The organism is Thermopirellula anaerolimosa (assembly GCF_054657335.1).
Window position 1 is genome coordinate 1,845,488 of record NZ_BAAHYX010000006.1, and the last position, 461,373, is coordinate 2,306,860.

At 63.0% G+C, this 461,373-nt stretch carries 315 protein-coding genes and 2 tRNA genes (2 of these 317 only partly in view); 139 read left to right on the forward strand and 178 right to left on the reverse strand.

Translation table 11 applies throughout. From position 1 onward, the window contains the following. The 6 genes from ACYQ6J_RS12745 to ACYQ6J_RS12770 form a co-directional block, all read right to left on the reverse strand. Positions 1-1,629, reverse strand: the 5' portion of a protein-coding gene (locus ACYQ6J_RS12745) for a hypothetical protein (protein WP_460184560.1). The gene continues 1,215 nt to the left of window position 1, outside the view; only the first 1,629 of its 2,844 coding nucleotides appear in the window; it begins with the start codon at positions 1,627-1,629; its stop codon lies beyond the left edge, outside the window. Between the two features lie 53 nt (positions 1,630-1,682). After that, the gene (locus ACYQ6J_RS12750) at positions 1,683-3,584 is read right to left on the reverse strand and encodes an ATP-binding protein (RefSeq protein WP_460184561.1); all 1,902 of its coding nucleotides are present in this window, start codon (positions 3,582-3,584) and stop codon (positions 1,683-1,685) included. 294 nt (positions 3,585-3,878) lie between these two features. Continuing rightward, positions 3,879-4,718, reverse strand: a complete 840-nt coding sequence (gene hisN, locus ACYQ6J_RS12755; protein ID WP_460184562.1) for a histidinol-phosphatase — start codon at positions 4,716-4,718, stop codon at positions 3,879-3,881. Positions 4,719-4,857: 139 nt separating this feature from the next. Beyond that, positions 4,858-5,628, reverse strand: coding sequence for a HEAT repeat domain-containing protein (locus ACYQ6J_RS12760; RefSeq protein WP_460184563.1), 771 nt, complete (start codon positions 5,626-5,628; stop codon positions 4,858-4,860). Between the two features lie 68 nt (positions 5,629-5,696). Further along, positions 5,697-8,261, reverse strand: coding sequence for a glycoside hydrolase family protein (locus tag ACYQ6J_RS12765; RefSeq protein ID WP_460184564.1), 2,565 nt, complete (start codon positions 8,259-8,261; stop codon positions 5,697-5,699). A gap of 94 nt (positions 8,262-8,355) precedes the next feature. After that, a complete protein-coding gene (locus tag ACYQ6J_RS12770) occupies positions 8,356-11,742 on the reverse strand; it encodes a DUF6259 domain-containing protein (RefSeq protein WP_460184565.1) in 3,387 nt (1,128 codons plus the stop codon). A 253-nt stretch (positions 11,743-11,995) separates the two neighbouring features. On the opposite strand from ACYQ6J_RS12770, the gene ACYQ6J_RS12775 reads away from it, so the two are divergent. Together ACYQ6J_RS12775 and ACYQ6J_RS12780 are read left to right on the forward strand one after the other, a co-directional pair. Continuing rightward, a complete protein-coding gene (locus ACYQ6J_RS12775) occupies positions 11,996-13,819 on the forward strand; it encodes a cation:proton antiporter (RefSeq protein WP_460184566.1) in 1,824 nt (607 codons plus the stop codon). 627 nt (positions 13,820-14,446) lie between these two features. Beyond that, a complete protein-coding gene (locus tag ACYQ6J_RS12780; protein WP_460184567.1) occupies positions 14,447-16,351 on the forward strand; it encodes a DUF4914 family protein in 1,905 nt (634 codons plus the stop codon). An 85-nt stretch (positions 16,352-16,436) separates the two neighbouring features. Here ACYQ6J_RS12780 and ACYQ6J_RS12785 read toward each other — a convergent pair whose 3' ends face one another. The 3 genes from ACYQ6J_RS12785 to ACYQ6J_RS12795 all read right to left on the reverse strand — a co-directional run bounded on the left by ACYQ6J_RS12785 (position 16,437) and on the right by ACYQ6J_RS12795 (position 20,227). Then, complete coding sequence (locus ACYQ6J_RS12785) at positions 16,437-18,569, reverse strand: thioredoxin domain-containing protein (RefSeq protein ID WP_460184568.1); 2,133 nt, start codon at positions 18,567-18,569, stop codon at positions 16,437-16,439. A gap of 172 nt (positions 18,570-18,741) precedes the next feature. Further along, entirely contained in the window at positions 18,742-19,326 is a 585-nt protein-coding gene (locus ACYQ6J_RS12790; RefSeq protein WP_460184569.1) for an HD domain-containing protein, read from the reverse strand. A 646-nt stretch (positions 19,327-19,972) separates the two neighbouring features. Continuing rightward, positions 19,973-20,227, reverse strand: coding sequence for a hypothetical protein (locus ACYQ6J_RS12795; protein WP_460184570.1), 255 nt, complete (start codon positions 20,225-20,227; stop codon positions 19,973-19,975). 289 nt (positions 20,228-20,516) lie between these two features. Here ACYQ6J_RS12795 and ACYQ6J_RS12800 point away from each other — a divergent pair, with 289 nt between their 5' ends. Next, positions 20,517-22,103: a hypothetical protein gene (locus ACYQ6J_RS12800; RefSeq protein WP_460184571.1), complete on the forward strand. Its 1,587-nt coding sequence runs from the start codon at positions 20,517-20,519 to the stop codon at positions 22,101-22,103. Here ACYQ6J_RS12800 and ACYQ6J_RS12805 read toward each other — a convergent pair. Together ACYQ6J_RS12805 and ACYQ6J_RS12810 are read right to left on the reverse strand one after the other, a co-directional pair. Beyond that, the gene (locus ACYQ6J_RS12805; RefSeq protein ID WP_460184572.1) at positions 22,090-23,826 is read right to left on the reverse strand and encodes an FAD-dependent oxidoreductase; all 1,737 of its coding nucleotides are present in this window, start codon (positions 23,824-23,826) and stop codon (positions 22,090-22,092) included. The two genes, ACYQ6J_RS12800 and ACYQ6J_RS12805, sit on opposite strands and share 14 nt — an antisense overlap. A 470-nt stretch (positions 23,827-24,296) precedes the next feature. Continuing rightward, entirely contained in the window at positions 24,297-24,482 is a 186-nt protein-coding gene (locus tag ACYQ6J_RS12810; RefSeq protein WP_460184573.1) for a hypothetical protein, read from the reverse strand. Positions 24,483-24,843: 361 nt separating this feature from the next. On the opposite strand from ACYQ6J_RS12810, the gene recA reads away from it, so the two are divergent. Beyond that, the gene (recA, locus tag ACYQ6J_RS12815; protein ID WP_460184574.1) at positions 24,844-25,914 is read left to right on the forward strand and encodes a recombinase RecA; all 1,071 of its coding nucleotides are present in this window, start codon (positions 24,844-24,846) and stop codon (positions 25,912-25,914) included. A gap of 84 nt (positions 25,915-25,998) precedes the next feature. Here the strand turns inward: recA and ACYQ6J_RS12820 are convergent, their stop codons facing one another. Continuing rightward, the gene (locus ACYQ6J_RS12820) at positions 25,999-26,820 is read right to left on the reverse strand and encodes a tetratricopeptide repeat protein (protein ID WP_460184575.1); all 822 of its coding nucleotides are present in this window, start codon (positions 26,818-26,820) and stop codon (positions 25,999-26,001) included. A 487-nt stretch (positions 26,821-27,307) separates the two neighbouring features. Between ACYQ6J_RS12820 and ACYQ6J_RS12825 the strand changes: the two genes are divergently transcribed. The 6 genes from ACYQ6J_RS12825 to ACYQ6J_RS12850 all read left to right on the forward strand — a co-directional run bounded on the left by ACYQ6J_RS12825 (position 27,308) and on the right by ACYQ6J_RS12850 (position 35,490). Then, the gene (locus tag ACYQ6J_RS12825; protein ID WP_460184576.1) at positions 27,308-27,673 is read left to right on the forward strand and encodes a nitrous oxide-stimulated promoter family protein; all 366 of its coding nucleotides are present in this window, start codon (positions 27,308-27,310) and stop codon (positions 27,671-27,673) included. Between the two features lie 299 nt (positions 27,674-27,972). Beyond that, entirely contained in the window at positions 27,973-29,037 is a 1,065-nt protein-coding gene (locus ACYQ6J_RS12830; protein ID WP_460184577.1) for a DUF1559 domain-containing protein, read from the forward strand. 262 nt (positions 29,038-29,299) lie between these two features. After that, complete coding sequence (locus tag ACYQ6J_RS12835; protein ID WP_460184578.1) at positions 29,300-29,782, forward strand: hypothetical protein; 483 nt, start codon at positions 29,300-29,302, stop codon at positions 29,780-29,782. A 456-nt stretch (positions 29,783-30,238) separates the two neighbouring features. Then, positions 30,239-33,685: a helix-hairpin-helix domain-containing protein gene (locus tag ACYQ6J_RS12840; RefSeq protein ID WP_460184579.1), complete on the forward strand. Its 3,447-nt coding sequence runs from the start codon at positions 30,239-30,241 to the stop codon at positions 33,683-33,685. A gap of 26 nt (positions 33,686-33,711) precedes the next feature. Beyond that, positions 33,712-34,233 (forward strand): hypothetical protein, encoded by a 522-nt coding sequence (locus ACYQ6J_RS12845; protein ID WP_460184580.1) that lies wholly within the window; start codon positions 33,712-33,714, stop codon positions 34,231-34,233. 120 nt (positions 34,234-34,353) lie between these two features. Beyond that, positions 34,354-35,490, forward strand: coding sequence for an ABC transporter permease (locus ACYQ6J_RS12850; RefSeq protein WP_460184581.1), 1,137 nt, complete (start codon positions 34,354-34,356; stop codon positions 35,488-35,490). A gap of 29 nt (positions 35,491-35,519) precedes the next feature. Here ACYQ6J_RS12850 and ACYQ6J_RS12855 read toward each other — a convergent pair whose 3' ends face one another. The 5 genes from ACYQ6J_RS12855 to ACYQ6J_RS12875 form a co-directional block, all read right to left on the reverse strand. Then, complete coding sequence (locus tag ACYQ6J_RS12855; RefSeq protein ID WP_460184582.1) at positions 35,520-35,993, reverse strand: hypothetical protein; 474 nt, start codon at positions 35,991-35,993, stop codon at positions 35,520-35,522. 150 nt (positions 35,994-36,143) lie between these two features. After that, on the reverse strand, positions 36,144-36,851 hold the full coding sequence (gene bioD / locus ACYQ6J_RS12860; RefSeq protein WP_460184583.1) for a dethiobiotin synthase: 708 nt from the start codon (positions 36,849-36,851) through the stop codon (positions 36,144-36,146). 151 nt (positions 36,852-37,002) lie between these two features. Then, positions 37,003-40,041, reverse strand: coding sequence for a malectin domain-containing carbohydrate-binding protein (locus ACYQ6J_RS12865; RefSeq protein WP_460184584.1), 3,039 nt, complete (start codon positions 40,039-40,041; stop codon positions 37,003-37,005). Between the two features lie 308 nt (positions 40,042-40,349). After that, complete coding sequence (locus tag ACYQ6J_RS12870) at positions 40,350-43,898, reverse strand: aminotransferase class I/II-fold pyridoxal phosphate-dependent enzyme (RefSeq protein ID WP_460184585.1); 3,549 nt, start codon at positions 43,896-43,898, stop codon at positions 40,350-40,352. 556 nt (positions 43,899-44,454) lie between these two features. Beyond that, the gene (locus ACYQ6J_RS12875; RefSeq protein ID WP_460184586.1) at positions 44,455-45,696 is read right to left on the reverse strand and encodes a hypothetical protein; all 1,242 of its coding nucleotides are present in this window, start codon (positions 45,694-45,696) and stop codon (positions 44,455-44,457) included. 281 nt (positions 45,697-45,977) lie between these two features. Between ACYQ6J_RS12875 and ACYQ6J_RS12880 the strand changes: the two genes are divergently transcribed. Next, positions 45,978-46,511 (forward strand): TM2 domain-containing protein, encoded by a 534-nt coding sequence (locus ACYQ6J_RS12880; RefSeq protein ID WP_460184587.1) that lies wholly within the window; start codon positions 45,978-45,980, stop codon positions 46,509-46,511. A 115-nt stretch (positions 46,512-46,626) separates the two neighbouring features. Here the strand turns inward: ACYQ6J_RS12880 and ACYQ6J_RS12885 are convergent, their stop codons facing one another. From ACYQ6J_RS12885 to ACYQ6J_RS12910, 6 genes are all read right to left on the reverse strand, one after another. Continuing rightward, positions 46,627-48,198: a lipopolysaccharide biosynthesis protein gene (locus ACYQ6J_RS12885; RefSeq protein WP_460184588.1), complete on the reverse strand. Its 1,572-nt coding sequence runs from the start codon at positions 48,196-48,198 to the stop codon at positions 46,627-46,629. Further along, positions 48,191-49,354 (reverse strand): sulfotransferase, encoded by a 1,164-nt coding sequence (locus ACYQ6J_RS12890; RefSeq protein WP_460184589.1) that lies wholly within the window; start codon positions 49,352-49,354, stop codon positions 48,191-48,193. The genes ACYQ6J_RS12885 and ACYQ6J_RS12890 overlap by 8 nt, the downstream gene beginning before the upstream one ends. A gap of 102 nt (positions 49,355-49,456) precedes the next feature. Continuing rightward, the gene (locus tag ACYQ6J_RS12895; RefSeq protein ID WP_460184590.1) at positions 49,457-51,559 is read right to left on the reverse strand and encodes a polysaccharide biosynthesis protein; all 2,103 of its coding nucleotides are present in this window, start codon (positions 51,557-51,559) and stop codon (positions 49,457-49,459) included. A gap of 214 nt (positions 51,560-51,773) precedes the next feature. Beyond that, positions 51,774-54,632 (reverse strand): O-antigen ligase family protein, encoded by a 2,859-nt coding sequence (locus ACYQ6J_RS12900; protein ID WP_460184591.1) that lies wholly within the window; start codon positions 54,630-54,632, stop codon positions 51,774-51,776. Positions 54,633-54,704: 72 nt separating this feature from the next. Next, on the reverse strand, positions 54,705-57,047 hold the full coding sequence (locus tag ACYQ6J_RS12905; protein ID WP_460184592.1) for a polysaccharide biosynthesis tyrosine autokinase: 2,343 nt from the start codon (positions 57,045-57,047) through the stop codon (positions 54,705-54,707). 18 nt (positions 57,048-57,065) lie between these two features. Next, entirely contained in the window at positions 57,066-58,319 is a 1,254-nt protein-coding gene (locus tag ACYQ6J_RS12910) for a polysaccharide biosynthesis/export family protein (RefSeq protein WP_460184593.1), read from the reverse strand. 671 nt (positions 58,320-58,990) lie between these two features. Here ACYQ6J_RS12910 and ACYQ6J_RS12915 point away from each other — a divergent pair. The 6 genes from ACYQ6J_RS12915 (at position 58,991) to ACYQ6J_RS12940 (ending at position 64,838) form a co-directional block, all read left to right on the forward strand. Further along, on the forward strand, positions 58,991-59,593 hold the full coding sequence (locus tag ACYQ6J_RS12915) for a hypothetical protein (RefSeq protein WP_460184594.1): 603 nt from the start codon (positions 58,991-58,993) through the stop codon (positions 59,591-59,593). A gap of 415 nt (positions 59,594-60,008) precedes the next feature. Next, entirely contained in the window at positions 60,009-60,719 is a 711-nt protein-coding gene (locus tag ACYQ6J_RS12920; protein WP_460184595.1) for a 3-keto-disaccharide hydrolase, read from the forward strand. Positions 60,720-60,796: 77 nt separating this feature from the next. Further along, positions 60,797-61,498 carry a 3-keto-disaccharide hydrolase gene (locus ACYQ6J_RS12925; protein ID WP_460184596.1) on the forward strand — a complete coding sequence of 234 codons (702 nt, stop codon included), beginning with the start codon at positions 60,797-60,799 and terminating at the stop codon, positions 61,496-61,498. Positions 61,499-61,827: 329 nt separating this feature from the next. After that, on the forward strand, positions 61,828-63,141 hold the full coding sequence (locus ACYQ6J_RS12930) for an aminotransferase class I/II-fold pyridoxal phosphate-dependent enzyme (protein WP_460184597.1): 1,314 nt from the start codon (positions 61,828-61,830) through the stop codon (positions 63,139-63,141). A 55-nt stretch (positions 63,142-63,196) separates the two neighbouring features. Continuing rightward, positions 63,197-64,045, forward strand: coding sequence for a class I SAM-dependent methyltransferase (locus ACYQ6J_RS12935; protein WP_460184598.1), 849 nt, complete (start codon positions 63,197-63,199; stop codon positions 64,043-64,045). Between the two features lie 133 nt (positions 64,046-64,178). After that, positions 64,179-64,838 (forward strand): TlpA family protein disulfide reductase, encoded by a 660-nt coding sequence (locus ACYQ6J_RS12940; RefSeq protein WP_460184599.1) that lies wholly within the window; start codon positions 64,179-64,181, stop codon positions 64,836-64,838. Between the two features lie 40 nt (positions 64,839-64,878). Here ACYQ6J_RS12940 and ACYQ6J_RS12945 read toward each other — a convergent pair whose 3' ends face one another. Then, positions 64,879-66,147 (reverse strand): hypothetical protein, encoded by a 1,269-nt coding sequence (locus tag ACYQ6J_RS12945; protein WP_460184600.1) that lies wholly within the window; start codon positions 66,145-66,147, stop codon positions 64,879-64,881. Between the two features lie 876 nt (positions 66,148-67,023). Here ACYQ6J_RS12945 and rsmG point away from each other — a divergent pair. Next, a complete protein-coding gene (gene rsmG, locus ACYQ6J_RS12950; RefSeq protein WP_460184601.1) occupies positions 67,024-67,869 on the forward strand; it encodes a 16S rRNA (guanine(527)-N(7))-methyltransferase RsmG in 846 nt (281 codons plus the stop codon). Between the two features lie 233 nt (positions 67,870-68,102). Further along, positions 68,103-69,026, forward strand: coding sequence for a rhomboid family intramembrane serine protease (locus ACYQ6J_RS12955; protein WP_460184602.1), 924 nt, complete (start codon positions 68,103-68,105; stop codon positions 69,024-69,026). Between the two features lie 92 nt (positions 69,027-69,118). On the opposite strand, the gene ACYQ6J_RS12960 is transcribed toward ACYQ6J_RS12955, so the two are convergent. Beyond that, a complete protein-coding gene (locus ACYQ6J_RS12960) occupies positions 69,119-70,873 on the reverse strand; it encodes a sensor histidine kinase (protein WP_460184603.1) in 1,755 nt (584 codons plus the stop codon). Positions 70,874-71,380: 507 nt separating this feature from the next. On the opposite strand from ACYQ6J_RS12960, the gene ACYQ6J_RS12965 reads away from it, so the two are divergent. After that, on the forward strand, positions 71,381-72,403 hold the full coding sequence (locus ACYQ6J_RS12965; protein WP_460184604.1) for an aldo/keto reductase: 1,023 nt from the start codon (positions 71,381-71,383) through the stop codon (positions 72,401-72,403). 61 nt (positions 72,404-72,464) lie between these two features. Here ACYQ6J_RS12965 and hypD read toward each other — a convergent pair whose 3' ends face one another. From hypD to hypF, 3 genes are all read right to left on the reverse strand, one after another. After that, a complete protein-coding gene (gene hypD, locus ACYQ6J_RS12970; RefSeq protein ID WP_460184605.1) occupies positions 72,465-73,547 on the reverse strand; it encodes a hydrogenase formation protein HypD in 1,083 nt (360 codons plus the stop codon). A 64-nt stretch (positions 73,548-73,611) separates the two neighbouring features. Beyond that, positions 73,612-73,953: a HypC/HybG/HupF family hydrogenase formation chaperone gene (locus ACYQ6J_RS12975; protein WP_460184606.1), complete on the reverse strand. Its 342-nt coding sequence runs from the start codon at positions 73,951-73,953 to the stop codon at positions 73,612-73,614. Between the two features lie 72 nt (positions 73,954-74,025). Beyond that, positions 74,026-76,470, reverse strand: a complete 2,445-nt coding sequence (gene hypF, locus ACYQ6J_RS12980) for a carbamoyltransferase HypF (RefSeq protein WP_460184607.1) — start codon at positions 76,468-76,470, stop codon at positions 74,026-74,028. Between the two features lie 443 nt (positions 76,471-76,913). On the opposite strand from hypF, the gene lpxK reads away from it, so the two are divergent. Then, positions 76,914-78,014 carry a tetraacyldisaccharide 4'-kinase gene (gene lpxK, locus ACYQ6J_RS12985; RefSeq protein WP_460184608.1) on the forward strand — a complete coding sequence of 367 codons (1,101 nt, stop codon included), beginning with the start codon at positions 76,914-76,916 and terminating at the stop codon, positions 78,012-78,014. A gap of 80 nt (positions 78,015-78,094) precedes the next feature. Here lpxK and ACYQ6J_RS12990 read toward each other — a convergent pair whose 3' ends face one another. After that, complete coding sequence (locus tag ACYQ6J_RS12990; RefSeq protein ID WP_460184609.1) at positions 78,095-81,127, reverse strand: right-handed parallel beta-helix repeat-containing protein; 3,033 nt, start codon at positions 81,125-81,127, stop codon at positions 78,095-78,097. 761 nt (positions 81,128-81,888) lie between these two features. On the opposite strand from ACYQ6J_RS12990, the gene ACYQ6J_RS12995 reads away from it, so the two are divergent. Beyond that, positions 81,889-82,545, forward strand: coding sequence for a superoxide dismutase (locus ACYQ6J_RS12995; protein WP_460184610.1), 657 nt, complete (start codon positions 81,889-81,891; stop codon positions 82,543-82,545). Positions 82,546-82,705: 160 nt separating this feature from the next. On the opposite strand, the gene ACYQ6J_RS13000 is transcribed toward ACYQ6J_RS12995, so the two are convergent. The 8 genes from ACYQ6J_RS13000 to ACYQ6J_RS13035 all read right to left on the reverse strand — a co-directional run bounded on the left by ACYQ6J_RS13000 (position 82,706) and on the right by ACYQ6J_RS13035 (position 92,865). After that, positions 82,706-83,089, reverse strand: a complete 384-nt coding sequence (locus ACYQ6J_RS13000) for a response regulator (RefSeq protein ID WP_460184611.1) — start codon at positions 83,087-83,089, stop codon at positions 82,706-82,708. Positions 83,090-83,185: 96 nt separating this feature from the next. Then, positions 83,186-83,515: a thioredoxin gene (gene trxA / locus ACYQ6J_RS13005; protein WP_460184612.1), complete on the reverse strand. Its 330-nt coding sequence runs from the start codon at positions 83,513-83,515 to the stop codon at positions 83,186-83,188. 171 nt (positions 83,516-83,686) lie between these two features. Further along, on the reverse strand, positions 83,687-85,117 hold the full coding sequence (locus tag ACYQ6J_RS13010; RefSeq protein WP_460184613.1) for a class II fumarate hydratase: 1,431 nt from the start codon (positions 85,115-85,117) through the stop codon (positions 83,687-83,689). Positions 85,118-85,431: 314 nt separating this feature from the next. Continuing rightward, positions 85,432-87,375 carry a chloride channel protein gene (locus tag ACYQ6J_RS13015; RefSeq protein WP_460184614.1) on the reverse strand — a complete coding sequence of 648 codons (1,944 nt, stop codon included), beginning with the start codon at positions 87,373-87,375 and terminating at the stop codon, positions 85,432-85,434. A 99-nt stretch (positions 87,376-87,474) separates the two neighbouring features. Next, complete coding sequence (locus tag ACYQ6J_RS13020; RefSeq protein ID WP_460184615.1) at positions 87,475-88,164, reverse strand: signal peptidase II; 690 nt, start codon at positions 88,162-88,164, stop codon at positions 87,475-87,477. Positions 88,165-88,487: 323 nt separating this feature from the next. Then, complete coding sequence (locus ACYQ6J_RS13025; protein WP_460184616.1) at positions 88,488-89,918, reverse strand: hypothetical protein; 1,431 nt, start codon at positions 89,916-89,918, stop codon at positions 88,488-88,490. 309 nt (positions 89,919-90,227) lie between these two features. Next, on the reverse strand, positions 90,228-91,472 hold the full coding sequence (locus tag ACYQ6J_RS13030) for a glycosyltransferase (protein ID WP_460184617.1): 1,245 nt from the start codon (positions 91,470-91,472) through the stop codon (positions 90,228-90,230). Continuing rightward, complete coding sequence (locus tag ACYQ6J_RS13035; RefSeq protein ID WP_460184618.1) at positions 91,462-92,865, reverse strand: undecaprenyl-phosphate glucose phosphotransferase; 1,404 nt, start codon at positions 92,863-92,865, stop codon at positions 91,462-91,464. Before ACYQ6J_RS13035 ends, ACYQ6J_RS13030 begins: the two co-directional genes overlap by 11 nt. A 378-nt stretch (positions 92,866-93,243) precedes the next feature. Here ACYQ6J_RS13035 and ACYQ6J_RS13040 point away from each other — a divergent pair, with 378 nt between their 5' ends. From ACYQ6J_RS13040 to ACYQ6J_RS13050, 3 genes are all read left to right on the forward strand, one after another. Continuing rightward, positions 93,244-94,002 carry a PIG-L deacetylase family protein gene (locus tag ACYQ6J_RS13040; protein ID WP_460184619.1) on the forward strand — a complete coding sequence of 253 codons (759 nt, stop codon included), beginning with the start codon at positions 93,244-93,246 and terminating at the stop codon, positions 94,000-94,002. An 88-nt stretch (positions 94,003-94,090) separates the two neighbouring features. Next, positions 94,091-94,771, forward strand: a complete 681-nt coding sequence (locus tag ACYQ6J_RS13045; RefSeq protein ID WP_460184620.1) for a hypothetical protein — start codon at positions 94,091-94,093, stop codon at positions 94,769-94,771. 202 nt (positions 94,772-94,973) lie between these two features. Then, positions 94,974-95,282, forward strand: a complete 309-nt coding sequence (locus tag ACYQ6J_RS13050; protein ID WP_460184621.1) for a response regulator transcription factor — start codon at positions 94,974-94,976, stop codon at positions 95,280-95,282. Positions 95,283-95,396: 114 nt separating this feature from the next. On the opposite strand, the gene glnA is transcribed toward ACYQ6J_RS13050, so the two are convergent. Beyond that, positions 95,397-96,809 carry a type I glutamate--ammonia ligase gene (gene glnA / locus ACYQ6J_RS13055; protein WP_460184622.1) on the reverse strand — a complete coding sequence of 471 codons (1,413 nt, stop codon included), beginning with the start codon at positions 96,807-96,809 and terminating at the stop codon, positions 95,397-95,399. Positions 96,810-97,374: 565 nt separating this feature from the next. On the opposite strand from glnA, the gene ACYQ6J_RS13060 reads away from it, so the two are divergent. Continuing rightward, the gene (locus ACYQ6J_RS13060) at positions 97,375-98,550 is read left to right on the forward strand and encodes an aldose 1-epimerase family protein (protein WP_460184623.1); all 1,176 of its coding nucleotides are present in this window, start codon (positions 97,375-97,377) and stop codon (positions 98,548-98,550) included. A gap of 53 nt (positions 98,551-98,603) precedes the next feature. On the opposite strand, the gene ACYQ6J_RS13065 is transcribed toward ACYQ6J_RS13060, so the two are convergent. From ACYQ6J_RS13065 to ACYQ6J_RS13075, 3 genes are all read right to left on the reverse strand, one after another. After that, the gene (locus ACYQ6J_RS13065) at positions 98,604-98,909 is read right to left on the reverse strand and encodes a hypothetical protein (protein WP_460184624.1); all 306 of its coding nucleotides are present in this window, start codon (positions 98,907-98,909) and stop codon (positions 98,604-98,606) included. Between the two features lie 350 nt (positions 98,910-99,259). After that, complete coding sequence (locus tag ACYQ6J_RS13070) at positions 99,260-100,075, reverse strand: carboxylesterase family protein (protein ID WP_460184625.1); 816 nt, start codon at positions 100,073-100,075, stop codon at positions 99,260-99,262. A 254-nt stretch (positions 100,076-100,329) separates the two neighbouring features. After that, on the reverse strand, positions 100,330-100,746 hold the full coding sequence (locus tag ACYQ6J_RS13075; RefSeq protein ID WP_460184626.1) for a hypothetical protein: 417 nt from the start codon (positions 100,744-100,746) through the stop codon (positions 100,330-100,332). Between the two features lie 475 nt (positions 100,747-101,221). Here ACYQ6J_RS13075 and bcp point away from each other — a divergent pair, with 475 nt between their 5' ends. The 3 genes from bcp to ACYQ6J_RS13090 all read left to right on the forward strand — a co-directional run bounded on the left by bcp (position 101,222) and on the right by ACYQ6J_RS13090 (position 103,138). Further along, entirely contained in the window at positions 101,222-101,698 is a 477-nt protein-coding gene (gene bcp, locus ACYQ6J_RS13080) for a thioredoxin-dependent thiol peroxidase (RefSeq protein WP_460184627.1), read from the forward strand. Positions 101,699-101,816: 118 nt separating this feature from the next. Then, entirely contained in the window at positions 101,817-102,596 is a 780-nt protein-coding gene (locus ACYQ6J_RS13085) for a hypothetical protein (RefSeq protein WP_460184628.1), read from the forward strand. 83 nt (positions 102,597-102,679) lie between these two features. Next, a complete protein-coding gene (locus tag ACYQ6J_RS13090; RefSeq protein ID WP_460184629.1) occupies positions 102,680-103,138 on the forward strand; it encodes a hypothetical protein in 459 nt (152 codons plus the stop codon). 60 nt (positions 103,139-103,198) lie between these two features. Here ACYQ6J_RS13090 and ACYQ6J_RS13095 read toward each other — a convergent pair whose 3' ends face one another. The 4 genes from ACYQ6J_RS13095 to ACYQ6J_RS13110 all read right to left on the reverse strand — a co-directional run bounded on the left by ACYQ6J_RS13095 (position 103,199) and on the right by ACYQ6J_RS13110 (position 107,246). Then, positions 103,199-103,753: a PH domain-containing protein gene (locus tag ACYQ6J_RS13095; protein WP_460185563.1), complete on the reverse strand. Its 555-nt coding sequence runs from the start codon at positions 103,751-103,753 to the stop codon at positions 103,199-103,201. Positions 103,754-104,713: 960 nt separating this feature from the next. After that, complete coding sequence (locus ACYQ6J_RS13100; RefSeq protein ID WP_460184630.1) at positions 104,714-104,878, reverse strand: hypothetical protein; 165 nt, start codon at positions 104,876-104,878, stop codon at positions 104,714-104,716. 292 nt (positions 104,879-105,170) lie between these two features. After that, positions 105,171-106,034 carry a TIGR02452 family protein gene (locus ACYQ6J_RS13105; protein ID WP_460184631.1) on the reverse strand — a complete coding sequence of 288 codons (864 nt, stop codon included), beginning with the start codon at positions 106,032-106,034 and terminating at the stop codon, positions 105,171-105,173. A gap of 282 nt (positions 106,035-106,316) precedes the next feature. Further along, complete coding sequence (locus ACYQ6J_RS13110) at positions 106,317-107,246, reverse strand: ThuA domain-containing protein (RefSeq protein ID WP_460184632.1); 930 nt, start codon at positions 107,244-107,246, stop codon at positions 106,317-106,319. Between the two features lie 643 nt (positions 107,247-107,889). On the opposite strand from ACYQ6J_RS13110, the gene ACYQ6J_RS13115 reads away from it, so the two are divergent. After that, positions 107,890-110,442, forward strand: coding sequence for a polysaccharide biosynthesis/export family protein (locus ACYQ6J_RS13115; protein WP_460184633.1), 2,553 nt, complete (start codon positions 107,890-107,892; stop codon positions 110,440-110,442). Positions 110,443-110,688: 246 nt separating this feature from the next. Beyond that, positions 110,689-111,450, forward strand: a complete 762-nt coding sequence (locus ACYQ6J_RS13120) for a lecithin retinol acyltransferase family protein (protein ID WP_460184634.1) — start codon at positions 110,689-110,691, stop codon at positions 111,448-111,450. Positions 111,451-111,842: 392 nt separating this feature from the next. On the opposite strand, the gene ACYQ6J_RS13125 is transcribed toward ACYQ6J_RS13120, so the two are convergent. From ACYQ6J_RS13125 to ACYQ6J_RS13135, 3 genes are all read right to left on the reverse strand, one after another. After that, positions 111,843-112,841: a CehA/McbA family metallohydrolase gene (locus ACYQ6J_RS13125; protein WP_460184635.1), complete on the reverse strand. Its 999-nt coding sequence runs from the start codon at positions 112,839-112,841 to the stop codon at positions 111,843-111,845. A gap of 337 nt (positions 112,842-113,178) precedes the next feature. Continuing rightward, a complete protein-coding gene (locus tag ACYQ6J_RS13130; protein WP_460184636.1) occupies positions 113,179-114,459 on the reverse strand; it encodes a glycosyltransferase in 1,281 nt (426 codons plus the stop codon). A gap of 194 nt (positions 114,460-114,653) precedes the next feature. Then, a complete protein-coding gene (locus ACYQ6J_RS13135; protein ID WP_460184637.1) occupies positions 114,654-114,917 on the reverse strand; it encodes a hypothetical protein in 264 nt (87 codons plus the stop codon). Positions 114,918-115,305: 388 nt separating this feature from the next. On the opposite strand from ACYQ6J_RS13135, the gene ACYQ6J_RS13140 reads away from it, so the two are divergent. After that, a complete protein-coding gene (locus ACYQ6J_RS13140; protein ID WP_460184638.1) occupies positions 115,306-116,229 on the forward strand; it encodes a sirohydrochlorin chelatase in 924 nt (307 codons plus the stop codon). A gap of 275 nt (positions 116,230-116,504) precedes the next feature. On the opposite strand, the gene ACYQ6J_RS13145 is transcribed toward ACYQ6J_RS13140, so the two are convergent. Then, positions 116,505-117,839, reverse strand: a complete 1,335-nt coding sequence (locus ACYQ6J_RS13145) for a sulfatase family protein (protein ID WP_460184639.1) — start codon at positions 117,837-117,839, stop codon at positions 116,505-116,507. A gap of 552 nt (positions 117,840-118,391) precedes the next feature. Here ACYQ6J_RS13145 and ACYQ6J_RS13150 point away from each other — a divergent pair. From ACYQ6J_RS13150 to ACYQ6J_RS13170, 5 genes are all read left to right on the forward strand, one after another. Beyond that, entirely contained in the window at positions 118,392-119,708 is a 1,317-nt protein-coding gene (locus ACYQ6J_RS13150) for an ISKra4 family transposase (RefSeq protein ID WP_460184390.1), read from the forward strand. A 235-nt stretch (positions 119,709-119,943) separates the two neighbouring features. Continuing rightward, positions 119,944-120,660 (forward strand): L-ribulose-5-phosphate 4-epimerase AraD, encoded by a 717-nt coding sequence (gene araD / locus ACYQ6J_RS13155; protein ID WP_460184640.1) that lies wholly within the window; start codon positions 119,944-119,946, stop codon positions 120,658-120,660. A 112-nt stretch (positions 120,661-120,772) separates the two neighbouring features. Continuing rightward, positions 120,773-122,263, forward strand: coding sequence for an L-arabinose isomerase (araA, locus tag ACYQ6J_RS13160; protein ID WP_460184641.1), 1,491 nt, complete (start codon positions 120,773-120,775; stop codon positions 122,261-122,263). Between the two features lie 201 nt (positions 122,264-122,464). Further along, positions 122,465-124,429: a sodium:solute symporter gene (locus ACYQ6J_RS13165; RefSeq protein WP_460184642.1), complete on the forward strand. Its 1,965-nt coding sequence runs from the start codon at positions 122,465-122,467 to the stop codon at positions 124,427-124,429. A 186-nt stretch (positions 124,430-124,615) separates the two neighbouring features. Continuing rightward, on the forward strand, positions 124,616-127,018 hold the full coding sequence (locus ACYQ6J_RS13170; RefSeq protein WP_460184643.1) for a 3-keto-alpha-glucoside-1,2-lyase-like domain-containing protein: 2,403 nt from the start codon (positions 124,616-124,618) through the stop codon (positions 127,016-127,018). A gap of 362 nt (positions 127,019-127,380) precedes the next feature. Here the strand turns inward: ACYQ6J_RS13170 and ACYQ6J_RS13175 are convergent, their stop codons facing one another. Further along, a complete protein-coding gene (locus ACYQ6J_RS13175) occupies positions 127,381-130,746 on the reverse strand; it encodes a UvrD-helicase domain-containing protein (RefSeq protein WP_460184644.1) in 3,366 nt (1,121 codons plus the stop codon). A gap of 126 nt (positions 130,747-130,872) precedes the next feature. Continuing rightward, positions 130,873-133,806 carry a PD-(D/E)XK nuclease family protein gene (locus ACYQ6J_RS13180; protein ID WP_460184645.1) on the reverse strand — a complete coding sequence of 978 codons (2,934 nt, stop codon included), beginning with the start codon at positions 133,804-133,806 and terminating at the stop codon, positions 130,873-130,875. 779 nt (positions 133,807-134,585) lie between these two features. Between ACYQ6J_RS13180 and ACYQ6J_RS13185 the strand changes: the two genes are divergently transcribed. Together ACYQ6J_RS13185 and ACYQ6J_RS13190 are read left to right on the forward strand one after the other, a co-directional pair. Then, positions 134,586-135,482, forward strand: a complete 897-nt coding sequence (locus tag ACYQ6J_RS13185) for a UTP--glucose-1-phosphate uridylyltransferase (RefSeq protein ID WP_460184646.1) — start codon at positions 134,586-134,588, stop codon at positions 135,480-135,482. Between the two features lie 109 nt (positions 135,483-135,591). After that, positions 135,592-136,608, forward strand: a complete 1,017-nt coding sequence (locus tag ACYQ6J_RS13190) for a mevalonate kinase family protein (protein WP_460184647.1) — start codon at positions 135,592-135,594, stop codon at positions 136,606-136,608. Between the two features lie 91 nt (positions 136,609-136,699). On the opposite strand, the gene ACYQ6J_RS13195 is transcribed toward ACYQ6J_RS13190, so the two are convergent. The 4 genes from ACYQ6J_RS13195 to ACYQ6J_RS13210 form a co-directional block, all read right to left on the reverse strand. Next, positions 136,700-137,173 (reverse strand): carboxypeptidase-like regulatory domain-containing protein, encoded by a 474-nt coding sequence (locus ACYQ6J_RS13195; protein ID WP_460184648.1) that lies wholly within the window; start codon positions 137,171-137,173, stop codon positions 136,700-136,702. An 84-nt stretch (positions 137,174-137,257) separates the two neighbouring features. Next, positions 137,258-138,226, reverse strand: coding sequence for a DUF1559 family PulG-like putative transporter (locus ACYQ6J_RS13200; RefSeq protein WP_460184649.1), 969 nt, complete (start codon positions 138,224-138,226; stop codon positions 137,258-137,260). Between the two features lie 107 nt (positions 138,227-138,333). Further along, complete coding sequence (locus tag ACYQ6J_RS13205; protein ID WP_460184650.1) at positions 138,334-138,495, reverse strand: hypothetical protein; 162 nt, start codon at positions 138,493-138,495, stop codon at positions 138,334-138,336. Between the two features lie 229 nt (positions 138,496-138,724). Then, positions 138,725-139,738 (reverse strand): DUF1559 family PulG-like putative transporter, encoded by a 1,014-nt coding sequence (locus ACYQ6J_RS13210; RefSeq protein WP_460184651.1) that lies wholly within the window; start codon positions 139,736-139,738, stop codon positions 138,725-138,727. Positions 139,739-140,298: 560 nt separating this feature from the next. On the opposite strand from ACYQ6J_RS13210, the gene ACYQ6J_RS13215 reads away from it, so the two are divergent. Then, positions 140,299-141,306, forward strand: coding sequence for a leucine-rich repeat domain-containing protein (locus ACYQ6J_RS13215; protein ID WP_460184652.1), 1,008 nt, complete (start codon positions 140,299-140,301; stop codon positions 141,304-141,306). On the opposite strand, the gene ACYQ6J_RS13220 is transcribed toward ACYQ6J_RS13215, so the two are convergent. Then, complete coding sequence (locus tag ACYQ6J_RS13220) at positions 141,285-142,787, reverse strand: anthranilate synthase component I family protein (protein WP_460184653.1); 1,503 nt, start codon at positions 142,785-142,787, stop codon at positions 141,285-141,287. The genes ACYQ6J_RS13215 and ACYQ6J_RS13220 overlap by 22 nt on opposite strands. Before the next feature lie 9 nt (positions 142,788-142,796). Next, positions 142,797-144,227 (reverse strand): DUF6513 domain-containing protein, encoded by a 1,431-nt coding sequence (locus ACYQ6J_RS13225; RefSeq protein WP_460184654.1) that lies wholly within the window; start codon positions 144,225-144,227, stop codon positions 142,797-142,799. 457 nt (positions 144,228-144,684) lie between these two features. Between ACYQ6J_RS13225 and ACYQ6J_RS13230 the strand changes: the two genes are divergently transcribed. The 3 genes from ACYQ6J_RS13230 (at position 144,685) to ACYQ6J_RS13240 (ending at position 151,553) form a co-directional block, all read left to right on the forward strand. Beyond that, positions 144,685-146,475: a flagellar basal body P-ring protein FlgI gene (locus tag ACYQ6J_RS13230; RefSeq protein ID WP_460184655.1), complete on the forward strand. Its 1,791-nt coding sequence runs from the start codon at positions 144,685-144,687 to the stop codon at positions 146,473-146,475. Between the two features lie 223 nt (positions 146,476-146,698). Then, positions 146,699-150,331 (forward strand): chromosome segregation protein SMC, encoded by a 3,633-nt coding sequence (gene smc, locus ACYQ6J_RS13235; protein WP_460184656.1) that lies wholly within the window; start codon positions 146,699-146,701, stop codon positions 150,329-150,331. A 649-nt stretch (positions 150,332-150,980) separates the two neighbouring features. Beyond that, the gene (locus ACYQ6J_RS13240) at positions 150,981-151,553 is read left to right on the forward strand and encodes a response regulator (RefSeq protein ID WP_460184657.1); all 573 of its coding nucleotides are present in this window, start codon (positions 150,981-150,983) and stop codon (positions 151,551-151,553) included. A gap of 186 nt (positions 151,554-151,739) precedes the next feature. On the opposite strand, the gene topA is transcribed toward ACYQ6J_RS13240, so the two are convergent. Further along, entirely contained in the window at positions 151,740-154,475 is a 2,736-nt protein-coding gene (gene topA, locus ACYQ6J_RS13245; protein WP_460184658.1) for a type I DNA topoisomerase, read from the reverse strand. A 464-nt stretch (positions 154,476-154,939) separates the two neighbouring features. Here topA and ACYQ6J_RS13250 point away from each other — a divergent pair, with 464 nt between their 5' ends. Beyond that, positions 154,940-157,639: a peptidylprolyl isomerase gene (locus tag ACYQ6J_RS13250; protein WP_460184659.1), complete on the forward strand. Its 2,700-nt coding sequence runs from the start codon at positions 154,940-154,942 to the stop codon at positions 157,637-157,639. Positions 157,640-157,707: 68 nt separating this feature from the next. On the opposite strand, the gene ACYQ6J_RS13255 is transcribed toward ACYQ6J_RS13250, so the two are convergent. Continuing rightward, positions 157,708-158,340 (reverse strand): RNA polymerase sigma factor, encoded by a 633-nt coding sequence (locus ACYQ6J_RS13255; RefSeq protein ID WP_460184660.1) that lies wholly within the window; start codon positions 158,338-158,340, stop codon positions 157,708-157,710. Positions 158,341-158,945: 605 nt separating this feature from the next. On the opposite strand from ACYQ6J_RS13255, the gene ACYQ6J_RS13260 reads away from it, so the two are divergent. From ACYQ6J_RS13260 to ACYQ6J_RS13270, 3 genes are all read left to right on the forward strand, one after another. After that, complete coding sequence (locus ACYQ6J_RS13260; protein ID WP_460184661.1) at positions 158,946-161,633, forward strand: bifunctional acetate--CoA ligase family protein/GNAT family N-acetyltransferase; 2,688 nt, start codon at positions 158,946-158,948, stop codon at positions 161,631-161,633. A 347-nt stretch (positions 161,634-161,980) separates the two neighbouring features. Continuing rightward, on the forward strand, positions 161,981-162,259 hold the full coding sequence (locus ACYQ6J_RS13265) for a ferredoxin family protein (RefSeq protein WP_460184662.1): 279 nt from the start codon (positions 161,981-161,983) through the stop codon (positions 162,257-162,259). A gap of 249 nt (positions 162,260-162,508) precedes the next feature. Continuing rightward, entirely contained in the window at positions 162,509-163,063 is a 555-nt protein-coding gene (locus ACYQ6J_RS13270; protein ID WP_460184663.1) for a hypothetical protein, read from the forward strand. Between the two features lie 78 nt (positions 163,064-163,141). On the opposite strand, the gene ACYQ6J_RS13275 is transcribed toward ACYQ6J_RS13270, so the two are convergent. Beyond that, positions 163,142-164,161 (reverse strand): hypothetical protein, encoded by a 1,020-nt coding sequence (locus tag ACYQ6J_RS13275; RefSeq protein WP_460184664.1) that lies wholly within the window; start codon positions 164,159-164,161, stop codon positions 163,142-163,144. A gap of 392 nt (positions 164,162-164,553) precedes the next feature. Here ACYQ6J_RS13275 and ACYQ6J_RS13280 point away from each other — a divergent pair, with 392 nt between their 5' ends. Next, positions 164,554-167,673: a POTRA domain-containing protein gene (locus ACYQ6J_RS13280; RefSeq protein WP_460184665.1), complete on the forward strand. Its 3,120-nt coding sequence runs from the start codon at positions 164,554-164,556 to the stop codon at positions 167,671-167,673. Here ACYQ6J_RS13280 and ACYQ6J_RS13285 read toward each other — a convergent pair. From ACYQ6J_RS13285 to ACYQ6J_RS13350, 14 genes are all read right to left on the reverse strand, one after another. Further along, on the reverse strand, positions 167,654-169,537 hold the full coding sequence (locus tag ACYQ6J_RS13285; protein WP_460184666.1) for a GTPase domain-containing protein: 1,884 nt from the start codon (positions 169,535-169,537) through the stop codon (positions 167,654-167,656). The genes ACYQ6J_RS13280 and ACYQ6J_RS13285 overlap by 20 nt on opposite strands. Positions 169,538-169,542: 5 nt before the next feature. Next, complete coding sequence (locus ACYQ6J_RS13290; protein ID WP_460184667.1) at positions 169,543-171,468, reverse strand: hypothetical protein; 1,926 nt, start codon at positions 171,466-171,468, stop codon at positions 169,543-169,545. A 160-nt stretch (positions 171,469-171,628) separates the two neighbouring features. Continuing rightward, positions 171,629-173,260 carry an FAD-dependent oxidoreductase gene (locus ACYQ6J_RS13295; protein WP_460184668.1) on the reverse strand — a complete coding sequence of 544 codons (1,632 nt, stop codon included), beginning with the start codon at positions 173,258-173,260 and terminating at the stop codon, positions 171,629-171,631. 90 nt (positions 173,261-173,350) lie between these two features. Continuing rightward, positions 173,351-175,783, reverse strand: coding sequence for an NADH-quinone oxidoreductase subunit NuoE (gene nuoE, locus ACYQ6J_RS13300; RefSeq protein ID WP_460184669.1), 2,433 nt, complete (start codon positions 175,781-175,783; stop codon positions 173,351-173,353). 49 nt (positions 175,784-175,832) lie between these two features. Beyond that, positions 175,833-177,761 carry an outer membrane protein assembly factor BamB family protein gene (locus ACYQ6J_RS13305; RefSeq protein ID WP_460184670.1) on the reverse strand — a complete coding sequence of 643 codons (1,929 nt, stop codon included), beginning with the start codon at positions 177,759-177,761 and terminating at the stop codon, positions 175,833-175,835. Positions 177,762-177,879: 118 nt separating this feature from the next. Continuing rightward, a complete protein-coding gene (locus ACYQ6J_RS13310; RefSeq protein ID WP_460184671.1) occupies positions 177,880-179,400 on the reverse strand; it encodes a 4Fe-4S binding protein in 1,521 nt (506 codons plus the stop codon). 100 nt (positions 179,401-179,500) lie between these two features. Then, positions 179,501-180,073 (reverse strand): 4Fe-4S dicluster domain-containing protein, encoded by a 573-nt coding sequence (locus ACYQ6J_RS13315; RefSeq protein ID WP_460184672.1) that lies wholly within the window; start codon positions 180,071-180,073, stop codon positions 179,501-179,503. Positions 180,074-180,139: 66 nt separating this feature from the next. Then, positions 180,140-180,430: a hypothetical protein gene (locus ACYQ6J_RS13320; protein WP_460184673.1), complete on the reverse strand. Its 291-nt coding sequence runs from the start codon at positions 180,428-180,430 to the stop codon at positions 180,140-180,142. Between the two features lie 49 nt (positions 180,431-180,479). Further along, on the reverse strand, positions 180,480-181,667 hold the full coding sequence (locus ACYQ6J_RS13325; RefSeq protein WP_460184674.1) for an NHL repeat-containing protein: 1,188 nt from the start codon (positions 181,665-181,667) through the stop codon (positions 180,480-180,482). Positions 181,668-181,739: 72 nt separating this feature from the next. Continuing rightward, on the reverse strand, positions 181,740-183,152 hold the full coding sequence (locus tag ACYQ6J_RS13330; protein WP_460184675.1) for an outer membrane protein assembly factor BamB family protein: 1,413 nt from the start codon (positions 183,150-183,152) through the stop codon (positions 181,740-181,742). A gap of 199 nt (positions 183,153-183,351) precedes the next feature. Next, a complete protein-coding gene (locus ACYQ6J_RS13335; protein ID WP_460184676.1) occupies positions 183,352-183,999 on the reverse strand; it encodes a 3-keto-disaccharide hydrolase in 648 nt (215 codons plus the stop codon). Between the two features lie 264 nt (positions 184,000-184,263). Continuing rightward, positions 184,264-185,670, reverse strand: a complete 1,407-nt coding sequence (locus tag ACYQ6J_RS13340) for a hypothetical protein (protein ID WP_460184677.1) — start codon at positions 185,668-185,670, stop codon at positions 184,264-184,266. A 100-nt stretch (positions 185,671-185,770) separates the two neighbouring features. Next, positions 185,771-187,699 (reverse strand): hypothetical protein, encoded by a 1,929-nt coding sequence (locus tag ACYQ6J_RS13345; RefSeq protein ID WP_460184678.1) that lies wholly within the window; start codon positions 187,697-187,699, stop codon positions 185,771-185,773. Positions 187,700-187,812: 113 nt separating this feature from the next. Next, positions 187,813-188,910: a sialate O-acetylesterase gene (locus tag ACYQ6J_RS13350; protein ID WP_460184679.1), complete on the reverse strand. Its 1,098-nt coding sequence runs from the start codon at positions 188,908-188,910 to the stop codon at positions 187,813-187,815. A 358-nt stretch (positions 188,911-189,268) separates the two neighbouring features. Between ACYQ6J_RS13350 and corA the strand changes: the two genes are divergently transcribed. Further along, on the forward strand, positions 189,269-190,498 hold the full coding sequence (gene corA / locus ACYQ6J_RS13355; protein ID WP_460184680.1) for a magnesium/cobalt transporter CorA: 1,230 nt from the start codon (positions 189,269-189,271) through the stop codon (positions 190,496-190,498). Between the two features lie 30 nt (positions 190,499-190,528). On the opposite strand, the gene ACYQ6J_RS13360 is transcribed toward corA, so the two are convergent. The 4 genes from ACYQ6J_RS13360 to ACYQ6J_RS13375 all read right to left on the reverse strand — a co-directional run bounded on the left by ACYQ6J_RS13360 (position 190,529) and on the right by ACYQ6J_RS13375 (position 194,982). Further along, complete coding sequence (locus tag ACYQ6J_RS13360; RefSeq protein ID WP_460184681.1) at positions 190,529-191,608, reverse strand: 3-isopropylmalate dehydrogenase; 1,080 nt, start codon at positions 191,606-191,608, stop codon at positions 190,529-190,531. A gap of 628 nt (positions 191,609-192,236) precedes the next feature. Next, a complete protein-coding gene (aat, locus tag ACYQ6J_RS13365; protein WP_460184682.1) occupies positions 192,237-192,986 on the reverse strand; it encodes a leucyl/phenylalanyl-tRNA--protein transferase in 750 nt (249 codons plus the stop codon). A 61-nt stretch (positions 192,987-193,047) separates the two neighbouring features. Beyond that, a complete protein-coding gene (locus ACYQ6J_RS13370) occupies positions 193,048-194,619 on the reverse strand; it encodes a hypothetical protein (protein ID WP_460184683.1) in 1,572 nt (523 codons plus the stop codon). 174 nt (positions 194,620-194,793) lie between these two features. Continuing rightward, positions 194,794-194,982, reverse strand: coding sequence for a hypothetical protein (locus tag ACYQ6J_RS13375; RefSeq protein WP_460184684.1), 189 nt, complete (start codon positions 194,980-194,982; stop codon positions 194,794-194,796). 365 nt (positions 194,983-195,347) lie between these two features. On the opposite strand from ACYQ6J_RS13375, the gene ACYQ6J_RS13380 reads away from it, so the two are divergent. Together ACYQ6J_RS13380 and ACYQ6J_RS13385 are read left to right on the forward strand one after the other, a co-directional pair. Then, positions 195,348-198,203: a COG1361 family protein gene (locus ACYQ6J_RS13380; protein ID WP_460184685.1), complete on the forward strand. Its 2,856-nt coding sequence runs from the start codon at positions 195,348-195,350 to the stop codon at positions 198,201-198,203. Between the two features lie 36 nt (positions 198,204-198,239). Continuing rightward, positions 198,240-198,614, forward strand: coding sequence for a DNA polymerase ligase N-terminal domain-containing protein (locus ACYQ6J_RS13385; protein ID WP_460184686.1), 375 nt, complete (start codon positions 198,240-198,242; stop codon positions 198,612-198,614). Between the two features lie 180 nt (positions 198,615-198,794). On the opposite strand, the gene ACYQ6J_RS13390 is transcribed toward ACYQ6J_RS13385, so the two are convergent. Next, a complete protein-coding gene (locus tag ACYQ6J_RS13390) occupies positions 198,795-199,997 on the reverse strand; it encodes an EF-hand domain-containing protein (RefSeq protein WP_460184687.1) in 1,203 nt (400 codons plus the stop codon). Positions 199,998-200,434: 437 nt separating this feature from the next. Here ACYQ6J_RS13390 and ACYQ6J_RS13395 point away from each other — a divergent pair, with 437 nt between their 5' ends. From ACYQ6J_RS13395 to ACYQ6J_RS13445, 11 genes are all read left to right on the forward strand, one after another. Then, complete coding sequence (locus tag ACYQ6J_RS13395; RefSeq protein WP_460184688.1) at positions 200,435-201,175, forward strand: hypothetical protein; 741 nt, start codon at positions 200,435-200,437, stop codon at positions 201,173-201,175. A 744-nt stretch (positions 201,176-201,919) separates the two neighbouring features. Beyond that, a complete protein-coding gene (locus ACYQ6J_RS13400; protein WP_460184689.1) occupies positions 201,920-203,617 on the forward strand; it encodes a GspE/PulE family protein in 1,698 nt (565 codons plus the stop codon). Positions 203,618-203,757: 140 nt separating this feature from the next. Next, positions 203,758-204,960: a type II secretion system F family protein gene (locus ACYQ6J_RS13405; RefSeq protein ID WP_460184690.1), complete on the forward strand. Its 1,203-nt coding sequence runs from the start codon at positions 203,758-203,760 to the stop codon at positions 204,958-204,960. Between the two features lie 256 nt (positions 204,961-205,216). Next, the gene (gene gspG, locus ACYQ6J_RS13410; RefSeq protein ID WP_460184691.1) at positions 205,217-205,666 is read left to right on the forward strand and encodes a type II secretion system major pseudopilin GspG; all 450 of its coding nucleotides are present in this window, start codon (positions 205,217-205,219) and stop codon (positions 205,664-205,666) included. A 66-nt stretch (positions 205,667-205,732) separates the two neighbouring features. Further along, the gene (locus tag ACYQ6J_RS13415; RefSeq protein ID WP_460184692.1) at positions 205,733-206,413 is read left to right on the forward strand and encodes a pilus assembly FimT family protein; all 681 of its coding nucleotides are present in this window, start codon (positions 205,733-205,735) and stop codon (positions 206,411-206,413) included. Continuing rightward, positions 206,410-206,934 carry a type II secretion system minor pseudopilin GspI gene (gspI, locus tag ACYQ6J_RS13420; RefSeq protein WP_460184693.1) on the forward strand — a complete coding sequence of 175 codons (525 nt, stop codon included), beginning with the start codon at positions 206,410-206,412 and terminating at the stop codon, positions 206,932-206,934. Before ACYQ6J_RS13415 ends, gspI begins: the two co-directional genes overlap by 4 nt. Then, positions 206,931-208,298 carry a PulJ/GspJ family protein gene (locus ACYQ6J_RS13425; protein WP_460184694.1) on the forward strand — a complete coding sequence of 456 codons (1,368 nt, stop codon included), beginning with the start codon at positions 206,931-206,933 and terminating at the stop codon, positions 208,296-208,298. Before gspI ends, ACYQ6J_RS13425 begins: the two co-directional genes overlap by 4 nt. Continuing rightward, positions 208,288-209,907: a type II secretion system protein GspK gene (locus ACYQ6J_RS13430; protein ID WP_460184695.1), complete on the forward strand. Its 1,620-nt coding sequence runs from the start codon at positions 208,288-208,290 to the stop codon at positions 209,905-209,907. Before ACYQ6J_RS13425 ends, ACYQ6J_RS13430 begins: the two co-directional genes overlap by 11 nt. A gap of 32 nt (positions 209,908-209,939) precedes the next feature. Beyond that, complete coding sequence (locus ACYQ6J_RS13435) at positions 209,940-211,493, forward strand: hypothetical protein (protein WP_460184696.1); 1,554 nt, start codon at positions 209,940-209,942, stop codon at positions 211,491-211,493. After that, entirely contained in the window at positions 211,490-212,449 is a 960-nt protein-coding gene (locus ACYQ6J_RS13440; protein ID WP_460184697.1) for a hypothetical protein, read from the forward strand. Before ACYQ6J_RS13435 ends, ACYQ6J_RS13440 begins: the two co-directional genes overlap by 4 nt. 81 nt (positions 212,450-212,530) lie before the next feature. Further along, positions 212,531-213,811: a hypothetical protein gene (locus ACYQ6J_RS13445; protein ID WP_460184698.1), complete on the forward strand. Its 1,281-nt coding sequence runs from the start codon at positions 212,531-212,533 to the stop codon at positions 213,809-213,811. A gap of 98 nt (positions 213,812-213,909) precedes the next feature. On the opposite strand, the gene ACYQ6J_RS13450 is transcribed toward ACYQ6J_RS13445, so the two are convergent. After that, positions 213,910-215,373, reverse strand: coding sequence for a sensor histidine kinase (locus tag ACYQ6J_RS13450; protein WP_460184699.1), 1,464 nt, complete (start codon positions 215,371-215,373; stop codon positions 213,910-213,912). Positions 215,374-216,108: 735 nt separating this feature from the next. Between ACYQ6J_RS13450 and ACYQ6J_RS13455 the strand changes: the two genes are divergently transcribed. From ACYQ6J_RS13455 to ACYQ6J_RS13465, 3 genes are read left to right on the forward strand one after another with little or no spacing between them, the layout of a single operon-like run. Further along, entirely contained in the window at positions 216,109-216,906 is a 798-nt protein-coding gene (locus ACYQ6J_RS13455) for a DUF1559 family PulG-like putative transporter (RefSeq protein WP_460184700.1), read from the forward strand. 53 nt (positions 216,907-216,959) lie between these two features. Continuing rightward, the gene (locus tag ACYQ6J_RS13460) at positions 216,960-217,745 is read left to right on the forward strand and encodes a PepSY domain-containing protein (protein ID WP_460184701.1); all 786 of its coding nucleotides are present in this window, start codon (positions 216,960-216,962) and stop codon (positions 217,743-217,745) included. Then, on the forward strand, positions 217,745-218,278 hold the full coding sequence (locus ACYQ6J_RS13465) for a hypothetical protein (protein WP_460184702.1): 534 nt from the start codon (positions 217,745-217,747) through the stop codon (positions 218,276-218,278). Before ACYQ6J_RS13460 ends, ACYQ6J_RS13465 begins: the two co-directional genes overlap by 1 nt. A 432-nt stretch (positions 218,279-218,710) precedes the next feature. Here the strand turns inward: ACYQ6J_RS13465 and ACYQ6J_RS13470 are convergent, their stop codons facing one another. The 3 genes from ACYQ6J_RS13470 to ACYQ6J_RS13480 all read right to left on the reverse strand — a co-directional run bounded on the left by ACYQ6J_RS13470 (position 218,711) and on the right by ACYQ6J_RS13480 (position 225,543). Next, positions 218,711-223,015 carry a right-handed parallel beta-helix repeat-containing protein gene (locus ACYQ6J_RS13470; RefSeq protein WP_460184703.1) on the reverse strand — a complete coding sequence of 1,435 codons (4,305 nt, stop codon included), beginning with the start codon at positions 223,013-223,015 and terminating at the stop codon, positions 218,711-218,713. A 363-nt stretch (positions 223,016-223,378) separates the two neighbouring features. Beyond that, positions 223,379-224,083, reverse strand: coding sequence for a superoxide dismutase (locus tag ACYQ6J_RS13475; protein WP_460184704.1), 705 nt, complete (start codon positions 224,081-224,083; stop codon positions 223,379-223,381). 143 nt (positions 224,084-224,226) lie between these two features. Then, positions 224,227-225,543, reverse strand: coding sequence for an ISKra4 family transposase (locus ACYQ6J_RS13480; protein WP_460184705.1), 1,317 nt, complete (start codon positions 225,541-225,543; stop codon positions 224,227-224,229). A gap of 625 nt (positions 225,544-226,168) precedes the next feature. On the opposite strand from ACYQ6J_RS13480, the gene ACYQ6J_RS13485 reads away from it, so the two are divergent. After that, positions 226,169-227,620: an NCS2 family permease gene (locus tag ACYQ6J_RS13485; RefSeq protein ID WP_460184706.1), complete on the forward strand. Its 1,452-nt coding sequence runs from the start codon at positions 226,169-226,171 to the stop codon at positions 227,618-227,620. A gap of 336 nt (positions 227,621-227,956) precedes the next feature. Here the strand turns inward: ACYQ6J_RS13485 and ACYQ6J_RS13490 are convergent, their stop codons facing one another. The 6 genes from ACYQ6J_RS13490 to ACYQ6J_RS13515 all read right to left on the reverse strand — a co-directional run bounded on the left by ACYQ6J_RS13490 (position 227,957) and on the right by ACYQ6J_RS13515 (position 234,680). After that, entirely contained in the window at positions 227,957-229,078 is a 1,122-nt protein-coding gene (locus ACYQ6J_RS13490) for an ABC transporter permease (protein ID WP_460184707.1), read from the reverse strand. A 10-nt stretch (positions 229,079-229,088) separates the two neighbouring features. Further along, positions 229,089-230,252, reverse strand: a complete 1,164-nt coding sequence (locus ACYQ6J_RS13495; protein ID WP_460184708.1) for an ABC transporter permease — start codon at positions 230,250-230,252, stop codon at positions 229,089-229,091. Further along, complete coding sequence (locus ACYQ6J_RS13500; RefSeq protein WP_460184709.1) at positions 230,249-231,997, reverse strand: ATP-binding cassette domain-containing protein; 1,749 nt, start codon at positions 231,995-231,997, stop codon at positions 230,249-230,251. Before ACYQ6J_RS13500 ends, ACYQ6J_RS13495 begins: the two co-directional genes overlap by 4 nt. Continuing rightward, positions 231,994-233,064 (reverse strand): HlyD family secretion protein, encoded by a 1,071-nt coding sequence (locus ACYQ6J_RS13505; protein ID WP_460184710.1) that lies wholly within the window; start codon positions 233,062-233,064, stop codon positions 231,994-231,996. The genes ACYQ6J_RS13500 and ACYQ6J_RS13505 overlap by 4 nt, the downstream gene beginning before the upstream one ends. A gap of 366 nt (positions 233,065-233,430) precedes the next feature. Further along, the gene (locus ACYQ6J_RS13510; protein WP_460184711.1) at positions 233,431-234,348 is read right to left on the reverse strand and encodes a hypothetical protein; all 918 of its coding nucleotides are present in this window, start codon (positions 234,346-234,348) and stop codon (positions 233,431-233,433) included. A gap of 2 nt (positions 234,349-234,350) precedes the next feature. After that, positions 234,351-234,680: a hypothetical protein gene (locus ACYQ6J_RS13515; RefSeq protein WP_460184712.1), complete on the reverse strand. Its 330-nt coding sequence runs from the start codon at positions 234,678-234,680 to the stop codon at positions 234,351-234,353. A gap of 96 nt (positions 234,681-234,776) precedes the next feature. Between ACYQ6J_RS13515 and ACYQ6J_RS13520 the strand changes: the two genes are divergently transcribed. Next, positions 234,777-235,919: a dienelactone hydrolase family protein gene (locus ACYQ6J_RS13520; protein WP_460184713.1), complete on the forward strand. Its 1,143-nt coding sequence runs from the start codon at positions 234,777-234,779 to the stop codon at positions 235,917-235,919. Positions 235,920-236,098: 179 nt separating this feature from the next. Then, positions 236,099-237,661 (forward strand): right-handed parallel beta-helix repeat-containing protein, encoded by a 1,563-nt coding sequence (locus tag ACYQ6J_RS13525; protein WP_460184714.1) that lies wholly within the window; start codon positions 236,099-236,101, stop codon positions 237,659-237,661. Positions 237,662-237,814: 153 nt separating this feature from the next. Here ACYQ6J_RS13525 and ACYQ6J_RS13530 read toward each other — a convergent pair whose 3' ends face one another. The 5 genes from ACYQ6J_RS13530 to scpB form a co-directional block, all read right to left on the reverse strand. Then, positions 237,815-238,087 carry a histidine phosphatase family protein gene (locus tag ACYQ6J_RS13530; RefSeq protein ID WP_460184715.1) on the reverse strand — a complete coding sequence of 91 codons (273 nt, stop codon included), beginning with the start codon at positions 238,085-238,087 and terminating at the stop codon, positions 237,815-237,817. After that, the gene (locus ACYQ6J_RS13535; RefSeq protein ID WP_460184716.1) at positions 238,068-239,993 is read right to left on the reverse strand and encodes an acyltransferase family protein; all 1,926 of its coding nucleotides are present in this window, start codon (positions 239,991-239,993) and stop codon (positions 238,068-238,070) included. Before ACYQ6J_RS13535 ends, ACYQ6J_RS13530 begins: the two co-directional genes overlap by 20 nt. A gap of 188 nt (positions 239,994-240,181) precedes the next feature. Beyond that, positions 240,182-240,790: a histidine phosphatase family protein gene (locus ACYQ6J_RS13540; RefSeq protein ID WP_460184717.1), complete on the reverse strand. Its 609-nt coding sequence runs from the start codon at positions 240,788-240,790 to the stop codon at positions 240,182-240,184. Further along, entirely contained in the window at positions 240,787-241,536 is a 750-nt protein-coding gene (gene rpe, locus ACYQ6J_RS13545; RefSeq protein ID WP_460184718.1) for a ribulose-phosphate 3-epimerase, read from the reverse strand. The genes ACYQ6J_RS13540 and rpe overlap by 4 nt, the downstream gene beginning before the upstream one ends. 385 nt (positions 241,537-241,921) lie before the next feature. After that, positions 241,922-242,782 carry an SMC-Scp complex subunit ScpB gene (gene scpB / locus ACYQ6J_RS13550; protein ID WP_460184719.1) on the reverse strand — a complete coding sequence of 287 codons (861 nt, stop codon included), beginning with the start codon at positions 242,780-242,782 and terminating at the stop codon, positions 241,922-241,924. A 264-nt stretch (positions 242,783-243,046) separates the two neighbouring features. Here scpB and mfd point away from each other — a divergent pair, with 264 nt between their 5' ends. Then, a complete protein-coding gene (mfd, locus tag ACYQ6J_RS13555) occupies positions 243,047-246,304 on the forward strand; it encodes a transcription-repair coupling factor (RefSeq protein ID WP_460184720.1) in 3,258 nt (1,085 codons plus the stop codon). A gap of 553 nt (positions 246,305-246,857) precedes the next feature. Here the strand turns inward: mfd and ACYQ6J_RS13560 are convergent. The 3 genes from ACYQ6J_RS13560 to ACYQ6J_RS13570 form a co-directional block, all read right to left on the reverse strand. After that, complete coding sequence (locus ACYQ6J_RS13560; RefSeq protein ID WP_460184721.1) at positions 246,858-247,787, reverse strand: hypothetical protein; 930 nt, start codon at positions 247,785-247,787, stop codon at positions 246,858-246,860. 134 nt (positions 247,788-247,921) lie between these two features. Next, positions 247,922-248,410 carry a hypothetical protein gene (locus ACYQ6J_RS13565; protein ID WP_460184722.1) on the reverse strand — a complete coding sequence of 163 codons (489 nt, stop codon included), beginning with the start codon at positions 248,408-248,410 and terminating at the stop codon, positions 247,922-247,924. A 216-nt stretch (positions 248,411-248,626) separates the two neighbouring features. Beyond that, positions 248,627-250,195 carry a hypothetical protein gene (locus tag ACYQ6J_RS13570; RefSeq protein ID WP_460184723.1) on the reverse strand — a complete coding sequence of 523 codons (1,569 nt, stop codon included), beginning with the start codon at positions 250,193-250,195 and terminating at the stop codon, positions 248,627-248,629. Positions 250,196-250,613: 418 nt separating this feature from the next. Here ACYQ6J_RS13570 and ACYQ6J_RS13575 point away from each other — a divergent pair, with 418 nt between their 5' ends. Further along, positions 250,614-252,374: a thiamine phosphate synthase gene (locus ACYQ6J_RS13575; protein WP_460184724.1), complete on the forward strand. Its 1,761-nt coding sequence runs from the start codon at positions 250,614-250,616 to the stop codon at positions 252,372-252,374. Positions 252,375-252,430: 56 nt separating this feature from the next. Here ACYQ6J_RS13575 and ACYQ6J_RS13580 read toward each other — a convergent pair whose 3' ends face one another. The 5 genes from ACYQ6J_RS13580 to thrC all read right to left on the reverse strand — a co-directional run bounded on the left by ACYQ6J_RS13580 (position 252,431) and on the right by thrC (position 262,122). Further along, complete coding sequence (locus ACYQ6J_RS13580) at positions 252,431-253,984, reverse strand: Hsp70 family protein (RefSeq protein ID WP_460184725.1); 1,554 nt, start codon at positions 253,982-253,984, stop codon at positions 252,431-252,433. Between the two features lie 258 nt (positions 253,985-254,242). After that, positions 254,243-255,580, reverse strand: a complete 1,338-nt coding sequence (locus ACYQ6J_RS13585) for a TolC family protein (RefSeq protein WP_460184726.1) — start codon at positions 255,578-255,580, stop codon at positions 254,243-254,245. Between the two features lie 282 nt (positions 255,581-255,862). Continuing rightward, positions 255,863-257,173: an efflux RND transporter periplasmic adaptor subunit gene (locus tag ACYQ6J_RS13590; protein WP_460184727.1), complete on the reverse strand. Its 1,311-nt coding sequence runs from the start codon at positions 257,171-257,173 to the stop codon at positions 255,863-255,865. 12 nt (positions 257,174-257,185) lie between these two features. Further along, on the reverse strand, positions 257,186-260,263 hold the full coding sequence (locus ACYQ6J_RS13595) for an efflux RND transporter permease subunit (protein WP_460184728.1): 3,078 nt from the start codon (positions 260,261-260,263) through the stop codon (positions 257,186-257,188). A gap of 377 nt (positions 260,264-260,640) precedes the next feature. Then, positions 260,641-262,122: a threonine synthase gene (thrC, locus tag ACYQ6J_RS13600; RefSeq protein WP_460184729.1), complete on the reverse strand. Its 1,482-nt coding sequence runs from the start codon at positions 262,120-262,122 to the stop codon at positions 260,641-260,643. A 306-nt stretch (positions 262,123-262,428) separates the two neighbouring features. Between thrC and ACYQ6J_RS13605 the strand changes: the two genes are divergently transcribed. Together ACYQ6J_RS13605 and uppS are read left to right on the forward strand one after the other, a co-directional pair. Continuing rightward, a complete protein-coding gene (locus ACYQ6J_RS13605; protein WP_460184730.1) occupies positions 262,429-263,715 on the forward strand; it encodes an adenylosuccinate synthase in 1,287 nt (428 codons plus the stop codon). A 100-nt stretch (positions 263,716-263,815) separates the two neighbouring features. Further along, positions 263,816-264,577, forward strand: coding sequence for an undecaprenyl pyrophosphate synthase (gene uppS / locus ACYQ6J_RS13610; protein ID WP_460184731.1), 762 nt, complete (start codon positions 263,816-263,818; stop codon positions 264,575-264,577). 183 nt (positions 264,578-264,760) lie between these two features. On the opposite strand, the gene ACYQ6J_RS13615 is transcribed toward uppS, so the two are convergent. Together ACYQ6J_RS13615 and ACYQ6J_RS13620 are read right to left on the reverse strand one after the other, a co-directional pair. Beyond that, positions 264,761-265,528 carry a glycosylhydrolase-like jelly roll fold domain-containing protein gene (locus ACYQ6J_RS13615; RefSeq protein ID WP_460184732.1) on the reverse strand — a complete coding sequence of 256 codons (768 nt, stop codon included), beginning with the start codon at positions 265,526-265,528 and terminating at the stop codon, positions 264,761-264,763. A gap of 13 nt (positions 265,529-265,541) precedes the next feature. Further along, the gene (locus ACYQ6J_RS13620; RefSeq protein ID WP_460184733.1) at positions 265,542-266,852 is read right to left on the reverse strand and encodes a phosphodiester glycosidase family protein; all 1,311 of its coding nucleotides are present in this window, start codon (positions 266,850-266,852) and stop codon (positions 265,542-265,544) included. A gap of 229 nt (positions 266,853-267,081) precedes the next feature. Here ACYQ6J_RS13620 and ACYQ6J_RS13625 point away from each other — a divergent pair, with 229 nt between their 5' ends. Beyond that, the gene (locus ACYQ6J_RS13625; protein WP_460184734.1) at positions 267,082-267,681 is read left to right on the forward strand and encodes a serine O-acetyltransferase; all 600 of its coding nucleotides are present in this window, start codon (positions 267,082-267,084) and stop codon (positions 267,679-267,681) included. A gap of 271 nt (positions 267,682-267,952) precedes the next feature. Here ACYQ6J_RS13625 and ACYQ6J_RS13630 read toward each other — a convergent pair whose 3' ends face one another. Next, positions 267,953-269,455, reverse strand: a complete 1,503-nt coding sequence (locus ACYQ6J_RS13630) for an alkaline phosphatase D family protein (RefSeq protein WP_460184735.1) — start codon at positions 269,453-269,455, stop codon at positions 267,953-267,955. A 504-nt stretch (positions 269,456-269,959) separates the two neighbouring features. Here ACYQ6J_RS13630 and ACYQ6J_RS13635 point away from each other — a divergent pair. Together ACYQ6J_RS13635 and ACYQ6J_RS13640 are read left to right on the forward strand one after the other, a co-directional pair. Further along, complete coding sequence (locus ACYQ6J_RS13635; RefSeq protein WP_460184736.1) at positions 269,960-270,709, forward strand: M90 metallopeptidase family protein; 750 nt, start codon at positions 269,960-269,962, stop codon at positions 270,707-270,709. Positions 270,710-270,755: 46 nt separating this feature from the next. Beyond that, complete coding sequence (locus ACYQ6J_RS13640; protein ID WP_460184737.1) at positions 270,756-271,733, forward strand: ATP-grasp domain-containing protein; 978 nt, start codon at positions 270,756-270,758, stop codon at positions 271,731-271,733. A gap of 276 nt (positions 271,734-272,009) precedes the next feature. Here the strand turns inward: ACYQ6J_RS13640 and ACYQ6J_RS13645 are convergent, their stop codons facing one another. From ACYQ6J_RS13645 to lexA, 5 genes are all read right to left on the reverse strand, one after another. Then, complete coding sequence (locus tag ACYQ6J_RS13645; protein ID WP_460184738.1) at positions 272,010-272,789, reverse strand: SAM hydrolase/SAM-dependent halogenase family protein; 780 nt, start codon at positions 272,787-272,789, stop codon at positions 272,010-272,012. A 23-nt stretch (positions 272,790-272,812) separates the two neighbouring features. Further along, positions 272,813-274,282: an Asp-tRNA(Asn)/Glu-tRNA(Gln) amidotransferase subunit GatB gene (gene gatB / locus ACYQ6J_RS13650; protein WP_460184739.1), complete on the reverse strand. Its 1,470-nt coding sequence runs from the start codon at positions 274,280-274,282 to the stop codon at positions 272,813-272,815. Between the two features lie 11 nt (positions 274,283-274,293). Then, positions 274,294-275,865, reverse strand: coding sequence for an Asp-tRNA(Asn)/Glu-tRNA(Gln) amidotransferase subunit GatA (gene gatA / locus ACYQ6J_RS13655; RefSeq protein WP_460184740.1), 1,572 nt, complete (start codon positions 275,863-275,865; stop codon positions 274,294-274,296). Positions 275,866-275,955: 90 nt separating this feature from the next. Then, positions 275,956-276,249 carry an Asp-tRNA(Asn)/Glu-tRNA(Gln) amidotransferase subunit GatC gene (gene gatC, locus ACYQ6J_RS13660; protein ID WP_460184741.1) on the reverse strand — a complete coding sequence of 98 codons (294 nt, stop codon included), beginning with the start codon at positions 276,247-276,249 and terminating at the stop codon, positions 275,956-275,958. A 144-nt stretch (positions 276,250-276,393) separates the two neighbouring features. Then, the gene (gene lexA, locus ACYQ6J_RS13665; protein ID WP_460184742.1) at positions 276,394-277,038 is read right to left on the reverse strand and encodes a transcriptional repressor LexA; all 645 of its coding nucleotides are present in this window, start codon (positions 277,036-277,038) and stop codon (positions 276,394-276,396) included. A 316-nt stretch (positions 277,039-277,354) separates the two neighbouring features. Here lexA and polX point away from each other — a divergent pair, with 316 nt between their 5' ends. From polX to sucD, 3 genes are all read left to right on the forward strand, one after another. Next, on the forward strand, positions 277,355-279,073 hold the full coding sequence (polX, locus tag ACYQ6J_RS13670) for a DNA polymerase/3'-5' exonuclease PolX (protein WP_460184743.1): 1,719 nt from the start codon (positions 277,355-277,357) through the stop codon (positions 279,071-279,073). A 129-nt stretch (positions 279,074-279,202) separates the two neighbouring features. After that, positions 279,203-280,402, forward strand: a complete 1,200-nt coding sequence (gene sucC / locus ACYQ6J_RS13675) for an ADP-forming succinate--CoA ligase subunit beta (RefSeq protein ID WP_460184744.1) — start codon at positions 279,203-279,205, stop codon at positions 280,400-280,402. A gap of 36 nt (positions 280,403-280,438) precedes the next feature. Next, positions 280,439-281,317, forward strand: a complete 879-nt coding sequence (gene sucD / locus ACYQ6J_RS13680) for a succinate--CoA ligase subunit alpha (RefSeq protein WP_460184745.1) — start codon at positions 280,439-280,441, stop codon at positions 281,315-281,317. Positions 281,318-281,420: 103 nt separating this feature from the next. Here sucD and ACYQ6J_RS13685 read toward each other — a convergent pair whose 3' ends face one another. Further along, the gene (locus tag ACYQ6J_RS13685) at positions 281,421-282,272 is read right to left on the reverse strand and encodes a sigma-70 family RNA polymerase sigma factor (RefSeq protein WP_460184746.1); all 852 of its coding nucleotides are present in this window, start codon (positions 282,270-282,272) and stop codon (positions 281,421-281,423) included. Between the two features lie 284 nt (positions 282,273-282,556). Continuing rightward, positions 282,557-284,335, reverse strand: coding sequence for a 30S ribosomal protein S1 (locus tag ACYQ6J_RS13690; RefSeq protein ID WP_460184747.1), 1,779 nt, complete (start codon positions 284,333-284,335; stop codon positions 282,557-282,559). Between ACYQ6J_RS13690 and ACYQ6J_RS13695 the strand changes: the two genes are divergently transcribed. From ACYQ6J_RS13695 to ACYQ6J_RS13710, 4 genes are all read left to right on the forward strand, one after another. Further along, positions 284,334-284,513, forward strand: coding sequence for a hypothetical protein (locus tag ACYQ6J_RS13695; RefSeq protein WP_460184748.1), 180 nt, complete (start codon positions 284,334-284,336; stop codon positions 284,511-284,513). The genes ACYQ6J_RS13690 and ACYQ6J_RS13695 overlap by 2 nt on opposite strands. Before the next feature lie 619 nt (positions 284,514-285,132). Then, the gene (gene pgk / locus ACYQ6J_RS13700) at positions 285,133-286,518 is read left to right on the forward strand and encodes a phosphoglycerate kinase (RefSeq protein ID WP_460184749.1); all 1,386 of its coding nucleotides are present in this window, start codon (positions 285,133-285,135) and stop codon (positions 286,516-286,518) included. A gap of 440 nt (positions 286,519-286,958) precedes the next feature. Beyond that, positions 286,959-287,834 (forward strand): HDOD domain-containing protein, encoded by an 876-nt coding sequence (locus ACYQ6J_RS13705; protein ID WP_460184750.1) that lies wholly within the window; start codon positions 286,959-286,961, stop codon positions 287,832-287,834. 153 nt (positions 287,835-287,987) lie between these two features. Continuing rightward, positions 287,988-289,808, forward strand: a complete 1,821-nt coding sequence (locus ACYQ6J_RS13710) for an ATP-binding protein (RefSeq protein ID WP_460184751.1) — start codon at positions 287,988-287,990, stop codon at positions 289,806-289,808. 125 nt (positions 289,809-289,933) lie between these two features. On the opposite strand, the gene ACYQ6J_RS13715 is transcribed toward ACYQ6J_RS13710, so the two are convergent. Next, entirely contained in the window at positions 289,934-290,782 is an 849-nt protein-coding gene (locus ACYQ6J_RS13715; protein ID WP_460184752.1) for a hypothetical protein, read from the reverse strand. Between the two features lie 507 nt (positions 290,783-291,289). Between ACYQ6J_RS13715 and ACYQ6J_RS13720 the strand changes: the two genes are divergently transcribed. From ACYQ6J_RS13720 to ACYQ6J_RS13735, 4 genes are all read left to right on the forward strand, one after another. Further along, positions 291,290-294,229, forward strand: a complete 2,940-nt coding sequence (locus ACYQ6J_RS13720) for a hypothetical protein (RefSeq protein WP_460184753.1) — start codon at positions 291,290-291,292, stop codon at positions 294,227-294,229. After that, positions 294,226-295,206 carry a PfkB family carbohydrate kinase gene (locus ACYQ6J_RS13725; protein ID WP_460184754.1) on the forward strand — a complete coding sequence of 327 codons (981 nt, stop codon included), beginning with the start codon at positions 294,226-294,228 and terminating at the stop codon, positions 295,204-295,206. Before ACYQ6J_RS13720 ends, ACYQ6J_RS13725 begins: the two co-directional genes overlap by 4 nt. Before the next feature lie 118 nt (positions 295,207-295,324). Then, complete coding sequence (locus ACYQ6J_RS13730; RefSeq protein ID WP_460184755.1) at positions 295,325-297,289, forward strand: hypothetical protein; 1,965 nt, start codon at positions 295,325-295,327, stop codon at positions 297,287-297,289. Positions 297,290-297,361: 72 nt separating this feature from the next. Beyond that, positions 297,362-297,862 carry a TrmH family RNA methyltransferase gene (locus ACYQ6J_RS13735; RefSeq protein WP_460184756.1) on the forward strand — a complete coding sequence of 167 codons (501 nt, stop codon included), beginning with the start codon at positions 297,362-297,364 and terminating at the stop codon, positions 297,860-297,862. A 182-nt stretch (positions 297,863-298,044) separates the two neighbouring features. On the opposite strand, the gene ACYQ6J_RS13740 is transcribed toward ACYQ6J_RS13735, so the two are convergent. After that, positions 298,045-298,416: a hypothetical protein gene (locus ACYQ6J_RS13740; RefSeq protein WP_460184757.1), complete on the reverse strand. Its 372-nt coding sequence runs from the start codon at positions 298,414-298,416 to the stop codon at positions 298,045-298,047. Between the two features lie 155 nt (positions 298,417-298,571). Then, positions 298,572-298,931, reverse strand: coding sequence for a hypothetical protein (locus ACYQ6J_RS13745; RefSeq protein ID WP_460184758.1), 360 nt, complete (start codon positions 298,929-298,931; stop codon positions 298,572-298,574). Between the two features lie 772 nt (positions 298,932-299,703). Between ACYQ6J_RS13745 and ACYQ6J_RS13750 the strand changes: the two genes are divergently transcribed. The 5 genes from ACYQ6J_RS13750 (at position 299,704) to ACYQ6J_RS13770 (ending at position 304,425) form a co-directional block, all read left to right on the forward strand. After that, positions 299,704-300,354 (forward strand): tetratricopeptide repeat protein, encoded by a 651-nt coding sequence (locus ACYQ6J_RS13750; protein ID WP_460184759.1) that lies wholly within the window; start codon positions 299,704-299,706, stop codon positions 300,352-300,354. Positions 300,355-300,791: 437 nt separating this feature from the next. Then, the gene (locus tag ACYQ6J_RS13755) at positions 300,792-300,995 is read left to right on the forward strand and encodes a Flp family type IVb pilin (RefSeq protein ID WP_460184760.1); all 204 of its coding nucleotides are present in this window, start codon (positions 300,792-300,794) and stop codon (positions 300,993-300,995) included. Positions 300,996-301,449: 454 nt separating this feature from the next. Beyond that, positions 301,450-301,581 (forward strand): hypothetical protein, encoded by a 132-nt coding sequence (locus ACYQ6J_RS13760; RefSeq protein WP_460184761.1) that lies wholly within the window; start codon positions 301,450-301,452, stop codon positions 301,579-301,581. Positions 301,582-301,597: 16 nt separating this feature from the next. After that, entirely contained in the window at positions 301,598-302,566 is a 969-nt protein-coding gene (locus ACYQ6J_RS13765; protein ID WP_460184762.1) for a hypothetical protein, read from the forward strand. Between the two features lie 374 nt (positions 302,567-302,940). After that, positions 302,941-304,425, forward strand: a complete 1,485-nt coding sequence (locus ACYQ6J_RS13770) for a hypothetical protein (protein WP_460184763.1) — start codon at positions 302,941-302,943, stop codon at positions 304,423-304,425. 100 nt (positions 304,426-304,525) lie between these two features. On the opposite strand, the gene ACYQ6J_RS13775 is transcribed toward ACYQ6J_RS13770, so the two are convergent. Next, positions 304,526-304,750: a type II toxin-antitoxin system HicA family toxin gene (locus tag ACYQ6J_RS13775; protein WP_460184764.1), complete on the reverse strand. Its 225-nt coding sequence runs from the start codon at positions 304,748-304,750 to the stop codon at positions 304,526-304,528. Further along, positions 304,747-304,959, reverse strand: a complete 213-nt coding sequence (locus ACYQ6J_RS13780) for a type II toxin-antitoxin system HicB family antitoxin (protein WP_460184765.1) — start codon at positions 304,957-304,959, stop codon at positions 304,747-304,749. The genes ACYQ6J_RS13775 and ACYQ6J_RS13780 overlap by 4 nt, the downstream gene beginning before the upstream one ends. A gap of 301 nt (positions 304,960-305,260) precedes the next feature. Between ACYQ6J_RS13780 and ACYQ6J_RS13785 the strand changes: the two genes are divergently transcribed. Together ACYQ6J_RS13785 and ACYQ6J_RS13790 are read left to right on the forward strand one after the other, a co-directional pair. Continuing rightward, a complete protein-coding gene (locus tag ACYQ6J_RS13785; protein WP_460184766.1) occupies positions 305,261-306,739 on the forward strand; it encodes a sulfatase in 1,479 nt (492 codons plus the stop codon). A 180-nt stretch (positions 306,740-306,919) separates the two neighbouring features. After that, positions 306,920-308,371 (forward strand): alkaline phosphatase, encoded by a 1,452-nt coding sequence (locus tag ACYQ6J_RS13790; protein WP_460184767.1) that lies wholly within the window; start codon positions 306,920-306,922, stop codon positions 308,369-308,371. Positions 308,372-308,650: 279 nt separating this feature from the next. Here the strand turns inward: ACYQ6J_RS13790 and ACYQ6J_RS13795 are convergent, their stop codons facing one another. From ACYQ6J_RS13795 to ACYQ6J_RS13805, 3 genes are all read right to left on the reverse strand, one after another. After that, on the reverse strand, positions 308,651-311,305 hold the full coding sequence (locus ACYQ6J_RS13795; protein ID WP_460184768.1) for a hypothetical protein: 2,655 nt from the start codon (positions 311,303-311,305) through the stop codon (positions 308,651-308,653). Positions 311,306-311,405: 100 nt separating this feature from the next. Continuing rightward, the gene (locus ACYQ6J_RS13800; RefSeq protein ID WP_460184769.1) at positions 311,406-311,996 is read right to left on the reverse strand and encodes a HEAT repeat domain-containing protein; all 591 of its coding nucleotides are present in this window, start codon (positions 311,994-311,996) and stop codon (positions 311,406-311,408) included. Positions 311,997-312,105: 109 nt separating this feature from the next. Next, positions 312,106-313,467: a Gfo/Idh/MocA family oxidoreductase gene (locus tag ACYQ6J_RS13805; protein WP_460184770.1), complete on the reverse strand. Its 1,362-nt coding sequence runs from the start codon at positions 313,465-313,467 to the stop codon at positions 312,106-312,108. Between the two features lie 615 nt (positions 313,468-314,082). On the opposite strand from ACYQ6J_RS13805, the gene ACYQ6J_RS13810 reads away from it, so the two are divergent. The 4 genes from ACYQ6J_RS13810 to ACYQ6J_RS13825 all read left to right on the forward strand — a co-directional run bounded on the left by ACYQ6J_RS13810 (position 314,083) and on the right by ACYQ6J_RS13825 (position 320,619). After that, entirely contained in the window at positions 314,083-315,522 is a 1,440-nt protein-coding gene (locus ACYQ6J_RS13810; protein WP_460184771.1) for a radical SAM protein, read from the forward strand. Next, positions 315,507-317,129 (forward strand): lipopolysaccharide biosynthesis protein, encoded by a 1,623-nt coding sequence (locus tag ACYQ6J_RS13815; protein WP_460184772.1) that lies wholly within the window; start codon positions 315,507-315,509, stop codon positions 317,127-317,129. Before ACYQ6J_RS13810 ends, ACYQ6J_RS13815 begins: the two co-directional genes overlap by 16 nt. Positions 317,130-317,301: 172 nt before the next feature. Next, positions 317,302-318,315, forward strand: a complete 1,014-nt coding sequence (locus tag ACYQ6J_RS13820) for a hypothetical protein (RefSeq protein WP_460184773.1) — start codon at positions 317,302-317,304, stop codon at positions 318,313-318,315. 378 nt (positions 318,316-318,693) lie between these two features. Continuing rightward, positions 318,694-320,619 (forward strand): SHD1 domain-containing protein, encoded by a 1,926-nt coding sequence (locus ACYQ6J_RS13825; protein ID WP_460184774.1) that lies wholly within the window; start codon positions 318,694-318,696, stop codon positions 320,617-320,619. A gap of 248 nt (positions 320,620-320,867) precedes the next feature. On the opposite strand, the gene ACYQ6J_RS13830 is transcribed toward ACYQ6J_RS13825, so the two are convergent. Both ACYQ6J_RS13830 and ACYQ6J_RS13835 read right to left on the reverse strand, forming a co-directional pair. Further along, positions 320,868-321,914 carry a hypothetical protein gene (locus ACYQ6J_RS13830; protein ID WP_460184775.1) on the reverse strand — a complete coding sequence of 349 codons (1,047 nt, stop codon included), beginning with the start codon at positions 321,912-321,914 and terminating at the stop codon, positions 320,868-320,870. Between the two features lie 312 nt (positions 321,915-322,226). Continuing rightward, positions 322,227-324,467, reverse strand: coding sequence for a hypothetical protein (locus tag ACYQ6J_RS13835; RefSeq protein ID WP_460184776.1), 2,241 nt, complete (start codon positions 324,465-324,467; stop codon positions 322,227-322,229). Between the two features lie 435 nt (positions 324,468-324,902). On the opposite strand from ACYQ6J_RS13835, the gene ACYQ6J_RS13840 reads away from it, so the two are divergent. After that, positions 324,903-325,913 (forward strand): glycoside hydrolase family 43 protein, encoded by a 1,011-nt coding sequence (locus ACYQ6J_RS13840; RefSeq protein WP_460184777.1) that lies wholly within the window; start codon positions 324,903-324,905, stop codon positions 325,911-325,913. A gap of 91 nt (positions 325,914-326,004) precedes the next feature. Here the strand turns inward: ACYQ6J_RS13840 and ACYQ6J_RS13845 are convergent, their stop codons facing one another. After that, on the reverse strand, positions 326,005-327,585 hold the full coding sequence (locus ACYQ6J_RS13845; protein WP_460184778.1) for an MFS transporter: 1,581 nt from the start codon (positions 327,583-327,585) through the stop codon (positions 326,005-326,007). Positions 327,586-327,772: 187 nt separating this feature from the next. On the opposite strand from ACYQ6J_RS13845, the gene ACYQ6J_RS13850 reads away from it, so the two are divergent. From ACYQ6J_RS13850 to ACYQ6J_RS13875, 6 genes are all read left to right on the forward strand, one after another. After that, positions 327,773-328,594, forward strand: coding sequence for a hypothetical protein (locus ACYQ6J_RS13850; RefSeq protein WP_460184779.1), 822 nt, complete (start codon positions 327,773-327,775; stop codon positions 328,592-328,594). A gap of 78 nt (positions 328,595-328,672) precedes the next feature. Then, complete coding sequence (locus ACYQ6J_RS13855; RefSeq protein ID WP_460184780.1) at positions 328,673-329,530, forward strand: sugar phosphate isomerase/epimerase family protein; 858 nt, start codon at positions 328,673-328,675, stop codon at positions 329,528-329,530. Positions 329,531-329,586: 56 nt separating this feature from the next. Continuing rightward, a complete protein-coding gene (locus ACYQ6J_RS13860) occupies positions 329,587-331,017 on the forward strand; it encodes an alpha-amylase family glycosyl hydrolase (protein ID WP_460184781.1) in 1,431 nt (476 codons plus the stop codon). A gap of 144 nt (positions 331,018-331,161) precedes the next feature. After that, positions 331,162-333,222, forward strand: coding sequence for a beta-galactosidase (locus ACYQ6J_RS13865; protein WP_460184782.1), 2,061 nt, complete (start codon positions 331,162-331,164; stop codon positions 333,220-333,222). Between the two features lie 46 nt (positions 333,223-333,268). Next, positions 333,269-334,756, forward strand: a complete 1,488-nt coding sequence (locus ACYQ6J_RS13870; RefSeq protein WP_460184783.1) for a sulfatase family protein — start codon at positions 333,269-333,271, stop codon at positions 334,754-334,756. 86 nt (positions 334,757-334,842) lie between these two features. Further along, positions 334,843-335,580, forward strand: a complete 738-nt coding sequence (locus tag ACYQ6J_RS13875; protein WP_460184784.1) for a 3-keto-disaccharide hydrolase — start codon at positions 334,843-334,845, stop codon at positions 335,578-335,580. A gap of 144 nt (positions 335,581-335,724) precedes the next feature. Here ACYQ6J_RS13875 and ACYQ6J_RS13880 read toward each other — a convergent pair whose 3' ends face one another. The 3 genes from ACYQ6J_RS13880 to ilvN all read right to left on the reverse strand — a co-directional run bounded on the left by ACYQ6J_RS13880 (position 335,725) and on the right by ilvN (position 338,002). Further along, a complete protein-coding gene (locus ACYQ6J_RS13880) occupies positions 335,725-335,898 on the reverse strand; it encodes a ferredoxin family protein (protein WP_460184785.1) in 174 nt (57 codons plus the stop codon). A 449-nt stretch (positions 335,899-336,347) separates the two neighbouring features. Continuing rightward, entirely contained in the window at positions 336,348-337,352 is a 1,005-nt protein-coding gene (gene ilvC, locus ACYQ6J_RS13885; protein WP_460184786.1) for a ketol-acid reductoisomerase, read from the reverse strand. 113 nt (positions 337,353-337,465) lie between these two features. Then, entirely contained in the window at positions 337,466-338,002 is a 537-nt protein-coding gene (gene ilvN / locus ACYQ6J_RS13890) for an acetolactate synthase small subunit (RefSeq protein ID WP_460184787.1), read from the reverse strand. A 727-nt stretch (positions 338,003-338,729) separates the two neighbouring features. Between ilvN and ACYQ6J_RS13895 the strand changes: the two genes are divergently transcribed. Together ACYQ6J_RS13895 and ACYQ6J_RS13900 are read left to right on the forward strand one after the other, a co-directional pair. Then, a complete protein-coding gene (locus ACYQ6J_RS13895; protein ID WP_460184788.1) occupies positions 338,730-339,629 on the forward strand; it encodes a DUF4405 domain-containing protein in 900 nt (299 codons plus the stop codon). 194 nt (positions 339,630-339,823) lie between these two features. Then, entirely contained in the window at positions 339,824-340,870 is a 1,047-nt protein-coding gene (locus ACYQ6J_RS13900; protein WP_460184789.1) for a type II secretion system F family protein, read from the forward strand. Here the strand turns inward: ACYQ6J_RS13900 and ACYQ6J_RS13905 are convergent. From ACYQ6J_RS13905 to ACYQ6J_RS13945, 9 genes are all read right to left on the reverse strand, one after another. Continuing rightward, on the reverse strand, positions 340,853-342,217 hold the full coding sequence (locus ACYQ6J_RS13905; RefSeq protein ID WP_460184790.1) for a hemolysin family protein: 1,365 nt from the start codon (positions 342,215-342,217) through the stop codon (positions 340,853-340,855). The two genes, ACYQ6J_RS13900 and ACYQ6J_RS13905, sit on opposite strands and share 18 nt — an antisense overlap. 19 nt (positions 342,218-342,236) lie before the next feature. Continuing rightward, positions 342,237-342,668: an rRNA maturation RNase YbeY gene (ybeY, locus tag ACYQ6J_RS13910; protein ID WP_460184791.1), complete on the reverse strand. Its 432-nt coding sequence runs from the start codon at positions 342,666-342,668 to the stop codon at positions 342,237-342,239. A gap of 139 nt (positions 342,669-342,807) precedes the next feature. Continuing rightward, positions 342,808-344,691, reverse strand: coding sequence for an HD family phosphohydrolase (locus ACYQ6J_RS13915; protein ID WP_460184792.1), 1,884 nt, complete (start codon positions 344,689-344,691; stop codon positions 342,808-342,810). Between the two features lie 99 nt (positions 344,692-344,790). Further along, on the reverse strand, positions 344,791-345,810 hold the full coding sequence (locus ACYQ6J_RS13920) for a PhoH family protein (RefSeq protein ID WP_460184793.1): 1,020 nt from the start codon (positions 345,808-345,810) through the stop codon (positions 344,791-344,793). Between the two features lie 305 nt (positions 345,811-346,115). Next, positions 346,116-347,282, reverse strand: a complete 1,167-nt coding sequence (locus ACYQ6J_RS13925) for a hypothetical protein (RefSeq protein ID WP_460184794.1) — start codon at positions 347,280-347,282, stop codon at positions 346,116-346,118. A gap of 120 nt (positions 347,283-347,402) precedes the next feature. After that, positions 347,403-348,527, reverse strand: a complete 1,125-nt coding sequence (locus ACYQ6J_RS13930; RefSeq protein WP_460184795.1) for an N-acetyltransferase — start codon at positions 348,525-348,527, stop codon at positions 347,403-347,405. A gap of 153 nt (positions 348,528-348,680) precedes the next feature. Continuing rightward, positions 348,681-350,453 (reverse strand): aspartate kinase, encoded by a 1,773-nt coding sequence (locus ACYQ6J_RS13935; RefSeq protein ID WP_460185549.1) that lies wholly within the window; start codon positions 350,451-350,453, stop codon positions 348,681-348,683. A gap of 186 nt (positions 350,454-350,639) precedes the next feature. Next, the gene (locus tag ACYQ6J_RS13940; protein WP_460184796.1) at positions 350,640-351,866 is read right to left on the reverse strand and encodes a cofactor-independent phosphoglycerate mutase; all 1,227 of its coding nucleotides are present in this window, start codon (positions 351,864-351,866) and stop codon (positions 350,640-350,642) included. A gap of 51 nt (positions 351,867-351,917) precedes the next feature. Continuing rightward, the gene (locus ACYQ6J_RS13945) at positions 351,918-353,216 is read right to left on the reverse strand and encodes a homoserine dehydrogenase (protein ID WP_460184797.1); all 1,299 of its coding nucleotides are present in this window, start codon (positions 353,214-353,216) and stop codon (positions 351,918-351,920) included. A gap of 306 nt (positions 353,217-353,522) precedes the next feature. On the opposite strand from ACYQ6J_RS13945, the gene ACYQ6J_RS13950 reads away from it, so the two are divergent. Beyond that, the gene (locus tag ACYQ6J_RS13950) at positions 353,523-354,581 is read left to right on the forward strand and encodes a M42 family metallopeptidase (RefSeq protein ID WP_460184798.1); all 1,059 of its coding nucleotides are present in this window, start codon (positions 353,523-353,525) and stop codon (positions 354,579-354,581) included. An 82-nt stretch (positions 354,582-354,663) separates the two neighbouring features. On the opposite strand, the gene ACYQ6J_RS13955 is transcribed toward ACYQ6J_RS13950, so the two are convergent. The 6 genes from ACYQ6J_RS13955 to ACYQ6J_RS13980 form a co-directional block, all read right to left on the reverse strand. Continuing rightward, positions 354,664-355,536 (reverse strand): metallophosphoesterase, encoded by an 873-nt coding sequence (locus ACYQ6J_RS13955; RefSeq protein WP_460184799.1) that lies wholly within the window; start codon positions 355,534-355,536, stop codon positions 354,664-354,666. 372 nt (positions 355,537-355,908) lie between these two features. Further along, positions 355,909-356,637, reverse strand: a complete 729-nt coding sequence (locus ACYQ6J_RS13960; protein WP_460184800.1) for a PEP-CTERM sorting domain-containing protein — start codon at positions 356,635-356,637, stop codon at positions 355,909-355,911. A gap of 611 nt (positions 356,638-357,248) precedes the next feature. Continuing rightward, on the reverse strand, positions 357,249-360,140 hold the full coding sequence (uvrA, locus tag ACYQ6J_RS13965; RefSeq protein ID WP_460184801.1) for an excinuclease ABC subunit UvrA: 2,892 nt from the start codon (positions 360,138-360,140) through the stop codon (positions 357,249-357,251). 58 nt (positions 360,141-360,198) lie between these two features. After that, a complete protein-coding gene (trxA, locus tag ACYQ6J_RS13970) occupies positions 360,199-361,062 on the reverse strand; it encodes a thioredoxin (RefSeq protein ID WP_460184802.1) in 864 nt (287 codons plus the stop codon). A 298-nt stretch (positions 361,063-361,360) separates the two neighbouring features. Next, positions 361,361-361,567 carry a hypothetical protein gene (locus ACYQ6J_RS13975; RefSeq protein WP_460184803.1) on the reverse strand — a complete coding sequence of 69 codons (207 nt, stop codon included), beginning with the start codon at positions 361,565-361,567 and terminating at the stop codon, positions 361,361-361,363. 238 nt (positions 361,568-361,805) lie between these two features. Then, positions 361,806-363,767, reverse strand: a complete 1,962-nt coding sequence (locus tag ACYQ6J_RS13980; protein ID WP_460184804.1) for a hypothetical protein — start codon at positions 363,765-363,767, stop codon at positions 361,806-361,808. A 40-nt stretch (positions 363,768-363,807) separates the two neighbouring features. Between ACYQ6J_RS13980 and ACYQ6J_RS13985 the strand changes: the two genes are divergently transcribed. From ACYQ6J_RS13985 to ACYQ6J_RS13995, 3 genes are all read left to right on the forward strand, one after another. Beyond that, positions 363,808-364,176 carry a hypothetical protein gene (locus tag ACYQ6J_RS13985; RefSeq protein WP_460184805.1) on the forward strand — a complete coding sequence of 123 codons (369 nt, stop codon included), beginning with the start codon at positions 363,808-363,810 and terminating at the stop codon, positions 364,174-364,176. 99 nt (positions 364,177-364,275) lie between these two features. Further along, on the forward strand, positions 364,276-365,121 hold the full coding sequence (locus ACYQ6J_RS13990) for a TatD family hydrolase (RefSeq protein WP_460184806.1): 846 nt from the start codon (positions 364,276-364,278) through the stop codon (positions 365,119-365,121). Between the two features lie 35 nt (positions 365,122-365,156). Next, a complete protein-coding gene (locus ACYQ6J_RS13995; RefSeq protein ID WP_460184807.1) occupies positions 365,157-366,590 on the forward strand; it encodes a cation-efflux pump in 1,434 nt (477 codons plus the stop codon). Between the two features lie 127 nt (positions 366,591-366,717). Here the strand turns inward: ACYQ6J_RS13995 and ACYQ6J_RS14000 are convergent, their stop codons facing one another. The 15 genes from ACYQ6J_RS14000 to ACYQ6J_RS14070 form a co-directional block, all read right to left on the reverse strand. After that, positions 366,718-367,479 (reverse strand): 3-keto-disaccharide hydrolase, encoded by a 762-nt coding sequence (locus ACYQ6J_RS14000; protein WP_460184808.1) that lies wholly within the window; start codon positions 367,477-367,479, stop codon positions 366,718-366,720. Between the two features lie 233 nt (positions 367,480-367,712). After that, positions 367,713-368,627, reverse strand: a complete 915-nt coding sequence (locus ACYQ6J_RS14005; RefSeq protein ID WP_460184809.1) for a glycoside hydrolase family 16 protein — start codon at positions 368,625-368,627, stop codon at positions 367,713-367,715. Positions 368,628-368,774: 147 nt separating this feature from the next. Beyond that, entirely contained in the window at positions 368,775-369,620 is an 846-nt protein-coding gene (locus tag ACYQ6J_RS14010) for a TatD family hydrolase (protein ID WP_460184810.1), read from the reverse strand. Between the two features lie 135 nt (positions 369,621-369,755). Next, positions 369,756-370,286 (reverse strand): hypothetical protein, encoded by a 531-nt coding sequence (locus ACYQ6J_RS14015; protein ID WP_460184811.1) that lies wholly within the window; start codon positions 370,284-370,286, stop codon positions 369,756-369,758. Positions 370,287-370,419: 133 nt separating this feature from the next. Continuing rightward, entirely contained in the window at positions 370,420-372,180 is a 1,761-nt protein-coding gene (locus ACYQ6J_RS14020; protein ID WP_460184812.1) for an NADH-quinone oxidoreductase subunit N, read from the reverse strand. A gap of 100 nt (positions 372,181-372,280) precedes the next feature. After that, positions 372,281-374,077, reverse strand: coding sequence for a complex I subunit 4 family protein (locus tag ACYQ6J_RS14025; RefSeq protein WP_460184813.1), 1,797 nt, complete (start codon positions 374,075-374,077; stop codon positions 372,281-372,283). A 167-nt stretch (positions 374,078-374,244) separates the two neighbouring features. Next, on the reverse strand, positions 374,245-376,644 hold the full coding sequence (gene nuoL, locus ACYQ6J_RS14030; protein WP_460184814.1) for an NADH-quinone oxidoreductase subunit L: 2,400 nt from the start codon (positions 376,642-376,644) through the stop codon (positions 374,245-374,247). Further along, a complete protein-coding gene (gene nuoK / locus ACYQ6J_RS14035) occupies positions 376,641-376,982 on the reverse strand; it encodes an NADH-quinone oxidoreductase subunit NuoK (RefSeq protein ID WP_460184815.1) in 342 nt (113 codons plus the stop codon). The genes nuoL and nuoK overlap by 4 nt, the downstream gene beginning before the upstream one ends. Positions 376,983-377,121: 139 nt before the next feature. Then, entirely contained in the window at positions 377,122-377,793 is a 672-nt protein-coding gene (locus ACYQ6J_RS14040; RefSeq protein WP_460184816.1) for an NADH-quinone oxidoreductase subunit J family protein, read from the reverse strand. Between the two features lie 7 nt (positions 377,794-377,800). Next, positions 377,801-379,132: an NADH-quinone oxidoreductase subunit NuoH gene (gene nuoH / locus ACYQ6J_RS14045; RefSeq protein ID WP_460184817.1), complete on the reverse strand. Its 1,332-nt coding sequence runs from the start codon at positions 379,130-379,132 to the stop codon at positions 377,801-377,803. Between the two features lie 139 nt (positions 379,133-379,271). Further along, positions 379,272-380,474, reverse strand: coding sequence for an NADH-quinone oxidoreductase subunit D (locus ACYQ6J_RS14050; RefSeq protein ID WP_460184818.1), 1,203 nt, complete (start codon positions 380,472-380,474; stop codon positions 379,272-379,274). An 82-nt stretch (positions 380,475-380,556) separates the two neighbouring features. Continuing rightward, entirely contained in the window at positions 380,557-381,087 is a 531-nt protein-coding gene (locus ACYQ6J_RS14055; protein WP_460184819.1) for an NADH-quinone oxidoreductase subunit C, read from the reverse strand. Positions 381,088-381,179: 92 nt separating this feature from the next. Continuing rightward, complete coding sequence (locus tag ACYQ6J_RS14060) at positions 381,180-381,845, reverse strand: NADH-quinone oxidoreductase subunit A (protein ID WP_460184820.1); 666 nt, start codon at positions 381,843-381,845, stop codon at positions 381,180-381,182. Between the two features lie 167 nt (positions 381,846-382,012). Further along, positions 382,013-382,453, reverse strand: coding sequence for a DUF2203 domain-containing protein (locus ACYQ6J_RS14065; RefSeq protein ID WP_460184821.1), 441 nt, complete (start codon positions 382,451-382,453; stop codon positions 382,013-382,015). A gap of 84 nt (positions 382,454-382,537) precedes the next feature. Beyond that, positions 382,538-383,095: a 4Fe-4S binding protein gene (locus ACYQ6J_RS14070; protein WP_460184822.1), complete on the reverse strand. Its 558-nt coding sequence runs from the start codon at positions 383,093-383,095 to the stop codon at positions 382,538-382,540. A gap of 858 nt (positions 383,096-383,953) precedes the next feature. On the opposite strand from ACYQ6J_RS14070, the gene csrA reads away from it, so the two are divergent. The 3 genes from csrA (at position 383,954) to ACYQ6J_RS14085 (ending at position 389,478) form a co-directional block, all read left to right on the forward strand. Further along, on the forward strand, positions 383,954-384,169 hold the full coding sequence (csrA, locus tag ACYQ6J_RS14075) for a carbon storage regulator CsrA (protein WP_460184823.1): 216 nt from the start codon (positions 383,954-383,956) through the stop codon (positions 384,167-384,169). 502 nt (positions 384,170-384,671) lie between these two features. After that, the gene (gene glnE, locus ACYQ6J_RS14080) at positions 384,672-387,794 is read left to right on the forward strand and encodes a bifunctional [glutamate--ammonia ligase]-adenylyl-L-tyrosine phosphorylase/[glutamate--ammonia-ligase] adenylyltransferase (RefSeq protein WP_460184824.1); all 3,123 of its coding nucleotides are present in this window, start codon (positions 384,672-384,674) and stop codon (positions 387,792-387,794) included. A 277-nt stretch (positions 387,795-388,071) separates the two neighbouring features. Beyond that, complete coding sequence (locus ACYQ6J_RS14085) at positions 388,072-389,478, forward strand: alginate export family protein (RefSeq protein ID WP_460184825.1); 1,407 nt, start codon at positions 388,072-388,074, stop codon at positions 389,476-389,478. A gap of 124 nt (positions 389,479-389,602) precedes the next feature. Here the strand turns inward: ACYQ6J_RS14085 and ACYQ6J_RS14090 are convergent. After that, a tRNA-Ser gene (locus ACYQ6J_RS14090) sits at positions 389,603-389,685 on the reverse strand. Positions 389,686-390,019: 334 nt separating this feature from the next. Between ACYQ6J_RS14090 and ACYQ6J_RS14095 the strand changes: the two genes are divergently transcribed. From ACYQ6J_RS14095 to ACYQ6J_RS14105, 3 genes are all read left to right on the forward strand, one after another. Next, complete coding sequence (locus ACYQ6J_RS14095; RefSeq protein ID WP_460184826.1) at positions 390,020-392,020, forward strand: ABC transporter ATP-binding protein; 2,001 nt, start codon at positions 390,020-390,022, stop codon at positions 392,018-392,020. A 145-nt stretch (positions 392,021-392,165) separates the two neighbouring features. Further along, the gene (locus ACYQ6J_RS14100) at positions 392,166-392,861 is read left to right on the forward strand and encodes an ABC transporter ATP-binding protein (protein ID WP_460184827.1); all 696 of its coding nucleotides are present in this window, start codon (positions 392,166-392,168) and stop codon (positions 392,859-392,861) included. Between the two features lie 52 nt (positions 392,862-392,913). Further along, positions 392,914-394,212 (forward strand): ABC transporter permease, encoded by a 1,299-nt coding sequence (locus ACYQ6J_RS14105; RefSeq protein WP_460184828.1) that lies wholly within the window; start codon positions 392,914-392,916, stop codon positions 394,210-394,212. Positions 394,213-394,291: 79 nt separating this feature from the next. On the opposite strand, the gene ACYQ6J_RS14110 is transcribed toward ACYQ6J_RS14105, so the two are convergent. Next, a complete protein-coding gene (locus ACYQ6J_RS14110) occupies positions 394,292-396,010 on the reverse strand; it encodes a diguanylate cyclase (RefSeq protein ID WP_460184829.1) in 1,719 nt (572 codons plus the stop codon). Positions 396,011-396,639: 629 nt separating this feature from the next. Between ACYQ6J_RS14110 and dnaK the strand changes: the two genes are divergently transcribed. Both dnaK and clpB read left to right on the forward strand, forming a co-directional pair. Beyond that, positions 396,640-398,550 (forward strand): molecular chaperone DnaK, encoded by a 1,911-nt coding sequence (gene dnaK / locus ACYQ6J_RS14115; protein WP_460184830.1) that lies wholly within the window; start codon positions 396,640-396,642, stop codon positions 398,548-398,550. Between the two features lie 245 nt (positions 398,551-398,795). Beyond that, complete coding sequence (clpB, locus tag ACYQ6J_RS14120; RefSeq protein WP_460184831.1) at positions 398,796-401,444, forward strand: ATP-dependent chaperone ClpB; 2,649 nt, start codon at positions 398,796-398,798, stop codon at positions 401,442-401,444. A gap of 99 nt (positions 401,445-401,543) precedes the next feature. Here clpB and ACYQ6J_RS14125 read toward each other — a convergent pair whose 3' ends face one another. Then, positions 401,544-402,506 (reverse strand): transglutaminase-like domain-containing protein, encoded by a 963-nt coding sequence (locus tag ACYQ6J_RS14125; RefSeq protein WP_460184832.1) that lies wholly within the window; start codon positions 402,504-402,506, stop codon positions 401,544-401,546. Between the two features lie 753 nt (positions 402,507-403,259). Between ACYQ6J_RS14125 and ACYQ6J_RS14130 the strand changes: the two genes are divergently transcribed. After that, positions 403,260-406,427, forward strand: coding sequence for an LPS-assembly protein LptD (locus ACYQ6J_RS14130; protein WP_460184833.1), 3,168 nt, complete (start codon positions 403,260-403,262; stop codon positions 406,425-406,427). 160 nt (positions 406,428-406,587) lie between these two features. On the opposite strand, the gene ACYQ6J_RS14135 is transcribed toward ACYQ6J_RS14130, so the two are convergent. The 7 genes from ACYQ6J_RS14135 to ACYQ6J_RS14165 form a co-directional block, all read right to left on the reverse strand. Further along, positions 406,588-407,529 carry an ATP-binding protein gene (locus ACYQ6J_RS14135; protein ID WP_460184834.1) on the reverse strand — a complete coding sequence of 314 codons (942 nt, stop codon included), beginning with the start codon at positions 407,527-407,529 and terminating at the stop codon, positions 406,588-406,590. 61 nt (positions 407,530-407,590) lie between these two features. Further along, positions 407,591-411,412, reverse strand: a complete 3,822-nt coding sequence (locus ACYQ6J_RS14140) for a response regulator (protein ID WP_460184835.1) — start codon at positions 411,410-411,412, stop codon at positions 407,591-407,593. Positions 411,413-411,871: 459 nt separating this feature from the next. Next, positions 411,872-412,279, reverse strand: coding sequence for a PEGA domain-containing protein (locus ACYQ6J_RS14145; protein ID WP_460184836.1), 408 nt, complete (start codon positions 412,277-412,279; stop codon positions 411,872-411,874). Between the two features lie 237 nt (positions 412,280-412,516). After that, entirely contained in the window at positions 412,517-413,503 is a 987-nt protein-coding gene (locus ACYQ6J_RS14150) for a DUF1559 domain-containing protein (RefSeq protein ID WP_460184837.1), read from the reverse strand. Positions 413,504-413,799: 296 nt separating this feature from the next. Further along, a complete protein-coding gene (locus tag ACYQ6J_RS14155; protein WP_460184838.1) occupies positions 413,800-414,264 on the reverse strand; it encodes a hypothetical protein in 465 nt (154 codons plus the stop codon). Between the two features lie 488 nt (positions 414,265-414,752). Beyond that, positions 414,753-415,037: a calmodulin-binding protein gene (locus ACYQ6J_RS14160; RefSeq protein WP_460185550.1), complete on the reverse strand. Its 285-nt coding sequence runs from the start codon at positions 415,035-415,037 to the stop codon at positions 414,753-414,755. A gap of 320 nt (positions 415,038-415,357) precedes the next feature. Continuing rightward, entirely contained in the window at positions 415,358-415,543 is a 186-nt protein-coding gene (locus ACYQ6J_RS14165; protein ID WP_460184839.1) for a hypothetical protein, read from the reverse strand. Positions 415,544-415,678: 135 nt separating this feature from the next. On the opposite strand from ACYQ6J_RS14165, the gene ACYQ6J_RS14170 reads away from it, so the two are divergent. Further along, positions 415,679-416,485, forward strand: coding sequence for a hypothetical protein (locus tag ACYQ6J_RS14170; protein WP_460184840.1), 807 nt, complete (start codon positions 415,679-415,681; stop codon positions 416,483-416,485). A 207-nt stretch (positions 416,486-416,692) separates the two neighbouring features. Further along, positions 416,693-417,643 (forward strand): SDR family oxidoreductase, encoded by a 951-nt coding sequence (locus tag ACYQ6J_RS14175; RefSeq protein ID WP_460184841.1) that lies wholly within the window; start codon positions 416,693-416,695, stop codon positions 417,641-417,643. A 45-nt stretch (positions 417,644-417,688) separates the two neighbouring features. Here ACYQ6J_RS14175 and ACYQ6J_RS14180 read toward each other — a convergent pair whose 3' ends face one another. Continuing rightward, on the reverse strand, positions 417,689-419,227 hold the full coding sequence (locus tag ACYQ6J_RS14180; RefSeq protein WP_460184842.1) for an inorganic phosphate transporter: 1,539 nt from the start codon (positions 419,225-419,227) through the stop codon (positions 417,689-417,691). A gap of 487 nt (positions 419,228-419,714) precedes the next feature. Here ACYQ6J_RS14180 and ACYQ6J_RS14185 point away from each other — a divergent pair. Then, positions 419,715-419,797: transfer RNA gene (locus tag ACYQ6J_RS14185), tRNA-Leu, on the forward strand. Between the two features lie 212 nt (positions 419,798-420,009). Here ACYQ6J_RS14185 and ACYQ6J_RS14190 read toward each other — a convergent pair. From ACYQ6J_RS14190 to ACYQ6J_RS14205, 4 genes are all read right to left on the reverse strand, one after another. Continuing rightward, the gene (locus ACYQ6J_RS14190) at positions 420,010-420,324 is read right to left on the reverse strand and encodes a hypothetical protein (RefSeq protein WP_460184843.1); all 315 of its coding nucleotides are present in this window, start codon (positions 420,322-420,324) and stop codon (positions 420,010-420,012) included. Between the two features lie 245 nt (positions 420,325-420,569). Then, positions 420,570-424,634, reverse strand: coding sequence for a vWA domain-containing protein (locus ACYQ6J_RS14195; protein WP_460184844.1), 4,065 nt, complete (start codon positions 424,632-424,634; stop codon positions 420,570-420,572). A 549-nt stretch (positions 424,635-425,183) separates the two neighbouring features. Then, positions 425,184-426,902 (reverse strand): hypothetical protein, encoded by a 1,719-nt coding sequence (locus ACYQ6J_RS14200; protein WP_460184845.1) that lies wholly within the window; start codon positions 426,900-426,902, stop codon positions 425,184-425,186. A 270-nt stretch (positions 426,903-427,172) separates the two neighbouring features. Beyond that, the gene (locus ACYQ6J_RS14205; protein ID WP_460184846.1) at positions 427,173-427,838 is read right to left on the reverse strand and encodes a phosphoribosylanthranilate isomerase; all 666 of its coding nucleotides are present in this window, start codon (positions 427,836-427,838) and stop codon (positions 427,173-427,175) included. Between the two features lie 316 nt (positions 427,839-428,154). Here ACYQ6J_RS14205 and ACYQ6J_RS14210 point away from each other — a divergent pair, with 316 nt between their 5' ends. Together ACYQ6J_RS14210 and ACYQ6J_RS14215 are read left to right on the forward strand one after the other, a co-directional pair. Next, entirely contained in the window at positions 428,155-429,384 is a 1,230-nt protein-coding gene (locus tag ACYQ6J_RS14210; RefSeq protein WP_460184847.1) for a hypothetical protein, read from the forward strand. A gap of 64 nt (positions 429,385-429,448) precedes the next feature. Then, positions 429,449-431,146, forward strand: a complete 1,698-nt coding sequence (locus tag ACYQ6J_RS14215) for an ExeA family protein (RefSeq protein WP_460184848.1) — start codon at positions 429,449-429,451, stop codon at positions 431,144-431,146. Between the two features lie 28 nt (positions 431,147-431,174). Here the strand turns inward: ACYQ6J_RS14215 and ACYQ6J_RS14220 are convergent, their stop codons facing one another. After that, entirely contained in the window at positions 431,175-431,843 is a 669-nt protein-coding gene (locus tag ACYQ6J_RS14220; RefSeq protein ID WP_460184849.1) for a zinc ribbon domain-containing protein, read from the reverse strand. A gap of 817 nt (positions 431,844-432,660) precedes the next feature. Here ACYQ6J_RS14220 and ACYQ6J_RS14225 point away from each other — a divergent pair. Together ACYQ6J_RS14225 and ACYQ6J_RS14230 are read left to right on the forward strand one after the other, a co-directional pair. Continuing rightward, positions 432,661-433,341 carry an ABC transporter ATP-binding protein gene (locus ACYQ6J_RS14225; RefSeq protein ID WP_460184850.1) on the forward strand — a complete coding sequence of 227 codons (681 nt, stop codon included), beginning with the start codon at positions 432,661-432,663 and terminating at the stop codon, positions 433,339-433,341. Positions 433,342-433,362: 21 nt separating this feature from the next. Beyond that, positions 433,363-436,839, forward strand: a complete 3,477-nt coding sequence (locus tag ACYQ6J_RS14230; RefSeq protein ID WP_460184851.1) for an ABC transporter permease — start codon at positions 433,363-433,365, stop codon at positions 436,837-436,839. 476 nt (positions 436,840-437,315) lie between these two features. Here the strand turns inward: ACYQ6J_RS14230 and ACYQ6J_RS14235 are convergent, their stop codons facing one another. From ACYQ6J_RS14235 to ACYQ6J_RS14250, 4 genes are all read right to left on the reverse strand, one after another. Further along, positions 437,316-438,257, reverse strand: a complete 942-nt coding sequence (locus tag ACYQ6J_RS14235) for an ABC transporter substrate-binding protein (protein WP_460184852.1) — start codon at positions 438,255-438,257, stop codon at positions 437,316-437,318. A gap of 28 nt (positions 438,258-438,285) precedes the next feature. Continuing rightward, entirely contained in the window at positions 438,286-439,569 is a 1,284-nt protein-coding gene (locus tag ACYQ6J_RS14240; RefSeq protein ID WP_460184853.1) for a PQQ-binding-like beta-propeller repeat protein, read from the reverse strand. Positions 439,570-440,413: 844 nt separating this feature from the next. Next, complete coding sequence (locus tag ACYQ6J_RS14245) at positions 440,414-441,676, reverse strand: C45 family autoproteolytic acyltransferase/hydrolase (protein WP_460184854.1); 1,263 nt, start codon at positions 441,674-441,676, stop codon at positions 440,414-440,416. Positions 441,677-441,760: 84 nt separating this feature from the next. Then, positions 441,761-443,755, reverse strand: coding sequence for an alpha/beta hydrolase family protein (locus tag ACYQ6J_RS14250; protein ID WP_460184855.1), 1,995 nt, complete (start codon positions 443,753-443,755; stop codon positions 441,761-441,763). 290 nt (positions 443,756-444,045) lie between these two features. Here ACYQ6J_RS14250 and rfbD point away from each other — a divergent pair, with 290 nt between their 5' ends. From rfbD to ACYQ6J_RS14270, 4 genes are all read left to right on the forward strand, one after another. Continuing rightward, positions 444,046-444,912 carry a dTDP-4-dehydrorhamnose reductase gene (gene rfbD / locus ACYQ6J_RS14255; protein ID WP_460184856.1) on the forward strand — a complete coding sequence of 289 codons (867 nt, stop codon included), beginning with the start codon at positions 444,046-444,048 and terminating at the stop codon, positions 444,910-444,912. 170 nt (positions 444,913-445,082) lie between these two features. Continuing rightward, a complete protein-coding gene (locus ACYQ6J_RS14260; RefSeq protein WP_460184857.1) occupies positions 445,083-446,399 on the forward strand; it encodes an ISKra4 family transposase in 1,317 nt (438 codons plus the stop codon). A gap of 139 nt (positions 446,400-446,538) precedes the next feature. Next, on the forward strand, positions 446,539-447,594 hold the full coding sequence (locus ACYQ6J_RS14265; protein WP_460184858.1) for a radical SAM protein: 1,056 nt from the start codon (positions 446,539-446,541) through the stop codon (positions 447,592-447,594). Next, the gene (locus tag ACYQ6J_RS14270) at positions 447,594-447,896 is read left to right on the forward strand and encodes a PqqD family protein (protein ID WP_460184859.1); all 303 of its coding nucleotides are present in this window, start codon (positions 447,594-447,596) and stop codon (positions 447,894-447,896) included. Before ACYQ6J_RS14265 ends, ACYQ6J_RS14270 begins: the two co-directional genes overlap by 1 nt. A 271-nt stretch (positions 447,897-448,167) precedes the next feature. Here the strand turns inward: ACYQ6J_RS14270 and ACYQ6J_RS14275 are convergent, their stop codons facing one another. Continuing rightward, the gene (locus tag ACYQ6J_RS14275) at positions 448,168-448,632 is read right to left on the reverse strand and encodes a hypothetical protein (RefSeq protein WP_460184860.1); all 465 of its coding nucleotides are present in this window, start codon (positions 448,630-448,632) and stop codon (positions 448,168-448,170) included. Positions 448,633-449,002: 370 nt separating this feature from the next. On the opposite strand from ACYQ6J_RS14275, the gene ACYQ6J_RS14280 reads away from it, so the two are divergent. The 5 genes from ACYQ6J_RS14280 (at position 449,003) to ACYQ6J_RS14300 (ending at position 453,745) form a co-directional block, all read left to right on the forward strand. Next, a complete protein-coding gene (locus ACYQ6J_RS14280) occupies positions 449,003-450,211 on the forward strand; it encodes a GNAT family N-acetyltransferase (RefSeq protein WP_460184861.1) in 1,209 nt (402 codons plus the stop codon). Between the two features lie 118 nt (positions 450,212-450,329). After that, positions 450,330-451,346 carry an amino acid--tRNA ligase-related protein gene (locus tag ACYQ6J_RS14285; protein ID WP_460184862.1) on the forward strand — a complete coding sequence of 339 codons (1,017 nt, stop codon included), beginning with the start codon at positions 450,330-450,332 and terminating at the stop codon, positions 451,344-451,346. Then, positions 451,339-452,169, forward strand: a complete 831-nt coding sequence (locus ACYQ6J_RS14290) for a prenyltransferase/squalene oxidase repeat-containing protein (RefSeq protein WP_460184863.1) — start codon at positions 451,339-451,341, stop codon at positions 452,167-452,169. The genes ACYQ6J_RS14285 and ACYQ6J_RS14290 overlap by 8 nt, the downstream gene beginning before the upstream one ends. Next, positions 452,166-453,485, forward strand: coding sequence for a B12-binding domain-containing radical SAM protein (locus tag ACYQ6J_RS14295; protein WP_460184864.1), 1,320 nt, complete (start codon positions 452,166-452,168; stop codon positions 453,483-453,485). Before ACYQ6J_RS14290 ends, ACYQ6J_RS14295 begins: the two co-directional genes overlap by 4 nt. A gap of 47 nt (positions 453,486-453,532) precedes the next feature. Continuing rightward, the gene (locus ACYQ6J_RS14300) at positions 453,533-453,745 is read left to right on the forward strand and encodes a hypothetical protein (protein ID WP_460184865.1); all 213 of its coding nucleotides are present in this window, start codon (positions 453,533-453,535) and stop codon (positions 453,743-453,745) included. Between the two features lie 18 nt (positions 453,746-453,763). Here ACYQ6J_RS14300 and tnpC read toward each other — a convergent pair whose 3' ends face one another. After that, positions 453,764-455,227, reverse strand: a complete 1,464-nt coding sequence (gene tnpC, locus ACYQ6J_RS14305; protein WP_460182980.1) for an IS66 family transposase — start codon at positions 455,225-455,227, stop codon at positions 453,764-453,766. Between the two features lie 114 nt (positions 455,228-455,341). On the opposite strand from tnpC, the gene ACYQ6J_RS14310 reads away from it, so the two are divergent. From ACYQ6J_RS14310 to ACYQ6J_RS14325, 4 genes are all read left to right on the forward strand, one after another. Continuing rightward, positions 455,342-456,658: an ISKra4 family transposase gene (locus ACYQ6J_RS14310; RefSeq protein WP_460184866.1), complete on the forward strand. Its 1,317-nt coding sequence runs from the start codon at positions 455,342-455,344 to the stop codon at positions 456,656-456,658. A gap of 116 nt (positions 456,659-456,774) precedes the next feature. Continuing rightward, positions 456,775-459,753 (forward strand): type I restriction endonuclease subunit R, encoded by a 2,979-nt coding sequence (locus ACYQ6J_RS14315; protein ID WP_460184867.1) that lies wholly within the window; start codon positions 456,775-456,777, stop codon positions 459,751-459,753. Further along, the gene (locus ACYQ6J_RS14320) at positions 459,746-460,954 is read left to right on the forward strand and encodes a restriction endonuclease subunit S (protein ID WP_460184868.1); all 1,209 of its coding nucleotides are present in this window, start codon (positions 459,746-459,748) and stop codon (positions 460,952-460,954) included. Before ACYQ6J_RS14315 ends, ACYQ6J_RS14320 begins: the two co-directional genes overlap by 8 nt. Beyond that, positions 460,951-461,373: the 5' portion of a type I restriction-modification system subunit M gene (locus ACYQ6J_RS14325; protein ID WP_460184869.1), read on the forward strand. It continues 1,209 nt past the right edge of the window; the window shows 423 of its 1,632 coding nt (coding positions 1-423); its start codon is at positions 460,951-460,953; its stop codon lies beyond the right edge, outside the window. Before ACYQ6J_RS14320 ends, ACYQ6J_RS14325 begins: the two co-directional genes overlap by 4 nt.

Sequence of the window (461,373 nt, forward strand, 5' to 3'; positions counted from 1 at the left end):
GCCCGGTGCGTCCGCCGCAGCGTCGCCTTCGGCGGCCTGATCGCGGGACTCTCGCCATTCGGCGACCATTTGAGCGTGCCGCATCCAGGCCCCCAACCCCGCCGTCGCCGACAGATTCAGCACGTCCGGGTGCTCCGGGAAACGCTCGAGCAACCTTCGCGCCCATTGCCACACGTCGTTTTCGCGGCGCAGGACCGCCGCCAGTTGCCCGGCCACAAAAATCAACCGTGCCCCGTCTTCCGGCAACTCCACCTCAGCCGGATCGACGGACAGCATTTCATCCAGGATCGCCTCCATTTGTTGGGAGTCGGCGTCGGTGCCCTCGGGGAGTCGTTCGAACCATGCGTTGAACATGGGTCCCATGGGCGTTTTGTCCCAATCGACGGACGGCACGGCAGACTTCTCGGCGGCCTTTTGCGGTTCACTCTCGTCCGACGAGTCCGCGGACCGGCCGGTCAAGGGAGGAAGCGGGATGCGCTCCGCTGTGGGGGGATGCAGGAAGCCGATGGCCGAAGGGGGCACTTTGCCCGACGTGATGGCGTCCAAGCGAGAGAAGTATAACGCCGCCTCGCCCGGATTCACGTGCCGCCGCAAGTCCTTTTCCAGTCCATCCGCCTGCGCATCCTTGCCCATCATCCGCAGTACGGAGATCAACCGGGTCCGCGTCTCCAGCCATTGGGGAACCGCTTCCCATTGAGTGAGTCGCCGGTCCCAGGCGTCCAGGATTTCGGCGGCCTCCGCGGGACGATCGGCGCAGGCCGCGACTACGGCCTCGAACAGGGCCTTGCGCCAAGCGAAGTCGGGGTTTTCGTCCTCCGGCGGAAAGAGCGACCAATCCAGCGGTTCGCCCACCTCGGCGCACAGTTCCGGCAATTCGTCGCCGCGTCCCGAGAGGTGCAGCGCCGAACCCAGCAGCGTGAAGGCGTCCAGCTTGGCCAGCAGCGGCGTGTGATAGACCTTGGCCAACTCCAAGGCCCGGCGACTTTGGTCCACCGCCTCCGACAGTCGCCCGCACAGCAAGTGGATAAAGGCGTGCATCCGGGCGCCCTCGAAACGATGGTCGCCCTGATCCAGGATGGGCAATTTGTTTTCGATCGACCGCGCGAAGTGCAGGGCCGTCTGCTCATCGCCCAGAGTCAGATAGACCCACACCGTGTAATCGCGAAAGCAATCGAGGCAGGCGATCTTTCCCGTTCGGCGGCAGACTTCATTGCCTTCCCGCACCACGTCGCGTACCCGGGGAGAACCATATCCGTAGCGAATGGCGGCGTGAGAACCCAAATGATGATAGGCGCAGGTCGAAAGCCAAAAAACGACGCCTTGATATTCATCGTCGGGAAATTCGGGTTGGAACTGCCGAGCGTGCTCCTCGCTCTCCAGCAAGGCGACCATTTCGGTCGCCAATTCCATGCCCAATTCCGTCTCGAAGGTGCACAGAGCACAATGCGTAATTGTGAGCGTGGCGCGAATGTAGGGCACGACCCGCCGCTCGGTCTTTGCCAATCTTCTCAGTTCGTGCGCGACGCGGATCGACGAACGGAAGAAACCGCGATCCTCCAACTCTTCCTGTCGACCCCATAACTCCTGCATTTGCCGATCGACAGGGTCCGCCGGTAATTCGGTTGACATGGGAGGTCCTCCTGGAATGACGAGAAGTTTTCGGGCGGCGTCGGACCCGGAGGTCAATCTCCGCCGGGTCGCGAATCGCGCCCCCACAGGGCTTCCGCGATCCACATCAGATCGTCTTCTTCGCGTTGAAAGGCGGCGTGATCCGGGACCCAACCCGCCGTCGCCAAAGCCTTGCCGACCAGCAATCGCACCACGCTGCCCAGCGGCGTGCCGGGCGATTGTTCCAGAGCGCGGCCGACCAAACGGTGATCGAGATTGAGAACCACTTCGTTCGGGCGGGGGACGTCGCCCGAGAAATGGGCGTCGATCAATCGCTGAAATCCCGCCGGCACGCTGCCGCTTTTCTTCAATTCTTCGAAGGTCTTGTATAATTCGGCGCGTTCGCTCAGGAACGCCATGACCGGAATTCGCGGAGCGAACCTTCCCACCAGCACGCGCACTCGATCGGACCCGAGGAAGTCCTGCCAAATCGGCGGCGCATCGCTTAAATCTCCCATGCCGAGGACGCCGCGCGCGAAATCGGGACTGCCCGGCCCGGCGATGCGGACGTCGATGCTGCACCCTTCCGCCGCCAAGTCCGCCGCCATCAAGGCCAGCAGGGTCTCTTCAAAGCTCCGCAGGGTGTGCACGCACGGGGCCGGATAATCCAAGAACAGCGTGTTCATCCAAGATTCTTGGTGCCGATTGGGATTGTACCACAGCACGTAATCCGCGTCCCCGTCGAAGAGCGTGCGACTGCGACTCCGTTTGAATATCTGCTCGAACGTCAGCAGTCCCTGGGAGGTGCTGAAACGGTAGCTACGACGCAGCAGAAGGCGTAGGCGCTCTTGAGCCAGCGCCGCTCCCGCCAAAAGGTAGCGGTGCCAAGCGATCAGCGTTTCCCAACGTTTGGGATCGTTCTCGGTTAGGTTCTCGAAGTGCGAAAAGATGATGCGATCCAGTTCGTCCTGCACCCAACCGAAGCGCACGTTGCGGACCAGGTCCTCGCGACTGACCGTGGGGTCGCACTCGGGTAACTCCACGACTCCGCGGATGAACGGGGCCCAATCCGGCAGCAGTCCTTGCAGGCGGCGGGAGATGACCATCCTCCGGACGGTGACGGTCAAGGTGGGGGCGTCGGTAAAGCCGGGCGTTCGCTGCGGCGTGACGTACAGCGCCCCGCGGACCGTGACCGGTCGCTCCACGCGGAGGGGTATCACCTCCAGCGGCGTCTCCCCGAAGTAGGACTCCAACTCCATTTCCAAGGCGTGGCGGTCGGGAGTGGTGTCCAGCCAAGCGGCGGTTCCCACGTTCACGCGCCGACTGCCGTCGTTGAGGAAAATGGGGAGAGGAAGAAAGTCCGCGTACTGGCGGATCACCGCTTCCAGCAATTCTTCTTGCTCGGCATAGGCGGCAAATTCCGGCTTGAGATGCAGTCGCACGGTGGTACCGCACGATTCCCGCCGGGCCGAGGCCAGCAAGATGTCGGTTCCCGAACCCGCCTCCCACAGCACGGCGCGGTCATCGTCGCGGTGCCGTGAGACCACGACGATCCGTTCGGCCAAGAGGAACCCGCTGAGCAGGCCGACGCCGAATTGCCCGATGAGGCTGGCGGACCCGGGCGCATCGCCGCGGCGCTTGATCCAACCGCTGATGCCCAGTCCCAGCGTCCCCAAGTACGTCTCGGCCTCTTCGGGCGTCATGCCGATGCCGTCGTCGCTGACTTCGAGGACGTGTTGTTCGGCGTTTTGCCGCAGGTCGATCCGCCCCTGAAACGTCACCTCCTCGGCCCGGCGCCGCATGATACCGTCGTGGGCGTTTTGGATCAATTCCCGAACGGCGACCTCGGGGCGACTGTAAAGGGATTCGCCCATCAGTTGGATGATGCCGCCCACATCGACCTGAAAGGGAACGCGTTTGGACCACGCGGGCGATTCGGAGGGTTGTTCGCTGGAAACGGGTCGCTCGGAATCCATCGTCAATCCGTGGAGTAAGTATGCATTGCGGGTGTGTCGCCGCGTTACCCGGACCGACGGCGGCGTCGCGAAGAGGAAAAAGGCGTCTTCGGGAAAGAGGACCGTCCGTCTCCCGCCGATTCACCATTCGTCGTTGGGGCTCCGCTTCCGGCGCCCCGGCGATGTCGTTTCGGGCCGACGATCGCGCACTCTCGCATTATCGGGGCAAACGCCGCCGAGGTACAGGGTCGGAGCGTCATTTGCCGGAGGGGAAACGGCGGTCGCCGTTTGTCGTTCGCGCGACGGGCGTGCCTTTCAACTCCGTGGCGACGTTTCCGGTGGAGGCGCGGAGAGGACGGCGAGAACCTCCTCGTGCAGTAAGTCGTTGGAGCCGAAACCGTTGCCCGACGCAAAGGAATAGACTCCTTGCCAGTCACTGAAACGTCCGCCGGCCTCGCGAATAATGGGGGCCACGGCGGCGGCGTCCCACACCTGCATCAAGGGATCGATCATGAAATCGACGCGACCGGTGGCGACGAGAAGATAGCCGTAGGCGTCTCCCCAGGTGCGAACCAAACGGGCGGACTCTTGCAGGCGGAAAAAGGCGTCGCGGCGTCCCACGTGGTCGAAATTCGCCACCTCGCTGGTGACCCAGGCGGCCTCCGCCAATCGTCGGCAAGACGAAACGTGGGCCGGTTGCGGCGGCGAGTCACCGCGAACGTACCAGGCCCCCATGCCTTCCGCGGCGTAGACACATTCGTCCAAAGCCGGAATGCGGGCGACTCCGGCAGCGGCGCGATCTTCGTACACGATTCCCACCAGCGTCCCGTACAGCGGCACCCCGTGAATGAACGATTTCGTACCGTCGATGGGATCGAGTATCCAACGATAGGCTCCGGACCCTTCCGCCGTCCCCCATTCCTCCCCAACCACCCCGTCCTCCGGGAAGGCTTCGGCAATGCGCCGTCGCAGGTGACTCTCGGCTTCGCGGTCGGCGACGGTCACGGGCGAATCGTCCGCCTTGCGTTCGATTTCGATCTCCGAGCAAAAGTACCGGAGCGTGATTTCACCCGCCTCGCGAGCGATTTTCACGGCCCAATCCAGTCTGCGGCGGAGTCCGTCGCTGCCGCCGACGAAGGTCTCGGATGCGTTCATGGCGTCCATTTCCTGCACGGTTGACGGGCCGAAGCGGTACTCCCTCCTCTCGCTTTCCGCGGCCCGTTCCATAAGAGGTTTCGGTCGCGGGCGGGCGCTTATCGCCGGGCTTCGTCTTCCAAATCCACGGCGTGAGCGTTCACGGCTTGGAGGAAGCGCGAATGCTTCTGACGGCCTCCTCGATGGAGATCTTGGCCACCGGTCCGGCGGACTGCAAGGCCTTTTCCAAAGCCGGCAGGGCGACCTCCGCGGCGGGCCCCATCCGCCCCAGGGCATCGGCGGCGGCGCCCTGCACGTTGGGGTCCGCATCGGCCAAGGCTTCCATCAATTGTGAAATCACGTCCGGACCGTCGGCCCCGCACTTCCGCAGGGCTTTGGCCGCGGCGGCGCGGACGGCAGGATCCTCGTCCTTTAACGCGGCGCACAGGGTTCGAGTCGCCTGGGGATCGCCTTGGCCGGTCGTCCCCAGGGCCTCCGTCGCCGCGGCACGGACGTCCCACGCCTCCGCCCGGCAAGCCTCGGACAACTCGGGAACCGCCGCCTTGGCCGCGGCGCCCAGGGCGCTCAAGGCCCGGATCGCGGAGACGCGGGCATCGACGTTGTTCGTCTCTCGCACCACCTTCCGCAGGGCGGCGACCTGTCCCGGCCCGTACTGGACCAGGGCGTCGATGGCCTGGTCTCGTACTTGCGGTTTGCGGTGGCTCAAGAGCGAGAGCCACTCCTCGGGCGTCTTGTCGGTGTAGCGGAACTCGCGAAAGGGAGCGCGGTCGCCGGATCGCCGCCCGGCCGGATTCTCACCTTCCTCGCCCATGGGCGGCATGGGGCGACACCCGACCGCCGTACCGAAACAAGCGAGTAGCACGCCGAGGGTTGCCCCCAAAGAGATCCGCGACCACCGTCTTCGCATCATCGTTGCCGTCGATCCTCTTGCCGATTGGCTGCTGCAATTGCCGTGCCGCGCGGTTGCGGCCCACGTCTCTATTCTAATCCGGTGGTGGGAAATTCATCCTCTCCCAGGGACTGGATTTCCACGATGCTCTTGCCGCCGTCGATGACGACCTGGTACCGGATGCCCGGTTTGGCGTGGATGACCACGCGACCGTCTCGCAGTTCGGCGGGGAAGGGGATCACGACGCGGTGTCCCTGGACATCCAGGACCTGCGGACGGTCCGATTCGCCGGAAAGCTTGCGCCGCAGGATGTACAGCGCGCACGGGTTGATGAAGGGTCCGTTGCGATTTTGGGCCGCGAGAGAGAATGAATCGGGCAGCGTTCCCGCCTTCGGATCGCCCGGCGGCACCTGTTGCTGCTCGCCCGAGATCAGAATCCCCCAGGCCAGACGATTCCAGTCCAGCGTGGAATCGTACGGCGCCAACATGGTGAGGGAGTAAGCGTAAACCAGGCCGCACCACTGCACGGGCAGGCCGATCCAGTTCGGCGCGACCCAATTCGTGGCGCCGTAAACGGGGATGGTGGCGTACAGCATGACGGGGTGTTCCGCCCAGAGATAGACGAAGGGAATGCCGGTGATCGCCCACTTGCGAGCCAGTTCCAGGTATTCCTTGTTGCCGGTCAGTTCGTAACCGCGAACATAGGCGGCAACGAGGTGCGCGGAGGCCAAGATATCCGGCGTGTGGAGCGACAACTCCCAGACCTGGGCCCCTCGCGGGGTGCGGAATCGCTTCATATACTCCAGCGTACGGATTCCGGCCTGAAGGGCCTCTTGGTCGCCCGTTAAATAGGCGTATTCCAACAGTTGCTTGGCATACTGCGCGCAATAACCGCTCGCGGTGTCCTCGAAGTGGCCTTTCAGGTAGCGCCCTGAATAACGGTAGGAACCGTCCGACTGTTGGGCACGAAGGGCCTGCTGCGCTCGATTGCGTTGGTACTGCGCCCAGAGGTCGGCTCGACCGGTGAGGAAGAAGGCATAGTCGTCGGATAGGTGCCCGCCGCCGGGAACCAGGGTCGGCGTCGGCGGGACCTCTCCCGTGATCCGCCCGACGGTCGAAGCCATGTCGGCGAAGAATTGTCGTTTCCAATTGGGTTCCACGCAGTGCCCCCAACCCTCATCGTCGCGGAGCGGACCCTGAGTGAGCGCCCAAAGCACCAGATCCTCCTGCTCTTTGGCCGATCGCGGCGGATCGGGAGTCTCGGGCAACCCGTGCCTTCCAACGGCCCAAAGGATCGCGTCCTCCAGCGACTCTTGTTTCAGACGCAAGAAGGCGTCGTAGCGCATGCCCAGCAAGCTCATGCGATGCTCCGCCGCGCCGTCCACGAAATTCGGCGTGGCATAAGTCGGTTGCAATCGCATGTCGTCCCAACTCAGGGCGACGGTCGCTTTCTCGGTGGTGAAGGCGGCGAGGGGCATGGTGACCTTGAGTCGATCCGGCGCAAATCGTGAATGCTCCGGCGTTTCGATGTCGGCCTTGGAGGAACTGCACTCGCCCTTGCCCAGGTATTCCAAGCCGGCGAACAACCCTTGCTCCAATCCGCCGCGGGCGCGAACGACGGGGCCTTCCACGAATTCGTCCGCCTCGATTTGGAAGCGAATCTCGCCGTCCGTCGGCCGAACGGCGACGCGAATCCCTTCCGCTGAGAGGTCTAAGCCTCCTTCGACGCTCCGAACCTGGAAGGCGGGGATGCGGGTGAATTGGCCGGGCCGACCCGGTTGCGACGGCGCCGCCACCGGCGCGATCGCCGCGAGAATCGCGTCGCCCTTGCGCAGCCTGATCACGTTCGAGTTTTGTGCGGCCTCCAGCGTCAAGTCCGCCTCGCCCGGCACCGGACAGCCGATCCATTCGGCGGGGGCGTCGTCGTGCACGACGACGGCTTGCCTGGCGAGTGCGGGATGTCGCGGCAACTGCACTCGCAATTCCACCAAATCCAAAAGACGATCCGACGCGGTCGGTTGCCGCAAGGCCGCAACCTCGTTCGGAGCGAGTTCGACCGATCGGTCGCCGTGCCGAAAAGCGACGGTTTCTTTGACCGCGTTCCGCACGTGAAAGATCACGGCATCGTCTTCTACCGCCACTTGTTCCACGACCAGCGGACCGGCCGTCAGCGGGGTGATGCGAACTTCGGCGATCTCGAACCGGCCCTCGGCTGTGCCTGGGTCGATCCGAAGATTGCGAAAACCGCCGGGGGTGTGAATCCGCGCCACGTACGTGTGCCATTGGCCGTCCGCCGCAATCGCGGAATGGCGCGATTTATCCTCTCCTCGACCGGGAGAATCACCGCAGGTCCAAAAGATGCCGAAACCGCCGGGGACCGTGGTGCGGTGACGAACCTCCACTTGGAAGTCCTCGCCGGGGAGTTGGATGTCGCGGCCGATGTACGGGTCGTCACCACGGCTTTCCACCGCTAATATCCCGTTTTCAACCGACAGCGAGCATTGATTCTCGGCCCGAAAACCGCCGGAATCCTTCTCGAAGGAGATCACGATCGGTTCCCCGCCGGGTGTGAATTCCCGGGGATACGGATTGACAGGTTCTGCGGCAGGTTGCAAGCACACAACGGCGGCGAAAAGCCAAGGGGAAAGCGTCACGGTGGTGCTCCTCGTTGCTTAAGGGTGGTTGGATTCTCCATCCGGACGTGCGACGTCGCCGTCGCGCCGGGCGGAACGTTGAGTTAACGTTGGACTAACGCTGGACGGATTGTAGCTCCCAGGCATGAACGGAGGCGGGCGGCAAGACCGCATCCACGCCCCAGCTTGCCGCAGATTCGGTCGGGCCTTCGACGGTCTCGGCGGTTAACCGGCGGACGGATAGCGGGCGATCCGGCAACCCCCAGCGGGCGGCATCGATTTCGATCCGCACGGGGACCGGTTGCTCGGCGGCGTTGACGGCCAAGACCAGCAAGCGATTTTCCCGAGGCAAGGCCCAGCAACCGCGAAACACGGCGTCGGTGGTGACCCACATGGTGCCTCCCCATTGCCAGTCGGCGCGGAGTTTGGGAATTTCACCCAGGACGCGAGGCGGTCGGGCCATTTCGCCCGCGTAGAAATATCGCGCCGTTTCGGCGCGGAGCGTGACCAACTTCTTCAAAAAGGCGGCGTTGTTTTCCTCTTGCAGAACGCCGGGGTTGATCCAGCCAAGCTGTTCGCCGAAGACCAACTGCTGTGCCGCCCGCATCCGGAGCGCCGTGTCTCGGTTCCTGCCCGCTTCCTCCGAAGGTAACAGCCCGCTCCCCGTCCCTCCGTAATATCGGCCGAACATCTGCACGCTTCCCCCGTACACGGCGGGAAACAGCGGAACCTGATCGGGATACTGCCAGTGCCAGGTCAGGTAGCCGTCGAACCATCGGATGAACGGTTCCGCATTGCACTCCGTGGTGATCATGCGGTCTCGGGGCATGGACCGCCGAAGCGCATCGAGGAGATGCCAATACGACTCGGTCCACCAATGCCCGCCGCCGAGAGGATGCCCGTGGGACGGATCGAAGCACAAGGTCGGCGCCGCCGCCGCGATCTGATCGATGTATACGCCGTGCACACCGCACTCGGAGAATAGCCGCAACACGATTTCGCGGACGGTATTCTGCCAGAGCGGCGTGGAGGGGCACATCACGCCCAAGCGGACCGGGCTGCCGTCTTCTTCCTTGCTGTTGTAAGTTTCCACGTAAGGCTCACCTTTTTCGTCCTTGGAGACCGCCGGCTTGGCCTTCAAGGTGAACTCGAAATCCTCCATGCCCCGGTCGCGCGTATCCCACAACCGACCGTTGATGTACGGCATGACGTGAACGCCGTGCGATTGCAAGTCGCGGACGCCCTCGGCGAAGCCGTCTTTCGTGGGGAAGTAATGGGGATAGTCGTTGTCGAAGGGGATTTGGTGCCAATTGTACCAGTGGAATCCAACCGGCACGCCGAAGTACTCGGCGAACTTGCGGACCGACTCGACGCAATCGCCCGGGGCGCCGCCGCTCAGCGCCCAAATCGGCAGTTCCCGCATCCACGGCGGAGTATCTTGGCGTCCGTCAGGCCCCAATTCGGGAAACCAGCGGGCTTCGCGCCTTACCCAATCGCGATAGATTCTCGCGGCGTCGAACCAGTCGCCGTCGAACAGTCGCCAGACGACCTCGCCGGAGGTTTGGAAGGTGTTGCCGGGCGTCCCCATTCCTTCCGCCCACTGTTCGACGGTGTAGTCCACGAGGCGTTCCCGGGGGCGGCTGTGTAACTGCAATTCCTTCGTTCCGCCAAACGGATCATGGACGCCGATGTAGAGGCCCGATCGGTTGTCGTGCGGATAGGCCGCCACGAACTGCATGGTGACCCAACCGCTGGGATAGCGCCCGCCGAAATCGACGGCGCGGCGCCAAGCCCCTTGCTCGGCCACGCCCGCGGCCTTGGGGTAGACCAGCCAACCGTCCGCGTCCGGTTCGAGCAGAACCATTTGGGGAAACCGTACGGAGCGGATGCTCCGATTCTCGCCGGCATTTCGGACCTCGAGCGTCCAGCGGATGGCGTCGTTGGTTTCGTCGGCTAACGCTCGGGCGACGACGCCCAACCCGTGCAGGCGGGCGTCCGCCGGATTCCGGAATTCCAGCGTCAGCGTGCGTTCGCCGGGATCGAGCGTGACGGAGAAGTCTTGCCAGCCCTGATCGGAATTCAAGGCGATGTCTTCCTCGCCGCCGACTGCGCGGACGTTCACCGTGAACAGCGGCAGACGGTCGCCGGTGATCGCTCGACCGTCCAGGGCGTCGTGCAGGGTCGGCCCGATGACGCCGGTCCGATCGCGTTCGCAAACCAAGGCGACTCGCCCGGCGGAAAGGACGACGAAGCGATCGGGCAGGCGGCCTTCAGCGGCGGCCAAGGCGTCGTCCCAGCGACCCTCCGCCTCCAGTCGCCGGGCCAAGCCCGCGACGACCGGCGAAACGTTTTGCGCACCGGCAATGATCCGGCGGTGGACTTCGTCCGTCGTCACCGCAGCTTGTGCTACCTTGGGAAGTTGCCCTTGCACGGATGCGAGTCGCGCGGCGGGATCGTCGGCCGAAAAGCCGAATATCCAGGCGGATTTGTCCAGGATACCGGTTTCCCACGGCTGCCAAGCGGCGTCGCCGTTGGATTGGATGTAATGGGCATCGCCGCCGGGCGAATCATAAATGAGGACGTTGCCGGGCGACGCCAGCCCGAGGGCGCGCGGGCCGTCCAGGATGACGGCGGCTTCAGTCAAGCGGTGCGACTTGCCGGCACGTTCGAAGCGGCCCCGCTGTACCGGATCGCCGCCCAGCCATTCCGCCGCCGTTTTCTCGGAGAACTGCAACTCCAGAAAGTGGTGTTCGTCCCATCGGAAAGGCGCACTCTGCGCCGCTCTCGCGCGGACCCAAATCCAAGGGGCATCGTGGAAATACACCCAATCGTAGACCGCCCAAGGTCGGGATTCCGGATCATTGCTCCCCGATTTGTACCGTGCCCGGGTGCGAATCACGGTGCCGATCGGCCCGACGCCCAGTTTCACGATCTCCGCTTGAGTATCGTTTCCCGGCAGAAAGCTCCCCTTATCGCGGTGATGAACGCGATCCGCAAGTCGCAAAGGGAAGTCTTTGTCGGCGGATTTCACGCGGAGGGAAGCGAAAAAGCCCCCGCGCTCTCGCAGGTGCTCGGCGGCAAAGTGCGGCGTGTCGACGCTGCCGTCGAAGCTCCCAGCGATCGGCGGGGCCGATCCTTCGGCGACCCGCAAGACGACGTGGTCGGGCGGTGGGTCGGGAAGATCGAGCAGCAGCGTTCCCGATCCGTCGTCGGGCGTCGCCGTCAGGTCGGCTTCGGGGTCGTCCATATGGGGAGCGGGAAGGAATTGGGCAGGGATCGCGCGACCGTCCGAAGTCACGACCTGAAGCCGCTCGGCCCAACCCGGTCCCCAACCGCACCGTTCCGCCGCCGCCGCAAGCCGCAACTCCAGTATCACCGGCCCGGCGCCCACCGGCGGATCGAGCAGCACAACGGCTTCCTCCGCGGGAGTCCGAACGCTCCCCAAACCAAGGGCGATCCAACCAATAACCGCCGCGAATATGCCTTTCAGCAAGCTCCCCATCGGAACCTCCTGCTACACCCTTTGTTCTTCGGCTTTCATAGGAGATACGGTCCGCAAGGATCGGGGTCCCTTCGCCGCTACGAAATTCTGCATTGATGGCATATAATTCGGCCTTGATCGAATCCGCTGTTCCGCGGTCGCGTTGGAAAGAACAATCCGAACGTCTCCGTAGTGGGAAAGCTCTCTGTCGGGGCGGCGACCGCTGTGGCGTTTCCCGGCCCTGCGTTTGGGAAATCGAGGATCATCACGACCTATGGAAATCTTGCCTCAATTGGTGCTGGTGTTGAGCCTCGGCATCGCCGCACAATGGTTGGCGTGGCGGCTTCGCATCCCGGCGATTATCTTGCTGCTTTCAACGGGTATCATCGCCGGGCCGTTTACGGGCATCATTCACCCCGACCGATTGCTCGGGGACCTTCTCATGCCGACGGTATCGTTGGCGGTCGCCGTCATTTTGTTCGAAGGCGGGCTGAATCTCAAGTTTCGCGAGCTGCGGCAATTGCAAGGCGTTTTTCTGCGGCTGATGACGCTGGGAGTGGCGGTCACCTGGTTGGGCGCCGCGGCGGCAGCGCGGTGGACCCTCGGCCTGTCGTGGGGGGCCGCCGCTTTGATCGGCGCGGTGCTGACCGTGACCGGCCCGACGGTCATCGGACCGCTCCTCCGTTCCTTACGTCTGCGGGGCGCGACCGGAGCCATCCTAAAATGGGAGGGGATCGTCGTCGATCCGCTGGGTGCCGTCTTGGCGGTGGCCGCCTTTCAATTCGCGCACCTCGACGGCGGCCATGGCCCGTGGCAGGAGGCCCTGCGTCAAATCGCCGTATCGGCCGCGGTCGGTCTGATCGGCGGCGCGGCCACGGCGATAGCCTGGGGGCAATGCATACGCCGCCATTGGATTCCCGAGTTCTTGCAAAGCCCCGTCGCCCTGGGAATGGTATCGCTGCTTTTCGCGGTCACAAGCCGGTACGGCGAAGGGGCGGGACTACTGGCCGTTACGGCGGCGGGCATCGGCCTGGCCAACAGCGGCATTTCCGTGCGAGGGATTTTGGAATTTAAGGAAAACTTGGCCGTCGTCCTGGTGTCCAGCCTCTTTATCGTCTTGGGTGCTAGATTGTCCCGGGATACCGTGTTCTCCTTCGGGCTACAGGAATTGATGTTTGTGGGCATTCTGACATTGATTCGCCCCATTGCCGTCACGATTTCCACGTTGGGGAGTTCGCTCAATTGGCGCGAACGTGCGTTCTTGAGTGCCGTGGCCCCGCGCGGTATCGTGGCTGCGGCGGTGATCTCGGTTTTCGCCCTGGAACTGGAGGAATTCGACCCTCACTCCGCCGCCCTTCTGCCCTCCGCCACTTTTGCCGTTATCTTGGGCACGGTGACCGTGGCCGGACTTTTCGCCCGACCGCTGGCCCGCCGCCTGCAACTGATCGACCCCAATCCGCAAGGGACGATCTTCGTCGGGGGATACGCCTTTGCCCGAGCACTGGCCAAGACGTTGAAGAGCGAGGGCTTTCCGGTCCTCATCGTGGACACGGATCGCATCAAAACCGCGGTGGCCCGAATGCAGGGATTGCCTGTCTATCACGGCAGCGCCATCGCCGATCGCACGATCGAAGAGCTGGATTTTTCCGGAATGCGGCGCGTCCTGGCCATGACGCCGAATGATGAATTGAACAGCCTGGCCTGCCTTCAATTCTCGCACGTCTTGGGCGGGCGCGAAGTCTTCCAATTGCATTACACGGATCCTCGCGAAGCCAATAACGGCGGCGGAGTACCGCAGGCCTGCGGACGATTTCTCTTCGACGAAAAAATCTCGTTCACCAAGCTGATGGAACGGTTCGGTCAGGACGTGAGCGCAAAAACGACCCGCTTGACGCCGGAGTTCGATTTCCAAGCCTACCTCAAGCAACACGGCAATTCCGTCCTTCCGGTCTTCCTGATCCGAAAGAAGCAGGAGTTGCTGGTCTTTGCGGCCGACGAGCGACTTTCCCCCCAACCGGGCGATGTCGTCGTCGCACTGTGGCAAAAAGCGAACGCGGTCGCCGCCAAAGTCGAAGAGGCCGAGGAAGACGATCGCTGATTGCCTCCCTGACTTTAAGGTGGCCGGTCCCGCCTCTTTGCTCATTTTTCGGGAGTGAAGCGATCGCTGAAGTACGGGCCTATTCATGCTTTCGGTATTCAGGTCCGCGAACCCTCGGCTTGCCCGTGGTGTCTCAGAACAGACTGCTTTGACGGGGCGATGTTGACCGAACAGCCTCTAACGGGGAGGGGAATTGTTCTAATGTGTCGCAACAATGACGCGGCTCGATTGGGGGGCGTCGATTGCACGAATAAAGGTCCTTTCCCAGCGTACTTTGGAGGTCCAACAGAGCTTGAACCTGTGGCAAAGTAATCATGGGTGGTTTAGTATCAATCTATAAGAGTTATTCACCCTGTTTACGGGCAGTTTATGATGGCATAATAAGAGAATGCACAACTGGTACCCGAGTGATTTCAGTTCCTTCTTGCCGTCATCGGACCTTCGCTGCGATCCGATCGGTCCGTCTCGGATAGGCTGTTATGTAGGTTATCACGAGAGGATTGCGTAGCAATCCGGCGGAGTCGGTGGGCCCCTTCTGGGTGTGTGGCGTCGGAGCGGCAATCATCGTGCCGCGAGCGGTACGCCGTCGAGACGGGCCGTCAAGCAAACGAAAATCGAGGTGATGCTATGGCTGTGGCGTTTCAAAGCGAGATCGGAAATCGGATCGTGGGCCCGCCCGAGGTGGTGCGGTTGTTGCAAGAGGCCGCCCGCGTCATCCTCCCCGAGACCCCGCAAGAGCTGATCGATCTGGCTTTGGGCGGAGCGGACAAAGATTACAACGAAGTGATTTTCGATATCCCGGGCAAGGGTCCGGTCTGCGAGGCCACCGTCGTCCGCTGCCGCAACGGGCTGGCCGTCAACTATACGGACCCGTACCTCCGCCGGCGGGACCCCGACTGCATGGTGGTGGCCGACGACCGTCCGACGGATCGTCCCCGATTCAACGAGAGGTTTTCCCTGCCGTTTTCCGACGTGCGGAATCAAATCCTCGATTGGTTGGCCGAGCAGGAGTTGATTATTCTCCCGTTTTACGCGGGCGGGAGAAAGTTGGGATTTCCGGCGATCTTGGTCTGCCCGATCAATGCCGCGTTTTTCGCCGCGGGCCTTTCCTTGTTGCAAGAGAGCATCCTGGCGAAGGATGTGCCGGAGAATTTTCTGCCGCGAGCGGTGGTCTACGTGGCCCCGCCCTTCCGCCACACGCTGTGCGACGGCAAACAGGTCGTCATCCACAATCGCGCCGCGTCGATGCACGAGATTTTCTCGTTGAATCTATACCCCGGTCCTAGCGCGAAAAAGGGCGTGTACGGCGTGCTGATCAGCCTCGGCGAGGAGGAGGGATGGCTGACGCTGCACGGATCCACCGTTCAGGTCGTGACCCCGTACGACAACATCATGACGTTGATGCACGAGGGGGCCAGCGGGGGCGGCAAGAGCGAAATGCTTGAGTACCCTCATCGTGAACCGGACGGCCGACTCTTGATGGGCAGGAATGTGCTGAACGGATCGGAGCGGAGGATCACGCTCAACCAGGGTTGCGAATTGCACCCGGTCACTGACGACATGGCCCTCTGCCATCCCTCTCTGCAAGAAGATCATACCAAGCTGATCGTAACCGACGCGGAAACGGCCTGGTTCGTCCGCGTGGATCATATCACGGCCTACGGCACCGACCCGCACTTGGAACGGATCACCACGACGCCGGGATCGAATCTGGTCTTCTTGAACATCCACGCGGTCCCCAAGGCGACGTGCCTGATTTGGGAGCACACGGAGGACGAGCCTGGCAAACCGTGCCCCAATCCGCGCGTGATTCTTCCGCGGCAAATGGTCCCCCACGTGGTGAATGACCCCGTGGCGGTGGACGTGCGGAGTTTCGGCGTTCGGACGCCGCCTTGCACACGAGAAAAGCCGACCTACGGCATCATCGGCATGATGCACGTGCTGCCGCCGGCGTTGGCTTGGCTTTGGCGCCTGGTCGCTCCCCGCGGTCACGCGAACCCCAGCATTACGGATACGGCGGGGTTGCAGTCGGAGGGCGTGGGCTCCTATTGGCCGTTTGCGACCGGGTGTCGGGTCGACCAGGCCAATCTTCTCCTGCGGCAAATCATGGAGACCCCCGGCACGCGATTCGTGCTGATTCCGAACCAGCACATCGGCGCGTGGAAGGTCGGTTTCATGCCGCAATGGTTGGTCCGCGAGTACTTGGCCCGTCGCGGCGGCGCACGCTTTCGGCCCGAGCAGATTCGTCCGGCCCGGTGCCCCCTCCTCGGCTACGCCTTGAGCTTCATGCAGGTCGAAGGAACGCAGATCCCGTCGTGGTTCCTGGAGGTCGATACGCAACCGGAAGTGGGACCGGAAGCCTACGATGAGGGCGGTCGGATCTTGCACGAGTTTTTCGTGAACCATTTGCGGGAGATATTGGAATCGCCCGGCTTGGACCCCGTCGGTCGGCGCGTCATCCGCTGCTGCTTGGATCAGGGCACGGTCCACGATTACGAGCAGTTCATCCCTTTCAATCCGTACGGCGGTTGAGAAAGGGGAGGGGGCCGAAAACCGGTTGGGGCCTGGCATCCCTCGGGCTGATCGCGCCCAAGTGCGAGCGATGAGCGGAGACGAGTCAAGAGGTTGCCGCGGCCCAGCGATCGACCGCCGCAGTTACCGCCGCCTCGCCGTGCACCGGTTCGTCGCATTGGAATCCTCGGCAGCGGTAGAGTGTGACCTGGCCATCGCGAGCGGTTCGATCCGCGAAAATCGCCTGCAAGTGCGGGCTGATCGCTCCCACGGCACGGCCTTGCGGATCGACGCGCCGCAGAGCGGTCACGGCGGGGGTCGGGTAGTGCCGATGCAGCAGTCGCAGCCAGGTTTCGGCCGTGCGGTCTCGGTTGGCCGCTTCTCCCCCGGGGCAAGTCGGCGATGCGTCGCCCGAATCGGGGACGACGAACACCCACTCCGTCCACGGCAGTTCGCGGAGTTGCCGCACATAAAGGGAATGTCCCAGCCCGACGGGAGACTGCCGCATCCAACCGCTCAGCGTTTGCAGCGCCTCATCGGCGGCCTCCAAGTACCGCGACTCGCCCGTCAAATGGCCCAATCGCAGCAGGGCTTCCGCAGTCAAAGCGGTCCCACTCGGGGTCGGGTTGTCGAAGAAATCCAAGCGGCGGACCAAGACGTGGGGGTGCTCCGGTGCGGTCTGGAAAAAGGCTCCCGTATTGGCATCGCGAAAGGCCTCCAAGATGACGTCCACCCAGCGCACGGCCTGATCGATGCGGCGCTCGTCGCCTTGGGTCTCAAACAAGCTGATCAGGGCGACGCACAAGGCGGCGTAGTCCTCGAGGACGGCGGGAAAGCGCGCCAGGCCTTCCGACCACGTTCGGCACAAGCGGTTCTCGTCGGCCGCAAAGGCGGAGGTTAGAAATTCGGCGCCGGTCGCGGCGGCGTCCGCGTAGCGTTCCTCCTCCAGCACGATGCCCGCCCAGCAGAGCGCATCGACCGCCAGCGCGTTCCAGCCGAGGAGTATCTTCTCGTCACGACCTGGTCGAACGCGGAGGGCGCGGGCGGCGGCCAATCGCCGGCGTGCCTCGTTCAATTCTTCGTCGTTTTCCGATTCGTCGGGCGGCGGGGTGAATCGTCCCTCTTCCAGGCAACGTAACCGATTGAGGATGTTCTTGCCCTCGAAGTTGCCTCGCGGGCTCACGTCGTAAACGCGGCAGAAACGTTCCCCCAAGGCCGGTCCGAGGATTTCCATGATCTCGGCCGGATCCCATACGTAGAACTTGCCTTCCTCCCCTTCGCTGTCGGCGTCTTCGGAGGAAAAGAACCCGCCGCCGGGGTGCCGCATGTCGCGGAGCAGGTAATCGAGGGTTTCGCGAGCGATCCGGGCATAGAATGGACTCCGAAACAGTCGGTACGCATCCAAGTATGCCCGCGCCAACGAGGCGTTGTCGTAAAGCATCTTTTCGAAATGCGGAACCAACCACACCGGATCGGTGGAGTAACGGTGAAAGCCGCCGCCTAGGTGGTCGTACATTCCGCCCGCCGCCATGGCGTCCAAGGTGACGGCGGCCATCCGCTCGGCCTGCGCCGAGCCGCAGCCTTTGGCACGGAGCATCAAGAAACGCAAGACCGAAGGATGCGGGAACTTGGGAGCGGGCGAAAAGCCGCCGTACGAGGCGTCGAAACCGCGCAGCAACGTCCGCTCCGCGAGTTCCGCGGCGGAGTCGCCGGCCGTCGCGGTGGTGGGAATCGATTGCGACAAATCCGTGAGCAGTACGGCCATTTTTTCGGCTTGTTCCAGGGCCTGCTCGCGTCGCTTTTCCCAGGCATCCACCACGGCGCGGAGGACGTCCAAAAAGCCGGGCATTCCGTCGCGCGGGCGCGGGGGCCAGTACGTTCCGCCGTAGAACGGTCGCAGTTCGGGCGTTAGGAACACGGACAGCGGCCAACCGCCGCGGCCCGTAATCACCTGCACGGCCTCCATGTACAAGGCATCGACGGCGGGCAATTCCTCACGGTCCACCTTGATGCACACGAAATGCTCGTTGAGATAGGCCGCGATTTCCGCGTCTTCGAAGCTCTCCCGCTCCATCACATGGCACCAATGACACGCCGAATAACCGATGGAGAGGAAGATCGGCCGATTTTCCCGGGCCGCGCGGGCCAGGGCCTCTTCGCCCCAAGGAAACCAATCGACCGGATTGTGCGCATGTTGCCGCAGATAAGGGCTTTTTTCGTGAATCAGCCGATTCGGCATGAGGATCTCGCTTCCCGATACTTGGATGGCTCCGCCCCCGCTCCGCTTGGGCCACCCCTCATCATACGCCCACCTTAGGGAAGAACCAACCCGTGGAATCGCGGGACGAAAGGCCGAGTCGTTACGGCGTCGGTCGCTGGTTTTCGCGTTTTTTTGCGGAGGTCGCCGCGATTCACTGCCCTGCCGATTCCCCCGCCGTCAGCGATTCCAATTCGTTGACCGCCGACTCCAACTCTACGATCAACGGGTTTTCGCTGGCGTGACGGAGCACGCGGACCGCCTCCCGATAGTACCAAAGCGTGCCTTCCTTGCCGCCGCGGAAGTGTTCCCAAATGCGATCGCCCCAAACGCGATAAGACGTGATGAGGTTGCGAACGTTGTCCAATTTGTCGGCTGCCGTGACGAGTCGGACGGAGGCGTCGGCCGTCTTCAAGCGTTCCAAAAAGGCCTCTTTCCGCTTCCTCCAGGGAGGCGGCGGAGATTCCTCGCGGTCGCTGCACTGCTTAATGATGTGCAGTACGCTGCTGCCGAATCGGTCGGCGATTTCGTCGGCCAAACCCGGTCGGTTTTGATCCTCTAAGGCGTCGTGCAGCAAGGCGGCGATCACCTCGTCCTCGTCGCCCGAGTATTCCATCACGGTGCCGCACACGCGCAGCAGGTGGCCCACGTAGGGCACTCCCGTCAGCTTCCGCCTCTGCTCACCGTGCAGCGTCATGGCCCAGGATAGGGCCTGCTCGAATCGATCTGAGAATTCCATGCCGAAAAGACCTCGCGCTAGCGCGCCCCGTGAGGGAAACCTTGGTCCGCCGCCGAAAGAACGCCGTGGGCCGCTCGGGCGGACGGTTCTTGTCTATTATCGGGCTGCGACGACGAGCGGACAACAATGCCAACAACCGGGCGTCCCGAGGGTTTATCCGCAGAAGCCGATTCCCCGTATTCGACGAGGCGAACAAGCCGAAGCCGACCTCTCTGCGCGAAACGATCTTTTCTTTCCCGGTTGCATTTGTTATGTACTTCCGGCACGGTTTTCCCGGAACGTTGCGGCAGGCGTGCGCGGAGGGCGCGCGGCGCGGCCGCCCGGGCGATTCGGCCCTGCGCGAACCCGACGAGACGACCGCTCGCCGGCGCCCGCCATGACGCCGACGGTTACGGACGTTCCCGGCCCGGATGGGCGAAATTATCAGGAACGAAGGTGCCAAGATGCCTACCACCCATTCCCGTCTCTCTCGCCGCTCGGGACGCATTGTCTTCGGACCGGCGCCGGGCGTCGTTTTACTCGCGGCGGCGGTCTGTTTCGGAGTTTTTCACGCGTTGCTGGGGAGCGAGCCTTCCGTTCCGACGGGACAAGGGACGCCCACGCCGGCCCCTGTGCCGGCCAACATTTTGAGGCCAAGCGGCGACGTTCAAGGCTCCGCCCGACCGCAGACGCGGGTCGAGCCACCGCGGACTTTGCCTGCCTCCGGGACGGCGGGAAAGCCGCTTCCCGTGCCGCAAAACCCCTTAAGAACGCCCGTCGCCTCCGCATCCACGACCGCGCCCGGTTCGGGAAGCACGAATCCCGCCGCACCCTGGGTGCGTTCGCCGAACGTCACGGCGGTTCGCCCCACCTCCGGCGAAACGACGGAGGCGATTTCGCCTCTGGAATTGGACGGTCGCATCCCCGCGACTTCCGATCGGTCTCCTTCCATGCCGCCTCCGTCTACGTCCGCCTCGACTGCCCAGGACGCCATCCCGGACGTTGGAACGACCGGGGTTCCGCCATTTTCGCCGCCGGTCGGGATCGGCGAAGGGACGGCGAGCGGACGTTCGCCGGGACTAACGCCGCTGAGCGATTCGGCGTCGCAGCCTTTGGCGGCACCCGGCGGCGCTGCGTCCGGAACCGCGGGGGATTTTTTCCAAGGCGCCCCGGCTTCCTCCTCGCGTGATTCCGCCGCAACGAACTCGGCGATGCCGGGAACCGACGCGCCCCCTTCGACCCTGCCGGCCCCGCAACTCCTTGGGGATCCGCCCGTTGACGTCGGTCGTATTCCGCCGCGGGATCGCGTGGCGGGAAACGCGGCGGACTGGGGTCCCGGCACGGATACGGTGTCCGGGCCCGCCGCAGTCGGCGGCGCGGCGGCATCCGGGGCGGAAGGGACCGCGCGGCCGGGCGACACGTCCTTGGAGGGGCCTCAAACCGCCCAAGTAACCTTGCAGAAGGTGCTGCCCGGCGAAATTCAAGTCGGCAAGCCCGCCGTTTTCAAGATCATCGTTCGCAACAGCGGCGCCACCACCGTTCCCAAGGTGGAGGTCCGCGATCCCATTCCCTGGGGCGTTCGCGTGATGCGGACCACGCCGCAAGCCGCCCGAGGACCGCAAGGTGAGCTTTTCTGGTCGCTCGGTCCGCTGGCTCCCGGCGATGAATTGAGTCTGGAGACGGAGGTCATGCCGCTTCAGGAAGGGGAGATCGGCAGCGTGGCCACGCTTTCCGTCATCACCGCCGCCTCGGCTCGAACGTCGGCCACGCGCCCGCAGCTGGTGCTCCGCGCGCAGATGCCGCAACAAGTGATGATCGGCGAGGAAGTGGCGATGCTGATTACGATCTCGAACCCCGGTTCGGGCACGGCGACCGGCGTCGTGTTGGAGGAGCATGTTCCGACCGAGTTGCAACATCCGGCAGGCACGGACCTGGAGAACTGGATCGGTGATCTTCGCCCCGGCGAGACGCGCGAGTTGCAATTGAAACTCCGCGCGGTCCGCCCCGGCGCGGCGGCCAACTTGCTGGTCGCGCGGGCGGAGGGCAATCTTCGCGTGGAGGATCGCACCGCCGTGCAGGTCCTGGCGCCGAGTTTGGAGTTGCTGGCGGAGGGGGCGACGCGGCGATTCCTCGATCGGCAAACGACCTATCGCATTACGATCCGCAATCCCGGTACCGCGCCCGCTCGCAACGTTCATCTGACCGCCACGTTGCCGGGCGGAATGCAGTTCGTTTCCGCGAACAACGCCGGGTCGTACGATTCCACGACTCACAGCGTGCATTGGCTCTTAGAGGAATTGCCCACCAATCAGCAGGGCACGGTGGAGTTGACCGTGGTGCCGATCGCGGTGGGGACGCAAAACCTGGCCTTGGCGGCCCGGGCGGACCTCGGTTTGGCCGCCGAGAACGCCCTGCCCGTCGAAGTGGAGGGCATCGCCGCCATCCACTTCCAAGTGGCGGATACGGTCGATCCCGTGGAACTGGGACGCGAAACCGGTTACGAAATCCGCGTCGTGAACCAGGGGACCAAGACCGCGGAGAACATCCAAGTGGCGGTCGTCTTACCGGAAGGAATGCGGTTGATCGCAGCGGAAGGCCCCACCGCCCACAGCGCGGCCGGTGAGGAAGTGCTGTTCGAAAAACTGCCGCGTCTGGCGCCCAAGGCGGAGGTGACGTACCGCCTCCGCGTCCAGGCCGCCGCGCCCGGCGATCACCGCATTCGCGTGCAATTGCTCAGCGATGATATGCAGCTTCCCGTCACCAAGGAGGAAAGCACGCGCATCTTCACCGATCAGTAGCGGTTGCTGAAGACGCCGGTTGGCTCGGCGGATACTCCAACACCTGGCCGTCGCTCAAGAGTCGCTCGCGGAGTGCAGCGTAATCGACCTCCTGCACGGGAATGCCACCCTCGACGGCCATCACCGCCGCAGTCGCCGCCGATTGACCGAGTATCATGAAAACCGGTTCCATGCGAATGGAACCGTAGGCCACGTGCGATGAACTGACGCAAACCGGCACCAACAGGTTCTCGCACTCGTCGAGTTTGGGCGTGAGTGCTCCGTAGGCGATTTGGTACGGCTTGAGGGACACTCCGATGTCGCCTTCATTCTGCACGAATCCCTCGGGCGTGACGTATCGCTGGACGTTGTGCGAGTCGATGGTGTACGACCCCATCCCCACCGGTTCCGGGGTCGGGCGCCTGCGCAGCAGTTCATGTTCGGTCATCACGAATCGGCCGATCATCCGCCGCGCCTCGCGGATGTAAAGCTGGTGCGGCCAATTGCCGTTGTCCACGAACTCGTCCTTTGCCAGGCCCCACTCGCTCACGGCGCTACGGACATCCTCGGGCACGCGGGGATCGTTGGCCATGAAGTACATCAATCCCTTTTGATACCGCTCGTGTTCGGCGACGATTTCCCGGCGACGCTCATAAGAAGCCTCGGGATAGTCGTAGTTGTAGCCGATGTTGTCCGTACTGAAAGGCCCGTGATTGTTCGTGTCGGTCTTGGCATTGGGAATGGGGTCGTACTTGACGAACAATTCCCGCCAGCCCGTCTCCAAAACGCGTAGTAGCAACTCGTATTGCGTGGGATCGTAACCTTCCGGCTTGGGGAATGGGACGCGGTTTTCGGGATGTTTGGTGAGACACATGCGAAAACAATACGCTTGCACGCGATGATCCCCTTGGCCCTTTTCGCCGGGCGGATCGGGGCTGATGCGGGGCAAGAGTCCGCTGCCGGGATCGCCGGGGACGACGTACGGATCGACCGGCTTCTTGAAGTAATGGCCGTGATGGAAGACGCCGGTCTGAACTCCCGCCCATTCTTCGCCGTAGGTGTCTCGGCCCTCTCGCCCGACTGCATAGGAGACGCCGGCGGACGCCATCAAATCGCCTTCGTACGTGGCATCGATGAAGACTCGCCCGCGAAAGGTCGTGCCGTCCAACGTGGTGATCGATTCGATTCGGCGACCGCTCTTCTGCACGCCTTTTTCGCGATCCAGCCAAGCGTTGCGCCAAACGCGAATCCCAAGTTCGGCAAGCCATCCGTCGAACACCGCTTCGGCCACGTGCGGTTCGAATACCCACATGGTGCGAAGTTCGCCGTCCACGGCGGGAGTACCTTGTCCGCGGTTGCCGAACGATTCTCGAGTTTGCCAGCGCCACGCTTCGGGCCGTTGATAGTGTAGCCAAATGCGGTGGTAAAACTCGCGACTCAGACCGCCGATCACGGCCTTGTTGCCGGTGTCCGTGAATCCCAATCCGCCGCTGGACAATCCGCCCAAGTGCTTGTCCGGACTGACGATCACCACCGACTTGCCCATCTTGGCGGTTTGCACGGCGGCGGTCACCGCCGCGCTGGTTCCGCCGTAAATGACCACGTCATAGACACGCGAATCTTTTTCGCCGATATCGCCGGACTCGGTCTGGCCGGCGGAGGCCGACCAGCGATCGCCGAACCTCGGCGTCAACAGGGAAAACGCCGCACACGTGAGCGCAACTGCGAAAAGGGCACGAGGCATGACTCACTCCGTCTCAACATCTCGATCGCTTGGCCGACAAGCGTTCGCCGGCCAAAACACCGGCGAACGCCGCCCGAGTACGGGCAGCGCGCGACTGCGGGAGGCATGCCGCGGTCGCGAACGCAGACTCGCCCCATTGTAGTGCATTCCGATCGAGAATCGAGCGGGCGGGAAATCACGCAGTACAAAACTTGGAATTGACGCAGGACGAAAACGACGCGCGCGGCACAGCCTCCGTCACGGCGATTCGGACTCGTCCGGGCAAAGCTGTGCTCGTTCAACAAAATGAGCGGCCCGATTGTGAAAAGACGATCCGCCGTCAAGAAACACAATACACCGCCCGGCGTGGACCGATCGTTGCGGCGAAATCAGCGAAGACTTCAGCCAAAATAGCGTGGCACGTTGGCGAGAGAAAACAAATCCCTCGACCATCAATCCGTGCCGGTGGAAAAAGTGAAGATCCGTCGAGACTACGCGTTCGACTTTTGGAGGTGACGCTTACGGATTTCCGCCAATTCGCTTGCCAAGCGATGGCGGAGCGGGCTTTCCGGACGCAAAGATCGAAGCAACGATTCCGCCTTCTCGAACGTCTTTTCCGTAATCGTACCCTTGAACAACGTACTCCAACTCCGAGCCACCTGTTGTTCGGTCAGCAAGGTCCACTCCTTCCAAGAAACAGACAGCGGGAGACGCACAGGGGGCGCCCTAGCCCTTACGTCACTTCCATTATATCGTTACGCCGCTATTCGTCGATGAGTTTTCTCAAAGTGCCGCTTTTTCGGGATGAGACGCGGGGCGCGGCTTTCGGGGTGGTTGCGGGCACCCCTGCCCTCCGAACGACGAAACACGCTACAATCATCCCCAGGTCGCGGCGGATATGGGATTTCCGCTCGAGAAAACCATTTCGTTTCCCGGCCGAAACGACGGCGTGCGGAGGCAGCGACCGGGCGTATCCGCATCGACGCCGTTTCTCGGACAAACCGGACGGACTTTTCCACAACTTGGCGGAGGTGTCACATGGCAAAGAAATCCGGCGGTAAGACGGAAGGCAAGTCGGAGGCGGCCGCTTCTCGGGTCTCCGCCGTGTTCGATAACAGTCCTGAGCTGAAAACCACCCTGCAACAAATCGAAAAGCAGTTCGGCGAGGGGGCCATCATGCCCCTCGGGGCGAGCAAGATCGAGGCCATCGAGGGCATATCCACGGGCAGCCTGTCGCTCGATATCGCGTTGGGCGGCCAAGGCATTCCGCGCGGACGGATCATTGAGATTTTCGGCCCGGAGTCCAGCGGCAAGACCACCTTGGCCTTGCACGTGGTAGCTCAGGCCCAAAAGCAAAACGGCATCGCGGCCTTCATCGACGCCGAACACGCCCTCGATCCGTCCTGGGCCAAGAAGCTGGGAGTGGACTTGGACACTCTGCTGGTCAGTCAACCCTCCAGCGGCGAAGAGGCCATGCACATCACTGAGATGCTGATCCGCTCCAACGCGGTGGACGTGATCGTGGTGGACTCCGTGGCCGCCCTGGTGCCGCAAAAAGAATTGGAAGGCGACATCGGCGATTCGCACGTGGGATTGCAAGCGCGGCTCATGAGCCAGTCGCTCCGCAAACTGACCGGCGCCATTTCGAAGGCCAAGACGGCGGTGATTTTCATCAATCAGATTCGGGAAAAGATCGGGGTCATGTTCGGTTCGCCGGAGACCACTCCCGGCGGTCGCGCCCTGAAGTTCTACGCCTCGTGCCGGATCGATGTCCGCCGCGTCGGCCAGATTCGCGAGGGCGAGGCCGTGGTCGGACAGCGCGTGAAAGCCCGGGTGGTGAAAAACAAGGTTGCGCCCCCGTTCCGCGTGGCGGAGTTCGACATGCTTCACGACTCGGGCATCAGCCTGGAAGGCGACGTCCTTGACCTGGCCGTGGATCGCAAACTGGTCGTCCGCAGCGGGGCTTGGTTCCGTTACGGGGATTTGCAGTTGGGACAAGGCCGCGAGCGGACCCGGGAATTCCTCAAGGACCATCCCGAACTGATCGACGAGTTGCGCCGGAAGATTTTGGAGTTGCCCGCTACGGTGCAAACCGAGGCGGGTGATTGAGCGAGCGAGGGCGCGCCGCGCGGCTGACGGAGTCGCGGCGCTCGCATCAACATCCCGGGGGTTTGGGGAGCACCGCCTCGCGGTCTATCGAAAGCCGAGGCGTTCGGCTTGGGCGAAGTCGGCCTCGGCCCGAGTGTTATCCCCCAGTTCCCGGTACGCCAAACCGCGATTGTTGTAGGCTTCGGCCAAATTGGGGTTGAGCCGAACGGCCTCGTCGAAGTCGGCGATCGCCCGACGATAATCTCGCATCGAATAGTACGTATTCCCGCGGTTGACGTAGGCCTGAGCGAAGTCGGGACGCAGTGCGATGGCTCGACTGTAGTCCTCCACCGCTCCGGCGTTATCGCCTTGGATTCCCCGTACCACGCCGCGATGGAAGTACGCGTCGGCGTAGTCCGGGCGAAGTTGGATGGCACGATCGAAATCGGCCAAGGCCTCGTTGAAGCGACGGAGGGCGGTCAGCGCGAATCCCCGTCCGTTGTAGGCCTCGGCCAATTGCGGGTTCAATTGCAGGGCGGCGGTGAAATCGGAGACGGCCCAATCGTAGCTTCCCTTGGCGGCGCAGGCTTGGGCGCGATTGCAGTAGGCGTCGGCCAGCGAGGGATCCAGGCGCAGGGCTTGGGTTTGGTCGGTGATCGTCCACTGGTAGTCGCCGCGAGCATAATAGGCCAATCCTCGACCGTAGTACGCGCGGGCATAGGTCGGCGCCGCTCGAACCGCTGCATGGCATTGGTCCAAGGCCTCGTCCACGCGACCCGCTTGCAGGTGTTCCATGGCCGCCGTCAAATGCCGCTCGGCGACGACCTCTTCGGGGCGAAGGGCTCGCCCGCCGGGGCCGCGCGCTCGTCCGCCCAAACCCAACCCTTGCGCTATGCGGTGCAGCCAATCCAAAGGCCCGAAGTTCATGGCGCAACCGTTAGCAATGAAAATAGAAAAGGATCCGTGTAACAAATGCCCGCCCGATGTATGGATCGAACCGCACCCGACGGCGGCAAATGCGACTCTCGCCGCGAGAAGCTTATTGAAAAATACTTGGCATCGAAACGGTTTGCAAGCATTCGGTTCGTCACCCCCCACGGGGCGCCGCCAGGTCGGCCAAGTTCGCCTGGCAGCGAGTGATCTTGCGGCGAGACCGGCCAAACGGTCCGCCGCCGATGATGCGGGACTCTCGCTAGACGCTCTGCGCGGGTCGCCGGTGCGGTTCGATGCTTGACAGCGATCGTTCGGCGGGCACATCATGAATGGTAGGCGGACGGCGCCACGACGCGCCGGGCGAAGCTTCGGGGCGAAGGCTTCGTCTAGATGCGCGGGCAATCGCTTTTTCCATAGCAATTGCGAATCCCGGCGGCGAATTGCCCATCGGCTTTTCGCGCCAATAATTTGTTACCGTTCAATGGCTACCCTCCCTCTCAACGGGCGTCGGATACGTCGCGAAAGAGCCACCATCACGGCGATGATCCGGATTTATTGCCGCAAAAACCACGCAAGTGATGGTCCTTTGTGCGAGGATTGTCAAGCTCTTTTGGACTATTCCATTTGCCGATTGGACCGCTGCGTATTCGGCGAGGAAAAGCCGACCTGCGCTCAGTGCCCCGTCCATTGCTACAAGCCCGTCATGCGAGAAAGAATCCGGGATGTAATGCGATTCTCGGGACCTTGGATGTTGTTGTACCATCCGATTCTGACAATATTCCACTTCTGGGACGGGCGGAAGAAGGCCCCGCAAGATCATCCGCTGGTCCGCAAATTGAGCCAATGACTCGGTAGCGTGTCTAAAAAAAGAGCCGAGCCTTGCTCCCACGGCGGTGCTTTTCCGCATAGTAACGACACCCACCTTGCTTCCCGCCCACCGAAATCCGTGAAAAATACCGTGCCGTCGTTAGTTGTTGCAAGCAGCGGACTATGTTATACTGAATAGTTTACGCAAAGACTGCGCTTAGAGCGAAGTAAAAAGCTCGTTGCTCGGTTGAATGCAATTGATCTGCAAGCAATTAAATATTTTTTCTCGGTGCGTGCCGGGAAAACGGTAGTTGTTCCGCTTCTTGGGAGGAGTTTCTGATGAGTCGTTGGGTGTTTTCACGTTCCGGGCGACGCGTAGCTCGGTCGGGGTTCACATTGGTGGAACTCCTTGTCGTCATCGCCATCATTGGTATTTTGATCGCCCTGTTGCTGCCTGCCGTGCAAGCTGCGCGGGAAGCGGCCCGACGAAGCCAGTGCACCAACAATCTCAAGCAGTTGGCCCTGGCGATGCAAAACTATCATGACGTGTATAACGGGTTTCCGGCCCGGCAGGCAGGTTCCGGGGACGCGAACAGCAGCAGCGGCAACACGCATCGCGGTCGGTTGAGCGGTTGGGCCGCCTTGACGCCGTATTACGAACAAAAGGCCCTGTACGATCAGATCTACGCCCTGCCGCAGCAAGCGCCTTGGAACGGCACGAGTTGGTACAACACCAGTCTCCCCGCGCTCAACTGCCCGAGTGATACGAACACCACGCCGCCTTCGGGCACCGCCCGCGGTACCGTGAACTACTGCATGAACGGCGGCGACTCCCCGATCGACAGTTTCAACGCGCCCCCTACCAGCACGATGAACCGAGGGGTCTTTCACGTCTTCCGCTGGACCAATATGGCGGAAATCACGGACGGGACCAGCAATACGGCCATCGTCTCGGAGCGCATCAAGCCGCGCTCTCAGAATGCGATCGGCAATGTGGTCGGCTTGAGCCTGGGGACGAACCCCTTGACCTGCCGCGCGGCGTACGACGCCTCGCAGAGACGCTACGTGACGGGCAGCTTTACGGGCGACACCGCGCCCGGTTTTCGTTGGGCCGACGGCGCCGCATGGTTCGCCGGTTTTACGACGATTCTCCCGCCGAACTCGGCGTCGTGCGCGAACGCCGCGAGTCACTGGGAACTGGGAATCTACACCCCCAGCAGTTGGCATCCGGGCGGCGTCAACGTGGCCTTGGCCGACGGTTCCGTCCGGTTTGTTTCCGAAACGGTGGACACCGGAGACCTCGGACTCAACTTCCCGGGAGCCAACGGCGGCGGTATGAGCCCCTATGGCGTTTGGGGAGCCTTGGGTTCCAAGAGCGGCGGCGAAGTATCCTCCGGGCCGTGACATTTCCCACAAGAGCGGCAACAGCCCCGCCGACGACGGGAAGCCTTTGACAGAATCGAAACCCGGGATCTCCGCTAAGTCAAATGCGGCGTTCCCGGGTATTTCGCTAATTCGCATTTTTTTGGGCACGCGCGGTAACGCAGGGACAAGGCCCGCGCCGTGCGGTGAGCAGCGAAGCCCCCGCGGGCGCGAGGGCTGAAGTTTTCGATTCCATCCAAGTTCGATATCAGCAGCAGAATCCACAGATAGGAAGAGACGTTTCATGAGAGCGATTTCTCGCGGTTTTGAAAGCAAGGCGATAGCGGCGGTCTGTTTGGTCGGACTTGTGACGTGCTGGACCGGTTGCGGCGGAAAGGGGTCCGTTGCGGGACGCCCCGCCACGATTCCCGTCCAAGTCGTGGTCCATTACAAGGGTCAACCTGCGGTCGAGGCGAACGTGCAGTTCCTGCCCAATAGCGGCGACGGATCCGCCGCAGTGGCAGCAACGGGGATCACGGACGCCCAGGGCGTGGCGCGGATGATGACGTTCGAACAAGGCGACGGAGTGGTACCGGGTTCGTACCGCGTCACCATTCGCAAGTCCGTGCCGGTCGGCGGCACCGCCGAGGCCAATCCCGATGCCCCGCCCGTCCCGGTCCAATACCGTGACGAGTTGCCCGCCAAGTATGCGGCCCCCGAAACATCCGGGATGACAGCCGAAGTCGACAAGTCGCGGACCGAATTCTCCTTCGAGCTGACGGATTGACGCCGCGGAAGCACCGGCGACTCGATCGATCACCACTCGGTTGGCGCCGGGGCGGCCTGTCGGAGCTTGCGATTCCACACCTAATCGCCGCCGGGATTGGTCCGACTCTTGCTCGCATTCGATCGCGTCAACGGCGTGGACCGTCGCGACCGCATGACGGACGCCGGGCTCTCACCGTTCGAATCGAACGAATGGGGATCGGCCGCACTGCGCATCGCCGGCATCGTCCCGAAACGGCGCATCTTCCGCTGTTTACCAATCGGCGCGAGCGCCGCTTTGCGCTCGGATACCCACAATCGGGCGGTTTCGGTTATACTCTCGTAGAGTGCGTGTTGGGCCGTCGGTTCGCAACGTCTTTGCCGAAAGATCGTCCTGCCGGCCAAGGTGTGGCTGCGTCGTTTCCTATTGGGTCGATCCGACGCGTCCGGTTCCATTTCGAGGCTTTGCCGAATTCCTATGGCTACCACGGAAGTCACCATTTCGTTGCGGCAATTGAGTTGGGGGTTGAAAGTCTCCGCCGAGCAAGTGCAAGCGGTCGTGGAGTTGCTCGACGCGGGAAATACGATTCCCTTCATCACACGCTACCGCAAGGATCAAACGGGCGGGTTGGACGAAGAGAAGGTCTTAGCCATCGCCGAGCGGTTGCTCAAGCAGCGCCAATTGGCCGAGCGCAAGCAGACCATCCTTCGCTCGATCGAGTCTCAGAATAAACTGACGCCTACCTTGGCAAAGCAGATCCTGGGCGCTCGCACGCTCAAGCGACTGGAAGACCTCTATCTGCCCTTCAAGCCGAAGAAGCAGACGTTGGCGACCACTGCCCGGGAACGCGGTCTCGATCACCTGGCGGAAGAGATTCTGAATCAGGACCCCATTGCGGCGGACCTGGATCGACGGGCGACCGACTACGTCAACCCGGATAAGCAGGTCACCTCGGGAGCGGACGCCTTATTGGGCGCGGGCCACATCTTGGCCGAACTGTTCAGCGAAAACGCCGAACTGCGGCAGCGGCTTCGCGACATTTTGATGCAGACGGGCAAGCTCAGCACTTCGCTGACCGAAGATGCGGCGAAGTCGTTGTCGGCGACACCGTCCGCTGCGACTCCCGCCTCGCCGATCGAATCGGCTGACGCTCGGGAAACGGGCCCGACCGCGGCGGAGACTTCGACCAAGGAACCGACCGAGCAAACTGCCGCGACCCCAAGCCCTGCCGATGCCGCCGCGCCCGGCATTTCCGAGCAATCGGTCTCCGCGGACGTTCGCGGCGATAGCGGCGAAAAAGCGGTGACGCCGGAGAACGGTGAAGAACGGGCCCTCGGTGAGCACGGCACGGATTCAACGCCGCCTGCGGAGGACGTTGGCCCCGCCCCGGAATCCGACCAGGTTACCGAAGCTGGCCAAGCCGAGACGTCCGCGACGCAGCAGGCGGTGAGCGGCGAAGCAACTCCTGCGGAAAGCGCCCCGATCGAAACCGGCGCAGTCCCGCAGGCGTCGGCCCCCGCCGGACCGCGCACGGTGCCGCTCAAACCGGCTGTGTCGGCCAAAGAAGAAGAGCGACGCAAGAAGCGGGAACGGTTTCTCCGGCTATTCGCCGATTATGCCCGATACTCCGAAAGTGTGCGGACGATCCCGCCGCATCGAGTTCTGGCCATCAATCGCGGCGAGCGGGAGAAGGTTTTGCGAGTCAAGATCGAGGCCGACCTCGAGACGCTGCAAAAGGCCGCGGAAGAAATCTGCGTTCCCGCCGAACACCCCCACGCGGAGTTTCTCCGGGGTTGCGTGAGGGCGGCTCTGACGCGCTTGGTTTTGCCCGCCCTGGAACGCGAGATTCGCCGCGAGTTGAACGAAAAGGCCGAGGCCCACGCCGTTCAAGTCTTCGCCCGCAACCTTCGGCGACTGCTCCTTCAACCGCCGGTCCGCAATCATGTGGTACTGGCGATCGATCCGGGGTTGCGTCAGGGGTGCAAGTTCGCCGTGCTGGATCCCTACGGCAAGGTCCTGGACCACGGTGTGTTCTCGATCATCGGGTCGAGCGAGCGGATCGAAAGCGGCAAGCAGCGCGTTCTCGAAATCGTGCAAAAGCACGGCGTGACGCTGATCGCGTTGGGCAACGGCACGGGATGCCGGGAGACGGAGGACTTTTTGGCGCGGCTGATGCAGAACGATTGGAAGGACGGCGGGCCGGCCTATGTGATCGTGAACGAGGCCGGCGCCAGCGTCTATTCCGTTAGCCAAATCGGCCGCGAAGAGTTGCCCGAGTTCGATGCCGCCATTCGCGGGGCGATTTGCATCGGGCGGCGACTCCTCGATCCTCTCAGCGAACTGGTAAAGATCGAACCGTCCGCCTTGGGTGTGGGACTGTACCAACACGATCTGAAACAAAAGCACCTGGAGCAGTCGCTCGATCAGGTCGTGCAGTCGTGCGTGAGTTTCGTGGGCGTGGATGTCAACACGGGCAGTCCGGCCTTGCTTACCTACGTCTCCGGCTTGAATCAACTCACCGCGCGGCGGATTTACGAGTATCGCCGGGAGCATGGGCCGTTCCGTAATCGCGAGCAACTGAAGGAGGTCCCCGGCATCGGTGAGGCCACGTTCGTCCAGGCGGCGGGATTCTTGAAGATTACCGGCGGAGACAATCCCCTGGACGCCACATGGATTCATCCCGAAAGTTACGAACCGGCCACGCGGGTGATGGAAAAGCTGGGAATCTCGCCCGAGCAGTTGACTCAGCCCGAGGCGCTGCAACCGCTGAACGAGAAAATCGCGTCGCTGGACGTGCAATCGCTCGCGCAAGAGTTGGGTTGCGGCCCGTTGCTGCTGCGAGATATTTTGCAGCAATTGCAACGACCGGGCCGAGACCCCCGCGAAGACTTCCCGCCGCCCATCTTCAAAAAGGGCGTTTTGAAGATGGAAGACCTGGAACCGGGCATGGAATTGAACGGCATGGTGCTGAACGTGGTGGACTTTGGGGCGTTCGTGGACATCGGAGTCAAGCAACCGGGACTGGTGCATCTCAGTCGGATGGCCGCCCGATTCGTGTCCGATCCCCACGAGGTGGTGGCGCCGGGCGATATCGTTCGCGTGTGGGTGGTGGAGGTGGACAAATCGCGCCGCCGCGTATCGTTGAGCATGGTGCCGCCCGGCACACCGGTCCCGACTCGGGGCGGCGGTCGTCCGCGGGGTGAAGGTCGCGCCGCGCGTTCGGAGGGTGCTCCGCCCGCCGGTCGGGAACGAGCGGCGCCGCGGCGCGGACGGACGGGGGATCGACCGGAACAGAAGCCCGCCGAACGCCGCGTCGGGCGAGAGTCCGCCGGGAACCGCACCGGGGATCAACGCGACGGGCAACGTCCCTCCCGCAGGCCCCCGCGCGAGTCCGGTTCGCGACAAGAGAGTCGACCGGAACGAGAGGATCGCCGACCGGAACGCAGCGACGGTGCGGAGATTTCTCGGCCCGTCCGCCTGCCGCAGCGTTTATCGTCCTCCAAGGCGCCGCCCGCCCCCATCAGCGAGGACGTGCTGAAAGGCAAGCAGCCGATGCGGAGTTTTTCGGATTTGATGCAGTATTTCGCGGTCAAGGGAGCGACGCGACCGAGCGCGGGCGAAAAAGGGGGCGGTCAGCCCCAGAGTCGCGGGAAGGATCGCTCGCGCGACGGCAAACAGAGCACGGGGGATTCGACTGCGAAAGCGACCGCCCAAGATGCGCCGAAGCAGCCCGCGACGGACGGCGCCGAGGAACGTCCGCAAGGGCCTGCGGAGGAAGTGACGGCGACCTCGTCGGGCAACGAAAACGCGCCCACGCCGCCGCCCTTGCCCGCCGAGGATGCGTCCGCTACCGTTACCTTGGGGGACTCGGAGAAGGATGCCTCGACGGTCTCCGACGCCGACAAGCCGGATACCTCCGCATAATTCCCGCCGCATCGATACTTGGATACTTGGAACGCGGAGCATTTCTCTGGGTCATCATGAACGACTTTGAGCAACGACTGCAAAAGGCGATCGACCGCGGAAGGCGGATCGGCCGACAGCGTGCCGAAGCCGAGGCCCGCGCCGCCCTGAGCGAGGCCGAACTCCGTGCCCTGCACACCCAATATCGCCTGGAACTGTGCGATTATCTGGAATCGTGCCTCAAGAAACTGCAAGGCCATTTGCCCGGTTTTCGATTCGAGACCATTCTCTCGGATCGTGGGTGGGGCGCCGCCGTCAGTCGCGAAGACTTTCGCTCGCGATCCGGTTCCTCGTCGACCAACCTGTACAGTCGTTTGGAGTTGCTGATCCGCCCGCTCAGCCCTTACGCCGTGCTCGATTTGGCGGCCAAGGCCACGGTCCGCGATCGGGAATTGTTCAACCGCAATTTCTTCCAACCGCTGGGCGAGGTGGATATCGAAACCTTCCGCGAGACCATCGACCGATGGATCGTGGAGTTCGCCGAGGCTTATGCTGCGCGCACCACCTGAGCCGAGATTCTTCGCGGGGACGGCGGCAGCGTGAATCCTTCGGCAACCAACCGCCGTGAGGGGCGTGGGAACGCAACGCCGCGACTCGACTCGCCGGTGCCGTCCGCACGTCGTTGAAGCATGACTGAAACGGATTCCCCGGATATCGCGACCGTTGACGACCGATCCCAAACGGGCGGGTTATCTCCGACCGCGGAGGCGTGGCGGCGGCTAAGGCGGAACCGCGCGGCGATCGGCTCCCTCGTCTTCCTCGGGCTTTTGGCCGTGGCGGCCTTTCTCACGCCGTTCTTTCCCCTGACTCCGCCTCGGCTGGTGGATACGGAACGGCAATTGTTGCCGCCTCGGGCACGGCCCGTGATGGAGCGGTTGCTTTTGGGGAGCTACGACGCCGCACCGACCGCGGACGCGCGGCTTCGCTCGCTGTCGGCCGACGAGATCGAGGCCAAGTTGCAAGAAGGCTTCGGTCGATTGGGGCCGTTCAGTCGCCTTCTATTAAGGGCGAGGATCGCCGTCTTTGGAGAGTGGTGTCTCGCCCCGCTTTGCGGGACCGATCGGTTGGGCAGAGATTTGCTATCGCGTATCTTCTGGGGTTCCCGCATCTCGCTGGCTGTGGGCCTCGTCGCCACGCTGGTGTCGCTTGTCATCGGCGTCACCTACGGCGCCGTGGCCGGGTTCGTCGGCGGTTGGATCGACGACTTGATGATGCGATTCGTGGATGTCCTCTATTCCGTGCCGTTCATCTTCGTGGTGATTTTCCTGATCACCATTTTGAGCGCCGAATCGATCAAGAATACCCTGGAGGATCGTTTCGGCATTACGCGGATCATGATCTTCTTTCTGGTGGTGGGCGCCATCTATTGGCTGACGATGGCGCGAGTCGTGCGCGGACAGGTCCTTTCCTTACGTCAGGAGTTGTACGTCGAGGCCGCCCGAGCCTTGGGCGCGGGGCCGATTCGCATCCTCTTCCGCCACATCATTCCCAACCTGATCGGCGTGGTGATCGTGTATCTCACGCTGACGATTCCCCGCGTGATGCTCTTCGAGGCCTTTCTGTCGTTCCTGGGTTTGGGGGTGGAACCGCCGGACGTCTCTTGGGGCCTGCTCGCCAACGAAGGCTTGCAGATGATTACGCCCATTCGCATCTATTGGTGGTTGGTGGTTTTCCCGGGGTTGGCCTTGGCCGCCACCCTATACGCCCTGAATTTTCTGGGCGACGGCCTCCGCGACGCGCTGGACCCGCGTCTCAAAGACTTGTGATTCGCTCGGGATTCGCCGCGGCAATCCCTCTACCATTGCGATTCGCCGCGACGGGCTAGGTAGTAATCCAGCCTGGCGAGTACGGCCTCCCGGTACGGTCCGAAGGGTACGAAGACCGCCCGCAGAGCGTCCACCGGAGTGAACCGCTTGGTATCCAGCAGAAAGACGCCTCGATCGCCGACGCGGACCGCCCGAACCGTTTGCCAGGGAATGCGGTGCAGTCGCCCAAAAACCGTCCGCTCCACGCCCTGGGGACCCATGCGATATGTGGCGGGCAACAACGCGCGGAGGAACGAAAGCACGATCAAGGCATCGGCGACGAACGTCCACAGCAACCGCGAGGTCACCATCCACGCCCCCAGCGAGGTCGCCGCCAACGCCAAGACGAAGACCGCCACCGTAAACGGCTCATGGACGATCGGCCAGTCATCCCACTCCAAGAGCGGCGGATCGTCTTCGGGAAGTTGTTCGTATCGTCGGGTAATGGTGCTGGCGGTACTCATGGCGCGACGCGGATTCGGGGCTGCGGCGGGGGCCGACGGCGAAGAAAAGCCTTTTCTTCATTATACTTGGCCCGCCGAGCGAGACGCCTGCGTCCGCTCTCGACCGAGGATCGCTCAGCAGTCGCCCGGACCGGCGAAGCGAAGCGTTTCTCAGCGTACGGCGGGTTGTGCCACGCGGTACCAATCGACGGGCGGAGAAAACGCTTCCGCCCCGAACTTCACAACGGCCAGCAGCGGCACCGGACTCCGCGCGGCGATTTCGCGAGGGTTGTCCTCGCGACTGATATCCGCCTGGTCGGGACATACGGGTTCGTTCAGCACGATTCCCGCCGTCGGCAATCCCCCACGATAGACGCTCGCCGCCGTGAGCGTCGTCAGCGTTTGATTGATGGTCCCCAGGGCGTTGCGGGAGACGATCAACAGGGGAAATCCGAGGTCGCAAGCCAAGTCGGCGACGTAGTCCTCCTCGCTGATGGGCGAAAGCAAGCCGCCCACGCCTTCGACCAGCACGACCGCCGACCTCTCCAGCCAGGGATCGAGTCCGCGGCGAAGAAGATCGCGGTCGATCCGGCGATTCTCCTTGGCGGCGGCGACGTGCGGGGCCAAGGGCGCGAGAAAGCGTTGCGGACAAACCTCTTCCGGCGTGCCGGGCCGCCCCGCGGCCTCCCAAAGCAACAAGGCATCGTCGGAGACGATCTCGCCGTGTACGCTTCGGCAACCGCTGGCGGTCGGTTTGTAGACCCCCACGGCGTAGCCTGCTTGCTTCAAGGAACGGGCGATCATGGCCGCCACGTAGGTCTTTCCGACCTCCGTATCGGTGCCGGTGATGAACAGCCCTCGCGGTCCTCCTTGCTCCATGACTCTCCTCCCACGGGTCGCGCTTAGGGTCGCCTCGCACCCGATGCCGCCGGGTAGCGCCCAACCGGCGTGCGACGCCGCCGTAGGTTACGGACTCGAGTCAATCTTGCGTGGACGATAGCCGTATGGCAAAGCGCCCTTCGTTGCGGGTTCACGGTCGCAGCACGACCACGCTCAGATTGACGCCGGGTGCCGCCGCCGGATAGCGGAGCCTCGCTACGCCGCCGGTTTGGGCTTCCACGTAGTACTCGAAATCGCCGGTCAGAATGTCAGCCCCAATCGTTGCCCGGTACACTCCCCGCGCATCGTGCTCCAAGGGTACATCGCGAAATTCTTTATCCCCCAGGGGACGCCATCGCAGGACGGGGCGGTCCGGGGTGAAGCCCAGCACGATCACTTTCACGCGGAAGGCCTCGCCCGCCGTCAGTAACGTCCTTTGAGTGGGCACGATCAGCCGAGGCGGTCCCTCGTAGTCGGTCCCCGGTTGCGCCTCCGGCGGAAGGGGTTCGCCCAACATTTGCTCCAACTCCGCGCCGGGATCGTACAGCAGCATGGGCAAGACGTGCTGCTGCCAGTTGGCGACGTTGCCCAAGCCTCCGTAGGTGCTGACGTGCGCCAACAAGTAGTGATGGGCCTGGGCCGTCTCTCGTACCAATTGGATGCGGAGCGGCAGGGCCTCTTCGCGGGCGACCCGCCGCTGTTCTTCGGGGGTGGGAGCCTGCTTGGCCTTGGCAACCGCCGCGTTGTAAACCGCCCACGTGCAGTTCACTTGCCCGTTGGCTCGCATATACCGGAACAGATTCAGCCAGTAATCGAATCGCTCCAGGTTGCCCGGTCCGACAACGCGATCCCGCAAGGCCTCCAGTTGCGAAACGAAGGCGTATTCCGGGGCGACCTTTTCCCAAGGTCTCGGGTCGGGCTGAATGCCGCCGGGACCTCCCACCCAGTTGCTGGGACGCGGGAGTCGACCGTCGACGGCGGCGAAAATCTCGGCGATTTCGGCGGCGACTTCGGGGCCGAATTGCGCGGCCGCCCAGTCCAAATAGAAATCGTGCGAGGCCAAGAAGCGATCGGCGGCGGCATTCGTCACCGGCCAATCGGCCGCATAATCCTGCCAAGCGGGTCCGCCACAGTTCACCGCCCGCATCATGGGCCCCTCCAGGCGAATGGCGGCGATGGACGGGTACTCGACCTCGGGCACGAAGTCGATCGTCAGGCGACCGTCCGTCACGGCCACATCTTCGAACGTGTAATCGAGCGCCCGATTTCGGCCAACACGGGCGAAGATGTCCAGGCCTTCGATGACGGGCTGCCCCTGTATCCGCACGCCGAAGACCCGTTTTCCCGCCTCGGCGTAATGCGGTTCGCAAAACTTGAGGATCAGGCGATACCGACCGTTGGGCACGTCGAAGTGATACGCTGCGACGTTGTAACGGACGGTCCGGTACAGCTCGTCCTCTTCCGTATCGGCAACTTCGGCACCGGGAAACGCCGCCCAATTCCCGCCTTGCGGTCCTTCCTTGGGGGCGGGTTTGGGTTGCGGCGGCCTTCCCCAATTCGGGTTCCAAGCGGCTTGATCCCACGCGGCCTTGGCCAGTGCGGAGACGTTCGGCCCCAGTTGCCGCGTTCTCCAGTGGATACCCATCAGACCCGTGCAACCGTAGGCCAGGGCGTCGGCGGCGTCCTTGCGCATTCGACCGACCCAAAGCTGCGGACTGTTGAGGGCGGGATCGTCCTCCATCCAAGGAATGGCCCATTTGGGACGGCCTTCGACTTGAGCGAAACCCGGTTCCACAGGTTCGTGCCCCACTTGGCGGTTGATGCAACTGACGGCCCAATCCTTCGGCAGGACCTTATCGAACATGGCGCGATCCTGCACCGGTCCCAGGACCCAACCGCAAGTGGCCAGACCGAACGGGGCGCCGACCTTTCGGGCGGCCTCCGCCGCCGCGTTCAAGTCGGCCAGGGTCGCGTCGATTTGAGCGGGCTTGGTCCCCGACCAGGTCCAATCCTCGGGCGTCCAGAACCAGTAATAGTCCAGGGGGTGCGTCTGCATGATGCGGCGGAACATGCCCTCGTAAACCTCTTGGACTACGGCGGGATCCCGCGGGTCCTTGCCGGCCTCCTCCAAACGCTTTCGCACGGCGCTGGGGATGGTCAGCGGCGTCTCCGTCCCGACGACGGTCTTGACTCCCAGCAGACGGGCGAAACGAAAGGCCCCGTCCAGCGTGACACCCATCGCCTCGAATAATTGGTTGGTCTTTTCGACGGGTGCCTCGTTCCAGGGGGAATAGCCTTGCATGTAGTCGGCGCCGAAGTCGTCGGCCTCGAATATGCGATCGGCGCCCCAAACATAGGCGGAGGTCTTCCAGGGGCGGTATCCCCAAGCTCCCGTCACGTTGCCGGTAAGAAAATGCCGGGCGGGATAGCTAAAGCGCACCGCCGGGCCCTCGCCGATATCGTCCGTCGTACCGATCCACACCAGCGGTTCCGGTCCGACGCCGCCCTCGGGATAGCAGTGCAACCCGAAGAAATTCATCCCCAGCTTGGGCAGTTGGGCCAGCACCGCCCGATAGTCCTCCAGGCTCCACCAGTCCGGTCCTTCCGGGAAGTCGTGAAAGGGCTGGATGCCGCGGCAAGCGAAGAGCGGGCGCCGCGTCTCATCGAGTTGGGGCAACGACCAAGCGATGAGCCGATCCGGAAGCACGTCGCCGTCCAGGTAGAACCTGGCCCCGTAACTTTCGGCCGTGCGGTATGCGGCGTACAGCAGCGTCCCGGCGTCGTAACCCGCTACGACCAGCAGATGGCGTTCACCCCGAGGCACGGTCCAAAGGACGTACCCATCGGGCTGAGCGACCGCCAATCGCCCGGCCAACTGCGTTAACGAGTCTTCCAGTCCCATCTCCCGCAGCCAAGGGCCGGTTTCCAGCGCCTTGGCGTAAGCGATTAAGATAACATCGGACTCGCCAGGTACGTCGGCGACGATCGGCAGCAGCGCGCCGGTCCGCTGGTAGACGTAGCGACGGACTTCCTGAGCGGCCAACCGCTCCACGGCGTCGGCATCCGCTCGAACCACGATCGCGGCGGGCGAAGAAGGCTGGGACGCCTGGAGCGTCCGCGGGCGGAGCAGGGCCGGCACGATGCCGGCCACGCACACGAGTAATCCAACCCAACTTGTGAATCGCATCATGTTGCTTCCCTCCCGCGTGTTTGCCGGCGGGGCGTGAAATTGGGCGCCGCACCCCCTGCGCAGGGTTGGTGACCGAATCGCGCGCCGCACGAGATGCCGCCCCGGTCGGCCCGGATCACCCTGCGTTCCGCAAGGCACCGGACGGCGTAGACGTACTTTTACCCGTCGAGAGACCGCCGTTCAAGCCGCTTGGCGGAGAATTGGGTCGGCGGCATCAGGCGGAGTACGACGAGTTAGAGAAACGAAGAACCCGCCGCGAATCCGGTTGTGAAATCGCGGACCGAGCCTTTCCCGGGAGCCAACGCGGATCATGGGGCCGCCGTGGGTTGCAAGCGCGAACCGCGGTAGGCCGGGTCGATGCGATCCATCTCTTCGCACAAGGCGTCGATGGTGTCGCGGATTTGCTTCTCGGTATGTTTGGCCGTGAGGAAGAATCGCAGTCGGGCGGCGGTCTCCGGCACGGCGGGATGCACGATCGGTTGGACGTTGATTCCCCGCCGAAACAGTGCCTGAGAGAGCAGCATGCAGTGAAGCGAATTTCCCAGGATGACGGGCACGACGGGCGAATCGTGGCTCAGACCGGTATCGAGTCCGCGCTGCCGCGCCAATTGCAGGAACAAGGCCGCGTTTTCCCGCAAGCGTTGCACGCGCTGCGGTTCGGTTTGCATCAGGTGCAGCGAAGCCAATGCCGCGGCGGCGTTGGGGGGCGAAAGGCCGACGCTGAACACGAAACCGGGGGCGGTGTACTTGAGATACTCGGTCAGGGCCCGCCGACCCGCAATATAGCCGCCGCAACTTCCGAACGACTTGCTCAGGGTGCCCATCCAAACGTCCACGTCGGCTCGATTCACGGCGTGGTATTCGCCGATTCCGCGACCGGTTTCGCCGATGGTACCCATGGAATGGGCCTCGTCCACCATCAGCAGCGCCTTGTGCCGCTTCTTCACCTCCACGAACCGCGGCAGGTCGGGAATGTCGCCGTCCATGCTGTACACGCCCTCGATCACCAGGAGGACGCGACGATATTCGTGGCGGAAACGCTCCAGCAAGCGGTCGGCGGTTTCCCAGTCGTTGTGCGGGAAAGGACGGCGCCGCGCGCCCGAGAGAATGGCTCCCTGAACGATGCTGTTGTGGGAAAGGGCGTCGTGCAGGATCAGGTCGCCGGGCTTGAGGAGATGGCCGATCACGGTCTCATTCGTGGCGTGCCCGCCCACGAAGACCACGGCGGACTCGGTTCCCAAGAACTCGGCCAAACCTCGCTCCAATTCGCCGTGGAGGACCTTTTCGCCGGAGACCAATCGACTGGCCGACACGCTGGTGCCGTAACGCTCCACGGCCTGCTGCACCGCTCGAATGACGGCCGGATCGCCCGACATGCCGAGGTAGTTGTAGCTCGAATAATTGACATACTCTCGGCCGCCGATGATGGTGCGATCGTTCGTGATGCCTTCGTGCACCGTGAAGAAGGGGTTTCCCAATCCTGCCGCTTCCAAGATTTGGAGGCGTTCTCGCAGGGCCGTATACTCGGGAAAACGTTCGAAGTCCCAGCACTCGGGCGGAATCTCTTGGCCGGGTTCGAAGAAGGCGGTGCGGTTGCGGATTTCCACGCCGCCCCCGCCCAGGTAGCGTTCGACGGCCTCGACCACCTGCTGCGCCGTCTCCAAATCGGGCAGAATCTCCTCGGGGAATCGCCCGCCGAATCGTTCCTCCAGCGAGGCCAAGATCTCCATGCGTTCCAGCGAATCCAGTCCCAATTCGGCGATGGAACTGTCCAGGGTAATCCCGGCGGCGCGGTCCTTGCCCACGCGTCGCACCTCATCCAAGACGGCCTGGATGATCTGTTGCCGATCGGCGGCGACGGGAGTTCGTGGTTGGGAGGAAAGTGCGGCGGATTCACGGGGACGGCCTCCGCCGGCAGCCTGCCAGCCCTCGCCGCCTTGGGCCGCCAAGTGCTCTTGCAGTCGCCGCAAACCGCTTGCGGTGTCGTCCGCGGCCGATACCGTCCCGGCCCGCACGGCGCCGTTGCCGCCGGTCCCGGTCGATTCCGCCGCTGTTGCCGCGGGCACGGGGGAATCCGAAGTTGCGCCGCCCGCCGAAGGCATCTCGGCGGTTGCAGCCTCGCCCGCTCGCCACTGGGCCACCACGGAGAGCGTCCCGTCCAAGTAGGCCTTGCGACAGGCGAACCGCTGGATCTTGTTGCTCGACGTCCGCGGGATGCTGCCCAATTTGATCAGGACGATGGCGTCCAATGGGAGTTCGTGTTCCAAAGAGACGGCACGGCGCACCGCCTGAAAGATTTCGTCGAAACCCTGCTTGACGTGGCGCTCGACCTCTTGGATCAAGACGAGCTTTTCCCTGCCGTCCTCCTCGACGGTGCAACACGCCCCCGCATTCGGTCGCAAGCGATTGTCGGCCCGCTGGGCCGTGCGTTCCACGTCGTGCGGATAGACGTTGACGCCGCGAACGATGATCATTTCCTTGATTCGGCCGGTGACGAACAACTCGCCCTCCAGCAAGAACCCCAAGTCGCCTGTCCGCATGAACGGCCCTTCTCCGGTGTCCGCGATCATGCCGCCGAAGGTCTCCCCCGTGGCGTCGGGATTCTTCCAATATCCTTGAGCGACGCTGGGGCCGCGGACCCAAATCTCGCCCACCGCAAGCTCTCCCAAGCGGCGATGGGTCTGGGGATCGACGACGGCCACTTCCACGTCCGGTAGTCGCGTGCCGCAACCCACCAGGGTTTGCACGCGGTGCCCGCCGTTGTTCGTCGGTCGCGGCCTGCCCTGGGCGACGGATTCGGCCTCGAAGCGGCGGAGAATCGGCGGTTGACGCACGAACCCTCCCGTGACGATCAAGGTCGCCTCGGCCAAGCCGTAACACGGATAAAACGCCTCGCGTCGGAACCCGCAGGGGGCGAAATACTCGCTGAATCGCTCGATGGTCTCGGCACGAACGGGTTCCGCGCCGTTGAACGCCACCTCCCAACAACTCAGGTCCAGGCTTTCGCGCTGCTCCGGCGTGACCGAGCGGACGCACAGATCGTAGGCGAAATTCGGTCCGCCGCTGGTCGTGCCGCGATATTTCGAGATGGCGGCCAGCCAGCGATAGGGTTTCTGCAAAAAGGCCATGGGCGACATCATGACATTCGGCCGCCCCACGAAAACCGGCTGCAAAATGCCGCCGATCAGGCCCATATCGTGATAGCTGGGCAACCAATAAACGCCGGTTCCCGAGCGCCGATGCTCGAAGGCGTGACAGATGAGGGCCGAGTTGTGCATCAAATTGGAATGCGACAGCATGACCCCCTTGGGCGTGCCGGTCGAACCGGAGGTGTATTGCAAAAAGGCCAACGTCTCGCCCGAGATGTCGGGCCGCTTCCAGTCGTCCGGCGGTGCCGGTTCTTCGCCGGTGGTGGTCAGCCAATTCAATTTCAAAAGGTCGGGCGTGTCATGGATCACGCCGTCCACGCGCTCGCGCACCGCCGCCGTGGTCAAGGCCGCTTTGGCCTGGGCATTGTCGGAAATCGCCTGGATGCGTTCCAAGGACCGATTGCGCCGCGGCGGATAGACGGGCACGGCCACCACCCCGGCATACAGGCAACCGAAAAACGCCGCAATGAAATCCAGTCCCGGCGGATACAGCAGCAAAGCCCTCTCCCCGGATAGCCCGTGCGCCTGAAGCCATGCGGCAATGGCGCGAATACGACGGTCCAACTCCGTATACGTGATGCGAATCTCGTCATTCTCTCCGTCGGCCAAGTAGACGAACGCCGTATCGTCCGGTTGGTGTTCGGCGCGATGACGCAGCAAATCCACGAAGGTGGGGGGAACGAAAAAACTTCCGATGGAACAACTCATGGGCACATCACGGCTTTCTTATAGGAGCGGAATATCCGTCGTCCTTCGTCGGCCTCGCATCCGTATCGCTAGCGCGACATGGAGGCGTTTGGAGAGTATGCGGAAAATGCACGACGGAGCGTCCATCCGCGGAAATACCAATACGTCGGTCGGTGGGGAACCTGTTCTTACGGCGCGGAAATAGCCCCCCCGCGCAACACGCGACGCGAAAGCCCCATTTCTTCGATTCGGAAGAATCAACCGTTCAGAGTACGACCTTTTGCGTGGGCTGACAACCCATCACTTCATTGTGCAAATACGCTATTATTCCCAAAATTCGCGGTCAACACAAAACAGCGAGCTTTGGCAATCTTAAGGGTCAGCACGATACGCCTTTGTGGGGGGGTGTGGCGAATGGGAACCGGAAAGTCATTCGCAGCTCCCATCTGCGGATCCGCAGCAGAGCCTCGCAACGGGGAGTGCGATGCGAACACTTTTCCGCAACCAAGCAAGATGCCGCCCCGACGTGGAGCGGCGAAGGAGATTCGGGCACGATCCCTCTAAAATGGGGGGCGATTCAGCGCGGCAAGCTTACACGCAGGCCGACGTCCTCTTGGCCATCAAACTTGCCTCCGTCGTCGCGAAGGTTGGTTCCCACGGAGTAGACCAGCCATCCATCGTCCACCGGGCGCAGGAGCAGAGGTGTGCCGGTAAACGGATCGACCTTTTCCCCCTCGGGGAGATCGATGGATTCCCAGGCGATTTCCGCCTTCCCGCCTTTTTCGTTCGCCTGTTCGACGATGCGAACATGGGCGCGAAGGCACCGAATTTCGGCAATGGCCGTCCGACCCGCGTTTTGGCCTGCCTCAAAGGCGGGCAGCGCAAGGTCCACCAGCTTATTCCATGCGGAAAAGCCCTTTTGCGGCGAGGGTGCCGCCGCCTTGCCGGGGACGTCCAGTCCGTGCTGCCTATAGTAGTCCAGCACATCCAGGTAGTAATCAACGGTGCTGTAATACATCACCGAGGCAGGCCAATAGCGAGCGAACGACATTTGACGTTCCATTTGATCCAGACCGTAGGCGCCTTCGGATCGAAGGGCTTCCTCCCACCACCGATGGACGTCCAATTCCGCGAGTCGAGCATCGAGGGCATTGAGGGTCTCGCTTGGAAACCGCCCGGCGGAAAGCGTATCGGCGGCTTCGCGAAGGGTAATGCGGAGACACGCCACCCGAACCAAATTACCCACTAAGCACGGAGCGCCCCGCCGCAACGTCCGCAAGCTCAGCAAGACGTCCTCCATGAATCGCTCAGCCTCTCCCTGCAACCGGTGATAACGGGCGGAGACGCCGAGATAGCGGTAGACGCCTCGGACGTCGGAGATCACGCCAAGAAGCCTCTCCATGAAGTCGCCTTGCGTGCCGAGGGCGGCATACGGTTCCTCACCCGGCAGTTCGGCCAACTGTCGGAACAACTCTCGGGCGCGGGGATTCTCCGCAATGGCGCGCATACGAGCTAACTCCTCGTCGGTGGGGGTGCCCGCGCTCACCGTATCGCTCGAAAGCAGGTCTTGCCACCCCGAATCCGTGGCGGCCAATTCTGCCATCAAGGCCCGGACAAGTTCGGTCGCCTGCATGCCATCGTGGGCCGATTGTGCGTCGAGGTCGGCTACGGTAATCGGGATGCCTTGCTCTGTCAGCGCCGTGAGGCGTCGATGCGGATTCCGGTCGGCGGCCCAAACCCACAGGGCGAAAAAGATGCCCCCAATGCCCAGGCATGCCGAAATCACGGGAATGACTTTTCGCGTCGGTTTGTGAAACATTGCGTCCGTCTCCGTGCAGGGCGCGCCGTTAACGGCGCGGCGCCGTCAATTGGAGTTAAAACTCACCCCATGTGAATTCGCTTGCGAGGCTTAAGTATTACGGCGTGCGGACGAAATACCCAAGGGGGTGCGGTTGCCGAAAGGCCCGCGGACCGGCATCCGGCGGGACCGCAAAAACTCGCATTTGGATAACACGGCGTTGCCGCCGGGTTTCTGTCGGAATAGACTCGACGCAGCAGACCGCAAAAAGCTAGAATGACACCTTGCTGAGGAGACTTTTGATGTCCGTTGGCGAAACTTACTTCAATTGTACGGCATGCGGGAGTCAACTCAAGGTTGCTTCCAACACGGCGGGCAAGAGAACGATCTGCCCCGCCTGCGGTGCTACCCTGATCGTGCCGACCCCGCAACCTCCGCCCCGGGACGATCCTATTTTCGCCGCGATCGAACCGGAACGTGCTCCGGGCGCGGCGAACACCAAGTTTTGCTTTCACTGCGGCGCCGTCATCTCGATCCTGGCGGAGATTTGCCCCCGTTGCGGTGTCCGACAACCCGGCACATCTCCGCACGGCGGTTCCGGCCCGAATCGCCTCGTGGCGTCGCTGCTGGCGATTTTTCTCGGCGCGCTGGGGGCGCACAAGTTTTACTTGGGCGATACAACCTCCGGTGTCATCTATTTGATCATCAGTCTCGGCCTCGGGTTGTGCACTCTTGGTATCTCCAGCTTGATTATCGGCTTGGTCGCATTGATCGAGGGACTGTACTACCTCAGCTACACCGATGAGCAATTCGCCGCCAAGTACGGTCGGCGATAGGCGACCGTGGTGCTGTGGTGCAACCTAGCACAACATTGGATCCCGTCGATATTTGGCCGGGTATCGCAGCGGTTGCGGCGGGGCTGGGAAAGCGACTTGCGAAGAGTCTTCCTCGTCAAGCGGCGCGGCGATTCTCGGCGGTTGAATCGTCGCTCGTTTCGGTGCCGTACGATGTCGCGCGCAGCTCTTCGCCGGACTCTCGCCGGAGTCGCGGCGCGTGCTGTCGATGCTTCCACGCGTGGGCAATCGCGATCAGATAAAGAGGCAGCATGACGCCTTGCGCAATCGTGAAGCCCACTGCCGCTCCCCACAAACCGTAAAGACGAGTCATCGGGGGCAGTAGCAGCAAGACGAGGACCAGGGACGTCGTTCGAATCGCCACGTGCGTCTTGAACCGTAAGAGCGTATCCAAGGCCCGTCCGAGCGGTCCCGTCAGGTACAGGATCACCGCCGATCCCATGACCCAAACCGCCATATCCCAATGCCGGGCCATGTCGTCGCGGAAAAGCCATTGCAAAACGAGCGGTCCCCAGCCGGAGATCACGATCATCCACGGGACGACGCCCAAAAGGGCGCTGACCGTCGTGACACCCGCCAGCAGGCGCAGGAAGCCGCGATGATCGCCTTGGCGGTAGTAACGGGCCAATCGGGGACTCATGGTCTGACCCATGGCCACGACGAAGATCATACCCATCCCCGCCAGTTGCAACAGTGAGGCGAATATCGCCAAGGACGCCGGACCCAATACGCTTTCCACGACGTAGCGAGGAACGTTGGTGATGAGGTTGATTTCGAACGCCACGATCGCCAGCGGAATGCTGTGGCGGATCAGGCTGCCCCAGACGGGCGTGGGGCGAACGAACGATACGTGCTCTTGGTCTCGATCCCCGTGAAGGGCTTCCCTACGGCACACGGTCGAACCGTGGGTCCGGTATTCGGCGAGGGCGGCGGTATCCGCCGAGGGTTTCCTCGATGCAACGTCGGCGGATTCGCCCGAGGTGTGCGCAGAATCGTCTTCCCGCCGCAGTCCGCGGAGGAGGCGCTGGGCGTTGGGAAGGTCCCAGGCAAGACAGACGGCGACGGCGGCAAGGGCGTCCAAGGCGGCGGCCAAGGTAATGGTTCCGCCCCAGTGGATTGCGCCGCAAAAGGCCGCGACTCCCAATAGATGCCGGAGGATGAGACTGAGGCCGATGCGGTCCATGCGTTCTTCGCGCTGGAGGACGCCGTGCAGGATGTCGGAGGCGCCGTCCCAGAATCGGGTCGCCGCCGCACAGAGGATCAGCGCGACGCGGTGGAAGGAATAGCCCAACACAAGTCCCAGCACGACCGCCACGCCCCAGGCCGCCGCCGATCCGACCAGGCGGAGCGAGAAGTAGTGCTGAAAGGGGTACTCGCGGGCCACGTCGTTGATGAGCAGCGGGCGGAGTCCCAAATCGGTGACGGCGAAGATGGGTCCGGTCAGCGCCAGTGCGGCGATGTACACGCCCGCCGCCTCCCAACCCGCCCACTTGACCAGCAAGATCAATAGCACGGCCCGCGCAACGGATCGCACCGCATTCCCCGAAAAGACCCACGCCAGGTTCCAGTGGATTCCCAGCGGCGGCAGCGCGCGCGGTTCGGGCCTTCCGGCGGTCGCTTTGTCCGGCAGGGCCGCGGCATTGGCATAAGGGGCGGCAGGCTCAGCCATCGGGATGCGAGCGAAGGGCGGTTCGAGGGGCGGAATCTACAGTCGGCTTCGCGGAAGACCGCGCAAAGTGCGGTCGCGGGATGGGATGGCCCGGCGCGACCGACCGGGGTGCATCGGCTTGCCGTGCCGCATCGCTCGACCGGCGGTCCTTCTCGGGCCGCATGGGGTAACCGTACCAGGCCGCCTTCCACCCGGCGAGCATCCAACATACCCGCTTGTCGGCGGGCGAGAGCTTGCTTTGCCACTCCAAATCCGGCCGCAAGCGGATTTCCCGTTCCATGCGGACCCGATTTCCCGCCACGACGTGCCCGGGGCGCAACGGTGCGGCCGAATTCAACATTTCGAGCCACGGATCGGCGGGCAGACTCAGGACGTCCGCCACGGCGTGCAGCGCTGCCTCGGGCCGGGACGCGAGATCTTCGTATTTCAGCAGCAAGCTGCGTCGCCGATCGTGCCGCCGGCGAACGTAGTCGGAGCAGACATTGACAAACGCCCACACCAGGGCGCTTTTCCAGACCGGTAGGCCCGCCATGTCCGCTTGCACCCCTTTGGCCTCGTCTTTGCGAAAGCTTTTCCGGGCGGACCAGGCGAAGCCTCGAACGTCCCGCACCAGATGGATCAAGCGGAGATCGACCCGGCCGAAATCCCGGTCCATCCGCAACAAGGCCAACGCCCGGGCCGGGTTCTTCGAGGAATCCACGACGATGGGGCGTCCCGAGACCGCGGCGATAGCCCTGAATAGGGCGGCGGTCTGCTCGGCGTAGTCGCGAAACGCCACGCCCGACCGCGCGGGCAGCACCAGTCGCTCGGGGTGAAGCGTGCAGGTCAATCGCACGGCGCTGATACGGCGCTGCTCGAAGGCTTGCAGCAGGTACTCGTAGTGTCTCGGATCGGCGCCGCCCGACTCCCGGCGCCACTGTTCACGCACGGCCTGCCAGAAATCGCAATCCGGAGTGCGACGCCCGCACGAGCAGTACTGCCCCGCGATCCAACCGCTGCGGACCACGTTGCACAGTTCTCCCACCCCTTGAATGCTCGGGTGTGCGCCCAGCAGCATATCCAGGACGGTGGAACCGCTGCGGCCCGCTCCCATGATGAACGCCACACGCGGACGGGTCGAATCCTTGCCCGAAAGCCGAAGGTCTGAATTGGTCATATCTCTTCTTCCTCGCCTGATGTCGGCCTCGCGGGGGCCGCGACCGATCGGTTCTCCGCGACCGGTTTCACCAGGTGCCGTTACTTCGCTTTGCAGGAAGGCTCACGCGGCACGGAGACGGACAGGCTTCGCGGCGGCCTCCCGCGGTGCGGCGGTATCCGGGCGGTAACCGGGAATCAAATCTTGCAACACTTGCAGGACTTCGCCGGGTCGATCGTCCGCCAGATTGCGCAGCCGCGCCAGGTTCTGCCGGAGCGCGGCCAAATCCGCGGCAGGGCTGACGGCGATGCGGATTTTCGGGTGCCGGGTGGGCAGGGATTGCTCTCCCGCCGCCTGCAACTCCTCGTAAAGCTTTTCGCCGGGCCGCAATCCGACGTATCGAATCTCGATGTCGCGGCCCACCTCCAGGCCGGAGAGTCGGATCATATCGACGGCCAGGTCGAGGATGCGGACCGGCTCGCCCATATCCAAGACCAGGATCTCGCCGGCCCGACCGATGACGCCGGCCTGAATGACCAGTCGGGCGGCCTCGGGGATGGTCATAAAGAAACGTTCCATGCGGGGATCGGTGACGGTCACCGGTCCGCCCGCCGCGATTTGCTTCCGGAAGATCTGCACCACGCTGCCGGCCGAATCCAGCACGTTGCCGAAGCGGACGGTGACGAATCGGCAACGAACCTCGCGGGTCAAGGATTGGACGTACATTTCGGCCAATCGCTTGCAGGCGCCCATCACGCTGGTCGGATTGACCGCCTTGTCGGTGGAGATCATGACGAAAGACGTCACGCCCGCCGATTCGGCCGCGTCCGCCAGTTGGCGCGTGGCGAAGACGATGTTCTTGACCGCCTCGCCGGGATGGGATTCCATGAGCGGCACGTGTTTGTACGCCGCGGCGTGGAAGATGACGTCGGGGCGGTGCCGTTGCAAAAGGTTTTCGACCCGGCGACGATCCAAGAGATCGGCCAGGACGACTTCCATATCGATGAACCGTCCTTCCTCGCGCAAGGCGAGAAGATCCGCCAACTCGCGTTCCAAGAAGAACTGGCCCGTCTCGTTGCGATCCAGGAGGATCAGCTTGCGCGGGGCGAAGGGGATCAACTGTCTGGCGATTTCGGAACCGATGCTCCCGGCGCTGCCCGTCACCAGCAAGACGCGATCGCGAAGCCAGTCGCGGATGTGGTCCATTTCCAGGGCCACCGGCTCTCGACGCAAGAGGTCCTGAATGGATACCGGTTGCGGTTGCAAGGCCACGCGACCGGTGAGAAGTTGCTGATAACTGGGCAGGACCTTAAGGGCGACGCCCGCCGCTCGCGCATCGGCGGCCAGCCTTCGCACCTCTCGACCCGTGATGTCGCCCGCCGCGAGAAAGACTTCCTTCACGCCCAGCTTGGCGGAGATGTCGGCGATCCGGTCTACGGTGCCGAGAACGGGGACGCCGCCCAAGCACCCTCCCACCTTGCGCGGATCGCGATCGAGGAAGCCGAGAACGCGATAGCGTCGGCGGGAGTCGCGCAGCACGGCGCGGAGGGCGCCTTCGCCGGCCTCGTCGGCTCCCACGATCAACGTGGGCACGGCGCCGCTCCAGAAAAAGCTGCTCCAACTGCGGTCCCACATCGCCCGCTGCACCGCGCGAAAACCTCCCAGCAGCACGATCGTGGCGCCGCAATCCAAGAGCAGTATGGCCCGGGGAGCCATCTGCGGCGGACCGAAAAATCGCTCCGCCATGGCCGTGGCCAAAAGGGCGAGCCCCGCCGCTTGGATAAGCCGGGCAAGGTCCGAAAACGTCAAGAACCGCCCCCATGAACGGTGAATGCGAAAGCCGACGAACACCGCCAACTTGATGGCGACGACGTATCCGACGGTACTCCAGAACCACTGCTCGACGCGGGGCGGAGTCTGCCCTTCGAATCGTAGCCAAAACGCCGTCAGATATGCGGCCAATAAGAACGGAAGGAGCATCGCGGCCCCTAACAGGCCGCGAAGGTGATGACGCCAAACGCCGGGGGTCGTGCCGCCGCTATCCGCCGCGGAAAGGCGCGGCGTTGCGTTATCTTGTTCCACGGCGGGCGATTGAGAGGCGGAGAGATTCGCGCCGCCGTCCTCGTGCTCCGGCAAGCGAGGGGCAAGACGGAACTTCGCGGCGGGCGATGCCGGCCCGTTCTCTTCCCGCCCGTTGGCTCGACCGAACAGCGGCAGCGATTTCACGACTTCCTCCTTGAAGGCGCCGACGGTTCGCTCCCCGTCGGCACGACAATGCTCGGCGGCATCCTTGCCGCGCGGGTTCCCGATCCGGTTCCGGGTATGGCGGCGGTGAAACCGCGGCGACGCTCGTCACGCGGCGGGAGGGGCATTCATACCGGATTTGGCCGTCCCTCGGCAAGGCGGTTTTTTGTGCCGGGCCGTCACGCGGCGATCCGATTCAGCGCTCCGCCGAGGCGGTTTCCCGCGACGCAACGACGGGGACTTCCGCCCTTTCCGAAAGTTGTCGCGCGCGGAGCGCCGCCAATCGTCGTTCCAGCGGTCGATGACCGGGCCGGCGCAGCAAGCACCACCGCACGTGTTCTTCCGCTTCCGCCCAGTGCCCCAGTTCCTCCAGTCGCTGGGAAAGGTAGTAGTGTGCCCGATAATCGTTGGGATTTAGGGTCGAGGCTCGCCGTGCGGCGTCCAAGGCCCCTTCCCCGTCTCCCATTTCCAGCAGGACGAAGTGCGTCTCCAGCCACAAGGAGGCCTCGGTCGCAGGGTCGTTTTCGATCTTCGCGATTTGACCTTGCAGGGCCGACAGATACGCCTGCGCCAACGGTCCCAGGTTCTCGGCCGGGTAGCTTTTTCGATAGTAGCGATACATGGATCGCAGGGCTTCCAGATCCGGTTCGAAAACGTGTAAGAGAAATTCGGTCTCTTCGGCGACGTTTTCCGGAGAGGCTCGGCCCGCAAGCTGACGGATGAGGCGCGTCTGGTGAACGCGTCCGGCGTGGAAGGCGCGGCGCCAGTAATCGATCCACGCGGCCTCGTCGCCCGCCAAAAAGGCCTGCAATCCGGCTTCGAACAGGATATTGCCGTTGTAAGGCGCGGCGCGAAGGGCCTGGGCGGTCCACTGCCGCAGTTCGGCATCGCCCTCTCCTCGCAGAAAGCCCAATTCGCCCAGCACCAAATACGCCTCACCCAGCAAGGGGCAGAGCCGAACGGCTTGGTGAGCCTCTTGTCGGGCAAGGTATAGCAATTTGCGATGTTCGCCCACCGCTGCCGCCAGCCAGTCGTCGAGCGCGGCGGCGCTGGGGAACTGTGACTGAACGGCGGCATCGCGTATTTGACTGAGCGGCATGGCGTTGTCAGCGCTCAATTGCAGGGCGTGAAAGCGCCGTAGGTAGGCCTGCGCCAGTCGCAAATGCGGTTCGGCCCAGCGCGGTTCCGCCTGAGCGATTCGGCTCAACAGTTCGATCACGCGTCGCTCCGATTCCGCCAGACGGTCCGGGGGGGACTCGTCGCCGACTTGCAGCCAGGCTTCCATGGACGCGCTCTCGGAGGCGCGTTGGAGGGCGAGATACCTTTCCCACAATTGCTGGGCATAGACGGCGGGAATGCGATCCGCGATGACGACGCCGGTGAGTACGGCGACACAGAGGGCCGCCGCCGTCCAAATCATGGGCTTCCACGGTGCGGTTTCCTTTCCGCCGGAATGCGCCCCAGCGCCCGCCGTGATCCTTCGTCGGCGGAGCGATGCAGACTGGGTGGTCGCGCATGTCCGACCACGGGCGGCGTCGGCATCGGTTGCGAAATCCGCCAGGCGCCAAACGCAGGCCGCCAGCGTTACGGCGGTGACGGTCAAGCCCGGCACGTAAAAGACGAAATCGACGAAGCCGTGCAGGGCATGCGCGGCCAGTCCCGCCGCGGCGGCGACCGCCGCCATGCGATGCCGGAGATCGCAGCCGTGACGCGCGGCGCGGCCTGCTCGAACGAAGATCAGTATCCAGCCGCACAGTAATAGGCCCAAACCCGGGACGCCGGTCTCCAAAAGCACTTGCAAGTAGCTTTGTTCGGCATGGGAGTAATAGTGGGCGTGCGAACGTGGGCCTTCGTAGAGGGCCTGCACAAAGCGAAAACTGCCCGCTCCCGATCCGAAAAGGGGAAAATCCTGCGCCGCCCGCCAGGTGTTTTGCCAAACGGTGGTGCGACTCTCTTGCCGGTCCAAGGTCTCCCACGACAGCGCGGCGAGGTCGTCCAGTCGCTCGGCCACGCGATCTCGGCCGAAAATCGCCAATGCCGTCGCTGTGACGAGCACCGCCAGACCCAACAGCCCAATCGCGTAAGGTCGCAGCACTCGCCCGCGATAGAGGGCGGCGGTCGTGATTATCAAGGCCAGGGCCAGTACGACGTTTCCGGCGCGGGAAAGCGACAGCAGTCCGGCGAAGAGCACCATCCCCAGCAAAATCACGCGGATCCATTCCCCCTCGCCGGTTTGTGCGGACGAACCGCCCGAGTTGGTCGGTGTGCCGCCGATCCAAGAGAGCGTCGCCCGGGCCGCGCGAGGTCGGTACGATGCTCCGCGCCGTGCCCCAGGGACGAAGGCGCTGCCGCCGAAGGTCCACCACAGCAGGGGGCCGATGCCCAGGGCCAAGTAATCGGCAAAATGATTGCGATTGGTGAAACAGCCTTTAACGGCGTCCGCGGTGGTGGAATAGGGGTGCTGATAGAACCAGAAGAATTTGCCGTTGCCGGCCACCTGCTGCAAAATACCCAGTCCTGCCACGATCATCACGCCCCAGGCGAGATAGCGGAAAATTCGCTCCACGTCTTCGATCGCCCGAATACGCTGCGCCGTGACCCAAAACACGGCGAAATAAGAAAGGAACAGAATCAGGCACAGTCGCGTTTCGTCGGGCATCAGGCTGAGGAAGGGCCAATGGCCCAAGACGCCGTCTTCATTTTGAAACCAAAGCGGCAGGAAGGACGGGACTGTCGGCGACAGCCGGGTTAGGAGAGACGGGGGCAACGGGAACAGTTGCACGGCCAGAAGCAACGCGCCCGCCGCCGCAAGCCATTCCACGCCCGTTCGCACCAGGGGAGATCGAGCGGCAAACGCCCGGCGGAGACACCAAAGCAGGAGCATTCCTCCCGCGGCGGTCGCCAGTAGCAAATGGCCTAAGGGGTGCCGCCCACCCATCATCAAGGGAACGCCGAAGAGGCAGACCGGTTGCAGGGCGTCCAAGCCCTGGTCGCAAAGGCGTATCCACAACGATCGCGGACCGCTCGAACTGTCGTGAAGCGAGATGTGCGGCATGGCTTGGCGTATTTCCGACGGATCGTACCGAATCCGTGACTTTGATCGACTCGCTCACCGACGCCGACGGAATCAGGCGACGCGCCGCGGCACGATGCGACCGCGGACGGGCGTGGATGCCTCGGTCGGTGCTTCTTCCGCGGCGATTGGCCGGGCAGCGGTATCGGCGCCGCCCTCCGCATCGGTCTCCGTCGGCGGCATCGGCAGGGTTTCCTCGGCCTCCGCACCGTAATAGTCGCCGGAGTAGCCCGCGTATCGGGCTTGTTCATCTCCCGGCAAACGATTGACTGCCAATCCGATGAGCGGAACCTTGAGGATTCGAAGGTGCTCGATCGCCCGGAAAAGTGTGCGCCGGGTGTTCTTGAGAGGTTGCGTGACCAGCAGCGCGCCGTCGGCCATGCGCCCCAAGATGATCGTGTCGCTGGCCAACGGTGCCGGCGGCGTGTCGATGATGACTTGGTCGTACGTCGATTCCGTCCAGGTCAGCAGTTCGCTCATCCGGGCGGAAGCGAGTAATTCGGCGGGATTGACGGGTCGGGCGCCGCACGGCAAAACGTCGAGGCCGGGGATCACGTCGCGGCGGATTCGGCTTGGAGCGGATTCGGCGGCGGGGGACTCCGCGCGAAGGACTTCGGAGAGACCCTCGCGACCCCGCAATCCCAGCAGCGTGGAAAGGCCGGGACGGCGGAGGTCCCCGTCGATCAGCAGCGTGCGTTTGCCGCTTTGGGCAAACGCGGCGGCCAGATTGACGGCGACGGTCGATTTGCCGTCGCCCGGTTCGGCGCTGGTGACGATGATGCGCTCCGTGCGTTCGTCGTGCAGGGCGATCGCGGTGCGAAGAGTGCGAAAGCTCTCGCTGGCGGCGCCGGTGGGGTCTTGAGCCACCTCGATGGCCGCGGCCCCGCTGCCGCTTCGAGCGGCCATTTCTCGCACCACGGTCAGGACCGGCGTCTTCAGTTGCCACTGAATCTCCTCGACGGAGCGGAAGTGATCGTCCATGACGTCCAGCACGTAGACGATCAACAAACCCAGTCCCAAACCCAGCAGCATGACCATGGCGACGGTGCGGGACAGGCTCGGAGAGACCGGAGTCCGGTTTTCAACCGGTTCGGTGATCAGCGATGCCCGCAAGTCGCGCGTCAGTTCGATGTTGGTCAGCCGTTTCACCAGGCCGCCGTACAACTCGCGCAAACCCGCGATGTCGTTCTTCAGCATCTCCATCTGGGCCAGTCCGCCGGCCAATTGTCCGGCTTCCACGCGAGCGATTTCGTACTGCTCCGCCAGCGAGTTTTCCTTTTCCACGCATTCGGCCAAGCGCTGCCGCATCAGGGCCAACAAAGTCGGCCCAAGCTCGTCGGCTTCGATGGTGTTCAGACGGTCGCGAAGTCGCTGCTGGAATCCCTGAAGGTACATTTGATTGGCCGCGATTCGCTGCAAGAGCTGTTGGACCCGCGGATGGTTGTCGCCCAGGTGTTCCCGTAGGGCATTCAGGGCCACTTGATCCTCCAGGATGCGTCGTTCGGCTTCGGCTCGGGCCGTGGCATCCTGGGGATTGAAGCCCAGGCTGTTCAAAAGCATTTCCCGCCCCACGGCGTCCGACATGGTGTTCAGATACTGCCGCAGGTCTTCGCCGTTTCGAATCGCAGCTTGCAGGGCGGCCAGAGACGCCGCCAGTTCGACGCGTTCCTTCTGAGCTTCGATCAGGGAGGCGTTGAAGGCCTTGGCCCGCTCCACGAGCGGATGCAGAAGTTGGCCGCTGCCGCCCGAATCCAGGGCGCCCAGCGACCGGCTGAGGTCTTGAAGTTGTTGCTCCTTTTCACTGAGGCGGACGCTGAGGTCATCCTTTTCCTTATTCAAGGTTTGCACGATCTCCGCGGCCGTCCCCTGATGCGTCTCGCGCATGAATTCCAGATAGGAATCGACCACCGCATTGACCACCCGAACCGCCGCGGAGGGATCCTTGGACTCGTAGGTGACGGTGATGATATTGGTCTTATATACCGCCGCCGCCGAGAGACGCATTTGCAATTGCTTGATCCATTGTTCGGGCGAATCCGGCGACAGATCGACGGCGATATCCTCGGGCGCCAATCGTTTCAAGGCGCCTTGCAAGACCTTCGCGCTGGAAATCAGGTTGACGAACGTCGGCATCAGGCTGTCGTCGCGATTGGACTGGACCTCGATGGTGGGCGAGAGCGAATTCTCGCCGGTCTGCAAAATAAGCAGTTCCGCCTTGGCGGAATAGATCCGTTCGGACGTGGCGTAGTACAGGGCGCCCAGCAGGGCGGCGGCCAACAGCACGGCGGCCACCACGCGCCAACGGCGTCGCACCGCCGCCGCGAACTGCATGGCCGCGTGGACCAAGTGCGTGGTCGAGTCGGGAAGCATGGTAGCGGGCAAAAGCGAGTCGGGCATGCCTGTCTTCCGTCGCAATCAATTGAGCGGCACGGAGCCGCCGATATGCACGAAGCCTTTCAGCAGGTTGTAAATGAAGGTGCCGGGCGTCTCCTCGATGGAGATTACGTCGCCGGCCGCCACGAAGAGATTCTCTTGCGAATCCTCCTTGGCCCGCCGCAAACTGACCTTGATGAGTACCGGCTCCTCTCGACCCGGCACATGCCGTACGATCCAGACCTTGTCCGCCAAAGGATTGCTCTTGCCGCCGGCCAAGGCGACGGCGTCCAAGATGCGGATGGGTTGATCGGGCGGCATGGGGTAGGCTCCGGGTTTAGCCACCAGGCCGTCCACAAAGAACGGCAGGGCCTCGCGTTCCGTCACGTTCACCACGTCGCCGTCCGCAAGGCGATACTCGCGGGGCGAGCCGCCGTCGGGTGACGTCAAATTGATCTGCCGCACGCGAAGCGGGCTGGAGTCGCTCCAACCGGCGGGCCGCACGCCGTCAAATGAACCGTCCGCGGATCCGGCGTCCGCGGTCAGGGGGGGCCGCTCGGCCGAGGATTCGGAACTTTCGGCGCGGCGAATCTCGACGACCGGGCCGGCCTTGGTATTCAGCCCCTCGGCCGCCACCAAGGCGGATAAGAGATTGCTGTTCGATGCCGGCAGATTGTAAACCCCCGGCTTGTTGACCGCCCCGACGACCGTCACCTGATAGGTCCGTTGCTGGCTGCGAATCACGGTAACGGTAGGATGCCGAAAGACGTCGCGCTCCACCGCCGCCGCCGCAATCGCGCGTTCCGCCTCCGCGAATCGCAACCCGCCCACTTGGACCGGGCCGATGTACGGCACCCGAATGATCCCCAGGTCGTCCACGCGGACGGGCACGGGGTTCGGCCGACTCTCCAAGTCCGTGGCCACCGTCACCTGAAGAACGTCCCCCGACATGATGACGTCGCTGGGAACGCTTTGGTCCGAGAATTGCGGCAAGGGAATGTTCCGCAGATCCGGTACCGGCTTGGCTTGGAATTCGACGGGTAATTTGGAGGGTCGATACACCTGCCGCTCGGCGCACCCCGCCAAAGGCACGCATAGGAAGAAGAGAAGCCCCAACAACTTCACGATCAACCCGGCGGCGACACTGCCGTCACTATCCTGAATGCGGATTGCGGTCCCCGCGGTCCGTGGATCAGATTCGAATGCGGCGATGGTCATAAGGATGGAGCCGGCACAGCGATGAAATCGAACGTTCAGCCCGGTCGAGAACAATCGCTCCACCGGGAAACCACGCATCGTATTCGCGCAAGTCGCCGATCGCCGGAATTCCGCGGAATCCGAGGACGGCGGTGCGGTTGGGGTAATACCGAATACAAGCAGTGTCGGTCAACCGCGTTTGAGGCGGTTTGTCGGGTATCGGGAGGAAATCCCCGGTCGGTGGAGCCGCATCATGAGGTGGACTTCCGATTCCGGTCACGGTCTGTTGCGTCCAATGGCGGCATGGACGTGAGAGATAAAGTCTGTCTTTCCGGAAATGCCGGGGCGGGGACTTGTCCGCAGAACTGCGGGCAAAGATATTCACCAAGTTATCCAGATTAACTTTTTCCCTCAATTCAGCGTTGGTTGCTCAAATCGCTGAAGCAAAATCGACAAAAGTTTCTTGTTTACCCTACACACCGCACACGTTTCATACGATGGAATCGTTGCAGACCTCCGATTTATGATTTCCTACCCAACCCGCACCCTTGACAACGGGATTTGAGCTGTTAATCTAAGGAAACTAGGTATGGAAGAAAGTGTCTGTTGCCGTGTCGCCGCTTAAACAGGGCGCGGCGGATCATCGGCGACAGCAAGGGTTGTACACCGTGGTCGCAGCCCCCGTACCTGCGGGCCGTCGCTGGGGAGATTTCTCGCGACGGCAGTAGTGTCACCTTTGTTTTGGGTTCCTGTGTTAGGAGGTCCGAGTAATGAACCGACTGATGATTTCTGGTGTCGCGGCCGTTTGCGTCCTCGTGAGCGCCGCCATTTACGCGAACGCCGGCGTGCTGCGCGGCCACAAGGCCTGCTGCGCCCCGGCCGCCTGCGAACCGGCTTGCGAACAACCCGCTTGCCAACCGGCTTGCGAGCCGGCCTGCGCTCCCAAGCACTGCGGCCTGCTCGACAAGGTTCGCGCCCGCAAGGCCGCCAAGGCCTGCTGCGCCCCGGAAGCCTGCGAACCGGCTTGCGAAAAGCCCGCTTGCGAACCGGCTTGTGAACCGGCCTGCGAACCTGCCTGCGCTCCGAAGCACTGCGGTCTGCTCGACAAGATTCGCGCCCGCAAGGCCGCCAAGGCCTGCTGCGCCCCGGAAGCCTGCGAACCGGCTTGCGAAAAGCCCGCTTGTGAACCGGCTTGTGAACCGGCTTGTGAGCCTGCCTGCGCTCCGAAGCACTGCGGTTTGCTGGGCCGTTTGCACGCCCGCAAGGCCGCCGCTTGCTGCGTCGTGGACCCCTGCGCTCCCGCCGCCGAAGCGGCCGCCCCTGCCGCAGCGCCTGCCGCTCCGGCCGAAGCCCCTGCCCCTGCCGCCCAATGAGCTGAGTCCCGGCGGGACGGTCCTTCCTAAGCCGTCACGCCGTGAGCTTGCCTTCAGCTCGTTTACGGCTGAGACGGCGTCTTCCTTGTTTCGTGGGATACGCTTGCCCTGTTGCGGTTCCACGCTCTAGAGTCGAAAAAGCTGCCATCGAAGCCGGCTTCCCCCAAGGTGGTCGGCTTCCGATGCTTTTGGAAGGCGCGTTCACTCGCACCGACGCCGGCGAGCCAAGTTTTTGCGATGCTTGAGAGCGGCGGAGCGTCGCGTTAGACTACAGGTCCCCCGGGTGCGCAGCGGGACGTTCATCGACCCCGGCGACGACCGTGGGTCGTGGTTGCCGGGACCCGGCGATGCCCTCTGAAGGTGACCGTTACCCGATTCCAGCTCTGCGTCGATTTCGGCAAAAAAGGGCCAAGCCATGAATATCCATCGCATAATCCTCTTGTTGGTAGCGACGGCCTGCTTGCCGACGTTATCCGCCCGGGCTGTGGAAAATACCGGCACGTCGGAAAACAACTGGGTCGATCTCGTTCCCGCCCAAGATCCTTCCGGTGAGATACCGGGCTGGGGGTGGTTCTGCGAAGACGCGAACGTGCCGGTGGGAAAAGTTTGGCGGTTGACCGCGGACGGCGTCCTCCAATGTGCCGGCACCCCACGGGGATACCTATTCACGCAACGCGAGTTCTCGGACTTCGAATTGCGTTTGGAATGGCGATTTCCACGTGAGGCGGGCCGAGGAGGCGTCCTGTTGCGGACCACCGGACCGCATCGCATCTGGCCCAAGAGCTTGGAAGCCCAAATCAATTCCCCGGACGCGGGCGACTTTTGGGGACTGGGGGGATTCGCCTTCCGGGGGCCGAGTGATCGCCTCGAAGTTCGTGAGCACGCCGTCTTCGGAAAACTGACCCATCTCTCCAAGACCGAAGCGGCGGAAAAACCGGCGGGCGCATGGAACGCCTACGAAATCACGGTGCGAGGGGACGAGGTCGTACTGGTTATCAACGGTCGTCCGGTCAACCTCGCCACGCGGTGCGAAACGGTTCCCGGCAGGATTTGCCTCACGGCGGAAGGCGACCCGATCGAGTTTCGGAACATCCGGTTGCGAGTCCTGCGGAATTCGCAAGAATGAACCGTGCCGGTATCACGGCGTTGCGCATGGGCATTATCGACAACGTTTTGAGTAATCCATTGAGAGGAGAAGCTTCGATGTTGCGCACGTTTTCGGTCGTATTGACGCTGGTTCTGAGTATCGGCCTTGCGGGCAATGTCCCGGCCGAACCTTCCGCAGGCAGCGATTCCACGGCGGGTGAGGTCCGACTGTTCAACGGGCGGAATCTCGACGGTTGGGACTTTTTCGTGATCGATCCAGGCAAGAAGATCGAGGACGTTTGGTCGGTGCGCGACGGCCTGCTGGTCACGCAGGGCGAACCGCTCGGCTATTTGTTCACCAAAGGTAAATACAAGAACTTCCGGCTTACGGTGGAGTGGCGTTGGGAACCGGGGACGGAACCCGGCAACAGCGGCGTCTTGCTGCGGATCGCCGGCGACCCGGTTTCCTTCCTTCCCAAGTGCGTGGAAGCCCAACTGCAAAGCGGGAGCGCGGGCGATATTTGGGCGTTTTACGGGGCGGCCCTCCGCGGCGATCCGGCACGCTTCCGCAAGATCACCGGCCACGAGAAGATCGGCGATTTCGTCGGCGTCGGAAAGATCAAGGCCGCCGAGAATCCGCCGGGCGAATGGAACCGATACGAGATCGAACTCGTCGGGCCGAAACTCACGCTTTGGATCAACGGCCAGAAGGTCAACGAGGCCGAAGGATTGGACGTGGCGGCGGGACCGATCGGTTTGCAGTCCGAAGGGGGACGCATTCAATTCCGGACCGTCACGTTGAAACCGTTGGCCGACTAGTCGGATTACCGTCCGCGGGAACCCCGCGAGTTCCGTCGGGCGATCGCCCTCTCGGGGAGACGTTTTGTCGGTCGTCGAGCGCGGCGGCAACCGCCGGCCCCGCGATGCATCTTTTTCGCCCTCGTGAGAAGCCGGCGAAGCGGATAGAATGTCGAGAATGGGCGGCAGCGTCGGGGCGTGCCCCCAATGGGCTGCCGGCCTAAGGCGCGGAGTATCCGCCGGTGTCCCCGAAGGCTCGGCACCGGGTCGGCGCGAACCCGACCGGGGTCGGGTCGGTCCTTTCCGGAATTGCCTAAATAACATCGGCATAGATTCAGGTCGTCCTGCTTATGCACGCTGAGAATCGCGAAGTGGAACCGCCGATCGGTCCGACCGAGGCGACGCAGAAATTCCGTATTGCGGTGGCGGATCGAGTTCATCGTCTGCCGCCGTACCTGTTCGCGCGGATCAACAAATTGATGTACGAGAAGCGTCGGGCGGGCGCCGACGTTATCGACCTGGGGATGGGGAACCCCAGCGATCCTCCGCAAGACATTGTCATCGAGAAGTTGGCTGCCGCCGCCCGCGACCCGGATAACCACGGTTATTCCGAGGCCCGAGGCATCCTAAACCTCCGCCGCGAGGTGGCCGCGAAGTATTACAAGCAGCACGGTGTGCGATTGGACCCGGAGAACGAGGTCATCGTCTGCTTGGGCTCGAAGGAAGGCTTCAGCCATTTGTGCTTGGCCTTGCTCGGACCGGGGGACACGGCCATCGTGCCCGCGCCCTCTTATCCCGCCCATACTTACGCCGTAATCCTGGCGGGGGCCAACGTCATCAGTCTGGACGTCACCAAGCCCGAGCTTTTCCTGAGCAATATCGCCTACACCTGCCAATACCTATTTCCCAAGCCCAAGCTTGTGGTGGCCAATTTCCCGCACAATCCGACGGCCACGGTCGTGGAAAGGGATTTTTACGTCGATTTGGTGCGACTGGCCAAGAAGTACGGCTTCTTGATCGTCAGCGACTTGGCCTATGCCGACATCACGTTCGACGGCTACAAAGCCCCCAGCCTGCTCACGTTGGCCGACGGCATGAAATACGGCGTCGAACTGACGACCATGAGCAAGGGTTATAACATGGCGGGGTGGCGGGTCGGGTATTGCTGTGGCAATGCCGAAATCGTCCGCGCCCTGGCTACCGTGAAGGGATACTACGACTACGGCATGTTCCGTGCGATCCAAGTGGCGGCCATCGTGGCCTTGCGGAAGACCGACGCCGCCGTGGAAGCCCAGGCCCTGGAATATCAGCGGCGCCGCGATGTGTTGTGCGACGGGTTGGAGCGATTGGGCTGGGACATCGAGCGTCCTAAGGCGACGATGTTCGTTTGGGCCAAGATTCCGGAGCCTTGGGCCAGTCGCATGCCGTCCGTGGACTTCGCGATGAAACTGCTCGAAGAGGCCGATGTCGCCGTTAGTCCCGGCGGCGGTTTCGGACCGACCGGCGAGGGTTATCTCCGATTAGCCCTGATCGAGAATCAGCATCGGTTGCGGCAGGCCGTGCGGCAGATCGGGCGATGCTTGGGCCGGTCTGCCGAACCGCGCAAAAAGGGCGCGGCGGAATCGCCCGAGCGGCATGAAGCGTCCGTACCCGGCGCGGGATAGACGTGCCGCCGTCGTCTCACCGCGGGACGAGGTGGAGACTTTTCGATAGCCCGGGATGATCGGGAACAAGATCGGCCATTCGGCCGTGATCGACATTCGAGCCGATTCCGCGAAGGATGCGCTTGTGCAAGATGCCCAATTCGACGTCCACGCGCAACTGGAAGAGCGGCATTGGTGGTTTACCGCGCGGCGTCGGATCGTGCAGCGACTTCTGTCGCTGTTGATTCCGCCCGGCGCCTTGGTGATCGACATCGGTTGCGGGACGGGGGCCAACATCGCATCGCTGGTTCCTCCCTATCGGGGCGTGGGGATCGATCCGGCGGCGGCAGCCCTCGTGCCTGCCCGAAGGCGATTTCCGAGCGTCGAGTTCATTCAGGGCGAGGCCCCCGCTGCATTGGGAACACGGTTCGCGGAAGGCGACGCCTTTTTGATGTTGGATGTCTTGGAGCACGTCGCCGACGACCAGAGGCTCTTCGATGAGGTCACGGCGGCGGCGCGAAGCGGGGCCGTGTTCTTGATTACCGTTCCGGCCGATCCCGAGTTGTGGAGTCCGCACGACGAGGCCTTTGGGCATTATCGCCGTTACACGCTGGGAAGTTTGCGGGCGTTGTGGCGAGGGCGGCCTTTGATTCCCTGGCTGTGCAGCTACTATTGCGCTCGGCTTTACCCGATCATCCGAACAGTTCGGCGCTGGACGGCTTTTCGATGCCGGTCGGCGGGACGGGAAGGTACCGACTTTCGCTTGCCGCCGCGACCGCTCAACCGTTTTCTGGAACGACTGTTCGCGGGGGAGGGGGCGAAGTTGGAGGCCGCCCTTCGCAGGCACCTGGCACGGGGATCGTTGGAGGAGCCTCCGCCCTTTCGCCGCGGGTCCAGTTTGATCGCCGTTTTGCGGAAGGAATGACAGGCGCGGCAAAACCGTCATTTTTTCCGGGCCTGCGACTGAGACTTGGGGTAGAATTCAGGGGCAACGCGTTGGCAACCGGCGGCCTTGTTGCCCTCCCATTCGACCGATTCTTTGGAGGAAGGAAGCGAACATGGCATCCGAAACGCCCTCCGCTCCCGGTTGGCACGAACCGGGAACCGAGCCTCGCGAAAGACGCTCCTGGGACCTCTTCGACGTGCTTCGCACCGTCTCCATGATCTGCGTCCTGGGTTTGTTCGCGTTGGTGATTTGGCGGTATTCTCTGTTGAACCCGAATCTGGAAGGAGCGGGCGAGCAACACCCCGGCGTGGGCAAGACGCTTTCCACGATCGCCCTGAAACCGCTGACGGGAGGCGGAGGTCCGGTGCAGGCGGGCGACCTTCAGGGCAAGGTGGTGCTGCTCAACTTCTGGGGCACCTGGTGCCCCCCCTGCCGCCAAGAGTTCCCCCACCTGGCCGCGCTGGCGCAGCGCTATGAATACCGCCCCGAGTTTCGGTTTCTCTCCGTCTCGTGCGGGTCCGGCGACCGGGAGAACGTGGAAAAACTGCGGAGCGAGACGCGGGCCTTCCTGCAAAAGGAAGGCGTCGATATGAGCGTCTATTACGATCCGGACGCCGTGACTCGAAGGAGCGTGGACGCAGCGGCGGGGTTTCGAGGCTATCCCACTACGGTCCTACTCGACTCCGGCGGGGTGATCCGCGGGATGTGGGTCGGCTATTACCCGGGCGTCGAAAAGGAAATCGAACGAGCGATCGCCAAATTGCTTCCCTAGTCCGGGACGCGACTCGAAACGGCGCGGAGTCAAAGCGGCATCAAATCGTTTGGGTATGATGCCCGGTCGTCACCACGTCGTTGACGGCTTCGGGATCAAGCTCCAGATCGACCTCGTCGCTCAAGTTGAGATGATCCAATGCCTGACCCTGCATGAAGCCCGGGGCCAGACCCGCGGGACGATTGGCGGTCACGATTTCGCGGCGAGCGCCGGGCCGAGCAAAGAGCACCTCCAGCATCACGCCCAGTTGCGTCAGATCGTAAGGCATCATCCGCCGCTGCGATTCGTACTCGATGAAACCGTACAGCACTTGCGAAAAACCTCTGCCCACCGGCCAGCGTACCCGAAGCGCCGAGGCTTGATCGTCGAAGAGTTGGTAGATTCTGGCGCGGGTAAGATGGAATTCACGGGCTAAGCGCTGGACGCTCCGGGGCGCATCGTGTAGGCCGATCCGCTGCTCCGCCAGGTCCACCGCCTGGGGAACGCAGTCCTGACGCAATTGTTCGAAAATCGGCAGCACGAATCGTTCACGGAGTTGCTCTGCGGAGGGGATTTCGCCGGATTGCCAGGTGTCCAGAATCCAATTTTGAATATTGACGACGCGACGAATCGCCAACGTAAAGCCGACGGCGGCATCCGGTTCCACACCGTGAAGCGTTTGGTGGACCGTCCTGAATACCTCCCAAACGGCGCGCAACCGCTTCTCACCGAATGCCCGCCGCGCGAACAGTTCGTTGAGCGATAGGCCCGCAAATTCCCCAAGAGGCACTTCCCACATCACGCGCGGAACCGAGCGAAGGGAGGAGACCAGACGACCCAAGGGCAAGGTTTCTAGGCGGTGCCTGCGGACGGTGTCGCGCCACTCGCTCCAAACGACCTCATTAATTTGGGAGAGATCGAAGTCGGCGATTTTCTTTTGGCCCTCCTCCTCCAGTTGCGCGGCGGCCTCCATTTGCGGCAGCATGGCGGGATTCGTGGCCACCGCCCGTTCCAGCAACATCAGCAGTCCGCCCAGTTTTTTTTGGCCGATGCCGGGTGTGGCGGCTATGCTGCGAAGATCGGACGAAACGATTTCTCGCAGAGTTTTCGTGATGACCGGAAGGGGGAGGTTGCGGTCCGCCGCCGTCGCCCAGAAGCCCAGACGCTTCTCCCAAAGCGAACTCCGCTCGGGCTGAGACAGCGTCTGTCGCAATTCTTCAAATCGTGCAGCGAGCTGCATCAGTTGCGAGGAACTGAGATTCAGCATGGGAACCTTCTCCACTCCCTGAGAGATCAAGCGGCGAAATCCGCCCGAAGCGGGACGATCCATGAGTCGTCTTCCGTACAAAATAAACACCCTCCGCCCCTACAGGCGTCGAGAGCTTTAGTTCGCATATCTGTTCCGGAAACGCGGAGGGAATCGTCCAGGTAGGTTTGAACCGGACGGCGGCATCCGTCGGCGGTCCAATTTTTGTCTCTTTTTACCGTCGATCAATGGCACACGGAGCCGGGATTTTGGAATTCCGTCCCCCCGTCTCCTTAAATCATTAATCCCCAAAGTGCCGAACGGTTTCGGCGAAGGCGAAAATTTGCTGGATTTTTTTCAACCGACAACTGCAAAGCGCTCCAAAATCTTCGGCGCGTACCAACCACGGATCGCCTACCAGGGTCGCACCGGAAGCCCCTCTTGCCGAGGGGGGGCCTTTGCCTGTTTAGTTAACTATACGCTATTCAACGCCGTTTTTTGAACCCCGGCCACCTAAATTTAGGGACGATCTGCGTGTTTGTGAGGTACTTTGACCACGAAAAGCTGACATTTCCGTGCTTGGAACCCGTATCTTCCATCCCCTGGCGTTCCTTGCCGCATGGTGCCGACTGTGGGACAATCGCGTTAAGCCCGTGGAGATATTTCGCGAGTTTGTTCGATTTGGTTCAGATATCCTGAAATGCAGGCTGATCTGCTGAACGGGCTGGATTTCATTCGTAACCGTCTATCCTGAATGAGGTTGATTCGGGTTTGCGATTTCGAACGCTTGGCTCCATTCGGCGCTCACGTTCGCCGATCGGCAGGTTTTTCGCGAAACAATGCCCGCAGATATCGGGTTGCCCTAGCGAGGCGCCGTCATTACCCCAAAACCCCTAAGTTTTGCGGTTCACGGGGTTTTGCAGCGGTTAGGGGCGGAAAGGCAGTTAGAAAAAACTCGGCATGAACGATTCTTCCGCGGATTCCGTGAGCGGTGATGCGTTGCAGGTCGCGGCTCGTGATCTCGGAATCGAGTTGACGGCGCAACAGGCCCACTTGCTGGCGGCCTACTGCCGATTTCTTTGGAGCTGGAACGAAAAGATCAATTTGACGCGGCACACCGATGTTGCAAAATTCGTGCGTCGCGATCTCCTGGACACCTGGGTGTTTGCTCGGGCGATTCAACCGGACGAAATCGTGGTCGACGTTGGAACGGGGGGCGGCGTGCCCGGGGTCCCACTGACCATCCTCCGTCCGGACCTTCGCGTTTTCCTGTGCGAAACCGTGGCAAAAAAGGCCCGGGTGGTGCACGACATCGTGTCGCAGTTGGGCTTGCCGGTGCCGGTCCTGCACGGCCGAATCGAAGAATTCCTTAGGGAAGGACGCTGGGAGTTCAATTCTCTCCTCTTTCGTGCAGTGGCCCCGCTTTCGAAGATTCTCTACTGGGTCCAACCCCACTGGGGAAAATTCGACCGGTTACTGATTCTGAAGGGACCGCGCTGGGTGGAAGAGCGCGGCGAAGCGAGGCATTTCGGACACCTCCGCGGACTGGCTCTCCGCGTCCTGGATCGCTACGAAATGCCGGACACCGCCGCCGAGAGCTTCTTGCTGCAAATTGCGCAAAAGGAACGTTGTGGAGAGGGAAAGACCTGCCGACTTTCTCGGCGAACCTCTCCGGACGTTGCAACCGCGGCATGGGTGGAGCCGAAAATCGAAGACCCGCCGCGCGAGTCGGGGCACGGTCGCAGCAGGCCCCCGCAACCCCCAAACCGCGGCGGAACTCGGCGCAGACGCCCGCCGCGACGCTGAATCACCATCCCGCCGACGCCGCGCCGTCTCCGCTCGCGCCCTCGGTTTTCCTTCGCGCTATCGGTAGTCCCCAAACTCCGGTGATACGCTACAATTACTGGGCGGCGCACGCAACGGATCGGATGGCGAGCGTGCATGCGAGGCGTCAGGCAAGTGGTGCGCGGGGGATCGATTCTCCCCAAGGGGGGCCTCTCGGTCCTGCATCTTTTTGATCGTCGTGGCGGCGAGGATTCATGGGCTGGCAAGATCGTGACTATTCCCGAACCGTTCATACTCCCTACTCTCCCGGAGGTTGGAGCGGCCCACAATCCGCCATCGCCTGGATCGTATTGATCAACGTCATCGTTTACGTCGCGGATGCGCTGACGGACTACCAAATCAGTCGCTGGACCGCCGCGCGAGTCGATGCCATCAAGCAGCCTTGGTTATGGTGGCAGTTCGTCACCTACGGCTTCACTCACGACAAGGCCTTCAACCACATCTTCTTCAATATGTTGACGTTGTGGTTGTTCGGCCGGGAGATCGAATACCTCTACGGCCGCGCCGAGTTTACGAGACTGTATATGGTCTTGATCACGGCCGGCGGCGTTTTTTGGTCGATTACGAACGTGCTCAGCGGCAGTCCGGATGTCGGATTGGTCGGGGCCTCCGGGGCGGTGGTGGGCATTTTCCTCCTGTTTTGCCTGCACTTTCCCCGCCGCACCATCTTGCTGTTTTTCTTTTTGCCGGTTCCGGCTTGGGTGGCCGGACTGTTCCTGATCGTGCCGGACGTGTTGGGCGCACTCCAGGTCAGCACCAGGGGGCAAATCGCCTATTCCGTCCATCTTACCGGAGCGATTCTTGCCGCCCTGTACTATTATCAGGGCTGGAATTTCGGGCGAGCGTTGCAGTCGCTCGGTTGGCGGAACGTCTCGGATCGCTGGTACATGTGGACGCGTCGACGCCCCCGCCTTCGCGTTCGGAATCCGCGGGGGGATACGCCCACGTTCGACGACGAAGACCAAGAGAGCGAGGCCTTCGAAAAGTTGCAGCGCGAAGTCGATCGGATTCTCGACAAGATCGCGAAAGAAGGCACGGAAAGCTTGACGCGGCAGGAGCGACGGACCATGCAACGGGCATCGCAACTGTTCCGCGAGCGCCTGTCGGGCAAGCGTTGAGATCGTCGAGCGGGCGGACCTTTCTTGCCGCGGCGCAGCACGAGGTCCGCCGTCAAGAGCCTCGACTTCTTAACGGGGATCGCCTCCGCACGTCACGTCGTCCCGCCGGTCAGAGGAATGCGGCAGATCCAGCGAACGCCGTCTTCGGATTCCCGGACCTCGAATTCGCCGCCCAGCAGCAACGCCCGTTCACGGACCACGAGCAAGTCGGGATCGAACACCACCCGGTCTTTGGTCGGTTGAGAACCGCCGCTCACGAAAAGCTCCAGAGTTGCCCATTCTTCATGGCACGACAAGTTCAGTTCGATGGGCGCCGTTTCGTGGGCGAACCGCCCCGTTTTCAGCAGTTGCTCGGCGATGCGAAAGAGCGAAGTCGCCAAATGCGGCAATAGTGAGACGACACCGTTCGGCGCATGGAACGTGATGATTCGACCGGTTTCGGATGAAAGCCCTTGAATATACTCCTCCAGGGCGGGTACCAGTCCGAACCGTTCCAGTGTGCCCGAGTGTAGGGCGTCCGCCAAATTGCGGCATACCGTCAGGCATTGCTTGGCGATCCGGGCGGCGGTCCCCGCCACCGGATCGGGATCCCCGTCGGCGTGTGTCGCCGCGAGTTTGTCCAAAGCCAGCGACAAGCCCGTCAACTCTTGGCTCAGGCGATTGTGGAGTTGGTCCCAGACCAGACGCCGATCCAATTCGCTGACGTCCAAGAGACGACGCAGGCAGGCCTCTTTCTGCCGCAATTCGGCTTCAATGCGGTAACGCTCCGTGACGTCGGTTCCGATGATGATCAGGTCGTGGATCGACCCGTCTCCGGAAGTTTGCGGAACGCAGCGACAATACCAAATCCGTCCGCTGCCGCCGCGAAGCTTCATCGAGGTAACGATGCGCTGATCCCTGGCCTGTTCCAGCTTGGCCAAACACGCGGCGCGGTCCTGGGGATCGACCAAGTTCAGGATGGACGATCCCAACGCCTCCGGTTCAATGGGGCGGTTGATGTACTTGAGGTTGAATTGCGAGTCGACCAAGGCAATCCGGTCCGGCAGATTCTCGACCAGCGATTGCCACCGGTTGCGGCTTTCCCGCTCGGCCTGTTCCGCCAGTTTGGTGGGCGTGATGTCCTCGACGAGGGCGAGTCCCCAGCCTTCGCCGGGTTTGAGCATTTCCCCAATCGATACGTAAAGCCTTCCCCAGACGACGCTTCCGCTCTTGTGCAGGTATCGCTTCTCCAGCACGACCTTCGAGATTCGGCCTTCCGCCAGAGGCGTCAGGGTCTCGGTCTCTCTCGTCATATCGTCGGGATGCGTGATGTCGGCGATCGACGCCCCTTGCAATTCGTCCGGTCGATACCCGAGCATTTGGGCGAATTGTCGATTCGCCTCCAGGATGTGCCCCGTGAAGTCGCAAATCACAACGCCCACGCAGGCGTTCTCGAACACCCGATGGAAACGAACGGCGGGCGCGCAGGTTTGATCGCACTCCGCTCCCCGTCGTAGACGCGACGAGGCCGTCCGCAGTCGATCCGTTAACTCTTGAAGATCGACCGGATCGTACAGAAAGTCGTCGAAGGCATCGGCCCAATCCTCGCCCGACGGTTCGCCGGCGCGAGGGCGCGGGCGGATCAGAATGCGCTGTGGGCTGTGCTTGCCATTTGCGAGGGCGATTGCGGTGCGGACGCTCTCCGTATCGGGCAAGCGTGGGGAATCGACGATCCAGATGGAAGCGGCTTGAATCCGATCAAGCAACTCCGCCCCGCGAGACGCCCCTTCAACGATAGCAACGTCCCATCCCTCGGATTCCAAGGGTCGGAAGAGATGCGGTGCCGTGCTGAAGACGGCGATTTTCATCACAAGCCCCCAGCCTGCCCCAGGTCCAACGTCCGCACGGCCTGCTTGGCATCGAACAACCAACCCAAGCGCCCCTCTTCGGACGAGTATACTCCGTCGCACGGACCAATCGAGACCCTAACGAACGGACGGTGAAAGAAGCATTCACCTTAGGGTAAGATTTTACCGGAATATTCCACCAATGCACAAGAAGCCGCCGCACAACAATTTACGCGAGCGAATCGAGAGGATTTCCCTCGCTGGGTTTCCCGATCAAGTCGGCCTGGAGCGCGGCGCGGCGAACCGGAACCGCGTCTTCCATCGCACTTGCGCGAGGTCGACATTCGTCGGCAATTCGGGACATCGCCGGCGAAAAACACCAGAGCATTCGTAATGATTCCTCGCAGCGAGTTTGACTTTCCGCCCTTCCCGCCAACAATGATAAGACAACCGGCGGCGACCCGACCGACGGGCGCCCCCGTTTCATCCTAAGGCTCAGCCTTCCTTCTTTTAGCGGAGAATTCACTGATGGCGTCGCAATCGTACTCACGTCGAGAATTCGTACGTCAGTCCGGGATCTTGAGCGGGACCGCATGGGTCTCGGGCGGTTGGCTCGCTAATGTTTCCGCGAGCGAGGCGGTCGAAGCGTCTTCGGAGGCACGACCGATCCCGAAACGGGTCCTGGGGAGAACCGGCGAACAGTTGACGATCTTCACGCTGGGGACGGCGCCTTGCGGAAACTCGAGGGAGATGTCTTTCGAGGACATCGCCAAGGTCGTGAATACGGCGATTGATTTGGGGATCAATTCCATCGATACGGCGCCGGCTTACATCAAGGCCGAGGAAGGGGTGGGTTTGGCGATGAAGACTCGCCGCAAGGAGGTCTTTCTTGCCACCAAGGTCCCCGCCGATACCGTCGAGGAAGGCGAGAAGTCCTTGGCCCGTTCGTTGAAGTTGCTTCAAACCGATTACGTGGATTTGCTCTACTATCACAGCGTGGGCAATCGCAAGGTCGACGGCGCCCTGGATGCGGAGGGCGTTTTCACGTGGTTGGTGCGTCAAAAGGCGGCGGGCAAGTGCCGCTACATCGGGATTTCCGGGCATAATCTGCCGGGAAGGTTCGCGCAATTCCTCGAAACCGGCGAGGTGGACGTCCTCTTGGCCGCCGTGAACTACGTCGATCGCCACACCTACAACTTCGAGGAGCAGGTGCTGCCCATCGCTCGCAAGCACAACGTGGGCATCATCGCCATGAAGGTGCTGGGCGGGGCCGATCCCGCCAAGGGTAGCTACGCCAATCCTCGGTCCACCGGATTGTTGGTCGGCGACAAGGTGGGACCGGCGATACGCTATGCGCTTAGCCTGCCCGGCGTGTGCAGCGTCAATCTCGGCATCAATAACGTGGAGCAACTGCGGCAGGATATCGCCCATTTCTACGAAGACGCCCCGCTGTCCGAGCAAGAGACGGCGGCCTTGTTGGCGGAGGGCAAGCCCCTGGCCGACAAGTGGGGCGCCCATTTCGGACCGGTGACCGAACCTGCGCGAAGCTGATCGAATCGGTCTTGCCGCAGCGAACCTGATCTTGGCCGACGGGCGCTGCCCGCCTGTTTATTCACCGGCGATACCGGTAATAGGCGGCGCACGCGCCCTCGGACGAGACCATGGGTGCACCCAGGGGTTGTTCGGGCGTGCATAGTCGACCAAAGGCGGGGCACTCCGTGGGACGCTTGAGGCCCTGCAAGACCTCGCCCGCGATGCATTCCCGCGATTCCCCCTGCCCCGTCGCCCCAACGTCGAACCGCCGCTCGGCATCGAAGGCGGCGAACTCTTCGCGCAGGGCGAGGCCGCTTTGCGGGATGACGCCGATCCCCCGCCATGCCCGGTCCACGACTCGGAACACCCGCCGCATTTGCTCCTGCGCCCAGGTATTGCCTTGCGGTCGGACCGCGCGGGAATACTGGATTCGGACCTCCGCCCGCGCGGCTTGCAACTGCTCCACGCACTCGCCGATGCCCCATAGGATATCCAGCGGTTCGAATCCGGTGACCACGATCGGCACGCGAAAGCGCTCCGCCAGGGGAAAGTACTCCTCGATACCCATCACCGTGCAGACGTGCCCGGCGGCCAAGAATCCTTGCACGCGGCAGTTCCGCGAACTGAGAATCGCCTCGATGGCGGGCGGCACCAGCACGTGGGCCGACAGGATCGAAAAATTCGCAAGCCCCATCCGAGCGGCTTGAGAGACTGCCATGGCGTTGGCAGGCGCCGTGGTCTCGAAGCCCACCGCGAAAAAGACGACCTGACGCTCGGGGCGGCGGGATGCCAAGGCCACCGCGTCCAAGGGTGAATAGACGATTCTCACGTCGCCGCCTTCGGCTTTGACTTCCAGCAAGCTCTTGCGACTTCCCGGCACCCGCAGCATATCCCCAAAGGAACAGAAGATGACGCCCGGTTGGGACGCAATGGCGAGCGCTTTGTCGATGATTTCGACCGGCGTGACACAGACCGGACAGCCCGGCCCGTGAATCAGCGTCAATTCCGGCGGCAACAACCGGTCCAGGCCGTAGCGAAGAATGGAATGCGTTTGACCTCCGCAAATCTCCATCAACGTCCACGGTTGTCGGACTAGACCGCGGAGTCGGTCCGCCGTCGCGCGAACCGCCTCTGCGTTGCGATACTCTTCCAGATATTTCACGGCCGAATTCCTTGTTCACACGGAAGCCTCGGGCGGTACCGGCGGATGCCGCCCCCTGCGCAACTTAGCTGCCTGTTTGATCGCCGCCTGTCGCCTCGGCCGATTGACGCACGCGGTTTTCCTCCGGTTGGTTTTTCAGAGAGTTCTCGCCGGGGCCGTCTTCGAAGGGATCGCCGGGAAGTTCACCTTCGATTTCTCGGATGAGACGCAAGTTTTCCTCCGCCTCGGCCTCATCCAATCGGCTGATGGCGAATCCCACGTGCACCAACACGTATTCGCCGGGGACCGCCTCGGGCGTGTAGGCCAGGCAAATCTCCTTGCGGATGCCGCCGAAATCGACCCGACCGTAGGGCAAACCGTCGCGATCGAACGTTTCCAATATCTTCCCTGGAATCCCCAAACACATGCTTGGTAATCCTTCGCTGAAAAGGTGCTCGTTCTCGAGCGATCTCGCTTGTTTATTTCGGCATTCTCGCCGTTAGGCCGGAGCCTCCACGGAGAGGTCCGCGCCGCGCTGCCGCAGGGCTGCCAACCAAATCTGACCCAGCGCCAAACCGCCGTCGCCGGGAGGGATTTCGCGGTGCACCAATAGCCGGAACCCGTCGTACTCCGCGAAACGTCCCACCAATTCTCGTAACAGGGAGTTTTGAAAGCACCCGCCGGACAAGGCTACCGTGCGACAACCAAGCCTCCTCGCCGTTTCCGCGACCGTTTGGGCCAGCCTGGCGTGAAAGGCCGTCGCCAAGGCTCCGATCGGCGTCTGATTCTCTACGGCCCGAAGCAGCGAAGCAAAGAGCGGTCGCCAATCCACAATCCAGGGTTGTGCCCCCATACCGCCGCCGGCGTCCGCGATAGGACACGCCTCCAAGGGTTGCGCCAACTCCCGCGGGTCCGTGCTTCCCCGTTCTTTATGATACGCTTCCCGAAAGTCTTCCGCCGCGAATTGCAGTTTCATGGCCGCCTGCCCCTCGAAGGAGGCGTTTTCGCCGAAGCCGAGCAGCGCTGCCGCCGCGTCGAACAGTCGACCGGCACTGGATGTCCGCGGACAGAGCGTACCACCCTCCAACAGACGCATCAGCACCCGACACTCATCGGCGCGGAAAAGATGCTTCAAGGGCTGCGCGGCCTCGGGCCCCAAGATTTCGTAGAGGCATCCCAAGGCCGATCGGCGAGGTTGTCGCGCCGCGGCGTCTCCGCCGGGCAAGGCGAACGTGGCGAAATGGGCGACCCGTCGTATCTCCCGCCCGTCGAATAGAAAGAACTCCCCACCCCAGGACGTGCCGTCCGTACCGTAGCCCGCCCCGTCCCACACGGCGCCCAAGAGGGGCAACTCCAAGGCCGCCTCGTCGTGCGATAGGCCCTCGTTCTCCGCCAGGCATGCCGCAAGGTGCGCCTCGTGATGTTGAACACGAAGCAGCGGTAACCGCAGACGCTCGCTCAATTCCTCGGCGAATCGGGTGGACGCATAGTCGGGATGCAGGTCGCAAACCAAAAGTTCCGGGGCGGCCTGGAAGAACCGCAACAAATCCTCGACGGACCGGCGGAAGGCACGGAGGGCGGCGGGCGTATCCAGGTCTCCCACATGCGAGCCGAGCACGACGCGACGCCCCATCGCCAAGGCCGGTGCGTTCTTCAGGTGCCCGCCCAAGGCGACCATGACCGGAAGAGGCTCACGCAAGCGGATCGGACGCGGCGCGAATCCCCGGGCACGGCGGATCACGCAGGTTCCCAAGGAGTCGGCCAGAACCACCGAATCGTCCACCGGGCGCACGATCGGCCGATCGTGCAAAAGGAAGCCGTCCGCGATACCGCCCAGTCGCTCCAAGGCCTCATCGTTTTCCACGGCCATCGGCTCTTCCGAGAGGTTGCCGCTGGTGCATACGAGTGGTCGGTCGACCGCTCGCAGCAGCAAGTCGTGCAGCGGCGTGGCCGGAAACATGACGCCCAAGTAGGGATTGCCGGGGGCCGCGGACTCGGCGATCGGCGGTGTTCGCGATGCGACGTCCCGTTTTCGCAGCAGCACGATCGGCGCCGCGGCAGATCGCAGCAAGCGGCGAACCTCGTCCGATTGCAACCGGCAGTAGCTCTCCGCCGCGGCCTCATCCATCAATAGGGCGAAGGGTTTGTCGGGACGGCGTTTTCGCCGGCGCAGTTCGCGAACGGCGGCCTCGTTCGTGGCGTCGCATATCAGTTGAAAGCCGCCTAGTCCCTTCATCGCCACGATGTATCCCGCAAGAACGCCGTCCGCCGCGATCCGCAAGGCGTTGTCTTCTTCCGCCAGGACGTTCCCCTGCGAGTCGCAGAACGCAAGCCGCGGACCGCACTGTGGGCAAGCGATGGGTTGTGCGTGAAATCGCCGGTCGCCCGGGTCTTCATATTCCTTGCGGCAGGCCGGACACATCGAAAAGAGTTTCATCGCCGTCAGCGGTCGATCATACGGTACGCCCTCCACGATCGACCAGCGCGGCCCGCACTGCGTGCAATTCGTGAACGGATAAAGGTACCGCCGATCCCGCGGATCGCGGACCTCGCGCAGGCAATCCGAGCACACGGCCAGGTCGGGGGGAATCGTCGGCGAAGGACTTCCCGCCGCGACGCTTTCGCGGACCTCGAAACCGTTCGCATTCGATCGGTCCGCCGATGCGTCCGGACTATCGAGCGGTATTCGCTCGGCCTGGAACGTCTCGTAGCAAGTCCAAGCGGGAAATTCGTTCCGCAAACGGTCCTCGAACGCCCGAACCGCCGCGACGCCGCCTTCCACCTCCATCACCACCCGATCGGACTCGTTCCGAACCCAACCGGAAAGTCCCAAATCGTGCGCCAACCGATACACGAAGGGGCGAAACCCGATCCCCTGGACCGTGCCGGTCACTGAAATCCGCGTGCGGATGCGTTCTCCTGGAAGAGCAAATGGATCGTGCATGAGGGGCCGCGACAAGCTCGCGCGGAAAGGTTGAAGTTGCGTTGGGCGTTCAAAGCGGATGTAAGGAATGGCGTCCAAGCGGCGACCGTAAGCCGCCCGGCAACGACGACCGCCCCGGCCCTTCGAGACGGCGACCGACCTTCGGACTCGCACCGCCGCCGGTCGGTGGTTCGCTCCGCCTGCTCACCGCAGCGGATGCTTGCGAGCGGCGATTGTCCGATCGACGTGCCATAGTGCCATCCGACTCGACCGATAATTATACGGGCAACGGAGTGCCGGGGTTTTGCCCCGACGAAGCGGCGGGAATAGGAGCACCGGGGTTTGAGCGCGTATAATCTCCGGTTTCAAAGAGGTTTTGCGCAGTTGCCGTGCGCGTGCCGCGCGGGCGACCGTTGAAGCGTTCGTCGCGGCGTTTTCAGTGAGATCACGGAGGGTGTTCGCGAATGTGGGATGCGCAGCGATGGCGGGACGTAGTCGGCGGTCGCGATCGCTCTTGGAAGGCGACGGGTATTCGCGCCGTACTGGCCGTCGCCGAACCTCTGGTCATCGCGGGCACGCTGTGGCGGAACCGGCGCTACGACTGCGGTCGGGCCGCGATCCATGACGTGGGCGTACCCGTCATTTCCGTGGGAAACCTCACGCTGGGCGGCACCGGCAAGACCCCCATGACGGCGTGGTTGTGCCGCTGGTTTCGACGGCATGGAGTGCGCGCGGTCGTCGTCAGTCGCGGGTACGGCGCGGAGGCCGGGGCGGTGAACGATGAGGCCGCCGTGCTGGAATTGCAACTGCCCGACGTGCCGCATCTGCAAAACCCCGATCGCGTGGCGGCGGCCCTGACCGCCGTGGAGGAACTGGCGTCGCAATTGATCGTGCTCGACGACGGCTTTCAGCATCGTCGCTTGGCCCGCTCGTTGGACATCGTGATGCTGGACGCCCTGGAACCATTCGGACTGAATCACGTCTTTCCCCGGGGAATGCTCCGCGAACCCTTAAGCAGCTTGGCCCGGGCCGACATCGTCGTACTCTCGCGCGCGGACCGGATTTCCGCCGAGGAAATCGAGCGGATTCGTCACCGGACGCGGCAATACGCACCCGAATCCTTGTGGGCCGAGTCGCGGCATGTGCCCGTCGCGGTGCTCCAACTCGGACGGGACCCGACCTCGCCGAACGAGCTTCAAGGGAAACGTGCGGTCGCCTTCTGCGGCATCGGCAATCCGACCGCCTTTCGCAAGACCCTGAGCAATCTCCAATTGGAGATCGTCGCGTTTCGAGCCTATCCCGATCATTACCGATACCGACGGGAAGATATCGCGGATTTGTCCGACTGGGCAACCGCAAACGGCGCCGACCTGGCGCTTTGCACGGAAAAGGACTGGGTCAAGATCCGTTCATCGCAGTTAGGCGCCGTTCCGCTTGCGGCTCTGCGAATCGAGTTGGAGTTTACGGCAGGGCAAGAGAGCGTTGAAAAGCGTCTGGAAGAGATCCTTGCTGAAATCCACCGCCGCGAACGGGAGGAGGCGGAGGCCGCCGAAGCCCAACCGTGACGGGTGCGGCACCATTGGATCCGCGGACCGGTCCTCGCGTTATCGGGCAACCCGGTCGCCCTCTCCCAAAGGCCGCCCGGCTATTGGACCACGTTGAGCGCCACAAGGTACCGGGTTTCGATCGGCGGAGCGACGGTCGTGACTACCGTGGGTTGAACGGTGTTGCCGGAAATCACGGTCGTGTACACGGCCCCCACCAAGATTTCGGAAAACCGACCGGGGCTGCGTTGGGAGTTCGCATAGATGAAATTGTTTTGAATGTAGTTATCCATCCCACCATTGATAAGGATGCCGTACCGTTGGTTGTGGTGGATGCGGTTGTTTCGAATGACGTTGAAGCGGTCTCCGAAATCGCCCCCCAGTCCCAAGCCGCCGATGCCGCTATCGCCGTTGCCGTAGAGATCATTGTTGACCGCCCAAACGGCGAAATTGTTGTTGCAATAGTGGAACCCGTTGATGCCGTTGTAGCGGCTCACATTGTTGAGCCAAATGCCGCCGATGGTGAGATCGCCCGCCGGGTGCAATCCCTTACCGACATTGTTTTCGGTCAAATTGCCCTCGACTCTGATGTCCCAGCCTCCGTTGACCAAGATGCCCTCGCCCCAACCGCTGTTCTCGGCGCCGAAACCCGCCCCGCGGACGACGGAGTCGCGGATGATGGTATCTCGCTCCCAGCCTAGGGCGATGCCGTCGCGGCGTGGGTTTTCCACCACGGCTCGCTCCACGAGATTATCGCGGCCCTGCTCGAAGACGATGCCCGTCGAAAAAGAACCCCGCACCTGAACGTCACGAACCGCGGAGTTCTCGGTGAATCGGAGATGAATGACCGCGTCTGCCAACGCCCGCCACAGGACGTAACCCGGCGCGGCGTTGCCGTCGAGGGTCAGGTTCTCCACGACGACGTTTTTGATCAGCGAACCATCGTTCGTCCGTGCGGTGCGGACCAGCGCAAAGAGATTGGCGACCGTGGCGGATCGGGCGGACGAAAAGACGGAGTCGCCGTCGAGGGGACGATCCAGAATCAGTCGGTCGCTCAGGACGGCCGCCACCCGGCGATAGATCGGTGCGTCGGCCCCGCTCATGAACAGCCCGATCTCGTCACCGACGCGAAAACCGGCCGTCGATTGCAATCGGACTTCGAGATCGCCGGGGCGGGCATCGGCGGTCAGTGCGGTGCTCGCGTGGGTCGTCCGAACCAGCGTCGTGCCGTTCGGGTGCCCTTGCAGGGTAACGTTGGATCGCAGCACCAAGCCGGCACGGAGTGTGAAAGTTCCCGCCGGGAGAACGACCACGCCTCCCTCGGCGGGCAGTGCGTCGATCGCCGCTTGAAAACCGAGCGTGGCATCGGTGGGATCGTAATAATCGGCGGCGTTCACCACGGTCCGGACTTCGTTTTGATGAACCGTCCACCGGGCGACGGCATTCCGCACGACGTCGTCAACGTCAAGCCAGACCTCCTCGGAGGCGAAGCGTCGCGTTTGTACCGCCGTGCCGGTTTCTGCGAAGAGGAAATCGGTGATCGTGCCGTCGGCCGAAAGCGAGTCGCTCCCGCGCGAAGAATGGAACTCGGCCAGATCGCTCCCGCCGCTACCCGCCACGGCGTACACTCGGTCGAACGTTTCGACGCGATATTCGAAATTCGCTCCGGACAGTCGGGTGTAATACGGCCGCGCCGTGAGCAGATCATTTCCCGGCGAATCGTACAACCAGGCCGTGTCGGTCCCTCCTTCGCGCGCATAGGCGTGGACGGTTTCAAAGAACTTCACGCGCGTGTAATCGGTCGGAGTGCTCATGGCCGCCCAATCCGGCCGCGCGACAAACGTATCATCGCCGGGCGAATCGTAGAAATGGGCGAGGTCTTGGCCGCCGTTGCGGGCATAGGCGTGAACGTAGCGGAATTGCTGCAAACGCACCGTCGCCACGTCGTTGAAAAGGGCGGCGTCGCCGGGGAAGGCGGTGAAGAAATCATCTCCGGGCGAGTCTTCGATCTCCGCGACGTCGGCCCCGCCGCCCGACGCGGCCACCATCAGCCGGTAGCCCGACACGGACAAGTCGGCTCCGCCCGCTTTCATGCGGATTCCGGACAAATCGCCGCTCAGATAGTCGTTTCCGGCGGAGCCGATCACCAGGGCGGAATCGAAACCGCCGGAGGTACTGACGACGGTCACGTCGGCGAACAGTTTGGCTCGATTGTAGAACCCGTTGCCGCGCACCACGGACTGGACGGGGTTGAGGGTCGCTTGATCATCGCCGGGGGAATCGTACAGCGTGGCCGAGTCTCGCCCACCGTTGCGCGAATAGGCGTGGATGATGGCCGGTCCGATCAATTGGTGTTCGAAGCCCGGCCCCTGACTCCGACCTTCATTCGGTCGTAATTCCACGCGGTCGTCGCCCGGCGAGTCGATCAACTCGCCCACCGCCGAGGAGGAAACATAAGCCGATACGGACTCGGTTTGGTAGGCCGTGACGGTTCTGCCCGTTAAAGATAGCGTTGCTCCGCCGGGTGAAATCGAAACCGACTCGTTCCCCCGGGAAGAACGGAGCACGGCTTGATCCCGCCCGTCTCCGCCCGAAAAGGATATGCCCGAGATACCTGCCGGCAACTGGTACGGAATCCCATTGAGAATCACGCGTGCGGCGGCATCTTGATACTCGAAGGTATCATCCCCGGTGGTACCGAAAAAGGACCAGGTGGTGGCGGTTGTGGTGAGCAAGTCTGCTGCAAGGACGATTTCACCGGGCGCGGGGGCGACGATTTGCAAGTAGTAGGCTTGCCCCGCCGTAACCGCGGCGTCGATCCTGCCGGAGGACTCGGCGATCTGAACCGTGGAACCGCTCGACTTCTCGTATAACCGTAGCGTCCCCTCGTTCGAATCGGCCGAATCGCCGGTGGTGCGCAGCGCCGAAAGGAGTCCGGTCCGCGTGGCCGTGAATTGAAGCCATGCATCACCGCTTCCGCCGGGAAGCACAATCCGAGCGAAGTCGAGAACCCCAAGGTTGAGCAGAGTCGCCGAGAGCGCCAACCTCGGCTCAAGGGTCTCGAGTCCGAGCTTGCTTGACCGACAGAGCTTCGCGCCTCCCCTGCGGAGGGGACGGGAGAAGGCTTGCTTCATGGAACACTCGTAGTTGCGTTATCAAAGTTGCAGTACCGACCGGGAATCGTCCCCATCCTTGCGGTCGGCGTATCGTGTTCTCGTCCTGACGCGGCTTGGTTTCCCGACGAAGGTGGTTACCAACGAACGGGTTAAGCGTCGGTTTCGGTGTCCTTTAGGTTGGAATTGGAGACTTGCGAAAAGGTTCCATGTTATGGGTAATTTGCGGACGATAAGACGTTTGCACAAAACACAGAAACAATCGCCTATCAGTTCAAATAGTCACGACGGTCCAAAGTGTCCCTTTCGGTTTACGCCCGGCAATCGACGGCAGTCTCAGCGCACGCGCAAATCGTATTGCTCGATTTGCTAGCATGCATTTCTCGTACCGCTGATCGTGACTGGGCGCCGGAAAAGGTCGCGCCGATCGGCCCGCCGAGAAACCTCTAAAGGATCAGAGACTTCTGAGATCCGGTTCAGCCTGCGAGCGAGGGGAACCGCCTGAGGAGGAAAGATCTTCTCCTAGAACCACCCCATGCCTCCAAGGATCCCCTTTTCTGAGGCATAGCTTAACGTGACCGGCAATGCGGCACGTTTTCACTTGGCCCGCCGCACTTGCCTAGGCTTGTTGGCTGCGTATCATTAAGCACAATTACCGCAGTTATATTTGGGCTTTTGAACATGGGACCCAATTCGGGGGTCTCACCCGGCCCACAAGATAGGCGGACATTTAGGCTCAAGATCTGTTGTCGGTTTACCACATTGAGACAGGAGAACGTTGAATGGCTTACACACTCCCCCAGCTTCCTTACGCTTACGACGCCTTGGAACCGCACATCGATGCTCGGACCATGGAAATCCACCATACCAAGCATCACCAGGCCTACATCACGAACGTGAACAAGGCCATCGAGGGCACGGAATGGGAAAAACTGTCCGTCGAGGATTTGGTGGCGGCGATTCACCGCGTTCCGGAATCGATTCGCACCGCCGTCCGCAATCACGGGGGCGGTCACGCCAATCACTCGCTGTTCTGGACGATCCTCGGCCCGAACGGGGGGGGCGCCCCGCAAGGTTCCTTGGCCGCCGCCATCGATCGTGAATTGGGCGGTTTCGACAAGTTCCGCGAAGCCTTCACCAAGGCGGCGATGGGCCGATTCGGAAGCGGTTGGGCTTGGCTCTCCGTGGATCCCAACAAGAAACTGGTGGTGGAGGATACGCCCAATCAAAATAGCCCCTTGATGCACGGCAACATCCCGATCCTGGGCGTTGACGTCTGGGAGCACGCGTACTACCTCAAATATCAGAACAGGCGGAACGAGTACATCGAGGCCTTCTACAGCGTGATCAATTGGGGCGAGGTCCTTCGTCGGTATACGGCGGCCTTGACTCAGGCCACGCCCGAGTCGGCAAAGCATCCGCTGCACGGCGATTCATGAGTTCCCCCTTGAGATCGCTTCGGCGACTCGATCAACTCAAAACGCCGCGAGAAAACTCGAAGTTCTCTCGCGGCGTTCCTGCTTTCAACCGAAGCGGTCAACCGAAGCGGCGTTCCCGCCTTGCCGGGATGATCGTCTCGGGCGTAAGAAGCCCCCGCGGCTATCGACTCGATTCCGCCAGGTAAGGCTCCAGCAAACCTTTCACGGCATCGCCATGAAGGTCCTGTTTGCCGAAGCCTGGTGCCGCCCCCAGTTCCACGGCCTGCCGTTGGTACTCGGGGTAATTGGAGATCAGCATCACGGGAATCGCGGCGAGTTCGGGCGACTTCTTCAATTCCGCGATCAACTCCATACCCGACTCACCGGTCGCATCGAACACGCGGTTCACCAGGACCAGATCGAACGCCCGGTCGCGGACCATCGACAGTGCGGTCCGACCGTCCGCCGCCGTGCTGATCTGCACGTCGAACCAGGCCGACAATCGCTGCGTCAATCGCGCGTTGTCGAAACCGCAATTGCCAACCGACAGTACGTGCTTGCTCAAGGCGGACCTTCGCCGGGACGAAGAGACATCGGAAACGAAGCGGCAACCGGAAGGACGCTTTTTCCGTAGGCGTCCCGCTCAGTGCCAAAACCTGGCTCAAGCGGAAACGGCGCTCTCCAGCGCGCGTTTCAGATCGTCCTTCGACCGAGCACCGATGAATTGATCGACGACCTGCCCGCCCTTGAAGACCATCAGCGTGGGAATGCTGGTGATGCGGTAGCGCGTGGCGATGTCTTGGCATTCGTCGACGTTGACCTTGCAGACCAGGGCCTTCCCTTGGAACTCGCCGGCCAATTGCTCGACGGCGGGAGCGACCATCCGGCACGGTCCGCACCAGGGCGCCCAGAAATCGACCAAGACCGGCACGTCCGACCGCAATACCACCGAATCGAATTCCGAAGAAGATAACTCTCTTGCCAGACCCATGATTAATCCGTCCTCACTTTTCCAAATCCGTGAATTGACGCAATACGTCCCACCCGTTCCGGATACTCTCCGGTCCCTTGATTATTAGGTGCATGTTCCGCCGGGTCAACGGAAGGAATCATGCGCAGCGATTCGCTTGCGGCGTAGAACCGGCCGGGCTCGCATGCTTGCTCAATCCAGCGGCTTGATCATCCGCCGAGGGTCGAGCGCTTCGGCGAGCTTATCCTCGGGCAAGACGTTTTGCTCGCGGCAGACCTCGCGGATCGTCTTCCCCCGGCGAAAGGCTTCCTTGGCGATGGCGGCGGCGCGCTCGTACCCGATGTAGGGATTCAATCCCGTCACCAAAGCCAGACTCTTTTCCACGGCCGCCTCGCACGCTTGCGGATTGGGCTGGAGATCTCGCAGGGCCTTGTCGGTAAAGGCGGCGGTTCCATCGGCCAAGAGGCGCACGGATTCGAGCGCCGTGTCGGCCAAGACCGGCATCATGATGTTGAGCTGGAATTGCCCGCCCGTCGCTCCCGCGAAGGCGATCGTATGGTCGTTTCCCAACACCCGAGCGGCGACCTGCATCAAGCTCTCGCACATTACGGGATTGACCTTACCGGGCATGATGGAACTGCCGGGCTGGAGATCGGGCAAGATGACCTCGTAGTATCCGCAGCGGGGACCGGAACCCAGAAAGCGGATGTTGTTGGCCACGTGGAAGAGCGTTACCGCCACGGCACGCAACTGCCCGTGACATTCCACCAACCCGTCGCGCTGCGCGTTGGCCTCGAAATGGTTTTCCGCCTCGCGGAAGGGGATACCGGTCTCGTCGGCCAGGATCTCGGCCACGCGGCGCCCGAACTCGGGATGGGTGTTGATGCCGCTCCCCACCGCCGTTCCGCCCGCCGGAAGCTCCAACAATGCCTCCGCGGCACGTTCCGCGCGGCGGACCGAAAGTTCCAGCATGCGGGCGAGTCCGCTGAACTCCTGCCCCAAGGTCAAGGGCGTGGCGTCCGCCAAATGCGTTCGGCCGATCTTGAGAATGTCCTTCCATTCCCGGGCCTTGGCCTCCAAGACCTTCCAGGCGTGGGTCAGAGCGGGCAGAAGGCGCTCGCGAATTCCCACGGCAACGGCCACGTGCATAGCGGTGGGGAAAATGTCGTTCGTGCTTTGCCCCATGTTCACGTGGTCGTTAGGATGGATGGGCTTTTCCGGTTGAAAACGATCCCCTCCGGCCAGTTCGATCGCGCGATTGGCGATGACCTCGTTGGCGTTCATATTGGTCGAGGTTCCGGACCCGGTTTGATACACGTCCACGGGAAACTGGTCGTCGAATTTGCCCGCCGCCGTCTCGCGACAGGCTTGCAGCAAGGCCTCCACCTGAGCTTCCGTCAGCGGTTTGGGCCCCGCCGTCAAACGCCCCAGCGCGTGATTGGCCTGGGCCGCCGCCCATTTGACAAGCCCCAAAGCGTGAACGAATTCGCGGGGCAATCGCTTGCCGGAGACGGGAAAGTTTTCCACCGCCCGTTGCGTCTGCGCACCGTAATACGCCGCGGCGGGAAGCCGCACCTCGCCCATCGAGTCACGCTCCACGCGGTAGTTCGAATCGGTCATCATCCGTTTTCCTCTTGGACTTCCAACGATCGCAGGTCTGATCGGACGAAAAAAGACGGGAAAGGGCCGAACCGCAAGGCTGCTCTGTTACGCCGGAGACGCCGCTTCACCGCACGCGACTCCCGACGAGCGCAACACGCTACGGGGCGGCGAAATCCGGTCACGGAATCTCGCCCTCAAGGCACGGACGGCAAGGTTTGGCGGTTTCGATCCCAAGCCCATAATATCCGCAGTCGCCATTGACGTAAATCGAGGGTCATTGCGGCGTTGCGAATCGCTGCGGGCGGGGTGAAGGGGGGATGGCTTCGACGTATCGGCTAATCGCTGCGGGGCGTTTCGCCTCCCGCCCGAAGCGCGGCCACGCGGCGGTCGTACGCCGCGAGGATGGTCTCGCGACGCAGCGTTCCCAAGATACGGTTGGGATCGTCGTCGGCGACGACGGGCAATTCGTCCAAGCGATGTCTTGCCATCAGCCGCAGGGCCGTATGCAGGTCGTCTCCCAAACGCAACGTCACGACCGGACCCGCGATATCGACCGCGATGACCAAGTCGCCGGCCCCCTCTCCCGCCAGCACGGTGCGGAGGTCGTTCAGGGAAATGACCCCGGTCAAATGGTTTTCGCGATCGACCACGGGAAAGACGTACTGCGACGAGTCCGCCGCCAATCGCAGCAAGTGAGGCAGCTTGCAGGTCTCGGGGATGATCGTCGGCCGCGGTTGGGGATGGTACACCTCTTGCACGCGCATTTGCTCCAGCACGTCCATGACGAAGTCGCCCACGTGCGCCGGACTGTCCGCCAGACTCGGCACCTGTTCGCGGCAGAGCGATACCCTTCCCGGCAGCAAGGCGACGTGGAGGAACGAGACCAGCATCATAGGAACGAGCAGATCGTGCGAGCCGGTCAATTCGGCGACCATGATGAGGGCGGCCAGCGGGGTCTTGAAGACGCCCGCCAGAAATCCCCCCATCCCCACCAAGACGCACGCACTGACCGGCGGTGCGATCTGAGGAAACCAGACATGGCAAACCCCTCCGAATGAGCCGCCAAGCATGGCCCCGATGAACAAGGAGGGAGCGAACATCCCACCGCTGCCCCCCGACGAGATGGTGAAGGACGTGGCGAGGATCTTGCAAAGGACCAGGACCGCCATAGTTTTCCAGGGGAGATCCGGTGAGTGCAAAATCGCCTTTTGCACCCAACCGTACCCGCCCGCCATGACCTGGGGATACGCCAAGGCAATCAGCCCGACGCCCAATCCGCCGATCGCCGGTTTCAGCAAAAGCGGCAGCTTGAGTCGCGCAAAGACTTGATCGCTGAAGCCGTCGGAAATTCGGACGTACAGCCAAGCGGCCCCTACGCAGAGGAGCCCGAAAGCAAAGTAGAACGGCAACTCGTGGGCGCCGTTGAACGCGCAGGGCAGGAATCCGGTCTCGGGATCGGGAGCGGTGGGGAGGTCGAACATGGGTTGACCGCCGAAGACGGAGACGAACACGGTGTAGCCCACCACCGCCGCCACGCAGACCGGTCCCAGGGCCGTGAACTCCATGGCGGTTGTGGAGTACAGAACTTCCACCGCGAACATGGCGCCGCCCAAAGGGGCGCGGAAGACGGCGCCCAAGCCGGCGCCCGCCCCGGCCAAGAGGAGGATGCGGCGTTCCCAGTCGCTGAGTTTCCAGCGTGTCGCCAGGAGCGAGCCGATTCCGGCGCCGATCTGCATGGCCGGCCCCTCCCGCCCGGCCGAACCGCCGGTGCCGATCGTGATGATGCTGGCCAGTCCCTTCACCCACGGGATGTTTGGCGGAATCACCCCGCGCAATCCGTGAAATGCACGAATGACGGCGTCGGTGCCGTGCCCTTTGGCCTCCGGGGCCAGTGCTTCGACCGCAACCCCGCACGCCAGTCCGCCCAAGGTGGGAACCAAGAGCACCAACCACCAGCGTTGGGGAAGCTGGAATGGGGCATCAGGATCGGACGCAGCTTCGGGCGGGGGCCGATAGCCCATGGTCTCGTGCAGGGCCCAATGCTGCACCGATTCCAAGCCCCAAACAAAGACCACGCCCGCCATGCCGACGACCGCGCCCGTGACGGCACTGAAGGCCAGCATCCTTCCGGAGGTGTCCCATGAGAAAAGGCGGCGAATCACGTCGGCCAAGGGAAAGGCCCAATCGAAGCGGAGCGGTGCGTCGCTCCGTTGTCTATTCTGAGGCGGAGGGGAGGCGGCGTGCGGGCCTGGAGGTGATGTTCCGTCGGGAGGATTCACGGATTCAAAAGATTCGGGATGGGGAAATCAACGTAATATGTGTTCACGAGGCGACCGTAACTTCCGCGGCCGAACGCTTCGCCCGGCGAGCGACATCCGTTATTCTCGCGCCTGCGAGGGTTCTCGTGCACCCCGGGTGCCTCCCGGGTTTTTGCCCGTCGATTCCGCCGGTCCCTTGGCGGTCGCGGCGTCGCTTTCCGCGAAGAACAGGGCCTGCAACAGCAAGAGAAAGACGCCGCACACCAAAAGGCTGTCGGCGATGTTGAAGTTGGGCCAAGGCCATCGGCCGATCATCACTAAGATCCAATCCCTCACCGCGTAGACCGGTTCCCCGATTTGGTGCATGTTCGTGGTCTCGGGCCAATGGAGTCCGTGCAGTCCCAGGCGGTCGTAGAGATTTCCCAGGATACCCGCCGTAATCAAGGCCATGGTGCAGGTCAGAAATCGGCTGTGCGCCGCCCCCAAGAGGAAAAGCCACGCCATGACGACCGCGGCGAAGAGGATCGAAACGCAAGCGAACGCCAGGCTCCAGCCCTGCCCCAACCCGAACAAAGCCCCTTCGTTGAGGCTGGTCTGAAAACCGAAGACGTGTGGAATGATCCACCACACGGGTTGCTCACCGGGCATTCCGAGCTTGGAGAAAATCCATTCCTTGGTGGCCAGGTCGGCGCCCAAACCCGCCGCCGCAAGCAGAAAAAACAGTCCGTACCGCGTCGGGGCGATCCTGCCGCGACCGGGGGCCGGGTTGGTCGGAGATTGCGAGGGCGGACGGACCGGCGACGTTGACAACGCAACACCTCTTCTCGATTTCGGACGAAGGCAAGACGCCGGTTGACGCTTCCGGTTGCGAAGCGACAAGGGCTTTCCCGATTATGGAAAAATCGCGATCGAACGGCAAGGCGGAAACGGGGAGGCGCAAAACCTCCGCGCGTCCGTTTTGCATGCGAACGCTCCCGCCGGTTTGGGGAAACAACCGGCGCAACGCGATGCCGGTTCATCGCGCGAAGGAAGGTCGCGACGGCGCCATTCCGGATTGGTAGAAATCCGGCCTGGTTGCGCCCGCCGCGGTCCGGCATGGTAACGCGCAGGTCTTGCGTAACGACCCGCGTTCGTCAGCCTTCCATGATCACCTTGAAGCCCATCAACCGGGCCATGTGTTGAATGTCTTGCATGTGATCACCGTAGAACACCACGCGGTGCAGTAGCGTCATGGCGTCCTCGGTATCGAGCGCACTGCTCCAGTCGGCGACCATGGTCGCGGCGTCCTTGACCTCGGTCACGATTTGGGTCCGACATGCCCGAACCGATCTCTCCGGAACCGCCACGATCTTCGCGGTGGAAGCCAGGATCGTGTCGAGATTGACGAACTTGGTGCGGGTGATGACTTCTCCCACGCGGTATTGCACTTCCGGAACGCAACCGCTGCCGCCCACCTCCGAATGCCCGCGGAGCAAATAGGGGGCCTCCGCGCCGTCGGGACCGTCCAGCTTGAGCGGGGCGGTGCAGTGCGCCGTCCACAACAGATTCCGCGACGTATCGAACGTGGCGTTTCCCTGGAATCCCGGCTTATTGATGGCGTACTGGAACAGCATCATGGTCAACAGCGAGTCCATGTCTCCTTCGCAAGCGGCGGGCTGGCCGCGGTCGCGAAGCCGCGCAAAGCCCAAGCACGGAAATCCGCGCGGCAGCCAACCCATGCACGTACCGACGGCGAGTCCTTGGGCCTGGTGCATTTCCATCAGCTTTTGCAGGGCGACGCTGACCCGGGCGGCCTTGGCGATATCTTCTTCATTCGGCTCGATGATCTGCTTGGCGTTCTTGGTCCAAGCCTCGGCTTCGGCGCGGACGGCCTCTTCATCCGCGGCGGCCATCATCTCGTCGAAGGCGGCCTGCTCCACCGCCAAGACCTCAGCGCCAAGACGTTCCTTGACCAGGTCCGGGGAGCAGGCGGGCGCCGTTCCGCGGGCGGGCGGGAAGAGCAAAATGCGGGTCTTTTGCATCATGGGGATGACTCGCAGCAAGCGCAAGGCGCGCTCCAATTCGCCGTAGTCGCTGCTGGCCAGCAGAGTGACCCGATGGCCCGCACGCTGCCACCGAGGGGGATACATCCAATCGTGACCGCTGGCGGGGAGCGAAAAGACGGCCATGGGGTGCCGACGCTCCAAGATCGGATTGACCAGTCGGGTCAGCGCGAAGCAATTCAGGTTGATCGCCAGGACCGGGACGCCTTCGCCCGCCTTGTCCAGCAACTCGGCAGTCTGATCATTGCTATTCGACTGGCCCACGATCAACTCGATATTGCCGAGCTTGGCCTCGCATTCGGCGAGCACTTGGCGAGCCTTCTCCATCTGCTCGGCATCGGCGTTCCAGCCGCGGTCGGCGGGACCGGGGTTGCCGGCGAAGAGCACGCAAATGCGGGCCTTTCCCGGCGGTTGGGCGGCGGGGGCCTGCGAGGCCCAGGTGTAATTCCACGCCCCCGTCGAGGCCAAAGCCGTCAAAACGCTCGACCCCAAAAATTCGCGGCGATTGCAGTGCTCACACATGGTGGTCCCTCCCTTTCTCGGAACGCTTGAAGATGACGTCGGCGACGCGAAGCTTGAATGATGCCTTCCACTTCGAAGCCGGTCGCTTGGTTTCCGAAACCGCCGCTATCATGCAATCTGTGAAAGCGATTGTCAAGCAAATTGGTCGTCATTTGGGCGGCACGCCCGGCGGTCACGCTCGCCTTTACCGACGGAGTCGCAAGGCAGCTATGATGCAAGCCGCTCGTCGTGCATTCCAAGGGTTGGGCCCTTGGCGAAAAATCCGACCGCAAATCGCTTCAACCGCAACGGCTTTGCCCGGCAGGTCGGTCAATGCGAAAGTCCGGCAAGTACGCGGTCGTAAACTTGGGCCGTTCCTTGGGCCATGCTGATGTCGGAGAAGCTTTGCCGTTGTCGCAACCGGGCATGGCGGGCCATCGCCGACCAATCCAACTCGCCGCGGATGAAACGAGCGGCGGCCGAAGCCAGCGCGTCGGGGTCATTCGGCGGGACCAGCACGCCGTCGCGACCGTCGCGAATCGCCTCGGGAATCCCTTCCACCGAAGAAGCGATCACGGGCAAACCCAAGGCCATGGCCTCCAGAACGACCATGGGCAATCCCTCGCCGAACAGGCTGGGGAGAACGAAGAGGTCCATGCACCGCATCATCTCGGCTACGTCGCGCCGGAATCCCAACCACTGCACGGCGGCGTCCAAGTGAAGCTCGTGCGCCAAACGCTTAAGGTGAGCTTCGTACTCGCTCGTTTCGAACGGTCCCACCGCGATGAGCCGCGCGGGGAGATTCCATTCCCGAAGTCGGGCCAGCGCGTGAAGCAACACCTCGGTCCCTTTTCGCGGTCGAAAGAGGGCGGTCGTGCCGAGGACCCAGCAGCCGCGAGGCGGGTCGGCGCTTCGCGGCGTTTCAGCAATCGGCACGCCGTTATGGACGACGTGCAGTCGCGTCGCGTCAACCCCCGCGGTCGCCATGTGGCGACGGAGGCTCTCGGAGACCGTGATGACCGCCGCCGCTTTTCGGATGCAGAAGCGTTCCACCGCCGCCGTGATGCGGTTCTTCAGGCCGGCCGTCGAATCCCGGGCGGCGGGACTGTGGACGTGATACACCCAGGGCACCTTCGCCCGCCGAGATGCACGCGCCGTGATGAGCGCAGCCCGGGGCGTGTGAGCGTGCAGGAGCGCGACCTCTTCCCCACGAAGGCGTTCCGCCAGTCGCCGTGCGGGTCTCAGGTCGAAGCGACCGCGCATGGGCAAGGCCGTCAGCGGTGTTTGCGTGCTTGCCCTCGCCTGCCGAAACAAACCCGGCCTGAGGCAAACGAATTCGGCTTGATAGCCGAAGGACGGCAAACGCAGGGCCAATAGGTCCTGCACCCGTTCGGCCCCGGAGTAGTATTCGCCGTTGATGACGTGCAGCACGCGGCGCGTCGCGGACGCCGAAGTTTCTTCGGTCTTGCGCGGTTCGCTTGCACCGCACGGGGGCACTTCGCGTTCCGCCGCACATGTTCGAGGAACGGCGTCGTGGACGCAGGCGGCGATGACGTCGGAGAGTTCAGTAGGCATTGTGACCTCGCAAGACCGTCCAGAATGTTTGCACAAGAATCTTGAGGTCCAGCCACAGCGACCATTCGCGGATGTACCGCAAGTCCAGTTCCACGCGACCTTGCATCTTCTCCAACGAGTCGGTCTCGCCGCGGTATCCGCGGACCTGGGCCAATCCCGTCAGACCGGGCCGCACCTTGTGCCGCAACATGTAGCCCTGAATGATGCGGCGGTATTCCTCGTTGTGGACGTTCGCGTGTGGGCGAGGGCCTACCAGAGACATCTCGCCCTTCAACACGTTGAACAATTGCGGCAGTTCATCCAACGAGGTGCGACGGAGAAACGCTCCAACTTTAGTGACGCGGGGATCGTTCTTCACCGCTTGTCGGACGTTCGAACCGTCCTCGCACACGGTCATGGTGCGGAATTTCCAGACCAGAATCTCGCGACCGTCCAGGCCGTAGCGTCGCTGGCGGAAGAAGACCGGTCCCGGGGAACTCCACTTGACGGCGACTGCAATCACGATCATGAGCGGGGCGGCAAGAGCCAAAAAGCACGTCCCCAATACCACGTCCAAGGCCCGCTTCACGAACCCGTCGATCCCGTAGAAAGGATTTTCGTACACGCTGACGACGGGTAGGCCGCCGACGTTCGTCCAACGAGAGTGGAGCAACTCGAACACGAAGAAGTCGGGCACGATGTAGACCGAGGCCGTGGTATCGCCCAACCGGTTGAGGATGCCGCGAATGCGTTCCTCGGCCCGCATGGGAAAGGTGATGTAAATCATATCCACGCGATGCTGTTTGGCGTGTTCGATCAACTCGGACACGCTGCCGAGCTTTTTTCCCACGTCCTCCGGGATCGGTCCCGTCCGTTCTTCAGGACGATCATCGTAGAAACCCAGGAAATTCAGGCCCAAGTCGGGAGAATTCTCCAAGGCTTCGACCAGGCGAAAGGCCAGGTCGTTGACGCCGACCACCGCATAACGGCGGGTGTTGTAGCCCGCGCTGCGGAGTCTCCGCAGGACGATTCGCAGCAATGCGCGCAAGCCCGTCATCGCCAAAGGCGTCGCCGCGAACCATGTGGCGGCGGCCTGCGGCGGGAAAAAGGCGAAAGAGTCGCTCACGTAGCCCAAGGTGACGATGAACGGTATCGCGAACAACCAGGTGAACGCCGCGCAGAGGAGTTCGCGCTCGGTGGAAATGCCTCGCCAATTGCGGTACAGGCCGGTGATCTCGGCGACGACGTGGAACGTGATCGTGGCGGCCAAACCCGCCAACAGATAGCGGTCATGGTCGCCCCCGGTCTGATACTGCGCAAGCAGCACGCCCGTCAGCACGGCGATGCCGTCCAGGATCCGATAGGTCAACTCGCGAACCGACCAGTACTGATGGATTCGACGGGTAGGACTCATGTTGGAACTCTCGATCGTCCGGGAAGACCATGCAGCGAATGGCGGAGAATACGCGTTTAAGGGCGGCGTGCGGGCACAAGGCCTTTTTTCAGTAGGGTCGTGCTCCCGTGCCGAATCCTCGGCGCCGTAGCCGAGCGGCGATCCCCGTTGGTCGCCATTTCGCAACCCATGCCTAGCGAAATATAGCTTGCGGCGCCGAGCACGATCGCGCGAATTGGCGGTCCGTTCGTGACGCTGTGCCGTCCTCGAGGAATCCCCCCGCATAGGTGCTTGCTTAATCGGAACGACTGGAATAACGTGATAGCATTGTCGGTCCCGTCGGCGGGGACCGATGGACGAACGCACGATACTGGGGATTCTCTTCGGCGGAGGCTTGCGGTGACTTCCTCGGAACGCAATCGGGTGGTTTTGGCGTGCATGGCTCATCCCGACGACGCGGAGTTTGTATGCGCGGGCACGTTGATCCGGTTGCGGGAGTTGGGTTGGGAGGTGCATATCGCCACCCTGGCGCCCGGCGATTGCGGCACGATGACGCAAAACCGCTGGGACATCAGCAGTCGCCGGACTCAAGAGGCTGCCGCCGCCGCAGCGTTGATCGGGGCCGAATACCACTGCCTGGACGAGCGCGACGGCTTCATCGCGTACGATAAGCCGACGATCGCGAAGGTCGTCGATCTGTTTCGGCGGGTGGCGCCCGGCATCGTGTTCACGCACCCCTTGCGGGATTACATGATGGATCACGAGATGACGGCCCTGCTGGTTCGGGCGGCGAGCTTTCTCCACGGGGCGCCGAACTGTTCCGCATTTCCGCTAAAGCCCAACACGGGCGTTCCTTACCTATACTACTGCGATCCGCCCGAGGGCATCGATCCCTTGGGACGGCCGATTGAACCGACGCTGCGCGTGGATATTTCGGCCCAATTGGAGAAAAAAGCCGCCATGCTGGCCTGCCATGCCAGCCAGCGCGAATGGCTAAGGTCCTATCACGGCATGGACGAATACCTGGAATCGATGTACCGCCAGTCGCGACAACGCGGAGCCGAGATTGGAGTGCCGGCCGCCGAAGCGTTCGTGCAGCATCGGGGCCATGCCTATCCGAGCGATGACATCTTGGCGGAGCTTTTCGGCAAAGCATAGTTGCGCGGCCGAATGCCGAGCACCCCGCCGTCGCCCGCCCGGGCGGCGTCCGCCGATTGGATCGGAAAGGCCGGGGGGAGGGAGTTGCATGCCTTTTCCCATGCGATGTTCGGCTTGCGGTCGTGAATTGAACATCCCCGATGATTTGATGGGGAAAAAGGTGCGATGCACCTGCGGCGGCGTCCTCGATGTGCCGAAGGAACCGCCTGTTCGCGAGGAAGACCTGTACGCCGTTGCCGAACCGGCGGCGACAAGTCATAAGGACGAGCAGCGAACTGAACCGCGGACTTCCGCTCCTGCCGAAAGGCGATCGGAGCAGGCCGAGGCCGCTCACAGTTTGCAATCGACGCTCGATTTACGCGACGCCCCGCAACTCCACTGGGCGGCGGGATTGGCCATCGGCTACGGGTGCTTGATGACGTTCATCGCGTGGTTTTTTCCCAACTTCACCGGCTTTTGTTGTTCCATATACCCGGGTTTGATATGTTTTCCGGCCTTGGCAGTCAGCGGAATCCTGCTGTTGCGGGGGAACCCCTTGGGTGTGGAATGCGTGGGGATATTCGCCGCCGCCTCCGCGTTTTTGACATTCGTTTCCGCCGCGACGATACTTTTTGTCAGCTTGGTTGCGTTATTCCAAGGGAAAATCGGGGCATCGCTCTTGTTGGGAGGCTTGGCCGCCGCCGCCGTGGTGGTTCCCGCATGGTTGTTTCTCTGGGCGATCCGATTGCACCGTCAATGGAGAGCGTTGCAGGACGATAGTCGTGCGTGACGACCGATGACGGGCCGCAAGGGAAGTGGGTTTCCCCGCGACGACATTCGGAATGCCCGTCGGTCGATCGCGCCGCCGCGCACCGGTCGGATACCGGTCGATGGGCAAAATCTGATCGGGATATCACAAGCCGGTTCACAAGGGCCGACTCACAACGGATGGAAGCCGTTGTGGTTCGGGTCGCTGAAGCGAGGATCGGATCATGGCCAAGAAAAAAGCCGCCAACAAAAAGAAGCGAGAAGCCGCCCTGGGAAAACCCCTGACCGCCCGCGAAAAGCAAGTGGTCCGACTCATCAGTCTCGGGTGTTCCGTAAAGGAGGCGGCCGCCGTCCTCAAGTTGGCCGTCAGCACGGTGGACAATCACAAGGCCAACGCCATGCGCAAGCTGGGAGCCGACAAGGTGGCCCTGGTGACACGCTTAGCCATCAAGAAAAAGATCAGCTCTCTTTCCGACCGCCTGACCCCTTTGGAGAAGCGTCGCAGCGGCCGAAAGGACGATGGTTGGAACTGAACCGGCACAAACAAACGGCGGAACGCCGAGTCCGCGACTCAGGTTCCGCCGTATCGGTGTCGTTCCGACGGATGAGGGATACCCCTTTCCGTAATCACTCGCGCGCGTCGCCGCTCAAATGTCGGCGTACAGGCAGAACTCGTACGGGTGGGGACGCAATTGGACGGCCGTGACCTCGTTCTCCGTCTTGTACCAAATCCAGGTGTCGATCACGTCGGGGGTAAAGACGTCGCCCCGTAGCAGGAATTCGTGATCCGCACGGAGCGCAGCGAGGGCTTCCTGCAACGAGGCGGGGGTGGTCGGCACGTCCTTCAATTCTTCGGGCTTGAGATCGTAGATGTCCTTGTCCAGCGGTTGGCCCGGATCGATCTTGTTCTGAATCCCGTCGATCATCGCCATCAGCATGGCCGAGAAGGCCAAATACGGATTGCAGGCCGGATCGGGGCAGCGGAACTCCAACCGCTTGGCCTTGGGACTGGGACTATACATCGGGATGCGAATGGCCGCGGAGCGGTTCCGCTGCGAATAGGCCAAGTTGACGGGGGCCTCGAATCCCGGCACCAGTCGCTTGTAGCTGTTGGTCGTGGGATTGCTGAACGCGCAAATCGCCGCGGCGTGCTTCAGCAGACCGCCGATCGCGTACAACGCCATGTCGGACAGGCCCGCATATCCGCGCCCGGCGAACAGCGGTTGCCCGGCCTTCCACAGCGACAGGTGCGTGTGCATTCCCGACCCGTTGTCTCCGAAGAGGGGCTTGGGCATGAACACCGCCACTTTGTTGTGCTTCCGCGCGACGTTTTTCACGATGTACTTGTACATCATGACCCGGTCGGCCATCAGCACCAACTCGGCGAACTTCATGTCGATTTCGGCCTGACCGCCCGTGGCCACCTCATGATGCTGTGCCTCGATCGGAATCCCGCAGTCGATCATCAGGTGCATCATCTCATTGCGGATATTGAACAGTTGATCGGCGGGCGGGACGGGGAAATAGCCTTCCTTGAACCGCAACTTGTAGCCCAGGTTGGGTTTTTCTTCACGCCCGCGATTCCATTGGCCCTCGACGCTGTCGATATAGTAGTACCCGCTTTGGGCCGACTGATCGTAGCGGATGTCGTCGAAGATGAAGAACTCGCACTCCGGACCCACGTAACAGGTGTCGGCGATGCCGGTGGACTTCAGGTAGTTCACCGCCTTGCGTGCCACGTTCCTGGGGTCGCGGGAGTAGTCCTCGCGCGTGATCGGGTCCTGGATATTGCAGATGATGTTCAGGGTGGGGATTTCCGCGAACGGGTCGATGGCCGCAGTCTCGGGTTGCGGCACCAGCAGCATGTCGCTCTCGTTGATGCGCTGCCAACCGCGGATGCTGGAACCGTCGAAACCGACGCCCTCCTCGAACAAATCCTCCGTCAAGGCCGAGACGGGAATCGTCAAATGTTGCCACAATCCGGGAAAGTCCATGAACCGCAAATCCACGGATCGCACGCCCTTTTCACGACACAACGCCAGCACTTCTTTCGGGGTCATAACTCTCCACCTGTCTCGCAAGATCCAACGGATACGAGAAAACGAATCGTTGATTCGGCCTCACAGACTGCCGGTCGAGTAAGGGGTTTCGTCCCCGCCTCCTCGGTTACATCGCAGTCGAACCATGGTTAAAGCAATCATCATTCCAAAACTGTTTTTTGGCGGATAATCGCAATTTGGGGATGTTTTCGGGCGGATTGGGCGCGCGACCGCACCCGAGGCGAGGGCCGGAAGCAAGAATATTGAGCATGTATGCCTATTTTCCGCGCAATTGCGTCTATTGTTCAGCAGATCGAATACCCCGTAGGGGTTGTCCACGGCTTGCCGCGACCGGCGAGACCCCTTGTTCGGAACGAGACGAAGGAGAGTTCCTCATTGGGTCGGGCTTGGGGCGAATCCGGGTCGCCGAGCGAATGCCGGCCAAGTCGCAACGAGCCTCTGGCGGTGCTCCCATGGCCCGTTTACACTGAATCGGCGGTTTGCCGAACCTGCCTGCGCAGCGGCGGGCATCGGCCCCAACGACCCGTGGAAGCATTGGCCGCGAAAACGCTCGGAGACCGGTAGCATGGGCAAGCAGACCTGGACCATCCTCGATTCCCAGCACGGCGTGTACTTGGATTCGCTAACGATTTCCGGCGGCGAACTGCCGAGATCGGCGGCATCGATGCGTGTAACCAAACGGCGCCTTCACGGGGGACCGTGTGACGGCGTGGACGTCGTGGAAATCGGTAACGGGGAAATGAATGTCACGGTGGTCCCCACCCGCGGCATGGGGATTTGGAAGGCCGAGTCGGGGCCGGTCAAATTGGGTTGGATTTCCCCGACCCGCGGGCCGGTCCATCCCGCCCTTGTGCCGATTTTCGATCCCAGCGGTTTGGGTTGGCTGGATGGCTTCGACGAACTGCTGGTCCGCTGCGGTTTGGAAAGCAACGGCGCACCGGAATTCAAAGAGGACGGCACGCTTCGCTATCCCCTGCACGGGCGAATCGCGAACCTCCCCGCCGAACACGTGCAGGTCGCCGTCGATGACGAAACCGGCGAGGTCAGCGTGCTGGGGCGCGTCCGCGAAACGCGACTTTTCTTCGCCAAACTTCAATTGACCACCAGAATCTCCCTCCTGCCCGGGCGGTCCGAGTTCACCGTCACCGACACCGTCACCAATCTGGCGGGAGTGCCGGGAGAGATGGAGCTGCTATATCACATCAACTTCGGTGCGCCGCTTTTGGGACCGCAGTCCAGGGTGGTGCTGCCGATCCGCGAAATGGCCCCGCGCGACGCCGTCGCCGCCGCCGAGATCGATCGTTGGGACGTGTACGGGCCGGGCGTCCCGGGCAAGCCCGAAACGGTGTACTTCTTCGAGTTGAGTTCTCACCCCTCGGGAGCGACGTCGGCCCTACTGCACAACGCCGAAGGTACGCAGGGGGCGGGCGTGGCATTCAACGTCCGCGAACTGCCGTGCTTCACCCTGTGGAAGAACGAACAACCGGAATGCGACGGTTACGTAACTGGCTTGGAACCCGCTGTGAACTTCCCCAACGTGCGATCCTTCGAGAAGGCCCGAGGGCGCGTCGTGACCCTGGAACCGGGCCAGTCGCGGAGTTTCTCGGTGACCGTGCGGGCGTACCGCTCGTCCAGCGAGGTCGAGAACGCCCGAGCCGAAGTATTGGAGTTGCAGCAGGGCGTTCTGCCGCGGGTTTCGCGAAAGCCGAATCCCGCGTGGTCCGCCGGTGTCGAAGGCTGATCGCCGCCCGACGCAATCGCTCCGACGACGCCTTTTTCGCACCGGCGCTTCGGCTACAGTCGAACGCCTTCTTGCGCCGCCAGACGGATGACGGCGAATTTGAAGTATTGAAACTGGTGCTTCGGCTTCCGCTTGGCGAAGAGGTAGGCGGCTTGCACGGTCTTCGGAGAGATTACCCCCGCCCGGGCCAGTCGGACGACATATTCGATGAAGCCGTTTTCCTCGGGCGTAGCGGTTCGAAGCGAGGATTTGAGCACCTCGGGATCGAGGCCGTCGGTGTCGGCCCAGAGTCGGCGCGAGGCGAGCGTCGCCCAACCCGCTCCACCGCAAATCATCGCCAAGAATAGCCTGCGATCCATGCCTTGCGTACTCCTCCCTCTCACCGCATCGCCGATTGCCCGGCTATACTTTCCCAGCCTTCGCCGCGCCGGCCTGTGTCTTCAAACGGCGGCGGGAATCGCAAACCGTTCCCTTTCAGCCTTCCGAGACCCCGCGTGCGCGGATATACAAGATTCGACCGGGTTGCCTGATGTGTGCGTATACCAAAATCCGCATCCCTGGAAAAGTCCGAATCCGGGGCGGAATAGGTTGACGCTCGCGCGGACATCCCACCTTACGGCGTAGGATCGTCGCCCGACGCAAGGCCGCCTCCTAGGCTAGGCGGCACTTGCGCGTACGGCACGGGTTGGCGAAGCGAGGCGACCGCGTCTCACGGGCTTGCCGGTTGGGATTCCTGCGGTCGCGAGTGAGAGAACAACCACGAGGCAAGCTCAGGCTCGTTGTAGGCCGCGGTCCACGAATTGTGTCCCACGCCCGGATACTCCGTGTAGCGAACCTCGGCGCCCGCCTTTTTAAGAGCCTCGACCATCCGTTGCGAGAGCACCGGGGGCACGACCGGATCGGCGCCGCCGTGAAAGACCCAAAAGGCGGTCCCTTTCATTTCGGCCGCTCGGGACTCATCGCCTCCCCCGCAGATCGGCACGGCGGCGGCGAAATCCTTTGGCCGGCGCAAGAGCAGATCGAACGTACCGAAACCGCCCATGGACAGGCCGGTCACGTAGCGGCGAGCGGGATCCACGCTGAACTCCTTTTGCAAGGCGTCCAGAAGCTGGATGGTCAGCTTCATGGCCGGGCTTGCGTCGCCCGACTGGGCTTCGAAACCGTTCGCCGAACGGCGGATGGCCGACCACCATTGATCGCGCGGGCATTGCGGGGCGACCAAGATTACCGGATGATCCGCAACGGCGGCGAGATTCAAGAATTCGTCGTTCTTAAGCTGCGCCTCGTTATCGTCTCCGCGCTCTCCCGCTCCGTGAAGGAACAGAATCAACGGGTACTTCTTGGACGCATCGTAGCCCTCCGGCACCAGCAGTCGGTACGGCAGTTTTTCCCCGTCGGCGCTGGTAAACACCCGCTTTTCCATGCGTTCTTTGATCATGCGTCGCTTACTTGCCGCGTCTTCACCGCGGGTCACTGGAGGAAGAACCAAAGCCAAGACCAATGCTACAAGCGTCAAACCTCGCATCACGGACTCCTTGCTAGAGTTGGGCCGAAACCCTCGAACGAACAACGATACGCCCGGCCGACAACGCCATACCGGAGAAAACCGCCCCCGGCCGCCGCAGCGGCGGAGACGTTCCCAGCACGGCGCGTTGAAAAAACCGCCTCCAGCCCGTGATGCCATGCCGTGAAAACGCTATCGAGTATTTCCGCCCCCCGCCGGTAAGGACGGACCGGTCCCACACGCTTTCAACAAGGGCGGAATCCGCGAGACGCCGGCTATTTCTTTTCGTCTTTCGGGGGCAGCGGGACCGGCAACTCGCCCGCCTTGATCCGGTCGCCGAACGTGGGAGACTTCGGATCCTTGGGATCGACCTTCTCGGATTCGACCTCCGCCAGCGCCGCTTGAATCTTCTCTTTGTTTCTCGCATCCTTGGTGCGGTCCAACAAGCGATCCAAGGCATCGCCGTATGCGTTACGCTTCTTGCGGTCCGTCCCCTCGTGGCAAACATTGCATTTCGCCTCGTCCACGAGTTGCGCGAAGGCCTGGTCTTTCGGCTCTTTGCTGTCTTTCTTGACGTAGCGGGCGACGAACTCGTTGCGGAACTGGATGACGGCCCACGCCGCGTTCATACCCCAGCAAGCGACGCCCAACACGAACGCCGACGCCACCAAAACCGGCCACTTCGTTCTCATGGTGAGGACTCCTAGAGTTTGAAAGAATCATGCGGTTTCGAGATGTGCTCCGACCAGCATCGTCCAACTTTGTCGGAAACCGGTGAGCCCGGGGTTTGTCGGAAGCGTGTACCGTGGGGACGATGACCGCGTTGCCTTCGCCCTTCCGTCAGGCGACCGTCGGCCATCGCGTTGGTAAATAATAGTTAAGCTTCACACTGAGAAAAAGTCAACAAAAGGAGGTCCGGCCCTGTCCGCTCTAGCCTTTGCCCTCGACGGACATAAAATGACAAACGGTTCGCGTTAGGCGTCGGGCGGTCGGAAAATCGCATCGCGTGGAATTCGCCTCGATGCTGTTCATGCCGGCCCAATCCCCAACCGCCTGCCGCTCCGCGGCGTAACCGGTCGCCGATCGTGCGTGCGACCCGAGCATGTTCCGGCGGCGAAGGGAAAGGGTCCTTGATCGTCCAAGTGAAAAAGATGAAGGGTGATTCCAATGAGTGACTGGGTGGAAGCGGGTAAAAAGGCCCCGGATTTTACGTTGCCTTCGGACTCGGGCAAGAAAATCAAGCTCAGCGAACTCCGCGGCAAACCGGTCGTGCTGTACTTCTATCCCAAGGACGACACGCCGGGTTGCACCAAGGAGGCCTGTGCCTTCCGTGATTTGCAGGCCGAAATGCAGGCCCTGGGTGCGGTGGTCCTCGGCGTCAGCGCCGACGACGTGGACAGTCACGCCAAGTTCCGCGACAAGTATCAGCTCAATTTCCCCCTGCTGGCCGACACCGATCACAAGGTCGCCGAAAAGTACGGGGCGTGGCGGGAAAAGGTGCGTTTCGGCAAGAAGTCCTTCGGCATCCAGCGTTCGACCTTCTTGATCGACGCCGAAGGCAAGGTCCACAAAGTGTGGAAGAGCGTACAAGTGGACGGGCACGATCAACAGGTCTTGGCCGCACTCCGTGAGCTTGCGACGTGACGTAAGCTTGCGACGTGAATCGACTCGCGAGTTGACCGGCGTCGCCGTCGTCTGCGGCTTCGCCCTTCACCATCCGAGGGCCATTGAAAACGAACGAGATATGCGAGGAAAGATTGCGATGAAGACTCGACGCTTCGGAAGCGGACCGTTATGGCAGGCGCACTCGGGATTGGTCGCTTGTGCCTTATCACGGGTTTTGTTCGCTGCGGGCGCGATGGGTGCGATTTTCATCGCCGGGTGCGCTAAGCCGACCGCTGAATCCGAAGCGGGTGGAGAAGCCGATACCGTCGTGATTCGCCCGACTGAAACCGCCGAACCGACCGATTCGACCCAGGCGATGCCGCCCTTCGCCGGGAGCCAAGGCGGCACCGGGGAAGCGGCGACGCCGGGAGGTGAAAGTACCGCGACCGCCTCGCCCGCCGGCGGGGAGTTGGTGCTCGCCGGCAAATATCGCGTTACCGCCCCGGAAGGCTGGCAACCTCGCCGCCCGGCCATCAACATGATCGAGTACGAATTCGCCGTACCCGCCGTGGAAGGCGATCCCCGCGACGGTCGCGTCACCTTCATGGCCGCCGGCGGTTCCGTCGAGGCCAACATCGATCGCTGGCTTGCACAATTCACGCAACCCGACGGCGCGGAGAACCGCGAGCGGGCCAAGATCGAGACCGTCCAAGCGGCGGGCGCTGAGGTGCACCTGGTGGACATCTCGGGCACCTACAACGAATCGAGCGGGCCGATGATGGGCAACGCCGTCCCCCGCGAAAACTATCGCATGTTGGGCGCCATCATCGCAAGCGCGGACGGCGGCATGCCCTATTTCATCAAGTTCTACGGCCCGGCCAAGACCGTCTCCGCAAACGCCGACGCCTTCCGTAAGATGATCGAAGCGATGCACTGAGCGACCGCAGGGCCCACTAGGCGCAGGGGTCGCATCAGGCCCGTTTCCGTACTCCGCTCCGCGAATCGAGGACCTCGCCCGCGATGAAGGTCTTTCTTGCCGGGATCATGCAAGGCTCGTTGACCGAAAAAGGCTTGCACGACCAAGACTATCGGCAATTGCTGCGACAGGCCTTGGTCCGAGCGTTCCCCGGTGCGGATATCTACGATCCCCTGGCGGACCACCGCAATTCGCTCGACTACGAACCGAAGACCGGCCGAGACGTCTTCTTCTATCACAACCGCATGTGTCGCGAGGTGGACCTACTGGTGGCCTACATCCCCCAGGCTTCCATGGGGACGGCGATCGAGATGTGGGAAGCCCATCAGCACGGAGCAGCGGTCGTCAGTATCAGCCCCATGCGGCACAATTGGGCCGTCAAATTCCTCAGCCACGCGATTTATCCCGACGTGCCGGCCTTCTTGACCGCCGCCAATTCCGGCGAAATCGCCCGGTTGGTCCGCCGGGTACGAGGCGACTCGCCCCTCGCGAAAACCGACTGAAAAGCCGACCGAAACGAGTCTACCCTGCCGGTTTGGGGCGTTTGCGTTCCGGTCAATCCTCTAGGATGCCCGGCGTGCCCGTATCTCTTGAAAGGCGCGGTGGGCGTGGAGGATTCGCGTTGCCTGTTCGGTCGCGGCGGGGGCGAAGGGCACCGACGAGAAACGCAAAACCTCCCTCTCGTCGCGCAGGAATACGATGTCCCCCACCGCGGACCGCTCTTGTCCCGGTAAAAGTCGAACCTCGATCCGGGTAATATCGTGCCACGGGACGAAATCCGTCACTCGGCCCGGAATTCCCCGCAGCACGGCGACCCCATTCTCGGCAAGTCGGTAATAGGTGCATCCCCATGGGCGGACTCGCCAGAGATAGAGGACCGCGGCGGGCACCGCCAAAAGCACTCCCGTAGCAACCGTCACGAGGCGATTGGCAGAGACCGCGCGGCACCAAATCCTCGCTACGGCGGCACCGGCAGACCAGAGCGAGATCGTCGGCCAAAGGGTCTTGACGGTTCGGCCCGGCGTAGGGGGCAAGTTCTTGGACGGTTCGTCGGAGGGTCGGCTCATAGGCAATGCATAGACGAAATGCAGCGAAAGGACGCGATGCTGCGCACCCAAGCGATGCGCATCCAGGAGCACTTCGAGGCTGTCGGGTGAACCGGGGCGTGTTGCGAGGCTTTCGGTGCACAGCGGCCATTTCGAGGGCGTCGGGGATCGTCGAACGGACTCACGGCGATTCCCTAGGTCGCCCTCTTTCGCGGATCGCGCATTCCACCGCTAACCGCGAATCACCCTTGATCATAGTGCGTCGACGCACTGGGGACAATTGGAATCGCCCCGCCGCTGTTACCCACCGGTAGAATCGTCCCCTGATTGTCGCGAATAGAAACGGCCCCAGCGATGGGTTCAAGGAACCGCCGAAGCGTCCGCCCGTTCGCCCGCGGGAACCCCGGACATTGCCGGACGGTTTCCCTGAATCCGAAACCTCCGCCACGGACGCCTCGCCACAGGCCCGTCGCCGGAAGCCACCTCCACACCGTCTTCACCGGCACGGACACTCATCCTCCGCCGCCCGGAATTCCGCCGCCAAAGTCGGACCGCGATCCGCGTGCTTCTCCCGGTAGAGCGTCAACGCATTTTTCTTCAGCGCCCACGCCCGTTGCCAATGTGACGTCCGACGCCGCAACCTGTGGACGAATCCCCCGCCCCCAATGCGCGGTAGCCCGACCACGAACCCTCGGCCTGGCGAGGCTCATCCCCAAGCTCTCGCACGCCTTCACGCGCGCAATACCTCCCGCCTTGCCGCGAGCGAAGACCTCCCTCCTCGCCCGCCTTTTGGCACTTATGCGCAAATACCTCTACGTAACCACTGAACAACGTCCGCGGCTTCGGCGGCTCGAGTATCTCGGCCTTGTTTTCGGTTCCAAAGGGCGGATGAGCGGGGTTTATAAGTTCTATATGGTGTCTATGTCGCCCGGTTTATCGGTCTGTTGCCTCGTGAGCGCACAGTATCAGCGCTCTATCCCGCACCGGGCAAGGTCATACTTTGCAACATTGCATAACGGCGAAGGTAGATATTCACGGCGCTCGCAACTCCCAACGCATATTGGAGGTCCTTGAATACTCCGCCGAAACCGCCACCTTGCCCGTCATCCGGCACTCTCCGCCGTCGATGGATGTGGGCATCACTTCGAGGCGGCCCGGCGCCAACGTCCGCTGCGATGAACCGTCCTTCCTCGCCATGATCACCCGTCCTAATGTCGATGCGCCTCTATCTTGGTTCCCATTTATGGCCGTATTATACTGTTGCCATAGGGTTGTTGTGCAGAGGGTTCCTTAAGAGCCTTTGTAGCTACACCTGGCAGAGAGATTATGGCACTGACTCGCAGTCAACCCTTCGCATAAACCCTAGCATCGCACGCTGCCCGAGTATCTGTGGAATGTTCGCTTTTCACCAATTGGGCGGCACGCTTTATGATGGTGGATCGCTCTCAACATTGCCCGGCGACGGCGAGCCGGGAACTGCGACAACGCATCATCGGGCGATCTCTCCCCGGGCGTCCGGCGCCAACGCGGACCGGAACGCCTCGAACGTGCTCCGCGACGCCGACGTATCGTGAACGGAAAACACGATCCGCTCGAATCGCCCAGCCCAGACGCCGCGTAAATGCCCCGCAAATGCGGCGGCAACGACTGCGGGATCGTTGCCGAACACCCCGCACCCCCACGCACCCAAGACCAACCGCTTGTATCCGTGCGCGGCCGCGACTGCCAACACGTACTCCGACCGCCGGCGAAATATCTCCGGGATGGCCGGCAGTTCGTCCGGTCGGTTCTTCGCCGCCGCGACGGCGTTGGGGGCCGCGCTGGTGATGAAGGTGACCAGATGCGGCTTGGGAAGCAATACCCCGTCGTCGTTTCGGAACACCGGACAACCCGGGGACAAGATGACCGCGTCTGAATAGAGCAGCGACGGCGAGGCCCGATGCCGCTCGTAGAACTCCGATGCCTGTAGAAGCGAGGCATGCAAGGCCGAACTTCGGGCCAACGACTCCTCTTGGCCTTGGCCGCCGCTCAGAAACCCGCCGCCCGGGTTCTTCGCCGAGGCGAAATTGAGGGCGGCAACGGGGTCGGCACTGTCGGCGAGCAGTCGAGCGACACCGGTCAGCGTCGTCTCGTTGACCACTTCAATGGTGCCGCCAAACGGGCGCGCGGGTTTGGCGAGCACCTCCTCGCGGAGTCGATTCAACTCGCTGGGGGTGAACAATCGCGTGGCGGCGAGGCAATTACGGACGGCGGCGGCGATGTCCACGGCCCCACCGCACTCAGCGGTATACGCTCCCCGTTCGGTGATCTCCACCGCCTGCTTTGCCAGTTCCATCAAAGTCCACCGCTTCACGGCCTTCTCCAGCGCTGAGGCTGTCTATAGAATGACCATACTTGGGTAAGAGGCAAAGTTATTATTCTAATGCGCACTTATTCTAATTCGCGAGTCGAATAGTAGTCTTGGTCGGTGATTTGATGCCGCGGGTTTTCTGGGTGACGGGACGCTCCGCACCGGTCTCGTGCGAATCGCAGAGGCTCCTTAAATATTCAATGGTCGGTATGAATATGAATGTCCTTCGACGGGAATCGGCAGCCTGCTTTGCGCCGCTTCTCAGTTCGGCCGAAGCTAATCCGATCAAGCCGCTTCGTCCTTCTTTTCGGCCAATTTGTCGAGCAGGATGTCGGCCTGGGGCGTAACTTTCTCGAAGTTGGCGGGCAAGTCGGGATCAACGTTCTTAACCGCCCAATTGATGCCGGCGGTCACGAAGGCCGCGAAAAAGGGGCTTGTCCACACGTCCTCGGTATGCCCCAGCGAGGTGAAGAACACGTTGCCCTTGCCCTGCCGCCGCGCCCAGGTCGAGGGGAAGGGCGGTCGGCGATAGCAGTCGCCCTTAAGGAATCGCGTCTCTTGGACGAGGATCACGTGCATGTCGTGGTTGAAGTTCTTCATGCAGTACCACTCATCGAAGAAGGCGATGCCCTCCGCCATCCCCAGCGACGCGATGGGCGGCAATCGGTGCGAACTGATCGTCAGCGAGGCCTCTTGTTGCGGTCCGTGAACGATGAATTCGCCGCCCAGCATTCGCAGGAACGGGTCGAGCTTTTCCCGCGGAACGTTGACGTACTGCTCGCCCGGCGTCCGCCAACAGGCGCAGGTCGAGTGGAAGCCGATGAAACCCTTTCCGTCTTCGACGGCGGCCATCAGTCGGGCCTTGCCTTCCGGCGTCATGGGCGGTTCCCCCGCCTCGTTCGGCTGAGTCAAGTCGTTGTTGCAATAGAAGGCGAAGGCGTCGTATTGAGAAAGGTCCTGGTCGAAGACGCGACCGTCTTTCGTGCACACGACCTCTACGCCCATCTCTTCTCCGATCTCCACCAAGCGCCGCTCGCCGAAGCTCAACTCTTCGCCCTCTTTGCGCCGAACGATCTCGTGATAGTAGCCCACGTTCCGCGTGAAAAAGAGCACTTTCTTCCGCCGGACGTCTTCTCCGTAAAGCCGGGGCGCATGTCCTGACGCCAAAGTCAGAAACGAGCCCGAGACGAGTTTGAGAACGTCGCGCCGCTTCATGGTTGAGCCTCCCAACGCTGGATGTGAGTCGGTGGAATGCGCCGTCAATGGGGATCGAGCCCCTCGCGGGACTCCGCCCGCCGCCCGCGTCCGAAGTCGCCCCGCCCTTCGGCTTGCGCGATGCGCAAACCGCTCTTGAGCCTAATCGACGGGCAACCCGAAGGCAATGCTTCGACCGCGAAAACTCCATTCGAGCACTCCCCGCCCGTTTTACGATGACTTGCGACCCGGCGGTACGGCACGAGACGCCGCGCTATCATGTTATCGCCCTCGTCGTCGGCACTCCACCGGGCGGAAGGACCGGCGGGACGACCTGTGCGGTGCGTGCGGCCTGCGCGGATCGCGCCGGCTACGCGCGATGCGCCGACGATTCGGAAGGGTACGAAGGGAGCGGAAATGGCGTGGCGGACCCGCGGGTCGTACGGGCTTTGCCGCATACGACCGGCGCGGCGCGACCCTTTTCCCGCGAATCACCCGATCTTTCGTCAATACCGGCCGACACGCCGGACGATGCCGAAAGAGAGCGAAGCGCGGTCGCCGAGTCGGCAGCATCCTTTCGCCGGTGGCGATCCACCGTCGAATGCCCCGGCGCCGCGTGTGGAAATCGGATTCCTGTCGCGCCGAGGTTCACGGAAGGTCAACGATGGAACGCAAGGCTTCGAGGGGTTCGACCCTACCGGCATGGTTTGCCGCCGGGGCGATCATGTGGACGTCGTTGTCGGCGGTTTACGCGGACGAGCGGGGGCCCTTTACCGCATCGCCCGCCGCCGCGCAGGTTTACGGAAGCGCCCGCTTCCGTGTGGAACCGCTACCGCCGCCCTCGGATGAGATGATTCAAGACGGCCCGGCGAGGGAGCCTGTCGGGACGGTCGGCGTTGTGCGACCCGGCTGGTTGCCCGTCGGGCCGACCGAAGTTTCATCGCAACCCGGGCGGATCGAATTGGCGGCGGACGAAGCGGATCGCATCACTCGGGATGCCTACGATCTGGCGGGTCGGGGCGCCCTCTTCGCCGCCCGCGAGCAATTCCTGACGGCTTTGCGGATTCTGGCCGAGGCCCTGGACGCAGAGTTCCCCGAGCGTCGTCACGCAGCGAGCCTGAACGCCGCCTGGATCGCCCTCCGTGAAGCGGAAGACTTTCTGCCTCGAAGCGCGACCGCCGCGCCGCCGGACACGGCCTCGGTGGCTGCCGGGCACGCCACGCCCATCTTGAAGGACGCCGATCTCCGCGGCGTAACCGGTCTGGAGGCCTACCGCCGTTATCTATCTTTCGCTCAGGACCAATTCGCCTTGGCGGCCGATTCGGAATTCACGGCTTCGATGGCCTTGCGCGGCCTGGGCAAGGTTTATGGGGCGTTCGCCGAGCGAGGCGTCTCGCAACCGCGAGAGGCATCAGCCGTAGCCGTCATGTTTTACCAGGCCGCCCTGTCCGCTCGGCCCGACAACTACATGGCCGCCAATGACCTGGGCGTGCTGCTGGCCAAGGGCGGTCGGTGGAACGATGCCCGACAAGTCCTCGAGTATGCCGTCTCCCTTTCGCCCGGTCCTTCGACTTGCTGGAACCTGATTCGCGTCTGTTCGGCGTTGGGCGATCCGGCCGGAGTGGAGCGGGCAAGGCAAATCCTTCTGGCCGCGCATCGCGGCGAAACCGCCGACGACGATCGCCGGCCTGAGATTCGCTGGGTCTCGCCCGAGAGCTGGATCGATGGGCGACCGGGGCGCGACGACGTTTCGGCCTCGCCGGGATCCGCGAGCGTCTTTGCGGCGGAGTCGCAGTGGTCGTTGGGGGGAACGCAACCAAGCGCGTCGGGCCGCACTTCGGCCGCACAAGGTCGCGCCGAATCCACCTCCCGCGACAACCCGGGCGACCGGTTTCTCGAATGGCTGGGGCTGAAACGGCGAACGCATCGGTCCTCAGAGCAGCTTTGGATCATCAGTCGTCCCGCCGAGTCGCCGAATCCGTCCGACTCACGCACCCGCGACTCGCAGGCTGCCGCCGGTTTGAGCGGGGATGAGACGGTCCGTCGCACCGCTTGGTGGGATTCGCGGGACGCCGGCGATCCGTCCCAGGGAGTGAGATCGCCCTTGGGCGGTGCTCAGTCCCAAACCGTGGACCCGGTGACCGGGCTGGCGCCGGGCGCATCGCCCGCCCCTCCGCCGTCCTCCTGCTCGGGCTACCGTTGCGGCGTGCAATGCCCCGACTGCGGCGGATTGCGTCGCGGCGGTTGGGATCGCGCCCGCATCATCGCCTGGGAACGCTACGCTCAGGGTGAATACGTCGGCCCGGCACGTGCGGCGCACGTCAACGAATATCGCCTCCGCGTGGATGATGAACTGCAAATCGTCTATCGCTTGACCCGCGAGGAAACCAGTCGCCCCTACCGTCTGAACGTGGGCGACGAGATTCGCGTGGAGTCTGCCGTCGATCCCAAGATCGAACGAACGGTCATCGTTCAGCCCGACGGCACCGTCACGCTGCTGTTCCTGGGCCAAGTCAAGGCCACGGGGCACACCGTCGATCAGTTGCGATTGAAATTGGATCAACTCTATTCCAAGTACTATCGGAATCCGTCCATCACCGTGACGCCGGTGGTGGTGAATAGCAAGCTGGAAGACCTGCGGGCGAGCGTGGACCGTCGAGCGGGAGAGGGCGGTCAGAGCCAGAACGTGCGCGTCACGCCCGAGGGAACCATCTCCTTGCCGCTTTTGGCCACGGTTCCCGCCCAGGGACTGACCCTCCGCGAATTGGAGATGGAATTGAACGCCCGTTACCGCGAACAATTGGAGGGGATGGAAGTCACGCCGATCTTGACGCAGCGTGCCCCGCGGTACGTGTACGTTTTGGGCGAGGTGGCGTCGCCGGGCCGTTTCGAATTGACCGGGCCGACCACCGTCTTGCAGGCCGTCAGCATGGCGGGCGGATGGAACAAGGGCGCCAACCTGCGGCAGGTTGTGGTCTTCCGCCGCGGCGAGGACTGGCGATTGAGCGCGGCGATGCTCAATCTGGAATCCACTCTGCACGGCCACAACGCCTGCCCCGCCGACGAAATCTGGCTTTCGGACTCGGACGTCATCATCCTGCCGAAGAATTTCTTCCAAAGGGCCGACGACTTCATCGAGATGGTCTTCACCAAGGGCATCTACGGCGTCTTTCCGATGCAGGCCACCATCAACTTCGCCAAACTGAGCACGATTTGATGGCCCGCCGCGGAAGCGGCGTTTGCGCCGGAGTTGCCCGAAGGCCGTGCCATGTAGACGCCCCCTCCCGGTCGGGGTGCGGGCTGTGCCGAAAAAATCCCAGGATGGTTGTTAAGATCGCCGGTTTCGAATCGTCTATTGTAGTGGGCCGTTTGCGGCAATAGATGATCGAAGGCTCTGCGGGGTCGATGGAAAAACCTTGCGGGGTCGAAACCGCGGAAACATCCAATCCGGGGAATTTGGACCATGGCACGGCAATTGCAGCGAGGCGACCACGTTTACGTTTCCTATAGTGCATTCACGCATCACGGCATCTATATCGGCGAGGACAAGGTAGTGGCGCTGTGCAAAAAGCCGTCCGACCCGAGCGCCGAGTCGCGTGTCTGCCGTATTTCGACCGACGAATTCGCGGACGGTCGACAGGTGCAGGTCCTCGAATATGAACCGTCCGAGTGTAGTCCCCCGGACGTCGTCGTCGATCGCGCCCTATCCAGGGTGGGATGCAGGGGCTACGATCTCGTCTCCAACAATTGCGAGCACTTTGCGACGTGGTGCAAGACGGGGGAACGGCGAAGTCGCCAGGTGGAGTGCTTCGCCAGGCGGTTCGGCGCGAAGGTTGTGGCGAAGCCCGTCGCGGAGATTGTGGCCAGGCAAGCCGCAAGGACCGGGAGCAAATTGGCCGTCAAAGCCGCCGGACGGATGAGCGTCCCGCTGCTCTTGGTCGGGGACGTCGTGCAACTGGGCGTGGAACACGGCGCACCCGCTTGCGGCCTGGCAGATCCGAAGACGGCCCAGATGATGGGGGCGGCCGCCGGTTTGACCGCTCACGCGGCGATCGGTTTTGCGGTCGGGGGACCGGCGGGGGCCTTGATCGGTGCGGCTTTTTGGTTTCTCGGAGAAGCCGCGGGGACCTTGGCGGCAAGCCCGGCCAATGCGGAACGAAAACCGGAAACCCGCGGCGCACTCGAGACAATCCCGGGCCGACGGCGCAAACCGACCGTCGCATAACTACAACCGCCGACGTCGCCACCGCCGGCTTACGCCGGCGGCTCCAGGGTGGGTTGCTCCAGAGTTGCACATCACTCTCTATTCTCTTTTGCAGCCACCAGCGTTAGCTGGTGGTGTTTCACTAGGGTTTAGCGCAACTGGAGCCACCAGCGTTAGCTGGTGGTGCTTCGGACGGTGCTTGGACGCGAGACTGGATTCACCACCGGCTTACGCCGGTGGCTCTAATTTCTTTCGTAATCGTTTTTTTGAGCGTCCAGCACTTGCAGCCACCAGCGTTAGCTGGTGGTGTTTCACTAGGGTTTAGCGCAACTAGAGCCACCAGCGTTAGCTGGTGGTGCAATGCTTGGAGCGGATACCGCCGGCGGAAGTCACCGACTCGCGCGAAGTCCTTCTCATGCGGACGGAATCGCCATGGGATTCGTCCAGGCGTGATTGCCGGCCTCATCCACCACCTCCACGCGGACCCAGCGGTATTGGCGACGGGCCCCCGCGAACTTCCACTGGGCGGTGGTCAAGGGGGCATCTTTGCCGGCCCGAACGACGTAACCGTTGCCCCACCCATCATAGCGGAAAATCACCTTCCGCACGGGACTGGTCACGATGCGGACCGCGCCGTCCTCGATCCGGCAATCGTCGATCGTCGGACCGGCGGAGGCGTAGTACGCCCCCCGCTCCACGGCGTCCATGATGGCTGCGACATCCAGGGAGGGCGCCTTGATCATGGTCCAGCCGAGGTTGATTAGCCGCGAATTGTGCAGGTCGTCCGTGCCGATTCCGCCCACGATGCGGCCCGCATTGAGCACCTGATCCCAATGCACGGAACTGTTTCCGTTCTCGTTTTCCACCTCGCAACCGCTGTTGAACACCTCGACGGCCACGTACCCCGTCACCTCCAACATTTCGTTGATGTTATGCGCCGTCCAATAAGGATGTGCATAGACCACCCTGCCGCCCGCCGCAATCACGCGATCGATCATCTCTTGGGCCGGGAGGTTGCGGTCCAATTCGAAGGGATGCGGGATATTGAGGGCGACGAAGTGATGGGCCGGACCGCCGGTCCCCGTTCGCGGGTGCATCTCCATGCCCACGATCGGCAGGAAGTCTTCCCGCCCGAATCCGCTCAGGTCGTTCGTCTTCCAGTGATCGGTGACGGCCACAACTTGGTAACCGGCCTCGCGATACTGCGACAACCGCGTCGGCACGTCCACGTCGCCGTCCGAGGTGGTGGTATGGACGTGAAAGGCGGCCTTGAACCACCGGCCTTCTTGCACAAAAGGATTGAGCAGGGGCGTCGCCGCAGCGGGCGCCTCCGCACCGAGCGACTCGCGCGCCCCGAATGCCGCACGGGCGGCCACGGTTCCCGATAGAGCGATGAAGGTCCGGCGATCCATGGTGGCGACTCCTCTTCGGAAAGAAAATTGCAGCGAGACCGGCCCCCGCGAACGTGATAGGGGAGGAAGCGAGATCGGGAAGCAGTATAGTCGACGCCGACACCCTCAGGCAACCGCCGCCGATGATGCGAGAGAGCCTCCAGCGTAATCTGTGATGCTTTTCTTGCGTAGCGTTTAGCGCACTTGGAGCCTCCAGCGTAAGCTGGAGGTGTCAGTTGTGAACCCGCAGCGCAAGCTAGAGGTGCTTTTGCGTGGCGTTTAGCTCACTTGGAGCCTCCAGCGTAAGCTGGAGGTGTTTCAGGATGTGTTCCGACACTGCCCGAGATTCACGACGTTCTCACGCGGCCTCGGAAACCGCGATGGGTGTCGCGGCGTTCTTCCCGGTCGTTTCGGGGGAATGACGCGCCACGATCCGCCACTTGCCCCCGTGTTCCCGGCGATAGACGATGCCCCGCCAAACGATGTCCCGCCGCAGACCGCCGCGGAGCAAGGCCGCCCAGCCTATCAGCGCGATACATGGGGCCGACAAGATGTCGATCAGAAAAATCCACCGCATACCGGAGAAAGCGTCCGGACAATAGGTCCGCGCGGCCCAGGCCCGACAAACACCCCGGAGTCCATACAAAACGTAAAGCAGGCCTGCCGCCGTTGCGGACGCCGTCCGGACCGCCGCGGAAGGCGCCGCCCAGGCGCCGACCAACAAGCCCCAAAACGAGACTTGCGCGAACGTTTGCAGCAGCACGGCAGCCAACCACCAACGAAAGATCACGTGCCGGGCCAGAGAGAATTGGCGCTCGATGAAGGCGACGGTCTGCGACCAATTCCAGTGGTTTCGGGTAGGGATCATGCAGGCCGGTTCGAACTCGATGCGGAGCCTTGCCCGCCGCAGCACGTCCGCCGCCTTCAAGTCGTCGCAAATCGTCCCCGACCAGGCCTCGCGTAGATTTAGCCGCTCGAACACCTCGCGGGTTATCGCCCAGGAACCGCCCCAGATGAGGTTCGGGGCATTCCGGCCCAGCAGCATGGCGTAACCCGCGTTGATCGAATAGACCACGACGTCGGCCAGTCGCCCCCCCCGGGCCGTGAACCAGCGGTAGCCCGTCACCGCCGCTGCGTCCCGCTCTTCCAGACGCCGGGTCAGTGCTCGAAGCCAATACTCGGGCGGCGACGCGTCCGAATCGGCGAATGCCAGGACCTCCACGTCGGGCGGAATGTCGGCGGTGGCGCGGCGAAGGTTGTGCACCTTTTGGGCCTCGCCGTCGGCCTCGCCTGCGAACAGCACCTCGGCCCGCCGCTCCGGGTGCACCGCAATCAGGCCGAGGATGACGGCGCAGGCGGGATCCTCCGTGCTCTCGACCACGAAGCGGATGCGGTAATCGGGGTGATCCTGGCGAAAGAATCGTTCCAGGTTTTCCGCCAAATCCGGTTCCGCCCCGCGGCAGGGGACGATCAGCAGCGTCGACCGGCGCGAAACGAGCCGGGAAATGTTCCGCAGTCGCGATGCGGCAAAGCGGCGGTGTTCATACGCCTGGAGCAACAACAGCGCAGCCTGAAGGATGGCCGCGGTCGCCCACAGCCCAATCACGATCGGCCAAAACCCGTCCATGGTTGCCGACACGAAAAAAGTCCCTAATTCCGCATTCCGCGGCGATCTCCGTTCGCAGCGTCTAAGTTCAGACGTCCGATTCGCCGCACCGTTACAAAGACGCTATGGCAGCATAAGCCTTCACGGCACTGCCGTCAATCGAAATCGGGTCCGTTTGGAAGGGCAACGGCAAGGCGCGGCTTCACAAGTCGGCGACAATCCTCGCCTCAACCGTTCGTCGCGGGGACCTGGGAGTTCGAATGCATGGCCCCGACGGACGAATAGGTGTGATGCCGGTAGTATCTCCGCCGGACCGTGTTGCCGTAAAAGTGCCCGAATCGGTTGGGACGCTCCAGGATCGGCAAAGACCGGATCTGCTCGCGCGTCATGGACCGGGCGGCGGAATCAGCCAAAACCGGCGTCGCGGGCAACGTCCAAAACGCGCTCGCCACGATTCCCGCGAACAACAAGTAACGCAGTGCACGTCGCATGGCGGTCTCCTCATGGCTAGAAACAACAACCCTACGCGCGGCCCCGCAAGGAGGCGCCGAAAACTCTTGCTTTCGTGGTATCTCGGCATCGCGGCGGGGAAAAATCGGCGGGCAACCGAAGGTAACGGGAACGCAACGTTGAGCGATAGCGAAAGTCGCGAGGGTTGCAGCGTTTGCAGCGGATGCACGATCCGTGCCGGTCATATCACCGCACGTCGCCTTCTTAAACTCACAAATATGCCGAAATTGCCTGCCCGACAAGCCCGTCCCCGGCGACTTCCCGACACTTGTCCCGGGCGCCCTCACCAGCATAAGCTTCCTGTAGCGTTCCTCACCGCCTCTTTCCCCGGAGTCCGTCTCAGTTATCACCGATCCCTGCCTTTGCTCCATGCCCGAACGTGCCGAACCTTCCACCGCAGCAACGCCTACGGACAGCGGCGCCGCCTGGCCGGTCGCACGCAATCGGTCGCTTCCCGAAGAAGAAGCCCGCAATGCCGAGCGGCGAGCCCCGGAACTCTGCCGCGATTCCACCCAAGATGTGGGCGTCTTGCTGGTCGGTCATGGGACTCGCGAACCGTCGGGCATCGAACAAACGTGGGAGTTGTGCCGCCTTGTAGAGACTTCTCTTCGCCACAGAGGCTTTGGCGGGGCGTTCGCCCTGGCCTTTCTGGAGTTGGCCCAACCCAGCATCGCCGCCGCGTTGCCGGTCGTGCGGGACGGGGCAATTCGCCGGCTGATCGTGGCCCCTTTGATGCTTTTTGCGGCGGGCCATGTGCGGCGCGACATTCCTCACGAGGTCCGGACGGCCTTGGGCGATCATCGCCTTCCAGCAGTCCGCTACCTGGACGCCTTCAACGACGACCCCGCCGTGCTCCGGTTATCGCTGCGGCGTGAGCGAGACGCCTTGGGGCTACCGCCCGACCGTGACGACGCGACGGAGGAAACGTACTATCTCTTCGTCGCCCGGGGAAATCGCGATCCCGAAGCCTTGGCCGCAACTCGCCGCGTTTTGGAACTGCGTGCTCGGCAATCGCGGCGGCGGCACTATGGCTTGGCCTACCTGGCCATGGCGAGGCCGACGCTGGATGAGGCGTTGGACCGGGCGGCGCGCGGCCCATGGCACCGCGTGATTGTCCAACCGCACCTGCTATTTCGGGGACTGCTGGAGCGCGAGTTGCGGGCCAAGGTCGCCCAAAGGGCGCAGCAGCGCCCCGACATCACCTGGGTAGTCACCGACGTCCTCGGCCCCGATTCGACGCTGGCGGACAGCTTGGCCGCCAACATCTCCGCGGCAATCACCCCGCAACCCTAAAACGGTTCGGTTTCGTGCCGGTCGAAGAAACCGGCGGTCTCCTTGGGCTATCGACGGTCCCAATTGCTCCTCCCGATACCCAAACAGCCCTGTCCACTGGTGCGTTAAGCTTCTTGCAGCACGGGCGAGGGCCGGCGTTGCCGGATTTGGGCGCGGCGGCGGGTAAGGTGACTCTCCAGGCAACCGCGGCCAATCTATCGCGTGAATATCGTGAGTATACATCGCGTGAGTATCGGGTTTATACAGAGGTTTTGTGAGGGGTCCGTCATGTCGGTTCAAGGAACGTTGGGGGCATCCAACTCGGGCGGGCGGATGCCTTCGTGCTGCTTCAATACCTGCAACAACATGCCGTAAACCCCGGCGGCATGTTCGTCCAATCGGCCCACATCCAACGGTTTCTTTTCGTCGGGATCCCGACGGAGATCGAAAAACTCGCCCGTCGTGTAAAGCTTGAAGTCCTGCGTGAAGGCGAACTCGCGGACTTTGCGGTCGTTACCTTGCCGCGGCGAGTACCAGCAATAGATCCATTCTCGCGGTCGGCCCGGTTGACCGAGCAATTGCGGCCACAAACTTCGACCGTCCAGGACTAACTCTTCAGGCAGGGATATTCCCGCCGCTTCGCAGATGGTGGGAAAGAAGTCCGTGCTGTCGACGAGGTCTCGGCAGATCAGCCCCTCGCGCACCAACCCGGGACCGTTCACGATCAGCGGGACGTGCATCCCGGCGTAAGTCGTCTTGCCCTTGCCGCCGATGATTTCGCGGTCGCCCATTCGAGAGCGGACTCCCCCGCCCGTCCCATTGTCGCCCACGAAAATGACGACGGTTCGCCGGCGGATGTCGAGCGCGTCTAGATGATCCACGAGTTTTCCTATGAGCTTGTCCATATACTCGACCATCTCTCCGAAGTGCCGGGGATGCCGGTGGACTTCTTCGCCTTGCGCGGCGGGGTCCCAATCCGGACTATCAGGCGTGGGTTGGTAGGGCGAGTGCGTCAAGGTCATTGGATAGTAGAGCAAGAACGGTTGGTCTTTGTGACGGGAAATAAAATCGCAAGCGAATTGATTGAGTAGATCGGGGCCGTATTCGCCGTTATGATAGTCGCGTTCTATGCCCATGATCTCCAAGCCCGGATTGGCATATCGAGGCGGTCGCCGCGTGTGTTGCCATAAGTAATACTCCTGGAAGCCCAATCGGCGGGGTAGATCGACCTCGTGACCGAGTTGCCACTTGCCGACGATGCCGGTTGCGTAGCCCGCCTTCTCGAAAAGATGCGCAAAGGTACGGACGTTGGGGTCGATTACGCCGAATCGGAGGTAATTGCGGGCGTTGGAGCGACCGGTCATGATCTGGACGCGGGTGGGCGTGCAGAGTGGTTGCACATAACAGTTTTCGAATCGCACGCCCGAGGCGGCAAGCTGATCGAGTCGGGGAGTCTTGTAAGAAGTACCGCCGTTCGCGCCGACAGTCTCGTAACCCAGGTCGTCCGCGAGGATCAAGATGACGTTGGGCCGATCGGACCGGCCTTCCGTTTCGGCCGGGGCGGACGCTCCCGCGACCAGGACTATCCATCCCAAACTCATCCCGAGCAGACTCGCGAGTCGTCGATACATGGTAATCTTCCCCGAGGAAAAAGGCCGTGACTCCGGGTGGATGCCCGCGAAGCGGTTGGCGGACGGAGCCGAGACACCTCCAGCTTACGCTGGAGGCTCTTTCACGTCCGCATCTCCAGCATACGCTGGAGGCTCCTCCACACCCACACCTCCACGCCACACTTCCAGCTTACGCTGGAGGCTCTTTCACGTCCGCATCTCCAGCATACGCTGGAGGCTCCTCCACACCCACACCTCCACGCCACACTTCCAGCTTACGCTGGAGGCTCCTCCACGTACACACCTCCACGCCCACACCTCCAGCGTAAGCTGCTATTGTTGGAGCCACCAGCGTAAGCTGGTGGTGTCGGAGCCGCCGGCTCGATCTGGCGGTGTCGGAGGCTCACAAGTTGTCCCATCACGCGATCGGCCTTGCGCAGCGGTGGCGTCTTTTGCGCAATCGCTTCACGGGTGCGGCTGAAATGCTGTTTCGCGATTGGGGGGAATAAGTAAAACAGGGTGTTAGAGGTTTGCGTTGTTGGAAGTTCCCCTAACACCCGGAAAGGAATCGTGATGAGGAGTGTACTCAGCGCAGAGCAGCGTCGTCAACTGCACGAGAGGTTTGACAGCGTGTTGGATGCGATGCCGGTCAAGGTGGACGACTTCGAGAAAGCGGAGCAGGTCTTGAGCGAGGGCTTCCACGGCCTGGGCAATCAAGCCTTGCAGGCGTGGGCGGATTCGGCGAACACGTCGGATGCGTTGCCGAAGTGTCCGTGTTGTGGTGAGTCCATGCGGCATCGCGGCTGCCCGCCTTGCACGGTGGCGACGACTTTCGGCGACGTGAAATGCCGGCGTCCCCGGCGGCGTTGTGATCGTTGTGAAGAGGAATGGTATCCGCACGATGCGCGGTTGCGGTTTGCCGGCCACGGCGTCAGTTGGCCGTTGGCGAAAGTGGTGGCCCGGCTCATGGCATGGGTACCGGCGGAACAAGTGCAGACGGTCTTGCGTGCGGACCACCGCGTGGAACTGAGCAAGCAAACGATCCAGCAGATCGCGCACACGGCGGGTGAGATGCTCTTGGCCCAGGAGGACGCTCAACGCCAGGCGTTCTTTGGGTTGTCACCCGCGGAGCAGGCCCAGGGGATGCCGCAGTCCACGTGCCGTGCCCCCGTGGTAGCGGTGTATGCGGATGGGGCCATGATTCACGCGGAAGGCGAGTGGCGAGAGATTCGTGTCGGTCGAGTGCGGGCCCTGGACGGGGAAAAGAACACCCTGGCGCAGAAGACGTTCGCCCGGTTTTTGTCGTTGGAGGAGTTCGGCCGGCAGTTGTTTCTGGAGGCCTATCGCACCGGCTACGGCCAAGCGTCGCAACGTGTGTTCTTGGGCGACGGCGCGCACTGGCTGTGGGAATTGGCGGCCTTCCACTTTCCCGAGGCTGTGCCCGTCTTGGATTGGTATCATTTGAGTGAGAACGTCCACCAAGCGGCCCATGACGTATTCGGTGTGGGCACGGAGGAAGCGAAGGTTTGGGCGAAGGAGCGGCTCTCAGAATTGTGGGAGGGCGGGCACCGGCAGGCGCGCGTGGCGATCGCCGCCTTGCAGAAACAGTTGCGTGCGCCGACCAAGCGGGAGGCGTTGCGGAAGCTGGGAGTGTATCTGAAGAACAATGCGGAGCGGATGGATTATCCCCGCTACCGTGCGGCAGGATTGCCGATCGGCAGCGGCCCGGTCGAGTCGGCCTGCAAGTGCCTGGTGGGGGCACGCTGCAAACAGGCCGGGATGCGCAACTGGCGTCGTCGTCGGGCGGAGGCCATCCTCCGCCTCCGCGCCGCCCTTTACGACGGCCGCTTCGACGCCCTGTGGTCTGCCCATCTCCAACAAGCCGCCTAAACTTGCCACGATCTATCAGCCGCACCCCGCTTCACTTGCGGCGGGATGGGTAGGCGTCTATGCTGTTAGGGTTGCGTTCCGCCGGTTCGAGTTCGACGAGGCTTTTCGGCGCGAATCCAGCGACGCGGCGGACGCCGAATCTAATGCTTTTTTCGTTGTTGCGCGATGTGCGCTCGTGTTCTTAGTTCCGGTGTAGACAGCGGAGAGACGCCCCGGTTCCGGGCAGCGGAATGGCATGTGGGAAGAGCTGCGAGAAAGCACGGCGGAGGCCAATCGCCGATTGGCCGAGTGGAAATTGGCCCCGTTGACGTGGGGTAACGTCAGCGGCATCAGCGCGGACCGCCGGGTGATCGCGATCAAACCCAGCGGCGTCCCGTACGAGGAATTGACACCGGACAAAATCGTGTTGGTGGACGCCTCGGGCGGCGTGCTGGAGGGGAATCTGCGGCCGTCCAGCGACACGCCGACGCATTTGGAGTTGTACCGTGCCTTTCCATCGGCGGGCGGCATCTGCCACACGCACAGTCGATTCGCCACGGTCTTCGCCCAATTGCGCTGCGGGTTGCCCTGTTATGGGACGACGCACGCCGATCATTTTGCGGGCGAAGTTCCCGTTACCCGCCCCCTGACGGCGGACGAGGTGAACCAAGAGTACGAGGCCGCGACGGGCCGCGTGATTGTGGAGTGCTTTGCGAATTTGAGGTTGGACCCCGCGGCGATTCCGGGGGTCCTTGTGGCCGGACATGGGCCTTTCGTCTGGGGCGGCGGTCCGCTTCAAGCGGTCGAAAACGCATTGGCGTTGGAGGAGATCGCGGCGATGGCCTGGGCCATGTCGGCCTCCGGCGTCCCGCTCGCGCCCTTGGAGGATTACATCTTGAAAAAGCACTTCGAGCGGAAGCATGGGGCGGCGGCCTATTACGGCCAGCCTCGCGCAGAGTCGCGGGAGACGTAGAAGACGCCGCGAACGATGGGCCGCGCCAATGATGCAACCAATGCGCGGATCGCGGCAGACCGGGGGGAAGTGACGACATCCGACACAACGCCAGCGTGGAGATCGCCCGGCTATGATCGACCTGAAGCAATTCGAATTGTGGTTCGTGACCGGTAGTCAGACGCTCTACGGCGAAGAGACGCTGAAAAAAGTGGCCGACAACGCCCGGGCCGTTGCCGCGGGCTTGGACGCCGCCGCGGAGATTCCGGTACGCGTGGTGTATCAACCGCCGGTCACCGATCCGCAGGCCGTTGCGCGTGTGTGCCGGGAGGCCAACGCCCGACCGGAGTGCCTGGGACTAATCACCTGGATGCACACGTTTTCGCCGGCCAAGATGTGGATCGCCGGACTGCGGGAACTGGCCAAGCCGTTCGTGCATCTGCACACGCAATTCAATCGCGACCTGCCCTGGGACGCGATCGACATGGACTTCATGAATCTCAACCAATCGGCGCACGGCGACCGCGAGTTCGGCTATCTGTGCAGTCGGATGGGGCTTCGCCGGGCCGTCGTGGTGGGACATTGGCAAGACGCGGATGTCCGCCGGCGCCTGGGCGCATGGTCTCGGGCGGCGATCGGTCGGTACGAGTTGCGACGGGTTCGCATCGCCCGTTTCGGCGACAACATGCGCGAGGTCGCCGTTACCGAAGGCGACAAGGTCGAGGCGCAGATCACGTTGGGATGTTCGGTGTTGGGCTACGGGGTAGGCGACTTGGTCGCCGCCGTCCAGCAGGTCTCCGATGCCGAAATCGACCGCCTGACCGCCGAGTACGACGAGCAATACGCGACGGCCCCCGAGCTGCGCCCCGGCGGCGCGCGGCGCGGCGAACTCCGCGAAGCGGCACGGATCGAGTTGGGGTTGCGGGCGTTCCTGCAAGACGGCGGCTTCCACGGGCTGACGGATACGTTCGAAAACCTGCACGGCCTGCGGCAATTGCCGGGACTGGCCGTCCAACGACTGATGGCCGACGGTTACGGTTTCGGCGCCGAGGGCGATTGGAAGACCGCGGCTCTAGTCCGCGCCATGAAAGTGATGGCGGCGGGGCTCCCCGGCGGGACGTCCTTCATGGAGGATTACACCTACCACTTGGCGCCGGGCGAGGAAATGGTGCTGGGCGCGCACATGCTGGAGGTTTGCCCCAGCATCGCCGCCGATCGGCCCTCCCTGGAGATTCATCCGCTGTCCATCGGCGGGAAGGAGGATCCGGTCCGCTTGGTGTTCGACGCGCGGCCGGGACCGGCGGTCAATGCGGCGCTGATGGACTTCGGGGATCGTTTCCGCCTGTTGGTGAACGCGGTGGAGACGATTCCGCCGCCGGCCAAACTGCCGCGATTGCCGGTGGCGCGGGCGGTGTGGAAGCCATTGCCGGACTTCAAGACCGCCGCCGCGTGCTGGATTTGGGCGGGCGGAGCGCATCATACGGCCTTCAGCCACGGCGTCACGCCGGACATGCTGGAAGACTTGGCCGAAATGCTGGGATTGGAGTTCTTCTTCATTGGGCCCGAGACGTCCCAGTTGGAGTTCCGGCGCGAGGCGCGGGCGGCCAACGATCGAAGAAGATAGCATTGCCGAAGACTCGCCCCGATTCACGGGGCCGAGGTCGGCGGTCGGGCGCGGGGCGAAACGGTACGCTTGAGAAGCCCGGCGCCGTGAGTGTAAAGTGGAACCTTTACGAAGGACGATTGGCCGCACGATGTCGCCCGCCGGGGTCGTCGTGCATCATCGATCGCGGACTTTTTCCCAACACGCAGAGGGGATCGCTTCATGGCAGGCATGGATTGGATCGTCATCGCGGCTTACTTCGTCGTCCTGTTCGGTTTGGCATGGTGGGTCATCCTGAAAGGGAAGGACACCGCCGACGACTACTTCCTGGCCGGTCGCAACCTGGGCTGGTTCGTGGTGGGGGCTTCCATCTTTGCCTCCAATATCGGCTCGGAGCACTTGGTGGGTCTGGCGGGATCCGGTTGCACGGACGGCGTCGCCATGGCCCATTACGAGTTGCATGCCTGGTGCTTGCTCATCCTGGGCTGGGTCTTCGTCCCCTTCTATCTTCGCTCCCGGGTCTTCACCATGCCGGAGTTCCTGGAACGCCGCTTCAGCCCGGGCGCGCGATGGCTGCTCTCCTTGATCTCCCTAGTGGCCTATGTGTTGACCAAGATTGCGGTCGGCATCTTCGCCGGGGGCATCGTGTTCCAGACGCTTCTGCCGGACGTACACATTGCGATCGGCTCCTACGACCTCAACAGCTTTTGGGTCGGATCTTTCGCGGTCATCATCTTGACGGGTCTGTACACCGTGCTCGGCGGGATGCGGGCCGTCGCTTACACCGAGGCCTTGCAGACCTTCATCTTGGTGATCGGTTCGGCCCTGGTGACGATCTTCGGTCTGCGCGTACTGGGCGGATGGAGCGGCCTGCGCGAAGTGTGCGGGGGCGAAATGTTCAACCTGTGGAAGCCGCTGGCCCCCGCCGGATGGACCGGCACCTGGAAGCCGGTCTTGGATGAAGGCTCCAAGACCATGGCCTGGTATTTCAACAGCAATTATCCCTGGTTGGGGATGCTGATCTGCGCCCCCATCAGCGGCCTGTGGTATTGGTGCACCGATCAATACATTGTGCAGCGGTGCTTGGGCGCTCCCAGCGAGAAGGAGGCCCGGCGAGGGGCGATTTGGGCGGCCATCCTCAAGCTCTTGCCGGTGTTCATTTTCATCATCCCGGGTATGATCTGCTTGGCCGTCTCGGTCAGCGGTCGCAACGAAGACCTTACTCGACAATTTTTCACCGCGGAACTGGAAACGGCCCTTTCCCGCGATCCCCAGGTCATCGCCCAGACTAAGAGCGAGGTCAAGCCGATCTCGATCGGTCGGGTCAGCGTGCCGAAGGGCGAGATTCGCGAGATCCAAGGACAGCAAGTGGTCACCAACGGCAAGGTCGCCGTGGTGGGCGGCGAGATTACCCAAGATCAAGACGGCTACGTCGTGACGGGCGGCAAGGTTTACGTGAATTCGCAGAGCACGCAGGCGGCCTTCCCGCTGATGGTCCGCTACGTACTGCCGACGGGCATTCGCGGAATCGTGGTGGCCGGTCTCTTGGCCGCCCTCATGAGTTCGCTGGCCGGCGTCTTCAACGCCTCGTCCACGCTGTTCACGATGGACTTCTACAGCAAACTGCGGCCTGGCGCGTCGCAGTCGGAATTGGTCTGGACCGGACGGATGGCCACCACGGCGATGGTGGTCATCGGCCTGGCGTGGATTCCCGTCATTCAGGGCGCCCGCGGCTTGTACGATTACCTGCAAAGCGTGCAGGGCTACTTGGCCCCGCCCATCTTCACCGTATTCTTCCTGGGCGTATTCTGGAAACGACTCAACGCCAAGGGCTGCCTCTGGGCCTTGGCGGTAGGGTTCGCGCTGGGCGTGTTTCGCTTGGCCGTGGACACGCCGGTCAAGCTCTTCGGCGTGACCTATCCCGAAGGCTCCTTCCTCTGGATCGTCAACAACATTTTCTTCCAATACTTCGCCGTGCTGATCTTCGCCGTCAGCGTGGTCGTGATGATCGTAGCCAGCTACCTCAGCAGTCCGCCGGATGAGGCCAAGATTTCCGGTTTGACCTACGGGACGATTACGGAAGAGCAGCGCCGCGAGTCGCGGTCCACCTGGAACGCGGTCGACGTTTTGGCCTCGGCGTTCGTGTTGGCCGCCATCATCGCCGCGTACCTGTACTTCCGCGGATGATCGTCGCAGTCGAGGGCTTCAAGCCTCAAGCATATTCGTGAGCCTCCAGCGTGAGCTGGAGGTGATGGGGATGGGAGCCTCCAGCGTGAGCTGGAGGTGTCTCGGCGCGGCCCAAGACTCACCACCGGCTTACGCCCGTGGCTCCAAGAGAGTTTTCGAGTGTCGACGAAGAAAGGAACCGCATTCATGGCGTCCTGTTACAGCCTCTTGCGCCGTTTTCGGCTCGGCTTGTTCTGGCCGGTGCTGCTGTCAGCGCTGTTCGCGTTCGCCCCGGCGGGGGGTCAGGAGGTCGTCCTCACCGTCAAGCCCGACGAGGCGGTCAACCCCATCGACGTCAAAGTGTACGGCCATTTTCTGGAGCACATCTACCACTCGGTCAACGGCGGACTGTGGGGTGAGTTGGTGTGGAACCGCAGTTTCGAGGAAATGAGCGGCGGGCAGTGGCAGATTCGAGACGGCGAGGTCGTGCAACGCGGACTGGGCACCAATCAGCGACTGGTCTTCGGCGACCCCGCCTGGGGAGACTATGAATTCACGCTCCAAGCCAAAAAGACCGGCGGCGAGGAGGGCTTTCTGATCCTCTTCCGCGTGCAGAACGAGCAGGACTTCTACTGGTGCAACCTGGGCGGTTGGGGCAACCGGTCCCATCAACTGGAACGCGGAAGGACCGGCGAGGGACGCTGGCACGGCGTCGGTCCTCGTGTGGACGGTCGCATCGAGACCGACCGCTGGTACGACATCCGCGTCCGCTGCGAGGGAACCCGATTCCAGATTTGGCTCGACGGCCGACTCGTCATCGACTGGACCGATCCCGCGGGCCATCGGACGGGCGCGGTGGGCGTCGGCACCTGGGCCACTCAAGCCCGATTCCGCAGCCTCAAAGTCACCGATCTATTCGGCAACGTCCTTTACCACGGCCTGCCGGATACGCTCTCCGAAAGCGTGACACCCAAGCATTGGCGGTTCGCCGGTCAAGGTCGCCTGACTTTGGAGGACGAACACCCGCTCAATAGCCGCTTCGCGGTCCGCATCGAGGGTCGGGACGGCGAAAGCGTGTTGCGGCAAGGGCCTTTGGCGCTGCGGCGCGACGAATGGTACGTCGGTTCCCTGTGGGTTCGCGGCACGGCGCCCCTGGGAATGTCCGTCCGACTGATGGACGGCGCGCAACCGCTGGCCATGCAAAGCATTTTCAGCGTGGGCGACGACTGGCGCGAGGTGCCCATCCGCCTTCGACCGCACGCGAACACGGACCGTGGGGCGCTGGAGATCGCGCTGCGAGGCAAAGGCAACGTGTGCTTGGACCAGGTCAGCCTGATGCCCGAGAGTTGGGCGGCGGGCGGTTTTCGCCCCGATCTGCTCCAGGCGGTCAACGATCTGCAACCGCCGCTGATCCGTTGGCCGGGCGGATGCTTCGCCTCGGCTTATCGGTGGAAGGCCGGCATCGGTCCGCAGCATAAGCGCGAAATCTATCCCCGCGAACTCTGGGACGATCAGGACGTCAACTCCTTCGGCACCGATGAGTTCATCGCCATGTGCCGCAAGGTCGGCGCCGAACCGATGCTGGTGGTCAACATCGGTACGCCCGCTTGGAACCCCAACCCCGACCCCGAAGAATTCATGCAGGACGTGCTGGACTGGATCGAGTACTGCAACGGTCCCGCCGATTCCAAGTGGGGCGCGGTTCGGGCGGCGAACGGTCATCCTGAACCTTACGGCGTGAAGTATTGGGAGATCGACAACGAGACCTGGCACATGCGGGCGGAACCGTACGCCGAGGCGGTCCGCCGCTTCGCCCCCGCCATGCGCCGCGCCGATCCGTCCATCAAGCTGGCGGCCTGCGGCAGCGGCGGCATGGGACGCGACGCCCATCAATGGAACCGCGTCATCATCGAGCGGTGCGCCGATCTGATCGACTACCTCAGCATCCATCACTACGAAGACCCCAATCGATTCGCGGACGGTCCCCGGGCATACGAGGCCTTCTTCGAAGAGACCGGACGCATCATCGCCGACTCCAAGAATCCCGATCTCAAGCTCTTCGTCTCGGAGTGGAATGCGCAGAGCACGGACTGGCGCACCGGCCTATATTGCGGCGGGATTCTGAACGGTTTCGAACGGACCGGCGGCGTGGTGGAGATCGCCTCGCCCGCCCTATTCCTCCGACACGTTTCGGCGACGGACTGGGACAATGCGTTTATCAACTTCGATCATCGCAAGTGGTTCCCCGCCCCGAACTATGTGGTCATGAAGCTTTGGCGGGAACACTACCAACCCGTCCGCATCGCACTGGAAGGCGAGGCCGGGCCTTTGAACGTGTCCGCGTCCCGCTCCGCCCAGGGTGACGTGCTGGTAATCAAGGCGGTCAATCCCCTGGAGCAACCTATCACGCTGTCGCTGAAGGTGCCGACCGAGGGCGTCACGCGCGCCGACGCCCGACAGATAGCGCCGGGGAGTCTGCGGGCTCGCAACAGCCTGGACAAGCCCGACGCTGTGGCCCCCGTCGCAGCGGAAGTCTCGCGAGGACCGGAGGGATTCACAGTCGTGCTTCCCGGCTACTCCGCCACCGTCGTGGAACTCCGCCGCGAGTGAGGGCGTTCGCGTCGGGACTGCCCGGGGTCACCACCGGCTTACGCCGGAGGCTCCAGGATTCGTTTTGACGCGTCTCCATCGCATTCATGAGAGCCTCTGGAGGTAATGGTAATGGTGATGGTCATGAGAGCCTCCAGCGTAAGCTGGAGGTGTCTTGGCGCAACCCAGGATTCACCACCGGATTACGCCGGTGGCTCCAATTTTGCACCACCAGCTTACGCTGGTGGCTCCAGTTCTTCGCCACCGGCTTACGCCGGTGGCTCGGGAAAAGGGTGGCTTGGGAAAATAGCGTCCGCGCGGCACAGGCTAACACGCAAACGTGAGCCGCCGGTGTCAGCCGGCGGTGAATGGCGAGCACAGCCTCAACGCTCGTTTCCGGCATCCTCGACGGCCAGAACTTTGCCTGCGTACACGAACGCCAGCGTGGCGGCCACGCGATCCGCCGGAAGGCTCAGCAGGCAGGCCGCCGCCTTGCGGTATTTTTCCAACTGGGGACGATAGAACGCCGCCCTGGCGACCAGGCTGAAGCGGGGGTCCGTTTCCTCCGCGGTCGATTCGGCGTGGACCACCTTGTCCGTCTTGTAGTCGACGACCTGGGCCAGAATCGGCTTGCCGGATCGGTATGCCACTGTGACCCGATCGAATTGGCCGCGGCAGAATGTGCCGTCGTCGAGAAAGATCGCAAAGGGACGCTCCTTCCAAACGACCCAGTCGACGCCGTCGAGGGATGGAAATCGTCGCGCGATGCGCGGCGGAAGAAATGCGTCCGGCGTCTTGCGCGACAACAGCGATCGCAATTCCTTCGCCTCCAGCAGACGGCGGAATTCGGCCAAGAGCCGAGAGAGGTCCGCCGTCAACTGCGGATTCGCGGAGAAATCGCCCGCCGCCAAATCGTGCAGCACGCGATCGTCCGGCACGCCGTCCTCCAGCCAATCGATCTGTGAGAACCACAGATGGAGGATGCTCCCCTCGTCCAACGCCCGTTGCGGCGGACGGCGAAAGAGGTCGCGGAGCGGTCGGTCCCGGCCTTCCAGGGCGTGCGGCGACAACCAATGCACGGCCCGCGGAGTTCGCGGCTTTCCCGTGAATCGGATCGGTTCTCCGGTTGACTCCGGGGTCAGGCGCTCTTCCGACGGCGGGGCTGAAGGGGGTCGCCAAGCCCGTTTGCCGTGCTCCCACAGGACCTCGTCAGGTAGGACGCGCTGGAAGGCGGGCGGGGCGCCGTCCTCGTTCGGCGATAGCAGGGCCGCTCGAAGAATCCCCGCCCACGTCAACGGCAGCGTTCGCTCATGGTCGCGCGAGGGGTTGATCAGCATGTAGAGTGCGTGGACCGCCCGGGTCATGGCCACGTACAGCAGGCACAACGATTCCCGAATCACGCGAAGCCTTGTCCGGTCGAAGCGTTCGGCAAACCCCTCGGGCAAGACGCCGACCTCGCGCAGTTTGCGGTCGGTCCAAGCGCACACCCAATCGTATTTGCCGCCGGAATCGCTGCGATCGGCCGCCACGTTGGGCGGTTGGCCTTCGAGTCGCTGGTCGAGATCGGGCAACACGACGATCGGGAATTGCAACCCCTTGGAGGCGTGGATCGTCATCAAACGCACGACCCCTTGGGACGGCTCGGCTTCTCGCCTGCTTTCGATCCAGCGGACGAAATCGTCCACGCGGGAACGGTCGCGGGTTTCGTAGGCATAGGCCAAAAGCGCCAAGCGTTCCAGTCGCGGCAGGTCCTCCACCGCCGAGAACGGAAGCAGGCTTTTGGCGTAGTCGAAAATTACCGGGCCGTAGCCGCGCAGCCCGATTTGCGTTCGCAATCGCAGCGACAGTTCGCGTCGGGCCTCGGCTTGCTCGGCGGACGACCGGCGGGAATACGATTGCCATCCGATCGTCTCAGCCAGGGGAGAATGGGCCACATGAAAGGCCGCCGCCTTGTCGCCGGGATGATCCGCCAGTCGCAGCAGCGACAGCAGGACCCGCACGCCGGGGGCCAGATCCAAAGGATTGCCCGCCTCCTCGCTCACCGGTATCCCTAGTCGCCGCAGGCCGGACAACAAGGGCGGAATCGCGTCCTTTTTGCGGAATAGCACGCCGATCTCAAGCTCCGGGTAATCGCGGTGCAATTGAGCGATCAGTTGCACGGCGCGGCTCGATTCCGGCGAGATTTCCTCGGGCACGTCGTCGTCGGCTTCTTCGGCGTCGTCGCGGGGACGTGCGACCGGATGGGCCTCCTTGCTCATCAAGGCGCAATAGCCGTCCAGTTCTTCCCGCGCCGTGCCGTGCGATTGGAACGCCGCCGCGAAGACCTCCGCCGCTTGCCGCGGGATATCACGCTCGTCGGAATTAGAGGCAGCGGCGAAGGCCGCGTTCCGAGGCAGGGGTTCGAACACGCGATTGACCGTCTCGATGACCACGGGGCTGGAACGGTAGCTGACATCGAGCGGCATGGTCGCCAGTTCCGGAATCTCGTTGGGCAGGTTCTCGATGATCGCCGGTTCGCTCCCCCGCCAACCGTAGATGGACTGCTTGACGTCGCCCACGCAAAAGAACGTTCCTTCTTTGCCCGACCGAATGTGCTCCACCAACGGACGCAGGGCCTCCCATTGCGGCATCGAAGTGTCTTGGAACTCGTCGAGCAATAGGTGCTCGACGGTGCCGTCGAGGCGAAAGCCGGGCAAGGGCGAAGTCCGCCACGAGGCGGCCAGACCGTCGCGCACATGCCGCGTGACGTCCGCGAACGTCACGCCGCCCCGCCGTCGCTTCGCCGTCTCGTAGCAGGCATGGAACTCGCGGAGCATGTGGAAAATCGTAGCGGTTTGCCGACGAATGCGGTTGCGGAGCACCGCTTGGGCGTGCTCGACGACCGGTCGATAGGCCTCCAACAACTCATCGTCGATGGGCTTGCGGTGATATATGCCCGTGCCGCCGGCGACGGCCTTGGCGATACCAGTCGTCAAGAATTTCTCCCAATCTCCCGCTCGGGCCTTCTCCGCCCCGGCAATAAGCGCGTTGACGACGCGACCGTCGGGCTTGGATCCCGGGCGATCGGCATACCAGGAGGCAAGCCCGTCCAATACCCGGAGATGGGATTGCAACTCTTTTTCCGAAAGCTCTTTCGCGGCAGGAATGACGGACCAGGCCGCCTCCTCGGACTCGAGAAAGACCAGGTCGTAAAGCTGGTAGACCAGTTCCAGGAGTTGATCGGTCACGGAGCGAACGGCTTGTCCCTTCGTCAAGAGCCGCATCCAGTCGGCGGCATCCGTGCTTTGCTCGGCGGCCAGCATCTCCGAGATTGCCCGCAATCGCAGTCGCCGATCCGCCTCCTCGTCCAAGATGGTCCACGTCCAGGGCAGATCCAATTCCAGGCGGAAGCGTTGCGCCACGCGGACGAAGAAACTATCGAGCGTGCAGATATTGATCCGGTCCAGGCGATCGACCAGTTCGCGGAGCAGTTCGAAGCAGTCATTGGGGCCGAGCGTCGTGCCGACGACCTTGGCCAAATCTCGGGCTTGCTCGGGACGTTGGGCCGCGGAAAGCAATCGGCCGAGGAGTCGATCGAGTATCTCGCGCGCCGCCTTGCGACTGAACGTGGTGGCCAAAATGCTCTCGACGGGGCGTCCCGACAGCAGCAACCGCGCCAAGCCGTGGATCAACTGAAACGTCTTTCCCGATCCCGCCGAAGCGCGAATCAGCAAGTGCCTGGGGTGGGAACGGTTCGTGGAGTCCTTCATACCGTAGCGCCTTCGTTTGGTACCATGGTTGGCCGCGTTTCGACCGCCGGGGTGCCCGTCCGCCGGTGATGCCGGTTCGACAACGCCTGGTACTCTTGTCGATTCTTTGCCGAGCAAGTTCGGCGGCTAACGTGTCTTGCCGATGATGCGATTCAAGTCGTCGAACCCTGGGGGCGGAGGATCGGCGGGCGGACCGAATCGGCCCCGGCACACGCAGCGAATCACCTCCCGGGCCGCTTCCACCGCATGGTCCAATTCCGCGCGACTCCAGTTCACGAATTCCGTGCCCGTCTTGCCGACATCCTTGGGCAACAGGAAATAGCCGAGCCGAATCGTCGGTGCGTCGCGACGGCCCGAAGGCTCCGGGGCTTTCCGGGTTAAAAAGTCGCGGACCAAGTATTCGTAGAGCGGCAACTGCAAATCGACCCAGCGTGTGACGGACTCGCCGCGATGAACGAGCTTTTCCCAGAGGCTCTCCGGCAGATGCGGCGGGCGAGTCGGGTCGCGCAGACGCTTGCGGTGGGCCTCCTCCGGTCCGGTCCCCGCGTCGCCTAACTTGTAGTCGAGAATCTCGAACGCGTTCTGCTCGGGGTGATAGTCGATTCGATCGACGCGGCCGACGACGGACACGGCAAGCCCCGGTTCGTCGAGCGGTCCCAACGCTCCCGACAGGGAGTATTCGCAGGTTTCGATCCGCCAGCCTTGCCGCGCGCGTTCCGCCTGCCGTCGGGCGAAGGCCGCCAGTCGCTGTTTGAGGTGTTCGACCTGGACGGCCACGGCGGGCTTCGGTCCGGCACCGAACCGCGACTTGACCAGGCGATCCAAGCGCGCGGCCAAGTAATCGGCCGTTTCGTTCGGGTCGTCCGAATCCTTTTGTTTGGATCGCCCGAATTCGCTCAGCACCTGGTGCGCCAAAGTGCCGAAGTCCATCGCTGAAAGCTCCTCCACGTCGTCGGAGCAAGATTCCAGTCGCAACCGATGGCGGAGATAGTAGCGATAGGGACAAGCCAAGTAGTCGCGGAACTCGGTGACGCGCATCTCGGCGGGCGGGGGCAACGGTTCCGGCGGCGGAGGAGCCCAGGGGTCTTCCCGACTGTCCGCCGCGACGGGTGGAACGCTCGGCAAAAGGCGACCGGGCGCGGTCTCCGGACGATCGAAATAGCGCTCCACCTGCCGCAAAAAGACCTCTTTTTCACGCGAGAAGAGGAGTCGGCTGGGGAGCAAGGGGTCGCCGTCCAGGGTTTGTCGCGCGGCGATCAACCGCCACTCTGCGCGGCCCTGGATCAACAGCGTCAAGCCGTACGCGTCCCGTGCGAACCGTCGGGCGTTGTCGTTCAGTTCGAACGCCTCTCGCAACCGATTGGGGAGGAAGGGATCGTTCCCCGTCGTCGAAGGCGTCAAACCCTCGTTCATGTTCGTTACGATGACGGCTCGGGCGTCGTCCCACGGAATCTCCAACCAGCCGACCAGTTCCACGGCGTCGGGCAGCGGCTTGGGCGGCAAACGACACCCGCGAAGCTCTCGCTCCAATAGCGGCAGCCAATCCTTGCCGGTCAGACAGAGTCCCGCCCGTTTCCAGAGGGAGTCGGGGACGTCCAGCCAAGCGTGCAACCCGGCGGCGATGTGATCGCACGCCTCGCGCCAAGCCTGTTCGTCGCGGATCGGCGACGGCGAGTCATTCGCCGCATCCGGGCCGGCCTGCCCGAAGGTATCGCGAGCGGCGTCGAAGAACTCGGCCAGGGCTTGGGCGATCCCGTCCGCCCAATACTGCGGCGGCATAGGCCCGGCGTGGAGAAGCGGTCCGACGGCTTCCGTCAAACGGGCGTACGCTCGCTTCATAGATGCCGAGAATTCGCCGGTCGTTTCCATGCCCGCCGCGGCGTCCAGCGGCAGATGTCGCTGCATCCACTGATCGGCGGCGGAGAGGATGTCGTCGTGCTCGACGCCCGTTCGACGCAAATAGCTTTCCACCCAGGGGTGGCGCAGCAGCGCGACCAGGTCTTCCGCCGTCCCGCTCGAGGCATACGCCGAAAGGCCGCTCAGCAATCGCCAGGGAAGGGATTCGGTGACGGGGACGCCGGGACCGTACCGGGCGGGCACCTCCAGTCGCTCCAAGATTTGCAGGAGCAACGGGGCGAGCGATTCATCGGCCAAACCGATCGTGATTTCGCCCGACGCATGATCCAAGCTCCATTGCCGCAACGCCTCCTCGACCTTGGCCGCCTGTTCCACGGCCTGATCGACCACGGAGATGCGGTCGGGGTCGGGCGGTTGCGGCAACGCGCGCCATGCCTCGGGAATCAAGGTCCCCCAGGGGTCGAAGCGGTCGGCCTCTTCCCGGGGTGCCGCCACCAAAGCCGCCGCCTGATCGCCCGCCGCGTCCAGCATGGCTCGCACAATCCGGGGCGGATCGACGATTCCCACCAGCACGATGCGGCGCGTCGCGCGGCATTCCCCGTTCCGGACCGCGTGGAGCCGCGCCGTTTGGACGTCCCAGTAGCCGTTGGCGTCCAAAATCTCCAAATAGCATCGTTGCAGTTCGGCCAGGGCTTCCCAGCGCGGACCCTCGGGGAAATCGGCGATGCGTTGCGGGGCCTCGCGGGCGACGTCCTCGAACGTCAGACCCGCCCCCGAAAGCTCGGCGTGCAAACGGGCGAACCACTCCCCGGCTTGGAGTCGTTCGTGCAGATCGTCCGCGGCGGGCGGACGCCGCAGAATCCGCGCCACGCTCTCGGGACTCCGCCGCCGCAGTTCCTCCAGGGCGGCGACCCAAGCCAGCGATTGGACGGTCGGCGACGCGAACGGGCGCCGGTTTTGGTACAACAACTCGGGCAAGCCGCCCACCGTGACGACGAAAGGCGGGAGGAAGGCCCTGCGTCGGGCCTGGAGACGATGGGCGAGCAACTCCAAAAAGCGACGCCCCGCTCGGGCGGTGGGAAATACCGCTATCCAGTCGGAAAAGTCGGCCGTGGCCGTCGCTGTATCACTTTGCTGAGCGAGGAACCATTCGACCGCGGAGACCGGCAGCGGGCGATCCCAACCCAAGAAATGACGTTCCATGCGTTCCATCTCCGCGCGGGTATCGAGTCGCGGTCGTCGCGCCGAAGGCAAAAGTGCCCGCCTCCCGCACCGCGGCGACCCGTCGATGGCGAATCGGGGCTTCCTTTTCCGCCAGTTTACGCGGTGAAGGACCCTCGCGGCATCCACCTCTTCATGCCTCGATACGATTTTTGCAGCAACAACACGAGCTGCCGGCATTGGAGCCGCCGGCGTAAGCCGGTGGTGGGTTTGGCGCTACCCAGGGCGGATCAACAACAACGACGCGAATACCACGCCAACCACCAGCTAACGCTGGTGGCTCCAGTTTGTGTGTGGATAGTTCAGGCCCACCACCAGCTAACGCTGGTGGCTCTAGGGTTTGCACGATGGCGCAGCAGACATTGGAGCCGCCGGCGTAAGCCGGCGGTGGACACCCCCAACGTACCGCGACGCACGTCGCGCACCAAAACACCGCTAGCTCACGCTAGCGGCTCCTGTGGTGCGAATCGCAAATCCACCTCGGGCCGACGCACCCACCTCGGGCTGACGCCTGAGGCTCCTTTTTCTCTGAAGTCCCTTGCCGGGTTGCGCGCGGGCGCGTTGGGTGTTGCGTTTCGGCCATGGCCCATTTGCACGACTGCCGGCATCACCTATATTTCCAAGAGCATTGTCGGGGTATCCTGCGATCATGAGGTCGGCGCGGCCCGGCGACGCTCGACCCGCGGCGTTGGGGCATCGGGCGCGTCGGCGCGGAATAGGTCGGGCAGGGAAGCGACGCATCCAAGAATTCGAGGATCGATATGTCGGACGGCAAGATCAACGTGGCGGTGGTTCCGGTGGCGGGACGCGGGACGCGACTGCTCCCCTTGACCAAGAGCCAGCCCAAGGAAATGCTGCCGGTGGGTCGCAAACCGGTCGTGCAATATGTGGTGGAGGAGTTGGCCCGCTGCGGCGTGGAGCGGTTTCTCTTCGTCACCGGTCCGGGCAAGACGGCCATCGAAAACCACTTCGATATCGACGTGGAGTTGGTCGAGAGCCTCCGCGAATCGGGCAAGGAGGACCTGCTCAAGGAGTTGGCGTTCGAACGGGCGGACCTCGACTATTTCTACACGCGGCAGCGCCGGCAACTCGGTCTGGGACACGCCATCCTGTGCGCGGCGGCGGCGGTGGGCAACGAGCCTTTCGTGGCGGCCTTGGGCGACTCCATCATCGGCCTGCACGCCCAGTCGCTGGTCGTCCGCCGCATGATCGACGAGTTCCAGCAGCAGGGCGCGGACGCCGTGATCGCCTTCGAGATCGTGCCCCGGGAAGACGTGGTCCACTACGGCATCGCGAAACCGGAGCGAATGCCGGACGCGGAGCACGAAGTGTTTCGGTTGAGCGGAGTCGTCGAAAAGCCTTCGCCCGCCGAAGCCCCCAGCGACTTGGCCGTGGCCGCGCGGTACGTCTTCAGTCCCGCCATCTTCGAGCATCTCCGCGCGACCGAACCTGGCAAGGGCGGCGAAATCCAGTTGACCGACGCCGTGCAGCGCCTGATCCAAAGCGGCGGCAAGGTGCTGGGCATCCGCCTCCCGCCGTCCGAGCGTCGGTTCGATATCGGCAACTTCGAGAGCTACTTCAAGGCCTTTTTGGAATTCGCTTTGGCCGACCCTGAGTACGGCCCGGAATTGCGGCAATTCGTACGGGAACTGCCGTGATCGCGCCCAATCGGCCAAGCGTGACGCGGCAGAACAAGCGGTGGCGGCGGTCCGCGACCGCTTTCGTCGGGGTCGCGCTCCTTACCCTTCCGGCGGGAACGAATTCGCCATGGAATTAATTCGACGTTACGCCTACGCCCGTGCCGGTCTCCTGGGAAATCCTTCCGACGGATACCACGGCAAGACGATCTCGGCGATCATCCGCGATTTTCGCGCCGAGGCCGTGCTGTACGAATGGGACCGCCTGGAATTGGTGCTCAGCCAAGAGGATCAAAGCAAGTTCCGGTCGATCCGCGACTTGGCCCGGGACGTGCGTTTGCACGGTTACTACGGCGGCGTCCGCTTGGTCAAGGCCACCATTAAGAAGTTCGTCGAGTATTGCGACGCGCAGGGAATCGCGCTGCACGATCGGAATTTCTCCATCCGCTATCAGAGCACCATTCCCCGGCAGGTGGGCTTGGCCGGTTCCAGCGCCATCATCACCGCCGTGCTGCGCTGCCTGATGGATTTCTACGGCGTCACGATTCCGCGGCGCGTGCAGCCTTCGCTCATCCTCTCCGTGGAGACGGACGAATTGGGAATCGCGGCGGGCTTGCAGGATCGCGTGATCCAGGTGTACGAGGGTCTTGTGTACATGGATTTCGCCGAGGACAAGATGGAGGAAATCCAAGGCTACACGTGCGGCGTGTACGAACCGCTGGACCTGGACCTTTTGCCGCCGCTCTACCTGGCCTACGACCCGCGGATCGCCGAACCGACGGAGGTCATCCACAACGATCTTCGCGGGCGATACCGGCGCGGGGAACCTGCCGTCGTCCAGGCGATGTGCAAGTTTGCGGAATTCGCCGAACGCGGAAGGGAGGCCCTTTTGGCACACGACTGGCGCGAGTTCTCTCGCCTGATGGACGCCAACTTCGACCTGCGCCGTTCCATCCTGCGTCTGGCCCCGGATCACATTCGTATGGTGGAGACCGCTCGGCAATGCGGCGTCTCCGCCAAATTCGCCGGTTCCGGAGGCGCGATCGTCGGCATCTGTCCCGACGAGGCGACCTTCGAACGCTTGAAGGCCGCCATGAAAGCGATCGACTGCTTGGTGATTCGCCCCACTGTCCGACCGAAGGAATGATTGGGCCGGGAAACCGCCGTGGCAAGCAAGGGGTCGGGGCAGGTTGCGGGACGGACGACGGTCTCCCGGCGCGGGATGCGTTTGGCGCCGCTCAAGGCGACGTCAAGTCGAAGTCATAGGTCGTTTGGCTCGGCGTCACCTCGACGGTGAGCGTCGAGGCCTTGTTGTAACGGGCGGGAACCAACTCTTGGGGCGGAGCGGGGGTAGGCCCCTCGCCGCCTTGCTCACTTCCCCCGCCTTCGCCGTCGAACCCCACGTTCAGGCCGGGAATCCGCGTCGCCGTGCTGATGCGGACGATTTTGCGGCCTGCGGTGACGCCCTTCTTCCGCGAGTCCACTTGAAGTTGGTAGCGGCCCGATGCGTCGGTCAAGCCCACGCACACGGTCCCGCTTTCCGGGTCCTCGAACATGACCACGGCGTCGGGGAGCGGTTGTCCGTTCAGATTGACCGTCCCCGTACCCGATACCAAATCGAGCTTGGAATAGTCCACCGTGGGTTGCATGTTGCAACCGGAACCAAGCAAGACGGCGCAGAAAAGCGATATGCCAAGCAAAGTGTATCTCATGCCGTGTCCTCCGTTGTGAGCCTTCCGCCTCGAAGGCCGTTGAGCGGCGTCGGCCGAAGATCGTCTTATTGCCAATCGCCGATCTCAGAACGAACCGGGCGTCTCTTGTCCGTTGCGGGAACCGATTCCCTGATAGACGGCCAGGTCGATGGTATCGCTGAGAAATCGCACCGAACCGTCGCAGAAGGCAAAGTTGGCGCCGCCGGGGTGATAGCTGCCGAAAGAGATCTCCATCAGCACCCCGTGCACGGTGGGATCGCGCCAGGCATTGATTTTGGGATAGGTCGAGGCGAGGGCTTCGGAGTACTCCGTGCCCCCCTTGCCGCCTTGGACCCAACCGCCGGTCTGCGGTAGGCCGATCTGCCAGTAATCCATGCCCTGATTGTCCTTAACATACTCGGGATCGGTGTGCATTTCGCCGAACATGGCGGTGTTGCTGGTACCGTCCTTGCAATCGTCGAGTCGGATCTTGCTGTTGCCGAAAAGGACGCCGTCGAGCGGATACTGTTCGAGCGCGACCTGGGGGTGCCCCGGCGGGATGGTGCTCAAGTCGTCGGAGGCCGCCTGCGACGAGGCCACGCCGTTGTAGCTGGTGGGCACCCGGCCCGGAATGTTGTTGTAATCGAACCGCTCCGCAATCGGCAGGCTAGGGCAACGGAAGGCCGGGATGACGGTTTGGCACGCCTTGGTATTGGCGGAACCGGAGTCCCAATTACCCGGCCCGGATTCGTCGAAAATCAATGTATCGTAAAGATTCTTCTGCTCGATGTACGGCAAAAGCATCGCGTGCCACGATTGCTCCCGATCGCTGAAGCCGAAGGGGAGCACGCCGACCGCGCCGTGATAGTTGTGCATCCCAAGGGCCAATTGCTTGAGGTTGTTGGTGCACTGCGATCGTCGTGCCGCCTCGCGGGCGGCCTGCACGGCGGGGAGCAGCAGGGCGATCAAAATGCCGATGATCGCGATCACCACCAACAATTCCACCAAGGTGAAGCCCGGTCGGGCGCAACGGTCGGACTTTCTATAAGGAGCATTCAAGGAAAGACGCAGCATACGTATTCTCCTGAATAATCGGACGTCAATTTAGGCTTTCAAAAGAACAACCGCAATAAGCTGTAGCTTGACCGGCAGTCGAGTCTTTGCAGCCCGTTTCATGGGGTTCAACGTTGAGCACGTTCGGCGTCGAAGACTTGTTGATCCTCGGCCTGAATGGCGGCCTGTGTTTCAGGTGTCATGGGCGGCGGGGCGGGTGGGGTGCGATTGCAACCCGGCACGGTAAGCCACGCAACCAAAACCAAAAGAACGCAGCGAATCAAGGTCATGAGATTTATCCTCCATGTATCGCAATTTCGTCTTTCGTTATCCCGCCGTTCCACCCGACGTCGCGCTCTCCGCGAAAGCGGTCATGAGCAAGGTTGTCTGGATCGAAAACCAGGAAAGCGGCCTGGGATTACCCGCGGCGCTGTTAGGTAGCGACCTAGGCGGGATGTCGGGCGATGCACCGCGGGTAATCCGTCGGCCTGGCGGGTGGATCTGTGGATTCGGATCGCGTCAGTTTTCGACCGGTTCTCCGTCGTCGCTGAGGGACAGTCGGCGAAAGACCTCATGCTGGATCGTGAAGGACACGAATCGGACGCCGCCGTCGGCCATGCAAGCGTTCACTCCGCCCGGGTGCGACGATCCGAAGAACGGGTGCCACTGCCCCCACGTCCGCCCGCCGGGATCGGTGACGGTCGTCCATCCGCTGCCGGGGTTATAGGGGGCCTTGTTATCCGGAATCGGCGTAATGCCGTAGGTGGTGCCGTCGCTTAGCTTGCCTCCGCCGAACCGGACGATGTCCTCGTCCCAGCCCGCGTTGTTCCAGCGTTCGTTATCGCCGCCGTCGCTCCCGAAGGATTTCGGGTGCAACGCCTTTTCCGACACCATGATGGTGTTGGAGGAACCGTCGCGAATCAGTTCGACTCGGGTAGTGCCGCGGTCGGTCTGGATGATCACGCCGTGCTTTCCGCCGCTGCTGTTTGAGGATCGGATGTCGGCGGTATCGCGCTCACCGGCGTTTCCCGCATAGTCGCTGCGGTAGAACTTGCCGCTGCCGATGGGTTCCGGAATTCGGCGAGACGGGCAGTAATAAACCGTAACGGCTTGCTGGGCGACGATGTTTTCCTTCGAGTTCTGACCGGATCCAATGGTGGTCGGGTCGTCGGCGTCACCGGCCAGTTCGTACACCGTCCGCTGTTCTACGAACGGGAGGATGTGGTACCAAAAGCTCCAACCGTAGCGGGTGCGGGAATTGCAACAGGCGTCCAGCCCGTCGGGCTTGCGGTGGTCGCCGTCGCGGGCGCCGGTCGGCAAGCGGCCATACGTATCCTGAAAGTTGTGCATGGCCAATCCGATTTGCTTGAGGTTATTGGTGCATTGCGAGCGGCGCGCCGCCTCGCGCGCGGCCTGCACGGCGGGCAACAACAGCGCGATCAAGACGCCGATGATGGCGATTACGACCAACAACTCCACCAAGGTGAAGCCGACTCTGCGGCCCTTTCCGAAAGTGGGGACACGATACGACATGGCGACAACCTCCTACTCCTGACTCGGCGCCTCGCATTTCAGCCGACCGGACCGGCGCCTGTTCGCCCGACGACTACGTTTTTCCGCCGCTTCTTTCCGCTCGTTTCAGAGTCAATATAGGGACGAATTGTTAGGGAATTGTGAGAGAACTGTTAGAAATCTGTTAAAGATCCGACACAGTTCTGCGGTTGAAAAAAAGGTTGTGTCGCTGTCTTTCGCGATGTCTGGCAATGGCAAGCTAAAAGGGAAAGCTACGTGCTCGCGACATCGACGAGAGAATGCAATGGGAAGGGCGCTATCGCAGTCGCAAGAATCTCGAAAAGGCCGCGCGCAGCGCATCCACCTCGGGCTGACGCCTCCACCTCGGGGTGACGCACCCACCTCGGGGTGACGCCCAAGGCTCCCTGTTTCGTTCAAGGCTCGCGCTCGCGAAATGCGCTTGCGTTCTGCATCCGTTCCCTAAGCCGCCGGCTTGGCGTAAACTCGAAGAAGCGACGGCGGCTTGGCGGCTTGTCGCATTTCCCGTTCTCACTCCGATCACGCAGCCCGGAGACTTCGTCATGCCGTTTGCCATCCCCTTGCGTCCGCGGTCGCTTTCGTCCCAATGCGGTGCCTGGTTTGCGATTCTGATCTCGGCGCGCGTCCTTTGGGGATGTTCCGGGCCGAAGGAAGCCCCGCGGGCATCCGACACCCCTGCCGCGCCGACAGCATCCTCCCAGGAGGCATCGAAGGATCCCGCCGCGTCCCAACAAGAGGGCGCCGGTCCCGCCGCGAATGCCGCCCAAGCGACGCTGAGCGAAGTCGATGCGGAGGCGTTGACGGCACAACTCCGCGCAGCCAATCCGGGATTTCAAGGAGACGCCGTCATGGAGCAGCAAGGCGGTGAGGTCGTGGTTGCCGTCAATGACCCCGCGGTTGCCGACATCCGCCCCTTGGCCGGTTTGCGCATCCACAAGCTCGACCTGTTCCAATGCGGCGTCGAGGATTTGACGCCCTTGCAGGGGTTGCCTTTGACCGCACTGGCGATCGATCGCACCCGGGTCGTCGATTTGCGGCCGATCCAGGGTATGCCGCTGGAGTTCCTTTCGGCAAGCGAGACGGGCATCGAAGACCTCACGCCGCTCCGCGGCTGTCCGCTGCGACAACTCAATCTGGTTCGCACCAAGGTCCGCGACCTGACTCCCTTGGCGGGATGCCCGCTGCAAAGCCTGTGGCTGAACGACACTCCGGTTCAGGACGTTACCCCGCTGGCCACGACGCCGCTGGAAAGCCTCACCTTGGCGGGCACGGCGGTGGAGGATTTACGACCGCTGAAGGGCATGCCGCTCAAGCGACTCCACATTGCCCGAACGCCCGTCCAGGACTTGAGTCCGCTCCGCTGGCTGATGCTGGAACGACTCGTGTTCACGCCCTCGCGGATTCAAAACGGGCTGGATGTGGTCCGCGGCATGACGAGCCTGCGCGAAATCGGGACCGCCTTCGGAGAATCGGATTGGGGAATCGAAGATCGCCTCTACCCGCCCGCCGAGTTTTGGGAACTGCTCGATCAGGGTAAGTTGGCGGAGTAAGCGGCGTCTTTGCAGTGAGGCGAATCGAAGAGACCGCCGTTAAGGGCGGAGACCATCGCCCGGGCCTTGTGCCACGTTTCCGCGTACTCTTCGGCGGGATCGGACTGCGCCGTAATGCCGCCGCCGACGGGCACGATCCACCAATCGCGCTCCGCCAAGACCGTGCGGATCAGGATATTGAAATCGGCTTGGCCGGAGTACGATACGTAGCCCAGCGAACCGCAATACGGTCCTCGGGCATGAGGTTCCAACTCCGCGATGATTTCCATAGCGCGGATCTTGGGCGCCCCGGTGATGGAACCGCCCGGAAAGATCGATTGCATCACGTCGCGCCAGGTCTTGTCGGGCAGCAACTCGGATTCGATCACCGAGACGAGATGATGCACGCCGGCATACGACTCCACGCGGTTCCAGGCCGTTACATGGACGCCGTCGGCGCGGCTGACGCGCGACAGATCGTTGCGGAGCAGGTCCACGATCATGGTGTTTTCGGCCCGCTCCTTTTCCCCGCACGCAAGGGCCTGAGCCGATTCGGCGTCGCGCGCCGGGTCGCGGTGGCGCGGGCGCGTTCCCTTGATCGGTCGGGTCTCCACTCGACGGCCTTGTATACGGGCCAACCGCTCGGGCGAGGTGGACAGCAGTTGCCGCCCGCCGAGGTCCAAATAGCCGCCCATCGGCGCCGGGTTCTTGCGTCGCAAGGTCGTGTACGCCGCGAGTGGGTGGCAGGAGGCGGGGAGATACAGCCGTTGCGACAGATTGACCTGGAAGACGTCTCCCGCCCGAATGTAACGCACAATGCGCCGCACCGCCGCCGGGTATTCCTCTTTGGAGAAGTTGCTCCAAAGGCCGGACGCGACGGGCCTTACGGGACCGGGCGGAAATGCCGTCGATTCGATCGACTGCGACTGATCGCGTGGGCCGGTCGGCTCAACTCCCCCCTTGCGCGACGCCCGATCCAATAGAATCCGGAATCGGTTCGCCCGCGCTTCGGCCCGGCGTCGCCGCTCGATCGGCCCGGCCGCGGGAAACCCCTGCGAGATGAGCCAACTTCGTCGCTCTCGGTGATCGATCGCCAGCACAACGTCGTACAAACCCGCCCAAAAGAGCGGAAATCCTTGGTCGCAATAGGGCGGAGCGGGGATAGGCCGCTCCTCGAAGTATCGCCCCAGTTCATAGCTCCACAGGCAGATCAAGCCGCCCTGGAAGGGGCTGGGGCAAAGAGATTCGGACGTCGCATTCGCACGCGACACGGTTTCCGCAGCCTCCTGCAAGGTCCGCAGCGCGAGGGATGCCGAGGCGCCGGGAGGGATCGTCCAAACCTGGTAGGGATCGGCCGCCAAAAACGAGAATCGGCCGGTCGCCTCATGCGGCGCCGCGGCGTCCAGCCATGCGCAGTAGGGCAGTTCGGCCCACCGCGGCAACAGCGTCTCGATCTCCACGTACGGCGCTTCGTGAATCAGGGGCAAGGGGCCGGCGGACACGGGCGACTCCTACGTCTCCTCGCAGGCTTGGACGGCCTTCCGTCGGGCGAGACGACGCTGCCGCCGCTCGGCGCGGGACGGTTCGAGCACCGTGTGCATCCCCCAGTGCAGCGCCTCGTCCTGGGAATAGTTTTTGCCCAACAATCCGGCCACGGCGGCCTTGGCCATCTCGTAACCCAGGTAGAAGGCGGTCCGCGAATCTACGGATCGTTTGGCGGCGGAAGCGGCCTCCAAGAGTTGCTCGAAGACGTCGTAGGCGTCGTCGCCTCGGATGTCGCGGCCGAAACCCAGCACGCGCAACTCGCGCCCCGAGACGAACACACGCGGCGACGGGTCCGAGATCCGCGTCGCCAAATCGTCGACGAATTCGCGGTTGTCGGCGGGCTGAGGATCGCGGAGCATGGCCAACTGATAGTCTAGGTTGCGGATGGAAATCCCGTAGCGGCGCGCCGCGAACGTCAGGCGGCGAATCCAGTCGCATTCGCGGACGGACGTCCTGGCCGTATTCACGCTTTGCGTCGTGAGCACGAAGCGGAACCCCAACTCCTCGGCCAAGCCGAGCATCAAAAGCAGCATGGGGGCGGAATCAGCGCGGCTATGGATCAGCAGGGGGCACAGGTCCATGCTCAGCTCGGCGCCCTCCCATTTTGCGGCGGCCTCGTAGAGTTGGAAGATGCTGGGCGCGAAGCCCATCCCGATCGGCGTCAAACAGATCTGCAGTATCCAGGGCACTTTGTGCCGTTGGAGCCATCGGACCTTTTCCTCTACGCCGTCCCAGGTGCCGGGAAAGTCGGGCGTAACGACGGCGACGGTCTTGTGCCGTTTCCAGAGGTCGGCCGTCTCCAGACCGAAAGGTTCGACGTACTGCGCCCCCGCCTCGATGGCGGCTTGTTGCACCTTGGGATCCCTACTTCGCACCCACACCCGATGCCCCGACTGGGCCAAGGATCGGATGGTCGCCTTGGCGGCGGGCCAAGGCTCGCGGCTTTCGTGAGAAAGGACGATCACGTCCGCCCCGTCGTGCAGGAGCGATTCGGCCTGCTGGTGAATCAGCGGGCGCGAGTATTCCGAGGCCTCCTTGATCACCGCCGCAAGCCGCAGGCTATAATCCTCACCCACCGCCGCGGGACGATTCTTGTCCCGGAAGTAGCGCGGCAGGTCGTGCAGATCGGCAGGTCCGCGTTCCACACGGCGTCCCGTCCGCGACTCCAGAACCTCGCAATCTCCCCGGCAATGGCCCGGCAAAAGGATACGCGTCGCCGCCTCGGGGACCTCCAATCGCTCGGCCACCCAGCTTGTGCTCATTAGGGCGGCCACAGTGATGGGCATGACGGCCACGCTGTACTCGAAATCGAAACACTCCGCGAGATCGGGAAGCATGCGCCGCAGGGCAGGCTCGGCCAAGCGCCCCGTCACAAACAAGTAGTGTTCCGAACTCATGAGGAACGGCTCCTGAAAAAATTGTGCGGGCGGCATCGAATCCGGGTAAAAACGGCGGAGTGGGGCGAGGCGGGGACACGCGGACGCTCGGGCAAGCCGATCGGAAAAGGCCGGTCCGGGCGGGGGGCGCCTGAGGAACCAACTCACAACCGCCGCGGAATTGTCGCTCAATCTATCTTATGCTCCAAGTGAGATTTCGGCTCAAGCGAAAATTATTTGCTTAAGATTTCTTGGTAAGTCGCTCCTGCCCTACAAGCGGGGGGTGCCGCAACTGGTATTGTGGAAACCAGGGGGGTGCGGGTAACCTACCCGCCAACCGCCCAGTGTTCGCCGGGCCCGCCGCGCCGTGAGGCGGCGCGAACGGCGGGGCGGAGTCCGTCATCCAGGGATCGGGCAGGCGGTCGTCGCGGCGCCGCCGGTCCTATCGCGACCTATTTGGCAAGGATGCCATTCCACTATGAAGCCCGTCGTAAAGTGCCTTGCTATCGCCGTTCCCGGTCTTTTGTCGCTGGTCGTTTCCAGCGGCTGTTCGCTTTGGTCGCGGGGCGACGCGACACGCCGTCTCGACGAAGCCACAAGCGAGAACGCGGATATCGTCGGCGATTTGGCCGTCCCCTACGGCTTGCACCCCATTCCCGTCGAGGCCGTCGGCCTGGTAACGGGTTTGAGAGGAACCGGGAGCGACCCGCTGCCCTCGCCCGAGAGGCAATACCTCCTTTCCGAAATGCAACGTCGCGGCGTGGATTCGCCCAACACCGTGCTGGCCTCGCCGGATACCTCCCTCGTCCTGCTTCGGGGCTATCTGCGGCCGGGTATTCAGCGCGGCGACCGCTTCGATATCGAGGTTCGCGTGCCCTCCCGCAGCGAGACCAAGAGCTTGCTGGGCGGATACCTGCTGGAAGTCCCCATGCGAGAAATGGCGGTTTTGGGGGGCGCCATTCGCGAAGGTCGCGTTCTGGCGTCCGGCGAGGGACCGGTCTTGGTCGATCCCAACGCCGATCCCGCCAAGGACCCGATCTACGCCACCCGCGGCGTCATCCTGGGCGGCGGCGTGTCGCGCACCTCCCGCACTTTGGGGCTGGTTCTCAAGCCGGAACACCAATCGGTGTTCAACAGCGCCCGCATTCAAACCGTGGTCAATCGCCGCTTCTCCCTGGTCCATCGGGGAGTTCAAGAGGGCGTAGCCAAGGCCAAGACCAACGAATACATCGAACTGAAGGTGCACCCGCGCTACAAGGACAACATCGAGCGCTACCTGGCGGTGATTCGCGCCATTCCGCTGAAGGACAACGAGACGGACCGCGTCCGCCGCATCAGCGAACTGCAACAGCAATTAATGAACCCCGATACCGCCGCCTCGGCTGCCATCAAGTTGGAGGCGATGGGCAATCCTGCGCTCTCGGCGCTGAAGGAGGCCCTGCAATCGCCGCAAACGCCGGTCCGCTTCTACGCCGCCGAGGCGCTGGCCTACCTGGATTGCCCGGACGCCGCGCCCGTCCTCGGTCAGATCGCCCGCGACGAACCGGCTTTTCGCGTGTACGCCCTGTCGGCGCTGGGCACCTTGAACGACCTGGAATCGGTCGAGCAATTGCGGTCGATGCTGTCCTCGTCGAGCGCCGAGACCCGATACGGGGCCTTCCGCGCCCTTACCACGCTGAACCCCAACGACCCCGTCATCATGGGCGAGCGGTTGGGCGATCAATTCTGGTATCACGTTCTGAACGTGGACGGTCCCGCCATGGTCCACGTGACCAAGAGTCGCCGACCGGAATTGGTGATCTTCGGTTCCCACATCCGCCTCAATAACCCGCCGCTCCTCGAGGCCGGCAACCGGATCATGGTGACCAGTCGCGAGCCGGGCAAGATCGTGGTCTCCAAGTTCACTCCCAACGAACCCGATCAAAAGCGGTTCGTCTCGGACGACTTGGACGAGGTCGTTCGTGCCGTCGTGGAATTGGGAGGGACGTATCCCGAAGTGGTGCAAATGCTGCAACGGGCCAAGGCGGGCGGATACTTGACGGCGCGATTCGAGGTGGACGCCCTGCCGGAACCCGGGCGACGCTACGCGCCCCAATCCTCGCCGTCCGATCAGGAATTCCGCGGTCCTTTGGCGGAGGACGGGACGGATTTGAGCACTCCGGATGCGACCGCGGCCTTGGATGAGGAAAAGTCCGCGGAGGCGACGGCGGCGCCCCATCGCCCCGGCCTGTTGCGCCGTTTGGGATTGCGAAAGGACGCAAGCGAATGAGCGGGCGGGGTCATCGCGCCGGCGCGGTCATGACGCAACGCACTCGTGAAAGCGGCGGTTTTGGGTTATCCTGGGAGGATCGCGTTCGCCCGGGCCGTCTCGATCCCGGGCTGAGCGACCGGACCGCGGGTCGCCGGTCCGTCCCCGCGGCGCTCGTCGTCGCGGCAGTCTTTCGCCGGTTTCCCTTCCTCGATTCCTCCCTCAGAACCGCTTTGCCGTCGCAATGTTGAAAGCCCTGGAGATCGTCGGTTTCAAGAGCTTCGCGGAGCGAACTCGCTTCGAGTTCCGCCCGGGCATCACCGCGATCGTCGGCCCCAACGGTTCCGGAAAGTCCAACATCGTGGACGCCGTGAAATGGGTTCTAGGGGAGCAGAGCGTCAAGAGTCTCCGCGGGCGGGAAATGGCGGACGTGATCTTCAACGGGTCGGCGGGCAGACGTCCCCTCAATTCCGCCGAAATCACGCTCACGCTCGACAACTCCAAGGGTCTCCTGCCTCTCGACACGCCGGAAGTCCACATTACGCGGCGGGTCTATCGCGGCGGCGAGTCCGAGTATTTGATCAACCGCCGCGCATGCCGCTTGCGAGACATCCGCGACATTCTGGCGGGGACCGGACTGGCCACTCAGGCCTATTCCGTCATCGAGCAGGGCAAGATCGATCAATTGCTTCAGGCCTCACCGATCGAACGCCGCGCCGTCTTTGAAGAGGCCGCCGGTATCAGTCGTTTCAAGGCTAAGAAGCTCGAAACGCTTCGCCGCCTCGACCGCATCGACCAGAACCTCCTCCGCTTGGCCGACATCGTGGAGGAGGTGCAAAACCGCCTCCGCGTGGTGCGATCCCAAGCCGGCAAGGCCGAACGCTACCGTCGCCACACGGAACGCCTACGCGAACTGCGAACGCACGCCGCTCGCCTGGACTGGACCGAACTCAACCGACGCCTGGCGGCGCTGACGGAGAGCAGTCGTGCCGCCGCCGAGCAGCGCGAACGGGCATCTTCCGAGCAGGCCGCCTTGGAGAGCGAGTTGGCGCGACTGCAAGGCGAAGCAACGACCCTGGACGCGCAGAGTCGGGAATTGCAGGCCGCCGCCGCCGACTTGCGAGAGAAAATCGCCGCCGCCGAGGCCGCTATCGCCCATCAAATGGGACGACTCCGCGACACGGAGCGGGAAATCGGGCGCATGGGGCAGGCCTTCCTGGAACTCCACCGCCGCGTTCAAGAGTCGGTCGGCGTCCACGAATCGTTGGCCCGAACGGTCGGCGAAGTCGAAGAGCGCCGTCGCGAACTGGCGCGCACCCTGGCCGAAAGGGAACGCGATCTTTCCGAGGCCCTGGAAACCCTGGATCGCGTCCGCCTGCTGCACGAGCAGCGGCAGAGCACGCAGTGGGAGGAATTGCAGACCTCGTTGAACGCGGCGAACGCGGCAGCGCGGCTCGAAACCCGGTTGGAAACCGCCCGCGCCGAAAAGGATCGCATTGAAAAGGAATTGAGCGTCCTGCGGGAGCGGCGGCGGAGCTTGAGCGAGGAGATGGCCGGTTGGGAAGACCGGTTGGCGGAAGCGGAGCGCTGCGAGCAGGCCGCGGCCGAGAGGCTGGAGTCGCGGCGGTCCGAGTTGGCTCGAGTGGTCGCCGACTTGCAGGCCGTCGAAAGGCGGCGGCGCGAGTGGGAGCAGCATCAGGCCGCCCGCGGCGAGCGACGCGCCGTCTTGCAGCAACTGGAAAGCCGCCGCGAGGGGGTCGAACCGGGCGTCAAGGAATTCCTGCGGTTGCTGCAAGAGGGTTCGCCGGAGGATCGCGCCCGCGTGCGGGGATTGGTGGCCGATCTTTTGCGGGCCGAATTTCAGGCCGCGCTGCTGGTGGATGCCGCCCTGGGCGAATCGGCGCAGTACGTCGTGGTGACGGATAGCGCCCCGCTGTTCGAGCGTTGGCTCGGCGGCGCGGCGCCGGCGGGTCGGGTGGCCTTCCTTCGGCTCGACGTGTTGGCATGCCGCGAGCAAAGCGACCAAGAGCAAACGCTGTTCGCCGATCTGCCGGGCGTGCTGGGCCGGGCCGCCGACTTCGTGGAGACCGACCCCGACTGCGAACCGCTCAAGCGGCGACTGCTGGGAAACGTGTGGTTCGTCGATACGCTGGCCACTGCCCTCCGCTTGAGCGACCCCGCGGGAACGGCCCGCTTCGTCACTTTGGCCGGCGAGGTCGTGGAAGCCGATGTCGTCATCGCCGGGCCGAAGAGCGCCGGCGGCGGCTTGGTCAGCCGCAAAAGCGAGCTCCGCGCCCTGGACGAGGAATTGCAACGCTTGGCCGAGGCTCTGGCCCGCGTTACGAGCGAAGAGGCCGCCCTTCGCGAGCAGGTTGCGCAGGAGCAAGCGGCCTTGGCGAAAGCCGAGGCCGAGAGCGAACGAGTCCGCAGCGAATTGACGGAGTGCCGTCATCGCTTGGCCGCGCTCCGCTCGCGATGGGAGGAGGCCGAACCGCAAGTCCGCGACCTGGAGGAGCAATCGAATCAAGTCGCGCGCGACATCGACCAGACCGCCCGTCTCTTGGAACAAGCCCTCCGCGAGAAGGCCGAGGCCGACGGTCGCGCGCGGCAGGCCGAGGAACTGTTGACCCAAGCGGCGCAAGAGTTGTCCGCCGCCGAATCGGCCGTTCGCGATCGCACGAAAATCGTCACGGACTTGAAGGTCGAACTGGCCAAGTGCGAGGAGCGTTTGCGGAACCTGCACGCGGAGCGACGACGCCAAGAGGAGGCCGGTCGCGAACGATTGCGCGAAAGGGACGAATTGTGGGAGCTCCTCAGCGAGTCGGCGCGCAGATGCCGCGCCGCCGAGCGTTCCATCCTCGCCGTCGAATCCCAGTTGGCCCTGACCTGCTCGCGGAAGGAGGCCGTCCTTCGAGACCTGCTGGAAGTCTCACGACAACGGGCGACTTTGGAGGAAAATCGCGTCCGCGCCTCGCGGCGACTGCAAGCCGTCGCCAAGGAAGTACACGCCGCGGAGGCCGAACTGCATCGGCTGGAACTAGAGAGCAGCGGAGTCATTCACGAAAAGACGGCTCTGGCCTCGCGGTTGCGCGAGGACTACGGAATCACGCCCGCGGAACTGGATCGCCCCTCCGCCTTGGAAGACGATCGCGGTCGGGAGGAAATCCAGGCCGAAATGGACGACCTGCGGCGCAAGATTCACCAGCTGGGAAACGTCAATTTAGAGGCCCTGGAGGAGCTTTCCCAATTGGAGCGGCGATACGAAACGCTGTCCGAGCAATACCAGGATCTCACATCGGCCAAGACCTCCCTCCAGCGGATCATCGACCGCATCAATACCGACAGTCGCCGCTTGTTCCTGGCCACGCTGGAATCGGTGCGGGAACACTTCGGGGTACTGTTTCGCGAACTGTTCGGGGGAGGGCAGGCCAGCATCGAATTGGAAGAGGGCGTGGACGTCCTGGAGAGCGGCATCGAAATCGTGGCGAGGCCCCCCGGCAAGGAGCCTCGCAGTATCTCCCTTCTTAGCGGGGGTGAAAAGACACTCACCTGCGTGGCCCTGCTGTTGGCCATGTTCCGCAGTCGCCCCAGCATGTTTTGCGTTTTGGATGAGGTCGATGCGGCCTTGGATGAGGCCAACATCGATCGTTTTGCGAAGGTCTTACGTGATTTCCTGTCCGTAACTCAGTTTCTCATCATCACGCATTCGAAGAAGACGATGACGTGCGCGGACGCCATTTACGGGATCACGATGGAGGAATCGGGCGTCTCCAAACGGGTCTCCGTGCGGTTCGAGGACGTCAGCGAAAACGGCGAATTCGTTCCGCGCGGCGAGGATGAGCCTGCATCCGCACCGGAAGCGGACCAAGCCGCCTGACCGATTTTCTCTCCGCATCTCGCCCCGGCACCGTCTCTTTCGCCGGGCAAATACTCTTCGTCTTCCGCAGGCTCGCCGCGACCGCGCTTTTTGTTACAACGCCCATATTCCGCAAGGACGTGGAAAGATTCTAAAGTGCGAGCGGATAAAAAATCGAAACTAACAATCGGAGCGTTTGTTCCTTGCCACGCGGAGGAAACAGAAGCTTGGCATGGAGCGGTTGTCAGGGGGGAAAACGCAAGGAAACCCGCCGGTCTCGTCCCGATTGAAGGGAAGAGACCAAGAGTTCTTCTCGCATTTTCTCTCCCGATTTTTTCGGACCATCCGGTCTCGCTTGTGGAAGTCGGTGTAGTAATTGGCTGGGTCGAATTGAACCTTCCCCATTTTACGAATTTTCACTGACTTCCAGGCAACCGGGGAGCCGATGTCATTGATGAGGCGCGGGTCAGAAGGAGCTGTACCACGGCCGACGAAGTAAGCGGTCACCTCGCACGCCCCGACCCAGGGGTCTTCCCAAAGAGGACGGATGTCGCGCCGCACGACGGAGCGAGCGGCAAGGGACGGGAAGGCCGCGGGGCGCGGAGGAGCGGTCGGTAGAGAGGCCGACCGGAGAATTCATTGGATCTAGTGACAGTTTGGAGAGCCTGCAATGAAGGTCTTCACTACAGGTCAGGTTGCCAAGATCTGTAAAGTTGCCCCGCGCACCGTCAGCAAATGGTTCGACTCGGGTCGCCTTAAAGGGTACCGCATTCCCGGTTCCCAGGATCGCCGCATCCCGCGCGAGTACCTGATCAAGTTCCTGCGGGAACATGGAATGCCCCTGGGTGAATTGGAGGACGAAACGACCGCCAAGGTCTTGATCGTCGCCCAGGATCAGTTGCTGATCGAGAATCTGAAGCGCGAACTGCCGCCCGAACGCGCGTTCAAAGTGGCGGTCGCCTCCAGCGGTTTCGACGCCGGCATCCAGGCCGAGAGTTTTCGCCCGGACTGCATCGTCGTCGATTTCTCGATCGGCAAGACGGAAGGCTTGCAGATCTGCCAGCACGTCCGCCGCAACGGCGAATTCAACGACGTGGTGCTGATCGCCCTCCTTCCCGACGATGGAAGCTCCATGAGCTTCGACCGATCGGCGATCAACGAGACGTTCAAGAAGCCGTTCGACGCCGGGCTACTGGCGGAACGGATTCGCAGTCTGGTCGGTGCCCGAAAAGAATTGGTTTGATCTCGACCGTCGCCACCGACGGCCGCTGCCTCGCCGGTTCCCGCTAAGCCGTTGCGGACGGACCCCCGTAACGGATAATTTCCCGCGGCGTCACGCCGCGGGTTTTGTTTTCTTGCCGTTGCGTGAACGCCTCGGCGCCTCTCGCGTCGTGCCGCGGTCGCAGCTTCGCATCCGATTGCGAGGGCGTCACGTTCCCTCAGCCCGCTTGCTCGACCTCTTTGCGGCGGTCTTCCGGGCGGTCTTCTTGACGGCGGTCTTCTTCACGCTCTTCCGCGCGGCGGAACCGCCGCCGGCGGCCTTTTTTGCGGTCTTCCGCCGACCGCCCCGCGATCCGCCCGCCGCCGCCTTTTCCGCCAACCACGGCAAGGCCGACTCCAGCGTGACCTCGTCCGGCGGGACGGACTTGGGCAACGAGCAATTGGTGACGCCGTCGGTGACGTACGGGCCGTATCTGCCGGACATCAACTTGACGGGCTGACCCGTCACCGGCGAGATCCCCAATTCGCGAAGGGCCTCGATGCGTCGCCGCCGGGTTCCCTTCGGCTGCGCCAAAAGCTCCAAGGCCTGCTCCAGCGTGATATCCAGCACGGAGAGGTCCTCCGGAATGGATCGCGTCTCGCTCCCACACTGGAGATACGGGCCGTAGCGTCCCAGTTGCGCCACCACCGGTTCGCCGCTTTGCGGATGAGTCCCCAGCGTTCGGGGCAGCGACAGCAGCTTCATGGCGATATCCGGAGTCACATCCTCCGGTCGCATCTTCTTGGGCAGCGAGACGTATTCCGGCTTTTGTTCGCCACCGCCCTCCCCCCGCTGAACGTAAGGGCCGTACCGACCGGTCTTCACGTAGATCGGTTTCCCCGTTTCGCTACAGAAGCACAGCGGTTGTTCGGCCATTTCCGCCCGGCCCAGCAACTCCAGGGCCTTTTCGGGCGTCAACTCATCGGGCGGGAGATCGTCGGGAATGCTTCCGCGGCGCTCGCCGTATTCCAAGAACGGCCCGTACTTGCCCACCCGCACCCAAATGCCCGGATCGTCTTCGCTCGCTCCCGGCGGACGCCCGATGAACACACGGGAGGCCTCCCGCGCGTCGATTTCCTCGACCTTGCTGGCCAGCAAGGGTTTCAAGCCCGGTCGATCATTGCCGAAGTAGAACCGCCGCAGGTAATCGACCCAGCGCAACTCGCCGCGACTGATGGCGTCCAGGGCGTCCTCCATCTCCGCCGTGAACAGGTAGTCGATCAGGGAGGGCAAGTGCCGCTCCATGAGTTGGACCACGGTGACGGCGGTCCAGGTGGGAACCAAGGCGTTCGCCCGTTTGAAGACGTATCTTCGCTCCAGAATCGTATCGATAATGGAGGCGTAGGTGCTGGGCCGACCGATGCCCATCTCTTCCAAGGCCCGAGTCAGCGCCGCTTCCGTGTAGCGCGGCGGCGGTTGCGTCACGTGTCCGTTGGGGATGACTTCCAGCGGCGTCAATTGCTGCCCCGGTCGCAGCGGCGGCAACACGGTCTCCCGGTCGGCCAACTCGGCCTCCGGATCGTCCGCGCCCTCCACATACACCCTCAGGTAGCCGGGAAACTCGATTGTCTTGCCCGAGGCTTGGAAAACCACTCCGTCCGCATCGATCTGGGCCGACACGCGCCGTCCCCGGGCGTCGGACATCTGGCAGGCCACCGTCCGTTTCCAGATCAGATCGTAGAGTCGCAATTCTTCGGGAGACAATTCGCCTCGCAGGGACTCGGGCAATCGCAACTCGGTCCCGGCAGGGCGGATGGCCTCGTGCGCCTCCTGGGCATTCTTGACCTTGGTGGCGTAGATCCTCGGCGAGGAGGAGAGATACTCCTCCCCGTACAGAGATCGAATCGTCTGCCGGGCGGCGGCGACCGCTTCCTGCGACAGGCTCGTGGAATCGGTACGCATGTACGTGATGTAACCGTTTTCGTACAACCGCTGGGCGATCTGCATGGTCGTCCGCGCGGTATAGCCGAATTTGCGGTTGGCTTCCTGTTGCAGCGTGCTGGTCGTGAACGGCGGATAGGGTCGGGTAACGTACGGCTTTTCCTCGACCTGAAGCACCTTCCAAACGGCGCGGCGCACCCTCTCGGCCACGGATCGGGCCGCCTCCTCATCCAGCAAAATGACGCTCGACGTCTGGGCGTCCTCGGCGACCTTCAGTTTTCCGGTCGTGGGATCGAAGTCCCGCCCGGAGACGATCCGCCGTCCGTCCACGGACGCCGATACGGCGGGGAACGACTCGCCGGAAGCGGTGGCCAAGACCGCCGCAATGTCCCAATAGCCGGCCCGCACGAAACTCATGCGACGGCGTTCCCGATCGACGATCAATCGCACGGCGACGCTTTGCACCCGCCCGGCGGAGAGTCCTCGCCGCAATTTGCGCCACAACAGCGGCGACACCTCGTAGCCGAACAAGCGATCCAATATCCTTCGCGCCTCTTGCGCCCGGACCAGGTTCTCGTCGATTTCGCGCGGAGACTCCAAGGCCCGCAAAATGGCGCGTTGCGTGATTTCGTGAAAGACCAATCGCCGCACGGGCACGCGCGGTTGCAAGACCTGACACAAGTGCCAACTGATGGCCTCGCCTTCGCGGTCTTCGTCCGTAGCGAGCAGCAGTTCCGAGACGTTCTTGATCGCGTCCCTGAGTTTGGCGACCTGCTTTTTCTTTTCCTTGGGAACGACGTAGATCGGTTCGAAATCGTTGTTCACGTTGACGCCGAGATAGGCCCACTGTTGCCCCCGGTATTCCGGCGGACACTCTTTGGCGCCCTCGGGCAAATCGCGGATGTGACCGATGCTGGCCTCGATTCGATACTCCGGTCCGAGAAATCGGCTGATGGTCCGAGCCTTGGCCGGAGATTCCACGATGACGAGCCGACTCGGCGTGCCCGATTGCTTTTTCGCCATGACAGTTCCAGTTTTCAGAAGTTATTCCACATCGCGCCGGAGGCTATCTTCACGACCGTTCCCGGCAGGAGGCGTCCGGTGTGGGCCGCCGGGTCGCAGTCCGCGCCCCGCGTTCCGAATCGCCGAATGCAACGGAGCCATCTCTCCCGGCGTCGCCGACGAACCGACCCGCACGCTTATGCGATCGTGTGGGGCCGGTCGACCGGATTTCCCATGTTTGCCCGCCCCAACGTCGCGACGTTGGCATTTGCAATTGTTAGAAAGCAATTTAGAATGACCGTTCCGCTTTCGTCGGGGAACGGGGGCCGGTTCGGCATGACCCGTCCAAACGTTACAATTGCGGTTTTCGGGAGAAGTGTCAAGGCGGAAGGATCCCCCTCACAACGGCGGGTACCTTTCGACGACCAACGTTTTTCATCGCATTCAATCAGCCGAATCGCTACCAGGAGCGTAAAACACCCACCATGGCCAGTCCCTTCAAAATCTTTCGAAAGAATGCCAAGGTCCTGTTGGTCGGCTTATTCTTGATGTCGATGATCAGTTTCGTGATCATCCCGGCTTTGCTGGAGTACCTGGGCGCGACGCGCGGCTCCAGCACCCCCCCGGTCGTCGTCACGCAGCGATTCGGAAGCCTCACGGAACAGCAGGTGGACGGTCTCTTGATGGGCCAGGCCGCCGTCCAGCGATTTCTGGAGGCCCTGCAAGACTACGTGACCCGCCGCCAGGGCAACCCCATGCAGATCACCATGTTCCGCCAAACGCTAGGCGAGCTTTCGGAAGAGCAGGTCGTGCGCCTGTGGCTCCTTGCCCGGTATGCCGAAGCGGCGGGCATGGCGATTTCGGATCCCGCCGTCAATCGATACATTCAAGACCTCCTGAACTCCACGGGAGTCGCCATCTCGCCGCAAGACCTCCAGGCCTTGATGGCTCAGCAACGCATCGACGAGAACGCACTGTTCTCCGGCATGAACCTGGCTTTACTGGCTATTCGCTATGCCGAATTGAGCGGGGTGGACCCGTGGCGATTCCTGCCGGGGTACGCGGGCGAGACGCCGGGCCAGCGGTGGGACTATTTCCTGCGACTGCGTCGCATGGCCTCGGTGGAACTCGCGGAAATCCCCGTCGAAAAGTTCGCCCAAAAGGTGACGCCTCCCACCGACGCCCAACTGCGGCAGCTTTTCGAAAAGTACAAAACGCGATTGCCTCAACCCAATAGCCCCGATCCCGGTTTCAAGGTCCCCGAGAAGGTTCGCTGCGAATATCTCAAGGGCGACCTTGCGATGTGGTTGGAACGGACGTCGGTATCGGAAGAGGAGTTGCGCCGCGTGTACGAAGAGCGGAAGGACGAGCTATTCCTCGCACCGCAGACATCCTCGGCCCTGCCGAGTGCCGCAACTCCGGCCGGTCCGGCGCTTCCCAGTCCGCAAGATACGTCGCCTGCAACGACCGCGCCTCCATCGAGCGAGAGCACCGCACCGGAAAGCGGTGATGGCGGACAGGCCGCTCCCGCGCCGTCCCAGACCATGCAACCGGAGTCAGCGCAACCGGAAGCGACTGCGCCCGCCGAGCAACCCGGCGGTGAAAGCGGTGCAGCGACTGCCCCGCCGTCCACGCCGCAGTCCCCCGGTGCCGCCGAGAATCCGAGCACCGAAGCCCCGGAGATGCCGGTCCCGGAAACCGCTCCCGAGTCGCCGCAAGAGGGCGCGCCGAGCGGCACCCCTCCCGAGTCGACCGGCGACCCCGCGCCCGCGGAATCGGCCCCGGCAAGTGAAGCCGCTCCGGAATCCTCTCAGAAACCGCCCGAGAAGCCGGCCGCGGAAGAGTCCTCGGACACGCCCGCCGGGTCCACGGAAGGCGGCTCCGACCAGAAGGCCCCGTCCTCGTCGGATCAGTCTCGTACGGAATCCAAGCCCGTCGTGCGCCTGGTTGGGTTTATGGAGGAGAGTCCCGCGCAGCCCGAAGAATCGCCGACCTCGCCTTCGGAATCTTCGCCCGCCGCGTCCGGCGATGCCGCAACCGCCCCCCCCGCCGTAAGCCCGCCCGCGGTCAATCCGCCCGCCGAACCGGCCCCTGGGTCGCCCCCGGGATCGACGGCGGCGCCCGCTTCCCCGCCCGGTGAGAATCCACCCGCGACGACGGCAACGCCCAAGTATCGCCCCTTCGAGGAAGTGCGGGATGAGGTGCGGCGAATCATCGCGTCGGAGCAAATGCGGGCGGCGCTGGACAAGATCGAAGAGGAAATGCGTCGCTATCAGGTGGCCTACGGGAACTACTTGTCGGCGGTGGAGTCGGCCAAGGAGAGCAAGGCTACGCCGCCCAATCCCCCGGAGCGTCCCAATCTGGAGGAAATCGCACGCCGCGAGGGGTTCCAGTACGGCAAGACAGAACTCCTGCCGCGCTGGGACATCGAGGCCCTGGATATCGGCAAATCCGTGGATTCGCAGGGAGTGACGTTCGCTCAGGTGATCTTCGACCTGCGTGAATTCCTCACGGCCCGAACCTTCGATGTCAACCAGAATCAATACCTGGCGTGGCCGATCGAACGCGTCGAGGAACACGTGCCCGAATTCACCGATTCGGGCGTCCGAGAAGAGGTGCTTCGAGCGTGGGGGCTGATCGAGGGCCGCAAACTCGCCGACAGCGAGTGCGCCGCCTTCGCTTCCGAGGCCGAAAAATCCGGGAAGACGTTGGCCGAGTTTTTCGCCGGCAAGGATGAGTTCAAGGACGTTCGGATCGTCCCCGAGACGGAACCTTTCACCTGGATGACGTACGGCGAATTGGATTTGGCCTGGGCGGCGTCGCGCCCGCCGTTCCTCAGTTCCATCAAGGCCAAACGCAAGGACCCGGCCAGCGGCTTGGTGGTGGACGAGGACGCCGTGGATCAGCCGGGCAATGACTTCATGGCGGCGGTATTCGCGCTGCAACCCGGCCAAGTCGGCTTCGCCTGGAATCAGCCGCGCTCCAGGGTGTATTTGGTACGGGTGATCGAAATGCAACCGCCGGCGGCCCAGCTTTACGATGCCTTCGTGCGACAAAACCAGCAGACGTACATGTCGGTTTCCTGGTACGACCGCATCGAGGCCTACAGTCGCTGGAGCCGAAATCTGGAAGAGCAGGCGGGCTTGCGGTGGAATCGGGCGCCGTCCCGCGCCGCCCGCCGTTGAGGATGCCGTCTCGCCGCCGTGCGACGCGATATCCGGCCCGCTGCGAAACCCGGCTTTACCTCCGACCATCAGGCGTCGTCGTGACGATGCGGTTCGACGGCCCGCGCTTCGTCTCCGAAGATACGGGTGAGCTTTTCCCGTAACATCAGCCGGGCACGCAGAAGCCGCACCTTGACGTTGGATTCCGTGATCCCCAAGGCTTCGGCGGTCTCCGCCGTGGAAAGCCCCTCCACGTCCCGCAGCAAGAAGGTGAGGCGATATTTTTCGTCCAATTGATCGAGAGCCTCTTTCAAGATGCGACCGGTCTCCGCGCGACCGAGGATTTGATCCGGGGTGTCCCGCCATTCGGCGATGAAGACCGGAAAAGGCGGATCGCCTTCGCCGTCGTGGCGCGTGTCGTCGGCCAAGGGCGCCGCGGCGCGGACCGCCTCGCGCCGCAATAATGCCAAGGCGTGGTTCGACGCGATTCGCAACAGCCAGGTCGCAAAGGCCGAATCGCCGCGGAAGTCGTGGAGATGCTCTAACAGCGTGATGAACGTCTGCTGCGCGACCTCTTCCGCGTCGTGCTGATTTCCCACGATGCGGCGAGCCAGGCCGAAGACTCGGCGTTCGTAACGCGCGACGAGGGCCTCGAAGGCGGAAAAATCCCCCGCCCGGGCCTTTTGCAAAAGTTCCCAATCCACTTCCCGGTCGCTGGCCATGCGGCTCCTCCGTGCCGTCGGCGGCCGACGGACGCGATGCCCCTCCGACAAGTGCCGATCACCCGTCCCTAGCCTGCACGAGCGACGTTTCGCGTCTCCCACGTCTGCCTCAAACAATAACCGGCCCGGCGGAGTTGCACAACCGGCCCTTTTCCCCGGCACTGCGAAGCATCGTGGGTCGATGCAGAGGACCGAGCGGAAAAGCTCAAACAAGTCAGCGGCAATTCGCGTAAGAATGAAAAGAGCTCGAACGCGTAGATGGGGCACTCTTTGACGGTTGATCGAGGACGCTCGGAGAGCGTCCTGGTCGCCCGGGCAGCGTTGACCAAGCCCTTGCGGATTCCGCCGGCGAACACTCTCTTGGAAGCAGCCCGGTCTGATTTTTGCGCGATGCGGCTGTTACAACCACCGAAACTGTTGATTTCAGCGACGACCGGAAAAATCGCTACAGGTGTTTCATTATCGCCAACCGCAAATCCTTATGCTGTTTTCGCCGAAATGATATATTAACAAGACTGTGCAATTTACCTTTCCCCGGGCATCCCCTCACACGCTTCCAGGGTTTGCTCGCCCCGCAAGATTTCACCAGATTCCGGGAGACGACCGTGAGTATCGAGAACCTGAACAAGATCTTTCATCCGCAACGTGTCGCCGTGATCGGTGCGAGCGATACGCCGACCAGCGTCGGCTACACGGTGCTGCGAAATTTGGTAGGCTCGGGATTCCCCGGCGTGGTGTATCCCGTGAACTCCAAGCGTGAATCCGTGCAGGGGATTCACGCCTACAAGGACGTTCAAAGCCTGCCGCACGCCCCGGATTTGGCGGTGATCTGTACTCCCGGGCGAACCGTCCCCGGCTTGATCCGCGATTTGGGCGAGGTCGGCACGCGGGGGATCGTGGTCATTTCGGCGGGCTTCCGCGAGATCGGCGACGAAGGGAGGAAACTGGAGGCACAAATCCTCCAAGAGCAGGCCAAGTTCCCCGGCATGCGGATCGTCGGTCCCAACTGCTTGGGCATCATCGTCCCCGGCCTTTCTCTCAACGCCAGTTTCGCCGCCGAAACGCCGCCGAAGGGGCACATCGGCTTCATCTCGCAATCCGGTGCGCTCTGCACTTCCGTGCTCGATTGGGCCATCGACCAAGGGATCGGGTTCTCGTATTTCGTCTCGGTCGGCAACATGCTGGACGTCACGATCGCCGACCTGATCGACTACTTCGGTTCGCAGACAGAAACGCAATCCATCATTCTCTACATCGAGTCGATCACCGAGGCGCGGGAATTCATGTCGGCGGCGCGAGCGTTCGCGCGATCCAAGCCGATCGTCGCCTACAAGGCCGGGCGCTTCGCCGAATCGGCGGCGGCGGCGGCCTCGCACACCGGGGCCATGGCGGGCGTGGACGCCGTGTACGAGGCGGCCTTCCAACGTGCCGGCATTGAACGCATCTTCCAAATCGAGGATATGTTCGACTGCGCCGAACTCCTCGCAAGACAGCAACCGCCCAAGGGCGACCGCCTGGCGATCGTCACCAACGCGGGCGGTCCGGGCGTGATGACGACCGACGCACTGATTGCTCGAGACGGCCACCTCGCCTCCCTGTCCGAAGAGAGCCTGCAAAAGCTGAATGAGTTTCTGCCTCCGTTCTGGTCCCACAATAACCCGGTGGACGTGCTGGGAGACGCCCCGCCCGAACGTTATGCCAAGGCGCTCGATGTCGTACTGTCCGACCCCGGCGTAGATGCGGTGCTGGTAATCCTAACGCCCCAGGCGATGACCGATTCCACAGCGACCGCGCGGGCGGTGGGCGAAATCGCCAAGAAGCACAAGAAGCCCGTCTTGGCGGCCTGGATGGGCGGACATACCGTCGCGGAGGGCATGCAGGTCCTGAACGACTGCGGCGTCCCCTCCTATACCACTCCGGAAAAGGCGGTGCGGGCGTTCATGCACTTGGTTTCCTATGCCCGAAACCTCACTCTCTTGCACGAAACGCCGCGCGACATCCCCGTCTCCTTCTCCTTCGACCGTCAGCGCTTGCGGGGCGTGTTCGAAAGCCTGCTCACCGAGGGGGCCGAAATCCTCACGGAAAGCGTCTCCAAAGCCTTCTTGGAGGCCTACGGCATCCCCGTCAGCAAACCCTTCTTGGCCCGTAACGCCGAGCAGGCCGTGGAAATCGCCAAACGCGTCGGTTTCCCGGTGGTGATGAAGATCCACTCGCCGCAGATCACGCACAAGACGGACGTGGGCGGGGTCAAGCTGAACCTGGCCAGCGAGTCCGCCGTCCGCGAGGCCTTCGAGCAGATGACGCAACGGGCGGCGGAACGGCGCCCCGACGCCCACATCATCGGTTGCACCGTCCAGAAGATGGTCAGTTACCCCAACAGCTTCGAATTGATCATCGGCACCAAGCGCGACCCGGTCTTCGGCTCGGTGATTCTGGTGGGGATGGGCGGCGTTGCGGCCGAAGTCTTCCAAGATCGCGCCTTGGCCTTGCCGCCGCTGAACGAAACGCTGGCCCGTCGCGCCTTGGAATCGCTCAAGTCTTGGCCGCTGCTCCGCGGCTATCGCGGTCGTCCCGGCGTCAACATCGATAAGCTGATCGAGGTGTTGATGCGATTCTCCTATCTCGTGGCCGATTATCCCGAGATTCAAGAATTGGACGTCAATCCGCTGCTCGTCACGCCGGAGGAGGTCATCGCCCTCGATGCCCGCGTGATCGTGGACCGCAACGCCCTGGTCTACGGCGTGCGCCCGTACGCCCATCTGGCGATCCGCCCCTATCCCGAAGAGTTCGTCACGGAACGGCAACTGAAGGACGGGACGCCCGTCATTCTGCGGCCGATCAAGCCCGAGGACGAACCGATGTGGCACGAACTGCTGGCCAGTTGCTCCACGCAGTCGCTGTGGTTCCGCTTCAGCTACCTGTTCAAGCAGACCACGCACGAGATGGCCTCGCGGTATTGCTTCATCGACTACGATCGAGAAGTCGGGATTGTGGCGGAAGTTGAGGAGGAGGGGCAGCGACGCTTGATCGGCGTGGGCCGCCTCGTCGCCGACGCCAACCATGAGGTCGCCGAGTACGCCGTCATCGTGGTGGATCGTTGGCACGGTCGCGGTTTGGGCGGCTTGCTGACCGACTACTGCCTGGAGGTCGCCAAACGGTGGGGAATCAAGAAGGTCGTCGCCGAGACCTCGAAAGATAACGCCCGCATGCTCGCCACCTTCCGCAATCGCGGCTTCGAATTCAACGAAAAGGCCGACCAGGACGTCGTACTGGTTTCGCGCCCGTTGGCGTGATTCGGCGGTTTGGGTCTCCCAGGCCGCCCGTTTTCGGCCTTGCCTAACAATCGACGTGCAGAGTCGCGAAGAACTCGGCACTTTGTGCCGAGTTCTTCGTCCATTGACATGGAGCACGGCTCGGGCAATCAAGGGACGAAGCCGTAACGCGACGTCACAACGCACCGCCGTCCGCGCCTCACCTTCCCATTCCCTTGACGGCGCATTATTGCCATCCTACCATGTGAAAAGAGTCGTCTCGCCGGGCCCGATGAACTCCCCAGTTCGCTTTTTTCTCCGGTGCTTGCGGTGGGGCGTCGCTTATGATTTCACGGGCCTCGTGTGGTCTAACGGAGAAAGGTTTTCTTATGACTCACGTCGTGTGCAAGCCGTGCGTGGACTGCAAATACACCGATTGCGTCGTGGTCTGCCCCGTGGAGTGCTTCTACGAGGGCGAACGCATGCTGTACATTCATCCCGACGAATGCATCGACTGCGAGGCGTGCGTGCCGGAATGCCCTGTGGATGCCATCTTCCTGGCCGACAACGTGCCCGAGGAGTGGCAGGAATACATTCAAATCAACGCCGACATGGCGCCGCAGTGCCCCAAAATCACGGAAAAGAAGACCCCGCTCTGCGAGCAGTGACGCGGCTTTGGATCGGCCCGACGTGGTTTCGGCCGAGTGTTCGCCGAGATTCGTGGAATCGCCGACCATCGACTTAGCCGCGTAAAGCGATCCGTACTGCGCAGCGGAACCGAGCCATGCGTTAGAATACGGTTGGCGGAACGAAGCGTGACCGCCAACCGTGCTTTTTTGATGCGGCCACTTTGCGTCTGGAAGTCCGGGGCGTCTCGGGGATCTGCGACGCGGCGTCTGATAGGGAGCCAACCCAGCGTGGTCGATTGCCGCCCGTTGCTCATCGGCCTTGTCTTCCTTCCGCTCGCGGAAGCGGCGGAGTTTTCCCGATCTGCGGCCTGGGCGGGACCGGCCTTTTCCGCCGCGGTGCTGCTGGCCGGCCTGGGACTGGCGCTGTGGAACGTCTTAGGACGCCGGCGATTTCAGCGGCGGGGTCCCAGGGAACCCGGCGAAACCGCGTTTCGGCAGAGCCAGTTCCGCCGCCGCTTGCTGACCGCCGGTTTGTGCTCGCTGGTCGGCCTGCTGATGCTGATTGGGACGTGGTGGCCCGGTCGCGACGCCTCCGCTTACGTCGCCCTATCCTTTTGGGGATTCGTGACGCTCCTGGTCCTGTGGATGTTGCTGACCGCGTTGGCCGACATGCTGGCTTCGTGGCACTACTTCGGCAAACTGACCGACGAGGCCGAATTGGAACAACTCAAGTTACGGGTCCTGGCCGAGCGATTGAGGAGGATTCAAGGAAACGGAAAAGACGATGCCGCCCTCCACGCGAAAAAGCCGCCCGCTTCCGCTCAACGCAGCGACGAGAATTAGGCGATCCCAGCGGATTTCATCCGCCCAGGGTGTGTGGGAGCGAGCGTCGTCCGGCGCGGGCGTCCGCTGCTCGGGAGGTTATTCGCCGCTCCACGAGGCGGGCGTGACAGGACGCACGTTCACCTCGGCCTGAGCTTCCAGCTTTCTGCCGTCCGCCGTGGTGTATCGGGCAAAGGCGAGCAATTGGCCGTGGACCGGCGGTTCGGCGGGCCACGGCAAGTCGAGCAAATAGCCCGATGTCCCGCCCCGCTGAACGAAATAGCTTCGAACTTCGTCGGGGTGAAGGTCCCAGCGAGCGATGCGGGCGCTCAAACCCGAGAGTTGCGGGTCGAGCACCACTACGCTGACCGGCGCTGCCGCCGCCAGAATATCGCCCCGATCGTCCATCGGTTGCAGCAGCACTTGAATCCCGTCGTCGCCGGGGCGACCGTCCAAGTCGATGCCTCGCACCCACTCGGGATGCAGGACGAGGGCCGTGACCTCATCACTGCCGCCTTCTCGCACGCGACCCGTCGCCGGGGCGATCTCTCCGCGGGAGACCGCCAAGGCGGAAACGCCTTCCGTTCCGCGGGCGGGGACCTCGTTTCGCGTTGTATCCGGGAACTGGGGCAAGGCCGTCGAAGAGTCGGGAGGAATAAAAGCCCCCGGTGCGGTGGATGGCGTTTGGCTGCCGGGCAGAGCTTGCTCCGGACTGCTCTCTTGCAAGGGCGGCGAAATGTCGATTCCCGGCAGGCCGTCGCGTCCCGGCAAAGGCGGCGGTTCGGCGCGTTCCGGCCAGCGAGGGGCCGCGTCCTCCGCCCGCTTCGGTGTTCGCGTTTCGGTACCGCCCGTCCCTTGGCGCTCGCTTTGTCTCCGGCAAGCCTCCAATTCCGCTTGCTTGTCCTCCAGCAAGCCCGCCAATTCCCAAATCTTGTTTTCCAGTTCTCGATTTTCGCGTTCCAAGTCGCGGACGATTCGCGGCGTTTGGCAACCCAACAAGGCCGGGGCCGTCACAAGGGCCGACAAGAAGAAGAGAAGAATACGCCGCGCGACGACGATGACGCCGTTCGGACCGTGCGGCGACCGCTTCGGTGCGGCGAAATCTTCGATTTGAACCATGGAAATCCGTTCCTGGGAAGTGCGCGGACCCGGCCCGCGCCGGACGGTGATACCTGGGACCGGGCAGTGAATACCGAGTTTGCCGAATCGAGGCAAGGGCAATCCGGCGGAATCCCGCCCGTCCCGGCGGCGGCAACATCTCACGGCGACGGCGAGATGCGATTTCGGGGTTCCCAGTGCCCCGACGACACTAGCGTGAGGCGACCGTCCGCGAAGGGCACCCGGCACGAACCGAAAATCCGCCTTGCGATTCCTCCCTTCATCGGGTATTCCTTCGCCCTTGCCGTGATCGGAAACAAGCGGCCCCGTTGCGGTTCCGCCGCGCGTTCCCGCTCCGGCAAGGTTTCCGATGCGGTATCGCCCGACGAACAACAGGGAAGGCCGCGTATCCGGTGCAAACGAATCACGATCCAAACATTTCGACGCGTCCCGACGCGGGCGGAAAAGGCGAACCCACCGCATGCCGATGGGGCTGCGCCGTGCTCCGCGGCATGCGATTGGCGACTCTGGCTGTCGTAATGACGGCCCCCATCGTGGTCTCGGCGCAGGATGCGGCTATTCCGCCGCAGCCCGTAGATGCCGCCGCCCCCGTCGTTCCCGGGAACGAGACTTTGGTGACCGAAGTTCGAATCGTGGGGGCCAAGGGGATTCCGCGCGAAAAGTTCCTCCCTTCCATCAAGACCCGCGCCGGTCGACCTTTCAACCCCGATTTGATCGAAGAGGATGTGCGGCGATTGCACCGCACCGGACTGTTCTTGGACGTCAAGACGTACACCCCCGAGGCAGACGGCGGAAGGCTCGTCGTCTTCGAGGTCCTGCCGCGCCCCCTGCTGCACTACGTGACCTACGCCGGCAATCGGGCGTTCGACGCCAAGCGTCTGACCAAAGAGACCGGGTTGAACGCCGGGGATCCCCTCGACAATTGGCAGGTGGAGGAGGCCCGGCGGCGCATCTTGGAACTGTACCGCAACAAGGGCTTTCCGGACGCTTCGGTGACGATCATCGAGGGCAACAAACCGGAAGACCGAGGCGCCATCTTTCTCATCAATGAAGGCCGCCGTCAGCGCATCGGCTGGACCGACTTCGTCGGCAACAGCATCGCCTCCGACGCCCGACTCCGCACGCAAGTGCAAACCAAACCGGGATGGTTCTGGTTCCTCGGCGGCTTGTTCAACCGCGAAACGCTGGACGGCGACGTGCAGCGACTGACGGCCTACTATCGCGGCCTGGGGTTCTTCCGCGCACGCGTCGGTCGCGAAATCGAAGTGCGACCCGACCCCTTCGACTCCAATCGGGAATGGGTCACCGTCACGTTCGTGATCGACGAGGGGCCTCGCTATCGCATCCGCGACATCGCCTTCTTCGGAAACGAGAAGATCCCTCGGGAAAAACTGCAAGGCGTCCTGGAGTTGAAGTCCGGGGACTATTTCGATCAGAACAAATTGCAACTGGATATCGCGAAACTGCAAGACAAGTACGGCGCGATCGGCCATGTCTTCGCCGATGTGGAGGTCGATCCGCGGTTTTTGGAGGAACCGGGGATGCTGGACCTGGTCTATCGCATCGATGAGGGCCGCCAATACCAGGTCGGGCGCATCAACGTGAAGATTCAGGGGGAATTCCCCCATACCCGGCTGACCACGGTCCTGAACCGCATGTCGTTGGCGCCGACCGACATCGTGGACACGCGCGAACTTCGCAACAGCGAGCGTCGCCTGCGCTCCGCGCAGATTTTCGAGGTCGATCCCTCGCGGGGCGTGCAACCCAAGATCGTGTTCAGTCCGCCGGAACTCACCGACCCGGGCACCGGTCGCCCGGCCCAACGACCGGTGTTGGCCGAGCAGGGTGCTCCGCGATCGGGTGCTCGCCCGGGCACCGCCCCGCCGCCCGAATCCCAGCGCGAGGGCGTGGTGCCGACCGGCGGCGAAGAGACGCCGAATACCGCCGAACCGACGATCTATCGCGGACAGTACGGACCGGAGGCGGGAAGCAGCATGCCCGCGCCGCCCACCTGGCTGGGCCGAATCGTTCCCCGCCGCAAACCGGACGAACAGACGCCTGCCGCCGAGGCGGCGGTTTACGACGCTCCGGCCCAAACGGGAAACTCCGCTCCCATCGCGCAAGCCGCCGTTTACGCGGCGCCCGGCGGCGTCGGTTGGAGTCCCCAACGCCCGGAGGCGATCCCGACTTCCGCCACGACCGAAGCGGTCGCGGGTTCCCCCGGCCTGGTCAATCCGGCGGGCGCAATCACCCCGGATCGCGCGGATGCGGCATATACGGCTCCGTCGAGCGCACCCGTCTATCCGTCGGGCGGCACGACCGCGATTCCGCCCCCCTCGGGCGTCCAACCGATCGTCTTCCCGGATCGCCCGCCGCCCGGCCAATGGGACGGCTATTGGGATGGCGGCGAGCCTTCCGCCGAACCGCCGCTGGACTTGCCCTTGGAGCCGATCGTCACCGAGACGCGGACCGGACGGTTGCTCTTCAGCGTGGGCGTGAACTCCGATGCCGGCCTCCTGGGCACGGTGCTCATCGAAGAGCAGAACTTCGACATTGCCCGACTGCCGCGCAGTTGGCGCGACATTGCGGACGGCGTGGCTTGGCGCGGCGCCGGTCAGCGCTTCCGCTTGGAGGCCGTCCCCGGCACGCAGGTCCACCGCTACAGCATGAGCTTCGCCGATCCCTATTTCCTCGATCGCAACGTCAGCCTCAGCGTCAGCGGCTATTACTACCGCCGTAATTACCGCGAGTGGGACGAACAGCGTTTGGGCGGTCGCATCGGCTTCGGCTATCAGTTCACGCCGGACCTGTCGGGGACCATCGCCTACCGCGGCGCGGACATCAAAATCAGTGATCCCATCGTTACGCCGTTCGGCACCCCGCAGGACCTTTTGGACGTGGTCGGCACGAATATCCTGCACGGTTTCGAGGTAGCCCTGACGCACGATACCCGCGACAACAGCTTTCTGCCCACTGAAGGCCACCTGTTCCAGGTCTCGTTCGAGCAGGTCATCGGCACCTACGACTATCCCCGCGCCGAGGTCGATCTGCGGAAGTATTTCCTGCTCAGCCAACGCCCGGACGGGTCCGGACGCCACGTCCTAGGCTTGAGCACCCGTTTCAACGTGACGGGCAACGACACGCCGATTTACGACCACTATTTCGCGGGCGGATACTCCAGCTTGCGCGGCTTCGACTTCCGCGGGGCGTCGCCGCACGAGATGGGTATCCCCGTCGGCGGGCACATGATGTTCCTAGCCTCCGCTGAATACATCTTCCCCATCACCGCCGACGACCTGATCCGCGGCGTGATCTTCTGCGATACGGGCACCGTGGAGCGGACCGTCGACTCCTGGGACCAGAACTACCGCGTGGCGCCGGGCTTCGGCCTGCGGATCGTCATTCCGGCGATGGGGCCGGCCCCGATTGCCCTGGACTTCGCCTTCCCGGTCAGCAAGGAACCGACCGACGACGAGCAGGTGTTCAGCTTCTTCATCGGCTTTCTGCGATAGCGGGGAGTGCCGCGTCGTGCGATGCGTCCGCCGCGCGGTCCTGCTCCGCCGCGGCACCCGGCAGTCCCGCCGAGATCATCTTGCGCACCCGTGCGGCCTTGCGGCGGAGATGCTCCGCCTTGCGGATCAACTCCTCCAGTTCCCGCCGCCGTGCCGCCAGCGGTTCCAGCACCGCCGGGGAATCGACGTGAAACGCCGCGGCAGGGTTGAGCCGCCTCCCTTGGGCCGCGATTCGCGAAGCGATCAACCAATAGCCGGGCAGAACGCTGACCGCCAATAGCCCGGCGGCCAGTCCGTAGAATGCCAGAGGGGGATACTCGGCCGAACCGCCTGCGTACCAAGCGCTCGCCACCCAGGCGCGTCCGATGCGAATGGAGGCGTCTGCTAAGATCACGAACGGCAGGACGTTGGCGACCAGGTTGACCCATGGCCGCACCGCGTGCGAGGCGACCTCCTCCGCGGTCTCCTCCACGCTTGCCCGTAGCTCGTCCAGCAATTCCGAGTCGCCCGCTTCCAGACCCAAGCGCTGCGTCAGCCAATTCAGCAGGCGGTCGGCGGCGCCGTCTGCGGATGGATCATCGGTCGGCGGGGTCGGCGTCGTCTTCTCCGTCCGTTCCGTGGCGGCAGGCAACTCGTGATCCTCCAGCGTGCGGCGGACGTCATTCGCGACCTGGGCCAAGTCGGCCTCCAAATCGGGCCCCAACGCCTCGAGGATGCGTTTCAGCGGCAACACGCCGGTCAGCAGCGCGCGAACCGTGTCCAACGAAGCCGCCGCCGCACCCCACAGCGAAAAGCGGTAGAATCCCAGGCGAAACAGGCGATAGGTGGCGGTCAGGTGGTACCATCGCGTCCGCAGCCAGGCCGTCAGGGAGGCGAAGGCCGAGGTCCGCTCCGCCGTCAATCGCCAAGCCTGCTGGGCCACCGCTTGCCGGAAGGCGTCCTCCGCCCGGCGGCGGGTCCACGCCTTGCGATAGGCGGCCCTGACCTTTTCGGACAAACGATCCTCGGCACGCGCCAGTTCGGCCGCCTTGGCGCGAAGCGGTTCCAGAATCTCTTCGGCGGCGGCGTGCTGCAAGTGACCGCAAATCCCGTCCCCCCGCAGTCGTTGCCGGTCCCTGCGATAGTCGTGATCCAACAGCGCTCGGCGGAACTCCGCGAACTCGAAACGGTGCGGTTGGGCCGCCGAGACCAAGAAACGGCTCGAGGCGTCGGGGTGGAAACCCGCCGCATGGAGTCGCCGATCCCAATCCTCTACGATCTTTTGCCGCTCTTCCTCGGCGAGTTGGTCGGCGCGATTGAGCACGAACAGCCACCGTTTGCGCACGGCCCAACGGCGGACCTCCTCATGCACGCGGAAGTCGGCTCGCTTGTCGGGCGAGGTCACGTACACCACGATGTCGCTTTGTTCGATGAGTCGCCGGGCGGTTTCCCAGTGCTCCCGCACCACGCCGTCGATGTCCGGCAAATCGCAGAGGATCACCTCGCCCAAATCGGCATCCACGAATTGCGGATTCAGTTCGTCAGGAATGTGGATCAGAGGCTTGAGGCCGGGCGCGGCCGCTACGTAAGGTCGATCCGTGAAACAACGCACGGATGAGGAAACGGGGCTGGCGTCGTCGCGGCGGATCAAGGCGTTAAAAAGCGTCGATTTGCCCGCCCCCGTCGGCCCCAGCAGCACCGCCGCGGCAAAAGCCGGCGCATCGTCGCGGTGGGCGAAGTTCTGCGCCGTCTTCAAACGTTCGTTCATTTCGTAGGCGGGCGACCAGAACAAAAAGGGCCGGCATAGGGCCGCCAATTCGCGGACGTCCTCCAGCAGCGGTTCGATCAAGGCGGCCTCGGGCGAATTCATCGTTTCCGTCGTCATAATTCTCACCCCTCCGCGAACTGCCGAACCGGCGACGATCCCGATCGGTTACCGCCCTTATCCGCTTTCACTCGCAGCTCTTGTTCGATGATTTCACAGGCTTGCAAACAAGCGTCGATGGGCATCTTCTCTATTTGATTGAGCGTCTTACGCCATTCTTCCGTCAACTTTTTGGCGAAGTTCTCCTGGAGGAAAAACTCCAACTCGTCGGACCGCTGCTTCGCCCAATGGCGATACGCTTGTTCCGCAACCTCACCCAACTTGAGTTTCGTGAAGTGCCTGAGCAACCAGGCTGCCGCCGCGTTGGAGGCGGCCAATCCCGTGAGAGAGCCGAGGGTCGTGCCGAACAGGCCGCCGCTCAGACCCAGATCGGCCACGATCAGCCCCAAGCTCGTGAGATTCAACGTCGGCGGGAGGATGGTCAAAGCCATCGCGAGCCAACGGTTCTGCCGGCACCATGCTGCCAGTTTTTCTCGAACTTCGATTTCCCAGTCCGTGCCGACCTTGGGAAGCTCCCGCTTCAGCAGATCGTCGCGGATCGCCTCGAGGCGTTCCGCCGAAAGCATCCCGCCCGGCGTGGCCGCCCCGGGAAAACGACTGCGGACCCGATCGATCAATAATTCCAGCGAGTCTCTCAATTTCTCTTTTTCCAGTTCCTCGAGCGTGCGAGTCGGCGGGGCATCCCCGGCGGCTTGACGCGATAACAAAGACGAGATAATCTCGCTCGCCGCTTTTACCGCGCCTTTTACCGTTCCCGAAACGTATCCCATCGCGCGGGCGAAGTATTGCACCAAGGACGGTGAGTTCCGCCGGGCTTCCTCGATTGCCAATTCCAAGGGCCTGCCCGCCGGGAATATGCCCTGCGCGATGAACTCCGCCGCATCCCGAACCAGCTCGTCGAAGGTTGTGAGGTCGTCCTCCAGTTGCTTTCCTTTCCGTTTGGCCGTGATAAGCAAGTCCTCCGCGGAAAGCGTTGCTTCGCGGACGGTCTCCAGCAGGCCCCGAAAAACGAGTCGTTGACCGTCCTGGCCGCGGAGCCACGAAATCAACCCCGGCTGATTGTCCGCCAGCGGGACCGCGTCTTGCAGTCGCGGACCGGTTCCCGGGTCGGCTAGGGGACTGCAATAGAACATCGCGTCGGCCAAGAATTGCAGCAGCGTACGACCGTCGGCCCGCGTCGCGTGAAAGCCCAATTCCGGCTTTGCCTCCAGCAGTTGCAGCAAGTGGCGACGCATTTCCGCGGCGGCTTGGGGTGAAGTCTTGGTGAACAGGTAGATCAGATTGGCCGCCGAGCGGCAGCATTGCGCCAGCATCTCGACCGTGCGATGATCGGAGTACGACTCGCCGAAGACCATGAAGACGACCAACTCGGCGCGGGCCAGCATCTTCTCGGCCGACTTCCAATTGGCGCACTCCACCGAGTTGAAGTCGGGGACGTCCGCCAGGATCAGCGGCAGCCCTTGCCGGTCTTCTCCCGGCAAAGAAGCGGGGTAATAGAAAAGGAGGGCGTCGGAGGCAGGCTCGCGCAATTGGTCGGGGCTTTCCAATCGCGCCAGGCCGTATTCGGGAAAGATGCCTCTGAGGAAGACCTCGTCGCACAACTCGAGAGGAACGGCCACGGCACAGCCCCGGGTCATGGGACGCAGGGCGCCGCCCGCCGGAACGTCCACACCGGTCAACAGTCGGAACCATGAGCTTTTGCCCGCTCCGGTCGGCCCCATCAGGACGGCCACGAGAGGCGGCGTCGTGTCCCGGCGGAGACAGAATTCGAGCGATTCGTACCGCATGCTTACGGCTTGCCGGCCCTTCCAAGAGTACGAGTCTCCCAACGCTTTGCACACACCGGGAACGGACTGCAAGAGCAGTCCCAGGCAGCGGCGGAGTTCGTCGAAGCGGACATCGCGCTGCGGAGTAGAGGTTATTTGCGACATGGAAAGATCCTCGCCGACCAAAGCGGTGACTTTATAACTCTACTTCTCGTTATGTACGCCGCAAGGGCACGGGCCGTAACAAACGATACGAGCGTGCTAACCGGTTCCGTCCTCCCCGCGGATGCACGGACGGTAGGGAGACGGCGGCAGGCGCCACGCGTCAAGAGATCCGCAGGATCGGCAGGCTCGCGGGGGTCTTTCCCTCACGAAAAGAAAGCGCGCCGGTGGGGCAGACGGCGACGCATTGCTCGGCCAGTTTGCCCAGGGCCTCCTCCAGCGAACGATGGAAGGGAACCCCGACGCGGACGTCGAAACCGCGACCGACGAAGGTCAGCCCCAAGGGGGCGCGGGCGGCCTCGGTCACCGCCACGCACAAACCGCAAACGATGCACTTGCCCGGTTCGTACAGCACGTTGGAGTCTTTGTACTGCAACCGCAAGACGGCCCGCTCGCCTTTATAACGGTTGGGGTCGGCGCCGTAGCGCTCCGCGTAGCGGCGCAGGCGGCAACCCGGCAGGGCGCGGCAGTCGCAATGGAGGCACCGCCCGGCCTGCGCGGCGGTCGCATGCAGGTCGAGTGCGTCGATCGACGCCTTCAGTTCCTCCCGCGGGGCGTCCGCGGCCAACGATCGCAGTTCCGCCAGTTCGTCGGGAGAGAGCTTTCCGATGCGGACGGAGAAGGTCTCGGGCCACGGAGCGGCGGCCCCTTCCTTCAAGAAGCGGTCCAGCGCATACGCCGCCTCCTTGCCGTCGGCGCAACTGCGAACCACCAGTCCTCGGCCGCGAATCGCGTTGCCCGCCGCGAATACGCCGGGGAGCGACGTGCGAAAGGTGCCGCGTTCCACGGCGGCGCCGCGCGGCCCGGTCGACAATCCCAGACTCCGCCAGACCTCCGCGCTCTGCTCGCCGATGCACAACAGGACGGCGTCGTATTCGTCTTGCAAAGCGGAAAGCGTAACGCCGCTAGAGGCCGCCGAAGGTCCCAGCACCGCTTCACCGCGAAACTCGATTCCCAGGGCCAGGACGGCGGCGATTTCCCGATCCAGAATCTCCTCGGGCAAATCGGCGGGGTCGATCTCGCCGGATTCGCCGCGCAATCGTCCGCCGGGTCGTGGTTGGCGATCGTACAGCACCACGGCGTGGCCGCGTCGCCGCAAATAGTACGCGGCCGACAGGCCCGTCGGGCCCGCTCCCACCACCGCCACGCGCTTGCCGGAGGCCGGTTCGCACGGGGGAATGTAAAAGTCCTCTCGGGCCAAGTCCCAATCCGCCACGACGCGCTTGAGGTCGCACACCGACACGGCGCCGTCGGCCGATCCGCGGCGGCAACCTTTTTCGCAGGGCTTGGGGCAGACGCGGCCCAGCACGGCGGGCAGCGCGATGTCCTCCTTGATCGTCACAACGGCCTCGTCGAATCGGCCCGCCTGAATCTGCCGCAACATGTCGGGGATGTCCATGTGGGCGGGGCACGCGAACTGACAGGGCGCCAAGCAATCGCCCACGTGATCGCTCAAGAGCAGTTCCAGCGAGGTCCGCCGCATGGCCGCCACCTCGTCCGTCTCGCTCTCCACCGTCATGCCCGGCGCGGCGGGCGTGCCGCACGACGGTACGAACTTCTCTCGGCCGTTCGGTTCGCGGACCTTGACCATACACACCAAGCACGAGGTCTGGACCGGCAAACCTTCCATGTAGCAGAGCGTGGGGATGTCGATCCCCAACTTTTGCGCGGCTTGCAGGACGGTCGTCCCCGGCGGAACCTCGACGGCTTGCCCATCGATCGTGAGTCGAATCATGGCTACTCCCCAACGGAACGGGTCGCAAGATCGGACGACTCGGCGCCGCGCGACGGGCGGATCGCCGCCCGCGCAACCCGCCTGAGACGGCTAGGACGCCGAATCGGCCTCGCTCGCCTGCACCTCCCGCAGCACGCTCGCCCGGCGAATCTCCACACCGCCCGACTCGACCACCACCGCACCCGCCGGACAGGCCGCGCGGCAGGTGTCGCACCGCGTGCAAAGCTCGTCCAACACTTGATGCTGGCGATACGGCGTGAGCGGGATGGCATTCACCGGGCATTGCTGGGCGCACAGCGTACAGCCGATGCACTCGTCGGTGATCCGGTAGTGAATCAACGGGGCGCATTTCCCGGCGGGACATCGGCCCCGCAAATGCTCCTCGTATTCGTCTCGGAAGTATCGCAGCGTGGTCAGGACGGGATTGGGGGCGGTCTTGCCCAGGCCACAGACGCTGCCGGCGCTCACGGCGTGAGACAGGCTCTCCAGCGCGGCCAGGTCGCCGGGGCGTCCGCGGCCCTCGCAAATGCGATCCAAAATGTCCAACATGCGGCGCGTACCCACCCGACACAGCGTGCATTTGCCGCACGATTGATCTTGCGTGAACCGGAGGAAATACCGGGCGATATCGACCATGCAGTCGGAGTCGTCCAAGACCACCAGGCCGCCGGATCCCATGATGGCGCCGGTCGCGGTTAGGGCCTCGTAGTCCACCGGGGTGTCGAAGAGCGAGACGGGGACGCACCCGCCGGACGGTCCGCCGACTTGCACCGCCTTGAGCGTCCGTCCGGGCAGGGCGCCGCCGCCGATCTCCTCGATGATTTCACGAAGCGTGACGCCCATCGGTACTTCGATCAGTCCGCCGCGCTGCACCTTGCCCGCCAAGGCGAAGACTTTGGTTCCCTTGCTGCCGGGCGTGCCCAGGGCCGCGAACTTTTCGGCGCCGTTGCGGAGGATCCACGGGATCAGGGCCAGCGTCTCCACGTTGTTGACCAGGGTAGGCCGACCGTTCAGACCGGACTCCGCCGGATAGGGCGGTCGCAACCGCGGCATGCCGCGTCGGCCCTCGATGGAGGCCAGCAAGGCCGTTTCCTCGCCGCAGACGAAGGCCCCCGCCCCTTCGTTGACGGTAAAACGGAGTTGAAACTCGCCGCCGCCGTTTGCGCTGAGGATGCCGCGCTCCTCGCAGCGGCGCAGGGCCTCTCGCACGCGGGCGACGGCCAAGGGATACTCGGCGCGGATGTAGAACAGGCCGCGCGTCGCTCCCACCGCGCGGGCCGCGATCAGCATCCCCTCAATCACGCGATAGGGGAAGGACTCCAGGATCATGCGATCCATGAAGGCCCCGGGGTCGCCTTCATCGCCGTTGCACACGACGTATTTGATCTCGCCGGGGGCGCCTGCCGCGATCCGCCACTTGGCCCCGGTGGGGAACCCCGCCCCGCCTCGACCGCGCAAACCGCTCCGCTCGATCTCCTCAATCACGGTCTGGGGAGACATCTCGCGCCACGCGCGGCGCGACGCTCGAAAACCGTCGTGCTTCAGGTATTCGTCCAGATCCAAGGGGTCCGTCTCGCCGCCGTGCTCGATGGCGATGCGGTACTGGCGCCCCAGAAAGGCGCACACGGGCGGATCGCGGACGTCGATGCGGTGCCGGTCCACCGCCTCGTCCACGTCTCCCACCAATGCGTCCAACCACCGCGCGACATGATATCGCAAGCGGCGCAGCGGATTGCGGGGGCGAAAGTGCGAGTCGAAGATGCCGGAGACGTCCTCCGGTTGCACCCTGGCGTACAGTTTGGGCGTGCCCCGACGGGGGACGATCTCCACGAGCGGCGTTTGGTGGCACATTCCCACGCAACCGACCCGTTTGACTGCGGCCGGCGTGCGATTGACCGCCGTCAATTCCCGCAGACGCTCGTACACCCGACCGCTGCCCTGGGCCTGACAGCACGAACCCAAGCCCACGCGAATCTCCGCCTCGGCCTCTTCCGGAGGAACCCATTGCAGGTTCCGCGGGACGGCACCGTTGGACGATCGTTCCAGGAAATCCGCGATGATGCGGGGCACCTTGTGCGGGGTCAGGCGACCGTAGGTCGCTTCGTCGATTTGCACCACCGGCGCCAACGTACAGCAGCCCAGGCAGGCCACCGGTTGCACCGTGAAGCGTCGCTCGGGATCGGTGTCTTCGCCGGGTCGGATCCCTAAATGCCGCGTCAGGGCGTCCATGATCTGATCGGCGCCTTTGACGTGACAAGCGGTCCCGCGGCAGACGTGTATCATGTGCTCGCCGACGGGACGATGCCGGAACTGTGTGTAGAAGGTCGCCACGCCCGTCAATTGCGAGGCCGGGATGCCGGTCTTCGAGCACACGTATTCCAGCGCCTCTTGCGGCAAGTAATGAAAGTGAGACTGAACGGCCTGCAAGATGGCGATGGTCGCCTCCGGCCCTTTGCCGTGGCGTTCCAGAATCTCGTCGATCACGGAGAGATCGATGGAATCCTTGGCGTGCGTTGTGATCACGAGGGTGGCTTCCGCGGTGTTTTCGCCGACCGGGGTTCCGGACCGGCGGCTATTTTCCGATCCGAATCAGGTGGTCCTTGCCCCGAATGAAAATGGCGCCGGGTTGAAAGGCGGGACTGGTCACGCACTCCTCGCCTAGCGGGTTTTCGTGCTCGATCCGGAAACCCTCATCGGTCACGGTTCCCACGTAGCACTTGCCCTCATGGGCGAAGAGATAGATTTTGCCTCCGGCCAAGCCCGGCGAGGACGTAAACGTATCCTCCGGAAACTCGTGTTCCCACAGTTTTTCGCCCGTCTCCCAATTGTAACAAGTCATGACGGCCGAAGCCGAAACCAGGATCAAACGGTTCTCGACGACCAAAGGACTGCACGTGTCGGGCAGGCCTTCCTCCAGTTCCCAAGCCAAATGCGTTTTGGTGACGTCCCCCTCGCCGTCGGCGCGGATGCCGTACATGTAATACGAATACTCGCCGCCGGCGGCGATCAATCCGCCGTGGAAGACGGGGGACGGACCGCAGTCACCGGTAGTCCCTTCGAATCGCCACCATTCCTTGCCGTCGGCGGGGTTGTAGGAAATCACGAATGGGTCGGCGACGGTAATCAACTGCTCGCGGGTGCCGTCGTGGAAGATGATGGGAGTGGTCCAGGAATTGGCGGTTTCCCTGGACACCTCCCAAACCGCTTCGCCGGTCTTGCCGTCGAAGGCGTACAACCGCGAGAGGTTGTCGTCCGGCGATCCCTGGTCGAATTGCACGATGACTCGGTCGCGGTAGGTGCAGAGCGAGGCCGCGTGGCCGTAGATATTCTCGGGAATGCCCAGACTCTTGCGCCAAACGAGCTTGCCTGCGAAATCGACGGCCCCTATGTCGCCGTTGGCGAAGACGGCGTACACGCGCCGCCCGTCCGTGGCGACGGTGGGAGCGGCCAAACCGGTGTCGGCCAAGACCTTGGGCGGCTTGGCGGTGCTCTCCGGCGTGCCGGGAATTTCGCACTCCCACAGTTTCTCGCCGGTAGCGGCTTGGAAACAATAGACCGCGCGGCGATCGTTGTCCGCTCCCGTCACGAAGACCTTGTCCTCCCAAACCACGGGCGAATTGTTTCCCGGCAGGGGGACGGGGGATTTCCAGGCGATGTTGTCGCCCGTCTCACCGTTCCACTCCGTCGGCACGTCGTCGTAGGCCGAGATGCCGGAACCCTCCGGTCCGCGAAACCTCGACCAAAAACGGGCATAGTCCTCGGGCGAGGCGCAGTCCTCCGCGCCAGCGGGGCTTGGCGCGACGCCCGGCGATGCGGTGCCGGGGCCTTGCGGCGTCGTCGTGCCGCGGGCAGGCATTCCCCCCGTTTCGACAGGTGCGGAGGTTCGGACGCCCTCCGCGGCGGCGACTTGCGTCCCCTGGTCGTTGATGCGGGCCGCGCCCTCCGCCAATCGCCTTTCGACGCCGCGACCAAACCACCACAGGACAAGCCCCGAGACCAGGAGCAGCGCGGCCAGGCCGCCCACCGCGCAACGGGCGCGGGCCGCGTTTTGCTCGTGCCGTTCGTCGAGCAGGTCGGAACCGGCAGGGTGCGGCAACGGTCGCCGCAGGGAGGACGCGATTTTGGCAGCCACCACAAACGTCAATCCGCCGCCGATCAAGAGCCAGGCGCCCCACTCCCGAAACCGCCGATCCCAAAAGTAGGCCTGCCGCAGTTGGAGATCCAGTTCCCGCACCCGCTGCTTGAGGGCTTCATTACGCGGTTCGGCAGCGGCTTGCTTTTGCAGGGCCGCGAACTCGGGATGATCCAAGGGGTCCACATTGCGGCGAACGGCGTAGTGAAGCAAGAGCACGGTCGCCGCCACGGCGCAGAAGGCGCCCGAGACGACTGCCGTGCGATACGCGGCGAGGAATCCCTCCCGCGGCGCGCCATCACCGGGCGGGAGATCAACCGTGGCGGCGTCTCCGATCCGTTCTTCCCTGCTTCCCTTTTCGGACGTCATATTGCTGCTCTCATCGAATTTCGCAACCAAGCGCGCGACCCGTGCGACGCTGCTCTCGCCGAAACGTAGCGGTCGTCGGCGATCGACCGGCGGTCGGTCTCGCAAACCGGCACTCCGCCTACCGCCGGGAATCCGTCCCGCCCGGTTCTCGCGGGATAACCGCATCCAGAGCGACCGGCGTCCCCTGGGGCATCACCGCGTCCACGCTCTGAATCCAACCGCGTCGGACTTGTTCCTCCGGGCAGTACCAAAAACACCTTCCGCAGGCCACGCACCGGCGGGGATCGGGGTGGTAATCGTCGCGGTGCGTCCGCGTGCAAAGCTGCGTCAACTTCAGTCCCACGACCAGGCCGATCCATGCTCCCAGCAGCGTGCCGCCCGTGCGGAAGGCATCCAATCGCGCGGCCGCCGCCGAGAAGACCTCGCCCGGGCTTTGTCCCGTGTTACGGAAGGCCTTCACCGCATCCAGGGCGAATTTGTTGTTGGGGTCGATGTCCTGTTCCGCGACGAGCCATCCCGCCAGACGCACCTGGTAATCCATGCGGGCCAAGGTTGCGTGGCTCATTCGACCGACCACCGCTCCCAATGCGATCCACAGGGGGACGGCGGCCAGGAATAGAGCCAGCCTCCGCCGAGCCTTGCGCCGTTCGCTAGGGGAAAGCGGCGACGGCGGCGACACGATGGCCCCGTAGGGACAGGCGTCCTCGCACAGTCGGCAGCGAATGCATTGGGTGGGCGGGATCCGCACGTGCCACCGCGCCAGCTTGGACGCCAGGCCCAAGATCACGCCGTAAGGGCAAAGAAAGCGGCAATACGGTCGGCCGATGAACATGCCGATGACGAGCACGCAAGCGCCGAAGATCAACATGGGCGCCGCTCCCGACCGCCGGAAAAAGGCCACGAACGGATCGTACTCGCAGATCACGTAAGCGGTTCCCGTCGCCGCATAGAGGACGGCCAATCCCAGATAGACCCAAGGAACGATTCCCAGGGTATGTTCCAGCCAAAGGGGAATTCGTTGCGGGCGGATGGCGGCCAACTCTTGAATCGCGCCCAACGGGCACACCGCCGCGCAAAACGCCCGCCCGAAAAATAATGCGAACACGATCGGCAGCGTAAAGAAAATGATGACGGTCACGGGGACCGCACGATGGACGTTGAATGCGGCCTCGGCGACGTCCTGGATCGCCCCGATGGAGCACACGCAACCCTCGCGCCGAAAGCCGAACCAAAGCAAACTGACCGCCGCCAGGATCAGCAGGCCGTTGCGCGAGCGGCGGCCCAGCGCCAAATAGGCCGCCGCGATCAATGCCGCGAACAGCGCCGCCGCGTCGGCGTACTCCCAAAGCGGCGAGTCGGGGGCCGGGACGGGCGTCTCGGGCATTTGGTGGTAGGTGAAATCGGGCGGCGGAAATCGCTCCTCAGCAGAACTGAGGCCGACCGGCAACAGGACTGCTGCGACGATCGCCGCGACGATCCCGGCCCACAACCGAAATGAGAACCGCCGAAACGCGGCGCCGTTGGGCACGCCGGCGTCCTTGCCGCGACACGGTTTCCCCGACCCGCAACGCGGCACGGGGCGGTCTGTGCCGATCGCCGCTTCATTCCCACACGATTCGCGGAAATCTGAAAGCTGCATAAGTTCCCCGAAATCTCTCTCCCCGCTGCATCATTTCGCTTTGCTTGCCGCCGAGGCGGGACGCCCGCGGTACCGTCTTTGCCGCAGGCCGTCCTGCAAGCTATGCCGGTCGGATGCGATGTTTCAACAAATAGGGCTGGGAGGCGGGCACGCGGACGAACGCCTGGGACGGGCAGGCAATCGCGATGGAGCACTCGTGGCAGCGGACGCAACGATCGTGCCGTACCTGAAGGTACAGCGAGGCGTTGCCGAACGCGGCACAACCAACCACGCATTTGCCGCACGCGATACACAAATCTTCGTCGATGGTGTACTCGTAATACGGTTCCTCCACGGCGCGGCGGATGATGGCCCCCGTCGGGCAAAGCTGGTTTTCGGCCGCGGTGTTCAGGGCGGTCGGTTCCGGCGGGAAGTAGCCCGTACACAGGTCGCAATAGCCGCACATGGGAAAGCTGTTGACGCACTTGACGGCCGAGTCCTGGAGCACGCAGTGCGTAGCGCAGTTTCCGCAGGCGATGCACTTGTAGGGATCGATCTGCCACAGCAAATCGTCGCGCCGCCCGTTGTTGCCTAGGATGTAGCCGCCCAGGCCGCCCGTGCCCAACAAGGCCGCCATTTGCAAGCCGTCGCGCAAGATCTCCCGCCGCGATACGCCTTTACCGGGACTTGCCATGTTTCACCTCGCAAGACTTTCGCCCTCGCCCACCCATCGACCGGCCGCGCCGAATTCCGCGCGCGATCAAGTCGTCTTGAACGGGGTCGCCTTTTCCGTCGCGGCATTCCGCTGCTCGGACCGTGCCGCTTCCTCACGATAGTTGCGGGCCGCCGGGAGCCGACACGAAGCGCGTACGCCGCATCGGGCACATGCCGGGCGAGGGCAGGCCGTCGTCTCGCCTCGGCGTCCCAGGCTCAGCATCGCCGCACCGCCCACCGCCAGTGCCGCCGCCGTCCATCGCGCCGCGCCGACCAGCCATGCACGCCGGACGGTCAAGCCGCCGAGTTCGTCGTGATCGATCTCTGATCGTCTCATCGCTCTTTCCTCTGTCTACTTACGACTCGGCCCGACTTCTTTTCCCCGGTTATGAATCGACTCCGCCGGGCGCCGCTTCGGCAGCCTCCTGCGACGTTGCGCCCTCTTTCGATTGCGACGAATTCTCGGCGGTCTTCGGTTCGAACACGAAAACCTTGCTCCGGGCGGAATCCAACACGAGGATTCTGCCGCGGGAATCGGTCGCCAGGTCGGGCACGGGGGTCCGCTCGTCGTCCCGTGTCTCCGTGGTCATGGATTCGGCGTCGCCGAAGAAGTCGGGGCCGGCCACCCAGCAGCGAAACTCTCCCTGTGGAGAGAAGACCTTGACCCTCAGCAGGCCTTTTTCCAGCGTTACCGTCGAACCGTCGGGCAAAAGGGCGATATGGGCGGGGTTGCAACAACCGCAAAAACCGTCTTTCCCCAAGCCCGCTTTACCCCAGAAAAACTCCAGGTCGCCCGAAGGTCGGTAGTATTCCACGCGGTGCGCACCGGGATTGACCACGCGGAGCAAACCGTCGTTTGCCCAGGCGACGTCGAGGTAGGGGCTGGGAACCACCAAACCGACGATGCCGCGCTCGCGGTCCCGCTGTGCCAATTGCCCGATGAATTCGCCCTGGAAATCCACGTAGTGAATCACGCGGTTGCCTGCGTCGGCGATAAAAACACCGTCCTTGGCAACGGCCAGGGATGTGATGATCGCCTTTTCGCCGAAGGAGTTCCATCGGCCGAGCGGCTTTCCCGCCTCGTCCCAAAGCGTGACTTCGCCGCCGGAACCGCAAAGGATGGTCCGCCGCGTTTCTCCGCCTGTCCCGGGAAGATCGAGCACAGTCAGGCACCGGATCGGTCCCGCCGCGGGGACGCTTCCCATGCGTTGTCCGTCGGCCGAGTACCGCTCGATTCCGCTTGCACCGGCGACCCAAACGGCGTCCTCCGCGTCCACGAACAGGGCGCTCGGTTCCGCCGTCGTGACACCCCACGCAGCGGTCACGCGGTACGCCAATTCGTCCTCGGGAACGCGGCGATAGGTGTCCAACGAGTACTCGAAGCTTTGCGGGAAGGCGTCTTCTCGGGGATTGCGCAACCGATTGCGATAGGCCGCCATGGTGAGAATGCCGATGACCAAGGCCGCCGCGACCACTGCCGCGATCCACCAGGGCCACGCGCGGCCCGAACGATCGCCCCCGCCGCCGGCGGCGTGGCGATCCAGGGGCGGATGGGAATGCCGTTGCGACCGCATCGAAAAGCCTCGCGTTCGGGTGTTTCGTTTTCGTCCCATGCCGGGCGGCAATGCTTCCCGGCGGATACGCGCTCACTCAGTCGCGGGAGGCAATGCCAGGCACGCCATCTCCGTCATGCTTCGTACCAGAAAGTAACCCGGCACGAAGGCGGGAGGACCCCAGCAATCGTGTCCTTCCAGCACTTGGGACTGCGCAATCAAGCGGAAACCGTTCGGATCGGCGGCGATGGCCGACAGCAAACCGTCGTCATCCAGGGCCAGCAAGACGCCGTTAATGATCATGTACGGCCCCAGACCGAAACGATATTGCGACCCGCTGCTCCAGCGCTCCTTGCCGTCCAAATCCAGGCAGACCATCTGCTTGTCCTTCTCTCGCACGCCGTAGATGAAACCCTGATAGAAGATCGGGGTTTGCTGCGTGGAGCCGAATTGGGCGGGCGACAGGCGAAAGAGCGTTTGCGGCACGGGCTTGCCGTCCTCGCTTTTCATTTGCATCATCAGCGCCCCCGAGTCGTAACCGCCGCAGAAGAAGATGCGTCCCTCGGGGAGCGGCAGCGGCGACGGGACGGTCGCCAGACTGATCTTCCATTCGGCGGTATCCCAAACGATGCTGCCGTCTCGCGCATCCGCCGCGACCACGCCGCCCGACGCGCAATAGAGGTAAAGCCGCCTGCCCTCGAAATCGACGGGCACCACGGACGAGTGCGTCATCTTCCAGTCGCGGGGATTGGGGGTTTTCCACAAGACGGTCCCCTCGGCAAGGTCAAGCGCCGCCAATAGGGCATCGGGACCGCCCGGCGCCAGGATCAGGCGATCACCGTCCACCAAAGGGCATTGACCCGCGTACCAGGGCGGTACCGTGGTGCCGAATTCTTGGACCATGTCGATCAGCCACCGAGGCTCGCCGGTCAGACGATCCAAGCAAGCCACATGACATTTGGGGCCGATGGTCACCACGTACTTGCCGGTGACGGTGGGAATCGTCCGCGACATGCCGTGGTTGCGCTTGACCGCGTTCGGGTAGCGGAATTGCCAAATGTCCTTGCCGTCGGCCAGGGACAGGCAACGGACGACGTCCTCTTCTTTTTCGCGGTCGTAATCGATGATGTAGACTCGGCCGTCCTTGACGGCGGGGGCCGCGAAACCTTCACCGACCGGGATACTCCAACGTTTGACCGGTCCCGATCCGTTCCAAGGCGGATCGAGCGAGAAGTCGGCGGATTGGTAGATGGCGTCGCCGTGCGGGCCTCGAAAGCACGGCCACTCGCCGGGAATTTCGGCCGGCTTACCGTCGCCGGGCACCAGCGTGCCCTTGAGCGTCACGTTGGTCGTTGCCGCCGCGGTCGCCCCCAATGGCTTGTCCAGCCCCGGCACGCGGATGGGCAGTTGCGGTCGCGGCACGGCGGTCAACCACGCCGCCAAGGCAAGCGCGGCCGCCAAGGCGGTGAGACCCGGGGCGAGGATGGGCAAGAGACGTGGGGGCATACGCTAGCCGACGCCGTGGGGAACGACGGGAACGGTTCGGGCCGATCACGGGAAAGATATTTCCGCAGGACGCGCGCTCAGCGACAATGCTGCGGCGTGCGACCGAGGATCGGCACCCAAAAAGCCAGTATAGCAGAAGGTTGCCGAAGCGGCGACAAAGCAAACGCGGTGTCACGCACGAGCCGCGAATCGTCGAGGTTTAACGCAATTCTCGAATCCGAATATTGCGAAACTCGACTTGCATGGGCGGGCCTTGGTGAAGCTGGAGCGCGATGATCCCTTCCTTGGCCCCGACCGGATCTTTTTCCTCGTAATCCACGGTCGTGAAACCGTTGATTTCCAGTCGAATCCGCGGACCTTGGCAGGTGATGGTGTACTCGTTCCATTCGCCCGCTTTGACGTGTTTGGCTACTTCTTCGGGCTTGACGTCCGCCAAAATGCCTCGGCCGCGCTCCTCGTACAGAATTCCCATGTAGCGCTGCTCGGCCATGTCGGCTTGATAACCCTTGACGATGAAATCATCCAGTCGTTCACTGCGAATCTGCACGCCGGAGTTGTGATTTCTCAGTTTGAATTCCAGCTTGAGGACGAAATCGGCGTACTTTTTGGTCGTGCACAAAAAGGTGTTGTGCTCGGCCTTCACTTGATCGGTGCTGCCTACGATGACGCCGTCTCGGACCGACCAAAAGCGGGCGTCGCCTTCCCAACCGTTCAGGGTCTTGCCGTCGAACAGCGAAACGAAACCCTCTTCAGCGGGTTTTTCCGCGCGGGCGGAGGAATGGCCCGTCGTCAGCCATGCCGCTGCGGCGGCAACAAGCAAGACCGGCAACATACGAGGCTTGAACATGGTGCGAGCTCTCCTTGAAGGTGGGTAAAAAGCAGGCGATAACGCCGGGCCGACCGTCGGCGGGGCGAAGTCGTCGTGCGGGGAAATCCGCCGTCCCTAGCTGAAATGCAGCATACTTCGCCCGGTCGTCTTTCTCAACATGCCGGGACGGACGCGATTCCCGCACGCCACAAGGATCATGCGGCGGGCCGCATGCGCCGGCGCGTGGATCGAAGCATGGAAGCGACGGACGAACGGTCGCCTCTACCGCCGTGATCGCTTGAATTAAGGGGCCAACGTCAGGCACACGTAGCGAATGACCGTCGGTTCATCGTCGCACAGGCCCAACAGGTCTAATGTCCACGAAGGCGGTGAACCTGCACGCGGCGTGGCGGTGTAGAAGTTCGTCAGCGGCTTGCGAAGCGGAACGGTCGTCGCCGCTCCCGGCACTCCGCCCGGCAGGATTTCGAAGACCCGGTTCTCGCCCGGCGAGGCGCCGCCCGGGCCGACGTCTCGCACGTGGCAAACCACGAAGAGGCGATCGGCGGGTGTGATCCAAAACCGCGCGAACGTGCACAGCACGCCGGGTTGCCCTTCCGCCGCCTCCAACAGCGTCTTGCGGAGGACGACCTCGCCCTCATGCAGAATCGCGTAATTCAGTGCTTCAGACTGTTTTTCATCAGGAAAGAACTTTTCGCGAAGCCGAGTGTCGATCGCGCGCTCCGTCCAGAGGATGTGGACATCGCCTTGCGGATCGAGCCACAGGTCCAAGGGCGTAATCCAACCCGCCGTGCGCTCGCGAGATGCAATCTCCACCCAGGGTTCGAACTTGCCCGTGGTGATGTCGCGCGAGCGGACGTAGAAGAGTCGGCGAAAGTCGTAATCCCAGTCGCGACCGGTCAACTGCTTCTTATAGGCCCGCCAGGCCGAGTTCGGCTCCACGATGTCGCTGACCCCGCAGAAATGGACCTGCCGATCCTTCAGCGCCGCCACGGGATAGCAGACTCGGATGGGCTGAGGTTTTTCGTAATCGGCCCCGAACGGCCAGACCAGCTTACCCTGCGCAGACCAATTGCCCTGGGCATCGAGGAAACTCCATTCGGCGTGGGTGTAGCCGACGTTTTGAAAGAGAATCAACTCGCGGCGAGGACCGTCTGCAACAAACGTGCGATACGAATGCTCGGTGAACGCCGGTTCGCCGTCCCACTGGGGCAGGATGGTGCGGAACGGGTCGCGCGGCCGATCGGGATCGAATTGCAGGATCTCGGGTCGGGCGGGGCCTGCCACTGCCTTGGGATCGGTCGCCAGCGTAGGGTTGACCGAAAGAAAGAGTGGGCCGCCGGGAAACACCGCCAAAGGGCACGGTTCCCGAGTCCGCCCGACGGGATCGGCCTGCACCTGCCGCCAACCGGCGGCATCCCGTACGAAAAGCAGCCAGCGGCAATTATTCAGGGGATTCACACCCGGCAGCGTCTCCAGACCGCTTGCGAACACGCGATCCCCCATCCGTACCAGGCACGTCGAGCCTCGCGACCACATCGGACCGGCGCCGTTGTCGGCGGGTTGATATCGATAAACGGTCTCTTCCGCCTCCACCGTTATTTGGGGTGCGACGCCGGGCCCTGCGATCGGCGACTCCGTGCCCGACAAACCGTTCACTAATGCCAGCAGAACGACGACGTGCGATACCATGCGAAATCACTCCCAAAACTTTGGAAGGCGCACGCCGGGCAATTCATCGGCGGCGTGATCGGGGAATGCAGCGACGCCGCGCGACCAGGTCGACACGAATCTATTTGCCCTTGCCTTGCTCGACAAGCGGGGCGAGCTCCTCCACGGTCGCCCGAGCCTCTTGAAGGCGGCGTTCCAAGTCCGCCCGCTTCAAGACCTCGCGGAGGCGATTGCCGATGTAGCGCCGGGCGGCGTCTTCCGACATTCCCTCGGGAACGGGGATTTTTTCGGGCGTCTCTTCCAGAATCCAGTCATCGCTGCGCTGCGTCGCCAAGGGAACTCCGCGAGGATTCACGATGTTCCCCATCGGGTTGCGCGCCCAAGCGTAACGGTAGTGCACCGGATTCGCGACGAACGGACTGCTCAAGACGAGCACGTTGCGTCGATACCGCGGATTGTTCGTGCGGTCGCCGGCATCCTCCGTAGCATAACGAATCTCGGCGGGATAAAACCTCCGATCTTCCCCGGCGATTGCGAAGCCGAGCATCTTGCCGTCGGCGTCGTCCTTGGTGCGGACCTCGGTGCTGAAGGTCAGCCGAAGCGTGCCGTCCGCGGCCTCCATTTGCCGGATGACGGGCGGCAGCCAATACTGCTCCGCGTCGCGTCCGAAGAGGATTTCGTATTGCGTGACCAAGGCCCATTTCGCGGCCCTTTCCCCGGCCGGAATCTTGATCTGCGGGTGATAAAAGCTCTTGCGAAGGTCGTAGGAACTGACGAAACCGATCGCGGCGTCGCCGGCGTCATAGAAATCGCGGAACGTTCGATACTGCGCTTCGCGGATGTAGGGACCGACGTCGTACATCGACTGGAGGAAATTCTCGGCGGTCTGCGGGTCGCCCGCCGTGCACAGCGAGATGATGCAGAACGGCAATTGCGGGTCGCGGAAGGCCGTCCGCCAGGCCGTGATCATCTTGCCGAAGACCTGGTAGTACATCCGCGCGCCGGCGGAACCGCTGAAGCAGTTATTGAACCCCTGATGAAATACCGCCCCTTTGACGGCGAACCCTTCCAGCGGGCGGATGACGCTTGCGTAACAATAGCCCGGTCGATTCCGGTCGGCGACCGGTCCGGGACGCAGGTCGGTCGGCGGAGCACTATCGGGAGGGATCGGTTCGCCGCGTTCCCGTAGCGCCTTGATCCGGGCTTCGTAGGCGGCGACGCGGGCCTGAAGATCCGCCTGCGGATCGTATTCCGCGATTCGCTTGGCCCAGTCGTCCAACAGCGCACGCGTTTCCCGCCCTTGAATCTGCTGCAAAACCTCCAGCGGCGTCCACGTCTCGACGGTCGTCCCGCCGATCGAGGCGTCGATCAATCCGATGGGCACGCCCGAGGCCATGTGCAGGCGACGCCCGAACACATACCCGATCGCCGAGAACTCCGCCACCGTCTCCGGCGAGCATACCTCCCAATCCCCCTTGCGAAAGTGACGATTCGACCAGGAACTCCACTCGTACAACCGTTCGAAACTGCGAACCGAGTCGAAGCCCTTTCCTTGCGGCATGGTGAGCAGGCGAATGCCCGGAAAATTGGCCGACGCGACTTCCAACTCGCCGTCATCCACCTGTCGGATCGGAAATTCCATGTTGCTTTGACCGCCCAAGATCCACACGTCTCCCACCAGGATGTTTTCCAGCGCGATGGCGCTGCGAGCACCGCGGATGGTCATGGTTTGCGGTTCGGTACGGGCGGGCACCGGTTCGAGCGCGACCTCCCAAGAACGATCCGCCTGCGTCTCAGCGGCGACCGCTTGTCCGGCGAAGGAGACCGTCACGTTCTCGCCCGGTTCCGCCCAGCCCCAAACACGGATCGGCTTGTCGCGCTGGAGCACCATGTTGGTCTGAAACAGATTGCTGACGCACAAACCCTCGCCGACTGCGGGGACGTCCACGACGTCTTCGCGCGGCATCGGCCGAGGCGGTTCCTGCCCGACGATCCCCGTTGGAAGCAAAAGCCCCAACAACATACCCACAGCGATGCCGAGCCGACTCATGTTCCAATCCTCGAGTTTGTGAAAGTTGGCGGGAGTGCGGGTCCGCTCGTCCTCCGCGGCGTCCGCGGGCGAGGGAATCTCGCGGGAGCGCGATCGGTATAAAATCGGGGCGGTCACGGTTTCGGCGAGGGTGTTTCTCGGAGCAACCGCACCATGGCGCGGCCCATTGCCTCACCCACGTCCATGTACGTTTCGGCATGGCCGCCGTAATGACTGTTTGAAGCCCCGCCGTGACACAACGGGTGACCGTACACCGTCGCCACGTTGCCGCGAAACCGGGTGTACTTGCCGGACTCGCCGTCCACGGCAAGCTGGGCATCCAGGATCAAGCCGTCGTTCCCGCCGGACCCTTTCTCCGTCTGTCCCAGCGTGGCGCAGACGAATTTGGCGTCCGGCGCGTTGAAGTCGGTACGCAGGCGATCGATGAGTCGGACGAGGTTCTGCTCGTAACGGGCGGCGTGCACCGGATCGTAACGGTCCTTGTCTCCCTGCCACCAGAAAAAGCCCGCGATCTCGTAACCGGTCGCTCCCGGGTAATACTTGTCCAACTCCGCCAAGACCGCCTTCGCGTTGGCCGTGTCACCGTCGTACTGCATGCCCGCGTACCATGCAATCGGTTCCGGCGTGGTGCCTTTTTCCCACCTGGCGGGCGAGTCCTTGTAGCCTGCGTAAACCCACGTCTTGACCTCGCCGGTCTTGGGATCCTTCAGTTCCACCTCGCATCGCTCGCTTCCGGGAGGCAGCAGGTCCCATCCCAAGCTACGGTTGCCGATGCAGCTTTTCAGGATCAGGACCGGTTCATCCAGGGCGTCTCCGAGCGCGTGTCCGATTCCCAATTCAGGCCCGATCTTGCCGCCGCCGACGGTCAGCCATTCATTGTTGAACAGTCGCATCGGTCCGGTGCCGCTGCCCATCACACGGACGTAACGCACGTCGCGCCGTACCGCCCAGTTGCCTTGCTCGTCGAGCAGATAGGGGTATTTGCCCTTGTCACGCACGGCATAAGTCAGCGAGCCTTCGCCTTCGCCGGTCACCTTGCCCGCCCCCACCATGTTGGATTGGCCCAGCAGGATGAAGACCTTGACCGGCTTGGTCATGTCCGCGGTGGGTGCGTCGGCGGGCGCGGAATCGGTCTCCGCTCGCACGGCACCCGCCCACGCGATGCCGCACAGGGCCAGAAACGATACGACTGAGCAGGAAAAACGCATCATGATTGGAGACCTCGACTCTCTTGATTGTTTGCCCGAAAACCGGAGGCCGACCCCGATGGGCCGGCCGGCGCGAGCGGCGGTCCGTCCCATGCGCGGCCCAATCGGCGCGACTTCGCAGCGCAACATGGCGACCGCAAAAGAGACGCTCCGTATTGGCAACACGGGACTCGCAGGCGTATCCGCGTCCCGGCAACATGCCGTCAGTATACTTCCGTCTGGAACGCGGGCAAAAGGATGAAAGGCATCGCCGCCGGTCAATTTGGAACTTTCCCGGCCTGCGCAAAACCGACACAATAGGGCGAGGAACTTCGCACGCACTTTTTGCTCAGGCCGATCGACACGCCCAGGGGTTGCTGCCATGAAAACGAAGAAACGCCGCGCCGTCGCCCGTCCATCGCGGCGTCACGGTTTTCGCCGACGAACGCCGCCGGGCAGTCCGCCGGGGACCATCGTCTCGGTGCCGTCCGCTCCGGCGCCCGCCCTTACCTTGACCGTCTTCGACGCGGAGAGTTGCTCGGAGCGTCGGGTTTCTCGCCTGGAACAACTGCCTCCGCTTTCCGAAACGGCGGGCACGATGTGGATCGACGTGGACGGAACCGGCGATGCGGCGGCCTTGGAGCAGATCGGGCGGACCCTCGGACTGCACCCCCTAGCGCTCGAGGATGTCGTGCATGCGCATCAGCGGGCGAAAGTGGAGGAATACGGGGACTGGCTTTTCATCGTCGCCCGACTGCCCCACTTGAACGACGCCTTGGAGACCGAACAGATCAGCATGTTTTTGCGGAAAGGTCTGCTGGTCACGTTCCAACCTCGGCCCGGCGACGCCTTCGGCCCGGTTCGCAAGCGGTTGCGGGACCCCGCCTCGCCGCTTCGCGCGGCGGGCGCCGACTACTTGGCGTACTCCCTGCTGGATCTGACGGTGGATGCCTTCTATCCCGTCCTCGAGGACTTCGGCGATCGCATCGACGTGATCGACGAACAGGCCGCCGCGTCCGACCCGCGGTCCGTATTGAGCGCCATCCACGACCTCCGCCGCGAGTTGCTGTTTCTGCGGCGCGCGGTTTGGCCGCACCGCGACGCCTTGCAGACGCTGGCCCGCCAGGATCGCTTCCTGGGGCCCAACACGCGACTCCATCTCCGCGATTGCATCGACCACGTCACGGCCATCATGGAGTTGACGGAGACGTACCGTGAAATGTGCGCCGACCTCCGCGACTACTGCATGTCGTTGATCGGCAATCGCATGAACGAAGTCATGAAATGGCTGACCCTGACGGCCACGCTGTTCATTCCGCTGAGCTTCATCACCGGCATCTACGGAATGAACTTCGACCCCGACGCCTCGGCCTGGAACATGCCCGAGTTGCGATGGACCTTCGGCTACCCCTTCGCCTTGAGCCTGATGCTGCTGACGGCGTCGGGCATGATGTACACGTTCTACCGCCGCGGTTGGATCGGTCGCCGGGAGGAGGTTTTCCAGGAATCGGCCGACGGTCATCGCGTCCGCTTGGTGGAAGACGTCGCTGCGGAGGAACGCGCCGAGGGTGGGCGAAACGCGACTCGCCGTCCGGGATCGAACGGCGAGTGAAACGGGAATATCGGCGGCGGACGTCGAGGGTCACACGGAGGCCAGGGCCTCGACGACCAGATCGCCGATTTCAGACGTGGAATAGCCCATCTTGCCGGCGGCTTGGCTCTTCATTTTGGTGCCGGTGACGACCTGGATGGCCTTGTTGATCTTGGCGGCGGCGGATTCGAAGCCCGCCTGTTCCAGCAGCATGCCGCCCGCGGCGATGGCGGCGATGGGGTTGATGACGCCCTTGCCCGTGTACTTGGGCGCGCTGCCGCCCATCGGCTCGAACATGCTGGTTCCGCCCGGTTCCGGGTTGATGTTCCCGCCCGCCGCGACCCCCATCCCGCCTTGGAGGATGGCGGCCAAGTCCGTGATGATGTCGCCGAACATGTTGGTGGTCACGATCACGTCGTAGTATTCGGGATTCTTGACCATCCACATGCAGCAGGCGTCCACGTGGTTGTAGTCGGTCTGGATGTCCGGGTATTCCTTGGCGACCTCTTGGAAGGTCCGCCACCAGAGGTCGTGGCCGTACGTCAAGACATTGGTCTTGGCGACCAGGGTCAGCCGCTTTTTCGCGTTCCGTTTGCGCGTATATTCAAAGGCCCAGCGGATGCACCGTTCGCAACCCTTGCGCGTGAAGACGGCGGTCTGCGTGGCGACCTCGTCCGGCGTGCCCTTCTTCAGAAAACCGCCCACTCCGGCGTAGAGGTCCTCGGTATTCTCGCGAACGACGACGAAGTCGATATCGTTCGGCCCCTTGTCCTTCAGCGGGGTTTCCACGCCGGGATAGAGCTTCACCGGTCGCAGGTTGATGTACTGATCCATGCGGAAACGCAACTCGAGGAGCAACCCCCGTTCCAAGACGCCCGGCGGGACCTCGGGGTGCCCGATGGCGCCCAAGAGGATGGCGGGAAACGTTTTCAGTTCCTGGAAGACGTCTTCCGGAAGAATCTCCCCGGTCTTCAGGTAGCGTTCGCCGCCGAGGTCGAAGTCCTTGAATTCGATCTCGAAATTCTCCAGTCGGGCCGCGGCTTTCAGAACCTTGACCGACTCCGCCGTGACCTCCGGTCCGGTACCGTCACCCCCGATTACCGCCACGCGCAAGAACTTTTTTTCAGCCATGAGTTACCTCGACGGGAAGCCGACTTTGGAAGACAAACCCCACCGATTCCGTCCGAGCCGATGGACGGAGCGGACGGCGCCGGCAAAGGCCTCGGGTTGCGGCACGTTCCGCCCGGATGGGAAAACTTGATTCTACGTAGAGCGGCCGAGAGGGGAAAGCCGGTACATCGAGTTCACGCCCTTGATTCCGAGGTGTCGGAGGGTTGCGCCGCCGCAGGCTCACGCGGTAAAAGCCGCCGGCGTCAGTCGGCAGTGTTGCGGCGCTACCCAAGTTTCACCGCTAGCTTACGCGAGCAACTCCAGGTTTCACCGCCAGCTTACGCTGGCGGCTCCAGATCTCACGCTGGCGGCTCCAAGGCTTTATTGCCATCTCACGTCGGCGACTCTGTATTTCACCGCTAGCGGCTCCTAGTTTTACCGCTAGCTCACGTCTGCGGCTCTGGGTTTCACCGCTAGCTTACGCTAGCGGCTCCAGATTCTACCGCTCGTTCACGTCGGCGGTTCCAGATTTTACCGCCGTCTCACGTTGGCAGCTCTCCCGGCGCGACGAGCATAGACCCCTGGAGCCACCAGCGTAAGCTGGTGGTGAAATCGCCAAACGTACCCCCAGGCGCGACAACGCATACTCTCAAGACGCGTTAACGGCGGACTGCGCTCCGCGCCACGGGGCCGACGAGAGATCGGGTTCCGTGCCGAAATCAGCGGGATGTTGCAGGGCCGCGGCCAATCGCTTTAGGTACTCGGCGCGGGAAATTTCCCGAGCGCCAAGGGACTGCGTGACGGGCGTCAGCATCTGGATATCGACCAAACGGTAACCCCGCGCTTGCAGGTGATACAGCAGGTGCAGCAATCCGACTTTGGAGGCGTTGGGGCGAACATAGAACATCGACTCGGCGGCGAACAAGCCCGCCAGCGCCACGCCGTACACGCCGCCCGCCAGTCGTCCGGCGTCCCAGACCTCGACGCTGTGGGCGAACCCCAAGCGGTGTAACCGGATATACGCCCGCACCATGGCCGGCGTGATCCAAGTCCCGTGCACGCGATCGCCCGCAGATGCGCAACCGCGCATCACCACCGCGAAATCGCGATCGCAGGTAACGTGAAAGCGTCCCTGCCGCAACAATCGCATCAAGCGCCGCGGGATGTGGATACGGTCGAACTCGAAGACGCCGCGGGGATCGGGCGAGGCCCAAACGATCGGCGAACGCTCATCGATGGGCCAGGGGAAAATGCCGTGGGCATAGGCATCGAGGAGGATTTCCGGTCTCAGGTCTCCCCCCAGCGCCACAGCGCCCTCGGGGGTGGCCGTCTCGGCGGGAGGAAAAAAGCGCGAGGGCGGCAGGTGCGGTCCGTGCTCGGTTTCGCCGCGTCTTGGCATGGTGCATGGATCGGGAACGTTGTTCCGTACGGCGCCGCCGCCCTCGCCTGAGCGTCGATCTTCAACCCAGAATCTCGACCTGTATTCCCACGCGTTTCGCCGCGTAGGCCGCCTCTTTCAGGTAATCCCCGTACACGGTCATCCAGTGGAATCCCGGCATCCGATCGGCCAGCAGTTTGCTGTCGCACTTGAAGGCGATGTCGATCTGCGAGCGGCAGATCGGCAGGAGCGGATGCGCCACGATCTCGCCCAACAGGCCGACCCAACGCCGCGATTGGAAATCCGGCAGAATGTTCGTCACAACGGCGCCGTTGCTCATCTCGACCTTGGGCGCGGCCCCGTAATCCGACTCGAAGTGCGTCATCACGCGCACCGGTTCGGCGTCCTTGCCGTTCATCTTGCGCGGCGCCGTACAGTGCGCCAAGGTGATGATCCCGTGGTGCGGATACGTGGGGTCGTTGAGGAACGGCGGTTTGCCCGAGATCGACGCCATCAAAATCCCCGAAGGAATGACCACGAAATCGGATTCGCAGAAGGCCAGATAGCCGTCGTCGTTGAGCGTGCTCAGGGCCATGCAAGCCGACGTCTCCGCGACCGGCATGATCGTGCCCATGCAGTGCATGACCGTGATCATCCGGCAATCGGCCTGTTGCATGATTTTGCGGAAGACGTGTTCCAGGAGGAATGCGTTGCGGAGGAACGCGCGGTCCGTCTCCAGCTTGACGTTGGGATCGCCGAGGTAGTCCTCGGTGCGTTTCTCCGCCAAGGCGACGGCGGCGGCATCGGCGCGGGCCTCCTCGATCATCTTCTTCAGGTCGGGGTAGGTGACCTCCAGAATTTCCAGACCCCAAGTCTTTTTCACCAAGTCGGTGATGACTTGGCTGGGTTGTGCCCAACCGCCGGCGCCTCCCACGGCGACGATCCGCGCATTGCGGGTGTTTTTCAATCCGCATAGCGCCCGCAGTCGCCACAAGACCTCTTCGTAGTCGTCCACGACCACGTCGTCGTTGTCCATGCCCGGCACTTGCAACTCGTCCGTATGCTGGCGGAGGAAACGCGGGCTGATGATTTCGTAGTACAAATACACCGGCCCCGACTTGTGCCGGATGAAAAAGACGGTGTCCTTCTTGAGGGCCGCGATCTGGTTGAGATCGCCGTCGCAGGCATAGACCAAGAGGACGTCGGCCTGTTGGACGTCGGGCATGGCGGCCAACTCGGCGGCGTTGCGTGTGGCCGTCAGGGGGGCGATTTCCATGGGGAAATCCGCCTTGGACTGTAGGGCCTTCAGTTCGCCGTCGATCCGCGCCGCCTCGGCCTGGACGTCGTCCTCGGTCTGCACCCCGCCCCACGGACGCCAACTGGTTTGCGGGGCCTTTTTGTAAAGTTGATAGAGGAAGACGGGTTTCACCTTGATCGCCTTCCGCGGGGGCGCGGCGGGCAATTCGGCGGACTGCACGCCGCTCGCCCAACTCAAACCGCTCAGGGCGGCGATTCCCAGCGCAGCGCCGCTCATTCCGCCTAAGAACACCCGTCGGTCAAATCCCGCGGCGCCGGGCGAAGCGCCGTGGTCGTGCCCGCACGGGCAACAGTGCGTCATGATCTTTCCCGTCGGCAACGGATGGCGTGAGTCCATAATTTTCCCTCCCGAGAAAAATGTGAGCATTCCCCTTCGGCGGACGTTCCCTGTCGCGCCGACAATTCGTCAGAAGCTAGACGCATTGTGGCCTCGGCGGCCAGGAATTGCAATCGGCGGGATCGCTGGGTGGGATTCACCACCAGCTCACGCTGGTGGCTCCAGTTGAGAGTTCTAGGAGCCGCCGGCGTAAGCCGGCGGTGTTTTTCGACACAACCCAAGATTCACCACTAACACCACCAGCTTACGCTGGTTGCTCCAGATCAGCATCACTTTTACCACCACCAGCTTACGCTGGTGGCTCCAGGTCAGCATCACTTTTACCAACACCAGCTTACGCTGGTGGCTCATGATGATTACCACGTGGTGGCTCATGCTCTAGGAGCCGCCGGCGTAAGCCGGCGGTGAGGGCTTCGGACATCCAACGCAGATCGCAGAACGGGACGGCGGACAGCTTACCCAATCGCGCCAATCCGCCCAAATCGATCTTTAGAAAAAACCGACAACAGCTTATCATGCTGCAAGCTCGTCGAACTCTCGTTCCGGTTGTGGCGCATGGGGGCGACGCGACTCAAACAATGCACCGCAGGGATACGATGGAAACCTTAGAGAGGGGGATCGCCGCAGCCCGGCGGCTGTAACGGTTGGTTCAGTCGCCAAGTCCGCCCTGCCATCCCCGATCCGCTCGGACCGGAGTCCCGCTCAAAAGGACGAACGCCATTGATCGCATGACCCGACCGACACAACACGCTCTTCGCCGCCGAGCCGATCGCATCGGCCCGAGGTGGACGCTCTGCGCCCTCGCCGTGTTGTGGGCCTTCGTGTCGGGTTGCACGCTGCCGCCCAGCAATATCGATCCGTCGGGGCAAAAGATTCTGGTGCCGCAGGGCGGCGAACCGGTCGGGCCGTATGTGGAGGTGCCCGGCCGTATCGGTCCCGGCGATTGCAGCGAGTTCGCCGTCACCCCCATGGAGACCGCCGCCTCGGTGGGGACCGAGGTGATTTTGGTGGCTTCCGTCCGCGGGCAGGACGAGTATATGCTCACCAACAAGCGGGTGGAGTGGACGCTGGCGGAGTCGGGGGTGGGCTATTTCGTCGATTTCAATCGCGCCGGGATCATGGACTATCTGGTGGGCGACTTCACCCGGCCGCGCAAGGTCACCGACCGCTTCGTCATCACCAGCACCACGCGCGATTATCTGCGATTGACCCGGGGAACGGTGACGCCCACGGACGACGTGCTGATTCGTCCCGGCCAGGCCTGGGTCAGCGTCACCAGCGCCGTGGAGGGCACGTCATTGGTCAATGTTTACGTGCCTTGCGTTTACGGTTGGGATCGTCGGATTCAGACGGCGACGATCCATTGGGTGGACGCCCAATGGACGTTGCCCGCCCCGGCCATCGTCCCGGCGGGGTCGCGCCACAAATTGGTCACCACGGTCACGCGGCAGCGGGACGGCACCCCGTGCTCCGGATGGAAAGTGCGGTACGAGATTCTGGACGGTGCCTCCGCGGTCTTCGCCGCCGACAATTCCACTACCGCCGAGGTCGCCGTGGATTCGGCGGGCCAGGCCGCCGCGGAGATCCTTCAAACGCAACCCTCCGCGGGGGTCACCCGAATCGCCGTGCAAATCGTTCGCCCGGGCGACGCACCGGGGGCCTCCGGTCGCCAGTTGACGGTCGGACGGGGAATGGTCATCGTGACCTGGTCGGGTGCTCAGCTTAATGTCCGCGTATCGGGACCGGGCACGGGCGCGCCGGGCGCGCAATCGTTCCGGATCGAGGTCAACAACTCCGGAAGCCTGCCCGCCGACGCCGTGAGCCTCAGCGTGACCTTGCCGCCGGGTGTGAGCTATCGCTCCGGCAATCCAGCCCCGAGCGTGTCGGGCGCGAGCCTGTCGTGGCAGGTGGGCCGACTCAACGGCGGAGAAACGCGATACTTCGAACTGGGCGTGGACATCGCCGCGGCGGGAAGCTACTCGATCTGTGCAGCGGCGCAAGGTTCCGGAGGAGTCACGGCGCAGAACTGCGCCGCCGTCACCGTGGGGGCGCCGCAATTGGCGATCCAAATCCGCGGACCGAATCAGGCCGTGGTGGGGCAGGACGTCAACTTCATCATCGACATCACCAATCGCGGTCAGGCGGCGGTAAGCGGGCTATTGGTTCGCGACACATTCGATGCCGGGTTGCGGCACAGCGTGAGCCAAGGCGCTGTGGAGCGAGATTTCCCCGGCGCAATCCTTCCCGGCGAGACGAAATCCATCGGCGTCACCTTCCGCGTCGTTCAGCCCGGCCGTTGGTGCCACACGGTTCAAGTCACGGGTCCGGGCGGGATCGCCGCATCCCAGCAGGCCTGCCTCGAAGCCTCGGCCGCGCCGGGTGCGGCAACAACTCCGGGCGGCGGAGCGACAACCCCCGGCGGCGGTCTGACCGGTCCGGGCACGGGAACCGGCGCGGGCGGTACTGCGCCGACTCCGGCGGCGGGCACACCGACGACACCATACGGCGGAACGACGACGCCCGCTCCGCTCGGCGGCACGGGATCGGCAGTCGCACCGCCCTCCACCCCCGCGCCGCCCGCCGGATCGCCGGGCATGGCCCTGCCGCCCGCCCCAACCGGCACCGGGACCACGATCACGCCGCCGCCGACCGCGCCTCCCGCCCTCGGTTCGGGTACGAGCGGAAATGGAGCGGGGGAAGCCTCGCCCGGATTGCCCCCACCGCCGTTCGGCGCGGGCACGGGCGGTCCGACCGCGGGTTCGCCGCCGTCATCCGGGTCCGGGGCGGAAGCACCGAGCGGACTCGGTCCCGGAACCACTCCCGCCGCTTCGCCCGTGGAACTCCGCGTGACCGGACCCCAGCGCATGGAGCTAGGCGGACTGGGCGTCTTCACCATGGAGGTCACGAACCGCGGGACGACCGCCCTCTCGCAAGTCCGCCTGGTCTGCGATTTCGACGTCGCCTTCGAACCGGTCCGCGCGAGTGCCGGGCAGCAGGTGGAGGGCGAGTCGATCGTGTGGTCGCTGGCCGAAGTGACTCCGGGCCAAACCGTCCGCCGCCAAGTGGAACTGAAGGCCGTCGCCAGCGCCGCAAACGCCTGCTGCCGCGCACAATTGACGGACCGGACCGGGCAACTGGCTCAGTCCAGCGCCTGCGTCGCCGTGCAACCGGCGGCCCCCGGCGCCGCCACCATCCGCGAACGGCCTACCGCCCCCAAGCTCTCCCTTCGCATCATCGATCGCCACGAACCGATTGCGCAGGGCAAGAACAAGGTCGTCACCCTTCGCATCGCCAACGAGGGCAACCAAGCGGCGCGGAACGTGCTTCTGACCGTGCAATTGCCGGGCGAACTGAAATGGAACCCCGAGGGCACCGCCGGACCTACCGCAGCGGAACCGACCGCCGACGCCGGACGGGTACGCTTTTCGCCACTGACGGAATTACCGCCGGGCGAGACTCGCGATTATAACGTGTCGCTCACCACGCTTGCGACCGGCGAGGCGGAGATTCGGGCCGAACTGTCGGCCGACGAACTGTCGGAGCCTATCACCGCCTTGCGCAAGACGACGATCATCCGGCCGTAGGAACCACCGGTTGCGGTCGAAAAGCCCAAGCCCTTTATGCCGCGATACGTGATTTTGGAACACGATGCCCCGCGCGGGTTGCACTGGGATTTGCTGCTGGAAACGGCGGGCCTGCTGTGCACCTGGGCGATCTCCCGACCGCCCGACGAATCCCAAGAACTCCCCGCCGAAAGGCTTCCCGACCACCGACGTGTGTACTTGGAGTACGAGGGACCGATCTCCGGCAATCGTGGGACCGTCACCCGCTGGGACTGGGGCGAATACCGCATCCTCCGGCGGCGCGACGGTTTCTTGGAGTTTTCCGTCCGCGGGCAACGCTGGCGCGGCTCCGTCCGGTTGGCTCGCCGTGAATCCGCCTCCGAGGAGTGGACGATTCGTTACTTCCCCGATTCTTCGGACGCCGAACCGTGAACATCCTGGTCCCGATTCCACCGCCGGCTTACACCGGCGGCTCTCGGTGTCTGTTGCGCAGCGCCACGGCACGAGGAATGCCCCGCGAGCGCGAATCGCCATCAGTCGGCGGCGCGCACACCCGGCGGCGACGATCCGAGATGGCTGGACGCGGAGCAGCATGCTCCGTCGCGGTCACCGTCATTTCGCCTTGAGGCATTCCTCCGGGGTGATGACGCCGTCGCCGTTGCGATCGTATTTAGAGAATTCCCGGTACGTGTCCTCCGTCCAGCGATCGGCGAACTCGGCCATCAGGACCTGGCCGTCGCGATCCTTGTCTCGATCGCGGAACCACGAGGGCAGGCCGTCGGGCAGGCGGTCGTAGGGCGAGCTGAATCGGTACCTCTTGACCGAGACGGGCGAAGCGGCGGTTTGGGGCGGTGTATCGGAACGACCTTCTCCCCCTTCATGACGCCGCGATCCGCCGTTCATTTCGGCCAGGCGGCGGGAAAGCTCTTCCTTCGAGATGTTGCCGTCACCGTCGGCGTCGGCAGGAGCCCAATCGCCTCGCATCTTCGACCACTCGTCCTTTTCCAGCACACCGTTTTTGTTTTCGTCGTACCGCTGCATCAAACCGTCGGCGAACCGGGTAATCCGCTCGTCGATCGGCGGCGGAGGGGCCGAGGGTTCCTCCCGACGCTCCTCGCGCGGTTCTTCGGATGAAGACGACGGCGAAGACGGTTGCGAAGTGGACGCGGAACCGGCGGCGGCGGTCGGAGTGCCGAAACCTTGCGGTCGCAATGCCGTCGGGGAAGCAGTCACGCCGAAACCGGGGACCGTACCAGGGGGGCCGAGCTTGAGAATCTTGACCTCCGGCGAAGGACTGTTCGTCGCGGAACTACTTTGCGACGACGGTTGTCCCGAGGAAGACGGCTGCCCCGAGTTCCCTTGCGCTTGGTTGCGGTAGTAATTGATCAGCCCGTCTCGGACCTCGGAGATGCGAAAACCGTTGGAAACATCCTTGCCCGTCCGCTCGCTCAACCGAGGAATAATGTACTGGGCGAATCGTGAGTTCTGAATCTCCTCCTTGGAGACGAAACCGTCTTGGTTCTCGTCGAGGCGGCTCATGAAGCCGACGTAGCGCTCCGCGCGTTGTTCCGGAGTCGATTCCGACCCACGGTCATACCCTCGGGAATCGCCTCGAAAACCGCCATCCATCGGCGGCGGACCGCCGAACCCTCCGGGAGGCCCCCCAAAGCCACCACCCATCCAAGGGGGCTGCGCCTTCACCGAGGAGGCATTCCATGCCAAGCTGAGCGCGAGCACCAGCATCGCGCCGACGACACGGCAGAGCGACGGCGTCGTGCTTTGCTGCCAAAACGTTCGTGGCGAAAGCGCCTTCATTTTATATTCCCCCGAAAAACCGCGGGCGTCGTCGGACAAAGGCGGAGATATAAGGCGACGGGGCCGCTTATTAGCGTTTTCTTTCATTGTAGTCGCGGCGGACGGTCCCACCGCGACCTTTTTTGGGTCGTTTGGATATCTCGTTGTTATGTCTCCATCAAGGTAAACACCCGACCTCGGGGTTGTGTTTCGAGCAAAGTGCAAAGGGCGTGCCCCGGCGGTAGGACGGTGGAGCGCGGAGGGCGGGGGCGCGTGACGATTCCGGACCGTCGCGAGAATCTTTCCGCGGCGGTCGGAACTTTTCGTGCGGCAGCGCGTTTATTGCCTTGGAGACGCTGGGGGCGTCTCCGCGGTCGCGGCGGACAGCCTCGCGAGTCGCCCGCGACGCAGCAGCGGTTCTTCGTTCGGAGGTTCGGTTGAGAGTCGGAGGAATGTCCATGAGAGTGACCCAGTTAGCGTTGGCGGTGCTGTTGACGATCGGTCTGACGGCAGGCGCGGCTTTGGCGCAACCCCCGGGTGGTCCCGGCGGTCGCGGACCGGGCGGATTCGGCATGATGGGCGGCGGCGGCATGGGCTGGGCGCAGCTCCTGCAAGTCGAGAAGGTGCAAAAGGAGATCGAGCTGACCGACGATCAAAAGGCTGAGATCGAAAAGATCGTCACCGCCAATCGCGAAAAGATGCGGGAGTTGTTCAGCCAAGGCCAAGGCGGTGATCGCCGGGCAAACTTCGAGAAGATGCGGGAATTGCAGCAGGAAGCCCAAAAGAAGATCGAAGACGCCCTTCTGCCGCATCAAGTGGCCAGGCTCAAGGAAATCCGCCTCCAGGTGTCCGGCGTCGGGGCCTTGATGGATCCCGAGGTCCAAAAAGAGCTTGGGTTGAGCGAGGAGCAGGTCCAAAAGCTCCGCGACGTCGGCCGCGAAGTGATGCAGAGCATGAGGCCGCAAGACGGGCAAGGCCCGCGTGACCCCGGCGCGATGCGGGAACGGTTCCAAGAAATGCGGCAAAAGATGGAGGAAGCCGCCCTGAAGGTCCTCACCGAGGATCAGAAGGCTAAGTGGAACAAGATGAAGGGCGAGAAGTTCGAACTCTCTCCCGAGGATATGTTCCCCCGCCGCGGCGGTGACGGTGCCCCCGGTGGTGATCGGCCTGCTGGACGACGAGGCAACCGGAATACGTGAATGCCTCGACCGTGATGCCGAGTTCGGGACGCCCACGCGAACCGAATCAGGCTCTCACGTCCGACGATAAATCCCCCAGCTTGGCGGGTGGGTAGCCGACCACGCGGCCCGTGACCGAACTGCGAACAGAGGCACCCCCGCCTCCGGGTCTCGGCCGAAACGCGCAAAAATGGTCCGCGAACCGCTCGCCAAGCTGGTTTTTTCCTTGGATAGGGAACCGCTAGAGGGTTGATTGGTTACCATCGAGAGAGTGGTTATTGGGCGGGGCGGAGTCCCAAGACGGAAGTGGAAGGGATCGGGCGGTGCGTCAAGGGGAAGCCGCAATTGCAACCGGCGGGGCTGAGTCCGGTGTAATATGAAAATGGGCACGCCTTGAGATCAATCCTGCTCCGGTTTGGATGCAACCTCGGACGCGCAATTTTTTGAGAGAAAATTTCATCTGAAACGGATTTCTCGCAGTGCGCAACGAATAATTAGGGGTATGGAAGAAATAGGCGGGGGAGTCGGGGCAATCGTCTCTTGCCGTGGCTTGGTGCCGCCTATTCGTACTCGCCATCGTCGCGGAATAGGTTCTTCGCGGCCGATTGTCACGAGTTCTGTTTTGGATGACGTGGGCTTTGGCCCGGGGAGGGAGCGGCGGTTCGATGGGTCGGGCGATCGAGAGGCGGGTTAGGCCTCGCTTCGCATCCCCGCGATTCGGACCGAGGAGTTTTGGCGCGGCGGCGCCTCGGTAAATGGTGGCCCATGGAAGCCGGTGAAATCTTGCTAAGAAAAGGCCTGTTGACCGCCCAGCAGTTGCAGACGGCCCGTCGCAACCAGGGGGAGGGAAAGCGTCTGGACCAAGCCGCCGTAGGGATGGGCTTGGTTTCGGAAGAGCAAGCGCTTCGCGCGCTCGGGGAAGAGCTTGGCATCCCGTACGTCGATCTGCACGACGTCAAGATCGATCCGGCTTTGCTGAACGGATTCCCCCTGAAATTCGTCTATCGCGAGAACCTGTTTCCCATCCGTCAAGAGAACGGACGACTGATCGTCGCCACCAGCGACCCGTTCAACCTGTACCCGTTGGATGAACTTTCCACCGCGATTGGCAAGACCGTGACCCCGGTTTTGGCCAGCCAAGCGGAAATCAGCAAGCTGATCAAGACGCACCTGGGCGTGGGCGGCGAGACGATCGACGAGTTGATCGCCCAGAGCGACGACGAAGATTCGGTCGAATTGATCGACGGCATCGAAGCCGACGGATCCGAGCTTTCGCAACTGGCGCAAGAGCCTTCCGTCGTCCGGTTGGTCAACGAGATCTTGTTGGAGGCCATCGACGTTCGGGCGAGCGACGTGCACATCGAGTCGCAACCGTCGGGCCTGAAGATTCGCTACCGCATCGACGGTGTGCTGCACGCGCAACCCGTCCCGCCGGAGATCAACCGCTTTCAGGCGGCGATCATCAGTCGTCTGAAGATCATGGCGCGGTTGAACATCGCGGAACGGCGGTTGCCGCAAGACGGTCGCATTCAGCTTCGCGTGGCCGGGCGCGAGGTCGATGTCCGCGTCTCCGTTATTCCCATGATCCACGGCGAAGGGATCGTCCTCCGCTTGCTCGACAAGGGGGCGATGGAGTTCAACCTCCGCAAGCTGGGCATGGAGGAGGATATCTATGCCGTCTTCCAAGATCTGATCAAGCTCCCGCACGGCATCCTGCTGGTAACGGGACCGACGGGTTCCGGTAAGACGACCACCCTGTACAGCGCCCTGTTGGAGATTCGAGACGAGCAAACCAAGATCATCACCACCGAAGACCCGGTGGAATACCAATTGGAAGGCATTAACCAGATTCAGGTCCATCCCAAGATCGGCCTGACGTTCGCCGCATCGCTGCGGAGCATCCTGCGTCACGACCCGGACGTGATCCTGGTCGGCGAAATCCGCGACCTGGAGACGGCGGAAAACGCGATCCAGGCCTCGTTGACCGGGCACTTGGTGTTCAGCACGTTGCACACGAATGACGCGGCGGGAGCCTACACGCGACTGATCGACATGGGTTTGGAGCCTTTTTTGGTCTCCAGTACGGTGGAGGCCGTCATGGCCCAGCGATTGGTGCGGACCCTGTGTCCCGAGTGCAAGGAACCGTACGAACCGGATCCCGCCGAATTGCCCCGCGATTTCCCTCGCGATCGGTTAGAACAAGGGGTGACGCTGTACCGGGCGAAGGGGTGCCGGGCGTGCCGGAACGTGGGCTATCGGGGGCGGGTGGGTATTTTCGAGCTTCTCGTGACCACGGAGCGCATCCGTCAGTTGTCGCACGATCGGGCCAGCAGTTGGGCCATCCGCCAGGCCGCCGTGGCCGAGGGCATGATCACCCTGCGGCAGGATGCGTGGCGGAAAGTGTTCGCCGGGCGGACTACAATCGATGAGATCGAGCGTGTGACCCGGGCGGAGGAACACTGACGCTCCGCCGTTGCGGTCGCCCGATCGCAGGCCGGGGATCGACTTGCGGGGCCGAGGCGGTCGCCCCGTCGTTCCAGCCTTTTCGGCGCTCGGCGGTTTCCACCCGATCGCGCCGCGGTCCAGAGGAATAGTATCAGCTCATGCCGGAGTTCAGTTACGTCGCCGTCGACGCCAGCGGAAAGAAGATCACCGGCACGGTTGCGGCAGCGACGCAACGCGAGGCGGTGGCGGCGGTATCTGCGCGCGATCTATTCCCGTTGGAGGTCCGAGGCGAAGCGACGGATTCGTCGGCCTTGCGGCGGCGTCGCGTGCCCGCCCAACTGATGGCCGTCACGTACGCTCAACTGGCGGACCTCTTGCGGAGCGGCGTGCCGCTGTTGCGATCCATCCAGGTGATTCGCGGTCAGGTATCCCACCCCGTGCTCAAGGAAGTATTGGGGGAGGTGGCGCGGCGGGTGGAGGACGGGGCGTCGTTGGCCGACGCCGTCGCCCGATTCCCCGGTTGCTTCGGCGAGATGGCCGTCAGCATGATCCGCGCCGGCGGCGAGGGAGGCTTTTTGGAGGACGCCCTCGTTCGCGTCGCCGCCTTCACCGATGCCAGTGAAGACCTGCGGAAACGGGTGATGGGCGCGATGGCCTATCCCGTGCTGCTGTTCCTCATCGGAACGGTGGTCGTCAGCGGTCTGCTGGTGTTTCTGGTGCCCCGATTCCAGACCTTGTTCGAAAGCCTGCGGCAACGCAACGAATTGCCCGGTTTGACCGAGGGGCTGCTGGCCGCCAGCGACTTCCTCCAGCATTGGGGTTTGTGGATCCTGCTCTTGATCGGCTTGACCGTGTGGGCGGTCCGCGGTTGGCTAAAGACCGAGGCGGGTCGGCGGGTGTGGGATCGGTATATCCTCCGCGTGCCGGTGGCGGGCAACATCTTCCTCAGCTTCGCCGTGGCGCGGTTTTGCCGCATCTTGGGTACGCTCCTGCAAAACGGCGTGCCGATCCTGCGGTCACTCGAGATCGCCGGCCAGGCGACCGGCAACCGCGTCCTCAGCGACGCCGTGGCGAAGGCCTCGGAGAACATCTCGGCCGGGCAGTCCTTGGCCGCCCCCCTGGCCGCCTGCAAATTGTTTCCGCCCATGGTCATCGAGATGATCTCCGTGGCGGAGGAAGCGAATACCTTGGAGACGGTGCTGATTCAGATCGCCGACGCCCTGGAACGGAGAACGTGGCGGCAACTGGAATTGGGCGTGCGGTTGCTGGAGCCGATCATGCTATTGATTATCGCCGGGATCGTGTTGATCGTGGTCATCGCCCTCCTGCTGCCCGTCCTCAAGATGAGCACTACGATCTGACCCGGCTTGCCGAATCGACCCGTCGCCGGAGCGGGAGGTTGACGCCGGAGTCCCCAATGGGAATCCGCGGGGCGACGCAAACCGGGACAATTTCCGGTGTTTGGGGTTTACATGAAGGGAGGACGAGGTTTTGCCGGACTTCTGCGCGGCATTCGCGACGGGTTCGGCACGCGGCGCACGATCGCACGGTCTCGCCGCCGTGGGCGAAACCTCGGAGGGGATCGTACCGCTAGCAGTGAAAAAAGGAGTTCATTTCATGTGTGACGCTGGAACGAACAGGTCGAACCGACGCCGCTCACGCCGTGGTGTGACCTTGATCGAAGTGTTGTTGGTGCTGGTGATCCTGCTGATCATCGCGTCTATGGCGGTGATGGCCTACGGGCCGATCCAACGGCGCGCGTACATCAACGCCGCGCGTGCCCAAATCAAGGCCTTCAAGGCCCCGATCCAGCGGTATTACCTGGACACCAACCAGTACCCGGCGTCGCTGGACGCCTTGATTCAACCGCCGGCCGACTTGCCCGATCCCACCAAGTGGGACGGCCCATACTTGGACAGCCAATTCGTGCCCCTCGATCCTTGGGGAAACGAATACCAATACATGTACCCCGGTCAAAACGATCCCGAAGGCTTTCCCGATATCTGGTCTTTCGGTCCCGACGGCGTGGACGGCACGGAGGATGACGTGACCAGTTGGGCCGGCTAGGTCGGCGGGAGCGCTTTGCGATCTCGGCCTTTTCCTGCTTCCTTCCCGCTCCATGCGGCGATTCCCATGCGTCGGCCGACACTTTCCCAGCGACTTCGGCGAAATGGGCGGTTCAACCGCCGGGCGCTGACGCTGTTGGAAATCATCCTGGTGTTGACGCTGATGTGCGTGCTGGGCAGCATGGCCTACATCACGGTGATGCGGCCGATGGCCTCGCAACGCCTGGAAACTGCCGCGGATCAACTACGGGCGGAGTGGTTGCGGGCACGCAATCGGGCCATGTCGCGCGGCGTGACCTACGCCTTCCGCTGTTCGCAAGAGAGCGGCGCGTACACCGTGGAACCGTACAGCGACGCTTCCCAGGACGCGACTCTGACGGGGAGTTTCGGCGGCACGAGCCTGTCGGGCAATGTCGCCGCGCCCGTTATCCAAGGGGAACTACCGGAAAAGATCGTGGTTTACGACGGCAACGTGCTGGCCGACGAATTGTCCTCCGCCGATTTCGCCGAGAGCGGTCTCGCGGCCGACGGATTCGGTACGCAAGGGAGTTGGACCATCCTCTTCTTTCCGGACGGAACGGCGACCTCGGCGGTCATCACGCTGCGGAACGAATACGGTCGGGCGATCGACGTTTCGCTCCGCGGACTGACGGGGGCCGTTCTCGTGAGCGATGCCTATCACGCGGACGCGGTCACGGCGGGAACCGGCGAAAGCGTTCCCGCTTCCGCCGCCGGAGGTGCGCCATGAGGTCGCGATTGGGAATCGCCGATCGCCTTCGCGGGCATGCCCAAGCGGGTTTTACGCTGCTGGAGGTCATCTTGGCGATGGCCATTCTGCTGCTGTCGTTGGCCGCCGTTTCGCAACTGGTCTTGACCGCCCATGCCAACGCGCGCTTGGCCCGGGACCGCGGCACCGCTCAAATGCTGTGCGACAGCCTGATGGCGGAACTGATCGCCGGATCGCTCCCCTTGGAATCGACGAGCGAAACGTCGCTGCAAGACGTGGTGGACGGCGTGGACCCGGACTGGTTGTATGCCGTGGACGTGTCGGCGACGGACCTGGACGGCCTGCTCCGGGTGGAGGTGCTTGTGCGGCAAGACGACGCGGTGATCGCGCGGCCCGCCGAGGCCCGTTTGGTGCAATGGATGATCGATCCGGACTACGAGTTCGTTCAACCCGGCGAGAGCACGTCCTCGGGAGAGTCGTCGTCATCGTCGCAGTCTGGGGAAGCGTCGAACGCAGAAGACACGGGAGATGCGCAGCAGTGAACCGCCGCACCGGATTCCACGCTTTGCCGCCCTATCTTTGCGGCCATCCTCGCCGAGGAAAGGCGTGGCAAAGGCGGTGCCGCCACTGCGGCTTCACGCTCCTGGAAGTCATCCTGTCGCTGGCCCTGGTCACGCTGGTGCTGGCGGCGATGGGTGCGGCGACGGTCTTCCACTATCGGGCCGTGGAATCCGCCAAGGCGCGCTTGGCCGAGGCGCAACTTGCCCGAGCGGTCTTGGAACGCATGGCCCAGGACATTCGCGGAGCGGTCCCCTACGATCCCGTCAACTTCGCTCAATTGATCCCGGGTTTGGTCACGCGAACCAGCGAGAGTGATCTGGCGGATGCGGCCTCCGCGGCGGGACTGGATGCCTCCATGCTCTTTTCGGAGGGCGGCGATTCCTTCTCGGACCTGGGCGACGATGCCGCTTCCGGAGCGCTGCCGCATAGCGTGCCCGGCCTCTATGGCGAGATCGATTGGATTCAAGTGGACGTCAGCCGCCTGCCGCGTCCCGACCAACTGCAATCCGAGATTTTCCTCTCCGCCGACGGGATGCTGATCGACCGGGTGAGCGACGTCAAGACCGTGACGTACTTCATCCTCGACCCCGCGGAGGCTTCCGGCTACACGATCGCAAGCACGCCGGGGGTTACCGGCTTCGAGCAGCAAGGCGGCTTGGTCCGCCGGGAATTGGATCGAGCGGTGACCGCCTACCTGGCCGAGAGCGGCGAGTTGGATCAGATCGACAACACGCTTCAGCCGATCGCCCCCGAGGTCGAGGCGGTGGAGTTCGCGTACTTCGACGGTTCGAGTTGGACGGACTCCTGGGATTCCGACCTTCAGGGCACCCTGCCCACGGCGGTGGAAATTCGCCTGTACATTCGTCCCGCCGAGTCCCGACGCGACGGCGGGATGTTGACGGGCACGCTCGGCGCCGGGCTTGCCGAGGAAGGCGACGACCTGCGGATGTATCGCACAGTCGTCTATCTGCCGGCGGCGCACGTGACGGGCCAACTGGGAGCGACGGGCGGCGGGACGAGCGAGTCCTCCGGTTCCCAAAGCGGAATGAGCGGCGACGAAGGTCAGGAATCGGAACAAAATGATGAGATGAACAACTCGCCCGACGACCGCGGCGATTCCGGTCGCGGCGGCAGACCCGGCGGCGATTCGGGCCGCGATCGCGGCGGTCCTTCTTCCGGCGACGGCGGCGGCTTCGGCGGTCCTCCCCCAGGTCCGTCCGGAGGTCCGCCGAGAGGTCCGTCCGGCGACGGCGGTCCCCCACCCGGTCCTCCGCCTGGTCCGCCGAGCGGCGGTTTCGGCGGGCCTCCGCCCGGCGGCGGAGGAGGAGGCGGCGATGACCGGTAGCTCTCGGCCCCGATCTCGATCCGTCGTTCGGCGGCACGGCGTCCGCGCGGTTCCCTTGCCCGCACGCCGCGGTATGATCCTGTTGGTCGTCTTAGTCACCGTGGCCCTGTTGGCGCTGGGCGCCTTGACGTTTGCCGAGTTGATGTTGGCGGAGCGAGAGGGGACGGAAATCTACGGCCGATTGTCGCAGGTTCGCGCCGCAGCTTCCTCCGGCGTGGAGACCGCCCGGCTGTTGGTCTCCATGGACGAAGATCAGCAGATCGAGAACGGCGGTTGGTACGATAACCCTACGTGGTTCTCCGGCGTGCCCGTCCTGGAAGAGACCGATCCCCGCAATACCGCCTATTTCTCGATCATTGCGCCCGCCGACGAGGGTTACGCCACCGGTTCCGGCGTGCGGTACGGCCTGGAGAACGAATCGGGCAAGCTGAACGTGAACAGCCTGCTCTTGGCGGACCAGTATGTCGAGAACGGCGGGCGGCAGCTCTTGATGGGCTTGCCGGGCATGACCGAAGACGTCGCCGACGCGATCATGGATTGGATCGACGCCGACGACGAACCGCGGGAGTTCGGCGCGGAGGTCGACTATTATTCCTCCCTCGATCCCCCCTACGCCCCCAAGAACGGACCGCTGGAAACGGTCGAGGAACTGCTGTTGGTCCGCGGCGTGACCCCCGATCTGCTCTTCGGCGCCGACCGCAATCGCAACGGCATGATCGATTCGGGTGAGACGGTGCCGGATACGCTTTCGGCGCTGGGCGTAAGCGACGCGACGGCCTATCGCGGTTGGGCCGCCTATTTGACCCTTTTCAGCATGGAACTCAACGTCCGTCCGGACGGCTCCGCCAAGATCGACATCAACCAAGACGACTTGGAGACGCTGTACGACGAATTGGCGGCGGAATTCGGAACGGAGGCGGCGACGTTCATCGTGGGCTACCGGCAGAACGGTCCCTACGACGGGACGGACGAATCCGAACCGCTGAGCGAAGGGGCCTTGCCCGATTTCTCGCGACCCTCCCGCGCGACCTTCAGCACGGTGCTGGACCTGATCGACGCTCGGGTCCGCATGCAATTGCAGGGCGAGGAGGAACCGGTGGTCCTCGGTCCCCTTTGGTCCACGTCCGAACCGGGATTATTGCGGGTGGCGCTGCCGCTGATCATGGCCAACCTGACGGCCACTTCCAGCAAGGTGATTCCCGGTCGCATCAACATCAATTTGGCGCCCCCTTCCATTCTGTACGGGATCCCGGGGCTGGATCCCTCCGCCGCGGACGCGATCATCGACTTTCGCCCCAGCGACCCCGTCAACTTGGACGACGATCAGTATCGCTACGAGACCTGGCTGTTGGCCGACGGCGTGGTGACGCTGGAGGAGATGAAGGCCCTGATGCCGTTCGTGACCTGCGGCGGCAGCGTGTTCAAGGCGCAGGTGGTGGGGTATTTAGGGGGTGGGATTCCGGCGGTCCGCCACGAAGTGACGATTGACGCTACCGTCCGTCCCGCTCGCGTATTATTCTGGAGAGATATGAGCCATCTGGGCCGCGGTTTCGACGCCGACGTTTTGACCGGGGCGGGAACGTCCACGCTCGGTTTGCCCGGCTTTTGAAAGGCGATCGACGCCGAGGGAGGACGCAGGTTATGCCGCAGTGGCTGGCCGTGGAATGGGACGATGAGGAATTGCGGGCGGTGGTCGCCCGCGCCGCCCGGCGCGGCCTCACCTTGGAGGACGCCTTTTCCGTGCCGCTGCGGGAGGCGGTTCCGTCGTCGGGCGAGAACGGCGAGCGGCAGCGCCTTCCGGCGGAGGAAGTCGGCCGCAAGTTGGCGGCGGCTTTGGCGGCACGCGGCGTTTCCCGCCCTCGCACGTTCGTCGCCCTCAGTCGCTCGCGGATCGAATTGCGCCAGATTTCTCTCCCCCCCGTCGCCGACGACGAACTCCCCGAGTTGGTCCGCTTTCAAGCCTTTCGCGAGTTTCCGCACATCGACGAGGAATGGCGGATCGACTATATCCCGCTGGAAGCCGCGGCCGATCAAACGCGGTCGGTGTTGGCCGCCGCGCTTCCGCCCGCCGGCAGCGCCGAGATTCAAGCCGTCTGCGGAGCGGCCGAGCTGAGCGTTTCCCGGCAAGTTTTAAGGCCGTGCGCCGCCGCCTCATTGGCTCTCCGCCGCGTTCCCACCCAACCGGATGAGATTCGCCTGATCGTGAACCTGGTCGGCGAGGAAGTCGATCTGGTCATCGTGATGCGGGATGCGCTGGTGTTCGTGCGGACCGCTCGCGTGGCGGGCAACCCCTTGAACGATCCCGACGCCGCCGAGCTTTTCGTGGGCGAAATCCGCCGGACGATGGTCGCCGCTCAGAATCAGTTGGGCGGGGGAAGGGCCAACCGCATCGTCTTGTGCGGAGCGGATGCGGCCCACGAAAAACTGGTCGCCATGCTCGGCGAGCGGCTTTCCCTCCCCGTCGCCTGCTTCGATCCTTTCGCCGAAGCGGCGGTTTCCGGGGAGCTGGTTCGCCATCGCCCGGAAGATTCGGGCCGCTTCGCCTGTCTGGTGGGCGTGCTGGCGGATGAAGCCGACAAGCGTCTCCCGGCGATCGATTTTTTGCATCCCAAACGCCGGCCCGAGCCGCCTTCGCGCAAGAATCAGTATCTGCTGGCGGGCGCGGCAGGCTTGTTGCTGGTGCTGTGGGGAATCATCTTCGCTTGGTTGGCGGTCCGCGGCATGGACGAAAAAATCCAAGCCCTGCAAGCCAAACGCCAAGATTTGGACCGCAAATTAAAGGAGGCCGACAAGACCCGCAAGCTGGCCGACGCCCTGGACGCTTGGCGAGCGAGCGACGTGCCGTGGCTCGAGGAACTGAAGCGGCTGAACGAGAAAGCCCCCTCCGCCAAGGAAGTGATGCTGAATAAGCTGACGATGACGGCGAGCGAAAAGGGCGGGCAAATCACCCTGGAGGGCTTCGCCGCAAGCGCCGACGCCGTACAGGCCCTCGAACAATCGCTCGAGGATCCGGATCATCGCTTGGTCAGCAAAGGCAAGGCGGAGGACGCGTCCCAACCGCCTTACACCCTTCGCTTCGGATCGGTGGTGCTGATTCGACCGCCCGAGTCATCGAGCGGGACTGCGCGGGCGACCGCCGTGCGACGGACCGCCTCTCCGGCCGCCCGGGGAACCGCCGGGGGGAGGCAGCCATGACCATCGGCCGACGTGAGATCACCCTATTGGCGGTGCTGAGTTTGTTCGGGGTTCTGCTGGTGGGGACGGCAGTGTATTCCGCCGTCGTCTCGCCGTACCTCGCCAAGCAGCGGAATTATCAACAACTGGCGGCGCAAGTGGCGCAGAAGCAACGCCAGTTGAACGAGCTGACCAAGGCCGAGGAAAAGCTCCGCTTTGCCCGCGAGCAATCGCTGCCTGCCGATCCCGCCGCCGCGAGACGACTCTACGAGAACTGGCTGCTGCAATCCGCCCAGGCGGCGGGTTTCGACGGCGTGAAGATCGAAAGCGGCGAGGTCCGCCGCGAGAAGGACCTGTTCTACCGCTTTCCCGTCGTCATTCGCGGACAAGCCACGCTGGAGAAGCTGACGTCCTTCCTGCACGCCTTCTATGCGCGGAAATACTTGCACCGCATTCAACAGATCTCGATCACGCCGGCCAAGGACGGAAAGTCCATGGATTTGATGGTCTCGGTGGATGCCGTCGTTTTGGATGACGCCGCGGCGAAGGAAGCCCTGCCGGAGGGCGAACCGACGCAGCGAGAACTGCCGCCGGTGAAGGATTATGTGAGCGTGATCGCGGGCCGCAATCTGTTCGCCGTGTATCAGCCGCCCCCGCCGCCGCGTCCACCCCGACCGCCGGAACCGCCGCGCCCTTCGACGCCGCCTCCGCCGCCCGCCCTCGACCCCAGTCGATTCGCCTACATCAACGCCATCGTGGAAGTCAACGGCAAGCGCGAGGTGTGGCTCTATTCCCGCACGGAAGGAAAGACGCTGCGCTTGAACGAGAACGACCCGTTCGCCATCGGCGCCGTCAAGGGCCGGGTGACGCGGATCGGCATCCGCGACGTGGAGGTCGAAGTGAACGGCGAGCCTCGCGTGCTGTCGCTGGGCGACTGCTTGTACTCCGACGGAAAGCCCGCGCATGACGAGACATGACGCGGCGTTTTTACCATCGGAGCGCGCAACGCCGGTTCGCTGCCGCAAGTCGCCGCGATCCATTCCCAGGAGGCGTGCATCATGTCCCAATGGAAGGCTCCTCGATTCGGTGTTTCGAGGCGAAGCGTGCTGCGTGCTTCGGCGGCGGTCGCACTGCTTCCGACCGCGCGGTTTCTTTCGGCCGAGGAAACCGCCGAGGTCCCCATCCGCGCCGTGACGCGAGGCCCCCGCTTTCACTGGTTCGGCTACTACGACAAGCTGCAATTCGACGGCGAAAATCGCCGACTCTTGGGAATGGAGGTCGATTTCGAGCACCGTTCACCTCGGCCCCAAGACCGCATTCGATTGGGCATGGTGGATCTGGCGGACGGCGACCGCTGGATCGAGTTGGGAGAAAGCACAGCCTGGTGCTGGCAACAAGGCTGCATGTTGCAGTGGCGGCCCGGCCATGATCGCCAAGTCTTGTGGAACGACCGATCCGGCGACCGTTACGTCTGCCGCATCCACGACCTGGCGACCGGTCAATCCCGAACCGTCCCGGCGCCCGTCTACGCCGCGGCGCCCGACGGACGCTGGGCCGTCAACGCGGATTTTCGCCGAATCAACGACCTGCGACCGGGCTACGGTTACGCGGGCCTTCCCGATCCCTTCGCCGACCAACGCGCCCCGAAAGATTCCGGCATCGACCGGGTGGACTTGGAGACCGGCGAGACCGCTCGCATCGTTTCCATCGCCGACGCCGCCGCGATTCCCTTCGATCACGGCGATTTCGGGGAGGGCAAGCATTGGTTCAATCATCTTCTGGTCAATCCCGACGGCACCCGACTGGTGTTTCTGCACCGCTGGAAGATCGACGCCCAACGCTGGCTCACGCGCATGCTCTCGGTCCGCCCGGACGGCGGCGATCTCCGCGTGCTGATCGGGTCGGGTTACGTCTCGCACTTCATTTGGCGCGATCCGCAACACATCTTGGCTTACGCCAAACCTTCGCCCGAAGCGCCTTGGGGATTCTACCTCTTCGAAGACCGACCCGGCGGCATGGTGGAGCAGATCGGGGCGGGCATCATGGGGCCGGGCGACGGACACTGCACCTACTTGCCGGGAAACCGGTGGATTCTGTGCGATACCTATCCCGACCGGGACCGCATGCAGCACCTCTATCTGTTTCGCGTCGCCGACGGTCGACGCATCCCCTTGGGGAAGTTCCTTTCGCCGCGGGAATACGCGGGCGAATGGCGATGCGACCTGCATCCCCGCTTCAGTCGCGACGGACGGTTCGTCACGATCGACTCCACACACGAAAGCGGCCGACAAATCTACCTGTTGGACCTTTCGCGGATCGTGGAAGACGCCACGGCGTGAGACCTCGCGTTCGTTGGCGGGGAATAGAGGCGACGAGTTGTAGCGGGAACGTACGGCACCCGGTGCAGTGCACGCGCACCGCCGCCCGCCAAGCGGCCTCACACGTGATTCGACGGAGTCGGCGAGGGCAATCCCGCCGGATCGTCCTCGTCGGGCGCATCACCGACATGCCGGTCGCCGTTGAGCGGAATGGTAACCCGAACGGTCGTTCCCCGACCCGGAGCCGAGACGATTTGGGCGGAACCGCCCAGCATTCGAGCGCGGTCGCGGATGGCGGCCAGACCGAAATGCCCGGTCGGGACCTCCGCCGGATTGAAACCTTGACCCCAATCCCGAATAACGACGTTCACGCGGCTTCCCTCGTGCGACAGGCGAACCTCCACCTCTTGCGATCCGCTGTGATGGGCGGCGTTGTGTACGGCCTCTTGCACGATGCGGTAGAGATTGTTCTCGACGGGCGGGGCCAAGTGGAGCGATTCCACGTCGGACGTAAAGCGAACCGGAATGCCGCTCTGCTCGCCCATTTCGCGGCACAAATCCCGCAATGCGTCGATGAGCGTCCCGCGATCCAAGCCCGCCGGCCGCAAACCGTCGATCATCCGCCGTGCCTCGGCGATGGCCTGACGCAGCAAGAGAACGGCGCGATCCATGACGGCGGCGGCCTCGTCCGGGCGTTCCCGTTGTACGTAGTCGAACGACTGTAAGTGCATCAGGGCGGCCGATGCCTGCTGCACGAATCCGTCATGGATCTCGTAGGCTAAAATCTCGCTCAGGTGATCGGTCCGTTGCACCCATTCGTGCAACAGACGGCCTTCCTGCTCCCGCCACTGTTGCCGATCCTGCTCCCACGCGGACTTGACCTGCTCGAATTCCTGCTGAATCTTTTGCCATTCGGTGACATCCGAAATGTATCCCTGAAGGCAGAGGAGGTCTCCGTCGCGGTCGAAGATGCCTTGCCCCTGCTCCCAGACCCATTTGACGGTGCCGTCCGCGGCCCGAATGCGGTAGACCATACGGTAAGGACGACGCTCCGCAACGGCCTCTTGCACGGCGCGGTAGACGGTCTCCCGATCCTCCGGTTCAATCAATTCGGCATACGATACGCGGCGGTTGCCGAGCAAGTCCTCGGGCAAGTAACCGGTCAGGGAGCGGCAGCCCTCGCTGATGAACTCCATGGTCCACTGCGGATCGTTGCGGCAGCGATAAACCAGTCCCGGCAGACCCTCCAGCACGCTGTTCAACCGCTGGGCTTCAATGGCTAAGAAGGCGGTGTAGCGATGCGCCGCCGTCAGGCTGGGGCGAATAAGCCAAACCCCCACGAGGGCCAGCGTGGAAATCATCAACGCCACCGTCTCCGTGATGAGGATCGGCTGCGCCCCGGCCAGCCACCACTCGCCGAGCACCAACGCCCGGCGAATGCCCATCAGGATCAACGCGGCGGAGATCAAGAGCCATCCCCAGCCCGCGCGAGACTCTTGCGCCAGACGAAACGCCAAGGCGGCGGCCACCGCCTGAAAGGCAATGGACAGAAGCAGGACGATGGTCGTCAAAGGAGCTTCCACGGGAATCAAAACTCTAATAGGGGTCGCTTTTCGAGCGCGCCGCTTTCGGGAGGCTCACAAAAACCGCCGAGAAACCCGCCCCTTTGCTGCTTCTCCATCCGCCCACGGGTACTAAGGATATGCATTGCCGGCCTACGCTGCGACCGCTTCCGGCGATGCCCAAGGGTCCGCACTCGCTCCGCGGTATTTCCAGACGAGAAATCACGTTCGCATACCGTGTTGTGCGGGAGCGCTGTCATTTGTCTCTGAAAGTATTGCATCGGATGCGGGAAAAAGAATCAGCCGATTGAGGGGGCTTCGGAAATTTCCGCCGATGTCGCCGTCCTGGCCCGCCCCAAAACCGCCGGCGCGGAAGCCCCGCGAATCTGCGGAAGTCCCCCGAATCTACTGCCATATCGCACGGGCGAAATCGTGGCCGCCGATCCAAACCTTGTCTCCCCAATGCCGAATGGACGAATCCGGCCCCTAGTGGATTCTAGGCCGATTTTTTGTCCGCGCGGCCCCCGCCTGCCGGGACACCTCCGCAAAGACACTCGCTCTCCCCCATTCGCCTTTATTTTCCGGCAAATCCCGTGCGACACGGGCGGACAAGTACGGCAAAAAAGTTCAGAAAATACGTTGCGATTGCAATTCCGGAGTGAGAGTACTAGAATACAACAACTAATTTGAGACTAGGACTCATTATCGCAACTGCTTAGATAAGCTTTGCAAGTCCGTTGGAAAGGAGGTTTCCCAATGCGTCGCTCAAGAATCGCCCTCGGTGACCGCGGCACCTTGCGGTCGGGTTTCACGTTGGTCGAACTGCTGGTCGTCATCGCCATAGTGGCTCTTCTGGTGGGCCTTTTACTCCCCGCCGTTCAGGCGGCCCGCGAAACCACCCGAAGCGCCGAATGCCGAAGCCACCTCCGCCAGATCGGCATTGCCCTCCACAACTACGTCACCGTCCACGACGGCATCATGCCCTTTCACGTGGGTGAAGGAGATTTGACCGACAAGACCCAGTCGGCCATGTACGCCTTGATGCCCTACTGCGAACGCAATCCCGGCATGTTCCGTTGCCCGGGCGACGTAGGCTCGCCCGAGGACCCCACGCCCTTCCATGTATCTTGGGGCACGAGCTACAAGCTGGAGGGTCGAGCCTTGAGCCAAGCATATCTGCCGGAGCGGACCGTCTTGGAGTTCGACCCGACGAAAGGTCAGTGGAAGACAAAGAAGAAGGCAGCCAAGCCGATGTGGGTCCGCCGCATCGACGATCACATCACCGGCATCGACTCGAAGAAGGCCGCCGAGGGCAAGGAATTGAAGCCCGAAAACCTCACGCAAAGCTCGCAGATCCAACTTGCTCGCGACATGTTCGAGCCTTGGAAGGCGGGCGAGGTCAAATGGAATGCCTTGCGGGGAGTTTACACGTCCCGACCCTATCACGGCGTGCATATGAACGTCCTTTTCGTGGACGGGCACGCCGTTTCCGTCGGTTCCAAGGCGGAGTGGGACCTGTTGCGAGGAAAAACGCCGGAGGACAACGACGACTGAGCTTGCTTCCGATTGACTGAAACCGGATGGATTTTTGGAGGAGACATCGATCGATGATCGTCATGACCTGGGCCGCTTGGATGCGTTGGTCGCACCGGTGGATCGGCCTGCTGCTGCTAGTCCCTGTGACGGCGGTGGGCGTGACGGGGGTGCTTCTTGTGCATGAACCGCTTTGGGCCAACAAGGACGGCGTCAAACCGCCGGCGAGCTCGCCGGGGACGCCCACCGGGGAAAGCGCCGGCCTGTATCCCGCCGACCTCTTTCCCCACGCGGAGGCGTGGCAAGGCCGCATGCCCGCCTTCCAAGCCGCGCTGGAACATTTTCGTGCGGAACACGGCGACTTGCCGCTCCGCGAGGTGCAACTGCGGCGCGACGCGGCGGCGGGTTGGGTAATCAAGGTCAAATCGCTCCCCACCCCGAACGACCGAGAACGCGAACTCCTTTGGGCGGCGGACGCCGGTCATCCCCTCGGCCCGACGGCCGGCGTGCAGGCCTATCGTACCACTTCCGGCGGTTGGGACTGGAAAAAGATCGTCAAAGACCTGCACACGGGCAAGTTGCTGGGAAATGCAACCGGTTGGGTTTGGGCCGACGCCGCAGGCTTGGGCATGATCTTCTTGGCCGTTTCCGGTCTCTTGGTGTACGGCAAACTATGGCTGGCCAAGCGGGCACAGCGGAGGAAGGCGGCGCAATTGCGACGGTCGGAACCGCCCCATGCTCCGCCGCGCCCGCCACACCCCGCCGCCGATCCCGGCATCTCGCGGCTTTCGGAATCCGGTAGCAAGTCGCTACCTCCGATTTGCGTCTCGAACTTCGTGGCTCGACGGGAGGGATGGTGATGCGCGCCCTCGGTTGGATCGTCGTCGCGGTCGGAGTGTTCTATTTCGCGTGGGGCTTTTTGGCGGGCAAGGGTGCGCCGTCCCTGCCCCGACTACCCGAGCAAGACGTCCGCCGCATCGCCGCCGCCGCCGAACGAGAGCGAGGCGACCTGCTGACCGAGTTGGCCGACCGCCTGCCCCGCGACGGCGTCCAGGTCCTGTTGATGCAGGGCGTTCCGGACGGTCAGGCCGTCGTCTTGGCCGGCGAGAATGATTCGTCCGGCGACGAAACCGCGACCCATTGGCCCTCCCCCTGGCCGGAACTGAATCGCGTCTTGGGCAAGCCCCCCGGCGAACCGACCATCGTCCGCGACGCCTACGCCGGTCGGCGCTACGTGCATCATGTCTATCCCGCCGACCCGGCCCGGAACCACTTTCTGGTAGTCACGGAATTGGCGGCCGGCGATCGACCGTCAGGCTTGCTGCGATGGATCGTCCTCGGCGTGAGTCTGCTCTTGGCCGCCGTGCTGTGGTTCGCCCGAGAGGAGAGCTGATCCCCCGATCTGCGAGCGGGCGTCCACCTCGCAGACGCTCCCGCCGAATACCAAGACGCCCCAATCCCCGGCGAATCCTTCCGCCCCGCCGCCCGGCATAATTCGTCGTTGTCCCACTCGCTTACAAATATTTCTTGAATAGACTCGTAATCGCGACGGCTTTCTTCTTGGCTTCCTTGTTCACAATCTATGGGCTGACTCCGGTGAGGAACACTTGGTGCAAGGAAACCGCTCAGAGAGGGCACGGCGTGACACGCCTCCGGCTTGGGCTATCCTCGACCATCATAGAAAGGGATACGCAACACCCGATAACCCGATACATCATTTAGAGCGATACCCCGCCGATTAATGACAATACGACAACGAGAATGACGGCCAATAGGCTCACGAGACACCCTTGAGGGTTGGTTGCGGATCGGCCGTCTCTTTATCTTACAGGCTTGGTTTCGCATTTTCCGTAACGTGGATATCCCGTTCCTTACCATAGCCACACATATTGTTTTGCGTCATTCCTTGGGCGTTCTGCATGCCGACAAAAATGTCGAGTTGTGCGTTAGCTTCGCTCGTCCTTCCGTCAAGCACGGGAAACGCAGAAGCCAGGACTGCGATCCCACTACCTTTATTATTTCGAGACACGTTGTTCCGCGCCGTTCCCTGGGCGTTTTCGTCGTAAAGGATGCCGTTTCGTTTGTTAGCTTCGCACGTGTTCTCTTCAAGCAGGGGGGACGCAGAACCCCCGACTCTGATACCATGGTAATCATTTTGCCGACACGCATTCTTATGCGAGGTCCCCTGTGCATTCTCGGAGTAACCGATGCCGTTCTTTGTGTTAGCTTCGCACGTGTTCTCTTCGAGTAAGGGAGACGCTGAGCCCGCGACTCCGATTCCATGGTCCCCATTTTGCCGACACACGTTGTTCCACGCCGTTCCCCGCGCGTTTTCCCAGTAGAAGATACCACTCATCTTGTTAGCTTCGCACATGTTCGCCGCCAGTAGGGGGCACGCAGAACCTGCAAGTGCGATCCCACAATACTCATTTTGCCGCGACACGTTGTATCGCGCGGTTCCCTTGGCGTTCTCGGCATAGAAGGTACCGTGCATCTTGTTACCTTCGCATGTGTTTCGTTCGAGTAGAGGGGAAGCAGAATCCGCGAGTGCGATTCCACATTCTCCATTTTCCCAACTCAGGTTGTTCATCGCGGTTCCCTGGGCGTTGTCACAGTAAGCGATGCCGGCTTGTTTGTTACCTTCGCATGTGTTTCGTTCGAGTAGAGGGGAAGCAGAATCCGCGAGTGCGATTCCACATTCTCCATTTTCCCGACTCAGGTTGTTCATCGCGGTTCCCTGGGCGTTGTCACAGTAAGCGATGCCGGCTTGTTTGTTACCTTCGCACGTGTTTCCTTCCAATAAGGGTGACGCACCCCCCCCGACTCTGATACCATGGTACTCATTCTGCCGACATACATTGTTCTGCGCCGTTCCCTGAGCGTTTTCCCTGTACAGGATGCCGCATTCTTTGTTGGCTTCGCACGTGTTTCCTTCGAGTAAGGGTGACGCAGAACCGAGAACCGCAATTCCTTGGTACTCATTCTGGCGACACCCATTGTTCCGCGCCGTTCCTTGACCGCTTTCGTTGTACAGGATGCCGCATTGCTTGTCGGCTTCGCACGTGTTTCCTTCGAGTAAGGGGGACGCAAAACCCCCGACTCTGATACCATGGTACTCATTTTGCCGACATACATTGTTCTGCGCCTTTCCCTGAGCGTTTTCCCTGTACAGGATGCCGCATTCTTTGTTGCCCTCGCACGTGTTTCCTTCGAGTAAGGGGGACGCAGAGCCTTCGACTTGGATCCCAACTGATTCATTTTGCCGACACACGTTGTTCCGCGCCGTTCCATCACCGTTCCAACTGTACAGGATGCCGGATTGCTTGTTGGCCTCGCACGTGTTTCCTTCGAGTAAGGGTGACGCAGAACCGAGAATCGCAATTCCATCGTACTCATTCTGCCGACACACATTGTTCCGCGCCGTTCCATCACCGTTCGAACTGTACAGGATGCCGAATTGCTTGTTGGCCTCGCACGTGTTTCCTTCGAGTAAGGGTGACGCGGAACCCCGGACTTGGATTCCAAGCCACTCGTTCTGCCGACACACATTATTCTGCGCCGTTCCCTGAGCGGTTTCGCAGTAAGTGATGCCGTTCCGTTTGTTAGCTTCGCACGTGTTTTCTACTAGTAACGGGGATGCAGAGTCCTGAATTCCGATTCCATGGTACCCATTGTGCCGACACACATTGTTCTGCGCCGTTCCCCTGGCGTTTACCCCGAAAACGATACCGACTTGTGTGTTCGCTTCGCACGTGTTTCCTTTGAGTAGGGGGGACGCGGAACCATGGACTCCGATTCCATGGTACCCATTTTCCCGACACACATTGTTCCGCGCCGTGCCCTCGGCGTTTTCGCTGTATAGGATGCCGCTTCGTCCGTTAGCTTCGCACGTGTTTCGTTCCAGTAAGGGTGACGCAAAACCCGCGACTCTGATACCGTGGTACTCATTTTGCCCACACGCATTCTTCTGCGCCTTTCCCTGCGCACTCCCGTAGTAACTAATGCCGTTTTTTTTGTTAGCCTCGCACGTGTTTCCTTCGAGTAGGGGGGGCGCGGAACCCCCGACTCCGATTCCATGGTACTCATTCTGCCGACACACATTCTTCCGCGCCGTTCCCTGGCCGTTCTCCGCGTAGACGATACCGGATCTTTTGTTGGCCTCGCACCTGTTTCCTTCGAGTAAGGGGAACGCCGAATCCCGGACGCGGATTCCATGCCACTCATTTTGCCAACACACATTGTTCCGCGCTGTCCCGTGTGCATTGTCACAGTAAACGATGCCGGATTCTTTGTTGGCCTCGCACGTGTTTCCTTCGAGTAAGGGTGACGCGGAACCCCGGACTTGGATTCCAAGCCACTCGTTCTGCCGACACACATTATTCTGCGCCGTTCCCTGAGCGGTTTCGCAGTAAGTGATGCCGTTCCGTTTGTTAGCTTCGCACGTGTTTTCTACTAGTAACGGGGATGCAGAGTCCTGAATTCCGATTCCATGGTACCCATTGTGCCGACACACATTGTTCTGCGCCGTTCCCCTGGCGTTTACCCCGAAAACGATACCGACTTGTGTGTTCGCTTCGCACGTGTTTCCTTTGAGTAGGGGGGACGCGGAACCATGGACTCCGATTCCATGGTACCCATTTTCCCGACACACATTGTTCCGCGCCGTGCCCTGAGATTTATCTGAATACAGGATGCCGACCTTGTTGCTTTGGCACGTATTCCGTTCCAACGTTGGCTCCGCAAGGTCGCCGACCGCGATCCCTGCATCATTCTCAACAAAATGGCACTCTCGAACCCATCCCGCCGTTTTGCTATTGATTCGGAGGCCGCAAAATATCAGCTTGTCTTGTTCTGTAGTCTTATCGTCGGAAGACTGTGGATTTTTTCCACCTTGAAAACGACAGCCCTCGATATGAATCTGCCCGGACTCCACCACACAGACGTCCGCCGTCACCCGGCCAATGTGCTCAAAACTAATCCCCTTGAGATTGAAGTTCCCCTCGCCCGAGTACTTGATCACAAACCCTTCGCCGTCGCAGATCACCCGTGTGTTGGTCATTCCCGCCCCGATCAACGTCACCGCCTGCGTGATTTCCAACGGTCGTTGCAGGCGATAGACACCCTGGCGAATCTCGATCGTTCCTCCAACCGAGCACTGGGCCAAGGCCTCTTCCAGCGTCGCTGCGTCGCCGGTTCCATCGGCAGCAAGCACAACCCGCTTTCGCCTCTCCTCGGCGGAAGAGCTTTCCGTTGCAGTCACTCCGGAATTGGCCTCCCGGTTCGTTCGGCCCTGCGATGGGCGGCCCGGGGACAAAAGCCTCTGGTACAAAATTCGAACCCAACTCTGCGCTTTTTCGGAAAAGCGTTTTTCCGGATCAGGGTGAAGAGCGGCCAGCAGGAGCTTTTTTTCCGCCTCTTGCAGACCGTCCAAGCTCGGTTCGCCGCGCTTTTGTCGCTGGAACAGTTCCCCCGGCTTGTCGCCGAACGGTTCGTTGCCGGTCCGAAGTTTGAGGTACGTCGCCGCCAACGAATACAGGTCCACGCTCGGCGCCAGGCGGTGATCCTCCCAGGCCTCCGGCGGCAAATAACCGAACGTCCCCGAACCCGTGTGCGACGCCGTGCTCGCACCCGCCAGTTTCGCCAGACCCAGGTCCCCCAACTTCACGCGACCGTGGAACAGCAGGAGATTCTGCGGCTTGATATCCCGGTGATAGATCCCCTGCCCGTGCAGAAAGTCCAAACCGTCCGCCGCGTCCCACATGAGCTTGAGAAGTTGCCCGACCGGGATCCCGGCCCGTCCCTCTTCGCGGTGCCGTTCCCACAACCGCAACAGGTCGCCGCCTGTGGCCAATTCCCAGCGCGTCACCAGGTAATCGGTCACCACCCAATAGTCCAGCAGGCTCACAATATGCGGGTGGCCGGAGATGGCTTTGACGAGCTTGAGGTTATCCAGTTCCTTTTTGAGGGCGGGATTCTTCTCGTCGATCGGTCGCAGGGAGACCTTCACCGCCGAGCGGACCCCGCTGGGGGACTCCACCTGCCAGGCTTCGGCAAATCCGCCCACCCCCAGGCGCTTGATCGGCCGAAGTTGCTGCTCGTTTTCTAAAAACGCCCGCACCACGTCGTCCATCGCAAAGCGCCCCTGACAATTCTACGGGCGGGTGTAGGTTGCCGCTCCGTGTGCAGAGTCCGTGCGGTCGGCGGTCAGCCCCGGCGAATGAAAACACTTGTTTGATAATAACGCGAGATTTTTGGAATATCCACGTCGAGCGGAGAATCGCTCCGGCGAGGTGCTTCAAGCGCCGCCTTGACGGTACATGTCGCGTTCCGCACGGCAGATCGGACAAGCGGGCGCTTGGCCTGTTCGAAGCGCGCACTGCACCACTTCTCGGGCCGCTCGGAAGCGCGGCCCAAGGGCGCGGTGCTCGGACTTGCGATAGTCGCGATTCGCCGAGCAGCTATACTTGGCGTCGCCCGATCGAAGCGCGGAACCTCAGCCGGTCGCCTGGGCGAAACACTTCGCGGCGAAGTCCCAGTCGACGTGGTCCCAGAAGCCTTCCACGTACTTCGCGCGTTCGTTCCGATAGTCGATATAGTAGGCGTGTTCCCAGACGTCGATGGTCAAGATCGGCTCCAGGCCGTGTTTCAACGGGGTGTCGGCGTTGCTGAGTGCCAGCACATTGAGTTTGCCGTCTTTGTCGGCGGCCAACCACGCCCAACCGGAACCGAACAGTTTGACGGCGGCTTCCGACATGGCGGCGCGAAGCTCGGCCAAACCTCCGAAGTCGCGATCCAAGGCCGCCGCCAAGGCCCCGCTCGGCGATCCGCCCTGCGGCTTCAAACAATCCCAATAAAAGCTGTGGTTCCAGGCCTGGGCCGCATTGTTGAACACGGGACCGGGCGGCGCCTGCACGACCACTTCCCGCAACGACATCTCGCTTTCCGGCTTGCCCTCCACCAGGGCATTCAAGTTCTTGAAATAGGCGGCATGATGCTTGCCGTAGTGAAACCGGATCTGCTCCTCCGAAAGAAACGGTTGCAGGGCATCCATGGCATACGGTAACGAAGGTTGAACAAACGCCATCTTACTATCTCCTTTCCCGGAAACGGATTGAACCTGCACCGCGGCGGTCTGCCGGGCCGACCCCAGCCCCATCCCCACGACCGCCGAACCGACCAAGAAGTCGCGACGCTGCATCGGATCCCCCTCCCTCAAGAAAAAGTGCCGAGAGCCTCAACTTGCCTCGTGCCGCCGACGCCGATCTTCCCTACGGCGCCTTGAGTGTATCGCCGCCGGTAGGCCCGTGCCAGATAGGGTGCGGCTGATAGATCGTGGCAAGTTTAGGCGGCTTGTTGGAGATGGGCGGACCACAGGGCGTCGAAGCAGCCGTCGTAAAGGGCGGCGCGGAGGCGGAGGATGGCCTCCGCCCGACGACGACGCCAGTTGCGCATCCCGGCCTGTTTACAGCGTGCCCCCACCAGGCACTTGCAGGCCGACTCGACCGGGCCGCTGCCGATCGGCAATCCTGCCGCACGGTAGCGCGGATAATCCATCCGCTCGGCATTGTTCTTCAGATACACTCCCAGCTTCCGCAACGCCTCCCGCTTGGTCGGCGCACGCAACTGTTTCTGCAAGGCGGCGATCGCCACGCGCGCCTGCCGGTGCCCGCCTTCCCACAATTCTGAGAGCCGCTCCTTCGCCCAAACCTTCGCTTCCTCCGTGCCCACACCGAATACGTCATGGGCCGCTTGGTGGACGTTCTCGCTCAAATGATACCAATCCAAGACGGGCACGGCCTCGGGAAAGTGGAAGGCCGCCAATTCCCAAAGCCAGTGCGCGCCGTCACCCAAGAACACACGTTGCGACGCTTGGCCGTAGCCGGTGCGATAGGCCTCCAGAAACAACTGCCGGCCGAACTCCTCCAACGACAAAAACCGGGCGAACGTCTTCTGCGCCAGGGTGTTCTTTTGCCCGTCCAGGGCCCGCACTCGAGCGACACGAATCTCTCGCCACTCGCCTTCCGCGTGAATCATGGCCCCATCCGCATACACCGCCACCACGGGAGCATGGCACGTGGACTGCGGCATCCCCTGGGCCTGCTCCGCGGGCGACAACCCAAAGAACGCCTGGCGTTGGGCGTCCTCCTGGGCCAAGAGCATCTCGCCCGCCGTGTGCGCGATCTGCTGGATCGTTTGCTTGCTCAGTTCCACGCGGTGGTCCGCACGCAAGACCGTCTGCACTTGTTCCGCCGGTATCCATGCCATGAGCCGGGCCACCACTTTCGCCAACGGCCAACTGACGCCGTGGCCGGCAAACCGCAATCGCGCATCGTGCGGATACCATTCCTCTTCACAACGATCACAACGCCGCCGGGGACGCCGACATTTCACGTCGCCGAAAGTCGTCGCCACCGTGCAAGGCGGGCAGCCGCGATGCCGCATGGACTCACCACAACACGGACACTTCGGCAACGCATCCGACGTGTTCGCCGAATCCGCCCACGCCTGCAAGGCTTGATTGCCCAGGCCGTGGAGGCCCTCGCTCAAGACCTGCTCCGCTTTCTCGAAGTCGTCCACATTGACCGGCATCGCGTCCAACACGCTGTCAAACCTCTCGTGCAGTTGACGACGCTGCTCTGCGCTGAGTACACTCCTCATCACGATTCCTTTCAGGGTGTTAGGGGAACCTCCAACAACGCAAACCTCTAACACCCTGTTTTACTTATTCCCCCCAATCGCGCAACAGCATTTCAGCCGCACCCGCCAGATATTGTTGGGCCGCGCCTGCCGCAGCCCAGTTCCGCGGCGCAGCCTCGAGCAACACCGAATCGGCCGGGGTCGAAATACGATGCGCAGCCGCACATCTCCCTGCGGTCCCGCTGCAAACACCGGCTTAGCAACCGAACCGGGTCCGGACTGCATTGAAGGACCATTGACACCGCCGTCGGATTTGGTCCAATGGACCTGGGCGTGACCAACTGAAGACGGTGCGGGACATCGACCGCGGGCTGTAAGCTTCCCCCATTGGCTCAAGTCAAGTGGGTGCCACCGTGGTCCATGATTTGATCTACGACGCCCTCGGCAAGATGACGTCTGAGACCAATCCGGCGGTGGGTTCGTTGTCCCTCTTCACCGCCCGTCCGTTTACCGCCCCGTTGCCGAAGTAAGCGCGCGGGCCGGTTTGGCGCCCGATGTCACGTTGGGTCGACCGGAGGGTCGGCGCGTCCATCCGCCGGGTCGAAGCGCGGATTCCACGAAGATCTCTTGTCGCGGAGGGACCGCCATGCTGGAACGCTGGTTTCGTCTGCGGGAAAACGGAACGAACGCGCCCACCGAAATGTTGGCCGGGCTGACCACGTTTCTGACGATGGCCTACATCATCGTCCTTCAGCCGATGGTCCTTTCCGGCAAGCTGATGGGGCGCGAAGAGATCGGCATGGATTTCGGGGCCGTGATGTCGGCCACCTGCCTGGCCGCCGCCGCGGCGACGATCATCATGGGCGTGTGGGCCAAATACCCCATCGCCTTGGCGCCGGGGATGGGCGAGAACTTCCTCTTCATCGGCTCGCTGGTGCCTGCCGCCGCGGCGTGGATCGAAACCGAGGTCGCCGCCGGCCGATTGGAGGCCGGTGCCGTCCAACCCTGGCAAATCGCCTTGGGGGTGATCTTCTATTCGGGCGTGCTGTTCCTGGCGCTGTCGCTGTTGGGCGTGCGGGAAAAACTCCTGGACGCCGTCAGTCCCAGCATGAGGAACGCCATCGCGGCGGGGATCGGCCTGTTCATCGCCCTGCTGGGCTTGCAAGGGGCCTCCATCATCGTCGGCACACCGGAACAGATCATCAAACTCAGCCCCCGCCTGGCCGGACCCGACGTGGTGGTGTTCTTTGTGGGCTTTTTGGTCACGGCGGGTTTGTACGGGCGACGGATGCCGGGTTCCATCGTGCTGGGAATCTTGGCGGCGACCGCGACCGCCTTGATTCTGCGCCAACTGATCCTCGCCCTGCCGCACGCGGCGGACTGGCCCGCCGTCGCCCAATCGAAACTGATGACCCAATTCACGCCCGCCGCGGGCCTGATTTCGCGACCGCCGTCCCTCGCGCCTACCCTGGGGAAGATGGAACCGGGTCTCTCCTTGGCGATCCCATTTTTACCCTATATTTTGATCTTCCTCTTCATGGACCTTTTCGACACGCTGGGGACCTTGGTCGGGGTGAGCGAGCAAGCGGGCCTGATCCGCGAGGGCAGGCTGCCCCGGGCCAAGCAGGCCCTGACCGCGGACGCCGCGGGCACGGTGTTCGGCGCGATCCTGGGCACCAGCACCGTGACCAGTTTCATCGAGAGCGCCGCCGGCGTGGAACAAGGCGGACGGACCGGTTTGACGGCCTTGACCGCGGCGGCCTTGTTTCTGCTCGCCCCCTTCTTCGAACCGGTCGTGCGCATGATCGGCAGCTATTCGCCGCTGACCGCCGCCGCCCTGCTGGTGGTCGGCTCCATGATGCTGCGGAACGTGCTGAAGATCGAGTGGGATAACCCCGCCGAGGCCCTGCCGGCCTTCATCACCATGGTCGGCATCGTCTTCAGCTACTCCATCGCCGACGGACTGGCCCTAGGGTTTATCTGCTATCCGTTGGTCAAGCTGTTGGCGGGCCAAGGACGCCAGGTCCGGCCCCTGATGTACGGACTGGCCGCCGTGCTCGTGGTGTACCTCTTGGCGGTGAAGAGTTACACGGGCTGAAGGCGACGCGTCCACCGCCGGCTCGCGCCGGCGGCTCCCTGACCCTGTGTAGCGCCATCACGCGCATCATCGCGTTAATCCCTCGAGCCGCCAGCGCACTTGGAGCCACCAGCGTAAGCTGGTAATGTACCCCTGGAGCCACCAGCGTAAGCTGGTGGTGTATTACCCGAGCCACCAGCGTAAGCTGGTAATGTACCCCTGGAGCCACCAGCGTAAGCTGGTGGTGCACCCTGGGTTGCGTCAAGACACCTCGGGCTTACGCCCGAGGCTCTCCAGCGTTTGTGTGAATGGCGCGCCATCACGCCCACCCGAGCCACCAACGTGAGCCGGCGGCGCTCACTCCAGGCGGTGACGGAAGAACCACGCCGAGGTCACAAGCGTGAACGCAGCGATGGGAAGCAGCGGCCAGATGTACGGCCAAACCACGTCCGCCGTGGGATTCTCCAAAAATACCATGCGGCTGATCGCCACCATGTACCGCAAGGGATTGACGTCGGCGAGCCAGCGGATGGCGGGGTGAATGTTTTCCACCGGCGTGGCGAAACCCGACAGCAACACGGCGGGGACCATGTACGTAAACGCTCCCAGCAAGGCCTGTTGCTGCGTGGAGGAGATCGAGGAAATCCACAAGCCCACGCCCACGATCGCCAACAAGAACACGAACAAGGCGACGGCCAGAAGCGGCAGCGAACCGCGAAACGGCAGGCCGAACAGGGTCACGGCGACCAGAATCATCAGGCCGCCCTCCACGTAGGCCACCACAAAGGCGGGCACGGCCTTGCCGATCAAGATTTCGCCGGGTCGCAACGGCGAGACCAGCAGTTGGTCGAAGGTGCCCAATTCGCGTTCCCGGGCGACGGAAAGGCCCGTCACCAACAGCGTCACCAGGTTCGTCAGGATGCCGAGCAGGGCCGGCACGGAACTCCACAGAGGGTGCAGGTTCTCGTTGAACCATACCCGCGTGATAGGTATGGCCTGCGTGACCGGCGGGCCGGCGACGGCGCGCCGCGGCAGGGCTGTCAGCGCGAAATCGCGGACGATGCGACCGGCGTAACCCTGGGTGACGGCGGCGGCGTTCGATTGCCGTCCGTCGAGCAGGATTTGCACGGCGGGGGAGCGGCCGGCCTCCAGCGACCGCGTGAAATCCTGCGGGATGTGCACCACCCCAAGCACCTGCTGCGAATCCAGGGCTTGGCGAACCTCGGCATAGTTGCGGCAAGGGACGATGCGGGAAAAGGTGACGGGAATGGACTCGAATCGGGCGGCCAATTCCCGGCCCAGCAGGCCCGCGTCTTCGTTGTAGATGCCCAGTCCGGCGTTGCGAACCTCCAGCGTGGCGGCGAAGCTGAAGACCAAAAGTTGCACCAAGGGCGGGACGGTCACGACCATGCGACTGGCCCGGTCGCGGAAGATCGCCAGGAACTCCTTGATTACCAAGCGTCGGATCCGTTCCAGCATGGCAGTCGCCTCATTCCAGCGTCAGTCGCGTCTTGCGGATCGTCAGTATCCACAGCACCGCGGCGAAGAGGGCCAGGATCAGCGCATCGCCGAGGATCACTTCCCACACGTTGCCCGCCAAAAACAGCGTCCGCAAGGCCGAAACGAAATACCGGGGCGGCAAGACGTACGTGAGGGCGCGAATCGGCGGCGGCATGCTGTTGATCTCGAAGACCAGGCCGGAAAGGATGAACGAAGGAAGATAGCCCACGATCAAGGCCGCCTGCGTGGCCACGAACTGGTTCCGAGTGGCTGTGGAGATGAACAGCCCCAACCCCAAGGCCACGCTCAGGAACACGGCGGCAACGCCGATCAGGGCGAGCCAGGAACCGCGAAAGGGGACGCCGAACACGAGGATGGAGACGCCGGCCACCAGCATCATGGTCGTCATTCCCAGGGCGAAATAGGGGAGGAACTTGCCGAGCAGGAACTCGGCGCGACTGATGGAACTGGCGAGGAGGGCCTCCATCGTGCCGCGTTCCCATTCCCGCGCTACCACCAGAGCCGTCAAAATGGTCCCGATCAACGTCATGATCACGGCGATGGAACCGGGCAAGATAGAGGCTCGCGAGTCCAGATTGGGGTTGTACCAGACCCGCGGTTCGACGGTGATGGGCGGCGCCGCACTCCCCAAGCCGCGGTCTTCGGCGTAGTGTTGGATGTCCCTTTGGAGTAGGTTTTCCAAGTAATTGACGATCAATTCGGCCGTGTTCGCCTCGCTGCCGTTGACCAGCAATTGAACCTTCGCCGAACCGACGCCGCGCTCGCGGGGATATTCCTGCGTAAGGACGACCAAACCGTCGAGTTGTCCGCCGACCAGCAGGTGTTCCAAGTCCGCGCGCTGACGGGCTTCGGTGACTTCGAAGTAGCGACTCCCCCGCAAGGCCGCAGCCACGCTTTCCGTCGCCGCCGAGGGCGTCTCCACGACCAATCCCAGCGGAATCTCCACCGGATCGAGCGAAATCCCCCAGCCGAACAGAAAAAGCAGTAGCAAAGGCAAAACAAACGCGATCACCAGGCTGCTGGGGTCGCGTAGAATCTGGTAGCCTTCCTTGCGAGCCAGGGCCAGCACGCAGCGAAGGCGGAGGGAGCGGGTTCCCGATGGCGTCGCGGCGGGCTTTTGCTGGGGCTTCATGCGGCACCGCCTCCCTTGCCGTGGTCGGTTGCGGCGGGTTCGGCGACCCGATCCTCTCGCTCCTTCACCCGTTCCAGCAGGGCGATGAATGCGTCCTCGAGCGTGGGATTGGGTAGCTCGGGCGATTGGACGGAGTTGCGGATGGCGTCGGGCGTGTCCATCGTGATGACCCGACCTCGATTGACCAGGGCCAACCGATCGCAGTACTCGGCCTCGTCCATGAAATGGGTGGTGACGATGACGGCGGCACCCTCCTCCACGAGTTGATCGATCCGCAACCAGAACTCGCGGCGGGCCAGGGGATCGACGCCGCTGGTAGGCTCATCCAGGAAGACCACGGCGGGCCGATGCATGACCGCGACCGCCAGGGCCAGTCGTTGCTTGAAACCCAGGGGAAGCTCGCCCGCGTTGACGGCGGTGAACGGACGCAACTCCAGTTCCTCCAGGGCGCGATCGATGGCGTCGGCAAGCAGGCGGCCGCGCAGGCCGTACACCCCGCCGAAAAACTCCAGGTTCTGCCGTACGGTAAGGTTGCCGTAGAGGCTGAACTTTTGGGCCATGTATCCGACGTGGCGTCGGGCTTCGGCGCGGGCCTTGCCGAGGTCGATGCCGGCCACGGCGGCGCGGCCCTCGGTGGGCGCCGCCAGCCCGCAAAGCATGCGGAAGGTGGTGCTTTTTCCCGCCCCGTTCGGCCCCAGCAGTCCGAACACCTCGCCCCGCCGCACGCGGAACGATACATGATCGACGGCCGTGAAATGCCCGAACCGCTTGACCAGTTGCTCCGCCGCCACGACTTCCTCGTCCGACTTGTCCGCCGCGGAACCGTTGTGTTGAAAGGCGACCCGATCCTTGGGAATGCCCCCCAGGGCGTCGATGAAAGCGTCCTCGAAGTGGGGTTCGGTCGATTCGGCGCCGCGCGCCGCGTGTCTGCCGGCGGGATCGGCGCCTTGCCGCAGCACCACTCGCAAACGCCGCCCTTGAATCCGGGTATCCACGACATCGGGATCTTGCAGCCACTCACGCGTCAGACGCCGCCGCTCTTGCGCCGGGACGTCAACCAAAAAGGTGCGGTGCTCGACCCTGGCCGTGAACTCCTTGGGCGGGCCGAAGAACAGCACGCGGCCCTCGTACAAGACCAGCACGTAATCGCAATGCTCGGCCTCATCGAGATAAGGCGTGCTCCAGACGATGCCCACCCCTTGGTCCCGTTGCTCGCACGTGATCTTCCACAGTTCGCGGCGCGAGATGGGATCGACCCCCACGCCCGGTTCATCCAGCAGCATGACCTTGGGGCGGATCAGCATCGAACAGGCCAGGCCGAGCTTTTGCTTCATCCCGCCCGATAGTTTGCCCGCCAGTCTCCGCTGGAACGGGGCCAGTCCCGTGAATCCCAACAGGCGGTCGATGCCGGCCTGCCGCTCCGCTCGGGGGATGCCGCGCAACCGGGCGTAAAGCATGAGGTTCTCTAAGACGGAGAGGTCCTCGTACAGCCCGAACTTCTGGGGCATATAGGCCAAGTGATCGCGGAACTCGAAACCTTCGCGCGTATCCTTTCCCAATACGACGATGCGGCCTTGCGAGGGGGCCAGCAACCCCGCGGCCAAGCGAAGGAAGGTCGTCTTCCCCGCACCGTCCGGACCCACCAATCCCGTAATCGCCCCGGCAGGAATCTCGACGGTCACATTTTGCAGGGCGGGTTGCGGGGAAGGCGGAAAGTTCTTCGTTACCTGTTCGAACTGGATCACGGCCGACTTTCCTTGCCCGACGCCGACCCCTGCGCTTCCGGAGACAACTGCACGACGACGGGCATTCCCTGCCGCAACTTTCCTTCCGGGTCTTTGACCAGAATCCGCACGCGGTACACCAAATCGGTCCGTACTTCCCGCGTTTCCACGGACTTGGGTGTGAATTCCGCCACCGACGAGATGAAGCCCACCTGTCCCGCAAAACGATTCCCACCGTCGGTCGATACCTCCACCGCCATCCCCGGACGAATCGAGTCCAAATCCTCCTCGGCGACGTAGGTTCGGACCCAAACCTCGTCCTGCCGAGCGATGGAAAAGACCGGTTCGCCCACGTTCACGAAGTCGCCCGTCTCGTGGACGCGAACCTGAATCACGCCCGGAACGGGGCACTCCAGTCGAGTATCGGCGAGTCGCCGTTTGGCTTCAGCAAGAACAGCCTCGGCTTGTCGCGCCACCGCCCGAGCGCGGTCGATGTCCTCCTGTCGCGGGCCTGCTTCCACCAGGCGCTGCGCCGCCAACGCCGCTTGATGGTTGGCCACCGCTTGATCATAAGCCGCTTGGGTGTTGTCCAACGTCTCCCTCGAAACGGCCCCTTTGGGCGCCAACTCCTGGGCGCGCCGCCATGAGATTTCGGCGTTGCGGACGGCCACCTCCGCCGCCTCGGTCAAGGATCGCGCCTTCTCGATCTCTTCCGGACGCGAACCGTTCTCCAATGCCGCTAGTTCCGCCCGCCGGGCCTCCAATGCCGCCTCCGCCTGATGCACCGCATCCAAGAACTCGGCCTGCTCCAATTCCGCCAACAGTGACGACGGTTCGACTGAATCGCCTTCGTCCACGTACAGGCGAGCGATCCGACCGGGCACCTTGAATCCCAATCGGACTTCCCGAATCTCCACGTTGCCGTGCAGCTTCCAGGCCTTCTGCTCGACCTCCATCCACAGGCGGTGCCACCACCCGCCGGTCACTGATGATCGCGACACGCCTTTCACGCCGTACTTCTCGGCGCTCCAAAGGCTTAGGCCCACCACCAGCACCGCTGCCAAGAGCAGAATCACGCGCTTTTTCATGACACGCGCACCTTATCATCTTCGCGCGATTGCGCTACACAACTTCAGGGAGCCTCGGGCGCAAGCCCTGTGTGTTTGCCCTAGAGCCTCGGGCGTAAGCCCGAGGTGGCGTGCTACGAGCCTCGGGTGTCAGCCCGAGGTGTCTCGACGCAACCCAGCCTTCCACCACCGGCTCACGCCGGCGGCTCTTGGTTGCCTTTCTTTCCTCTTTGCAGAACCGCCACCAGCTTACGCTGGCGGCTCTTGGTTGCATTTTCTTGTCGATGCACCACCAGCTTGCGCTGATCGCTCTTAGAGCCTCGGGCGTAAGCCCGAGGTGGCGTGCTGCGAGCCTCGGGCGTCAGCCCGAGGTGGACCAACGATCCGTCACTTCCGCTTCCACCCCTGAACCTCGACCAAGGGCGGCGACTCCTCGCTCTCCTCCACCAAGGGGATCGGCCGAACAAACACGGCCTGGCGGACCAACGGTCGCTCCTCTTCGGCCTGCGGAAGGCCGGTTCCTTGGACGCCGGGCGTAGCGGCCGGCTTCCACGACTGGCCGGCATCCCCGCTCGATGTGGGAGCGTAAGTGCTGGGCGGTTGCGAGGACGATCCGGATGCGGCAGGAGCGGGCAAGACCGGCGCGGCGTCCGCCGCCGAAAGCGGCACTCCCGTGCTCGTGATCGACGATCCGCACGTCGAACAACCGCCGGACGAACCGACGACCACCGTCCCGGCGCCGTACGACGCGGTCGCACTGCTCGCGCAGGGATCACACGTGCCCGCGGTTAGCGGTAGGGAGTAACCCGCGAATTGCGTCGTGGTCCAAGTTGGGGCGTAAGACAACGAATATGCGACGCGACGCGCACGCCATCGTTCGAATGGACGCCAAGAGAACAACCGACGACGCTCGACTACGATCTCCACCGGGCGATAAACCACCGTCGGCGTCGCCACGGGCGAGGCGACCGCGTAGGGTGTCACCACCGGGGGCACCGCACCGGCCATGACGGGCGCCGGTCGCATGACGGTCGTCCCCAGCGAAGGCGGCAAGGGCCGATATGCGGCGCGGTACGTAACCGCCGGAGCGGCGTACGTGACCGGCATGTACGTCGTGACGGGCACCGCAGAGACCGGCATGTACGCCGTGTAGCCCGTGGGATACGTCCCGTATTGCGCTGCGTAGGTGCTGGGCCGATTGAACAGGCCGCTCAAAAGGCACTGCCCATGCGCCGTCCCGCCGACGCACCCGGCAAGCACCACCGCCGCAACGATCATCCGTCGGCCGCATCGAACTGCCATCATCGCTAATCTCCAATTCCCTTTGCAGGATAAGAGCCTCCGCTACAAAGCTTTAATAAAATTGAGCCGACAAAACACCATTTGTCAAGTTCTTGATCGACGGAATCGCCAAAATTGCGGATTGTAATGAATATAATGGTTACATAAATGTAGAGCACCATACGGTATAAAACGAGAACAACGCAGCCTTTTGCCGGCAACGTTCGCTCAGCCTGCCCAAACCAAGAGATCGCGCAGGTCGCATCGTCATCGACGTCGCCGCACCGCTCCCTTGCTTTTCTGCCCGCGCAATGCCGGCCAAGAGCTTGCAACTCGTTCGCTTCGGTACCTATCATGGTGCTCGGAAATTCCGCCGAAGCCGATCGGCAGAGGGTGCGGAATACCGGCCAAATTCGCCGGGCGCTTTTCCAAGCAAGGCAAGGAGAATTGCAATGGGGTTGATATTGCGTGCGACGGCGATTGCCGCCGTGTGGTTCCTACTAAGCGGCGCGGCGTTCGCCCAGGGGGATCAGTCGCCCGTCCGGTATCGGAGCGATCCGCCCGTCATTGCGTCCTCGTGGGACGACCTGCTGGAGGGAGTGCAAACCGCCGAGGCTTGGGCGGCACGCCGCGAGGTGTTGCGGCGTCGCTATTTGGAATTGATCCGCGATCAATACAAACCGGAAAAGCCGCCTTTAGACTTGCAGGTTCACGAGACGGCCGATATCGACGGCGTTTACCGGCGTCTCTACATCAGCTATCAGGTGGAACGCGACGAACGGGCCCACGCCTACTTGGGCATTCCGCTGCAATTGGAAGGTAAGGCCCCCGCCGTCGTGGCCTTGCACGGTACCACGGCGGACGGCACGCGGCAAACGGCGGGATTGAGCGGCGATCCCACCAAGGCCTTTCTCGATCAGCTTTGCCGTCGCGGTTACGTCGCCGTCGCACCCGAACACTTCGTCTCCGGCGAACGGATTCCGCCCGAAGGCCCCTACGATACCACGCGGTTCTACCAAAAGCATCCGGAATGGACGGCGGTGGGAAAGTTCACCTACGAACACAGCATCGCCATCGACGTCCTCTTGACTCGACCGGAAGTGGATCCCGCGCGGATCGGCGTGATGGGGCATTCCCTGGGAGGGCACGGCGCCTTCTTTCTGGCCGCCTACGACGACCGCGTCCAAGCCTGCGTCTGCAATTGCGGGGCATCCTTTTTCCGCCACAATCCCGAGGTCGAAGCCTGGGCCCGCGACCACTGGTACGTCTATCTCAAGCCCGTTCGACCGCTGCTCCTCCGCGGCGAATTGCCGCCCATCGACATGCACGAGATCATCGCGATCATCGCACCCCGGGCGTTTCTGGACGTTTCGGCCCTCAACGACGGCAACCCGCTCACTCAGCGCCAACGCGTGTTGATGCTGTTGAAGATCGCCGACGTGTACCAATTGCTGGACAAGCCCGAAAACTTCGCCTTCTTCGTGCACGGACGAGGCCACGGCGTGCCGCACGAGTCGCGGGAACTGATTTACGGATTCCTGGACGCCCACCTCAAACCGCCGGCAGCCACCCAAGCTCGACTATTGACACAATAACCGCATTGATGCTCGCCGCCTCCGCGGCTATTCGAATCCCGTATATTCCTACACCAAGGAGTGCCGCAGGCCGCTCTCGCCGCGACGGGAATAAGACGTGAGATATAAACAGGCGGAATATCGCAATCCCTTCGTGGCTCTTTTAAGAATAAACCGAGACAATAGAAAGGACGCCACCCATGAAACACATCACGACGATCTTCTTTTATGGTGTTTTGGCAACGGTTGCGGCCTGGCTGCAAACTGACACGGCCAAGGGTATCGAAAGCCCTGCAACATCATCGGAAGGTGCAACCGCCGCTGCAGATCCGCAGGCCGCCTACCCACGGATAGATCTGCGAGCAGATTGCGGGGCGGTCGGCGACGGCGTCACTAATGATACGGAGGCCTTTCAAAAGGCGGCACAGATCCTTCAAGAGACCGGCGGCGGAACGCTGGTCATCCCTCCCGGCGTCTATCGGGTCGGCAAGCAGCAGCATGTCCCGGGCGAGTTTCCGTACTATCGCGCGGCCAAGATCTTCACGGTTAAGGGGCTGAAGTACCTGCGCATCGAAGGCAATCGGGCCGTCCTCCGCTTGGCGCCGGGCTTGCGGTTCGGCTCCTTCGATAAAGACACCGGCGAACCGTTTCAACCGTCCACCATGCCCTTCGTCGATCACAAGTACGCGGCGCACGTGGGATTCATGCTGCACATTGTCGAGTGCGACAACGTCGTCATCCAGGACCTGGAACTCGACGGCAACCTGGGCGAACTGATCGTCGGCGGACCATACGGCGACACGGGCCGGCAGTTGCCCGCCTGCGGAATCTTTCTTCAGAACAATAAAAACGCGACTATCGAGCGGGTCCATAGTCATCACCATGCGCTGGATGGAATCATGATCGGCTGGTACGGCCTGAAAGAGGAGGACCCTGCGGCGCCGCATACCCTGATGGACTGCGTGTTCGAGTACAACGGGCGGCAGGGACTTTCATGGATCGGCGGGCGAGGGCTGACCGCTCGGCGGTGCAAGTTCAATCACACGGGAAGGGCCGAAAACAACGGCAAACCGTTCGCCTCCGCCCCCGGTGCGGGACTCGACATCGAGGCGGAGGAATCCATCTGCCGCGACGGCTATTTCGAGGACTGCGAGTTCGTGAACAACGTCGGTTGCGGCATGGTGGCCGACTCCGGCGACGGCGGATACAGCCGCTTTGTCCGCTGTTTGTTCTGGGGTGTGACCAATTGGAGCACATGGAATGCCAAGCCGGGATTGGTTTTCGAGGACTGCACGTTTCACGGCAGCATTGTGCACGCCGTTGGTTCGGACGATCCGGCCTTGGCCACGCGGTGGATTCGTTGCACGTTCGAAGATAAGCCCTGGCAGGGGCAAGGTCCTTACGGTGGTTTCCTGGCCGAACTCAACGGCAACCTAAAAAACGTGACGTTTGAATGCTGCGTCTTTCGCGCGAACCACCGCCGCAGTATTTGGTGCTCGGGCAAAGGTTTTCGCTTCATTGATTGCGAGTTCATCCACCGCTTTGCCGACTTGCCGACCGGCGAATACCAAGCCATTCTGCGCGGGGGCGAGGTCGTCGGGTGTCATTTCAAGGAAGAGTTTCCGGGCAGCACAGACGCTCGATGGCCGATTCTTGTCGACGGTTCCCGCGTAGGCCGGGAAAAGCCCACGGTTGTGGACGGACCGCACGTCCGCTGGGGCGGCACGCAAGGCCCCATTGGTGTGATTCCCCCAAGCGAATAGTGCGAGCACTCCACCGGCGGCGGACAAGCTTTCTTCGAGTCCATCGCCGACGCGACGCACTCTGCGGCGGACGCGACGGATTGCTCCGCGACTGGGGCCGGGCAGGGCGACACGCAACTAGAGTTAGCGCATCTTTTGCCCGGCGCCGGGCGTTCAGTTCGAGGCGGGGGCGGGTTCGAGCGTCCCAACCCGGATGCATTCCATCCGGCCGTGCCCCGACTCGGCCTTCCACAGGTCGCCCAACGGACATTGCGTGAGGATCCGCTTGATGACGGCGGCGATCGGTTCCGCGACGACCAAGCCGACCGTCTCGCCGCGGTGCCGACGGAGAATCTTTTGCAGTTCGCGGGTAAGACGCTCCTCGGCCTCGGCGATGGTCTCGCCCTCCGGCAACTCCGCATCGCGCCTACCCGCCTCGCGCGACAAGCCCTTCCGAGTGCTTCCTGCTAGTCTCCATAATCCAACGCAAGAAGCTGGGGCCGATAAGGTGCGAGGCCCCCGCCTTAGATAAGTGGTCCGCATCCCGATAGAAGGCTCCCTCCTCGCTACCGATTATCGAAAACCCGTTGGAATCGAAACAATCAGAGCTAGCATCCAACTCCCCAACCGCCTCAGGCAGTCTTTTGAGGACCGCGCGAAATTTCCCGCTCGCCTCGCGAAACTCGCTAACGGACGTACTTTGCGGACACGGTATCCCAAATCTTCTTGAAAGCCACAACGCCTGCGGTACGGGAAACCTCTGTTCCGGTACCTGAGGCATGATCCACACCCCTATCCCTGCGTATATCAACGACATTATGGCCGACCGTAACGCCGCTTCCTTATTCTCATCCACCTCATCAAAATGCGTGTTCCACCTGGCCACCATTATTACGTGTTTCGGTTTTGTCCGAATGATATAACCGAGCGCTCGCTCGTTCCACACGTTCTTGTCCTCCGTATAACCCTCCCACCTCGCCAAAGGCGCGGTCGCCCTCCTCGCGACAATCGCGCCACAGACTTTTAAACGACGACATTCATCCTCCACATAAGCGCCCAGCGACATTGCGTGGCTATCTCCCCAGATGATGAAGTCAACACCTGATGGCCCGTCACTAAGACCATACATAGTCACGCTACCGGTTTTAAGTTGCTCGCCGGACACTTCGTAGCGAAATATAGAGGGATCGACGGTCCTGGGATCCAGCGCCATTAACTCCCTCGGGTAGATACTTGCGAAGCCTCCGGATTTCCATATAAACACACTCAAGCTTAGGATAACGGCAGCTGCTCCGAACCAACCGCATATCACAAAGTAAACGCTGAATCTTCCGGCATGCCCCCGGAAAGGCATTTCGACGTACCGCCATGAAGCCACCGCAGCCGATAGGCTCAGGCCGATTAGCAACAATGCGTGGTGCCAAGAAATCGATCCTGCGCAGCAATACCTTCCAAACACAAGAATCGGCCAATGCCACAAGTACAATGAATAACTAATCAGACCGACAAACACCATCGGTCCCGTGGCGAGCATAGCAGCGGGGAACGTTCGGATGCAGGAATTGCAATAAATAAACACGGCGGCTGCTACCGTAGGAAGCAAAGCTTGCATGCCAGGAAACGGAGTAGTTGAGGAAAACAGGCACGCGGCAGCAACAATAACCACAAGCGAACACCAACTTAGGGCCGACAGTAACCATCGCGGCATACTATACGTTGACGGAAGAAACCAGAGTATTGCACCGATCAGCAATTCCCACGCCCTAGCTGGTAATAGGTAGAATGCGGCTGAAGTATTATGCCGTACTTGATAATGACTAAGAGCTAGGGAGACAAGCAAAATAGCGCCCAAAGCAACGACAGTAGGCCTTCGGCCCAGTCTGTTGAGAAGCACCAGAAGAAATGGATAGATTAAATAAAACTGCTCTTCGACAGCAAGAGACCAAGTGTGCAGAAGCGGCATTAGCTCGGCACGGCCATCAAAATATCCAGTGTTCCTGAAAAAATAAATATTAGAACAAAGCACTTGCTGAGCTACCGCCGACTTGGCTAAGACCTTTAAGTCACTGGGGAGGAATAGGACTGCGCCGGCAAGCAACACCAATACGACCATCAACGTTACCGCGGGAACGATTCGGCGAATCCGTCGTATCCAGAACTCCGCAAGAGAGAAGTGCCCCGCTTCTTGCTGTTTTACGATCAAACCCGTAATTAAAAAACCGGAGATTACAAAAAATACGTCTACTCCAATAAACCCCCCCGGAAACCCCAAGCCCGCGTGAAACAAAATCACGAGCATGACCGCGATCGCTCGCAGCCCGTCAATGTCCGGTCGGTACTTGAAATCAACCATTCTTGGGTTCGCTCTGTGTTTGTGCTAGCGAAGGGGGCGAGATGCAGCGGAAAAATCCTTTCAATAATAGCTTGAAATTGCGTTTCGACACGCACTCTGCGGCGGACGCGACGGATTGCTCCGCGACTGGGGCCGGGCAGGGCGGCACGCAACTAGAGTTAGCGCATCTTTTGCCCGGCGCCGGGCGTTCAGTTCGAGGCGGGGGCGGGTTCGAGCGTCCCAACCCGGATGCATTCCATCCGGCCGTGCCCCGACTCGGCCTTCCACAGGTCGCCCAACGGACATTGCGTGAGGATCCGCTTGATGACGGCGGCGATCGGTTCCGCGACGACCAAGCCGACCGTCTCGCCGCGGTGCCGACGGAGAATCTTTTGCAGTTCGCGGGTAAGACGCTCCTCGGCCTCGGCGATGGTCTCGCCCTCCGGCGGGCAAACGCACTCGGGCAATTCCTGCCACTGGCGATAGATCTTCGGTTGTCGCGTGCGGATTTCCTCGATCAGCATCCCTTGCCACAAGCCGTAATTGAGGTTTCGCAGGTTGGGGACCCGGCGGACCGGCACGCCCAAGGCCCTGCCGACGGCCTCCGCCGTCTCGATGGCGGGACGGCACGGTCCGTGATATAGGGCCTCCAGGCGAAGTTCCGCGGCCTCCAATTCCCGAATCAATCGCGCCGTCTCTTCCAAGCCGTTTTGATCGAGCGGAATATCGAGCGTGCCGCGGATACGGCCCTCCGTTTCGTAGCGGGAGGCGCCGGGACGAATCAACACGACGGTCGTCGGCAATACTGAGCTGCTCATTGCACACCCTGCGCAGACTGCGCAAGCTGAGAAAGATGGACTAGACGCTGCTTGTAATCTTCATATCCTAGCAGGCCGGTACCCACGATGAACATGGAGGCCCCGGCTTGGGCGCACCGTTCGATCGTACCGTCCTTGACGCCGCCGTCGACGGAGATCATCAGTCCCGCCGGCGCCCGATCACGTAGGGTGCGGATCTTGTCCAGCACTGCGGGGTTGAAACTTTGCCCGCCGAAGCCGGGCATCACGCTCATGACCAGGACGATCTCGCAGAGGTTTAGATAGGGGAGGACGGACTCGACGGGGGTGGGCGGGTTGAGCGACAGGCCCGCCCCCGCGCCCAGGCGACGGATTTCCGCCAACAATTCCGTGGGGTCGGGTGCCACCTCGATGTGAATCGTGAGGTAGTCGGCGCCCGCCTCGCGGAATCGCGCCAGGTGTTCCCGAGGGTTGGCGATCATCAGGTGGACGTCGAGGGGCAGCGGTGTCAGTCGGCGGACGGCCTCGACGATAGGGATGCCGAAACTGAGGTTGGGCACGAAGTGGCCGTCCATGATGTCGAGGTGCAGATAGCGCGCACCGGCATCCTCCAACCGCCGGACCTCGCGGGCGAGGTGGCCGAAATCGGCGGCCAAAAGCGACGGTCCGATCATCACGTGACCGGCCAGCCAGTCCGTGTAGAGCCTGGAAGCCGCCCGACTGGATGGATCGGCGGGGCTATCCGGTTCTGCTTGTCCCTCGTGCAAAGGTGTTTGCCCTCGTGGAAACGGCGAGAACGGTCGCGCGGCTCTTTTCAGGAAAACCGCAGACGCCGGAGGACTTCCGGCCTGCCCGCGACGGATTCGGCACGTGGGCCAAGTCGCGGTCCGTTCCAGCCTAATTCGGTCTAGTTTAAGCTCGCTCCTCCGTGACGTCACTCCCGACGACAGGGGATGCGGTCACCACAGGCAAAAGTGTATCGAAAAGCTAACACACACCGAAAGATCGGATTATTCTATTCTACGCATTAACACCAAATTTAGTTGGTGCAAATGCCATTCTGATCCGCACGTGCTCGGCTGTGTGAAGGCACCTTTTTCCAAGGCTTCCAGAACACGAAAACCCCTCTATTGAAGGATACCTTACAATCCATCATTCCGTGTCGAGAGGCGGCAGGGGTCCTCCTACCTGAGGCAAGTCCTCCAGGTTCTCCAGGCCGAAAAGTTCAAGGAATCGTTTTGTGGTGCGATAGCGGGCCGCTTTACGGGCGTTTCGCTCGGCGGCTTCGTGGCTGACGGCGAGCAGGTCCCGTCGGACCAGTTGGGCGAGGATCGCCCCGCTCGGTTTGCCCCTCAGGTTGTTCACATCCTGGACGGTAACCGGTTGGCGATAGGCCACCACGGCCAGCACCTCGACGGCTTGTCGCGACAGCTTGATCGGCCGAACGGGGCCGAAAAAGGCGTTGCGCAGGTCCGCGTACTCCTCCAAAAGTCGCATACGATATCCGCCGCCCTCGAATACCACGCGGTACGGGCACCCGCGACGACGGTATCGCTCGTTCAGTTCCGCCGCCAACCGAGCGACCTCGGAAGGCGTGACGCCTCGCATCAACTCCGCCGCGTAAGTTGGATTGTGAGGTTTGCCGTCGGGGTCGCCCACGAATAGGAGGGCCTCCAGGACCCCCGCTGGGTTGACGTACCGCGACTCTTCGTCGTCGCAGACGTTCGATCCCGCCAGGATCGGTTGCTCGTCGCTTCCCCCTTGGTTGCCGTCCGCAATAGGCTCCAAGGCTTGCTCGTCGCCAAGGTCGGGTTCCGCAGGGGGGGCCGACTCGGGGGCATCTTCGCCGAGGGCTTGGGCGAACGCCCGGGCGAGGTCCTCGAGGGATATCGCCTCGGTTTCGTTGGGATCGTGTTTCGGCTCACTGGGAACCATGTCGGGGCCGTGCAATTGGAGCCAAGGAAACGCGGCCAAGCGTCCCGCGACCGGGCATCTCTCGTTAATGTCTCGCAAGCAGGCCCGCCGCAAGATCATTGCCAATTCTACGCGCCGGTGTTTTCACGCGGGTCCGTCGCCCGGCGAACGGGGCATCCCGCCCGGCGGAGAAGTGCCGGAACGAATGGGGGTGAGGCTATCCAAAACGGGTCGCCGCGACAAGTGGGAAAGGCGGAGGTCGCGCGCGAAGACGGGGGGGACGACTGGGGCGCTGGACGGGACCGGCGGCGCGGCGGCAATCTCGACTTCTCGCAAGGGAGGGGAGCGGCGTAGAATGGGACCATGCAAGGAGCGCAGAGCGCCGCGGCAGCCTGTTCCGCTTCCCTTCAGGGATTGCCGGAGCGGTTGTCTCAGCGGCCCGACTTGTGTGACGCGGCGACCGTGCTCCGGTCCGGCGGGGGCGTCATCCTCGACGGAGCGGCAGGCTCTTCTTGCGCGCTGGCCGCGGCGACCTTGGCGACCTACCGACCGCCCTGCCTGCTGGTGGTGACGGCGGCGGCATCGCGGATTCCGGTTTTTGCCGATGATTTGGCCGTCTTCCGCCCCGATCCGATCGAAGTCTTCGCGCCGTTGGACCGCATCCAAAGCCCCCCGGACTGGCGCGACCCGCTGATGGGCGCCCGACTGCGGACGGCCAAGACCCTGCTCGGCCCGCAGTCCCCGCCCGTCCTGTTGACCTGCATCGAAGCCTTGATGCAGCCCCTGCCGGACGTGGACGAGTTGCGGGCGTCCGTCCACTCGATCCGCATGGGCGAACGGTTGGACGTATCGTCGCTGACGGCGCGACTGGCCGAGTTGGGCTATTCCAGTGCGTCCGCGACGGCCCTGCCCGGCGAATTCAGCCTCCGCGGCGGCATTCTCGACCTCTTTCCGCCCGAGTGGGAGGCGCCGGTACGAGTCGAGTTATTCGACGACGAGGTGGAATCGTTGCGAGAGTTCGACCCCGCCACACAGCGGAGCACTCGCCGCTTGACCGAGGCGGAACTGACGCTGCTTGCGCCCGATGCCGCTTGCCGGACCCCGCTGTTCCGCTTCTTGCCGCCGCAAACGTGGATCCTGCTGGTCGATCCGGAGGACATTCGACAGCAGGCGGAGACCTACCGGCAGCGGGTGGATCAGGGTCGGGGAGCCGATTTATTCCCCCTCGAAACCGTGCTGGCGGACTGCCGTAACTTTCCCACGGCGACGTGTTGGGACATGGCCCCGGCGGGCTTCGAACGGGTCTTTTCGCTGGGCGCGCAGTCGGTGGAGCGTTTCAGCGGACGCGTGGACCAAGTCCGCGAGGAACTGGACGCCGCCGGCTTGAACGCCGAGGTCTTCTTGGTCGTGCCCAGCGACGCCGAAAGGATGCGGCTGAGCGAACTGTTTCGCGATTCGCGAACCGCGCGCGAGGGGCGGTTGCACACCGTGTCGGGCCGCCTTTCGTCGGGTTTTCGCCTGGCGGAAGAGCGCTGCGTCGTGCTCAGCAGCGGCGAGATGTTCCACCGCACGGCGCCGCCGCGTCCCATTCGGACCTACGTCGGTCGGCCAATCGATTCGTTCCTGGAGTTGCGGGAGGGAGAGCTTGTCGTCCACGTCTCGCACGGGATCGCGCGCTACCGGGGACTGACTCGGCTGGAAAAAGACGGGCGCATCGAAGAGCACCTGGCCCTGGAGTTCGCCGAGGGCACGATGTTGTACGTGCCGGCGTCCAAGGTGGGCTTGGTGCAGAAGTACGTGGGCGGCGTGCGAGGCAGGCCCAAGCTCTCCAAGTTGGGCGGGCGGCTTTGGGCCAAGCAAAAGCAGGCGGCGGCCCATGCCGTTTTCGATTTGGCGGGTGAGCTTTTGGAGGTGCAAGCCCAACGGGCGACGCGACCGGGGATCGCCTTCCCGCCCGACACCCTGTGGCAGCAGGAGTTCGACGCCTCGTTCCCCTACGAGGAGACGCCGGATCAGATCGAGGCCATGGCCGCCGTCAAAGAGGATATGCTCCGGCCTCGACCCATGGATCGGCTTTTGTGCGGGGATGTGGGTTTCGGCAAGACGGAGTTGGCGATGCGGGCGGCCTTCAAGGCCGTGGACGCCGGCTATCAAGTTGCCGTGCTCGTCCCCACCACCGTCTTGGCGGAACAGCACCTCCGCACGTTCCGCGAGCGGATGGCCGAGTATCCATTGCGGATCGCCTCCCTGTCGCGCTTCGCCTCGCCCAAGCAGCAGAAGGCCGTCCTTCGGGGATTGGCCGAGGGCGAGATCGACATCGTGATCGGCACGCATCGACTGGCCCAACCCGACGTGCAGTTTCGCAATCTCGGTCTGGTCGTCATCGACGAGGAACAGCGTTTCGGCGTGGAGATCAAGGAGCGTTTGAAGGCCCTGCGGCAGACGGTGGACGTGTTGACGATGACCGCCACGCCGATCCCGCGGACCCTGCATATGGCCCTGGTCGGCATCCGCGACATCAGCAACCTGACCACGCCGCCGCGAGAACGCTTGGCCGTGGAGACGCGGGTGTGCCGCTTCGACTCGAAGCTGATTCGCGAGGCCGTGCTCAGGGAGTTGAGCCGCGAGGGGCAGGTCTATTTCGTCCACAACAGGGTCCGGGACATCGAGGCGGTCGGCGCCGTGCTGCGGAGCATCGTCCCCGAGGCCCGCATCCGCATCGCCCACGCGCAGATGCCCGACCACGAACTGGAAGAGGTGATGTCGGCCTTCGTCCGCCGCGAATTCGATGTGCTCTTGACCACGACGATCATCGAAAGCGGACTGGACATTCCCAGCGCCAATACGATCTTCATCGATCGCGCGGATCGTTTCGGCCTGGCCGACCTGCACCAATTGCGGGGCCGGGTGGGACGCTACAAGCACCGCGCTTACTGCTACCTGCTGATCGACCCCTCGCGCAGACTTCACCCCAACGCCCGAAAGCGCCTCCGCGCCATCGAGGAATACAGCGAGCTGGGGGCAGGCTTCGCCCTGGCAATGCGGGATTTGGAGATTCGCGGGGCGGGCAACATTCTGGGGTCGCAACAGAGCGGACATATCGCCGCCGTCGGCTACGAATTGTATTGCGAACTACTGGAATTCGCCGTCCGCCGGTTGCAGAACCTGCCGCCCAAGACCTACGTGGACGTGGACATCGACCTCCCCGCCCAAGCCTTTGTGCCCGACGAATACGTCTCCGACATCCGGGCCAAGATCGACCTCTATCGCAGGCTAAGCCGCATCAGCGAGGGCGAACAATTGGCCGCCTTCGCCGAGGAGTTGACGGACCGTTTCGGACCGCCGCCGGAACCGGTACGGCAAATGTTGCTGCTGCAAGAGTTACGGATCGCCGCCCATCGATTGCGAATCCGCGCCATTCGCCGTGAGCACGGATTCGTCGTGTTCCAATACGTCTCCCGCGAGAAGATTCGTCGCGTGGCCGAACGGTCGGGCAACCGGTTGCGGATCGTGGACGCCGAGTCGGCCTATCTGCCCATCGAATCGCCCGAGAAGGATGTGACCGCGCTCATCGTACGGCTGCGGGACCTGCTGAGTTCGGTGCCCGGTGATCCGGAGTAGCGCCGGGGCACCTCCAGCTTACGCTGGAGACTCCCAGTACGATCGTGCCACCTAGAGCCGCCGGCGTGAGCCGGCTGTAGAACCCTGGGTAGCGCCGGGGCACCTCCAGCTTACGCTGGAGGCTCCCAGCAAAATCGCGCCACCTAGAGCCGCCGGCGTGAGCCGGCTGTAGAACCCTGGGTAGCGCCGGGGCACCTCCAGCTTACGCTGGAGACTCCCAGTACGATCGTGCCACCTAGAGCCGCCGGCGTGAGCCGGCGGTAGAACCCTGGGTAGCGCCGGGGCACCTCCAGCTTACGCTGGAGACTCCCAGTACGATCGTGCCACCTAGAGCCGCCGGCGTGAGCCGGCTGTAGAACCCTGGGTAGCGCCGGGGCACCTCCAGCTTACGCTGGAGACTCCCAGTACGATCGTGCCACCTAGAGCCGCCGGCGTAAGCCGGCGGTAGAACCCTGGGTAGCGCCGGGGCACCTCCAGCTTACGCTGGAGACTCCCAGTACGATCGTGCCACCTAGAGCCGCCGGCGTGAGCCGGCGGTGTTCGCTCCGCAATGTCAATACGCGGGCACGGCGGCGGGCGGAGGGCACACGTTCGCCTGTCCGGAATAGACCGCCGGTTGCGTTTGCGGGATCGGCATCGCCTGCATGGCGGGATCGGCCAGGTTCACCAGGGGATAGCCGGGGTAGGTCGGCATGGCCCAAGTCGCGGCAGGGTCCGGAATCGGCTGGTTGATCCGCGCGTTGCCCAGGTGAACGCGAAGCGTCATGTCCGCCCGGGGTACCTGCAACTCCACGGCCCGAGGCATAACCAGGCCCGAGACCGGGTCGCGGCGATGATCGTACGACACGGCCGAGGCCAGCAAGCGACCTTGCGGATCGTACAGATGCTGGGCCAGGACCAATCCGTACTGCGCATCGAGTACGATCACCTTGACCATCGGTCCTTCAGGCGTCTGACGTCGGGTGCGAACCTCTAAACGATTGCCGGCCAACGGCACCGGGCCTTCCGTGGGCGAGCCGAGGTCGATCTCCACGATGCCGAAGGCCTCGGTCAGCCAGCGAGGATCGAGGGGCACGGCCTGCCGTGCGGCGCTGCCCGGCAATTCGTAATCCACCCACCGGCTATAATACAGGGCCGGCGGTTGGTTCCGTTTGACCCAAAACCAAAAGACATCGTCGTTGCTGCCCACGTCCAATTCCATCCCGCTGATACCCGTCTCGCCCCGCATCCGCAATCGGCGCGGTCGCTCGAACGCGATCTGAGTCCGCAGTGAGGGAATCCCAGGCCCGGAGATCACCGCCTCGTCCGCGATGAACGATTGAATCCGCGTGGAGTTTCCGTTCACGAACGCGGCGATCTGTTCCAGGGTGGGAGAAGGCGGCAATTGCGGGCCGACGTAGGCCGTTTCGGCGGGGGAGAACATCCGGCAACCGCACAGGACCGCCGCCGGCAACAGTCCCAGCCACAATACGACCGCGCGCATCGGGCGTCTTTTTCCGCACCTAACATCGGCATCCATGCTCGCAGCACCTTGTCGGTTCGCCCGGCCATCCCGCCGGATCGTTTCCGACTCCGGTCGGGACGGTCGCCCCGCCGAAGCCTCGGCCGGTTCGAATTTCAGCTCAAACCGCCGGAAAACAGCCGGTCGATTTCCTCCTGCAATCCTTGGAGTCGGGCCTCGTCGGGCAGGACGACCGGCACCGTATAGGTAACGTCGCGCTTGGGGCAATAGAGGGTCGCCCGCTCGCTCCCGTCCGGCATTCGCTCCGTCTTTTCCAACCGCAAGATCCGCCGACGCATCATCAGCAGCGCCAGTACGTAGCGGAAATCGGCCCGTTCCGCGTTGCCCTCCAACTCCTCGAAGCAGTGCAGCATAATATCGTCGGGAGCCCAATTCTTCCGCGTGCCGGAGGGGGGCGGAATACGTGCCCGCCACCAGGCCACGCAGTCGTCGGGCGGTCCTTGCCAGGCCTCGATCGAATAGTCGAGGCGGCGCCACTGCCCGTCGTCGTCCGTCAAGACGCTGTAATACTCTTCGCCGGGCTTGAGTTCACGGCCCGTCACCACGCAATGCCGCGTGCAACGCTGGATCTCGTAGTCGATCACCGCTCTCCCTCTTGCCGTCACCTCAGGACGCCGTGGGGCCATTCGGACGCAGACGAGCCTGAGGCGGCATCGCGGCGTCCGGTCGCCCGATCGGGTCGAGGAGGTTAGCAAATCCCGGCAAGCAACGCAAGAGAGCGCGCCGTTGGAGCGCCCAAGCCATCGGACGGCACGGCGCGGTTCGCCGTTACGGCATTCCGAGCATGTTGAGGAGAAAGCTTACCATCGCGGGATGCTGCCCGGCAGTTGGGGGCGCGGCGGGGGAAGCAGCGCGGGCGAGTAGTTGCTTCGCTGCATGGTGGAGGCGGCACCGGGCGTGCCGGCATCGACCGGATACGACACCCCGCGTTGGACCGTGAACGGGTCCCGTCCCGGCGTTTGGGGTCGAGGTTGCAGGCGACTTTGCAGGTTTTGCCACGTCTGATTGGGCGGCAAGAGCGCAGCGCGCGGATGATCTCGCCGTGGAGTCGTGACGTCTTTCCACCACACCTTTACCCGATCAAGGAACGTGGGCTTTCCGATGAACCCACCCTCCGGCGGCGCGACGGGCGTCGCACCGGCACCGCCGAAAAGCGTCCCGGTCGGCCCCGCGTACGGGGTGGGCGAGGCGATTCGCATGGTTTCCGTCGCCCTTCCCGACGACGGGAGCGTAGCGGTACCCCGGCTTCCAACGCCTTGCGGCATCGATGCCGTCAGAGGCAAGTTCTGCGGGGTCGTTGCCCAAGCCGAATCGGTTTGCGGTGGAACGGCATACGGCGCGGCATACGGGTTCTGGGAGTTCCAGGGCGGATTAGTCGCCAAAGCGGATCCGGTACTGACGCCTGACGCCGGGACCGAAGCCCCGTAGCCCGACGGCGGGATGATATTTCCCGTGCCGTTCCCGCTTGGCCGTTGCGGATCTTGGGGATTCCATTGGGGTTGGCGAATCACATCGCCTTGCATCCCATTAGGATAGCCGACCGATGTACCTGCCGTATTCACTCCCCGCCATGCGTTGGTATTCGTCGTTATCGAAGCGGGAGCGGGAACAGGAGCGTAGGCCGGGTTTTGCGGCGACTTTCGTCGGAACAATTTGCCCAAATCGAGTTTGCTTAGGTCCAGCTTCGGCAGCCCAAACCAGCCCTTTTCCGGTTGTTGCCTCGGGGCGGGATAGGGGCCGGGTTGGGTCGTCGCATACGGTCCGACACCGCCCTGAGCGATTCCGCCCGAATAGACCCCGTAGGTCGGGGAGGCCCCCGGGGCAACGCCGTTGCTCCATGCCGTCGAGTTCGCCGCAGCGGGACCGGTGAGCGGTCGGGCGGTACCGTAGAACGCTCCCGGCGGTTGTCCCTGCTGAGGCATTGCCGGGACGGGATTTGCGGAACCGACGAGGGGTGGGCTACTCGCCGTCGCACCGCTCGCGGCGGATTCCCTGTTCCTGCCTGTTCCGGCGCGGACCCAACCACCCGGACCGCCGGTGGTCGCAGGCGCGGGCGATGGTGGGGAAACGTCGGGAATCGCGACATTGCCGGGCGATGAGGCCGACGAGGCGCCCAAAGGAAGGCTCGGCGGCGCCGCGGAGGGCGAAGTTTGCAGGTCTTCGACGGACGGCGCCAACAAAATGGGACCGTTCTCCGTCCCCCGTGCCGTCCCGAGAGTAAGCGCGGAACAAACAAGGACCGCCGAAGCCATTCGGGCGAATCCGGGCGAGAATGCTTGCCGGGGCGGTCCGCTCAGCGGATGCCGAAACGCTTGGGTGCGCTGTGCCCAGGGGCAAATCTTGCGCTGAATGCTGGGGGAGGCTTTCATGGGATTCACCGCCTTCAAGAATCAGGTCCGGGCGAGGGAAGGCTCGCGCGGGCACGAACCGGGCACATCGTGTTTCCGCCTCAAGACGCCGGTTCCGTGGCGGTAGGATCGTTTCCGTGAAGAGGGCGGGTCGGTTCCTTGTTTCCTAATCGTCGCCCGCCTTCGGTCGCATTTGGCGAACTCGTTGTCCACGCTATCCTCGGCATCTCGGCTCGGGTCTTCGAAACCGGCCAAGTCGGCCCGGTCTGACTGTTTGGAACGGATGGAGCCTGCCGGCGCGTCAAAGTCGGCTTCATCGGAAACCTCGACCTCGCGGGCAAAGGCTCGCATTACAATAAGAGAAAAGCGGCGTCCCTCGACCAAGCCGATCGAAGGCGGCGCCGGTGTACCGTTCGACTCTTGCGGAATACGGCGTGCCATGCGACAGACGCGACGCGAGTTCACGCCCGGTGCCCTGCGTGCCTTGACGGCGGCGACGACTTGGCAAATGGGGACGGCGGAGGGTTGCCTCCGTGCGGAGGCGGTTTTGCTGGGGCTTTTGGAGGAGGGGGAATGCCGCGCGGCGATCACGCTTCGCGAATGCGGCATCGACCGGGCGCGACTGCTGGCGGAATGGCCCGACTTGCGGCGTTCCAGCATCCCTCCGCCGCCGTACGACGCCCCGTTGCCGCCCTTGCACCCCGACCTTCAGGCCGGACTCGCGGCGATCGATGCCCTTGTGGATTGGGGAGATTGGCCCGCGATTCTTTCCACTGAACACCTGCTGCTGGGACTGGCCGCCGCCGATCACGCGGTAGGCGCATGGTTGCGATCGCACGGCGTAGATCCCGAAGAGATCTTGCAGCGTATCCACGCCCGTTACGGAACGGCGAGACCACGAACTGCGGAACCCGCCGACCTCGCCGCTATCGAGCTTTCGCTTCAGGGCGAAGCGGTACGGGACGACGGTCGCGATGGCGCGGCGGAGGCGACGTTCGCGACTCCGCATTCGGAGGCGTCCCACGGCGTCGATCCGCAGGGCAATTCTGATCCGCCGCCCGATCCCAACGATGCCCGCCACGGCACTTGCGCCGAGGTCTCGCCGGACGACCGATACCCGAAGGACGGACGTTTGTCGCCGGACGTCGTGTTTCGTGCCGTGCGGGTCCTCGATGCCTCCGCCAATCGCGCCGCGGAAGGCCTCCGCGTCTTGGAGGACTACGTCCGGTTCCTGCTCGATGATCCGTTTTTGACGGGCGAGTTGAAGCGCGTGCGTCACGAACTGACCGCCTGCTTGAAGCGGTTGCCCATGGAGGCGAGACTGGCCGCCCGGGAGACCCTGGCCGATGTCGGCACGACCATCAAGGGATCGCAAGAGGCCCGCCGCCAAGACCTTGCCCAACTGGTGGACGCCAATTTTTCGCGGGTACGGGAAGCCCTCCGCTCCATCGAGGAATACGGCAAGCTGGTGGCGCCGGACCTGGCCGCGGCAGCCGAAACCCTCCGCTATCGCCTGTACACGCTGCATCGGGCGGTCCGCCGCACGGATCAGGCGCGGACGCGGTTGGCCGGCGCCCGACTCTACGTCCTGGTCGACGGACGCGCGTCGGTGACGGATTTGGAGGAGCTTTGCACGAATTTGGTTCGGGCGGGCGTGCACGTCATTCAACTGCGGGAAAAGCGACTGGACGACCGCACTTTGATCGGCCGCGCTCGAGCGGTCCGCCGCGTCACCCGCGGTACCGATACCCTGTTCATCATGAACGACCGCCCGGACCTGGCCGTCCTTGCGGAGGCCGACGGCGTGCATGTGGGACAGGAGGAGCTTTCGGTCAAGGACGCCCGAACCATCGTCGGGCCGGATCGTTTGGTCGGCGTCTCCACGCACGGCATCGAGCAGGCGCGGCAAGCGGTTCTGGACGGGGCGGATTACATCGGTTGCGGGCCTACGTTTCCCTCGCCCACCAAGCGATTCGAGTCCTTTCCCGGGCCCGCCTTTTTGCGACAGGCGGCGGCGGAGGTTCGCTTGCCCGCCTTCGCCATCGGCGGCATTCACGAGGGCAACTTGGGGATGGTTCTGGAAACCGGTTTTCGCCGCGTGGCCGTAAGCAGCGCGATTACCGGGGCCGACGATCCCGCCGCCGCGGCGAAGCGGATTCTCGACCTTTTGGCGCAGGTCGAGGTGGCGTCGCCGAAATGAGTTTGCGCCGCCCGCGCGCCGGTACGTGATTGCTCGTGCGTTTGCGGGGGTATCCCTCAGCGGTAATCGGTCGGCTCTTTGCCGCTGATGTACTGCCGCCAACCGTCGAGATGCTCTTTCGGCAAACCGGTCTCGCGGCTGAATTCCCCGCTGACCTCGGCCGCGGTGTCCGGCACGGCCACTTTCACCCGAAGCCGACCGTTCGCCTCGTAATGAAACACCACGTCCACCGGTGATTTCGCGGGCAAATTGGGGGGAAGGTCCGCCACGGTGATCCTGCCGATCGCCGAGCAGTCTTCGGGAAAGGTGCTTTCGCCCTCCACGATTTCGACCAGAATCGAACGCTGTCCGTCATGGGAGGTTCGGAATCGGCGCTTGGCGGAGATGGGAAGCCTAGTATTGCGGGGAATCACAACGCCCACGCGGCGGCGTTTGGTGAGCGGGTCGCGGCCCACCACGCCCAAACTGTGCGAATTGACGTTGCGAACGCGAAAGGCGGTGGGATTGCCTTGGGCCTTGTCGATCCTTCGCTTGGCGTGCAAGGCGGCGCCCCATGCCACGGCCTCATCGGCCGCCACGACGGATTCCGGTTCCTTCCCGGAAAGTTCCCGCAGCATCGACCGAACCATCGGCATGCGACTGGACCCGCCGACCAAGAGAACGCGGTCGATCTCCTGCCAGTGTAGCCCCGCCGCTTTGAGGGCCTGGACGGTGGTAAAGCGGGTGCGGTCCAGCAGGTCCTTGGTGGCCTCCTCGAAGGCGGAACGCGTTAACTCGATTTCCGCCGACTTTCCCTGATATTCGAACGGGACCAATACGCGCTGCCGCGCGGAGAGGCTGCGCTTGGCCTCTTCGCATTCCCGCCACAGTTTGCCCCAACCGCGTGGATCCTCGCGGGGATCGATGCCGTGTCGTCGGATGAAGGCCTCCGCCGCCAAATCGACCAATCGCTGATCCCAGTCCCAACCGCCCAACCGCACGTCGCCGTCAATGGCCAGCGTGATGTACTCGCGACCGCGAATCTCCATCACGGTGACGTCGAACGTGCCGCCGCCCAGGTCGTAAACCAGCAATCGCTGCGGGCGATCGCGCGGCCCGGGCCGATCCAGAAAGCCCGACTCGTACGCCGACGCCAGGGCCGCCGCTACCGGTTCATTGATGATGTCGATGACTTCCAGTCCCGCCATGTAGCCCGCGTCTTGCGTCGCTTTGCGGCGGACTTCGTCGAAATAGGCGGGCACGGTGATGACGACGCGGGAAAACTCGCCCAATTGCGCGGTCGCATCTCGGCGAAGCTTGTTCAGGATGAAGGCCTCGATCACTTCCGGCGGATAGCGCTTGCCCTGGATGACCTTGTGGTAGATCGGGTAGCCGACGTCCCGCTTGGAACACTCCGCCGCTTGGTTGGGGTCCAAGGAGAAGGCCTTGACGGCCTCACGTCCGATTACCGCCTCCTCGCCGTCGAAGAAGACGACGCTGGGCGTGAGTCGCTCGCCCTCAGCGTTGGGAATCGTCTCCGGTCGCCCTTGGGCGTCGATCCAGGCGATCACCGAAAAGGTCGTCCCGAGGTCGATTCCGACCGCCGGGATGGCGCGTTCTTGGTCGCTCATTCAGGCCTCTGCTCGCGTTCCGAAGACTGCCGCCGCGGCAAGCGCCGTCGCTCTTGCGAGGGCCGCCCCAGACGAGAACAACCCGCACAAGATCGTCCGCGACCGGCGGCGCAGCTTGCCGAAACTTCCACGCGTCGTTCCGAAAACCCATCCTCTTGAGTATAGGTCGCCGGCGACGCGGTTTGAACGGCGCGGAAGAGGCGGAATACCGGCAGGCGACGTCGGGGGCGGCATCGCGCGGCGGCAACTCGAAGACGATTAGCGGTCGGACGTCGCGTCGGGGGCCTCTTCCAATAGCCCTGCGCCGCCGGTTGCCTCCAGGAAGTCGGCGTAAACCTGAGTGAGATTCCACATGATCTCCAACTCGTTGTAGCCCGCCTCGAGCAATCGACGACGGACATCGAGCAGCGTAAGGAGATTAGCCTCTCCCGCCTGGTACAGGGCCTGCATCTTCGAGATCGACGCTTCCATGGCGGCGCGGGCCCGCCGAGCGTCCGCGCATTGGGCTTCGGCGTGCCGAAGTCTTTCCAAAGCCACTTGAAGCCGCACCCGGATTTGCCGACGTTGCTGCTCCAACCGAGTCAACTCGCGACGATATTCCATCTCACGCCGATACGCGATTTCGCGGCCGGTATTGAAAAGCGGCACGCTGGATTCCACGGCAAACCCGTAGAACGTCGCCCCGGATTCATTGTGTTCATAGATCGGCCCCACGTTGACCGGCGGGATCCGCTCGGCCCGGGAAAGACGCCATGCCGCCTGCGCCGCGGACACCTGCGCCTGGACGCTCAAGATGTCCGGATGGCACGACAGTATCTTGGGCAAGAGCGACTCTTCATCGGGAACGGATTCCGGCAGCAGAAAGGGGTCCCGGACCTCCAGCGGAACGGCGGTCTCGGGCAGCGCCAAGTGGTTTTGAAGTGCCGCCGTCGCCGCGGAGTATTCTTCGCGGCTGAGGCGAAGGGACTGCTCCACGGCCTGCGCTTCCGTTTCCGTAAGGAGCAAATCGGCGCTCGTCGTTAACCCGCTCTCCACCCGCCGCCGCGTCGTTTCGACGAGTTCCCGTTGAAACGTCGCCAGCTTTTCGGCGAGTTGGTACCGCTCCCGGCGATACACCGCCGTCTCATACAGTCGAAAGGTATCGGTCAAAGCGTGGAATTGTGCGGCCAAAAACTGCCATTGGGCCAGACCGTATTCGGCTCGCGCCTGAGCGACCCGGTACTGCTGCGCTCCGTTGATCTCCACCGGTTGCAACCAGGTTAACGTGAGAATGGTCTTGAGCGGTTCGCCGGTTTGGGGATCGAATGTCCACGGCGAGACTTGAACGGAGACGGTGGGGTTGAGTGCGGCGGGCAGTCGCTGGGCCGCCCACCAAGCCGCCCAGGAGACCCGCCGATCGTCGCGGAGAACCAGCAAGTCGGGATTTCCGTCGAGCGTTTCCCGAAGGGCTTGTTCCAGACTCAAGCCGGCGACCGCTTCGGCAAATCGCAACGGGAGCCCGGCCAAAGCCAGCCCGCACAGCATCGGCAGGAGCCAACCCTTCAGGCGTCGTTTTCGCCGGGTCCGATCGACCGATCTTCCGGAGGAAATTCTCATCACGGCCGCGTCAGTCTCATTACGTCACCCGGCTTGTCCCAACAAGATTCGCTTATTCGTCGGCGTCCAGTAAAAACCGAACAACCGGCATTATTCCTTTTTTCGGCAAGGTATCGTCGAAACGATAGCGGGAAACTCGCTTTCAGCCCATTGAATACTAAAGATAAAGAAGATAGAGAGCCTGGGATTGACAGGCAGGACGTCTGCCCGGCAAAGGCGCGCGGCACCGAGATTCGCGAGCACGCCGGTCGGTCCGAGATCGTCGTCGCGGTCGGCCGCGGATTACGGAGACTTCGGCGGCCCGTTTGCAATTCGGACGGGGCAACCCTCCGGCAGCGCATACCCCCCTTCGACGGTTACCAGATCACCCTCGGAGAGACCCGATGATATCTCCACAAAGTCCGCCGTTCGAGCGCCGGGCGTAACCGGAACCTCGTACGCCTTGTCCTCGCGAATCACCGTGACGACGGGAGTTCCGGAGCGATCGGCGAGGGCCGCGACGGGAATCACCAGCACGTTCTCGCGTTTCTTCAGCTCCAATTGGACGCGGCAACTCATCCCCGGTCGAAGCAGTGGTTCCTCCGTGTTCTCGACCTCGACGCGGACCACCAGGTCTCCGGTGGCGGGATCGGAGTTCGCCGCCAAACGCGCAACGGTCCCCTCCCGCGTCCGCGGATCATCCATCAAATCGCGAACCTCGGCGGGAGACCCAATCGAGATTTGACCGGCGTGGATGCCCGGCACTCGAACCTCCACGAACACGTGCGACAAGTCCATCAGCGTGATCAACGGCGTAGTTTTGTCCACAGCCATTCCTCGACGGATGGGCAGGGCGCTGACCATCGCGTCGCAAGGACTGGTCACGGTGCAAAGGTCCCGATCCAGTTGGGCGAGGGCGGCCTGGGCCTGGGCCTCGGCCACCTGGGCTTCCGCCTCGGCGATCTCTTCGGGCGGCGTTCCCGCCTTGTAAAGCTCCAGCTTGGCGTCGGCCTCTCTCACGGCGGCATCGGCTTGTAACCGTGCACCCTCGGCTTCCTCCATCTGAAGCGGCGGAATCTCCCCACGCTCGAACAGGGGACGCAGGGCTTCGCACTTGGCCTCGGCCAAACGGAGGTCCTCCCGGGCTTTGCTGAGTTGTTGCTCGGCCATCGCGACTTCCTGCGGGAGAAAGCCCCGCCGCAGCCGGGCGAGATGAGCCTCCGCCTTTTGCAGGACGGCCTTGGTTCGCGCCAGTTCGATCTCCGCCGGGCGGGGATCCAGCCGGATCAGCAAGTCGCCGGTTCGCACCCGGTCCCCCTCCGTTACCGCCATCTCATCCACCCACCCGGTCGTCTTGGCGCAGACATCCACGACCCGCTCAGGGATGGCCGTTACCTGCCCGATCAGGTCCAGCGTCGGGATGAATGCGCGACGAGCGACGGAAACCGCTTTGACGGGCACCGGGGCGAGCGTTTCCTCGGTCGTGCTCTCCTCCGGGGGGCGGCAACCGACCGCCGTCAAGGAAATGCTCAGAACGATGAAAACCGCCACCGCCCCGACATGGGATCCGGCGCCCGGCAGACAGTGATGCGATCCGAAAGCATCCTGGAACATGCGACGACCTTTTCATGAGGGATTGTCCCGGTTCCGGCAAAAGACCCGAAACAACGTTTCATACAGTACCGGCGTTGCCACGAGCGAGAGCAAGAGCGAAAACAAGAGGGCTCCGATCACCGCCACCGCCAGGGGACGGAGCATATCCGCGCCCGCGCCGATCCCATACGCCAAGGGTAACAGCCCTAACAGCGTCGTCACCGAAGTCATGAGCACGGGTCGCAGTCGCCGCCTGCCGGATTGGACCAGGGCCTCTTGGCGGGAAAGCCCCCGACTCTGAAGGTATCCGACGTAATCCATCATTAAGATCCCGTTCTTAGCGACGATTCCCATACCGATGATCGCGCCCAAAAACGACACGATGTTCAACGTGATTCCCGCCGCGTACAGAGCCACCAGAACGCCGAACAACGCCAGCAGCGAACCGGCCACGATGGCGAACGGTTGCAGAAAAGCGCGGAACTCCATCAACAGCACCGTAAACACGAGGAACGCCGCAGCGGCCAAGACCAGCGTCAAATTGCGAAAGGACCTTTGTTGCTGCTCATAGAGTCCGCCGAATTCCAGCCTCGCCCCCGGCGGAAGTCGCACCTGCGCGCGAAGCTCTCGCCGGATGCGCCGCATTCCGGTTCCCAAATCGAGTCCTTCGAATCGGGCGGTGACCGCCGTCAATTGACGCAGGTCTTCTCGGTGCATCTCCAGCATTCCCGGTTCGTATTGTACGGTCACCACGTCCTCCAATGTGGTGCTTCGTCCGGGATCGGATCGCACCGGAATCCGTCGCATCTTGATTTCCCGATCCAGCTCGGAGGACCGGACCAGCACCCGTACCGGAATTACGCGATCCCCTTGCAGCAAAGTGGAGGCCTCGCTCCCCAGCAGCGCGGTCCGCAGCATCTCGCCGACGTCGGCCGGAGAAAGACCCAATCTAGCGGTCTGCTCACCTCGGGCGATGAATTTCAGGCTGGGACCCGCCACAACCAAGCCGTCGTTGACGTCCACCACGCCCGGGATGGTTTCGATTGTTTTCGCGATTTCCTCGGCCTTGGTCTTGAGGACTCGCGTATCGTTGGAAAAGATTTTGATTTCACAGGGATCCGGGGACCAGGTCAGATCTCCGATCAAATCGCTCAGGACGCCGGGAAACTCGGTGTGCAGCGCCGGTTCGGCGAGGTGGATCTTGCGACGCAACTCTGCGATGACGTCGGCCGTGGCACGCTTCCGATCCGCTCGCAACTTGACCAAAAAATCCCCCGTATTCGGTTCGGCGATCGCCAGCGCCAGCCGCGCACCGGTACGCCGGGAAAAGCTCTCGACCTCGGGCGTTTCGAGCAGAATCTTCTCGACATGCCGGAGGATGCGGTCGGTCTCGTGCAAGCTGGTGCCCGGCCGCGTAAAGTAATCCAGCACGAAGGCCCCTTCTTCCATGTCCGGCAGGAACCCTGTTTCCAGTCGTCCGTACAGCCATGCCGCGCCGAAGGGGAAAAGGCAGATCGCCAGGGCCGCCGGGACGTACCAGCGGAGGGCCGGTCGGGCGCCGATTTCGTACAATCGAATCATGGCCCGCAGCACGCGCCCCCCCTGCTCCAATTCCTCTTGGATCGCTCCCGTCCGACGACGCAGGACAAGACTTGCCAAGGCGGGCGTGAACGTCACCGCCAAGACCAGCGAGGTCAACAGGGCGATGACCATGGTTAGGGCCAACGCCCGGAAAAACACTCCCGCTACGCCGTCCAGGTACGTCAGCGGAAGAAACACTACGACCGGCGTAAGGGTGCTTCCCACGAGCGGTTTTCCGACCTCCGCCACGGCGGCGGCGACCGCACCGGCGGGGTCCAACCCGGCGGCCAGCTTGGCGTAGATCGCCTCGGCCACGACGATGGCGTCGTCGATAATAATGCCCACCGCCGCTGCGATCCCACCCAGCGTCATCAGGTTGAAGCTCATGCCGCACGCACGAAGCCCCAGGATGGTAATCAGCACGGTCGCGGGAATCACCGCCACCGCCACCACCGTAGTCCAGAAATTTCGCAAGAACAGAAACAGCACGACGACGGAAAGCCCCAGGCCGAAAATGATCGCCTCCCAAACGCTCCGCTCGCCCTCTTTGACAAAAACCGATTGGTCGTAGAAAAAAGCCAGCCGCAAATCGGGCGGGTATTCTCGGCCGATCTGCGCCAACTCGTCACGCAGGGCCGCGGCGATGCCGATGGTACTGGCGTTGTCCGGTTGGCTGTAGACGTTCATCAGCACCGCCGGTTGCCCGTCCGCCGTGACCACGTTGAATTCCGGCGCCTCCCCCGCTTGGATCTCCGCCACCTCGCGCAAATACACCGGGCCCGTTTCATGCCAGGCCAGAACGACGTTTCCCAACTCCTCGGGCTGCCGTACCCGATTGTCCAACACCGCCAGATAAAGCTGCCCGTTCTCTTCATGCATGCCGGTGGGGACGAGTTCGTTGGTCCGCGAGAGCACATCGACGACGTCTCGCAAGGTCAAACGCCGAGCTTCCAATTTGGCCGAGTCCACGACGACGTGGTATTCCGGTTCCCGTCCCCCAACAATCTTTACCTGCGCCACGCCCGGAATCCGCAGCAAGCGCGGCGTCAGTTCGTACCGTGCGATTTCCCACAGTTCCGTGATCGGCCGATTCGGCCCCGTCAGGCTGACCCTGAGGATCGGGAAGGCCGCGAACGTAAGGCGATGAACCGCGAACTGAGCGGTCGACGGCAGTTGACCGCGAATCTGGGATAAGCGTCCCAGCACGTACAACTCCGCTCGCTCCATGTCCGTCGACCAATCAAAGAAGACGCTGATATCCGCCGATCCCCGTCCCGTCGTAGAGCGGATATTGATTGTGCCGGGAATGTTTTTCATGGCCTCTTCGACGGGCCGCGTAATGGTCGCCATCATCTCGTCCGCGGGCATAACACCGTTATCGATTAGGATTACCACCCGCGGAAAATCGGTCTTGGGAAAGACGGAGGACGGCATGTGATAGGCGCTGTACGCGCCCGCAACGCACACAGCAGCGGAAAGAAACAAAATGGTCTTGCGGTGTCGTAAAACGAAAAAGGAAGAGTCGTTCATATGGGCGGTGGTTCGAATCGCACGCGGGGGCTTCAGGGAAAGTCGGCGGTTTTCTCAACTTGGTCGGTCGAAAGTACGCAAAAGCCCCCTCCGCGTCTCGGCGTTTCAGGGGCCCGCAACGCGGCAAGCGGTAACCTCGGCTCAAGGACTCCAAGCTGGGATCCGGCCTTATTCTGCGACGATCGCCCGCCCGCAACAAGACCGTTCGCGATGCATTCACCTCGGGCTGACGCCCGAGGCTCGTGATTGATAATAGCCGCGGAACCTCCACCTCGGGCTTACGCCCGAGGCTCTTGATCGCTGACGCCTGAGGCTTTTGATCGTTGACGGCCGAGACTTGGGCCGGTGTGTGCCGCAAGACGCAGCGTGGGCCGGTTTCAGCCGTACAGCTCGATGGCCCTGATGATCTCGTTCAGATCGTTGGCCACGCTGACCGCGCGGTTGGCGAAGGTTGCGCGGCGTACTCCGCGACTGCCGAGTACCCGATCGAACAGCTCTTGGTCGGTGGTGTGATAGGCCACGGTGGCGGTGGGGTCTTTGAGCTGATGGCCGGTCAAAATGCAGACGGCACGTTCGTCCGGTCCCACGACGCCCTCGGCCACCAACCGCTTCAGCCCGGCCACGCTCGCGGCGCTGGCCGGTTCGCATCCCAAGCCGCCGGCGCCGACTTGGGCCTTGGCGTCCAAGATTTCCTGGTCGGTGACCTCGCGGACTACGCCGCGGCAGGTATCGAGGGCTTGAAGACACTTCGTGAGGTTGACGGGCCGATTGATCTCGATGGCGCTGGCAATGGTTTCGGCCCGCCGCTCTTGGCGATCCATGTCCTCGTAGTATTGTCGGATCAGATCGGGATCGGGCCGCCCGGCGTTCCAGCGCAGCCCCTGATTCTCGAACAGGTTGTAAAGCGTATCGGCACCGGCGGCATTGATGACGGCCAGGCGCGGCGCGCGGGGAATCAGGCCCAACTCCAACAGTTCGCGGAAAGCCTTGCCGAAGGCGCTGGAGTTGCCCAAGTTCCCGCCGGGGACGACGATCCAGTCGGGCACCTCCCAGCCCAGGGCCTCCAAGACGCGGAGCATAATCGTCTTTTGGCCTTCCAGGCGGAAGGGGTTCACGCTATTGACCAGGTAGATGCCCAGCGTTTGGCTGACTTCCTTCACCCGCCGCATGGCGTCGTCGAAGTCGCCCGCGATCTGAACGGTCAAAGCGCCGTAGTCCAAGGCCTGCGAGAGTTTGCCGTAGGCGATCTTTCCGGAACCGACGAAGATCACCGCCCGCATCAATCGCGTCACGGCGCAGTACAATGCCAGCGAAGCGCTGGTATTGCCGGTGGAGGCGCAAGCCGCCTTTTTCGCTCCCGTCAGCCGGGCATGGGTGAAGGCGGCCGACATGCCGTTGTCCTTGAAACTCCCCGAGGGATTCATCCCCTCGTATTGCAAGAATAGCCGACCCGAATTCAGGCCCACGTATCGCGCGACCTGATCCGAGCGTTGCAAGAGGGTCTGCCCCTCGCCGATGGTCACGCAGTCCTCACGCGCGGCGAAGGGGAGCAAGGCATGGAAGCGCCAAACGCCGCTGAACGAGTGCGGATCGCCTCGCCGCGACCAATGGGCCTCGAAGTCGCGGAGGCTGCGCGGCGGCGCGATGCGGTTCCAGTCGTAGGCGACCTCCAGCAGCGATCCGCAGCGGGGGCAAGCGACGTGAATCTCCTCCGTACCGAAGGTGGCGCCGCAGTCGGGTGCAATGCAACGTTGAAAGGCGAATTCGTTGGGACGGATGGCACGATCCCCTTCTCGGCAATGGACTCCCGGGAGCGGGCCCGCCGCCCACCGAGGCGGCGACTTCGGCGAACCCGCCAACTTGCATCATATAGCCCGAAAGGGCGCGCAACGCAAGGTGGGTTCCACACGGCGAACTCTTGACGGCGGCGGGCAAACGCGGCTAGACTGCGGGTTTGGAAACGCGGCGCGGCCCGTCCGCGCCGGTGTTGCGCGCCGAAGTCGCTGCGCGCTGTTTCGTTCCACGAACGCCCCCGGACCGGAATCGCTCCTTTCTCGCGACTCCTCCGAACTGGAGTCTCCCTCGTTGGGAACACGACAGGGCGGCGGAAACTACGAGCTTTCTCGATCGCGGGCGCATCCACCGGTAAAAACAGGTAACAACACGTGGCCAACACTGCCGTCATCGGCCTCCAATGGGGTGACGAGGCCAAGGGAAAAATCGTCGATATCCTGACCGAAAACCACGACATCGTGGTCCGCTACCAAGGCGGCGCCAACGCCGGACACACGGTCGTGATGGGCGGGCAAACCTTCAAGCTATCGTTGATTCCCAGCGGGATATTTCGGTCGGGCGTGCAATGCGTCATCGCCAACGGCGTGGTGGTCAACCCCAAGACCCTGCTGGCCGAGATCGACGCCCTCCGGGACCGCGGCCTCCGGATAGACGCCAACTTGACGGTCAGCAGCCGCGCCCATGTCATCCTGCCCTGGCACGTGGAGGAGGATCGCATCCTCAACGACTGCCCGACCGGCGAGGCCATCGGCACGACGCTGCGGGGAATCGGCCCGTGCTACCGCGACAAGGTGGGGCGATCCCATGCCGTGCGCGTGGGAGATTTCTACGAGAGCGGTTGGCGCGAAAGGATCGTCGCCGTCGCCGAGGCCAAGCGGCGGATGCTGGAACCGCTGGGTGTCCCGCACGACAGTCCCGCCCTGGACGCCGAAGCGATTTGCCGGGAATACGGGGAATACGCGGATCGCCTTCGCTCCTTGGTCGCCGACACCACCCAATTCCTTTTGGACGCCGTCGAATCGGGCAAACGCATCCTGTTCGAAGGCGCGCAAGGCGCGCTGCTCGACATCGATCACGGAACATTCCCGTACGTCACCGGCAGCAACAGTTCGGGCGTGGGGATTTCGGCCGGTTCCGGCGTGCCGGGCCGCCACATCCACAAGGTGCTGGGCGTGGTCAAGGCCTATTGCACGCGAGTCGGGGGCGGACCGTTTCCCACCGAACAGGACAACGATGTGGGGCAGCACATTCGCGACCGCGGCAACGAATACGGTACGGTCACGCGGCGCCCGCGGCGCTGCGGTTGGTTCGACGCCGTTGCCGCCCGTTACACGGCACGACTGAGCGGCGTGGACGCCCTGGCCGTCATGCTCTTGGACGTCCTGAGCGCCCTGCCCGAAATCCGCATCTGCACGGCCTACGAACTGGACGGCGAACGGACGGACCGCTTTCCCGATCACGTGGAGCGTCTCCGCCGCGTCAAGCCGATCTACGAGTCGTTGCCCGGGTGGAGGCAGGAAATCAGCGACGTGCGCCGCCTGAGCGACCTGCCCGTCGCGGCGCGCAAATATTTGGACCGTCTGGCGGAGGTGGTGGGTCGCCCGGTGGAAATCGTCTCGGTCGGCCCGGACCGCGAGCAGACCATGTTCGCCGAATGATGTCCCGGGTTCCCGCCGAACGGTCGGGGTCGGCACGATCGGCCCCAACCGCAACGAAAGTTTGCGAGGAGCAGGGAAAAGGATCCCTGGCGAGAAACAGATGACGGATTCGCCGTCGCCATTGCAACTCGACTTCGACGTCCCGCCCGAAAAACGACCGCGGCACATCGCCGCGATCATGGACGGCAACGGTCGCTGGGCGCAGCAGCGGGGACTGGCTCGGGCCGAAGGACATCGCCAAGGCGTTGCCGCCGTCCGCCGCACCGTCGAGGAGTGTATCCATCTGGGAATCGAGCGCCTGACGCTCTTTTGCCTTTCCAGCGAGAATTGGAAACGCCCCCGCATGGAATTGGAGTTCCTGCTGAGACTGCTGGAACAATACATGGTGGAGGAGCGACCGGACCTGGTGGCCAAGAACATCCGGGTCTCGATCATCGGCCGACCCGACGGCATTCCGCCGCGAGTCCGCAAGGAAATGGACCGCACCTTGAGCGAATGCGCGGCGAACACCGGCCTGCAATTGTGCCTGGCGATCAATTACGGCGGGCGGCGGGAGATTGTGGATGCGGTGCGGGAAATCGCCCGATCCGTCGCCGAAGGTCGCCTGAAGCCCGACGAAATCAGCGAAGAACTGATCTCGGCGCACCTCTACACGGCGGGCATGCCGGATCCCGACCTGCTCATCCGCACGGCGGGCGAGATGCGCATCAGCAATTTCCTTCTCTGGCAAATCAGCTACAGCGAGCTTTGGGTCACCGACGTCTGCTGGCCGGAATTCGCCGCCGAACACCTCCGGCAAGCGATTCGCGATTACGCGCGGCGCGTCCGTCGTTTCGGCGGTCTGGTCCAGGCCAAGAGTTGAAACGGCCCAACCGAGCACGTCCCGCTGCGACCTCGCCGCGTCATTCTCGGCATGCCCCGCGCCTTCGCGACGCATTCAAGGTCGCCGCCTCAAAAAACCCCACCAAACGCGAAGCACCTTTCTTCGCCCCTTTCACCCGGGACACACACAGCGAAACCGAGTTGGAGGCAAGCTCGAAAATAGTCACGGCGCAACCCGGCGTAACGGGATCAATCGCACCGGTCCAAGCAGTCCCGACGGCTCGATCTGCCATTGCGACGCATCGAAGGGCTTGTAGTTCACATTGACGATATTGATGTCTTTCATGATTTTCCAATCCACGTTGCGACGATCGAGATCGCGGACTCGATTCGCTGAGAGATTGGTCACCTCGATCTCCAGTCGGTTGATCCCTGCCTGGAGAAGCGCACCCAGACGAATGCGGAACGGAAGGGCAACCAGCGTGCCCAGTTCCTTCCCGTTCAGCATGACCCGCGCGCTCTCCCGCACGTCGCCGAGGTCCAAAAGCCAGTCTTCGGCGGGAAGGGTCGGGCAAGGGAACTCCAAAGTGTAGCGGGCGGTCCCGGCGAAAGCCTGGGCTTTCTCGTCGGGGGCGTCGGTCCAAGAGCTTAGCTGATCGGTCCGATAGGACTCGGGAATGGCCGGACCGCCGTCGATGAATTCGATCGACCACGTTCCGGTCAGCGGCACACCGTCGCCCGCCTGCCGAAAATACGGCCATGCAGCGGCGGATTGCGGGACGGCGTCCGCTCGAACGAAGACGCTGCATCCCGAATCCAATTGCAGGTAGATCTCCGCCTTGCCGTCCCGGCGGCGAAACGCGAGCGATCCGGATTGGCCGCTCATCGGGTCGAATAAGGTCGCCCCGCCGCAAGGTGCACCGATGCAAACCCAATCGTCAACCGGTTTTTCCGTGTGATTAGCAATGAAATACCAGTAATCGTCCCCCACCAAGACGAGTCACCTACGGCCAGAAAGTGCCTTCGGCAGCAGATGTTAGTCGTGTTGCCGGTGTTCCGGACGGTTGCGCAGGCGTTTCCTCTCGCCATCCAAGGGGCGGAAGCACAAATGTCGCGTCGGCCGAAGGGGGATCGATTGCCACGCCGAGATTGTTTCCGACGGTCCGCTCCGAGGGCCTAAACAGCAGTGCCGGCAAACGTTCCATTTTGTTGCCGTTGCCGACCGGACTGTTGAGAAGAGCGGCCTTGTCCTCGCCCTCACGGTTGGGGTCCCACCACGCCAACGTCGACGAACCTCCGCCATCCATGTTGATGCCGCGATGAGCGCCGAAATACCGAAGCCACTCGCCCAACTCTTGAGTGGTTGCTCCCAAACCGGCGGGCTGACGTCCGTCAATCACGGCGATCACAAGGTACCGCCCTTCTTTACTCAGGCCGATCCCGGTGCGCGGGTTCAGGTCTGCTCCGCCGGGAATTGGTCGGCCTTCATCCAAGCACAGTGCAAATCCGCTGACGGCCAGTTCCACTTCGGAAAGGTCCGTGTCCGGACCCGTCGTTTCGATCCTCACACCACCCGATCTCAGCTTTATAAGCGACGGCGACCCCGTCGCCCGGGAGACCACTATGCCTTCGGATACCGCTAATCCGGCAAGGTCCGTTGGGGTGTTTTGATTGAAGGGGGCGGGCCAGGGCATAAAAGCGTCGGCATTGACGGCCAAGACACAGGGAATGCCGTGCGCCCGAGACGTGCGGATGAAATCCCGCGTTGTTTGTCGGTCGGTTTCGGCCTGCCCCTCCGCCCAATCTTCTCGCCGCGGTGTGGTGTGTAGTCGCACACCGGGCGTTTCGGTATCGACCCGTACACTATGCACGACTATTTTCCGCGGCTCATCTATTCGAATACAAGCATACACAATGCCCGGATAAAGTTCCTTGGCCTGTCCCCAGTCGTACACGCCATCCTCGGCGTGAAGGCGTGCGAGGGGCCCCATCGCCGCCACGATCGCCGCCAAGACGGTACACAGAATCACTGACGCGGCAACACCCCGCCCTAGTCTCCTCACTGTAACGACTCCTGAATTTCCAGCGCCATGACACTCCCTTTGTATCGGCATTATACTCTGACGAGTAGGGGTTCCAAGTGAAAGGCGATTAACAAGCGAGATCGCCTTAAAGGCAGAATCGACACATAGCGCAAGAAACGCCGGCGGCGCAGGTTCGCAGCACACGGATTCGATATGATCCAGACGCTTTTCCAGCGACTGGAATCGCTGCTGACACACGCCGTCGTTCTTCACGCACTGCCGTTTTAGCATGCGCAATACTCTGCACCATCTCTGAGAAGGGCACGCGCCCCGAATACCCGCCTTGACCGCCGAGCGATTTCGCGGACAATAGCCCCTGCTGATTCGCCTCCCGCCGTACACTTACGGAGGCGAAGCGAGAGCGTCGACGCGGGGGAGCATGATCGCGGCGGACGGCGTTCGCGCTGGATACAAAACGGCGAGTCGTGCCGTATGAGATCGTCTTTGGAGGGGTCCGGCAATGACGTTCCGAGAATATGCATACCTGGTATGGTCGGATTTATACCGCATCTTCGGTCGACTACAATGGAAAACATTGGTGTGGTGTATTCTTTTCGGTGAAGCGTTTCAATACATCTTCTGGTTACGCACCTGCGCCTATACCAAAAGCCACCCGCTATTGAAATGCACCGCGTACCCATTCGCTTACCTTATGCTGCGGCGCCTGAGGTACATATTTGGCATTTCCATTCCGATAGACACACCCATTGGAAGCGGTTTCTATATCGGGCATTTCGGGGGCATCGTTGTTCATAATCGGTGCGTCATCGGAAAGAATTGCAATTTATCGCACGGGGTGACCTTGGGACAGGCCAATCGGGGACCGCGGAAAGGGTGGCCGGTCATTGGTGACAATGTATATATCGGGCCGGGTGCTAAGATTATCGGACGCGTGGCGATCGGCAACAACGTCGCCATTGGTGCAAATTGCGTAGTGACCAAGGATATTCCGGATAATGCGGTCGTGGTTGGCATTCCGGGCAAGGTAATATCCTTCGAAGGGTCATATGGATACGTAAATAGAACCGATTACGAGAATAAGCTCAAGCGAGGACCATGACCGGTCGCGGCGGGAAGCTGACCGCGCCGTAATTAGAGGGCGAATACGGCGTATTGGCAACATGCGCCACGCACGGATGATCGCAAGTCCGGCGAGAGTCGCGATAGCAGGTTCGGAGCATATCGCGTCGGCCATGCGCCCCTGCCGACAATCTTACTCAACGTCACAAGCCTCCGGTTTATATGCTTGCCCAAAAGCGCGAGGCGCCGAGTCATATCCACAGGAACGGTTTTCAACACTGCGGACGCGTGGATGGATTTGTGGAAGGCCTCTATCGGCCCACACCCACGGTTTCCAGCTCCGCCCCTTTTTCATTGATCAATCGCAGAGTAATTCGAGGTTCGCCGGAGACCGTTTCGAATTGTAGTTCGCCGAAGGCCCAGGTGTCGCGACCGTCGTATCCGAAAAGTTGGTCGCGGGAGTCCGACGCCATGGCGGCGGGACCGGGTACCCCACCAAGGCTGCCGACTTCGAATTCGTAGATCTTGTTTCCGTTGGGGCGGGGTATCGCAAAACAGCGTGCTCCGTGCCGGTCGCCCGAAAGCAGAAGCACGCGCGAGTTCGTCTTGGCGTCGATGAGCCGGAAGATTTCTTCGCGGGCGTCGCGGTCCCAGGTGCCCCAACTGTCCTTGCCGCCGGAAATATAGTCGCTCCACATCGTGCCGCCGCTAGTCAGGATGAAGGGCGCATCGGAGTCCGTTAAAGTCCGCTTGAGCCAGGCCGTTTGCCTCGGGCCGAGAAACGAATAAAGGCGACCTCTTTGTTCGGCGACGCGGCAGGACCTTGTATCGAGCATAATGATGTGCAGCGGACCCATGCGTGTTTGGAAATAGATTCCCTCGCCGGCAGGTTCCGGATTATTCCACTGCCGATTCCATGTCCGTCGTAAGGCATCGACGGGAATCGTTTTATTCCCGAACCTGGCGCCGAAGGCATCGTTGGCGAAATAGTCGTGGTCGTCCCAGGTCGCAAAGATGGGAACACCGGCGGCCAATCTTTGCCACCAGGGTGACAGGTCCCGGGCCAGATAGTCCGCATGCACCAGCCCCGGATCGGCTTGGCGGTCGTCCGCGGCAAGGTCGCCCGCCAGGAGCATCGCCCGATTACCGCGCTTGAGAATCAATTCGAATAGCTCGGGCCGGTGCAATCCGATTTTGTGAAAGTCGCACCCGAAGGCTATCTTGAACGGGACGTTGGCATCCGCAGGCAAAGTCGTGAAGCGTCCCTCGCCCAGGCGATCTCCGTCTTCGGCGAACACGCGGTAGGTATAGGTCGTGTTCGGAGTCAGGCCGTCGCAAAGCGCGACGGGATATTCATCGGGTTCGGCGGAAGCGTACTCACGCTCCGGGCCGTCGGTTTCGGGTTTCAGGACCACGCGGATCGTGCCGGGCATCGGCAGGTGCATCCAGACCTTCACGCGGTTTTCCGTCACATCGCCCAGCATCGGACCGCCGAGCTTGTTGCGATGATACTTGCGGCAGACCTCCGCCACGTCGTGCCGCGGATCGCTTCCGCACATGGCTTCGCGGCAGGCGGTATAAAAGTCCGTCACCTCCTTCGGTTGCGGAACGAATTGACTCATCCTCTTGAGATCGATTTCCAGCGTCCCCTTGTGCGCATCGCTCAAGGAAACCTGGGCCGGGGTAGGCTGCCGGGGCGACGGGATCGGGGGCTTGTCCTCGGCCGCCGCAGTCGCAAAAAGGACCAGGCAAAGGCCGGCCTTTCCGGCAGTCCTGATGAAACTATTCATGGTGAGGCCGTGGAGGCGTGTCATGGGATTGTCTCGCGCGGGCGGGAGATTGGAGACTCTGGAAATCTTCGACGAATCTTGGGGATCCGGACGGGTTGAGTGTTGCACCGTGGTTGCACCTTTTCCGATACCCTGCGGTCGGTGCGGCGTCAATAGTTGCGACTGGAATCTCGTTGTCGATGGTGGTATTCGTGCCACCGCCGGATGACGTTGGGATCTCCCGGTGTGCTCACCGCCGGCTCACGCTGGTGGCTCCATATGCGTTAGACTCGCGCACGCGGCTCCATCCGCTTCAACTTCACCCGGCGGCTCGCGGTACACTCACCACCAGCTCACGCTGGTGGCTCCATAGCTCGCGCGATGGCACGAGAGAAATTGGAGCCGCCGGCGTGAGCCGGTGGTGGCCGGCGCGCTCACGCTGACATTCGAGCGGGGAGGGCATGAAACACTTTGGAGATGGTAGGATGGGAACTTGCGATCGTCCAATTACTAATGGCCATGACAATCTTGCCTGAAGGAGTTCACCCGATGCTTCGTTCTCGGCGACGTCTCTCTTGCGCTGCCGCCCTGTTTGTGCTGTTTCCCCTGATGACCTCGGCTGCGGACAAGAAACCGTTACCTACCGCTCACTCGATGAGCGAGATCGCGGGCTGGAACGTCCGCGTGGATAATCGACTGCTCGAGGGCGAGCACGCCGCCACCGGCGCACGCGCATTGAAACTGCTCGAAGCGAGGCTGGTCGCCATCGCGACCGTGGTGCCGGAAAAGTCACTGGCAAAGCTCCGGACCATCACCATCCAGATGGACCTGGACCACGGGGACTTGACCGCTATGCAGTATCACCCCGACGCCGGTTGGCTGAAGGAGCACGGTTACAGCGAGCAACTCGCCAAGTGCGTCCATATCCCGGATGTCCGGGACTTTCTTTTGCCACGGGAAAACTTCCGCATGCCCTGGGTGGTGCTGCACGAACTGGCACACGGCTTTCACGATCAGTTCCTCGGCTTCGACGAACCGCGCATCACCGCGGCATGGAAGAAATTCCGCGACGGCGGGAAGTATCAATCCGTGATCACCAGTACCGGCACGATGCGCGAGCACTATGCGTTGACGGACCAGAAGGAATTCTTCGCCGAGATGACCGAGTGCTTCTTCGGATCGAACGATTTCTTCCCGTTCGTGGCCGGCGAACTGAACCAGGCTGAACCGGAGGTCTTCGCGCTTTTGGAGGATCTTTGGGGCACGCCGCCGGGTTTCGCCAAAACAAGGCCGGAATAGCTAACAGCTTCAAAAGCCCTTCATTCTCTTGCGGATCGCCCATTGCATGCCCCCAACGTCGTCGCAGCGCATCGGCATCGTCACGTGCCGGGCCGAGAAACTGGCGGACTACTTTCCCACCGCCGCAGAGCCGAACCTCGTTCCGACCGAACCGCCGTTCACCCCGGACGATCAACGATTGGTCGAAGAACTGCGGCGCCGCGGACACCGCGTGTCGTCCGTGGTTTGGGGTGAGAAACCGGAACGTTTGCCGTCGCGGTTCGATCGCCTAGTCGTCCGTTCCCCCTGGGACTACATGGATAGCGACGCCTCGCGACGGGCGTTCGTGCTTTGGTTGGAACGGCTTGCGGCAACCGGCATGACGGTGGACAACGAACCGCGGCTCATGCTGTGGCTGATGGACAAGCGGTACCTATTCGACTTCGCGTCGGCGGGCGTGCCGATCGTTCCCACCCGGCTGATCTCGGCCGACGATTCGTTGGACCTGGAGTCGTTCGTGGAGCGGCACGGGGCGGTCGTCGTCAAACCCGCCGTGTCGGCCGCCGGTGTGGGATTGGAATTCCTCCGCGACCGCCTTGAGGCGCGGGCGTTTCAGCGCGGACTGGCGGATCACCGTCGATCCGCGACGTATTTGGTGCAGCCCTTCGTGCCCGAAATCCGGACGCACGGCGAATGGTCGCTGGTGTACCTGGGCGGGGAATTCAGCCACGCCGTACACAAGTTGCCCGCCGCCGGGCAAATCATGGTGCATGCGGAACGCGGAGGGACGCTCCGCTTCGCCGACCCGCCGAAGACCGTCCGGGAGTTGGGGGATTGTGCGGCGTCGGCCCTACCCCGCGTATTCGCCGCGCACGCGGGCACGGCCTGCCGCATGCCGCTGTACCTGCGGATCGACGTCATCGAGACGGCCCACGGGGCACTGCTGTCCGAATGCGAGGGCGTGGAACCGGAGTTGTTCTTTCGCGCTCGCCCCGACAGTGTTCGCCGATTCGTCGACCTGATGGAGCGTCCGATGGCGGGATGAATCGCTCGGTACCGGAATCACCGGCGGCGCGCTTATTTTCACCACCAGCTTACGCCGGCGGCTCCATATGCGTTAAACTCGCGCACACGGCTCCATCCGCTTATACTCCGTTCGAGGGCTCCCATGTTTTTCACCGCCGGCTTACGCTGGTGGCTCACATAATGTTTTCTCACCATGTTTGTATTCACCATGTTGTTATCCAGCGCCGGATGGCGCCTGGGGCGCGCATTTTATGCAGCGCCGGGGGGCATGGCATGCGACGGCGAGGCGATGGGGTCACCATTGTACGCGGACGGGGGTGCCGGGGTTGACGCCCAGTTGCGCGGACGCGTTTCCCCGCACCACGGCGATTTCCAGATAGTCGGAGGAGCCGAAGAGAATCACGGACGAGCCGGGCGGTCGCTCGGCGTAGGTGTTGACCCAATCGCACAAGGGGCGGTCGCCGCACGTTACCACGGCGCGCCCCACGGCGGTTTCGGGCAAGGCTTCGCGGCGGATGTTCGTCACCAGGTTGCCGAAGTCGTCCACCCAGATCACGCACCCGGCTAGGTAATCGTCGCCCCTTTCGACTTCCGGGAAGGGAAGCGGTTGCAAGGCGTCGAGTCGCGGTCCCAATTCGCGGAGGGCGACGCCCAAGCTCAAATGGGCGGCGGCGGGGGCCATGATGTCTCGTCCGTGAAACGTATGCGATACGACGCCGCGGCGGAAATGGGATTGCTCCAACCGAACGGCCTCCGCCAGCGGCAATCGTCGCGCCACGATGCCCAGCAACCCGTTGTCGGGTGCCACGAACCATTGGTCTCCAAGCTTGGCGGCGGTGCAGGCGCGGTCGGTTCCCACGCCGGGATCGACGACCGCCAGGTGAATCGTGCCGGCGGGGAAATAGGGCGCCGCCTCGGCCAGCAGCCACGCCCCGCGAAAGACGTCCTGCGGGGGCACCTCGTGGGTGATGTCCACCAATTGCACGGCGGGGTTGAGCGACAGCATAACCCCCTTCATCACCGCCGCATAATGCGATCGCGAACCGAAATCGGTGAGGAGGGTGATGATCTTCATGAGACGGCCCTCGCCTGCCGCCGTCACATCCGCGCGATCAGTTCCAGGCAGATTTCCTTGACGCGCGCCGGATTGACGTTGGGATTGCGTTTTTTGGCTTGGCCGACCAAGCTACCCAGGGCCTTTTCCTTCCCCGCCCGAACCTCGGCGATCACTTTGGGATTGGCGGCCACCAGTTCCCGGCACAAGGCCTGCACTTCGGAGTCGTCCACCTCCGTGATCCCCAAGGCCTCGACGGCCTCTTGCGGCCCGACGCCGTGTTGCAGCATATGGGCGAAGACCTGCCGTCCCTTGAGCGTATCCAATCGACCGCCGCGGACCATTCGCAATACCTCGCCCAGCGATTCGGCGGGGATGGGAAATTCGGCGATCGAAATCTGTCGCTCGTTCAGCACGCGGAGCACGTCCTGCTGAATCCAATTGGCGGACGCCTTGGCGTCGCCGGACGCCGCCGCCAATCGCTGAAAGTAATCCACGGCGGGGAGGCCCAGATTGACCAGCACCTCGGCGTCGTAGGCGTTCAGGCCGTACTGTTGCCGCAATCGTCGCCGCAAATCGGCGGGCAGTTCGCCCAGCGCAGCCTTGACCGCCTCGATCTCCGCCTCGCCGACCGTGATCGGCGCCAGATCGGGTTCGGGAAAATAGCGATAGTCGCTGGATTCCTCCTTGGATCGTTGCGGGCGGGTGACTTCGGCGTGCTCGTCCCAGCCGCGCGTCTGCTTGGGAACCTCGCCCAATTTGCGACCGGTCTCTTGAAACACCTCCCACTGCCGCACCGCCTCGTAGGCCAAGGCCTTCTCCACGGCCCGAAAGCTGTTCATGTTTTTCACTTCGACGATCGGCGTGGCGACCGTGCCGTCCGGCGTGGAGATGTGCAGGTTGATGTTGGCGTCGACGCGGAGGCTCCCCTCCTGCATGTTGCAGTCGGAGACCTCCAGGTAGTTGAGCAGCAGTTTCAACTCTTGCAGAAAGGTCTTGGCTTCGGCGGGGGAGCGGATGTCGGGGTGCGTGACGATCTCCAGCAGGGGCGTCCCGGCGCGATTGAGGTCGATGCGACTGTCGGCGCGACCGGCCTTTTCGTCGTGCAAACTCTTGCCCGCGTCCTCCTCCAAATGCACCCGGATGATGCGGATGCGGCGTTCCCCTTCGCCGTCCTCGCCCGGTACGTCCAGCCAACCCTCGCTGCACAAGGGCAGATCGTATTGGCTGATCTGATAGCCCTTGGGGAGGTCCGGGTAATAGTAATTCTTGCGGTCCCACTTGGTGAACGCGGCGATACGGCAGTTCAGTGCGGCGGCGGCCTTGAGGGCCAGGCGAAAGGCCTTGGCGTTCATGACGGGCAGCACGCCCGGCATGCCGATGCAAACGGGGCACGTCTGCGTGTTCGGCGGAGCGCCGAACTTGGTCGAGCAACCGCAGAACAACTTGCTCTCGGTCAGCAATTGCACGTGGACTTCCAAGCCCACCACGATGGTGTACGGTGACGATGCCACGCCCTTCTCCTTCAACCGAGATGGTCCATCCCGGCGGCCTCGAGGGGGGCGGGTCGCCGCCGGTGCCAGTCCGTGATCCGCTGCAAGGCGTGCGCCACCCGCAGCAAACGCCCCTCCTCCAAGGCCGGCGCTTGGAGGTGCAAACCGATCGGCAGGCCGTCCCGACTGAAGCCGCAGGGGATCGACATGGCAGGCAGTCCCGCCAGATTGGCGCCCACGGTGTACAGGTCGAACAGGTACATCGCCAGCGGGTCGCTGAGCTTTTCGCCCAGTCGAAAGGCCGGGGCGGGAGTCACCGGTCCCGCGATGACATCCACTTCGGCGAAGGCGCGGTCGTAGTCCTCGCGGATCAGGCGTCGCACCTTCAGCGCCTTGAGGTAATAGGCGTCGTAATAACCGGCGCTGAGCGCGTAGGTGCCGAGCATGATCCGCCGCTTGACCTCCGCGCCGAAGCCTTCCGCTCGAGTTCGGCGATACAGCCGCACCAGGGGCGAATCCAGGTCCTCCAGGGCTTGCGTGTCGCCCGACGATTGCAAGGCTCGCCGCTCCTCCTCCAGCTCCGCCAGCATCGCCTTTTCGTCCGTGCGGTAGCCGTAATGGACGCCGTCGTACCGGGCCAAATTGCTGGAGGCCTCGCTGGGGGCGATGATGTAGTAGGCGGCCACGGCGAAACGCGCGTGCGGCAGCGACACCTCGACGGTTTCGGCTCCCAGTTCTTCGTACGCCCGAAGCGCCTCGCGGACGGCCTCGGCCACCTCGTCGTCCAGTCCCTCGGTGAACTGATCGGGCACCCAGCCGATCCGCAAGCCTTGGAGTGAGCTTTCCAATTCGGAAAGGTAATTCGGCACCGGTCGCTGAAGCGACGTCGAGTCGCGAGGATCGTGTCCCGCCAAAGTTTCCAGAAGCAGGGCGCAGTCTTCCGCCGATTGGGCGAGCGGTCCGATCTGGTCCAAGCTGCTGGCGAAGGCGACCAGGCCGAAGCGGCTGACGCGACCGTACGTGGGCTTCAAGCCGGTGATGCCGCACAAGGCCGCCGGTTGGCGAATCGATCCGCCGGTATCCGACCCCACGGACAAGGGCACCATCCGCGCGGCGACGCAGGCCGCCGCTCCGCCGCTGGAACCGCCGGGGATACGCGTCGGGTCCCAGGGGTTTCGCGTGGGATGAAAGGCGGAGGTTTCGGTCGATCCGCCCATGGCGAACTCGTCCAGGTTGGTCTTGCCCACGATGACCGCGCCGGCCTCGAGCAGACGTTCCACGACCGCGGCATGATAGGGAGGCCGGAAGTTCGCCAGCATCCGCGAGGCGCAGCTTGTGACCCGGCCTTGCACGCATAGGTTGTCCTTGACGGCGACGGGGAGGCCGGCCAAAGGGCCAAGCGTTTCGCCGTTGCGGCGGCGTCGATCGACGGCCTCAGCCTGGGCCAAAGCCCATTCCGCCTCGACGGAAAGAAAGGCCCCGACCGCGGCATCCTCCGCGGCGATGCGATCCAGACACGCCCGGGTGACCTCGACGGCCGAGCACTCCCCGCGACGCAACCGGGCGGAGAGTTCGCCGGCCGAGAGTTCCGACAAGGAAGCCATGTCGTACCATCCAATCCTGCTCGATGCCCATGCGATCTCGCCGGGAAGCCCTTTTTTCGCCGCGACCGTTTTCCCGGCCCCGGCGGGCGTTCAGGTTTCGCCCAACACGGCGGGGACGCGATAACACTCCTCGTCGCGGTGCGGGGCGTTGGCCAGGGCCGACTCGCGATCCAGACCGGGGACCACGCGATCCTCGCGGAGAACGTTGGTCACTTCCACGGCGTGCGCCAGCGGTTCCACGCCCTCGGTATTCGCCCCGGCGAGCCGTTCCATGTATTCCAGCACGCGGCTCAACTGGGATGCCATCATGCGGGCTTCTTCGGGCGTCAACTCGAGTCGGGCCAACAGGGCGACTTTGCGAATTTCCCGTTCGGAAACGGCCATCCGTCCTCCTCCTAAGCGCCGCGCGGCGTCAGAACGCCCCAAGCTTGCCCGCCGGAATCTCCGAATCACCGCCCGGCGCGGCGACGGGGTTGGACCTACGGACGGCAATGCCGGCGGCGTGAACCGAGCGAAGGCTCGCCCGCTCTAAGCCCCCAATTTTCGCACAACGCCCACCACCACGCCAAGTACCCGCGCTTGACGGACGTAGATCGGCCTCATTTTCTTGTTGGCGGGCTGAAGGCGGATGCGGCGCCGCTCGGGAAACCAGCGTTTCAGGGTGGTTTCGTTGTCGTCGGTCAGGACGACCACGATGCTGCCCGGCTCGGCAGTCTCTTGCCGCCGCACCACCACGTAGTCGCCGTCGGCGATTTGGGCCTCGATCATGGAATCGCCGTGGACCTGTAGAACGAACAGATCGCCCCGACGATTGTCGAACACTTGATGAAAGTCGATGGACTCGGCGTTTTCGACGGCCTCGTGCAGACGTCCCGCCGCGATCCTCCCCAACAAGGGCAGACCATTGACGCGGGACTCGTTGGATCGCTCCACGCTCTCTGCGGCTGGGCGATCCCCCAACAGACGAATCGCCCGAGAAAGATTCGGCGATCGGGCGATGTACCGCTTGGCCTCCAAGGCTCGAAGGTGACACATCACGCCGTTGGGCGAGCGGATATTGAAGTGCTCGGCGATTTCGCGCACGGTCGGCCCGTAGCCCCGCGTCAAAATCTTCTTGCGGATGAACTGGTAAATCTCATTCTGCCGCTCGGTCAAGTTTTCGGACCGATTCATAACGATTCTCCGAAAAGAAAGGCTTCCTCGCCGCAACGCCTTTATATACTGTACAAATCGACACATTAGCGGTCAATCGGCTCCAGCGGCCCTCCCGCGACAAAGAGGGCAGTGTGCGTCCCGCGCCGCCGTCTTGCCGGGCCGACTTCGCACGGATCGACTCGCCCGACCGCCTCACGTTGCGACGACGGAAACCCGACTCGCGTGTCGCCCTGCGGGGCGGCGGCGTACAATGTCACTTGAAAAAAAGGTAGGTCGTCCGAGTTCTCCGCCCGCTGTGCGTCCTCCCTCACTTTGCATCAAGGAACGTTTCGCCGTGACCAATGCCGAAATCGCCGCGGTCTTCGATCAGGTGGCCGACCTCTTGGAGTTCCAAGGGGCGAACCCGTTTCGCATTCGGGCGTATCGCACGGCGGCACGCACCATCGGCGACATGGTCGAACCGCTCTCGCAATGGGTCGAGTCGGGCCGCGACCTGAAGGAGTTGGCCGGCATCGGCGACGACCTTTCCGAGAAGATCGCCGAACTGTTGACCACGGGCACGCTGTCGCTATTGGAAGAGCTAAAGGCGGAGTTTCCCGAGAGCGTGCTGTCGCTGCTCCGCGTGCAGGGGTTGGGACCCAAACGAGCGGCCATGTTGTATCGGGAATTGAATGTTCGCGGCTTGGAGGATTTGCTGGCGGCCTGCGAGTCCCATCGCGTGCGGGCATTGAAAGGTTTCGGCGCTAAGACGGAGGAGAATATCTTGAAGGGTCTTCGAGCGGCCATGGCCGAGTCGCAACGCATCCTGTGGTATCAGGCCGACCAACTCGTCCGCGATTTAACGGCCCATCTGGCCTCTGCGCCGGGGTTGCGGCGCTGCGAACCGGCGGGCAGTTATCGCCGCCGTAAGGAGACCGTCGGCGACTTGGACATTTTGACCGCCGCCGACGACCCGAAGGCGGTGATGCGGCATTTCGAAAAATTCCCCGGCGTGCGGCGAATCTTGGCCGAGGGGACCACCAAGGCCGCCGTCGAACTTCAGGCCGGTCTGAACGCCGATTTGCGGGTCATTCCGGAAGAATCCTTCGGCGCCGCCCTGCAATACTTCACCGGTTCCAAGGAGCACAACGTCGTGCTCCGCGGCATGGCCAAGGATCGCGGGCTGAAGATCAACGAGTACGGCGTGTTTCGCGGCGAGGATCGGATTGCGGGCGAGGATGAGGAGGGCGTCTACGCCGCGCTGGGATTGCCGTGGATTCCCCCGGAACTCCGCGAAGGGCGATGGGAGTTCGACTGGGCCTTGGGAGAAGGATTGCCGGAACTGATCGCGCAGGAGGACATCCGGGGCGATTTGCACATGCACACGACGTGGACGGACGGCATGGCCACGGTGGAGGAAATGGCGCGGGCGGCACGGGAACGCGGCTACGACTACATCGCCGTGACGGATCACTCCCAGCGCGTGACCGTGGCAGGGGGATTGACCCCGGACAAGGTCCTTCAGCAATGGGAGGCGATCGATCGCATCGCCGCCGAAATCGAAGGCATCCGCATCCTCAAGGGAATCGAGGTGGACATTTTGGAACAGGGCGGACTGGATTTGCCGGACGAGGTCTTGGCCCGGGCGGATTGGGTCGTGGCAAGTGTCCATTTCGGTCAGAACCAGTCGCGGGAGCGGATCACGCAGCGGATGGTGGATGCCCTGCGGAACCCCTACGTGTGTGCGATCGCACATCCTACCGGCAGATTGCTGGGGGAACGCCCCGCCTACGAGGTCGATTTGGAGGCCGTTCTGGCGACGGCGGCCGAATGCGGGAAGGCCATGGAATTGAACGCCCATCCCCGCCGTTTGGATTTGAACGATACGGCCTGCGCGGCTGCGAAACGACACGGAGTCCCTATTGTTATTTCGACGGATGCGCATAGCATAAATGGTCTCGAAGCGATGCGCTTCGGGGTGATGCAGGCTCGGCGGGGCGGGCTGACGCGGGAAGACGTGCTCAACACGCGGCCGTGGGGCGAGTTCCGCAAGTTCCTTCGCCGCGGCGGTTGACGCCCCGTAAGGCGAGTTCAGGTTCGGTCCGCAAAGTCGCCGGTCGCCCCCGGGCTGAACGACTTCCCCTTGTAACGGCCCGGCGATGCGGTCCGGCGACCACGATGGACTCTTTCGCGGTAGGCAACCATGAAAATTCACGAATACCAGGCCAAGGCCCTTCTGGCGCAATACGGGGTGCCAGTGCCGCGGGGTGAGGCCGTGGAAACGGCGGCGGATGCGGCCGAGGCCTTCCGGCGTTTGAATGTCGCCCGCGCCGTGGTCAAGGCCCAAATTCACGCGGGAGGCCGGGGGAAAGGGACGTTCGTCGAGAACCCGGCCCAGCGCGGCGTGCAATTGGTCGGCTCGGCCGAAGAGGCGGAAAAGGCGGCCGAGGCGATGCTGGGAAAGACGTTGGTCACGGCGCAGACGGGGCCGCACGGTCGCGTGGTGCGCCGCGTCTTGGTGGAGGCCGGATGCGCCATCCGCCGCGAGTTGTATCTGGGAATGGTCGTCGATCGCAATCGCGGCAAGCCGGTCCTGATCGCTTCCGCGGAGGGCGGCGTGGAGATCGAGACCGTCGCCGCTCAGCGGCCCGAGGCCATCTTTCATGAGCCGATCGATCCCTGGGCGGGCCTTCGCGGCTTCCAGACCCGAAAGCTGGCCGGAAAACTCGGCCTGGACGCATCGGGCGAAAAATCCGCCGCCGGATTCCTGCCCGCTCTGGTCCGCTGCTTTTTGGAGCAGGATTGCAGCCTGCTGGAAATCAATCCGACCGTGGTCACCGAGGACGGCACATTGCTGGCCTTGGATGCCAAGATCAACTTCGACGACAACGCCGCGTACCGCCATCCGGAATGGGCGGAGATGAGGGACCTGAACGAGGAGGAGCCGACGGAAGTGCGTGCCCAGGCCGCCGGCTTGAGCTACGTCAAACTCGACGGCAACATCGGGTGCCTGGTGAACGGGGCGGGCCTGGCGATGAGCACCATGGACCTGATCATGCTGCACGGCGGCAAGCCCGCCAACTTCCTCGATGTCGGCGGCGGCGCCGATGTGCGGCAGGTGACCGAGGCCTTTCACATCCTGTTGAGCGACTCCAACGTGCGCGCGGTGTTGGTCAACATTTTCGGCGGCATCATGCGCTGCACCACCATCGCCGAGGCGCTGATCGCGGCCTATCAATCGGTGGGCTTCCACGTGCCGCTCGTGGTTCGGCTGGAAGGCACCGAGGTCCGAGCGGGCCGGGAATTGATACAAAAAAGCGGCCTGAACATCATCGCCGCCGACGATTTGACGGATGCCGCCAAGAAGGTGGTGGCGGCCTGCAATGCGGCCGATTCCGCGTGATATCCCCGCGGAGAACCAGCAAGAGACCATTCCGCCATGAGTATATTGGTTGATCGAGATACCAAGGTTTTATGCCAGGGCATTACCGGCAAGGCCGGCCGCTTTCATACCCGCCAATGCCTGGAGTACGGCACGAAGGTGGTGGGCGGGGTGACGCCGGGCAAAGGCGGTACTGAAGCCGAGGGCGTCCCCGTCTTCGACACCGTGGAAGAGGCCGTGCAAGCCACGGGCGCCGACGCCACGATGATCTTCGTGCCGCCGCCCTTCGCCGCGGAGGCCGTGCTCGAGGCCGTCGATGCCGGCATTCGCACCATCGTGGTCATTACCGAAGGCATTCCGGTGCTGGACATGGCTCGCGTAATGCCCGCCGTCCGCGCCGCCGGCGCGCGGATGATCGGGCCGAATTGCCCCGGCGTGATCACCCCCGATGCCTGCAAGATCGGCATCATGCCGGGATACATCCACCGCCGCGGATCGATCGGCGTCATCAGTCGCTCAGGCACACTGACCTACGAGGCGGTCTGGCAACTCACGCAATTGGGGTTGGGACAGTCCACCTGCGTGGGGCTGGGCGGCGATCCCATCGTCGGGTCCAGTTTCACGGACCTTTTGGAGTTGTTCGCGGCCGACCCCGAGACGGAGGGCGTGCTGTTGATCGGTGAGATCGGCGGCAACGCCGAGGAGCAAGCGGCGGAGTACATCGCCACTCGATTCTCCAAGCCCGTCGCCGCCTTCATCGCCGGTCGCACGGCGCCGCCGGGAAAACGGATGGGACACGCGGGCGCCGTCATCACGGGCGGAAAAGGCACCGCCGCCGACAAGATCAAGGTCTTGAACGAGGCCGGCGTGGTCGTGGCGGAAAGCCCTGCCGACATGGGCGCCGCCATGAAGCGTGCGCTTGCCGCCGGTTGCTGATCGACTCGGCGGGGGCGTCTTGTAAAGCTTGTACGGCATTTTGCCGCGCCGCTGCGTAGTCCGACGGTAAAAACGGCACGCACGGCGCGGTCGCGTCCGGTTTTCAGGCCGACTTGCCCTCGATGGCCTGGGCCAGCTTTTCCAACGCCTCGCACTCGATCTGGCGGACGCGTTCTCGCGTCAATCCCAAGACCTCCCCGATCTCCTTGAGGGTCCGGGGTTGGCGATCCTCCAATCCGAACCGCAACTTCAGCACGGCAGCCTCGCGCGGATCCATGGTCTGGAGCTTCTCGCGAATGTGGAACATGCTGTCGTGTTCCACGAGCATGTCGTCGGGGGATCGGAAGCGTTCGTCCTCGATCATTTCACCCAAGGACCAACCGTTGTCGCCCTGGTCGGTCTGCGGCGTGAGGTTGTAGATGCGAATGGCTTTTTTGATGATCGAGAGTTTTTTGCGGGGCACGCCGAGAATGCGGGCGATTTCTTCCGCGGTGGGGGTGCGACCGAGTTCCTCGGTCAGGCGGGCCGTGGCGCGGCGCCACTTCGACAGCAGTTCCACCATGTAGGCGGGAATGCGGACGGTCTTGGCACAATTGATCAGCGCCCGTTTAATCGACTGCTTGATCCAATAGCTCGCATAGGTGGAGAATCGCGTTCCCATGGCGGGATCGAAGCCCTCCACCGCCCGCATCAGCCCCAGGTTGCCTTCTTCGATCAAATCTTGCAGGCTGAGACCTTTGCCGGTGTAACTCCGCGCGATATTGACCACCAGGCGGAGGTTGGCGCGGACCATGCGGTCCCGGGCCACCGGATCGCCGTTGCCGATGGCGATGGCCAGTTCCTGCTCCTCCTCGGGCGAAAGCAACGGCGTCTCGTTGATCTCGCGGAGGTAGGTCTCCAGCGGCGAATGGCTGGAAGGATCCTCATCGAACGGTTTGCGTTTGATTTTTCTCATGGGATATCAGCGTCGCTGCCTGCTCGGAAGATTTTCCCTTGAAAGGGCTATCGACGCTCCGGACCGTCGCGCTGGAGGGAAGCGTTCCGGTAACAAGATGGCGCGAATGTGCGCCGCGGCGGGATTCTTCCGTGCATAGCGATTGGCGCGAGGAGGGCGGGTCGCGGCGGCAATGCATCGCGCCGCGCGAAAAAAGACGGCCCGGCGGGTGGGTTCGCCGACGGGCCGTCGCGACGTGCTCTTCACGCTCCGCAATGCGCGAAACGGTTTGGGTGGAAAAGGGGTCAACCGTCTTGGCCGAAGCCCTGGATCAGCGGACCGCCGCTGCCCAATCCGCCCTTCAACTCTTGCTGCGGTTGAGCGGGCGACTCGGCCTTCTTGCCCTCCGCCGCCTGCTCCTCTTCCTCCGCCCATTCCACGCGCTTGCGGGAGAGGCCGATCTTGCGGGCGTCGTGATCGACTCGCAAAATCTTGACCTCGATCTCATCGCCCAGCTTGACGACCTGCTCGGGGTTATCGACCTTGTGGTCGGCCAATTCCGAGATGTGCAGCAGGCCCTCCAGGCCCTCCTCCAGGCCCACGAATACGCCGAAGTTGGTGATCTTGGTGACCGTTCCCTTGACGATCTGGCCCGGTTGGTACTTGCTGGGGATGTAGTTTTCCCAGGGGTCTTCGGCCATCTGCTTAAGTCCCAGGGCGATCCGGCGTCGCTGCTTGTCCACGGAGAGGACGCGGCATTCCACCTCTTGTCCTTTTTCTAGGACTTCGTTGGGATGCGTGATCTTGCGCGTCCACGACATATCGGTGACGTGCAGCAGGCCGTCGATTCCCTCCTCCAATTCGATGAACGCGCCGTAATTGGTGAGGTTGCGGACCGTGCCCTTGACCACCGCGCCGATAGGATAGCGCTCCTCGACGTGATCCCAGGGGTTCTCGGCGGTCTGCTTGATGCCGAGCGAGATCTCCTCTTTGTTCTTGTCGATCCCCAGCACGACCACCTCGACCTCGTCGCCGAGTTGAACGACCTCACTGGGGTGATTGATCCGCCGCGTCCACGACATCTCGCTGATGTGCACCAGACCCTCGATGCCGTCCTCCAGCTTGACGAACGCCCCGTAGTTCATCACGTTGACCACGGTGCCTTTGACGCGACTGCCGACCGGATAGCGCAGTTCGATATCCTCCCAAGGACTGGGCGTCTTTTGCTTGAGTCCCAGGGCGATTTTCTCTTTTTCCCGGTTGATATCGAGGACCATGACCTCGATTTCCTGGTCGATCGAGACCATCTCCGAGGGATGATTAATGCGGCCCCAACTCATATCGGTGATGTGCAAGAGTCCGTCGATGCCGCCCAGGTCCACGAAGACGCCGAAGTCGGCGATGTTCTTGACCACGCCCTTGCGGAGTTGGCCGACCTCCAATTCGGTGAGCAGTTGGGCCTTTTTCTCGGCCCGTTCCCGCTCGATCAGCGCCCGGCGACTGACCACGATGTTGCGCCGCGCTTCGTCGATCTTGAGCACCAGGCACTCGATGGTCTGGCCGATGTACTCGCCGATGTCGGAGGGGCGGCGAATATCGACTTGGCTGGCGGGCAGGAAGACGTTGACGCCGATGTCGACGAGCAATCCGCCCTTGATTTTGCGGGTGACCGTGCCCTTGACGACGTCGCCCTCCTTCACGGTCTCCATCACCCGCATCCACGCCCGGATCTTCTCCGCCTTGCGCTTGCTGAGGGTGATCATGCCGCGGTAGTCGTCGCCCAATCCAAACTGGTCTTCCAAATCCTCGACCAGCACGCTGACGATATCGCCGGGCTTGGGCGGTTCCTCGCCTTCCTCCCACTCCGAGAGCGGAACGATCCCTTCGCTCTTGTAGCCGACGTCCACGACGACGAAGTCTCGCTCCACGCGAAGGATACGCCCCTCCACGATCTGGTTGACGGAGACGTCTTCGTGGGAGAGCACCCATTCCTCGGGCGGGAGGCCCGCCGAGGCCTCCTGAAGTTCCGCTTCCCACTCTTCCGGAGAAGGATCCAAACCACGAATCAGATTTCGATTAACCATGAGACAAAAAACACCAACGGGCAAAAACTCGGAAAGGGCGGACAATCACCGTGCGATCCGCGAAACGCTCCCCGACACGTTCGACATCGGCGAAAAAAGCCGCGAGCCGGACGGTCGCTCGCCGTCCGCCGAACATCGCTTCGCCGAAAAACGCCGCCGCCTGTTGCGTTCGGCATAGGCGGGGTGCCGAAAGTCGGAACGGAACCGCGGGAACAATCCCTTCGTAAGAAAGATCGCAGATTTGCCGCCGGAGCACTTCGAGGGACCGTTCGCGGGGGAGGGTGTTCGGAACCGGGCGGCCATCGCAGGCGGCGACGCGGTTCGACAAGACACCGATGCCCAAAGCGGTGGAAAGTCCTCCGGGTGCGCCGCCTCCGACGAGTCGTCCCCTACCCTCGCAGGGGATACCGCGACCGCCGAGAGAGAACCGTAGTATATCGACTTTCGAGACCCGCCACAATTGCCGTACCGCACGCGTTGCGGTCCGGGTGCCGATATTTCGCCAAAGAAACCGTGGGAATTGAACCTTATCCACTCCGAAGAGGGATTGTCTCTCGATATATCCCGCCGAGACGCTGAAGCGGCCGAGGCGAGCATTTGAGGCGGGTTTAAGACGAGAAAACCGCTCTTCAGGGGGGTTGGTTCTAGCGGTTCCCGCGGGTTTTTGGTATATATGTGCGGGAGGGAAATCTGCCGCACCCCTCTTCGGAGAGGGATTTGAGCCTAGTTTCGAGTTAGTCCGCGGCGACATCAGCGCGGCGATGCGGGCATTCTTACTAGTTCAAGGAGAAAGCGTGATGGAAGTGACCGCCGAGAAGATGCAGTCGTGGTTGAATCGCTTGATCGGCCCGGAGAAGGAAAACCTCGGGCTGGCCACCTATCTGAAGCGGATTCCCCGGGTCAAAGACCTGACGAACGTACCCAGCGGCACGGTGGTCTTGGTTCGCGGAGACTTGGACGCTAAGCCGGGGGCCAAGGTCGGAGAGGGCGACATCCGCCTCCGATCCATGAAAGAGACCTTGCAAATCGGTCGGGATCGGGGATGGATCCAGGTGATTTTCGGCCACATCGGCCGCGATCCTCAACTCAGCCTGGACAAGGTGGGAAAGCGGATCAGCGAGATCATGGGTCATCCGGTTCAGCTCATCGCCGACTGGTTCGATCCCGACACGGACACGATTCGCCCCGAGGTCAAGGCCGCCCTCGCCGAAGCCAAGCCCGGCGACTTGATCCTCTTGGAGAATACCCGCAAGTACGATATGGAGCGGATTCTTTGGAAGGCTAAGGCGGCGGATATCCCCAAACTGGCCGATCGGCTTGCCAAGATCGCCAACGAATTCGCTTCGAAGATCGGCAAGGTTTATGTGCATGAGGCCTTTTCGGCGGGCAGTCTGGATACCTCCTCGGTCGTCGTCCCCGCCGCAATGGACAAGGCGGCTTTGGGCGAGTATTCCTACGGCGAATTCTCGGGTCCGTTGACCACCTGCCTCAACGCCCAACTCGTCATCTCCAGCGGCCTGAAGATCGACAAGCTGGATGACTTGGAAGCGATGATCAGTCGCGGGAAGATTCGCTGGGTCTTCACCGCCGGTTCGTTGGCGGTGGGTCTGATCAAGGCGTCGGCCCAATTGGAAGGCAAGGACTTCTGCATCGGCGTGGCCGAGGATCCGGCCCACTCCGACAAGCCGTATTTCATCCCCCAAGACCGCATCGAGCAGGCGAAGCGAATCCTTTCGGAAGGCCGGGACAAGGGCATCCAGTTCGTCATGCCCGTCGATTTCGTGCTCCAAGACGGTCGGGTATCGGAAACGATCGGCCCCGGCGAACAGCAATTGGACGTCGGTCCCGCCACTTCGGAGCTTTTCGAACGGAAGATCGGCGAGTTCATCGAATGGGCCAAGGGTCTGAACGAACCGGCGGTCGCCTTCCACAACGGTGTTTTCGGCAAGTTCGAGGAGCCTCAGTTCGAAGAGGGGACGCGCCGCTTCGTGAAGCAGTTGAAGCGACTCAAGGACGCCGGGGTCCAGGTCTTTGTCGGCGGCGGCGAGGGCGGCAAGGCCCTGGAGAAGTACGGAGATCCCTCGTGGGGAATCTACAACTTCACGGCGGGCGGTACCGTGCTCAACGCATTGGGAAGCGATCCCGTCCCGTTCCTGGTCGCCCTGGAAATGGCCGCCAAGTGACGGTTCCCCTGGGCCGGGCGCGGTTCCGGCGAATGAGGGACCTCGCGGCGCTCGCGGGGTTTCCCTCTTGATAAGAGCCTGTTCGGCTTTCTCCGTAGTTCGACATACGAAAGGCCGGTTTCCCGATCCGTTACCGGGGGCCGGCCTTTTTCGTTGCCATTCCTTTTCCAGTGGCGACGCAGTGGACCGCCTCCGCCGACCGCGTTTCGCCGCTTGCGCCTGCCGCTGGTCGCCGCTTGCGTCCTCCCCGGCATCATCGGAACAACCCTCCTGCGCGAACCCCGCCGTGCAAGGTTTTCTACCGACCCGCGCGCCGAATGCAAGCTATGGTTGGAAGGAAATATCTCTCTTCGGAGAGAAGAAATTAGGGGCGTCGGCCCCGGCGGCGGTCGTGGGATGCGCCGCCATGCCTGAAGGTTTCCAATGTGAATGGGGATTGCATGAGCGTTGTCGCACAAACGTCGGGGTTCGCCGGAGAGAAGGCCGTTCGCGCGGCGCAGCGGGTCCACGAGATCTCTACGCTGCCCCAGGTCGCTCTGAACATCATTCGCGTGGCGGACGATCCGAATTCCAGCGCCGCTGATCTGAAATCCGTGATGGAGGCCGACGCGGCGCTCAGCGCCCGGGTCATCCGCTGCGTCAATTCCTCGGCCTACGGCCTGCGGTCCAAGATTACGAACTTGCAGCAAGCCATCGCCTACCTGGGCTTGAAGCAAATCCGCAACCTGGCGGTCACCGCCACGGTTTCCGATCTCTTCAAGGCGGGCGACGGCGTAGGCCCGTATCGTCGCACCGAGCTTTGGCGGCATTTGGTGGGCGTAGGGCTGTGTGCTCGAATGCTCGCCATGCGCTTGCGGATCAGCAATTTCGAAGACGTGTTCCTGGCCGGGTTGTTGCACGATATCGGCATCATCCTGATCGACCAGCACTATCACTCGCAATTCGTGCGGATCATCGAATCCTTGCAGGAATCGGTGACGCTGTGCGAGGTGGAAACGCAAGTCTTGGGGTTCAGCCACGTGGAACTGGGCGCCGCCTTGGCCGAGCAATGGTCGTTCCCGATCTCGGCGACGGCGGCCATCCGTTATCACCACCAAGCGGCGGCCTATCGCGGCGAGCACATCGCACTGATCCGCTGCGTGGAGGTGGCGAACTTGATATGCACCCTCAAGGGCATGCCGTCGGTCGGCATGAATCTGTTGCGCTTCAATCCCCAGAGCGTGGCCGCCCTAGGATTGACGGCGACGGATCTGAAGGTCTTGGCCGCCGACTTGGACGACGAATTGTCGGCGCAATCGGGGCTGTTTCAAATCTGACGCTCGGTCCGGCGCGCGTCCCAACCGATGCAGGGGACGCCGCCGACCCGCCGGCACGACCGTTTGCAAAGGGGCAAGAAGGAAACGAGGCGACGCGTTTGCGAGGTCTGCGCCGAGCGAAAAAGCCCGCCTTACCGCATGAGGCCCTTCGCAATGGAACTCCGCGTATCGAATCTGGAGGATCTGGTCCGGACGGTCGATGTCCCCGGGCTCACCGTCGGTCGCAACCCCGGCACGGACCGACTGATCGAAGAGGGCGGTCGCACCGTTTGGCTTGTCGTGGACGAATCCTCCGGGGCGCGGGTCAGCGGTCCCGGTTGGTCCGAGCATTTTTCGTCCCGCCACACCGAGACCTTGATCGAGCAGGCGTCGCAAGGACTGCGTGATCGCGGCGCTTGGTCCGTGCGCGTGCCGGGCTTGAAGGCGACCATGGACGTGTTGGCCGCCCGCCTGGACGTCGGCAGGTCGGTCATCATGTCGGCGGCCCGACCGGTCTCACCCGATCGCCCGCCGCCGGCGGACGAACCCGCCATCATCACGCGTCTGACCACGGCCATGGCGGCCTGCTTGCTCCACGGAGAGACTTTGTTCCAGGAACTGCGTACGCGGGTTGAGCACCAGGCGGCCGAGCAGGAAATGCTCCGCCTTGCCCGCGGCGAAACTTTCATCGGCACGGTCACGGAACGGGAGGAGCGCATCCGGCAACAGCGGGAACGCGAACTGTGGGAAAAACTCTGCCGCGAAGCCGAATCCGCGAACCGAGCCAAGAACGAGTTCCTGTCCAACATCAGCCACGAATTGCGCACGCCGCTGACGGCCATCCTGGGCTACACCGACATGCTGGCCGAGGAGGCCGACCCCGAGGCGCGGTCCCGCCACTTGGAAGTCATTCGCCGCCAGAGCCGCGCCCTGCTCACCCTGGTGGATGACATCCTCGAACTGTCGGTCCTCGATCGCGGAAAGTTGCGGATCGAGAAAAGCAAATGCCGTCCCTGGCGGATCGTGGACGAGATTCTGGAATGGGCGCGACCTCAAGCCGAATCGCGAGGACTGACGATCCGCGCGGAATACGCCTTTCCCATCCCCTCGCTCATTACCACGGACGCCAGGCTCGTGCGGCAAATCCTGCTGCATTTGGTCGGCAACGCCGTCAAATTCACCGAACGCGGCGAGATCGTGCTGGGGCTTAGCTGGCTGAAAAAGGTCGGCGGCAGGTCGCAAATCCGGTTTTTCGTGCGAGATACCGGACCGGGCATCCCGCCGGACGACCTCGCTCGACTGTTCGAACCGTTCCACCAATTGGACGGCACCTCCACGCGACGGCACGGGGGACTGGGGCTGGGCTTGACCCTCGCGCAGCGATTGGTCCACGCCTTGGGCGGGACGCTGGAAGTCTCCAGTCGCCTTGGCGAGGGCAGCACCTTCACGGTCTCTTTAGACGCCGAACTTCTGCCGGGCGTGGAGTTGATTCACCGTCTACCCGAGGAAAGCTCCGCCCCCCAAGCATCGACGCCGACCGCGGAACCCGTTGCCCGCCTCGAACCTTCGGAGGACGTCGCGGAAGTCCCCCGCGGACGCATCCTGCTCGTCGAAGACTCGCCCGAGAATCGCCGGTTGATCGGGCGCTTCCTGCACTTGGCGGGTTGGGAACCCGAGACGGCGGAGAACGGCCTCGAAGGATGGCAGGCGGCCATTCAATCGCTGAACGAGGGCCGTCCCTTCGACCTCATCTTGATGGACATGCAGATGCCCGTCATGGACGGTTACGAAGCCTGTGCGCGGCTCCGCCAAGCAGGCTGGCGAGGACCGATCGTCGCGGTCACGGCCCACGCCTTGCCCGAGGACCGCGAAAAATGCCTTCAGGCCGGTTGCGACGATTATCTCACCAAACCGATTCGCCGCGACGTGCTGGTCGAGACCGTGCGGCGATACCTGAGCTTGTCGCACGCCGAAGTCGCCGATTCCACGGCGTGAAACACCTTGGGCGGCGCCGCACCGACCGCCACCCCGGATCGACCGACCCAGCGCGACAAGCTCTCGCCGCCTTGCCCAGGCGGACGGGATGAGACAATCCGGCGAGCGGTGCGTTTTTCAGCCCATCAAAGGGCGCCGTTCAGATCCGCCGGGATCGGACCTTCTCGCGTCAACGTCAGACCGTCCGAGGCGCGAATCGTGATCTTGTAGCGCGTTCCCGGTTCCATCGCCAGGTAAACGGCTTGACCGTGGGCGGCGCGGATGCCGGCGGCCTTGGCCTTTTCTTCGTCGCGGGCATAGTCCCAGAATTGCCGCCACAATTCCCGCTCAAAGTCCGTCATCGCGTTTCCCGACTGATACACCCGCGGTTGCCGATCCTCCTCGTCCACCAGGACGCCTTGGGCCGGGCTTTGGCGATCGCCGAAGATCCGTTGAAAGAGGCACAGAGAAGCCGCCCGCAACGGGTCCGACTCCTCCACGAAGCGGTCCTCGAACTTGACCACCAAGGCGTCCACGTAGACCTTGTCGCCCATCACCTCCAGCAATCGCGGTTCGCCGACGGGGCGGCCTTGCGGGTCGATCTCCACGAAGCGGAGTTGCGCGCGGGGAGGATTTTGATCGTCGCCGGGCTGAAGCCGCAAGCAATCCAAGTACGCCACGCGGCGATCGACCTTGAGCAATCGCACCGCCGTTTGAAGCCGTTCGATCTGCTTTTGCTTTTCGGCGACTTCGGTCCGCAAGTCGGCCACTTGCTCGGTCAGCACGTTCACCTGTTTCAAACGCTCCTGCAATTCCGAGGCGGTTTGGGCCAGCTTATTCTTGGTCTCATCCAGTTCCGCCTTCATGGCCTGTTGTGCGCGTTCCCGCGCGAAATACTCCGTATAGCCGAAGTAGGCCACGGCGACCAAAAGGCCGACGAACGCCAACCCCGCCAAGGTGCGGAGCAGGGAATTGATCGCCATGAGGAATTTCATGTTGGAACCCTCACTCAATTACAGGGACCTGGCACGATCCGCGAAGGCGCGGCATTATCAGGCGGCGGCGATTCGGGAACGCGACGGGGTCGCGCCGACCGGGGCGCACGCCGCGGTCGCGAAAGGGGCCTCAACTCTGAAATCGCCGCTTGCCTCTGTGAAAGCTTAGCACTTCCGGGGAGCAGTGGGTTACGCCGCCGCCGCGGTTTCTGCGTTGCCCGCGCGATCTGCGTATCGCGTACCTTCCGCACATCCCGTTCTCTCGTCCCCGCGAATCGCCCTGTAATTGGGTTGTACTGCATCCGGCGCGAGAGGTAAACTGAAAAGAGTTATACAGGGCCATTCGTTTTCATCCCCTTTTTCTTTCCATCCGCCGTTTCGGAACAGAGTTTTTCGGCGTGTGGCATCGGGGCGCGGCGTGCGCCGAAGGACTGCCTAGCTCGGCGGTTTTACGGCGAAGCGTGCCGCTGAAACGCGCCGTGCGCACGCGTGTCAAGGAGAGGTCGGATGACGCGGCCGTTCGACGCCTACCATGTCTGGTTGGGAATCCCGCCCGGCGAACAGCCCCCCGACCACTACCGCTTGCTGGGTATCCCCCTCTTCGAACACGATCCCGATGTGATCGAGCAGGCCGCCGAGCGCCAAACGGCGTTCTTGCGTCAGATGGAAAGCGGCCCGCACCGGGAAACGGCGCAGCGCATTCTGCGGGAGATTTCGCAAGCGCGGGCTACGCTGCTGAATCCGGCGACGCGAGCGACCTACGACGATCTCTTGCGGCATCTCAAGGCTGGTCGCGACGCGAGCACGATGCCCGCCTCCACGCCGACGTCCGTTTCGGGCATGCCGCGGAGCATGCCCTCTCCGCTGGAAGGTCGGACCGACGGCGCAGGCGGCGAAGCGTGGAACGTGACGCCGACGACCGGCGCGCAAAAGTCGTTGTCAGCCAAGATTCTCGCCTGGGTCACGCTGCCGTGGCGGGTGATCCTGTACCTCTGGAACCATCCCGGCGCGGCGGCCGGCGTGGCCACGTTGATCCTGATTGCGGCGGGCGTGTACTTGGTGGTGGACTCCCTCCCGCGACCGAGGGAAACAGCGGACGTCCCGCCCGATCAACGCCCCGCCTCCCAAGATTCGGCCCGGGGCGACCTGTCCGCATCCCCTGCCGAGGTCATCCCCGGTTGGTCCGCATCGAGCCACGCGAACCAAGGCGGCGCCGCCTCGCAATCGGCGAACGCGACTTCAACGAATCCCGCACCGATTCCGCCGACCGCCTCGCCCGCCACCGGCGCCGCCCCCGCCTCCGAGGTTGTGAGCGTGCCGGGCGGAACGCCCCCCGCAACCGGATCGGGCGACCGGGCGGAGTCGCAAGCCGCGGAACTGCTCCCCGGCCTGTTGGGACGGATCACCGTGGGCGGCGAGGACCTGGGCGTTGTGCTGCGATACGCGCCGGGGGATGTATTCGGGCAAGGCGAAATCGACCGACTTCTCACGCGCTACGGCCTGGAAAAGGCCGATTTGGAACTTCGCCTCGAAGGCATCCTCCGTGTCAGCGGTCAAGACCTTCCTCAAGTCGTCGGCGTGGAACTGATTGTCGAGTCGCCGCTGGCCGCATCCGGCGGAACGACGTTGTCCCTCAATGGAAGTCCGTTGCCGCTGCGAGATTTCGACGGCAGCGGGATTCCCAAGGCCGTGGTGGCTTTTCAGCCGGGTGATCGCCGCATCACCTGGACGCTGAAAGGCTCCGACTTCGGGACGGGAAACCGTTTCACGGTGCAACCGATGCGCGGACGTGTTCCGACGGACAGCATGAAGATCGCTGTTGGTTACGACACCGAACTGTTGCGGGGCTGCGAGGGACTGCCGACTTTGGGCCGGCACTCGCTGAACGCCGAGCTGACCGAACTTTCGCCCCAGGAATTGGCCGGCGACGAGGGTTCCGCGCCGCCGCCCGCCGCAACGCCCGCCGCGGTCGCGGATGCCCGCCGCCCCGTCCCTTCCTTCTCCGATCAGGCTCAGGCCAAAAACGCCCTTCAGCAGAAGTATCGGAAAGAGTTAGCGGACGCAAATCGCCCGGAAACCCGATCCCTTCTGGCTCGGACCTTCATGAACGAGGCCAACCAAGAGAGCGACCCCGCACTCCGTTACGCGCTCCGCATGGAGGCGAGGGACTTGGCCGTCAATGCGGGCGATCCCTTCCTGGCCGTGCAAATCGGCGAGACCATCGCGGCAGAATTCCAGCGCGACGTCTGGGAGGTCCACGTCGAGACGCTCGGCGAGGTTCGCAAGAGCAAGCTTTTGATAGCGCGAGAACCGGCCCTGACCGTATTGCAGAGCCTGGTCCGCTCGGCGGTTCGCGAGGACCGTTACGACGCCGCCAAGTCGCTGGCCGAGATCGGCGAGGGAATTGCCCAGGAGGCTCGCGATTTGGTGCTCCGCGACGCCTTCAAGCAGGCGCAAGATCAGGCCCAAGGCTTGGCGACGGCCTACCAGTCCATCGAAGACGCCTTGGCCGCCTTGCAAACGAACGAGGACGATCCGCCCGCCAACGAGACGGTGGGGCGTTTCTACTGCCTAGTCAAGCAGGATTGGAAGACCGGCCTGCCCTACCTGGCCAAAGCCGAGCACGCCGTGCTGCGGGCGGCCGCGCGCAACGACCTGGCTTCGCCGACCTCGCCCTCGGCACAGTTGCGCATCGCCGACGATTGGTGGGCATACGCCGAATCGCTGAACGATGCCGAGAAGGCCGCCGTGCGGCGCCGGGCCGGCTATTGGTACCTCAAAACCGAGCGATTCCAATCCGGCGAGAATCTGGCGCGCGTGCGTCAGCGTTTGGCGGAAAGCGGACGAGTCGTCAATTTGATTGCCGCCGCGGCGTCGCGGAAAGCGGCCTTCGTAGGGACCTGGCAAGCAGGACGGGGAATGCTGGTTTCGGCGCCCGAGCCTCTCCCCAAGGTCGTTTTCCAGGTCTTGCCGCCGGAGGAATACGACGTCGTATTGGATCTGCAACCGCTCCCCCGGCCTACGCCGCCGCGGGGAAGGGGGCAGCAGAATCCGCCGCCGGTGTCCGGGCAAGGGGCGTTCATGATCGGCTTGCCGCTCGGTCGCTCCTCCGCCGTCGCCGTTCTCGATTGGCTCCAGACCACGAGCAACGCTCACTACGCCTTCTTGGCCAACTACGACGGAAAGGGCCCGGACCCCGCCAACCCCACGCTCCGTGCGGTCCAAATCTTTCGCACAGCGCGCCCCAACACGGTCATTTGCCAGGTCCGATTGGACTCCATCACGGTGACGGCCAACGGCGTCCCCGTGATCGAATTTCAGGGAGATTTGGGCCGACTGTCGCTGCCGCGGGAAATCGGCGTGAGCGGCCCGCGACGCCTCTTCTTCGCCACCGTCCTTGCGCCCTACCAGGTGTCGCAGGCCGAACTGCGGGACGTGGGCGAATGAACGGCCAACCCGCTTCGGCAACGCACGGGCAAGCACTCAACACGGCGGACGGCGCCCCGACCGCCTGCGACGTGCTGGCCTTGGGCAGTCTTGCCGTGGACGACGTGCTCTATCTGGAGCGTTTCCCCCAACCGGACGACAAAATCACCGTGACGCACAGGTCACGGCGATGCGGCGGATTAGCGGGAACGGCCCTCTTGGCTGCCGCTCGCTTCGGCGCCCGAGCCGCCTATGCCGGATGGTTCGGCAACGACGAGCTTTGCCGCTTCATCGGCGAGCGTCTTCGGGCGGAGGGAATCGACCTTCGCCATGCCGAAGCCTGGCCGGGCGGCGGCGTGGTCCATTCCACCGTGCTCGTCGATCCCGAACAGCGCACCCGGACCGTGTTGGCCTATCGCACCGGTGAACCGGGACCGGCCGACGACGCTCCTCCGCTCCCGGTTATCCGCGGCGCCAAGGTACTGCTGATCGACCATCACGGATTGCCGGGCACACTTCGCGCCGTGCGGGCCGCCGCGGATTTCGGCGTACCGATCGTGGCCGACTTCGAACGCGACTCCGGACCGCTACTCGCCGAAATCCTGCCCCTGGTGGATCACTTGGTGGTGGGCTTGCGGTTCGCCCGAGGGTGGTTCCGCGATGCCGGCCTCGATCCCGCCGAAGCCGTTCGCCGTTTCTGGAACGAACGGCGGCAGGCCGTCGTCATCACCCACGGCGAACACGGCTGCCATTACCGGGCTCGCGAGGACAATGCGGTGCGGCATCAACCGGCCTATCGCGTCGCGACGCGGGACACGACCGGTTGCGGCGACGTCTTCCACGGCGTCTATGCGGCTCTCTTAGCGCGGGATAGCGCGCTCGCGGAAAGGATTCGCCTCGCGTCCGCGGCGGCGGCACTCCGTGCCGCGGGAACCGTCGATCACGCCGACAACGTCCCCGACGAACGGGCCGTCATGGAGTTCTTAGCCGTCGAATAAGCCGGGGTCTGCGGCGTCTCAATGCACCGGTCCGTCGGCTTATCGACACGGCCTTTTCCCTCATTTATACTTGGGGCGAACGTCTCGCCTCTAAGTGCTTCAACCCGGGAGAGCGGCCATGTCGCAGCTTTGTTTCGGCCTTTGGGAGAATCGTGCCCTGCGATTCCGGTTGCTGGTCGTCGCGGTCGCATGGGGTGTGATGGGAGCGGTGATGGATCGCCCGGACGTTGCCGGACCGTCCCGCCTCTGCGCGGCCCAAGAGTTCCTCGGTCCGACGGAGATCGTCGCATCTCCCGACGGCGGCACGCTGTACGTCCTGTGCCGGGACGCCGCCAAGATCGCCGTGGTCAACCGCGCCCAGGGCGAGGCGGTCCGATGGATCCCAGTCCCCGCGGATCCCTCCGGAATGATCGTCAGTCGCGACGGGAGCAAGCTCTACGTGACGGCGGGCATCACCGACGGCGTCGTGGTCGCACTGGACGCCGCCTCCGGCAACGAAACGGCCAGAATCGCGCTCGGCCATTTCCCCTGCGGTCCCAGCTTGTCGCCCGACGAAACCAGGCTTTACGTCTGCAATCGCTTCCTCAACCGAGTGGCGGTCGTGGACCTTGCCTCGGGCAAGATCACCCGGACGGTAAGTGTCATTCGCGAACCGATCGCCACGGCGGTGACGCCCGACGGAAAGACCGTCTTCGTCGCCAACTATCTGCCGCTGGATCGGGCCGACGAATTCGACGTCGCGGCGGAGATCTCCTGGTTCGACGCCGAGACGCTGCAAGGCGGCCGCATCCGTCTGCCCAACGGCACCACCGACCTGCACGACTTGAAGGTCACGCCGGACGGCAAGCACGTGGTGGCCGTACACATCCTGGCCCGGTACCAGATGCCCACCACCCAACTGGAACGCGGTTGGATGAACACGAACGCGCTATCCATCGTGGACGTGGAAAATCGCGCCTGGGTCAATACGGTGCTGCTGGACGACATCGATCTGGGCGCGGCCTTGCCTTGGCGGGTGGTTTGTCCGGGCGACGGTCGCGTGTACGTCTCCCACGCCTCCAGCGACGAGGTCACCATGGTGCAATGGCAACCGTTGCTGGATAAGCTGGCGGCACTGCCGAAGGAACCGCCCGCCGGCGTGAGCTACGACGGTTCGCAGACCTCGCTGACCGCGGGCGACGTGCCCAACGACCTCTCCTTCTTGGTCGGCATCAAAGAGCGATTTCCCATCTACGGCACCGGTCCTTACGACTATTTGGAACGGCCCATCGACGAGGTGCCCAAGGGACCGCGCGGCCTGTGCGTGACGGACGGCAAGATCTACACCGCCGTCTATTTCGGGAACATGCTGGCCGTGATCGATCCGGCGGCGTCGAAATACCGCCGCATCAGCTACCTCCATTTAGGCCCCAAGCCCGAATTGAGCCTGGAGCGCCGCGGCGAAATGTTCTTCTACGACGCCGCCTTGTGCTTCCAGCACTGGCAAAGCTGCGCCTCGTGCCATCCCGACGCCCGGGTGGACGGTTTGAACTGGGACCTTTTGAACGACGGGATCGGCACGCCGAAGAACAACAAGAGCATGCTGCTGGCCCATCAAACGCCGCCCTCGATGTGGGAGGGCGTTCGCCCCGACGCCGAGTCCGCCGTGCGGTCGGGCATCCGGCACATCCAGTTCGCGGTGCGACCCGAGGAGGACGCCCAGGCCATCGACGCCTACCTGAAGTCGCTTCAGCCGATTCCCAGTCCGTACTTGGTGGACGGTCGCTTGAGCGAGGCGGCGCAGCGGGGACGCGAGTTGTTCTTCTCTTCCCGGTTGAATTGCGCCCATTGCCACCCCGAACCGTTGTACACCGATCTTCGCAAGCACGACGTGAATTCCAAGGGCAAATTCGATCGCGTCTCGGAATTCGACACGCCGTCGCTGATCGAGGTATGGCGCACCGCGCCCTACATGCACGACGGTCACTATCTGACGCTGGAGGAGGTCTTCCGCGAAGGCCGGCACGGCGACGTGGCGGGCGAAATCGATAAACTCACCGACCAAGAACTGCACGACCTGTGCGAATTCCTCCGCTCGCTATGAATCCATGAATCGAGAGCGAAGTCGATCAAGTCGTACGGTCGGGAGGGAGATCGGGAGGGCAATCCGCCGCCGATGAGCGAGTTCGTCCAAGAGCGTCATCGCGCGCCCTTCCCGCTGGTGCGTCCGCGGGAATTGATCCTCGCCTGTCCGCCCATGAAGAGCAACGTCAACCTGTCGCGGATCGTTCGCGCGGCGGGTTGCTGCGGCCTGCGTCGGCTCATCTGTTGCGGCAATGCCCGCATTTTGCCCGAGATCGCCCGGGATACCGGTCCCGAACTGGTGATCGAGTTCCATCGCACGCTCCCGCCGGTGCTGAAGCGTCTCAAGGCGGAGGGTTATCCGCTGATCGGGCTGGAGCAAACCTCGGACTCGCGGTGCATCTACGAATTCGCGTTCCCGCGTCGGTGCGTCTTGGTGATCGGCCACGAACGGTTGGGCATCGAAGACGAGATTCTGCGGTTGCTCGATGCCGTGGTCGAGATTCCCGTTTACGGCCTGCCGCACGCGCATAATGTGGCCACCGCCGCCGCCATGGCGATGTACGAATACTGCCGGCAATACCCATCGGGTTGAGAACCGGGGTCTCGCCGGCGGCGCGGCGCGACGAGGGGACGATTGGGGCGTCTACCACTCGCCGCCGATCGACGATCCATGCAGCACGCCGCGAAAACAAAAACCGCCGGCATAAGCCGGCGGCGGAGAGGGTCGCATTACGTTCGCGTAAAGAACGAATCGCAATGATCGGGCGAAGTCGCTCACCACGGACCGCGAACGTAGTTGTAGCCGAATTGGTCGGTGTCGTGAGGCCAGGACGGCGCTCCTCGGAAGATGGGGCGTCCGCCTTCCGCCGGGCCGGGCCAATTGCGGCTGAATTGGTGGTCGATGGTGTTGACGCGGGTATTGCCCACTCCCCATCCCCAATGCGTCTGGAACTCCGCGGTGGGCGGCACCACCACGGCGATGGGCGCTCCCCACGCGGCGTTGGCGTAGCCCGTGTGCCATGGCGCGCACGCGGCGCGGCGTTGCGCCCGGGCACCGAAGAACGTGTTCTCCCCTCCCCAGGCCGCCGTTGCGCTCAGGCTCAAGGCGACCATCGTCAACAACGCGATACCGACTCTTGCTTTCATAACGAGTTCCTTGTTTCCAGCGGGATTACGGATGCCGTTTGTGCGAAGCGCCTTCGATCCGCCGCTCCGCCGGGACTTGCCTCAGGCTGCCCGACCCAGCGCGTCCGTCCTTGACCGAATCGCGCCGACGCGGACGACCCGATCGGGCGATTGCTCTAGTACCAGCCCACCACCGTGCGCGTCCACCCTCCTTGCGGATTCTGCCGCCAATACACTTTCATGTGTTTGTGCAGGAATTCGTGCGGGTAAAGGGGTTGGTACGTCACCCAGGTGTGACCCACGTACGGGGGCGTGGGCACCGGCGAAACGTACAACGGGGCCGAGAGATTGCCCGGTGCCATCGGGGCCCAATAGCTCGGGAACAAATCGCCCACGCGGTGATTGTCCGCGGCGCGAACGCCGGCGGGCGGGCAGTTGGGACAAGGGGCCTGGGCCGCGGCGAAATCCGCCCCGCACGCCGTTAGCCACAAAAGCGCCGTGACGCCCGCCGCGATCCGAAAATGTGAGTGCCGCATCGATCGAATCCTTTCTCGAAATCTCTGAATCTCCCACGCCGCGCCGTTGCGCGAACCCGTCATCTTTCCGCGCGATGCCCGCTTTACCGGCGAACATTCACCGGACACCGCGAATCGGGGGAACGGACCTCCTTGCCGCCGACCCCGGCACCGCCGCCGATCCCGCGAATGGAATCGATGCGCAGTCGCCGTTCCATCCGCGTAGGGCCGTCTATTCTGTTGATTCGGCTTGAATCGGCGGCGCGGGTGAGACTTTGTGAACGGGAAACCCCGTGTTTTGCTGCGAAAAAAGGCCCATCCCGGCCCAAACGCGATCGGCGACTCCGGATAGCCGCTACAGCCCGCAAAGTTTGCCGTCGGGCAGCGCAACCGCGCCGGGCAATGGCGCAGTTCCTGGAATCATCAGCAGGCGACACTTCGATTTGTGACAATCAGGAGACATTTCTATTCGTGGGCAACAACTTTTTCCCGATTCGCCCTTGATCGCTCGGTCAATGTTCGGTACGCTTCCGCCCTCTTACCCGCGGGTCCGACCGAGACCGCGGCCAAACGATACATCCGCCTTCGGCTGCGGCATGGGCCGGGGGTCGAGCAACGGATGCGACGGTTTCGGCGGGAGGGTCCGTCTTGGCAAGTGCCCCCGGGGAGCTTGGCGGTGGCCGGATATGATCTGAGATCGAACCGAACACACGGCGGCGCGACGCTTGGGTTCGCCCTGGGCGCTTGGGCCGCATGCGCCGCGATCGCCACGTGCCTGACCGGATGCGCCGGCATGAGCGCGTCATCTCTCAACGCTCAGGGTGTGCGGCTTTACCAGCAATCCCGTTATCAAGAGGCCCTTCAGCAATTCGGCCAGGCCCTGGTCTATGACCCCAACGACGCCGACGCGTACTACAACATCGCGGCGGTGTATCACCGCATGGGCGAAGTCTATCGCCGCCCGGAGGAATTCCCCAAAGCCGAACAATACTACCGCCTGTGTCTCGGCAAGTCGCCGGATCACACGGCGGGGCACCGCGGTTTGGCCGTGCTTTTGGTCCGCCAGGGGCGATCGGCCGAGGCCTTCCAACTGATGCAAGACTGGATGTTGCGGCGGCCCGATCTCGCCGATCCCCGGATCGAATTGGCGCGGTTGTACGAGGAATCGGGCGACACGGCGACGGCCAAACGCTACCTGACCGAGGCCTTGGCGATCGATCCGCGGAACGTCCGCGCCATGAATGCGTTGGGGCACCTCCGCGAAATCTCGGGCGAACGGGAGTTGGCGCTGGTCAGCTACCAACAGTCGCTGCAATTCAACCCGCGGCAACCGGAATTGGCCGCCCGGGCGGCCACTCTGGAATCTCAAGTCCGCTTGGCGCAAGCCGCGCCGAAGCGCGGGGGATTTTCCGCCCCCGCCGCCGATCGGTCTCTTCTTCGCTGAGGGTCCGAATCGTCTTGGCCAAGCGACCACCCGGCGCACCCGGCCGTCGCCTCCTCACGCCGCCGTTCGATCCAAGCGATCCGCCGCATTTGACTCGCGCCGCCGGTGACCTAGAGTTTCAATGAGGGACTCTCTCAAAGATCAGCCGGAGAGGGTTCCCGTGCTCGGCGTCGTCCGCACGCCTCATCCCGGCGACGTCTCTCGGCTGAGAATGGTGTGGGTGCTTCTCCAGGAAATGCGTCCCGGCGGATTGGTTTGCGTCGGGTCGCGGAAGGGTTTCGACTTCTACTATATTCGCTCCAAAGGTTTTCCGGCGTCTCGGGCCGACCGCCCGGGACGATGTTGCGAGGCGACGCCCCAACGCCGCCCGCCGCGGAGAAACGCCGCGACGGACCGTCGCAAGCATCGCTCCTCGCCGCCGAATGGGAATTTCCACGATGTCTCGCTTTCCTGCTCGTCTCTCGGCAAAGGTACGCAAGCTCCTCCTTGAACAAGACGCCGCCACGACGGTGGAGTACGCCGTCATGCTCGGCCTGATTCTTCTGACGGCCCTGGGCGCCATCGGCACTTTCGGCAGCGAAACGGGCGGCTTGTGGTCGGGGATACTCGGCAAACTGCAAGCCGTGGGTTTCATGCCGTAAAGACCGTTTCTCGCAGCGAAAGATCGCGCGGATCTCTCCAGCCACGGAGCACGGCCCTGGGAACATGGCGGTTCCTCCACCGCCGGCTTACACCGCCGGCTCACGCCGGCGGCTCCACGATTTCGCTTGGCTCGCCGGCGGCTGTGAAACATTTGTTGTAAAAGATGCGGCACCGTGAGCCGCCGGCGTAAGCCGGCGGTGGGGGCGTGCGCCCAAGCCGGACGAACCTTCAGAGACGTCCCCCGTCGCCTGCCGGAGCGATCTTCTCCCGAAGCCTACACGCTCCTTTTTGGGAAAATGGCGGAGGTCCGAATTCACCCCAGCGGCTTATTGACAGCCCGGAACGCGCCCCCTATGATAGGCAATGAAAAACAGGGCAAGATTTTCTGATTGGCGAAGGTATACGCCGTCTAGAGGAGAGGCCGAGGTTGCGTAGGCGAAAATATCCCGCAGGATGCCCCATCGCCTTCGGCCCGCTGTTTTGCGCCGATTGATCGGGTGCAGTCTCAAGTTGGGGGGAATCGGTTCCGTGGTGAGCGGCGTTTTCGACCCCATGGCGCCGCTGAATTCCTTGGGGGATTTCTGAGAAGGAGGAGGATGTCATGACCCAGCGTAGCGTGTTGTTTTTGGCGGCCGCGGCGTGGCTACTGTTGCCGATCGGCGTCGCCTCGGCGCAGGATGCCTGCGCCCCCGCGTGTGCACCGGCCTGCAAACCGGTCGTTCCCTGCGTCCAGAAAACGGTTTGGGTACGTCAGGTGTGCACCGAAATGCGGACCGTGCGTTGCGTGGAGTACGTCCCGCAAGAAAAGGAATACACGGTCCAGGTGGTGAAACTGGTCCCCGAGACCACCACCGTGGAAAAGGAGTGCATCGAGTGGACCACGGAGACCCGCACGAAGGAGGTTCGCTACACCGTGTGCAAACCGGTGTGGCAAACAGTGACGCGTGAGTACACGGTCATGGTTCCCAAGTGCGAAAAGGTGCAAGGCACCCGTAAGGTCTGCAAGATGGTGCCGGTGAAGGAGACGCGGAAAATCTGCGTCGATGAAGGCGGTTGGGAGGAACGTCCGTGCCAACCGGGGTGCACCATTCGCGGTCATCATCACCGGCGTGTCGTGACGGCCTGCTGCCCGCCCACGCCCGACGCCTGTGCTCCGCCTGCCGCGACCTGCAAGGTTTGGGTCTCCAAGCCGGTGATCAAGGAGGTCGAGGTCACCTGCCTGCGTCCGCAGTGGGTGGAAGAGCCTTGCGAGTACACCCGCGTGGTCTGCGTTCCCGAAAAGCGAACCTGCGAAGTGAAGGTTTGCCACTGGGAGAAGCAGGAGTGCGTCAAGCAGTGCCAATACACCGTTTGCGTGCCGAAGAAGGTGGTGCGACCGGTGCAAGTGACCGTTTGCAAGAAGGTCGTCGAACCGGTCGTGAAGAAGTGCACGGTGATGGTCCCGTGCGTGGTGGAAAAGCAAGTGCCGGTTCGCGTTTGCAAGCGAGTTCCGGTAACGGTCACGGTGCCGGTTCGTGCTCACCACTTGCTTCATCGGAAGGTCGTGGGCGACGTTTGCTGCGATAGCTGAAGCCCGCTCAGTTCCCGCTCGCCTTCAGTGCCGAGACTCGGCGCGGTCCTTTGCCGTGCATAATCGGTTCGGGCAGGCGGAGCGGTAAAGGGTCAGCAGTCCTTTCCGATTAAACCGGCCCGCTTTGGGGAAATCCTCAAGGCGGGCTTTTTTCGCGCCCACGCGGGACGGTGTTTGCCTCGCTTTCAACGGTCTCGGCGCGATGCCGGAACGGCATCGGCGGGCGGGTTCGAAAAAGCGGCAAGATTGACGCTGGTTACCAGGGCTACTACCATTGGGGCGAGGTCGTGGGAGCGGCCGATTCGGGAAACGCTCGTCGGAATCGAGCGGCGAGTTGCGTCAAAACGGGTCGATGGGACAAAGGCGAACCGGCGATGTGCGAATCTTGCGAAGGGGAAATCCTCAGACGGACGTTTCTCGCGGCAAGCGGAACGGCGGGAACGGCGGCGGCGTTGAGCGGACTGTTCGCCCAGGCTGCGCCGGGAGAGGAGGCCGCAGTATTGCCGCCGCGAGAGAAGAAGCCCGCCCGGGTGGCCGTGGTCTTTCTCTATCCGCCCGCCGAGGTCGTGCTGGCGGGACGGAACGAGGATTCTTGGCGGGTGCATCAGTGGTTCACTTGGCCGGGCAATCAATTCGAACCGGAGCGGCAAGAGGAGCGTTTTACGGCCCAAATTCGCGAGATCGCAGCGAGGCTGGGTATCGTCGCGGAGTTCGCCCCCAAGGCCCTGTATCAGGAAGCGGCGGTGGCCCAATACATCGAGGCCGTCAAGGCCTCCGCCCCCGACGCCGTCTTGGTCGTCAATTTTTGGAATACCTTCGCGCCGTGGTCGTTTCGCATCGCGACCGAGGCGGCGCCGGCGGCCATCGTGTATCAGCCCGTCGGCTCCAACCACCAATTGCCGTCGGAAGCCCTCCGCAACACACCGGGCCTGTTTTACATCCATTCGATCGAGAATTGGGCGGAAATCGAGCGGGGACTCCGCGCCGTTCGGGCGAAGAAGATGCTGGCTCAGAGTCGGTTGCTTCGCGTCACCGGGCGAGTGGAGGAAATGACTCAGGTCGTGGAACCGGACTTGGGGACCGAGGTGGTGACCGTGCCCGCCCAAGTCTTCAACGACATCTTCGACGCCGTCCCCGCCGACGATGCCTTGGTCCGCGAGGCCATGCAGTGGAAGGCTGAAGCCGCGGAGGTCCGCGACGTCAGCGACGAATACTGCGTAGACGCGTTCCGCGCCCACCGCGCAGTCCGAGAAATCATGAACCGCTACGGCGCCGACGCCATCACCATCGAGTGCCTGTTCCTCAAGCACCGCAAGCCGTGCGTCAGTTTCGGAATCAACAACGGCGATCTGATCCCCTGCGGTTGCGAGAATCAGTTGGACGGGACGTTGACGCAGATGCTGGGGCGTTGGCTGTGGGACCGGGCGGGCTTCATGCACAATCCCGAGTTCGACACCAGCGAGAACCGTTATTTCGGCGCCCATTGCACATGTGCGGCCAAATTGCACGGGCCGGAGGGTCCCGCTCGGCCGTTCATGATTCGCCCCTTCTTCCATCAAATGCCCAAGACGGCGGCGCTCGACGTGCAGTGGCCGGAAAACGAACCCGTCATCTTGACCAAATACTACAGCGGACGGAAACAGCTCTGCTGTTGGACGGGACGGTCGCTGGGTTCTCCGACCTGTCCGCCCGCCGGAGGGTGCGCCACCCGGGTGCTGGTGGAGATCGACCGCGTGCAAGACGTGTGCGACATCTACCCGGGCGTCCATCCGATCCTGTTCTGCGGCACGCCGGGCGACGCCCGCACGCTCAAGGTCTTCGCCCGACTCTACCAACTCGAACTGTTGGGGAATATTTAGGCCGGAACCGCGTCGCACGACCGGTAAGGGGGCGGTCCTTCGGGAAGAAGCCCCATCCCCTCGGCGAGTTTGAATCGCGTCCGACGTGTACCGCTCCGCACTAGAGCAGAGCTTGAAAATCTTCGACCGTCAGACCGGCCTGCCGAAGAATGGCGCGAAGCGTCCCTTTCGCGAGTTCCTTGTGATCGGGGATCGTCAATCGCCGATGGGGCGCCTGTTCTTGCCGCAGGATCATGTGACTGCCGCGCCGCCGATCCAGGACGTACCCGATTTTTTCCAACGCCCGCGCAACGTCGCGACCTGATACCACGGGCAACGGATTCACAAGTTGACCTCGACGACCTCTTCGGATATCGAAGGGGGCACCGGTTCGCGGCGAGCCTCGAGACTCTCCAGGTATCCGGCGATGGCCTCTTTGATATTCTCGATCGCTTCCGAGCGGGTCTTTCCCTGCGAGATGCAACCGGGGAGGGCGGGAACTTCCGCGACGAAGACGCCGTCTTCATCTTGTTCGATCAAGACTCGATAACGCACGGGGATTCCTCCGCGAATACGCCGGATTACGTCGAGATTCGCTCTGATGGACAGACCGGACGACAGGGGAGCGTTGCCCCCGCCGCCGTGTTTCAGCGCGGTGCGAAACTCGATTTAGGGCCTATTCGATTGTATATTGAGGGGGCGTACGACTGTCAACGCACTTTCGGATTGACGCCCACGCTCAAAGTCTTCGCCCGACTCTACCAACTCGAACTGTTGGGGGATATTTAGGCGGAGAGGCGAGGGGCGGCGCGAGGCTTCGCCGAGCGTGCGAAAGAATGAAAATCGAGGAGGCATCATGACTCTGCTTCGCGGCGTGGCGGCGTGGATTCCGGTCCTGGCATTGGCGGTTTCGGCGGCGGCACAAGATAGGCCCCCGCCCACTAATGTGGTGCTGATCGTCGCCGACGACCTGGGCTGGACGGACGTCGGGTGCTACGGCAGCAGTTTTTATGAAACCCCCAACGTGGACCGTTTGGCGGCGGAGGGCATGCGATTCAGCGACGGTTACGCGGCCTGCCCCGTGTGCTCGCCCAGTCGAGCGGCCATCATGACGGGCAAGTGGCCGCAGCGGACGGGCATCACCGATTACATCGGCGCCCCTCAGCCCGACGGTTGGAAACGCAACACCCGCCTGCTGCCCGCCGCGTACCAAACGCAACTGGCCCTCGAGGAACGCACATTGGCCGAACTTGCGCACCGGGCCGGTTACGCCACGTTCTTCGCCGGAAAATGGCACCTCGGCCCGGAGGGCTATTGGCCCGAGGATCAGGGATTCGACTTCAACTTGGGCGGAATCGATCGCGGCGGGCCTTACGGCGGGAACAAGTACTTTTCCCCGTACGGCAACCCGCGCCTGCCGGACGGACCGCCCGGTGAACACTTGCCCGCCCGACTCGCCCGCGAGACCGCCCAATTCATCGAGAACCACCGCGACCGCCCCTTTTTGGCGGTACTTTGCTTCCACTCGGTGCACACGCCGCTGATGGCCCGCGAAGACCTGCGGCAAAAGTACGAACAAAAACGGGCCGCGCTCGGCCTGGAAGCAAAGTGGGGGCGCGAGGGCGAGCGGGATGTGCGGTTGGTTCAAGAGCACGCGGTTTACGCGGGCATGGTGGAGGCCATGGATCAAGCGGTCGGCACCGTGCTCGATAAGCTGGATGAACTCCATCTGGCGGAACGTACCCTGGTGATCTTCACCAGCGATAACGGGGGGCTTTCCACCAGCGAAGGCTGGCCGACCTCCAACCTGCCCCTGCGCGGCGGCAAGGGCTGGATGTACGAAGGCGGCATCCGCGTGCCGTTCATCGTCCGGCAACCGGGCGTCGTCCCCGCCGGGACCGTCAACCCTACGCCCGTCTGCGGCATCGACTTCTACCCCACCGTGGCGGAAGTGGCGGGGGTCGCCTTGGACGGGGAATCCGGCGTGGACGGGCGCAGCCTGGTGCCGTTGTGGACCGGTCAAGCATCGCCCGCCGAACGACCGCTCTTTTGGCACTACCCCCACTACGGCAACCAAGGGGGAGCGCCCTCCGCCGCCGTGCGATTGGGCAAATGGAAGCTGATCGAGTGGTACGAGGATCACCGACGGGAGTTGTACGATCTGGAGGCCGACATCGGCGAAACGCGCGACTTGGCGGCAAGTCGGCCTGCCGAGACCGCGGCGCTCGCGGAGCGTCTCGGCGCGTGGCGGCAAGAGGTCGGCGCCCGATATCCCACCGAGAACCCCGCCTTCGATCCCAACGCGCCTAGCGGGCGGGCCGCGCGTCGCCGGTGAGCCTTCCCGCCCAACCAAAGAGTTTTTAACGGTTTTCTAACACTCTCCCCTGCCCAAATACGTACAATAGACTCCGAGCGGACCGGAACGGTCGAAGTTGGCCGCGTCTCCGCAACGTGTCCCGGCACCCGCTCATCCAAGACGTCGTGTTGCTCAGTGTCGTTACCCCGGAGGTTTTCCATGCAGCGCGTTCGAACTCGATTCGTCGTGCCGGCCTTGGTGCCGGCCGTCTTCCTCTTCTGGTGCGCCGGAGTCTTCGGCCAAGACGGCGCGGCCGCCGCCAAGCAGCCGAAGAACGTCATTTTGATGATCGCCGACGGGGCGGGCTTCAACAGTTGGTTGGCGACCGAGTTCTACCACGGTCGGCACGGAAAGGAAATCTATCAAGGCGAGGGCTGGTTCCAGGTCGCGTGCACGACGTTTCCCCTCAATACCAGCAGCAAGCCAAAGAAATCGGGCAAGCAGGACGAGGCGGTCGTTTACGATCCGGCCAAGGCCTGGGACGCCGAGACCGGCTATCGCTACCTGAAGAGCACGGCCACGGACTCCGCCGCCGCCGGGACCGCCTTGGCCACGGGAATCAAGACGTACAACAACGCCATTAATTGGACGGACGACGACCAACCGATGACCGGCAAGACGCTGCCTGAGATCGCCCACGGCTTGGGAAAATCGGCCGGCGTCGTGACGTCGGTCCAGTGGTCGCACGCCACCCCCGCCACCCTTGGCGGCGCGCACAACGTCAGCCGCAACAATTACGCCGAGATCGCCCGCGAAATGCTCGGCGCCGATTACCTCCAGGTCATCATGGGGGCGGGCCATCCCTGCTACGATAACGACGGTCGCAAGAAAACGGACGATCCGTCGGACAAGGATTGCCAATACGTTGGCGGGCGCGAAGTGTGGGACAAGTTGACTTCCGGCCGGCATCCCAGCGGTTGGACGCTGGTTCAAACCGTGGAAGAGTTCGCGCAACTGACCCAGGGGGATACGCCCGCGAAGGTCGTCGGCACGGCCCAAGTCGCCACTACGCTTCAGCAGGGTCGCGGCGGCGCCCTGGGATTGGTCAAGGAGGCGATCTTCAAGTCGAAGCCCTTCGAGAACCCCAAGAATCAGAACGTCCCCACGCTGGAACTCATGACGCGGGCTGCCTTGAACGTGCTGGATAACAACCCGCACGGCTTCTTCCTGATGATCGAGGGCGGGGCGGTCGATTGGGCCAACCATGCCAATCAGGAAGCCCGCATGATCGAGGAGCAAACCGACTTCCTGGCCGCCGTTCAAGCGGTTTGCGATTGGGTGGAAAAGCACAGTTCCTGGGATGAAACGCTGGTCATTCTGACGGCCGATCACGACTGCGGATTGCCCTGGGGGCCGGAGTCCGACGTCCAGCCCTTCCAGCCCATCGTGGACGCCGGGGCGGGCAACATGCCCGGTCTGCGGTACAACCACTCGGGTCACAGCAATTCGCTGGTCCCCGTCTTCGCCAAGGGATCGGGCGCCGCGCGGTTGAGCGAGTTCGTTCGCGGCAAGGACGAGCGGGCGGGCAAGATCTGGGGCTTTTCCGGTGATTACATCGACAATACCGATGTGTTCCGCCTGATCGAGTCCACCCTGCGGGCCGGTCAGTAACGCCCCGGCGAAACCCCTAGAGCCGCCATTTAGAGCCACCAGCGTCAGCTGGTGGTGGAATCGCTGTTCTGAGCCACCAGCGTCAGATGGTGGTGCACGCGATATTCTGAGCCACCAGCGTAAGCTGGTGGTGTTGGGGGGCTTGCTCCTGCCCAGCGCGTTCCGCCTCGCGCTCACGCTTGGCGCTTTCCACCTCGGGCTTACGCCCGAGGCTCCAGTTAACGCTCCTTTTGACGCCCGAGGCTCCAGTTGGCGCGCGAGGCTCGCGCCGGTGGGCGACTATGGAGAAGCACCGTCCTTACGCGGTGTGCCGGGCGTTTCTGCGGGCGTTTCCATTAAGACCTCCACATGGGCCGTCACGCCGTCCGGTGCGACGAGGGCTTCGACCTCCAGGCCGCGTAGCCAATTCAAGGGTGGAGCGAGAAAACCCGGCGGGGGAGTCGTTGCCAAGAACCGCCGCTCGGACTCGGGGGCGAAGGCCGTCGATGTCCACCGCGGCGTCCCGCCCTCGTCGGTTTGCAAGACGTACTCGCCTTGCAGCGGACATTGCAGTTTCACGTCGAGCAGCAATTCGGCGGCGGTCTTGCAATCCTCGGCGGGGACGTGCAACTGTTGCTGAAAATCCCGCAGCAGTCGCAGGTTTCCCAGCGATGTTTGTTTGGTCCGCCAATAGATGTAGCTGTTGAGCAGCGGCGTGATTTGGGCTGCCGACGGATCGCCCAGGCTGAGGCGAATTTGGGCCTCGCGGTCCGTTTCCTCCCAGCGCAATTGCGGGGTCACCGCCGCCAGCACCTCGTACTGAAACGAGTACACCGACATGCCTTCCATCTCGCGACGCCACAGGCCGAACAGCCCGCGACTGAAACCGTAAGGGTCGGGACGGGAACTGAACGTGCGATTGAGCTTCGCCAATGTGCCCGGTTCCCCCGTCTGGCCGATGTACCCGATCATGACGTCGCGGAGTCGCCCGGTCGGCACGATCCGCCCGTCACGGACTTCGATCGGCGGGACGATGTCGGCCAATCCTCCGAAGATTCGCCCGCGGTTGAGGACGACCTCGAACTGTCCGATGTTTCCCGGTATCGCGGCGTGGCGCAGGCGATCGGCGGGACCGAGCGACTGCATCAAGCGATCGAAGTTGTCCTTGGCAAGGGGCATGATGCGGGCATCGATGAGGATGCGGTCGCGGGTCTTGTCCACGCTTTCCCGCCGGACCGCCGCCGTGATCGGATCGAGTCGCCGCCATTGCGTGGCGTAATGTTCGAGAAAGCCACGGTACATTTGCGTTTCGTAGGCGCTGACCGACGTAACCGGCATGTCGGCGATGGGCACGAAGGCGCCGCGGTGTCCTCGCAGAGAATCGACGACGACGCCGTTTTCGAGCACCGCCCTGCCGCCGTCGCTCCGCGGACCGAAGGAAGGCGGTAGGAATCCCAGCTCGGCCAATTCGGCGGGATCCCGCACGTCGAGGCCCTCTCCCGCCGCGGCCAGCAAGGCCAACTCCAGCAGGTCCATGTCGGCCAGGGCCTGCACCCGACGCTGCGTCTCGATGCGATATTCCGGACCGGTCAACTTACGGAGGAAGTCCCGCGACATGTACACAAAGGCCGTGTCTTGCCGCGAGACGGGAAACAGTCCGCGAGCGAAGCGGAACTCGGGATTGTCGGCCAGGGGACGCACGCCTTGCCCGGCCTCCAGGAACCGCTCCGCCAGCGTGCGGGAACTGGTGACGAGGTGGAAGTCGCCGTCGGCCGCGTAGTATGAGCGGACCGTGCCGTCGGACGAATGGAGGTAAGACACAGGCTTGCCCGCGATGGTCAACGTCTCCTCCCGCACGTCGCCCCGCTTCAGGCGTTCTCTCCGCTGCTGGAGGATGTCGGTGGCAAAGAGCGCGCTGTTGCGGGCTTGGAAGAGCAGGCCGAACGATGCGCCCTCCTGAAAGTACAGATCGAAGCCCACGATGGCCACGTCGGCCACCACGGTCTCGCCCAACAACCGCGCCAGGGCCGACTGCCGGATCACCAGTTGCTGCTCCATGCGGCGGCGGATCTCATAGTTCAGCGACCGCAGCGCCACCAGATTCTGAAAATCGCCGCCCCATTTCTGCAACGTATCTTGCAGCCACAAAAAGTTACTGAAACTGCCGAAGCGGCAATAGAAAGCCTCGGCGGGGACGTGCCGTGCCAGCGGTTCGATTTCGATTGATTCGGCGGGCGGGGAGAGGCCCGGGGCTTCGTCCGGCCAAGGCTCGGGCAGCGGGGAATCGGCCGGTCCCGCGAAGGCCTCCGACGATGCGAATCGACTTCGCATCATCGCCGTGCGGAGCGGTTCCGTACTCAGGGCAGGCCCCAATTGCGTTCGGAACCACTCCTCCCAAGACTTGCCGCTCAATGGCGGCATGGGCAAGCCGAACCGTTGGGCCAGCATCAATTTGAGGTAATTCGCCGCCATCGGCGGGTAATCCGACTTCGGCTCCAGCAGACCCGGTTCCGCGGTGTATTGTTTCCACCAGGCTCGCAGTAGACGGTTGTAGCCGCGGGGATCCGGTTGCGGGGCCACCGTCAGGCCGAGTCGTTGCCGACCGGCGATGGTCAACTCCAGCGGCTCTTCGCCGGTAAACAGGAAGTAGATCGTGACCCGAGGGACGGCGTTCACCAAGTCGGCGAAGAACCCGCCCACCAGGGAAGGCGTCTCGACGGCGGGATAATAGACGCGCCCGGCGGATTCCTCCAGCAGGATGCCGTCCAAACCGAGCGGTTCCGGCATCATTTCCGGGACCGCCGGGATGGTCAACCGCCCCACGCCGAACGGTCGTCCGGCGAAGGCCTCCGCCGTAATCTGTTGGCCCGGGCAGGTCCTTGCGCCCAGGGCGAGACCGAAAAACGCCGTGACTGCTATTACCGCCCAATACGCTCGCTCCACCGTCGTCTTCATGGCACGCTCCTTGTTACCTTGCATTGTAGCGTGCGCGAAGACGGCGGTTGGAGTCGAGTCGCAATCGTGCGCCCGCGGAAAGCCGCGCGGAACGGCCGAATCAGCGGCCCACCGGTTTCACCGAGGTCGTCTTCCGCGGTTGGAGCTTGGGGCACGGCGGCGTGGGGACGTCTTGGCCCAAGCGGCGGAGGGAGCAGGCGACGGCGGCTTGGAAGTCGCCTTCCGCCTGGGTGTAGCCCGCCTTCAAGACGGCTACCGCGTTTTCGCCGCCGATCCGCTGGAGACACATCCGCGCGTCTTCTCTCAACTCGGGATTCGACAGCAGCGAGATGCCGATCGCCTGGTCGATTTCCCAATCCTGAACGATCTCGGAGAGCATCCACAGGACGTCTCGGGCAAGCTGGACGTCTCGGGCACGTTGCGGGGACAGCCCTCCCATGACTTCTCCCAGCGCGGTGACGGTCGCGCCGCGAACCATTTCGCGACCGGGGGCGCCGGCGTATCGAACGATTTGCCACATGGCGCGATTGGCTGCCCGGGCGACTTCGAGTTCCCCCTCCGCGGCGAGTCGGGCGAGGGCGGGCAGTGCGGTCGGTCCCACCTTGCCCGCGGCCAGCCACGCATCTCGACGTACGAAGGGATCGGACGATTGTAGGGCCTGAAGCAGGCTCTCGACGGTCATTTCTTCCATTGCCGGTATCCTATCACGTTGAAGTTTACGGTGGATATTGCCTTGCCGCGGGGACCGGCGAACGGGTCACCGACTCGCCGCCGCGGCGCATTCGCGTCAATCGTCGCGGTCACAGGTGGTAGGGATGGCGTTGCGGTCGGGCCATCAGTCGCCGGGCCTCCTCGTCACCCACGATCTCCTGCTTGGCCTGGTCCCAGTGCAGCTTTCGGCCCAACATATAGGCCAAATTGCCCAGGACGCAGAGATTGGCGACCCCGACCCCGGCTTCCACGTTCATGATCGTCTTCTTGCCGGTGAAGATGCCCTCGAACCAGTCCTCGAAGTGGCCGGGGCTTTTGTAGACGTCTTGGGCGCCGGGCGGAGGAACCCACTCGCGGGCCTTCTTTTCGATCCACGTCCCGCCGTCGCCGCCCCAGTGATGGAAGGTCCCATTGTCGCCGCGATAGACGGCGCCGTAGCCGGGCCGACTGATCTTACCGCCGGGTTCCCGGCCCGTCCGCTCTTCGGGCGGCACCGGTTCGCCGGGCTGATTCCATGTGAGGACCCAGTCGGGATCCTTGAAGGTGTAGGTCACCTGCATCTCCACGCACGAGTCCCACAAACCTTCCTCCGGGGGCGTGCCCGACGCCTCGATGGTGACGGGACCGGTACCGTCGGCGCCCATCCACCACATGGCGCAGCTCATCACGTGGGCCCCGCGGTCGCGGATTTGCCCCCCGCCGGATTCCAGCAGCCAGCGGAAGACGCCGTGCAAATACTTGGCGTTGTACGGTCGCCAGCGGAGCGGACCGAGCCACAGGTCCCAATCCAACTCGGGCGGCGGGTCGCTGTCGGGGGTGTGGCTCTTATCCACCGGGCTGGGATAGTGCCAGCAATCGACCCGACTGATCCGCCCGATGTTCCCGTTGACCAGGTAGCGATGCGCCAGATAGGCCTCCGGTTGCGATCGCCCCTGGGAGCCGATTTGGCTGGCGATTTTGTTTTTGCGAGCGGCCGCGACCATGGCCTTGCCTTCCTCGATGGTGCAGCAGGCCGGTTTCTCGCAGTAGATGTGCTTGCCGCACTCGGCCGCGTGGACGAACTGCACGGCGTGCCAGTGGTCGGGCGTGCCGATGACCACGGCGTCCACGTCCTTGCGTTCCAAAATGTAACGGTAATCGCGATAGACGTCGGCCTGCGGTCCGACCAACTTGGAGGCCGCTTCCAGTCGGCGGTCGTCGACGTCGCACACGGCCACGTGTTCGCATAGCCCCCGCTCGCGGAGGCCGCCCATTTCCCGATACAACGAGGCACCGCGCCCGCCCACGCCGATGTGCGCCACGCGAACCCGTTCGTTCGCGCCGGGCTTGCCTTGCGATGCCAAGGCGTGCGGCGAAATCCATTGCGGCACCGCGATGGCGGCACCCGCCGCGGTTCCCGCCGCTTGCAGAAACGTGCGGCGGGCGACAAGGTCGCGTTCTTTTCGAGTCACGGAAGGACCTCCCGATTCTTGATGGTTCAGTAAGCTCGCTTGCCGTCGCAAGCAATCATGCACGAACGACGTCGCGGCGACGATGCCGCAAGTCGCCCCATGAGGTTAACACGGCCCATCACCCGTCGCAAGCATTACGCATCGATAACGCCCATCGCGCCATGAATCGCACGAAGGCGATGCGCAAGTTTTCCACCGCCGGCTCACGCCGGCGGCTCCAATTACGTCACTCCAATTATGTCAATGGCGCCAATCGCGCCGGGGTCTTCATTTTTCCCGACGCCATCGCGCAAACCCTAAGAGCCACCAGCGTAAGCTGGTGGTGTGTGCGATTCTCTGAGCCACCAGCGTAAGCTGGTGGTGGAATCTTGGGTAGCGCCGCAACACCTCGGGCTTACGCCCGAGGCTCCAGTGTCACTCCCGCGAGCCACCAGCTAGAGCCACCAGCGTAAGCTGGTGGTGGAAGTGCTACTAACCCATGTGACGCTGCTCCCCGCGACGCCCGTGGTTCGAAGCTTGGGGTCCGGTATAAAATGAAACAATCATCCCCGCCAAGATCGCCGTGGATTGCTTGGCGTCCCTTTCGAATGAGCGCCGGTCGCCCGATACCCGAAGATGCCGTTCTCCCTGACCGATTCTCCCGCCTTTTCGTGGCAGTTCCTGGAATCGTACCTCCCCCGGTACGACGCCCACGCTGTGCGTCACCTCGAGCTTTTGGGCGAAGTGCGCTCCCGGTTGGATGCGTTGGAACCCGGCGGCAATTCGGACGACTCGCCGCCATTTTCGCGCGGCGACGATGAGGCGGCATCGCGCGGATCACGGACGGCGGAATCGAGTATAGTCGATCGCCTGGAGCGCCTCCGCTATCAACTCCTCAACGAACGAGCGGCGGCGCTGAGTGACGAGGACCTTCGAGCGGCGGACGAACTCGACCGCATGTACGCCGTGCTGGTAGGCCGACGTACGCCCGGCGGTCGGCAGGCCCGACGCTCATTGTGGAATCCCGACTTCGCCGCGGACGCCGTCCGACGACTGGAGCGTTGCTTGGACCCGGCGATGCCTTTGGAGGAGCTGACGGAATCCGCGCGGCGTGTGACGGAAGAGCACTTCCCCGGCGATTCGGGCAATGCGTCGGAAAAGTCGGCGAGGCACCGCGTGTTGCTCTACGCGCCGTTGTATCTTTCCAGCTATTGCGTCAATCACTGCCTTTATTGCCACTTCAAGTACGACAATCCCACCACGCGGATTCACTTGACGCCCCGGCAAGCCGTAGAGGAGGCGGAATACCTGGCGGCCCAGGGCATGCGGCACATCCTGCTGGTGGCGGGCGATTATCCGCGATGGACCGGCGTCGATTACTACGTTTCCGTCGTGGAGGCGTTACGGCGGCGATTCGCCGCGCAATGGGCCGTCGAGATCGCGGCGCAGTCCACCTCGGGCTACGCTCGACTGTCGGCGGCGGGCGTGCTGGGAGTCACCCTGTATCAAGAGACGTACGATTTCGACCGCTACGCCGTGCTCCATCCCCGCGGGCCGAAGACCCACTTCGATTGGCGGCTGGAGGCCTTGGAGCGCGCCGCGGAAGGCGGCATCCGCAGGTTGGGCTTGGGGATTCTGCTGGGAACGGCGCCGGTTCTCGAAGACGCCCGCGCTTTGGTCCGCCACGCCGAGTACTTGCGACGGCGGTTTCCCCGTTGTACGTTGGCGGTCAGCTTGCCGCGATTGCATTGCCCGCCGGAAGGCTTCACCGTGCCGCACCCCGTCGACGACGAGACGTTCATTCGGCTGTATTGCGGGCTGCGTCATGCGTTGCCGGACGCGGAGTTGGTCCTCTCCACGCGAGAGACCGCCGCCCTTCGCGAGCTTCTGGCGGGCGTGTGCGTCACCCAGCTATCCGCGGGCAGCAGTACGGCGCCGGGCGGATACGGCGATCGCGCGGCGGGGCGGAGCGTGACCGGCGGCGAGCAGTTTCCCGTCGGCGACGAGCGACCCGCCGAGCAGGTCGTCCAAGCCTTGCGGAGGCAGGGACTCGCGGTGGTTTGGGAAAGCGCGTAACGCGGCACGGAGCGGCGCGACCGCCGGCGACGAGGTTTCAGGCGAGCGAAGACGGCGGGAGGACGGCATTGCAGCCCGAGCTTTCCAGCGATGCCATCCGACAGGCCGTGCGACGCGGCGGATCGGCCGTTTTCCTCGCGCAGGTCGCCTCCCAATTGCTATCGCTGATCTTTCTCGGCCTCCTGTTGCGTCAATTAGGGTTAATCCCCTACGGCTGGATGGGCATGGCGGCGCCGCTGCTGGTGCTGGTCCGCATCCTCATTCACTCGGGCCTGGACGTGGCGGCCATCCAGCAAAGACGCTTGGACGACCGCCAGATTTCGGCCCTGTTCTGGGTCAATCAAATCCTGGGCGTATTGGGCGCCGTTGCCGTAGCGAGCGCCGCGCCGTTGATGGTGCGGCTGTACGGCGAACCGCAACTGTTCGCGCTGACGATCGCCCTGGCCGGCACCATGCCCGCCACAACGCTCGGCGCACAGCACCAGGCGCTGCTGCAACGGCATTTGCGACTGGGCGCGCTATCGGTCATCCGCTTGATCGCCCAGGCCGCCTCCGGACTCGCGGCGGTGGCCGCCGCCTTTGCCGGGTGGGGAGTTTGGGCCTTGGTCGTACAGCAGTACGCCGAGTTGCTGCTGACGTCGCTCTTGGCGTGGTGGGTCGAACCGTGGCGGCCGCGTTGGGTCCTCCGCAATACCGGCAGTCGCGGCTTGTTGACCTTCGGCGGACATTACACGCTCAGCAATTTGCTGTTCTTCGTTCCGGCCAACTTGGACAAGATCCTGATCGGCTCATGGCTGGGACCGGCGGCCCTGGCCGTCTACGGCCAGGCCTTCAATCTGGCCCAAAAACCGGTGGGTCTGGTGGCCGCTCCGTTAATCACGGTGATGCTGCCCACGCTTTCCCGAAGCCGATTTCGCCCGCACGAATACCGCCGCTGGTTCGCCTCGTTTCTCCGCTTTTTGGCCTGGCTGATGCTGCCCTGCGGCGTCGGCTTGGCCCTTGTGGCGCCCGAGGTCATGCTGGTGCTGGGCGGCGCGGAATGGGCGGCGGCAGGCCCCATCCTGCGCGTCTTCGCCCTGATGATCCCTTTTCAAGCCTGCGTCAACGTGTTGGGCAGCGTCTTCTCATCGGTGGGGCGTGCCGACCGCATGGCCTTGGGAAGTTTGGCCGTCGCCGTCGTCTCCGCCGGCGTCTTCACCGCCGCCATGATGCTGCTTCAGGGGCATCCCGACGGGGCGTTTCTATTCGCCGCGGTCTATGTCGCTCTGTTCTGCCTCGTGCTGTTTCCGCCGTACCTGGGCTGGGCCTTGCGGACGGCGGGCCTGGAATGGACATCCGTGCTCACGCCCGTCAAGGACGTCCTGCCGCCCACGCTCGGCATGGCCGGGCCCGTGCTGGCGCTGCACGCGGCGGGGTCGTGGGCATGGCCCGCCTCGCCGTGGATCCTGGCGCCCGTCGAGGTCCTCACCGGCGCGGCCGTGTACCTGCTCCTGAGCCGACGGCAACTCCGCTACTATCTCCGCGAAGGCTTCCGCGGATTTCTCCCTCAAGCCGAAGGTAAAGTCGCAGACGCCGGGCGGACGCCGACTCCGTCCGACCCGCCCTAACTCTATGGAGGGATTCGCGAAAATCTGATTGTGGATTCCGCAATGCCGATATATAATGCGGCACAGACAACGGGGGCGACTTCGGTGCGGACCTCTCGCTTCGGTCGGCCGAGGATGACGTTGCCGTAACGCTCAAACCTTTCCCTGGCCTTCGGTAATGAGGAGTGTGCGCATGGCCGAGAAATCGGATCGCAGGCGGTTTTTGGGTACGGCGACCGCGGGAGCCTTGGCCTCCGGCGCCATGATGGGTCTGGAAGAACGCATCCTGCTGGCCGCGGTGCAAGACGGAAAGGCCGACCAGCCCCCGACGCCGGCAGATCCCGCTTCGATGCCCTACGGCCAAGTCGGCAACGTCCGCGTCAGTCGGCTGATGATCGGCGGCAACCTCATCGGCGGTTGGGCGCACAGTCGCGACCTGATGTACGTTTCGCGCCTCTTCAAGGCCTACAATACCGACGACAAGGTCTTCGAGACCTTGGCCTTGGCCGAGCAGCACGGCATCAACACCATCCAAAACGATCCCGCCTGCATGGAGTTGGTGTATCGCTACAACAAGGAACGCGGCGGCAAGATGCAGTCGCTGGTCTGCATCCACCCGGAACCCGACGAAGCCAAGGTTCGCGCCGAGATCGCCCACCTCATCGACCGCGGCGCCACCCTGCTTTACACCCACGGCGAGATGACCGACCGCTTGACCATGGCCGGCCGCGTCGATGTCTTGGCCAAGTGCATGGAACTGATCAAAGAGGCGGGCGTGCCGGCGGGTATCGGCAGCCACTCCCTCGAAACCCCCAAGGCCTGCGAAAAAGAAAACGTCGGCGCCCAGTTCTACGTCAAGACCTTCCACACCGATCAATACTGGTCGGCCTCGCCGGAGGACAAGCGGCAGGAATGGTGCTGGTATCTGCCCCGTAACGGAGAGGCCGGCACCTACTTCGACAACATGTGGTGCATCAATCCCACGGAGACCTCGGAGTTCTTCAAGAGCGTCAACAAGCCGTGGTTCGCGTTCAAGGTGCTGGCGGCGGGAGCCTTGCATCCCCGCGTGGCCTTCCCTTACGTGCTCCGCAACGGCGCCGATTTCGTGATCGTCGGCATGTTCGACTTTCAGATCGCCGAGAACGTCGCCATGTTTAAGGAGACCTTTGGTAAAATCGGCAATCGCGAGCGCCCGTGGCAGGCGTAGCGGCATCGCCGGGCTTATCCACCGCCGGCTCACGCCGGCGGCTCCAGAAGGTACACCACCAGCTCACGCTGGTGGCTCCAGGGCTCGTTTTTGGCGCCTTTTAAGAGCCTCCAGCGTAAGCTGGAGGTGTTTCGTCGCTACCCAAGACCCACCACCGGCTCACGCTGGTGGCTCTGGACAATCCACCACCGGCTCACGCTGGTGGCTCTGGACAATCCACCACCGGCTCACGCCGGTGGCTCCAGGGCTTATTTTCACGTGTTCATGGAGCCTCCAGCGCAAGCTGGAGGTGCCTGGGCGCTACCCGAGATTCACCACCGGCTCACGTGGTTGGTTCCGTCTTTTCTTTTTGGTGCCGCAAGGCACGGGAGGGGTACCATGCGACGAACAGCGGGCCGAATTCTCCTTGGTGCTTCGGCGGTCGGCGCGGTGATGTTCCTGGCAGCGATTCCCCGCGCAGACGCCCAATCGGCAGGTGATTTTCGCACATGGACGGACGCCTCGGGACGCTACAAGGTCGAGGCCAGGTTTTCGGCGCAGGAAGGCGAGATCGTCATCCTGGAGAAGCGGGATGGCGGCAAGTTGCGGATCGCGATCGATAAGCTAAGCAAGGACGATCGCACATTCTTAGAGCAATTGCAGCAACAGAACCCGTTTGAACCCGCCGAGGCAAGCCCGTTCGAGGCCATGCCCGGCCCGGGAACCGGCGCAGCACCGGGCGGAGCGACACCCTCCGCCGCGCCCCCAGCCGATATGACGGGCTTCACCGTGGATTGGTCGCAAGTGCCCATGCTGTCGCTCCCGGCGGACGGGACGTGGCAGTACAAGGCCGCCGGTGCGGCCGCGCCGACCGTGGCGGAACGCACGGTCATGCTCCCGCCCAAGCGAGACTTCTTCGAGAAGATCAACGGGTGTGCCATCAATCCCGCCGCCATGCAGGGCGTGGTGAGTTACGCCTTGGACCGACCGGGGGGAAACGAGGCCAGTTCGCGATTGGTCAAATGGGATCTCCGGTCGGGTCAAGGGTTGGGCGCCTACGTGCGGTCCGGCAAATGGGCCGTGTTGGCCCTGGACGACGACGGCGGCAAGGTCTTGGTCCGCAGCGATGAGTTCGGTTTCGGCAAGCAGGGACTCCTCGAACTCTGGGCCTTGCGGGGTCAAGAGTGCGTGCCTCTCGCCTCGTGGCGACCGCACCCGGACGCCTGGGCGGGAAACGGTGATCTGAAGTGGGCCGCCTTTCTCGATGCCAAAACGTTCGCCACCTGTAGCGGCGGCGGCAACCTGGTGCTTTGGGATGCCGCAACCTGCCGACCCGTCGCCCAGATCACGATCCAAGGTGCCTGCGTTCCCGCCCTCCGCGACGATCGGGCATGGTTGGCCTTTATCATGGGCGAACGGTTGTGCCTGCTCGACGTCGCCAAGCGGGAGGTGACCGCGGTGCTCGCCGCCCCCCGCCAACTCAACTTCCCCAACTTGGCGTTCTCTCCCTCGGGAAAGAAGCTTGTCTGCGCGGATCAAAAGGGCCTCGTGGTTTGGAATCTGGCGGACGCCCGGTTGGAAGCCGAATTCTCGCCGTCGGGAGTGCCGATCACCGGCCCGGTCATCATGCCGGACGATGACTTCGTGCTGCTCAACCGGCAGACGCTCGTCTCGATCGGCACCCAGGTCAACGTGTGGCAATACACGGGCGCCGAGGCCGTAGCGACCTTGGGCGGCGTAACGTTTTTGGTGACGGGCGGAATGAACGGTCCGGGGGCGGTGGCAGCCGCCAAATTGCCTCATGCCGCAGCACGACAGACCCTGGAAAAGGCGCTCAAACAGCCCGATCTGTTCATCTTCCGCAAAGGCGTCTCGGTCCAGTTGGACGTCTCGGCGATTCCCGCCGCCGAACAAGCCCGCGTTCGCGACGCACTCACCGAGAAACTCGCGACGATGGATATTCGCGTGGTCTCCCAGGCGCCGGTGGTGGTGGCGGCGGGCGTGGATCCGCCCCAACGTAAGGAGGTCTCCTTCCACATGAGGGGTGACTATAAGGTCACCGAACACGTCGCTTGGGTCCGCATTCGATACGAGGGCAAAGACGTGTGGCAATCACGCGGGACGAATATCCCCATGGTGGTGATGCTCAAGGATGGTGAAAACCTGGAAGGCGTGCTGCGGGAAAAAAGCAAAGGGCCGGACTATTCGTTCTTCGCCAACGTATCCCTGCCCCAATACCTGCAAAAGCCGCAAGGCACGACTCCGGGTCGCCCGCAAGGAGGCCAAACCCTGGGCACGTCGCAGGTCACGACTTCCGGGATTTGAGCCGCCGCCGGCTCAATGATGAACGCACCACCGGCTCACGCCGGTGGCTCCAGTGCCTATTTTCGCTCCTTCATGGCACCTTCCGCGTAAGCTGGAGGTGCTTCGACGCTACCTAAGACCCACCACCAGCTTACGCTGGTGGCTCTAGGGCTTGTTTTCGCGTCTTCGTGGAGCCCCCAGCGTAAGCTGGAGGTGTCTCGACAATCGTCGCAATTGTTCAAGCGAGGCCCTCCGCGCGAGCTTCGATCCTAAAGCTCCCCGGCCTCGTGGTACGCCTCGGCTTTGAGAAGGTGTAGGGCGAGGATAAAAGCCGCGCTCTTACGATAATTCGCGCGCGTTAGGAAAACGATTCCGGCTGTGGCCAACACACCTGCAATGACCCATCCCACGGGACCCGCCAGTACCGCAACCGTCGATGACGCCCCCATGTACGCCGCAAAGGGTAGCGTAATTCCCAAAATGCCCGCTGCCGTGGAGATCACAACCGACATGGTTGTGTAGAAGGCGAATCCGGTAAAAGCAACGGTAGCGCTCAAGGCTGCAAGCGCCCCCGCTCCGCCGAGAGCGGCGATTGCCGCCTTGTCGCCGACCGTTGTGCCGCTCTTCTTCTCAATCGCCTCGAGTACCTTAAGGCGACCCTTCTGGTCCAATTTATCCCACAGGTCCTTGAAGGATACCTCCAAGATCTTTCTCTCCAAGTCAAAGGTAGCAAGCGACTTGACATCCGCGTCGGACACGCCGTATTTTCCGGCAACCCATTTCACGAGGTCATGGTAGTACACGCCGCTTTTTGTCGGATACGTAAATATGGAACTTGAAACCCAAAGGAATTGGTTCCGTATCGACTTGGGACTAATCAGGTCGCGATCGACCGCTCCTTTCTCAATGGCATTCAACACAATGTCGGCTGAAACCTCGTTGTACGTCTTTGGCCGCTGTCCCGCCGGGTATTCCCAGTAAGGCAGCAGTCCGAAGCTGGCGAAATCCCGATCCGGTATCTTAGGCAGCATTTGAAGAGCTTGTGCGAGCGACGCGCGTTCGCCGTCGCTCATCGCCTCAAGCATTTGATCAAATACCCGGGGATCGTTCACGAACGCATCCTTGCGGGCGTACTTGAGCCAGGGTCTCGGCACATTGCCCGGGGTAACCGCTTTGGATTCTTCTGCAAATGCGGGCGATTCTAAAAGACGTCCGAGAAGGACGCTCGCGGCAACGGCACCGCCGGCCGACAAGACCGCTCGTCTGCTGACATGTTCGGGACGAGAAGAATGGTGTTCGTTGATTTCCGCCATCATCGGCTTGAGCCCCTTTCTAGGTTTGTGGACATTCACCGCTGAATGCTCGCAATCGCCATGTCTCGTGACAAAGTGTTGTGGAATAAGGACTTATAAATCGCTTTAATTCGTGATTCCAACGTCAGTTATCGCACCCGAGTTTAGCAAGGAAGCGCCCAAGATGTCAAAGTGTGGTCCCCAGTAAATGCGTCGGCGATGGCTTAGCCGCGCAGCGTCATTATGGCTAGCGGCGGACGGTCCTTTATGACGCCCACCGTCGGAAGTAATTGGTTGGCGACCCAAGCCTGCGTTTGAGCCGCGACCTCCGCCGGCCTATTCTCCCGGCGGAGTGTCCGTCGACTCGGCATCCGCCCACTTGCGGATGCGAAGGTTGGCGATGCGGAAGTTTTCCATGTGCAAGATACTTGTGAAAGCGCCGAAGTCGTAGGGCACGGAAGGGTGAAAGTTCCCGTCTCGAATATCCAGGCAACGTTCGCCGTTCACCCATAAGACCACATGCTGATCGGCCAATTGAACCTTGAGCAGGTTTCGTTCCGCCACCTTCGCCGGCGCGACTTTGCGGTCGTTATTCATATAGACTACCGCCTCATTACTGCCGTATTGGACGAGGAAACGGTGATCGTGCGGTCCGTCGGGATTCGATTGAGGCTCCCTCAGTCCGATCCCGAATGCGTAGAAAGCCCCACGGGGAACCGCAGCTTCGATTTCCAATTCGATTTCGACGGGCGGCGGTGGCGAGAACATCAGGCGCCCCATTGCGAAACCGGTCTTGTAATCCGCTTTCCCCACGAGCGTCCGCTCATTCTCCCGTTTCCAGTGCCCGCAGATGGTAAACCATGAAAATAGATCTTCGTCGAAACGCGGTTCGATCCATTCGCCGGAGCGAAACGCCAATCGCCAGTCCGCGCTTTGTCGAAGGGCGGCACAAAAGGCTTTGGCCGGGGCCTCCTCGGCATGAAGGACGGCTTGATCCAACAACTCTTGCAGTCGCGCGATTTGTTCCTCGGTCGTCTGTTCCCACGGGATACGGTGGATCGTCCGGGCCTCTTCCAGAAACGGACGGGCGGGACTGGACCATGCAAGATACTCCGCCACGGTCAAGGTCGGCTGACGATACCACAGGTACATGACTTGTTCATCAGGACGCCCTTGGAGGGTCTCGTAGATGCGGCGAAAATCGTCCACGCGACGGGCCCGAGCGGCAATCATCAGCTTGGCCGTGGCCAAGTACCGGCGGCTTAGATCCACCGCCAATTCTCCATCCCGGGCAGGTTCTTTTTCCAAACCGTCGAGGACTTCCATCGCTTGCTCGAATATTCCGGGCTGGGACCAAATGTCGTGGTTCGATCCCATCTCTTCATCGATTTTTTCTATCGCGATGACAAAAAGGTATGGCACGTTGGTATCATATCGCCGGGTGCGGGCGCACTCCCGTCCGAATTCCAGCATTTGTTCCAGGTCCCCGCCCCAGCGAGGATACAGCGATGTCAAATACGCATAATAGGCCGGAATATGATCGAATTGGGCGGCGACCGCTTTCTCGAACCATTCCCGCGGCGTGCCGTATCGGCCCGTGGACATCGAGATCCCGATCATCGCAGCGTAAGCCTCCGGATAATCGGGCCGCAGTTCTATGGCTTTTTGCAATTCTTCGACGGCCTTTTCGCTATATTCATAGAATAGTCGCCATTGGTCGGGAGGTACCTCGTGCGCAAATCGGTTGCCTCGAGCGCTCCAAGCCATTCTCTGATGCATCAGGGCACTCATCATGGAGCGAAGCCACGGCGTGGTTTTCTCCAAACGCAGTTGATGTAGAAAGGGCAGACGACTCGTGAGCGGCCCATGAATCGTGATATTGCCGCACAACCGTCCGACCTCGAAATACACAGCCCGCTCTAAATCTTCCGTGATCGTTTCGTCTTCCAATCGCGCGTTGAAATAGTCCCTGAATGCCGTAGTGACGTCGAATTGCAGTCGGATTAAGTCATCCGGCAGACTCGGCAGTTCCGCCAGCATTCTCGCATACGTCGTCAAAGCCGCCCGGCGCATTTCGGTTGAGTAGGGCGATTGATCCCATTCCTTCAAGGCGGACGCGATCAGCGACGCCGCCCGCTCATAATCTCCGTCCTGCTTCCATGCCCAACCGAGGTAGGCGCGAATCAGGACGTCGTGCGATCCTTTCTCTAGGAGTGACTCGCCCAAGCTCGGCAACGACTTCGGTCCCATCAATCGCGGCGTGGGAAGCATGCTGGCCTGAACCAGTCGCATGAATCGCGCCGCCTGATCGTGGATTTCCGGCGGGTCTTCGGTCAAGCGATGATACGCATCGATTTCTCGCTGCCAAAGCCGAAGCAGTGCGCGATCCAGCGCACTCGCGGCTTCGCTGCCGAATTCCGGGATGGAGGGGAGCTCCTCCGCGGATGCCGGCACGGAGGACGCCGACACGTTTGCCGCCTGGGCGGTGGGAGCGGTCTGGGATGCAGCGAACCGACCGGCCGTCCAAAACACTACGAAAACCAGGCCCATCACGTAACGAGGCAATACGGCGGACATGGCACACCTCCCCCTCGCGAAAAGATACTCCCCTTTGGAATCGGAGCAGGGGCCTGAGACCGGAAAGAAAGAATAGCGCCCGTCCCCGTGCCCCCAAAAATCCGCAACACGTCGCCAAACCACTTCCGCGCGATAGGATATTCCGTCGGCTTGCGCGATGCAATAATCTCACCTCAGCGATGCCGGGACGCGCTCGTCGGCGGACCGATCGCAACGCGGCGGGATGGTCGGCACGCGTCATCGCATGGCTCCCGGTGCCTCAGGAGCTTTCACCGCGATCTATCGCACTCGCCCGACCGACTTGACAGTTCAAATCGAGAATCGCTATCCCACAATCCCTCTTTCCGAGCCCTTGCAGGATCGCTCGTACGGGCATACAAATGCGAGAGTTTCCATCCCTCGTTAACACGATCTTCGCAATAAGAGGGTTCCAAGATGAGCGAGCAAAGCTGCCGATACCGGTCGGTTGCCGCGGCCATGGTCGCCACGGTCGCGATGGGGTGTTGCGTCTTCGCGGCGTCCCCTGCCTTGGCGGACGATGCGGCGGGCGGCGGGGTGCAACCGTCGCCGGAGGTCTATCTTTTCAGTTACTTCCTGGGCAACGGCGAGGATGGATTGCATTTGGCGTGGAGCGAGGACGGTCTGACATGGAGCCCGCTGGGTGGCGGACGATCCTTTATGACGCCCACCGTCGGAAGCAAGTTGGTCCGCGACCCCTGCCTGTGCCTGGGACCCGACGGCGCGTTCCACATGGTCTGGACGACGGGTTGGGGCGACCGCGGTTTCGGCATCGCCCATTCCACCGACCTGATCTCTTGGTCCGAACCGAGTTTCGTGCCCGTCATGGCGGACGTGCCGGGGGCCAAAAACTGCTGGGCGCCCGAAATCGCTTGGGATACTCAGAGCAAGCAATACGTGATCTATTGGTCCTCGACCGTGGAGGGGCGGTTTCCGGAAACAGCGGCGTCGGGCGACGAGGGTTGGAATCACCGCATCTATCGCACCGTGACGCGGGATTTCCGCAACTATGCCCCGCCCGAGTTGTTCTACGAACCTGGATTCAATTGCATCGACGCCGTAATCGCACCGCTGGGTGACCGCTATGTGATGGTACTGAAGGACGAGACGCGGCACCCGCCCGCCAAGAATCTCCGCGTCAGCTTCGCCGAGCGGATGGCGGGACCGTGGTCGCCCGCCTCCCCGCCGTTTACGCCCGCCGGTCTGTGGGTGGAAGGACCGTCGATCCTCCGCGTGGGCGACGCTTGGCACATCTATTTCGACGCGTACACCCAAGGCCGTTACGGCATGATGCGAACGCGAGACTTCCGCGAGTACGAGGACCTGTCGGACCGCGTGGCTTTCCCGAAGGGAGCGCGGCACGGCACCGCCTTGGCGATACCTCGCTCGCTTTTCGACACAATCCGCACCAAGTTGGACGGTCAATAGAAAGGCCCGAACCGGGGCGATGGAATCGCAGGCTCGGGCCAATTAACGGTGATGGCAAAGAAGCGCCGCGCATCGGGCGGAAGGCCCGGCGTTATTCCGGATTCAAGGGCGGCGGCGTCTGCGACGGTTCGGCGGTCGGTTCGGCCCGGACCACGTCGGATGACGCCCCGGAGTCATCCGCTTCGCTCTTCTCGCCCTGCTTGCCGTCCGTGCGATCCTGGATGCCCAGGTAGAAGATGACGGCGACCACCAGGGAGGCGATGGCGGGCCAGAGCCAGATGTTCTGCCAGTCGTTACGCTGGATGGCCGCGTAATCCTCCGCCGAGACGTAGAATTCGCCGTTGACGGCGGCGCGGATGGCGGCGCGGGTCCGCGGCGGACTGAGGGCGGAAATCTTCCTCAGCAATGCGTCGGCTTGGCGCCGCGCGGCGCGATCTTTGTCGCTTTCTGAGACGTTGCCCACTCGGAACTCGTTCTCTTCCAAGGCTCCGTCCTTGTTCGCGTCATACTTGGCCAGAAGATCGCCCCAGGCCGGTACCTGGTAGTCGCCGGGGAGCGTCTCGTCGCGGATCAATTCGGCCGTGATGCCGGCAATCTTAGGCGGGTACAAGTCGTTCGTCTTGCCGGCCAGATTGGCTCCCAAGAACCAGGCCACGCCGAGCATCAAGAAGGAGATGAAGCTCTGAGCGCTGGCTCGCATGTCGCGCGGGGCCTTGGTGTCCACGAAAATGTACGCGCCCACGTACACGAAGACGTAGCAGAACCCGTGGATCACGATCGCCAAGATGGTGATGGGGAAGTTCAGCGTGGCGAACAGGAAATAGCGGATGGCCCAGACGATCATACCCAAGGCGAGGACCTTCTTCAGCCCGAACCGCGCGATGAAGATCGGCATGGCGGCCATGACCAGGATTTCGCCCAGTTGGCCCAGCGTCATCAGCGTGGTGGGGGCGGGGGCGTTGATCTGCGACAGGTACAAGTTGCAGCTTACGAAATAGTAAACCGCCGGGATGCCGATCAAGAAGGCGCAAACGGTAAAGAGGAGGAACTCGGGATCACGGAGGAGTTGCAGGGCCGAAAGCCCCAGAAAATCGCCCTTGCCGGCGTCGCCCTTTTTCTGCGGCGGCGTATGGGGCAGAGTCAGCACATAACCCGCCAGCAGCAACTCGATGATGCCGGCCAGGTACAGGAAGGCGGGCGACTTTTCTCCCAGCACGATCCCCACGATGAATCCGGAGACGATCCAGCCGATCGTGCCGAACAAGGCGATCCGGGGAAACATGGCCGGATCTTCGATGTTACGGAAGGTCAGGGAGTTGGCCAGCGCCAAAGTGGGCATAAAGGCCAGCGTACTGACCAGAAGAAAACCGAAGAGCGGGGCAAAGCTTCCCGACATGCCCGCCAAGATGATGCACACGCCGCCGATCACGTGGAGGGCGGCGAGCACGTGTTGCGTGGCGAACAGTCGGTCGGCGATATAACCCACGAACAGCGGCGAGACGATGGCCGCGATGGCCGTGGTGGAAAAGATCCATCCCATTTCGCCGCCCGTCAACCCGAGCGACATCGGTCCGTAGGTCCCGATGGGGACCATCCAGCTTGCCCAGACGAAGAACTGGAAGAACATCAGGATCGACAATCGCGCGCGCAGCCAGGTGCTTTCGGACCACATGTGGACGTCTCCCTTCTCTTGAGAATGCCGCGAATCTCGTTTCCCGCCGATCCCCGGCAAACGGTCCAGGGCGGTTGAGCGGCGACTCAACAGGGGCGTATTTTAACACGACGCCGGGGTGACGGAAAGCTTTGCGAAAATGTGTGTCCTCCCTGAATAGGAATGCCCCCTCAAGTCGTGAATGGAAATGTCCCTGTCAACCGTCCGAAAAGGCTGGAACGCGGCAGTGCAAGCACCGAGCGAACATGGGGTGCCGGAGCGGGATATCGGGTATGATTTCCGTATGAACTATTTTGCGCATGCCTATCGGTATTTGCACGATCCGTATTTCGCCGCGGGGACCGCCGTGCCGGATTGGTTGTCGGTCGTGAATCGCGGCGTGCGGTTGCGTCCGCGGGTAGTGGCTCCTCATTTGGAAAACGGCGACGGCGTCCGTCGTCGCGTGGCCGCCGGCATCCTTCAACATTTGACGGACGACCGGCGTTTCCACGGCACGCCGGCCTTTTCGGAGGCCCTGACGACGGTGCTGAGCGTGATTCGGCCGACCATGGTCGAAGGTCGTATCCCGACGGTCTTCCTCTCGCATCTCTTGGTCGAGGTCCTGCTGGATGCAGCCTTGGCGGCACGTTTGCCGAACGAAATCGATGCCTACTATCGGGCACTGGAGGGCGTGTCGGCCGAGGCGATCGCGGCGAGCGTGTCACGCATGACCGGTCAGCCGATTCCCGGCTTCGCGCCGTTCATTCGACTGTTTTGCCGGGAGCGCATCTTGTTCGACTACTTGGAAGATGACAAACTATGGATGCGATTGGGTCAGGTGATGCGGCGACTGCGGTTGCCGCCCTTGCCCGACGAATTATTCGACACTTTGCCGCGGTTAAGGGCGTTGATCGCAGCGCGGCAAGAGGGGCTTTTGGCACCGTGTCGCCCGGAAGCGGCGGAGTCGGCGGAATCGAGCGGCGACCGAGCGGACCGCGACGATTCGGCCGAGTCGGTAGTTCCCGCTTGATCGGCCCGCAAAACGAACCGCCCCCGCCGAAACGAATCGGTTTTCCGCTTTCCACATGCCGTAAAGAGGAGCACGACCATGCGGTTTGGAATGAACTTGTTGATGTGGACCGATACCCTCAACGACGCATGTCTTCCGCTGTTGGACGAGGTGAAGGAGATCGGTTTCGACATTGTGGAGTTGCCGGTCTTCGATTTGGACAACGACGCCAACTATCGCAAATGGGCTGCGCGGATGGACGAGTTGGGCTTGGGCCGAACCGCCACCGCGATCCGCGGCCCCGACGAGAACCCCATCAGCGCCGATCCGGCCGTCCGCCGGAAAGGGATCGAGGCCAACAAGCGGAATCTGGATTGCTGCGCCATGCTGGGAGCGGAGATCATGGCCGGTCCGTTCCACTCCGCGCTGGGCGTGTTCTCCGGGCGCGGTCCCACGGAGGACGAGTGGAAGTGGGGCGTGGACGCCATGCGCGAGGTCGCCGAGCACGCCGAAAAGGTCGGCGTCACGCTGGGCATCGAGTACCTCAATCGCTTCGAATGCTACTTTCTGAACACCGCCGCGGACGGTGCCCGCTTCTGCCGCGACGTCGATCACCCCCGCTGCAAGATGATGTTCGACACCTTCCACTCCCACATCGAGGAGAAGAGCATCCCGGAGGCGATCCGCGCCCTCAAGGACCATTTGGTCCACGTGCACATCTCGGAGAACGATCGCAGCACGCCGGGCAGCGGCAACGTCCGTTGGGACGCCGTGTTCGATACGCTGAGCGAGATCGGCTACGATAACACGATGGTCATCGAGGCCTTCGGTTTGGCGCTCGACAAGCTGGTCCCGGCCACGAAGATTTGGCGCCGCATGTACCAGAGCGAGCGGCAGCTGGCGACCGACGGTTTGCGCTTCATGAAAGAGAACGTGGCGCGGCGTCAAGCCCGATGAGCCGAAAATGCGACCGAGCGGGATTGCCGCCCGGCGGAGGCGGAGGAACCCGACCAATGCAAGGCAAACAGTGGCGTCGCCTTCTCGCTTGGGGGATCCTGTGGTGGGGAGGATGGATGATGGCGAGCGGTCGCGGAGACGCATTCGAGGGAGCGCGGGCGGCGTTTCCCCCGCAGGAACCCGCCGGACCCGCGTGGTCGTGGAATCAACCCATCTACGAGGTCTCGCTGGAAAAGCAGACGGAAGCGGGGACGTTCCGCGCCTTCGAATCGCGCTTGCCCGATTTGCGGCGATTGGGGGTGGGCATCATCTGGCTGATGCCCATCCACCCACGCAGCGGCAATCCCCCCGACAAACCCCACTACGACAGTCCCTACTGCGTCCGCGATTATTACGACGTGGATCCGCGTTACGGCACGAAGGAGGACTTTCGGCGGTTGGTGCGGGCGGTCCACGAGGCCGGGATGTACTTGATCATGGATTGGGTGCCGAACCACACGGCCTGGGGCAATCCCCTGCTCCAATCGCACCCCGAATTTTACGTCAAGGATGCGGAAGGACGCATCCGCCAGGCCGGTCCCTGGGCGGACGTCGCGCAACTCGATCACTCCAACCGCGAGGTTTGGAACTACATGCGAGACGCGCGCCTGTACTGGATCCGCGAGTTCGACGTGGACGGCTTTCGCGAGGACGTGGCGGGCGCGCTGCCCATGGAATACTGGGAGTGGTTGGCGCCGCAACTTCAGGCCGCCAAGCCGATCTTTTGGCTGGCGGAATCCGATGACCCCAAGTTGCACCCCGTCTTCCATATGACCTACGATTGGACGTTCCAAACGGTGGTGTGGAAGGTCGTGCATTTCGGGGGCAAGCCCGACCTCTTCGATGAATTCCTGCTCGGCGAGCGGCGGCGCTATCCCCCGCCCGCCCTCCGCATGAGGCATTTGACGAATCACGACATGGCCGGGTCGGGTTACGCCTGGGGCAATCGACCGTTCATCGACATCCCGTTTTTGGAACGAACGTCGTTGACGGAGAAGTACGGACCGGCCCACCAAGCCGCGGCGGTGCTCATGACGACGCTGCCCTTCGGACGACCCATGATCTGGAACGGCCAGGAATTGGGCCTTCTGGAGCGCACCCCGCGGAAATTGGCCTGGGATGAATCACCCTTTTTCAATTTCTACCGCCGACTGTTTTCGCTCTACCGCGAGCACCCCGCCTTGTACCGCGGCGATTTTCGCCGCGTCGCCGCGGACGACCCGGCCGTGTACGCCTTCGTGCGGCGGAGCGAAGACGACTGCGCGGCGACCGTCTGCAACCTCAGCGGGGAAACCGTCCGGTGCGTCCTCGCCGAACTGCCGCGCGACTTGCCCGACGACCGGCGGACGTTCCGCGAGGTGTTTACCGACGAAGAGCGTTCGCTCGCCGACTTGACCTCGCAACCGCTGGAACTCGCTCCGTGGGGCTATTGTGTGTGGGCGAATTGACGGCCTGCCATGGGCCGCAATCGCAATCCATCCCAACCCAACCCTCATAACTCCTTCGAAGGTGCCGCCGTGAAAAACCACGCTATTCCGAGTCTCGCTCATGGGATCGCCCTTGGCCTTGTTGCAATGATCGGTATGCCGGCGATGGCCGACGATTCTCCCCGGGTGCTGATCGACCCCGGCGTTGCGGAATCTTGGGAGGGCGGCCGGCTGGCCGTGGACCATGCGGACGTGTCTCCCGTCGATACGCCGGACGGCAAGAAGCTGCGGTTCACGGTCTCGGAGGACGGCGCGCAAGCTCGATTCCGTCTCGTGTTCAAGGAACCGTATCTCGACCTTTTCGGCTACCGCTTCGTCGAGGCCGAATTGCGGAATCCCGGCGAGCGTCGCGTGCGGGTCCAATTGGGCGTTCGCTCTCCCGCCAATAACAACCGCGCCGCCTCTCGCGACTTCGAACTGGAACCCGGCGAATCGGTTGCGTTGCGGGTAACGCTCCGCCGCATCGTCCCGAAGGCATTGAAGGACGTCTTCTTCGGCATGCGCGGCTTTCCCGAGTTGATGGATCCCGAGCGCGGCATCGACGCATCCCAGGTCAAGGAGGTCTTCATCGGCATCCGCGACGCCAAGGCCGGCCAAACCTTGGAGATCGGCCGAGTGGCCGCGGTGGAGAATTTCGCGAGACCGTCTTGGTGGGACGGGGATACCGCGAGACTCTTCCCCATGATCGACGCGTTCGGCCAGTACGCGCACGGCGATTGGCCGGGCAAGGTGCATGACGAAACGGAATTGCGGGGGCGGATCGCGGAGGAGCAGGCCGACTTGGCGGCCCATCCCGGACCGGAGGCGTGGACTCCGTTCGGCGGTTGGGCGACAGGTCCGCAATTGGAAGCGACCGGCCACTTCTACCCCAAGAAGCATGAAGGACGCTGGTGGTTGGTCGATCCCACGGGCCGACTGTTTTGGTCGCACGGGACGGACTGCGTTCGGGCGACGACCGCCTACACCCCGATCACCGATCGCGAACATTACTTCGCCGACCTGCCGCCGCGCGATACCGCGCTGGGGGCCTTTTACGGTCGCGGAAATTGGGCTCCCCACGGGTATTATCAGAACAAAGGCGCCTACACGACCTATTGCTTTTCGGCCGCCAACCTCCTGCGCAAGTACGGCGCCGATTGGGAAGCGCGGTTCAACGAACTGGCCCACGTCCGACTGCGAAGTTGGGGGCTGAACACCATCGGCAATTGGTCGGACCCGGCGTTGTACCGAATGAGCAAAACGTCTTACACCGTGACGCTGGGGGCGGGCGCAAGGCGGATCGAAGGCTCCACCGGATACTGGGGCAAGTTCGCCGATCCTTTCGATCCCGACTTCGACCGAAACCTGAAGGCCGCCGCGGAGCGCGAGGCGGAGACCTCGGCCCGGGACCCGTGGTGCATCGGTTACTTCGTGGACAATGAATTGGCCTGGGGGGACGAGTTGTCGCTGGCCGTCGCCGCCTTGCAATCCCCGGCCGATCAACCGGCCAAGGTCGCCTTCCTCGCCGATCTCAAAGCGAAATACGAAACGATCGATGCCCTGAATCGGGCGTGGGGTACCGAGCACGCCTCTTGGGACGCCCTTCTGTCCCACACCGAGGCCCCGGACAAGGAGAAGGCACACGACGATTTGGCCGCCTTCTACACCCGCATTGCCGAAGAGTATTTCCGCCGCTGCCGCGAGGCCGTCAAGGCCGCCGCCCCGAACAAGCTCTATCTGGGCTGTCGCTTCGCTTGGGTCAACGATCGCGCGATTCGCGCCGCCGCCAAATACTGCGACGTCATCAGCTTCAACCGCTACGAAATCAGCGTCCGCGACCTCCGCTTGCCGGAGGGATTGGATTTGCCGGTCGTGATCGGCGAATTCCACTTCGGGGCCTTGGACCGCGGGATGTTTCACACCGGCCTGCGGGAAACGGCCGATCAAAAGGACCGCGCCGACGCCTACCGCCGATACGTCCGCGGCGCCCTGGAAAATCCCCTGATCGTCGGCACGCACTGGTTCCAGTTCGTGGATCAGGCGACGACCGGGCGGGGTGACGGCGAAAACTACCAGATCGGCTTCTTGGACGTGTGCGACACACCCTATCCCGAGTTGCGTGCCGCCGCACGCGAGATCGGGCAAACCATGTACTCGTACCGCGCCGGGGCGGCGTCGCGTCCGTGATCTTGCCCAACCGCATACATACCATTTCAATCGGGGAGGTTGAATCATGAGTCGAAAATTGCTGAAGGCGATCGCGCTGGGGATCGTCGTCCTGGCGCCGATTTGGGCGATGTCGGTCGCCCCGGTCGTTGCCGCCGAGAACAAAGCTCAAGCCGACGCCCGACCGAACATCATCTTCGCCATCGCGGACGATTGGGCCTGGCCGCACGCCGGGGCTTACGGCGACCCCGTGGTCAAAACTCCCACCTTCGACCGCATTGCGCGCGACGGCGTGTTGTTTAGCCGGGCGCACGTGATGGCCCCGACCTGCACGGCCTCGCGGGGGAGCATTCTGACGGGGCAGGCGGCGCATCGCCTGGAGTTCGGGGCCAACCTCTGGAGCCTGTTGCCCGCCAAGTTCCGCTGCTATCCCGACATCCTCGAAAGCAACGGCTACGCGGTGGGATTGATGCGCAAGGGTTGGGGGCCGGGAAGTTTGGAAAACACCGGTAGGAGTCGCAATCCCGCCGGGCCGAATTTCCGCAACTTCGCCGAGTTCCTCAAGACGGTCCCTCCCGATCGGCCCTTCTGCTTCTGGTTCGGCAGTTCCGATCCCCACCGGCCCTACGAACCCGGCAGCGGCGAGAAGGCGGGGATCGATCCCGCCACGATCGCCGTGCCGCCCTTTCTGCCGGATACCCCTACCGTCCGCTCCGACATCGCCGATTACTACTTCGAGGTGCAGCGGTTCGATCGCGAGTTGGGCGAGGCCCTGCAAGTGCTGGAAGAGGCGGGACGTTTGGAAAACACGCTGATCGTGGTGACGGGCGACAACGGCATGCCCTTCCCCAAGGCCAAGGCCACCTGCTACGACGCCGGAACGCACGTGCCGCTGGCGATCTGCTGGAAGGCCAAGGTGCCGGGCGGACGCGTGGTGGATGATTTCGTCAGCATGACGGATGTGGCACCGACCTTTTTGGAGGCGGCGGGCTTGGCTCCCCTGCCCGAGATGACGGGCCGAAGCCTCCTGCCGATCCTGCTCTCCGATCGTTCGGGCCGCGTCGATCCCGCCCGCGATCACGTCTTCACCGAACGGGAACGCCATGCCGCGACGCGGCCCAACGACGCCTCCTATCCCGTGCGGAGCATCTTCACCGAGCGCTGGCACCTGATTTGGAACCTCCGGCCCGATTATTGGCCCGCCGGCAATCCGCCCGAGGAATCCGTGGGCCGCGACTACGGCGACATCGACGGATCGCCCACCTGGTCGGAAATACTGGAGAAGGCCGACGACCCTGCCATGCGACCCTTCTTCTTGGCGGCGGCGGGACGCAAACGACCGGAGTTCGAGTTGTACGACCTGCAAAACGACCCTGGCGAGATGACGAACGTGGCCGGGCGCCCCGAGACCGAACCTATCCGCCGCGAACTGTTCGCCAAGTTGCGGACGTGGATGCAAGAGACGGGCGACCCCCGGTTTTTGGGCGAGACGGATTTTTGGGACGTGTGTCCCTACTACGGGCAACGGCCCAAGCAATCGACCACCCGACCCTAGGTATCGACGTAAGCGCCGCCCCGCGTGAGGCCGGCCATGAAATGCTTGCGATAGGTTTTCGGCTTCTGGAGAAAGGAGACTGCAACATGAGACGTCGATGGTTTGCGAAGCGGTTCCGCGTGCCGTCCTGTCTGCTCATCGGACTGGTTGCGGCAACGGTCGTTTGGGCGGTATCGCCGCGTCCCGCCCGCGCCGCCGACAACACTCCTCCCGAGGGCTTCACCGCCCTATTCAACGGCAAGGACCTGACCGGGTGGAAGGGGTTGGTGGGCAATCCCGTCACGCGGGCCAAGATGACCGCGGAAGAACTCGCAAAGGCCCAGGAAGAGGCCGACCGGCGGATGCGAGAGCATTGGCGTGTGGAAGACGGAGTCCTGGTCTTCGACGGCAAAGGCGACAACCTTTGCACGCAGAAAGACTACGGCGATTTCGAGTTGTGGGTGGACTGGAAGATCCTGCCGAACGGCGACAGCGGCATCTATCTCCGCGGATCCCCGCAGGTTCAGATTTGGGACGCCTCCACCCATCCCGAGGGTTCGGGCGGGCTTTACAACAATCAGAAGAACCCCAGCAAGCCTATCCGCTGCGCGGATCGACCCGTCGGAGAGTGGAACACGTTCCGCATCCGCATGGTCGGCGAGCGCGTGAGCGTGTGGTTGAACGGCGAATTGGTGGTCGACAACGTGGTGATGGAGAACTACTGGGAACGCGACAAGCCGATCTATCCGACCGGAGCGATCGAGTTGCAGAACCACGGCAACACGCTGTACTTCAAGAACATCTATGTCAAGGAGTTGTCGCCGGACGACAAACCCACACCGTGACGCGACCGTGATGCGGCAAACCGCATTTGACGGTTTTGAAGTACCGCTAATTGCGGAAAACAACGAAAACGGCGGCAGTCCCGAGACTGCCGCCGTCGTATTTTTTGCCGACAAGCAAGGATTCGGGCTTATCGCCCGCCCTGCTCACGATACCGTGATCGATTGCGTCGGGCAGACATCCACGCAAGCACCGCAATCGCCGCACACATCGGCGTCGACCACGGCCTTTTCATTCTGGATGGCAATCGCATCCAAGGGGCAAACCTGGACGCATTCCGCACAACCGTTGCAGGTTTCCGCATTCACAATGGCCGTCATCAGTCCCTCTCCTGTAAGTGAAATCCGACACGCAAAGCAGCCCGATCCGTGTCATGAGCCGACCTGTGAAAGGCCCGACCATGCCGAACGACCGGGAATGGCCCCCATCCACCGCGGGACGCAGCGTCGTCCGGACGAATGAAGGGAATCTCGCCTTAATTAATACGACTCGCGGTGCCAAAAAGTTTGCTACCCTGCAATCCGGCGAACCCGACTGGGCGAGTGCAACCGGGAAACAGGCCGACCCGCAAATCAAGCCATTCATTATATTCCCCTCTACAGGGAAACGTAAGAACGGGGTGGCAATTCCGCCGCGGACTTGGTGCTCCCGAATCGCGACGGCGACTCCGGGAGGCGGTTTGCGGTATGCGAAAACGCAAGCCGCGGGCAAATGCCCGCGGCGAGGAGGTGTTACTCAAACCGGGTCCGCAATGCTGCGAAACCGAGGATCAGACTTCCTTCGAGTCGATCCAGCTCATCATCTTGCGGAGGGCCTTGCCGACCTGCTCGATTTGGTGCTCTCGGGCGCGGCGGCGGAGGGCCTTGAACTGCGGTGCGTTGGCCTTGTTTTCTAAAATCCATTCCTTAGCGAACAGGCCGGTCTGGATTTCCTTTAGAATTTTCTTCATCTCGGCCCGGGTTTCGTCGGTGATGATCCGCGGCCCGCGCGTGTAGTCGCCGTACTCGGCCGTATTCGAGATGCTGTACCGCATGTAGCTGAGACCGCCCTGATACATCAGGTCCACGATCAGTTTCAACTCGTGCATGCACTCGAAATAGGCCAACTCGGGCTGATAGCCGGCCTCGACGAGGGTCTCGAAGGCCGCGCAGATAAGCTCGCTGACGCCGCCGCAGAGGACGACTTGTTCGCCGAAGAGGTCGGTTTCGGTTTCTTCGGCGAAGGTGGTTTGGATGACGCCCGCCCGCGTGCCGCCGATACCCTTGGCGTAGGCCAAGGCGACTTTGAGCGTTTCGTCATTGCCGCCGGGGCCGACGCCCACCAGGCAGGGGACGCCGCCGCCTTTGACGAATTCCGAACGAACCAAGTGGCCCGGACCCTTGGGCGCCACCAGGATCGCCGCCACACCCTCCGGCATATCGAATTGGCCGTAGTGGACGTTGAAACCGTGCGAGCAGACCAAGATATTGCCGGGCTTGAGATGCGGGCGAATTTGGGTGCGGAAGATATCGGCCTGAAGTTCGTCCGGGGCCAACAGCGTCAAGAGGTCGGCTTTCTTGGCGGCCTCTTCCGTGGATAGCGGCTGAAAACCGTGCTCGACGGCCAGCTTGTAGTTGGCGGTGCCGGGCAATTCGGCCACGATCACATTCACGCCGCTGTCGCGCAGGTTTTGGGCGTGGGCATGACCCTGCGATCCGTAGCCCACAATGGCGACCGTCTTGCCTTTCAACAGGGACAAATCGGCATCCTGATCGTAATAGACCTTGGCCGGCATGGGAATCTTCCTTTCTATCTTGCTCTATCTTGCGAAACGATGGTCCAATCCGAATCCGCAGGGAAACCTTGCCGCGGACCTCGCCGGGGCGCGTCGATCCGGTGCGCGACACGCTACGAGGCGGCCACGGGGGCGGCTTGGGCGGTATCCTCGTCCGGTTGCGGTTTCAGCGACTCGGAGCCGCGCACCATGGCGATGCGACCGGTGCGGCACAACTCCAGAATCCCGTAGGGCCGCATCAGTTCGATGAACGACTCGACTTTCTTTTCCTGCCCGGCGATCTCGATGATCATGCTATCGTGGGAGATGTCCACGATGCGACCGCGGAAGACCTCGACCAATTCGCGGATTTCGCTCCGCCGCCCGGACGGGGCCGACACCTTGATCAGCATCAAATCCCGCTCCACATAGTCGCGGGAGCTGATGTCGTCCACCCGGACCACGGTGACGATCTTTTCCAGTTGCTTGCGGACCTGCTCCAAGACCTTGCCGTCGCCCACCACGACGAAGGTCATGCGAGACAGGCGAGGGTCTTCGGTTTCCCCCACGGCCAGGCTGTCGATGTTGTAACCCCGTGAGGCCAACATGCCCGAGATGTGGGATAGCACGCCCGGCACGTTCTGTACGAGAGCCGACAGAATATGACGCATAAAAGACTCCTAACGAACTGAAACCGTTATGTTACCCCCCGATTTCCCTGGGGACAAGCGCCCGCCGGACGGGGTTCGCGTTGCCGGGCGGGTCCGAGGCGGGGCGGCGCTCGAAAAAGGCACGTCCCGCAGTGCGCAAAATCGGTCCGGTCGGTTGACTCGCCCTGCGCAAGAAATGCGCGCCAGGGACGCCCCTCGGCCGCCTCCGGGCCACCTCCGGCTTACGCCGGAGGCTCTCAGATACATTAACAAACCCCTAGAGCCACCAGCGTAAGCTGGTGGTGATCCTGTTGATCCCGATTTCTGGGGCTACTTCTGGAGCCACCAGCGTAAGCTGGTGGTGGCATGGTGGACGCTGGGTAGCGAAAGACACCTCCGGCTTACGCCGGAGGCTCCCAAATACGTTAACACACAACAACGCACACAAGCACAAAACCACGCCACAAGCCAAAACTGCAAAAAACAAAACACTAGAGCCACCAGCGTAAGCTGGTGGTGGAGAAACCTAGAGCCATCAGCGTAAGCTGGTGGTGGAGAAACCTAGAGCCACCAGCGTAAGCTGGTGGTGAAAGAATCGGCGCAACGCATCTTGTTGCTCGGCACGCCCTTTGCAACCAAGCCGGCATTCGTGGACGTTCGCCTCGCCACGCGATGCCGTGCAGCACCGTATGCCCGAGCGACGCGACGAAGAAACCCCGTTCCTTACCAACGCAACGAGTATCCAGCCATGAACGCAACCCCGAACCAAGCGCCGAACGTCCCCCCTTCCCAATCCGTTGCCGAATCCGCGCCGCCCGCCCGTCCCTTCCGCTTCCACTGGCAGGGCTTTGCGTCGCTCGTGCTGTTCGGACTCTTCGCCGCGATGGCGGTCTCCGGGACGGTGCTCTATCTGTCACCGCGTGGAAGGACGGCCAACTGGACGAACTGGCGGATTTGGGGGCTGGGCAAAGAGGACTGGGCCACCCTGCACATCTGCGTGACTGCGGCCTTCCTCGTCTTCGGATTGTGGCACCTCTTTCTGAATTGGCGGATGTTTTGGGGCTACATCCGGTGCGGCATCTTGGGACTACCGCAACTGCGGTTGGAAATGCTTGCCGCGGTCCTGGTGACGGCAACGATCGTGTACGGCGGCGTGCGTTTGCCGCGACCTTTCGACCTATTGGCCGCCGGTCGCGATTACTTCCGCGACTATTGGGAGCGGCAGGACGCCGCGGCGCCCGTCCCCCATGCCGAGGAACTGCCGCTCGGGCAGATCGGGCGTTGGGTCGGCATTCCCGGCCAAGAGATTGCGCGGATCGTCGCCGAAGCGGGCGTCTCCGACGTCTCTCCGCGGATGACACTGCAAGAGTTGGCCGACCGATTGGGCGTCGCCCCCAAGGACGCCTTCGCCTGGTTGCAAGAGCGCGTGCCGGAACTGCAAGACGTATCGTGGGACCGCGTTCCCACCATGTCCCCGGGCGGCGGGGAGCACGGATCCGCCGAGGGACATCCCGGCGGCGGCTTCGGCGGCGGTCGCGGCATGGGTGGAGGCATGGGGCCCGGCATGGGAGGAGGCATGGGCTTCGGTCGCGGTCGCGGTTGGACGGACGAGCGACATCGAACGCCCGACGCAAGCGACGACCGATAGCCGCTCACGCCGGCACATCGCTGCACGCGGCGGCACGTGCAGTCGCCCGATCCGACCTCCGCTTTCCCCCGGCGACAAGAGCGTGCCGCGATTCCCCAGGGATCGAGAATTGGGACTCTGTGCCTCACGATTCCGCGATTTCGGACTGCCGCGGGCGAGTTCGGGCGAGTAAGCTAAGGGGTGGAGGTGCCCTCATGCTGCCCGAACCCCGAATCGGCAAAAGCGAATTGATCGAATTGTGTCGCCGGTTGGCCATGCAAATCGAGGCCGGCATCGAGATGCGGGCGATTTGGAAGCGGGAGATCGACCGCGTCGTCTCGCCGACGAGTCGCCGCGTGGTGCGCGAGATTTCTCAGGCGGTCGATCGGGGGCAGAGCCTCAGTGACGCAGCGACCGCCGCCGGGGCCTACTTCCCGCCGCTGTTCCTTCGCATGGTGAAGGTGGGGGAAACCACCGGGGCGCTGCCCGAGGCCCTGCGACTGCTCGCCGATTACTACGAAGAGGAACGCTCCCGCCGCGCCTTGTTCTGGAAACTCTTGGCTTGGCCGCTCACCGAACTGGTGCTGGCGGTCGGAGTGATCGGCTTTTTGATTTGGGTGATGGGCGTCATCAGCAACATGAGCGGCAAGTCCGTGGATCCCCTGGGGTTGGGATTGGTCGGCAACACGGGTCTGGCGATCTATCTGTTCTGCGTGGTTGCGTCGGTTGCGGCAATTGCCTGGGCGGCGTACGGATGGCGGCGCGGGTGGCTTGCTCTCCGCCCCTTGCAGCGATTGGTCCTGAAAATCCCCGTCATCGGCAGGATCGCCCATACGCTGGCCCTGGCTCGCATGACGTGGGCCATGTACGCCACGTTCCGCGGCGGGATGGACGTCATTTCGGCGGTGGATTTGGCCCTGCAAACCGCGGACAATGCCGCCTTCGACGACCTGCGCCCGATGCTCCACCGCTCCATTCAAAGCGGCAATTCCCTGTACCAAGGCTTCGCCGAGACGCATTTCTTTCCCGGCGAGTGGCTGGATGCCTTGCGGGCGGGAGAGGAAAGCGGCACGTTGGACGCCGCCCTGGAGGGGTTGAGCCGAGAATACACGCGACGCGCCGCCGCCGCCATGAAGATGCTGAGCATCGTCGGGGCGGGATTGGTCATGGCCCTGATCGTGGGCGTGATGGTCTTTTTGATTTTCCGCCTGGCGATGTTCTACATCGGCCAAATCTACGAAAATCTACCGCCCGGTTTCTGAATCGGATTCCGGCGGGACGCCGACGCGGTCGGTGTCGTCGGTCTCGGCAGTCCACTCGATCAGCACCCGCTGCACGCGACGCGGCGTCGCTTCCAAGACTCGGACCCGAACGCCGCCGAACTCGACCGCCTCGCCGCAGGCGGGAATCCGGCCCAAATGGGACATCAAGAGGCCCGCGATCGTGTCGTAGTCGGGATCTTCCGGCAATTCCAGGTGCAGGCGGCGATTGATCTCCTCGACGCGCGCGGAACCCAGGGCCTCCGCGCGCCCGTTCTCCAGCGGTTGAATTTCCTCGACCTGTTCGGGATCCAATTCGTCGCCGATCTCGCCGACGATCTCTTCCAAAATATCTTCCAACGTAACGACGCCGGAGACGCCCCCGTATTCGTCCAGCACAACGGCCATGTGGTTACGCGTGCGCTGGAAGTCCTCCAGCAGGGCATCGACGGGTTTGGTCTCGGGGACGAACAACGGTTCGCGGAGCAGGGCGGTCCAGGGCGGGCGATCGGCCTCGGCATTGGGTCGGGCCAGGTGCGGGAGAAGGTCCTTCGTGTACAGGATGCCCACGATGTTGTCACGGGTCTGGTTGAAGACCGGAATGCGACTGTGCCCCTCCCGAATCACCGCCTCCAGCATCTCGTCCCACGACCATTCGCCGGGCAAGGCGAACATTTCGCTGCGGGGCGTCATGATTTCGGCGGCGTCCACGTCGCTCAACTTGATGACGCCCTCGATCATCTCCTTGGCGTCTTCCTCGAGATAGCCCTGCCGTTCTCCCGCCGTCATCAAGGAGCGAATTTCCTCCTCGAATTCGTCCTCCTCCTCATCTTCGTCGGCGACGTTGTCCGTCAACCGCGCCAGAAGGATTTGAACGGCTTCGGCGGTCCGAACGATCGGTCGCAAGACTCGGGCGAATCCCCTCCAAAGCGGCCAGAGGTGGTACACGACGGGCGCCGCCCAAATCGCGGCGACGGCGCGGGGAATGAAGACGCCTACGATGAGAACCGCCGCGGCGATCCCCAGACCGCTCAAAGCGACGGGCACGAGTTGCACGCCGTGCGGCGGGCCGTCCGGGCCCCCGGCGCTCTCGAACGCGAGGAGCACCCGGTGCGCCGCCGCCAACACCACCGCGGCCAGCGCCGCCCATTCCAGCAATTCGGCGGCATCCGCGGCGCCGCGATACGCACGCAGAACCTCGGCCAAACGCTGCGGACGATGATGGCGCCGGCACAGATCGGCCAGCTTGTGGCGCGGAAAGTCGCGGAGAGAGCGGACACCGGCGGACAGAACTCCGACGCACACCACGCCGCACGCCAGGATCCAAAAACTGAGATCTTGGGCCTCCACGTGAACTTACCGACCTCCTTTACCCGCTTCCCAAGCCGAGACGTTCGAGGTACTCGTCTTGCCGTCGTCGCATCACGGTCCGATCGCGGGGGGCGACGTCGTCGTAGCCCGCCAAATGCAACGCCCCGTGGACGACGTACAAAATGAGTTCATGCTCGGGCGGTCGGCCGAATCGCGGGCCTTGCCGGGCGGCGGTTTCCGCACAGACGACGATCTCGCCCTCTATGTGATTGTTCTCTACTTCCAGGGGAAAACTCAAGACGTCGGTGGAGGAATCGTCGTTCAAATAGCGTTCGTGCAAGGCCCGCATCTCGGCGTCGTCCACCACCGCCACGCTGATTTCCCCCGTCTCGTAGCCCGCCTCCGAAAGCACCAACGTCACGGCGCGGCGGATGCGGCGTCGGTCGACGGGCACGACTCGGCACAGTACGGCAATCGGTACGCGAATCATGATGGCACGTCGCCGCGGAGTGCGCGGTCGCAGCTTGCAACCCGGTCGCGCCGCCCGATCCATCGCACGATCCGACTCGGCGCGGCGCCTTCCCCGCGGAAGTTCTGAAAACCCGGTATGTCCTGTATCCGATCGAGGCTCATGAGGAACCTTGCGGCGGCGAATCGGGTTTCGCCGGTTCGGAGGTCGTGCCGCCGGACGACGGCGCGGAAGTCCCCGGGGCTTCGCCTTGCGTTTGCGTGGGACGGGCGGCGGCCTCGGCTTCCGACGACTTGGCGGCGGGCGGTTCCTCCGGTTTCGCTCCCTCCCGCGGCTCCTCCGTCTTACGATCCGTCGCGCGTTCGCTCCGTTCGGTGCGCTCGGGATATTTGATCCGACCGTGATACATCGCGGTCAGCGTCTTGATCATGGCGTCCTCGATCGCTCGCAACTCCCGCAGCGTCAGATTGCTGAAATCGAACTGGCCCTCATCGAGTTTGCGTTCGGCGATTTCCCGAACGACGGCCTCGATGCGGGAGGGGGCCGGATCCTTCAGGCTCCGCACGGCGCTCTCCACGGCGTCGGCCAGCATGAGGACGGCGGCCTCCTTGGTCTGCGGCGGCGGGCCGGGATAGCGGAAGATCTCCGCGTCCACGGCGCTGCCCTCCGGGCGACCCTCGCTCTTCTCCCTCGCCCGCCCGTAGAAATATTCCACCAGCGTGGTGCCGTGGTGCTGTTCGATGAAGTCGATGATCGGCTCAGGCAGATGGTAGCGTCTGGCGAGATCGGCCCCGTCCTTGACGTGCGAAATAATCACCATGCTACTCATGGTGGGTTCCAGCGTTTCGTGCCGATTGGGGTTTCCCGCCTGGTTCTCGATGAAATATTGCGGATTGATCATCTTGCCGATGTCGTGGAAATAGGCCCCTACGCGGACGAGAAGTCCCCGCGCACCGATGGCGTCCGCCGCCGCCTCCGCGATGGCGCCCACGTTGATGGAGTGGTTGTACGTGCTGGGTGCGCGCCGAGCCAACTCGCGGAGCAACGGATGGGAAAGGTCCGTCAACTCCAACAGGCTCATGTCGGTCAGGACGCCGAAGAAGCGCTCCACGAAGGGCAGTAGGCCGGTCACCAAAAAGCCCGTCGCCACCACCGCAAGCGCGATGCGCCCGATCTCGGCGGCCAGCGTCGCGTCGAGCGGGACCTCATTGGCCAGGGCCAGCACGAATCGAATCACCATCGCGGCGGCGGCGGTCCAGAATCCCACGTAAATCAGTTTGGCTCGGCCGCGCAGGCTTTGCAGTTGCAGCACGCTGACGATCACGGCGGTGCCCAGCAGGATGCCGCTGCCGACGTCCTGTCCCGTGGCCAATAGAAAGGTAAGGGCGGCTACCCCCCCGAAAAGCACGGCGAACTCTTGCGAATAGGCGACCGCCAGGATTTGGGTGAAAATCAGGAGCGGACAGATTTCGGCGTAGGGGACCTCTTGAGCCAGCCATAAGGCGACGGCCAAGGTCACCCAGTATAGCACCAGCAGGGTCGTCAATCGTTGAATACTGACCAGAATCCGCCGGTGGCGAAGGAACAGGTAGGCTGCGATTCCGGAGAATCCACCGACCACAATCAACCAAGCGCCCAGGAACCGCCGCAGTTTTTCGGGCCAACCGCGGAGGTCGCGATAGCGGAGAAAGGAGTCGGCCAACTCAGCGTCGGCGTCGGTCTGCTCTTGGGTGATTTGCTGGGCCCGAATTTCGGTGTCCGGATCGGCGGCGGGCGGAGGGGAGGGAAACCAGCGGTACGACGTTCCGGCGGGTAGGCCCGCGCGACTGTCGATCGCGAGGCTTGCGTGCCCGGCAATGCCCGACGGCGGGTCCCATGCCCGAATGACCGCCGCCGTTACCAGCGTGCTCAGCACGCCGATCGCTACGCGCACCGCGACATCGCGGTGGCGGAGGCGGTTCCAAGCCTGCTCCCACTTGCCGGGAGTGCGAATCAGACCGGTAACCCGGTCCGCTCGCGTTCGTCTTATCGTTCCGGAAGCCATGTCAATCGCTTATCAGGGAATACGCATTTTCGGCGACACCGGAAGGCTTGGTCATTTGGGCGGCGGGAGTCGGCGCCGCGAGCAAGCCGATCCCCGTTCTCATTCGTTTTCCGCCGAGGTCGTGGGGGCGTGCTCGGCCTGCACATCTTCCGGTCGCGATTCGCCGCCGGGGTGCCTGGGACGGTGCGGCCCGCGCCCTTCGTACGCGTCCACAATGGCCTGAACCAAAGGATGCCGCACAATGTCGCCCGTCCCCAATTCCACATGGGCGATGCCCGGCACGCTTCGCAGTCGCGTCCAGGCGTCGATCAACCCGCTTCGCACCTGGGATGGCAGGTCGATCTGGGTAGTGTCGCCGGAAACGACGATCTTGGACTGTCGGCCCATTCGGGTCAGGAACATTTTCATCTGGGCAATGGTCGTATTTTGGGCCTCGTCCAGGATCATGAACGATTCGTTGAGGGTCCGGCCTCGCATGTAGGCCAGCGGCAGCACCTCCACCCGCTCCTCCTCGGCAAACCGCCGGACGGTGTCGTAATCGATCATTTCGCGGAGGGCATCCATCAAGGGGCGCAAATAGGGCGAGATTTTGGCCTGCAAGTCGCCCGGCAAAAAGCCCAGGCTCTCGCCGGCCTCCACGGCGGGGCGGACCAGCACGATTTTTCGGATCCGCTGTTCCCGCAGGGCGGCCACCGCCAAGGCCACCGCCAAATAGGTCTTGCCCGTGCCCGCCGGACCCCGGCAAAACACCACATCGTGATTGAGGATGGCTTTGACGAAGCGGGCTTGGCCGGGCGTCCGCGGATATACCCGCCTGCCCGAGTAAACTTCGATCGGCGGCACGCCCTCCTGGATCGGCCCGCTGCGGACCTCCATCACCATCCGCCGAACTTCGTCCGCGGCGACCAAACCCTGCCGGCGAACGATCTCCTGGAGTCGTTCCAGGACTTCGGCGGCCTGCGTGACGGCCTCCTCATCTCCCGAGACGCAAATCCGGTTGTGATTGCCGGTTACCCGAACGCCAAAGGCCTCCCGGATCATCCGCAAGTGTTGATCGCACGGGCCGAGTACCGCCAACAGCGTTTCCGAGTTGACGACGCTGATAGTCTTTTCACTCATGCCTGAAGCCGCGCAAGTACGTGCGCGGCCGAAAATGAAAATGCCCCGCACTTGGGAAATTGTAGTCCACCAATCTTCAGGATAGTATGGTCTCCTCAGTCATCGGCCCCTCTAAAGAGTAGCACATCCCCCATCATTGTAGGAGTCAAGGCGGCTCCCACGATACGTTGCGGGGGCGTGCCGCGGCAAAGAACGGGCCGGCCACCTATCCGCGGCGACCGTGCCCAGCGGCCACGAAGGCCTTGGATTCGGCGATGGGTATTCGTCGCCGATCGCGGACACGCCGTGGAGAGGGACCGGCAACCTCAATCGAGGTCCTTTTCGTAGACACGGTAGCGCTTGTAGAGTTTTCCGCCCACCGCGCTGACCGTGCGATTGATGGCGTGGTTGTCTTCCAGGGTCCAACTCAGTTCAGCCCCTTCGAACCCCAGTCGACCGACGCCGTGATCGATCGTCCGAAAAATCATCTGCTCGGCGATTCCCCGATGACGATAGCCGGGGATTAGTCCCAGCACCATGACCCGGGCGATGCGGACCTGTCGCAGACGCTGGAATAGCCGCACGGCGCCGATGGGCATCCCCCAGGAGGTGAGCCGACCGTTGAGCGGGCGAATCGCTTCGTTGAAGTCGGGCACGGCGATGGAGAAACCGACCGCCCGGCCGTCCAGTTCCGCAATGAGCACCATTTCCGGGCGGGCGAATTGGGCCAAACGCTTGGCGAAATACCGAAACTCCGCCTGCGTCAGATCGATGAACGCCCATTGATCGTAGCGCGTGGCGGCGTAGACCTTAGCGCAGCGCTCGATTTCGCTTTCGAAGTTGTTCATGTCGAACGGGCGAATTACCGCGCGGCATCGCTGCTCCACCCGGCGGACCCGTTTCGTCCACTCTTGCAGTCGCTCATTGTCCGAATCGAACCACCAGGCGAAGAGATCCTTGGCCTTGGTCAATCCCCAGCCTTCCAGCAGTCCCTCGTAATAGGGCGGATTGTGATTCATCATGACCCGGGGCGGATACTGAAACCCTTCGATCAGCAGGCCGCACGGGTAATTGATGGAATAGTCGATCGGCCCCATCAGGTGGTTCAAGCCGCGCGATTTTGCCCAATTCGCGGCGGCGTCCAGCAAGGCCGCGGCGACTTGCGGCGATTCGATCGACTCGAACATGCCGAAGCAGGCGGTCTTGGTGCCGTGCTTGGCGTTGTAACGGGGATCCTCGCTCACCAGTACCCGACCGACCGGGCAACCGTCCTGGCACGCCAGGAATTGGACCGCCGTGCCGTGCTGAAGAAAGGGGTGCTTGCGAGGGTTGAGGAACTCCTTGACCTCGATCAATAAGGGGGGAATCCAGGCTGGATCGTTCCGATAGATCAACCAGGGCAAACGCGTGAAGTAGTATTGATCGCGCCAAGTTTGCACGCGACGGACGCGGACCGGCGCCTCCCTGTCTTGCGGCATGCGCAACCGCAGCATGGGGCGGGGTTCCATCCCGAAGTCGAAGAAATTCGAAAGATTGAAGGAAGTCATCGTCGCCCCGATCGGGGTTCTACGGCCGACGGAACGCAACCGGTTCCGCGGCCGATGATACCGGCTTCACGGCCCGAAGTCGTACAGCCGATAGGTCTTGATCCGCTTGGCTCCCCCTTTTTCCAGGCTTCCCCGCGAAAGCGCGTTGGACTCCAGCACCCAAGAAAACTCGGCCTCTTCGATACCCCACTCCAGGGCCTTGGGTACCAGGCCGTCCAGCAATACCAAACCCAAACCCAGCAATTGGTATTCGGGCAGAACGTTGGTGCTGATGACGCGAATCCGTTTGATCGCCCGCTTGTTCCTCAACAAATGAATGAAACCGAAGGGAAACAGGCGACCGTCGATTTTTTTGATGCGCGGGTTGTAGTCCGGCAATCCGAACACCGCCCCCGCCATGCGACCGTCCACTTCCACGCCCAAGGCCAATTCGGGCACCATCAACCAACGGAGCGCGGAGGCCATGTGCCGAACCTCGCCCTCGCTCATGGGAACAAATCCCCACGTGTTGGTCAAGGATTGATTGTAGATATCCAGAAATAGTCGCACGTCCTCCAGGAATCGGCGCTTGTTCAAATAGCGAATGCGAGCGCCCAACCGCTCCGATATTTTATCGCAGACCGGCTTGAGTTTGGCGCGGATTTCCGGGAGCATGCTCACGTGCCCCCAATAGGCGTACAGGTCCTGCGTTTTACGGAATCCGTACGACTCGATGAGCCGCTGATAGTACGGCGGATTGTAGGTCATCATGAACGTCGGCGGCGAGTCGAAGCCCTCGATCAGCAGCCCAAGTTCATAGTTCAAACTGGGGTTGACCGGACCTCGGAGCTTTTCGATCCCCCGCTCGGAGAACCAGCGACGGACGGCGTCGAACAGTCCGGCGGCCGCCTCCGCGTCGTCGCGGCATTCGAAGAACCCGAAGAATCCGCGCTGGTCGCCGAACCGCTCGATGTGTCCCCGGTTCAAGATGGCCGCGATTCTACCGACCACCTGATCGCCCCGGTACGCCAGGAACGTCTGGGCTTCATTGCGTTCGTAGAAGGGGTGGGGGCGGTAGCCGACCAGTTCGCGCTGGTTGGTCCGCAGGGGCGGGATCCAGTTCGGGTCTCCCCGGTACAGCCCCCACGGAAAATCCAGGAACAGCTTCTGCTCGCGTTTCGACGCGACGGGTTGTACGACCAAGGAATCCATGGTTGGCCCAATGGGGAACGGAGTCGTCAAAAGCGGGATTGTACGCCCGGGACGGAACGGCGGTCAATCGGAATCGCCGATGCCTCAGCGGCGTACCGCGCGCAATCCCAAGCCCCGCGACCGGTCGGGGGCGGACGCCCGGGGTCGGATCGCTCAGATCAGCTCCTCCGCGAATTCCTTATTCAAGGCATCCGCGGCGCGTCGGCCTTCGTTCCCTTGCACCACCACATTGAGCCGGACTTCGCTGGTGCTGATCATCTCGGCGTTGACTTCGGCCTCGGCCAGGGCGCGGAAGGTACGCGACGCAACGCTAATGTGGCTCTTCAAGCCGGTGCCGGAAACCGAGAGCTTGGCGACGCGAGGTTCCCCCGTCGGGGCGCCCGCCCCGATCTCCCGGCTGAATCGCCGAGCGGTCTCCAAGGCGGCTTCATAGCTGGCCTCGGGCATGGTGAAGCTCATGGCCGCCTTGCCGTCTCGCCCCACGCTCTGCACGATCATGTCCACGTTGACCCCGGCCTGGGATACCTGCCGGAACAAGCGGGCGGCCAAACCCGGCCGATCCGGGATGTCGGCGATGGTGACCCGGCCTTGCGTCTCGTCCAAGGCGATCGACTCGATCACCAGATCCTCCATGCCGTGCAGTCGCCCGATGATCCGTTCGCGATCATTCTTGCCGTTGGTCGCGGGGGCCGATTCGTCCTCCACGGGCGGCGGGGCTTGGTCCAGGGCGAAGGCCGCGTGGGCGGTCCTGAGCGATTCCACCCCCTGCCCACGATCCACCAGCACCGAAATCTTGATCTCGCTGGTGGTGATCATCAGGATGTTGATATTCTTTTCGGCGAGCTTGGAGAACAGTCGCTCGGCGACGCCCGCTTGCCGCGCCATGCCCAAACCCACCACCGAGGTCTTCGCGACGTTCTCGTCGTAGCCGACGCTCTCCGTGCCCAGTTGCTTGCCGACCTCCTCGACGATGCGGAGCGCCGCGGGGAGGTCCTCCTGGAACACGGTGAACGAGATGTCGGCCCGTCCCTCCGTGGCCACGTTCTGCACGATCATATCCATGGGGATATTCCGCCCGGCCAAGCGGGTGAAGATCGCGGCGGCGGCGCCCGGACGATCGGGCACGCCGCGGACGGTAATTCGGGCCTCCTTTTGAATCAAGGCCGCTCCGCAGACCGGTACCGCGCGGCTCTCCGGCAACCACGAGATCACCGTCCCTTCGTTGTCGCTGAAACTGCTGCGCACGTGGACGGGCACGGAGAATCGCTTGGCGAATTCGATCGAGCGGTTGTGCATCACGCCCGCCCCCGCCGTCGCCAATTCAAGCATCTCATCGTAGCAGATGCGACTCATGCGGCGGGCCTCGGGCACCAAACGCGGATCGGTCGTGTACACCCCGTCCACGTCGGTGTAGATTTCGCACTGCTCGGCGTGCAGCGCCGCCGCCAGGGCCACCGCCGTGGTATCGCTTCCGCCGCGCCCCAGGGTCGTGATGTCCGCCGTATCGCTCACGCCTTGAAAACCTGCCGCGATGACGATGCAACCGTCATCCAGCGCCTGGCGAATGCGTTCCGTCGAGATCGAGCGGATGCGGGCCTTGGTGTGCGTGGAGTCGGTGTGGATTCCCAACTGGCCGCCCGTAAAACTGATCGCCTTGTGCCCCATGGCGTGAATCGCCATCGCCATCAGGGCCACGCTGACCTGCTCGCCGGTGGAGAGGAGCATGTCCATCTCGCGGGCGGGAGGTTCGCTGGTGATCTGCCGGGCCAAATCCACGAGATGGTCGGTGGTGTGCCCCATGGCGCTGACCACCATGACCACCTGCCGACCTTGCCTTTGGGCCAGGATGGCCCGCCGCGCCGCCGCCATGATCTTTTCCGCGTCGGCCACGCTCGTGCCGCCGAACTTTTGCACCAAGATTCCCATCGTCAAGCCCTTTGTTCGTGTTCCCTTCGGATTTCGTATTCATTTCGCCCGGTTCAACGGGCGGACTCTTTGCAGCGTGATCCGCTCACCTTGCGATCGAACATCACCACGCGGCGAAAGGCTTACGTTTGCCGCCGCCGGCTGGGTCGTCCCGCCGGCAGTGCCTTCCTGCTCAAAGATTCGGAGTCAGCGCGTCGCGGCCTCCTCCGCGGATGGCTTGCCCAGGAAGTAGCCCATCAAACGCCAACCGGGGTCGAAGACCGGTCCCGCGGTGGCGGCGACCTCGTCATACGACGGCACTCCGCTCGGCGCCAGACCCGTTCCGGCCATGGCGAAAGGCACCAAGCCGTGACTGTGGGTCTTGGTTCGCAGCGGCGTGGGGTGGTCGGGCGAAACCATCATGCGAAATTCGCCCAACCTCGGGAGCGCCTCCCAAAGCGGTCCCACGATGTGTCGATCGATTTCCTCCAGGGCCTGGACCTTTTCTCGCACCTGTCCCTGGTGCGACGCTTCGTCGGTCGCTTCCACGTGCACGCAGACCAGGTCGTACTTGCTGAGGGCCTCGACGGCATAACGTCCCTTGGCCGCGTAGTCGGTATCCAAATAGCCGGTGGCGCCCGGGACCTCGATGCGATCCCAACCGAACAGGCGGGCCAGTCCGCGGAGCAAATCGACGGCGGTAATCATGGCCCCGCGCACGCCGTAGCATTGGGCGAACGGCGGCAATTGCGGCGCTCCGCCCAGTCCCCAAAGCCAAATGCCGGTGGCGGGTAGTTTGCCTGCCTTTTCCCGGGCGGCATTGACCGGGTGGCGGGCAAGAATTTCGGCCCCCGCGTTCATCCATTCCGTCAAAAGCTCGCTGCCGGGTCCCCGAGGGAAGTCGTCCAACACCGAACGATCCATCAGATCGTGCGGCGGCGTGGTCTGGGTATGCACGCTGAAGGGGGGCGGTTCTCCCGCGCCCCGATAGACCGCCAAATTGCGATAGCTGACGCCGGGATAGAACTGTAGTCGCTCCGAACCAAGCTCGTCTTGAACGGCGGCGATCAATTGCCGGGCCTCTTCGCTGGTGATGTGCCCCGCAGTGAAGTCGACCATGATCCGGTCGCGGATGGTCACCAGATTGCAACGGATGGCCCAATCCTGGGGCCCCAAGGCGATATCCTGCGCGGCCGCCTCCAACGGCGCTCGGCCCGTATAGTACCGGATCGGGTCATAGCCCAACAGGCTCAGGTTGGCGGTATCGGAACCGGGCGGTAGGACCGTGGGCACATGGTTGGCCAAGCCGCAGATGCCGGCGGCGGCTATGGCGTCCATGTGGGGCGTGCGGGCGGCTTGCAAGGGCGTCTTCCCGCCCAACTCGGCCTGTGGCTCGTCGGCACAACCGTCCGGAATGACGATGACGAACTTCATCGAATCGAGTCCTTGTTTGGTCGGATGGGGTGCCGCGTCGGCTTGACTACGTCAGCCGCGCACCCTCATGCGGACGCTTCCCGGCCGAACCGCGTCCAGACGGTCGATCGCGTCCATGGCCCGACTCATGGCACCCTCGCGGGCCTCGTGCGTCATGATGACCAGCGGCACCGGTCCGCCGTTCTCCTCCTCGGCCTCATGCTGAATGACCGACGCGATGGAGATTTGGTTCTTGCCCAAAATGCCGGCGATCTCCGCCAACACGCCGGGACGATCCTGCACATGGAACCGAAGATAGAAGCGACTGGCGATGCTGTGCGGGTCTTGCAGCGGGGGGGCATCGCCGTCTTTTTCCCACAGGCGCAGATTGCGGAAGGTAATGGCCGCCCGTCCCATCGCCGTGTCGATGATGTCGGCGGTGACGGCGGAGGCCGTCGGCATCTGCCCGGCCCCAAGGCCGTGGAAGAACACCCGACCCACGGCGTCGCCCACCACACGGATGGCGTTGAACGCCCCGCGGACCTCGGCCAGGGGCGTACCCCGGCGGACCAAGGTCGGCGATACGTGCAACTGAAGACCCTGCTCCGTCCGCTCGGCGACGGCCAAGAGCTTGATGCTGTAGCCCAACTCGCCGGCGTAGCGCATATCCGCCGCTTGAACGGTCTCGATGCCGACCCGAGGAATATCGCGCCACGAGACCTGCGAGCGGAAGGCCAGGCGTGCCAAAATCGCCAGCTTTTGAGCGGCGTCGCTGCCGTTGACGTCCATGGCGGGATTGGCTTCGGCGTATCCCAGTCGCTGGGCCTCGGCCAGGGCGACCGAGTACTCTTGGCCCTTTTCCTCCATCTCCGTCAGGATGAAGTTGCTGGTGCCGTTGAGGATGGCGTGGATGCTGCCGATTTCGTTGGCGGTCAGACTTTGGCTGATGGCCGCAATAATCGGGATGCCGCCCGCCACCGCCGCCTCGAAGGCGATCGATCGACCGTGCCGCCGAGCGAGTTCGAACAATTCCGGACCGTGCTCCGCCAACAACGCCTTGTTGGCCGTCACCACGTCCTTTCCGTTTTCCAGCAGGGAGGCCACCAGCGTTCGGGCGGGTTCCACGCCGCCGATCAGTTCGACCACAATTCCGATCTCGGGGTCGCGAATCAAGGCTTCCACGTCGTCCGAAAGCAACTCGCGGGGAACGTTCACGTTGCGCGGGCGAGAGAGGTCCTTATCGACGATCCGCGCCAATTCCAGGGAGCAACCTGCCCGACGACAAATCCGCTCGCGCTGTTCCAACAGAAGCCGGGCCGTACCGGAACCGATCGTGCCGAACCCTAGAATCCCGACCTTGATGGACTGCATGGCATGCCTCGCAGGAGGCGGCCCGGGGGAAGCCGAAATGCCCCCAAATGGACCCGCGGGAAGATGAAAAATCGTGACGTTGCGATGGGCGAACGCACCGCCGAGGCGCACTTCGCCCCTCGACGATGCGGCAAAGCCTTCATCCTATGCCGGTGGCTTAACAAGCGTCAAGACGGTATGATTGGAGAGTTTCAGCAAAGTAGGCATCGACCGCTGCTTGTCAGAGGGCGGTCGAGCACTCCGGCCGCTTGCGCCGGGTACGAATCTTCTTGGACGGAAATCCCTGAATCCCACGGAGTATCGCTCATGGAATCGATCGCCTTTGATTTTCTGACCAAGCTATTGGAGACCCCCAGTCCGTCGGGTTATGAGACGCCGGGGCAAGAAGTCGTTCGCGCCCACGCGCGGACCTTCGCCGAACAGGTCCGAACCGACGTCCACGGCAACGTCATTGCCGTGCGAAACGCCGCCTCTCCCTTCCGCGTTCTTCTGGCCGGTCACTGCGACCAGATCGGTTTGATCGTCCAATACATCGACGATAACGGCTTCATCTTCTTCCAATCGATCGGCGGTTGGGATCCGATCAACCTGGTGGGCCAGCGCGCCGTGATTTGGACGGCGTCGGGACCGGTGGCGGGCGTGATCGGTCGCAAGCCCATCCATCTGCTGACGGAAGAGGAACGCAAGGCCGTGCCCAAGCTCAAGGACTTGTGGATCGACATCGGGGCGGCCAACAAGGCCGAGGCCGCGGAAAAGGTCCGCATCGGCGATTGCGTTACCATCGAATTGGCCTACCGCACGCTGCTCAATCAGCGGATCATTTCCTCCGGTCTGGATGATAAGGCGGGCGCGTGGACGGTGATCGAGGCCCTGCGGCGGGTTCGGCCCGACAAGCTCCGCGCCGCCGTGTATTCCGTCTCCACGGTGCAAGAGGAATTGGGCTTGCGCGGGGCGCGGACCAGCGCCTTCGGAATCGATCCCCACGTGGGAATCGCGGTGGACGTGACCTTCGCCACGGACTGCCCCACCTTGGAGAAAAAGGAAGAAGGCGACATCGCCGTGGGGAAGGGACCGGTCATCTATCGCGGTCCCAACATGAACCCCAAGGTCGTCGATCGCCTGATTCAAGCCGCCGAAAGCAACGGCATTCCTTACCAATTGGCGGCGGCGGGCAAGGCCACCGGCACCGATGCCAATGCGATTCAGGTCAACCGCGCCGGAGTGGCGACGGGCTTGGTCAGCGTGCCCAACCGTTACATGCACAGTCCCGTGGAATTGGTCAGCCTGGAAGACATGGACCACACGGCGGACCTGCTGGCCCGGTTCCTGGAAACCCTCAGCCCCGACGACGATTTCACGCCGTGAGGTGAGATTCGTCCGTACATGGCGATTCGCCAACCTGCCGCAGACCGCCTCGCGCAGGCGGTTAATCAAGCGTCGATCGAGCTTACGGCAGGTATTGGATCCGCCGCAATACTTCCTCTTGCGTCCAGTCGCCCTCGTGGTTCAAGGGCAAGAGGAGGTACGCCGCCTTCTCCGAGCAGCAATCGAGGATGATCTGGTACTCGTTGGGCACGGCGTAGCCTTGGGGGGCGGGTTCGTGCCCGTTGATCAACAACTGCGCCCGGACCATGCGGCAAAAGGTCCGGGCGTTTTCGCTGCGATAATCGCGCCCCCACACCAGACGAAATACCGTCCCGTGTTCCAGAAATTCAACGGGATCGATGGGCCGATCGAAGACCGCACCGTCGAAGCCGTTTTGGTCCACGGCTTCGGGAATGCTGTGGCTCAAAAAGACGCCGCCTGGCAAACGAATCCCTAGGGGGCAACTTTGAAGAAACGGAATGTAGGCTTGGCGGACCTTTTCGGCGGCGGGACCGTAGGCGTGCTGCAAACCCAGTCGAAAAAGCAGATTCAGCATCTGCCGTTTCTTTTGGATGGGGTAGTCCGTGACCTCCGACAACTCGTGATTTCCCAACAGGAAATGCACGCGATCGGGAAACTGCGTCTTGAGCTTGGCCACGTCCTCCAGCACGGTGTGCGACATGCATCCGCCGTTTTCGGGATACGTCGGTCCGCCGTGGCAGACCTCTTGAATCACGAGGTGCCGCCGGGGATGCTTATCGAGGGCCGCCAATCGGCGAATGGAATTGAAGTTCTTGCGATGCCCGTGCAAATCTCCCGTGATCATGATCTCGTCGCCGTCGGCGGGCGTCAAAACGATGACGTTCCCCTTGCGAAGATCGCAGGCCGCATTGGCTTCGGCGGCCTTTTGAAAGGTCGTGATGATCCGTTCGATGTATTCGAAGGATGCCACCATGTCGGGCTCCTCGGCGAAAATTTCCCTCGCTCGCTGACGGCACCTTGCTGGGCTGCTTCAAGAGTTCCATTATTGCCGTAGCGGCGGCATGAAGGAATAGGCGGCGGTTGCCGGGCAAACGTCCGCCTTCGGCCGGAATACCGCTTCAGCGACTTTGCACGCGCCCGGTTGCTCACGCTCGCCGCGCTAGGCTCGGCGCCGTTCGACCGACCGAGGTCGCACGACGGAGATGGATCAGGCAGCCTCGACTCGAAAGCCAAAGACAAGAAACGCTACGAGGCCCGGCTTGCCTTCCTGCAAACCGAGCCTCGGTTCCGTGGTTGAATGCTCTTCCAGATCAACCGCCGATCGGGCACGCGATCCGGTCCCGTCTCAGGCAGCTTGAGATTCCTTTCGGCGTGCCGACCGCCGCCGCAATCCCATCCAAACGGCCATGACTCCGCCGCCGCTTGCCAAGGCTACCAGGGACAGCGGTTCGGGAACCACCTCCACGCTATAGCCCAATCGGGTCAATAAGAGATCGTCATCGATGCTGCTGCTGGGATTGTAAACACCGCTGGCCATGACGTATTTGATGTCCGGGTTGGCAAGCGAGATCGTCGCGGTGAAGAGTTGCTGGTTGAACGCGATGCCGACGGGCACCGTCGCGATGGGCACGTTCGATGAGTTGTAAGCCGTGAGGAAACCCAATTCATCGTCGAGCGGTCCGCCCGAGAAATCGTTGCGGTAGAAATCCATCGAAACGAACGAGACGGGCGAGTCGAACTCCGCACGCAAGACGACCCATTTCTGCCGCCAGGCCGGCTTATCGTAAATGACGTTGTTGCTCTTGGTCTGCCAGCCGAAAAAGTGCAACGAGGACGGGTAGTGTCCCTTGTCGTCGGCCATCGCAAAGACCGTCGGAGTGAAAGGCGGCGTCTGCGCGGTCGCCCCTTGCAAGGCTTGAAGCGTCACGAACGGCGGCGTAATCGGGTAGCCCAAGTTGTAATTGTTGGGGTCCACCCAAACGATCCCGGCCGAGGCTTGGGAACTCCACGCCAACAGCCCCGCCGTTACGACCGCCAAACTCAACAGCCCTCGGTGAATCAGTTGCTTTCTCATGTTGCCGACGCTTTCTAAACCCGAAGAACCAACACCCTCTTCTCTCTCCCGCACGAGAGCGGCGCGTAAGGCACCGCGGCTCATCCATGAATTGTAATTATGGGAAAATTGGGAATCAAGCGAAATCTAGCTAAACCCATCGCTTTATACGTGTGATGCATGGCGGTCATAACACGCCGGTCGCCTGTTTGCTGAAGGGGCCGCGGCGGACCGGCCCACCGATCGCATCTAATCCGCACGCCCCGCACATCCATTGCTGGAAGAATATCCCGTGCAAACAGCGTACCGATATTCAAGATTCAATCTTTTTTCGAAATTTACTCTACCGTACTCGTCGCAATAACGCCAGAAACGCCGATTTTGATGACAATTCCTGTTGCTGCCACGTCGCGAGCTGCTCCTGGGCAGAACATCTCGCCCTTCCCATATTCCTTGATTGTAGCATTTTACGGCAACTGAATCGTTTCGCTACACCCGATCAAGGGTAAGGAATGCCGCGCGATGCCAACGGCACCTTCTTTAGATGAGACCGGGACTCAGCGAGTTCCAGTCACGGGGTCTGAGAGCGTCCCGCGCAGCGGCGTCTGCGTTGGGGAACCGAAGCCGGGAGTTCACGTCGGCGACAGAACCCGGGCGAGATATCGGGCCGTGTGGTTGTCGGAAAGTTGAGCGATCTGCTCGGGCGTTCCGGCGGCGACGATCCGCCCGCCTTCCGTGCCGCCTTCCGGACCCAAGTCGATGATCCAATCCGCCGATTTGATGACGTCGAGTTGGTGTTCGACCACGATCACGGAGTTTCCGCGATCGACCAACCGATTGAGCACGTCCAGCACCCGCCGGATATCTTGGAAGTGCAGTCCTGTGGTCGGTTCATCGAGGAGGTACAGCGTGCCGCCCGCCTCGCTACGCCCCAACTCGGCGGCCAGTTTGATGCGTTGGGCCTCCCCGCCGGACAGCGTGGTGGAGGGTTGGCCCAGCTTGAGATAGCCCAAGCCCACGTCGCAAAGCCCGGCCGATAGCCGCGCGATGACCGGGAAGTTCGTGAAGAACTCGAGCGTCTCGCGGGCCGACATTTCGAGCACCTCGGCGATGTTCTTCCCGCGGTAACGGACCTCCAGCGTGGTGCGATTGAATCGCGTGCCCTCGCAGACCGGACAGGGGACGAAGATGTCGGGCAAGAAGTCCATCTCGACCTTTTTCCGTCCCTGGCCTTCGCAGGCCTCGCATCGTCCGCCCGGCACGTTGAAGCTGAACCGTGCCGCGGTGAAGCCCAACCGCCGGGCTTCGCGGGTGGCGGCGAAGACCTTGCGAATCTCATCGAAGATTCCGCAATAGGTCGCCGCGTTGCTCCGCGCGGAACGCCCGATCGGCGTCTGATCGATTTCCACCACGCGATCCACCAAATCCGCCCCGGACAACTTACGATAGGCGGCGTTTTGGACGGGCAAACGCTGGACGGCCTGCCGCAGGGCGGGTGCCAGGGTCTCGCTCAAAAGCGAGCTTTTCCCCGATCCGCTGACCCCCGTCACGCACACCAACACGCCCAGCGGAAACACGGCGGTGACGTCTTGCAGATTGTTGGTCGTCACGCCTTCCAGTACGATGGCGCGCGACGTGGAAACCGGCCTTCGCCGTTTGGGGATGGGGATCGTCGTCCTGCCTGATAGGTATCGACCGGTCGGCGATTCCTCGATCTTCAGGATGTCCGGCAGCGTGCCTTGAGCCACCAGGCGTCCGCCGTCTTCGCCCGCCCCCGGTCCGATGTCGATGATCCAATCGGCGGAGCGAATCAGGGCCTCGTCGTGCTCCACCACCAGCACGGTGTTGCCGCGATCGCGGAGGCAGCGGAGGGCGGCGATCAGGCGATCATTGTCGCGGGGATGCAGTCCCACCGACGGTTCATCGAGAATGTAGCAAACGCCGGTGAGGACGGCCCCCATCCCGGCGGCCAACTTCGCGCGTTGCAATTCGCCGCCGCTCAAGGTGTCGGCCGGGCGGTTCAAGGCCGCGTAGGTCAGCCCGACCTCCGTTAAAAACCCCAATCGTGCCAAGAGTTCGTCGAGGATCGGTTCGGCTACGGCCTTCTGGACGGGCGTCCACGACAAACCGGCCAAGAACGCGCTCGCCCGGTCGGGTGTCAGGCAGGTGACGTCATGGATGGTCTTGTCGCCAAGAAAGACGGACCGACCAAGCGGTCCCAGTCGGGCGCCGCGGCAATCGGGACACGTCACGCGGCGGCGGTATCGCGACCACGCCTTCCGCGTGCGACCGTCGTCCAGCATCTCGTAATGGAGTTCCAAAAGGGGCAGGATTCCCACGAAGCGGGCGCTCGCGCGGCGACCGGACGACCGCCGAGCACCGTCCGCCGACGCATCGGCACCGCCCTTTTCGCCGTGGATCAACACCTCCCGAATCGCCTCAGGGATATCCGCCAAAGGCGTGGACCAATCGAAGCCCCCTTGCCGCATCAGCTTTTGCAGTTTGGTGCGATGGTGCTTCAATTCGGCCTTGGCGTCCGACCATACCCGTACGGCCCCGTTTCCCAACCCGCGGGAAAAATCCAACACCGACTCCGCCGCGAAGCGATCGGTGTATCCGAAGCCTTGGCACGTCCAGCAGGCGCCGTGAGCGCTGTGAAAGCTGAACGTCCGCGGTTCGGGGTCGGGATAACCGGTGCCGCATCGTCCGCAGTACCGCCGTCGGCTGAAGACCCGATCGACCCACCGCGTGCGCCCGTCGGCGTCGGTCCGTTCCATCGCCACGCGCAGCAATCCGTTACCGTGCTTGAACGCTTGCCGCAACGATTCCTTGAGCCGATCTTCGATTCCCGGGCGAAGGATGACGCGGTCGATCACCGCCTCGATCGTGTGGGGCTTCGCCGGGTCCAATGCCGTCACGTCGTCCAGGTCCGCGATCTCGCCGTCGATGCGGGCGCGAAGAAATCCCAGCTTGCGGATGCGGGCCAGCACGGCGCGGTGAGCCCCTTTTTCCCCTTGGATCAAAGGCGCCGACAACACGGCCTTGGTCCCCTCCGGGGCCTGCATCAACTCGGACAAGACCTGGTCGGAGGTCTGCTTCTCCACGGGGTCGCCGCACTGAGGACACCGCATGGTTCCCAGTCGGGCGTACAACAAACGCAGCAGATCGTACACCTCCGTCAAGGTAGCGACGGTGCTGCGGGGATTGGGGACGTCGGCCCGTTGATCGACGCAGACGGCGGGCGGCAGGCCGTCGATCCAATCCGCGTCCGGTCGTTCCATCATCGGCAGCAGTCGGCGAGCGGAGACGGACAAGGTCTCCAGATACTGCCTTCGCGATTCCGCATACAGCGTGTCGAAGGCCAGCGAACTCTTGCCGGAACCGCTCGGTCCGGTGATCGCCACAATGCAATCCCGCGGAATGTCGGCGTCCAAGTCACGGAGATTGTGTACCCGCACTCCCCGGACGCGGATCACCTCGGTCGTGTGCGACGCATTGCCGGTCGGGGACGGCGCGATGGCCATGACGAACGATTCCCTTTTTCGAACGATTCTTTCGGCGGCGGCGTTGCGAGAACCGGACTCAGAAGAGCAGCATCGTGAGCTTGCGGCGGTATTCCTCCGTCAGCGGATGATCGTTGCCCAAGACGTTGAAGACGCGGAGCATCAAAGCGCGGGCCGGTTCGCGGAGATCGCCGCGGTCTTTGGCGACCACGTGAAGGGCGTGCTCCAGCGCCCCGGCGTAATCGTGCTTGGCGGCCTCGATTTCCGCCAGCGCTAGAGCCGCCGCCAAGTCGTTGGGATCGGCAGCCAGACGGGCCTGCAACTCCGCCGGATCGCCTTGCGTCTGCGCCGACTCTTGCAGGCGGATTTCCGCGAGCATCCGTTCGCACTCCTCGTCCGCGCCGCCCCGTTCCGCCAACTCCTCCAACAGCGGTTTGGCGTCGCTCAACCGCCCCGCCGAAAAGAGCACGCCGGCCAACACGCGCCGCGCGGCCGTGCTTTGCGGATAATCGGCCAAGATCTCGCGCAAAGCCGCCTCCGCTGCCGCCGGATCTTGCGCCGCCAATGCCCGCGCCGCTTCGCTCCGCATCTCGTCTTCCGCGGGGACGATGCCGTCCAACCACGCCCGAAGCTGCGATTCCGGCATCGCTCCCGTGAACTGATCGACGGGGCGACCGTCGCGAATGGCGAAGACGGCGGGAATCCCCTGCACACCGAAGGCCGCGGCCAGGCTCGGTTCTTCATCCGTGTTGACTTTGGCCAGCACGAACGCGCCGTTTTTCTCGCGGGCGAGCTTTTCCAGAATCGGCCCCAACATGCGGCAGGGGCCGCACCAAGGCGCCCAAAAGTCCACCACCACCGGCACCTGTTTGGAGCGTTCCAGCACATCGGCCTGAAAGCGGGCCGCATTCGTTTCGACAATCCAGGGCGATTGTTCGGGCATCGTATTCCTTTCCGCCGCTGAGGGAGGGAGGGTGTTGGTTCAGCGCTCCGCCGGGTGAGCAACGCGGATCGTCTTTTTGCGCATTATACCGAGAAGTCGCCTCCGCCCGGGCTTCCCCGTGTGAGTTGGCGCAATCGCCTTTATGCCGGCGCGAAGCACGCCGCGCCCGTTCCGAATGCGGACGAAGGTGCGGCGATCGTTTCGTGCAGGCCCCGCGGAGGCTGAGCGGGAAAACGTTGAGGCGAGAAATTGGGTGCGGAGCGATCGCGCGTCGCATCGCCCGATTCCCGACGGTCGATCATGAGACGTCCCGGCGGCGATTCTCGTCATCCCATTCTTTGCGACGCTTGGCCTCCTCCGCGTCGCGGAGGCGCTCTTCGGCGGGAATGGCGAAAACGGAGGTGTTCGCCAACACGCAACCCCGGCGTCCCGGCACGCAGTCGGTGCGCAATCGCAGGCAGAACTCGCGCTCCATGTCGAAATGCGGACAGGAGAAGGATGTCATATCGCTTTCCCTGGGCGAACGAAGCCATGCGCCTTCCTTATCATCGGAACTTCGGCTCGATCGAGCAAGAGAAAGCCCGCGCGAAACAGGCGGCTCGCCCGCAGAGCGAACCGATCACCGTCGGGATCGTTTGCGGAGCGAGATTCGTCGGTTCCGGAAACGGCAATGCCGATCCGCATCGACCTTCCGCTCGGAGTTTGCCGTGCGGCGCGTTCGCGGGCTGGAGCGCCGCCTTGGTTCACAATCGCAGGTACCGGAGCATACCCTCGAAGAAACTTCGGGCATTGGTACCCAGGGTGCGCACTCGGTACCCGCCCTCTTGAACGACCAGCGTGGGCAAGCCGAGTTGCGCCACCATTCGCCCGTTGACGGCGAAGTCGCGCGCTCGCAGCGGCCAGGTCCCCGTCGGATCCGCCAGGGCGGTGTCGAATCCCAGCGCGAGCACGAGAAACATCGGCTGAAAGTCCGCCACGATCTTGATGGCCTTTTCCAACGTTCGGTGATACGCGGCGGCGTCGATATTCTCGGGCAAGGGAAAGTTATGCGAGAACCCCTCCCCCGCCTCCGCGCCGCGCTCCTCCGCAAATCCCGAGAAATACGGATATGCGAAACTGGGGTGCCCGTGAATCGAAACCGTGAGGACGTCGTTTCTGGTGTAGAAGATGTCCTGCTGGCCGTTCCCGTGATGGAAATCCAAATCGAGGATGGCGACCTTTCCCAACCGAGACAGGTACTGAGCGGCGATCGCGTTGTTGTTGAAATAACAGAAACCGCCGAAACTGCGGCGCTCGGCATGATGGCCGGGCGGACGAACGAGGGAGTAGACGACGCGCCGCCCGTGAAGCAACTCCTCGGCGGCGGTGAGCGTGCAGTCGACCGCTCGTCGCGCGGCGAGATAGGCATTCCGGTTCAGCGGAGTGAACGTATCGATGCAATAGTAACCCGCCCGCACCGCCAGATCCTTCGGCGGTTTCGCGGCGTTGCGGATGGGAAAAACGTACGGGTAAAGAGACTTGCCGGGCGGCATCAGGTTGCAGGCTCGCTTGAGATAGCTCACGAAGTCGGCGTCGTGCACCGATTCCACGACCTTCTGCGGAAAGGCTTTGGGACGCAAGACGGTGAAAGCATCCATGGGCAGGATGCCCTGTAGGATAGACTTGATTCGGACCGGTGACTCGACGTATCCGCGTTCCCGCAAATGATGAATGTCGTGCTTGGCGTTGATGACCAAGCCGATCTGCTCGTCGCGTTCCAGACGAAGGGGTTGCGTCTCGCGTTGCTTCACCGGCACATAGCGCGGAGCTCGCAAGCGTACCGGATCGTCGCGAAAGGACGCCACGACCATCTCGATGTACTCGGGCGGGCAAAGGTGTCCGTACTTTCGTTCCAGGATGGCGCGGACCGCCTTCCGGGCGAGATGGCGTGACAGCGGCCGGTCCCGATCAAGCCCGTCGAACACCAGCAGCGGCATGTCGCTGTCATCGGGACGGATCGGAGCTTGATAGGCCGTTCCCTCGATGGGATAGGCCCCGAACGCCTCGTAGAACTTCAGCCTCGCCGCGTTCTGCTTGGCGGAGCGGGGATCGGAGCATTGATGCGGATCGTCCGGAAGGCACTCGAAGAAAAGGCCCTTGGCCCCCAGCGCCTTGGCGTCCCGTCGCACCCGATCGTACAAGGCGCCGCCGATGCCGCGTCCGGCCTTTCCCGAGGCGGAGGCGATGTAGTCCAAAAAGCAAAACTCGATCACCGGTTCGTGCATCATCAGGGCGAAGCCCTGCACCTGGTGCATGTTGTTGGTCGCGACGTAAAGCAGGGTACGGAATTGCTGCTTGAAGGGATTTCGGAGTTTTTCGGCCAGTTGGTCGATTTCCCGCCGCGGGACGGCGTCGAACTGCTCCGCCAAAATGCGCTGGACTTGCTCGATCGCGTCCCGGTTGTCCGGCAACACGTCGTCATGCACGCGGCGAATGTAGAAGGCGGTCATGGAGATGCGTGACTCCGCAAGAGGTCGTTTGGAGGGCGGTCCCTTCCGCGGACACGGCTGAAAACGGCAGCGCGACGCGAACCGATTTCCCGGTATCGGGGAGGTGCGGAAAGAGCGGGAAAAGGCGTCTTCCGGCACCGCCGAAGCGGTGTCGCTCATGGCAGTATACACCGCAAACCCGCGACCGAGGATGGCCGGGTCCGATCTTCTCGGCACGGTATCGACTCCCAAGGGTCGCGCCGGCGCGAAGTGCGCCGTGACCGTTCCGGATGTCGGCGACCGGGAAGTATTCCCCGCCCAGCTCAATGCGTACAATGGGGATTGTTGTGATAGACCGGAATCGCCCGAACCGGAGACGCAGGAGAACAACAAGCCGATGCTTGCGCCGAACCAGGTGATGGACGCTTACTTCTTGGACGTGCGATCGATGATCTTGGAGATCGCCGCGGCCTTGGACCGCCACGACACGGCGGCGGAGAAAGCCGCCTCGGGCGGCGCTGCCGACGATCCTCGCCGTCGCAAGATCGAGGAGGCGGTCCGGATTCTCGCGTCGCAGGGACCGTGCGGCGATCGCGTCGAGCGGATCCTCCTGCTGTTCTCGGACGACCCGGGCGATGGGGCGTGACGTCGTTCGCGCCGGTTCAGGGAGCGTCTCCCTCCGGACGGTCCGCCCGATGCGCCCCCCGACGTAACGTCGATCTTCACCCTCAGGGATTTCAGGCCGATGTTCATCATTCAACCGCATTACCACGCCATCGCCCGAACCACCCAAGATTACGAACGCATGGCGGCGGCGGGGGTCGTCGCCGTGGCGGAACCGGCGTTTTGGGCGGGATTCGACCGCCGGTATCCCGAGACGTTCATCGACTATTTTCGGCAAATCAGCGAGTTCGAACCGACCCGGGCCGCACAGTACGGCATCCGGCATTTCTGCTGGGTGGCCGTCAACCCCAAGGAGGCGGAAAACCCCGAACTGAGTCGCGCCGTCTTGGCCAAGATGCCGGAGTTCTTCGAAAAGCCGACCGTGCTGGGCGTCGGAGAAACCGGACTCCACAAGAGCACGCCCAACGAAATCGAGATCTTCGAGGCCCAAATCGAATTGGCCGTGCAATACGATCAACTCTTGTTGGTGCATACCCCGCATCTGGCCGACAAACTGTACGGCACGAAACGCATTCTGGAGGTGCTGAAGAACTTCCGCCTCGATCCCGACAAGGTGTGGATCGACCATGTGGAGGAGCACACCATTCGGATGGTCAAGGACGCCGGTTACTGGCTGGGTTTCACGCTGTACCCCATCACGAAATGTTCTCCGCGCCGTGCCGTGGACATGCTGGAACGTTACGGATGGGAACGGACGCTGATCAATTCCTCGGCGGATTGGGGCCCCAGCGATCCCGCCACGCTGCACGAGTGCATCTTCGATTTTCGTCGCCGCGGATACTCGTTGCAGCAGGCGATCGAGGTCTTTCACAATAACCCGGTCCGTTACCTGGGCCAAAACCCCAAGTTCGACGTACCGTTGATCCGAGTGGAAACGCACGAGGTCGGCCTGGTAGGGTTCCCCTGATTTGACGGCATCCCGGCCGAATCCGATAAAGCGTCATGCACTTCAAGCACGAGAAGACCGCCGTCGCCTTGTGGTCGCTGGCCGCCGCCGCGGCCATGACCGCCGGGAAGCTCTTGGTCGGCGTACTGACCAACAGTTTGGGCATCATCGCCGAGGCCTTGCACTCGGGCCTCGACCTGCTCGCCACGGCGATGACGCTGTGGGCGGTACGACTCTCCGAAAAGCCGCCCGACCGAAACCATACCTACGGTCACGGCAAGTTCGAGAACCTCTCGGCCTTGGGCCAAACCCTGCTGTTGCTGATTACCGCCGGTTGGGTGATCTACGAGGCCGCGGCGCGTCTCTTCTTTCGCGAAAGCGTCGAGATTCAGCCCAGCATTTGGGCGTTCCTGGTCGTCTTGGCGTGCATCGCCGTGGACATTTGGCGGGCGAGAGCGCTCCAGCGTGCGGCCGATAAATTCCAAAGCCAGGCCCTGGAGGCCGACGCCCTGCACTTCTCCACCGACATCTGGTCTTCGCTGGTGGTTTTGGTCGGCCTGGCCGGCGTCCGGTTGGGACAGCTTTGGGGCGTGGAATGGTTGGAAAAGCTCGACGCCGTCGCCGCCCTTTTGGTGAGCGTCTTGGTGATCTACGTCAGCATCCGCCTTGGACTGCGTTCGGTGGCCGTGCTATCCGATCAAGCCTCCGAAGAATTGGTGGATCGGATCACGGCGGCGGGACGTGTGGAAGGGGTCTTGGCCGTGAAGAACGTCCGCGTGCGGCAAAGCGGCGCCGGCATCTTCGCCGATCTGACGGCCGTCATCCCGCGAGATTTGAACATGGAGGCCGCCCACGCTCTGGTGGGCAACGTCGTTTCGGCGGTGCGGCAAGCCGTTCCCAACGCCGACGTGGTCGTGCACCCCGAACCCACCGCCCGCGAAAAGGAGGATCGCGCCACCACGATTCGCGTGCTGGCCAAACGGCACGGTCTGGAAGCTCACGACGTCCATTCCATCCACGAGGAAAACGGTCGGCAGACCGTGGAATTGCACGTCGAGTTGGACCCTGCGCTCAACCTCAAGGAGGCGCACGAACGGGCCTCGCGTTTCGAGGAGGAGATGAAGAGCCAATTCTCGGACATCGACGAGGTCATCACGCATCTGGAGCCTTCGTCGGCCAGTCAGCCCGCGCAATCGCGTCAAGGCGACCGACCCGCCGTGGAGCGGGTGATCGCCGAATTCTTGGACTCCAGCGGAGTGCCGGGACACGCGCACGCCTTCCGCTTTCAGGAGACCGGTTTGGGGCCTGCGCTGTCCTTCCACATCCACTTGGACGGCGCACTCCCCCTCCACGAGGCGCACGAGATCTCGCGCGGCCTGGAGCGACGACTTCGCAACGCGTTTCCCGCCTTGCATCGCGTGACGATTCACGTGGAACCGCGACCCGACGGCGATTCCGAGGCCCCCTCCGCCCCCGACCGATCCGAGTGATGCGGCCTCGCGATCGTCGCCGCCGCCCGATGCGCAACAAAAACCCCCATTCCCTCGTCGCGATCGACGCGAAGGAATAGGGGAGTGGAACACGCTCGGGAAAACCGGGGATTCGCGCCGCCCGGTCTCAGTGCGACGCCTTGGCCTCGCCCTGTTGGCAGCTCAGTTCGCGCAACTCACGCACCCAAATGTTGCGGAAGCGCACGGGGTTACCGTGGAATTGCAGGTGGATCGGTTCCTTTTCTCCGTGCGGCGTGTACTGAGGGGCCTTTTCCCATGCCGTCGCGCCTTCGATCTCGAAATGATTCTGCACGACCACGCCGTTATGAATCACCGTCACGTAGGCGGGCTTCACCAACTTGCCCGATTCGTCGAAACGCGGGGCCGTAAAAATGACGTCGTACGTCTGCCATTCGCCGGGCTTGCGCGAGGCATTGACCAGCGGCGGATGCTGCTTGTAGATCGCTCCGCATTGGCCGTCGAAATAGGTGGGGTTCTCGTACGAGTCGAGAATCTGAATCTCATAGCGGCCCATCATATACAGGCCGCTGTTGCCTCGCCCTTGTCCCGATCCTTCCACCTTTTCCGGTGTGGCGAATTCCAAATGCACTTGGCAGTCGCCGAACTTCTGCTTGCTGACGATTCCGCTGCCGTGCGAGACGGCGTAGCCGTTTTCCACGATCCAGTTTTCGCCGTTCTCCCACTGCGACAAATCCTTGCCGTCGAAGAGCACCACGGCGTCCGAGGGCGGTCCGCCGTCTTGCCCCGGAGTGACGACCGGCGGTTCCTCCCAAACCTTGCCGCTGACCCATTCCTCGGCCGACAACGGCGCCGAAAGCATCCACGACGCCAGCGCGCCGCACAAGACGATCCCAAACAACGTGCGCATACCTACCTCCTGGGGCTGAAAAAACGGAGACACAAGCTGAAACACGCCGGATCGGAGACCTTGCGGCGGCGCCGGAGACGAAACGTCGACGCTCGTTAGGGCGGGGCCATGACTGCGGGGCAACGTCGCCGATCCAATCCCGTCATCATGCTTTGCCGCAGGGGCAACGTCAAGCGCCGCGCTCCGACCGCGTTGACAACGCGGTTCGCGTCCCGCCTGCTTCCACGTCGCCGTCACGGAACCTCGTCGAAGACGCGGACGTAATCGACGACGAATTCATCCGGAATCTTGGCGGCTTGAAGTTCGGGACTGGGGCGACCCTCGCGCCGGTAGCCCATGCACTCCGCCGAGACCAAAATGAATTGCTCGCGGTGCGAGATCGGCCCGTCGATCCGCCAGGTTTCCTTGCCGTCGGCGTAGAAGACGTATTCTCGCGGCGTCCACCACAGACCAAAGGTGTGGAATCCGTCGGGCGACTCGTCGAGTTTGACCGGACCGGACCCTTTACTCTTTCGGTTCTTGCCGTAACCGCCGGTATGCACGGCATGCGAAATGACGTTGTCGCGGGTGAAATTCTCCATGATGTCGATCTCCACGCCGGAATCGCCGGGGTCGAGCGTGGCCCCGATGCAGGGCGATTGCAGCCAGAAGGCGGCCCACCATCCCGGTTGCGTCGGCAGTTTGCAGCGGATCTCGTAGTAGCCGTACTTGTGGACGAATCGCGGCGGTTCCAATTCGGCGATCGGCCAGACGAACTTCTGCGTGAAACTGCTGTCCGGCGGTCGGTCCATGAAGTTGGCACCCGTCTGCAATTGCGACGTGAAATAGTCGCCGTCCTTTTCATAGACCGTCAGCACCAGGCGGCCCTTACCGTCCAGATACCAGGCGTCTTCGACCCAGGTTTCGTGCCGTTGATGCATCATGTGGAGGCGAAAACCCCATTTGCCTCGATCCAATTCCGGTCCGTCGAATTCATCGCTCCACGCCAATTTCCACTTCCTGCCGGGCGGTAAGAGGCTCGGCACGACTTGGCCGATCGTCTCGGAGGAGGTCCCCGACGCCGCCGGTCGCGAATCCTCGGCCCAGGCGAAGCCCGTCCACAACATTAGAAAAACCGCCCAACCGGTCGCCGCGCAATTTCCTCGCATGTTGTCGTTCCTCCGTCTCGTTGAAATGGTAGGAGCAAATCCGGCAAGCGCCGGTCCGCCGGTCCGTCGCCGTAACCGCCCGAGTCGCTGACTGTCGCCGCGTCCGTAGTCTACTTCGCTGAGAGAGCGACTCCAAGGCTTTTCGCTTCACGGGTTGTCGGAAGATACGCCGAACAGCAGTGCGGCGTTGCGGGCCGTTTGGGCGGCGAATTCCGCGACGGGCATACCCCGCAACTCGGCCAGGAACGCACCCGTATGGGCGACGTATTCCACGCGGCATTGCGGCACCCGCCCCCGCAGCGGCTCCGGGGTCAGAAAGGGGGCGTCGGTCTCCACGAGAATCCGCTCCGGCGGCACCCGCCGCGCGGTCTCGCGAATGGCCTCGAACTTGCGATTGCGGTACGTGACCGATCCGGCAAAGCTGATGAAAAGCCCCAACTCCAGCCAAGTCTCGACATCATTCCACGAGGCCGCGCAGGCGTGCATCACGCCGCGAAGCCCTTGCGCCGCGAACTCGCGCAGAAAGGGCGTTATCTCCTCCTCGGCGTCGCGGCAGTGGATGACCGCCGGCAACCCGCTCCGCACGGCCAATTCCAGGTGACGGCGGAACCAATCGCATTGCACGTTCCACGGCGTGTGGTCGCGGTAGCGGTCCAGGCCGGTTTCGCCGATCGCTTTGACGGCAGGATCGCCGACCCAGGCGGCCACCCGTTCCCAATCTTCGTCGCCGCACTCCGCCGCCGAATTGGGATGAACGCCGACCGCCGCCCAGACCGTGCCGGGACATCGTCGAGCCAGAAGGATCGCGGCTTCGTTGCTCGGGGTATCGATCCCCGGGCAAAGGACGCCGACCACGCCCGCCTCCTGCGCCGCCCGAACCGCCGCTTCAGCGGCGGCGAGCATTTCCTCCCGCGGGGAGTCCTCGTCCATCAGATACAGGTGCGCGTGCGAGTCGAACCACGCACCGGGAACAACATCGCGATCCGTTGGCATGGGGAACGGCCTTTCATTTCCGGCGACACGCGGACGGCGGCGAGACAATCGCGAGACAATCGCTGCCGTCAGAGCGGCGTACACGCCGTGCTCGGAGCGTGCGGTGCTGCGATTCACTGGCGCGACCGCGGGCGGTCATGCCGCATCGCTCGGGGCGGCGGGGGATTCCTTCCGCAAATCGTCCAATAGCGATTGCAACCGCTCGGCTTCGTCGAGAAAGAGTCGGCGGAGCGATTCGGCCGACTTGGCTGCGGCGGGCGCGAGTCGCGGATCGGCGGCGGACTCCAGTTCGGCCGCACCGTTGCGGAGTTCCCGGATCATCTTGTCCGCGAGAAAGTCGAGCGAAAGATCGTGCCACGCGGTGTACACGTCGGGATAATTGCCGGGATCCGGTACCTCACCGCTCCGCACGATGTGCTCGGCCGCCTTGGCGGCGAATTCGCGATGCTCCTCGGCAATCTCCTGCATGGCCTCCCACAAGTCGGCGAAACGCCCCGGCACCCAAGGTCGCGCACGATGGAGATAGGCGGGCAGCGAGCGGGCGGTCAACGTCAGCATCCGCCTCCAAAGTCCGCCGGCCCTTGCGTTTCCCGCGGAATTGCCGGGCAGGGCGTTTTCGTCACCCGGCGAGGCCTGAGACGATGGTTGCAATTGAGTCTCCATCACGAATCGTTTCCCCTCCCGCACTCCATCCACTCATGCCATGCGCTAGACGCCGCTTGCGTCCATCCCTCAGGCCGAAGCGCGGGACGGGCGTCTCCCGGCCCGAACACGGCTTCGGTACCCGGTCCGCAGTCGCTCACGGCACACCCGCCGCGGCCTTGGCCCAACTGAACAAGGGTTGCCACAGCACGCCCAACACGATCAGCGACAAGGCCAGGGCGGACACGAACGTCACGCCGGAAACGCCGACGGTCGGTCGGGCCGCGATGACGGCTTCGCTCGGCGATTCCAACACCATCACTTTCACGACTCGCAGATAGTAGAACAGGCTGATCGCCGTGTTCGCGGCGCCCACCACCAGCAACGTCCACAACCCGGCGTAGGTCAGCGAGGCGAAAGCCGCGAACTTGGCCGCGAAACCCGCCAAGGGCGGCAACCCGATCAGGCTGAACATGATCACGGTGACGGCCACCGTCAACCCCGGCGAGAAGCGGACCCAGCCCGCGAAGTCGTCGATCGTTTCGCTGCGGAAGGCGTCGCGCAGGAAGGCCGTCGCCGCGAACGCGCCCAGGTTCATGATCAGGTAGACGACCACATAAAGGGCGGTCGCCGCCACGGCCCAACGGGCGAGTTCGGGCTGGGATCGCCACAGCATCGCGGCGGCGGCAACCGGCATCAACATGTAGCCCGCGTGCGCAATCGTGGAGTACGCCAGCAGTCGCTTGAAGTTCCGCTGCCCGTAGGCGGCCAGATTGCCGAATGTGCAACTGACGGCGGCCAAGAAGGCGATGACGGCGGCCAAGAATCGGCCCACCACGTCGGCGGGAGAACGCGGATTCGACGCCGCGGCAAGCGACGAGGCGGCGACGGGGCGGGCGACGGGCGCATCGCGACCATCCGGGGAAGTGCCGGGGATTGCGGCAAGTCGGACGGCGCCGGCGTGCGGCAGCACGGAATCGGCGGGGATCGCTCGGTCCGTTGCCGCGAATTGGGCGGGATCCGGGAGACGGGTGACCGTCGGATCGGCGCCGAGGAAACCCGCGGTCAGGCGAATCAACAGGATCAACGCACCGGCCTTGGAGACGGTGGAGAGATACGCCCCGACTTCGGCGGCAGCCCCCTCGAAAACATCCGGCACCCAAAAGTGAAAGGGAACCGCCGAGAGCTTGAAGGCCAAGCCGACCAGCAGCATCAACAAACCCAGCACCAGAACGGGCGCGTGCGAGGCGAAATCGGAGGCCTCGGTCAAGGCGGCCAACCGCAGTCCGATGGTCGGCAAATGGAAGGAGCCGAGACTGCCGGCAACCAGCGTCATACCGTAGAGCATGGTGCCCGCCGACGCCGCCCCGAACAGCGCGAATTTGACCGCCGCTTCGCCCGAGGCCCGACGCGATTTGATGAAACCGGCCAGCATGTACCCCGGCACGCCCGCCATTTCCATACCCAGCAGCACCATCAACAAATGATCGGCCGAAGCCATCACGCACAACCCCAGGATGGAGGCCAGGTAGAGCACCAGGAATTCCCCCACGTCTTCGTCCTCGGGCAATCGCGTCATGGCCAGGAAAATGACGAATACCGCACTGAAACCGAGAAAGAGAATGCGGAAGAACAAACCCAAGAGATCGAAACGCAACAGACCGGTGAAGCCGCTCACGGCGGTCTGGGGCAGATGCGGCAACAGGGCCATCATCGGCCACTGCATGACCGCCGCCGCCAGCGCCGCGACGACGCCCAGGAACGCCAGGGAATACGGCAGCCTCCGCCGCGACGGCAACAGCATGCGCGACAGGAGCAGCAACAGTATGGTGACGCAGACCAATCCCTCCGGCGCGAACAATCGCAGGGAAAAATACGCGTCGCCTTCGAGTTGCTCGAGCAAGTAAGGCAAATTCACGGTCGATCCACGTCCCGAAAACGGTTCAAGGAATACGCTTCGTCCGATGCGAAGGCCATCCGGCGGGGCGACGGCGGAGGCGCCCTGCGACGGAATCGGGTCATCTCTCTTCCGTCCCGCCGTCGGAATTCCACGCTTGCAGCCAGGCTTCTCGGGTGGAAACGGGGCGGTCCGCGGTCGGCGTCGGTTCCGGCGGCGCGGTCTCGGAACGCCGCATCCATGCGGAGAGTTGGTCCACCGTTCGCTCCACGCTGGGGGCCATGTATTGGAACAGCGATTGCGGATATACGCCCAAGACGATGGCTGGTATCAACAACGCCGCGCCGATGCTGAATTCCCGGGCGGTGAGGGGCGTCAAGCCCTCGGGGTGCGGTCCCTTGTATTCCGGCCCCAGATAGACCCGCTGGATCGTCCACAAGATGTAGCCCGCCGTCAGGATCATCACCGAGGCCGCGATGACCGCCATCGCTGCGCTGTAGCGGAACGACGCCAGGACGACCAAGACCTCGCCGATGAATCCGCACAATCCGGGAAGACCGAGCGCGGCGAAGAACAGGCCGAAGGCCAATGCCGAGTAGGCGGGCATCCTGCCGTAGATTCCGCCGAAGCGGTCGATATCACGATGGTGGACGCGATCGTACAACACGCCGACTAGGAAGAACATGCCGGCCGAGGACAGCCCGTGGGCGATCATCTGGAACATCGCCCCGTTCATGCCCATCTTCCAATATTGGCCGTCCCAAACGCCGGGAATCAGGCTCCAGGCGCCGATCCCCAGCACCACGTAGCCCATGTGGCTGACGGAACTGTACGCCACCAACCGCTTGAAGTCCTTTTGTGCCATGGCGGCGAAGGCGCCGTAGACCATGCTCACCAGTCCCAGCAGGCAGACCAGCCAAGCCAACTCGTAGGCCGCCGAGGGAAAGATGGGATAGCAGATTCGCAGGATGCCGTAACCGCCCATCTTCAGCAAGATTCCCGCCAGAATCATGGAAATCGGCGTGGGAGCCTCCACGTGGGCATCCGGCAGCCAGGTGTGAACCGGCACGGACGGCACCTTGATCAGGAACCCGATCAAAAGCAGCAAAAAGCACCACCATGCGAGCGACTTGCCGAAAAGGGCCGGTCGGGTGAAGTCGGAGTCCGGCAACCGACCCAGTTCCGCCAAGGCCGGCAGGTTGAAGGTGTGGAGCGGTTTCTCGCTGGGGGCCAAGGACTTCGTGATGACCGTTTCGTGCAGCAAGGCGTCGCGCCGTTGCTGTTCCGAGAGTCGGCGGACGTCGCTGTTATAGTACATCACCAGCAGCGCGATCAGCATCAGCACGGAACCGACCAGCGTGAAAAGGAAGAACTTGATCGCGGCGTACTCGCGGCGCGGTCCGCCCCAAATGCCGATCAGGAAGTACATCGGCAGCAGGACCACCTCCCAGAACACGTAGAAGAGGAAGAAGTCCAGCGCGGTGAACACGCCCAGCATTCCCGTCTCCAAAAGCAGGAACAAGATGCTATAGGCTTTGACGTGCTTGGTGATGGACCAACTTGCGGCGGCAGCCAAAACGCAAAGGAACGTAGTCAACAGGACCAAAGGCAGACTCAGGCCGTCCAGACCGAGGAAGTAGTAGATATCGAAGGAGGGGATCCAGGGGATTTGCACGACGTTCTGAAAGCCCGGTTCGCCCGCAATGAATCGCGCCTGCGACATCGCCTGCTCGACCGGGTTGTTGGGGTCTCCCAAGCCGGGCAGGATCAACCGTAGGCTCAAAAGAAACACGACCAGCGTCGCCCCCAGCGTCAACCGGCGGATGGCCTCCGTCGCCCGAGCGGGAACGAAAAGGAGAATCAGCGCGGCCAACGAGGGCAGGAAAATCATCAAGCTTAAGACAATTGCGGCAGCCATGGTCTGCGATCGTATCCGAAGTTCTCATCGGCGCGCCGCGCGGGGGCGCGTATCCCATTCGCGTATTCCGTTTTTCACGCCTGCGGTCGGCTTGGGCGGGAAAATCTCGCCGTCGTCGTCGACCGGCGGCGGTCCGCTTGCGCACGACCCGTACGCGACCGATTGGATTACGGCGTCAAAAACTCCCAATATAGCGAGGCCAGCACGAACAAGGCGGCGGTACCGGCGGCCAGCCATACGATATACAGTCGGATTCTGCCGGTTTGAACCCGCTTCAGGCTCAATCCCAGGCGATAGGTCGCCTCGGCCAGGCCGTTGACCGCCCGATCTACGAAGATCCGGTCGAACACGTCGTCCCACACGGCCAAGCCGCGCACGGCGGCGGCGGAACCGTCGGCCAAGCGGTCGATCACCTGCCGATCCACCCACGCCGCGCAACCGGCCAGGAATAACGTGGGACGCACCCAAAGCAGGGCATACAGTTCGTCGAAATACCACTTATTTTTCACGAACCGGTAGATGGGGCCGAGGGCGGCGACGACCCGGGCGGGATCGAAGTTGCGCGTCCCGTAGAACAGGACGGCCAAACCGATGCCCAGCGCCGCGGCAACGAAGGCCGTCCACGAGGCCGCCGTGTGGATCACCGCCTGGTGGGACTCGTGTTCCGGCGGCACGGTCAGCGTCGCCCAAGCCGCCCCGGCAAACGCGCCTTCGCCGGTCCCCGCCGGTCGGCCTTGCTCCAAGATGTTCGGTATGCTGAAGGCCGTACCCGGCACCTGCCATCCCGCCGCCACCGCCATGATCGCCAGCACCACCAAAGGGATCACCATGGACCGCGGCGATTCGTGGGCGTGGGCGAAGACGTGCTCGTCGCGAGGCGTTCCGGCGAACGTCAGGAACCACAGACGAAACATGTAGAAGGCCGTCATGGCCGCCCCCAAGACCGCCGCGTACAGCACCCAACCGTACATGGGGCTCGTACGCTGGAACAGCAAGACTTGGGCGACGATGGCGTCCTTGGAGTGAAATCCGCTGAAACCGAACCACAGCGGGATGCCCACCCCGGAAATCGCCAGGCAACCCACCAACATGGTGCCGGCGGTCCAGGGCATCTTCCGCCACAGACCTCCCATCCGCGGCATTTCGTTGGTTCCGCAGGCGTGAATGACCGAACCGGAGCACAAGAAGAGCAGGGCCTTGAAAAAGGCGTGGGTCATCAAATGGAAGAGACCGGCGACCCAACCGCCGACTCCCAGGGCCAGCATCATGTAGCCCAACTGGCTGACCGTCGAATACGCCAGCACGCGCTTGATGTCGGTCGCCGTCAGGGCGATGGTTGCCGCCAAAAACAGCGTGACGGTGCCGATGACCGCTACGACGTACAGCACCTCCGGGGTGAAGAGCGGGTAGCAGCGTCCCACCAAATACACGCCGGCGGCCACCATGGTGGCGGCGTGAATGAGGGCGCTGACCGGCGTGGGGCCTTCCATCGCGTCGGGCAACCAGACGTGCAGGGGAAATTGAGCGCTCTTACCCACGCACCCGCAAAAAACGCCCAACCCGGCCAACATCAACCACGTGTAACCTAAGGGCACCTCTCGGCGCGGCGCGGCGTCTTCCCGGGAATCGACCGCCGTCGCCTGATGCGGCGTTGCGGCGTGTACTTGGTCCGCGGCGGTCTCACGGGCATCGCCGGTCCCGCCGGCGAGTTGCCGCATGCCTTCCGGCACGATCAGGGCGTGATGCGAGGACTCGGCGCGAACCAGGGAGAACATCCCCGGTCGAACCTCGCCGCGCGGTCCCGGTACGTCGCCGAAGTCGAGCGTGCCCAGCGTGCCCAGCAGAATCATCAGACCGAAGACCATGCCGAAATCGCCCACCCGATTGACGATGAAGGCCTTGTTCGCGGCGGTGGAGGCCGACCGGCGCTCCACATAGAAGCCGATCAAGAAGTAGGAGCAGACGCCCACCAATTCCCAAAAGGCGAAAACCATGAAAAGATTGCCCGACGCCGCCAGTCCCAACATGCTGAAACAAAACAGCGAAAGGAACTGGAAGAAGCGATGGAATCGGCCGGGGCGGACCAGCGGCGCACCGTCGTCTCCGCGGACCTCGCCGTCGTGAACGTCGTGCAATTCCTCATGCATGTAGCCGAACGAATAGACGTGGATGCACGTCGCGATGAATCCCACCATAAGGAACATCGCGATCGTCAGCGCGTCGATGTAGTAGCCCACGCTGAGTTGCAGTTCGCCGAATCGGGCGAGCGTGTACCACGTACCGGCCAGGACGGGCGGCGAGGCGACGGCGGAGTCGGCGGGGGCGTGTTCGTCCGCCGCTTGATGGGCGACGGCGTGTCCCGCGAGCGGATGGGCGGAAAACCATTGGTAGGCCGCCGCGACCGAGAGGACCAGCGAGGTCGCGATCGCCGCCGTGGCGATATAGCCGGCCCAGCGCCCGCCGCGACCCAATCGCGGTCCGAGGAGCAAAATGATTGTGAACGAGGCCAGCGGCGCCAAACAGGCCGCCGCCAGCAAGCTCGGAATTGCCGTGTGAGGTTCCATCATCCGTTCAACCGATCACCGTGATCGACGTCGATCGTGGCGTAACCGCCGTAGAATGTCAGCGCGATAGCCAGGGCCGCTGCCGCCTCGGCGGCGGCCAAAAGAATGACGAACAGGGCGAAGATCTGACCGTCCAGCGAAGGCAGGCTGCTTCCCGCCACGTTCGGACTCGACATCGCCACCAAATTGACCGTGCCCGCGTTCAAAACCAACTCGATCCCGATCAGAATCCCAATCAGGTTCCGCTTGGCGATCATGCAGGTGATGCCCGTCACGAATAGGACGGATCCCACCAGCAAATAGGCGGCCAGAGGAATCTGAGCAAGCGGCGGATCGATCATGGTTACCGAGCGTCTTCGTGGAACAATGTTACGTCGAACAATCTTGAACGAACTGCGTGGTGCGGCTCGCCGTCTCGTGCGGCATCTCGCGGTGTCCCGATACCGGTCCGGGATGCCGTCCCGACCGCGGTGCCGGGCATCATGCTGGGCCTCCCTGCGCGGCGGCGGGCAGAGGCTCGGGAGTCGTCTGCGGACCGCCCGTCCCCTCCGAGGCGACTTCGCGCCGCCCCTCGGTCTCCGTGTTCGCGGGGCGCCGGGGTCGGGCCAGGTAGGCCGCCCCAATCAACACCGTCAGCAGGTGCACGGAAACCAATTCGAAGGGCAACAGGTACGCCAAGCCGAGGGCGGCGGCACCCTCCGCGTCGCTTTGGGCGGAAACGGCGTCGATGCGTAAACCCAACAGGGCCGACCCCAATCTGCCGGGGGAAACGGCGGGTTCCGCCGCCGTCGCCCGCGGATCGATCGGGCGCGGAAACCGCAAGTTCGCCTGAAGCAAGACCGCCGACAGCGTCGCCGCCGTAACCAAGGCCAACAACCATTGATCGGGACTGGTTTGCATCCGCACGAAGGGCGTTCGGGCGGTGAGCATCACGCCGAACGCGATCAGCACGACGGTCCCGCCGACGTAGATCATCAATTGCATGGCGGCCACGAAATAGGCCCCCGCCAGGAAAAACAAGCCCGCCACCGCCCCCAAGCAAACCACCAAGTAAAACGCCATCCGAACGATGTGCGTCGTCACGACGGCAGATACAGCGCCCGTCACGGTGATCGCGGCGAGAATGATGAAAAAGACCCAATTCCAATCCATCACGTCATCACCCGCCGGAGCGGCCCTCCGGAGTTGAATGCGTCCGCGGTGGTTCGACCTCGAGGGAAACCCCGTCGCTCGCGACGATCGCGCGGTCCTGTGCGGCGGAAAGCGTCGGCGACGCCGCCACCCGACCGCGATCCCCGTCGGACCGATCCGCAACGTTGTGGGCGGCGACTCGGGCCGGTACGCCAGGCGACGCGACTTCGGGCACGGTCCCCAGCGGTCGTCCGAAAATCAACCCGCCGGGCAGAAAGTACGTCCACAGTACCGCCCCCGCGAAAGCCGCACAGACTAACGGAAAACAGTATTTCCAGCACATGGTAATCACTTGGTCGATTCTTAGGCGGGGGAGGGTCCAGCGAAGCCACATCATGAACACCACGCCGAGGGCGCACTTGACGAGGAAGTTCGCGGCCCCCAGCAGGTTGCCGAAAAAGCCCGCCGCGGGTCCGCTCGCCGCAGTCAGTCCCACGGCGGAAAGGATGGGGATGGGGCCGTTCCAGCCGCCCAGGAACAAGATCGCCGCCAACCCGCTGAAGGCCGTCATCGAGGCGTATTCGCCCATGTAGAAGGCGCTCCAGCGAAAACCGGAGTATTCGGTGTGAAACCCCGCCACCAATTCGCTTTCCGCCTCGGCCAGGTCGAACGGGGCGCGATTGGTGCCCGCCGTGGCGCAAGTCATGTAAATCCAGAACGCGGCGAAGGTGAAGGGGTCGTGGAACAGGAACCAGTTCCAAAACCAACCGCGCTGCATGTTGCCGATGGCCGTCAAGTCCATGGTCCCGGCAATCAGCACGGGAATCACGGCGGAGAAGGTCAGCGGGACCTCGTAGCTGACGACTTGCGCTCCTTCCCGCATGGCGCCCAACAGGGACCACTTGGACCCGGACGCATATCCGCCGAGGATGATGCCGAAGACCTCCAGGCCCGCCACCGCCAAAATGAAAAAGACGGCAATGTTCAAGTGCTGGGCGACCCAACCATCGGCAAAGGGCAGGGCCAGGAACACGGCGAAGGCGGGCGCAAAAGCGGCGTAGGGCGCAAGGCGAAACAGAAACCCGTCGGCGTCCCGCGGAATGAGGTCCTCTTTGCTCAGCAGTTTCAGGCCGTCGGCCACGGGTTGGAGCCAACCGAACCGCCCGCCCACCCGGGTGGGGCCGAGGCGATCCTGGATGCGACCGGCGATCTTCCGCTCGGCCCAAGTGGCGAAGGGGACGATCGTCATCACGATCGACAGGATCACGCCGACCTGGAAGATCGCCACGCCGACGTAAACCGTCCACGCCCAAGGCGAGGTTGCGTTTCCGCCCAATAGTTGGATCAACCACTCGGCCATGCTTGCTCGGTTCTCGTGTGCGCCGCGTCGATCTTCGTGAATGTCGTCATGAAGCGATTCGGCCCGCCGCCGACCGCCGCTTTCTCCCCTCTTGGTCGCCCTTCTCGGTCGCGCGGTCCGTCGCGCCGGGCGGTCGCCATCAGCGATCCACCTCTCCCAGCACGATGTCCAGCGAACCCACAATGGCGGGCACGTCGGCGATCAGGCAATTCCGGCACAAATGCCGCAGGGCGGACAAGTTGCAGAAACTGCTGCTCCTCGCTCGGGCGCGCCAAGGAACCGCCTCGCCCTGGCTCACCACCAGAAAGCCCATCTGTCCCTTGGGGCATTCGGTCTCTAAATAGACCTCGCCGGGCGGAAGTTTTTCGTTCAGTTTGATGGGCCGCCCGATGTCCCCATCCGTCTTGCGGTAAAACTCCATCGCCTGCCGTACCAACCGGATGGATTGGGCGACCTCGACCATGCGGACGAAAAAGCGGTGCCAGCAATCCCCCAACACCGCTTCCGGCGGGACGTCGGGACAGGGCGGATTCCGTGGATAGCTCCCCTCCCGGCACACCGCCGTCTCGAAATCATAACCCTCATACATCCGGGTGTAAAAGGGATCGCCGTCGCGCCGGAGGTCCCAATCCACGCCGCTACCCCGCAAAACGGGCCCCGTGCAACCGTAATCCAAAGCATCCTCCCGCGAGAGCACGCCGACGCCGGCGGTCCGCTTGATGAAGATGGCGTTGGTGGACAGGAGGTCGTGCAGGTCGTCGATCACAGGCTCGAATTGATCGAGAAACGCCTCGCATTCCTCCAGCCATCCCGGCGGCAAGTCGGCCATCATGCCGCCGATCGTGATGTAGCTGTACGTCAATCGCGCGCCGCAGACCGCCTCGAAAAGATTCAAGATCTTTTCCCGCTCGCGGAAGCAGTACATGAACGGCGTGAAACTGCCCAGGTCCAGGCCGTACGTGCCCGCCGCGACCAAGTGACTGGCGATACGCCCCAACTCCGCGATCAGGACGCGAAGGTGCCGGGCCTTTTCCGTGACCTGCAATCCCAAAAGCTTCTCGACGGTCAGCGACCACCCGAGGTTCATATTCATGCCCGCCAGATAATCCATCCGGTCGGTGTAGGGTATCCACTGTCGGGCGGTGACGTTTTCGCCGATCTTTTCGGCGCAGCGATGCAGGTAGCCGATGTGCGGGACGGCGTCCAAGACCAACTCGCCGTCGGTCCGCAAAACCACCCGTAACACGCCGTGCGTGCTGGGGTGCTGCGGGCCCATATTGATGAGCAACTCTTCCGTTCGTATTTCCCCGACCGTCGCCAGGGATTCCCGATCTTCGGACATGGTTTCCCGAGTCGTTGTCGTTATTGATGGGTAAACCGGTCGATCGTCGGTCTTGCGGAATGCGACGACCGCCGACCGGTCGCTATCGAACTCGAATGCCGTGATATTCCTTGGGCATCTGGTAATCCTTGCGGAGCGGGTGTCCCTCCCAATCCTCGGGACAGAGTATCCGCCGCAGGTCGGGATGGCCGGTGAACTCCACGCCCGACAGATCGTACACCTCCCGCTCGTGCCACTCCGCCGCCTTCCACACGCCGGTCACGCTGGGCACCTGCGGCAGTCGGCCCGGCACGTCGTCCTGCCATCGCGGCAACATCACCTTCAGCGTCAACCTGGCATGATGCGTCAAGCTGGATAGGTGATACAACAATTCCAAGTGCGGTTGCCACGGCGTCTTGGCCGCCTTTTTCGGATCGGTTTGCAGGTAATCGACCGCCGTGATGCAGTTCAGCATCTCGAATCGCAAATCAGGGTCGTCGCGGAGAAAGCGGCAGACCTCGGGCAGCACGGAGGCCGACACCACGATCGCCTCGTCTCCCCCGGGCGATTGCACGCCCTCGACGGCCTCGCCGAATCGGGCCTTCAATCGTTCCACAACCACGGCGGTATCCACGACACCTCCCGTCCGCTATGAGACGCGTTCCCTAACGAGAATCGAGCACCGCCGCCCGGACCCATGGCACTACCCGGACCGCGGGCGCTCGGCTAGTCGGTCCCGCCCCCGGCCTGCGGCGGCGTGCGAATCCAGTTCAAGTCGCCCCGATACCAAACGTATGCGAAGCCCACCATCAGAATCCCGAAAAAAACGGCGATATCGATCATGGCGAGCCGCGCCAGTCGTCGCCCGAAGGCGGGAATGTCGCTTTGCGATTCGGTCGCGTCCGCCCGGTTGACCGGCAAATCGGACGAGTACGCGGCGACCCGAACGGGAGCGGGGCCGAATCCGCCGTCCGCTTCGAAAGCCGCCGCTTGCCTGGTCGTCGGGTCGGCCGAATCTTCGCCCGGTTGTGCCTCCCTCGCCGGTTGAACCGCCGACGGCAGGCCCAACTCATTCAGCCGCATCACCTGGGCCTCGGGCGGCAGGCGGGAATCGCTAAGCTGCGCGGCCTTGCCGAACACCGTCGCCCAGGGAAAGAAAAACGCCACTTCCACGTCGAAAATCAGGAAGACCAGGGCCACGACGTAAAAGCGAAGATCGAATTGCACGTCCGCGCTGCCGAGGGCCGGTTCCCCGCACTCGTAAATATCGCCTTTGACGGGTGTGGGATTATTCGGGCGAAGCAGACGGCCGATCAGAAGACCGCCCAGCACTACGGCCACGGCCGCGCCGAAGAACAGCAGCAGGTATCCGACCACCAAAACCGGCGTCATGCGAGCCTATCACCCCCGGAGCGATTGCGAAATTCGCCACCTTGCTCGTTGAAAAATCCCATTGTATGGCATCCCCCCTGCGATGCAAGTCCGCGGAACGTTCGTACCGGAGGGGCATGGGGACCGATGAGATGCCGACCCGCCCGGATTACGGGCAACCGGGGTCTTTAGGAAAGCTCCGGCAGTTCCGAGACGGGTCGCCTCCCTGCAAATCCGGTCTCCCACTCGTGCCAAAAGAGGATTTCCGGTTCGCCCAGGCGCCAGCAGAGCCAAATCCGCCGCCCGTCGAGCCTGGCCGGGAAATCCAGGATGCCCTCCCGAAGATTCTTGACCTCGGCGCCCAGGCTCACGATCTCTCGGACGTACTCCTGCAATCGCAGCATGTCCTCTTCGAGGGATCGCTCCATGGCGGCAACTTCCTCGCGATACAGGGGGTGCCGCTCCCGCGCCCCGCGATTCAATTCCGTCAGTCGTTCCTTGCGGAGCCAAAGATCCTCAGCCAAGGCCGTCATGCGTTCCACGATCGGGCGTGCTTCGGCCAATCGCTCGTTGGCTTCCCGCAGGGAAAACCACGCGCCTTCATCAGTGACGGAATCTTCACGGTTCATGGCACGGTTCGATCCGGAAGGGGACCTGGAGAAGCATGCGCGACGCGTCCGGCGACCGACGTACCGCCGCGATCCGACAACCGCTCACGCGCCGGGACCTTCATCCACGGGTTCCGTGACGGCCTTGGAAAGGGCCACCGCGGTGGGATTCAGCGTATTCTTTCCCCAAGCCACCTCGAGGGGAAGCCTGGCGAAATCGACCATGCAACCGTCACGCGAGTAGCAGCTTAGGTCGTACGTAGAGCCCATGAAGATGCAATCGGCCGGGCAATTCTCGGTGCAATACGCACAGAACATGCACTTGGTATAGTCGATCACGAACGACGTTACCCGAAAACCCTTGCGGCCCGGCACGCGCTCCTTGGTGATGTAGATGCAATCCACCGGACAATCTCGGGCACAACGGTCACAACCGATGCACGAGGTCAAGTCGAAACGGTGGAAACCGCGGTACCGGGGCGCGATGACCGCCGGTTTTTCCGGGTACTCGTACACATGCGTGAAGGTGCCCCGGCGAGCGCTGTAGGTCGAAATCCAGGTCCGCAGCGTCACCCAAAGGGCCTCCGCCGTCGTGGCCACCGCCAAGTAAACGTTCCGCCACCAAGCAGCGAAACCTTGTGTCGCGTTCGCGATACCGGACATCAGCACCCTCGAAATGTAGGCTCGGAATGATTCGGCAGGAGAGGCAAGCAACCTCGCTACCGGACCGCAAACCTCATCGTCGTGACGCGATCCCGTCCCGGCACGACGCTTCGTCCGCCGATACCGGACGCCCGGCAATGCCGTCCAAAGTCAATCGCCGAGGCGTCTAACAATTATAAACGTGTTGGAGCACGGGACAACGCAGACGCCGAGCGCCAGCTAAAGCGTCGGCCCAACGTGGCTTGCCTGGGCTAAATCGGCCCCGGACCGAGATCGGGCGCGAAAAGCCCCGCTGGAATCGCCCAACCGGAACCAAGCACCGGGTTTCTGCGGCGAATAGCCCTGGAAGCGCGGTCCGCGACCGCAAATCCAACGTGAACTGGACGGACTGAAGCGCGGGCTCGTCAACGCCGGTCACGGGGATGCCGCCAATGGAATGCCGGCTCCCGTTCCACTCCGACAGATCCAGCGGACGCTGGAAACGCCTTAAGTGTCGCTTTCTTGACACATGACTGAAAATGTGTATAGTTATTATCAGAGTAGTACCCGTGAAACGGTGAGGCAGGACATCTCGCCGAGGGAGGGCGCGATAAACCGGTGCGGCGATTGCAATGCATGCAGCGATTGCAGCGGCCTCGATTGGCCGATTCGCAGCCGAAATTGGCGAAAGATTACTTTAGATAGGCCCAATACTCCCCTAAAGGGGGATGCCAATCAGTCAACCGCAGCGTGGATTTTGATTGACAAATTGACTTTAGGCAAGTAAGGTCGAATAGTGAATTGTTGCATCGCGCGCTCACACCCTGCGCCGTGATCGCGCCGTCGTTTGCGCAGCCAGCTTCTGCAAAGGATGGAAGGATGCTAGTTCTGGCTCGAAAGAAGAACGAGAGTATCGTGATCAACGACCAGATCACTATTGTGGTCGTTGACATCCGAGGTGACAAGGTCCGCCTCGGAATTACGGCACCCAAGGAAGTGCCGGTCCACCGGAGAGAGGTTTTCGACGCCATCCGCGCGAAGAGTCGTGAAGGCGAAGAGAATCATCAGCCGGCAGCGGGAGACGCACAAGCGTAGTAAACTTCCCGCCGCGTCCGGCTTGCGACCATTTCCCCTTTCCCGCAAGGTGAAATCGGCCCGCCCCGCTGTTTCCCTCCGTAACCGCTCTTCCCGGTCCTCATTCCTATTTTGTGTTCTTGCGGTCTCCCAGCGAGGACGCCCGTCGCCTGGAATCTTCCACGCGAGGTGAGATTCCCTGTCTCGCCTGCTCGTCGGTAAGCCGCGAGTTCGTTCGTGATGAGAACCCGTCTCGCGAAGCGATCACCGGTTGCCGCGGCCTTGATCGGATTCCACAATAGTCTAATAGTCGTCAACAGGTCCGCCCAACCGTCGCGACCGCCCATGCGCATCGGCTACGGGCGGCGTCGTAAGGACACTTGCGCCGTGTGTAGCGGTTCGCAGTCGGTGATTTCCGCGATGGCGCGGGACCGTCCGTGTGCGATTCCCACGACTGCGGCACCCGATTGGGCGGCGCCTGTCGCTTTCCCTTCCGTCTTACCGGATCACAAAAGTGCCGGCCATGGAACATCTCGCGTTTGGCGGCACCCTTCAGTCGCCCGAGGTCGCTGCGGAATGGCTTCGTGATTGCCGGGTACGAGACCCGCGACTCGGGGTCGCCAATCTGTCGCAAATCCTCTCACGGGGTATTACTCCGGACCTGGCCGAATCGCTCTGTCGGCAATTGAAGGCGAGCTTGCCCATCCTTGCCGACCCCGACATGGCTCTGAACAACCTGGAGCGATTTGTCGCGGCGGTCCGCAGTCCCTTATCGCTGGCCGCCTTCTTCGATCGCGAACCGGCGGCGCTGGGTCCGTTGCTCCAGATCTTCGCGTCGAGCCAATACCTGAGCGATATCCTGGTCCGCGATCCGGAGAGCTATGACTACCTGCATGTATCCCAGGGCGAGCCTTTGCCGAGGCAGGAACTGGTCGATGAGTTGACGTACGAAGTGAGCGCCTTGGCGCACGATCACGAGATCCTCAACGCCTTGCGACGCTTCAAGCAGCGGCAAATGCTGCGAATCGCCTACGGCGATTTCGTTTGCAACCAGAGCGTGCTCACGGTGGCCCAGCAAATCTCGTACGTGGCCGACGCCGTGCTGGAGGCGGCCTTGCGGACTGCCTGGGCGAAGTGCGTGGAACGATTCGGTCGGCCGCAAACCCCGGGCGGAGGCACGGCGGGCCTCTTCATCCTGGGCATGGGCAAACTCGGCGGCATTGAGCTGAATTACTCCAGCGACATCGACTTGATCTTCATTTACGAGGACGAGGGCACGACGACCGGGCCGCGCTGCGCGGACAACGCCGAGTTCTTCCAGCACGTCGTGCGGGAAATCATCCGCCTCTTGACCCATCGGACCGAACTGGGGGCCGTGTACCGAGTCGATCGCCGACTCAGCCCGGAAGGCGACAAGGGGCCCGCCGCCGTCAGCGTTCCCGCCGCCCTGCATTACTACGACGTCCGCGGTCGCACTTGGGAGCGGCAGGCCTACATCAAGGCCCGACCCGTGGCCGGAGACTTGGAACTGGGCTTCGAGTTCCTGAAACGACTGGAGACCTGGGTCTACGGGCGCTATCTCGGACACGCCGATATCTCCGGCATCAGATCGCTGCGCCGACGCATCGAGAGCCGCGCGCGCCGCGACGGCATCGACGCCGAAGACGTCAAGAACGGTTGGGGAGGCATCCGCGACATCGAATTCGCCATCCAATTCCTGCAATTACTGCACGGATGCGATATGCCGGCCGTGCGGACCGGCAATACCTTGGAGGCCGTAGCCCGCTTAGAGGAGGCCGGCCTGCTCAGCCACGAAGAGAGCTTCCATCTGCAACAGAGCTACCATTTCCTCCGCAAGCTGGAGCATCGCCTGCAAATCATGTTCGACTTGCAGACGCATTCCCTGCCCACCGATCGCGAGGAATTGCGGAAGTTGGCCATGCGGATGGGCTATCCCGACCTCAAGACGAAACCGGCCGATCGCGCGTTTGAAGCCGATTACCGGCGATTCACCCAGCGCAACCGCCGCATCCTCAACCACCTGCTTCAAGAGGCCTTTGAAGACGACGAGGAAACCACCGCCGAGATCGATCTGGTCTTGGACCCCGACCCGCCCGAGCAGCTTATCCGCGAAGTCTTGTCCCGTTATCGCTTTCGGGAACCGCTTCAAGCCTATCGCAATTTGATGTCGCTGGCCGAGGAGCGGATTCCCTTTCTCTCGACGCGGCGGTGCCGTCACTTTTTGGCTTCCATCGCGCCGGCCCTGCTGTCGGCCGTCAGCGCCTCGCCCGATCCCGACGCCACGCTGGTAACGCTGGACAAGGTGGCCGACTCGTTGGGCGGCAAGGGCGTGCTGTGGGAACTGTTTCGATTCAACCCGCCCACCTTGAAGCTCTTCGTCCGACTGTGCGCTTACAGCCCCTTCCTATCCGGCTTGCTCGTCAGTCACCCCGGCATGATCGACAGCCTGATGGACAGTCTGGTGCTGGACCGCCTTCCCTCGCCCGAGTTTCTGGAGCGGATGCTTCAAGATCTTTGCGAGTCGGCCGAGGACATCGAACCGATCCTCCACGCCTTTCAGAGCGATCAGCTTCTGCAAATCGGTGCGCGCGACCTCCTCGGCAGGGACAATTACGAAGCCATCACGCGGGTCATCACGCAGGTCGCCGAGACGTGCCTGACGGAGATTGCCGCCAAGGAATACGAGAGCCTGGTGCTGAAGTACGGCCAACCGACGCTCGCCGACGCCGATTCCGCGGACCGGGGCGCCGAGATGATCATCCTCGGCATGGGCAAATTCGGCGGTCGCGAAATGAGCTACCAGTCCGATCTGGACGTCGTTTTCCTCTACGAAGGCGACGGCGAGACCGTTCCGCTGTTGAGCGGTCGCTACGGACGCGGTCGCGAAGGCACCACGAATCAGCATTTCTTCAGCCAATGGGCGCAGCGGATCGTCCGCGCGGTGTCGCACCTGGGTCCGTACGGTCGCCTGTACCAGATCGACGCGCGCCTGCGACCGACCGGCAAAAGCGGCACCCTGGTCTTTCCCCTGGACGAATTCGCTCGCTACTTCCGCGAAGGAGAGGCCGACCTTTGGGAACGCCAGGCCCTCTGCAAGGCCCGCGTCGTCTTTGCCTCGCCGCGAATTCGGGAGCGAGTGCTGGACGTGATTCACGAAGCCGCATTCGGGCAACCCTGGAAGGACGAATTCCGCGACAAGATCGCCGACATGCGCCGTCGTATGGAGGAGACGGCCTCCAAGGAATTCGACATCAAGCGCGGACCGGGCGGCGTCGTGGATATCGAGTTCCTCGTGCAAATGCTGCAACTGCGCTACGGCCGCGAATGCCCCCAAGTGCGGACCCCTTCCACCTGGGATGCCTTGCGGAATCTGCACGAGGCGGGCCTATTGGACGAGGGCGACTATCGCTACCTGCTGGAAAGCTTCACCTTTCTCCGCACATTGGAAGGCCGCCTGCGCCTGGTCAGCATCACGGCGAGAAACAACTTGCCGAGCGATCCGACGGAACTGACCAAGCTCAGCCATTTGATGGGTACGGACGGGCCGCCCGCCCTCCTAAGAACAGTCGAAGATTACCTGCGCGAAAACCGCCGAATCTTCGAAGACCTGGTCGCCCGGGCCTAGAAGACGACCGGCCCCCAAGCCTCGGGGACCAACGGGGTTGCGACCCTCTTTGGCAGCTTCTCGTCTTTGGCGAGTTCTCGCAGGTCGCGCGGAGGCCCGGGTCGCAATCCGCAAATCCTGCCTGACCGTTACTGCCGCCACGTTCCGCGGACACCCAATCGAGCGTCATTTAGTTCAACCTTAATTGTCGTGTCGGTCGCTCCGATAACACAGGTAAGCCGCGGTGTGCGGCCCCTTTTCGTGTTTTTTTCGCGGTCGTGAAGGAAGGATTCGATCCATGCGTAACGGAGCGCGCACGTTCCGGCTTTGCTTGCAAGGATGGGTGGGGGCGGTCGGCATTCTGGTGTTGACCGCCGGTCTCGCCGGCGGCCTTCCCGCCCGGGCACAAAACCCCGCGGCTTCCTCCCACAAGCCCGTCTTCTACGACAATGACTTCCGTTATTTGCTCCGTCCCGAGACGGATTCCGTTTATCTGGGCGACCAGCTTAAGCGGTTGTGCCTTGGTCCGTGTATCACCTACGACGTCGGCGGCCAATTCCGATTGCGTTATCACGGCGAGCGCAACATGCGCGGGCTGGGATTGACCGGTCGCGATGACGACTTTCTGCTGTACCGCACGCGGCTCTATACAAACGTGGAAATCGCCGAACGTTTCCGCTTTTATTTCGAGGGCATCGACGCCGTCAGCAACTACGAGGACTTTCCCCCGCGACCGATCGAAGAAAACCGGGCTGACGTGCTCAACTTGTTCGGCGACGTTCAAATCTGGGAAGGCGCGGCGGGAACCCTTTCGGCGCGGCTGGGTCGGCAAGAGTTGATCTACGGCGCCCAGCGGACGGTCTCGCCGCTCGATTGGGCCAATACCCGACGGACCTTCGAGGGTTACAAGCTCTTTTGGCAGAGTGAGCAGTGGAACGTGGACGCGTTCTGGGTCCGCCCCGTCGCCGTCAATGCCAAGAAGTTCGATTCGCCCGACTACGATCAAGAGTTCTGGGGACTGTATGCCACGCGAAAATGGAGCAAGCAGAACACCTGGGACATCTATTACCTTCGCCTGGAAAACGAACGCGACGATTTCGAGTTCGACACCCTCGGTACCCGACTGGCCGGCGAACGGGGCCTGTGGTCCTACGAGGCCGAATTGGACCTGCAATTGGGTAAGTTTCAGGGGCGCGATCACCAGGCCGGAAGCTGGACGCTGGGGCTGGGAAGAAAGTTTCCCGAACTGCCTTGGTCTCCAGCCTTATGGGCCTACTACGATTGGGCCTCCGGTTCCCGGACGCAAGGCAATGGATACCATCATCTTTTCCCGCTGGCGCACAAGTATCTGGGATACATGGACCTGTTCGGCCGACGCAACATCGAGTCGCCCAACGTGCAACTCACGCTGTCTCCCTGCGATCGGCTCAAGCTGGCCGCATGGTACTACGTGTTTTTCCTGGAAAGCACCAAGGACGTTCCCTACACGGTCGTGATGTCGCCGTTCAACGGCGGCAATCCGCCCGCCGACTCCTACCTGGGTCAAGAGATCGACCTGACCGCGACTTGGCAACTTTCTCCCCGGGCGGATATCTTGTTCGGATACTCGCACTTCTTCGCGGGAGACTACTACAAGGACACGCCCGGCTTGGTCTATCGCGGCGACGCCGACTTCTTCTACACCCAATTCACGCTGAATTTCTGACCTTACGTCGCGCCGCGACAATAGACGAGCGAAGAACCGCCGGAAGGGGAAAGAGCGGGAAAACTCCCGAAGAGCGAAAAGCAGGGAGAAAACCCGACCGATCGAGCGGGGAGACTGTTCTCAGCGGAGGGCACGGGACTCGAACCCGCAACCCCAAAAGGGGCACCACATCTCCAGTGTGGCTGCTCACCAATTCGCATACCCTCCGAGTCCGCGGCGGTGATCTCGCACCGCCTCTTGGGGATTATAGCGTACCCGGGCGATGACGTCAGCGCGGAGTGCCCGGCCCAAGCATAGTCGCCTCGCCGGCGGAAGGCGCGTCCGGTCGAACCTCGGTGGGTCGGGCGATCGGCGGACCAAGCCCGAGTGGATTCGCCTTTGTGGAGAAGCGGCAATTTGGTACAAGTTATGACTGCCGGTTTCCGTGCATCCGGATCAGATCGCCGTTGAGCGCCGACGCGGAGGCCGAGCGGTTCGATCTCCCCGGGGATGGAACGTCCCGAACAGTCGCTAAGTCTTGCCCGACAGGATCGCACCAGGGATGGGTAATTTCGGTCGCGTCTTTGCTTTGGTTTTTCGTCACCCTTGGGTGTTGTGCGGCGTCACCGTCACGGCGGTGCTGGTCGGCGTACTTTGGGGCGGCAACATCTCGGCTGTCTATCCCATCGTCGAGGTCTCCTTCCGCGGCGAGTCGCTCCACTATTGGGTGGATATGAAGATCGACGAGACTCGGCAGGACATTGTCCGACTGGAAAAAGAGTTGGGGCAACTGCGTGGGGAGGCCGGTGCAAAGCCGATCGACGCGACCGCGAAACTCCGCGCGCAATCGCTGGAGCAGGAACTGAAGAACGCGAACCTGCTGCTCGCGCGCTACCAGGGTCTGCGCCCCTGGATTCACCGCTGGACGCCCGACGACCCGTTCCAGACCTTGCTCCTGGTCATCCTCGCCCTACTGGTCGGCACCGTCATTAAGAGTGCGGCCTTGGTTCTGAATATCGTGCTGGTGGGCTACCTGGCCCAGAGCGTGGTTTACGACCTGCGAACGCGATTCTTCCGCAGCGCCCTGGAACTGGATGTCAACACGTTCAGCAACGACGGGGTGGCCGACCTCATGAGTCGATTCACGCACGACATCCAATGCGTGTACGGGGGCGTGGTCATTCTGTCGGGCAAACTGGTTCGCGAACCGCTGAAGATGGCGGCCTGCCTGATCGGCGCGGCCGTCATCAGTTGGCCCCTCTTGCTGGTCTCGCTGCTGGTCGTGCCGCCCGCGGCTTGGGCCGTGCGACGATTGAGCCGCAGTATCAAACGCGCCAATCGTCGGGCCATGGAGGAAATGTCCATCCTCTACGGCACGCTGGAGGAGGCCTTTCGATCCATCCGGGCGGTGAAGGCCTTCACCATGGAGCCGCACGAGCGGCGACGATTCCGCGAGGTCAGTCGCCGCTATCTCCGCCGTGGTCTGAAAATCGCATGGTACGACGCCCTCACCAATCCGTTGACGGAGGTCCTGGGGATCGGAATCATCTCCCTGGCGATGATGGCCGGCGCTTATCTGGTCCTCCGCGAACAGACCACGCTGTTCGGGATTCCCATGGCCACGCAGCCGATCTCCATGCCCAGCCTGGTGCTGTTCTACGCCTTTTTGGCGGGGGCCGCCGATCCCATCCGCAAATTGTCGGACGTGTTTTCCGGCCTGCAAAGCGCGGCGGCGGCGGCGGACCGAATCTACGCCGTGATCGACCGCAAACCCAAGGTCCGGGACGCCGCCCATGCCGTCGCCGTGCCGCGACATCACCGCCACATCGTCTTCGACCGCGTGGGTTTCGCCTACACCGCCGATCGCCCGGTCCTCCGCGACATCGATCTGGAGATACCCTTCGGGCAAACCCTGGTGATTCTGGGTCCCAGCGGTTGCGGCAAAAGCACGTTGGCCTCCTTGATTCCGCGTTTCGCGGACCCCACTGAAGGCGAGATTCGGCTGGACGGCGTGCCCTTGCCGAACATTCGGTTGCGTTCGTTGCGGCGCCAAATCGGTGTGGTAACGCAGGAACCGCTACTGTTCAACGACACGGTGCTGAACAATATCCGCTACGGTTCTCCCGGGGCGAGCGAAGAGCAGGCCGTCGCTGCCGCCCAGGCTGCCAACGCCCACCGCTTCATCACGGAGGAACTGCCTCAGGGATATCACACGGTGGTCGGTCCGATGGGCAGCCTGCTTTCCGGAGGTCAGCGCCAGCGGATCGCCCTGGCCCGGGCGATTCTGCGCGATCCCGCCATCCTGATCCTGGACGAGGCCACCAGCCAAATCGACGTGGAAAGCGAGCAATTGATTCAGCGGGCACTGGAGAAATTCGTCCAAGGTCGGACCACGATCATCATCACCCACCGCTTGGCGGCAGTTCAGGCCGCGGACCGAATCATGATGCTCCACGACGGTCGAATCGTCGCGCAGGGCACGCACGACGAACTGCTGCTGCGGTGCGACGCGTACCGCCGACTGTTCAGCCTGCAATTCGACGAGCTTCGAGCATCCGCTTGAGCCGGTTGCCTGGATCGGCCCATATTGCGGCAATTCCACGACCGAATATCGCCCCGAAAAGCCCTTGTCGCCGGGCGCGGGCAATCTTGCCGAACCGTGCCGGACAACGGACCGTAGGAGCAAGCGACTCAGGGAGTTCACGCACATGGTGTTTACCGAAGAATCGCTGCTGGTCTTGCGGGACGTGCGGAAATCGTTTCAAACGCCCGACGGCGAAGTCTTGCCCATCCTGGATATCCCGGAATTCACCGTTCAGGCGGGGGAGCAGGTAGTTATTGTAGGGGAGAGCGGTTGCGGAAAGACGACGCTCTTGCACGTGATCGCCGGCATTAGCCGCCCGGACGAGGGGCAAGTCCGCATTGACGGGTGGGACATCACCCTGCTATCGGAGGCGGAAAGCGACCGTTTTCGGGCCGAGAACATTGGCTACGTCTTTCAAACCTTCAACTTGCTGCCCGCCTTTACCGCGCTGGAAAACGTGCTGCTGGGGATGACGTTCGGGCGAGGCAAGCCGGACGTCGGTCGGGCCAAGCACCTGCTGGAGAGAGTGGGACTGGGCCATCGTATGCACCACCGACCCCGGCAGATGTCAGTCGGAGAGCAGCAGCGGGTATCCGTCGCGCGGGCACTGGCCAATCGCCCCAAACTGATCCTGGCCGACGAACCCACCGCCAATATCGACACGGGAAACCAGCAAGTGATTCTGGATTTGCTGCGGGAGGGTTGCCGCGAGGAAAACGTGGCCCTGATTCTGGTGACGCACAGTCCCGAAGTGGCGGCCCAATTCCCTCGGTTGGTTCACCTGGCCGAGATCAACCTGGTTCTGAGCGGCAAGAACTGACCGCCGTCGCTCCCGCGTCCTACCTATTCCCCTCAAATTCGAAGATGCTGCCATGAATCTGTGGAAAATCGCTTGGCGAAGCATTCAACATCGGGCCGTCTCGTCGGCGTTGACGGCGTTTTCCATGGCGCTGGGCGTGGCCCTGGTCGTGGCCGTATTGGTGATCTATCAGATTCTAGACCATTCGTTCAAGCGAAGTTCGCAGGGCTACGACCTGATCGTCGGCCCTGCCCGGGGCGGTCCCTTGGAGCTGGTGCTGAGTACCGTCTATTATCTGCAAACCCCTCGCGGCACCATTCCCTACGAAGTCTACGAAGACTTGCACAGCGGGCGCTTCGCGGGAGAGGTGGAGGCGGCCATCCCCGTCTGCATGGGCGGGTTCTACGCCGGGTTCCCCGCCGTGGGAACCGTCCCCGAGATGTTCGAGACCTTCCGTTATTTCGGCGACCGATCGTACGAATTCGAGACGGGGAACAATTTCGCGGCCGATCAACCGTGGCAAGCGGTGATCGGGGCCACCGTCGCCCGGCGAACCGGCCTGGGAGTGGGCGACAAATTCAAGATCGCGCACACGACCTCCGGTCAGGGTACGCATGAACACGCCGAGGAATACGAAATCACCGGCGTGCTCAAGCCCACCGGGACGCCCGTCGATCGCGTCCTGTTCATCAACATCCGCGGTTTCTGGGAACAGCACCACCACGATCAGGCGATGGAGGCGGAGGCGTCGCCGGAGACGGATCATGCCGCCGCCGAGGCCGACGCCGACGAGCACCGCGACGCCGGTGACCAGCGGGCACTGACCGCCGTACTGGTCAAACGCGACTGGACCAACTCCGCGCGAGCCTTGGAATTGCCCCGCTTGATCGTTCGCGACTCGCCCGGCCTGCAAGCGGTGGTCCCGAGCGAAGAGGTCGCCAAGTTGTTCGAGGGATTGCTAGGCAACATCCAAACCGTGCTGCTCATTTTCGCCGTCATGATCGTCGTCACGGCGGGCATCGGACTGATGGTCAGCATCTACAATTCCATGGCCGAGCGCCAGTTGGAAATCGCCGTCATGCGGGCATTGGGGGCCAAGCGCAGTACCGTGATGCTCGTCGTCCTGCTGGAGTCGATCCTCCTCTCGTTGGGCGGCGGAGCGGTGGGAGTCCTTCTCGGCCACGGGCTGATCGGGGCCTTCTCCGGCACCATCTTCGAGCAGACCGGCATTCGCATCAGCGCGCTGAGTGCGCAGCCGATCGAATTGGTATTGATCCCCGGCCTGATCGCGCTGGCCTCCCTTGTGGGCTACATGCCGGCTTTGATCGCCTATCGCACGGACGTGGCCAAGGCCCTGTCCCGCGGAGGCTGACGCGCTGCCCCGAAATGCGGCCTTTCGGTCGCAGGGTCGGCGGCTATTCCTGCGGCGGCACGTGGCGGTCGTCGCGCCGTTATTCCGGATTGGCGCCCATCGAGAAGAAGGGGCCGCTTGCACAGGGTTGGCCTCCCGATTGCGAGAGCAAGTCCGTGGCGAGACCCTGCAACTGGGTAGCCGTAGCGATCACCAGGGCCTGCAAATTCATCGCGTCGCCCTCCAGTTCGCGGATGAATTCCTCGGCCTCGCCCGCAATGCGTCGGGCGGTACGGATGAGCACTTCTCGTTTGCCTTGGTCGGCCGATACGGATTCCGCGGCCTGTCCCTCCGGGATCCTGCCCAACGCGGCAAGCCGGCAGTGGAACCAGCGGAGCAGCGTCCCGCGACTGATGGCGCCCACAGGCTCTCCGTTCCGCACAACAACGATGCGCCGCAAGGCGACGCGGCACAAGAACTCGTAAATGACGCGGAGGGGCGTGTTCTCCTCGTAAGCTATGACTTGCCGCTGCATCAACTGCGACACCGGCCGCTGCCACTCGTCCAAAGTGGCAATCGCGACCATCAAATCCTTTTCCGATAATACGCCGACCAATTTGCCGTCGTCATCAACCACCGGGGCGGAGGTAGTTCGAGAACGCAGAAAGAAGTCGGCGGCGTTGCGAGTGGGGGTATCCGCCCGCAGCGGGCTGACAATCGGCGTCATGACGTCCTGCGCCGTGACGCCCTCGAAGACATCCGTTTGCCCCGCTCCTTCGCGCGCATCGATGCCGCCGTCCACAACGGCCAGGTAGGGGACGACACGATTCCGCCCGTATCGTTTTGCACACAGCAGGGCTTGATCCGCCCGATCCACTAGTTGCTCGGCGGTCAAAACGTCTTCGCGCAGACCCGCCACGCCGACGCTGCACGTGACGGAAAGCTCCTCACCCGATTCGGTACGGATGCCTTGCGCGGCAATCGCCCGGCGAAGCCGTTCCGCCCAAATTTCGGCGCCGGCCTCGTCCGTATTGGGCAGAAGAATGCAAAACTCCTCGCCGCCGTGCCGCGAGACGATATCCGAATCGCGCGATAGCTTGCGCAGTGTTTCGCCCACGGTCCGTAGTACAAGGTCGCCCGTCAGGTGTCCGTGAACGTCGTTGATCCGCTTGAAGTAATCTAAGTCCACTACGGCGCAGGATAGGGGCGCATCGTGACGTTTCGCCAGGGAGTAGTGATGATAAAGGTGCTCGAAGAAACTCCGCTGGGTCAACAATCCGGTGAGGGCGTCGGTCCGCGCCAGCCGGGCGGTTTGGCGGTTGGCCGCAACGATCCGCCGGGCGGTGTTCAGTCGGGCCAACAGTTCCGCCTTTTGTACCGGTTTGGTGAGATAGTCGTCCGCCCCGCTTTGCAGACCGTGAACGACGTTTTCCGGCGTATTCCGCGCGGTGAGAAGGAGGACGTGAACGTAGTACGACAGATCTGCCGCCCGAATCCGCCGGCACAAGGCGGGGCCGTCCACGTGCGGCATTTCCCAGTCGGTCAAGACGATATCAGGGCGTTCCCGAAGAACGGTCTGGAATGCCTCGGCGCCGTCGGCGGCATCCAGAACTTCGTAGTGCTCGCTTCGCAAGAGATGACATACCAAACGGCGAACCGCGGCGTCATCGTCGGCGACGAGAACCTTGATCGCGGCGTCCGGCGGCGGCGGTTCCACGGGGCACGCAGCGTCCCTCGACGGAGTCTCGAAGGCCGTTACGAGGGCCTCCCCCTCCGCCGCCGGCAAGACATGCGAATTAGCGGCTTCTTTTTCCGTCATACCAACCTTTCGTCAATAGCAGGGATCCATTCACAGGTGCACTAGGCTTGGTCAGAAAAAGGTAGGTTACGGTCGGCGCGCTGCAAGAGACGAAATCGCAAAATATTCTTAGACACGGCGAGCAAGGCTCCTCTTTTAGTACGATCACACTCGTCCCCAGCGCAAATTCCCCCAAGACCGGCTGGATCGGAATAATCGCGGGCATCGCTACAAACCCCCTTGAACCGGTTTGATGTTCTGCGGTCGCAGGCGGGACTCTTCAGGCAGAAGGCCGGCAAGTCGCGGGACGCTCCTCGACGCGGAAGGCGGCGAGCGGCGTCCGACCGCTACCAAAATCGGGTGCCATTTTGGCAGTTCATCTCTCTTGTAAAGATTGCCCGGTCTGCGACGAATCTCTACTTTTCGACATAAAGTGCTCCAAATAAAAGACTTGCGGCTATATTTCCACGCTCTTGATACACGCGGCGCGCGGTTTGCATAAAAAGACTCTCGCCTACGTGAAGAGGGGTCATGCGAGACCCCGCGTCGTTTTCAATCCGGTACCGGAGCGGTACGGTTCGGCGTCATTCCGGCGGCAAAGGGTTTCTCGAGCTAACAAACAACATTCACGCATAAAAGGAGTCGCCTCGATGGCTGAAGAAAAAATCATCGGTATCGACCTGGGTACGACCAACTCGGTGGTGGCCGTCATGGAGGGGAAAGAAGTCAAGGTGATCCCCAATCAAGAGGGAAACCGCCTGACCCCCAGCGTGGTGGCGTTCACCGAAAAGGGCGAAGTCTTGGTCGGCGAGCCTGCAAAACGTCAAGCGATTACCAACCCCAAGCGGACCGTCTATTCGATCAAGCGATTCATGGGTCGCCGTCGCGAAGAGGTTCAATCGGAGGAAACGATTGTTCCGTATCAAATCGTGGGCGACTCCAGCGAGTACGTGAAGGTCAAGATCGGCGATCGCGAATACACGCCGCCTGAGATCTCGGCCAAGGTCTTGCAAAAGCTCAAGGAGGCGGCGGAGTCCTATCTGGGTCATCGTGTGAACAAGGCGGTCATTACCGTGCCGGCGTACTTCAACGACGCCCAACGGCAGGCTACCAAGGACGCCGGTCAGATCGCCGGTTTGGAGGTCGTCCGCATCATCAACGAACCGACCGCCGCTTCATTGGCCTACGGTTTGGACAAGAAGACCTCGGAAAAGATCGTGGTCTTCGACCTCGGCGGCGGGACGTTCGACGTGTCGGTCCTGGAAGTGGCGGACGGCGTGTTCCGCGTCATCAGCACCAACGGCGACACGCACTTGGGCGGCGATGATTTCGACCGGGCGTTGGTCGATTACGTGGCCGACGAATTCAAGAAGGAATACGGCATCGACCTCCGCAAGGACCCCATGGCCCTCCAGCGGTTGCAAGAGGCCTGTGAAAAGGCCAAGAAGGAACTCAGTTCGGTGCAGCAGACGGAACTGAACCTGCCCTTCATCACCGCCGACGCGAGCGGTCCCAAGCACTTGCAAATGACCATCACGCGGTCGCAGTTCGAGCGCTTGGTCGATCATCTGGTGGAGCGTTGCCGCAAGCCCGTCGAATTGGCGCTGCAAGACGCGCGGCTTTCGCCAAAGGACATCGACGAGGTGGTTCTAGTCGGCGGTTCCACGCGGATACCCAAGGTGCAGGAACTGGTCCGGCAGATGTTCGGCAAGGAACCGCACAAGGGCGTCAACCCGGACGAGGTCGTGGCGGTGGGCGCCGCCATTCAGGGCGCCGTGCTGGCGGGCGAGGTCAAGGACGTGCTCTTGCTGGACGTCACGCCGCTGTCACTTGGCATCGAGACGCTGGGCGGCATCATGACCCGCATCGTGGAACGCAATACCACGATCCCGTGCGAGCGCAAGCAGGTCTTCAGCACCGCCGACGATAACCAGACCGCGGTGACCATCAAGGTCTATCAGGGCGAGCGCGAGATGGCCGCCGACAACCGACTGTTGGGCATGTTCAACCTGGAGGGCATCCCGCCCGCTCCGCGAGGCGTCCCGCAAATCGAAGTCACCTTCGACATCGACGCCAACGGCATCCTGCACGTGTCGGCGAAGGACCTGGGCACCGGCAAGGAGCAGAAGGTCCGCATCGAGCAATCCGCGGGTCTCTCCAAGGACGAGATCGAGCGGATGCGGCGGGAGGCCGAATCGCACGCCGAGGAAGACCGACGCAAACGCGAGTTGGCCGAACTCCGCAACAAGGCCGACAACCTCTGCTGGCAGACCGAAAAGCTGCTGAAGGATAACGAAAGCAAGCTCGGCGAATCGGATCGGCAGGCGATCCAACGCGCGATCGAGAAGACCCGGGAAGCCGCCAAGGCCGACAGCGCGGAGCGGATCAAGTCGGCCATCGCGGAGATGGAGGCCGCCGTGCACGCGTTCAGCAAGACGCTGTACGAGCGTGCCGCCGGGGCCGGTGCCGCCGCCGCGGGGACCGCGGGCGCGTCCGCCGGCGCCGCCTCCGACAAAGGCAAGGATGACGACACCATCGACGCCGAATTCGAGGTGAAGTGATCCGCCGAGTTCGGGCGACGGCGAAGCGTCCCGATCGTCCGAGCCTTTACGAAAACGACCAAGGCCGCTTTGGGATCGCGCGAGCGATCGAGGCGGCCTTTTTTACGGGCTGAGCGCGTCTCCCCGACGCCCCACCCGACCGCGAGCCGGCCCTAGCAGCGGCTTCGGCCGTCCGCGGGTCCCCAAAGCATCCAAGAAATCAACGCATAACGAGAAAGAAAGAAATTCAAAAGGAGGATATTCCCATGGCATTTCGTTTCGACAAACTGACCATCAAGGCCCAGGAGGCGGTCGCCGAGGCGCAGTCTCGGGCCGCCGATCGGCAGAATCCGGAAATCGATCCGCTGCATCTGCTGGAGGCGCTTTTGAATGAAAAAGACGGCATCGTCCGGCCCATGCTCCAGCGGATCGGCGTCCAGTTCGGCCACTTGGAGCGGATGCTCCAAGCCGAATTGCAACGTTTGCCTCGCATCTCGGGCGACGCCCAGCGGCAGCCTTCCGCCGCGCTGATGAAAGTGCTGGAGCACGCGCAACGGGCCGCCGACGCGATGAAGGACGAGTTCGTCTCCACCGAGCACCTGCTGCTGGGACTGGCCCAGGCGCCTTCCAAGGCCAAGGACATCCTGCAACTCAACGCCGTGGGCGAGAAGGAGATTCGCGAGGCCATGCGCGCGGTGCGGGGCAATAGCCGCGTGGAAGACCCCAACGCCGAGTCCAAGTATCAAGCCCTGGAACGCTACGGCATCGATCTGGTGGAACGCGCGCGGCGCGGCAAGCTCGATCCGGTCATCGGCCGCGATCAAGAGATCCGCCGCGTGATGCAGGTCCTTTCGCGCAGGACGAAGAACAATCCGGTTCTGATCGGCGATCCGGGCGTGGGCAAGACGGCCATCGTGGAAGGCCTGGCCCTCCGCATCGTGGACGGTGACGTGCCCGAAAACCTGAAGAACAAGCGGCTCATCGCGCTGGACATGGGGGCCTTGGTGGCGGGGACCAAGTACCGCGGCGAATTCGAGGAACGACTCAAGGCGGTATTGAAGGAAGTGGAGGGGGCCGGCGGCAACGTCATCCTGTTCATCGACGAACTGCACACCGTGGTGGGGGCCGGTCGCGCCGAAGGCGGTTCCGACGCCGCCAATTTGCTCAAGCCGGCGCTCGCTCGGGGCGAGTTGCGGTGCATCGGGGCCACGACGCTCGACGAATACCGCAAGTACATCGAAAAGGACGCCGCCCTGGAACGCCGCTTCCAACCGGTGTACGTGGGAGAGCCTTCCCTCGAGGATACGATCGCCATTCTGCGCGGTTTGAAGCCCCGTTACGAGGCCCATCACGGCGTGAAGATCAAGGATTCGGCCTTGGTGGCGGCGGCCCATCTGTCGCACCGCTACATCACCGACCGTTTCCTCCCCGACAAGGCCATCGACCTGGTGGACGAGGCCATGAGCCGATTGGCCATGGAGTTGCAAAGCGTGCCCGTCGAAATCGACCAACTGCAACGCCGAGTCGTGCAACTGGAATTGGCCGAGCGCCAATTGGCCGAGGAAAGCGAAGAGCACGCCAAGGAACGCCGCCGCGAAATCCAAGAGGAGATTACCAAGCTCCGCAAGGAGTTGCAGGATTTGCGGTTGCAATGGGAAAACGAAAAGGCCGCCCTCGAGGAAATCCAAAAGCTGCGGCAGGAATCGCAGCAGGTGGAACACGAGTTCAATCAACTCCAGGCCGGCATCAAGGACAAGCAATCGTCCGGGAGCATGGTGCCCGAGGCCGACTACCAGCGCCTCTACGAATTGGACATCCGGCGGCGACAGTTGCAAAAAGCGCTGGAGGACAAGGAGTCGGCCTATCCCGTCTCCGACGACCGCCGCTTGTTGCGGTTGGAGGTCGGCCAAGAAGAGATCGCCGAGGTCGTCAGCGCGTGGACGGGCGTGCCCGTGTCGCGGATGATGGAGACCGAGCGGGCCAAGCTGATCGTGCTGGAAGAGCGGTTGCACCTGCGCGTGGTGGGGCAGGACGAGGCGGTCCGGGCGGTCGCCAACGCCGTCCGCCGCAGTCGGTCCGGATTGCAAGATCCCAAGCGACCGATCGGGTCCTTCATCTTCTTGGGCCCCACCGGCGTGGGCAAGACCGAGTTGTGCAAGGCCCTGGCCGAGGTGCTGTTCGACGATGAAAACGCCGTCGTCCGACTGGACATGAGCGAGTTCATGGAACGGCACACGGTAAGCCGTCTGATCGGCGCCCCGCCCGGCTACATTGGTTACGAAGAGGGCGGGATGCTGACGGAGGCGGTCCGCCGCAGACCCTACGCCGTGATCCTGCTGGACGAGATCGAGAAGGCCCACCGCGACGTGTTCAACATCCTGCTGCAAGTGCTGGATGACGGGCGGTTGACCGATAATCAAGGCCATACGGTGGATTTCACCAATACCATCATCGTGATGACCTCCAACATCGGCAGTCAGGCCATCCAAGAGATCACGCGGAGCGGGGGACGCGAGGAGGAGATTCGCCGGGCGGTGCAGGAGGCCCTGCGGCATCACTTCCTGCCCGAGTTCCTCAACCGCGTGGACGAAACCATCATCTTCCATCCCTTGCGGCGCGACCAGATCCACAAGATCGCCCAAATCCAGATCGACCGACTCCGCCGTCGTCTGGCCGAGAAGGGCGTCCGGTTGGAGGTGACCGATCGTGCGATCGAGGCGGTTGCCGAGTTGGGATACGATCCCACGTACGGGGCGCGACCGCTGAAGCGCGTCATTCAGCAGCAGATCGAGAACCCCCTCGCCGTCGAACTCCTCAAGGAGAGCGACTGGGAGGGCATGACGGTTCGCGTGGATTACGATCTGGGCGAGTTCAGCTTCCAACGCGTCGTGGAGGCGGAACCCGTGGAGGATTGATCGCTCGGGCCTCACTCCCGTCGCCCGCAGAAGCGCGCCGCCGGGGCGACTCGGCGGCGCTTTTTTACGCGCCTTGTGCCGAGAGTCGCCGTCGAACGGTCATTCCGCAACGCGTTGGCGGATGAATCGCACGGTGGGATCGGCCCCGGCGCTCCCGCCGGTCAGCGTCTCGGCCAAGTAGCGGACCCGTTCCCGGGAGTTGATGGGAGATCGAAAATTGTCGCCCTTTTGCAGGATGATCCGCAGGTCGGGCATTTCGCCGAAGGCCTCCGTGCCCGCCACTTGGCAGGGGAACCAGTAGCCCTTGCCCTCGTCGTCGACGAGAAAGAACTCCGGATAGCAGTGCCCTTGCACCCAAACGGTCCGCGAGGGAATGCCCAAGGCCCGGCAAAGCGCGATGAACAACGACGTCATGTCCTCGCAGTCGCCGGTCCCGTCCTTCAACGCCGCCAAGGCCCCGCGGAGCGGCGTGTTCTGCTTGTACGTCACGTGTTCGCGGACCCAATCGTAAATCACCTTCACGCGGTCCCAGTCCTTGCCTTCGGCGGGAAAGATCTCCTTGGCCTTGGCGACGATCTTGGGATCCCGGGATTCGATCTTGGGACTGGTTCCCAGGAACGGTCGGGCATCGACGGGAATCTGCCGCGTCTCGGGGATGCGAAAGATCGAAGTATCCGCCGGGGGCAACTGCACGAATCGGCGGACCTCCACCGTGACTACGGCCTTGGCCTCCTTTCCGCCCGGCAAATTCGGAATTTGCACCACCATCATATCGACCAATCCATCCACGGTCTGATAGCGGACGGAAACGCCGGGGGAAATATCCTCCTCGACGATTTCGACCTGTTGTTCGGGCCAATCGCGCGGGATAGGCGCAGTCCCTTTGATACCGCGACAGGCCCCGCCCGCCGCCGTGATCACCATACCCGCCTGCCAACGCATGACCACAGGGTCGCCCAAGCGACAGCCCTTGCCGTCCTCGGTCTTGAACTGCCCGAACCCGGGACGGCACGCCACGAGCCAACCCCACAACACGACCGATGCTATCAAGAATCTAAACATGGCTGTTTGTTCCCCGACAAGTAAACTCGGGACGCCGTCGCCGTAGGAACCGGCCCCGTCATGACCCGTAGCGCTGCCACGGAATGCCCCCGCGACGGCGACCGTGATTGCACCGTGCCGGACGATGCTTCCTCTTCCTTCTTTATCATACGATACACAGTTTGCGGGACATGCGAAAAATAGGCCGTGCTTTTCGAGTCCTGCTCGCGCTATCCTCACGCAGCGTCGCCGCGTGCTTGGGGGCGGGACACATCCGCAGCCCCTCCGCCGACCGTTCGCCGGGAGGGATTCGGCACGCGGAAATCGTTCCGAGGTCAACGCTCACGTCGGGGATGCCGGAGCAAAGCTCGGGCGAGGGAAACGCCGGGAAGCAGCCTTGATTGGATGATGGCGGCTTTCCTATAATCCGCGGCCCTCTCATTGCCGTGCGAAGGAGTCGCGCGACGGGGGAGGACGCCATCCGACTCGGGCTTCCCGCCCGAGCCTCGACCGTGACGCACTGCAAACCCGGGCCGACTCCCCCACCGAGAAGGCCCCCGGACCGGCAAGGACGCCATTTCCCTGAGCGGTTACGCACACCACGGACACCGAAGAAGCACCGCTGCGCCCACGCGCCGACGGGACGATCGGGGCGGAATCCCCTCCGGATCGCGCCGTACCGACCGTCCGGGGTCGCGATGGGCAGGCATCGTCCTGTGCCTCGTCGCGTGGACGGGGTGTTGGATAGACCGGGCCGCGGCGACGCCTCCCGGATTGCCCCTCACGCCCGAGCGGATCGCCGCGGAAAGGACCGCCTCGCAGGCCGTGGTCCGTTTGCCGCAACCCAATCCCTCGGCCCCCATCAAGGTCACGGCGCAGGCGGCCAATCGCTGGCGGTTGGGAAGTTACGAGGTCTGGATTCTCCGCGGGAATTGCCGCATCGCGCAGGGCGGCCTGTCGCTGACCGGAAGCGAGGCTGTGCTGTGGATCGACCGATCGCCCGATGAAATGCGTCCGGCGGTCGCCGAGGATGTCTCCTCCGACTTCGTCCCCAACCTTCCGACGGGCGACGGTTTTGCCCCCGCCTCGGCTTTGGACGAACGGCAACCGGCGGTCACGGGATATCCGGAGACCGTGGGAGGCCTTGCCCGCCGCGACACCAAGGTGATCGTCTATTTGGAAAACGGAGCGGATGGGGCGATTCAGGGCGTCGGTCCCGGGGCCAGGTTTCAAGAGCGGGTCTATTTCGGGCGCCTTTACACGACGGACGACCTGGCCGTGGAGGCCCTGGAGATCGCGGGGGAACCGGCGGAGTTGCCGCCCGTCTTTCTCCGCGCGGCGGCACGGCGGAATGCCGAAGCCGACCGGTCCGTCCGGCAGGCGCAATACGCGGCGGAAAGCGATTCGGCAGGGGCGAGCGGTCCCGCCGATTCGTCGCCGTCCGGCGGCACCCGACGCATTCGCGTCTTTCCGCGCAGCAGCGTCCCCGTCCAAGCTCAATGGTTTCCCGACCCCAACGGCGGGCAATGGATCGGCTTGATCGACGCCGGCGTCAACTTGATCGTGGAAGAGGCCGGACCCTTCGGCACGATCGACATTTCGGCCGATCGCCTGGTGATTTGGGTGACCGGCGACGAGCAACTGAACCTGGCCGACAGCGAGGCGATCTCCTCCGACCTTCCCTTGGAAGTGTACATGGAGGGCAACATCGTCTTTCGGCAGGCGGATCGCCGCATCTACGCGGATCGGATGTACTACGACGTCAACCGCCGCGCGGGAATCGTGCTGAACGGCGAGTTGCTGACGCCCGTTCCCGATTACGACGGACTGCTGCGACTCCGGGCCGACATCCTACAACAACTCGACGAGAATCGCTTCTTCGCGCAAAATCTCTTCGTCACGTCCAGTCGCATGGGAGTGCCGGGCTACCGCTTGCAAGCCCAATCCGCGTTCTTGGAGGACTTCAGCGAACCGGTCTTCGATCCCATGACGGGCGAACCGGTGATCGATCCCGAGACCGGACGGCAAGCGGTGATCCATCGCCGTTGGGCCACGGGACGCGATAATTTCGTTTACCTGGGAAACGTCCCCATCTTCTACTGGCCCGTGCTGGCCGGCGATCTCACCAAGCCCACCTATTACCTCAATCGCATCCGCCTCCGCAACGACAACGTTTTCGGCACGCAGGTCTTGACCAATTGGGACGCCTACCAACTCTTCGGCATCCGTAATCGCCCCGACGGCACCGAATGGAGCCTGAGCCTGGATTATCTGAGCGACCGAGGATTGGGGCACGGCAGCGGCTTCACCTACGCCCGCAACGGCTTCTTGGGACTACCCGGCTATGCCACGGGATTGATCGACTATTGGGGCGTCTTCGACAACGGGTTGGACAACCTCGGCTTAGGCCGCCGCGCCCTGGTGCCCGAGAAGGATTACCGCTACCGCTTCCTCTGGCAACACCGGCAGTTCCTCAACGAGGAATACCAGCTTACCGGCGAGGTGGGACTGATCAGCGACCGCAACTTCCTGGAACAATTCTACGAGCGCGAGTGGGACGAACTGAAAGACCAAAACACCTCGCTGGAATTGAAGCGAATCTACGGCAACTCATCCTGGAGCCTTTCCGCGGGCGTCCGCATGAACAAGTTCTTCACGCAAACGGAGTGGTTGCCGCGATTCGACCACTACCGCCTGGGCGCCTCGTTCCTCTACGACAGCCTGACCTGGTACACGCACACCAGTCTGGGATTCGCGCGGTTGAGGACGGCCTCGACTCCCAAGGATCCCGCCGACGCCGCCGCCTTCGCCTACCTGCCCTGGGAGGTGGATCCCATCTCGGGCGTCCCGCTGGGCACCAACAGCGAACGCCTGATCACGCGGCAGGAGATCGACTGGCCGTTTCAGGTCGGACCCGTCAAAATCGTCCCCTACGCCTTGGGCGAACTGGGGCATTGGGGCGAGGACGTGTACGGCGACGATTTTCAGCGGGCATATGTGCAACTCGGGATGCGAGCCTCGCTGCCCGTCTGGAGTTACAACCCCTACATCGAGAGCGACCTGTTCAACGTCCACGGGATCGCGCACAAGGTCACGTTCAAGGCGGAGGCCTTTTGGGCCGACTCCAGCAACGACATGGACCGGTTGCCCCTGTACGATCCCTTGGACGACGACGCCGTGGAGGCCTTTCGGCGGCGGTTGTCGGTACTCACGTTCGGTCCGGGGACGGGTTTCGGAGGACCGCCCGTTCCGCTCCCCTTCGACGAGCGCACCTACGCCCTACGCAACGGCATGGCTTCGTGGGTCGCCGCGCCGAGCATGGAGATCGCCGACGACTTGACGCTGATTCGACTGGGCGTGGAGCAGCGATGGCAGACCAAGCGGGGGCAACCGGGCGCCCGCCGCATCATCGACTGGGTCACCTTCGACACCCATTTCTCGCTGTTTCCCGATTCCTCGCGCGACAATTTCGGCCGCTTCGTGGGACTGTGGGACTACGACGCTCGTTGGTTTGTGGGCGACCGCCTGACCCTGGCCTCCGGCGGCGTCTTCGACTTCTTCGATTCGGGACAAAAGCTGCTCACGGTGGGGGCCTACCTCAATCGCCCGCCGCGAGGGGATTTGTACGTGGGCCTCCGCATCCTGCAAGGGCCGATCGACAGCACGGTCCTGTTCACATCCTATTCCTACCGCATGTCTCCCAAGTGGATGTCCACCCTCGGCGTTTCGATCGATTTGGGGGAATCGAACAACATCGGGCAGAACTTCTCGCTCACGCGCATCGGAGAGTCCTTCCTGGTCAGCGCCGGCGTGAACGTGGACGCAGGCCGCGACAGCGTGGGCTTCAACTTCACCGTGGAACCGCGATTCCTACCCAAGCGGCGATTGACCGGAGCGACCGGAGCCGCGATTCCCGTCTCCGGCACCCAGGGTCTGGAGTGAGCCGAGGCTTGCGTCCCAACGCATCGAAACCGAAGCAGGCCGTGCCGCGATGCGCAGACCGAACGGCGAACGGACTCGCCCGGCGGACGCGCAGTCCGCAGACCTTGCCGAGTGCGGGAGAACGGCCGAAAGGAAGGCCGCCGCCCGCCGTAAGCACCGGCTAAGAATTGGCGGCGCGAGAAGTCCGTGTATCGGACGGAGTCCCGGCATTCCAGTCGGATCGCCGTCGGATGAGGCAGACCTCGTTGCCGGTCTCGTTGTACGTGACCTCATCCATGAAAGCCCGCATCAACAGCACGCCGCGACCGAAGCAGCTTTCCACGTTTTCCGCGTGGCACATCAGGTGCGTGAAGGGCTTCGTGTCGAAACCCGGTCCTTCGTCTCGCACTCGCAGGAGGATTTCGTCGGGCTTCAATCGCCCCTCCAGCCAAACCTTCCGCTCGGCGTAGGGCGACTGCACGCGGCGCTGCTCGGCAAGAGCGAAGAATTGCCGCTCGTCGTTTTCTCGCAGCGACGAGGAAAGCTCCAAATTGCCGTGAAACATGGCGTTGGAAAGGGCCTCTTGCAAGGCGATCGTCACGCGCGTGCGTTCCGCCGGATCGTCCCAACCCAGGTCCTCCAGCGCATCCTGAACGTAGTCGATCATCGCCGAGAAGTAGCGGCAATCGTTGTCGAGCGCGAAAAGAAACGACCACTGATGGAGACAACGCATCAATTCCGACCGCGCCACGCGGCGTTGTGAGGCCTGCATCACTTGCTCCACGGTGGAGGCCAGCCTTTTGCCCGCCAATCGCTTCGGTACGTAACTGGCGGCACCGCGGCGAAGGGCCTCCAGAGCGATCTCTTCGCTGCCTTGGGAGGTGATCAAAATGACGGGGACCCGGGGATGCCGCTCCCGAATCCTCTCCACCAAGGTCAGGCCGTTCATACGGGGCATGATCATGTCCGTGATGACCAGGTCGAAATCCCGCTCGTCGAGGATCTCGGCCGCCTCCATGCCGTCCTGTGCGGTGTGGACCTCCACGTCGGGCAGTCGCTCCAACAACCCGGAGATTAACCGCCGATCGACGGCCGAATCATCCACCACCAGGATCTTGGTCATACGGGTACTCCGTTGTTGGCAGCGGGGACGAACGATCGGCTCCCCAGTCGAAGGCGGCGGATCAGCCCGCGTCGCCCTCCGGACTCTCCCCGGCGCGGAGTCGAGGAATGACCGCCCGCAACCGCTCGCTCGCCTCGCCCACCAATTGGGACAACTCCTCCCACTCGGCCAAAAGGGTTTCGAGTGCGGTGTCGCTGAGCAAGTGCCTCTCCAAAGCGTACGCCGTTTGCGAGGCCCTTGCCACCCCAAAATACCGCAGAGAGCCGCCCAAGGTATGTGCGGCACGGCGGGCGCCCGGCCAATCGGCACGATCCACACCCTCTCGGATCGACTGCAACAGCGTGGGCGCCTCTTGGAGAAAGGTCTCCACGAGGTCCGCCAGAAGGCCGGCATCTCCCCCCGTCGTCGCCAGTGCCGTCTTCCAGTCGATCACGATTCCCGTGGTCCGTTTCCGCTCCCGCGATTCCGGCGGCCTCTCGGACTCCCTCGGCGGGGGTTTGGTCGGACCGGGCGCTTGGAGTCCGGACCGGGCTTCGGGTACCGCATCGGTTCCAACGGGCGGCGGCTCCGACGCGGCGGTCTCATCGCCAATCGGGCGGGACTGCGTCGGGACCTCTTCCTCCGGTCGGCCGGCACTCCGCTCGGCGGCCTGCCTCAGAAAATCATCCCCCCGAACCTGCCGCAACACCTGCACGATGACCTGGAAGAAGTTGGTCACGTCGATCGGCTTGGCGAGGTAGCCGTCCATGCCCGAAGCCAGCGCCGCTTCGCGATCGCCTTGCATGGCGTGGGCGGTCATGGCGATGATGGGCAATCGCGGCGCCCCGCTCTCGCGTTCGCGCCGCCGAATCTCCTCCGTGGCCTGATAGCCGTCCATTTCCGGCATCTGGATGTCCATCAAGACCAGATCGAAGTCTCGACGGTCCAGCCACTCCAGGGCCTGTCGTCCGTCGCCGGCAACGACGACCTCGTGCCCGGCCTTTTCCAGCAGCGTGACGGCCACCTTCTGATTGAACGGGCTGTCCTCGGCCAACAAGATTCGCAATCGCGGCAGTGCGGGCAGTTCCGCGGGCGGCATCCCCGTGTCGGGCGGATGCCACGGAACGCCCAATATCTCCGCCACGGCGTTGTACAACTCGGACTGTTTGACGGGCTTGGTGAGGGCCAGCGCCACGCCCAACTCGCGGAGCGTGCGTTGATCGCCCGGACTGTCGGCGGAACTCAGCACGATCACCGCCGTCTTTTCCGGCGGCAATAGCTCGCGGAGACGGCGGATGAACTCCAGTCCGTTCATGCCGGGCATGAGCAGGTCGGTGAGAACCAGATCGTACGGGTTCTCTTCCCGCAGCGACGCCCGCGCCATTTCCAACGCCGCCTCGCCGGATTCGGCGGCCTCGCCGGCCAACCCCCATTGGGCCAGCATTTCCTGGATGATGCGGCGATTCGTGCGGTTGTCGTCCACCACCAGAATCCGTTGCCCTCCATACGGGCGAAGATCCGTCGGCGGTGTTTGGGTGCGGGGTTCCGTGACCACGGGAAACCGTGCGGTAAAGGAAAACGTGCTGCCCTCTCCCGGCGTGCTTTCCACCCAAATCCGCCCGCCCATCAATTGCACCAGGCGCTTGCAGATCGCCAGACCCAGGCCCGTGCCGCCGAATCGCCGCGTGGTGCTTTTGTCGGCCTGCTCGAAGGCGGCGAAGATGCTTTCCCGTTTCTCCGGCGAGATACCGATGCCCGTGTCTCGCACCGAGAACTGCAACTCGGCCTCATTCTCCGAACAACTCAAACACAGCACCTCGACCACGACCTCGCCGCGCTCGGTGAACTTGACGGCGTTATCGACCAAGTTGACGATGACCTGCCGTAATCGGACCGGGTCGCCGAGCAGGGCGTCGGGCACGCCGGGGTCCACGCGATACGCCAATTCCAACCGCTTGCTGTGCGCGCGGAGGGCCAACCCCTTCATGGTGTTGCCCAGTTCTTCGCGCAGGGAGAACTCCACGGACTCCAGTTCCATGCGGCCGGCCTCGATCTTGGAGAAATCGAGGATGCTGTTGATCAGGGCCAGCAAGGTTTCCCCGGCCTCGCGAATGATCTGGAGATAATCCCGCTGTTCGCCCGTCAGCGGCGTTTGCGCCAAAAGCTGGGACATGCCCAGGATGGCGTTCATGGGCGTGCGAATCTCGTGGCTCATGTTGGCCACGAAAAAGCTCTTGGAGCGACTGGCTTCCTCGGCGGCCTGCTTGGCCTGCTCCAAAGTCCGCCGGGCGATGATCTGGTCGGTGACGTCCCAAAAGACCGCCTGCACCCCGACCACGTCTCCCGCCGCATCCCGAACCGGAGATTTCATGACCTGCACGTACCGCAGGGCGCCGTCCCGCTCGTATTGCTCGATGTCTTCAAAGAGCCGACCGCTTTCCATCACGCGGCGGTCGTCTTGCCGGTATTTGGAGGCCAGGTCGGGCGGGTAGAAGTCGAAGTCGGTCTTGCCCAAGATGTCCGTCAAGGGCCGACCCAACAGGTGGCAGAACGAGGAATTGGCGAAGGTGAATCGCCCTTCCCGATTCTTTCGCAGCACGTGGACCGGCAGATTCTCCACCAGCGAAAAATAAAGGGCTTGCGAATCCCGCAAACCCTTTTCGATGTTTTCGCGGCGTTGGATTTCCTCCTCCAACATGCGGTTGGCTTCGCGCAGTTCCCGCGTCCGCTCCTCGATGAGGCGTTGCGTCGCCAAGGCGCGCCCGCCCAGCGCGTGCACGTAAAGCGATAGTAAGACGGAGCCGAATAGTCCCACGCCCAAAAGCCACCAGGCCCCGAGACCCCGGCGTTGTTCGATGTACGCGGAGCTGGGACGCATGGTGATCCGCCATTCGCGCCCGGGCAGCGAGATCGTCCAGTTCCAATCCCACCGCATCACGGCCGCATCCCACGGTCGCAAACCGGACCAATCGCCCACGGAAAGCAGGTCGTGGTTCCCTTCATTAGACTGCGACGTATCCACGACGGAGAGGTGGATTCCCTGCTCTTCGCACCAACTCCGCAGCGGCGCCAGCAGCGCCTGGATGTCCACCACCACGATCAAGACCCCCGACGCCTGGTTGATGCGTTCCATGGGGTCGTCGGGTACGTATTGAAAGGGGAAGACGGGCCACCCGATCAAAAGATATTTCGGTTCGGCGGCACCCGCGGCGGCGCTGGTTCCGCCGCCTCCACCGGTGTTGGCGGGTGAATTCGGATCGGGCGAGCGAACCGGCGAGAGGTCCGACACCAACCGCGAGGCGATGCCGCCCGCCGACACCGCATGCAAAAGGGCCTCAAACAGATCGTCGCGCGAGGCCAAATCGAAACCCTGTCCCTCGCCCGTGCTCCGGCGCGGTTCGATGTACATGATCGGCATATGCAGCGGCCGGGTTTGCGCGCGGACGCGATTGCCGGCACCGTCCAATTCCCAGATGTCCAGGCCGTTGACGCCGTTGCGGTCGGCCTCTTGATAGAAGTTCAGCAAGTCGTCGGGACGCAGGATGGGTACCCACGCCGCGAAGGAGACGTCGGAATAACGCGACAACAAGAGGTCGCAGACGGCGGAGAACTCCCAGCGCTCGACGCGTTCGGACCCGGCGTAGAGGGCGGCCAGAAAGTTGAGAAGCCCCACGTCGCGACTGATCGAAGAATCCAAAAGTTGGACGCGTGTGCGGCACTGGTTGTGGCACTGTCCGGCGATCCGCCCGCTTTCGCGCTGAATGTTGGCTCGCCACAGAAGAAAGGAACCGGCAGCCCCGATCAGGAGGATGACCAGCGTCGTCAACCGTAACCGGAACGGCGCCGACCCCAACAGGGCCGGAAAAAACCGCCGCGTCTCCGGACTGGCCGACTGCATGTTCATCTTCTCATCGCCTTGATTCCGGCGTGAACGAAGATAGGAAGCTTAGGACAAGACGGGAAAAGACGCGAAAAAGGCACGTCGGGGCGGGCTAGATCCCCCGCGAAAGACCGGGCGGCACGGCTTTTCGCCACCGCCGCGCCCTCCCCCGCGTCCGGCGTTTCCCGCGGCGCTTTCAGCGACCCTCCCGCACTCTTTTTCGTCATTTCCTAATTCATTTTACCACAACAACCGATTCCGCCGTTAATTTTCGCCGATTTTAGAGACTTCACATTCTTCTGTGAAGATTCCTCAACAGTCAAAAGTGAAAAGGCACACGGCGGGGAGGTTGGGCGGGCTTGTCGGCGCCCAAGATGAGCGTTCGGCGGTCGATGGAATCCCAGGCGATTTGGAGCGCGGAATCGGTCGCCGCATCGCGACCCCAACAATTGCAAGATGGCTCCGCTGCGCCCAAGCCCGCCTTCAGTTCACCGGCGCCACATTCGGCGGCAGCGGCGTCCGACTCCGTGCGCGGAGATTCTCCGCACGATCCAGCAGGTTCTGCGGCGGCGAGACCACTTGCGGGACCAATTGGTAGTCCAATACCCGCATGTCGCGAATCTCGCGAGGCACGACGTTTTCCGAAAAGAAATCGAGCGGCGGCACCTGATACCAAGGCGGGTCGATCCGCTCGTAAACCGTCAAGGTTTGGTAACCGTCCTTGACCAGGCGAATCTTCCGCGTGCCGTAATAGGTGAAAGTGGTGGCGATGGGTGTGGAGCCGATCTGGTAATCGTCCACGTACACCATGGCGCCCGGCGGATCGCTGCGAATCATCAGGCGGCGTTGAACGCACCCCGATACCGACAGCACCAAGGCCAACGCGAACATCCGGATCGCCGGATGAGGTCGGCTTGCGGCGCCGAAAAGGGATTTCCGGCGCCAATCGCCGCATCGGGATGGTAGGTGCGCAAGTGTCATCTCGAAGGCCGTGCCCAGGTATCGTCAAGGCGTATGACGGCTATCCCGCCCGCTCCGCCGATTGCCGGTCGGGGATGATAACAAACTCTCTTTCGCCGTTCCATACGGAATTAGGGCCGGCGAAGGCCTCCGCCGACTCGATTCCCTTCAAAAGCTGCCGGTGATATCCCCCGCCGAGGCAGTGGCGAGGGCGTGGTAAATGCGGGTGTCGATCGTCTCCGAGATCATGTGGACCGACCCGTCGCCCAGCAGGAACTGCGCCCCGCCCGGATGTTGGCTGCTGAAACCGTGGGCGTGAAACTCCTTGTTGTTCGGGGGCAAGATGGCCGACCCGACCACCGCCGCCAAGACGCAAGCGTCGCCGGGCATGGTGCCGGTCCAGGTGCAGTATCCGCGGGCCGCCGTGCGTTCGCCCACCAGCAGCGTCTGGCTGAGGCCGTCGGTAATGTCCGCCAACGATAGGAAACTGTTGTGATACATCGCGCCGTCGCTCCGGCACTGCCGCCCCTCCGGCAGTCCCTCGCAATCGTGAACGTCCGTCACGCCGAAGACCCCGATGTAGTTGCTCTTGGCCAGCAGCATCTCCATCAATTCCTCGTCCTCATCTCCGTGATCGTGGTCGTGATCGTGGTCACCCTCGCCCTCATGGCCGTGACTCTCGTGCAACTCCTCGACCCGGAATAGCTTTTCGCTGGAGTTGACGTCGGAAGGGCAGAGAAAGATCGGCAGTACGGCCTGACGCGCCGCTTCATTCCGCGGGTCCCAGATGGGGGCGTCCAACACGATCTTGCCGTTGTACAGGTTTATCTGCTCCAAATAGGGCAGGATCAATGCCCCCCAACTCCAACCGGGTCCGCCGTTCACCAGGGGACGGCGCCCGTCCTCGCTGTAACCCGTCCAACCCGCGGGCAAACGACGGTGTACGTCGTGATACATCTGGATGGCCAAGCCGATCTGCTTGAGATTGTTGGCGCATTGGCTCCTTCGCGCCGCTTCCCGCGCGGCTTGAACGGCGGGCAGCAATAGCGCGATCAAGATGCCGATGATCGCAATCACGACCAAAAGCTCGACCAGCGTGAAACCGGGACGCGTCATCCCGACCGAACGATAACCCGTATGCTTTATACGCCGCATCGCAAAATCCTTCACCGAACATGATTCCGTCGAAAATGCCCGCAATGATGAACGCATTGCGAAAGAAGCGATGATCTTTTCCTGGGACCGACCGAGCGATCCAGTCGGCGGATGCCGGAAACGATGCGGCCTGGGACGGCGTCCCGCGGCCCATCCATCCGGTGAACCCCGACGGCCGGGCCAGGTAATACCCGCCGTCGTGAAAGGAAGTCGGCCAGCCAAAGCGCAGTCCAACGGCACACAAGGACGCGCGCACGATCAGACGAAAAAACGGCTTGCCGGGCCGAGAGGCGGAATCATGCAAAAGCGGGAGGACCGCGACTGCGGTGAGAGTGCCGCGGTGACGAGACCCGCGGAACGGTGTCCGGGAATTGGGTCCACACGATCCACGCCGCGCGTGGGACGTGATAACCCTTGGGGGCGCGGTCCTGGCCTTGCGTTAGAAAATGGCAAACCAGGCAGTGGGCGGCATCGAGGGCGTGATGACCGGCAGGCGCGGAAGCCCAACGCGGGGGCCCGTCGTCCGCGCTCGCCGAAATCGCCCCCCTTCCGGTATGCCGAGCGTCCGCAGGGACGTCATGGCAAGGGTCGAACGATGAAGACGCTATCGGTTCGCCCAGGCAGATCGGGCCGCAAGAGTTGTCGCTCGGTTCGGCGGCATGGCGGTGCAGTAGCGGCGCAAAGGTCAGCGAAACGCCCCACCACCCCGCCAGAGCGAGGACGGCGTAGCGTTTCCACATCCTGTTGGCTAGCCGAACCATGACCGACGACTCACAACGAAAGCAGCAGCAGAAATTGCCTCGATCCCCATTACCCGGCTGAGTTGCCGTACGTGGATTTCAAGGGGACGGTTCGCGACGGGAAACCGGAGCGATTCTCGCCGACAACTCCAATCGTACAAAACCGGTCAAGGGACCGCGGCGAAAAAGTGTCGCTGAGATGAGACCAAAAAAAGTGCCCTCCGTAGGCGGGGCAGGGACCTACGAAGGGCTGAGCTGTGAGGGATACCCCCACTGCATTTGATTATCGGCTTGAAACCGGAGAAAAACAATACCTAATCCTGGGGGGTAAAAGAAATATTTTGCTACCTAAATCGTTTTTCCCTGCCGCTCGCCCCGGCCCAAAAACAGGCGACCGCCGGACAGCTATTACTGCGTCCGACGGCCGGGGAGTCCTCTCAACATTGGCTTCCGCAATCCGCGCCAGGGTTTCCGCAATCCGTGCCCGGCGGGGCGAGGCGATCGTCGCTTTAGAATATGTCCATGATAAAGTGGTGACCGCTGTAGAATCGCCGCGGTTCGGAGTAGTAGTTCTGCCAGCGCTGGTTGTAGACGGGGATCCGCATCTCGGGCGGATAGCGGAAGTACAAGTCCTCGCTGCTCTTGTAGTAGTCCGGCCCGAAGTAGTTCTGCGGGTAGTACACGTACGGATAGTGGTAGAATCGGTTCCAATCCTGCGTGCTGTGGGTTCGGCCCCATTGCCGACCGTAAGCCTGCTGCGCAGAGGCCGTTTGATGTGCGCCTGCGGCCAACATCACGGCGACAAACGCGGCAACGATCAATCGCCGAAACATGGTGGTTCCCCCTCGATCAGTGAAAGAGTTTGTTATCTTCTTCGTCACCCGCAAATTCGTCGCGGCGGACACGGCCCCATCTCGCGGAGACGACCTCCTTCACCCCCGAGCGAGATTTCGCCGCAAGACCGCGGTGTTGCACGATCCATCGTTTTACGTCATCGGCAGAATTCCTATCCGGCATTGAGCGAATATCCCGAGCCGTCGGATTGTCCGCCTCAGTCCGCACAACCGGCGCGTTGCGGCTTGACGCCGATTTCCTACTGCCGGGTTGCCGGAAATCAACGCAGCGGAACGCAAGAACCTTGTTGCGGCCCTTGTCCGATCGTGATTTTCGGCCCGCGGTTGAGAAAGGACCCGGACTTGCCGCGACCGTCTCGCTGGAAATGGCCGCTCGGCCCGAACAAGACGGCGAATTCGGCCGCATGGGCCCACAGTCGCCGCAACACGGCACGGGAATTGCTCACCGAAGTTCTTGTGGTTGAAGGGCGGCTTCCGGGAGGTCGACCCGTTCGCCGCAAAGATTCCGCGATTTCGTTCTCGTTCTCGTTTCGGCAGCTTGATCCGGCGCCGTCCCCGAGCCTTCCTCGGTCGATACTTCTATGCTGCAAGCCATGCATCCCAGCGAACTGGTCGATTTGGCGGTCTTCGTCGCGGACAAGGGGCATTTGGTGGCGGAGGACACGTCCTTCCAAATCCCCACCGACGCAATCGAGGGCTTTTGGTCGAGTCACAAGCTCCGCACGGATCATTGGATTCGCGTGCTGCAAACGGTTGCCGAGCGTGAAGCCCCCGGGCGCTACAGTCGGCAAAACGCCGCGCTCATGGAGGAGATCTTTACGGCGGAGATTCTGACGCGGGTATGGGCCGCCGTCCTGCATTTGTACGATCTTTACCGCGAACGCGCGGAGGCGGGACCGACCGGGCAAAGCGCCCTCTTGGCCCATCTGGAAGTGCGGAACCGCGCCCTGACCCTGCTCCTCGACGGTAAGCCTTTCGTGGAGGGCGACGCCGTCAAATTGCAAAAACTTCAGCAACGCAACGAACGCTGGACCGACGTTTTGATTGGACGCCTCTTGGAATGGGGCGACGTCGCCCGTTTCGCCGCCGACCCCGTCCGCGCCCGGGACTTTTCGGCCGACATCCACCGCCGGGAGGAACTGGGCGATGAAGGTCGGCAAATTTGGCGTTTGATGACGGCCTCGCTCACAGCGGCCTACGCGGTGCCCCTGTTTCGCTACAGTCCCAGCGGAAGCCTCAACGAACGGTCCGCGGCCTCGATCTTGGCCTGCTTCCCGCCCGAACTGATTCGCGGTACCACCTACGAGTATTTCGTCCGTCAGTACGACCTGCTGCGACGGTGCGAAAACCTGGATCGCGCCTTGGCGGAGGCCTTATCCGCCGAATAGCGGGCCGCCCCCTTATCAAGCCCGACCGAAACGGTTATCGTAAATCCCGCCGCGCCGCGGCGATTTCCCGGGAATGAGCGAGGGAAGAAGGCTTTTCCGGCGACATCGCGCGCCTCGCGCGGACGCGTTTGCCGCGGCGACCCGCGCCCGGCCGTTGCCGCCGAAACGACGGCCTCGCTTGAGCGGAATGCAAGGAGCCATATCGGAATGCGAACGTTTTTGGTCACGGGCGGCGCCGGTTTCATCGGCTCGCACATCGTCGAGGCCCTGGTGCGGCGTGGAGACCGGGTCCGCGTGCTGGACAATCTGAGCACCGGCTATCTTTCGAATTTGGAACCGTTTTACGATCGCGTGGAGTTCCTCCACGGCGACGTGCAGAATCCCGACACGGCGGCGGAGGCCGTGCGAGGTGTGGATTGCGTTTTTCATCAAGCCGCTTTGGCCAGCGTGCCGCGGAGCGTGGAGCGCCCCCTCGACACGCACGCCGCTTGCGTGACCGGGACCGTCGTACTGCTCGACGCCGCGCGACGCGCCGGCGTACGGCGTTTCGTCTATGCAGGCTCCAGCAGCGCTTACGGCGATCAACCGTTCAGCGCCAAACGCGAGACGGACCTGCCGGATCCCATCTCGCCGTACGGCGCGGCCAAACTGGCCGGGGAATACTACTGCCGCGCCTTTTTCGCCACCTACGGCTTCGAGACGGTGGTGCTTCGCTATTTCAACGTCTTCGGTCCCAGGCAAGACCCCGGCAGTCCCTATTCCGCCGTCATCCCGCTTTTCATCACCGCGATCCTGTCCGGGCGAAGGCCGGTCGTTTTCGGCGATGGCACGCAGTCCCGCGACTTCACCTACGTGGCCAACGTGGTGCACGCCAATTTATTGGCGGCGGAGCGGCCGGGGGTGGCGGGCAACGTGTTCAATGCCGCCAACGGCAAAAGCATTACCCTGCTGGAACTGTTGGGCGCCATCAACCGCGTGTTGGGCACCCAAGTCGAACCCGAGTTCGCGCCGCCCCGCCCCGGCGACATCCGCGAGAGCATGGCCGACATCGCGTCCGCCCGGTCCCTGCTGGGATATCAACCGCAGGTCGATTTCGCGACCGGCTTGGAGCGATCGATCGACTACTACCGTACAATCTGCGGGTCGCCGCGGGCATAGGCCCGTTCGGTGATCGCACGTCTTGCCATCTTTTCGGGCTTCGTGTCAGTCCGCGTCGTGGTCGTGCTGCGCCTGTTCCTCGGGCGTCGCCGCCTCGCGGATCCGCAGATGGACGCGTTCCTCTTGAGCGTCTGCACGGCGTTTGGCGACGAATCGCACCAGCAGGTTCAATGCCAAGGCCGCGGCCAGGCCGATCAAGCCGAAGTGGAGGATCAGTCGGGCAACGCCCGCCGTGGCAACCACGGCAATCACGGCGGCCAAGAACCAACACACCACAACCCAAATCGCGCGCCCGATTTTCAGATCGGCATCTCCGCGGCTAAGCACGCGGTCGGCCAAGCCTGTGGCGATCACCGCCGCGAAAGCCACGTACGTCGTCGAGACCGGCAGTCCGCGACTGGAGGCCAGGGCGATCACCCCGGCCCCGGTGGAACTGATGACGGCGGCGCGCAGCGGATCGTAATGCAGTTTCTTTCCGGCGGGGCTTTTGCTGGGCGGCGGGGCCAACTCGGGGCGGCGGGGAAGAAGGGCCACGATCCACCGCGCCAAGACCCGGCACCAATTCGGCGCGTACAACGCCACGCGGTCGAACTGGCTGCCCGTGTTCACCGCCGCTCGCGTCACGCGCTGGGCATCCCGGGTCCACATTCCCCCGACGATCAGACATCCGCAAACGAACAGCACCCAAGGCGGAATGGGAATCTTGGTGGCCACGGCGACCGACTCGTGCGAGTTCTTCCAGAGCCAAAACGCGGAAAGTCCCGGCGATGCGCAGTTCGCCAAATCGTTCTGGCCGAAAGCGAAGGCCAAGCACAGCATGCCCACCACCGCCATGCCCGAGAATAAATACTTGGTCCCGAATTCTCCCGACAGAAGCAGAAAGATATGTACCAGCAGCGTGGAAAGCCCCCATGCCGCCAGCAGCGCGAAGACGGGCGTGTAGGCGTCGATCGTGGCTTCGCGAAAACTTTGCACCACGCTCAGGCCGGCCATTCCTTTGAATACCATGAACCAGGCCAATCCCGTGAGCATCAAGCCGCATATCCAGGGACCGTGGAGCAGAATCGTCTCGCGATCTTCGACGCGACTGCCGACCGCCGCCCGAAAGACCCGTTGAATCAGGAATCCCGCCACCCCCGCCATGATGATGGAGACGAAGATCGCGGCGACGACGGTTTGCACTTTATCCCAGTGGACGATGGAGACGCCGTACAGTCCCATCGAGGCGCCCACCAACTCGAAAATCAGGCAGGCGGTGGTACTGACGGGCATGCCGAACGTGGAATACGCATAAAGCAGAACCGTGTCCACCAGATACACGCTGATGTAGGCGATGACGGCGGCCTGGAGGGTGAGCAGGGCGGGGTCGAAAATGCCCTTGCGGGCGGTCTCCATGACGGGCGTGGAAAAGGACGCACCCAGGATGACGGCGACGCCGGCCAAGGCCACGGCCAGGCGACGCGGGAGGATGCGGGCGCCGAAGACGGCGTTCACGATGTTGGCGCCGTCGTTCCGCCCGACCTCGATGCAGTCCCACGCCAACAGCGCCAGACCGAGGAACGCCAATACGGTGACTAAATCCATGATAGACCGTCTCCCGACGCTCTGTGCTGAGCTTTTTTGTATGGGGGATACCGGCGGCGATTGAGGCTGGGAAAGGCGGAGGACGTCCCGACCGGCAGGCATCGTCCCGAAAGGGTGCGACGCACCGCACCCCTGACGCCGCCTATCGCGTCGCCGCCGAAGGAGTGGCAAACCCCGATGCCCTGCCGAGTCTCTCGACTCTCCCGCCCGACCTAATCATTAGCCAGTCCAAACCCTAGCGATTTTCGACCGCCGGCGGCGAACCGTCAAGGGTTGCCGAGAATGCTTGTCTTTTCCCAGCCTCTGCGGATTGCCCGTTCGCGGCCCGCCTAGGGAGGAAAGCACGCCGCCGAACCGCAAAAGGGTGTCTTGCGTGGGCGGCGATTGGAAGACATACTTATTCTTGTGGTCGGGTGAAGCGGTCGGCAGGCCCGTGTTTGGACGTTCCACGTCGCAATCGCGGTCGTCCCGGCGGCTTTGTCGCCATGCCGGAGTGGCGGAATGGCAGACGCGCTGGACTCAAAATCCAGTCCCCTTCGGGGGGTGTGGGTTCAACTCCCACCTCCGGTATTTTCTCGTCCCAGAGTTGCTTGCCTATCCTGGATTTCTCGACCTGCTTGTGCGGCAAGCCTCTCTTGTCGCTTTCGGCGCCGCCCCTATTGCACCAGAAAAGGTTGGCGTACCCGGACCCTACCGATTTTCGTCCCCGGACCGACGCAAACTCGGCGCCGGCCTATCGGATACCACGCGGTCGAGCGGAGACGACTCCACGATCGCCGATCTCACGGTTGCCGGGAGACCTCGCCCACGATCGCGATATAGTCGAATCGGCACGTACCGGTAAGGCTTTGGCCGGTCGCCAGGTCGAGGCGGAGTTGTTTCAACGTGCCTTTCCAACCGGGCACGGACGACATATCGACGACGTATTCCCGCGGGGCTTCGTCGTTGGGGACGACCTCGAATGCGAGGCTCTTGGCGTCGTCCCAAGTCGGATCCGCCTCCGTCGTGAATCGGAACCGTATCGTCGTCGCCGCGGCCCCTGCTCCCGCCAGCAGCATCCCAACGAAAACCGCGGTCTTCTCATAAGGTGTCGTCATGGTTCCGCGCCTCCGATGGTTCGTACAACTCGGGCTGATCGGAGCCATTGTAACACCTGAGGAGCCGCCCGGAAGCAAGGCGAGGCGCCGGCCTTCCGCCACACACCGACCGTGACCCGGCGGTGCGGGGAGTCCCCGCAGGGGGCATAAAGAAAGCCTCCAGCGTGAACCGGAGGCTTGTTGTGCATCGGAAAGTGTTTGGGAACCGCGGCCTGGGTGGGGCCGGCGGTTGGTGCAAAACGGTCTCAGAAGAATCCGCCGCCGAACCCGCCGCCGCCGAATCCGCCGCCGCCGCCGCCGAACAGACCGCCGAAACCTTGTCCGCCGGTACCGCCGAGGCCCTGGCCGCCTTCACCCGTGATGAAGTTGAACGTGTTGACTTCCGTGATCGCGGAGAAGAAGGGCACCGGGTTGATGCGGACATAGCGGCGATCGGCGGAGATGACGGCCGAGGTCATCATGAAGGCGCCTTCGGGCACGACGGTGATTTGCGGGGCGTAGCCCACCGCACCGCCGCGTACCGGGACGAAGGGCAGGATGCCGCCCGCCCCGCCCAGGTTGGCCCCGTCGGTTCGGGATTCGTAGTACGACGCCATCGCAGCAGGATCGACCTGGGCCGCCTGTCCCGCCGGAAGCTGTTGCGCCAAGATGCGGTTGCGAAGCTCCAGATGGTTCGTCACTGCGGCGGCCAACATTCGCTCGTTCAACGGGGCTTGCAACCGACCGTCGGCCAGTTCGAACTGAATGACGGCCTCGTCGTTCTTCATCTCCACCATCTTGGTCAACGACTGGGCCTTGTCGGTCAGCAGGTGCGTGTGGATGGTGACCTTGACTTTACCGCCCGCCACTTCACCCCATACGCGGCGAATCAGACCACGATAGGTGCCGCTGAAACCGCGCGGGCAGACGTAGTATTCGTGGTAGCCCTCATCGCCCTTGCGGGCCGAGCGACTGGAGGTATCGCCGACCAGCACCCCGCCCGAGGTCGTCCGCGGATTGCGGAGCGAACACAGCGTACCGGCAGGCTCCTCGACGATCAGATCGACGTCCGCTTCGCCCAGCCACGAGACTTCGATGACGCAGTCGCGGGCGACGGCTTCATCCAGGGCGGCCTGATAGCGGGAGGCTTGCTCCTCCAGCTTCTTGGCCTTCAGTTCGTCCAGCGTGGCCTTCGCCGTTCGCAAGGCGTTCAGCCACACGTCCTGGTGCTTCTCGGGGAATACCTGGCTCAAGATTCCCACGGTGGACCACTGGATGCCTTCCAAGTCTTGAAGTTTTTGCGCGACTTTCAGACCGGCCACGTAAGGTTCCGGCCATTGCGGGGCCAGGGACGCGGCTTGGCGATAGACGCTCAAAGCCCGGGCGTCGAGACCGTGACGCTCCAATTGGATGCCCAAGGCCAAGAGATCCAGAGGCTCTACGGCGAAGTCGGCCGCGGACATCAAAACCCGCTCGATCTCGTCATTCGGCCTTCCCGCCGCCTCCATGGCCAGGGCCATGCCTTCGTACATCCACGGTTCGGGCGGATTGTGCCGCAACGCGGCGTTCAGCAACTCCAACAGGTAATCGAACTTTTGCGCCGCCAAGAGGCGTCGCACGGCCTCGCGGACATCGGAGGCGGGAACGGCCCGATCGCCCTGGAACAGGCTTTCCCAGACCGAGTCCGGGGCCGCATTGATCGTGCCGGCGACGATGCCATCGGCAGTCTCGAGGAGCGACGAAGATCGGGCGTCCGTTTGGGGTCGCGGTTGGCCGTCGGGCGAACGAGAAAGATCGTCGTTGACGCTGAAGGCACGGAAGCCATTGTTCCCGGCGCCGGGGACATTGAACATACCCCCTCCGAATCCTCCCATACCTCCCATTCCTCCACCGAATCCTCCCATTCCTCCCATGCCACCGAAGCCTCCCATGCCTCCCATCATTCCCCCTCCGTAGCCTCCCATGCCACCCATGCCTCCCATCATCCCCATGCCACCCATCATCCCCATGCCGCCTCCCATGACGTTCGGAGGCACCACGAGGTCGGCGACGGGATAGACCTTGAGGATCAGATCGGTGTCGGCCTGTTCCGGCGTCGTGATCAGCAGAACCTCATCCTTGACGATGTACGTGAGGTCCAAATCGCGGAGCAACAACCGCAGGGCGGACCGCAACGAGATTCCACGGAGGCTCTTGGAGACCGCCGTGGAACTGTCCACGCCCATCGCACTGAGGGCCTTATTATCCAACTGGATTTCGATTCCGTGCCGGTCCTTCAGGTAATCGACGACTTCGGACAATGGGGTATCGATGAAATCGAGTTCCGTCGGCCGCCGCAATTCCGCGGCGATCTTCCGCTCGGCCGCGTTGTCGCTGGACAATTCCATCGAGCTGTAACGTTCCTTGCGGCGAGCGGTCAACTCTTGCCAGACCTCCGCATCGGGGTACAAGACCGGCGGTTCATCCGGAATGGGAACGTGGGCCAATTCCGTTTGGTACAGCGTATCGAGGACGCCTTTCTTGCGGGCTTCCCGCAACTCCATGGCCTTCTCGAAATTGCCTTGCTGGCTGGACATCCGCTGCGCCAGATTCATCACGGGGTTCTCCGGCGCCAGCTTGACGGCTTCCATAGCCGCATTGACCTCGGCCTCTTCGTATCGGCCCTCCTCCATCAGCGAGTTGAATCGCTCCATCAATTGCGTCAGCTTTTGCTCGCGGGCCAGGAGGCTTTCCGTGAGCAGTTTCCGCTCCAGGGCCTGGGCTTCCTGTGCGGCGGCGCGGCGTTGCTGCTCGTTCCATTCGATGACGCGGGCATCGGCCTGCCGGATCGCCGCGCGGACTTGATCGGCCAACTGCTCTCGGACTTCGGCGGGCAGATCGGGCGTCCGCGAAACCTGGTCCAAAAGCTCCTTGAGGTCCTGGCGAACATCCTCGGGATTGGTCGCCATCCGCTTGCGGGCCTCATTCAATCGAATGCGGACGTCCTGCGTGACGGCGTCCACCAACACCGCCCGATCTTTAAGGACTTGCGCGGCCAAACCGGGAGGCGCCGCACCGGCGGCGGGGGCCGCCGGGCCGCTCAAGGTCAAATCGGCGGGGGCTTGGGGTGCGGCGGGAGCCGCCGGTGCCGGGGCCGCTTCCGCGCCCGCCTCTTGCGAGATCTGCGTCACCCGCGCCAAAATCTTTCGCGCGGCTTGGTTCTGCGGATCGCGGCGGACCGCCTCCTCCGCCATGCGGCGTGCGGCCGCGACGTCGTTCACTTGCAGGGCCTGTTCCGCCAATTCCGTCAGATTGTAGGCCGTGATCTCGAATTCCTCGGCCAACTCCCGCAGCAAAGCGGTGCCGGGAATCGGGGCCGCGATGCCCCCGCCGGAGCGAATCGATTCCACGAGTTGGACCAGGAAGGCGTTATCCGGGCGAGATTCCGCGGCGGGCAAATTCCAGGACAACGTCGCATTGCCGAAACCCGCCTCGACCGCCACCGGCCCCAATTCCTTCAACGTTCCCACGACCACGGTATCGCGATCCGCGCGGAGGGGAGGCAATGTCTTCGGGAAAACTTCGCCGACCGGTCCCGACCAGGCGACGGACGTCGGCCAGGCGACCGGGGAAGCCACCGCAGCGGCCAGTTCCGCCGCCGCCGACTCGGGCGTCACGCCTTCCATATCGCGAACCAAGATGCCGCCGCTGTGCGTGGCGATACTCGCCATCAACGGGGCGTCCCAACGCGGGCCGACCAGGAAACTGCTGACCGGGATGCGATCCTTTTGAAGTCGACTGCAAATCGCTCCGATGCGATCCAGCGGCAAGAGATTGGCGCGGCTCAAACCGTCGCCGATGTACACGAGCGAGCGACCCTCCGCGGGCGTGCCTTCGAAGGCCTTCATCGCGGCGTCCAATCCCGCCTCCAGATCGCAAGCGCCCAGCGGCACCCGTTGATCGAGTTTGGCCAGGGCGGCCTCCAATTCCGGGCTGCCCGGCGCGGCGAAATCGGCCTGCATCGGTACGGCCTTCAAATCCACGGCCAAGATTCGGACCTTGTCGCTGGGACCCAACTTGGCGAGGAGGTTTTTCAGAACCGCCGACCCCGTCCGACGGAAATCGCCAGACTGAGCGGCCGAGGTGTTCACCAGGATCACCACGTGGTGCGAATCCGCCGGTCGCAGCACGGATTCATCCGCTCGCAGCGAGGCGGCAAAATAGGCCGCACCGTCCGGGGATTGAAACACCTCCAGGTTCCCCTGCGGCGCCGCGGCGTGCACCGATGCCCCAAGCGAGAGGACCATCCAGGCGAAACATGGAACCAGCAGGATGGGACGCACTTTCGACATGATCATGCTTCTCCGACTTTAACACGCGCCTTCGGCGTTCCCCCCGGGACCTACGCGCCGAAACAGACTAGAGGCCAAATTTCATCCGTCAAAAACTAAGGGGCTATGCCCATTGTAGCTTGGACAGATTGCGTTTGCCAAGCAAAAACTTTCGATCCGGAAAGATGGGAAATATGGATAGGTAAATCCCATTCCCCGGCTTGGCAACAGGAACGGGCAGCGCGGCCTGAGCGGCTCCATTCCCCGCCGCTCTTTTGACGCCGCTCCTTGGCGCGGAGTTCCGAACCGGCGCTCCAGGAAATTCTCACCGTTTGTGAAAACTCGAAAAACGGCGTTTCAATGTCGAAAAGCCGTCAAATCGGGGGGCTGCGGGATCGTGCGAAAAGGCGACCGAACGGCACGTCCCGACGGGGCCTAACGTGAGATATTCTGCCGAAACGGCGGCGAAACTTTCCGCGGAAAAACGGGCACGGCGGTGGAGACGATGCTCCTCCCGCCGTGCCGGATGCTAAAACCTTGGCGCACGAGGCTCGCAACTGCCGGATGGGGCTATTTCACGCTCGTTGAATCCGGCTTCGCTGCCGTCCGGGGTCGATTCAAGAGCCACGCCAGGCTATCGGCCAGGTTCCGCCGGGCGTCACTCACCGTTCGGCTGAGGAACTCGGGAACAGAGTCCATCGCCCGCAGCAGGGCAGGCAGAACGACCTCCAATCGCACCGAATCCGCGTTCTCTCCCTCGGAGAGCGCGGCATTCAGTTCCTTCCAACCTCGGTAGCCCTCCTCGTAAACGAAGTAGCGATACTTCTCCGATTGACAGTAGTCGCCTTCGTACACGTGCGAAACCTCGTCGGAATTTGCGGCGGGCGAGTAACCGGGCGTCTCCAAGTCCCATGCCGCCTCGTCCTGAGCCTCGAACGTCGCTTCGGCGTTCGGCATGCTTTCCGCGACCGATTCGAACCGCGGGAGGGTCGGGAATTCCACCGTGGTTTCCTCGGCGGCATCCTCCCATTGGAAGTCTTCTCCAGGCTCTCCATGCATCGGAGTATCCCAAACCGGAGCGGCTTCCGTCGGCTCTTGCTCGGGCGACGGCAGGGACACTTCGCCGCTCATCCAGGCTTCTTCATAATCCTGGTACAGCGGTTCCAGGCTCTCCTCGCGGACCATCTCGAAGTCGCCGGACAGGGCATCGGTGGACGCCTCGGCGTCCGCCGTCATCGTCGCGGCGTCGTTGAGCGGGCGGTCTTCCGCGGCAGTTTGCAGATCGTCGGATTGCGGCAACGTGGCATCATTGCGGGCCAAGATCCAACCCTCGGCAACGCGTGCCTCCCAATCCTCTTCCACGTGGACCTGGGCGTATTCGGCAAGGGTTGGGAATTGAATTACCCCCGCCTTCGCGGACGTCGCGGCCTCGCCAGCCGTCGGCGCCGGTACCTGCCGGGCATTGCGGCGCCGCATCCAGGGACGCCCCCCGACGACGTCTTGCGGTTCGGCCTCTTCGTAGTAGTCGCCGTACAGGGCCTCGTAATCCATGTAATCGCGATAATCGTCGATTTGAGCGTCCGGCAACTCCGCGGCATACTCGTGCGAATCCATTGCCGCCGATTCCTCCGCCATCTCTTCTTCCACCGCGTTCATGCCCGCGATTTCTTCAGCTTCGCCGGAGAGGGAAGATTCCGCCGCTCCGTCGGACCACGAAACCGAGGCCGAGAACTGTTCGCTTGGGCCGTAATTGTCGTAAAAGCCGTAGCGGGAAGCCTCTGTTCGAGGTTCGGCCTCCTCGAAAACGATCTCCGGTACCTGCGATTGATAAGAAGGCTTCTCCTCATTCTCAGCATCACTCTTAGCAGCGGATGGGGCCTGCTCGCTCGGGAAGAAGCCGAGTTCGTCTCGCCCCTGGAAGAGATAGCGGTAACGAAATTCGGAGATGCGGGAAAAGAACTCTTCGACCGGACAACTCGCAACGTCGCTCGCAGGTTCCAAACGGTTCTCGGCGGCCTCGTCCGATGCGGTGAACTCGTCTTCCGCCGCCTTGTCCTCCGCCATCACCGCTTCGTCGATTTCGTCCGTCTCAGCAAGGTCGTTCCAAGATTCGTCCTCCATTTCCAGCCAAGGGTTTTCTTCGGTCGTCGTCTCGTACTTCGAGGGTTGGCTCCAAGACGCCTGTTTTCCGATTGCCTGATGATCCGTCCGCAATGAAGTCAAACCGATTACGAGCAGAGTTCCACTACAGAATCCGAACACGGTTCCGGGAAACCAACGTTTCGCCATCTTTGGGTCCTCCCCAAATAGCTTTGAGAGATGCAACTTGCCGGAAAGTCCGCGGCGGGAAAGAAAGATGCGGGACAGAGCTGAAGGCTTCCGTGAGGGGTTCCGCCGTAAGAACTATCGGAGAGGATGAATAGAGATATTGGCTAATTCAGGCAGCATTCGTAATATGCGGCATCGGAAAACTGTGGAAAATGTACGGGCACTTTGCCCATAGGGTCGGGATTGGGGGATGTACCGCCGGGGAAGACTCGATTGCGCGCGTCCGTTGCCTCACGACCCTTCGTACTCAGCGAAAGCCGCTTGTGCGGCTTGCACGAAGGCCGCAATTCGATGGGGCGACTTTCTGCCGGGCGAGGATTCCACGCCGCCCGCCGTGTCCACACCCTGCGGACGAACGGTGCGTATGGCCTGGGCGACGTTTTCCGGCCTCAAGCCGCCGGCCAGGGCGACGGGGACTTGCGAATGGCGGCGGACGAATTCCGTCGCCGCCGACCAATCGAACGTCTTGCCGGTTCCGCCCGGCGCCTCGGGACTCCAGGCATCCAGGAGGATCATGGCGGGAAGCACGCCCAGGTTGCGACACTCCGCCAAATAATCCTCGACGCATCGACAACTCTCTCGGACGCGGAAAGCCTTGATGACGGGAAGAGGCTGCAAGGCGGCCACGACCTCGGGAGGTTCGTCGCCGTGGAGTTGCACGGCGTCCAAACCCACATAGGCCGCTAGTTCTCGCACCTCTGGGACGGGCAGCGAGACGAACACCCCGACGCGAAGCATTTTCCCCGAGACCACCCGAGCAATCGCCCGCGCGGTCTCCGCCGGGACGTACCTGCGGCTTGGTGGATAGAAATTGAGGCCCACGGCGTCGGCGCCCGACGCGATGCACGCCTCGGCATCCTCCGGCTGCGTGATTCCGCAAATCTTGATGCGAAACATCGTTTCTTCTCAGGTCGAGGTCGCTGGGTCGGTTCATGCCGCAATCGACGTCCGATGCCCTGCGGCGTGACCGCATTGGCCGATCGCCCTCTCCGGAACAAGGGCGGCAGCTTGATCGAAAAATCCGGAACAATTGGCAAAAGCAAAACGACCGCACTGAACCGACTAAAGCTCATCCCGGGAAAAGTCGATTCCGGGGGAGGAGCGGCATGGGACCGGATGGCCCCTACCACCGCATTATACGGGCGGACGCCGCGGGATCGTCCTGCGCCTCCGCGCCGCGCGAACGGCACCGGATTCGAGGTTCTATTGCGAGATGGCACATCCGGGAAAGGCGACATTCCAACAATCCGCGAAGGCGCGACCGGGCGGCGATCCCCTTGGTTGGATCGTCCGCATCGCGGTCTTGGCGACGACCTTCGCGACCGTGATGTGGCTCTCGCGTCCCCTCGCGGACGCCCCCGGCATCGTAACCGAGCACGATTCCCAAGCGACCTTGCACGAGGCAACCGGCGGATCCCTCCGTCAAAAGACCCCGGCGTTACCGCAAGATCGTTGGGAGGCATGGCTTGCCGCGCGGGAACGATCGCAAAAGGCGTTTGCCGAATACGCCGCCGTCGCCCGACAGATGCAATGGGCGTGGCTGCAACACGTCGCCGCGCTCCACGATGCGCGTCGCTACGGTACCGAACTCCTGGCCAAGGGATCGATCGCCGTGATTCCACCCTCTGCGACCGCGGGCAATACCGCCGCGGCGGAACGAACGAATCCCACCGAGCAGGAACGGCAGCGATGGGCGTTCCTGAAGGGCTACTTGGCCCGATTGGAAATGGAACGCGCCCAACTCTCCGCGACGCACACTCCCGCCCATCCGGAGGTCGCACAACTGGATGCCATGATTGCGGAAGTGCGGAGCGAAATGCGACAACTGGAGCGCTGGATCGACCATCAGGGCGCGTTTGCACGGGACGGATATCGTCTTGAATCGAATCACGAGGCTTCGGAACCGCCGGCGCCGCATCGCCGGGACCTGGCAACCGCCGTCTCGCGACCGCCGGTGGGGAACGGCCTTTCCGGGGGACTCCGCGAGGAACCGGAGGTATCGACGCCGGAGACGGTCCCGACCGAGGCCTTTCGCGAGGCGATGCGCGATCTGGCCGCAGGCGAGGCGACGCTGTCGCAATTACTGGAGCACGCGACCGCGGCGGGACAAGAGTTGCAAGCGGCGCTGTGCCGAGAAGAGGCATCCGCCGCCGCCCTCCAGGAAGCGTGGCGCGATTTCGCGGACCGGTCGGCCTCCGCGCCCCCCGTCACCGATCGAGCGGGTCCCGCGACGACCGCCGCGAACGGACGGTCGCAATCGTCCTTCGGACTGCGAGGGACGCTGGCCGCGGCCTTGAGCCTGCTGGCGACCATCGCGGCAGGCTGGATTTGGAACGGTCTGCGCAGCCCGGAAGAGATTTCCCGCGACGAACCGCCCCCCCGGCGATACTGGCGTGCGGACGGCGCCGAACCGCTGCCCGCCCCAAAATTGTTAGGGCGATGACGCGGCGACGCCAAGATCGCCGACCCGTTTCCGAGACCCTTCGAAATCAACCGGCAAATCGAACATGTACGAGCAATTCTTTCATCTTCGTCGACGTCCTTTCCCGGCGGTGCCGTCCCTCCGGCACTACGTCGCGTTGCGGACGACGGAGGAATTCCGCGTCAAGCTGACGCGGTGCCTGGCCCGGGGCGAAGGCGTCGGCTTGATCGTCGGTCCGACCGGCACGGGCAAAACACTGTTGTGCCGAGCGGTGGGCGCGGACTTGGCGGCCCGTTGCGAGGTGGTTATGCCCGCCGTGGGACGCATTCCCTCGCGGAAAGCCCTGTTTCAAGCCGTATTGTTCGAACTGCATCGGCCTTATCAGGGCATGGACGACGGCGAATTGCGGCTGGCCTTGATGGACTATCTTCTCAGCCCGGATCGCGAAAAGCCGCTGGTCCTGATCGTCGACGAGGCCGACACGCTCTCCCTGCGCATGTTGGATGAACTGCGGCTTTTGCTCAATCTGGGACGGGGTGAGGAACCGCCGCTGCGCCTGCTCCTTTCCGGAGGCACCTTGCTGGAGGAAAAGCTGGCGGCGGGAAAACTCCAACCTCTCAGCCAGAGGATTTCCGCACGCTGTTATTTGGATGCCTTGAGCCGGGCCGACACCTTTACCTACGTGCGGGAACAGATTCGACTCTGCGGCGGAAACGCCGACGCCATGCTGTCCGAGGAGACCCTGGCGGCGGTGTACCACGCCACGGGCGGCGTGCCGCGACTGATCAATCAAATCTGCGACCATGTCTTGCTGCTGGCCTTCGCCGACGAGATCGAACGCATCACGCCGGAATTGGTCCAAGAGGCCTGGTCCGATTTACAGCAGCTTCCCATGCCGTGGGAACCCGCCCCCGAACGAAAAAGCTCTTCCTCGCAGGTCGTGGAATTCGGCACATGGGACGAGGGCTTGGACGCCGTCTCGACCTCCGACGGGTTGACCGAAGACATCGCCGGGGATTCGCAGGCCGGTTCGGACGCGGTGAGTGAATCGCCCAACGACGAGCGTCTCGGCGACGATGCGTCCGCCCCCGAGGTCGCGGCAACCGGCGACGACGAACTTTCCCGAAACGGCGAGGCAACGCGGTTTCATGGTCCGGGCCGAACCTTGAGCGGACCGACCGGCGCCTTTCCCGTCCCCTCCGGCGAGTCCCTCGGCGGTCCTGCGGCCGATGTCTCCGACCCGATCGAACTGCGCCCCTTGGAACACCTTCGGCAGGCCGAGCAGGCGGTCCGGCAATTGCAGCAGGAATTCCGCCCGCCCGCGACCAAGACCGAGGTGGAACTGATCTTCGAAGACTGGGGAAACCCCTTCGAGGAGGAGTTTCAGCAAGTGATTCCGGTCACGGGCGGTCCGGTCCCGGACACGGCGACGCGATCGCAAAGGGAATGCCTTCACAGCCCGACGCTGGAAGAGGCGACGGCGGAGAAACCATCGGCGGAGACCGATACCGGCACCCTGGAGATCGTGATCGAAGGCGATGGCGGCGAGACCGCACCGACCGCCGGTGATACTCCGCCGTGCCCGGAGGACGTGCAAGAGCCGGAACCGCAAGACGCCGGCGTCACGGAAGTGCTGATCTTCGATAACCACGTCGGAGAAGCGACCGCCCGGGATGAGGCCGAGCACCGCCGATGCGAAGTCGGCCCGGCGGTTCGCAGTCCGAAATTCCGCCGACTCTTCTCGCAACTCAAGCAGCGCGCCGCCGCTTCGCCCGAGTCTTGATGCGCCGCGCTGCCGCGCCGCGAACGGTTCACGTCACAAAGGGGTGCGTGTGCGGCGAGATGCCTGGGGAACGGTAGTCGATGTTCGTCAGATACTCGACGAGGGCCGCATTGTCTTCCCAGATCGGCCGCATGAACTTATCTCGGATATAGGCGAAGACGGCGGCCTTCTGCTCCTTGCTCAGCGACCCCGGACCGCGGACCGCTTGCAGAATCGCGTCCTCTCCCCGTTCGATGCGGGTCACGGCGTAACGCGGGGCCAGTTGATAGACGGCCAGGCCCTTCAAGCGATGGGAACCGTCCTCCCTCCGCACAATCTGAAGCTCCACTAGTTTGAAATCACCTTGACCCGGCAGTTTGTCGGCGTTGCGAACCGCCCGCACGAACGTCGTCCCCGAGCGGATCATCCAGCCTTGGCCGTTGTTCTCCCACGAGGCCGTCAAACCGTTGCGATCCACGACCAGGTAGTGGTAATCGCGGACCAGACGGTCGGCCGGTTCGATGTCGGGAAACTCGTCTCCGGTCGCGGCCTCTTGGGCAGAGCGCACGGTTTCGCCGGGGTCTTCGGATGGCGCATCCTGATCGGGGACCGGCACATGAACGATGGCCCCGCACTTGGGGCACTTCCCCGCCCTCCCCGCAAGCTCGGGACGCACGCGCAGGTTGGTCTGACAGGAGGGGCACACCACGGTCAACATGAGTCGCTTCCTTCCCCGAAATCGTTCCGCGATGGAGGTTCGAGATTTATGGTGACCCATCGCGTCGCGGGATGCAACCGCGCGGCCCGGCGCTGCGGCCGCGCCTTCCACCGCCGGCTAACGCCGGCGGCTCCAAGCATTTCCCATCAACATGCGATTGCCCATGGAGCCACCAGCGTAAGCTGGTGGTGAATGCTCGCGCTTGTGCGCCGCGCAATTAGTATCCCTGGAGCCACCAGCGTAAGCTGGTGGTGGAACCTTGGGTAGCGATAAGACACCTCCAGCTCACGCTGGAGGCTCCTGCTCGCGCGTTGTCCAATTGGCTTCCTGGAGCCACCAGCGTAAGCTGGTGGTGGAACCCTGGGTAGCGATAAGACACCTCCCGCTCACGCTGGACGCTCCTGCTCGCGCGTTGTCCAATTGGCTTCCTGGAGCCACCAGCGTAAGCTGGTGGTGGAACCCTGGGTAGCGATAAGACACCTCCCGCTCACGCTGGAGGCTCCTGCTCGCGCGTTGTCCAATTGGCTTCCTGGAGCCACCAGCGTAAGCTGGTGGTGGAAGCGCCCGCGAGATAAGAAGCTGTGGCGCTTCCTCCACCTCGGGCTGACGCCCGAGGCTCTAGGTCTCTTGTCCATTCGCGCTTGCATGGCGGGGTTACGCGGTTTGCCTCAATTTGCCGCGCGATTCCGCGAATCGGTAGCGGTTCCCGCTTGCGGCGCGGTAGATTGACGGAGGACGACACGGAGCGACCGCTCCTTTCGGCACGCGCAGGCCGCAGGGGCGTTGCGCCCACCCAACCAACCACAGGCGACGGACCATGGCCGAGCTACTACTCGAAGGCGTCACCAAGAGCTACCCCACTCGGGCCGAACCTCTCAACGTGCTGCAAGGCATCGATTTGCAGGTCCGATCGGGGGAGCGCCTGGCGATCATCGGCCCAAGCGGGTCGGGCAAGAGCACGCTGCTGAACATCATCGGCGGCATGGACGTGCCGAGTTCCGGCCGGGTGCTGCTCAACGGCGAAGACCCCGCCCAACTCCGGCCCGACGCCTTGGCTCGCTTTCGCGGACGCCACATCGGATTCGTCTTTCAGGATCATCACTTGCTGCCGCAGTGCACCGTCTTGGAAAACGTATTGATTCCCGTGCTCGCCGAGGGTCGCGTGGGCGACGAGGACGTGCGGCGGGGGACCGAATTGCTGGAGCGGGTGGGGCTGGAGAGTCGAACGGGACACCTCCCCGGCGAGCTTTCCGGGGGCGAGCGCCAGCGGACGGCCATCGCCCGAGCCTTGATCCGTCGCCCGGCCTTGATCCTGGCCGACGAACCGACGGGCAACCTCGACGCCGCCACTGCCGAGCACGTCCGCGAACTGCTGTTTCGGACCACGGAGGAGTTCGGCACGATGCTAATCCTCGTGACGCACAACGAGCGTTTGGCCGCCGCCGCCGAGCGCGTTTTTCGGCTGGAAGGCGGCCGATTGCAGCCGACGCCGGTCTAAAGCAAGGGGATCGAGCGGGCCATGAACTTCGTGCAATTCCTACGGAAGACCGTCGGCTATTTTTGGAGTTTGCATCTGACGGCGGCCTTGGGCGCGGCCGTCACCGCCGCGGTCCTCACCGGGGCCTTGGTGGTGGGCGACTCCATGCGGTTCAGCCTGCGGCGTTTGACGCTGGATCGCTTGGGGCGAGTGGATCAGGCCATGACCGGCCCGTATTGGCTTACGAACGCGTCGGCCGAGCGTCTGGCGTCTTCGCCCGAGTTCACCGCGGCTTTCGACGCCGTGGTCCCGGTGATCCGCCTGTACGCGGCCTTGCAGCGCCAATCGCCCGACGGCGCCGCGGCGGGTCACGTACAGGTCTTGGGTTGCGACGCCCGCTTTTGGTCGGCGATGGGAAACGCACCGCCCCAACCGCCGGGTCCCCGGGAAATCGTGCTCAACCGGCAAACGGCGGAACTGCTCGGGGCGACCCCCGGCGATCGCCTCATCCTCCGCCTGCCGCGACTGCAAGTCGTGCCCGGCGAAAGCGTGTTCGGGCGAAAGGCCGACACCATCGAATCGACGGTCGTCACGGTCAAAGCGATCATCGAGGACGACGGCGCGGGACGATTCGCCCTGGAACCTTCCCAACAGGCGCCGCGGAACGCCTTCGTCGATTCGGCTTGGCTGGCGGAACGGTTGAACTCGCCCGACACCGCCAACGTGTGGTTGATTACCGGCAAGCGGGCGGACCGCCCCGCCGCCGCCGAGGCCGAACGGCGACTGGGCGAGATCTCGATCTTCACGGCGGACGACCTGGGACTGCGATGGGAGGAATCGCCGAGGGGCTATGTCCACCTGACGAGTCGGCGGATGCTGCTGGCACCTTCTCTCCGCCGCCTGGTCGAGTCGCGACTCAAGCCCGCCGCCGCGGACCCCGTTTTCTTTTACCTGCTGGAGACCGTCCGCGCCGGGACGCACGCCATTTATTACGCCACGGCGGCGGCCCTGGAATTGGCGCCCGCGCCTCCGCTGGGGCCTTTCCCCGCCCCCGATGGTACGCCCGTCGCCACGCCCGGGGAAGATGAAGTCGTCCTCAACACCTGGGCGGCCGAGCAGTTGCACGTGGCCGTCGGCGACACCGTCGAAGTCACGTGGTTCGATCCCGAGCAAACCGGCGGCGAGGTCCGGCGGACCACGCGCACGTTCCGCGTCAGCGGCATTACGGCGATCGCGGAGGCGGCGGACGATCCCAAGCTGATGCCGGAAGTGGCGGGCCTGACCGATCGCCGTTCCATCGCCGATTGGGATCCGCCTTTTCCCTTCGACGCCGGCAAAGTGACGCCCGCCGACGAGGAGTATTGGGAACGCCATCGCGGCACGCCCAAGGCGTACTTCTCCCCGAAGATCGCCGCGCGGTATTGGGCCAATCGTTGGGGCGATGCCACCTCGCTCCGCATCCTCCCGCCGCCGAACGTCTCGCCAAACGAGATCCGATCGCGACTGCGCTTCTCGGCCGAGGAAGCCGGAATCACGCTGCTGCCGGTCAAACGTCAAGGACTCGCCGCATCGGCCGGCACGACATCGTTCGGCATGCTGTTCTTGGGATTCAATATGTTCGTGATGACGGCGGGGCTGCTGCTGACTTCGCTCCTGTTTCGCTTGGGGATCGAGAAGCAAACGCGGCAATTGGGCGTGCTGTCCGCCGTCGGTTGGCCCCCCCGGCGCCTGCTGATCTTCCTGCTCGGCCAAGCGTGCGTCGTCAGCCTGTTGGGCGGCATCCTGGGCGTTCCCTTGGGTCTGGGCTACGCGGCGGCCTTCGTCGCCGGTCTCAACACCATCTGGTTGCCCGCCGTCGCCGTGCCGTTTCTGCGTTTCCACGCCGGGGCAGGCTCCCTGCTCATCGGCGGATGCGCCGGCGTCCTCACCGCCGCGGTCGTGACGACCTGGGCGCTTTTGCGATTGGTGCGAGCGCCCACGCGGGAGCTGTTGTCCGGCGGGACGGGCGAAGTCTCCCCCGCGGCGGGCGTGCGAAGTTGGAGGACGAAACTGGAGGCTTGGATCGCTCTCGCCTGCTTCCTGCTGGCTTTGGGCGCGGCGACTTTGGGCGTCCGCGGCGATGAAATGCAACAGGCCTTGGCGTTCTTTCTGGTGGGACTGTTGATCCTGGCCGGGGCCATGCTCGCCCTGCTCGCGCGGCTCCATCGGTCGGCCCGTCAGGCCCGGGCGGCGCGCTCGCTGGGAGGCTTGGCCCTCCGCAACGCCGCCCGCAATCCGACCCGAAGCACCTTGAGCCTGGGCATGACCGCTGCCGCGTGCTTCCTCATCTTCTCCGTGGCGGCGTTCCGCTTGGACCCCTCGCAATCCGTCCCCGCGAAGGACGGCGGCAACGGCGGATTTTGGCTGCTGGGCGAGACCGATCAGCCGATCTTCGCCGACCTCAACACGCCCGACGGTCGCCGGTCCCTCGGTTTCTCTCCGCAAGACGCGCGCCGATTGGATGCCGTGCGCATCGTTCCGCTCAGGCTCCAGAGCGGGGAGGACGCCGGTTGCCTCAATCTTTATCGCCCGCACCAACCCCGGGTCTTGGGAGTGCCCAAGGCGCTGCGTCAACGGGACGGCTTTTCCTTTGCGGCGGGTATGCCGAAGGCGGCGGCACCCGGTGCGCCGACCAACCCGTGGCACCTTTTGGACATGCCCGACGGCGGCAACTCGTCGCCGACGACTCCCATCCCGGCCATCCTCGACGACGCCACGGTCAAGTATTCGCTGAATCTCTCCGGCGTGGGCGCGGAGTTCGAGATACTGGACGGGCGGGGGCATCCCGTGCGACTCCGAGTCGTCGCCACGCTGCAAAACAGCATCTTTCAAGGAAACGTCTTGATCGCCGAAGAGGCGTTCATCAAGCTGTTTCCCGACACGACCGGCTACCGTTATTTTCTCGTCGAGCCGCGCGTCGCGTCGCACAGCGCCGCCGCGCCGAACCGGGGCGAGAAGCCCCAGGGCGAGAAAACGGCGCAGGATTGGCGGGAGGAGGCGCACCGCGTGCAACGCGTGCTGGAGCGGCAGTGCTTGGACTACGGCATGACCATGACCCTAACGACCGAACGCCAGGCCGCCCTGCTGGCCGTCCAAAACACGTACCTCTCCACGTTCCAATCCTTGGGCGCCCTGGGATTGCTGCTGGGGACCTTCGGCTTGGCGGCGGCCCAAATTCGCAGCGTGGCCGAGCGGCAGTCGGAGTTGGCCCTGTTGCGGGCGGTCGGGTTTCGCGACGTCCGCATCCGCAACTTGATCGTCCTGGAAAACCTCGTCTTGCTAGGGGGCGGTTTGGCCCTGGGAACGGCGTCCGCCGCCGCGGCGGTGCTGCCTCAATGGTTCCTCGGTCGGGCGTTCCCGTCCTTCACCACGCTGCTCTGGATTGTGCCGATTTCCTTGGCGGTCGGGCTGATTTCCGCGGCCTTGGCGGGACGACAACTGACCGCACTGCCCTTGATCGGGGCCCTCCGCCGCGAATGACCCCAAACGCGAAGGGCGGCATCGTGCCCGCGCGTAGCGCAGTGCCTATTTAGGAGCCACCGGCGTGAGCTGGTGGTGAATGCTCGCTTGTGCGCTTCGCAATGCGTATTCAGGAGCCACCAGCGTGAGCTGGTGGTGGAGAACGCGTGAAATCGCTTCCCAACTTCGCGCGAATCGAACCCTGATTCTTCCACCGCCGGCTAACGCCGGCGGCTCTAAGCATTTCCCATCAACACGCGATTGCGCATGGAGCCACCAGCGTGAGCTGGTGGTGAATGCTCGCTTGTGCGCTTCGCAATGCGTATTCAGGAGCCACCGGCGTGAGCTGGTGGTGGAGACGCCCGGGAAATAAGACGCTGTGGCACTTCCTCCACCTCGGGCTTACGCCCGAGGCTCCAGAGGCTTGCCCGAGGGTCCAGAGGTTCGCCTGAGGCTCCTTGTCCGAGGTGAATGCCCGAGGCTCTTGGTTATCTTATTTATTCGGGATGGAAGCATCGGGCCAGCCGCTCGACCAAAAGCGGCGTGCGAGGACCGGGGACCACCGGCACGTCCGACAGAATGTACACCCGACCCGTCCGTACCGCCGCGACCTCGCGGACCTGCTTCCAACCGCTGAGGATGACCTCGCGATCGACGTCCGCGGCGGGCATGTCGCCCACCAGGTCCACGATCACCTCGGGATCGAGTCGGAGGATTCCCTCGGCCGAAAGGACGGGAAAAGGGACGCCTAAATGCTTGGCCGCGTTCTCTCCGCCGGCCAGTTCGATGACCTGATCCAGAAACCCGTCGTCGCCGGCGGCGTACACGTCGCGGAGACGGTTTTCTTCGATCGTGCGGTCGATCGCCAGCAACACACGGGGACGCGGTCGGCCGCGCCATCGCTCGGCCACGCGATCCAACCGCTCTCGCAGCATGGCGGCCTCCTTTCGGCCCCGCTCCTCCACGCCGAAGACCCGGCCCAATGTTTCGAACGAGGCGAACACGCCCTCCAAGTTGCGGTGATCGACCGTCAGAACCGGCAGCGAGAAATGTTCGAACATTTCCTCGAAGCGCTGCGCGCCGGCGGGGACGATCACCAAGTCGGGTTGCAACCGCAGCACGGCCTCCGCGCTGGGATTGAGGTATCCGCCGACTTTGGGCAGGTCGGCGGCCTCGGGTGGATAGCGACAGAAATCGGTCACGCCCACCACCCGATCGCCCACACCCAGCGCGAACAGCGTCTCGGTAATGCTGGGGGAGAGCGAGACCACACGTTGGGGAACGGCGGTAGGCTCTCGACCGGCGGAAGACGGCTTGGCGGGCGAGGTCGGTCCGTCGCTTGAACCGCACCCCGCCGCCCACAGAAACATCAAAAGGAGCGCGGTCGGCCGAATCGCCCGCCGTACTCGCGCTCCCCTATCTTCCGCTTGGTTCCACATGGATTGCGATGCGCTGATCCGTCCCTGCTCAGCGGCCCTTCACGTCGTAGCACATCAGCACGTTGTGCGCCCGGAGATAGAGCTTGCCGTCGCAGATCACGGGATGCGGCCAAGCGGGACCGTCCACGACCTCGGGCGTGAACGAGCTGATGACGCGAAACTCCTTGGGATCGGCGGCGATCAGGGCCGTCAAGCCCGATTCGTAACGGAAATAGAGCTTGCCGTCGGCGTACAGAACGGCGGCGGAACCCCGGGCGAGCGCCCTTTCCTTCCAGTTGATCTTGCCGGTCATGAAGTCTAAGCAGGTGGGCGTGCCTTGGTTCTGTCCGTCCCCGCCGTAAATCGCGTCGCCTACCAGCACCACGCCGCCGTGGTGATTGGCGAAGTGGCGATAGTCGAAGAAATAGACCTCGCGCGCGGACCAGCGATCGCCGTCGCGCTCCACGTCCACCAGGGCGCAGCCCGTCCGATAGCTGGTGGTCACGAAGACGTAATGATCGCGGATGACGGGCGACGTGATGTTGGCCACGGCGTTGGCGATGCGGTTGTAGTTCCAGAGCAGTTTTCCGGTTTGGGCATCGACGCTCACGGCGCCGCGACCGACCACGGTCACGTACTGCCGCACACCGTGGATTTCGGCGGGAACGATGGAGGCGTAGCCCGCCCCGTCCTTGCCGGCAGGTCCCAAGTCGCCGGGATCGCACTGCCAAATCGTCTCGCCGGTATCCTTATTCAGGGCGACCAGCAGGGCCTTCGGTCCGCCCGGCGTGCACACCAGTTTCTCGCCGTCCACCAGGGGCGATTCACTGAACCGCCAGACCGACATCATCACGCCGCCGAAGTCGCGTTCGAAGTTTTTCCGCCAAACGACGCTCCCGTCCGCGGCGTTCAGGCACACCAGATCGCCGCTGGTGCCGATGGCGTAGACTTTGCCGCCGTTGACGGTGGGGGTGCAGCGCGGACCGCCGTCGGAGTGCGGGGGGCCGACCTCCGCCGCCCACAACTCCTTCCGACTCGCCAGATCGTACGCGATGACGTACTGCCGCTCGGAGCCGCCGTCGCCGCGGCGATCGCCCATCGTGTAGATTCGCCCGTCCGCGATAGAGACCGTGGAATAGCCCCGGCCCAGGCCTTCCAACTTCCACAGCAGCTTGGGACCGCCTTCCGGCCATTGGTCGAGCAAACCGGTCTCGGGGCAGATGTTGTCGCGATTAGGGCCGTGGAATTCCGGCCAATCCGCCGCCCGCGCCGCCTGCACGACCAACACGAACGAAACCAAACCCGTCGCCAATGCCCACGATGCTCTACACACGGTCCGCCTCCCGGTCAAAACGCGTCGTTGATGAAGAAAACAGGGGCAACATGACCCTCGCCGAAACGGCGGCAAGCCCTCGCCGCCGCTCGCTCGGCATCGGGTCAATTGTGACCGAGCGTCGCGGAGGTGTCAAATGCCCGAGTCGCCCGCGATTGCACCGCCGGCTTGCGCCGGCGGCTCCAGAAAGCGTATTGCACTCTGCGCGAGCAGGAGCCTCCAGCGTGAGCTGGAGGTGTTTTATCACTACCCAGGATTCCACCACCGGCTTACGCCGGCGGCTCCAGAAAGCGTATCGCACACGGCGCGAGCAGGAGCCTCCAGCGTGAGCTGGAGGTGTTTTATCACTACCCAGGATTCCACCACCGGCTTACGCCGGCGGCTCCAGAAAGCGTATCGCACACGGCGCGAGCAGGAGCCTCCAGCGTGAGCTGGAGGTGTTTTATCACTACCCAGGATTCCACCGCCGGCTTACGCCGGCGGCTCTAGAAAGCGTATTGCACTCTGCGCGAGCAGGAGCCTCCAGCGTGAGCTGGAGGTGTTTTATCACTACCCAGGATTCCACCGCCGGCTTACGCCGGCGGCTCCAGAAAGCGTATCGCACACGGCGCGAGCAGGAGCCTCCAGCGTGAGCTGGAGGTGTTTTATCACTACCCAGGATTCCACCACCGGCTTACGCCGGCGGCTCCAGAAAGCGTATCGCACACGGCGCGAGCAGGAGCCTCCAGCGTGAGCTGGAGGTGTTTTATCACTACCCAGGATTCCACCACCGGCTTACGCCGGCGGCTCCAGAAAGCGTATCGCACACGGCACCGGCACGCGGCGTCGGCGTCATCCGCGGGGTTCATTGTTCGGCGGGCGGCGTCTTCCAGCCGCGGTAGAACTCGAGGAGTCGGCCCAGGTTCACCCGCACGTAAGGCTCGTCACAGGCGGGCGTGGTTCGCCCGGCATCCGCCACCCACATATCGTGCTTTTCCGGTTGCATCACGGCATTGTGCAGGTTGGAACTCATGGCCACAGGTCGCTTGATGATCTCGATCATGGCGGCGGGGTCGATGCGGCCGAACCGCTCGTGCAATCGCTCGCTGAGGATTTCGGCCCGACGCTCGCCGGAGACGAACACGGTGTCCTCGGGAACCGGCGGCAGAAGGGGATGTTGCTCGCCGGGTCGCAAGACCAGCACCTCATTCGGCACCGCCCGGACCGCGGCAAGGTTCCGCTCACGATCGCTGAAAACGTAATAGTACTCGCAGGTTCGGGGAGTTTGGCGGAGAATCTCCAACGCCTCCTCCACGGTGGACGCCCGCTCCATGATCTCGCGGAGCAGCAGGCTCATGGGCATCCCGTCCCAATCGCCTTCGCCGCGACCGCCCATCTCGCCCACCGCCAAGCCCTTTTCGTTCATGGCGGTCACGGTACCGACGAAACCGGCGTAGCCCAGGCTCATCCAGGCATGGCGGCCTTCGGGCAGAAAGACCTGCACGGCGGCGCACTTTTGCAGATGGATGTCGCGCATGTAATCGAGAACCCGGGCATGGACGACGGAACCGTCGGCGCTGGCCTTGCCCCGAACCGCCACGCCGCTGCAATGAAAACGCTCGGGAAAGAAGTTGGCGTAGCGACCGTCGCGGATCGAAACGCCCGCGGCTTGGGAAAGGGCGTCGATTTCCTCCACGTATCGGGCGGGAACGTGGGGAGCGGTCCGCTTTTCGATCTCGGCCATGGTATCCAAGAACCAGACGCCCCCGGCCATGGAATCGGCTGCGCCCACCCCGTACACCACCCGTTCCACCAAATAGCGAACTTGTCCCGCCAAGAGTCGCCCGTGTGCCGTCCCCATTTCCCGCGGGTTGCCGTCCACGATGACGATCTGCTTGCCCTGATAGTGCAGCAATACGCCGTGCCCCTCGGGATCGACGGCGACGATCCGATAACCCTCGGCGGAGAGCGGCGCGATCGCAGATTCGGCGACCGCCCGATGCATCGAGAGGACCGTCAGCACGGTCCAAGCGACAAGCAGTCCCACGAAGGGCCAAACAACAAGCCGAGCACGTCGCGACGGCCACATTGCGCGCGAACCGTCCAAGCCGTAAAAGCTCTGCGTCATGGATAAACCTCGATCAGGCGATGCGTATGGTGCGTCGTGTTATGCGAAGCGAACGTAAAAGCCTCCCAGGCCGGGCCGCACCCGCTAGGGCAAACTCTCCAATGCGAAATTGATCACCGCACCGAACATGCGATACACATCCTCGGCGGCAACGTCCTGCATTTCGGCGTTGGCCGGGGGCGCGAACAATTCGCGGGCGGCGGGGGCTTCCGTCTGCCAACTCTCGAAGCGAATCCGCACGGTGGCATCATCGGCTTCCACGGTCAATTCTTCCGGAACGGAAGCGTTCGGCGGATAGATCAACCGCGCGGCGGGTCGCTGTTCGCCCGGTTGCGTCACCACCAGCGTTCGCCGCCCGTCTTCGGACGGAATCTCGCGGATTTCGACCAGGGCCTCGAGCGCGGCGGGGGAGGCCGCAGCACCCGCCACCGCCATCACCGCGAACCGCGCACTTTGCAGATACTCGGACCGCACGAAGGTCAGCGGCGAGCGGACGGCGCTTGGCCCCTCGCGTCCGGCGAAGGTCTTCCCGGCAATCGACGTCATCCAGGGAAAGTCGCCCTGTCCGATGGTAAAACCTCCCAGTTGCGGCACCTTGCCGGTCAGACGGAAGCGCGGACCGTGGCCGCGAATCAGCATCATCTCGCCGTCTTGGCCGCCTTGTTGCGATTGCACGTCCGCCCTCAGCCGCACGATATGGCATCGTCCCGGGGACGGTTCCTGCAAATAAAACCGCGTCCACTCCCGCAGCGTGGCCGAAAGCAGGGCGGCAGGCGTCCGGTTGCCCGCGGCAGGGGCGGGCGAGGGCGCTGCGCCGGGCGGCAAATCCTGCGCGAAAAACGCCGCCGTGGTATCCAAAATCTGCGGCAACGCTCCCAGCGACGTGTAGTGCCCCATCCCCTCCAGCCACACCACCCGATCCGAAATGCCCAAGGCTTCAGCAAGTTTTTCCGTGGAAGCCTTGGGGATCACCTCGTCCTCGCCGGCGTTGATCATGAGGACGTTTCCCGCCCGGGCACGCTCGCGGAGGGCATCCGCTTGATACAACGGGTCGGCCCGGCGAAACGCCTCCAGGACCGCCGACCGCTGCTCTTCGGATAGCCCGGCAAGGAATCGCCGCAGATCCTCGGCCTCTCGGGCGGTGGCGAGGATGCCCGGCAAATCTCCGCCCGCCAGAATCAAGGCCGCCCGATGCAATCGAGGCTCACGCTCCGCGGCGGAGGCGGCGATAATTCCGCCCAGGCTGATCCCCGCCACGCCGATGCGGTCGGCGCGGACCTCCGGTCGTGAGGCCAAGAAATCGACGGCACGCCGCACCTCCTCCATCGTCTGATCCAGGACCGCGGTGAATCGCTCCGGTCGCGCGAGAATGTCGTGAGGACCGTTCGGACCGCCGCGCTCCCCGTAGTACGGCAATTGGAAGACCATCGCCGGAATGCCGCGCGACGCCAACACCGATGACAAAATCCGCACCAACTCCAAACTGCCGTCCAAAATGTGCAGACAAATCACCGCCGGTCGCGGCGGATCTTCGGCACGCATGTTCAGCGGCACATAGTATTCCACGGGAATGACGTTGTTTTGCGGCAACTCGGTGACCACGGGCGAGGGATACCGCAGGTGGATCACGCGGCAGTTCTCTTTCTCCGCGACGGAAACGATTCGGCAATCGAAACTCCCGCCGTGCGAGGACTTGGAAACGGTCCACACGCCGCCGGCCCGCCAATCGGTCGAAGCGGCCGCCCCGGAATCGGCCCCCTCTTCGGCCCCGACTGCGATGCCGCCGACCAAGGCGAACAGCACGCCCGCAAGCATTGCGCCGCGGAACGCCGCCGAAAGAACGCCGGTCCGGCACATCGCCGAAAACCCGCGGCTTGCCGGTCGCAAAACGGGCATTAGAAAACTCCAACGAGACAGTTCGGCTCCCATGACGCGCCGATCCTCCCAGGCTTGATGTCGATCAACCGTAGTTGCCGTAAAACCGGCGGACTCTTGGGTCCGCGAAAGGGCGACGAGCACTCCCCCGGCGTCCGAGGGCTGCGTTCGGAACAACGCCCCCACGTCGCCGAAGCGAACCATTATTCGCGATCCTCCGGCTTGGGCCAAGCCCGATCGACCGGAGATGCGTGCCACGCGACCCGTCCGCCGCCAACGTCCCCCGCCCGCGACAAGCCCCCGTACCGCCTTGCTTGCTACACCGATCTTGCCGGTCCGGTTGCACCGCCCCTCAGACTCAACCAAGATTGAGACTGCGCAGCGCTCGGCGATCCGCGGCGGCGAAGCATCCTCGCGACCGTGGACGACGCAAGCGCGGCGTCCCAGCGCGGCGGACCGCGGCGAGACCTCAGAGTTTTCGGCGAGATGCGACCATGATTGCGGTGACCGGAAGTAACGGACAATTGGGCGGGGAGCTTTGTCGCCGACTGGGAGATGCCGCCGTCGGCCTGGACCTGCCCGACTTCGATCTCACCAAACCCGAACAGGTCCGCGAGCGCTTGGCGGCCCTCCGCCCCGAGGCCGTCATCCATGCCGCCGCTTACACCGCCGTGGATCGCGCCGAGGACGAACCGGAGCGGTGTTTCGCCGTCAACGCCGAGGGGACCGGCATCTTGGCGGAAACGGCCCAACGCTTGGATTGTCCGCTCGTCTATATCAGCACGGATTACGTCTTCGGCGCCGCCCGACCGGACGCCGAACCGCACCGCGAAGAAGACCCGGTCTTCCCGCGAGGGGTCTACGCACAATCGAAGTACGAAGGCGAACTCCGCGCCCTGGCGTGGCAGCGGCACTTCATCGTGCGGACCTGCGGTTTGTACGGGCGACTCGGCCCGAATTCGCCGGGCAACTTCGTGGAGACCATGATCCGCTTGGCGGGGCAGGGTAAGACGCTCCGCGTGGTGGACGACCAATGGTGCACGCCCAGCTACGTCCCGCACGTCGCCGCGGCGGTGCTGTATCTCTTGCGCAGCGGAATGTACGGCACGTTCCACGTCGTCAACGGCGGCGCGACGACTTGGTACCGCTTTGCCTGCGAGATCTTCCGCCTCATGAACATCGACGCGGACATCCGGGCGATCACCACGGAGGAATACGGCGCCAAGGCCCCGCGACCGGCCTTCAGCGTGCTGGATACCTCGAAATATCATCGCTTTTCGGACGCCCCTCCCTTGCCGCACTGGAAGGAAGCCCTGGCCGAGTACCTTCGCGAACGCGGCGAAGTTCCGCCGCCCGCCTGACCGCCCGGTCGCCTGTTCGGTCACAAACAAGCCCGCCAGAGGCTCGGAAACCCCGCACGGCGGCGGGGGTGCGGCTGAAATGCTGTTGCGCGATTGGGGGGAATAAGTAAAACAGGGTGTTAGAGGTTTGCGTTGTTGGAAGTTCCCCTAACACCCTGAAAGGAATCGTGATGAGGAGTGTACTCAGCGCAGAGCAGCGTCGTCAACTGCACGAGAAGTTTGACAGCGTGTTGGACGCGATGCCGGTCAAGGTGGACGACTTCGAGAAAGCGGAGCAGGTCTTGAGCGAGGGCTTCCACGGCCTGGGCAATCAAGCCTTGCAGGCGTGGGCGGATTCGGCGAACACGTCGGATGCGTTGCCGAAGTGTCCGTGTTGTGGGGAGTCCATGCGGCATCGCGGCTGCCCGCCTTGCACGGTGGCGACGACTTTCGGCGACGTGAAATGCCGGCGTCCCCGGCGGCGTTGTGATCGTTGTGAAGAGGAATGGTATCCGCACGATGCGCGGTTGCGGTTTGCCGGCCACGGCGTCAGTTGGCCGTTGGCGAAAGTGGTGGCCCGGCTCATGGCATGGATACCGGCGGAACAAGTGCAGACGGTCTTGCGTGCGGACCACCGCGTGGAACTGAGCAAGCAAACGATCCAGCAGATCGCGCACACGGCGGGTGAGATGCTCTTGGCCCAGGAGGACGCTCAACGCCAGACGTTCTTTGGGTTGTCGCCCGCGGAGCAAGCCCAGAGGATGCCGCAGTCCACGTGCCATGCTCCCGTGGTGGCGGTGTATGCGGATGGGGCCATGATTCACGCGGAAGGCGAGTGGCGAGAGATTCGTGTCGGTCGGGTGCGGGCCCTGGACGGGGAAAAGAACACCCTGGCGCAGAAGACGTTCGCCCGGTTTTTGTCGTTGGAGGAGTTTGGCCGGCAGTTGTTTCTGGAGGCCTATCGCACCGGCTACGGCCAAGCGTCGCAACGTGTGTTCTTGGGCGACGGCGCGCACTGGCTGTGGGAATTGGCGGCCTTCCACTTTCCCGAGGCTGTGCCCGTCTTGGATTGGTATCATTTGAGCGAGAACGTCCACCAAGCGGCCCATGACGTATTCGGTGTGGGGACGGAGGAAGCGAAGGTTTGGGCGAAGGAGCGGCTCTTAGAATTGTGGGAAGGCGGTCACCGGCAGGCGCGCGTGGCGATCGCCGCCTTGCAGAAACAGTTGCGTGCGCCGAGCAAGCGGGAGGCGTTGCGGAAGCTGGGAGTGTATCTGAAGAACAATGCGGAGCGGATGGATTATCCCCGCTACCGTGCGGCGGGGTTGCCGATTGGCAGCGGCCCGGTCGAGTCGGCCTGCAAGTGCCTGGTGGGGGCACGCTGTAAACAGGCCGGGATGCGCAACTGGCGTCGTCGTCGGGCGGAGGCCATCCTGCGCCTCCGCGCCGCCCTTTACGACGGCCGCTTCGACGCCCTGTGGTCTGCCCATCTCCAACAAGCCGCCTAAACTTGCCACGATCTATCAGCCGCACCCTCCTTGACAGCCCCTACAAAACTCGATAGAGTACCGAAATAATGAAGCTTTGTCTCACTGTTCTGGAACACCTCCTCTAAGGTAGTTTACATAGCACAGCCCCTGTCCTCCAATGTCCGACATTAGAAGCCAACCCGTTAGTGCGCTCTCCGATGGCGGTGGCCAAGGTTGGTTCTACGTGCAATGGCATCTGACAGATCGCTGCAATCTCCGGTGTCACCATTGCTACCAATCCAGCTATTCCGGGGGAGACCTCTCTGAAGAGCAGTGTCTCGTTATAGCCGGTGAACTTGAGCGCGCAATGGGTGTTTGGAAACGCAGGGGTCGAATTTCCCTCACTGGTGGTGAACCCTTCCTTTCGGGCGCACGCCTGTTCCGTCTGCTGGATTTCTTCGATGGCTCCCAGAGTTTTGAATGGATTGGTATTCTCACAAATGGCACCCTCATCGACAGCCAGACAGCTCGCGGCTTAACACGTTATCGCCGTCTGCGCGAGGTGCAGGTGTCACTTGATGGTGCCACCGCTGAAACCCACGATCGAACACGCGGTGACGGTTCGTTCTCGCGTGCGATCCGAGGGCTTGCTTGCCTTGAACAGGTGGGCATTTCTACCTCGATTATGTTCACGTTGACGGCAGGGAATTACCATGAAGTTGACGGCATCGTCGATCTTGCGTTACAACTGGGCGTTGGGGCGATCACTATCGAACGCATGACCCCAATGGGCAAGTCGTGCGATTGTCAGTTGTCCGTTACAAAGGAGGTGCTAAAGGCAGCATACGAAACGGTTGCCCGGAAGAAAAAGACCTTGGACACACGCTGCTCCCTACGCATTCGCACGTCGCGACCGTTGTGGTGCCTAGTGGATGATACTCTAGGCGGCTTCTGCCCTGCCGGACTGATGAGCCTCTGCGTTCTTCACGATGGCACGCTGTTGCCGTGCCGCCGTTTGGAAATCCCACTTGGGAACATCTTAACAGACGGATTGTTCAAGGTGTGGTACACCTCTGACGTTCTTTGGAGCCTTCGCCAGAAGAATCGGATGGAAGAAACCTGTAGAACGTGCAAGTACCTGGGCAAGTGCGGAGGTTGCCGAGCGGCTGCCTTTGCGGCAAGTGGCAATTTTCTGGCACATGATCCGCATTGCTGGAAAGGGGATGTGTTTTAATGCCCCACAACAAGCTTTTGCAGCAAGTATACCAATTGGCAGGCGACTACACTCTATACCAGGGCCAACCTGACGAGAAGCGATACTGCCTGTTTAACGTGCGAGACGGTAAGATTTTTCGCCTGAACGCGGTCAGCTATGCAATGCTCGAATCGTTCGACGGCGAGGATACGGTCGAGACCATAGCAACGAAGCTGTCACAACGGTTTGCTGCGAGTGTCGAGGAGATTCGGAATGACCTCTTGGCAATGATTGCTGAGTGGACGAACCGAGGCATTTTAATCCCCAAAGGAGGTTTCTGATGGAGACCAACGAAAAACCCCAAGTGTACGAGAGCCCCCTCTTCGAGGAGGAAGATGGAATGACTTTCCCTGAGGAACTGTGGGCAGAGTTCAACCAGGGGAAGTGGTGTTTCGGGTGTACCAATTGCAACTGCAATTGACTCAACGGTTCAAAGGCAACGGGGCCGGTGAGGCGATCCCGTTTCTTTCCGAGACTACTGATTACAGTTTCTTGATAGACGGGACGACCGGCCTGCGAAACCCTCTGCAAGGGTTTCGCGAGGTCGTTTGGTTATTTCTCTATTGTGAGTGCCGATGGGTTTTCCCGTTTGTTGCACGCGATTTCGTGTTTATTTGGCCCACCTCGATGACTTCGCTGGACGCCGCCGCACACCGCCGCGTAGACCGCCGCCAGCGTGCAATGATCCAGGGCCGTATGAAGACGCATGAATACGCTCCTCGTTGTAAATCGAAAGTAGATTGCCAGCCCCGTTTCCAATGCACGCGGCGTCGCGAAGTCGTGAAGGTAAAGGTGCTCGTACTTCACCATCCGCCACCAACGCTCCGCAAAGACGTTGTCCAGCCAACGGATGCGACCGTCCATGCTGATCGCCACGGTAGCCGACTCCAATCGCCCCGTGAACGCCGCGGCCGTGTATCGCACGCCTTGATCCGAATTGAAGATCTCGGGCTCGCCCCCGCCAAGAGCCTCCTCCAACACCTCCAGGCAGAACAAACCGTCCAGCGTCTTCGACAATCGCTACCACAACACGTTGCGGCTGTACCAGTCCATGACCACCGTCAGGCACATCCAGCCGGTCGGCATGGGCACGAAGCTGGACGGCACCTAGTTGGGACGCACAATTCTGCCGTCGAGCAACTGCCGCTTCCACTGCCCAATCCACCCAAGATGGACGCCGAACTGGCACGCCAGCTTGCTCGTCATTCGACCCCTCGCACCGCCGCCTTAGCCTTCAAGGCCGCCTCGATCCGTCGCCGCTTCGCTCCCATAGCGTCCTCTCACAATTTGGACCAAGCCTACCAAGGTTTAAAACCAAAGTCTTGGTCCAGTTTCCGGGGGCCACTATACGCATCGGCCCTCTTGCCGTCGCACAAACGGAATTCCTATGATCTTTGATTCGCACGTTCATCTCTGTGAAAAGCGATTATTGAAAGGCGTTTGCGGAACGCACTCCGAATTGTTTGGATACAGCAACGCCCGAGAAAACCCGTGGAAGAGCTATAGGCGTGTAGCGGCAAAGAACGGAGTGTTCAAAGCCATCGTTATGCCTCTCCCATTCAAAGAGCTTTCAGCAACGGCCGCGGATGAGTATGTCTGCCAGGCGGCAGCCTGCAATCCTGACTTAATGATGGCGATCGCGCTCATCACTCCGAACGTTTCACACCTTAACTTGCTCCGAACCAATATCGTTGGAGCTAAGGAGCATTTTTATCTTACTGCCGGGCAGCCTGCCAAGGCTTACTTTGCGGCATACGACTTCCTCCAACAGAATGATTTGGTCCTCCTGATTCATCCTGCTATGAAGGAAAGAGTCACGCGGGTCACTGAGATCAAGAAGAACTTTCCCCGCCTGAAAGTCATCTTGGCACATTCTGGACGCAAATGGCCGTACACCGGCGACGAGGTGGTGGATGTGGCCCGCAAACTCGAACGTTTCGACTCTCTCTTCTTCGACACGTCTTGCATCCGTAACCCTAATGCGATCACCCGGTTAGTGGAAGTTGTGGGATGCGAGCGAGTTCTCTTTGGGTCGGACTTCCCCTATTTCCAATCGGAAGACGAAGACACCTACGGGCAGGAAATTGCCGCAGTGGCAGATGCACGTCTCAGCGACGAACACCGCCACCACATCTTCCAGCAGACTTTTCGGAACCTGTTCCTACGTGACGCATGGGTTCGCCGCGTTTGCAGGCAGGACAAAGACTCGTTGTTGAATATCATTCAAGATATTCCAGCCGACGAGCGCAGGTTCCTGGCAATCGACAAGAAAAGGGACATCGTAATAGATGCGGTTCGCAACGAACGACACATCCTGCTTCTCGAAACCGGCGACGAGATCGTCGGTTTCGCACGGGAAAGCGGACGAGCAGGCAATGGAGCCGTCGTCGAGGAGATTTACGTGAAGCCTGCCCACCGCGGCAAAGGGTATGCTAAACGTCTGTTAGCAACCTTTGCGGCGATGTTCGACTGGATGGAGATGAAGACCTATTCAGATAACAAGAACATCTGCAATCTCGCAAAGCGTGCCGGATTTGTAATCGACAAACGAACGCCAAAGGGATCGCTCTTGACGTGGAAATGGTCGCGGGGGTAGTCCGATGGCTCGAGTTCTTCAAGGTCGCGTGCTTCACCTTCGTAACCTTGGAGGCGTGGTCTTCCTGGTAATTCGATGTGGCACCGAGTCCCATCGGCTCGTATGCAGCAAGGACAACGTGGCAGCGGAGGAATTCCGACAAGTTCGCAAATTGAAGCGAGGAGACTTCACGAAGGTAGTGTGCGAAAAGCCAGGCCGAGACCTTAGAATTGTACAGGTTTGTCTGTCGATACCGGCGTCCAAGGCAGCTTTTGCCCTGCCCGACGACCAACTCGATCTGGTGCTGGCTTACTCACGGCTCTTACAGTCGATTCGTCGAATCCTGGGTTCTGACGGATTCGTAGAAGTCAGATTGCCGTCAATTCACTTTGGCGTACACAAGCAGGCGCACTTTTCTCTCGACTTCTTTGGCCTGCCTGCGCGATTAAGTACGAGCAACGCCCTGCACCTCAACGTCTTAGCGATCCACCTGTGCAAGGTGTTCTGTTTGCAGCCATGTTTTAGGGCAGAGCCTTCGCGGACGCACAAGCACTTGGCTGAGTTTGACATCCTGGAGGCGGCCCACATGAACACTACGATGGAAGCCGCTATGGTACTCGTCGAACGCTTGGTGAAACAGTTGGCCGTGGAAGTCCGGCAAATGACTGATGTGTGTACTGTTGCCCAGATAGACGTATCGATCCCTTTCCGCCGCATCAGTTATGATGAGGTAGCCGCAAAGCATGGGGTACATGGGTGTGGACTTGGCCAGCATGAGCGACGAATAGCTGAAGATGGACCGATTTTCATAACAGATTTTCCGGCTCACCTTGCGTCGTGGTCCGCAAAGCCGAGTCGGCCGGGCTACGCTCAGTCCTTTAATCTACTATTGCCAGGGGTCGGGGAGGTCGTGGAAGGTAACGAAAAGGAGACTTCGGTAGAACTGCTAAACCGTAAGTTTCAGAACCTCGACATGGTGAAGCAGCTTGGCTGGTACACCAAGCATTTCGTGCATCCAGGGTGCCGCCTTGCTGGATTCGGCCTCGGTGTGGATCGTCTGGCCATGTGGTTATTTGGCGTCAAGAACATCCGAAGACTACACCCATTCTTCCGAGATCAGCGGTTCTCCGAAATCCATGATGAATCCGGTGACTGACGCCATTATACGAATACACATTCTCCGAGCCATCGGTTCACTCAAGAACATGATTGAGGAGATGGAACGGAAAGGTTTGGAATTAAAACGCCTGACCAAGACTGCGGCGATACTCGCAACAGTCGGGGTATCTCGGAATTCACTCCCTCGCAGTGTACTTACTCGCTGCCTCCGAGAACAACAACAGGACGGAGGTTGGATTGGCGTCACCGATACAATGTGGAATGCTTATTTCCTTGAAAATGACGATACCCACAATCACGACGCTGAATTTCTGCGGAGTCTCGACTATCTTAAAGGACAGCGGACGGCTGATGGGCTTTGGGGACGGTCTGCTAGAGATATGAGCCGGATTCCGGTCACGGGAATGATGCTGTACCTCCTGCCACAGTTGGCAACGCCGGATGTTCTGCACGGTTTGGAACGCCTTTGGTGCGCCGAAAGGAACACACTGACGTACAAGGCTGCGTACGTTTTGATGGCAATGGCGCGGTGTTCGTACATTCCACAACGAACCGGACTAATCGAGGAGACGATGGCGTGGCTGATAGAGAACCAGCGGGATGATGGGAGCTTCGCCCCCTGGAAGTCGCATCCTGTCGCGTCTGACGTATTCTGTACGTCTGTCGCACTCCTCGGCATGGCGCAGTATCCGCAATTTGTTTCACCAGAGGCGTTCCAGAAGGCGGGTCGCTGGCTGTTAGAAACACAACTGCCCACCGGAATCTGGCCATACCATGAGATCGAGGACGGCGCATCGTGGGCACTGTGGGCGTTGGCCCATCTCGCGTCCCATTTTGGAAAGATGAAGAGACAAGCATGAAAGTGCTTCTCGTCTATCCAGCACCCTCAGTTGACAAAGATCGGCGCTATGGCTACTCGCTGAACCTCCTGTATCTCGCGGCACTTCTGCGCGGGGCAGGCTACGCACCCGAGTATGTCGATTTCTCATTAACCCCAGACGCGGAAGACAAATTGTACGCGCTATTGCCTTCCGCTGTGGCTGTGATCGTTGAGGTCGATTCATTCCCGCTAAAACGAAGCGAAAATGTTTGCCACGCGGAGAAGGTGATATACGACATTCGCCACAAATATCCACAAACGCCAGTGGTGGCCTGCGGCTACGACTGCATACTCAATCCGCGCGATATTGCCGGAGCCGACTACACTTACAGTACTGAGCCGGAACCAACGATTGTTGAGGTAATTAACCGTCTTACGCAGCGCGTCGCGCTGGACAGAATGGCTATCGCAGCCTGCCAGTTGAAAGACTTGGACTTTCTGCCCTTTCCAGAACGCGACCTGATTAGCGATGACATGGCCCGTGGGGGACCAACTGCAACACAGTCGTTAGCACGCTCTGCGTTGATTCAGACCAGCCGAGGGTGCCCCGGATCATGTACGTTCTGCCAAAGAAAGGGATGGCAAACTGGCGTCCGTTACCACAGTCACGACTACGTTGTTGACGAGTTTCGTGATCTCCAATCCCGCCAAGTGGTCAACGTGTGGGTGACGGACGATAATTTTGCATCGGATTTGCCAAGAGCAAAAGGCTTGTTGCAGATGCTTGCCGAATCCGGCAGCACGCATGGAATGCGGATAGCTTTGAGTACGTGGACGAAGATCGACACCGAGTTCTTGGATTTGGCAAAGGCAGCGGGCGTCAGCATCATCAGCCTTGGCTTGGAATCCGCAGCGAGTGAAATTCTTGAGTTTTACCGGAAGAAGATCGATCAGGGGCAAGTTCGCACGTTGATTGAGTACGCGGACTCCATCGGGATGTTCACGGTGGGCAACTTCATAATTGGCGCGCCGATGGAATCGGAGTGGACCATTGAGGCGACGTTTCGGCTCGCGGCCTCAATTCCAATCGACGAAGTCAACGTGAAGATTCTGACCTATATGCCCGGCTCGGAGTTGTTTGAACGTCTGCCCGACGAGAAAAGAGCGGAAAGGGCCGTGTTTGCCTGTCGTGAGAACGGGCTGAATTCGTTTGCTTTGGCGGACTTAAGGAACCACATCAGGCAATTCTATGCGGAGTTTCGCAAATCGCGGGAGAGGCGACTGGCGAAGAAAATTCACAAACATGGTCTGCCGTATTGCATCGCCCAAAAGGCGGGAAGGCGAGTCACGCCATAGAGCCGGCGATTCCATTTCGTTGGCCACTGCCGGGCCTGAGAGGTTCCGTGATCAACATCGCCTTGAACAGCGACAAGGTGTTGTCATTCTTGTTGCTGGCTCATTTCGGGGGCAACGATTTCCTGAATCCGGTGTATTGCGGCGTGGCCACCCACGTAGCCGATGGTCCCCGTGATTATGCCGGTTCCGATGCCGACCGGAACCGTGATCCAGGGTCCTCTTTCCGACGTGGCAAGACCGGCTGGCGAACCTCCCGCTAGATACTGTCTCGTAAGGTATCAGTTTACCGCCCTGTTCGTGGTGTAGAGCGGGAGCGGGGTGGGTGAGCAGAGGGTCTGGCGGAGGAACTCGTAGGGTTCACGGCCCAATTTGCGGCAGGTGCGGGTGATCGAGGGGAGCGTCTGCTGGGCCAGCCGGCCGGCCTCGGAGCGGTTGCCGCCGCTGAGCTTTCGGGCGATCACGTTGAACCGCAGTTCGAATTCGCTCTCGTTGTTCGTCGCCGGGATGTCCGCGGGAGCGGTCAGGAAGCGAAACACGTCAGGTCGATGTTTTTCCAGGAACGCCGCCAGCCGTTCGTTGCCGGCATGACGCTTGACCGGCGTCACCAACCGTTCGAGCGCCGCGGTCAGCCGGCCGCGCAGCGACGACAGCCCCGCCGGGGTCAGATGCCCGGCGAGGAACCGGTCCCGCACCGACAGGCTCCGCTGGAGCAGCTTCTTCACGGCGCGCGGGAACCGCACCGCGCCGGCGGTCGCCGTCTCCAGCAACTCGCGGCAGCGCTTCAGGAGGTGCGCCAGGCACTGCTGATGGCGGGCCCGCCGGAACTGGCCGTAGCTCGCCAGGCCGTCGTGGATCAATGTGCCGGCGTAGTCGAGACCGATGATCTCGGCCAGCACCTCGTGTCCGCGGCGACGATCGATGCGGTACAGCACCGCGTCGTCACTCACCACCACATGCAGCCAGTGCAGCACCCCGCCCAGCTTCCAGCCGGTCTCGTCGCTCTTGATGACCGGCGAGCCGCGGACTTTGGCTTCGATCCGGGCGTAGGCGGGCTGACACTTCGCCGCTGTTCTGAGGATCGAGCGACACGACGTCGAGCGGTTGAGCGTGATGCCGAACAGGAGCTGCATCAGCCGGGCAATCTTGGCGTGCGAGAGGCCGAGTTCCTTGTTGAGGATCGCTTTCGCCGCGTGCACGTGCGGACCGAGCTGACTCGCGGCCGCACCGAGGGCGTCGGACGTCTGCAGGGCGTGTCGCCCCTGCACCCGCGCGCCGCAGTCGGCACAGTGGCCGCAGTGAATGTCGAACCGCCGCACGATGGGCCGGGTCGGCAGGTCGGTCTGCCACTGCGGCTGCGTGGTCTCGTCCACCAGCTGCCTCGAATGGCACTTCGGACACTGCGGCGGGAGCGGCACGTCGTAGACCTCGTCGGGCGGCTGTTCGGGGATCGCGCGGCGATGGTGCTGTCCGTAGTCATCGCCGGGCTTGCGACCAGGCGGCTTCGGGTCCGGCTTCGGCGGCCCCTTCGAGAACGGCGCGGCCTGCCGCTTGCCGCCACGCTCCTTCTCTTCCAGCCGCTGGAGAAGTTCCGCCTGCCGCTTGAGCAGCGACTCGACCTGCGCGGTCAGCCGGGCGACCTGACGTTCGAGTTCGGCATTCCGCGCCTCCAGTTCGGCGACCCGCTCCTGGAGCGCCGCGTTCTCCGCCAGCAACTCGTCGTAGGTGGGGCGTCGACCATCCATGGCCCGGCCAGGGTGCGGCTGAAATGCTGTTGCGCGATTGGGGGGAATAAGTAAAACAGGGTGTTAGAGGTTTGCGTTGTTGGAAGTTCCCCTAACACCCTGAAAGGAATCGTGATGAGGAGTGTACTCAGCGCAGAGCAGCGTCGTCAACTGCACGAGAAGTTTGACAGCGTGTTGGACGCGATGCCGGTCAATGTGGACGACTTCGAGAAAGCGGAGCAGGTCTTGAGCGAGGGCCTCCACGGCCTGGGCAATCAAGCCTTGCAGGCGTGGGCGGATTCGGCGAACACGTCGGATGCGTTGCCGAAGTGTCCGTGTTGTGGGGAGTCCATGCGGCATCGCGGCTGCCCGCCTTGCACGGTGGCGACGACTTTCGGCGACGTGAAATGCCGGCGTCCCCGGCGGCGTTGTGATCGTTGTGAAGAGGAATGGTATCCGCACGATGCGCGGTTGCGGTTTGCCGGCCACGGCGTCAGTTGGCCGTTGGCGAAAGTGGTGGCCCGGCTCATGGCATGGATACCGGCGGAACAAGTGCAGACGGTCTTGCGTGCGGACCACCGCGTGGAACTGAGCAAGCAAACGATCCAGCAGATCGCGCACACGGCGGGTGAGATGCTCTTGGCCCAGGAGGACGCTCAACGCCAGGCGTTCTTTGGGTTGTCGCCCGCGGAGCAAGCCCAGAGGATGCCGCAGTCCACGTGCCATGCTCCCGTGGTGGCGGTGTATGCGGATGGGGCCATGATTCACGCGGAAGGCGAGTGGCGAGAGATTCGTGTCGGTCGGGTGCGGGCCCTGGACGGGGAAAAGAACACCCTGGCGCAGAAGACGTTCGCCCGGTTTTTGTCGTTGGAGGAGTTTGGCCGGCAGTTGTTTCTGGAGGCCTATCGCACCGGCTACGGCCAAGCGTCGCAACGTGTGTTCTTGGGCGACGGCGCGCACTGGCTGTGGGAATTGGCGGCCTTCCACTTTCCCGAGGCTGTGCCCGTCTTGGATTGGTATCATTTGAGCGAGAACGTCCACCAAGCGGCCCATGACGTATTCGGTGTGGGGACGGAGGAAGCGAAGGTTTGGGCGAAGGAGCGGCTCTTAGAATTGTGGGAAGGCGGTCACCGGCAGGCGCGCGTGGCGATCGCCGCCTTGCAGAAACAGTTGCGTGCGCCGAGCAAGCGGGAGGCATTGCGGAAGCTGGGAGTGTATCTGAAGAACAATGCGGAGCGGATGGATTATCCCCGCTACCGTGCGGCGGGGTTGCCGATCGGCAGCGGCCCGGTCGAGTCGGCCTGCAAGTGCCTGGTGGGGGCACGCTGTAAACAGGCCGGGATGCGCAACTGGCGTCGTCGTCGGGCGGAGGCCATCCTCCGCCTCCGCGCCGCCCTTTACGACGGCCGCTTCGACGCCCTGTGGTCCGCCCATCTCCAACAAGCCGCCTAAACTTGCCACGATCTATCAGCCGCACCCGGCGGCGGCGCGGAGTTTCCGTCGGCAGGTCGCCCCGGCAATAATAGCGGAGATTCCCTTTCTTCGACCCTACAAGGAGCAAACGGGGCATGAGCACGCCGACGACCAAGGAACAGGAAATCGAATCGCAATTGATCCGCAAGCTCTGCGGGCTGAAGTACACCCTTCGGGAGGACATCCGCGACCGCGAGGCGCTGGAGCGCAATTTCCGCGAGAAGTTCCAGACGCTCAATCGCGTTCGGCTCAGCGATGCCGAATTCGACCGCCTCCTCGACCAGATCGTCTCCCGCGACGTGTTCGCCTGCTCGGAGCGACTCCGCCACCGCAACACGTTCGAGCGGGAGGACGGCACGCCGCTGCACTACCAGCTCGTCAACCTCAAGGACTGGTGCAAGAATGAGTTCGAGGTCGTCAACCAGCTCCGCATCAACACCAAGTCGAGCTTCCACCGCTACGACGTGATTCTGCTCGTCAACGGCCTGCCGCTGGTGCAGATTGAACTCAAGAGCCTACAGATCAGCCCCCGCCGGGCGATGCAGCAGATCATCGAGTACAAGCAGGACCCGGGCAACGGCTACACCAACACGCTGCTGTGCTTCATGCAGCTTTTCATCGTCAGCAACCGCTCTAATACCTGGTACTTCGCCAACAACAATGCCGAGCACTTCCGCTTCGATGCGGATGAACGATTCCTGCCCATCTACCAGTGGGCCGCGCCGGACAACAGGAAGGTCGCACATCTCACCGACTTCGCCGAGGCCTTCCTCGCCAAGTGCACCCTGGCGGAGATGATCAACCGCTACATGGTGCTGATCCAGACCGAGCGCAAGCTGATGATGATGCGCCCGTATCAGATCTACGCGGTCAAGGCCATCGTCGGCTGCATCCGTGAAAACCGCGGCAACGGCTACATCTGGCACACCACCGGCAGCGGCAAGACGCTCACCTCGTTCAAGGCCTCGACCCTGCTCAAGGAAAACCCCGACGTTGAAAAGGTGCTCTTTGTCGTCGACCGCAAGGACCTCGACCGCCAAACCCGGCAGGAGTTCAACCGCTTTCAACCGGGTTGCGTGGAGGAAAACACCAACACCGAAACCCTGGTCCGGCGCCTGCTCTCCGACGACTACGCCGACAAGGTGATCGTCACCACCATCCAGAAACTGGGCCTGGCCCTGGACGCCAACCACCGCAAGGAATACCGCAAGCGGCTGGAACCCTTGCGCGACAAGCGCATCGTCTTCATCTTCGACGAGTGCCACCGCTCCCAGTTCGGCGAGAACCACAAAGCCATCCGCGAGTTCTTCCCCCGGGCGCAGCTCTTCGGCTTCACCGGCACGCCGATCTTCCAGCAGAACGCCACCTACCGCACGATCGAGGGCACCGAAGCCCGCATGGTCACCACCGCCGACGTCTTCGGCAAGCAGCTCCACGCCTACACCATCACCCACGCCATCGACGACCGCAACGTGCTGCGATTCCACGTGGACTACTACAAGCCCGAGGGCGCAGCGGTCAAACCCGGCGAGACGCTCGCCAAAAAGAAGATCGTGGAGGCGATCCTCGACAAGCACGACGCCGCCACCAACCAGCGCAAGTTCAACGCGCTTCTGGCCACGGCCTCCATCGACGACGCCGTCGAATACTTCCATCTGTTTCAGCGGATTCAGAACGAACGGGCCGAGGCGGACGAGGATTTCATCCCTCTGAACATCGCCTGCGTCTTCTCACCTCCCGCCGAGGGCAACCGCGACATCGCCCAGTTGCAAGAAGACCTGCCCCAGGAGCTGGCCGACAACCGCAAAGAACCCAACAAGAAAAAAGAAGCACTTGCGGCCATCATCGCCGACTACAACGCCCGCTACGGCACCAACTTCGACCTCTTCACCTTCGACGGCTACTACCAGGACATCCAGCAGCGCATCAAGGATCACAAATACCCGAACAGGGACCTGCCGCACGAAAAGAAGATCGACATCACCATCGTGGTGGACATGCTGCTCACCGGTTTCGATTCCCAATATCTCAACACCCTTTATGTGGACAAGAACCTCAAGCACCACGGCTTGATCCAAGCCTTTTCCCGCACCAACCGGGTGCTCAACGACGCCAAGCCTTACGGGAACATCCTCGACTTCCGCGCCCGGAAGGCCGCCGTGGACGAGGCGATCACGCTGTTTTCCGGCGAGGCCGGAGAGCGGGCCCGCGAGATTTGGCTGGTGGATCCGGCCCCCGTCGTGGCCGAGAAGTTCGCCGAAGCGGTGCAGCGGCTCCGGGACTTCATGCAGTCGCAGGGTCTGCAATGCCGACCGGAGGAGGTGGCGAACCTCAAGGGCGACGAGGCCCGCGCCGCTTTCATCAATCACTTCAAGGAAGTGCAGCGCCTCCGCACCCAACTCGACCAGTACACCGACCTCGACCCCAAAACCCGCCGGACCGTCGGGCAGGTGCTGCCCGAGGACGACTTGCGGGCGTTCCGCGGCGTGTACCTCGATCTCGCCCAGGACCTCCAGGCCCGCCGGGGCAAAAGCGCCGACCCCAACAACCCCCTCGAACAGCTCGACTTCGAGTTCGTGCTCTTCGATTCGGCCCTCATCGACTACGACTACATCATGAAACTCATCGCCAAATACAGCGAGCAGGGACCGACCAAGCAGAAGATGACCCGCGAGCAGCTCGTGGGCATCCTGCGCAGCAACGCCAAGTTCCTCGAAGAACGCGAGGAGATCATCGAATATGTGAACACCCTGGCGGCGGGCCAAGGCCTGTCGGAGGCGGCAATCCGCGACGGTTACCAGCAATTCAAAGCGGAGAAATACGCGCGGGAGCTTTCCCGCATCGCCGAAAAGCACGGCCTCGACCGCCAGGCGCTGCAAGCCTTCGTGGACGGCATCCTGCACCGCATGATCTTCGATCCCGACGCCCTCACCGACCTCATGGCGCCGCTGGGCCTCGGCTGGAAGGCGCGGTCGCAGAAGGAGCTGGCGCTGATGGACGACCTGACGCCGCTATTACGGAAGCTCGCCCAGGGCAAGGAGATTTCAGGGCTGGAGGTGTACGACCGTGCCTGAGAAGAAGAAAAGAACCGTGGTTCCGCGCCTGCGCTTCCCCGAGTTCCGCAACGCGGGGCCGTGGGAGGTGAAGCGGTTGGGGGAGGTGTCTGAGATCAATCCGACATGTGGACCACTACCTGAGCGCTTCATTTATATAGACTTGGAATCTGTCGTTGATGGTCGGCTAATCCAGAGGCGAGAAATTAGTCGTGCTTCAGCTCCAAGTAGGGCGCAGAGGGTAATTGAACGTGGCGACATTCTTTTTCAGATGGTAAGGCCTTACCAAAGAAACAACCTTTTTTTTGACTATAACGACGGGAATTACGTTGCATCAACAGGTTACGCACAGCTTCGAGCATCACAAAATGCGCGCTTTCTCTATCAAGTGCTTCACACCGATTCGTTCGTTGGCGCGGTGTTGGCGCGGTGTTCCGGTTCAAACTACCCGGCTATAAACCCATCGGACCTTTCGTCAATTCAGATAGGCTTTCCGCCGGAACCAGAACAACAAAAAATCGCCGACTGCCTCTCCTCGCTCGACGAGCTGATCCAGCTCGAAGCGCAGAAGCTCGACGCCCTCAAGGCCCACAAGAAGGGCCTGATGCAGCAGCTCTTCCCCCGCGAGGGCGAGACCACCCCCCGCCTGCGCTTCCCCCAGTTCCGCAACGCGGGGCCGTGGGAAAAGCATTCGCTAGCCGATCTAGAAAACAATGGATGGGTTGAACTTGGAAGAGGTCAGGTCATATCGCAAATCGATATCAAAGAACATCCAGGACCGTATCCCGTATATTCTTCATCGACCAAGAATGACGGGCTTATGGGGAAATATGGCCGCTTCATGTTTGATGAGGAGTTAATTACCTGGTCTATCGATGGAGGGGGGGATTTTTTCTATCGTCCAAAACATAAATTTTCCGTCACAAATGTTTGCGGGTATCTATGGGTTGACACATCAACACTCAATACTCGTTTCATTGCTTCCCAACTTCAGAGTCGCCACGCTTCGCTCACATTTGATTATCAATTCAAGGCGCACCCGAGTGTTATTCGCAAACTATACACACTCAGTCTTCCCTCATTACCTGAACAACAAAAAATCGCCGACTGTCTTTCCTCGCTCGATGAGCTGATCCAGCTCGAGGCGCAGAAGCTCAACGCCCTCAAGGCCCACAAGAAGGGGCTGTTGCAACAACTCTTCCCGCAGGAGGTTTCCGCATGACGCAGCAAGACCAGGTCCGCCTGGGCAAGGTCCTTTGGGCCATTGCCGACCAGCTTCGCGGCGCCATGAACGCCGACGACTTCCGCGACTACATGCTGTCGTTTTTGTTCCTGCGCTACCTCTCGGACAACTACGAGGAGGCGGCAAAACGGGAACTGGGCACGGACTGGCCCCAGTTGTCCGCAGAGGACCGCCGGTCACCCCTGGCCGTCTGGTACGAAGAGAACCCGGACGACATCGAGATGTTCGAAAAGCAGATGCGCCGCAAGGTGCACTACGTGATTAAGCCCGAATACCTCTGGAGCAGCATCGCAGAGCAAGCGCGCACTCAGGACCCGGAGCTGCTCCATACTTTGCAAAAGGGCTTCCAATTCATCGAGAACGAATCCTTCTCCAGCACCTTCCAGGGGCTGTTTTCC

Bases quoted from the DNA above. Each gene is read 5' to 3' on its own strand.
- ACYQ6J_RS13285 (WP_460184666.1), bottom strand. From the start codon at position 169,537: ATGACGACGGAAACGATGAATTCGCCCGAGGCCGCCTTGATCGAACCG.
- ACYQ6J_RS12965 (WP_460184604.1), top strand. From the start codon at position 71,381: ATGGCGTCGCAATCGTACTCACGTCGAGAATTCGTACGTCAGTCCGGG.
- ACYQ6J_RS14295 (WP_460184864.1), top strand. From the start codon at position 452,166: ATGAAAGTGCTTCTCGTCTATCCAGCACCCTCAGTTGACAAAGATCGG.
- ACYQ6J_RS13695 (WP_460184748.1), top strand. From the start codon at position 284,334: ATGAGACAAAAAACACCAACGGGCAAAAACTCGGAAAGGGCGGACAAT.
- ACYQ6J_RS14200 (WP_460184845.1), bottom strand. From the start codon at position 426,902: ATGGCGAAACGTTGGTTTCCCGGAACCGTGTTCGGATTCTGTAGTGGA.
- ACYQ6J_RS13225 (WP_460184654.1), bottom strand. From the start codon at position 144,227: ATGAGTTCGGAACACTACTTGTTTGTGACGGGGCGCTTGGCCGAGCCT.
- ACYQ6J_RS13045 (WP_460184620.1), top strand. From the start codon at position 94,091: ATGCCTTTTCCCATGCGATGTTCGGCTTGCGGTCGTGAATTGAACATC.
- ACYQ6J_RS14230 (WP_460184851.1), top strand. From the start codon at position 433,363: ATGAACTTCGTGCAATTCCTACGGAAGACCGTCGGCTATTTTTGGAGT.
- ACYQ6J_RS13510 (WP_460184711.1), bottom strand. From the start codon at position 234,348: ATGATGGCAGTTCGATGCGGCCGACGGATGATCGTTGCGGCGGTGGTG.
- ACYQ6J_RS13395 (WP_460184688.1), top strand. From the start codon at position 200,435: ATGAGAGTGACCCAGTTAGCGTTGGCGGTGCTGTTGACGATCGGTCTG.
- ACYQ6J_RS12925 (WP_460184596.1), top strand. From the start codon at position 60,797: ATGTTGCGCACGTTTTCGGTCGTATTGACGCTGGTTCTGAGTATCGGC.
- ybeY (WP_460184791.1), bottom strand. From the start codon at position 342,668: ATGATTCGCGTACCGATTGCCGTACTGTGCCGAGTCGTGCCCGTCGAC.
- mfd (WP_460184720.1), top strand. From the start codon at position 243,047: ATGCAAGGAGCGCAGAGCGCCGCGGCAGCCTGTTCCGCTTCCCTTCAG.
- ACYQ6J_RS14270 (WP_460184859.1), top strand. From the start codon at position 447,594: ATGCCCCACAACAAGCTTTTGCAGCAAGTATACCAATTGGCAGGCGAC.
- ACYQ6J_RS14070 (WP_460184822.1), bottom strand. From the start codon at position 383,095: ATGTCCGGTATCGCGAACGCGACACAAGGTTTCGCTGCTTGGTGGCGG.
- ACYQ6J_RS13755 (WP_460184760.1), top strand. From the start codon at position 300,792: ATGTCTCGCTTTCCTGCTCGTCTCTCGGCAAAGGTACGCAAGCTCCTC.
- ACYQ6J_RS13630 (WP_460184735.1), bottom strand. From the start codon at position 269,455: ATGACACGCCTCCACGGCCTCACCATGAATAGTTTCATCAGGACTGCC.
- trxA (WP_460184802.1), bottom strand. From the start codon at position 361,062: ATGCCCGAACAATCGCCCTGGATTGTCGAAACGAATGCGGCCCGCTTT.
- ACYQ6J_RS12885 (WP_460184588.1), bottom strand. From the start codon at position 48,198: ATGGCTGAGCCTGCCGCCCCTTATGCCAATGCCGCGGCCCTGCCGGAC.
- ACYQ6J_RS13750 (WP_460184759.1), top strand. From the start codon at position 299,704: ATGAGCGCGTCATCTCTCAACGCTCAGGGTGTGCGGCTTTACCAGCAA.
- ACYQ6J_RS12995 (WP_460184610.1), top strand. From the start codon at position 81,889: ATGGCTTACACACTCCCCCAGCTTCCTTACGCTTACGACGCCTTGGAA.
- ACYQ6J_RS13335 (WP_460184676.1), bottom strand. From the start codon at position 183,999: ATGTTCAAGCCTCGTATGTTGCCGGTCTTGCTTGTTGCCGCCGCAGCG.
- ACYQ6J_RS13945 (WP_460184797.1), bottom strand. From the start codon at position 353,216: ATGCAGTCCATCAAGGTCGGGATTCTAGGGTTCGGCACGATCGGTTCC.
- ACYQ6J_RS13540 (WP_460184717.1), bottom strand. From the start codon at position 240,790: ATGAGCAGCTCAGTATTGCCGACGACCGTCGTGTTGATTCGTCCCGGC.
- ACYQ6J_RS14085 (WP_460184825.1), top strand. From the start codon at position 388,072: ATGCGTAACGGAGCGCGCACGTTCCGGCTTTGCTTGCAAGGATGGGTG.
- uvrA (WP_460184801.1), bottom strand. From the start codon at position 360,140: ATGGCCATCGCGCCGTCCCCGACCGGCAATGCGTCGCACACGACCGAG.
- gatA (WP_460184740.1), bottom strand. From the start codon at position 275,865: ATGGCTTCCTTGTCGGAACTCTCGGCCGGCGAACTCTCCGCCCGGTTG.
- ACYQ6J_RS14060 (WP_460184820.1), bottom strand. From the start codon at position 381,845: ATGACGCCGGTTTTGGTGGTCGGATACCTGCTGCTGTTCTTCGGCGCG.
- ACYQ6J_RS13035 (WP_460184618.1), bottom strand. From the start codon at position 92,865: ATGAGTCCTACCCGTCGAATCCATCAGTACTGGTCGGTTCGCGAGTTG.
- ACYQ6J_RS13205 (WP_460184650.1), bottom strand. From the start codon at position 138,495: ATGACCTTGATTCGCTGCGTTCTTTTGGTTTTGGTTGCGTGGCTTACC.
- nuoL (WP_460184814.1), bottom strand. From the start codon at position 376,644: ATGATGGAACCTCACACGGCAATTCCGAGCTTGCTGGCGGCGGCCTGT.
- ACYQ6J_RS13620 (WP_460184733.1), bottom strand. From the start codon at position 266,852: ATGCTAAAACGGCAGTGCGTGAAGAACGACGGCGTGTGTCAGCAGCGA.
- ACYQ6J_RS13475 (WP_460184704.1), bottom strand. From the start codon at position 224,083: ATGCAGCGTCGCGACTTCTTGGTCGGTTCGGCGGTCGTGGGGATGGGG.
- ACYQ6J_RS13830 (WP_460184775.1), bottom strand. From the start codon at position 321,914: ATGATGGCGGAAATCAACGAACACCATTCTTCTCGTCCCGAACATGTC.
- ACYQ6J_RS13050 (WP_460184621.1), top strand. From the start codon at position 94,974: ATGGCCAAGAAAAAAGCCGCCAACAAAAAGAAGCGAGAAGCCGCCCTG.
- rfbD (WP_460184856.1), top strand. From the start codon at position 444,046: ATGATTGCGGTGACCGGAAGTAACGGACAATTGGGCGGGGAGCTTTGT.
- ACYQ6J_RS13720 (WP_460184753.1), top strand. From the start codon at position 291,290: ATGACGCGGCCGTTCGACGCCTACCATGTCTGGTTGGGAATCCCGCCC.
- tnpC (WP_460182980.1), bottom strand. From the start codon at position 455,227: ATGGATGGTCGACGCCCCACCTACGACGAGTTGCTGGCGGAGAACGCG.
- ACYQ6J_RS13305 (WP_460184670.1), bottom strand. From the start codon at position 177,761: ATGACGTCCGAAAAGGGAAGCAGGGAAGAACGGATCGGAGACGCCGCC.
- araA (WP_460184641.1), top strand. From the start codon at position 120,773: ATGATCGACCTGAAGCAATTCGAATTGTGGTTCGTGACCGGTAGTCAG.
- ACYQ6J_RS14105 (WP_460184828.1), top strand. From the start codon at position 392,914: ATGAATCTGTGGAAAATCGCTTGGCGAAGCATTCAACATCGGGCCGTC.
- ACYQ6J_RS13295 (WP_460184668.1), bottom strand. From the start codon at position 173,260: ATGATTCGACTCACGATCGATGGGCAAGCCGTCGAGGTTCCGCCGGGG.
- ACYQ6J_RS13725 (WP_460184754.1), top strand. From the start codon at position 294,226: ATGAACGGCCAACCCGCTTCGGCAACGCACGGGCAAGCACTCAACACG.
- ACYQ6J_RS13490 (WP_460184707.1), bottom strand. From the start codon at position 229,078: ATGCTGGAACGGATCCGACGCTTGGTAATCAAGGAGTTCCTGGCGATC.
- ACYQ6J_RS13960 (WP_460184800.1), bottom strand. From the start codon at position 356,637: ATGAGAAAGCAACTGATTCACCGAGGGCTGTTGAGTTTGGCGGTCGTA.
- ACYQ6J_RS13180 (WP_460184645.1), bottom strand. From the start codon at position 133,806: ATGGAACGTCATTTCTTGGGTTGGGATCGCCCGCTGCCGGTCTCCGCG.
- ACYQ6J_RS12850 (WP_460184581.1), top strand. From the start codon at position 34,354: ATGACTGAAACGGATTCCCCGGATATCGCGACCGTTGACGACCGATCC.
- ACYQ6J_RS14110 (WP_460184829.1), bottom strand. From the start codon at position 396,010: ATGACGGAAAAAGAAGCCGCTAATTCGCATGTCTTGCCGGCGGCGGAG.
- ACYQ6J_RS13485 (WP_460184706.1), top strand. From the start codon at position 226,169: ATGCTGGAACGCTGGTTTCGTCTGCGGGAAAACGGAACGAACGCGCCC.
- ACYQ6J_RS13060 (WP_460184623.1), top strand. From the start codon at position 97,375: ATGGGCAAGCAGACCTGGACCATCCTCGATTCCCAGCACGGCGTGTAC.
- ACYQ6J_RS13345 (WP_460184678.1), bottom strand. From the start codon at position 187,699: ATGAGTCGGCTCGGCATCGCTGTGGGTATGTTGTTGGGGCTTTTGCTT.
- ACYQ6J_RS12800 (WP_460184571.1), top strand. From the start codon at position 20,517: ATGCCGGGAACCGACGCGCCCCCTTCGACCCTGCCGGCCCCGCAACTC.
- ACYQ6J_RS12840 (WP_460184579.1), top strand. From the start codon at position 30,239: ATGGCTACCACGGAAGTCACCATTTCGTTGCGGCAATTGAGTTGGGGG.
- ACYQ6J_RS14260 (WP_460184857.1), top strand. From the start codon at position 445,083: ATGAGGAGTGTACTCAGCGCAGAGCAGCGTCGTCAACTGCACGAGAAG.
- ACYQ6J_RS13860 (WP_460184781.1), top strand. From the start codon at position 329,587: ATGCAAGGCAAACAGTGGCGTCGCCTTCTCGCTTGGGGGATCCTGTGG.
- ACYQ6J_RS13120 (WP_460184634.1), top strand. From the start codon at position 110,689: ATGGCACGGCAATTGCAGCGAGGCGACCACGTTTACGTTTCCTATAGT.
- ACYQ6J_RS12900 (WP_460184591.1), bottom strand. From the start codon at position 54,632: ATGCCGCACATCTCGCTTCACGACAGTTCGAGCGGTCCGCGATCGTTG.
- ACYQ6J_RS14155 (WP_460184838.1), bottom strand. From the start codon at position 414,264: ATGGTTCGGCTAGCCAACAGGATGTGGAAACGCTACGCCGTCCTCGCT.
- ACYQ6J_RS13800 (WP_460184769.1), bottom strand. From the start codon at position 311,996: ATGGAAGAAATGACCGTCGAGAGCCTGCTTCAGGCCCTACAATCGTCC.
- ACYQ6J_RS13760 (WP_460184761.1), top strand. From the start codon at position 301,450: ATGCCCCATCGCCTTCGGCCCGCTGTTTTGCGCCGATTGATCGGGTGC.
- ACYQ6J_RS13085 (WP_460184628.1), top strand. From the start codon at position 101,817: ATGAAGACTCGACGCTTCGGAAGCGGACCGTTATGGCAGGCGCACTCG.
- glnE (WP_460184824.1), top strand. From the start codon at position 384,672: ATGGAACATCTCGCGTTTGGCGGCACCCTTCAGTCGCCCGAGGTCGCT.
- ACYQ6J_RS13925 (WP_460184794.1), bottom strand. From the start codon at position 347,282: ATGCTGCGGTTGCGCATGCCGCAAGACAGGGAGGCGCCGGTCCGCGTC.
- ACYQ6J_RS13850 (WP_460184779.1), top strand. From the start codon at position 327,773: ATGTCCCTGTCAACCGTCCGAAAAGGCTGGAACGCGGCAGTGCAAGCA.
- araD (WP_460184640.1), top strand. From the start codon at position 119,944: ATGTGGGAAGAGCTGCGAGAAAGCACGGCGGAGGCCAATCGCCGATTG.
- bioD (WP_460184583.1), bottom strand. From the start codon at position 36,851: ATGGAGCAAGGAGGACCGCGAGGGCTGTTCATCACCGGCACCGATACG.
- ACYQ6J_RS14135 (WP_460184834.1), bottom strand. From the start codon at position 407,529: ATGACCAAGATCCTGGTGGTGGATGATTCGGCCGTCGATCGGCGGTTA.
- ACYQ6J_RS13480 (WP_460184705.1), bottom strand. From the start codon at position 225,543: ATGAGGAGTGTACTCAGCGCAGAGCAGCGTCGTCAACTGCACGAGAGG.
- ACYQ6J_RS13215 (WP_460184652.1), top strand. From the start codon at position 140,299: ATGCCGTTTGCCATCCCCTTGCGTCCGCGGTCGCTTTCGTCCCAATGC.
- ACYQ6J_RS13715 (WP_460184752.1), bottom strand. From the start codon at position 290,782: ATGAAATTCCTCATGGCGATCAATTCCCTGCTCCGCACCTTGGCGGGG.
- ACYQ6J_RS13635 (WP_460184736.1), top strand. From the start codon at position 269,960: ATGCTTCGTTCTCGGCGACGTCTCTCTTGCGCTGCCGCCCTGTTTGTG.
- ACYQ6J_RS14280 (WP_460184861.1), top strand. From the start codon at position 449,003: ATGATCTTTGATTCGCACGTTCATCTCTGTGAAAAGCGATTATTGAAA.
- ACYQ6J_RS12960 (WP_460184603.1), bottom strand. From the start codon at position 70,873: ATGAAAATCGCCGTCTTCAGCACGGCACCGCATCTCTTCCGACCCTTG.
- ACYQ6J_RS13900 (WP_460184789.1), top strand. From the start codon at position 339,824: ATGCTGCCCGAACCCCGAATCGGCAAAAGCGAATTGATCGAATTGTGT.
- ACYQ6J_RS13710 (WP_460184751.1), top strand. From the start codon at position 287,988: ATGGAACTCCGCGTATCGAATCTGGAGGATCTGGTCCGGACGGTCGAT.
- ACYQ6J_RS13010 (WP_460184613.1), bottom strand. From the start codon at position 85,117: ATGATGACCGATTCGAACTACCGCGTGGAGCGTGACTCGATGGGCGAG.
- ACYQ6J_RS13590 (WP_460184727.1), bottom strand. From the start codon at position 257,173: ATGTTCCAGGATGCTTTCGGATCGCATCACTGTCTGCCGGGCGCCGGA.
- ACYQ6J_RS12890 (WP_460184589.1), bottom strand. From the start codon at position 49,354: ATGACCAATTCAGACCTTCGGCTTTCGGGCAAGGATTCGACCCGTCCG.
- topA (WP_460184658.1), bottom strand. From the start codon at position 154,475: ATGGCGAAAAAGCAATCGGGCACGCCGAGTCGGCTCGTCATCGTGGAA.
- ACYQ6J_RS13840 (WP_460184777.1), top strand. From the start codon at position 324,903: ATGAGCGAGCAAAGCTGCCGATACCGGTCGGTTGCCGCGGCCATGGTC.
- gspG (WP_460184691.1), top strand. From the start codon at position 205,217: ATGTGTGACGCTGGAACGAACAGGTCGAACCGACGCCGCTCACGCCGT.
- ACYQ6J_RS13835 (WP_460184776.1), bottom strand. From the start codon at position 324,467: ATGTCCGCCGTATTGCCTCGTTACGTGATGGGCCTGGTTTTCGTAGTG.
- ACYQ6J_RS13865 (WP_460184782.1), top strand. From the start codon at position 331,162: ATGGCCGACGATTCTCCCCGGGTGCTGATCGACCCCGGCGTTGCGGAA.
- ACYQ6J_RS13870 (WP_460184783.1), top strand. From the start codon at position 333,269: ATGAGTCGAAAATTGCTGAAGGCGATCGCGCTGGGGATCGTCGTCCTG.
- recA (WP_460184574.1), top strand. From the start codon at position 24,844: ATGGCAAAGAAATCCGGCGGTAAGACGGAAGGCAAGTCGGAGGCGGCC.
- ACYQ6J_RS13455 (WP_460184700.1), top strand. From the start codon at position 216,109: ATGCGTCGCTCAAGAATCGCCCTCGGTGACCGCGGCACCTTGCGGTCG.
- ACYQ6J_RS12825 (WP_460184576.1), top strand. From the start codon at position 27,308: ATGGCTACCCTCCCTCTCAACGGGCGTCGGATACGTCGCGAAAGAGCC.
- ACYQ6J_RS13595 (WP_460184728.1), bottom strand. From the start codon at position 260,263: ATGAACGACTCTTCCTTTTTCGTTTTACGACACCGCAAGACCATTTTG.
- ACYQ6J_RS14315 (WP_460184867.1), top strand. From the start codon at position 456,775: ATGAGCACGCCGACGACCAAGGAACAGGAAATCGAATCGCAATTGATC.
- ACYQ6J_RS12770 (WP_460184565.1), bottom strand. From the start codon at position 11,742: ATGGGGAGCTTGCTGAAAGGCATATTCGCGGCGGTTATTGGTTGGATC.
- ACYQ6J_RS14250 (WP_460184855.1), bottom strand. From the start codon at position 443,755: ATGGTTCGCTTCGGCGACGTGGGGGCGTTGTTCCGAACGCAGCCCTCG.
- ACYQ6J_RS14010 (WP_460184810.1), bottom strand. From the start codon at position 369,620: ATGCCAACGGATCGCGATGTTGTTCCCGGTGCGTGGTTCGACTCGCAC.
- aat (WP_460184682.1), bottom strand. From the start codon at position 192,986: ATGCCAAGACGCGGCGAAACCGAGCACGGACCGCACCTGCCGCCCTCG.
- ACYQ6J_RS13115 (WP_460184633.1), top strand. From the start codon at position 107,890: ATGGAACGCAAGGCTTCGAGGGGTTCGACCCTACCGGCATGGTTTGCC.
- ACYQ6J_RS13190 (WP_460184647.1), top strand. From the start codon at position 135,592: ATGGAATTAATTCGACGTTACGCCTACGCCCGTGCCGGTCTCCTGGGA.
- ACYQ6J_RS13920 (WP_460184793.1), bottom strand. From the start codon at position 345,810: ATGAGTGAAAAGACTATCAGCGTCGTCAACTCGGAAACGCTGTTGGCG.
- ACYQ6J_RS13975 (WP_460184803.1), bottom strand. From the start codon at position 361,567: ATGACATCCTTCTCCTGTCCGCATTTCGACATGGAGCGCGAGTTCTGC.
- trxA (WP_460184612.1), bottom strand. From the start codon at position 83,515: ATGGGTCTGGCAAGAGAGTTATCTTCTTCGGAATTCGATTCGGTGGTA.
- ACYQ6J_RS12760 (WP_460184563.1), bottom strand. From the start codon at position 5,628: ATGATGCGAAGACGGTGGTCGCGGATCTCTTTGGGGGCAACCCTCGGC.
- ACYQ6J_RS13730 (WP_460184755.1), top strand. From the start codon at position 295,325: ATGTCGCAGCTTTGTTTCGGCCTTTGGGAGAATCGTGCCCTGCGATTC.
- ACYQ6J_RS13405 (WP_460184690.1), top strand. From the start codon at position 203,758: ATGCCGGAGTTCAGTTACGTCGCCGTCGACGCCAGCGGAAAGAAGATC.
- ACYQ6J_RS14100 (WP_460184827.1), top strand. From the start codon at position 392,166: ATGGTGTTTACCGAAGAATCGCTGCTGGTCTTGCGGGACGTGCGGAAA.
- nuoK (WP_460184815.1), bottom strand. From the start codon at position 376,982: ATGATCGATCCGCCGCTTGCTCAGATTCCTCTGGCCGCCTATTTGCTG.
- ACYQ6J_RS13290 (WP_460184667.1), bottom strand. From the start codon at position 171,468: ATGTCGCAAATAACCTCTACTCCGCAGCGCGATGTCCGCTTCGACGAA.
- ACYQ6J_RS12790 (WP_460184569.1), bottom strand. From the start codon at position 19,326: ATGGAATTCTCAGATCGATTCGAGCAGGCCCTATCCTGGGCCATGACG.
- ACYQ6J_RS13735 (WP_460184756.1), top strand. From the start codon at position 297,362: ATGAGCGAGTTCGTCCAAGAGCGTCATCGCGCGCCCTTCCCGCTGGTG.
- ACYQ6J_RS13575 (WP_460184724.1), top strand. From the start codon at position 250,614: ATGCGACAGACGCGACGCGAGTTCACGCCCGGTGCCCTGCGTGCCTTG.
- ACYQ6J_RS14195 (WP_460184844.1), bottom strand. From the start codon at position 424,634: ATGTCGAAAGTGCGTCCCATCCTGCTGGTTCCATGTTTCGCCTGGATG.
- ACYQ6J_RS13525 (WP_460184714.1), top strand. From the start codon at position 236,099: ATGAAACACATCACGACGATCTTCTTTTATGGTGTTTTGGCAACGGTT.
- gspI (WP_460184693.1), top strand. From the start codon at position 206,410: ATGAGGTCGCGATTGGGAATCGCCGATCGCCTTCGCGGGCATGCCCAA.
- ACYQ6J_RS14145 (WP_460184836.1), bottom strand. From the start codon at position 412,279: ATGTTCGCGTTGGCCTTGGTGCTGTCGGTATCGGGGTGCGTTCAACGC.
- ACYQ6J_RS13935 (WP_460185549.1), bottom strand. From the start codon at position 350,453: ATGGGAATCTTGGTGCAAAAGTTCGGCGGCACGAGCGTGGCCGACGCG.
- ACYQ6J_RS13440 (WP_460184697.1), top strand. From the start codon at position 211,490: ATGACCATCGGCCGACGTGAGATCACCCTATTGGCGGTGCTGAGTTTG.
- ACYQ6J_RS13940 (WP_460184796.1), bottom strand. From the start codon at position 351,866: ATGAAGTTCGTCATCGTCATTCCGGACGGTTGTGCCGACGAGCCACAG.
- ilvN (WP_460184787.1), bottom strand. From the start codon at position 338,002: ATGCGTCATATTCTGTCGGCTCTCGTACAGAACGTGCCGGGCGTGCTA.
- ACYQ6J_RS14025 (WP_460184813.1), bottom strand. From the start codon at position 374,077: ATGGCTGCCGCAATTGTCTTAAGCTTGATGATTTTCCTGCCCTCGTTG.
- ACYQ6J_RS12875 (WP_460184586.1), bottom strand. From the start codon at position 45,696: ATGTTTCACAAACCGACGCGAAAAGTCATTCCCGTGATTTCGGCATGC.
- ACYQ6J_RS12975 (WP_460184606.1), bottom strand. From the start codon at position 73,953: ATGTGTTTGGGGATTCCAGGGAAGATATTGGAAACGTTCGATCGCGAC.
- ACYQ6J_RS13685 (WP_460184746.1), bottom strand. From the start codon at position 282,272: ATGAGAAAAATCAAACGCAAACCGTTCGATGAGGATCCTTCCAGCCAT.
- ACYQ6J_RS13315 (WP_460184672.1), bottom strand. From the start codon at position 180,073: ATGGCAAGTCCCGGTAAAGGCGTATCGCGGCGGGAGATCTTGCGCGAC.
- ACYQ6J_RS12910 (WP_460184593.1), bottom strand. From the start codon at position 58,319: ATGCGTGGTTTCCCGGTGGAGCGATTGTTCTCGACCGGGCTGAACGTT.
- ACYQ6J_RS13705 (WP_460184750.1), top strand. From the start codon at position 286,959: ATGAGCGTTGTCGCACAAACGTCGGGGTTCGCCGGAGAGAAGGCCGTT.
- ACYQ6J_RS13470 (WP_460184703.1), bottom strand. From the start codon at position 223,015: ATGGACGACGTGGTGCGGGCGTTTTTAGAAAACGAGCAGCAACTTCGG.
- hypF (WP_460184607.1), bottom strand. From the start codon at position 76,470: ATGCACGATCCATTTGCTCTTCCAGGAGAACGCATCCGCACGCGGATT.
- ACYQ6J_RS13515 (WP_460184712.1), bottom strand. From the start codon at position 234,680: ATGATAGGTACCGAAGCGAACGAGTTGCAAGCTCTTGGCCGGCATTGC.
- ACYQ6J_RS12940 (WP_460184599.1), top strand. From the start codon at position 64,179: ATGGCATCCGAAACGCCCTCCGCTCCCGGTTGGCACGAACCGGGAACC.
- ACYQ6J_RS13745 (WP_460184758.1), bottom strand. From the start codon at position 298,931: ATGCGGCACTCACATTTTCGGATCGCGGCGGGCGTCACGGCGCTTTTG.
- ACYQ6J_RS13415 (WP_460184692.1), top strand. From the start codon at position 205,733: ATGCGTCGGCCGACACTTTCCCAGCGACTTCGGCGAAATGGGCGGTTC.
- ACYQ6J_RS12775 (WP_460184566.1), top strand. From the start codon at position 11,996: ATGGAAATCTTGCCTCAATTGGTGCTGGTGTTGAGCCTCGGCATCGCC.
- ACYQ6J_RS13150 (WP_460184390.1), top strand. From the start codon at position 118,392: ATGAGGAGTGTACTCAGCGCAGAGCAGCGTCGTCAACTGCACGAGAGG.
- ACYQ6J_RS14095 (WP_460184826.1), top strand. From the start codon at position 390,020: ATGGGTAATTTCGGTCGCGTCTTTGCTTTGGTTTTTCGTCACCCTTGG.
- ACYQ6J_RS13275 (WP_460184664.1), bottom strand. From the start codon at position 164,161: ATGGTTCAAATCGAAGATTTCGCCGCACCGAAGCGGTCGCCGCACGGT.
- ACYQ6J_RS13785 (WP_460184766.1), top strand. From the start codon at position 305,261: ATGACTCTGCTTCGCGGCGTGGCGGCGTGGATTCCGGTCCTGGCATTG.
- ACYQ6J_RS13895 (WP_460184788.1), top strand. From the start codon at position 338,730: ATGAACGCAACCCCGAACCAAGCGCCGAACGTCCCCCCTTCCCAATCC.
- ilvC (WP_460184786.1), bottom strand. From the start codon at position 337,352: ATGCCGGCCAAGGTCTATTACGATCAGGATGCCGATTTGTCCCTGTTG.
- ACYQ6J_RS12905 (WP_460184592.1), bottom strand. From the start codon at position 57,047: ATGCCCGACTCGCTTTTGCCCGCTACCATGCTTCCCGACTCGACCACG.
- ACYQ6J_RS13445 (WP_460184698.1), top strand. From the start codon at position 212,531: ATGTCCCAATGGAAGGCTCCTCGATTCGGTGTTTCGAGGCGAAGCGTG.
- ACYQ6J_RS14150 (WP_460184837.1), bottom strand. From the start codon at position 413,503: ATGCGGCGTATAAAGCATACGGGTTATCGTTCGGTCGGGATGACGCGT.
- ACYQ6J_RS14050 (WP_460184818.1), bottom strand. From the start codon at position 380,474: ATGTCCGAAGATCGGGAATCCCTGGCGACGGTCGGGGAAATACGAACG.
- ACYQ6J_RS13560 (WP_460184721.1), bottom strand. From the start codon at position 247,787: ATGCGCGCGGTCGTATTGTGGCTGGGACTGTTGCCGGCGGCGGTCCTG.
- ACYQ6J_RS13795 (WP_460184768.1), bottom strand. From the start codon at position 311,305: ATGAAGACGACGGTGGAGCGAGCGTATTGGGCGGTAATAGCAGTCACG.
- ACYQ6J_RS13360 (WP_460184681.1), bottom strand. From the start codon at position 191,608: ATGGCTGAAAAAAAGTTCTTGCGCGTGGCGGTAATCGGGGGTGACGGT.
- ACYQ6J_RS13380 (WP_460184685.1), top strand. From the start codon at position 195,348: ATGACCCGACCGACACAACACGCTCTTCGCCGCCGAGCCGATCGCATC.
- ACYQ6J_RS13325 (WP_460184674.1), bottom strand. From the start codon at position 181,667: ATGCGGTCGCAACGGCATTCCCATCCGCCCCTGGATCGCCACGCCGCC.
- ACYQ6J_RS13740 (WP_460184757.1), bottom strand. From the start codon at position 298,416: ATGAAAGCAAGAGTCGGTATCGCGTTGTTGACGATGGTCGCCTTGAGC.
- ACYQ6J_RS13790 (WP_460184767.1), top strand. From the start codon at position 306,920: ATGCAGCGCGTTCGAACTCGATTCGTCGTGCCGGCCTTGGTGCCGGCC.
- ACYQ6J_RS13690 (WP_460184747.1), bottom strand. From the start codon at position 284,335: ATGGTTAATCGAAATCTGATTCGTGGTTTGGATCCTTCTCCGGAAGAG.
- ACYQ6J_RS12865 (WP_460184584.1), bottom strand. From the start codon at position 40,041: ATGATGCGATTCACAAGTTGGGTTGGATTACTCGTGTGCGTGGCCGGC.
- ACYQ6J_RS13950 (WP_460184798.1), top strand. From the start codon at position 353,523: ATGGAATCGATCGCCTTTGATTTTCTGACCAAGCTATTGGAGACCCCC.
- dnaK (WP_460184830.1), top strand. From the start codon at position 396,640: ATGGCTGAAGAAAAAATCATCGGTATCGACCTGGGTACGACCAACTCG.
- ACYQ6J_RS13845 (WP_460184778.1), bottom strand. From the start codon at position 327,585: ATGTGGTCCGAAAGCACCTGGCTGCGCGCGCGATTGTCGATCCTGATG.
- ACYQ6J_RS14190 (WP_460184843.1), bottom strand. From the start codon at position 420,324: ATGACGACACCTTATGAGAAGACCGCGGTTTTCGTTGGGATGCTGCTG.
- ACYQ6J_RS13255 (WP_460184660.1), bottom strand. From the start codon at position 158,340: ATGGCCAGCGACCGGGAAGTGGATTGGGAACTTTTGCAAAAGGCCCGG.
- pgk (WP_460184749.1), top strand. From the start codon at position 285,133: ATGGAAGTGACCGCCGAGAAGATGCAGTCGTGGTTGAATCGCTTGATC.
- ACYQ6J_RS14005 (WP_460184809.1), bottom strand. From the start codon at position 368,627: ATGCGAGGAAATTGCGCGGCGACCGGTTGGGCGGTTTTTCTAATGTTG.
- ACYQ6J_RS12880 (WP_460184587.1), top strand. From the start codon at position 45,978: ATGTCCGTTGGCGAAACTTACTTCAATTGTACGGCATGCGGGAGTCAA.
- ACYQ6J_RS13090 (WP_460184629.1), top strand. From the start codon at position 102,680: ATGAAGGTCTTTCTTGCCGGGATCATGCAAGGCTCGTTGACCGAAAAA.
- ACYQ6J_RS13625 (WP_460184734.1), top strand. From the start codon at position 267,082: ATGACGTTCCGAGAATATGCATACCTGGTATGGTCGGATTTATACCGC.
- ACYQ6J_RS14205 (WP_460184846.1), bottom strand. From the start codon at position 427,838: ATGTTTCGCATCAAGATTTGCGGAATCACGCAGCCGGAGGATGCCGAG.
- ACYQ6J_RS14265 (WP_460184858.1), top strand. From the start codon at position 446,539: ATGTCCGACATTAGAAGCCAACCCGTTAGTGCGCTCTCCGATGGCGGT.
- ACYQ6J_RS14215 (WP_460184848.1), top strand. From the start codon at position 429,449: ATGTACGAGCAATTCTTTCATCTTCGTCGACGTCCTTTCCCGGCGGTG.
- ACYQ6J_RS13535 (WP_460184716.1), bottom strand. From the start codon at position 239,993: ATGGTTGATTTCAAGTACCGACCGGACATTGACGGGCTGCGAGCGATC.
- ACYQ6J_RS13265 (WP_460184662.1), top strand. From the start codon at position 161,981: ATGACTCACGTCGTGTGCAAGCCGTGCGTGGACTGCAAATACACCGAT.
- ACYQ6J_RS13310 (WP_460184671.1), bottom strand. From the start codon at position 179,400: ATGCAGCTTTCAGATTTCCGCGAATCGTGTGGGAATGAAGCGGCGATC.
- ACYQ6J_RS12990 (WP_460184609.1), bottom strand. From the start codon at position 81,127: ATGAAGCAAGCCTTCTCCCGTCCCCTCCGCAGGGGAGGCGCGAAGCTC.
- ACYQ6J_RS13435 (WP_460184696.1), top strand. From the start codon at position 209,940: ATGCCGCAGTGGCTGGCCGTGGAATGGGACGATGAGGAATTGCGGGCG.
- sucD (WP_460184745.1), top strand. From the start codon at position 280,439: ATGAGTATATTGGTTGATCGAGATACCAAGGTTTTATGCCAGGGCATT.
- glnA (WP_460184622.1), bottom strand. From the start codon at position 96,809: ATGACCCCGAAAGAAGTGCTGGCGTTGTGTCGTGAAAAGGGCGTGCGA.
- ACYQ6J_RS12955 (WP_460184602.1), top strand. From the start codon at position 68,103: ATGGGCTGGCAAGATCGTGACTATTCCCGAACCGTTCATACTCCCTAC.
- ACYQ6J_RS13165 (WP_460184642.1), top strand. From the start codon at position 122,465: ATGGCAGGCATGGATTGGATCGTCATCGCGGCTTACTTCGTCGTCCTG.
- ACYQ6J_RS13110 (WP_460184632.1), bottom strand. From the start codon at position 107,246: ATGAAGCGGCGCGACGTTCTCAAACTCGTCTCGGGCTCGTTTCTGACT.
- ACYQ6J_RS13990 (WP_460184806.1), top strand. From the start codon at position 364,276: ATGTTCATCATTCAACCGCATTACCACGCCATCGCCCGAACCACCCAA.
- ACYQ6J_RS12750 (WP_460184561.1), bottom strand. From the start codon at position 3,584: ATGGATTCCGAGCGACCCGTTTCCAGCGAACAACCCTCCGAATCGCCC.
- ACYQ6J_RS14065 (WP_460184821.1), bottom strand. From the start codon at position 382,453: ATGAACCGTGAAGATTCCGTCACTGATGAAGGCGCGTGGTTTTCCCTG.
- ACYQ6J_RS14220 (WP_460184849.1), bottom strand. From the start codon at position 431,843: ATGTTGACCGTGGTGTGCCCCTCCTGTCAGACCAACCTGCGCGTGCGT.
- ACYQ6J_RS14245 (WP_460184854.1), bottom strand. From the start codon at position 441,676: ATGACGCAGAGCTTTTACGGCTTGGACGGTTCGCGCGCAATGTGGCCG.
- ACYQ6J_RS13025 (WP_460184616.1), bottom strand. From the start codon at position 89,918: ATGTGTGAGCACTGCAATCGCCGCGAATTTTTGGGGTCGAGCGTTTTG.
- ACYQ6J_RS13645 (WP_460184738.1), bottom strand. From the start codon at position 272,789: ATGAAGATCATCACCCTCCTCACCGATTTCGGTTCGCGATCGCATTAT.
- ACYQ6J_RS13175 (WP_460184644.1), bottom strand. From the start codon at position 130,746: ATGAAGGACTCCACGAACCGTTCCCACCCCAGGCACTTGCTGATTCGC.
- ACYQ6J_RS14310 (WP_460184866.1), top strand. From the start codon at position 455,342: ATGAGGAGTGTACTCAGCGCAGAGCAGCGTCGTCAACTGCACGAGAAG.
- ACYQ6J_RS13065 (WP_460184624.1), bottom strand. From the start codon at position 98,909: ATGGATCGCAGGCTATTCTTGGCGATGATTTGCGGTGGAGCGGGTTGG.
- ACYQ6J_RS12830 (WP_460184577.1), top strand. From the start codon at position 27,973: ATGAGTCGTTGGGTGTTTTCACGTTCCGGGCGACGCGTAGCTCGGTCG.
- rsmG (WP_460184601.1), top strand. From the start codon at position 67,024: ATGAACGATTCTTCCGCGGATTCCGTGAGCGGTGATGCGTTGCAGGTC.
- ACYQ6J_RS13170 (WP_460184643.1), top strand. From the start codon at position 124,616: ATGGCGTCCTGTTACAGCCTCTTGCGCCGTTTTCGGCTCGGCTTGTTC.
- lexA (WP_460184742.1), bottom strand. From the start codon at position 277,038: ATGAATCGGTCCGAAAACTTGACCGAGCGGCAGAATGAGATTTACCAG.
- ACYQ6J_RS13195 (WP_460184648.1), bottom strand. From the start codon at position 137,173: ATGAGATACACTTTGCTTGGCATATCGCTTTTCTGCGCCGTCTTGCTT.
- ACYQ6J_RS13505 (WP_460184710.1), bottom strand. From the start codon at position 233,064: ATGAAAAAGCGCGTGATTCTGCTCTTGGCAGCGGTGCTGGTGGTGGGC.
- ACYQ6J_RS12930 (WP_460184597.1), top strand. From the start codon at position 61,828: ATGCACGCTGAGAATCGCGAAGTGGAACCGCCGATCGGTCCGACCGAG.
- ACYQ6J_RS13995 (WP_460184807.1), top strand. From the start codon at position 365,157: ATGCACTTCAAGCACGAGAAGACCGCCGTCGCCTTGTGGTCGCTGGCC.
- ACYQ6J_RS13320 (WP_460184673.1), bottom strand. From the start codon at position 180,430: ATGAGACGATCAGAGATCGATCACGACGAACTCGGCGGCTTGACCGTC.
- ACYQ6J_RS14125 (WP_460184832.1), bottom strand. From the start codon at position 402,506: ATGTTTAGATTCTTGATAGCATCGGTCGTGTTGTGGGGTTGGCTCGTG.
- ACYQ6J_RS14040 (WP_460184816.1), bottom strand. From the start codon at position 377,793: ATGGATTGGAATTGGGTCTTTTTCATCATTCTCGCCGCGATCACCGTG.
- hisN (WP_460184562.1), bottom strand. From the start codon at position 4,718: ATGAACGCATCCGAGACCTTCGTCGGCGGCAGCGACGGACTCCGCCGC.
- ACYQ6J_RS13145 (WP_460184639.1), bottom strand. From the start codon at position 117,839: ATGTATCGACGACTCGCGAGTCTGCTCGGGATGAGTTTGGGATGGATA.
- ACYQ6J_RS13200 (WP_460184649.1), bottom strand. From the start codon at position 138,226: ATGCTGCGTCTTTCCTTGAATGCTCCTTATAGAAAGTCCGACCGTTGC.
- ACYQ6J_RS13520 (WP_460184713.1), top strand. From the start codon at position 234,777: ATGGGGTTGATATTGCGTGCGACGGCGATTGCCGCCGTGTGGTTCCTA.
- ACYQ6J_RS12945 (WP_460184600.1), bottom strand. From the start codon at position 66,147: ATGGATCGTCCCGCTTCGGGCGGATTTCGCCGCTTGATCTCTCAGGGA.
- bcp (WP_460184627.1), top strand. From the start codon at position 101,222: ATGAGTGACTGGGTGGAAGCGGGTAAAAAGGCCCCGGATTTTACGTTG.
- ACYQ6J_RS14160 (WP_460185550.1), bottom strand. From the start codon at position 415,037: ATGTTGGCCGCAGGCGCACATCAAACGGCCTCTGCGCAGCAGGCTTAC.
- sucC (WP_460184744.1), top strand. From the start codon at position 279,203: ATGAAAATTCACGAATACCAGGCCAAGGCCCTTCTGGCGCAATACGGG.
- ACYQ6J_RS12870 (WP_460184585.1), bottom strand. From the start codon at position 43,898: ATGAGTTGTTCCATCGGAAGTTTTTTCGTTCCCCCCACCTTCGTGGAT.
- ACYQ6J_RS13495 (WP_460184708.1), bottom strand. From the start codon at position 230,252: ATGAAGCCCCAGCAAAAGCCCGCCGCGACGCCATCGGGAACCCGCTCC.
- csrA (WP_460184823.1), top strand. From the start codon at position 383,954: ATGCTAGTTCTGGCTCGAAAGAAGAACGAGAGTATCGTGATCAACGAC.
- ACYQ6J_RS13240 (WP_460184657.1), top strand. From the start codon at position 150,981: ATGAAGGTCTTCACTACAGGTCAGGTTGCCAAGATCTGTAAAGTTGCC.
- ACYQ6J_RS13400 (WP_460184689.1), top strand. From the start codon at position 201,920: ATGGAAGCCGGTGAAATCTTGCTAAGAAAAGGCCTGTTGACCGCCCAG.
- ACYQ6J_RS14170 (WP_460184840.1), top strand. From the start codon at position 415,679: ATGCTGCAAGCCATGCATCCCAGCGAACTGGTCGATTTGGCGGTCTTC.
- ACYQ6J_RS14210 (WP_460184847.1), top strand. From the start codon at position 428,155: ATGGCACATCCGGGAAAGGCGACATTCCAACAATCCGCGAAGGCGCGA.
- ACYQ6J_RS13810 (WP_460184771.1), top strand. From the start codon at position 314,083: ATGCCGTTCTCCCTGACCGATTCTCCCGCCTTTTCGTGGCAGTTCCTG.
- ACYQ6J_RS13140 (WP_460184638.1), top strand. From the start codon at position 115,306: ATGCCCGAACGTGCCGAACCTTCCACCGCAGCAACGCCTACGGACAGC.
- ACYQ6J_RS13465 (WP_460184702.1), top strand. From the start codon at position 217,745: ATGCGCGCCCTCGGTTGGATCGTCGTCGCGGTCGGAGTGTTCTATTTC.
- ACYQ6J_RS12915 (WP_460184594.1), top strand. From the start codon at position 58,991: ATGAACCGACTGATGATTTCTGGTGTCGCGGCCGTTTGCGTCCTCGTG.
- ACYQ6J_RS13855 (WP_460184780.1), top strand. From the start codon at position 328,673: ATGCGGTTTGGAATGAACTTGTTGATGTGGACCGATACCCTCAACGAC.
- ACYQ6J_RS14175 (WP_460184841.1), top strand. From the start codon at position 416,693: ATGCGAACGTTTTTGGTCACGGGCGGCGCCGGTTTCATCGGCTCGCAC.
- ACYQ6J_RS12835 (WP_460184578.1), top strand. From the start codon at position 29,300: ATGAGAGCGATTTCTCGCGGTTTTGAAAGCAAGGCGATAGCGGCGGTC.
- ACYQ6J_RS13930 (WP_460184795.1), bottom strand. From the start codon at position 348,527: ATGGATTCCTTGGTCGTACAACCCGTCGCGTCGAAACGCGAGCAGAAG.
- ACYQ6J_RS14000 (WP_460184808.1), bottom strand. From the start codon at position 367,479: ATGCGCACGTTGTTTGGGATCGTCTTGTGCGGCGCGCTGGCGTCGTGG.
- ACYQ6J_RS13770 (WP_460184763.1), top strand. From the start codon at position 302,941: ATGTGCGAATCTTGCGAAGGGGAAATCCTCAGACGGACGTTTCTCGCG.
- nuoH (WP_460184817.1), bottom strand. From the start codon at position 379,132: ATGGCCGAGTGGTTGATCCAACTATTGGGCGGAAACGCAACCTCGCCT.
- ACYQ6J_RS13875 (WP_460184784.1), top strand. From the start codon at position 334,843: ATGAGACGTCGATGGTTTGCGAAGCGGTTCCGCGTGCCGTCCTGTCTG.
- ACYQ6J_RS13385 (WP_460184686.1), top strand. From the start codon at position 198,240: ATGCCGCGATACGTGATTTTGGAACACGATGCCCCGCGCGGGTTGCAC.
- ACYQ6J_RS13100 (WP_460184630.1), bottom strand. From the start codon at position 104,878: ATGGCGAGGAAGGACGGTTCATCGCAGCGGACGTTGGCGCCGGGCCGC.
- lpxK (WP_460184608.1), top strand. From the start codon at position 76,914: ATGTGGGATGCGCAGCGATGGCGGGACGTAGTCGGCGGTCGCGATCGC.
- ACYQ6J_RS13955 (WP_460184799.1), bottom strand. From the start codon at position 355,536: ATGGTGGCATCCTTCGAATACATCGAACGGATCATCACGACCTTTCAA.
- ACYQ6J_RS13250 (WP_460184659.1), top strand. From the start codon at position 154,940: ATGGCCAGTCCCTTCAAAATCTTTCGAAAGAATGCCAAGGTCCTGTTG.
- ACYQ6J_RS13460 (WP_460184701.1), top strand. From the start codon at position 216,960: ATGATCGTCATGACCTGGGCCGCTTGGATGCGTTGGTCGCACCGGTGG.
- ACYQ6J_RS14225 (WP_460184850.1), top strand. From the start codon at position 432,661: ATGGCCGAGCTACTACTCGAAGGCGTCACCAAGAGCTACCCCACTCGG.
- ACYQ6J_RS13070 (WP_460184625.1), bottom strand. From the start codon at position 100,075: ATGCGAGGTTTGACGCTTGTAGCATTGGTCTTGGCTTTGGTTCTTCCT.
- ACYQ6J_RS13570 (WP_460184723.1), bottom strand. From the start codon at position 250,195: ATGAAAGCCTCCCCCAGCATTCAGCGCAAGATTTGCCCCTGGGCACAG.
- ACYQ6J_RS13640 (WP_460184737.1), top strand. From the start codon at position 270,756: ATGCCCCCAACGTCGTCGCAGCGCATCGGCATCGTCACGTGCCGGGCC.
- ACYQ6J_RS13350 (WP_460184679.1), bottom strand. From the start codon at position 188,910: ATGATGCGTTTTTCCTGCTCAGTCGTATCGTTTCTGGCCCTGTGCGGC.
- ACYQ6J_RS12785 (WP_460184568.1), bottom strand. From the start codon at position 18,569: ATGCCGAATCGGCTGATTCACGAAAAAAGCCCTTATCTGCGGCAACAT.
- ACYQ6J_RS12780 (WP_460184567.1), top strand. From the start codon at position 14,447: ATGGCTGTGGCGTTTCAAAGCGAGATCGGAAATCGGATCGTGGGCCCG.
- ACYQ6J_RS12855 (WP_460184582.1), bottom strand. From the start codon at position 35,993: ATGAGTACCGCCAGCACCATTACCCGACGATACGAACAACTTCCCGAA.
- ACYQ6J_RS13075 (WP_460184626.1), bottom strand. From the start codon at position 100,746: ATGAGAACGAAGTGGCCGGTTTTGGTGGCGTCGGCGTTCGTGTTGGGC.
- ACYQ6J_RS14180 (WP_460184842.1), bottom strand. From the start codon at position 419,227: ATGGATTTAGTCACCGTATTGGCGTTCCTCGGTCTGGCGCTGTTGGCG.
- ACYQ6J_RS13135 (WP_460184637.1), bottom strand. From the start codon at position 114,917: ATGCGACGTGCACTGCGTTACTTGTTGTTCGCGGGAATCGTGGCGAGC.
- ACYQ6J_RS13210 (WP_460184651.1), bottom strand. From the start codon at position 139,738: ATGTCGTATCGTGTCCCCACTTTCGGAAAGGGCCGCAGAGTCGGCTTC.
- ACYQ6J_RS13765 (WP_460184762.1), top strand. From the start codon at position 301,598: ATGACCCAGCGTAGCGTGTTGTTTTTGGCGGCCGCGGCGTGGCTACTG.
- clpB (WP_460184831.1), top strand. From the start codon at position 398,796: ATGGCATTTCGTTTCGACAAACTGACCATCAAGGCCCAGGAGGCGGTC.
- ACYQ6J_RS13185 (WP_460184646.1), top strand. From the start codon at position 134,586: ATGTCGGACGGCAAGATCAACGTGGCGGTGGTTCCGGTGGCGGGACGC.
- ACYQ6J_RS12935 (WP_460184598.1), top strand. From the start codon at position 63,197: ATGATCGGGAACAAGATCGGCCATTCGGCCGTGATCGACATTCGAGCC.
- ACYQ6J_RS13370 (WP_460184683.1), bottom strand. From the start codon at position 194,619: ATGGACTCACGCCATCCGTTGCCGACGGGAAAGATCATGACGCACTGT.
- ACYQ6J_RS13585 (WP_460184726.1), bottom strand. From the start codon at position 255,580: ATGAGAATTTCCTCCGGAAGATCGGTCGATCGGACCCGGCGAAAACGA.
- ACYQ6J_RS13230 (WP_460184655.1), top strand. From the start codon at position 144,685: ATGAAGCCCGTCGTAAAGTGCCTTGCTATCGCCGTTCCCGGTCTTTTG.
- ACYQ6J_RS12795 (WP_460184570.1), bottom strand. From the start codon at position 20,227: ATGCGACCGTCCAATTCCAGAGGCGAAATCGCCTCCGTCGTTTCGCCG.
- ACYQ6J_RS13580 (WP_460184725.1), bottom strand. From the start codon at position 253,984: ATGAGCGACCAAGAACGCGCCATCCCGGCGGTCGGAATCGACCTCGGG.
- ACYQ6J_RS13430 (WP_460184695.1), top strand. From the start codon at position 208,288: ATGACCGGTAGCTCTCGGCCCCGATCTCGATCCGTCGTTCGGCGGCAC.
- smc (WP_460184656.1), top strand. From the start codon at position 146,699: ATGTTGAAAGCCCTGGAGATCGTCGGTTTCAAGAGCTTCGCGGAGCGA.
- ACYQ6J_RS12820 (WP_460184575.1), bottom strand. From the start codon at position 26,820: ATGAACTTCGGGCCTTTGGATTGGCTGCACCGCATAGCGCAAGGGTTG.
- uppS (WP_460184731.1), top strand. From the start codon at position 263,816: ATGACGGATTCGCCGTCGCCATTGCAACTCGACTTCGACGTCCCGCCC.
- ACYQ6J_RS13825 (WP_460184774.1), top strand. From the start codon at position 318,694: ATGCGACGAACAGCGGGCCGAATTCTCCTTGGTGCTTCGGCGGTCGGC.
- ACYQ6J_RS13125 (WP_460184635.1), bottom strand. From the start codon at position 112,841: ATGGATCGCCGGACCTTCATCGCTCTATCGGGAACCGTGGCCGCCCGT.
- ACYQ6J_RS13820 (WP_460184773.1), top strand. From the start codon at position 317,302: ATGGCCGAGAAATCGGATCGCAGGCGGTTTTTGGGTACGGCGACCGCG.
- ACYQ6J_RS13330 (WP_460184675.1), bottom strand. From the start codon at position 183,152: ATGCCCCCACGTCTCTTGCCCATCCTCGCCCCGGGTCTCACCGCCTTG.
- ACYQ6J_RS13390 (WP_460184687.1), bottom strand. From the start codon at position 199,997: ATGAAGGCGCTTTCGCCACGAACGTTTTGGCAGCAAAGCACGACGCCG.
- ACYQ6J_RS13880 (WP_460184785.1), bottom strand. From the start codon at position 335,898: ATGACGGCCATTGTGAATGCGGAAACCTGCAACGGTTGTGCGGAATGC.
- ACYQ6J_RS13915 (WP_460184792.1), bottom strand. From the start codon at position 344,691: ATGGCTTCCGGAACGATAAGACGAACGCGAGCGGACCGGGTTACCGGT.
- ACYQ6J_RS14235 (WP_460184852.1), bottom strand. From the start codon at position 438,257: ATGTGGAACCAAGCGGAAGATAGGGGAGCGCGAGTACGGCGGGCGATT.
- ACYQ6J_RS12805 (WP_460184572.1), bottom strand. From the start codon at position 23,826: ATGCCTCGTGCCCTTTTCGCAGTTGCGCTCACGTGTGCGGCGTTTTCC.
- ACYQ6J_RS14140 (WP_460184835.1), bottom strand. From the start codon at position 411,412: ATGAACATGCAGTCGGCCAGTCCGGAGACGCGGCGGTTTTTTCCGGCC.
- ACYQ6J_RS13030 (WP_460184617.1), bottom strand. From the start codon at position 91,472: ATGCCTACTGAACTCTCCGACGTCATCGCCGCCTGCGTCCACGACGCC.
- gatC (WP_460184741.1), bottom strand. From the start codon at position 276,249: ATGGCCGTTTCCGAACGGGAAATTCGCAAAGTCGCCCTGTTGGCCCGA.
- ACYQ6J_RS13340 (WP_460184677.1), bottom strand. From the start codon at position 185,670: ATGGTATCGCACGTCGTCGTTCTGCTGGCATTAGTGAACGGTTTGTCG.
- corA (WP_460184680.1), top strand. From the start codon at position 189,269: ATGAAAACGAAGAAACGCCGCGCCGTCGCCCGTCCATCGCGGCGTCAC.
- ACYQ6J_RS12920 (WP_460184595.1), top strand. From the start codon at position 60,009: ATGAATATCCATCGCATAATCCTCTTGTTGGTAGCGACGGCCTGCTTG.